431 protein-coding genes, 1 other RNA gene and 19 pseudogenes (1 of these 451 only partly in view) are annotated in these 443299 nt (G+C 67.0%); 264 read left to right on the top strand and 187 right to left on the bottom strand.

Features of this window, described 5'->3' with window-relative positions:
• The 4 genes from ACSQ89_RS21920 to ACSQ89_RS21905 all read right to left on the bottom strand — a co-directional run.
• Positions 1 to 690, bottom strand: the 5' portion of a protein-coding gene (locus ACSQ89_RS21920) for a TRAP transporter large permease (RefSeq protein WP_436295842.1). It extends 570 nt beyond the left edge of the window; 690 of the gene's 1260 nt are visible here — the first part of the coding sequence; its start codon is at positions 688 to 690; its stop codon lies off the left edge, out of view.
• Between the two features lie 2 nt (positions 691 to 692).
• Entirely contained in the window at positions 693 to 1208 is a 516-nt protein-coding gene (locus ACSQ89_RS21915; protein ID WP_093106053.1) for a TRAP transporter small permease, read from the bottom strand.
• A 109-nt stretch (positions 1209 to 1317) separates the two neighbouring features.
• Positions 1318 to 2295: a TRAP transporter substrate-binding protein gene (locus ACSQ89_RS21910; RefSeq protein WP_093106056.1), complete on the bottom strand. Its 978-nt coding sequence runs from the start codon at positions 2293 to 2295 to the stop codon at positions 1318 to 1320.
• Between the two features lie 32 nt (positions 2296 to 2327).
• Positions 2328 to 3077 carry an SDR family NAD(P)-dependent oxidoreductase gene (locus ACSQ89_RS21905; protein WP_093106059.1) on the bottom strand — a complete coding sequence of 250 codons (750 nt, stop codon included), beginning with the start codon at positions 3075 to 3077 and terminating at the stop codon, positions 2328 to 2330.
• Positions 3078 to 3193: 116 nt separating this feature from the next.
• Here ACSQ89_RS21905 and ACSQ89_RS21900 point away from each other — a divergent pair, with 116 nt between their 5' ends.
• Positions 3194 to 4132 (top strand): LysR substrate-binding domain-containing protein, encoded by a 939-nt coding sequence (locus ACSQ89_RS21900; RefSeq protein ID WP_436296384.1) that lies wholly within the window; start codon positions 3194 to 3196, stop codon positions 4130 to 4132.
• A gap of 121 nt (positions 4133 to 4253) precedes the next feature.
• On the opposite strand, the gene ACSQ89_RS21895 is transcribed toward ACSQ89_RS21900, so the two are convergent.
• Together ACSQ89_RS21895 and ACSQ89_RS21890 are read right to left on the bottom strand one after the other, a co-directional pair.
• Positions 4254 to 5804 (bottom strand): MFS transporter, encoded by a 1551-nt coding sequence (locus ACSQ89_RS21895; RefSeq protein WP_436296383.1) that lies wholly within the window; start codon positions 5802 to 5804, stop codon positions 4254 to 4256.
• 172 nt (positions 5805 to 5976) lie between these two features.
• Positions 5977 to 6246 (bottom strand): helix-turn-helix domain-containing protein, encoded by a 270-nt coding sequence (locus ACSQ89_RS21890; protein ID WP_093106066.1) that lies wholly within the window; start codon positions 6244 to 6246, stop codon positions 5977 to 5979.
• 629 nt (positions 6247 to 6875) lie between these two features.
• Here ACSQ89_RS21890 and ACSQ89_RS21885 point away from each other — a divergent pair.
• Entirely contained in the window at positions 6876 to 7910 is a 1035-nt protein-coding gene (locus ACSQ89_RS21885; RefSeq protein WP_436295839.1) for an RNA methyltransferase, read from the top strand.
• 53 nt (positions 7911 to 7963) lie between these two features.
• Here ACSQ89_RS21885 and ACSQ89_RS21880 read toward each other — a convergent pair whose 3' ends face one another.
• Complete coding sequence (locus ACSQ89_RS21880) at positions 7964 to 8899, bottom strand: LysR substrate-binding domain-containing protein (protein ID WP_093106074.1); 936 nt, start codon at positions 8897 to 8899, stop codon at positions 7964 to 7966.
• Positions 8900 to 9006: 107 nt separating this feature from the next.
• Here ACSQ89_RS21880 and ACSQ89_RS21875 point away from each other — a divergent pair, with 107 nt between their 5' ends.
• On the top strand, positions 9007 to 11067 hold the full coding sequence (locus tag ACSQ89_RS21875) for an FAD-dependent oxidoreductase (protein ID WP_436295838.1): 2061 nt from the start codon (positions 9007 to 9009) through the stop codon (positions 11065 to 11067).
• Positions 11068 to 11184: 117 nt separating this feature from the next.
• A pseudogene (locus ACSQ89_RS21870) lies at positions 11185 to 11331 on the top strand (transposase); the annotation flags it as partial.
• A 75-nt stretch (positions 11332 to 11406) separates the two neighbouring features.
• Here the strand turns inward: ACSQ89_RS21870 and ACSQ89_RS21865 are convergent.
• Positions 11407 to 11712, bottom strand: coding sequence for an NIPSNAP family protein (locus ACSQ89_RS21865; protein WP_093106076.1), 306 nt, complete (start codon positions 11710 to 11712; stop codon positions 11407 to 11409).
• A gap of 148 nt (positions 11713 to 11860) precedes the next feature.
• Positions 11861 to 12745: a LysR substrate-binding domain-containing protein gene (locus tag ACSQ89_RS21860; protein ID WP_436294953.1), complete on the bottom strand. Its 885-nt coding sequence runs from the start codon at positions 12743 to 12745 to the stop codon at positions 11861 to 11863.
• Positions 12746 to 12815: 70 nt separating this feature from the next.
• On the opposite strand from ACSQ89_RS21860, the gene ACSQ89_RS21855 reads away from it, so the two are divergent.
• Genes ACSQ89_RS21855 through ACSQ89_RS21835 form a run of 5 tightly spaced genes read left to right on the top strand, consistent with a single transcriptional unit; the run spans position 12816 to position 16567 of the window.
• Complete coding sequence (locus tag ACSQ89_RS21855) at positions 12816 to 13655, top strand: amidohydrolase family protein (RefSeq protein ID WP_436294954.1); 840 nt, start codon at positions 12816 to 12818, stop codon at positions 13653 to 13655.
• Positions 13652 to 14452 (top strand): SDR family NAD(P)-dependent oxidoreductase, encoded by an 801-nt coding sequence (locus ACSQ89_RS21850; protein WP_436294955.1) that lies wholly within the window; start codon positions 13652 to 13654, stop codon positions 14450 to 14452. The genes ACSQ89_RS21855 and ACSQ89_RS21850 overlap by 4 nt, the downstream gene beginning before the upstream one ends.
• A gap of 30 nt (positions 14453 to 14482) precedes the next feature.
• Complete coding sequence (locus tag ACSQ89_RS21845) at positions 14483 to 15442, top strand: Bug family tripartite tricarboxylate transporter substrate binding protein (protein WP_436294956.1); 960 nt, start codon at positions 14483 to 14485, stop codon at positions 15440 to 15442.
• Positions 15443 to 15456: 14 nt separating this feature from the next.
• Positions 15457 to 15969 carry a carboxymuconolactone decarboxylase family protein gene (locus ACSQ89_RS21840; RefSeq protein ID WP_436295009.1) on the top strand — a complete coding sequence of 171 codons (513 nt, stop codon included), beginning with the start codon at positions 15457 to 15459 and terminating at the stop codon, positions 15967 to 15969.
• Positions 15970 to 15982: 13 nt separating this feature from the next.
• Positions 15983 to 16567 (top strand): hypothetical protein, encoded by a 585-nt coding sequence (locus ACSQ89_RS21835; RefSeq protein ID WP_436294957.1) that lies wholly within the window; start codon positions 15983 to 15985, stop codon positions 16565 to 16567.
• Here the strand turns inward: ACSQ89_RS21835 and ACSQ89_RS21830 are convergent.
• Positions 16552 to 16887, bottom strand: coding sequence for a hypothetical protein (locus ACSQ89_RS21830; RefSeq protein ID WP_436294958.1), 336 nt, complete (start codon positions 16885 to 16887; stop codon positions 16552 to 16554). The genes ACSQ89_RS21835 and ACSQ89_RS21830 overlap by 16 nt on opposite strands.
• Before the next feature lie 810 nt (positions 16888 to 17697).
• Here ACSQ89_RS21830 and ACSQ89_RS21825 point away from each other — a divergent pair.
• Positions 17698 to 18126, top strand: coding sequence for a hypothetical protein (locus ACSQ89_RS21825; RefSeq protein ID WP_093106098.1), 429 nt, complete (start codon positions 17698 to 17700; stop codon positions 18124 to 18126).
• Between the two features lie 151 nt (positions 18127 to 18277).
• The gene (locus tag ACSQ89_RS21820) at positions 18278 to 18484 is read left to right on the top strand and encodes a hypothetical protein (RefSeq protein WP_093106102.1); all 207 of its coding nucleotides are present in this window, start codon (positions 18278 to 18280) and stop codon (positions 18482 to 18484) included.
• A 17-nt stretch (positions 18485 to 18501) separates the two neighbouring features.
• Here the strand turns inward: ACSQ89_RS21820 and ACSQ89_RS21815 are convergent, their stop codons facing one another.
• Entirely contained in the window at positions 18502 to 18789 is a 288-nt protein-coding gene (locus ACSQ89_RS21815; RefSeq protein WP_436294959.1) for an SDR family NAD(P)-dependent oxidoreductase, read from the bottom strand.
• A 23-nt stretch (positions 18790 to 18812) separates the two neighbouring features.
• Between ACSQ89_RS21815 and ACSQ89_RS21810 the strand changes: the two genes are divergently transcribed.
• A complete protein-coding gene (locus tag ACSQ89_RS21810; RefSeq protein ID WP_093106108.1) occupies positions 18813 to 19253 on the top strand; it encodes a CBS domain-containing protein in 441 nt (146 codons plus the stop codon).
• A gap of 22 nt (positions 19254 to 19275) precedes the next feature.
• A complete protein-coding gene (locus ACSQ89_RS21805) occupies positions 19276 to 19902 on the top strand; it encodes a class I SAM-dependent methyltransferase (protein ID WP_436294960.1) in 627 nt (208 codons plus the stop codon).
• Here the strand turns inward: ACSQ89_RS21805 and ACSQ89_RS21800 are convergent.
• A complete protein-coding gene (locus ACSQ89_RS21800) occupies positions 19899 to 20915 on the bottom strand; it encodes a class I fructose-bisphosphate aldolase (protein ID WP_436296382.1) in 1017 nt (338 codons plus the stop codon). The genes ACSQ89_RS21805 and ACSQ89_RS21800 overlap by 4 nt on opposite strands.
• Positions 20916 to 21032: 117 nt before the next feature.
• Here ACSQ89_RS21800 and ACSQ89_RS21795 point away from each other — a divergent pair, with 117 nt between their 5' ends.
• The 7 genes from ACSQ89_RS21795 to ACSQ89_RS21765 all read left to right on the top strand — a co-directional run bounded on the left by ACSQ89_RS21795 (position 21033) and on the right by ACSQ89_RS21765 (position 31961).
• Positions 21033 to 25853, top strand: a complete 4821-nt coding sequence (locus ACSQ89_RS21795) for an NAD-glutamate dehydrogenase (RefSeq protein ID WP_436295010.1) — start codon at positions 21033 to 21035, stop codon at positions 25851 to 25853.
• 97 nt (positions 25854 to 25950) lie between these two features.
• The gene (locus tag ACSQ89_RS21790; protein ID WP_436296381.1) at positions 25951 to 26904 is read left to right on the top strand and encodes an alkaline phosphatase D family protein; all 954 of its coding nucleotides are present in this window, start codon (positions 25951 to 25953) and stop codon (positions 26902 to 26904) included.
• Between the two features lie 79 nt (positions 26905 to 26983).
• Positions 26984 to 27664 (top strand): response regulator transcription factor, encoded by a 681-nt coding sequence (locus ACSQ89_RS21785; protein ID WP_093106118.1) that lies wholly within the window; start codon positions 26984 to 26986, stop codon positions 27662 to 27664.
• Between the two features lie 10 nt (positions 27665 to 27674).
• Positions 27675 to 29525 carry an ATP-binding protein gene (locus ACSQ89_RS21780; protein ID WP_436294963.1) on the top strand — a complete coding sequence of 617 codons (1851 nt, stop codon included), beginning with the start codon at positions 27675 to 27677 and terminating at the stop codon, positions 29523 to 29525.
• A 97-nt stretch (positions 29526 to 29622) separates the two neighbouring features.
• Complete coding sequence (locus ACSQ89_RS21775) at positions 29623 to 29826, top strand: hypothetical protein (protein WP_093106122.1); 204 nt, start codon at positions 29623 to 29625, stop codon at positions 29824 to 29826.
• Positions 29827 to 29951: 125 nt separating this feature from the next.
• A complete protein-coding gene (shkS, locus tag ACSQ89_RS21770; RefSeq protein WP_436294964.1) occupies positions 29952 to 31388 on the top strand; it encodes a surface-behavior sensor histidine kinase ShkS in 1437 nt (478 codons plus the stop codon).
• 156 nt (positions 31389 to 31544) lie between these two features.
• Positions 31545 to 31961, top strand: a complete 417-nt coding sequence (locus tag ACSQ89_RS21765; protein WP_436294965.1) for a helix-turn-helix domain-containing protein — start codon at positions 31545 to 31547, stop codon at positions 31959 to 31961.
• 258 nt (positions 31962 to 32219) lie between these two features.
• On the opposite strand, the gene ACSQ89_RS21760 is transcribed toward ACSQ89_RS21765, so the two are convergent.
• Entirely contained in the window at positions 32220 to 33779 is a 1560-nt protein-coding gene (locus ACSQ89_RS21760; RefSeq protein ID WP_436294966.1) for a Fic family protein, read from the bottom strand.
• 460 nt (positions 33780 to 34239) lie between these two features.
• Here ACSQ89_RS21760 and ACSQ89_RS21755 point away from each other — a divergent pair, with 460 nt between their 5' ends.
• Both ACSQ89_RS21755 and ACSQ89_RS21750 read left to right on the top strand, forming a co-directional pair.
• A complete protein-coding gene (locus ACSQ89_RS21755; RefSeq protein ID WP_436294967.1) occupies positions 34240 to 35373 on the top strand; it encodes an AAA family ATPase in 1134 nt (377 codons plus the stop codon).
• A gap of 190 nt (positions 35374 to 35563) precedes the next feature.
• Complete coding sequence (locus ACSQ89_RS21750) at positions 35564 to 37168, top strand: Fic family protein (protein ID WP_436294968.1); 1605 nt, start codon at positions 35564 to 35566, stop codon at positions 37166 to 37168.
• A gap of 137 nt (positions 37169 to 37305) precedes the next feature.
• Here ACSQ89_RS21750 and ACSQ89_RS21745 read toward each other — a convergent pair whose 3' ends face one another.
• The gene (locus tag ACSQ89_RS21745; protein WP_436294969.1) at positions 37306 to 37440 is read right to left on the bottom strand and encodes a hypothetical protein; all 135 of its coding nucleotides are present in this window, start codon (positions 37438 to 37440) and stop codon (positions 37306 to 37308) included.
• Between the two features lie 111 nt (positions 37441 to 37551).
• A complete protein-coding gene (locus tag ACSQ89_RS21740) occupies positions 37552 to 37683 on the bottom strand; it encodes a zinc-binding dehydrogenase (protein ID WP_436296621.1) in 132 nt (43 codons plus the stop codon).
• Between the two features lie 560 nt (positions 37684 to 38243).
• Between ACSQ89_RS21740 and ACSQ89_RS21735 the strand changes: the two genes are divergently transcribed.
• The 4 genes from ACSQ89_RS21735 (at position 38244) to ACSQ89_RS21720 (ending at position 41349) form a co-directional block, all read left to right on the top strand.
• Positions 38244 to 38387, top strand: a complete 144-nt coding sequence (locus ACSQ89_RS21735; RefSeq protein WP_093112166.1) for a DUF1232 domain-containing protein — start codon at positions 38244 to 38246, stop codon at positions 38385 to 38387.
• A 203-nt stretch (positions 38388 to 38590) separates the two neighbouring features.
• Positions 38591 to 39100 (top strand): ABC transporter substrate-binding protein, encoded by a 510-nt coding sequence (locus ACSQ89_RS21730; protein ID WP_436294970.1) that lies wholly within the window; start codon positions 38591 to 38593, stop codon positions 39098 to 39100.
• Positions 39101 to 39215: 115 nt separating this feature from the next.
• A complete protein-coding gene (locus ACSQ89_RS21725) occupies positions 39216 to 40838 on the top strand; it encodes a tetratricopeptide repeat protein (protein ID WP_436296380.1) in 1623 nt (540 codons plus the stop codon).
• Complete coding sequence (locus tag ACSQ89_RS21720) at positions 40810 to 41349, top strand: tetratricopeptide repeat protein (protein WP_436294972.1); 540 nt, start codon at positions 40810 to 40812, stop codon at positions 41347 to 41349. The genes ACSQ89_RS21725 and ACSQ89_RS21720 overlap by 29 nt, the downstream gene beginning before the upstream one ends.
• A gap of 543 nt (positions 41350 to 41892) precedes the next feature.
• Here ACSQ89_RS21720 and ACSQ89_RS21715 read toward each other — a convergent pair.
• From ACSQ89_RS21715 to ACSQ89_RS21685, 7 genes are all read right to left on the bottom strand, one after another.
• The gene (locus ACSQ89_RS21715; protein ID WP_436294973.1) at positions 41893 to 42495 is read right to left on the bottom strand and encodes a LuxR C-terminal-related transcriptional regulator; all 603 of its coding nucleotides are present in this window, start codon (positions 42493 to 42495) and stop codon (positions 41893 to 41895) included.
• A gap of 63 nt (positions 42496 to 42558) precedes the next feature.
• On the bottom strand, positions 42559 to 43884 hold the full coding sequence (locus tag ACSQ89_RS21710; protein WP_093111163.1) for a tryptophan--tRNA ligase: 1326 nt from the start codon (positions 43882 to 43884) through the stop codon (positions 42559 to 42561).
• Positions 43885 to 43894: 10 nt separating this feature from the next.
• Positions 43895 to 44566 (bottom strand): site-2 protease family protein, encoded by a 672-nt coding sequence (locus ACSQ89_RS21705; RefSeq protein ID WP_436294974.1) that lies wholly within the window; start codon positions 44564 to 44566, stop codon positions 43895 to 43897.
• A 36-nt stretch (positions 44567 to 44602) separates the two neighbouring features.
• On the bottom strand, positions 44603 to 45238 hold the full coding sequence (locus ACSQ89_RS21700) for an L-threonylcarbamoyladenylate synthase (protein WP_093111282.1): 636 nt from the start codon (positions 45236 to 45238) through the stop codon (positions 44603 to 44605).
• Between the two features lie 17 nt (positions 45239 to 45255).
• A complete protein-coding gene (locus tag ACSQ89_RS21695) occupies positions 45256 to 46200 on the bottom strand; it encodes a DMT family transporter (RefSeq protein WP_244504086.1) in 945 nt (314 codons plus the stop codon).
• Complete coding sequence (locus tag ACSQ89_RS21690; protein WP_436294975.1) at positions 46197 to 47051, bottom strand: 3',5'-nucleoside bisphosphate phosphatase; 855 nt, start codon at positions 47049 to 47051, stop codon at positions 46197 to 46199. The genes ACSQ89_RS21695 and ACSQ89_RS21690 overlap by 4 nt, the downstream gene beginning before the upstream one ends.
• Positions 47052 to 47077: 26 nt before the next feature.
• The gene (locus ACSQ89_RS21685) at positions 47078 to 48106 is read right to left on the bottom strand and encodes a transporter (protein ID WP_093111167.1); all 1029 of its coding nucleotides are present in this window, start codon (positions 48104 to 48106) and stop codon (positions 47078 to 47080) included.
• Between the two features lie 165 nt (positions 48107 to 48271).
• Between ACSQ89_RS21685 and ppk2 the strand changes: the two genes are divergently transcribed.
• The 11 genes from ppk2 (at position 48272) to ACSQ89_RS21630 (ending at position 58725) form a co-directional block, all read left to right on the top strand.
• Positions 48272 to 49189 (top strand): polyphosphate kinase 2, encoded by a 918-nt coding sequence (ppk2, locus tag ACSQ89_RS21680; RefSeq protein ID WP_093111169.1) that lies wholly within the window; start codon positions 48272 to 48274, stop codon positions 49187 to 49189.
• Positions 49190 to 49253: 64 nt separating this feature from the next.
• A complete protein-coding gene (locus ACSQ89_RS21675; protein WP_436294976.1) occupies positions 49254 to 50300 on the top strand; it encodes an extracellular catalytic domain type 1 short-chain-length polyhydroxyalkanoate depolymerase in 1047 nt (348 codons plus the stop codon).
• 4 nt (positions 50301 to 50304) lie between these two features.
• Positions 50305 to 51156, top strand: coding sequence for a lipase family protein (locus ACSQ89_RS21670; RefSeq protein WP_436294977.1), 852 nt, complete (start codon positions 50305 to 50307; stop codon positions 51154 to 51156).
• A gap of 51 nt (positions 51157 to 51207) precedes the next feature.
• On the top strand, positions 51208 to 51492 hold the full coding sequence (locus tag ACSQ89_RS21665) for a winged helix-turn-helix domain-containing protein (protein ID WP_244504087.1): 285 nt from the start codon (positions 51208 to 51210) through the stop codon (positions 51490 to 51492).
• 25 nt (positions 51493 to 51517) lie between these two features.
• The gene (locus tag ACSQ89_RS21660) at positions 51518 to 51835 is read left to right on the top strand and encodes a nucleotidyltransferase domain-containing protein (RefSeq protein WP_436296379.1); all 318 of its coding nucleotides are present in this window, start codon (positions 51518 to 51520) and stop codon (positions 51833 to 51835) included.
• A 148-nt stretch (positions 51836 to 51983) separates the two neighbouring features.
• A complete protein-coding gene (gene urtA, locus ACSQ89_RS21655; RefSeq protein ID WP_093111174.1) occupies positions 51984 to 53255 on the top strand; it encodes an urea ABC transporter substrate-binding protein in 1272 nt (423 codons plus the stop codon).
• A gap of 157 nt (positions 53256 to 53412) precedes the next feature.
• The gene (gene urtB, locus ACSQ89_RS21650) at positions 53413 to 54957 is read left to right on the top strand and encodes an urea ABC transporter permease subunit UrtB (protein ID WP_093111285.1); all 1545 of its coding nucleotides are present in this window, start codon (positions 53413 to 53415) and stop codon (positions 54955 to 54957) included.
• A complete protein-coding gene (urtC, locus tag ACSQ89_RS21645; RefSeq protein ID WP_436296378.1) occupies positions 54954 to 56168 on the top strand; it encodes an urea ABC transporter permease subunit UrtC in 1215 nt (404 codons plus the stop codon). Before urtB ends, urtC begins: the two co-directional genes overlap by 4 nt.
• A complete protein-coding gene (gene urtD, locus ACSQ89_RS21640; protein WP_436296377.1) occupies positions 56165 to 57040 on the top strand; it encodes an urea ABC transporter ATP-binding protein UrtD in 876 nt (291 codons plus the stop codon). Before urtC ends, urtD begins: the two co-directional genes overlap by 4 nt.
• A gap of 2 nt (positions 57041 to 57042) precedes the next feature.
• Positions 57043 to 57735, top strand: a complete 693-nt coding sequence (urtE, locus tag ACSQ89_RS21635) for an urea ABC transporter ATP-binding subunit UrtE (protein ID WP_093111180.1) — start codon at positions 57043 to 57045, stop codon at positions 57733 to 57735.
• A gap of 66 nt (positions 57736 to 57801) precedes the next feature.
• The gene (locus ACSQ89_RS21630) at positions 57802 to 58725 is read left to right on the top strand and encodes a VTT domain-containing protein (protein ID WP_436296376.1); all 924 of its coding nucleotides are present in this window, start codon (positions 57802 to 57804) and stop codon (positions 58723 to 58725) included.
• A gap of 3 nt (positions 58726 to 58728) precedes the next feature.
• Here the strand turns inward: ACSQ89_RS21630 and ACSQ89_RS21625 are convergent, their stop codons facing one another.
• The gene (locus ACSQ89_RS21625; protein ID WP_436296375.1) at positions 58729 to 59976 is read right to left on the bottom strand and encodes a M20/M25/M40 family metallo-hydrolase; all 1248 of its coding nucleotides are present in this window, start codon (positions 59974 to 59976) and stop codon (positions 58729 to 58731) included.
• 10 nt (positions 59977 to 59986) lie between these two features.
• The gene (locus ACSQ89_RS21620) at positions 59987 to 62917 is read right to left on the bottom strand and encodes an FAD-dependent oxidoreductase (RefSeq protein WP_436296374.1); all 2931 of its coding nucleotides are present in this window, start codon (positions 62915 to 62917) and stop codon (positions 59987 to 59989) included.
• A gap of 100 nt (positions 62918 to 63017) precedes the next feature.
• Here ACSQ89_RS21620 and ACSQ89_RS21615 point away from each other — a divergent pair, with 100 nt between their 5' ends.
• The 5 genes from ACSQ89_RS21615 to ACSQ89_RS21595 all read left to right on the top strand — a co-directional run bounded on the left by ACSQ89_RS21615 (position 63018) and on the right by ACSQ89_RS21595 (position 67792).
• Positions 63018 to 63914 carry a dihydrodipicolinate synthase family protein gene (locus tag ACSQ89_RS21615; RefSeq protein ID WP_093111188.1) on the top strand — a complete coding sequence of 299 codons (897 nt, stop codon included), beginning with the start codon at positions 63018 to 63020 and terminating at the stop codon, positions 63912 to 63914.
• A gap of 59 nt (positions 63915 to 63973) precedes the next feature.
• Positions 63974 to 64810 (top strand): ABC transporter substrate-binding protein, encoded by an 837-nt coding sequence (locus ACSQ89_RS21610; RefSeq protein ID WP_093111190.1) that lies wholly within the window; start codon positions 63974 to 63976, stop codon positions 64808 to 64810.
• Positions 64811 to 64846: 36 nt separating this feature from the next.
• A complete protein-coding gene (locus tag ACSQ89_RS21605) occupies positions 64847 to 65566 on the top strand; it encodes an amino acid ABC transporter permease (RefSeq protein ID WP_093111192.1) in 720 nt (239 codons plus the stop codon).
• 13 nt (positions 65567 to 65579) lie between these two features.
• A complete protein-coding gene (gene hydA, locus ACSQ89_RS21600; RefSeq protein ID WP_093111194.1) occupies positions 65580 to 67034 on the top strand; it encodes a dihydropyrimidinase in 1455 nt (484 codons plus the stop codon).
• Positions 67035 to 67105: 71 nt separating this feature from the next.
• On the top strand, positions 67106 to 67792 hold the full coding sequence (locus tag ACSQ89_RS21595; RefSeq protein WP_093111196.1) for a GntR family transcriptional regulator: 687 nt from the start codon (positions 67106 to 67108) through the stop codon (positions 67790 to 67792).
• On the opposite strand, the gene ACSQ89_RS21590 is transcribed toward ACSQ89_RS21595, so the two are convergent.
• The 5 genes from ACSQ89_RS21590 to ACSQ89_RS21570 are packed head-to-tail and all read right to left on the bottom strand — an operon-like array spanning position 67770 to position 71426.
• Complete coding sequence (locus ACSQ89_RS21590) at positions 67770 to 69245, bottom strand: MFS transporter (RefSeq protein WP_436296373.1); 1476 nt, start codon at positions 69243 to 69245, stop codon at positions 67770 to 67772. The two genes, ACSQ89_RS21595 and ACSQ89_RS21590, sit on opposite strands and share 23 nt — an antisense overlap.
• Positions 69246 to 69295: 50 nt before the next feature.
• Positions 69296 to 70126 (bottom strand): urease accessory protein UreD, encoded by an 831-nt coding sequence (locus ACSQ89_RS21585; RefSeq protein WP_436294985.1) that lies wholly within the window; start codon positions 70124 to 70126, stop codon positions 69296 to 69298.
• Between the two features lie 4 nt (positions 70127 to 70130).
• Complete coding sequence (locus ACSQ89_RS21580; protein ID WP_436296372.1) at positions 70131 to 70652, bottom strand: AAA family ATPase; 522 nt, start codon at positions 70650 to 70652, stop codon at positions 70131 to 70133.
• A gap of 16 nt (positions 70653 to 70668) precedes the next feature.
• Entirely contained in the window at positions 70669 to 70887 is a 219-nt protein-coding gene (locus ACSQ89_RS21575; protein WP_436295011.1) for a SlyX family protein, read from the bottom strand.
• A gap of 26 nt (positions 70888 to 70913) precedes the next feature.
• Positions 70914 to 71426, bottom strand: coding sequence for a nucleoside deaminase (locus tag ACSQ89_RS21570; RefSeq protein ID WP_093111206.1), 513 nt, complete (start codon positions 71424 to 71426; stop codon positions 70914 to 70916).
• 282 nt (positions 71427 to 71708) lie between these two features.
• Here ACSQ89_RS21570 and ACSQ89_RS21565 point away from each other — a divergent pair, with 282 nt between their 5' ends.
• Positions 71709 to 72785: an aromatic ring-hydroxylating dioxygenase subunit alpha gene (locus ACSQ89_RS21565; protein WP_093111208.1), complete on the top strand. Its 1077-nt coding sequence runs from the start codon at positions 71709 to 71711 to the stop codon at positions 72783 to 72785.
• 37 nt (positions 72786 to 72822) lie between these two features.
• On the opposite strand, the gene ACSQ89_RS21560 is transcribed toward ACSQ89_RS21565, so the two are convergent.
• Entirely contained in the window at positions 72823 to 73926 is a 1104-nt protein-coding gene (locus ACSQ89_RS21560; RefSeq protein ID WP_436294987.1) for a mandelate racemase/muconate lactonizing enzyme family protein, read from the bottom strand.
• Positions 73927 to 74099: 173 nt separating this feature from the next.
• On the opposite strand from ACSQ89_RS21560, the gene ACSQ89_RS21555 reads away from it, so the two are divergent.
• The 3 genes from ACSQ89_RS21555 to ACSQ89_RS21545 all read left to right on the top strand — a co-directional run bounded on the left by ACSQ89_RS21555 (position 74100) and on the right by ACSQ89_RS21545 (position 76432).
• Positions 74100 to 74972 carry a helix-turn-helix domain-containing protein gene (locus ACSQ89_RS21555; protein ID WP_436294988.1) on the top strand — a complete coding sequence of 291 codons (873 nt, stop codon included), beginning with the start codon at positions 74100 to 74102 and terminating at the stop codon, positions 74970 to 74972.
• Positions 74973 to 75015: 43 nt separating this feature from the next.
• Positions 75016 to 75912: an SDR family oxidoreductase gene (locus ACSQ89_RS21550; RefSeq protein ID WP_436294989.1), complete on the top strand. Its 897-nt coding sequence runs from the start codon at positions 75016 to 75018 to the stop codon at positions 75910 to 75912.
• 121 nt (positions 75913 to 76033) lie between these two features.
• Positions 76034 to 76432 (top strand): OsmC family protein, encoded by a 399-nt coding sequence (locus ACSQ89_RS21545; protein ID WP_436294990.1) that lies wholly within the window; start codon positions 76034 to 76036, stop codon positions 76430 to 76432.
• On the opposite strand, the gene ACSQ89_RS21540 is transcribed toward ACSQ89_RS21545, so the two are convergent.
• The 5 genes and pseudogenes from ACSQ89_RS21540 to ACSQ89_RS21520 all read right to left on the bottom strand — a co-directional run bounded on the left by ACSQ89_RS21540 (position 76433) and on the right by ACSQ89_RS21520 (position 79853).
• Positions 76433 to 76747, bottom strand: a complete 315-nt coding sequence (locus ACSQ89_RS21540) for an EthD family reductase (RefSeq protein WP_093111216.1) — start codon at positions 76745 to 76747, stop codon at positions 76433 to 76435.
• 72 nt (positions 76748 to 76819) lie between these two features.
• Positions 76820 to 77791, bottom strand: coding sequence for an isopenicillin N synthase family dioxygenase (locus ACSQ89_RS21535; RefSeq protein WP_093111218.1), 972 nt, complete (start codon positions 77789 to 77791; stop codon positions 76820 to 76822).
• Between the two features lie 19 nt (positions 77792 to 77810).
• Positions 77811 to 78839 carry an ABC transporter substrate-binding protein gene (locus ACSQ89_RS21530; protein ID WP_436296371.1) on the bottom strand — a complete coding sequence of 343 codons (1029 nt, stop codon included), beginning with the start codon at positions 78837 to 78839 and terminating at the stop codon, positions 77811 to 77813.
• Between the two features lie 140 nt (positions 78840 to 78979).
• Positions 78980 to 79418 (bottom strand): annotated as a pseudogene (locus ACSQ89_RS21525) (DUF6691 family protein).
• Positions 79419 to 79421: 3 nt separating this feature from the next.
• Positions 79422 to 79853 carry a YeeE/YedE family protein gene (locus ACSQ89_RS21520; protein WP_436294992.1) on the bottom strand — a complete coding sequence of 144 codons (432 nt, stop codon included), beginning with the start codon at positions 79851 to 79853 and terminating at the stop codon, positions 79422 to 79424.
• On the opposite strand from ACSQ89_RS21520, the pseudogene ACSQ89_RS21515 reads away from it, so the two are divergent.
• A pseudogene (locus tag ACSQ89_RS21515) lies at positions 79849 to 80031 on the top strand (MBL fold metallo-hydrolase); the annotation flags it as partial. The gene ACSQ89_RS21520 and the pseudogene ACSQ89_RS21515 sit on opposite strands and share 5 nt — an antisense overlap.
• Positions 80032 to 80060: 29 nt before the next feature.
• Here ACSQ89_RS21515 and ACSQ89_RS21510 read toward each other — a convergent pair.
• The 5 genes from ACSQ89_RS21510 to ACSQ89_RS21490 form a co-directional block, all read right to left on the bottom strand.
• A complete protein-coding gene (locus ACSQ89_RS21510) occupies positions 80061 to 80543 on the bottom strand; it encodes a nucleoside deaminase (RefSeq protein ID WP_093111229.1) in 483 nt (160 codons plus the stop codon).
• Complete coding sequence (locus ACSQ89_RS21505) at positions 80540 to 81310, bottom strand: ABC transporter permease (protein ID WP_093111231.1); 771 nt, start codon at positions 81308 to 81310, stop codon at positions 80540 to 80542. The genes ACSQ89_RS21510 and ACSQ89_RS21505 overlap by 4 nt, the downstream gene beginning before the upstream one ends.
• Positions 81307 to 82149 carry an ABC transporter ATP-binding protein gene (locus tag ACSQ89_RS21500; RefSeq protein WP_093111233.1) on the bottom strand — a complete coding sequence of 281 codons (843 nt, stop codon included), beginning with the start codon at positions 82147 to 82149 and terminating at the stop codon, positions 81307 to 81309. The genes ACSQ89_RS21505 and ACSQ89_RS21500 overlap by 4 nt, the downstream gene beginning before the upstream one ends.
• A complete protein-coding gene (locus tag ACSQ89_RS21495) occupies positions 82149 to 83180 on the bottom strand; it encodes an ABC transporter substrate-binding protein (protein WP_093111235.1) in 1032 nt (343 codons plus the stop codon). Before ACSQ89_RS21495 ends, ACSQ89_RS21500 begins: the two co-directional genes overlap by 1 nt.
• A gap of 177 nt (positions 83181 to 83357) precedes the next feature.
• A complete protein-coding gene (locus ACSQ89_RS21490) occupies positions 83358 to 85658 on the bottom strand; it encodes an NADP-dependent malic enzyme (protein ID WP_436296370.1) in 2301 nt (766 codons plus the stop codon).
• 157 nt (positions 85659 to 85815) lie between these two features.
• Between ACSQ89_RS21490 and ACSQ89_RS21485 the strand changes: the two are divergent.
• Positions 85816 to 87144: pseudogene (locus ACSQ89_RS21485) on the top strand (NAD(P)/FAD-dependent oxidoreductase).
• Between the two features lie 37 nt (positions 87145 to 87181).
• Here the strand turns inward: ACSQ89_RS21485 and ACSQ89_RS21480 are convergent.
• From ACSQ89_RS21480 to gcl, 3 genes are read right to left on the bottom strand one after another with little or no spacing between them, the layout of a single operon-like run.
• Positions 87182 to 88081 carry a 2-hydroxy-3-oxopropionate reductase gene (locus tag ACSQ89_RS21480; protein ID WP_436294994.1) on the bottom strand — a complete coding sequence of 300 codons (900 nt, stop codon included), beginning with the start codon at positions 88079 to 88081 and terminating at the stop codon, positions 87182 to 87184.
• Between the two features lie 26 nt (positions 88082 to 88107).
• A complete protein-coding gene (hyi, locus tag ACSQ89_RS21475) occupies positions 88108 to 88887 on the bottom strand; it encodes a hydroxypyruvate isomerase (protein WP_093111243.1) in 780 nt (259 codons plus the stop codon).
• 20 nt (positions 88888 to 88907) lie between these two features.
• Positions 88908 to 90701, bottom strand: a complete 1794-nt coding sequence (gene gcl, locus ACSQ89_RS21470; protein ID WP_436294995.1) for a glyoxylate carboligase — start codon at positions 90699 to 90701, stop codon at positions 88908 to 88910.
• A gap of 113 nt (positions 90702 to 90814) precedes the next feature.
• Between gcl and ACSQ89_RS21465 the strand changes: the two genes are divergently transcribed.
• Entirely contained in the window at positions 90815 to 91717 is a 903-nt protein-coding gene (locus ACSQ89_RS21465; RefSeq protein WP_093111245.1) for a LysR family transcriptional regulator, read from the top strand.
• A gap of 51 nt (positions 91718 to 91768) precedes the next feature.
• Here ACSQ89_RS21465 and ACSQ89_RS21460 read toward each other — a convergent pair whose 3' ends face one another.
• Complete coding sequence (locus ACSQ89_RS21460) at positions 91769 to 92383, bottom strand: LysE family translocator (RefSeq protein ID WP_436294996.1); 615 nt, start codon at positions 92381 to 92383, stop codon at positions 91769 to 91771.
• Positions 92384 to 92477: 94 nt separating this feature from the next.
• On the opposite strand from ACSQ89_RS21460, the gene ACSQ89_RS21455 reads away from it, so the two are divergent.
• The 10 genes from ACSQ89_RS21455 (at position 92478) to ACSQ89_RS21410 (ending at position 104841) form a co-directional block, all read left to right on the top strand.
• On the top strand, positions 92478 to 93578 hold the full coding sequence (locus ACSQ89_RS21455) for a GlxA family transcriptional regulator (RefSeq protein WP_244504092.1): 1101 nt from the start codon (positions 92478 to 92480) through the stop codon (positions 93576 to 93578).
• Between the two features lie 86 nt (positions 93579 to 93664).
• Complete coding sequence (locus ACSQ89_RS21450; RefSeq protein WP_436294997.1) at positions 93665 to 94174, top strand: sigma-70 family RNA polymerase sigma factor; 510 nt, start codon at positions 93665 to 93667, stop codon at positions 94172 to 94174.
• Positions 94175 to 94222: 48 nt separating this feature from the next.
• Positions 94223 to 95263, top strand: coding sequence for a FecR family protein (locus ACSQ89_RS21445; RefSeq protein ID WP_436294998.1), 1041 nt, complete (start codon positions 94223 to 94225; stop codon positions 95261 to 95263).
• 99 nt (positions 95264 to 95362) lie between these two features.
• A complete protein-coding gene (locus tag ACSQ89_RS21440; protein ID WP_436294999.1) occupies positions 95363 to 97741 on the top strand; it encodes a TonB-dependent siderophore receptor in 2379 nt (792 codons plus the stop codon).
• Positions 97742 to 97764: 23 nt separating this feature from the next.
• Positions 97765 to 99078, top strand: coding sequence for a lysine N(6)-hydroxylase/L-ornithine N(5)-oxygenase family protein (locus tag ACSQ89_RS21435; protein ID WP_436295000.1), 1314 nt, complete (start codon positions 97765 to 97767; stop codon positions 99076 to 99078).
• Between the two features lie 11 nt (positions 99079 to 99089).
• Positions 99090 to 100310 carry an MFS transporter gene (locus tag ACSQ89_RS21430; protein ID WP_093111257.1) on the top strand — a complete coding sequence of 407 codons (1221 nt, stop codon included), beginning with the start codon at positions 99090 to 99092 and terminating at the stop codon, positions 100308 to 100310.
• Positions 100300 to 100905, top strand: coding sequence for a GNAT family N-acetyltransferase (locus ACSQ89_RS21425; protein WP_436296369.1), 606 nt, complete (start codon positions 100300 to 100302; stop codon positions 100903 to 100905). The genes ACSQ89_RS21430 and ACSQ89_RS21425 overlap by 11 nt, the downstream gene beginning before the upstream one ends.
• Positions 100902 to 102785: an IucA/IucC family protein gene (locus tag ACSQ89_RS21420; RefSeq protein ID WP_436295002.1), complete on the top strand. Its 1884-nt coding sequence runs from the start codon at positions 100902 to 100904 to the stop codon at positions 102783 to 102785. The genes ACSQ89_RS21425 and ACSQ89_RS21420 overlap by 4 nt, the downstream gene beginning before the upstream one ends.
• Positions 102782 to 103582 (top strand): siderophore ferric iron reductase, encoded by an 801-nt coding sequence (locus ACSQ89_RS21415; protein ID WP_436295003.1) that lies wholly within the window; start codon positions 102782 to 102784, stop codon positions 103580 to 103582. The genes ACSQ89_RS21420 and ACSQ89_RS21415 overlap by 4 nt, the downstream gene beginning before the upstream one ends.
• Positions 103583 to 103647: 65 nt before the next feature.
• Complete coding sequence (locus ACSQ89_RS21410; protein WP_093111264.1) at positions 103648 to 104841, top strand: aromatic ring-hydroxylating oxygenase subunit alpha; 1194 nt, start codon at positions 103648 to 103650, stop codon at positions 104839 to 104841.
• Here ACSQ89_RS21410 and ACSQ89_RS21405 read toward each other — a convergent pair.
• From ACSQ89_RS21405 to ACSQ89_RS21380, 6 genes are all read right to left on the bottom strand, one after another.
• On the bottom strand, positions 104796 to 106289 hold the full coding sequence (locus tag ACSQ89_RS21405; RefSeq protein ID WP_436296368.1) for a carotenoid oxygenase family protein: 1494 nt from the start codon (positions 106287 to 106289) through the stop codon (positions 104796 to 104798). The genes ACSQ89_RS21410 and ACSQ89_RS21405 overlap by 46 nt on opposite strands.
• A gap of 7 nt (positions 106290 to 106296) precedes the next feature.
• Entirely contained in the window at positions 106297 to 106734 is a 438-nt protein-coding gene (locus ACSQ89_RS21400) for a DUF2141 domain-containing protein (RefSeq protein WP_436295005.1), read from the bottom strand.
• A 123-nt stretch (positions 106735 to 106857) separates the two neighbouring features.
• Positions 106858 to 107925, bottom strand: coding sequence for an AI-2E family transporter (locus ACSQ89_RS21395; RefSeq protein WP_436295006.1), 1068 nt, complete (start codon positions 107923 to 107925; stop codon positions 106858 to 106860).
• Between the two features lie 37 nt (positions 107926 to 107962).
• Positions 107963 to 108667, bottom strand: coding sequence for a GntR family transcriptional regulator (locus ACSQ89_RS21390; protein WP_436296367.1), 705 nt, complete (start codon positions 108665 to 108667; stop codon positions 107963 to 107965).
• 22 nt (positions 108668 to 108689) lie between these two features.
• On the bottom strand, positions 108690 to 110024 hold the full coding sequence (locus tag ACSQ89_RS21385; RefSeq protein ID WP_436295008.1) for a C4-dicarboxylate transporter DctA: 1335 nt from the start codon (positions 110022 to 110024) through the stop codon (positions 108690 to 108692).
• Between the two features lie 519 nt (positions 110025 to 110543).
• On the bottom strand, positions 110544 to 111917 hold the full coding sequence (locus tag ACSQ89_RS21380; protein WP_436296366.1) for an amidohydrolase family protein: 1374 nt from the start codon (positions 111915 to 111917) through the stop codon (positions 110544 to 110546).
• A gap of 696 nt (positions 111918 to 112613) precedes the next feature.
• On the opposite strand from ACSQ89_RS21380, the pseudogene ACSQ89_RS21375 reads away from it, so the two are divergent.
• Positions 112614 to 112763: pseudogene (locus tag ACSQ89_RS21375) on the top strand (YebC/PmpR family DNA-binding transcriptional regulator); the annotation flags it as partial.
• Positions 112764 to 113268: 505 nt separating this feature from the next.
• Here ACSQ89_RS21375 and ACSQ89_RS21370 read toward each other — a convergent pair.
• The 6 genes from ACSQ89_RS21370 to ACSQ89_RS21345 all read right to left on the bottom strand — a co-directional run bounded on the left by ACSQ89_RS21370 (position 113269) and on the right by ACSQ89_RS21345 (position 118625).
• Complete coding sequence (locus ACSQ89_RS21370) at positions 113269 to 114279, bottom strand: methyltransferase (RefSeq protein ID WP_436295993.1); 1011 nt, start codon at positions 114277 to 114279, stop codon at positions 113269 to 113271.
• A 77-nt stretch (positions 114280 to 114356) separates the two neighbouring features.
• Positions 114357 to 115334, bottom strand: a complete 978-nt coding sequence (locus ACSQ89_RS21365; RefSeq protein ID WP_436295992.1) for a cupin domain-containing protein — start codon at positions 115332 to 115334, stop codon at positions 114357 to 114359.
• Positions 115335 to 115934: 600 nt separating this feature from the next.
• Positions 115935 to 116453, bottom strand: a complete 519-nt coding sequence (locus tag ACSQ89_RS21360) for a phosphotransferase-like protein (RefSeq protein WP_436295991.1) — start codon at positions 116451 to 116453, stop codon at positions 115935 to 115937.
• Positions 116454 to 116542: 89 nt separating this feature from the next.
• Complete coding sequence (locus ACSQ89_RS21355; protein WP_436295990.1) at positions 116543 to 116791, bottom strand: hypothetical protein; 249 nt, start codon at positions 116789 to 116791, stop codon at positions 116543 to 116545.
• Positions 116792 to 116828: 37 nt separating this feature from the next.
• Positions 116829 to 117353 (bottom strand): hypothetical protein, encoded by a 525-nt coding sequence (locus ACSQ89_RS21350; protein ID WP_436295989.1) that lies wholly within the window; start codon positions 117351 to 117353, stop codon positions 116829 to 116831.
• Positions 117354 to 117653: 300 nt separating this feature from the next.
• Positions 117654 to 118625: an ABC transporter substrate-binding protein gene (locus tag ACSQ89_RS21345; RefSeq protein ID WP_436296365.1), complete on the bottom strand. Its 972-nt coding sequence runs from the start codon at positions 118623 to 118625 to the stop codon at positions 117654 to 117656.
• An 83-nt stretch (positions 118626 to 118708) separates the two neighbouring features.
• Here ACSQ89_RS21345 and ACSQ89_RS21340 point away from each other — a divergent pair, with 83 nt between their 5' ends.
• Positions 118709 to 120067, top strand: coding sequence for an IS701 family transposase (locus ACSQ89_RS21340; protein WP_436296018.1), 1359 nt, complete (start codon positions 118709 to 118711; stop codon positions 120065 to 120067).
• Positions 120068 to 120936: 869 nt separating this feature from the next.
• Here ACSQ89_RS21340 and ACSQ89_RS21335 read toward each other — a convergent pair.
• Positions 120937 to 122256, bottom strand: coding sequence for a BTAD domain-containing putative transcriptional regulator (locus ACSQ89_RS21335; RefSeq protein WP_436290829.1), 1320 nt, complete (start codon positions 122254 to 122256; stop codon positions 120937 to 120939).
• Positions 122257 to 122288: 32 nt separating this feature from the next.
• Between ACSQ89_RS21335 and ACSQ89_RS21330 the strand changes: the two genes are divergently transcribed.
• On the top strand, positions 122289 to 122450 hold the full coding sequence (locus tag ACSQ89_RS21330) for a DUF1059 domain-containing protein (RefSeq protein ID WP_214688298.1): 162 nt from the start codon (positions 122289 to 122291) through the stop codon (positions 122448 to 122450).
• A 1081-nt stretch (positions 122451 to 123531) separates the two neighbouring features.
• Here ACSQ89_RS21330 and ACSQ89_RS21325 read toward each other — a convergent pair.
• Positions 123532 to 124290 (bottom strand): SDR family NAD(P)-dependent oxidoreductase, encoded by a 759-nt coding sequence (locus tag ACSQ89_RS21325; protein ID WP_436290830.1) that lies wholly within the window; start codon positions 124288 to 124290, stop codon positions 123532 to 123534.
• A 147-nt stretch (positions 124291 to 124437) separates the two neighbouring features.
• Between ACSQ89_RS21325 and ACSQ89_RS21320 the strand changes: the two genes are divergently transcribed.
• From ACSQ89_RS21320 to ACSQ89_RS21305, 4 genes are all read left to right on the top strand, one after another.
• A complete protein-coding gene (locus ACSQ89_RS21320; protein ID WP_436296364.1) occupies positions 124438 to 125328 on the top strand; it encodes an AraC family transcriptional regulator in 891 nt (296 codons plus the stop codon).
• Between the two features lie 608 nt (positions 125329 to 125936).
• A complete protein-coding gene (locus ACSQ89_RS21315) occupies positions 125937 to 126737 on the top strand; it encodes a transporter substrate-binding domain-containing protein (protein ID WP_436296363.1) in 801 nt (266 codons plus the stop codon).
• 512 nt (positions 126738 to 127249) lie between these two features.
• A complete protein-coding gene (locus ACSQ89_RS21310; protein WP_436296362.1) occupies positions 127250 to 127585 on the top strand; it encodes a hypothetical protein in 336 nt (111 codons plus the stop codon).
• Positions 127501 to 128451 (top strand): M20/M25/M40 family metallo-hydrolase, encoded by a 951-nt coding sequence (locus tag ACSQ89_RS21305; protein WP_436296361.1) that lies wholly within the window; start codon positions 127501 to 127503, stop codon positions 128449 to 128451. The genes ACSQ89_RS21310 and ACSQ89_RS21305 overlap by 85 nt, the downstream gene beginning before the upstream one ends.
• A gap of 285 nt (positions 128452 to 128736) precedes the next feature.
• On the opposite strand, the gene ACSQ89_RS21300 is transcribed toward ACSQ89_RS21305, so the two are convergent.
• The 3 genes and pseudogenes from ACSQ89_RS21300 to ACSQ89_RS21290 all read right to left on the bottom strand — a co-directional run.
• Positions 128737 to 128946, bottom strand: a complete 210-nt coding sequence (locus tag ACSQ89_RS21300) for a hypothetical protein (RefSeq protein ID WP_436296360.1) — start codon at positions 128944 to 128946, stop codon at positions 128737 to 128739.
• A 300-nt stretch (positions 128947 to 129246) separates the two neighbouring features.
• Positions 129247 to 129387, bottom strand: coding sequence for a hypothetical protein (locus ACSQ89_RS21295; RefSeq protein WP_436296359.1), 141 nt, complete (start codon positions 129385 to 129387; stop codon positions 129247 to 129249).
• Between the two features lie 48 nt (positions 129388 to 129435).
• Positions 129436 to 129723, bottom strand: a pseudogene (locus ACSQ89_RS21290) (ankyrin repeat domain-containing protein); the annotation flags it as partial.
• Positions 129724 to 129850: 127 nt separating this feature from the next.
• On the opposite strand from ACSQ89_RS21290, the gene ACSQ89_RS21285 reads away from it, so the two are divergent.
• Positions 129851 to 131209, top strand: coding sequence for an IS701 family transposase (locus tag ACSQ89_RS21285; protein WP_436296018.1), 1359 nt, complete (start codon positions 129851 to 129853; stop codon positions 131207 to 131209).
• Between the two features lie 75 nt (positions 131210 to 131284).
• Positions 131285 to 132310 (top strand): IS30 family transposase, encoded by a 1026-nt coding sequence (locus ACSQ89_RS21280; RefSeq protein WP_436296358.1) that lies wholly within the window; start codon positions 131285 to 131287, stop codon positions 132308 to 132310.
• Positions 132311 to 132327: 17 nt separating this feature from the next.
• Here ACSQ89_RS21280 and ACSQ89_RS21275 read toward each other — a convergent pair whose 3' ends face one another.
• The 3 genes from ACSQ89_RS21275 to ACSQ89_RS21265 form a co-directional block, all read right to left on the bottom strand.
• A complete protein-coding gene (locus ACSQ89_RS21275; protein ID WP_436296357.1) occupies positions 132328 to 132534 on the bottom strand; it encodes an ankyrin repeat domain-containing protein in 207 nt (68 codons plus the stop codon).
• Between the two features lie 170 nt (positions 132535 to 132704).
• Entirely contained in the window at positions 132705 to 133049 is a 345-nt protein-coding gene (locus ACSQ89_RS21270) for a hypothetical protein (RefSeq protein WP_436296356.1), read from the bottom strand.
• A gap of 376 nt (positions 133050 to 133425) precedes the next feature.
• Positions 133426 to 135189, bottom strand: a complete 1764-nt coding sequence (locus ACSQ89_RS21265; RefSeq protein WP_436290833.1) for a winged helix-turn-helix domain-containing tetratricopeptide repeat protein — start codon at positions 135187 to 135189, stop codon at positions 133426 to 133428.
• 126 nt (positions 135190 to 135315) lie between these two features.
• Here ACSQ89_RS21265 and ACSQ89_RS21260 point away from each other — a divergent pair, with 126 nt between their 5' ends.
• Both ACSQ89_RS21260 and ACSQ89_RS21255 read left to right on the top strand, forming a co-directional pair.
• Positions 135316 to 135642, top strand: coding sequence for a hypothetical protein (locus ACSQ89_RS21260; RefSeq protein ID WP_436290834.1), 327 nt, complete (start codon positions 135316 to 135318; stop codon positions 135640 to 135642).
• 391 nt (positions 135643 to 136033) lie between these two features.
• Positions 136034 to 136639, top strand: a complete 606-nt coding sequence (locus ACSQ89_RS21255; protein ID WP_436290835.1) for a hypothetical protein — start codon at positions 136034 to 136036, stop codon at positions 136637 to 136639.
• A gap of 353 nt (positions 136640 to 136992) precedes the next feature.
• On the opposite strand, the pseudogene ACSQ89_RS21250 reads toward ACSQ89_RS21255, so the two are convergent.
• Positions 136993 to 137658: pseudogene (locus tag ACSQ89_RS21250) on the bottom strand (adenylate/guanylate cyclase domain-containing protein).
• A gap of 735 nt (positions 137659 to 138393) precedes the next feature.
• On the opposite strand from ACSQ89_RS21250, the gene ACSQ89_RS21245 reads away from it, so the two are divergent.
• On the top strand, positions 138394 to 139947 hold the full coding sequence (locus ACSQ89_RS21245; RefSeq protein ID WP_436290836.1) for a phospholipase D-like domain-containing protein: 1554 nt from the start codon (positions 138394 to 138396) through the stop codon (positions 139945 to 139947).
• A 36-nt stretch (positions 139948 to 139983) separates the two neighbouring features.
• Here the strand turns inward: ACSQ89_RS21245 and ACSQ89_RS21240 are convergent, their stop codons facing one another.
• Entirely contained in the window at positions 139984 to 141468 is a 1485-nt protein-coding gene (locus tag ACSQ89_RS21240; RefSeq protein ID WP_436290837.1) for a cyclic nucleotide-binding domain-containing protein, read from the bottom strand.
• A 74-nt stretch (positions 141469 to 141542) separates the two neighbouring features.
• Between ACSQ89_RS21240 and ACSQ89_RS21235 the strand changes: the two genes are divergently transcribed.
• The 3 genes and pseudogenes from ACSQ89_RS21235 to ACSQ89_RS21225 all read left to right on the top strand — a co-directional run.
• Positions 141543 to 141794: a hypothetical protein gene (locus ACSQ89_RS21235; protein WP_170855476.1), complete on the top strand. Its 252-nt coding sequence runs from the start codon at positions 141543 to 141545 to the stop codon at positions 141792 to 141794.
• Entirely contained in the window at positions 141791 to 143497 is a 1707-nt protein-coding gene (locus ACSQ89_RS21230) for a patatin-like phospholipase family protein (RefSeq protein ID WP_436290838.1), read from the top strand. The genes ACSQ89_RS21235 and ACSQ89_RS21230 overlap by 4 nt, the downstream gene beginning before the upstream one ends.
• A 312-nt stretch (positions 143498 to 143809) precedes the next feature.
• Positions 143810 to 144367, top strand: a pseudogene (locus ACSQ89_RS21225) (transposase); the annotation flags it as partial.
• Between the two features lie 52 nt (positions 144368 to 144419).
• Here the strand turns inward: ACSQ89_RS21225 and ACSQ89_RS21220 are convergent.
• Complete coding sequence (locus ACSQ89_RS21220; protein WP_436296355.1) at positions 144420 to 145184, bottom strand: helix-turn-helix transcriptional regulator; 765 nt, start codon at positions 145182 to 145184, stop codon at positions 144420 to 144422.
• A 99-nt stretch (positions 145185 to 145283) separates the two neighbouring features.
• Here ACSQ89_RS21220 and ACSQ89_RS21215 point away from each other — a divergent pair, with 99 nt between their 5' ends.
• The 9 genes and pseudogenes from ACSQ89_RS21215 (at position 145284) to ACSQ89_RS21175 (ending at position 153089) form a co-directional block, all read left to right on the top strand.
• A complete protein-coding gene (locus ACSQ89_RS21215; protein ID WP_436296354.1) occupies positions 145284 to 145934 on the top strand; it encodes a polysaccharide deacetylase family protein in 651 nt (216 codons plus the stop codon).
• Between the two features lie 17 nt (positions 145935 to 145951).
• Positions 145952 to 146938, top strand: a complete 987-nt coding sequence (locus tag ACSQ89_RS21210) for a Bug family tripartite tricarboxylate transporter substrate binding protein (RefSeq protein ID WP_436290841.1) — start codon at positions 145952 to 145954, stop codon at positions 146936 to 146938.
• Between the two features lie 227 nt (positions 146939 to 147165).
• On the top strand, positions 147166 to 148146 hold the full coding sequence (locus tag ACSQ89_RS21205; protein ID WP_436290842.1) for an MBL fold metallo-hydrolase: 981 nt from the start codon (positions 147166 to 147168) through the stop codon (positions 148144 to 148146).
• Positions 148147 to 148216: 70 nt separating this feature from the next.
• Positions 148217 to 148804: a VOC family protein gene (locus tag ACSQ89_RS21200; RefSeq protein ID WP_436290843.1), complete on the top strand. Its 588-nt coding sequence runs from the start codon at positions 148217 to 148219 to the stop codon at positions 148802 to 148804.
• 22 nt (positions 148805 to 148826) lie between these two features.
• Complete coding sequence (locus ACSQ89_RS21195; protein ID WP_436290844.1) at positions 148827 to 149606, top strand: SDR family oxidoreductase; 780 nt, start codon at positions 148827 to 148829, stop codon at positions 149604 to 149606.
• Positions 149603 to 150850 carry a CaiB/BaiF CoA transferase family protein gene (locus ACSQ89_RS21190; RefSeq protein WP_436290845.1) on the top strand — a complete coding sequence of 416 codons (1248 nt, stop codon included), beginning with the start codon at positions 149603 to 149605 and terminating at the stop codon, positions 150848 to 150850. The genes ACSQ89_RS21195 and ACSQ89_RS21190 overlap by 4 nt, the downstream gene beginning before the upstream one ends.
• Positions 150851 to 150854: 4 nt before the next feature.
• Positions 150855 to 151648, top strand: a pseudogene (locus ACSQ89_RS21185) (crotonase/enoyl-CoA hydratase family protein).
• A complete protein-coding gene (locus ACSQ89_RS21180; RefSeq protein ID WP_436290847.1) occupies positions 151645 to 152232 on the top strand; it encodes an NADPH-dependent FMN reductase in 588 nt (195 codons plus the stop codon). Before ACSQ89_RS21185 ends, ACSQ89_RS21180 begins: the two are co-directional and overlap by 4 nt.
• A complete protein-coding gene (locus tag ACSQ89_RS21175; protein ID WP_436290848.1) occupies positions 152229 to 153089 on the top strand; it encodes a fumarylacetoacetate hydrolase family protein in 861 nt (286 codons plus the stop codon). The genes ACSQ89_RS21180 and ACSQ89_RS21175 overlap by 4 nt, the downstream gene beginning before the upstream one ends.
• A gap of 57 nt (positions 153090 to 153146) precedes the next feature.
• On the opposite strand, the pseudogene ACSQ89_RS21170 reads toward ACSQ89_RS21175, so the two are convergent.
• The 5 genes and pseudogenes from ACSQ89_RS21170 to ACSQ89_RS21150 all read right to left on the bottom strand — a co-directional run.
• Positions 153147 to 153419, bottom strand: a pseudogene (locus ACSQ89_RS21170) (transposase); the annotation flags it as partial.
• Between the two features lie 77 nt (positions 153420 to 153496).
• On the bottom strand, positions 153497 to 153727 hold the full coding sequence (locus ACSQ89_RS21165; protein WP_436290849.1) for a hypothetical protein: 231 nt from the start codon (positions 153725 to 153727) through the stop codon (positions 153497 to 153499).
• Positions 153728 to 154014: 287 nt separating this feature from the next.
• The gene (gene katG, locus ACSQ89_RS21160) at positions 154015 to 156189 is read right to left on the bottom strand and encodes a catalase/peroxidase HPI (RefSeq protein ID WP_436291116.1); all 2175 of its coding nucleotides are present in this window, start codon (positions 156187 to 156189) and stop codon (positions 154015 to 154017) included.
• A 253-nt stretch (positions 156190 to 156442) separates the two neighbouring features.
• Positions 156443 to 156556: pseudogene (locus tag ACSQ89_RS21155) on the bottom strand (IS6 family transposase); the annotation flags it as partial.
• A 664-nt stretch (positions 156557 to 157220) separates the two neighbouring features.
• Positions 157221 to 158141, bottom strand: coding sequence for an MBL fold metallo-hydrolase (locus ACSQ89_RS21150; protein ID WP_436290850.1), 921 nt, complete (start codon positions 158139 to 158141; stop codon positions 157221 to 157223).
• 726 nt (positions 158142 to 158867) lie between these two features.
• On the opposite strand from ACSQ89_RS21150, the gene ACSQ89_RS21145 reads away from it, so the two are divergent.
• The gene (locus tag ACSQ89_RS21145) at positions 158868 to 159413 is read left to right on the top strand and encodes a hypothetical protein (RefSeq protein WP_436290851.1); all 546 of its coding nucleotides are present in this window, start codon (positions 158868 to 158870) and stop codon (positions 159411 to 159413) included.
• A 346-nt stretch (positions 159414 to 159759) separates the two neighbouring features.
• On the opposite strand, the gene ACSQ89_RS21140 is transcribed toward ACSQ89_RS21145, so the two are convergent.
• Complete coding sequence (locus ACSQ89_RS21140) at positions 159760 to 160785, bottom strand: dienelactone hydrolase family protein (protein WP_436290852.1); 1026 nt, start codon at positions 160783 to 160785, stop codon at positions 159760 to 159762.
• Positions 160782 to 162746 carry an adenylate/guanylate cyclase domain-containing protein gene (locus ACSQ89_RS21135; protein WP_436290853.1) on the bottom strand — a complete coding sequence of 655 codons (1965 nt, stop codon included), beginning with the start codon at positions 162744 to 162746 and terminating at the stop codon, positions 160782 to 160784. Before ACSQ89_RS21135 ends, ACSQ89_RS21140 begins: the two co-directional genes overlap by 4 nt.
• Before the next feature lie 481 nt (positions 162747 to 163227).
• Between ACSQ89_RS21135 and ACSQ89_RS21130 the strand changes: the two genes are divergently transcribed.
• The 9 genes and pseudogenes from ACSQ89_RS21130 to ACSQ89_RS21090 all read left to right on the top strand — a co-directional run.
• Entirely contained in the window at positions 163228 to 163695 is a 468-nt protein-coding gene (locus ACSQ89_RS21130) for a ferritin-like domain-containing protein (protein WP_093102723.1), read from the top strand.
• Positions 163696 to 164095: 400 nt separating this feature from the next.
• Entirely contained in the window at positions 164096 to 165154 is a 1059-nt protein-coding gene (locus tag ACSQ89_RS21125) for a DUF3500 domain-containing protein (RefSeq protein WP_436290854.1), read from the top strand.
• Positions 165155 to 165258: 104 nt separating this feature from the next.
• Positions 165259 to 165447, top strand: coding sequence for a LysR family transcriptional regulator (locus tag ACSQ89_RS21120; protein WP_244503725.1), 189 nt, complete (start codon positions 165259 to 165261; stop codon positions 165445 to 165447).
• On the top strand, positions 165411 to 165698 hold the full coding sequence (locus ACSQ89_RS21115) for a LysR substrate-binding domain-containing protein (RefSeq protein ID WP_436290855.1): 288 nt from the start codon (positions 165411 to 165413) through the stop codon (positions 165696 to 165698). Before ACSQ89_RS21120 ends, ACSQ89_RS21115 begins: the two co-directional genes overlap by 37 nt.
• Before the next feature lie 55 nt (positions 165699 to 165753).
• Positions 165754 to 166188 carry a LysR substrate-binding domain-containing protein gene (locus ACSQ89_RS21110; RefSeq protein ID WP_436291117.1) on the top strand — a complete coding sequence of 145 codons (435 nt, stop codon included), beginning with the start codon at positions 165754 to 165756 and terminating at the stop codon, positions 166186 to 166188.
• A pseudogene (locus tag ACSQ89_RS21105) lies at positions 166118 to 166840 on the top strand (LysR substrate-binding domain-containing protein). The gene ACSQ89_RS21110 and the pseudogene ACSQ89_RS21105 overlap by 71 nt, the downstream one beginning before the upstream one ends.
• Positions 166841 to 166882: 42 nt before the next feature.
• Positions 166883 to 167089, top strand: a complete 207-nt coding sequence (locus ACSQ89_RS21100) for a hypothetical protein (protein ID WP_093102726.1) — start codon at positions 166883 to 166885, stop codon at positions 167087 to 167089.
• A 248-nt stretch (positions 167090 to 167337) separates the two neighbouring features.
• Positions 167338 to 167808, top strand: coding sequence for a DM13 domain-containing protein (locus ACSQ89_RS21095; RefSeq protein WP_436290856.1), 471 nt, complete (start codon positions 167338 to 167340; stop codon positions 167806 to 167808).
• A gap of 204 nt (positions 167809 to 168012) precedes the next feature.
• Positions 168013 to 168198: pseudogene (locus ACSQ89_RS21090) on the top strand (MFS transporter); the annotation flags it as partial.
• Positions 168199 to 169093: 895 nt separating this feature from the next.
• Here the strand turns inward: ACSQ89_RS21090 and ACSQ89_RS21085 are convergent.
• Positions 169094 to 171280, bottom strand: coding sequence for a S8 family serine peptidase (locus ACSQ89_RS21085; RefSeq protein ID WP_436290857.1), 2187 nt, complete (start codon positions 171278 to 171280; stop codon positions 169094 to 169096).
• A gap of 669 nt (positions 171281 to 171949) precedes the next feature.
• On the opposite strand from ACSQ89_RS21085, the gene ACSQ89_RS21080 reads away from it, so the two are divergent.
• The 3 genes and pseudogenes from ACSQ89_RS21080 to ACSQ89_RS21070 all read left to right on the top strand — a co-directional run.
• On the top strand, positions 171950 to 174031 hold the full coding sequence (locus ACSQ89_RS21080; protein ID WP_436290858.1) for an LTA synthase family protein: 2082 nt from the start codon (positions 171950 to 171952) through the stop codon (positions 174029 to 174031).
• Between the two features lie 29 nt (positions 174032 to 174060).
• A pseudogene (locus ACSQ89_RS21075) lies at positions 174061 to 174288 on the top strand (FCD domain-containing protein); the annotation flags it as partial.
• 2 nt (positions 174289 to 174290) lie between these two features.
• A pseudogene (locus tag ACSQ89_RS21070) lies at positions 174291 to 174572 on the top strand (ABC transporter substrate-binding protein); the annotation flags it as partial.
• 36 nt (positions 174573 to 174608) lie between these two features.
• On the opposite strand, the gene ACSQ89_RS21065 reads toward ACSQ89_RS21070, so the two are convergent.
• On the bottom strand, positions 174609 to 175292 hold the full coding sequence (locus ACSQ89_RS21065; RefSeq protein WP_212733612.1) for a GntR family transcriptional regulator: 684 nt from the start codon (positions 175290 to 175292) through the stop codon (positions 174609 to 174611).
• A gap of 144 nt (positions 175293 to 175436) precedes the next feature.
• Here ACSQ89_RS21065 and ACSQ89_RS21060 point away from each other — a divergent pair, with 144 nt between their 5' ends.
• From ACSQ89_RS21060 to ACSQ89_RS21020, 9 genes are all read left to right on the top strand, one after another.
• Positions 175437 to 176852: an FAD-binding oxidoreductase gene (locus ACSQ89_RS21060; RefSeq protein ID WP_436290859.1), complete on the top strand. Its 1416-nt coding sequence runs from the start codon at positions 175437 to 175439 to the stop codon at positions 176850 to 176852.
• 2 nt (positions 176853 to 176854) lie between these two features.
• Positions 176855 to 177400, top strand: a complete 546-nt coding sequence (locus ACSQ89_RS21055) for a TRAP transporter small permease (protein WP_093102736.1) — start codon at positions 176855 to 176857, stop codon at positions 177398 to 177400.
• The gene (locus ACSQ89_RS21050) at positions 177397 to 178674 is read left to right on the top strand and encodes a TRAP transporter large permease (RefSeq protein ID WP_093102738.1); all 1278 of its coding nucleotides are present in this window, start codon (positions 177397 to 177399) and stop codon (positions 178672 to 178674) included. The genes ACSQ89_RS21055 and ACSQ89_RS21050 overlap by 4 nt, the downstream gene beginning before the upstream one ends.
• Positions 178675 to 178700: 26 nt before the next feature.
• Positions 178701 to 179720 (top strand): TRAP transporter substrate-binding protein, encoded by a 1020-nt coding sequence (locus ACSQ89_RS21045; RefSeq protein WP_436290860.1) that lies wholly within the window; start codon positions 178701 to 178703, stop codon positions 179718 to 179720.
• 16 nt (positions 179721 to 179736) lie between these two features.
• Positions 179737 to 180516, top strand: a complete 780-nt coding sequence (locus tag ACSQ89_RS21040; RefSeq protein ID WP_436290861.1) for an SDR family oxidoreductase — start codon at positions 179737 to 179739, stop codon at positions 180514 to 180516.
• Positions 180513 to 181313, top strand: a complete 801-nt coding sequence (locus ACSQ89_RS21035; RefSeq protein WP_436290862.1) for an SDR family NAD(P)-dependent oxidoreductase — start codon at positions 180513 to 180515, stop codon at positions 181311 to 181313. Before ACSQ89_RS21040 ends, ACSQ89_RS21035 begins: the two co-directional genes overlap by 4 nt.
• Position 181314: 1 nt before the next feature.
• The gene (locus ACSQ89_RS21030) at positions 181315 to 182178 is read left to right on the top strand and encodes an isocitrate lyase/PEP mutase family protein (protein ID WP_436290863.1); all 864 of its coding nucleotides are present in this window, start codon (positions 181315 to 181317) and stop codon (positions 182176 to 182178) included.
• A gap of 200 nt (positions 182179 to 182378) precedes the next feature.
• Positions 182379 to 183296 (top strand): dihydrodipicolinate synthase family protein, encoded by a 918-nt coding sequence (locus ACSQ89_RS21025; RefSeq protein ID WP_436290864.1) that lies wholly within the window; start codon positions 182379 to 182381, stop codon positions 183294 to 183296.
• Between the two features lie 4 nt (positions 183297 to 183300).
• On the top strand, positions 183301 to 184221 hold the full coding sequence (locus tag ACSQ89_RS21020) for a ribokinase (RefSeq protein WP_436290865.1): 921 nt from the start codon (positions 183301 to 183303) through the stop codon (positions 184219 to 184221).
• Between the two features lie 46 nt (positions 184222 to 184267).
• Here the strand turns inward: ACSQ89_RS21020 and ACSQ89_RS21015 are convergent, their stop codons facing one another.
• On the bottom strand, positions 184268 to 184399 hold the full coding sequence (locus ACSQ89_RS21015; RefSeq protein WP_436290866.1) for a hypothetical protein: 132 nt from the start codon (positions 184397 to 184399) through the stop codon (positions 184268 to 184270).
• Positions 184400 to 184441: 42 nt separating this feature from the next.
• Positions 184442 to 185434 (bottom strand): GlxA family transcriptional regulator, encoded by a 993-nt coding sequence (locus ACSQ89_RS21010; protein ID WP_436290867.1) that lies wholly within the window; start codon positions 185432 to 185434, stop codon positions 184442 to 184444.
• A 147-nt stretch (positions 185435 to 185581) separates the two neighbouring features.
• On the opposite strand from ACSQ89_RS21010, the gene ACSQ89_RS21005 reads away from it, so the two are divergent.
• From ACSQ89_RS21005 to ACSQ89_RS20985, 5 genes are all read left to right on the top strand, one after another.
• The gene (locus ACSQ89_RS21005) at positions 185582 to 186355 is read left to right on the top strand and encodes an enoyl-CoA hydratase/isomerase family protein (RefSeq protein WP_436291118.1); all 774 of its coding nucleotides are present in this window, start codon (positions 185582 to 185584) and stop codon (positions 186353 to 186355) included.
• Between the two features lie 9 nt (positions 186356 to 186364).
• Entirely contained in the window at positions 186365 to 187048 is a 684-nt protein-coding gene (locus tag ACSQ89_RS21000; RefSeq protein ID WP_436296353.1) for a glutathione S-transferase N-terminal domain-containing protein, read from the top strand.
• Positions 187049 to 187050: 2 nt separating this feature from the next.
• Positions 187051 to 187671, top strand: coding sequence for a DsbA family protein (locus ACSQ89_RS20995; RefSeq protein WP_436290869.1), 621 nt, complete (start codon positions 187051 to 187053; stop codon positions 187669 to 187671).
• Between the two features lies 1 nt (position 187672).
• Complete coding sequence (locus ACSQ89_RS20990) at positions 187673 to 188326, top strand: amidohydrolase family protein (protein WP_436290870.1); 654 nt, start codon at positions 187673 to 187675, stop codon at positions 188324 to 188326.
• Positions 188327 to 188420: 94 nt separating this feature from the next.
• Entirely contained in the window at positions 188421 to 189476 is a 1056-nt protein-coding gene (locus ACSQ89_RS20985) for a lysophospholipase (protein WP_436290871.1), read from the top strand.
• Between the two features lie 75 nt (positions 189477 to 189551).
• Here ACSQ89_RS20985 and ACSQ89_RS20980 read toward each other — a convergent pair whose 3' ends face one another.
• Positions 189552 to 190346 carry a fumarylacetoacetate hydrolase family protein gene (locus ACSQ89_RS20980; RefSeq protein ID WP_436290872.1) on the bottom strand — a complete coding sequence of 265 codons (795 nt, stop codon included), beginning with the start codon at positions 190344 to 190346 and terminating at the stop codon, positions 189552 to 189554.
• Positions 190347 to 190611: 265 nt separating this feature from the next.
• On the opposite strand from ACSQ89_RS20980, the gene ACSQ89_RS20975 reads away from it, so the two are divergent.
• The 11 genes from ACSQ89_RS20975 to ACSQ89_RS20925 all read left to right on the top strand — a co-directional run bounded on the left by ACSQ89_RS20975 (position 190612) and on the right by ACSQ89_RS20925 (position 201446).
• The gene (locus ACSQ89_RS20975) at positions 190612 to 191460 is read left to right on the top strand and encodes a branched-chain amino acid ABC transporter permease (protein ID WP_093102782.1); all 849 of its coding nucleotides are present in this window, start codon (positions 190612 to 190614) and stop codon (positions 191458 to 191460) included.
• Positions 191439 to 193214, top strand: coding sequence for a branched-chain amino acid ABC transporter ATP-binding protein/permease (locus ACSQ89_RS20970; RefSeq protein WP_436290873.1), 1776 nt, complete (start codon positions 191439 to 191441; stop codon positions 193212 to 193214). The genes ACSQ89_RS20975 and ACSQ89_RS20970 overlap by 22 nt, the downstream gene beginning before the upstream one ends.
• Positions 193204 to 193911, top strand: coding sequence for an ABC transporter ATP-binding protein (locus tag ACSQ89_RS20965; RefSeq protein ID WP_093102785.1), 708 nt, complete (start codon positions 193204 to 193206; stop codon positions 193909 to 193911). Before ACSQ89_RS20970 ends, ACSQ89_RS20965 begins: the two co-directional genes overlap by 11 nt.
• Entirely contained in the window at positions 193901 to 194512 is a 612-nt protein-coding gene (locus tag ACSQ89_RS20960; protein ID WP_093102786.1) for a cupin domain-containing protein, read from the top strand. Before ACSQ89_RS20965 ends, ACSQ89_RS20960 begins: the two co-directional genes overlap by 11 nt.
• The gene (gene eno / locus ACSQ89_RS20955) at positions 194505 to 195812 is read left to right on the top strand and encodes a phosphopyruvate hydratase (protein ID WP_436290874.1); all 1308 of its coding nucleotides are present in this window, start codon (positions 194505 to 194507) and stop codon (positions 195810 to 195812) included. Before ACSQ89_RS20960 ends, eno begins: the two co-directional genes overlap by 8 nt.
• 15 nt (positions 195813 to 195827) lie before the next feature.
• A complete protein-coding gene (locus ACSQ89_RS20950; RefSeq protein ID WP_436290875.1) occupies positions 195828 to 196415 on the top strand; it encodes an NADPH-dependent FMN reductase in 588 nt (195 codons plus the stop codon).
• 42 nt (positions 196416 to 196457) lie between these two features.
• Positions 196458 to 197462: a VOC family protein gene (locus tag ACSQ89_RS20945; RefSeq protein WP_093102791.1), complete on the top strand. Its 1005-nt coding sequence runs from the start codon at positions 196458 to 196460 to the stop codon at positions 197460 to 197462.
• Positions 197463 to 197482: 20 nt separating this feature from the next.
• Entirely contained in the window at positions 197483 to 198013 is a 531-nt protein-coding gene (locus ACSQ89_RS20940; protein WP_093102792.1) for a carboxymuconolactone decarboxylase family protein, read from the top strand.
• Between the two features lie 61 nt (positions 198014 to 198074).
• Positions 198075 to 199295, top strand: a complete 1221-nt coding sequence (locus ACSQ89_RS20935; RefSeq protein ID WP_436290876.1) for an amino acid ABC transporter substrate-binding protein — start codon at positions 198075 to 198077, stop codon at positions 199293 to 199295.
• Positions 199296 to 199317: 22 nt separating this feature from the next.
• A complete protein-coding gene (locus tag ACSQ89_RS20930; RefSeq protein ID WP_436290877.1) occupies positions 199318 to 200445 on the top strand; it encodes an alcohol dehydrogenase catalytic domain-containing protein in 1128 nt (375 codons plus the stop codon).
• On the top strand, positions 200442 to 201446 hold the full coding sequence (locus ACSQ89_RS20925) for a phosphotransferase family protein (RefSeq protein ID WP_436290878.1): 1005 nt from the start codon (positions 200442 to 200444) through the stop codon (positions 201444 to 201446). The genes ACSQ89_RS20930 and ACSQ89_RS20925 overlap by 4 nt, the downstream gene beginning before the upstream one ends.
• 29 nt (positions 201447 to 201475) lie before the next feature.
• Here ACSQ89_RS20925 and ACSQ89_RS20920 read toward each other — a convergent pair whose 3' ends face one another.
• Together ACSQ89_RS20920 and ACSQ89_RS20915 are read right to left on the bottom strand one after the other, a co-directional pair.
• Positions 201476 to 202441 (bottom strand): C-terminal binding protein, encoded by a 966-nt coding sequence (locus ACSQ89_RS20920; RefSeq protein ID WP_436290879.1) that lies wholly within the window; start codon positions 202439 to 202441, stop codon positions 201476 to 201478.
• Between the two features lie 28 nt (positions 202442 to 202469).
• Positions 202470 to 203516, bottom strand: coding sequence for a LacI family DNA-binding transcriptional regulator (locus ACSQ89_RS20915; protein WP_436290880.1), 1047 nt, complete (start codon positions 203514 to 203516; stop codon positions 202470 to 202472).
• Between the two features lie 289 nt (positions 203517 to 203805).
• On the opposite strand from ACSQ89_RS20915, the gene ACSQ89_RS20910 reads away from it, so the two are divergent.
• The gene (locus tag ACSQ89_RS20910; protein ID WP_436290881.1) at positions 203806 to 205059 is read left to right on the top strand and encodes a porin; all 1254 of its coding nucleotides are present in this window, start codon (positions 203806 to 203808) and stop codon (positions 205057 to 205059) included.
• On the opposite strand, the gene ACSQ89_RS20905 is transcribed toward ACSQ89_RS20910, so the two are convergent.
• The gene (locus ACSQ89_RS20905; protein WP_093102801.1) at positions 205056 to 205988 is read right to left on the bottom strand and encodes a LysR family transcriptional regulator; all 933 of its coding nucleotides are present in this window, start codon (positions 205986 to 205988) and stop codon (positions 205056 to 205058) included. The two genes, ACSQ89_RS20910 and ACSQ89_RS20905, sit on opposite strands and share 4 nt — an antisense overlap.
• 121 nt (positions 205989 to 206109) lie before the next feature.
• On the opposite strand from ACSQ89_RS20905, the gene ACSQ89_RS20900 reads away from it, so the two are divergent.
• The 18 genes from ACSQ89_RS20900 to ACSQ89_RS20815 all read left to right on the top strand — a co-directional run bounded on the left by ACSQ89_RS20900 (position 206110) and on the right by ACSQ89_RS20815 (position 221438).
• Positions 206110 to 207084: a tripartite tricarboxylate transporter substrate binding protein gene (locus tag ACSQ89_RS20900; protein WP_436290882.1), complete on the top strand. Its 975-nt coding sequence runs from the start codon at positions 206110 to 206112 to the stop codon at positions 207082 to 207084.
• Positions 207085 to 207116: 32 nt separating this feature from the next.
• Positions 207117 to 207641 carry a GlcG/HbpS family heme-binding protein gene (locus ACSQ89_RS20895; protein WP_093102805.1) on the top strand — a complete coding sequence of 175 codons (525 nt, stop codon included), beginning with the start codon at positions 207117 to 207119 and terminating at the stop codon, positions 207639 to 207641.
• 85 nt (positions 207642 to 207726) lie between these two features.
• On the top strand, positions 207727 to 208542 hold the full coding sequence (gene mhpD / locus ACSQ89_RS20890; protein WP_093102806.1) for a 2-keto-4-pentenoate hydratase: 816 nt from the start codon (positions 207727 to 207729) through the stop codon (positions 208540 to 208542).
• The gene (locus ACSQ89_RS20885) at positions 208539 to 209306 is read left to right on the top strand and encodes a 2-keto-4-pentenoate hydratase (protein ID WP_093102808.1); all 768 of its coding nucleotides are present in this window, start codon (positions 208539 to 208541) and stop codon (positions 209304 to 209306) included. Before mhpD ends, ACSQ89_RS20885 begins: the two co-directional genes overlap by 4 nt.
• A 3-nt stretch (positions 209307 to 209309) precedes the next feature.
• Positions 209310 to 209564, top strand: a complete 255-nt coding sequence (locus ACSQ89_RS20880; protein WP_093102809.1) for a 4-oxalocrotonate tautomerase family protein — start codon at positions 209310 to 209312, stop codon at positions 209562 to 209564.
• 10 nt (positions 209565 to 209574) lie between these two features.
• Complete coding sequence (locus ACSQ89_RS20875; protein WP_436290883.1) at positions 209575 to 210534, top strand: acetaldehyde dehydrogenase (acetylating); 960 nt, start codon at positions 209575 to 209577, stop codon at positions 210532 to 210534.
• A complete protein-coding gene (gene dmpG, locus ACSQ89_RS20870; RefSeq protein ID WP_436290884.1) occupies positions 210531 to 211583 on the top strand; it encodes a 4-hydroxy-2-oxovalerate aldolase in 1053 nt (350 codons plus the stop codon). Before ACSQ89_RS20875 ends, dmpG begins: the two co-directional genes overlap by 4 nt.
• Before the next feature lie 121 nt (positions 211584 to 211704).
• Entirely contained in the window at positions 211705 to 211965 is a 261-nt protein-coding gene (locus ACSQ89_RS20865; protein ID WP_436290885.1) for a hypothetical protein, read from the top strand.
• Positions 211966 to 212089: 124 nt separating this feature from the next.
• A complete protein-coding gene (locus ACSQ89_RS20860) occupies positions 212090 to 212473 on the top strand; it encodes a hypothetical protein (protein WP_436290886.1) in 384 nt (127 codons plus the stop codon).
• Positions 212474 to 212667: 194 nt separating this feature from the next.
• Positions 212668 to 216693 (top strand): PAS domain S-box protein, encoded by a 4026-nt coding sequence (locus tag ACSQ89_RS20855; protein ID WP_436290887.1) that lies wholly within the window; start codon positions 212668 to 212670, stop codon positions 216691 to 216693.
• A complete protein-coding gene (locus tag ACSQ89_RS20850) occupies positions 216693 to 217319 on the top strand; it encodes a response regulator transcription factor (RefSeq protein ID WP_436290888.1) in 627 nt (208 codons plus the stop codon). Before ACSQ89_RS20855 ends, ACSQ89_RS20850 begins: the two co-directional genes overlap by 1 nt.
• Before the next feature lie 107 nt (positions 217320 to 217426).
• Positions 217427 to 217807 carry a response regulator transcription factor gene (locus ACSQ89_RS20845; RefSeq protein WP_093102820.1) on the top strand — a complete coding sequence of 127 codons (381 nt, stop codon included), beginning with the start codon at positions 217427 to 217429 and terminating at the stop codon, positions 217805 to 217807.
• 58 nt (positions 217808 to 217865) lie between these two features.
• Positions 217866 to 218093, top strand: a complete 228-nt coding sequence (locus tag ACSQ89_RS20840; protein ID WP_093103245.1) for a hypothetical protein — start codon at positions 217866 to 217868, stop codon at positions 218091 to 218093.
• A 17-nt stretch (positions 218094 to 218110) separates the two neighbouring features.
• Entirely contained in the window at positions 218111 to 218728 is a 618-nt protein-coding gene (locus tag ACSQ89_RS20835; RefSeq protein ID WP_093102821.1) for a response regulator transcription factor, read from the top strand.
• Between the two features lie 47 nt (positions 218729 to 218775).
• Entirely contained in the window at positions 218776 to 219432 is a 657-nt protein-coding gene (locus tag ACSQ89_RS20830) for an enoyl-CoA hydratase-related protein (protein ID WP_436290889.1), read from the top strand.
• A 112-nt stretch (positions 219433 to 219544) separates the two neighbouring features.
• Positions 219545 to 220402, top strand: coding sequence for an aldo/keto reductase (locus ACSQ89_RS20825; protein ID WP_436290890.1), 858 nt, complete (start codon positions 219545 to 219547; stop codon positions 220400 to 220402).
• 35 nt (positions 220403 to 220437) lie between these two features.
• Positions 220438 to 220893, top strand: a complete 456-nt coding sequence (locus ACSQ89_RS20820) for an N-acetyltransferase family protein (RefSeq protein ID WP_436290891.1) — start codon at positions 220438 to 220440, stop codon at positions 220891 to 220893.
• A gap of 23 nt (positions 220894 to 220916) precedes the next feature.
• Positions 220917 to 221438: an N-acetyltransferase family protein gene (locus tag ACSQ89_RS20815; RefSeq protein ID WP_436290892.1), complete on the top strand. Its 522-nt coding sequence runs from the start codon at positions 220917 to 220919 to the stop codon at positions 221436 to 221438.
• Between the two features lie 10 nt (positions 221439 to 221448).
• On the opposite strand, the gene ACSQ89_RS20810 is transcribed toward ACSQ89_RS20815, so the two are convergent.
• The 3 genes from ACSQ89_RS20810 to ACSQ89_RS20800 are packed head-to-tail and all read right to left on the bottom strand — an operon-like array spanning position 221449 to position 224465.
• The gene (locus tag ACSQ89_RS20810; protein ID WP_093102828.1) at positions 221449 to 222192 is read right to left on the bottom strand and encodes a GntR family transcriptional regulator; all 744 of its coding nucleotides are present in this window, start codon (positions 222190 to 222192) and stop codon (positions 221449 to 221451) included.
• A 41-nt stretch (positions 222193 to 222233) separates the two neighbouring features.
• Positions 222234 to 222998 carry an aspartate/glutamate racemase family protein gene (locus ACSQ89_RS20805; protein ID WP_436290893.1) on the bottom strand — a complete coding sequence of 255 codons (765 nt, stop codon included), beginning with the start codon at positions 222996 to 222998 and terminating at the stop codon, positions 222234 to 222236.
• 6 nt (positions 222999 to 223004) lie between these two features.
• Positions 223005 to 224465: an NCS1 family nucleobase:cation symporter-1 gene (locus ACSQ89_RS20800; RefSeq protein WP_436291119.1), complete on the bottom strand. Its 1461-nt coding sequence runs from the start codon at positions 224463 to 224465 to the stop codon at positions 223005 to 223007.
• 179 nt (positions 224466 to 224644) lie between these two features.
• On the opposite strand from ACSQ89_RS20800, the gene ACSQ89_RS20795 reads away from it, so the two are divergent.
• From ACSQ89_RS20795 to ACSQ89_RS20785, 3 genes are all read left to right on the top strand, one after another.
• Positions 224645 to 224953, top strand: a complete 309-nt coding sequence (locus ACSQ89_RS20795) for an acylphosphatase (protein ID WP_436290894.1) — start codon at positions 224645 to 224647, stop codon at positions 224951 to 224953.
• 93 nt (positions 224954 to 225046) lie between these two features.
• Entirely contained in the window at positions 225047 to 226045 is a 999-nt protein-coding gene (locus tag ACSQ89_RS20790; RefSeq protein WP_436290895.1) for a Bug family tripartite tricarboxylate transporter substrate binding protein, read from the top strand.
• Positions 226046 to 226058: 13 nt separating this feature from the next.
• On the top strand, positions 226059 to 227789 hold the full coding sequence (locus ACSQ89_RS20785; RefSeq protein WP_436290896.1) for an IlvD/Edd family dehydratase: 1731 nt from the start codon (positions 226059 to 226061) through the stop codon (positions 227787 to 227789).
• Here ACSQ89_RS20785 and ACSQ89_RS20780 read toward each other — a convergent pair.
• Positions 227786 to 228664, bottom strand: coding sequence for a LysR family transcriptional regulator (locus ACSQ89_RS20780; protein WP_436290897.1), 879 nt, complete (start codon positions 228662 to 228664; stop codon positions 227786 to 227788). The genes ACSQ89_RS20785 and ACSQ89_RS20780 overlap by 4 nt on opposite strands.
• A gap of 106 nt (positions 228665 to 228770) precedes the next feature.
• On the opposite strand from ACSQ89_RS20780, the gene ACSQ89_RS20775 reads away from it, so the two are divergent.
• Positions 228771 to 229709 carry a dihydrodipicolinate synthase family protein gene (locus ACSQ89_RS20775; RefSeq protein WP_436290898.1) on the top strand — a complete coding sequence of 313 codons (939 nt, stop codon included), beginning with the start codon at positions 228771 to 228773 and terminating at the stop codon, positions 229707 to 229709.
• Positions 229710 to 229772: 63 nt separating this feature from the next.
• Positions 229773 to 230783, top strand: a complete 1011-nt coding sequence (locus ACSQ89_RS20770; protein WP_436290899.1) for an aldo/keto reductase — start codon at positions 229773 to 229775, stop codon at positions 230781 to 230783.
• 13 nt (positions 230784 to 230796) lie between these two features.
• On the opposite strand, the gene ACSQ89_RS20765 is transcribed toward ACSQ89_RS20770, so the two are convergent.
• Entirely contained in the window at positions 230797 to 231780 is a 984-nt protein-coding gene (locus tag ACSQ89_RS20765) for an ABC transporter substrate-binding protein (protein WP_093102842.1), read from the bottom strand.
• Positions 231781 to 231909: 129 nt separating this feature from the next.
• Between ACSQ89_RS20765 and ACSQ89_RS20760 the strand changes: the two genes are divergently transcribed.
• From ACSQ89_RS20760 to ACSQ89_RS20750, 3 genes are read left to right on the top strand one after another with little or no spacing between them, the layout of a single operon-like run.
• Positions 231910 to 234408 carry an ATP-binding protein gene (locus ACSQ89_RS20760; RefSeq protein ID WP_436290900.1) on the top strand — a complete coding sequence of 833 codons (2499 nt, stop codon included), beginning with the start codon at positions 231910 to 231912 and terminating at the stop codon, positions 234406 to 234408.
• A gap of 58 nt (positions 234409 to 234466) precedes the next feature.
• Entirely contained in the window at positions 234467 to 234844 is a 378-nt protein-coding gene (locus tag ACSQ89_RS20755; protein WP_093102845.1) for a response regulator, read from the top strand.
• Positions 234841 to 235962 (top strand): response regulator, encoded by a 1122-nt coding sequence (locus ACSQ89_RS20750; RefSeq protein WP_436290901.1) that lies wholly within the window; start codon positions 234841 to 234843, stop codon positions 235960 to 235962. The genes ACSQ89_RS20755 and ACSQ89_RS20750 overlap by 4 nt, the downstream gene beginning before the upstream one ends.
• A gap of 23 nt (positions 235963 to 235985) precedes the next feature.
• Here ACSQ89_RS20750 and ACSQ89_RS20745 read toward each other — a convergent pair whose 3' ends face one another.
• On the bottom strand, positions 235986 to 236624 hold the full coding sequence (locus tag ACSQ89_RS20745; RefSeq protein WP_436290902.1) for a Crp/Fnr family transcriptional regulator: 639 nt from the start codon (positions 236622 to 236624) through the stop codon (positions 235986 to 235988).
• Positions 236625 to 236792: 168 nt separating this feature from the next.
• On the opposite strand from ACSQ89_RS20745, the gene ACSQ89_RS20740 reads away from it, so the two are divergent.
• The gene (locus ACSQ89_RS20740; protein ID WP_093102850.1) at positions 236793 to 238442 is read left to right on the top strand and encodes a phospholipase D-like domain-containing protein; all 1650 of its coding nucleotides are present in this window, start codon (positions 236793 to 236795) and stop codon (positions 238440 to 238442) included.
• A 34-nt stretch (positions 238443 to 238476) separates the two neighbouring features.
• On the opposite strand, the gene ACSQ89_RS20735 is transcribed toward ACSQ89_RS20740, so the two are convergent.
• The 5 genes from ACSQ89_RS20735 to ACSQ89_RS20715 all read right to left on the bottom strand — a co-directional run bounded on the left by ACSQ89_RS20735 (position 238477) and on the right by ACSQ89_RS20715 (position 243653).
• A complete protein-coding gene (locus tag ACSQ89_RS20735) occupies positions 238477 to 238749 on the bottom strand; it encodes a DUF4148 domain-containing protein (RefSeq protein WP_093102851.1) in 273 nt (90 codons plus the stop codon).
• 120 nt (positions 238750 to 238869) lie between these two features.
• On the bottom strand, positions 238870 to 240096 hold the full coding sequence (locus ACSQ89_RS20730) for a M20 family metallopeptidase (RefSeq protein ID WP_093102853.1): 1227 nt from the start codon (positions 240094 to 240096) through the stop codon (positions 238870 to 238872).
• Positions 240093 to 241874 (bottom strand): 2-oxo-4-hydroxy-4-carboxy-5-ureidoimidazoline decarboxylase, encoded by a 1782-nt coding sequence (gene uraD, locus ACSQ89_RS20725; protein WP_436290903.1) that lies wholly within the window; start codon positions 241872 to 241874, stop codon positions 240093 to 240095. The genes ACSQ89_RS20730 and uraD overlap by 4 nt, the downstream gene beginning before the upstream one ends.
• 163 nt (positions 241875 to 242037) lie before the next feature.
• Positions 242038 to 242973 carry an allantoinase PuuE gene (gene puuE / locus ACSQ89_RS20720; RefSeq protein WP_436290904.1) on the bottom strand — a complete coding sequence of 312 codons (936 nt, stop codon included), beginning with the start codon at positions 242971 to 242973 and terminating at the stop codon, positions 242038 to 242040.
• A 5-nt stretch (positions 242974 to 242978) separates the two neighbouring features.
• Complete coding sequence (locus ACSQ89_RS20715; protein WP_093102858.1) at positions 242979 to 243653, bottom strand: GntR family transcriptional regulator; 675 nt, start codon at positions 243651 to 243653, stop codon at positions 242979 to 242981.
• A gap of 74 nt (positions 243654 to 243727) precedes the next feature.
• Here ACSQ89_RS20715 and uraH point away from each other — a divergent pair, with 74 nt between their 5' ends.
• On the top strand, positions 243728 to 244078 hold the full coding sequence (uraH, locus tag ACSQ89_RS20710; RefSeq protein ID WP_093102860.1) for a hydroxyisourate hydrolase: 351 nt from the start codon (positions 243728 to 243730) through the stop codon (positions 244076 to 244078).
• On the opposite strand, the gene ACSQ89_RS20705 is transcribed toward uraH, so the two are convergent.
• Positions 244063 to 244599, bottom strand: a complete 537-nt coding sequence (locus ACSQ89_RS20705) for a hypothetical protein (RefSeq protein ID WP_093102861.1) — start codon at positions 244597 to 244599, stop codon at positions 244063 to 244065. The genes uraH and ACSQ89_RS20705 overlap by 16 nt on opposite strands.
• A gap of 53 nt (positions 244600 to 244652) precedes the next feature.
• Here ACSQ89_RS20705 and xdhC point away from each other — a divergent pair, with 53 nt between their 5' ends.
• The 3 genes from xdhC (at position 244653) to ACSQ89_RS20690 (ending at position 248199) form a co-directional block, all read left to right on the top strand.
• Positions 244653 to 245459, top strand: a complete 807-nt coding sequence (gene xdhC / locus ACSQ89_RS20700) for a xanthine dehydrogenase accessory protein XdhC (protein WP_093102863.1) — start codon at positions 244653 to 244655, stop codon at positions 245457 to 245459.
• A gap of 171 nt (positions 245460 to 245630) precedes the next feature.
• A complete protein-coding gene (locus ACSQ89_RS20695; protein WP_436290905.1) occupies positions 245631 to 246836 on the top strand; it encodes a urate hydroxylase PuuD in 1206 nt (401 codons plus the stop codon).
• A gap of 34 nt (positions 246837 to 246870) precedes the next feature.
• A complete protein-coding gene (locus tag ACSQ89_RS20690) occupies positions 246871 to 248199 on the top strand; it encodes a glycerate kinase type-2 family protein (RefSeq protein WP_436290906.1) in 1329 nt (442 codons plus the stop codon).
• 242 nt (positions 248200 to 248441) lie between these two features.
• Here ACSQ89_RS20690 and ACSQ89_RS20685 read toward each other — a convergent pair whose 3' ends face one another.
• Positions 248442 to 249344 carry a LysR family transcriptional regulator gene (locus tag ACSQ89_RS20685; protein ID WP_436290907.1) on the bottom strand — a complete coding sequence of 301 codons (903 nt, stop codon included), beginning with the start codon at positions 249342 to 249344 and terminating at the stop codon, positions 248442 to 248444.
• Positions 249345 to 249443: 99 nt separating this feature from the next.
• Between ACSQ89_RS20685 and ACSQ89_RS20680 the strand changes: the two genes are divergently transcribed.
• Genes ACSQ89_RS20680 through ACSQ89_RS20660 form a run of 5 tightly spaced genes read left to right on the top strand, consistent with a single transcriptional unit; the run spans position 249444 to position 254504 of the window.
• A complete protein-coding gene (locus ACSQ89_RS20680) occupies positions 249444 to 250316 on the top strand; it encodes an HpcH/HpaI aldolase/citrate lyase family protein (protein ID WP_436290908.1) in 873 nt (290 codons plus the stop codon).
• A 49-nt stretch (positions 250317 to 250365) separates the two neighbouring features.
• On the top strand, positions 250366 to 251373 hold the full coding sequence (locus ACSQ89_RS20675; RefSeq protein ID WP_436290909.1) for a tripartite tricarboxylate transporter substrate binding protein: 1008 nt from the start codon (positions 250366 to 250368) through the stop codon (positions 251371 to 251373).
• Positions 251370 to 252248, top strand: a complete 879-nt coding sequence (locus ACSQ89_RS20670; protein ID WP_436290910.1) for an amidohydrolase family protein — start codon at positions 251370 to 251372, stop codon at positions 252246 to 252248. The genes ACSQ89_RS20675 and ACSQ89_RS20670 overlap by 4 nt, the downstream gene beginning before the upstream one ends.
• A gap of 41 nt (positions 252249 to 252289) precedes the next feature.
• Positions 252290 to 253273 carry a Bug family tripartite tricarboxylate transporter substrate binding protein gene (locus ACSQ89_RS20665; protein ID WP_436290911.1) on the top strand — a complete coding sequence of 328 codons (984 nt, stop codon included), beginning with the start codon at positions 252290 to 252292 and terminating at the stop codon, positions 253271 to 253273.
• Positions 253274 to 253295: 22 nt separating this feature from the next.
• Positions 253296 to 254504, top strand: coding sequence for a CaiB/BaiF CoA transferase family protein (locus ACSQ89_RS20660; protein ID WP_436291120.1), 1209 nt, complete (start codon positions 253296 to 253298; stop codon positions 254502 to 254504).
• A 9-nt stretch (positions 254505 to 254513) separates the two neighbouring features.
• Here the strand turns inward: ACSQ89_RS20660 and ACSQ89_RS20655 are convergent, their stop codons facing one another.
• Positions 254514 to 255215 carry a TetR/AcrR family transcriptional regulator gene (locus tag ACSQ89_RS20655; protein WP_093102881.1) on the bottom strand — a complete coding sequence of 234 codons (702 nt, stop codon included), beginning with the start codon at positions 255213 to 255215 and terminating at the stop codon, positions 254514 to 254516.
• A 108-nt stretch (positions 255216 to 255323) separates the two neighbouring features.
• On the opposite strand from ACSQ89_RS20655, the gene ACSQ89_RS20650 reads away from it, so the two are divergent.
• The 5 genes from ACSQ89_RS20650 to ACSQ89_RS20630 are packed head-to-tail and all read left to right on the top strand — an operon-like array spanning position 255324 to position 261869.
• A complete protein-coding gene (locus tag ACSQ89_RS20650) occupies positions 255324 to 256352 on the top strand; it encodes an HlyD family efflux transporter periplasmic adaptor subunit (protein ID WP_436290912.1) in 1029 nt (342 codons plus the stop codon).
• Positions 256352 to 258112, top strand: coding sequence for an ATP-binding cassette domain-containing protein (locus tag ACSQ89_RS20645; RefSeq protein WP_436290913.1), 1761 nt, complete (start codon positions 256352 to 256354; stop codon positions 258110 to 258112). Before ACSQ89_RS20650 ends, ACSQ89_RS20645 begins: the two co-directional genes overlap by 1 nt.
• Positions 258109 to 259230 (top strand): ABC transporter permease, encoded by a 1122-nt coding sequence (locus ACSQ89_RS20640; RefSeq protein ID WP_436290914.1) that lies wholly within the window; start codon positions 258109 to 258111, stop codon positions 259228 to 259230. Before ACSQ89_RS20645 ends, ACSQ89_RS20640 begins: the two co-directional genes overlap by 4 nt.
• Before the next feature lie 10 nt (positions 259231 to 259240).
• Positions 259241 to 260371: an ABC transporter permease gene (locus ACSQ89_RS20635; protein ID WP_436290915.1), complete on the top strand. Its 1131-nt coding sequence runs from the start codon at positions 259241 to 259243 to the stop codon at positions 260369 to 260371.
• Between the two features lie 13 nt (positions 260372 to 260384).
• The gene (locus ACSQ89_RS20630) at positions 260385 to 261869 is read left to right on the top strand and encodes an efflux transporter outer membrane subunit (RefSeq protein ID WP_436290916.1); all 1485 of its coding nucleotides are present in this window, start codon (positions 260385 to 260387) and stop codon (positions 261867 to 261869) included.
• On the opposite strand, the gene ACSQ89_RS20625 is transcribed toward ACSQ89_RS20630, so the two are convergent.
• Positions 261866 to 262558: a winged helix-turn-helix transcriptional regulator gene (locus tag ACSQ89_RS20625; RefSeq protein WP_436290917.1), complete on the bottom strand. Its 693-nt coding sequence runs from the start codon at positions 262556 to 262558 to the stop codon at positions 261866 to 261868. The two genes, ACSQ89_RS20630 and ACSQ89_RS20625, sit on opposite strands and share 4 nt — an antisense overlap.
• A 110-nt stretch (positions 262559 to 262668) precedes the next feature.
• Between ACSQ89_RS20625 and ACSQ89_RS20620 the strand changes: the two genes are divergently transcribed.
• Positions 262669 to 263538, top strand: coding sequence for a class I SAM-dependent methyltransferase (locus ACSQ89_RS20620; RefSeq protein WP_436290918.1), 870 nt, complete (start codon positions 262669 to 262671; stop codon positions 263536 to 263538).
• 4 nt (positions 263539 to 263542) lie between these two features.
• On the opposite strand, the gene ACSQ89_RS20615 is transcribed toward ACSQ89_RS20620, so the two are convergent.
• Entirely contained in the window at positions 263543 to 264892 is a 1350-nt protein-coding gene (locus tag ACSQ89_RS20615) for a M20 metallopeptidase family protein (protein WP_436290919.1), read from the bottom strand.
• A gap of 173 nt (positions 264893 to 265065) precedes the next feature.
• Between ACSQ89_RS20615 and ACSQ89_RS20610 the strand changes: the two genes are divergently transcribed.
• Positions 265066 to 265956 carry a LysR family transcriptional regulator gene (locus ACSQ89_RS20610; RefSeq protein ID WP_170855484.1) on the top strand — a complete coding sequence of 297 codons (891 nt, stop codon included), beginning with the start codon at positions 265066 to 265068 and terminating at the stop codon, positions 265954 to 265956.
• A 40-nt stretch (positions 265957 to 265996) separates the two neighbouring features.
• On the opposite strand, the gene ACSQ89_RS20605 is transcribed toward ACSQ89_RS20610, so the two are convergent.
• A complete protein-coding gene (locus tag ACSQ89_RS20605; protein ID WP_436290920.1) occupies positions 265997 to 266962 on the bottom strand; it encodes a LysR substrate-binding domain-containing protein in 966 nt (321 codons plus the stop codon).
• 121 nt (positions 266963 to 267083) lie between these two features.
• On the opposite strand from ACSQ89_RS20605, the gene ACSQ89_RS20600 reads away from it, so the two are divergent.
• From ACSQ89_RS20600 to ACSQ89_RS20585, 4 genes are read left to right on the top strand one after another with little or no spacing between them, the layout of a single operon-like run.
• Positions 267084 to 268241, top strand: coding sequence for a CaiB/BaiF CoA transferase family protein (locus tag ACSQ89_RS20600; RefSeq protein WP_093102896.1), 1158 nt, complete (start codon positions 267084 to 267086; stop codon positions 268239 to 268241).
• Positions 268242 to 268253: 12 nt separating this feature from the next.
• Positions 268254 to 269234, top strand: a complete 981-nt coding sequence (locus ACSQ89_RS20595; protein WP_436290921.1) for a hydroxymethylglutaryl-CoA lyase — start codon at positions 268254 to 268256, stop codon at positions 269232 to 269234.
• The gene (locus ACSQ89_RS20590) at positions 269231 to 269611 is read left to right on the top strand and encodes a VOC family protein (RefSeq protein ID WP_093102899.1); all 381 of its coding nucleotides are present in this window, start codon (positions 269231 to 269233) and stop codon (positions 269609 to 269611) included. Before ACSQ89_RS20595 ends, ACSQ89_RS20590 begins: the two co-directional genes overlap by 4 nt.
• 44 nt (positions 269612 to 269655) lie before the next feature.
• Entirely contained in the window at positions 269656 to 270624 is a 969-nt protein-coding gene (locus tag ACSQ89_RS20585; RefSeq protein ID WP_093102901.1) for a Bug family tripartite tricarboxylate transporter substrate binding protein, read from the top strand.
• A gap of 47 nt (positions 270625 to 270671) precedes the next feature.
• Here ACSQ89_RS20585 and ACSQ89_RS20580 read toward each other — a convergent pair whose 3' ends face one another.
• Positions 270672 to 271469, bottom strand: a complete 798-nt coding sequence (locus ACSQ89_RS20580; protein WP_093102902.1) for a DUF1266 domain-containing protein — start codon at positions 271467 to 271469, stop codon at positions 270672 to 270674.
• A gap of 119 nt (positions 271470 to 271588) precedes the next feature.
• A complete protein-coding gene (locus tag ACSQ89_RS20575) occupies positions 271589 to 271954 on the bottom strand; it encodes a bleomycin resistance protein (RefSeq protein WP_436290922.1) in 366 nt (121 codons plus the stop codon).
• 515 nt (positions 271955 to 272469) lie between these two features.
• Here ACSQ89_RS20575 and ACSQ89_RS20570 point away from each other — a divergent pair.
• The 4 genes from ACSQ89_RS20570 (at position 272470) to ACSQ89_RS20555 (ending at position 274629) form a co-directional block, all read left to right on the top strand.
• Positions 272470 to 272853 carry a VOC family protein gene (locus ACSQ89_RS20570; RefSeq protein ID WP_093102905.1) on the top strand — a complete coding sequence of 128 codons (384 nt, stop codon included), beginning with the start codon at positions 272470 to 272472 and terminating at the stop codon, positions 272851 to 272853.
• An 88-nt stretch (positions 272854 to 272941) separates the two neighbouring features.
• Positions 272942 to 273331 (top strand): GFA family protein, encoded by a 390-nt coding sequence (locus ACSQ89_RS20565; protein WP_436290923.1) that lies wholly within the window; start codon positions 272942 to 272944, stop codon positions 273329 to 273331.
• A gap of 60 nt (positions 273332 to 273391) precedes the next feature.
• Positions 273392 to 274003, top strand: coding sequence for a GNAT family N-acetyltransferase (locus ACSQ89_RS20560; RefSeq protein ID WP_436290924.1), 612 nt, complete (start codon positions 273392 to 273394; stop codon positions 274001 to 274003).
• A gap of 218 nt (positions 274004 to 274221) precedes the next feature.
• The gene (locus ACSQ89_RS20555; RefSeq protein ID WP_436290925.1) at positions 274222 to 274629 is read left to right on the top strand and encodes a hypothetical protein; all 408 of its coding nucleotides are present in this window, start codon (positions 274222 to 274224) and stop codon (positions 274627 to 274629) included.
• Between the two features lie 143 nt (positions 274630 to 274772).
• Here the strand turns inward: ACSQ89_RS20555 and ACSQ89_RS20550 are convergent, their stop codons facing one another.
• Positions 274773 to 275096, bottom strand: coding sequence for a hypothetical protein (locus tag ACSQ89_RS20550; RefSeq protein ID WP_436290926.1), 324 nt, complete (start codon positions 275094 to 275096; stop codon positions 274773 to 274775).
• A gap of 441 nt (positions 275097 to 275537) precedes the next feature.
• Between ACSQ89_RS20550 and ACSQ89_RS20545 the strand changes: the two genes are divergently transcribed.
• Genes ACSQ89_RS20545 through ACSQ89_RS20535 form a run of 3 tightly spaced genes read left to right on the top strand, consistent with a single transcriptional unit; the run spans position 275538 to position 277033 of the window.
• Entirely contained in the window at positions 275538 to 275924 is a 387-nt protein-coding gene (locus ACSQ89_RS20545; protein WP_093102911.1) for a RidA family protein, read from the top strand.
• A gap of 29 nt (positions 275925 to 275953) precedes the next feature.
• A complete protein-coding gene (locus ACSQ89_RS20540) occupies positions 275954 to 276181 on the top strand; it encodes a hypothetical protein (RefSeq protein ID WP_093102913.1) in 228 nt (75 codons plus the stop codon).
• A gap of 15 nt (positions 276182 to 276196) precedes the next feature.
• Positions 276197 to 277033: a class I SAM-dependent methyltransferase gene (locus ACSQ89_RS20535; RefSeq protein WP_436290927.1), complete on the top strand. Its 837-nt coding sequence runs from the start codon at positions 276197 to 276199 to the stop codon at positions 277031 to 277033.
• Between the two features lie 3 nt (positions 277034 to 277036).
• Here the strand turns inward: ACSQ89_RS20535 and ACSQ89_RS20530 are convergent, their stop codons facing one another.
• On the bottom strand, positions 277037 to 277513 hold the full coding sequence (locus ACSQ89_RS20530) for a DUF2147 domain-containing protein (RefSeq protein ID WP_436290928.1): 477 nt from the start codon (positions 277511 to 277513) through the stop codon (positions 277037 to 277039).
• 225 nt (positions 277514 to 277738) lie between these two features.
• Here ACSQ89_RS20530 and ACSQ89_RS20525 point away from each other — a divergent pair, with 225 nt between their 5' ends.
• The 6 genes from ACSQ89_RS20525 (at position 277739) to ACSQ89_RS20500 (ending at position 283519) form a co-directional block, all read left to right on the top strand.
• Positions 277739 to 278140: a surface-adhesin E family protein gene (locus tag ACSQ89_RS20525; RefSeq protein WP_436291121.1), complete on the top strand. Its 402-nt coding sequence runs from the start codon at positions 277739 to 277741 to the stop codon at positions 278138 to 278140.
• A gap of 114 nt (positions 278141 to 278254) precedes the next feature.
• Positions 278255 to 279637, top strand: a complete 1383-nt coding sequence (locus tag ACSQ89_RS20520; RefSeq protein ID WP_436290929.1) for an amidase family protein — start codon at positions 278255 to 278257, stop codon at positions 279635 to 279637.
• Positions 279638 to 279732: 95 nt separating this feature from the next.
• On the top strand, positions 279733 to 279909 hold the full coding sequence (locus ACSQ89_RS20515) for a hypothetical protein (RefSeq protein ID WP_170855485.1): 177 nt from the start codon (positions 279733 to 279735) through the stop codon (positions 279907 to 279909).
• Positions 279910 to 279937: 28 nt separating this feature from the next.
• Positions 279938 to 280492: an N-acetyltransferase family protein gene (locus ACSQ89_RS20510; RefSeq protein ID WP_436290930.1), complete on the top strand. Its 555-nt coding sequence runs from the start codon at positions 279938 to 279940 to the stop codon at positions 280490 to 280492.
• Complete coding sequence (locus tag ACSQ89_RS20505; RefSeq protein WP_436290931.1) at positions 280489 to 281907, top strand: 8-oxoguanine deaminase; 1419 nt, start codon at positions 280489 to 280491, stop codon at positions 281905 to 281907. The genes ACSQ89_RS20510 and ACSQ89_RS20505 overlap by 4 nt, the downstream gene beginning before the upstream one ends.
• A 112-nt stretch (positions 281908 to 282019) precedes the next feature.
• Positions 282020 to 283519, top strand: coding sequence for a PhoX family protein (locus tag ACSQ89_RS20500; protein WP_436290932.1), 1500 nt, complete (start codon positions 282020 to 282022; stop codon positions 283517 to 283519).
• Positions 283520 to 283565: 46 nt separating this feature from the next.
• Here the strand turns inward: ACSQ89_RS20500 and ACSQ89_RS20495 are convergent, their stop codons facing one another.
• The 7 genes from ACSQ89_RS20495 to ACSQ89_RS20465 form a co-directional block, all read right to left on the bottom strand.
• Positions 283566 to 284027, bottom strand: a complete 462-nt coding sequence (locus ACSQ89_RS20495; RefSeq protein WP_436290933.1) for a hypothetical protein — start codon at positions 284025 to 284027, stop codon at positions 283566 to 283568.
• 294 nt (positions 284028 to 284321) lie between these two features.
• Complete coding sequence (locus ACSQ89_RS20490) at positions 284322 to 284735, bottom strand: acyl-CoA thioesterase (RefSeq protein ID WP_093102924.1); 414 nt, start codon at positions 284733 to 284735, stop codon at positions 284322 to 284324.
• 23 nt (positions 284736 to 284758) lie between these two features.
• The gene (locus tag ACSQ89_RS20485) at positions 284759 to 285742 is read right to left on the bottom strand and encodes a Bug family tripartite tricarboxylate transporter substrate binding protein (protein ID WP_436290934.1); all 984 of its coding nucleotides are present in this window, start codon (positions 285740 to 285742) and stop codon (positions 284759 to 284761) included.
• Between the two features lie 20 nt (positions 285743 to 285762).
• Positions 285763 to 287370: an indolepyruvate oxidoreductase subunit beta family protein gene (locus ACSQ89_RS20480; protein WP_436290935.1), complete on the bottom strand. Its 1608-nt coding sequence runs from the start codon at positions 287368 to 287370 to the stop codon at positions 285763 to 285765.
• A gap of 16 nt (positions 287371 to 287386) precedes the next feature.
• The gene (locus ACSQ89_RS20475) at positions 287387 to 289540 is read right to left on the bottom strand and encodes a thiamine pyrophosphate-dependent enzyme (RefSeq protein ID WP_436290936.1); all 2154 of its coding nucleotides are present in this window, start codon (positions 289538 to 289540) and stop codon (positions 287387 to 287389) included.
• 19 nt (positions 289541 to 289559) lie between these two features.
• Entirely contained in the window at positions 289560 to 290177 is a 618-nt protein-coding gene (locus ACSQ89_RS20470; RefSeq protein ID WP_436290937.1) for a c-type cytochrome, read from the bottom strand.
• Complete coding sequence (locus ACSQ89_RS20465) at positions 290177 to 291370, bottom strand: PQQ-dependent sugar dehydrogenase (RefSeq protein ID WP_212733615.1); 1194 nt, start codon at positions 291368 to 291370, stop codon at positions 290177 to 290179. The genes ACSQ89_RS20470 and ACSQ89_RS20465 overlap by 1 nt, the downstream gene beginning before the upstream one ends.
• Positions 291371 to 291456: 86 nt before the next feature.
• On the opposite strand from ACSQ89_RS20465, the gene ACSQ89_RS20460 reads away from it, so the two are divergent.
• Together ACSQ89_RS20460 and ACSQ89_RS20455 are read left to right on the top strand one after the other, a co-directional pair.
• Positions 291457 to 292368 carry a LysR family transcriptional regulator gene (locus ACSQ89_RS20460; RefSeq protein ID WP_093102930.1) on the top strand — a complete coding sequence of 304 codons (912 nt, stop codon included), beginning with the start codon at positions 291457 to 291459 and terminating at the stop codon, positions 292366 to 292368.
• Between the two features lie 106 nt (positions 292369 to 292474).
• Positions 292475 to 292708, top strand: a pseudogene (locus ACSQ89_RS20455) (ORF6N domain-containing protein); the annotation flags it as partial.
• On the opposite strand, the gene ACSQ89_RS20450 reads toward ACSQ89_RS20455, so the two are convergent.
• The gene (locus tag ACSQ89_RS20450; RefSeq protein WP_436296352.1) at positions 292700 to 293098 is read right to left on the bottom strand and encodes a hypothetical protein; all 399 of its coding nucleotides are present in this window, start codon (positions 293096 to 293098) and stop codon (positions 292700 to 292702) included. The pseudogene ACSQ89_RS20455 and the gene ACSQ89_RS20450 overlap by 9 nt on opposite strands.
• A gap of 132 nt (positions 293099 to 293230) precedes the next feature.
• On the bottom strand, positions 293231 to 293776 hold the full coding sequence (locus tag ACSQ89_RS20445) for an Rrf2 family transcriptional regulator (RefSeq protein ID WP_436290939.1): 546 nt from the start codon (positions 293774 to 293776) through the stop codon (positions 293231 to 293233).
• 239 nt (positions 293777 to 294015) lie between these two features.
• Between ACSQ89_RS20445 and xdhA the strand changes: the two genes are divergently transcribed.
• From xdhA to ACSQ89_RS20395, 10 genes are all read left to right on the top strand, one after another.
• Positions 294016 to 295596: a xanthine dehydrogenase small subunit gene (xdhA, locus tag ACSQ89_RS20440; RefSeq protein WP_436290940.1), complete on the top strand. Its 1581-nt coding sequence runs from the start codon at positions 294016 to 294018 to the stop codon at positions 295594 to 295596.
• A gap of 1 nt (position 295597) precedes the next feature.
• Positions 295598 to 298024 carry a xanthine dehydrogenase molybdopterin binding subunit gene (xdhB, locus tag ACSQ89_RS20435; protein ID WP_436290941.1) on the top strand — a complete coding sequence of 809 codons (2427 nt, stop codon included), beginning with the start codon at positions 295598 to 295600 and terminating at the stop codon, positions 298022 to 298024.
• 150 nt (positions 298025 to 298174) lie between these two features.
• Complete coding sequence (locus ACSQ89_RS20430; RefSeq protein ID WP_093102938.1) at positions 298175 to 299122, top strand: LysR family transcriptional regulator; 948 nt, start codon at positions 298175 to 298177, stop codon at positions 299120 to 299122.
• Positions 299123 to 299214: 92 nt separating this feature from the next.
• Positions 299215 to 300561, top strand: coding sequence for an NCS2 family permease (locus ACSQ89_RS20425; protein WP_093103257.1), 1347 nt, complete (start codon positions 299215 to 299217; stop codon positions 300559 to 300561).
• A gap of 65 nt (positions 300562 to 300626) precedes the next feature.
• Positions 300627 to 302159: an ABC transporter ATP-binding protein gene (locus ACSQ89_RS20420; RefSeq protein WP_436290942.1), complete on the top strand. Its 1533-nt coding sequence runs from the start codon at positions 300627 to 300629 to the stop codon at positions 302157 to 302159.
• Positions 302152 to 303306, top strand: a complete 1155-nt coding sequence (locus ACSQ89_RS20415; protein WP_436290943.1) for an ABC transporter permease — start codon at positions 302152 to 302154, stop codon at positions 303304 to 303306. The genes ACSQ89_RS20420 and ACSQ89_RS20415 overlap by 8 nt, the downstream gene beginning before the upstream one ends.
• Positions 303306 to 304226, top strand: a complete 921-nt coding sequence (locus ACSQ89_RS20410; protein ID WP_436290944.1) for an ABC transporter permease — start codon at positions 303306 to 303308, stop codon at positions 304224 to 304226. Before ACSQ89_RS20415 ends, ACSQ89_RS20410 begins: the two co-directional genes overlap by 1 nt.
• 51 nt (positions 304227 to 304277) lie before the next feature.
• Positions 304278 to 305447 (top strand): BMP family ABC transporter substrate-binding protein, encoded by a 1170-nt coding sequence (locus ACSQ89_RS20405; protein ID WP_093102942.1) that lies wholly within the window; start codon positions 304278 to 304280, stop codon positions 305445 to 305447.
• A 66-nt stretch (positions 305448 to 305513) separates the two neighbouring features.
• Positions 305514 to 306503 (top strand): Rieske 2Fe-2S domain-containing protein, encoded by a 990-nt coding sequence (locus ACSQ89_RS20400; RefSeq protein ID WP_436290945.1) that lies wholly within the window; start codon positions 305514 to 305516, stop codon positions 306501 to 306503.
• Entirely contained in the window at positions 306503 to 307543 is a 1041-nt protein-coding gene (locus tag ACSQ89_RS20395; RefSeq protein ID WP_093102945.1) for an adenosine deaminase, read from the top strand. Before ACSQ89_RS20400 ends, ACSQ89_RS20395 begins: the two co-directional genes overlap by 1 nt.
• A 23-nt stretch (positions 307544 to 307566) precedes the next feature.
• On the opposite strand, the gene ACSQ89_RS20390 is transcribed toward ACSQ89_RS20395, so the two are convergent.
• Positions 307567 to 307914 carry a hypothetical protein gene (locus tag ACSQ89_RS20390; protein ID WP_093102947.1) on the bottom strand — a complete coding sequence of 116 codons (348 nt, stop codon included), beginning with the start codon at positions 307912 to 307914 and terminating at the stop codon, positions 307567 to 307569.
• Positions 307915 to 308051: 137 nt separating this feature from the next.
• Positions 308052 to 309323 carry an MFS transporter gene (locus tag ACSQ89_RS20385; RefSeq protein ID WP_436290946.1) on the bottom strand — a complete coding sequence of 424 codons (1272 nt, stop codon included), beginning with the start codon at positions 309321 to 309323 and terminating at the stop codon, positions 308052 to 308054.
• Between the two features lie 81 nt (positions 309324 to 309404).
• Here ACSQ89_RS20385 and ACSQ89_RS20380 point away from each other — a divergent pair, with 81 nt between their 5' ends.
• Complete coding sequence (locus ACSQ89_RS20380; protein WP_436290947.1) at positions 309405 to 310334, top strand: LysR substrate-binding domain-containing protein; 930 nt, start codon at positions 309405 to 309407, stop codon at positions 310332 to 310334.
• Positions 310335 to 310339: 5 nt separating this feature from the next.
• Here ACSQ89_RS20380 and ACSQ89_RS20375 read toward each other — a convergent pair whose 3' ends face one another.
• A complete protein-coding gene (locus ACSQ89_RS20375; RefSeq protein ID WP_093103260.1) occupies positions 310340 to 310960 on the bottom strand; it encodes a pyridoxamine 5'-phosphate oxidase family protein in 621 nt (206 codons plus the stop codon).
• 5 nt (positions 310961 to 310965) lie between these two features.
• Positions 310966 to 312123: an MFS transporter gene (locus ACSQ89_RS20370; RefSeq protein WP_093102951.1), complete on the bottom strand. Its 1158-nt coding sequence runs from the start codon at positions 312121 to 312123 to the stop codon at positions 310966 to 310968.
• 79 nt (positions 312124 to 312202) lie between these two features.
• Between ACSQ89_RS20370 and ACSQ89_RS20365 the strand changes: the two genes are divergently transcribed.
• The 3 genes from ACSQ89_RS20365 (at position 312203) to ACSQ89_RS20355 (ending at position 314744) form a co-directional block, all read left to right on the top strand.
• Positions 312203 to 313090 carry a LysR substrate-binding domain-containing protein gene (locus tag ACSQ89_RS20365; RefSeq protein WP_093102953.1) on the top strand — a complete coding sequence of 296 codons (888 nt, stop codon included), beginning with the start codon at positions 312203 to 312205 and terminating at the stop codon, positions 313088 to 313090.
• 82 nt (positions 313091 to 313172) lie between these two features.
• Positions 313173 to 313568: a hypothetical protein gene (locus ACSQ89_RS20360; protein WP_436290948.1), complete on the top strand. Its 396-nt coding sequence runs from the start codon at positions 313173 to 313175 to the stop codon at positions 313566 to 313568.
• 78 nt (positions 313569 to 313646) lie between these two features.
• Positions 313647 to 314744: a BMP family ABC transporter substrate-binding protein gene (locus tag ACSQ89_RS20355; RefSeq protein WP_436290949.1), complete on the top strand. Its 1098-nt coding sequence runs from the start codon at positions 313647 to 313649 to the stop codon at positions 314742 to 314744.
• 20 nt (positions 314745 to 314764) lie between these two features.
• Here ACSQ89_RS20355 and ACSQ89_RS20350 read toward each other — a convergent pair whose 3' ends face one another.
• The gene (locus ACSQ89_RS20350) at positions 314765 to 315646 is read right to left on the bottom strand and encodes a LysR family transcriptional regulator (protein WP_093102957.1); all 882 of its coding nucleotides are present in this window, start codon (positions 315644 to 315646) and stop codon (positions 314765 to 314767) included.
• Positions 315647 to 315744: 98 nt separating this feature from the next.
• Between ACSQ89_RS20350 and ACSQ89_RS20345 the strand changes: the two genes are divergently transcribed.
• Entirely contained in the window at positions 315745 to 316347 is a 603-nt protein-coding gene (locus ACSQ89_RS20345) for a short chain dehydrogenase (protein WP_436290950.1), read from the top strand.
• Between the two features lie 47 nt (positions 316348 to 316394).
• On the opposite strand, the gene ACSQ89_RS20340 is transcribed toward ACSQ89_RS20345, so the two are convergent.
• Positions 316395 to 317057, bottom strand: coding sequence for an acyltransferase (locus ACSQ89_RS20340; RefSeq protein ID WP_212733616.1), 663 nt, complete (start codon positions 317055 to 317057; stop codon positions 316395 to 316397).
• Positions 317054 to 318199 (bottom strand): glycosyltransferase family 4 protein, encoded by a 1146-nt coding sequence (locus ACSQ89_RS20335; protein WP_436290951.1) that lies wholly within the window; start codon positions 318197 to 318199, stop codon positions 317054 to 317056. Before ACSQ89_RS20335 ends, ACSQ89_RS20340 begins: the two co-directional genes overlap by 4 nt.
• 195 nt (positions 318200 to 318394) lie before the next feature.
• Here ACSQ89_RS20335 and guaD point away from each other — a divergent pair, with 195 nt between their 5' ends.
• Complete coding sequence (gene guaD, locus ACSQ89_RS20330) at positions 318395 to 319675, top strand: guanine deaminase (RefSeq protein ID WP_093102960.1); 1281 nt, start codon at positions 318395 to 318397, stop codon at positions 319673 to 319675.
• Here guaD and ACSQ89_RS20325 read toward each other — a convergent pair.
• Together ACSQ89_RS20325 and paaN are read right to left on the bottom strand one after the other, a co-directional pair.
• The gene (locus ACSQ89_RS20325) at positions 319672 to 320274 is read right to left on the bottom strand and encodes a phenylacetic acid degradation protein PaaY (RefSeq protein ID WP_436290952.1); all 603 of its coding nucleotides are present in this window, start codon (positions 320272 to 320274) and stop codon (positions 319672 to 319674) included. The genes guaD and ACSQ89_RS20325 overlap by 4 nt on opposite strands.
• Before the next feature lie 16 nt (positions 320275 to 320290).
• Positions 320291 to 321949: a phenylacetic acid degradation protein PaaN gene (gene paaN, locus ACSQ89_RS20320; RefSeq protein ID WP_436290953.1), complete on the bottom strand. Its 1659-nt coding sequence runs from the start codon at positions 321947 to 321949 to the stop codon at positions 320291 to 320293.
• Between the two features lie 176 nt (positions 321950 to 322125).
• Here paaN and ACSQ89_RS20315 point away from each other — a divergent pair, with 176 nt between their 5' ends.
• From ACSQ89_RS20315 to ACSQ89_RS20260, 12 genes are all read left to right on the top strand, one after another.
• Positions 322126 to 322929 (top strand): enoyl-CoA hydratase-related protein, encoded by an 804-nt coding sequence (locus ACSQ89_RS20315; protein WP_436290954.1) that lies wholly within the window; start codon positions 322126 to 322128, stop codon positions 322927 to 322929.
• A gap of 12 nt (positions 322930 to 322941) precedes the next feature.
• Complete coding sequence (paaI, locus tag ACSQ89_RS20310) at positions 322942 to 323379, top strand: hydroxyphenylacetyl-CoA thioesterase PaaI (RefSeq protein WP_093102965.1); 438 nt, start codon at positions 322942 to 322944, stop codon at positions 323377 to 323379.
• Positions 323380 to 323397: 18 nt separating this feature from the next.
• Positions 323398 to 324717 (top strand): phenylacetate--CoA ligase PaaK, encoded by a 1320-nt coding sequence (paaK, locus tag ACSQ89_RS20305; protein ID WP_093102967.1) that lies wholly within the window; start codon positions 323398 to 323400, stop codon positions 324715 to 324717.
• 12 nt (positions 324718 to 324729) lie between these two features.
• Positions 324730 to 325740 carry a 1,2-phenylacetyl-CoA epoxidase subunit PaaA gene (gene paaA, locus ACSQ89_RS20300; RefSeq protein ID WP_436290955.1) on the top strand — a complete coding sequence of 337 codons (1011 nt, stop codon included), beginning with the start codon at positions 324730 to 324732 and terminating at the stop codon, positions 325738 to 325740.
• Complete coding sequence (gene paaB, locus ACSQ89_RS20295; RefSeq protein WP_093102970.1) at positions 325737 to 326027, top strand: 1,2-phenylacetyl-CoA epoxidase subunit PaaB; 291 nt, start codon at positions 325737 to 325739, stop codon at positions 326025 to 326027. Before paaA ends, paaB begins: the two co-directional genes overlap by 4 nt.
• 11 nt (positions 326028 to 326038) lie before the next feature.
• Positions 326039 to 326812 (top strand): 1,2-phenylacetyl-CoA epoxidase subunit PaaC, encoded by a 774-nt coding sequence (gene paaC, locus ACSQ89_RS20290; RefSeq protein ID WP_436290956.1) that lies wholly within the window; start codon positions 326039 to 326041, stop codon positions 326810 to 326812.
• Positions 326806 to 327330 carry a 1,2-phenylacetyl-CoA epoxidase subunit PaaD gene (paaD, locus tag ACSQ89_RS20285; RefSeq protein ID WP_436290957.1) on the top strand — a complete coding sequence of 175 codons (525 nt, stop codon included), beginning with the start codon at positions 326806 to 326808 and terminating at the stop codon, positions 327328 to 327330. Before paaC ends, paaD begins: the two co-directional genes overlap by 7 nt.
• On the top strand, positions 327327 to 328409 hold the full coding sequence (gene paaE, locus ACSQ89_RS20280) for a 1,2-phenylacetyl-CoA epoxidase subunit PaaE (protein ID WP_093102974.1): 1083 nt from the start codon (positions 327327 to 327329) through the stop codon (positions 328407 to 328409). Before paaD ends, paaE begins: the two co-directional genes overlap by 4 nt.
• A 34-nt stretch (positions 328410 to 328443) precedes the next feature.
• Positions 328444 to 329595: an ABC transporter substrate-binding protein gene (locus tag ACSQ89_RS20275; RefSeq protein WP_093102976.1), complete on the top strand. Its 1152-nt coding sequence runs from the start codon at positions 328444 to 328446 to the stop codon at positions 329593 to 329595.
• Between the two features lie 72 nt (positions 329596 to 329667).
• On the top strand, positions 329668 to 330696 hold the full coding sequence (locus tag ACSQ89_RS20270; protein WP_093102977.1) for a branched-chain amino acid ABC transporter permease: 1029 nt from the start codon (positions 329668 to 329670) through the stop codon (positions 330694 to 330696).
• Complete coding sequence (locus ACSQ89_RS20265) at positions 330693 to 332534, top strand: branched-chain amino acid ABC transporter ATP-binding protein/permease (protein ID WP_093102979.1); 1842 nt, start codon at positions 330693 to 330695, stop codon at positions 332532 to 332534. Before ACSQ89_RS20270 ends, ACSQ89_RS20265 begins: the two co-directional genes overlap by 4 nt.
• Positions 332531 to 333280 (top strand): ABC transporter ATP-binding protein, encoded by a 750-nt coding sequence (locus ACSQ89_RS20260; protein WP_093102981.1) that lies wholly within the window; start codon positions 332531 to 332533, stop codon positions 333278 to 333280. Before ACSQ89_RS20265 ends, ACSQ89_RS20260 begins: the two co-directional genes overlap by 4 nt.
• On the opposite strand, the gene ACSQ89_RS20255 is transcribed toward ACSQ89_RS20260, so the two are convergent.
• From ACSQ89_RS20255 to ACSQ89_RS20245, 3 genes and pseudogenes are all read right to left on the bottom strand, one after another.
• Positions 333281 to 334507, bottom strand: coding sequence for a xanthine dehydrogenase family protein molybdopterin-binding subunit (locus tag ACSQ89_RS20255; RefSeq protein ID WP_436296351.1), 1227 nt, complete (start codon positions 334505 to 334507; stop codon positions 333281 to 333283).
• A gap of 572 nt (positions 334508 to 335079) precedes the next feature.
• A pseudogene (locus ACSQ89_RS20250) lies at positions 335080 to 335478 on the bottom strand (molybdopterin cofactor-binding domain-containing protein); the annotation flags it as partial.
• Positions 335479 to 335492: 14 nt separating this feature from the next.
• The gene (locus ACSQ89_RS20245; RefSeq protein ID WP_436290959.1) at positions 335493 to 335963 is read right to left on the bottom strand and encodes a (2Fe-2S)-binding protein; all 471 of its coding nucleotides are present in this window, start codon (positions 335961 to 335963) and stop codon (positions 335493 to 335495) included.
• A 211-nt stretch (positions 335964 to 336174) separates the two neighbouring features.
• Between ACSQ89_RS20245 and ACSQ89_RS20240 the strand changes: the two genes are divergently transcribed.
• Complete coding sequence (locus tag ACSQ89_RS20240) at positions 336175 to 336771, top strand: hypothetical protein (protein ID WP_093102982.1); 597 nt, start codon at positions 336175 to 336177, stop codon at positions 336769 to 336771.
• Here ACSQ89_RS20240 and ACSQ89_RS20235 read toward each other — a convergent pair.
• The 6 genes from ACSQ89_RS20235 to ACSQ89_RS20210 form a co-directional block, all read right to left on the bottom strand.
• Positions 336768 to 337439, bottom strand: coding sequence for a GntR family transcriptional regulator (locus ACSQ89_RS20235; RefSeq protein ID WP_093102984.1), 672 nt, complete (start codon positions 337437 to 337439; stop codon positions 336768 to 336770). The two genes, ACSQ89_RS20240 and ACSQ89_RS20235, sit on opposite strands and share 4 nt — an antisense overlap.
• A 79-nt stretch (positions 337440 to 337518) precedes the next feature.
• Positions 337519 to 338514 (bottom strand): TRAP transporter substrate-binding protein, encoded by a 996-nt coding sequence (locus ACSQ89_RS20230; RefSeq protein ID WP_093102985.1) that lies wholly within the window; start codon positions 338512 to 338514, stop codon positions 337519 to 337521.
• 32 nt (positions 338515 to 338546) lie between these two features.
• On the bottom strand, positions 338547 to 339812 hold the full coding sequence (locus tag ACSQ89_RS20225) for a TRAP transporter large permease (RefSeq protein ID WP_093102987.1): 1266 nt from the start codon (positions 339810 to 339812) through the stop codon (positions 338547 to 338549).
• 1 nt (position 339813) lies between these two features.
• Complete coding sequence (locus tag ACSQ89_RS20220) at positions 339814 to 340428, bottom strand: TRAP transporter small permease (RefSeq protein WP_093102988.1); 615 nt, start codon at positions 340426 to 340428, stop codon at positions 339814 to 339816.
• A gap of 35 nt (positions 340429 to 340463) precedes the next feature.
• Entirely contained in the window at positions 340464 to 341378 is a 915-nt protein-coding gene (locus ACSQ89_RS20215; RefSeq protein ID WP_436290960.1) for a dihydrodipicolinate synthase family protein, read from the bottom strand.
• Between the two features lie 207 nt (positions 341379 to 341585).
• A complete protein-coding gene (locus ACSQ89_RS20210; protein ID WP_093102992.1) occupies positions 341586 to 342680 on the bottom strand; it encodes a substrate-binding domain-containing protein in 1095 nt (364 codons plus the stop codon).
• Between the two features lie 129 nt (positions 342681 to 342809).
• Here ACSQ89_RS20210 and ACSQ89_RS20205 point away from each other — a divergent pair, with 129 nt between their 5' ends.
• Genes ACSQ89_RS20205 through ACSQ89_RS20190 form a run of 4 tightly spaced genes read left to right on the top strand, consistent with a single transcriptional unit; the run spans position 342810 to position 345874 of the window.
• Positions 342810 to 343559, top strand: coding sequence for an ABC transporter permease (locus tag ACSQ89_RS20205; RefSeq protein WP_093102993.1), 750 nt, complete (start codon positions 342810 to 342812; stop codon positions 343557 to 343559).
• On the top strand, positions 343556 to 344248 hold the full coding sequence (locus ACSQ89_RS20200; RefSeq protein WP_093102995.1) for an ABC transporter ATP-binding protein: 693 nt from the start codon (positions 343556 to 343558) through the stop codon (positions 344246 to 344248). Before ACSQ89_RS20205 ends, ACSQ89_RS20200 begins: the two co-directional genes overlap by 4 nt.
• On the top strand, positions 344245 to 345072 hold the full coding sequence (locus ACSQ89_RS20195; protein WP_436290961.1) for an extracellular solute-binding protein: 828 nt from the start codon (positions 344245 to 344247) through the stop codon (positions 345070 to 345072). Before ACSQ89_RS20200 ends, ACSQ89_RS20195 begins: the two co-directional genes overlap by 4 nt.
• A complete protein-coding gene (locus tag ACSQ89_RS20190; RefSeq protein ID WP_436290962.1) occupies positions 345059 to 345874 on the top strand; it encodes a molybdate ABC transporter substrate-binding protein in 816 nt (271 codons plus the stop codon). The genes ACSQ89_RS20195 and ACSQ89_RS20190 overlap by 14 nt, the downstream gene beginning before the upstream one ends.
• Before the next feature lie 20 nt (positions 345875 to 345894).
• Here the strand turns inward: ACSQ89_RS20190 and ACSQ89_RS20185 are convergent, their stop codons facing one another.
• The 3 genes and pseudogenes from ACSQ89_RS20185 to ACSQ89_RS20175 form a co-directional block, all read right to left on the bottom strand.
• Positions 345895 to 346446, bottom strand: a complete 552-nt coding sequence (locus tag ACSQ89_RS20185) for a methylated-DNA--[protein]-cysteine S-methyltransferase (protein ID WP_436290963.1) — start codon at positions 346444 to 346446, stop codon at positions 345895 to 345897.
• Positions 346447 to 346559: 113 nt separating this feature from the next.
• Positions 346560 to 347069, bottom strand: coding sequence for a molybdopterin-dependent oxidoreductase (locus tag ACSQ89_RS20180; protein WP_093103001.1), 510 nt, complete (start codon positions 347067 to 347069; stop codon positions 346560 to 346562).
• Between the two features lie 15 nt (positions 347070 to 347084).
• A pseudogene (locus ACSQ89_RS20175) lies at positions 347085 to 347244 on the bottom strand (transcriptional regulator); the annotation flags it as partial.
• A 546-nt stretch (positions 347245 to 347790) separates the two neighbouring features.
• On the opposite strand from ACSQ89_RS20175, the gene ACSQ89_RS20170 reads away from it, so the two are divergent.
• A complete protein-coding gene (locus ACSQ89_RS20170) occupies positions 347791 to 350064 on the top strand; it encodes a hypothetical protein (protein WP_436290964.1) in 2274 nt (757 codons plus the stop codon).
• 13 nt (positions 350065 to 350077) lie between these two features.
• Here the strand turns inward: ACSQ89_RS20170 and ACSQ89_RS20165 are convergent, their stop codons facing one another.
• Positions 350078 to 350545: a winged helix-turn-helix transcriptional regulator gene (locus ACSQ89_RS20165; RefSeq protein WP_093103004.1), complete on the bottom strand. Its 468-nt coding sequence runs from the start codon at positions 350543 to 350545 to the stop codon at positions 350078 to 350080.
• Between the two features lie 99 nt (positions 350546 to 350644).
• Between ACSQ89_RS20165 and ACSQ89_RS20160 the strand changes: the two genes are divergently transcribed.
• The 8 genes from ACSQ89_RS20160 (at position 350645) to rbsK (ending at position 357176) form a co-directional block, all read left to right on the top strand.
• Positions 350645 to 351955 (top strand): D-amino acid dehydrogenase, encoded by a 1311-nt coding sequence (locus tag ACSQ89_RS20160; RefSeq protein WP_436290965.1) that lies wholly within the window; start codon positions 350645 to 350647, stop codon positions 351953 to 351955.
• A gap of 68 nt (positions 351956 to 352023) precedes the next feature.
• A complete protein-coding gene (locus ACSQ89_RS20155) occupies positions 352024 to 352803 on the top strand; it encodes a FadR/GntR family transcriptional regulator (RefSeq protein WP_093103007.1) in 780 nt (259 codons plus the stop codon).
• Positions 352800 to 353480 (top strand): amino acid ABC transporter permease, encoded by a 681-nt coding sequence (locus ACSQ89_RS20150; RefSeq protein WP_212733618.1) that lies wholly within the window; start codon positions 352800 to 352802, stop codon positions 353478 to 353480. The genes ACSQ89_RS20155 and ACSQ89_RS20150 overlap by 4 nt, the downstream gene beginning before the upstream one ends.
• Positions 353480 to 354181, top strand: a complete 702-nt coding sequence (locus ACSQ89_RS20145; RefSeq protein WP_093103008.1) for an amino acid ABC transporter permease — start codon at positions 353480 to 353482, stop codon at positions 354179 to 354181. Before ACSQ89_RS20150 ends, ACSQ89_RS20145 begins: the two co-directional genes overlap by 1 nt.
• A complete protein-coding gene (locus ACSQ89_RS20140; RefSeq protein ID WP_093103010.1) occupies positions 354156 to 354917 on the top strand; it encodes an amino acid ABC transporter ATP-binding protein in 762 nt (253 codons plus the stop codon). The genes ACSQ89_RS20145 and ACSQ89_RS20140 overlap by 26 nt, the downstream gene beginning before the upstream one ends.
• A gap of 39 nt (positions 354918 to 354956) precedes the next feature.
• Entirely contained in the window at positions 354957 to 355748 is a 792-nt protein-coding gene (locus ACSQ89_RS20135) for a transporter substrate-binding domain-containing protein (RefSeq protein ID WP_436290966.1), read from the top strand.
• Between the two features lie 25 nt (positions 355749 to 355773).
• Positions 355774 to 356223, top strand: a complete 450-nt coding sequence (rpiB, locus tag ACSQ89_RS20130; RefSeq protein ID WP_436290967.1) for a ribose 5-phosphate isomerase B — start codon at positions 355774 to 355776, stop codon at positions 356221 to 356223.
• A complete protein-coding gene (rbsK, locus tag ACSQ89_RS20125; RefSeq protein WP_436290968.1) occupies positions 356220 to 357176 on the top strand; it encodes a ribokinase in 957 nt (318 codons plus the stop codon). Before rpiB ends, rbsK begins: the two co-directional genes overlap by 4 nt.
• Before the next feature lie 6 nt (positions 357177 to 357182).
• On the opposite strand, the gene ACSQ89_RS20120 is transcribed toward rbsK, so the two are convergent.
• Positions 357183 to 358088 (bottom strand): ketopantoate reductase family protein, encoded by a 906-nt coding sequence (locus ACSQ89_RS20120; protein WP_436290969.1) that lies wholly within the window; start codon positions 358086 to 358088, stop codon positions 357183 to 357185.
• A gap of 138 nt (positions 358089 to 358226) precedes the next feature.
• On the opposite strand from ACSQ89_RS20120, the gene ACSQ89_RS20115 reads away from it, so the two are divergent.
• Positions 358227 to 358604, top strand: coding sequence for a nuclear transport factor 2 family protein (locus ACSQ89_RS20115; RefSeq protein ID WP_093103018.1), 378 nt, complete (start codon positions 358227 to 358229; stop codon positions 358602 to 358604).
• A 3-nt stretch (positions 358605 to 358607) separates the two neighbouring features.
• Here ACSQ89_RS20115 and modC read toward each other — a convergent pair whose 3' ends face one another.
• The 3 genes from modC to modA are packed head-to-tail and all read right to left on the bottom strand — an operon-like array spanning position 358608 to position 361127.
• Positions 358608 to 359681: a molybdenum ABC transporter ATP-binding protein gene (modC, locus tag ACSQ89_RS20110; RefSeq protein ID WP_436290970.1), complete on the bottom strand. Its 1074-nt coding sequence runs from the start codon at positions 359679 to 359681 to the stop codon at positions 358608 to 358610.
• Positions 359678 to 360352 carry a molybdate ABC transporter permease subunit gene (gene modB / locus ACSQ89_RS20105; protein WP_436290971.1) on the bottom strand — a complete coding sequence of 225 codons (675 nt, stop codon included), beginning with the start codon at positions 360350 to 360352 and terminating at the stop codon, positions 359678 to 359680. Before modB ends, modC begins: the two co-directional genes overlap by 4 nt.
• Before the next feature lie 13 nt (positions 360353 to 360365).
• Positions 360366 to 361127, bottom strand: coding sequence for a molybdate ABC transporter substrate-binding protein (modA, locus tag ACSQ89_RS20100; RefSeq protein WP_436290972.1), 762 nt, complete (start codon positions 361125 to 361127; stop codon positions 360366 to 360368).
• 57 nt (positions 361128 to 361184) lie between these two features.
• Here modA and ACSQ89_RS20095 point away from each other — a divergent pair, with 57 nt between their 5' ends.
• Positions 361185 to 361940: a TOBE domain-containing protein gene (locus ACSQ89_RS20095; protein WP_436290973.1), complete on the top strand. Its 756-nt coding sequence runs from the start codon at positions 361185 to 361187 to the stop codon at positions 361938 to 361940.
• A 24-nt stretch (positions 361941 to 361964) separates the two neighbouring features.
• Here ACSQ89_RS20095 and ACSQ89_RS20090 read toward each other — a convergent pair whose 3' ends face one another.
• Positions 361965 to 362432: a DUF1348 family protein gene (locus tag ACSQ89_RS20090; protein WP_436290974.1), complete on the bottom strand. Its 468-nt coding sequence runs from the start codon at positions 362430 to 362432 to the stop codon at positions 361965 to 361967.
• 96 nt (positions 362433 to 362528) lie between these two features.
• Between ACSQ89_RS20090 and ACSQ89_RS20085 the strand changes: the two genes are divergently transcribed.
• Entirely contained in the window at positions 362529 to 363116 is a 588-nt protein-coding gene (locus ACSQ89_RS20085) for a TetR/AcrR family transcriptional regulator (protein WP_436290975.1), read from the top strand.
• Position 363117: 1 nt separating this feature from the next.
• Here the strand turns inward: ACSQ89_RS20085 and ACSQ89_RS20080 are convergent, their stop codons facing one another.
• Together ACSQ89_RS20080 and ACSQ89_RS20075 are read right to left on the bottom strand one after the other, a co-directional pair.
• Positions 363118 to 363468 (bottom strand): alpha/beta hydrolase, encoded by a 351-nt coding sequence (locus ACSQ89_RS20080; RefSeq protein ID WP_436290976.1) that lies wholly within the window; start codon positions 363466 to 363468, stop codon positions 363118 to 363120.
• A 129-nt stretch (positions 363469 to 363597) separates the two neighbouring features.
• Positions 363598 to 364356, bottom strand: a complete 759-nt coding sequence (locus tag ACSQ89_RS20075) for a hypothetical protein (protein ID WP_436296350.1) — start codon at positions 364354 to 364356, stop codon at positions 363598 to 363600.
• Here ACSQ89_RS20075 and ACSQ89_RS20070 point away from each other — a divergent pair.
• A complete protein-coding gene (locus ACSQ89_RS20070; RefSeq protein ID WP_436290978.1) occupies positions 364340 to 364645 on the top strand; it encodes a hypothetical protein in 306 nt (101 codons plus the stop codon). The genes ACSQ89_RS20075 and ACSQ89_RS20070 overlap by 17 nt on opposite strands.
• 132 nt (positions 364646 to 364777) lie before the next feature.
• Here ACSQ89_RS20070 and ACSQ89_RS20065 read toward each other — a convergent pair whose 3' ends face one another.
• Positions 364778 to 365095: a hypothetical protein gene (locus ACSQ89_RS20065; RefSeq protein WP_436290979.1), complete on the bottom strand. Its 318-nt coding sequence runs from the start codon at positions 365093 to 365095 to the stop codon at positions 364778 to 364780.
• Positions 365096 to 365104: 9 nt separating this feature from the next.
• Here ACSQ89_RS20065 and ACSQ89_RS20060 point away from each other — a divergent pair, with 9 nt between their 5' ends.
• Complete coding sequence (locus ACSQ89_RS20060) at positions 365105 to 366823, top strand: tannase/feruloyl esterase family alpha/beta hydrolase (RefSeq protein WP_436290980.1); 1719 nt, start codon at positions 365105 to 365107, stop codon at positions 366821 to 366823.
• 9 nt (positions 366824 to 366832) lie between these two features.
• On the opposite strand, the gene ACSQ89_RS20055 is transcribed toward ACSQ89_RS20060, so the two are convergent.
• Positions 366833 to 368056 (bottom strand): DUF418 domain-containing protein, encoded by a 1224-nt coding sequence (locus ACSQ89_RS20055; protein ID WP_436290981.1) that lies wholly within the window; start codon positions 368054 to 368056, stop codon positions 366833 to 366835.
• A 34-nt stretch (positions 368057 to 368090) separates the two neighbouring features.
• Complete coding sequence (locus ACSQ89_RS20050; RefSeq protein WP_093103034.1) at positions 368091 to 368543, bottom strand: carboxymuconolactone decarboxylase family protein; 453 nt, start codon at positions 368541 to 368543, stop codon at positions 368091 to 368093.
• A 162-nt stretch (positions 368544 to 368705) separates the two neighbouring features.
• Here ACSQ89_RS20050 and aspA point away from each other — a divergent pair, with 162 nt between their 5' ends.
• Positions 368706 to 370130: an aspartate ammonia-lyase gene (gene aspA / locus ACSQ89_RS20045; protein WP_093103035.1), complete on the top strand. Its 1425-nt coding sequence runs from the start codon at positions 368706 to 368708 to the stop codon at positions 370128 to 370130.
• A gap of 22 nt (positions 370131 to 370152) precedes the next feature.
• Here the strand turns inward: aspA and ACSQ89_RS20040 are convergent, their stop codons facing one another.
• The 3 genes from ACSQ89_RS20040 to ACSQ89_RS20030 form a co-directional block, all read right to left on the bottom strand.
• Complete coding sequence (locus tag ACSQ89_RS20040; RefSeq protein ID WP_093103037.1) at positions 370153 to 370443, bottom strand: GYD domain-containing protein; 291 nt, start codon at positions 370441 to 370443, stop codon at positions 370153 to 370155.
• Positions 370444 to 370592: 149 nt separating this feature from the next.
• On the bottom strand, positions 370593 to 370925 hold the full coding sequence (locus tag ACSQ89_RS20035; RefSeq protein ID WP_093103038.1) for a thioredoxin family protein: 333 nt from the start codon (positions 370923 to 370925) through the stop codon (positions 370593 to 370595).
• Positions 370926 to 370952: 27 nt separating this feature from the next.
• Entirely contained in the window at positions 370953 to 372065 is a 1113-nt protein-coding gene (locus ACSQ89_RS20030) for a helix-turn-helix domain-containing protein (RefSeq protein ID WP_436290982.1), read from the bottom strand.
• A 131-nt stretch (positions 372066 to 372196) separates the two neighbouring features.
• On the opposite strand from ACSQ89_RS20030, the gene ACSQ89_RS20025 reads away from it, so the two are divergent.
• The 7 genes from ACSQ89_RS20025 to ACSQ89_RS19995 all read left to right on the top strand — a co-directional run bounded on the left by ACSQ89_RS20025 (position 372197) and on the right by ACSQ89_RS19995 (position 379805).
• On the top strand, positions 372197 to 372691 hold the full coding sequence (locus tag ACSQ89_RS20025; RefSeq protein WP_093103041.1) for a (2Fe-2S)-binding protein: 495 nt from the start codon (positions 372197 to 372199) through the stop codon (positions 372689 to 372691).
• Between the two features lie 11 nt (positions 372692 to 372702).
• Complete coding sequence (locus tag ACSQ89_RS20020) at positions 372703 to 375084, top strand: xanthine dehydrogenase family protein molybdopterin-binding subunit (RefSeq protein WP_436290983.1); 2382 nt, start codon at positions 372703 to 372705, stop codon at positions 375082 to 375084.
• A gap of 23 nt (positions 375085 to 375107) precedes the next feature.
• On the top strand, positions 375108 to 375899 hold the full coding sequence (locus tag ACSQ89_RS20015; protein ID WP_093103044.1) for an FAD binding domain-containing protein: 792 nt from the start codon (positions 375108 to 375110) through the stop codon (positions 375897 to 375899).
• A gap of 9 nt (positions 375900 to 375908) precedes the next feature.
• Complete coding sequence (locus tag ACSQ89_RS20010) at positions 375909 to 376838, top strand: AAA family ATPase (RefSeq protein ID WP_093103046.1); 930 nt, start codon at positions 375909 to 375911, stop codon at positions 376836 to 376838.
• Between the two features lie 118 nt (positions 376839 to 376956).
• Positions 376957 to 378153, top strand: coding sequence for a vWA domain-containing protein (locus ACSQ89_RS20005; protein WP_093103049.1), 1197 nt, complete (start codon positions 376957 to 376959; stop codon positions 378151 to 378153).
• A 13-nt stretch (positions 378154 to 378166) separates the two neighbouring features.
• Entirely contained in the window at positions 378167 to 378775 is a 609-nt protein-coding gene (locus tag ACSQ89_RS20000) for a CoxG family protein (protein ID WP_436290984.1), read from the top strand.
• Positions 378776 to 378788: 13 nt separating this feature from the next.
• Positions 378789 to 379805 (top strand): XdhC family protein, encoded by a 1017-nt coding sequence (locus ACSQ89_RS19995; protein ID WP_436290985.1) that lies wholly within the window; start codon positions 378789 to 378791, stop codon positions 379803 to 379805.
• Positions 379806 to 379822: 17 nt separating this feature from the next.
• Here the strand turns inward: ACSQ89_RS19995 and ACSQ89_RS19990 are convergent, their stop codons facing one another.
• The 4 genes from ACSQ89_RS19990 to ACSQ89_RS19975 all read right to left on the bottom strand — a co-directional run bounded on the left by ACSQ89_RS19990 (position 379823) and on the right by ACSQ89_RS19975 (position 383121).
• Positions 379823 to 380041: a hypothetical protein gene (locus ACSQ89_RS19990; RefSeq protein WP_093103053.1), complete on the bottom strand. Its 219-nt coding sequence runs from the start codon at positions 380039 to 380041 to the stop codon at positions 379823 to 379825.
• Positions 380042 to 380114: 73 nt separating this feature from the next.
• Positions 380115 to 381749 (bottom strand): sulfatase-like hydrolase/transferase, encoded by a 1635-nt coding sequence (locus tag ACSQ89_RS19985; protein ID WP_436290986.1) that lies wholly within the window; start codon positions 381747 to 381749, stop codon positions 380115 to 380117.
• Entirely contained in the window at positions 381746 to 382342 is a 597-nt protein-coding gene (locus ACSQ89_RS19980) for a YceI family protein (RefSeq protein WP_436290987.1), read from the bottom strand. Before ACSQ89_RS19980 ends, ACSQ89_RS19985 begins: the two co-directional genes overlap by 4 nt.
• Positions 382339 to 383121, bottom strand: coding sequence for a CDP-alcohol phosphatidyltransferase family protein (locus ACSQ89_RS19975; protein ID WP_436290988.1), 783 nt, complete (start codon positions 383119 to 383121; stop codon positions 382339 to 382341). The genes ACSQ89_RS19980 and ACSQ89_RS19975 overlap by 4 nt, the downstream gene beginning before the upstream one ends.
• Positions 383122 to 383139: 18 nt before the next feature.
• On the opposite strand from ACSQ89_RS19975, the gene ACSQ89_RS19970 reads away from it, so the two are divergent.
• Genes ACSQ89_RS19970 through ACSQ89_RS19955 form a run of 4 tightly spaced genes read left to right on the top strand, consistent with a single transcriptional unit; the run spans position 383140 to position 386432 of the window.
• Positions 383140 to 384138 (top strand): zinc-dependent alcohol dehydrogenase, encoded by a 999-nt coding sequence (locus ACSQ89_RS19970; RefSeq protein ID WP_436290989.1) that lies wholly within the window; start codon positions 383140 to 383142, stop codon positions 384136 to 384138.
• A 25-nt stretch (positions 384139 to 384163) separates the two neighbouring features.
• Positions 384164 to 384562, top strand: a complete 399-nt coding sequence (locus tag ACSQ89_RS19965; RefSeq protein ID WP_093103061.1) for a 6-pyruvoyl trahydropterin synthase family protein — start codon at positions 384164 to 384166, stop codon at positions 384560 to 384562.
• On the top strand, positions 384559 to 385629 hold the full coding sequence (locus ACSQ89_RS19960) for a glycosyltransferase family 4 protein (protein WP_436290990.1): 1071 nt from the start codon (positions 384559 to 384561) through the stop codon (positions 385627 to 385629). Before ACSQ89_RS19965 ends, ACSQ89_RS19960 begins: the two co-directional genes overlap by 4 nt.
• A complete protein-coding gene (locus tag ACSQ89_RS19955; protein WP_436290991.1) occupies positions 385626 to 386432 on the top strand; it encodes a class I SAM-dependent methyltransferase in 807 nt (268 codons plus the stop codon). Before ACSQ89_RS19960 ends, ACSQ89_RS19955 begins: the two co-directional genes overlap by 4 nt.
• Before the next feature lie 247 nt (positions 386433 to 386679).
• Here the strand turns inward: ACSQ89_RS19955 and ACSQ89_RS19950 are convergent, their stop codons facing one another.
• The 6 genes from ACSQ89_RS19950 to ACSQ89_RS19925 all read right to left on the bottom strand — a co-directional run bounded on the left by ACSQ89_RS19950 (position 386680) and on the right by ACSQ89_RS19925 (position 393135).
• Entirely contained in the window at positions 386680 to 387543 is an 864-nt protein-coding gene (locus ACSQ89_RS19950; protein WP_436290992.1) for a RibD family protein, read from the bottom strand.
• 23 nt (positions 387544 to 387566) lie between these two features.
• On the bottom strand, positions 387567 to 388433 hold the full coding sequence (locus ACSQ89_RS19945; RefSeq protein ID WP_436290993.1) for a hypothetical protein: 867 nt from the start codon (positions 388431 to 388433) through the stop codon (positions 387567 to 387569).
• A gap of 29 nt (positions 388434 to 388462) precedes the next feature.
• Positions 388463 to 389134, bottom strand: coding sequence for a glutathione S-transferase family protein (locus ACSQ89_RS19940; protein ID WP_093103067.1), 672 nt, complete (start codon positions 389132 to 389134; stop codon positions 388463 to 388465).
• 32 nt (positions 389135 to 389166) lie between these two features.
• On the bottom strand, positions 389167 to 390144 hold the full coding sequence (locus ACSQ89_RS19935) for a tripartite tricarboxylate transporter substrate binding protein (RefSeq protein ID WP_436291122.1): 978 nt from the start codon (positions 390142 to 390144) through the stop codon (positions 389167 to 389169).
• 26 nt (positions 390145 to 390170) lie between these two features.
• The gene (locus tag ACSQ89_RS19930) at positions 390171 to 392165 is read right to left on the bottom strand and encodes an aconitase family protein (RefSeq protein ID WP_436290994.1); all 1995 of its coding nucleotides are present in this window, start codon (positions 392163 to 392165) and stop codon (positions 390171 to 390173) included.
• Positions 392166 to 392244: 79 nt separating this feature from the next.
• A complete protein-coding gene (locus ACSQ89_RS19925) occupies positions 392245 to 393135 on the bottom strand; it encodes a LysR substrate-binding domain-containing protein (protein WP_436290995.1) in 891 nt (296 codons plus the stop codon).
• 65 nt (positions 393136 to 393200) lie between these two features.
• Here ACSQ89_RS19925 and ACSQ89_RS19920 point away from each other — a divergent pair, with 65 nt between their 5' ends.
• On the top strand, positions 393201 to 394430 hold the full coding sequence (locus tag ACSQ89_RS19920) for an NAD(P)/FAD-dependent oxidoreductase (protein WP_436290996.1): 1230 nt from the start codon (positions 393201 to 393203) through the stop codon (positions 394428 to 394430).
• Here the strand turns inward: ACSQ89_RS19920 and ACSQ89_RS19915 are convergent, their stop codons facing one another.
• The 6 genes from ACSQ89_RS19915 to ACSQ89_RS19890 all read right to left on the bottom strand — a co-directional run bounded on the left by ACSQ89_RS19915 (position 394431) and on the right by ACSQ89_RS19890 (position 400000).
• Positions 394431 to 394652 carry a hypothetical protein gene (locus ACSQ89_RS19915; protein WP_093103074.1) on the bottom strand — a complete coding sequence of 74 codons (222 nt, stop codon included), beginning with the start codon at positions 394650 to 394652 and terminating at the stop codon, positions 394431 to 394433.
• Between the two features lie 161 nt (positions 394653 to 394813).
• On the bottom strand, positions 394814 to 396595 hold the full coding sequence (locus tag ACSQ89_RS19910) for an IS1634 family transposase (RefSeq protein WP_436296001.1): 1782 nt from the start codon (positions 396593 to 396595) through the stop codon (positions 394814 to 394816).
• A gap of 151 nt (positions 396596 to 396746) precedes the next feature.
• Positions 396747 to 398207: an MFS transporter gene (locus ACSQ89_RS19905; protein ID WP_436290997.1), complete on the bottom strand. Its 1461-nt coding sequence runs from the start codon at positions 398205 to 398207 to the stop codon at positions 396747 to 396749.
• A complete protein-coding gene (locus ACSQ89_RS19900) occupies positions 398204 to 398737 on the bottom strand; it encodes an SRPBCC family protein (protein WP_436290998.1) in 534 nt (177 codons plus the stop codon). Before ACSQ89_RS19900 ends, ACSQ89_RS19905 begins: the two co-directional genes overlap by 4 nt.
• 15 nt (positions 398738 to 398752) lie before the next feature.
• Entirely contained in the window at positions 398753 to 399547 is a 795-nt protein-coding gene (locus ACSQ89_RS19895; protein ID WP_436290999.1) for an SDR family NAD(P)-dependent oxidoreductase, read from the bottom strand.
• Positions 399548 to 399670: 123 nt separating this feature from the next.
• Positions 399671 to 400000 (bottom strand): thrombospondin type 3 repeat-containing protein, encoded by a 330-nt coding sequence (locus tag ACSQ89_RS19890; protein WP_170855489.1) that lies wholly within the window; start codon positions 399998 to 400000, stop codon positions 399671 to 399673.
• Between the two features lie 166 nt (positions 400001 to 400166).
• Here ACSQ89_RS19890 and ACSQ89_RS19885 point away from each other — a divergent pair, with 166 nt between their 5' ends.
• Both ACSQ89_RS19885 and ACSQ89_RS19880 read left to right on the top strand, forming a co-directional pair.
• Positions 400167 to 400355, top strand: coding sequence for a hypothetical protein (locus ACSQ89_RS19885; RefSeq protein WP_436291000.1), 189 nt, complete (start codon positions 400167 to 400169; stop codon positions 400353 to 400355).
• 107 nt (positions 400356 to 400462) lie between these two features.
• On the top strand, positions 400463 to 401287 hold the full coding sequence (locus tag ACSQ89_RS19880) for an alpha/beta fold hydrolase (RefSeq protein WP_093103081.1): 825 nt from the start codon (positions 400463 to 400465) through the stop codon (positions 401285 to 401287).
• On the opposite strand, the gene ACSQ89_RS19875 is transcribed toward ACSQ89_RS19880, so the two are convergent.
• The 22 genes from ACSQ89_RS19875 to gyrA all read right to left on the bottom strand — a co-directional run bounded on the left by ACSQ89_RS19875 (position 401277) and on the right by gyrA (position 423990).
• A complete protein-coding gene (locus ACSQ89_RS19875) occupies positions 401277 to 401798 on the bottom strand; it encodes a hypothetical protein (RefSeq protein WP_093103083.1) in 522 nt (173 codons plus the stop codon). The two genes, ACSQ89_RS19880 and ACSQ89_RS19875, sit on opposite strands and share 11 nt — an antisense overlap.
• 75 nt (positions 401799 to 401873) lie before the next feature.
• The gene (gene mnhG, locus ACSQ89_RS19870) at positions 401874 to 402221 is read right to left on the bottom strand and encodes a monovalent cation/H(+) antiporter subunit G (RefSeq protein ID WP_436291002.1); all 348 of its coding nucleotides are present in this window, start codon (positions 402219 to 402221) and stop codon (positions 401874 to 401876) included.
• A complete protein-coding gene (locus tag ACSQ89_RS19865) occupies positions 402218 to 402496 on the bottom strand; it encodes a K+/H+ antiporter subunit F (protein WP_093103086.1) in 279 nt (92 codons plus the stop codon). Before ACSQ89_RS19865 ends, mnhG begins: the two co-directional genes overlap by 4 nt.
• Entirely contained in the window at positions 402493 to 402993 is a 501-nt protein-coding gene (locus ACSQ89_RS19860) for a Na+/H+ antiporter subunit E (protein WP_436296349.1), read from the bottom strand. The genes ACSQ89_RS19865 and ACSQ89_RS19860 overlap by 4 nt, the downstream gene beginning before the upstream one ends.
• Complete coding sequence (locus ACSQ89_RS19855; protein ID WP_436291004.1) at positions 402990 to 404696, bottom strand: monovalent cation/H+ antiporter subunit D; 1707 nt, start codon at positions 404694 to 404696, stop codon at positions 402990 to 402992. The genes ACSQ89_RS19860 and ACSQ89_RS19855 overlap by 4 nt, the downstream gene beginning before the upstream one ends.
• Positions 404693 to 405046 (bottom strand): Na+/H+ antiporter subunit C, encoded by a 354-nt coding sequence (locus tag ACSQ89_RS19850; protein ID WP_093103089.1) that lies wholly within the window; start codon positions 405044 to 405046, stop codon positions 404693 to 404695. Before ACSQ89_RS19850 ends, ACSQ89_RS19855 begins: the two co-directional genes overlap by 4 nt.
• Entirely contained in the window at positions 405046 to 407985 is a 2940-nt protein-coding gene (locus ACSQ89_RS19845) for a monovalent cation/H+ antiporter subunit A (RefSeq protein WP_436291005.1), read from the bottom strand. The genes ACSQ89_RS19850 and ACSQ89_RS19845 overlap by 1 nt, the downstream gene beginning before the upstream one ends.
• Positions 407986 to 408028: 43 nt before the next feature.
• Positions 408029 to 408406, bottom strand: a complete 378-nt coding sequence (crcB, locus tag ACSQ89_RS19840) for a fluoride efflux transporter CrcB (protein ID WP_436291006.1) — start codon at positions 408404 to 408406, stop codon at positions 408029 to 408031.
• A gap of 5 nt (positions 408407 to 408411) precedes the next feature.
• Positions 408412 to 409725: a TRAP transporter large permease gene (locus ACSQ89_RS19835; protein ID WP_093103093.1), complete on the bottom strand. Its 1314-nt coding sequence runs from the start codon at positions 409723 to 409725 to the stop codon at positions 408412 to 408414.
• Positions 409726 to 410259 (bottom strand): TRAP transporter small permease, encoded by a 534-nt coding sequence (locus tag ACSQ89_RS19830; protein ID WP_093103095.1) that lies wholly within the window; start codon positions 410257 to 410259, stop codon positions 409726 to 409728.
• 3 nt (positions 410260 to 410262) lie between these two features.
• Positions 410263 to 411231: a TRAP transporter substrate-binding protein gene (locus ACSQ89_RS19825; protein WP_436291007.1), complete on the bottom strand. Its 969-nt coding sequence runs from the start codon at positions 411229 to 411231 to the stop codon at positions 410263 to 410265.
• Positions 411232 to 411404: 173 nt separating this feature from the next.
• Positions 411405 to 411575 carry a hypothetical protein gene (locus ACSQ89_RS19820; protein WP_244503738.1) on the bottom strand — a complete coding sequence of 57 codons (171 nt, stop codon included), beginning with the start codon at positions 411573 to 411575 and terminating at the stop codon, positions 411405 to 411407.
• 315 nt (positions 411576 to 411890) lie between these two features.
• On the bottom strand, positions 411891 to 413075 hold the full coding sequence (gene lapB, locus ACSQ89_RS19815) for a lipopolysaccharide assembly protein LapB (RefSeq protein ID WP_093103098.1): 1185 nt from the start codon (positions 413073 to 413075) through the stop codon (positions 411891 to 411893).
• Positions 413065 to 413376, bottom strand: a complete 312-nt coding sequence (locus ACSQ89_RS19810; protein WP_093103099.1) for a LapA family protein — start codon at positions 413374 to 413376, stop codon at positions 413065 to 413067. The genes lapB and ACSQ89_RS19810 overlap by 11 nt, the downstream gene beginning before the upstream one ends.
• Positions 413377 to 413408: 32 nt before the next feature.
• Entirely contained in the window at positions 413409 to 413723 is a 315-nt protein-coding gene (locus ACSQ89_RS19805; RefSeq protein ID WP_093103101.1) for an integration host factor subunit beta, read from the bottom strand.
• A 48-nt stretch (positions 413724 to 413771) separates the two neighbouring features.
• The gene (rpsA, locus tag ACSQ89_RS19800) at positions 413772 to 415457 is read right to left on the bottom strand and encodes a 30S ribosomal protein S1 (protein ID WP_093103102.1); all 1686 of its coding nucleotides are present in this window, start codon (positions 415455 to 415457) and stop codon (positions 413772 to 413774) included.
• 169 nt (positions 415458 to 415626) lie between these two features.
• Positions 415627 to 417624 carry a bifunctional 3-phosphoshikimate 1-carboxyvinyltransferase/cytidylate kinase gene (locus tag ACSQ89_RS19795; protein ID WP_436296348.1) on the bottom strand — a complete coding sequence of 666 codons (1998 nt, stop codon included), beginning with the start codon at positions 417622 to 417624 and terminating at the stop codon, positions 415627 to 415629.
• Between the two features lie 2 nt (positions 417625 to 417626).
• A complete protein-coding gene (locus ACSQ89_RS19790) occupies positions 417627 to 418505 on the bottom strand; it encodes a prephenate dehydrogenase (RefSeq protein ID WP_436291009.1) in 879 nt (292 codons plus the stop codon).
• 8 nt (positions 418506 to 418513) lie between these two features.
• Entirely contained in the window at positions 418514 to 419632 is a 1119-nt protein-coding gene (gene pheA / locus ACSQ89_RS19785; RefSeq protein WP_436291010.1) for a prephenate dehydratase, read from the bottom strand.
• A 19-nt stretch (positions 419633 to 419651) separates the two neighbouring features.
• Entirely contained in the window at positions 419652 to 420767 is a 1116-nt protein-coding gene (gene serC, locus ACSQ89_RS19780; RefSeq protein WP_436291011.1) for a 3-phosphoserine/phosphohydroxythreonine transaminase, read from the bottom strand.
• The gene (locus tag ACSQ89_RS19775; RefSeq protein ID WP_093103109.1) at positions 420764 to 421345 is read right to left on the bottom strand and encodes a DUF2059 domain-containing protein; all 582 of its coding nucleotides are present in this window, start codon (positions 421343 to 421345) and stop codon (positions 420764 to 420766) included. Before ACSQ89_RS19775 ends, serC begins: the two co-directional genes overlap by 4 nt.
• Complete coding sequence (gene gyrA / locus ACSQ89_RS19770) at positions 421342 to 423990, bottom strand: DNA gyrase subunit A (protein ID WP_436291012.1); 2649 nt, start codon at positions 423988 to 423990, stop codon at positions 421342 to 421344. The genes ACSQ89_RS19775 and gyrA overlap by 4 nt, the downstream gene beginning before the upstream one ends.
• 223 nt (positions 423991 to 424213) lie before the next feature.
• Here gyrA and ompA point away from each other — a divergent pair, with 223 nt between their 5' ends.
• The 16 genes from ompA to ntrC all read left to right on the top strand — a co-directional run bounded on the left by ompA (position 424214) and on the right by ntrC (position 440394).
• Positions 424214 to 424870 (top strand): outer membrane protein OmpA, encoded by a 657-nt coding sequence (ompA, locus tag ACSQ89_RS19765; RefSeq protein ID WP_093103112.1) that lies wholly within the window; start codon positions 424214 to 424216, stop codon positions 424868 to 424870.
• Positions 424871 to 424984: 114 nt separating this feature from the next.
• Positions 424985 to 425707, top strand: coding sequence for a bifunctional 2-polyprenyl-6-hydroxyphenol methylase/3-demethylubiquinol 3-O-methyltransferase UbiG (ubiG, locus tag ACSQ89_RS19760; RefSeq protein WP_436291013.1), 723 nt, complete (start codon positions 424985 to 424987; stop codon positions 425705 to 425707).
• Positions 425707 to 426375 carry an HAD family hydrolase gene (locus ACSQ89_RS19755; protein ID WP_093103275.1) on the top strand — a complete coding sequence of 223 codons (669 nt, stop codon included), beginning with the start codon at positions 425707 to 425709 and terminating at the stop codon, positions 426373 to 426375. The genes ubiG and ACSQ89_RS19755 overlap by 1 nt, the downstream gene beginning before the upstream one ends.
• A 12-nt stretch (positions 426376 to 426387) precedes the next feature.
• Positions 426388 to 426775, top strand: a transfer-messenger RNA (tmRNA) gene (gene ssrA, locus ACSQ89_RS19750).
• 173 nt (positions 426776 to 426948) lie between these two features.
• Positions 426949 to 428541: a methyltransferase regulatory domain-containing protein gene (locus ACSQ89_RS19745; RefSeq protein WP_436291014.1), complete on the top strand. Its 1593-nt coding sequence runs from the start codon at positions 426949 to 426951 to the stop codon at positions 428539 to 428541.
• A 25-nt stretch (positions 428542 to 428566) separates the two neighbouring features.
• The gene (ggt, locus tag ACSQ89_RS19740; protein ID WP_093103116.1) at positions 428567 to 430303 is read left to right on the top strand and encodes a gamma-glutamyltransferase; all 1737 of its coding nucleotides are present in this window, start codon (positions 428567 to 428569) and stop codon (positions 430301 to 430303) included.
• Positions 430303 to 431061, top strand: coding sequence for a pseudouridine synthase (locus ACSQ89_RS19735; protein WP_093103277.1), 759 nt, complete (start codon positions 430303 to 430305; stop codon positions 431059 to 431061). The genes ggt and ACSQ89_RS19735 overlap by 1 nt, the downstream gene beginning before the upstream one ends.
• A 30-nt stretch (positions 431062 to 431091) precedes the next feature.
• A complete protein-coding gene (locus ACSQ89_RS19730; RefSeq protein ID WP_436291015.1) occupies positions 431092 to 432078 on the top strand; it encodes a YncE family protein in 987 nt (328 codons plus the stop codon).
• Positions 432065 to 432862 (top strand): polysaccharide deacetylase family protein, encoded by a 798-nt coding sequence (locus ACSQ89_RS19725; RefSeq protein WP_093103119.1) that lies wholly within the window; start codon positions 432065 to 432067, stop codon positions 432860 to 432862. The genes ACSQ89_RS19730 and ACSQ89_RS19725 overlap by 14 nt, the downstream gene beginning before the upstream one ends.
• Before the next feature lie 16 nt (positions 432863 to 432878).
• Complete coding sequence (locus ACSQ89_RS19720) at positions 432879 to 433850, top strand: sterol desaturase family protein (protein ID WP_093103120.1); 972 nt, start codon at positions 432879 to 432881, stop codon at positions 433848 to 433850.
• 36 nt (positions 433851 to 433886) lie between these two features.
• The gene (locus ACSQ89_RS19715) at positions 433887 to 434759 is read left to right on the top strand and encodes an EI24 domain-containing protein (RefSeq protein ID WP_093103121.1); all 873 of its coding nucleotides are present in this window, start codon (positions 433887 to 433889) and stop codon (positions 434757 to 434759) included.
• A complete protein-coding gene (locus ACSQ89_RS19710) occupies positions 434744 to 435559 on the top strand; it encodes a molybdopterin-binding protein (protein ID WP_093103122.1) in 816 nt (271 codons plus the stop codon). Before ACSQ89_RS19715 ends, ACSQ89_RS19710 begins: the two co-directional genes overlap by 16 nt.
• Positions 435560 to 435706: 147 nt before the next feature.
• Positions 435707 to 437122, top strand: a complete 1416-nt coding sequence (glnA, locus tag ACSQ89_RS19705) for a type I glutamate--ammonia ligase (protein WP_093103124.1) — start codon at positions 435707 to 435709, stop codon at positions 437120 to 437122.
• A gap of 131 nt (positions 437123 to 437253) precedes the next feature.
• On the top strand, positions 437254 to 437757 hold the full coding sequence (locus tag ACSQ89_RS19700) for a hypothetical protein (protein WP_093103126.1): 504 nt from the start codon (positions 437254 to 437256) through the stop codon (positions 437755 to 437757).
• Entirely contained in the window at positions 437757 to 438833 is a 1077-nt protein-coding gene (gene glnL, locus ACSQ89_RS19695; protein WP_093103127.1) for a nitrogen regulation protein NR(II), read from the top strand. The genes ACSQ89_RS19700 and glnL overlap by 1 nt, the downstream gene beginning before the upstream one ends.
• A gap of 22 nt (positions 438834 to 438855) precedes the next feature.
• Complete coding sequence (gene ntrC, locus ACSQ89_RS19690; protein WP_093103129.1) at positions 438856 to 440394, top strand: nitrogen regulation protein NR(I); 1539 nt, start codon at positions 438856 to 438858, stop codon at positions 440392 to 440394.
• Positions 440395 to 440410: 16 nt separating this feature from the next.
• Here the strand turns inward: ntrC and ACSQ89_RS19685 are convergent, their stop codons facing one another.
• A complete protein-coding gene (locus tag ACSQ89_RS19685) occupies positions 440411 to 440923 on the bottom strand; it encodes a hypothetical protein (protein WP_093103131.1) in 513 nt (170 codons plus the stop codon).
• Positions 440920 to 441699: an exodeoxyribonuclease III gene (xth, locus tag ACSQ89_RS19680; protein ID WP_093103278.1), complete on the bottom strand. Its 780-nt coding sequence runs from the start codon at positions 441697 to 441699 to the stop codon at positions 440920 to 440922. Before xth ends, ACSQ89_RS19685 begins: the two co-directional genes overlap by 4 nt.
• 299 nt (positions 441700 to 441998) lie before the next feature.
• Between xth and ACSQ89_RS19675 the strand changes: the two genes are divergently transcribed.
• Together ACSQ89_RS19675 and ACSQ89_RS19670 are read left to right on the top strand one after the other, a co-directional pair.
• Complete coding sequence (locus ACSQ89_RS19675; protein WP_436291016.1) at positions 441999 to 443081, top strand: type IV toxin-antitoxin system AbiEi family antitoxin; 1083 nt, start codon at positions 441999 to 442001, stop codon at positions 443079 to 443081.
• A pseudogene (locus tag ACSQ89_RS19670) lies at positions 443069 to 443278 on the top strand (hypothetical protein); the annotation flags it as partial. The gene ACSQ89_RS19675 and the pseudogene ACSQ89_RS19670, both read left to right, overlap by 13 nt.
• Positions 443279 to 443299 lie beyond the last annotated feature (21 nt).

Below are 443299 nucleotides of genomic sequence, written 5' to 3'. Positions count from 1 at the left end.
CAGGAAAACGATGATCAGCACCGGCATTGCCAGCGCGGGCGCCGCGTGGGCGAGCAAGCGCCAGAACGCAGGCCACTGGAACGGCGTCGTATCGCGCGGAAAGTTGCGGCGCCGGCCCTGCACGTAGCACACCGCCATGAAGCCCGCGCACATCAGCAGGCCGGGCAGGATGCCCGCTACGAACAGCGCCCCGATCGATGCACCCGAGACCAGGGCATACACGATCATCGGGATGGACGGCGGGATCAGGATGTCGATGGTCGCGGCCGCAGCCAGCGTGCCGGCCGCGAAGGGTGCCGGATAGCCCAGCTTCTTGAGCCACGGGATCAGCATCGAGCCGATCGCCGAGGCATCGGCCACGGCCGAGCCGGAGACGCCGCCGAAGATGGTCGACGACAGCACACCGACCTGCGCGGGACCGCCGTGGACACGGCCGATCATCATCGACAGCAGGCTGACCAGGCTCTGACCGAGCCGGCCGCTGACCATCAGCGCGCCGGTCATCATGAAGAAGGGAATCGCGATCAGCGGAAAGCTCTGCGTCTGGGCGAGCATCTGCTCGACTGCCAGGTGCACGGGCACCTTGTCAATGATGAGAAGTCCGCCGACGGAGGCGAGGACCAGCGCGTGCGCGATGGGGATCGACAGCAGCGCGACGACGATGAACAGCAGAATGATGAGTGCGGTCATGGCTAGGCTCCGTGAGCGACGGCCTCGACGGCATCGAACCCCTGCGGGGGGGAGCCGGCCCAGAGCGTGGGCAACTTGCACAGCGTCACCAGGCTGAGCAGTGCGAAGCCCAGCATCAGAGCCCAGACACTCACCGAGCCGGGCACTTGCAGCATGGGGCTGCGTTCGTCGGCCGCGATCTCCATCAGGGGCCAGGCGGCAGCCGCCAGCGATGCGTAGAGCGCCGCCACGGCCAGCGAGCCGCCCGCCAGCACCCAGCGGCGCGCGGCGCCGAGCTTTTGCGTGAGGATGACCACCGCGATGTGCGAGCCCTGCTGGGCCGCCAGCACCACGCCGGCCATGATGAGCCACGGGAACATCAGCTCGGGCAGCTCGGACGCCGAGGCGAGGCTGGTGCCCGCGACATAGCGCAGCCCGACATTGACGCTCAGGATCGCGAACACGACGCTCAGCGTGATGTACAGAACGCCACGACACGCTGCGCCGACGCATCGGTCGATGAATTGAAGGAAAGACATGAAATTGCCCTCGTGAAGGACGCGCCAGGACGCAGTCGCGGTTTTCGTGGACGACAGGCACCATCGCAGCGCCTTGCCTGGCGCCGCTTCATTCGCCTGCCTGGGTGGCTTATTGCGCTTGCTGGACCACGCGCTTGACGAAGTCGCCAGCCGGGCCTGCAGCCCACTTGGTGTAGACCGGCTTCGTCGCCTCGATGAAGGCCTTGCGGTCCACCGCGTCGATCTGCACGCCCTTGGACTTCAGTTCGGTGGCCAACTTCTCGTCGGCTTCCTTGGAGAGCTTGCGCTGCATCTGCGTCGCTTCGGCAGCGGCTTCCATGAAGACCTTCTGGTCCGCGGTGCTCAACTTCTCCCATGAACGCTTGCCCATCACGAAGGGATTGGCCTCGTACTTGTGGCCGGTGAGCGAAAGGTATTTCTGCACTTCGTACAGCTTGGCCGACGCGATGTTTGTCAGGGGGTTCTCCTGGCCGTCGACCACGCCCTGCTGGAGCGCCACGTACAGCTCGGAAAACTTGATCTGCTGCGGGTCCGCGCCGAGCGCCTGCATGATGTCCATGGTCATCGAATCGGGCGGGGTGCGGATCTTCAGGCCCTTGATGTCCGCCGGCGTCTTGATCGGCCGCTTGCTGTTGCTGACGTGGCGGATGCCGTTGTCCCAGAAGCCCAGCACGACCATGCCCTTGGCGGCCGTGCGCTTGGCCAGGTCCTCGCCGATCGGGCCGTCGAGCAGTTGCCAGGCCTTCTGGATGTCGGTGAACAGGAAGGGCAGGCCCAGCGCGGCATATTCGGGTACCACGTTGGCCATCGCACCCTGGCTGTTGGCCGACATGTCGAGCGTGCCCGAGCGTAGCGCAGTGATCATGGCGGCGTCGTCGCCAAGCTGCGCGGAATGGGCGACCTGGATGTCGAAGCGGCCGTTGGTCTTGGCCTTCACCGTCTCGGCGAACTTCACGGCCGCGTCGTGCCGCGGATTGCCCGGCGCCGCACCGTGGCCGAAGGTGAGCTTGATGGGCGCCTGCGCGAAGGCGAGGCTTCCGGTGGTGATCAGTGCGCCGACGAGAACGGCGATATTCCTGCGCTTCATGGTTTTGTCTCCGGTGTAGTGATGGGGATGGATCAGTGAATCAACATGCCGCCATTCACGTCGAGCGTGATGCCGGTGCAATAGCTCGACAGGTCGCTGGCGAGGAAGAGGCAGGCGCCGGCGACGTCCGCGGCGACGCCGATCCGGCCGAGCGGGATTTCGCCGGCGATCTGCGCCTTGCGCTCTTCGGTCAACTTGCCCTTGCTGATGTCGGTGCCGATCAGGCCGGGGGTGATCGAGTTGACGCGGATGCCATCCGCGCCGAGTTCGCGTGCCATCGCACGCGCCAGCCCGAGCACGCCGGCCTTGGCCGCCGAATAGTGCGGGCCGCCGAGAATGCCGCCGCCGCGCTGAGCGGAAACGGAAGAGATGCAGATGATCGAACCGCTGCCCTGGCGCTGCATGACGGGAATGGCAGCTTGGGAGAACAGCAGCGTGCCGCGCAGGCTGACGTCCATCACGGCGTCGTAGTCGGCGCCGCTGATGTCGATCGTCTTGCGCGGCTGGGTGATGCCGGCGTTGTTGACGAGGATGTCGATGCGCCCGAACCGATCGAGAACGCGTGCGACCGCGGCATCGACTTCCGACTTGATCGTCACGTTGGCAACCAGCCCCAGGTGCTCGTCGCCGAGCGTGGCGGCGACCTGCGCCGGCGCGGCGGCTTCGAGGTCAGTGATGACGACGCGGGCGCCCTGCGACGCGAGCAGGCGCGCAGTGGCGAATCCCAGGCCATTGAGGCCGGCGCCACCGGTGATGAGGGCGACGCGATCGGTAAGCAGCATGAATTGTCTCCGTGGTGAGTGATGTGCGAGTGGGGTAACTATGGACATCACCACGCATGAAGACAAACGACACTTCTTCAGCGATGAGTGAATTGCCGTCATACAGGGTTAACCCGATGCGATCGTCGTTTCCTCCTTTGAGTTGTCTTCTCGCCTTCGAGGCCGCAGCGCGTCGCACGAGCTTCAGCGCGGCGGCGCTCGAACTCCATCTGACGCCCTCGGCAGTGAGCCACCAGATCGCCAAGCTCGAACAGCTTCTCGACGTACGACTGTTCGAGCGCTCGGTGCGCAGCATTTCGCTGACCGATGCAGGCCGCGAATACATGGCTCGCGTGTCAGTCGCGCTGGACGCGATCAGCGCTGCAACGGACAACGTGCGCAAGGGCGTACGCAACGCTCTGCATGTGCACGCGGCACCGAGCTTCGCGAGTCTGTGGCTCATGCCCAGGCTCGCGGACTTCGCGCAGGCCCACCCGGGGATTGCGCTATCGCTGTCGTCTTCCGTCGTGCATTCGGACTTTTCGAGCGGACAGGTCGACATCGACATACGCTACGGCATTCCGAACTGGCCGCACCTCCATGTCCGGTCGGTGTTCGAGGAATGCATCCAGCCGATGGCGAGCCGCGATTTCATCGAGCGGCATCGACTCCGGACACCCGAGGACTTGCTGCACGTCCCGCTCATCCAGTCGGTGGTCAACGTCGTGCAGTGGGGGGACTGGTTCCGCAGCCGCAAGATCGAATTCTCGGCGGGGCAGTTCGCCTACCGCTTCGATCGCACTTCCATGGCGCTGGATGCCGCGGTGCAGGGGCTTGGTGTGGCGTTGGACAGCTCGTCGATCGCGGCAGGCCACCTTCATCAGGGCCGCTTGGTGAAGGTCTTCGACCCGCGCTGGTGCTTGAAGGTGCAGGCCCATTTCCTGGTGTGCCCTTCCCGTCACCTGCAGCGCAAGGAAGTGGCCAGCTTCATGGAATGGCTGCAGGAAAACGCATCCGACCCGGAGGAGGGCGCGCTTGGCGGCCCAAAGGCGGCTGGGTACCGTCCTTCACGATGATGGGAGAGCCGTCGTACCGGCCGCCGAACATCACACCTGGAATGTTGAATTCCAGTCGAGCGTGGGCTTGCCTTCGTCAACGTCCGCTCCCGCTGCAAGCCAGCCGCTCGCGAATACGATTTCACCGCTCAGCGATGTAGTGCTGGGTCGTCACCGCCTCGCCGTCGCGCAGGAACATCCGTACACGAGCCTCCACCTCCTGGTCGGCCAGCGTGGCCCGGGCGCGCTGGTGCAGGTAGTCGGCCCAGGAGGCGACGATGAATCGCTCGACATAGCGCGACGGATCGCCGAGGTCGCGATAGACGCGCCATAGGGTGGCGCCGTCGCGGCGCCGCGAGGCGCGCAGCTGGGTCACGGCGTTCAAGAACTCCTCGGCTTCGCCGGCGCGGATGCGATAGCCGATCTCCACCGACACCGGGCCATCGTCCGGGAGAGGCTGATCCTTGACGAAAAGATCCTCCCAGAGCGCGACGGGCGTGATCTCCGGCGAAGCGCCCATCCGCAGCGGCAGCCAGCGGGAGAGAAAGATGCCTGCTGCCATGGCGAGGGCTGCGATGCTCAAGGCGATCGCCAGCCCCAGGATGCCTGAAACCGCGCCCCAGAATGCCGAGCCGATGGCGAACGAGCCCAGCGCGCTGACCGTGTGCAGTGCCACCGCGCGCGAACGGACCCACGGCGGCGCGCTCGACTGCGTGGCGGTGTTGAAGGTGGCCATGACCGCCATCCAGGCGGCGCCGCCGATGGCAAGTGCCACGAATACCACGGTGGGAATGCGCACGAACGCAGCGATGAGCATCACGGCTGCGAAGACCATACACCCCAGGGCGACGAGGCGCTCGAGCCCCAGGCGCGCACGCAACTTGCCCAGTACCAGGCCTGCAGCAACCGCGCCTGTGCCCAGGCATCCCATGAGGAAGCCGAATCCGGCGGCGCCCAACTTCAGTTGTTGCGCCGCGATGGCCGGCAACAGCGCCCACAGCGCCGAGCCCGCGCCGCTGTAGGCGACGGTGCGCAGCAACTGAGCCAGGATCGTCGGCGAGTGCCTTGCATAGCGCAGACCCGCGACGGTGCCGCTCCAGAGGCGCTCCGCCGGCAGGGGCGACTGGGCGTGCGGGGCAGGGGGCCAGCGCCGCACCGCTTGCATCATCACCAGTGCGCTCACCACCGCGACCACGAACACCCAGCCCGCACCGAGCCATGCGAATATGAAGCCCGCGACCGACGGCCCCAATGCCCGCGCGCTGTTCCAGGCGATCGACATCGCCGTGATGGCCTGCGGCATGTCCTCGCGTGGCACTGTGTCCGCCACGCTGGTGTTCCAGGCTGGTGACAGCAGCGCCGTGCAGCAGCCGGCGGCAAAGGTGAACAGCAGCAAGGTCGCCGGTCCCGCCCACCCTCCCAATGCGAGCAGGGACAGGACAACGACGACGGCCACCTGAACGGCCAGCGCATTCAGGATCAGCCGCCGCCGGTCCGTGGTGTCGGCCAGCACGCCGGCCGGCAGTGCCAGCAGGAACATTGGCAGGAACACGGCGGTCTGCACCAACGCTGCGAGGAAAGAGGAGCCCGTGAGCTCCACCATGAGCCATGAAGCCGCCATGACCTGCATGGCGTTTCCGGTGAAATAGATCGCGCTGCCGGTCCACAGGCCCCGGAATGCGGGCAGACGCAACGGGGACCAAAGGGAGTGGGATGCGGAGGACATCGAAGGAAGCTTTGCCCGATTATGGTCGGGGCGTTCGCACGTCTTCCATGGGGGCAACTGGCGCGCTGCGAGGTTGAGGGCCGCGAGAGAGGCCCCATAGACAGACGTTACGTACCCTGCGCTCAGCAGTCGGAACAACTCAGGATGCGAGCTGGCCGCTGTCTGGCGGCTGCAACTTCGTTGCGATGCCGTAGAGCGCAAGCATGCCCAGCACGTGCCCGATCGCGACGCCTGGTTCACCTGATTCAATCCGGGCGATCGTCTGGACGTGCACGCCCAATCGGGCGGCAGCGGCGGCTTGGCCGTCGCCGGCACTGGTGCGGGCCAGCTTGGCCGCGGCACCCATGTCCTTGATCGCCTGCAGGGCGTCGCCACCAATGTCTGCCGAGATGCGCTTGCCTTGGGCCATCCGCGGATTGTCGCTGCACAATCGAACTCCCGGTCCAGGTGTGGCCAGCTGGTCACCATGAAGAACCTTCGACTTTCGCTTCTTCGTTGTGCAGACTTGCCAGGGCCATGGCGTCGAGCAACAAGCGTCCGGCCAGGGAGACGTTGGGAACTTGGGCTCAGTTGGAAAGCCTAAGGGAGATACCGTTCTCCAAGGTCGACCACCGACCTTCTTGCCCTGACTGGAAACAGCCAGGGCTTTTTCGTTTCAACGGTGGGTCAGAGTAGGTTCTTGGCCGCCGCGGCCGTGACCTTGCTGCTTTACGCGGCAGCGACCGTAGGGCCTGCCTGCGACCGCCTTCGGCGCGCTTGTTCTCTTTCTCCTGGCGGCAGCGGGGGGTGCCGTCCTCAACCTGAACTACCACCGGAAGCAGTTGCCGCTGCCGAAGTGGCTTGTCATCGTCCATGGGCTGGCTGCCGTGGCCGGATTCCTATTGCTGCTGAGCGCGACGTGGGCGACCCGCGCCGCATGAACCCCACTCGAGCTGCCGTGCACAATCTGTCGCATGTCGACCATCACTCTGTACGTCCTGGACGCCAGCACGACTGGATCACTGATGTGTCCAGGAGTCCATTTGCCCTAGGCAGTGCATGCGAATCCACGAACTAAAACGGCGACTGCGGGAAGCCGGAGCGGGCCCCATCCACGAGCACCGGATCTTGCGGCTGTGGTCCCATGCTCTACCCCGAAACAGCGGCAAGCGTCGACCAGAGAGCTTTTTTCCGTCGTCGCTGCTGGCTGCCCTGCCGTCCATTGAAGCTGAGCTTGCGGGACTGGCGCGCATCCACGCGGTCCATCCCGGCGCCGATGGTTCCGAGCGGCTGCTCGTTGCCCTCGCGGACGGTCAGACCGTGGAGAGTGTGTTGCTGCCTCGGGACGGTCTGTGCATCTCGTCGCAGGTCGGGTGCGCCGTCGGGTGCCAGTTCTGCATGACGGGCCGCGAGGGATTGCTGCGCCAACTGGGAAGCGCCGAGATCATTGCCCAGGTCGCCCTCGCGCGCCTGCGCCGGCCGGTACGCAAGGTCGTGTTCATGGGCATGGGCGAACCGGCCCATAACCTGGACAACGTGATGGAGGCGATCGACCTGCTCGGCACGGCGGGCAACATCGGCCACAAGAACCTGGTGTTCTCCACCGTGGGCGATCCACGCGTGTTCGAGAGGCTGCACCAGGGAAGCGTCAGACCTGCGCTGGCACTCTCGTTGCACACGACCAAGGCTGAGCTGCGCAGAGAGCTCCTTCCGCGCGCGCCGAACATGACCCCCGAGGAACTGGTGACCGCATCCGAACGCTATGCCCGGGCCACCGGCTACCCGATTCAGTACCAGTGGACGCTGCTGGAAGGTGTGAACGATGGGGAAGAGGAGATTGAAGGCATCGTCAGACTGCTCTCCGGCAAGTACGGCGTGCTGAACATGATCCCCTTCAACGCGGTGGAGGGCGTGGCGTTCAGTCGACCGTCGTGGGAGCGCTGCGAACAGATTGCTCGCACGCTGCACCAGCGGGGCATTCTGACGAAGCTGCGCTATTCGGCTGGCCAGGATGTCGACGGCGGGTGCGGTCAGCTGAGGGCGCGCGCAGCCGAAGTACAGGTGCCGCTTCGAAGGGCCGAAGACTGGCGTTAGGTCACATTCGACACCTGCTGGCAGGCAGCAGTGGGGGGCGATGCACACGTCGGTCAAGTGTCCCGGAACAATGCGTACTGCTGCGTGATGGTCGCAACGTCTTCGCGCATTTCGCTGACGAGCCAATCCAGCACGCGGCGCACTTCTTGTCGAATCGACCCGGGCCTTGCCACCAGCCGGTACTCCTTTTCGGTGCGGATCAGGCGGCTGGAGGCCGGCACCAGAAGGCCCTCGCGCAGCGCACCGGACACCGCCGACACCCAACCGAGCGCAATCCCTTGACCGAGCAAGGCGGCCTGCAGCACGAGTGCCGAATCGGAGAAGCTGAGGGAGTTGCCGGGGCGCCGGCAGTCCAGGCCGGTGCGAGCCCCGTATTCTTCCCAATCCATGGTTGTCGTGGTCAGATGGATCAGGGTGTGCTGGCTCACATCGGCAGATTCACCGACGGCACCCACCCGATGCAGGTATTCCGGGCTGCAGACCGGGAGCACCACTTCCGGAAAGAACTCCCAGCTCTGCCACTTCCTCGTGGGGTCGTACAAGCGCAGTCCCAGGTCCACCTCGTCGACATCGCCACGGAGAACGCCGCTGATCACCTCGAAGCGCAGGTTGATGTGCGGGACGGCCTGTTGAAAACGTGCGTAGCGCGGCATCAACCAGTGGGAGATGAACGCGCTCGACAACGACAGCGTGACAGTGCCCCGATCTGCACGGCGGCGCCTGATCTCGCGCAGCGCCGTCTCCATCTGGCTGAAGCCGGCCGACACCGCCGAATGCAAGACCTCACCTTCTTCAGTGAGTTGAACGCCCAGCCGAGAGCGCGTGAACAAACGAATGCCCAAGGTGTCTTCGAGCCGGCTCACCATGCGACTGACCGCCACGGGCGTCACGTGGAGCTCGGAGGCGGCGAGCGTGAAGTTCGCACAGCGTGCGGCGGCTTCAAACACGCGCAAGGCATTGGCGGAGCGTATCGTCTGCTGCGCTTCCATAACATCATGTTAGCGATATCTGCCTAAGATGTAAATGAACCGGCCTCGTGTTCGATTACACAATGTCCATGCAGGGCGGACTCAACCGAGCGCGATAAGGAGAGGATGTGCAGCTGTTTGCCCACTCCGTTGATGATGAGAAATCGGTGCGGCGACAGGACCCGCTGCTGACCCCGTTCGCCATCAAGAGGGTCATCCTCAAGAACCGCATCATCAGCACCAGCCACGCCAGCGGCCTGACGGAGGGTGACTTTCCCCGGGAACGCTATCAGCGGTACCACGAAGAAAAAGCCATTGGCGGGATCGCGATGAGCATGTTCGGCGGCTCGTCCAACGTCGGCATCGACAGCCCGAGTGTCTTCCGGCAGATCAACATGGGCGTCGACGAGGTGGTTCCCCATCTCCAGCAGTTTTCCGCGCGGATGCACGCCCATGGCACGGCACTCATGTGCCAGCTCACTCACATGGGCCGACGCGGGAGCCCGTATGAAGGCGCCTGGTTGCCGACCATCGCGCCATCTGCCAGGCGCGAAACATTGCATCGCAGCATTCCGCGTGAAATGACGGAGCGGGACATCCACCGGGTGATCCGCTATTTCGGGCAGGCGGCATCGCGCTGCCGGCAGGCAGGCCTGGACGGGCTGGAAACGCTGGCGGGCGGCCATCTGCTTGGGCAGTTCCTGAGCCCATCGGTCAACGTGCGAACCGACAGATACGGCGGTTCGCTGGAAAACCGCTGCCGGTTCATCCTGAGGGTGCACGAGGAGATTCGAAAACAGGTCGGCGAGGATTTCGTCGTCGGGATCCGCTATGCCATCGAGGACGGACTGGATTTCGAGGAGAGCGTTCGCGCCGCCGGCATTCTCGAACGCTCCGGGCTCTTCGATTTCTTCAATGTGGTCTACGGGCGCATGGACACTGCCCAAGCCCTGATCACCGACAACATGCCGACCATGTCGATGCCCTCGTCGCCCTGGCTGCAAAAGGCGGCCGCGTTCAAGAAGGAGGTGAGGCTGCCGGTCTTTCATGCGGCCAAGATCGCCGATCTGGCCACCGCGCGCTATGCGATCAGCGAAGGTCTGCTCGACCTGGTTGGGATGACGCGCGCCCACATGGCCGACCCGCACCTGGTTCGAAAGCTGATGGAAGGCCGGGAGCACGAAGTGCGCCCCTGTGTGGGTGCCTCGTTCTGCCGCAGTCATGAGACCGCATGCATCCACAACCCGTCCACGGGGCGGGAGACCTGGCTGCCTCACGAAGTTGATCGCTCGCCCGGTCCATGCAGGAAAGTGGTTGTCGTGGGCGCGGGTCCCGCGGGACTGGAGGCGGCCCGGGTGGCCGCACTGCGCGGACACGAGGTCGTCCTGCTCGAGGCCGGATCGCGGCCTGGCGGCCAGGTGCTGCTGGCGGCGCTTGCGTCATGGCGCAAGGACATCCTCGGCGTGATCCAGTGGCGGGTGGACGCCCTGACTCGCCTCGGCGTGGACATCAGACTCAACAGCTACGCGGACGCTGCCGATGTTACCGGGCTGGAGCCCGACACCGTGATTGTCGCGACGGGAGGCATCCCGTGGCTCGATGAACTTGAGGGCCATGAGCGCTGTCTTTCGGTGGTGGACGCGCTGACCCAGCAGCCACCTTCCGGCGGCGAGGTACTGGTCTATGACGGGACCGGACGCCACAACGCCTATGTTTGCGCCGAACGCCATGCGCTCGCCGGCCGTCAGGTGACCCTGGTCACACTGGATGGCCAGCTCGGCATGGAACTGGGCGGACGAGGAGACGACATCGTGTGGCGCCGCAAGCTGACCGAGCTGGGCGTTCATGTCCGCCACGATCTCAGGCTGATCAGTGTGTCGGCCGTATCGGGTCGGCGCCGCGCAGCATTCGTGCACGAGTTGACCGGCGCAACCATTGCGCTCGAGGCGGACCACGTGGTGGTGGAACTGGGCGTGCTCCCGGTGTGCGATGTCTACGATGACCTGAAGCCCGCATCGGTCAATGACGGGGAACTGGATCTGGACAAGTTCGCCAAGGGTGTTCCGCAGGCTTGGCCCGCGGCCGGACCCGGCAAGTGCTTCGAGCTCTATCGGATCGGCGATGCGCATGCTTCGCGCGACATCCACGCCTCCATCTACGAGGCATTCCGCTTGTGCCGGCTCTTTTGATTCGCAACCCCGCGTCTCGAGGAAATCACCATGAACCTCAGCGGTGCTGATGGATTTGCGCTTTCGGACACGTGGGGACCACAAGTCGCCTTGCTGGGCGAAACGATAGGTTGAGTGGAATGGGTCGTCCATGCGAAGCGCCCCTTCGCCGGACCCGAGGCGGTGCTGGCCTACCTGTCTCGCTACACCCATCGCGTGGCGATCTCCAACAGTCGCCTGATCGCGTTGGATGAACGCGGTGCCTATCGTGGATTCAAATGGAAGGGCAAAAGTGGTTGCTTAACGAATGAGTCCAGCGGAAGCCAAAGGCGGTCCACTGCAACGCTTGGTTAGGCCGATTCATTTGAATACAGGCCTGAAAAAGCTGCGTTCATAGCTGAGGATGCAGCGAGTGTCCTGCGCATACTTGAACGCAGCTTGGCACTCTGGGTCTGTGGCAGACAACGCGCGATATTCCTCGTATGCCGCAAGACTTGGGAACGTGAACATAGCCAGCGCAATGTTGTTCGCGCCTTCCGAGGGCAAAAAGTAGCCATGGTGCTGCCCTCCAAACTTCTCGACGAGAGGAATCCAGATCTTTCCGTAGTGCTCGAACTCCTTGAGCTTGAACGGATCGATGACATAGCGCAGGTAGCAGGTGACCATGGTAGTTCCGAGATGCTTAACGTTTGACATGAGGGCTGGCCAGGCCAGTCCGTTCTGTCTGCTTGCGGGCAAACTTTAGCCGACCGCGAGCGGCTGCTAGCGGCCCTGCCGCCGCTTCATTTGCTTTGGCGCCAAAGTGAGATGGCGTTTAGCGACGCCGGAAGTCCAGCTCTTGCAGGATTTGCGCAGTACCCCGGATCAGACGCGTTGCCGGACGTGCCATCGGTGTCGCAAGCACCAGCACATTCCAGATGCTGGGCGGCCCGATCGGTGCGCGTGGCAGGGCTTCGTCGCCGGTCGCGCCCAGGGCGCTCTCCGGAAGGATCGTGCATCCGATCCCGGTCGCCACGAGCGCGAGCACGGTGTGGACGGCTCCCACCTCTGCGAGCACCTGGAGTTCAATGTGACGCGGCCCCAGGACGGAGTCGAGCAAGTGGCGAATCGCATTTGGCGCACTCGGCAGCACCATGGGGTAGTTCGCAAGTGCCGACAATCCGACACGGGCTGGTAGCTTGCTCTTCGGCGGCGCCACCAGCAGCAGCTTTTCCCGCATCAGAGGCTGAAAGGCCAGCTGGGGAGAGGCTGCAGGATCGAAGAGCAGCGCCAGATCCAGCCGTCCCGCGATCAGGGATTCGCGCAGTGCGACGCTCAGGCCTTCGAGGACCGTGATGACGGCGCGCGGAAACTTTTCCCTGAACCGCTGGATGAGGGCCGTGCTCAAGCCCAGCGCCACCCGCGGCGGCATGCCGACCACGATCCGCCCGCCGGGACTTTCGTCCATCTCTCGCAATTCGTCCCGGGCGCGACGGGAGATCTCCAGCATCGCGCGCGCATGAACGAGCAGGGCTTCCCCTGCGTCCGTCGTGGTCACGCCGCGTCCGGTTCTCACCAGCAACCGTTGCCCGAGATCCGCCTCCAGCAAGGCGATCTGCCTGCTCAGACTGGGTTGCGCCAGATCCAGCGCCACGGCACCGCGACTGAAGCTTCCCGCATCGACCACGGTGACGAAGTACAGGAGTTGTCGCAATTCCATAGCCAATAAGCATAGCTGATATAGGAAGGATGTCATTACGGAGGACAGCTGCGATGGGGACACTGCCTTCATGACCTCAACCCTTCCCCCGGGGGCCTGCAACGCCCACTGCCATGTGTTCGGGCCCGGCATGCGCTTCCCGTACGCCCCTGACGCCACCTTCGTTCCCCAAGCAGATGCGCCGAAGGAGGCCCTGTACGCGTTGAACGACCGACTCGGCTTGCAACGCTGCGTGGTCGTGCAGTCGGCCTGCCATGGCTTCGACAACCGCGCCACCGAGGACGCCGTCGCGCCGCGGCCCTCGAGCTACCGCGCGATCGCCCTGCTGCCGACCGACGTCGGCGACGCAGAACTCAAGCGGCTCGACGCCGCGGGCTTCCGTGGCGTCCGCTTCAACTTCATGGGCCACCTCGGCCGGCACGCACCCATCGAGGAGGTCCTGTCGTTGGCGGGCCGCTTCGCGCCGCTCGGCTGGCATCTGCAGATTCACGGCGATCCCGCGCTGCTCACGGACCTGGCGCCCGCGCTGCGTCGCTCGCCCACGACAGTGGTGATCGACCACATCGGTCGCATCGATGCAGCGCTGGGTCTTGACCAGCCGGACTTCCAGGCGCTGCTCCGGCTGATGGCGGACGAACGCTTCTGGGTCAAGGTGAGCGCAATGGACCGCATCACGCGGCTGGGCCCGCCCTACACCGACGCCCAACCCTTCGCTCGAACGCTGGTCGCCGAGTTCGGCGACCGGGTCGTATGGGGCAACGACTGGCCCCACCCGAACCACGCCGGACCCGTACCCGACGAGCAGCAGCTCGTCGACCTCATTGCCGAGATCGCACCCACGGAATCCGCGCGCCATGCGCTGCTGGTCGGCAACCCGGAGCGCCTTTATCAATTTGGAGACAGGACATGAGCCTGCGATTCGAGAACAAGGTAGCCATCGTGACCGGCGCCGGTTGCGTCGGCGCTGGCTGGGGGAATGGCCGCGCCATCGCCGTGCGCCTCGCCGAGGAGGGCGCCAGGGTCTTGGCGGTCGATCGCGATGGCGCCCGACTCGACGAGACACTCGAGCTGGCCGGTGCCGCCCGCGCGTCGATCACGCCGTGGGTCTGCGACGTCACGAACAGCGAGAGCGTGGCGGCCATGGCGGCTGCCTGCCTGAACGCCTACGGGACGATCGACATCCTCGTCAACAACGTGGGGGGGTCCGCGGCGGGCGGGCCGGTGGAGCTGGCCGAAGAGACATGGGATTTGCAGATCGACATCAACCTCAAGAGCGTGTTTCTGACCTGCAAGCATGTGCTTCCCACGATGCTGGCGAAGGGCGGGGGTTCAATCGTCAACATCTCTTCGACATCGGGCCTGCGCTGGACCGGCAGTGCGCAGGTGGCGTACGCCGCGACCAAGGCTGGCGTCATCCAGATGTCGCGCGTGATCGCGGTCCAGCACGCGGCCAAGCGGGTCAGGGTCAATAGCGTCGTGCCGGGACAGCTGCACACGCCGATGGTCGAAACACGCCTGGCGAAGCAGCGCGCGGGCGGCGACGTCGACGCACTGCTGGCCCAGCGCCAGAAACGCATTCCACTCGGTTTCATGGGCGACGGCCGCGACACGGCGAGCGCGGTGCTGTTCCTGGCCAGCGACGAGGCGCGGTTCATCACCGGCACCGAACTGATCGTCGACGGCGGCATGACCGCGCGCTGCGACTGAGATTCGAGTTATTGCAAGACGGGGACATTCATGACCATTCAACGCATCCTGCTCACGGCCGCGTTCGCCATCGCGCTGATGCCCGCAGTCCACGCACAGCCGAAGACGACGCGGATCGTCGTTTCCTTCACCTCCGGGGGACCTGTCGACTCGGTCGCCCGGACCCTGTCCGAGCAGCTCGGCAAGGAGCTGGGCCGCACGGTCATCGTCGACAACAAGCCGGGCGCCAACGGCGCGATCGGTGCCGTCGATGTCATGAAGTCGGCCCCGGACGGCGGCACGCTATGGTTCACCAGCGTCGGCGCGGCTGCGATCAATTCTTCGCTGTACGAGAAGCTCCCCTACGACATGCAGCGTGACTTCGCGCCGGTCTCGCTGGTCGTCAACAACGTCGAGTTGCTGGTGACCCAGCAGACCAGCCCGGCCAAGGATGCGGCCGACTTCGTGGCGGCGACGAAGAAGCGCGCCGAGCCAACGCCGATGGGCTCCTCCGGCACAGGAAGCATTCCGCATCTGGCGATCGAGCAGTTGGCCGATTCGAGCGGCGCCAAGCTGCTTCATGTCCCCTACAAAGGCGCAGCGCCGGCCATCACGGACCTGATGGGAGGCCAGATCAGCGGATTCTTCGGTGATGTGCCCGGGTTGCTCGGGCACCTGCAAGGTGGACGGCTCAAGGCGCTGGGCGTGGCGTCGAGCAAGCGACATCCTTCGCTGCCGGACGTGAAGACGCTGGAAGAGCAAGGCATCAAGGGCGTCGACACCAACAACTGGTACGCGCTGTTTGCGCCTGCCAAGACGCCGCCCGAGATCATCGAGGCGCTCAACAGGGCGGTGCGCAACACATTGGCCAACCCAGGCGTGCGCGAGAAGTTGTTGAAGACGGGCACCGAGCCTGCCGGATCCACGCCCCTGGAACTGGCGACCATCCAGAAGCGGGACACCGAGAAGTGGGCGAAGCTGATCCGCGCCAAGAACATCAAGGCCGAGTGAAGACGACTGCCCGTATCCGCGTACCCCTCGTGCAGCCCGGCACACGCCCCGAGCTGGCCGAAGTCGAGTCCCGCATCATGGCGCAGCGCGGCCGCGTGTCGCTGCTCTACCAGGTGCTCCTCAACAGCGGGCCGATCGCCTCAGGCTGGGAGCGCATGCTCACGGCGGTTCGCAACCAGACCGGCGTACCCGCCGATCTTCGCGAGCTGATGATCCTTCGGGTCGCTGTCCTCAACGGCGCCGGATTCGAGTACGACGCGCACGTGCCGCATGCGCAGAAGGCCGGCGTCGGCGCCGAGAAGATCGACGCCGTCCGGCAGGACGGATTGCCCGACGTGTTTGCGCCGCTGGAGCGCCTGGTGCTGGAGCTGACCGATGCCATGACCCGTCAGGTCGTGGTTCCGGAAGAGCTCATGGATCGGATCCAGCAGCACTTCGACCCCAAGGGCGTGGTGGAAGTCGTGGCGACCGTGGCGGCCTACAACATGGTGTCGCGCCTGCTGGTTGCGCTGAACGTCGCACATTGACGGGGAGCCGCGAATGCAAGATTTATGGCTTCTCAAGTACGACGCATCCGTGGTCGATCAGCCGCTCGCGCCGGTCCACGCGCTGCCGCCTGAAGTTCAGACGTGGCACGCGATGGATGGCCCTTTGATCTACTTCTACGGATCGGGGAGTGCGTCGCCGACGCTCACCCCAGGTGGTGCCAGCGAATGGAGACGGCTCGCCTGCCTGCAAGAGGTGCGGGGTGCCTCTGCCGGCCAAGTCGCCTCGCACCACTACGTTGTGGAGACGGACGTGCTTCCCGAGTTCGAGGACGACCTCAATGCCTGGTACGCGCAGGAACATCTGCCCGGACTGGCTGCCGTGCCGGGGACCGTCCGAGCGGCCCGGTATATCGACGCCGCAGGCTCGCCGCGCTATTACGCCTGCTACGACCTCGCGGGCGCTGAAACCTTGGGCAGCCCCGAGTGGCTGGCCGTGCGTGCGACGCCCTGGAGCTCGCGGGTTCGACCCGCTTTCCGGAACACAAGGCGAACCATGTTTCGCCGGGCGGCAGCAGCGCAGGCCCCCTCGCGGCCCGCTTTGCATTTCTGCGCCATGCCCCGTCAAAGTGAGCCGTAGGCGCTGTCGGCAAGCGACGGACGAGGGGCTTTCCGCGACTCCTGGCGAAGACTCGTCACCCAAAGTCGAGCATGGCGTTGCTCGCGGCTTTCGAAGCGTTCGGTGAAGCGACGGATGGCGGGGCGCTCGATCGCAGCGATCGTCATCCAGTCGGTGGTTCCGAAAGACTGCGATTCGCTGCATCGCTCAACCAGGGCAGGGCGCAGCGCCAGGATTGATTCGGCAGGAATGTTGGGGTCAGCGTCCAGTATCCGCAATGCGATCTTTGCTGCCTTGGGGCTGAGCGTTTGTACCTTGCGAAGATGAAAATCCGAGTCCATCGCGTGGCTCCTTAATGGCTTTGGCGTACAGCGGCGTATCAATATACAAGAAGTGGTTAAGAAATGTGAATATTTCACACGCCTGCGGCCGAGTCGGTTGGCGCTGGGGCAAAAAAAGGCCCGCCGAAGCGGGCCAAGGTCAGCCCTTCACAGATGAAAGGAGGGTTTGGAGGAACCAGGGCTGACAGGTGTCAATGTAGGCCCCGAGTTGGGAGTAATTTGGGAGTAGTTTGGGAGAAAGGCCAAGGGCCAGATGTCGCTTTTGCAGGCACAGCATCGTGACGCCCGCGTGGCAACGGTCTGCAGCGATGCGCACATCCTTTTCCACAGTCTTGTCCACTGCCGCGGTGGAGAATCTTCCACTCGGTGTTGACGCAACCATCACAACGCGCGGCAAAGTTGTACACATTTTGTAGTACATGCGGCGTGTGCGCGCACGGGTCCGAGCGGCGGCCTGTTCCCAGTGCATGAAAAAGCCCGCGCGGAGGCGGGCTTTGGATGTTGGCCGTGGGCACTTACGCGGCCCACGTTACGGCACATTCACATGCAGGAGTCACCGTTTGTTTTTTTCGTCGTGGTGGCTCTGGTTCGACGTGCCGCCGTGAGATTCGGCGTTGCCTGCGCAGGCGATCCCGAAAGAGGCCAGGGCGTTTCGGGGAGGCGGGATTCTAGCAGAGCCGCCGCGCGATGCCGGCGACTATCGCGATGTTGTGATTCGACACAGTCCGGCGGTTGGTGCTTACTTTGTCTGACATCACCCGCCTTGCCACCTCGCACCATCGAGCTTCCGTCGAGCCCGGAGAGCGCGCAATGGATTCACCCGTGGTGGTGCGCAAGAGGTACCAGCGATTTTTCGCCTGGACGTTCGTGTTCGCGACGATGCTGGCGCTTGGCATGTTCTGGATAGAGCTTGCCTTTCCGCCCCCGCCTGTTCCGGCCGCTGTTCCGGCGGGGACCGTGAATCCCAGCGCTTTCGACCTGCACGACCTGCAACTGCTGGTGGTGGTTGCCGCGCTGGTGGCGGCGCTCGCGTCCTTCGCGGGCCTCGTCATCGCGACGCCGCTGGCTTGGCTCGAAATTCGAAGAGAGCGCACGCGGGCCGCAATCGAGTCCGCGCTGAAGCGGCAGGACCGGATCGACAGGCTGGCCGCGGCGCGCGTCGCCAATTGGCCGGGTGGCAGGGCCTCCCGGACCGTCGGCCACTTGCACGACCTTCACGGCCACCTCTCCGGCAGATGAAGGGCGGCTCTCCAATTAGTCACATCTTCCGACTTGGCGTTCGAGCCGCGTTCCGCTATTGTTGCGCCTCGCCAGGGAGATCCCAGTCCCGCAGCCCGCCTCACCGGGTTGTCGTGTACGCAAGCGTCGAAAAGCCAGGACGGAGATACACATGCGATTCCCCTATCTGGGCGCGGCACGCGTCAAGTACCTGCTCTCCATGTTCGAGCACCGTCGTCTGATGAGTCGGAGCCCCGGATGGCCGGCGGTGCCGATGGCTGATTTCGCAGACACGCGGAAGGCCGGCGAGCCGGTCGACTGGCTCATCGAAACACGGCCCGCGACCAAGGACGCCGGATCGTTCCAGGGTTTGCGTTAGCCGCCTCGGCTCTTCCTTCAAACCAGCATCGGCGTCGCAGCGCCATCCATCGGGCCGAGCTCCGCTTCCGCAGCGTCGAGCATGGCCAGCGCGGCGCCTGCGTCGCTCAGATTCGCGCTGTGGCCGCGAACCTCGGTGTGCCCTTCCGTTCGCAGCTGGGCCACCGCGTCGTCCAGATGGGCCGCGGTGCGGCCGACCAGGCTGACCTTCGCACCCTCGCGCAGGAACTCGCGCGCGCAGGCCAGGCCGATGCCGCGGCCGCCGCCCGTGCATTGATTTCGAGCTTGGAGTAGTCTGAGGCGCAACGCCCTCTGCGGAGAAATGACCTATGAAGACCGTGGCAGAAATCCTCAAGGAAAAAGGCGACCGGACGGTTCACACCATCGAACCCACGGCCTCGGTGTTCGAAGCCGTCGAGCGGATGGCGCAGAAGAACATCGGGGCGCTGCTGGTCCTGGAGCAGGGCCGCATCGTCGGCATGCTGACCGAGCGCGACTATGCACGCAAGGTCGTGCTGATGGCGCGCTCGTCCAAGGACACGCCGCTGCGCGAGATCATGACGACCTCGGTCATCTACGTGCGCCCCGACCAGACCAGCGAGGAGTGCATGGCCCTGATGACCCAGAGCCGTGTGCGCCACCTGCCGGTCATCGACGAGGGCAAGCTTGCCGGCCTGATCTCGATCGGCGACCTGGTGAAGGGCATCATCTCGGAGCAGAAGTTCATCATCGAACAGCTGCAGCACTACATCACCGGGGAGCGCGCCTGATCTCCGGCCGCGTTGCGACGCAGTGACCCTGACGGCCGAAGACCTCGAACGGATCGCCGCGTCGACGCTCTCGCACTACGACCGGCGGGCCGAAGATTTCTGGGCCGCCACGCGCGATCACGACGTGAGCCAGAACATCGCGGCGCTGCTCGGGGCGATCGAGGCGCCGCCGCCGTTCGAGATACTCGACTTCGGCTGCGGGCCTGGGCGCGATCTGCTGGCCTTCAAGCGGCTCGGGCATCTCGCGACCGGGCTGGAGGGAGCGCCGCGGTTGGCGGAGATGGCACGCGACTACAGCGGCTGCAAGGTGCTGCAGCAGAATTTTCTTGCGCTGGATTTGCCGCCAGGCCGCTTCGACGGCGTGTTCGCGAATGCAGCGCTGTTCCATGTCCCCACGCAGGAGTTGCCGCGCGTGCTGCGGGAGTTGCACGCGACGCTGAAGCCGGGCGGCGTGCTGTTCAGCTCGAACCCGCGCGGCGTTGGCGAGGAAGGCTGGAGCGGTGCGCGCTACAGCGCCTTTCATGATCTGGAGGCGTGGCGTAGCCACATGTCGGTCGCCGGATTCGCCGAAGTCGCTCACTACTACCGTCCCGCCGGCCTGCCGCTCGAACAGCAGCCGTGGCTGGCGAGCGTTTGGCGCAAGCCCTAGTCGGTGCTTTCCATCGAAGCGCTGTACTTTCCCATGGATGCCGCGGCGTTCAATCGCGCGCGCTTCTGCAGCGCATCCTGAGCCAGGCGTTCATTGGCCGGCTGTCCTTGCCAGGCCTGCATCGCGGTGTCCTGCAATGCACGTCCGTATGAGAAGCTCAGATGCCAAGGCTGGGCGCCCATGCGGTTCATCGCGTCCAGGTTGGCCGTCGCTTCGGCCGGCGACTGGCCCCCGGAAAGAAAGTTGATGCCCGGCACCGCCGCCGGCACCGTGCGCCGCAGGACGCGGAGCGTCTCGGCCGCAACTTCATCCGGCGCAGCCTGCTGCGCATGGGCCTTGCCCGGCACCACCATGCTCGGCTTCAGCAGCATGTGCTCGAGCGCCACCCGGTGGCGGTAGAGCGCGTGGAAGACCTCGAGCAGCACGGCCTGCGTAACCTCGGCGCAGCGCGCCAGCGTGTGATCGCCGTCGATCAGCACTTCGGGTTCGACGATCGGGACCACGTCCTGGGTCTGGCAGATCGCCGCGTAGCGCGCGAGCGCTTCGGCATTGGCCTCGATCGCCGCCCGGCTCGGCAGCACGTCGGAGACGTTGTAGACCGCGCGCCATTTGGCGAAGCGCGCGCCGTGCTGCTTGTAGCCGTCGAGGCGTTGCGCGAGCCCGTCCAGGCCCTGCGTGATCTCGTCGCCCGGCGCCAGCGCCAATGGAATCTTGCCGGCATCGACCTTGATGCCCGGCACGATCCCTTGCCGGGCGGCCAGCTGCGGCAGCGCTTCGCCTTCGCCGCTGCACTGGGTCAGCGTCTCTTCGTAGAGGATGACGCCGCTGATGTACTGGCCCAGCCCCGGCGCCGCCAGGATCAGGCTGCGCCAGGCGCGCCGGTTCTCCTCCGTCGACTCGACGCCGATCGCCTTGAAGCGCTTGGCGATCGTCGGCCCGCTTTCGTCGGCGGCAAGAATGCCCTTGCCCTTCTGAACCAGCGCGTCCACAGTGGCTTGAAGTTCGGTGCTCATGGCGTGGCCCTCCGTTCGAGTTTTCCAGTCTCCAACGCCGGCCGCGGCAGCGCAAGTCATTCTTTTGCCCGCATTGCGATGTAGATTTACGACGCCAACCCGGAGACAAGCATGCTGATGACCACCCAGACAGTCGAATCAGGGCGCAGGGACGAGCGCCTCGAAGAAGTGGTGCAACTGATTCGGGCCAAGGTCCCGGCCGAGGCGGCGGACGAACTCGCCGCTTTCGCGCGCCAGTACTTCGGCCAGGTCGATCCCGAGGACCTGGCCGAGCGCCAGGTGGCCGATCTGTACGGCGCGGCGCTCTCGCATTGGAGCTTCGCGCGAAAGCGCGAGCCGGGGCGCGCGAAGCTTCGGGTGTTCAACCCGACGATCGCGGAGCATGGGTGGCAGTCCACGCACACCATCATCGAGATCGTCAACGACGACATGCCTTTTCTCGTCGATTCGGTGACGATGGAAGTCAACCGAAACGGGCTGACGCTGCACCTGACCATTCATCCGCTGGTGGCCGTGAACCGCGGCAGCGACGGTACGCTTCAGGGGCTGGCAGGCGAGGGCGCGTCGCCCGATGCGCGGCGCGAATCCTTCATCCATGTCGAGGTCGACCGCGTGCCCGAGCCGGCCCGGCTCGAGGCGCTGGCCGCCGACCTGGCGCGCGTGCTCGGCGACGTTCGCCTGGCCGTGGTCGACTGGAAGAAGATGCAGGAGCGCGTGCTGGACATCGTCCGCGGCCTCGACGAGCGCGCGCCGCCGATTCCGCCGCAGGAGCTTGCCGAAGGCCAGGCCTTCCTGCGCTGGCTGGCCGACAACCACTTCACCTTTCTCGGCTGCCGCAGCCATGAGCTGGACAAGATCGATGGCGAGGACGTGCTGAAGATCGTGCCCGATTCGAGCCTGGGCATCCTGCGCGACGGCCCGACGCCGAGCGCCAACGCCGCCTTCGCCGCGCTGCCGCCCGAGGTGCGCGCCCATGCGCGCCGTCCCGACCTGCTGGTGGTGACCAAATCCACCTCGCGCTCCACCGTGCATCGCCCCGGCCACCTCGACTACGTGGCCGTCAAGCGCTTCGACGACGCGGGCCAGGTGTGCGGCGAAGACCGCTTCCTGGGCCTCTTCACCTCCACCGCCTACAGCGCCAACCCGGCCGAGATTCCGCTCTTGCGGCGCAAGGTCGCCGACGTGGTCGAGCGCGCCGGCCTGGCCGCGGGCAGCCACTCGGGCAAGGCGCTGATCAATATCCTCGAGACCTATCCGCGCGACGAGCTGTTCCAGACCAGCGACGACGATTTGCTGCACACCGCGACCGGCATCCTGCACCTGGGCGAGCGCCAGCGCTTCCGGCTGTTCGTGCGGCGCGATCCCTTCGAGCGCTTTCTCTCCTGCCTGATCTATGCGCCGCGCGAGAACTACACCACCGAGCTGCGCCAGAAGTGGCAGGACATCCTGATGCGCGAGTTCAACGGCATCGGCTCCGAGTTCAACGTGCACTTGTCCGAGTCGGTGCTGGCGCGCATCCACATCACCGTGCGCACCAAGCCCGGCAGCATCCCGCCCTTCGATGTGCGCGAGGTCGAGCAGCGCCTGGTGGCCGCGGCGCGGCGCTGGGACGACGACCTGAAGTCGGCCTTGATCGAATCGGCCGGCGAGGCGCGCGGCAACGAATTGCTGCGCCGCTTCGGCGGCGCCTTCCCCGCCGGCTACCGCGACGAGTTCGCGGCGCGCGCCGCGGTGTACGACATAGAGCTGATGGCGCAGCTGAGCGACGCGCAGCCGCTCGGCATGAACCTCTACCGACCGCTCGAGGCGCCGCCCGGCACGCTGCGTTTCAAGCTGCTGCGGCGCGGCGAGCCGCTCACGCTCTCGGCCAGCTTGCCGATGCTCGAGCACCTGGGTATGAAGGTGCTCGACGAGCATCCGCACCGGCTCGCGCCGCAGGGCGCAGCGCCGATCTGGATCCACGATTTCGGCCTGCAGAGCACGATCGGCGATGCCGACATCGAGATCGACGCGCTGCGCCCGGTGTTCGAGGAAGCCTTCGGTGCGGTGCTGGGCGGCGAGGTCGAGAACGACGATTTCAACCGCCTGGTGCTCGCGGCGCGTCTGCCGGCGCACGAGATCGTGGTGCTGCGCGCCTATGCCAAGTACATGCGGCAGATCGGCTTCGCGCTCTCGCAGTCCTTCATTGAAGGCACGCTGGTCGCCAATGGGCCGATCGCGCGCGCGCTGGTCGAGCTGTTCAAGCTGCGCTTCGATCCGGCGCGGGCCGACGGCGCCGACGACAAGGTGCGCGAGATCGAGGCCGCGCTCGAGCAGGTGGCCAACCTCTCGGAAGACCGCGTGCTGCGCCAGTACCTGGCGCTGATCCTGGCCACCACGCGCACCAACTTCTGGCGCCGCGATGCGGCAGGGAAGCGGCGCAGCTTCGTCTCGTTCAAGTTCGATTCGTCGAAGGTGCCCGACCTTCCGGCGCCGAAGCCCATGTTCGAGGTCTTCGTCTACTCGACGCGCTTCGAAGGCGTGCATCTGCGCGGCGGCCGCGTCGCGCGCGGCGGGCTGCGTTGGTCGGACCGGCTGGAAGACTTCCGCACCGAGGTGCTGGGTCTGGTCAAGGCGCAGATGGTCAAGAACACGGTGATCGTGCCGGTGGGCTCCAAGGGCGGCTTCGTGCTCAAGCGCGCGCCCGCTGCGGGCGACCGCGATGCCTTCATGCGCGAAGGCGTGGCCTGCTACCAGGACTACCTGCGCGGCCTGCTCGACATCACCGACAACCGGGTCGGCGACGCCATCGTGCCGCCGCCGCAGGTGCGCCGGCACGACGAGGACGACCCCTACCTCGTGGTCGCGGCCGACAAGGGCACGGCCACCTTCAGCGACTACGCCAACGGCATCAGCAAGGAATACGGCTTCTGGCTCGGCGACGCCTTCGCATCCGGCGGCTCGGTGGGCTACGACCACAAGGTCATGGGCATCACCGCGCGCGGCGCCTGGGAGTCGGTGAAGCGGCACTTCCGCGAGATGGGCATCGACACGCAATCGACCGAGTTCACGGTCGCCGGCATCGGCGACATGTCGGGCGACGTGTTCGGCAACGGCATGCTGCTGTCGCCGCACATCCTGCTGGTGGCGGCTTTCGACCACCGGCACATCTTTCTCGACCCGAGCCCCGACGCGGCCAAGAGCTTCGCCGAGCGCGAGCGCCTGTTCAAGCTGCCGCGCTCTTCGTGGGCCGACTACGACGCCAAGCTGATCTCCGAGGGCGGCGGCATCCATGCGCGCAGCGCCAAGTCGATTCCGATCACGCGCGAGGTGAAACAGGTGCTCGGCATCACGGCCGATGCGCTCACGCCCACCGAGCTCGTCAACGCGATCCTCAAGGCGCCGGTGGCGCTGATCTACAACGGCGGCATCGGCACCTACGTGAAGGCGACGAGCGAGAGCCACGCGCAGGTCGGCGACCGTGCCAACGACGCGCTGCGCGTCAACGGCCGCGAGCTGCGCTGCAAGGTCTTCGCCGAGGGCGGCAACCTCGGCTGCACGCAGCTCGGGCGCATCGAGTACGCGCTTGCCGGCGGACGCATCAACACCGACGCGATCGACAACTCGGCCGGCGTCGACACCTCCGACCACGAGGTCAACATCAAGATCCTGCTCGGCCTGCCGGTCACCGAGGGCGAGCTCACCGAGAAGCAGCGCAACACGCTGTTGCCGGAGATGACCGACGATGTCGCCGCGCTGGTGCTGCGCGACAACATCTTCCAGACCCAGGTGCTGTCGGTCACCGGCCGCATCGCGCCGCAGCTGCTCGATGCGCAGACGCGTTTCATGCAGTACCTCGAGAAGGGCGGGCGCTTGAACCGCGCGATCGAGTACCTGCCCTCCGACGAGGAACTGGCCGAGCGCCGCGCCCAAGGCCAGGGCCTGACCGGCCCCGAGCGCGCGGTGCTGCTGGCCTACAGCAAGATCTGGCTCTACGACGAGCTGCTGGCCTCGACGCTGCCCGACGACCCCTGGGTCGCGACGGCACTCGAACGCTACTTCCCGGCGCTGCTGGCGACCAAGTTCGCCGGCTACATGCCGCGCCATCCGCTCAAGCGCGAGATCATCGCCACCCACGTGACCAACAGCACGGTCAACCGCGTCGGCAGCACCTTCGTGCACCGGCTGGCCGAGACCACCGGCGCACGCGCCTTCGAGATCGTGCGCGCCTACCTGATGAACCGCGAGATCTTCGGCATGGTGCCGCTGTGGCTGGCGATCGAGGCGCTGGACAACCAGGTCGACGACGAGGTGCAGTCGAGCATGCTGATCGACACCAGCCGGCAGCTCGAACGCGGCACCATGTGGTTCCTGCGCTCGCGGCGCCTGGCCGAGGACATGTCCGCGACCATCGAGCACTTCAAGCCCAACGTCGAGGCGCTGTCGGCGCGGCTGCCGCAGCTGCTCGACGCCGACGAACGCAGCCGCGTCGATGCGGCGATGGCGCACTACGTTGCCAAGGGCGTGCCGCGCGAGCTGGCCGAGCGCGTGGTCACCTTCGGCACGCTCTACGCCACGCTCGACATCGCCGAGATCGCCGGCAGCGCGCGCTGGCCGGTGGAACTGGTGGCGGCGATCTACTTCGATCTTGCCAACCGGTTGGGCATGCCCTGGCTGCGCGACCGGATTTCGGCGCTCCCGGGCGACCAGCACTGGCAGGCCTTGGCCAAGGGCGCGATGCAGGACGATCTGTCGGGCCTGCAGCGCTCGATCACCGGCGCGGTGCTGGCCGGCGGCGGCGAGGGCGAGTCGCCGGCGGCGCTGGTCGAGGCCTGGCAGGCCAGCAACGGGCGCACGCTCGAGCGCGCGGCGCAGCTGCTGGGCGAACTGCGCGCCGTGGCGGCGCCCGATGCGGCGATGCTGGCGGTGGCGTTGCGGGAGCTGCGGGCGCTGGGATAGCAGGGCACGCCAGGCGAGGGGGTCCCCCAAACGCAGGATGGCAGCCATCGTGTCGGCGGCCTAAGCTTCGACCGCCGGCCCCATCCAAGGAGCATCCATGCGCATCGCCTTCGCCTCCTGCATGACTTCTTTCCGCTTCCCCGATCAATCTGCATGGGACGAGATCGCGGCGCGCCAGCCGGACGTGCTGGTGCTCCTGGGCGACTCCGCCTACTACGATGCCGACGGCGCCAGCATGTCGCAGGTGAAGAGCATGAGCGCGCACGATTTCGCCGTGCACGCTCATGGGCGGCTCGCGCGGCAGATCGCGCGGCCCAGCTTTCAGGCGCTCGTTGCCCAACCCCAGCTCACGACCCACGCGATCTGGGACGACCACGACTTTCTCTGGAACGGCGCCTGCGGCGCCGAGATCGCTGGCCAGCCGCACCTCAGCCACCTGATCCCGCCGAGCCGGGCCGTGTTCGCGGCCTACCGCAAGGCGCTGGCGGCACGCCTGGCCCCGGGCAGCTTCCCGCCCGCGCCATTCATGTGGGATGCCACGACCCCCGAGCCCGGCTACAGCAATGTCGCGCTCGGCCAAAACGTGCTGCTGCACCTCACCGACGGACGCAGCTACAAGACGCGGCGCGGCCGCAAGGCCTTGCTGGGTGCCGCCCAGATGAGTGCGATCGAGGCGGCCTGCAACGCCGCCGATCCATCCACCGTTCACCTCATCGCATCGGGCATCGTGTTCGATGCGCGCAATGGCGAAACCTGGCTCGACTGCAAGGACGAGTACGGGCGGATGCAGGCGCTGGCCATGAACCATCGCATCCTCATCCTGAGCGGCGACATTCACGACAACAACCTGGCCTCCTACCGCCTGACCAACGGGCGGTTCCTGTTCGAGGCCACCTCGTCGGGCGCCGCGGTGTGCACGGCCGTCACCGTCGGCGCCGAGCAGCGCAACTGGGGCTTGCTGAACGTCGACGCGAATCGGGTGGGCATCGAGATCTTCAAATCGGGCGTGACTCAGTACGCCGGCAGCATCGACCGCGCCACGTGGACCTAGTCTTGCCGCCCCGTGCCGGCGTACGGGTGTCATGCCATTTCTGATGCAACAATCCGCCGCATCGAGCGTTCCGCCCACCATGCCCCAGACACGAATTGCCCTCGTCGAAGACGACTTCAGCATGCGCGAGCGCATTGCGCGCGTGGTCAGGGCCGACCCGTCCCTCGAGCTGGCCCACAGTGCCGGCACGGCGCGGGAGATCCTCGAATGGCTGGCCGAGAATCCGGTCGACGTGCTGCTGGTGGACCTGGGCCTTCCGGATCGATCCGGCCTCGACGTGATCCGCGACTGCCGGCGCACGCAGCCCGCTTGCGCGGTGATGGTGGTCTCGATCTTCGGCGACGAGGGCAACATGGTCCAGGCCTTCGAGGCCGGCGCGAGCGGCTACCTGCTGAAGGACGGCACCGAAGCCGATCTTGCCACCCACATCCGCAACCTGCGCGCCGGCGGATCGCCGATGTCGCCCGTCATCGCGCGACAGCTGCTGCGCCGCTGGCAGGCCCATCAGCAGCAGGAGCGGCCGGCGGCCGTCGCGCCCCAGGCCGCCGCAGCCTCCTCTCCGCACGAGCGCCTGTCGCCGCGGGAGTTCGAGGTGCTCGACCTGGTGTCCCGAGGCTTTCCCTATGCGGAAGTGGCGGTGCGCATGGGCGTATCGGTCTCCACCGTGCAGACCCACATCCGCAACATCTATGGAAAGCTGGATGTCCACAACAAGTCGGAAGCAGTGTTCGAGGCGCGAAGCCTGGGCTGGCTTCCGTAGCCGCGGCGCCATGCAGGGCGCCATCCGCGCCGTGACGCGCTGCCTCGCCTTGGCGATCGCCGCGCTGACGGCGGTCGCTGCCGGCCCCGCCGCCGCCGAGATCCACAGCGTGAGCGCGGCCACGGCGACCCTCCGGCCCGAGGGACTGCCGTCCGCCAGCCGGGAGGTCGAGCTTCCGTTTCGCTGGGACCGCGAATACCCGGGGCGCGGTGGAACGGTCAGCTACCGGATCACGCTGCCTCCCGGCGCCACGCTGGACGGCGGGCCGCTGGCACTGCTGCTGTCCGGTGTCGGCAACCAGGCTGCCATCTCCCTGAACGGGACCGTCGTCGCCCGCCTCGGCATCCTCGGCGAGCGCGGGTACGACGCCTCCAAGGCGAGCCACCTGATCCGGATTCCCGCGGCGCTGCTGCATGCCGGCCAGCCCGACGAGTTGCTGATCGAGGCGACGGTACAGCGCCAGCGGGGCGCCGGGCTGAGCGCGGTCAGGTACGGCTCCGAAGCCGCGATCGAGCCCCTCGAGGCGGCGCAGCGGCGATGGCGGCACACCTCGTCCATCGGCTACGCCGTGAGCCTGCTGCTCATGGGCGGGCTGGCGGCGGGCCTCTGGTGGCGGCAGCGCGATGCACTCTACGGCTGCTTCAGCCTGGCGGCCTTCTCGGGCGTGATCCGCAACCTCGATCGCGCCTGGCTCGACGTTCCCGTGCCTTGGCCGCTCTGGGGCGCGATGGTGGCGGTGGGCTATGCGTGCCACATCGGCTTCATCGCCCGCTTCGTGCTGCTGGTCCTGGATCGCAATCCGCCCTGGCTCGTCAGGACCATCCACACGGTGCTGGGCACCGCCGTCGTGCTCGCCTGCGCTTCCTTCGGGCTCGCGCGGCCGGCCCTCTGGACCGCCAGCCTCATCCTGCTCCAGCTCACCAGCATGGCCTGTCTGCCGCTGGTACTGCGCGAGGCCTTCGTCGCGCGCCGGCGCATCGCGTGGGTGCTGGTGGCGGCCGGCACCCTGGCCGTCACGGCGGGTGCCCACGATCTGCTCGCCGTGCGCATCGGCCTCTTCGGTGGCGCCGAATTCACGCTGACCTCGCACGCCATGTTCTTCTTCGTGCTGATCCTGGGTGGCGTGGTGATCGAGCGTTACAGCCGCTCCGTGACCGACTACCGGGCGCTGAACGCCAACCTGGCGGAACGCGTGGCCGAGCGCGAGCAGCAGTTGCGGGGTGCGTTCGAGGAGCTGCGTGCGCAGCAGCAGGAGCAGGCGGTGTTGATCGAGCGGCAGCGCATCATGCGGGAGATCCACGACGGCGTCGGCTCGCAACTGGTCGGCCTGCTCAACATGGTGACGCAGCGCGGCTCCAGCACGGCGGTGCTGGAGGAGCACGTGAAGCTGGCGCTGGACGAGATGCGCATGGCCGTCGATTCCCTGCAACCCACGCACGACGACCTCGCGACGATGCTGGCCACGCTGCGCTACCGGTTGCAGCCCCGCCTCGACGCGGCTGGCATTGCACTGGACTGGGATGTCGCGGCGATTCCACCGGTCGCCTCGTTCACGGCCCAGGTGGCGCTTCAGTTCCAGCGCATTCTGCTGGAAGCCTTCACCAACGTGCTGAAGCACGCGCGGGCCTCGCGGATCTTCATGCATGCGAGCTGGCGCGACGGCGCGCCGCCCCGCGTGCGCATCGTGCTCACGGACAACGGCGTGGGCATCCAGGACGCGCCGGCAATGCTCGGCGCCACGGGCCACGGCACGGCGAACATGCGGGCGCGAGCGATGGCGATCGGCGCCACGCTGCGGATCGAAGCGGGTGCCGACGGCGGCACGTCGGTGGTCCTCGACTGGCCTTGCCACCCGGCCTGACGATCAGGGTAAGGCCCGATCACCGCGTGCCGCTTCACGCATTCCGATGCCGCACAATCCCGTCAAGAAGAGAAACAACAGCGGGTAAGGAGGAGAGATGGCGTACGAGCTGCTGAGGAGGATCATCGCGGGCGGGCTGCCGATGACGGTCACGCACGAGGAGGACATCGAACACCTGCGCATCCTGCGCGACGCGGGCTATGTCAAGGCGGACATCCCGATGGACGACGGGGCGGCCGCGCTCGTCAACGCGGTCACGCCGCTCGGTCGCACGGCGCTGCGCTACTTCGGCGGCGGATAGCGGATCCTCCTTCGTGCGCAGTTAAGATCACTTGTCACCGCCGACCGCCGCAGGCGGTGGGATGCAGGGCCCCTCGCGAGGGGCTTTTTAATGGCCGGACTGACAGTGGGAGAGGGCAGTGAGCCATGATGGGTAATTCGTCATTCGCAGGGTTGGGCAACTCGTCATTCGCGAGCCTCACGCCGGCACCGGCATCCGCCGACGAGGCCGAACCGTGGGTGCGCGGCGAGCTGATCCGCAGCCTGATGCGGGCGTCCCGCGGCTCCTACCTGCTGGCCGCGGCGCTGATGCCGGCCATGGTCGGCCTGAGCTGGGGCCATGTGCCGCCCTGGCAGCTGTTCGCCTGGCTCGCCATCGGCATCGGCGCCACCGCCTGCCGCATCTGGGGCGAGCAGCTCTACGGCCGGCACTATGCCGACCGCGACTCGGCCGCCCAGCAGTACTTCGTCGAGCGCTACCGCTTTCTCTGGAGCGCCAGCGCCTTCGCCTGGGGCCTGTCGATCCTGATCTTCTTCGAGCGCACGCCGCTGGTGAACCAGTTCATGAGCTGGCTGATCGTCGCCGGCGTGGCGACCTTTCCGCTCAACGGGCTGGCGCTGCATCCGCCGCTGCTCAAGCGCTACGTCAACACGTTGTTCGTCACCATGCTGCTGGCGATCGTCTTCCGCGTGATCGAACTCAAGTTCGAACGGCCGCATTTCCACTACGGTTTCCTGCTCTTGCCGGGGCTGCACTGGTGGCTGCTGCTGCGCGCGGGGCGGCGCATCCACGAGACGGCGCGCAACAGCTTCGAACTGCTGTTCCACAACCACATCCTGATCAACTCGCTCACGCAGCAACGGCAGGCGGCGGTGTCGGCGGTGGCGATGAAGAACCGCTTTCTCGCCAGTGCCGCGCACGACATGCGCCAGCCCGTGCTGGCGCTCTCGCTCTACGCCGACTGGCTGCGCAACGAGCCCGAGCTGGTGGCCGAGATCGCGCCGAAGATCGTGCGCGCGACGCATGCGGTCAATGCGCTGTTCGACTCGCTGTTCGACCTCGCGCGCATCGATTCCGGCCAGGTGCGGCTGCACATCGAGCGGGTGGATGTCGCCCAGCTGCTGCACGATCTCGAACTGCAGTACCGGCCGGTGGCCGAGGCCAAGGGATTGACCTTTCGCATGCACGTGAGCTCCGGCACCGTGCTGACCGACCCGATCCGCGTGCGCCGCATGATCGGCAACCTGCTGGCCAACGCGATCAAGTACACCGCCGAGGGCGGCGTCCTGCTGGCCTCGCGGCACACGCGCGACGGCCTGCGCGTGGAAGTATGGGACACCGGCATCGGCATCGCGCGCGAGCACTTGCGCGACGTGTTCCTGGAGTTCTACAAGGTGGCCGACCATGCCGGCACGTCCGATGGCTTCGGCCTGGGCCTGGCGATCGTGGCGCGGCTGTCGCATGCGCTCGGGCATCCGGTCAGCGTGCGCTCCAGGCTGGGCCGGGGGAGCGTGTTCCGAGTCGCCTTGCACGACGCCGACGAATCCCAGGCGCAGACGCGTATTTCGGGCGCCGTAGGATAAAAAAACCGGGCCACGAGCCTAGCCGTTGGCTTAAGTGTTGATCCCGACGACTTGGTCTCGTAGACCGCCCTCCCTGCCCGTTCGGGCTCGGAGGGATTTTTCTGGCCAGGATTTCTCTGTCAGGTTTTCGATTTCCCGAGGCCGTTGCGGGTCTACATGGACCAAGACAGTGGCATCCGGGCGGCCTTCCCGGCAGCTTTTGTCGACCGGATCAAAGAGCGAACCGCTGATGGCTGGTACGTGTCGGTGCTCAAGGAAACCACCATCCACGACAAGGAGGCCGCGGTCAAGCTGGCTCGTGATCGCCTAAAGGCGGAGGCGGAGGCGGAGGTGCGCCCAGGCCTGGCCCAAGTTCAGGACATGCCGGCGCCAGCGATCGCGGCGAGCGAGTTGATCGCCCTGCGCGAAAGCCTCCATTTGTCCCGTCCTGTATTCGCCCGCTACTTGCGCACCAATCCGAGGACGCTGGAGAACTGGGAACAGGGCCACGCCAGGCCGAATGCGCAGGCTGCACTTTTGATCCGTCTTGTCCAGCGCTTCCCTGATACGGTGGATCGGCTCGCATCCGTTTGAGTCTTGTCTTGTCGATAGACGATGGCTGATGTCCGTCGCCGGCCAATTCTGTTGAAAAACTCGATTGCTCACCGCCCGCGCTGCCGCGGTCGAAAATCGACTTCTCAGAATCGCGCAGGAGACGCGAACGACGAGTGGCTAAGGGGTCAATGACCCCCAGAAACGTCCGACTGGGAGCCACATCGAGCTTTTTCAACAGAATTGGCCAACACCGGTCGTTCGACGCCCGAGCCCAATCGAGGCAATATCGTTGCCCGCTCAGGGCGCGTGCCGTTCGAAGTACTCTGCAAAGCGGCTGTTGACGGTCGCCTCCATGCGTTCGACTTCGGCATCGCTCAGTCTTTCGGCCAGCTTGCGCTTGTTCCTGGACAACTTGCCGTGTCCTTGGACGATAACGTCGATGAGTGTGTTGAGCTGCGACTGGCGCATGTCGAGCCAGTTTCCCAACTCGCGCACGGTAAGGTCATGGGCGCGAAGGTAGGCCACCTCGTCCAGCAGGTCCTCTTCGACGCATAGCTTCACACACTCGAGGATGAACTCGCACATCTCGGTGGCGTCGAAGTAGGCGTACAGCCATGCCGGTTGCGGAGACCGTACCAAGATGGTGGCGCTTTCTGCATCCAGCAGGTAGTCGAGAAGCTCCGTGCGCGGCCGCGAGTAGCTCTTGAGCAGGGCGGAGTAGCGAGGCAAGTCCTTGAGCATGCGCGCAGACAGTGGCAGCACCACACCGGCAGGCGTGAAGCCGGCCTGTCGCAGCACATGGTGCAGCAAGAAGCGATGCAGCCGCCCATTGCCATCCAGAAACGGATGCACGTAGACCAGGCCGAACGAGGAACAAGCAGCAGCCAGTACCGGATGAAGGCCCCGCCCCGCGGCCAACGCAGCGACCTCGGCCACTGAGTCCATCATCGAGTCCACGAGCGTCGGCGGCGGAGGTATGAAGTCAGCGATGTTCCGCAGGCGTCCTCCCGGGCGCGAAAGCCAGTTCTGACTATTGCGATAAGACGCTTCAATGGACAAGGGGCCAACAATCTGTGACTGCCATTGCACCAGCTGCTCTTCACTGAGCGCGCCGGGCTCGCCGGCCTGTTCCAGCAGGCGTCGGAACTTGGCCGAGCGATTGTTGTCGGGAATTTCGTCCTCGATGTTGTAGGTCGAGCGCGTCTCCGATAGGTACAGGAAGTCCACGGCTCGTGCCAACATTTCCGGCTCGAGGTTGCTCAGGGCGTTCGCCACCTTTGCGCCGAGGTCCTGAGCGAGTAACGCGTCGAGCCTTTCAGTACGCCGAATCAGAGGGCTGAAGAAGCGGCCTCCCACCAGGTTGTGCGTCACGCCAAACTTGGTGTCCGGCACGGCTGGGCCGGTGATGTACTCCTTTGGGTCGAGCACGGGCACGCGTGGGGTGCCCGGCGGCAACTTGTATGCAAATTCGTGTCCCGTCAGCCACTGGGCCAAATGTCCCGCCATTCGGGCGTACTTCGACGAGGGCTTGTCCTCTAGCCAAGCCTGCACACCCTCTAAAGTCTCCCTGTGCTCGAAGAGGGCGCCCAACACGGTGAGGTTCAGTCGCTCGCGCTTGAGTGCGAAGGTCAGTTGGCCCACCAAGCTGTTGGTGTCGGTCAGTCGTGGAAGAGGCAATTCGATGCGCTCGTCTCCGTCTGCTGCGATGATATGGCGCTCGACAGCACGGTCCACGCCTACGCTCACCGTGCGTAGCGGCGGCACCTGCAGTTGATAGCGCCGAATGAGGGCTTCGTAGCCCAGGTAGACCGGCGCGACGCGCGGGCTACCAGTGGCGGGTTCGGCAAGCGAATTCATCTACTCGAGCAGCGCCTAGGTCCGGATTTGTCTAGGTGGGTTGAAAAATCATCTACTTCACGGGCCATTCTACCAAATTCGTCTACGTTTGTTGGTCTGATATCTACTTTTCGGCCATCAACCAAAAAACAATCTACAAGGCCAGCGTTCCAGAAATGACAGACACTTCCCCCTTCCCCCTTCCCCCTTCCCCCTTCGGCCTTCTGAGCGGCGCTGCCCTGCAAGCGGCCCTGAAACCCCTCCGCGTAGTTCGCCACGTTCAGCGCTGGCGAGCGAGCAACCGAAGTCCGCACGGGATCCTCTGCCGGATGCCTGAAGGCGGCCAGAACCGGACATCCGCAACGTATCGGCAAACGAATCACCCATCGGACATGTCCCGTCCTATGACGAAGGCAGCGCGAGTATTGTGAAAAATTAAACTACCTTTCAATAATTATGAAAGTTGACTATAATTTTTCGTATGGAACTGAACCAGATTTGGCACTGCCCCCGACCGGAGCTCGCAAAGCGCTACCTAGCCCTGCTGCAAGCCGGGCCGGTTGTGAGCACGACCATTTTCGCGCCCCGGCGCACTGGGAAGACGGTGTTTCTGCGCAAAGACCTGACGCCAGCAGCCGACGCTGCCGGCTTCACCGTCGCGTACGCGGACCTTTGGCAGACGAGGTTGAACCCCGGCATCGCGATTGTTCGGGGACTGGAGGAAGCGCTCACGCCGAGGACGTTGGCACAAAAGGCGCTCCACAAGCTGCATGAGCCGGTCAAGAAGGTCAAGGCATCCGGCAGCGCGGGTGAGTTGAAGGGCGCCATCGAGGTTGAGTTAGGCGACGCGAAAAAGGAAGCCACTGAACTCGCCCTGCGTATCGAAGAACTCGTTGTCAAGCTTGTTTCCAAGAAGAAGCTTCTGCTCTTGGTCGATGAAGCTCAGGAACTTGCACGAAACAAGGAGAATGAGCTGATGGCAATGGCACTGCGCACCGCCATCACCAAAAATAGCGACAAGCTGCGAGTCGTATTCACCGGCTCATCGCGCACGCAGCTCGCCAACGTCTTCTCCAACAGCACCGCGCCACTCTTCTCGGGGGGCGCCGCTGTTCAAGAGTTCCCGCTGCTTGGCAGAGATCTAGTCGAATTCGTCGCAAAGAAGTTCCAGGTCGCCAGCGGACGAACCCTGGACGTCGCCGCAGGGTGGACGGCCTTCCAAGAATTCCACCAGCAGCCCGAGCCATTCCTCTCGGTGGTCGTGGCCATGCTCATGGACCCATCGCTCACCTTAGAGCGCGCTGTGGCAACCGAAAAGGCAGAGCAGGACAAGGAGGAAAACCACGAAGGAACCTGGGCGTCGCTCGATGCGATGCAGCGCCAGCTCCTTTTGCTCTTCGTCAACGACCCGCATGCCAAACCATTCGGAAAGGCGGCGCTTGCGAAGCTTGCCAAAGCTCTCGGCGTTCCATCGCTCGCGCCGTCCGACGTGCAGTATTCGCTCAACAACTTGAAGTCCAAGACCATCATCTCGAAGGCGCCAGGCGGTGTGCACACGTTCGAAAGCGCGGCGTTCGAGCGCTGGGTCAGAACGTTGGCGCCCGTTAATCCCTAACCGGCGCCAAACCGGCTGTGGCGTGTGGCAGCATCCGGGCCACTTCCGGACGTTCGCGCCTCATTCGCCGACCTTATCCGGCATCAAAGTAGAGCCAGCGCAAAACAAAATTGTAGATATTCAGAAAGACTCAAAAGTAGAGCAATAGTGTAGCAAAATAGTAGAGTTTCAATACTGGAGCCACCCGCTCATGGCTACGCCCAATGAAAAGCTCGCCGCTTCCCTGCACGTGCTCAAGTCCTTGCAAGACAAGGGCATCCAGGTGATTCAGGCTTCGGAGGCGCCCGAACTCACCCGCGTACACCGCGAGCGCCTTCAAGCCGCAGGATTCCTGAAGCCGGTCATTCAAGGCTGGCTGTTGCCGAGCAACCCCGAAGAGGGTGACGGCGACTCCACCCACTGGTACGCGAGCATGGAGGTGTTCGTCGCGGCGTACGCGAACGCCAGGTTTGACGACAAATGGCAATTGAGTCCAGAGCTATCGCTGCTCAAGCACAGCGGCCACACCAGCGTGGCCAAGCAGATTCAGTTGCACTCTCCCGAAGCCAGCAATAAGCACCAGGACCTGCCGCATGGATGCTCGCTGTTCATGTACAAAGTGAAGCCGCAGACTCTGGTCGACGGACGCTCGCCCGGTGCGAGCGGGTTAATTCTCGTTCCGCTCCCGGAGGCGTTGATTCGGGTGAGCCCATCCTTTTTCACCGGCCATGAGCTTGCAGCCCAGGTTGCGCTTCGGCAGGTCGACATCACGACGCTGACGGGTCTTCTCCTGGAAGGCGGCCACAGTGTGGTTGCAGGGCGCATGGCGGGAGCCTTGCGAGCGGCGGGTCGAGAGGCCGACGCCAGCCAGTTGGTGGCTACGATGAAGGCCGCGGGCTACGTCGTCTCCGAAAACAACCCCTTCGAGCGGCCGCTGGCGCATATTGGCGGCCGGCTCAACGAGTCGCCCTACGTCCAGCACATGCGAGCCATGTGGTCGAGCATGCGCGAGGAGGTGGTGCAGCGGTTCGAGACAGTGCCTCGCCGTCAGCACACCGAAGTCCAGGAACTGCTGGCAGACATTGCCGCCCGGTATGTGGCAGACGCGTACCACTCGCTGTCCATCGAAGGCTACCGCGTGAGCATTGAACTCATCGAGAAGGTGCGCAACGGAGACTGGAGCCCACTGACCAGCGAGGAGGACCGCAAGACGCGTGACGCCATGGCAGCAAAGGGCTACGCGGAAACCCACAAACACCTGCGAGAGTTCATTGGCCAGGTGCTGTCATCGAGCAAGAGTCCTGCGGTTGCATTCAAGGAGGACTTCTCTCGGTGGTACGTGGCGCTGTTCTCGCCGAGCGTAACCGCGGGCATCTTGAGGCCTCGAGACCTGGCGGGCTACCGAAACAGCCAGGTGTTCATCCGCAATGCGCTGCATGTCCCGCCGGGCCCAGACGCGGTGCGCGACTGCATGCCGGCGCTGATGGAACTACTGCAGGAGGAGAATCATCCGGGCGTACGAGCGGTACTGGGCCATTTTATGTTCGTGTTCATCCACCCCTACATGGACGGCAACGGGCGCTTGAGCCGCTTCCTCATGAATTACATGCTGACGACGGGCGGCTACCCTTGGACCATCGTCACCGTTCAGTCCCGCAGCCAATACCTCGCAGCCCTTGAGCAGGCAAGCACCTACGGAAACATCAAGCCGTTTGCCGACGTCATCTGCGGCCTCATCGAGGCCCAAGCTGCCCAGCCAATCGAGCGCATCACACAGCGACCGGATGCGGGCGATTGGACGAAGCCTCTGACTTGAGCGGTGCTGCCCGAAATGCGAGTCCTTCGTCGCCGGCGTGGCCGCGACACTACTGTCTTGGCTGGGCGATTTCTTCGCCGATGAGTTCGCGCAGTCCTGTCCTATCCCGCCCGACGCCGACAGGCAGAATGCGGCCATCACCAGCCGTTCATGTGGATGCCATAAAGCAGCCGCTCGACGCCGCTCTCGACCCAGTGTTGACGGTCGGTCGCGCTGACTCGGCGCCGCAAAGCTGTCGGTGGGGATGGGCGATTCACACGGTCTTCGTCCATTCGACGCGCTCCTCGAACCAACTGATGGCCGCGAGCGCCTTGCGTTCGACCTGGAGATGACCACGCCGCCTTCGAGGACAGACCGGCCGGTGCCAACGCCGGCCTACACGGTCACGACGACTTTCCCCCGAGAGTGCCCCCTTCGACATGGCCGAGCGCGGCAGGAGTCTCGCTCAGCGGGTAGGTCCCGTCGATGACCGGCGTGAGCTTGCCGGATTCGACGAGTTCGTTCCGAAATACCAGATCGTCACAAATCGGCGTCGAAAGATGCGTGCCCCTTGCGCTCGGTGCGGGGCCCTCTCCTTGGCCACGACAGCGTTGGCGCGTTTCACGGCTTTGGCTTTACTTGCCCGTTGCTCTCGGAGATATTGAGCGCTCGGTCGACCTCGTTGTAGCTCAGCCCAGCCTGCAGGTGTAGGCGCAGCTGCGACAACATTTGAGCGTTGAGAGTGCCGTCCTTGAGGCGGTACGGGGTGCTACCGGGCATCAATCGGCATCCTGCGATTCCCGCGAAGCGCTTGATGGGCCACATAAGCCACCTCGCATGCTCCGGAGAGGGCCTTTGTCGATCGCAAGGGCCGCGATGCGATTTCACCCACTCATTCATTCAACGCGACATGCCTTGTCGCGCGCATACCGATGACGCGCAGATCGCTGCTGCGCAAGCTCTCCAAAGCAGACCGCCGCAGTCGCCGCTGGAGGCGTTCGCTGGGCGCTGGCGTCAACCACAACACAGCGGGAACGCGCGCGAGCTCGGCTTGTACAGCGTGTCCGGAGCTTGCGCTTCAGTGACGGTTGTCTAGATTGGAGAGACAGACCTGCTGCCCGAGGCGATCCCGCTGCTCGGCGTCGTGGACGACCTGGTGATCGTGCCGCTGGCGATCCGCTGGTTGCTGGCGCGCTTGCCCGCCGGGGTGCGCGGCGACGTCGAACGCCGGGCCGGCTGAGATTTCAAGCTCGCAAGCTGTGAATGGGGCACACCATTGCGGCGAAAGAATTCCTTGGCGCCGCCTCGTCGAGACGTAGACTTTTTCGAAGCGCGCCCGGCTTGGTGGTCGAGCGCGATCGTCGACGCCAAGACGGAGGCCACCATGGATCGTCTTCCGAAACGGGCAACCCTCATTCGCCTCGCAGCGCTGGTTGCGCTGCCATGCCCAAGGCATCGCCGGTGGCGGTGCTGTTCCTTCCCAGAAATCCGGTGCACAAGCTTTTCCTCAAGGAGATGGAGGCAGCGGCAAGCCCCCTCGGCGCACGCGTGTTGCCGGTGCCGATCGGCGCGCCGGCCGACATTCCGGCGGCTTTCGAAGGCATGGCCCGTCAGGGCGTCGCGTCGGTGTTGGTGCTGCCCGACGATCCGTTCGTGATCCAACATCGCCGACGCTTTATCGAGATGGCAGCCAAGCACGGCTTGCCTTCGTTCTTCGGCCTGCGCGAGGCCGTCGACGACGGCGGCCTGATGAGCTATGGCGAAAGCCTGACTCAGACCCATTTCCGCGCCGCGTACTACGTGGACAGGATCCTCAAGGGCGCGAATCCAGGGGAACTTCCGGTCGAGCAGCCCACCCGGTTCGAGCTGGTCGTCAATCAGAAGACCGCGCGTGCCCTCGGCGTCACGATCCCGCGATCGGTCCTGCATCGCGCCGATCGCGTGATCGAATGAAGGTGCATCCCCCACGGTTCGATCGGAGCCTTGTAAACCCGGAGATCACGCACTAGAGTCGATTTCGGGCGCGGCGCATTGCCGCCATCCCGGCGGCGTCCCAGGAGGGCACAGCATGCATCACTTCATTCTCACCGCACGCGCAGTGGCCTGTCTGCTCGCGATGGCCGGCGCAGCGTTTCCAGTGGCCGCGCAAGACACCGCAGGCAAGCCCGATCGCCTCGGCACCGTGCACTTCAAGGTCGAATGCAATGCGGCCGCGCAGAAGGAGATCGACCTCGCGATGGCCTACTACCACTCCTTCGCCTGGTCGTACGTGAAGGATCCGCTCGACCGGGCGTTGAAGGCCGACGCCGGCTGCGGCATGGCGCACTTCGTGCGGGCTCTCTCGCTGCTGGACAACCCCTTCGGCTGGCCCGGCAACGTGTCGGCGAAAGTGCTGGCCGACGGCAGCGCAGCCCTCGACGCCGCACGCGCAACAGGCCTCAAGAGCGAGCGGGAGCGCGACTACGTCGCGGCGCTGTCGGCCTTCTACCGCGACCACGAGAAGCTCAACCACCGCACCCGCGCGAAGGCGCTGGAAAGCGAGTTGGAGAAGGTGGCGCAGCGCTATCCCGACGACCGCGAGGCGTTGATCCTGCATTCGCTGGTGCTGTCGGCCAACTTCGATCCGACCGACAAGACCTACGCCAACCAGTTGCGGGCCGCGCGCCAGCTCGAGCCGCTGTTCAAGGCTCTGCCCGATCACCCGGGCGTGGCTCACTACCTGATCCACAGCTACGACTACCCGCCGATCGCCCACCAAGGCCTCGAGGCGGCGCGTCGCTACAGCAAGATCGCCCCCGATGCCGCGCACGCGCAGCACATGCCGTCGCACATCTTCACGCGGCTCGGCGCCTGGCGCGACTCGGTGGAATCGAACCGGGCCTCGGCGCGATCGGATGCCGGCAAGTCCGCCCAATCGATGCACGCGTTCGACTACATGGTCTATGCGCACCTGCAGCTCAACCAGGATCGCGCCGCACGCCAGGTGATGGCCGAGGCGCAGGCGCTGCCCAATCGCGCCGACAGCTTTGCATCGGCCTACGCCTATGGCGCCATCCCGGCCCGCCTTGCACTCGAAGGCGGCCTCTGGTCCGAGGCCGCCGGTCTGGAGTTGACACCTTCGGCCAGCGCGTACCCCTGGCAGAAGTACCCGCAAGCGGAGGCGGTCAACGCCTTCGCGCGCGGGGTCGGCGCGGCGATGCTGAAGGACTCCGCACGCGTGCAGGTCGAGTTCAAGCGCCTGCAGCAGCTGCGCGACGCGGCCACAGCACTGAAGATCGCCTACTGGGCCGACCAGATCGACATCCAGTCCGAGGTCGTGCGCGGTCTCGCGACATTGGTCGATGGCGGTGCCGACGAGGGGCTCGACATCTTGCGCAAGGCCGCGACGCGCGAGGATGCGACGGAGAAGCACGTCGTTACGCCCGGGCCGATCGTCCCGGCACGCGAGGTGCTGGCGAATGCGCTGCTCGACCTGAACAAGCCGGCCGACGCATTGCGTGGGTACGAAACAGTGCTGAAACGCGAACCGAACCGGCTGCGGGCCACCCTCGGCGCGGCGCGGTCTGCCGAACGCCTGGGCGACGCGGCGAAGGCACGCTCGCACTACACGAAGGTGCTCGAACTGACGGAGACTGCCGATAGCCCACGACCCGAGGTGATTCATGCACGGAAAGTGCTCGGCCGCGGTTGAGTCAGGGCGAAGGCTGCTGCTTCGCGCAGCGGGGGCGGCGCCGCTTCTCGCCTGGAGCCACGCGCTCGCGGTCGAGAGCGACCCGCTGCCTGTTCCTCAGGGCACGCCGCGCGAGCGCGCGGTGCGCGTCTACAACGAGGGCGTGAAAGTGTTGCTCGAGCGGCGCCATGCCGAGGCCCAGAAGCTTTTCGAACAGGCATTGGCACTCGACGAGAAGTTCGCCGAGGCGCACAACAACCTCGCCTACAGCGTGCGCATGCAGGGAGCACAACACTTCGAGCGCGCACTGCGTCATTACAACCGGGCCATCGAACTCAAGCCGGCGCTGGCGCAGGCCTACATGTATCGCGGCGTCCTCTTCACGCAGATGGGCGACATGGCGAAGGCGCGGGCCGACCACGCGCGGCTGCTGGGCATGGACCGCGACCTCGCGGCACGCCTTGCGCTGGCGATCGACAAGGCCGTGGCATCACCGGACGACCGATCCGGCATTGCGGGCCAGTACGAATAGACCGCGCTGCAATCCGAACTTTCGCGTTGTACTTGCGTCGACGCTGCACTACGTTTGGCCGACGTGGCTTGGCCTTGCTGGCGCCCGTGTGCAGAAAGGGCAAGCGAGCGCCTTTGAGCCAGTCATGCGACGGCCCGAAGGCGGACGGGGCTTGCGAGCGAAGGGTCTCGGCTTGCGTTCAGGTCATTTGAGTTCGTTTCTCAACGCATCGTTGAGAAGGAGAGCGACATGCTCGGCGAAAAGATCGGTGCGATCTCAGCGTCGCGGCGAGCCCTACACCCGTCGATGCGTGGATGCCCAATGCGGACCGTCGTGAATGACTGGAAATGGCCGTTCAGTGGCTTTGACGAAGGTCAGCTTCTCTTGATGCTGAAGGACCGCACCGGGCCCTAACCGGCTGTTCCCCTTTGCTCCATTGCGGGCCTACGGCTCTTGCACAAAAAGGAACGACCCCCGGCAGCAAGTGACTCGGAGGTCGTTTGGCGTCTTGGGCTTTGGCGTCAACGCTTTAAGCCAACCCCTAGGGCCACGAGCCCGGTTTTTTTAGGGGTTGCTGGAGAGCAATCCGTTCGTGCGGGCGTGGTGCAGCGCCTGCGTCCGGCTCTTCACTCCCAGCCGCCGGAACAGGCGCCACAGGTGCACTTTCACCGTGTGCTCGCTGATGTCGAGCTCGGTCGCGATGTCGCGGTTGCTCATGCCCTGGTCGAGCATGGCGATCAGCTGGGTCTGGCGCTTCGACAGCTTGCTGTTGGCGGCGGCCACCGGCTCCTCGGCCTCGCTGTCGGCCATCAGGAGGCCGCGCAGCGCGGCGGTGAGTTCCGCGGAACTGGCCGACTTCTCGATGTAGGTGTCGGCGCCGGCCTCGATGCAGGCCTCTTCCATGTCGGCTGCCGGCGAAGCCGAGTAGACCGCGACCGGAACGTCGGGGTAGATCTGCTTCACCGCGATCACGCCTGAGACGCCTGTCACATCGGGCAGTTTCAGGTCGAGGCAGAACAGCCCCGGCGCACCGTGCTGCTTGACGGCGCTGGCCAGCTTGTCGAGCCGTTCCAGCTCCACGATGTTCTCGGCCGGCCGCAGGCGCCGCAGCACCATCACGATGGCGTCGCGCATCAAGGGGTGATCGTCGATGACATAAATACTCATAACTTTTTTCTCACTGTGTGCGCGCTGGCCGGCGGTGCCGGTCGTCATCGCGCGGAATCTTCCCTAGTTCTTCTCGTTTGCAGCCTCGGATGCAAGCGCTTCCAGGGCCTCCGTTGTCGTTCGCATGCCCGCATTGTCGATGGGTTCGAGTTGCGCGGCGATCAGGGTCAGTCCGGCGCCGCGCTGCTCGCGCAGCGTCGCGATCGCCCGGCCCGCCTCCTGCGGCGACGCGAAACCCAGACTTTGTATCAGTTGTGCACCATTCGCGTCGAGCAGCTTGAAATAAAAAAGCCCGTCTTTTTCGCGGTATTGCTTGAAACTCGGCCGCGCGGCCCTGGCTGCCTTGCGGGCCGTGCCCTGGCTCCCGGCCCCCAGATTGCGCAGGCCGACGGCATGGCGCAGCTCGGCCATGAAGGGGCGGGAGAGCGCTCGCGCCTTGTCGGCGCCGGCCAGGAGGATCTTCTCGATCTGCGCCGGGTCATTGAGCAGGGCATCGTAGTGTTCGCGCATCGGCGCGACCTCGCGGTCGATGCGCTCGAACAGGATCTGCTTGGCATCGCCCCAGCCGATGCCGTCGGCGTAGGCTTTGCGCAACGCTTCGGTTTCCTCGCCGTCGGCGAAGGCCTGGTAGATCTGGAACAGCGCCGAGCCCTCGGTATCCTTGGGCTCGCCGGGTGCGCGCGAGTCGGTCACGATGCCGGCAATCAGCTTCTGCAGCTGGGCGCGCGGGGTGAAGAGCGGGATCGTGTTGTCGTAGCTCTTGCTCATCTTGCGGCCGTCGAGGCCCGGCAGCGTGGCCACCGCGTCGTCGATCTCGGCCTCGGGCAGCGTGAAGTGCTCGCCATAGAGATGGTTGAAGCGCTGCGCCATGTCGCGCGCCATCTCGATGTGCTGCACCTGGTCGCGGCCCACCGGCACCTTGTGGGCGTTGAACAACAGGATGTCGGCGCCCATCAGCACCGGGTACATGAAGAGGCCGGCGCTCACGTCGGCGTCCGGGTCCTCGCCGCGCGCGATGTTCTTGTCCATCTGCGCCTTGTAGGCATGGGCGCGGTTCAGCATGCCCTTGCCGGTGACGCAGGTCAGGAGCCAGGTGAGCTCGGGAATCTCGACAATGTCGGACTGGCGGTAGAAGGTGACGCGCTCCGGATCGAGCCCGCAGGCCAGCCAGGTGGCGGCGATCTCGAGGGTCGAGCGCTGGATGCGCGCCGGCTCGTCGACCTTGATCAGCGCGTGGTAGTCGGCCAGGAAGTAGAAGCTCTGCACATGGGCCTGGCGGCTGAAGCGCACCGAATGCCGCACCGAGCCGACGTAGTTGCCCAGATGCGGCGTGCCGCTGGTGGTGATGCCGGTGAGGAAGCGGACGGGAGCGGTGGAGGACGTTGCCATGGGGGAAAACTCAGCGCAGCAGGGCCGTGAGGGGGGAGATCAGCAGGTTGATCGCCTGGTAGCCGAAGCTCATCAGCGGGCGCAGCCACCAGGTGCTCACGATGCCGGCGATGACCAGGCCCATCACGATGAAGAAGCCGTAGGGTTCGATGCGCGCGAGGAACTCCTGCGCGCCGCCGCGCGGCAGGAGGCCGGCCAGCACCCGGCCGCCGTCGAGCGGGGGCAGCGGAAACAGATTGAAGGCCCACATCACGAGATTGACCAGCACGCCGCCTTGGGCCATCTTGATGAAAAAGGTTTCGTCGACGCCCGCGGCGACCAGGCCGACCAGCAAGAGCGCCCACAGGATGGCCTGGATGAAATTCGAGACCGGCCCCGCCAGCGCCACCCAGATCATGTCGCGCTTCGGATTGCGCAACTGGCCGAAATTGACCGGCACCGGCTTGGCATAGCCGAACAGGAAGGCGCCGGAGGTCGCGAAGTACAGCAGGAGCGGCATCAGGATGGTGCCGATGGGGTCGATGTGCTTGACCGGGTTGAGCGTCACGCGCCCCAGCACGTAGGCCGTGTTGTCGCCGAGGTAGCGTGCCACGTAACCGTGGGCCGCCTCGTGCACCGTGATCGCGAAGACCACGGGCAGTGCGTAGATCAGCACGGTTTGAATCAGGTTTGAAATATCCACCAACCCATTGTCTCAGACCGGCCAGGGAGGCCGGGCTCAAAGGCCGAGCACCGCCAGCGCGCCGCGGCCCTGCCGCACCAGGACCGGATCGCCGCCCATGCCCATCGGCGTGAGGTCGACCACCGTGGTCGGCTCCGAAGGGCAGGCGCCGGCGTCGATCACGGCGCCGATCTGCTTTTCGAAGCGTTCGCGGATCAGCTGCGCATCGTTGAGCGCCTCGGTCTCGCCGGGCGGGATCAGCGTGGTGGCCAGGAGCGGCTCGCCGTGCAGCATGAGCAGTTCACCCAGCACCCTGTGGTCGGGCACGCGCAGGCCGATGGTCTTGCGCTGCGGATGGCTGACGCGCCGCGGCACTTCCTTGGTGGCTTCGAGCAGGAAGGTGTAGGGCCCGGGCGTGGCCGCCTTGAGCAGCCGGTACTGCTTGTTGTCGACCCGCGCATAGGCGGCGAGCTCGCTCAGGTCGCGGCAGATCAGCGTCAGGTGGTGCTTCTCGTCGACCTGGCGGATGCGACGCAGCTGGTCCACCGCATCCTTGTCGTCCAGGTGACAGGCCAGTGCATAGCTCGAATCGGTCGGCACCGCGACGATCTCGCCGCGCGCCAGCAGGGCGGCGGCCTGCTTGAGAAGGCGCTGCTGCGGGTTGTCGGGGTGGAGTTCGAAGTACTGGGCCATGGCCTTGCGCATTCTGCCTAGGATTCGGCCGGCTCGATCGGCACGCGGCGCTCGCGCACCGTGAGCCAGGCGCCGGCCGCGCCGCAGATCGCGATCGTCGCGATGCCGATCAGCGAGAGCCGGTCCGGCACCTGCGAGAACATGAGCCAGCCGCCCAGCATCGCAAAGGCGATCTGCGCGTAGAGGTAGGGCGTGAGGGTGGAGGCTGGCGCGCGCTGGTAGGCCAGGATCAGGATGAAATGGCCGACCGTGCCCATGAAGCCCATCAGGCACAGCAAGGCCCACCAGTGCCAGCCCGGCAGTGCCGCCCACGCGAAGGGCAGGGTGAGGGAGGCGATCAGCGTGCCGACCCAGCCGGTATAGAAGTGCATCGTGAGCGGGTTCTCGGTCTGCGCCAGCTTGCTGGTCAGCACCTGGAACCAGGCGTTGGTGAGCACCAGTCCGATCGGCAGCAGCACGGCCCAGCTGAAGGCTTCGCCACCCGGGCGCAGGATGACCAGCGTGCCGGCGAAGCCGCCCGCCACCAGCGCCCAGCGCAGTGGCGACACCTGTTCCTTGAGCGTGGTCGCGGCCAGGAGCGTGATGACCAGCGGCGCGATCAACACCACCGAGGTGAATTCGGCCAGCGGCATGTAGCGCAGGCTGAGGAAGGCCAGCGTGCTCGACGCGAGCAGCAGGGCGCCGCGCAGCAGCTGGTACTTGGGATGCTGGGTGCGCAGCAGCGCGGGGCCGTGCTTGGGCAGCAGCACGACCGTGGTCGCGACCGCCTGGAAGGCATAGCGGAACCACACGCCCATCAGGATCGGCACGCCGGCGGTCGAGAGCTTGGTGGCGGTGTCCAGCGTTGCGAAGCAGGCGACGGCCAAGAGCACCAGGCCGATGCCGGCCAGGATGCGCTCGGATGCGATGTCGCGCGTGCTCTTCCGGACGGCCAGGCCGCCGCTCGTCGACGGCCCGGTCACTGGATGCGGTGCTCCAGCAGCTCCCACACCGGTGTCAGTTTGCCGGGGAGCCAGGGAAGTTTGCCCAGGTCGCAGTGACTCTCGACGGGGCTGTGGAAGTCGCTGCCGCGCGAGGCGGCGAAGCCGAACTCCAGCGCCTTGTCGGCGTACTCCTCGTATTCGGCCGGCGAGTGGCTGCCGGTGACGACCTCGATCGCCCGGCCGCCGTGCTCCTTGAATTCGAGGAACAGGGCGTACTCCTCGTTGGCAGTGAACCGGTAGCGGCCGGGGTGCGCGATCACGGCCAGCCCCTTGGCGCCGGTAATCCATCGCACCGCGTCCTTCAGCGTGGCCCAGCGGTGCGGCACGTAACCGGGCTTGCCTTCGGTGAGGAACTTGCGGAACACCTCGTTGGTGTCGCGGCAGTGGCCCTGCTCGACCAGGAAGCGTGCGAAATGCGTGCGCGAGATGAGCTCGGGATTGCCGACGAACTTGAGCGCACCTTCGTAGGCGCCATGGATGCCGACCTTGGCCAGGCCTTCGGACATCTCCATGGCGCGTTTGCCGCGGCCGCCGCGCGTGTCGTAGAGGCCCTCGGTTATCGCCGCGTCCTCGGGGTCGAAGCCCAGGCCCACGATGTGCACCGTTTCATTGGCGAAAGTGACCGAGATCTCGGTGCCCGTGAGGTACTTCATGCCCTGCTCGCGGGCCGCCGCGGCTGCGCGGTGCTGGCCGCCGATTTCGTCATGGTCGGTCAGGGCCCAGAGTTCGACGCCGTTGGCGGCGGCCCGGGCGGCCAGCTCTTCGGGGGTCAGGGTGCCGTCGGACACCACGGAGTGACAGTGCAGGTCTGCATTGAGGATGGAAGACACGCCACGATCTTATTCTTTTCGTCTTTTCAGCGTTTCTTGCGGAATGCCACCCAGGCCGCGATCGCGGTGAAGCTCAGCACGATCGCCACCACCACCCAGAAGCCGTGCTTGTCCTCGGCCAGCGGGATGCCGCCCACGTTCATGCCGAACAGGCCGGCCAGGATGTTGATCGGCAGCGCCAGCACGGTCACCACCGTCAGCACGAACAGGCTGCGGTTGTTGTCCTCGTTGACGTTGGCCGCGATCTCTTCCTGCAGCAGCTTGATGCGCTCCTGCAGCGCACCCATGTCGCGCAGCACCACCGAGAACTCCTCGGTCGAGCCGCGCAGTTCCTGGGCATCGGCTTCGGCCATCCAGGAGGGCGGGCGCTGCAGCAGCCGGAACAGCGCCGCCGGTTCGGGCGCCAGCAGGCGCTGCAGCCGCACCAGCAGGCGGCGCATCGCGCCGAGCCGGGCGCGCTTGTGGTCGAGTCGGCCGGCCAGGAGTTCGTCCTCGATCGTGTCGATGCGCGCCGTCACGCCGCGCACGATGTTCACCAGCACCTCGGCCTGCGCGCGCAGCAGGTGTTCGAGCAGCTCGGTGGTGGAGCGCGGCGCATCGCCGGCCTTCACCGCCGTGCGCAGCGCGTCGACCGAGCGCAGCGGCTTGGCGCGCGCCGTCACCACCAGGCGCGGGCCGACGCTGATCCACAGGGTGGAGATGTCCGAGGGCTCGAAGCTGAACTCGAAATGCACGTCGTTGATGACCGCGATCAGCGAATCGTCGGCGCGCTCGATGCGGGTCGAATGCAGGCCTTCCTTCAGCGTCTCGAAGAAGGTGTCGGACAGGTCCGCATGCCGCTGCAGCCAGCGCTCGGCCTGCGCGTGGCTCAGGTTGAAGTGCAGCCACAGGAAGGCGCCGGCCGGCGGCTCGGCCTGCTGCAGCCAATCGGCCGCAGCGGCGGAATCGATGGCGCTCGCCGGCTCTTCGGCCGCTGCGTCGAAGAGGTAGCCGCAGATCAGGCCTGCTTCGTCCCCGCCATACGATGCGGTGGCGATATCCCGGGGTGAGGGCAAGGCGGAGCGGTTCAGAACGTCAGAGGGTCGGAAGGCAGGCGAATCCCGCCAATGCTGTGCGTCTCATATGTCAGTATCGTGACGACACGCCGAAAGCGCCTTTTCTGTCACATGTTCGTCATGCAGGCGGGGCAGCATGGTCTTTTCCCCTGATTCGAGCCGACCATGACGCTGCCCAGCACCCTCAGCGACCACAACGACCTGATGGAGCGCATCGCGCGCGACCTGGTCGACAGCTACGACGAGGAGTTCGAGCTCGAGATCGAGGATCGCAATCTCGAGGAGCTCGAATCGGGCCGCACCGCCGACAAGGCTGAGCGCCAAGCCTATTTCAAGGAGCTCTTCCGCCTGCAGGGCGAACTGGTCAAGCTGCAGGACTGGGTGCAGCACAGCCGGCAGAAGGTGGTGATCCTGTTCGAGGGCCGCGACGCGGCGGGCAAGGGCGGCGTGATCAAGCGCATCACCCAGCGGCTCAATCCGCGCGTGGCCCGCGTGGCGGCGCTGCCGGCGCCCAACGACCGCGAGCGCACGCAGTGGTACTTCCAGCGCTATGTGGCCCATCTGCCGGCCGCGGGCGAGATCGTGCTGTTCGACCGCAGCTGGTACAACCGCGCCGGCGTCGAGCGCGTGATGGGCTTCTGCACCGACGACGAGTACGAGGAGTTCTTCCGCACCGTCCCGGACTTCGAGCGCATGCTGGTGCGTTCGGGCATCAAGCTCATCAAGTACTGGTTCTCGATCACCGACGAAGAGCAGCACATGCGCTTCCTGGGCCGCATCCACGACCCGCTCAAGCAGTGGAAACTGAGCCCGATGGACCTGGAATCCCGCCGCCGCTGGGAGGAATACACCAAGGCCAAGGAAACCATGCTCGAGCGCACCCATATCGAGGAGGCGCCCTGGTGGGTGGTGCAGGCCGTCGACAAGAAAAAGGCGCGCCTGAACTGCATCAGCCACCTGCTGGGCCAGCTGCCCTATCACGAGGTGCCGCACCCGCCCATCGAACTGCCGGCGCGCGTGCGCAATGCCGACTACCTGCGCCAGCCGGTGCCGGAGTCGATGTACGTGCCCGAGGTGTACTAGCCCAGGCCGGGCGCGGAAGCTGCTAAGGTGTACCGGGCCGGTGAATCCGGCCCACGCATTCACCATGGCCCGTCGTCCCCCGACCTTCGCCGCTTCGGCATTCACGCGCGCCTACCAGCGCAGCCTGAAAGCGCTCACCAATGCCACGCTGCGCAGCGGCACGCGCATCGCGGGCGAGGTGACGCGCGCCGCCGCCAAGCAGCTCAAGCCGCCGCGCGGCCCCGGCGACTGGCTGTCCGGCATGGCCATCGGCCCCGGTGGCGCGCGCCGCTATCACCTGTACCGGCCGCCTGATATCCAGCCCGGTGAACGCCTGCCGCTGCTGGTGATGCTGCACGGCTGCGGGCAGACCGGGCGCGACTTCGCGGTCAGCACGCGCATGAACCTGCTCGCGGCGCGCGAGCGCTTCTTCGTGCTCTACCCCGAGCAGGACCGGCTCGCTCATCCGCAGGGCTGCTGGAACTGGTACGACCGGCGTTCCGGCAAGGCCGACGCGGAAGCCGCGACCCTGATGTCCGCGCTCGACCAGGCCTGCACGCTCTATCCGGTGGACCGCGAGCGTGTCGCCGTGGCCGGCCTCTCCGCCGGCGCCAGCATGGCCGCCTTGCTGGCCACGCGCTACCCGGTGCGCTTCAAGGCGGTAGCCATGCACTCCGGCGTGGCGCCCGGCGCCGCCAGATCGCCGGCCACCGCGCTGGGCGCCATGCGCGGGCGCCACGTGCCGCCCATGCCGGCGACCGCCGTCGGCAAGGCCATGGGCGCCGCCGCCGTCTTCACCACGCTGCCGCCCCTGCTGGTGCTGCACGGCGATGCCGACGTCGTGGTCTCGGCCAGCAATGCGGGCAGCACGGCGGAGGTCTGGGCCACGGCCACCGGCGCCAAGCCCGGCGCGGAGCGTACGCTGCAGCGCGGCAAGCGGCATGCGATGCGCGTGACCGAATTCAAGCGCGGCGGCCGCACCTTCGTGATGCTGTGCGAAGTGGCCGGCCTGGGCCATGCATGGAGCGGCGGGGCGCCGCGGCTGCCCTTCAGCGATGCAGCCGGGCCGAGTGCCACGCGCCTGATCTGGGCCTTCGCGGCCAAGCAGTTCAAGGTGGCCGCGGCGGTCTGAGGCCATGCCCGGCGTTCCGTACGACCCCAGTCGCACCGCGCTCTACTCGCCCGAGCGGCGCGAGACGCTGTTCGAGCCCGGCCAGAGCTACACGCCCGCGCAGTGGGCCGTCGAGTCCGCACGGCTAGCCTACTACCGCGCCGAGACTTCGGAGGCCGAGCGGCTGCGTTTGACCGAGGCGCTGCGCCACGCCGGCTTCGGCGCGCCGAAGCTCATCGCGCACGCCGAGACCCACGGCTTCGCCTTTGCCGCCCTGCATGCCGACGGCAGCGCGCTGCTCGCATTCCGCGGCACGCAGCCCGACGAGATTCGCGATCACGCGACCAACCTGCAGGCGCACCAGGTCGACTGGGCCGAAGCCGGCGGCCGTGTGCACGCGGGCTTCGCGCGTTCGGCGCGCGCCCTGTGGCCCGCGGTGCGCGAGTGGGCGGAAGGCGAGGCCGCCGGCCGCAGCGCCTTGATCATGACCGGCCACAGCCTCGGCGGCGCGCTCGCGATGCTGATCGCGACCCTTCTGCCGCCGACCCTGCTGGTCACGCTGGGCTCGCCGCGCGTGGGCAACACCGAGTTCGTCGCGGCCCTCGCCGGGGTCGAGATCGTGCGCCTGGTCGACGGCTGCGATCTCGTGACGCAGCTGCCGCCTGCCTTCTCGCTCTATGCGCATGCGGGGGCCACCAGCTATATCACCTGCGCCGGCGAGTGCCTGCACAACCCCGACGCCAGCTTCATCGAGGCCGACCGCACCCAGGGCCGCGCCCGCTACGTGATCGACCATGCATGGCGCCGCGGCGCCGTGCTGCTGCGCGACCTGGCGGATCATGCGCCGATCAACTATGCGAGGGCGTTCTTCGCGTGATGCTGGAAAATTCGTTCTCATAATTGCTACAATTGAAGCAAAATTGAGAACATGCCCGGTATTGCCGAATATCTGCTGGGCCAGACACGCTCGCGCGTGTTGGCCGCCCTGTTGCTGCACCCGGAGAAGGCGCTGCACGTACGAGAGCTGGCACGCCTGACAGGCGCATCGGCCGGCTCGCTGCATCGAGAGTTGCGCGGCCTGAGCGACGCCGGGCTGTTACTGCGCAGCGAGGTCGGCCGCCAGGTTCACTACCAGGCGAACACGCAAAGCCCGGTGTTCAATGACCTCGCCGGTTTGCTTCGGAAGACGGCCGGGGTCGCCCGTACTGCGTGACGCACTTTTTCCTCTAGGCGAATCCGTGTCGCTGGCCTTCGTCTACGGTTCGATGGCCTCGGGCACGGAGAGCCCACGCAGCGACGTCGACGTGATCGTGCTGGGAAGCGCACGATTCGCGGATGTCGCGTTGGCCTTGACCGAAGCCCAGGCGACATTGGGCCGAGAGGTGAATCCCACGCCCATGAGCGTGGCGGATTTCGCAAGGAAGCTGAAGGAAGGGCAGGGCCTCGCGGTCAACGTCGCCGCCGGCCCCAAGATATGGCTGAAGGGGGAAGAAAATGACATTGCAGAACTTGTTGAGCATCGGAAGGCTCAAGGCGCACGTCGCCACCGCACTTGAGATGGTGTCCCTGAAGAAGCATCCGAAAAGAAATCATCCGGATCTTCTGCGCCGCTGAGGCCTCGTACGCCACCCGGCGTATTCCCGCTCCGTGACCGATTCCGCAGACTCCCCTCCATCGTTCAAACCACCAGGAGAAGGAGTCTTCATGCAACAACGTCGTTTCACCCTCAAGGCGCTCACCGCCGCCGTGGCGCTTGCCAGCCTGTCCGCCGTGCCGGCCTTCGCGGCCGACACCATCAAGGTCGGCGTGCTGCACTCGCTGTCGGGCACGATGGCGATCTCGGAAACCGTGCTCAAGGACACCGTGCTCATGGCGATCGACGAGATCAACGCCAAGGGCGGCGTGCTCGGCAAGAAGCTCGAGCCCGTGGTGGTCGATCCGGCCTCCAACTGGCCGCTCTTCGCCGAGAAGACCAAGCAGCTGCTCGGCCAGGACAAGGTCTCGGTGATCTTCGGCTGCTGGACCTCGGTGTCGCGCAAGTCGGTGCTGCCGGTGGTCGAGGAAATGAACGGCCTCCTGTTCTACCCCGTGCAGTACGAGGGTGAAGAGCTCAGCAAGAACGTGTTCTATACCGGCGCCGCGCCCAACCAGCAGGCCATTCCCGCGGTCGACTACCTGATGAGCAAGGACGGCGGCGGCGCCAAGCGCTGGGTGCTGCTGGGCACCGACTACGTCTATCCGCGCACCACCAACAAGATCCTGCGCGCCTACCTGAAGAGCAAGGGCGTGAAGGACACCGACATCGACGAGAAGTACACGCCCTTCGGCCACAGCGACTACCAGACCATCGTGGCCGACATCAAGAAGTTTTCTTCCGGCGGCAAGACGGCCGTGGTGTCGACCATCAACGGCGACTCCAACGTGCCCTTCTACAAGGAACTCGGCAACGCCGGCCTGAAGGCCAAGGACGTGCCGGTGGTCGCCTTCTCGGTCGGCGAGGAAGAGCTGCGCGGCGTCGACACCAAGCCGCTGGTCGGCCACCTGGCTGCATGGAACTACTTCATGTCGATCAAGAACCCGACCAACACCGCCTTCATCAAGCAGTGGAGCGACTACGCCAAGGCCAAGAACATCGCCGGCCACAAGGACAAGCCGCTCACCAACGACCCGATGGAAGCCACCTACATCGGCATCCACATGTGGAAGCAGGCGGTCGAGAAGGCCAAGAGCACCGACACCGACAAGGTGATCGCGGCGATGGCCGGCCAGACCTTCACCGCGCCTTCGGGCATCGTCTCGAAGATGGACGAGAAGAACCACCACCTGCACAAGAGCGTGTTCATCGGCGAGATCAAGGCCGACGGCCAGTTCGGCGTGGTGTGGAAGACGCCGGGTCCGGTCAAGGCCAAGCCGTGGAGCCCGTACATCGAGGGCAACGACAAGAAGCCGGACCAGCCGGCAGGGAAATCTTTGTAACACCCTCAGGCTGCGCGCACTTCGTGTCGCTACGCCAACCCCCTTGCAGGGGGCAACACCAGCGGACCGGCGGAGCCGGATCCGCGGTGTTCCTGGAACAGAGAACGCCGTGTACACATTCTTGCGCTCCATCTACTGCTGCGCGGCGGCGCTCGCGCTGCTCGCCGCCGCTCCTGCCCACGCGCTGACCGCCGACGAGGCGAAGGCCATCGCTTCGGGCGATTCCGAAAACCGCATTGCCGCGCTCAACAAGGCCGTCGCCACGGCCGACGAGAAGACTTCGGCCTTCATTCAGGCCATGGCCGACGATGCGGTCAAGTACACCGAAGACCGCGTGTTCCTCATCAGGGACGACAAGGCCTTCGACCCTGTCACCGGCGCCGAGCAGAAGCTGCCCGACAACGCCGAGGACGTGGTCAACAACAACCTGATGCGCGGCGCGCTCGATGCCGCGCAGGCCGCACTCAAGCTCACCAGCAAGGACGAAGCGGTGCGTGCCGAAGCGGCGCAGGCCCTCTTCAAGGAGCCCGACGAGTCGCGCCTCCCATTGGTCGAGAAGGCGCTGGCCGCCGAGACCAACGCCAAGATCAAGGCCCAGCTCGAACTGGTGCGCGCCGCCAGCATGCTGAGCAGCGCCGACAAGGCCAAGCGCATCGCCGCGGCCAAGGCGCTCGGCGAGAGCCGCAATCCCGACACCAAGCTGCTGCTCAACCAGCGCCTTGCCGACGAGACCGACCCCGAGGTCAAGGCCGTCATCGACGCGTCCATCCGCAGCATCGACGGCGCGCTGGTCTGGGGCGACCGCATCAACGCGATCTTCAGCGGCGTCAGCCTCGGTTCGGTGCTGCTGCTAGCCGCGCTGGGCCTCGCCATCACCTACGGGCTGATGGGCGTGATCAACATGGCGCACGGCGAGCTGATGATGATCGGCGCCTACGCCACCTACGTGATGCAGGGCATCTTCCAGCGCTACATGCCCGAGGCGGCCTTCGGCTGGTACCTGGTGGCTGCGATTCCGGTCGCCTTTCTCGCCTCGGCGCTGGTCGGCGCGGTGCTGGAACGCGGCGTGATCCGCTTCCTCTACGGCCGGCCGCTCGAGACCCTGCTCGCCACCTGGGGCATCAGCCTGATGCTGCAGCAGCTGGTGCGCTCGCTCTTCGGCGCCCAGAACGTCGGTGTCGAGAACCCGGCCTGGATGAGCGGCGGCTTCACGATGCTGAGCAACGTCACGCTGCCGTGGAACCGTATCTGCATCGTCATCTTCGCGGGGCTGGTGCTGCTGGCGATGGGCTGGCTCATCGGCAAGACGCGCCTGGGCCTGTTCGTGCGCGGCGTCACCCAGAACCGGCCGATCGCCTCCTGCATGGGCGTGAACACGGCGCGCATCGACACCTATGCCTTCGCGCTCGGCTCCGGCATCGCGGGGCTCGCGGGTTGCGCGCTCTCGCAGATCGGCAACGTCGGCCCCGACCTCGGCCAGAGCTACATCGTCGATTCCTTCATGGTGGTGGTGATGGGCGGCGTCGGCCAGCTCGCCGGCACCGTGTATGCGGCCATGGGGCTGGGCGTGCTCAACAAGTTCATCGAAGGCTGGGCCGGCGCGGTGCTCGCGAAGATTGCGGTGCTGGTCTTCATCATCATCTTCATCCAGAAGCGGCCGCAGGGCATCTTCGCAGTCAAAGGCCGGAGCGCCGAGGCATGACCCGAGTCGCACTTCCTTCCAAGGGCCCGCTCCTGAGCGGCAAGGGCTGGACCGCCTTTTTCATCGCATTGATCACCGTCTGCGCGCTGGCGCCGGTGCTCAACCTGCTGGTGCCCGCGGGCAGCCCGCTGCACATGAGCGACTACGCGGTGGCGCTGGTCGGCAAGATCATGTGCTACGCCATCTGTGCGCTGGCCATGGACCTGATCTGGGGCTACACCGGCATCCTCTCGCTGGGCCACGGCCTTTTCTTCGCATTGGGCGGCTACATGATGGGCATGTACCTCATGCGCCAGATCGGCCGCGACGGCAACTACAAGAGCGAGCTGCCGGACTTCATGGTCTTCCTCGACTGGAAGACGCTGCCCTGGCACTGGAGCTTGAGCGACAGCTTCGTCGCCACGCTGATCCTGATCGTCGCGGTGCCGGGCCTGATCGCCTTCGTGTTCGGCTTCTTCGCCTTCCGCTCGCGCATCAAGGGCGTGTACTTCTCGATCATCACGCAGGCCATGACTTTCGCGGCGATGCTGCTGTTCTTCCGCAACGAGACCGGCTTCGGCGGCAACAACGGCTTCACTGATTTCAAGCGCATCCTCGGCGTGCCGATCGCGACGCAGGAGATGCGCATGACGATCTTCGCGCTCACCGGCCTCACGCTGCTCGGCTTCTTCCTGTTCGCCAGGTGGCTGATCGGCAGCAAGTTCGGCCGCGTGCTGCAGGCGATTCGCGATGCCGAGTCGCGCGTGATGTTCTCGGGCTACAACCCGCTGCCCTACAAGCTCACGATCTGGGTCATCTCGGCCATCATGTGCGGCGTGGCCGGTGCGCTCTATGTGCCGCAGGTGGGCATCATCAATCCCGGCGAAATGAGCGCCGCCAACTCGATCGAGATCGCGATCTGGGCCGCGGTCGGCGGCCGCGCCACGCTGATCGGCCCGATCCTCGGCGCCTTCATCGTCAACGGCGCCAAGAGCTGGCTCACGGTGGCCTACCCGGAGTACTGGCTCTACTTCCTGGGTGCACTTTTCATTGCTGTCACGCTGTTCCTGCCGAACGGCATCGTGGGCTTGGTCAAGAAATGGGCGGCCAGGGAGAAGGCGCCGGCGAGCGAAGGCCGGCGCGAGGCGCAACGTGCCATGGCTGCGGAGCAGGGCGTCGAGCCCTCTGCGCTCGCGCCGCTGGTGGTGGAAGCGAAGGGAGCCCGCGCATGACGCCCGATCTGATGGAAGCGGGCGCGCAGCGCATCGCGCGGCACGGCCACGGCGACCGCGCCCGCCTGACCGAATCGGGCGGCCGCGAAGCCGGCTACGGTCGCCATGCGACGGCGGGCGAGGTCGACATCACGCACGGCCGCATCCTCTACCTCGAGGACGTGAGCGTGAGCTTCGACGGCTTCAAGGCCATCAACAAGCTCTCTCTCGACATCGCGCCGGGCGAGCTGCGCTGCATCATCGGCCCCAACGGCGCCGGCAAGACCACGATGATGGACATCGTCACCGGCAAGACCCGGCCCGACGAAGGCACCGTCTTCTTCGGCAGCACCATCGACCTGCTGCGCCACAAGGAAGCCGAGATCGCGCAGCTCGGCATCGGCCGCAAGTTCCAGAAGCCGACCGTGTTCGAGCACCTCACCGTGTTCGAGAACCTCGAGCTTGCGCTCAAGACCGACAAGGGCGTGAAGGCCTCGATGCTGTTCAAGCTCGATTCGACGCAGAGCGACCGGCTGGCCGAGGTGCTGCACACCATCCATCTCGAAGGCAGCGTGCTGCGCCTGGCGGGCAACCTGAGCCACGGGCAGAAGCAGTGGCTCGAGATCGGCATGCTGCTGATGCAGGATCCGAAGCTGCTGCTGCTGGATGAGCCGGTGGCGGGCATGACCGACGAGGAGACCGCGCGCACCGCCGAGCTCTTCCTCAAGCTCAAGGGCCAGCACTCGCTGATGGTGGTGGAGCACGACATGAGCTTCATCCGCACCATCTCCGAGATTGTGACCGTGCTGTGCGACGGCTCGGTGCTGGCGCAGGGGACGCTGGACGAGGTGCAGGCGGACGAGCGCGTCATTGAGGTCTATCTGGGAAGGTGACCATGCTTTCAGTCAAGAATATCCACCAGTACTACGGCGGCTCCCACATCCTTCGCGATGTGAGCTTCGAAGCCCACGCCGGCAAGGTCACCGTGCTGCTCGGCCGCAACGGCGTCGGCAAGACCACGCTGCTCAAGTCGCTGATGGGCCTGGTCCCGATCAAGAGCGGCAGCATCGAGTTCGACGGCGCGCCTATCCATAAGAAGACGCCCTACGACCGCGCCCGTGCCGGCATGGGCTTCGTGCCGCAGGGCCGCGAGATCTTCGCGCGGCTCACGGTCGAGGAGAACCTGCGCATGGGCCTGGCCTACAGGCCGGGCTCGACGCCGGTGCCGCCCGAACTCTACGAAGTCTTCCCGGTGCTCAAGCAGATGCTCAACCGCCGCGGCGGCGATCTCTCGGGCGGGCAGCAGCAGCAGCTCGCGATCGCGCGCGCGCTCGCGCCCAACCCGAAGCTCCTGATCCTCGATGAGCCGACCGAAGGCATCCAGCCCAGCATCATCAAGGACATCGGCCGCGTGATCCGCATGCTGGCCGAGCGCGGCGACATGGCCATCGTGCTGTGCGAGCAGTACTACGACTTCGCGCAGGACCTGGCCGACGACTACCTCGTGATGGAGCGCGGCGAAGTGATCGCGCGCGGTCTCGGCAAGGACATGGAAGCGCAGGGTGTGCGCCAGCTGGTCGCGATCTGAGTGCGCCCGCGGGCCGGCCGCGCCCGTTGGCGGTACGCTCCGGGCATGCAGGAATTGATAGCTCTGATGGTCGACCACGCGATCGCCGTGGTGTTCCTCGTGAGCTTCGCGGCCCGCGTCGGGCTGCCGGTGCCGGCAGCGCCGGTGCTGGTGGTGGCCGGCGGATTGGCGGCCGTGGCGGAGCCGGCCCTCCTCGCAACCATGGTGCTGGCCGCGGTCCTCGCCAACGTGCTGGGCGACGGCGTCTGGTTCTATACCGGCCGCACCTACGGCTACCGCTTCATGCGCCTGCTCTGCAAGATCTCGATCTCGCCGGACTCCTGCGTGCGGCGCAGCGAAACGCTGATCGGCCGCTGGGGTGGCATGTCGCTGGTGGCTGCCAAGTTCGTGCCCGGCGTCTCGGTGGTGGCGCCGCCGATGGCGGGTGCGCTGGGCATGTCGACGCGGCGCTTCCTCGCCTTCGAGACGGCGGCCGCGCTGCTGTGGGCCGGCGTGTTCCTGGGCCTGGGCTGGCTGTTTCGCGAGCAGATCCAGGCGGTGCTCGATGCCCTGGCCAATGCCGGCAGCGTCGCGACCGCGGCGCTGGTGATCGTGCTGGCCGCCATGCTGGCGCTGCGCTGGTGGCGCCGTCGCGCCATGCTGCGCATCACCAGCATGCCGCGCGCCACCATCGACGAACTGTTTGCCCTGATGGAAGGCGAGGCGCCGCCGATCGTGGTCGACGTGCGCGGCGAGGCCGGCGTCCAGGTCGATCCGCGACGCATCCCGGGCGCGCTGCCGATCCCGCTGAAGGCGCTGCAGCAGCGGCGAGCGGACCTGCCCTTCGAGGACAGGGGGCGCGAGATCATCCTGTACTGCAGCTGCCCCAACGAGGTGTCGGCCGCGTTGGCCGCGCAGGCCTTGATGGCGCGCGGCTTCGTGCGCGCGCGGCCGCTGGCCGGCGGACTCGAAGCCTGGGTGGAGGCCGGGCGGCCGACCACGCAGCACTGAAATTCAGGGGGCCAGCAGCCGCAGCAGGGTGTTGGCGACCACCAGCGTCGCCTTGTGCAGTTCGTCCAGCGGAACGCGCTCGTCGGCGCGGTGGCCGTTGGCTTCGAGCAGCGTCTGCGGGCCGGCGCCGTACATCACGGTGGGGATGCCGGCCTCGCTGTAGAGGCGCGCATCGGTATAGAGCGGCACGCCGATCGGCGTCACCGGCTTGCCCATCACGGCGGCGGCCTCGCGGCACACGAGATCGGCCAGCGCCTGGGCGCCGGGCGCCGGTGCGAACGGCCGGGCCAGCAGGATCTGCCTGATCTCGACCGAGATGCCCGGCAGCGCGCGGCAGGCGTCCTCGATCACGCTGCGCAGCTCGGCCTCCGCGGCTTCGGGCACTTCCTCCGGAACGATGCGCCGGTCGATTCGCAAGCTCAGCGTGTCGGCGACCACGTTGGTGTTGATGCCGCCGTCGATGAGGCCGACCACCATCGTCGGATGCGTGATGCCGGGTGTTTGCGAAGGCCGGCCGGCGAGTGCATCGCGGTAGCGGTAGAGCGCGGGCAGGAGCGTCGCCGCGGCCTCGATGGCATCGTGGCCGGTGTCGGGGCGCGCGGCATGGGCCGACTTGCCGCGCACCGTCACCTCGAGGTGCAGGCAGCCGTTGTGGGCCACCACCACGTGGTGCGAGAAGGCTGCCGAGAGCACGTAGTCGGGACGACTCAGGCCTTGCGAAAGAATCCAGCCCGGCCCGGTCATGCCGCCGGTTTCCTCGTCGTAGGTGAAGTGCAGTTCGACCGTGCCGGCCAGCGGAATGCCGGATGCGTGCAGCTGCTTCAGCGCGCGCAGGGCAAAGGCATAGGTCGTGAAGTCGGACTTCGATACCGCTGCACCGCGGCCGTAGAGCCAGCCGTCCCGCACTTCGCCGCCATAAGGGTCGACGCTCCAGCCCGAGCCCGGCGGCACGACGTCGCCGTGGGCGTTGAGCGCCACCACGGGACCGTCGCCGAAGCGTTCGCGCACGATCAGGTTGGTGATGCTTCGCATGCCGTGCGCCGCTGCGAATTCGGCCGGCACCGTATGCCTTTCGACCTCGAAATCCATGGCCTCGAGCAGGCGGGCCGTGAGCTCCGCATGCGGCGCGCAGTCGCCGGGCGGATTGTCGGAAGGGCATTGCACCAGTTGCGCGAGCGTGCGCACCTGCCCGTCGAAATGCGTGTCGATGAACTGGCGCAGTGTGTCGCGCGCGGAAGAAGAGTCGGTCATGGTGGGGAGGTCAGAGAAAACGGTCGATGCGAAACGGGGTGATGTCGATCTCGGTGCGGCCGTGCACGATCAGCTCGGTGACGAGGCGCGCAACGACGGGCGCCAGCGTGTAGCCGTTGGAGCTGACGGCGTTGTAGAAGCCGGGCACGCCGGGCACCTCGCCGAGGATCGGCGCGCCGTCGATGTTGACGTTCATGCCGGCCCAGCAGCGCACCATGTGCAGACCGCTCACGGCGGGCAGCACCCGGCGCGCCACCCACAGGCTGCCCTCGATGCTGGCGCGCTCGGCGCGGTTCAGGCGCATGCCTTCGTGGAAGGCAGCGGTCCAGCCGCCGCCGATGATGAGTCCGCCGCTGGCCGCCTGCTTGAGGCTCAGGTGCCGGTCGGCATGCGCGATCAGGTGGTCCACCAGCGGCGGCGCCGGCTCGGTGACGATCATCTGCAGCGGCGCGCCCTTGACGGGGATCTTCACGCCCAGCATGTCGCCGACGGTGCTCGACCAGGCGCCGCTCGCGTTGACGATGCGGCCCGCATGAATGGTGCCGCGCGAGGTGTGGACCGTGAAGCCGGCGCCATCGCCGGGCAGCCGCTCGATGTCCTGCACGTTGCAGCCGCGCAGCATGCGCGCGCCTTGCTGTTGCGCGCGCGTCGCCACCGCATAGGTCGCGCGCAGCGGGTTGATCTTGCCTTCCATCGGGCACAGTTCCGCACCCAGCAGCTGTTCCGAAAGCGCGGGCGAGAGCCGCCGCAGTTCGGCGCCGTCGATCACCTGCGCATCGATGCCATGGCTGCGCTCCAGCGCGGCCTTGGCGTCGATGAAGCGCATGCCGGCCACGCTGTCGGCCACCATCAGGCCGCCGGTGATCTTGATCTCGAGGTCCTCGCCGCAGTCGGCCTCGATCTGCTGCCAGAGGCGCACCGACATCGGCCCGAGCGGCAACGTGGCCGCGGCCGGGCCGCCGCCTTCCTGTGCCTTGGCGCCGAAGTCGAAGGACAGCAGCTGCACGTGCAGGCTGCCCGCGTTGGCGCCGGAGGCCTGCAGGTTGATGTCGTCGCGCTCCACCACCGTCACGTCCCGGCCGGCCTTCGACAGGTAGTAGCCGAGGCACGATCCGAGCACGCCGGCGCCGATCACCAGCACCTCGGTGTGCAGCGGCGCGAATGGCGCGTGCTCCACGGGCCGGGCGAGGTTGGGGGTGATGGCAGGCTTATGGCCGCCCCATTCGGGCTTCTCGAAGCCCAGCGCACCGGCCGGCACCGGCTTGGCCGGCGGGCGTGGCGCGAAGTACTGCTCGACCTCGGGCGGCCGCCCCGTCAGCTCGCTCACGAGCTTCGCGGCGGTCACTGCGCAGTAGCGACCCTGGCAGCGGCCCATGCCCAGGCGCGTGTTGCGCTTGAGTGCGGCCAGTGTGTCGCGGCCGGCGCGGATTTGTTCGCGCACCGAGCCGAAAGTGATTTCCTCGCAGCGGCACAGCAGCGTGTCGTCGGGTGTCGTGGACAGCGAGACCGGTGGTGCCTGGTAGAGCGACCACAGGGCCTGCTGGAAGCGCTCGGCCTTCCGCAATTGGCCGAGCTCCTTGCGCGGCTCAGGCGCGGGCAGGTTGAGGTTGCGTGCTGCCGCCGTGCCGGCCAGGGTGCCGCGTGCCAGAGCGACGCGTGAGCCGCCCATGTCGGCGCCGTCGCCCACGACGAACACGCCGGGCAGGCTGGTGGCGCCGTCTTCGCGCGTCACCGTGGCGAGGTAGCCGAGATGGCGATCCACCGCGCGGTGTTCGCAGCCCAGCATGCGTGCGAGCTCGGTGGAGGGAATGAAGCCGTAGCCCAGGCACAGCGTGTCGGCCTCGAAGCGCAGCGTCGCCGATTGCCCGTCGATCGCCGCTGCCTGCACGGCGCGCAGTTCGTCCTCGCCTTCGGCTGAGACCACCGCGTGGCCCCACAACAATGGAACGCGATGGGCGCGCAGTTGTCGCATGTAGCGCCAGCCATCGCGCAGCAGATCGGGTGCGGTGCGCGCGGCCGTCCACAGTTGCCGCCATTGGGCCAGGGAAGGGCGCATGGCCGATTCGAGCACCGCGACGACCTCGGCGCCGCCGGCCAGCAACTCCGCGGCCAGCTGCAGGTTGAGCGGCCCGTTGCCCGCAATCACCACCCGCTGGCCCGGCGCCACGCGGTAGGCCCGCGCCAGCGTCTGGGCGGCGCCGGTGCTCATCACGCCCGGCAGCGTCCAGCCGGGAAAAGGCACCGGGCGCTCGTAGGCGCCGGGTGCGATCACGAGCTGCCTGCAGCCGATGACGGTCGCGTGCCCGTCGATCAGCGCGCCGACCTGCTGCGGCGAGAACGCCGCCCATACCTGCGCGCCTTGCTGCACCGTGACGCCGGCGGCGCGCACCTGCTGTTCGAGCGCGAGGCCTTGCGCGAACTGGCGATCGGGCGGCGCGGCCGCCTGGTGGGACGGCGCCAGCGGCTTGTAGAACTGGCCGCCTGACTGAAGGCGCTCGTCGAGCACCAACACCTCGGCCCCGGCCCGCCGCGCCGCGAGCGCCGCCGACAGGCCCGCCGGCCCGGCGCCGATCACCAGCAGGTCGACCTGCCGGCTTGCCGGCTCGGCGGCTGCTTCGGGCGCGAGCGGGCGCAGCGGATCCGCCGGCGTTCCCGCCGGCATGGCGGAGCGCACCTGCTGGCCCTCGGCCACCTTGGTGAGGCAGGCGCGCTGGCTGGCTTGGCCATCCACCGTCACCAGGCAATCGAAGCAGGCGCCCATGCCGCAGTACAGGCCGCGGCGCTCGCCGCCGCGGGTATGGCGCAGCTGCCGGATGCCGCCGGCGGCCAGGGCGGCGGCGATCGTTTCGCCCTCCAGACCGTCGATGGGCCGGCCGTCGTACCAAAAGCGCACGGGGCGCCCGCTGGCGGTGATGGAGGGGTGGGTCAGTCTGGCGCTCATTGCAGATCGAAGCAAAAAACCGCATTGACGCGATTCAATGTATACGTATACTACACGTATACATATACTTCGTCATTCGATTTTCACCGAGGACCGAGCAATGACAGCGTTCCGAGGCACCTATACGGTGCTCATCACCCCCATGACCGCCGACGGCAAGCACGTGGACGTGCCGGCACTGAAGAAGCTGGTCGACTGGCAGATCGAGGAGGGCATCCACGGGCTCATCCCCTTGGGAAGCACCGGCGAATTCCTGTCGCTGACGGCCGAAGAGCGGCAGTTGGTGATCGAAACCTGCGTGAGCACGGCAGCAAAACGCGTGCCCGTGCTGATCGGCACCGGCGCGGAGTGGACCGACGAGTGCGTGCGGCTGAGCCGCGAGGCCGAGACCATGGGCGCCGACGGCGTCATGATCATTCCGCCCTTCTACAGCACGCCCACCGACGACGAGCTGTTCGCGCACTACCGCAAGGTGGGCGAGGCGATCGGCATTCCGATCATGGTCTACAACAATCCGGCCACGGCCAACGTCGACCTCAAGCCCGAGCTGGTGGCGCGGCTCTCGCGCATCGACAACTGCAAGTACATCAAGGAGTCGACGCTCGAGGTCACGCGCGTGCGCGACATCATCGAACTCTGCGGGGACCGCATGACGGTGTTCGCCGGCATCCTCGGCTACGAGTCCTTCTGGCTTGGCGCGCAGGGTTGGGTGGCGGTGTGCTCCAACCTGATCCCGAAGATGTCGGCGCGCCTGTTCGAGCTGGTCGCCGACGAGAGCGACATGCCTGCCGCGCTTGCGCTCTACAAGAAGATGCTGCCGATCGTGCGCTGGGTCGGTGGCCACCGCTACGTCGCCGCCTCCAAGGACGGCCTCTCGATGATGGGCCTGCCGGTCGGCAAGCCCCGCGCGCCGCGCCTGCCGCTGCCCGAGGCCGACGCGGTCGACCTGCGGCGCGCGCTCGACCAGCTCGGCCTGCTCGACTCGATCCGCGCCTGAGCGCCTTTGCCGCCCCGGTTCCCCTTTCTCGTCTCGTCCATCTCCTGAAGGAATCCATCATGAAATTGCTTCCCGCTCTCGCATCGGCAACGGCTCTCTTCGTCTTCGGCATGGGCGGGGTTCAAGCCCAGGCCCAGGCCTGCAAGTCGCCGGTGCCCGACTCGGCGCTGGTCAAGAAAGGCACGCTGGTGATGTCGGTCAACCCGACGCTGCCGCCGATGCAGTTCGTCGACCAGTCCGGCGCGCTCAAGGGCATGCGCGTGGAGCTCGGCGAAGCCATCGCCAAGCGCCTGTGCCTCACGCCCGAATACGTACGCATCGAGTTCTCGGCCATGATCCCGGGCCTGCAGGCCGGCCGCTGGGACGTCATCAACACCGGCATCTTCTACACCGAGGAGCGCGCCAAGCTGATGCAGATGCTGCAGTACGAAGACCAGGCCATCAGCATCAGCACGGCCAAGGGCAACCCGCTGAAGATCGCCAAGCCCGACGACCTCTCCGGCAAGAGCATCGGCGTGGAGATCGGCGGCTTCGAGGAGCGCAAGGCGCGCGAGCTCGACAAGCAGCTCACCGACAAGGGCATGAAGGGCATGACCATCCGCACCTTCGAGAACTTCGCGATGGCCTTCCAGGCGCTGCGCGCGGGCCAGGTCGAGGTGGCGCTGTCGATCGACTCCACCGGCGCCGAGTACCAGAAGCGCGGCGATTTCGACCGCGTGCTCAACGGCCTGTTCCCGACGCCGGTGGCGCTGGCCACGCGCAACAAGGAGCTTGCGGTCGCGATGGCCAAGGCGCTCAACGACATGAAGGCCGACGGCAGCTTCCAGAAGCTCTTCGACCAGTACGGCGTGAAGGCGATCGACGGCGCCGTGACCGTCAAGGGGCCCGCGAGCTGATCGCGCCGCGGTCCCTGAGTACACGAAGGAAAGTCCATGGGACAAGGCTGGAACTGGTCGGGGTTCGCCGACTACCTGTTCAATCCGTACATCCTGAGCGGCGCCGTGACCACGCTGTGGCTCACGCTCGCCGCGATCGCCGGCGGGCTGGTCGTCGGATGCGCGCTGGCCTTGGCCAGGCTCTCCAGCCAGCGCTGGCTGGCCGGGCCGGCGCACTTCTACATCTGGGTGTTCCGCGGCACGCCGCTCCTGGTGCAGCTGATCATCATCTACACCGGCCTGCCGCAGCTCGGGCTCAAGCTTTCGGTGATCGAGTCGGCGCTGCTCGGGCTGATCCTCAACGAAGCGGCCTATCTCGCGGAGATCATTCGCGGCGGCATCCAGTCGGTGCCGGTGGGCCAGACCAACGCGGCGCGCGCGGTCGGTTTCAGCAACGCGCAGACCATGCGCTACATCGTCATGCCGCAGGCCATGCGGCTCATCATCCCGACGCTGGGCAACAGCATCAACGGCCTGCTCAAGACCACTTCGATCACCTCGGTGATCTCGATGGAGGAGCTGCTGCGCCGCACGCAGGTGCTGATCCAGGAGAAGTTCATGGTGCTCGAGCTCTTCCTGGTCGCCGCCATCTACTACCTGCTGATGACCACCGCCTGGGACTTCGTGCAGCGCCGCATCGAGCGCCACTACGGCCGCGCCTACGGCAACGCGAGCGCGCCGGTCGTGGCTGTGGACGTCGTGCTCGAGCAGCGCTAGCCGGAGATTCATCATGAGCAGCTACGACCTGATCCTTCGCAACGCCGACATCGCCACCGTCGGCGACCGCTACCGCGCCGACATCGGCGTGCGCGACGGCCGCATCTGCGCCATCGCGCAAGGGCTAGACGCCAGCGCCGCGCGCGAGATCGATGCGGCCGGGCGCCTGGTCACGCCCGGCGGCGTCGACGGCCATTGCCACTTCGACCAGCCGACCAGCGACGGCTCGCGCTTCGCCGACGACTTCTTCACCGGCACGCGCTCCGCGGCCTGCGGCGGCACCACCACCGTGCTGCCCTTCGCGGCCCAGCAGAAGGGGCGCAGCATCCAGGAAGCGGTCGACGACTACCACCGGCGCGCCGAGGGCAAGGCGGTGATCGACTACGCCTTCCACCTGATCGTCGCCGACGCCACCAAGGACGTGACGCAGCGCGAACTCCCCGCGTTGATCGAGAAGGGCTACACCTCCTTCAAGATCTACATGACCTACGACGATCTGAAGCTGAACGACCGGCAGATCATCGAGGTGCTCGCGGCCGCGCGCCGGCATGGCGCGATGACCATGATCCATGCCGAGAACAGCGACTGCATCGCCTGGCTCACCGAGCAGCTGCTCGATGCCGGCCTCACGGCCCCGCGCTACCACGGCAGCTCGCGGCCGATGGCGGTGGAGCGCGAGGCCACGCACCGGGCCATCGCGCTGGCCGAGCTGGTCGACACGCCGATCCTGATCGTGCACGTGTCGGGCCGCGAAGCGGTCGAGCAGATCCACTGGGCGCGCGGGCGCGGCCTGCCGATCCACGCGGAGACCTGCCCGCAGTACCTGTTCCTGAGCGCCGAGGATCTGGGCATCGATCCCGACGACCCGATGCACGGCGCGCGCTGCATCTGCAGCCCGCCGCCGCGCGACAAGGCCAATCAGCAGTTCATCTGGAACGGGCTCGCGAGCGGGCTTTTCACGATCTTCTCGTCCGACCACGCACCCTTCAACATGAACGGCGCCGACGGCAAGCGCGTGGCCGGCGACCAGCCTGCCTTCGACCGCATCCCCAACGGCATTCCGGGCGTGGAGACGCGCCTGCCGCTGCTGATGAGCGAAGGCGTGCTCGCGGGTCGCATCGACATCCATCGCTTCGTCGAACTCACCGCCACCAACCCGGCGCGCCTCTATGGCCTGTACCCGAAGAAGGGAACGATCGCGGTCGGCAGCGATGCCGACTTCGTGGTGTGGGACGTCTTCGCCTCGGGGCAGGAGAAGCGGATCTCCAACGACATGCTCCATCACGCGGCCGACTACACGCCCTACGAAGGGATGAAGCTGCGCGCCTGGCCCGGCGTCACCGTTTCGCGCGGGCGCGTGGTCTGGCAGGACGGCGTGTTCTCGGCCGAGGCCGGCTCGGGCCGCTTCCAGCCCTGCCTGCGGCCGCGCGCGCCGAACGACGGCAACCCGTTGGACAAGTGGCTGTGAGGATAGCGGCCCTCGCAATGCCGGCCTGATAAGCTTTTCCCCGTACCCTCGTGGAAATCGCCTCCCCTCGCATGCCAAGCCTCCCCAGTCCGGCGCAACCCGCCACCATCACGATCGCACCGCTCGAGGTGCGCTCCGCCAGCCTTGCCGAGCAGGCCTACGAACGGTTGCGCACGCTGATCCTCGACCGCCAGATCTCGGCCGGCAGCCCGCTGCAGGAAGCGCGCCTGGCTGAAGACCTGCGCATCTCGCGCACGCCGATGCGCGAAGCGCTGGTGCGCCTGGCCGGGGAGGGCCTGCTGGTGCGGCGCGACGCGCGCTCCTATGCCGTGCGCGCGCTGGGCACCAAGGAATACTTCGACTGCATGCGCGCGCGCGAGGTGATCGAGTGCGAGGCCATCGCGCTCGCCGTCGGCAAGATCACGGATGCGGAGATCGACACGCTCGAGGCGGACATCCGGGAACTCGACAGCGGCGAGCACAACGAAACCGAGCACTGGCACTTCGACGACCGCTTCCATCTTCTGATCGCCACCGCCAGCGGCAACGTGGTGTTCCCGCGGCTGGTGGAGGAACTGCGCGTGAATGCGCGGCTGTTCCGCCTGCACAGTCCGCTGCACCGGCAGCGCGAGAACCACGACGAGCACGGCGAGATCGTCCGCGCGCTGCGCGCCCGGGATCCGGAGCGGGCGAGGGCGGCGATGCGCGAGCACCTGCGCAGCTTGCAGGAAGACGTCAAGCGCGCTCTTGTCGAGTGATGGCGGAGGCGTCGCCGTCCGTATGCAATCCGAGCGGCGGCGCCACGTCCTCGAGCGGCCTGCGCTCCGCATCCACCGCCCAGCGCAGCGCGAGCAGTCCGGCCACGATGACCAGCGCGGCGCCGATCGCATAGCCGATGGCCACGGCGCCGCGGTTGCCGGTTTCGATCAAGGCGCCGAACAGCACCGGCGCCACGAAGCCGCCGGCCCCGGTGCCCACGGCATAGAAGATCGCGATCGCGATCGCGCGCATCTCCAGCGGAAACACCTCGCTCACCGTGAGGTAGGCCGAGCTGGCCGCGGCCGATGCGAGAAAGAACACCGCCGACCAGCACAGCGCCTGGCTGCGCGCATCGAGCCAGCCCTGCATGAAGGCCCAGCCGGTCAGCGCCAGGCCCACGCCCGAGAGCACGTAGGTCAGCGCGATCATGCGGCGCCGGCCCACGTGGTCGAACAGCGGACCCAGCAGCAGCGGCCCCAGCACGTTGCCGAGCGCGAACGGAAAGATGTAGAGCGCCACCTTGCCCTCGGCCACGCCGTGGAAGCGCGTCAGCACCAGCGCGTAGGTGAAGAAGATCGCGTTGTAGAAGAAGGCCTGCGAAATCATCAGCGCCAGCGCCACCATGCTGCGCTGCGGGTAGCGCGAGAGCAGCACCTGCGCGACCTCGCGCCAGCCGGGGCTCGCGCGGTCGCCATAGTGCACCCAGCCGGAAGCCGAAGGCAGTGCGCCCTGCTGCGCAACGATCTCGGCCTCGATGCCCGCAACGATGAGCTCGGCCTCTTCGGCCCGGCCATGCGCCATCAGCCAGCGCGGGCTCTCGGGCACGTTGCGCCGCACCAGGAGGATCGCCACGGCCAGCAGCGCGCCGAGCCCGAAGCCCGCGCGCCAGCCCCACACGGGGCCCAGCACCCCCGGATCGAGCAGCCACAGGCTCAACCCGGCGCCGAGCGCCGCGCCGACCCAGAAGCTGCCGTTGATGGCCAGGTTCACGCGCCCGCGCACGCGCGCCGGGATCAGCTCGTCGATGGCCGAATTGATGGCCGCGTACTCGCCGCCGATGCCCAGGCCGGTGAAAAAGCGGCACAGCGCGAAGAAGGCGAAGTCGGGCGAGAAGGCGGTCGCCAGCGTGGCCAGCGCATAGACCGCCAGCGTGATCAGGAACAGCTTCTTGCGGCCCAGGCGGTCGGTGAGCCTGCCGAAGAGCAGCGCGCCGATCACCGCGCCGCCGACGTAGAGCGAGCCCGACCAGCCGATCTGCGCCGCGCTCAAGCCCAGCGTGTCGGGCCGCTCCAGCACGCCGCCGATCGAGCCCACCAGCGTGACCTCGAGGCCGTCGAGCACCCAGGCCACGCCGAGCGCGATCACCACGCGCCAGTGCCAGCGCGACCAGGGCAGGCGGTCGAGGCGGGCCGGGATGTCGCTGCCGGCCGGGGTCGTGCTTTGTTGTTGCATCGCCCGGCAGTCTAGGCAGACCCGCCGCGCCGCCTCGTCGGACGAGGCCCCTACATCGCCCAGATGCGCGGCGGCGTACCCGTCATGTGCCAGAGCTCGGCCCGCCATGCCTTCCACACCTGCCGCAGCAGCTGCATGGCCGGCTCGACCACCGGTGCGAGCGCGCGCAGCACGATGATTTCGGCATGCGGGCTGGTCGCGCCGGCGCTCTCGCGCAGGCCGTGCGCATCGATCAGCGCGCGCGCGACCTCGAGCGCCGCGTCGCGCCGCGCGCGCGCGATCGGCGAGCCCGCGACGAAGAAGATCGAGGCGAGGCAGCGGTGTCCGGCCAGGCCGATCGGGCTTTGCAGCAGGCGCGTGTCCGCGGCATCGATGCGCCCGCGTTCCAGCCACACGCCCGGCACCTCGATGTGCTGCTGCAGGCTGCCGAGCTCGAAGGGCTTGCCGGCGCCGGGCAGGCCCAACGCCGTCACGTCCCAGCCGATCAGCTCGGCGCCCTCGGCCGCGCGCAGTGTCAGCCGATTCTCGGCGCGGCAGCCGCTGTAGCAGATGGCTTCGAGCGGCAGCCATTCGAGCCGCGCGCCAGCCTCGAGCGTGATCTCGGTGCGCTGCAGCGCCAGCTCGCCTTCGGAGCGGTAGAAGCGCGTGGCGCCCGGCGTGGTGATGAGGCCGTGGCTGCCCGCCGCGGCGCGCACCGCGATGTCCAGTGTGTCGCCGCCGACCAGCCCGCCGGGCGGATGCACCAGCACGTTGTGGCAGACGGCGTCGCCTTCGGGGTAGAGGCTTTGCAGGATGCGCAGCGGGCCTTCATGGCGAAAGCGGGCGACGCTGCGCTGGTTTTCTAGGTTGTAGGCGAGGGCTAGTCGCGCGTGCCATGGCATGGGGCTAGTGTAGGGATGCGGATCGGACGCGATCCATCGCGTCGACCACCGCGTCCACCGCGCTCTGCGGGCTCAGCAGTGCGGTATCGATGATCAGGTGCTCCCTGGTCCAGGGTACATAGTCGTGCCTCGTCACCGACGACCATGTCGGCAGGGCCAGTCCGTCGATGTCGCCGATGCGGCCTTCGACGCGGCGCCGATGCTCGTTCGCGTCCGAGCAGATCACTTCGACCTCGACCAGCGCCACTCCGACCTCGCGCGCCACCGACTGCCAGGCCGCGCGCGTGATCGGCAGCGGGTTGACGCAGTCGGCGACCATCATCCGGCCCAGCTCGAGATTCGATCTGGCGAGTGAATAGGCCACCATGTAGCCGGCCGGGCCGATGTCCGCGGCCAGCATCTTCGAATCCCTGATGGCCTGCTCGATCGCATCGATCCGTAGGTAGGCGGCCTGGCACCGGCGCACGAGCTCGCGTGCGATGGTCGACTTACCGACCCCCGGCAATCCCCCGAATACGACCAGCATCGGTTCTCCGTCGCCTTCAGTAGTGAGGCGGCAGCTCGTCGCGCAGGTTGCGCGTCGCGCCGGCTCCGGGGTCGGGACTCTGGTGCCGAAGCTGTGTGACCTGAAGGGCCAGGCTGTCGATCTGCTGCTGTTGTCTGTAGATGGCCAGGTTCAACTGGTCCAGCAGGTCTTCGGTGAAACTGGCCTTGATCTCCAGTTCGTTGAGGCGGCGTTCTGTGTCGTGCGGGCTTTGCATGCCGCTATTGGACAGCAAGAGCAGGCTCAGTCCTTCCACGCCCCCACGTGCGCCGCAATGGCTTCGTCGAGCAGCGCCGGGCCGATGCATTCGATGGGATGCGACGAGGCTTGGAACACATCGCGGCACGAGAGCTCGGCATCGCGCTGCTCGGGGCGCTCGCCGCGGAACATGCGCAGCCGCTCGGCGTCGATGCCGAACACCACGCGGCCGATGTTGGACCAGAAGATCGCGCCGGCGCACATCACGCAGGGTTCGGCGGACGAATAGAGGGTGGCGCCCGCCAGCTCTTCGCGCGACAGCCCGCGCTCGCCGAGCGCGCGCACGGCATTGGTTTCGGCATGGCCGGTAACGTCGCCGGTCTCGGCCGTGTTGCAGTAGGCCTCGGCCAGCACCTCGCCGGTGGCCGACACCACGATGGCGCCGAAGGGCCGGTTGCCGCGGCGACGTGCTGCATGCGACCAGACGATGGCCTTGCGCAGGTAGCGGCCGTCGCGCTCGTCGAGTTCGATTTCGCTGGAAAGGGAAAGGGGGCTCATGCTGGGATGTTAAGGGCCTGTTAACGCTATTTTCGACCCCGCAAATAGCGTTTACAGGCCCTCGTGCGATGCACTGCGGCGGTGCGCGCACTGTGAAATGCTTAATGGTTTGGTATGACAAATGCATGACGCATGCCAGCGTCTGCGAGACAATCCGGGCGCGCAACTTGCAATGAGATCTGCGCAGAGTAGAAGCGTTCAGTCCGGCGTCCTGATTTCGACGGGAGCCGCGGCGGGAAATTGCTCTTTCATGTGTTCCCACGCAACCGAAGGAGTTCTTTCATGCTCGTCACGCAGCAACCCGTTTTCCGCAAGTTCTGGCATGCCGTCATGCCGCTGGCCGATCTGCAGCAGGGGCCCAGGCCCTTCACGCTGCTGGGCGAGAACATCGTTCTTTTTCTTGATGCAAAAGGCCAGCCCGCCGCTTTGCGCGACCGCTGCTGCCACCGCACCGCCCGGTTGTCGAAGGGCTGGTGCGTCGATGCCGAAGGCAAGGCCTGCGCCCAGGGCGCCATCCAGTGCGGCTACCACGGCTGGACCTACGACCGCAGCGGCCAGGTGATCCGCATCCCGCAGTACGAGGCCGAGCGCAGGATCTCGCCCGAATATCGGACCACGGCCTACCACTGCACGGCGCGCTACGGCTATGCCTGGGTCGCGCTGGAAGACCCCATCGCGGAGATCCCGCAGATTCCCGAGTTCGACGACCCTGGCTACCGCACCATCTTCCAGTTCCACGAAGAGTGGCAGACCAGCCCGATGCGCGCGCTCGAGAACTCCTTCGACAACTCGCACTTCAGCTTCGTGCACCGCGCGACCTTCGGCGTGGCCGCGAGTCCGAAGCCGAGCAAGTACGAGCTGGTCGAGAACGAGAGCGGCTTCCATGCCGAGACCGTGATCGAGGCGACCAACCCGGCCAAGTTCCACGCCATCAGCGGCGTCGTCGACCCGATCACCACGCGCCACATGCGCAACGCCTACTTCCTGCCCTTCTCGCGCCGGCTCGACATCGAATATCCCTCGGGCATCCGACACATCATCATCAACTGCTTCACGCCCATCGACGATGGTCGCATGCAGCTGTGCCAATGGCTGTTTCGCAACGACACCGAGGCCGACTGCGCGGCGCAGATGCTGATCGACTTCGACGCGGAGATCACGCGCGAGGACAAGGACATCCTCGAATCGACCGACCCTGATGCGCTGGTCGACACGCGCCGCCGCGGTGTCGAGTACTCGATGGAGTCCGACCGGCCCGGCATGCTGATCCGCAAGCACTTGATGCAGCTGCTCGCGAAGCATGGCGAATCGGAGGTGCACCGCGGGATGCGCGTCGAGCCGCTGGTGCGAGCGGCCTGAGGTTTGCTGTCTGCCGACCGGTGGCACCCGCCGGCCGTCAATGCAGCCGGTAGTCGCGGATCACTTCAGCGCTCGGCTCGATGCCGAGCCCGGGGCCCTGAGGCACGGCCACCATCCCGTTCTTCGGAACGATGGCGTCGCCATAGAGCTGCGCTTCCAGATCGAAGAAACGCCACTCGACCAACGCATTGGCGCCGCCCAGCGCTGCGCTGCCGTGAATGCCGGCCAGAAGCCCGGGCCCGTCGTAGAACGCGTGCACCATGACCGTCGTGTTGTTCGCATTCGCCAGCGCGAAGACCTTGCGCAGTTCCGTGATTCCGCCCATCTTGGCGGGGCTGGGCTGAATGAAATCCACCGCCTGCGCCTGCAGCATGTGCGCGAAGTCCATCAGGGTCGATGCGTTCTCTCCCGCGGCGATCGGAATGCCGCCCTCGCGGCGCAATCGCGCCAGGCCCGCGTGGTTCTCCGGCGGCCACACCGGCTCTTCCAGCCACCGCAGGTTGTACTGTCGCAGCCGTCGGGCCATGTCCAGTGCCTCGCGCACGGACCACGGGCAATTGACGTCCAGCGTGATTTCCACCTCGTCGCCGACCGCTTCGCGCGCGGCGCGCACGCAGGCCGGGTCGATCTCGTGAAGCTTGAGACGCCGGTACCCGAGGTCCAGGGCGCGCCTCACGTTGTCGGCTACCAGTTCCGGATCGGTGTAGCGGATCAGGCTGGCGTAGCAGGACAGCGCGCTCGCGTCGCTGCCGCCGAGCAGCCGGTGCACAGGTTGCCCGGCAGCCTTGCCGGCAATGTCCCAGAGCGCGATGTCGAGGGCCGAAAGGCCGAACATGAGGGCGCCGCTGCGCCCGAAGATGTGCAAGGTGCGCTGCAGCTCCCGCATCAACTTCTCGATCAGCGCCGGATCGCGGCCGATGCACAGCGGCGCGACGACGGCGTCGATGGCCGCCTTGACGATCGGAACGGCCGTGAAGCCGAAGCTCTCGCCCCAGCCGACCAGCCCGTCGTCGGTGCTGACCTTGAGCAGGAGCGAATCCACGGTCTTCAGGTCTTTGCCGCCCCAGGCGCCTGCATCGGACTTGCCGCCCACCGTGAACGGGATGCGCAAGGGAATCGCCTCGATGTGCTGAATCTTCATTCAAAGCGCTCCTGAAGGCGGTGGCCGCCGCTTTGGCGGCCGGCCATCGATGTCATCCCTTGGGGAGAACGAGTCTACGGCGTTCTCGACCGCAGCCCGTGCCGGAAGTGCTACAAACTGCCCGGATCGACCGGTTCGCCGCGCGCCCGCGCGGAGCCGATGGATTCACCCCCATGAGCGAGCGCCTCTATCTCCGCCTCGAGAACGACCCCTTGCACGGGCCGGAAGCGAGCGCTCCCGCCGGCACGCTGCAGTCCTTCGACGTGGCCGCGCCGCTGCGCCGGCACGTTGCGCACATCCTCCTGTGCCGCGAGACCATTCCCGAGGGGCACGAGGTGTTGGAGCGCGTGCTGCCCGACGGCGCGGTGCGCCTCATCTTCAACCTGGGCGATGCGCCGTCGGCGAGCGAGGGCGCTGGCGAGCCCGTCGAGGCGATAGGCGCATCCACGGCGCCGGCCATGGTGCGCCTGCGCAGCAGGATCGAAGGCCTGTGCGTCACGCTGCGCCCCGGCGCGGCGGCGGCCCTGCTGGGCATGCCGGCCGGCGAGATCGGTGGCACGGCCGTGCATCTGGACGCGTTGTGGCGTGGCGAGGGTGCCGAGCTGCTGGAGCGCATCGCCGAGGCGCGCGACGATGCCGCGCGGGTCGCGCTGCTCGGCGCCGCGCTGCAACGCCGCCTGCTCGCGAGCGAGGCATCGCCGCAGCTTTCGGCCGCCATGCATGCGGCGCAGCGCATCGCCGCTTCGGGCGGCCGGCTTCCGCTGCGCGAAGTGGCCGCCGCACTGGGCATCGGCGAGCGTCGATTGCAGCAGCTCTTCCACGAACACGTGGGACTTTCGCCGCGCGCCTGGAGCCGGCTGGCGCGGCTTCACGCCTGCCTGCGCGCGCTTCGCCAACAGCAGACGCCGGCCTGGGCGGAGCTCGCGCTCGATGGCGGCTTCTACGATCAATCGCATTTGGTGAACGAGTTCCGGGCGCTCTGCGGCATCACGCCGACCGAGTTCCTCGGCCACCGCATTTCGGGTTCTTCCAAGACGGCGGCTTGAGTCCGCACTACCGTAGGCCCTAAAGCCAACGAAAGGAGAACGAATGCAGTACAAGAGCACGGACCGGCCACTGAAGGGACGCGTCGCCATCGTGACGGGTGCCAGCCGGGGCGCCGGGCGCGGCATCGCCGTCGAGCTGGGCGCCGCCGGGGCCACGGTGTACGTCACCGGGCGCAGCACGCGGGCGCAACCCGCCGACACCTACGGAGACATCCTCGCGCTGTCGGGGCTCGCCGCGGTGCCGGGCAGCATCGATGCGACGGCCGAGGAGGTCACGGCAGGCGGCGGCCACGGCATCGCGGTGCGATGCGATCACACGCGCGAAGACGAGGTGGCGAAGCTGTTCGCCCAGGTGCAGCGCGACGAAGGCAAGCTCGACCTGCTCGTGAACAACGCCTGGGGCGGCCACGAGACCTTCAACGGCGTGTTCGAGGCGCCCTTCTGGGAGCACTCGCTCGCGCAATGGGATTCGATGTTCGACCGCGGCGTGCGCAACCACCTGCTGGCCAGCCGCTTTGCCGCGCCGATGATGGTCGGCCAGGGCCGGGGGCTGATCGTGACCACCACCTTCTGGGACCGCGATCGCTACCTGCGCGGCAATCTCTTCTACGACCTGGCAAAGGCCGCGATGAGCCGCCTGGCCTTCGGCATGGCGCAGGAGCTGCGCCCGCACGGCGTCGCTTCGCTGGCCGTGTCGCCAGGCTGGATGCGCACCGAATTCGTCCTGACCGGGCACAAGACCGACGAGGCGCATTGGACCGAGCGCCCGGCACTGGCGCGTACCGAGTCGCCGCGCTACCTGGGCCGCGCGGTGGCCGCGCTGGCGGGCGACCCGAAGGTGCTGGACAAGAGCGGCGCGGTGCACCGCGTGGCGGACCTGGCGCGCGAATACGGCTTCACCGACATCGACGGCCGCCAGGTCGAGGCCTTCGAGATGTAGGGCCTGTTAACAGGCCCTCAGCGACTACCATCGGGCGCTGTCAACAGCAGGAGCGCCCGATGGCAACGCCTGGATTCACAGGCGGCGCCGGCCGAATCTCTCACCCTTCAAAGGAAATTCCATGAGCATCACGGTCCGCCGCGACGGCACCACCGGCACCCGCCACATCCTCAAGGTTCGTGCCCACCAGATCGCGGTCGACACCTCGCCCGATGCAGGCGGCACCGACGCGGGCCCCTCGCCGCACGACCTCTACGATTCCGCGCTGGCCGCCTGCAAGGCGCTGACCGTGCTGGTCTATGCCCAGCACAAGGGCATTCCGGTGGAAGACATCGAAGTCGTGGTGAACCGCGACGACAGCGAGGAACGCAAAGGCGTCTACAGGCTCGACTCCACCCTGCGCGTCACCGGCCCGCTCAGCGACGAACAGCGCGCCTCGCTGCTGCGGGTGGCGGGCAAGTGCCCGCTGCATCGGCTGATGACCGAGGTCAAGACGGAGATCGAGACGCGGCTGGTGTGATCAGCCCACCACCACCTCGCTGATCTGCATCACCGGCTTCAGGTCGGTGTAGTTCCGGATGTCGCCAAGGATCTCCTTGGCGTGCGGGCCGAAGGCCGTCTGGAAAGCCTCCGCCGAGTCGCAGAAGATGTGGCAAGACGCGACATAGGTGGGCGGTTCGCCAGGTGCCCCGCCGGCCAGCCCTTTGTCGATCGTGTAGGACTTGCAGGCGTCGCCCATCCTGCTCTTGAGCAGCGGCATGTGCTTGTCGCGGTAGTAGTCGTGGTCGAATCGCGCTCCGGGCGTATGGGGGTACATCACGCTGACCTTGATCATTGCCTATCTCCTTGTTGGGGGGCCGCCAGCATAGGAGAAGGCGCAGCGGGAAACAACCGGCCGTATGGCCGGCTATGCAACCGCCGCGCCGGATTTCAGTCCGTAGGTCTTACGGTACATCTCGCGCAGGTGCTCCCCGGCGGTGCACGGGGCGTAGCGCGGCGCCTCGCCGGCTGGTACCGTGCCCGGCACAGCTTCGATGCGTGCGAAGTAGTCGGGCTCGTAGAAGAAGGGGATCGAATAGCGCGGCGCGCCGCCCGAATGCAGGTTGCGCACGCGGTGCGGGTTGGAGTGGTAGAGGCCGTTGGTCCAGCGCGGGACCATGTCGCCGAGGTTGACGACGAAGCAGCCCTCGATGGGTGTCGCGGGCACCCAGCTGCCGTCGGGCATGCAGACTTCCAGGCCGCCGTGCGCGTCCTGCGCAAGGATCGTGACGGCGCCCCAGTCGGTGTGCGTGCCGGCGCCGAAGGTGCGCTCGTCGGCATCGGCCGGATGGGCGGGGTAGCGGATCATGCGCAGCGTGAGCATCGGGCTTTCGCTGCTCGCGTCGAAGTAGCCCTCGGGCAGGCCCAGCGACAGCGCCATGAGCTGCATGAGTCGCGTCGCGAGTGCGAGCATCGTGCGGATGTAGCGCTCGCACTGCGCCGGCGCATCGGGCAGTTCGCTCGGCCACTGGTTGTGGCCGTAGGTCTGGTAGCCGGCTCGCACGTAGGGGTGTTCGTCGGGATAGGCCATCCCGCAATAGAAGCTCTCCTTCAGGTCGGGGCGAGCCTCGGCGTCGAGCGTCTGCGCGCCGATGTTCTCGAAGCCGCGCATCGTTGGCGAGTGCTGCATCGACAACGCCTCCCGTGTCTCCTCCGGAAGCGCCATCAGCCGGTGCGCGACGTCGAACTGGCGTGCCACGAGCTCGGCGTCGACGCCATGGTTGCGCACATAGAAGAAGCCGGAGGCCATGGCGGCGGCGCGCAGTTGCGCAGCGGCCTCCGCGCTGCGCGCGCCGCCGGGCGCCAGCGCGTGCTGCAGGTCGATGACGGGGATCGCCACGGCGCGCCCTTGTATCTCGTCAGGCCTTGAGCTTGCGGTCTGCCGCCAGCGGCAGGAAGCGCTCGGTCCAGAGGTCCGCGACCGCCGGGCTGCTCTTCAGGCCGAAGGCGCCCACCGTCTCGTCGATCGTGGCCTGCAGCCGCGCGGTCGTGGCGGCGCCCCAGCCGTTGCTGCGCGTGTCGGGTGTCTTCATGGTGCCGTCGACGATCAGCTTCAGGCGCTCGAACTCGATCTCCTCGTTGGCGAGCGGCTCGCGCGTCTTGATGGCGCCGGCGCCGGCCTTCGGGTCGGCGATCGCCTCGATCCAGCCGCGCGTCGATGCCTTGACGAAAGCCTTCATGGCATCGCCCTGTTCCTGCATGCTCTTCGCGTTGGCCACCAGGCCGTTGCCATAGGACTTCATGCCGTGATCGGAAAAGCGGAACACGGTGATCTGCTCCGGCCCCATGCCGCGGGCCTTGAGGTTGAGCAGGCCGGTGAAGAAGAAGTAGGCCGAGGCGTCGAAGTCGCCCTTGACGAAGCGCGTGTCGCCGATGTCGGGCGCGACGTTCTCCCACTTGACGCCCGAGGGGTCGAAGCCCTGGGCCTTGGCGAAGGCGGGAAAGAGCTTGCGCGAGGCGTTGAAGGGCTGGCCCAGGATACTCTTGCCGGCCAGGTCGGCCGGCTTGGCGATCGGGCCGCCCTTGCGCACCAGGATCGCGTTGGGATTCAGGTCGTACTGGATCGCGACGGCCTTGAGCCCGGCAGTGGGGTTGTTCACGTTGAACTCGATCATCGTCGCGAGGTCGGCCGAGGCGCAGTCGTAGGCGCCGCTGCCGACCAGGCTGATCGCCGACGCCGAGCCGTTGCCGGTGTCGATCGCCACCTCAAGACCCACATCCTTGTAGTAGCCGCGCTGCTGCGCGAGCAGGAAGCCGGCACCGGAAGCCTCGACCTTCCAGCCGAGGTTGAACTTGAACTTCTGGAGCGAGCCCTGGGCGCGTACGAAGGGCGCGGCGGTGACGAGGGCGCTGGCGCCGGCGGCGCGCAGAAGAGAACGACGGTGCATGGATGAAAACTCCGTGGGCGGTTGGAAACAGGACACCGGAGGCAGCGCTGGCGTGCGCTGCCTTCGGAGCAATTTCCGGCCGACACGCCGCAGAAGCCGCACCGTCGTTGGGCGTCTTCACGGCGAAACGGTGAACGCTTCTACTCCGCGGAGTCTGGTGCAGGTTCCGTGCCAGTAGCGCTCGAGCGCCTGCGGCGGCGGCCCTCGACCAGACTGAATGCGAGCATCCCGGCCAGCATGGCCGCCACGAAGATCAGCGCCTGCGCACTGCCGCCGGCCGCGCTCACGAGCGCCGGTCCCGGGCAGAAGCCGGCCAGACCCCAGCCGGCGCCGCCGGTCGATGCGGGTGGCGGCGGGCAGTTGCATCGCTTGCCCAAGCCAACTCCGGCGGCGCCGTTTCGCCAGCGCGAAGGCGCCCGCGCCGACCGCGACCGCACCGCCCATCACGAGGGCGAGCGACGGATCCCAGCTGCCCGCAAGATCGAGGAAGCCGAGCACCTTCGCCGGGTCGGTCATGCCCGAGAGGATCAGGCCCAGGCCGAACAGAAGTCCGGCCAGCGCTGCGCTTGCATTCAACATCGTTCAGGCTCCCAGCAGGTGACGCACGAGGTAGACGGTTGCGAAGCCCGCGCCCATGAAGGCGGCCGTGGCCACCAGCGAACGCGGCGAGCCACGCGACAGGCCGCAGACGCCGTGGCCGCTGGTGCAACCGCTCGCGTAGCGCGTGCCGACGCCGACCAGCAGCCCGGCCGCGATCAGCACCGGCGTGCTCGCGGCGATGGCGACCGGCGGCAGTGCGCCTGCGAGCTGCCAGACCCACGGTGCCGCCAGCAAGCCGGCGACGAAAGCCAGCCGCCAGCCCCGGCCGCCGCGTCGTTGCAGCAGGCCCCCGACGATGCCGCTGATGCCGGCGATGCGGCCGTTGAGCAGCAGGAACAGCGCGGCCGCGAGTCCGATCAACAGGCCGCCGGCCAGGGCGCTCCACGGCGTGAAGTGGGACCAGTCGATGCTCAATCTGCACGACGGCGTCGACGAAGAGGCCTTCGTCGCCATGCGCGAGAAGCGCGATGCCACCCCGGCCGTGCCGGCGCTGATCCTGCCCGCGATCCAGGTCAACATCCGAGCCGGCGAGCTGCCGCCGTCGGAATCCAATGGCGTGCGCTACCTGAAGATTCCGGTGAACACGTTGTAGTGCGGCGGCCGGTTCATTTGGCCGGCGGCTCAGGCGCCCCGGCTTTGCCAGAAGCCGCGGTGCGTGGCGATCATCTCGTCGGCCACTTCCGGTACCGGCCCAATGACCTCGATCTGCTTCTGCCCGCGCGCGAAGACTTCGCGGCAGGGCAGCGAGAGCGTCGGGTTCTCGGGGTGGTCGCCGGTCAGCGCGAGCAGCGCGCTTTCTTCGGCGCCGTAGACCACGCGGCCGATATGGGCCCAGTAGATGGTGCCGGCGCACATCGCGCAGGGTTCGAAGGTCGTGACCAGCGTGCACTGCGCGAGGTACTCGGCGGGGTAGTTGAGCGAGGCGTTTCGCGCCAGCGTGGCCTCGGCGTGCTGCACGGTGTCGATGTTGCCCTGCTCGGCCAACACCGTTTCGCCGTCCGGCGCGACGAGCACCGCGCCGAAGGGATGGCGGCCCATGGCCATCGCGCGCCGCGCGACCTCGTCGGCGCGGCGCAGAGCCTTGACGATCTGCTCAGGGGTCATTCGTTTTGAGAGCCTCGATGCGCCCAGCCGGTCGTGTGCTTCTCGATCGCACTGAAGAGCTCGTACATCCCCATCGCCATCGCGCCCACCACCATCAGGCCCGCGAAGGCCAGGCCCATCTGCATGGCCGAGCCGGCCGAGATCAGCAGGTAGCCGATGCCTTCGTTGGCGGCCGTCATCTCGCTCACCGTGGTGCCGACGAAAGCCAGCGTGATCGCGACCTTGAGCGAGCCGTAGAAGTAGGGCATGGAGCGCGGCAGGCCTATCTTGACGAGCACGTCCCAGCGCTTGGCGCCCAGCACGCGCAGCACGTCCTCGAGCTCGGGCTCGAGCGTGGCCAGGCCGGTCGCGATGTTGACCATGATCGGAAAGAAGCTGATCAGGAAGGCCGTGAGGATCGCCGGCCCGATGCCGATGCCGAACCACACCACGAGGATGGGCACGAAGGCCGCCTTGGGCAGCGCGTTGAAGGCGGTCATCAGCGGATATACCGCCGCGTAGGCCAGGCGCGAGCTGCCGATCACGAAGCCCAGCAGCACGCCGACCACGATCGCCAGGCCGAAGCCCGCCATCGTGACCCAGAAGGTGCGCCAGGCGTGGCCCGCGATGATTTCCTTGAACTCCCAGAACTGGGTCCAGATGCGCCACGGGCTCGGGAAGATGAAATCCGAGACGCCGAAGCCCGCGCAGATGATCTGCCACAGCACGAGCACCGCGACCAGCAGCAGCCAGGGCGACCAGCGTTCGATCTGTTTGCCGTTCTTCATGCCGGGCTCGCTGCGGCGGCGGCCGCGATGGCATTGCTTCGGATGGCACCGATGTGGCCGCGAAGCTCCAGCACGATGTCGGTGAATTCCTTGGTGTAGGTCAGTTCCAGCTCGCGCGGCCGCGGCAGCTCGATCTGGCGCTTGACCACGAAGCGGCCCGGGCTCTTGCTCATCACGTAGACCGTGTCGGCCAGGAACACCGATTCGCGCAGGTCGTGCGTGACCAGGATCACGTTGAACTGCTGCTCGGTCCAGAGGTCGCGCAGGATGCACCAGAGCTCCTCGCGCGTGAAGGCGTCGAGCGCGCCGAAGGGCTCGTCGAGCAGCAGCATCTTGGGCTCGTGGATCAGCGCGCGGCAGATGCTGGCGCGCTGCTGCATGCCGCCCGAGAGCTGCCACGGGAACTTGTCTTCATAGCCGGCGAGGCCCACCTTCTGCAAGAGCTTGCGCGCGCGCTCCACGTATTCGCGGCGCTTGGCCTTGAAGGTGGAGCGGTAGGGCTCGACGATCTCCAGCGGCAAGAGCACGTTGTCGACCGTGGTGCGCCAGGGCAAGAGCGAGGGCGCCTGGAAGGCCATGCCCGAGATCTTGAGCGGGCCGTTCACGGGCTGGCCGTCGATGCGGATCTTGCCCATCGAGGGCATCTTCAGGCCTGTGGTGAGCTTCATGAAGGTGGACTTGCCGCAGCCCGAGGGCCCGACGATGGCGATGAACTCGCCGCGCTTCACCTTCAGGTCGATGGCCTCGACCGCGAAGTGGTTGGCGGCGAGCAGCTCCTCGTTGTAGGCGAGCCAGACGTCCTGGAAGTCGACGAAGGGCGTGGTCTCCGCGACCGCCATCACTTCTTCAGGATGTTCAGTTCGGCCGTAGGGGGCAGCAGCGCGGCGGTCCACACCGCGTCGGGGCTCACGCGCGTCTTGGTGTTGAAGGCGTCCGACACCTGCGAGGCCATCAGCGAGAGCCGGCCCGCGTTCACCGCGCCGAAGCCTTCGGCGCGCGCGTCGGGGCTGTTGATCACGGTGTCGATCGCCAGCTTGAGGCGGCGCGTCTCGAGCGCGCTGTCGATGATGCCGTCGCGCTTCTTGACCGATTCGATGGCCACGGTCGGATTGGCGATCACTTCCTTCGCGCCCTTGGCGAAGGCCGAGAGGAAGGCCTTGACCGCCGCCGGGTTCTCCTTGATCAGCTTGGGCGAGGCGATGATCACGTTGCCGTAGAGCTTCACGCCGTAGTCGGGGTAGGGCAGCACCACGATATCGGCCGCCTTGGCGCCGCGCGCCTCGAGGTTGAGCAGCGAGGTGAAGGTGAAGCCGGTGATGGCGTCGATGTCGCCGCGGATCAGCATGGTCTCGCGCAGCGTCGGGTCCATCGCGGTCCAGTTGACCGCGCCGATGTTGTTGGCCTTGGCGAAGATCGGGAAGGCGCGGCGGCCGGCGTCGAACACGGGCGCGCCGAGCTTCTTGCCGGCCAGGTCGGCCGGCTTGGCGATGCCGCTCTTCTTGAGCGCCATGACCGAGGCCGGCGTGTTGTTGTAGACCATCATCACCGCGACCGGCTTGTTCGGGCTGTCGGGGTTGTTGGCATGGAACTCCATCAGCGCGGCCAGGTCGGCGAAGCCCATGTCGTAGGCGCCCGAGGCCACCCGCGTGACCGTGCCGCCCGAACCGTTGCCGGCGTCGATCGTCACGTCGAGCTTGGCATCCTTGAAGTAGCCCTTGGCGGCCGGATGGAGGAACAGCGCCGCCGGACCTTCGAAGCGCCAGTCGAGCTGGAACTTGATCGGCGTGAGCGCTTGGGCGTGGGCGGTGACTAGGCCGAAGCTGAGCGCCGAAGTGGCAAGAAAGGTCTGGAGCAGTTGGCGCTTGTTCATGGGAGTCCGTGAAAGGTGATGCACGGGATTCAAGCAAAAACGGTGCCGGCACGCACTTGGTGCGAACCCTCCCGATGAGCCAATGGGGTGCATGGCCGATGGCCATTGCCACTCGGAGCGGGCGTGAAAACGCCCCGTCGCATGCACTGCGGCGGGGCGTAGATCGTGGTGCGCTGCCTACTTGGACGAGGTAGCGTTGGCCACGGCGAGCGCCGTCATGTTGAGCACGCGGCGCACGGTGGCCGAGGGGGTCAGGATGTGGGCCGAGCCGGCCGCGCCCATCAGGATCGGACCCACCGTCACGCCGTTGCCGCCGGTCATCTTCAGCACGTTGAACAGGATGTTGGCGGCATCGAGGTTCGGGCAGATCAGCAGGTTGGCCTCGCCGTTCAGCGAGGTCTCCGGCAAGGCGTTGTGCCGCACCGTGTCCGACAGCGCGGCATCGCCGTGCATCTCGCCGTCGCATTCGATGTCGGGCGCCATCTTGGCGAACAGGTCGCGCGCCACCCGCATCTTGCGCGCCGAAGCGCGCTCGGAGGAGCCGAAGTTGGAGTGCGACAGGAAGGCCACCTTGGGCGGCAGGCCGAAGCGGCGCACTTCCTCGGCCGCCATGACCGCGATCTCGGCCAGCGTCTCGGCGCTTGGGTCTTCGTGCACGTTGGTGTCGGCGATGAAGAGGGTGTACCTCTCGAGCGTGAGCGCGTTGAGGGTGGCGAAGCCCGGGGCGCCGCGCTTCAGGCCCAGCACGTTGTGCAGGATGCGCAGGTGGCTGTCGAAGCGGCCCACCAGGCCGCACAGCATCGCGTCGGCGTCGCCCAGCTGGACCATCAGCGAGCCGATGGTGGTGTTGGAGCGCCGCACCATCGCCTTCGAGGCCTCGGGCGTGATGCCGCGCCGGCCCATGATCCGGTGGTAGGCCTCCCAGTAGGTGCGAAAGCGCGGGTCGTCCTCGGGGTCGACCACGTCCACGTCCACGCCGGGCTTGATGCGCAGGCCGGCCTTCTTGATGCGCGTCTCGATCACCGCCGGGCGCCCGATCAGGATGGGCTTGGCCAGGCCTTCGTCCACCGCCAGTTGCGCGGCGCGCAGCACGCGGTCGTCCTCGCCCTCGCAGTAGGCCACGCGCTTGGCGCTCGCGAGCTTGGCGGCGCTGAACACCGGGCGCATGAACATGCCGGTCTGGTAGACGAAGCGTGCCAGGTTCTGGCGGTAGGCCTCGAGATCCTCGATCGGGCGCGCGGCCACGCCCGAGGCGGCCGCGGCCTTTGCCACCGCCGGCGCGATGCGCAGGATCAGGCGCGAGTCGAAGGGCTTGGGGATGATGTAGTCGGGGCCGAAGGCGAGCTCCTGGCCCGCATAGGCGGTGGCCACCTCCTCGCTGATGTCGGCCTTGGTGAGGTCGGCGATCTCGTGCACGCAGGCCAGCTTCATTTCTTCCGTGATCTTGCTTGCGCCGCAGTCGAGCGCGCCGCGGAAGATGTAGGGGAAGCAGAGGACGTTGTTGACCTGGTTCGGATAGTCCGAGCGGCCGGTCGCGATGATGCAGTCGGGGCGGACTGCCTTGGCGAGCTCGGGCCGGATCTCGGGCTCGGGATTGGCCAGCGCCAGGATGATCGGCTGGCTGCCCATGCTCTTGACCATGTCCTGCGTGACCACGCCGGGCGCCGAGCAGCCGAGGAACACGTCGGCGTTCTTCATCACGTCGGCCAGCGTGCGCGCGCCGGTGTCCTTCTGCGCGTAGCGCGATTTCGAGTCGTCGAAGCCGCCCGGGCGGCCGATGTAGATCAGGCCCTTGGAGTCGACCGCGTAGATGTTGGCCGCTTTCGCACCGAGGCCGATCATCACGTCCAGGCAGGCGATCGCGGCGGCGCCGGCGCCCGAGACGGCGATTTTCACTTCCTCGATCTTCTTGCCGACCAGTTCGAGCCCGTTGATCAGCGCCGCTGCCGAGATGATGGCCGTGCCGTGCTGGTCGTCGTGGAACACCGGGATGTTCATGCGCTCGCGCAGCTTCTTCTCGATGTAGAAGCACTCGGGCGCCTTGATGTCCTCGAGGTTGATGCCGCCCAGCGTGGGCTCGAGCGCGGCGATGATCTCGACCAGCTTGTCGGGGTCGGTTTCGGCGAGTTCGATGTCGAACACGTCGATGCCGGCGAACTTCTTGAACAGGCAGCCCTTGCCTTCCATCACCGGCTTGGCGGCCAGCGGGCCGATGTTGCCCAGGCCCAGCACCGCGGTGCCGTTGGTGACCACGCCGACCAGGTTGCCGCGCGAGGTGTATTCGGCCGCCTTCGACGGGTCGGCCTCGATGTCGAGGCAGGGGTAGGCGACGCCCGGCGAGTAGGCCAGCGAGAGGTCGCGCTGGTTCAGCAGCGGTTTGGTCGGCGAGATGGAAATCTTGCCCCGGACGGGGCTGCGGTGGTATTCGCGGGCGGCTTCGCGCAATGCTTCTTCTGCCGGTGACAGGGTGTCGGCCATGAAAAATCTCCTTGTTTCTGACGACCAATGAGGCTACTCCAAAAGCGCGTGCCCTTCGTGTAGTGGGAACCACGAGGGGGCCATGGCGCGATCGCTACACTCGGGCCGCATTCGCGCTCCAACCGAGCACATAACCACGACCGAGGGCCCGCCATTCATGGCAGTTCAGCAATTCACAACCATGGATCCAGATGTCGTCGTCATCGGCGGCGGGCCTGCCGGCTCGACCGTCGCCGCACTGCTCGCGGACAAGGGCCACGAGGTGGTGCTTCTCGAAAAGGCACATCACCCGCGCTTTCACATCGGTGAATCGCTGTTGCCGATGAACATGCCGCTCTTCGACCGGCTGGGCGTGCGCACCGAGGTCGAAGCCATCGGCATCGCCAAGCACGGCGCCGAGTTCGTCTCGCCCTGGCACGACCACACCAGCCTGTTCTTCTTCGGCGAGGCGATGGACAAGTCCTTTCCGTGCACGTGCGCCGTTCGGAGTTCGACGAGCTGCTGTTCCGCCACGCCGCCAAGCGCGGCGCGCGCACCTTCGAAGGCCACAAGGTCACGCAGGTCTCGACATGGACGCCGGCAAGGGCAGCGACGGCCGTGCGCTGGTGACGGTGAAAGCCGAAGACGGCACCGAGACCGCCTGGCGCCCGCGTTTCGTGATCGATGCCAGCGGACGCGACACCGTGCTGTCGAACCGCTTCGACGCCAAGCAGCGCACCGCAGGCACGCGAGCGCCGCGCTGTTCGGCCACTTCGCGAACGCCCGGCGTACGCCCGGCCGCTACGAAGGCAACATCACGCTGTTCTGGTTCGACCACGGCTGGTTCTGGTTCATCCCCTTGCTCGATGGCACCACCAGCGTGGGCGCGGTCGCCTCGCCGGCCTACTTCAAGCAGCGCAAGGGCGATCTCACCAGCTTCCTGATGGAAACCATCGCGCTCGCGCCCAAGCTGGCCGAGCGGTTGAAGGATGCCACCCTGATCGAGGGCGCGACGACCACCGGCAACTATGCCTACGACTCGAAGTTCTGCCGCGGCGACCGCTTTGCCATGATCGGCGACGCCTATGCCTTCGTCGACCCGATGTTTTCGTCCGGCGTCTACCTGGCGATGAACAGCGCCTTCGAGAGCGCCACGGCCGTCGATCACTGGCTCAGGGGCGAGGCCAGCCAGGCGGAGCGGGCCTTCCGCCGCTTCGAGAAGGTCATGAAGCACGGGCCTCGGATGTTCTCGTGGTTCATCTACCGCATCACCTCGCCGGCCATCCGCCGGCTCTTCATGCAGCCGGAGAACAACGTCTGGCGCATGCGGGAAGCGCTGCTGTCGATCCTGGCGGGCGACCTGTTCCGCGGCACGCCGGTCGGCCCGCGGCTGCTGGGCTTCAAGGTGATCTACTACCTCTCGTGCATCACGATCCTGCCGCACGCCTTCAAGACCTGGGCCTGGCGGCGCCGGAACCTGAAGGAGGCGCTGGCAGCCGCTGGTTAGAACCCGGCGGAGAACCTCAACATTCGCGGCTGATCGCTCAGTCCGGCTGAACCGGATGCTGCGCCAGCGCTTCCAGAGCCTTCACCAGTGCCGAATGGTCGGACTGGCCATGGCCCAGGGCGGCGCAGGCGTTCATCAGTTGCGCAGCACCCGCCGTCTGCGGCAGCGCCACGCCCAGAGAACGTGCGCTCTGCATCGCAAGGTTCAGGTCCTTCTGGTGCAGCGCGATGCGGAAGCCCGGCGCGAAGGTGCGCTTGATCATGCGCTCGCCGTGCACTTCGAGGATGCGCGAGGACGCGAAGCCGCCCATCAGCGCCTGCCGCACCTTGGCCGGGTCGGCGCCGGCCTTGCTGGCGAACACCAGCGCCTCGCCGACGGCCGCGATGTTGAGCGCCACGATGATCTGGTTGGCCACCTTGCAGACCTGGCCGTCGCCCGCGCCGCCGACCAGCGTGACGTTCTTGCCCATCTTCTCGAGCAGCGGCCGCACGCGGCCGAAGGTGCCCTCGTCGCCGCCGCACATGATGGTCAGGCTGGCCGCCTTGGCACCCACTTCGCCGCCCGAGACCGGCGCGTCGATGTAGCCGCAGCCGAGGTCGACGATTTTCTGCGCGAAGCCCTTGGTCGCGATCGGATCGATGGAGCTGCAGTCGACCACCGTCTTGCCCTTGGTCAGTGCGCCCGCGACGCCGTTCTCGCCGAACAGCACTTTCTCCACGTCGGGTGTGTCCGGCACCATGATGAAGACGATGTCGGTCTGCTTCGTCACCTCGGCCGCCGAGGCGCATACCGTAGCCTTGGAAACGAAGAGCTCAGGCACCGGGCCTTGGGTGTTGACGAAGAGCTGGTGGCCGGCGTCGAGCAGGTGGCCGGCCATGGGCGCGCCCATGATGCCGAGGCCGATGAAACCGATCTTCTGGGGTGCCGTGTTGGACATTCGCTGAGTTCCTTGTCTGTGTGTATTTATTGCGTGAGGGCGGTGCGCCAGCCGAGGCCGTTGACGGTGTCGCTCTTCGGCTTGTATTCGCAGCCGATCCAGCCCGTGTAGCCGGCGGCATCGATGTGCTTGAAGAGCCACGGGTAGTTGATCTCGCCGGTGCCGGGCTCGCCGCGGCCCGGGTTGTCGGCCAGCTGGATGTGGCCGATCTTGGCCATGTTCTTCGCGATCGTCGCGCCCAGTTCGCCTTCCATGCGCTGCGCGTGGTAGATGTCGTACTGCAGCAGCAGGTTGGCCGAGCCGACTTCCTCGATCAGCGCCAGCGCCTGGTCGGTGCGGGTCAGGAAGAAGCCGGGAATGTCGAAGTGGTTGATCGGCTCGATCAGCAGCATGATGCCGGCCGCCTGCAGCTCGCGGGCCGCGAAGCGCAGGTTCTCGACCGCCACCTTGTTCGCCTCGGCCGGGCCCACGCCCTGCGGCAGCTTGCCCAGCAGGCAGTTGAGCTTGGGGCAGCCCAGCGCCGTTGCGTAGTCGATCGCCATGCCCACGCCTTCGCGGAACTCGCTCACCCGGTCGGGATGGCAGCCGATGCCGCGCTCGCCGCCGTCCCAGTTGCCGGCGGGCAGGTTGTGCAGCACCTGCTGCAGGCCGTTGGCACGCAGGGCGGCGGTCAGTTCCTTCTTGTCGTAGGCATAGGGGAACAGGTATTCGACCGCCTTGAAGCCGGCCTTGGCGGCGGCCTCGAAGCGTTCCATGAACGGCAGCTCGGTGAAGAGCATCGTGAGATTCGCTGCGAATCGGGGCATCTGTGTTGTCTCCTCGGGAATCAGTCGAGCATTGCCACGCCAACGGCCGTGGGCGCGTCTTCGCGGCTTTCGGCCAGCGGCTCGAATTCGTTGACGGCGTCGATCTCGGTGCCCATCGAGATGTTGGTCACGCGCTCCAGCATGACCTCGATCACCACCGGCACGCTGAACTCGGCCATCAATGCTTCGGCGCGCTGGATGGCGGGCTTCATCTCTTCCTGCTTGTAGACGCGGATCGCCTTGCAGCCCAGGCCCTCGATCACCTTGAGATGGTCCACGCCGTAGCTGCGCTCGACGCCGCTGTCAACGCCCGCGTTGATGTTCTCGAAGCCGAGCTGCACGCAGTAGTCCATCTCGAAACCGCGCTGCGCCTGGCGGATCAGGCCGAGGTACGAGTTGTTGACCACGATGTGGATGTAGGGCAGCTTGAACTGTGCGCCCACGGCCAGCTCCTCGATCATGAACTGGAAGTCGTAGTCTCCCGAGAGCGCGACGATCTTGCGCGTCGGGTCCGCGGCGCGCACGCCGAGCGCGGCGGGAATGGTCCAGCCCAGCGGGCCGGCCTGGCCGCAGTTGATCCAGTTGCGCGGGTTGTAGACGTGCAGTAACTGCGCGCCGGCGATCTGCGAAAGCCCGATGGTGCTCACGTAGCAGGTGTCGCGGCTGAAGTTGCGGTTCATGCACTGGTAGACGCGCTGCGGCTTCATCGGCACGTCGCCGAAGTTGGTCTTGCGCAGCATCGTCTTCTTGCGCTCCAGGCATTCGCCGGCCCACGTGCCGCGGTTCGGCAACTGGCCCTTGGCCTTCATGGCCTCTGCGACTTCGACGAAGAGCTCGAGCGCGGCCTTGGCGTCCGACACGATGCCGAGGTCGGGCGTGAAGACGCGGCCGATCTGCGTCGGCTCGATGTCGACGTGCACGAAGGTGCGGCCCTTGGTGTAGACCTCGACCGAGCCGGTGTGGCGATTCGCCCAGCGGTTGCCGATGCCGAGCACGAAGTCGGAAGCGAGCATGGTCGCGTTGCCGTAGCGGTGGCTGGTCTGCAGGCCGCACATGCCGGCCATCAGCGGATGGTCGTCGGGGATGGTGCCCCAGCCCATCAGGGTCGGGATCACCGGCACGCCGGTGGCCTCGGCGAAGCGCACCAGCAAGTCGCTGGCGTCGGCATTGATGATGCCGCCGCCGGCCACGATCAGCGGGCGCTCGGCCGCGTTCAACATCGCGATCGCCTTCTCGATCTGCGCGCGCGTGGCGGCCGGCTTGTAGGGGGTGAGCGGCTGGTAGGTGTCGATGTCGAACTCGATCTGCGCCATCTGCACGTCGAACGGCAGGTCGATCAGCACCGGGCCCGGGCGGCCCGAGCGCATCAGGTGGAAGGCCTGCTGGAACACCTGCGGCACCTGGCCCGGCTCGCGCACCGTGACCGACCACTTGGTGACCGGCTTGGAGATCGACTCGATGTCCACCGCCTGGAAGTCTTCCTTGTAGAGCCGCGCGCGCGGCGCCTGGCCGGTGATGCACAGGATCGGGATCGAATCGGCCCACGCCGAGTAGAGGCCGGTGATCATGTCGGTGCCGGCCGGCCCCGAGGTGCCGATGCACACGCCGATGTTGCCGGCGATGGCGCGGGTGTAGCCCTCGGCCATGTGCGAGGCGCCTTCGACGTGGCGCGCCAGGATGTGGGCGATGCTGCCGTGCTTGCGCAGCGCCGAGTAGAGCGGATTGATGGCGGCGCCGGGCACGCCGAAGGCCTGGGTCACGCCTTCTTTTTCCATCACCAGAACGGCGGCCTGGGCCGCGGTCATCTTTGCCATGTTGCTTGTCTCCTTCAGAGGCCTCGACTGTAGGAAATCGAGGCCTCGTGCAGAAGGCGGCGCCGGACCATAAAAGCTATTCCAGGGCGGAATAACTGGCTACGATCCAGGGCATGGATCGACTGTTGGCAATGGAGATGTTCGTGCGCGTGGTGGAGACCGGCAGCTTCTCCAAGGCGGCGCGCGAGTTCAACACCACCCAGCCCACGGTGACCAAGCAGGTCGCGGCCACCGAGGCGCGGCTCAAGGTACGCCTGCTCAACCGCAACACGCGCGGCGTGAGCCTCACCGAATCGGGCGCGCTCTACTACGAGAAGTGCAAGTCCATCGTGCGCGAGACCGAGGAGGCCGAGAGCGTGGTGCGGCGGCGCGAATCGCAGGCGCAGGGGCTGTTGCGCGTCGGCACCTCGGTCGCCTTCGGCCGGCGCGTGGTGGTGCCGCTGGCGCTGGAGTACATGGCGCGCAACCCGCAGGTGCAGGTGGATCTCAGCTTCGAGGACCGCTACGTCGACCTGATCGCGCAGGGCATCGACGTCGCGGTGCGCATGGGCAAGCTGGCCGATTCCTCGCTGGGCGCGCGCTTTCTCGGCATGAACCCGTGGGTCATGGTGGCGGCGCCGGGCTACTTGAAGAAGCACGGCACGCCGAAGCGTGCGCAGGACCTGAGTGCGCACGTGGCGCTGATCTACAGCAGCGTGGTGGGCGACGACGTCTGGCGCATGCACACGCCCAAGGGGGAGCCGGTCACGGTGCCGGTCACGGGCCGGCTGCGCTCCAACAATCTTTCGGCCGTACTCGCCGCGGCACGCGAGGGGCTCGGCATCGCGCTGATGCCGCGCTACGTGGCGAGCGATTCGCTGGCCGCGGGCAAGGTGGTCGAGGTGCTGCCGGGCCATGCACTGCCCGAGCAGGAGATCCACGCCGTGTTCCCTTCGCCCAAGCTGGTGCCGGGGAAGGTATCGAGCTTCGTGGCCTTTCTGCAGGGGCGCTTTGGGGAAGGGTGGTGGGAACGGTAGGGCGACGTCGCTCAGCAGGGATGTCTCAGATCGGTGGTATCGGCCAATTGATCAGGGGCCCAGTGTCACGCCGGCGCCGATCAGCACGAACACGGCTCCGAAGATCTGGTTGAAGCGCTTGCCGCTGTGGTGCAGCCAGCCGCGCATGCTGCTGGCCAGCAAGGTCATCAGAAGTTCGACAAAGAACTCGATGACGGCGAATGTCGCGGCCATCACGACGAACTGCGTCACGAGATCGCGATGCGGGTCGATGAAGGGCGGCAGGAACGCGACAAAGAACAGAACTGCCTTGGGGTTGGTCACCGCAGACAGGAAGCCCTGGCTGAAGAGGCTCCATCCGTGGCGCGGCCGCTGCCGCTGCGAAGCGACCTCGAGTGCAGGCGGCGGCGAGCGCCACACCTGGATGCCCAGCCACACGAGGTAGGCACCGCCGAGCCACTTCATCACCGTGAGCGCCTGTGCCGAAGCGTCCAGCACGGCACCGATGCCGAACATCGACAGCGCGAGCACGAGCACGAAGCCGAGCACGCCTCCGCAAATCGTGAACAGCGTGATGCGCCGCCCGTAGAGCGCGCCGTGCGTCAGCGCGAGCAAGCCGTTGGGGCCGGGCATCAAGGCCAGGCCGGTGGCTGCTGCCAGATAGATCAACCAAGTGCCGAGCGCCATGATTGCGAATCCGTACGAGTGAAGGAAAGTGGATGCACTGTCACACACCGTGGGTCAAACACCGAAGTAAGATTTGGACGTGTTACCAGCCGATTTGGACATCGCCAGAACCGCGGTTCGCAAGCGACCCGGCCGCGTCGTGCTGCCGCCTGCGCAGGCGAAGCCCATCGCGCCGGACGTGCGCGTGCTCATCCTTCCGCTGCCGGATTTCGCGCTGCTGCCCTTTGGCGGCTTTCTCGACAAGCTGCGCTTCTCGGCCGACGATGAGGACTACAGCCGGCAGCGCCATTGCCGCTGGGACATCGTGGGCCTCAAGGCCGGCACTGTCACTTCGAACAGCGGCGTGGAGATCTCGATCCAGCTCACGCCGCAGCAGGTGCGCTGGTCCGACTACGACTACCTCGTCGTCTTTGGCGGCCGCAGCGCCACCGACACGCGGCGCCGGGCGCGGGCCTACGCGTCGCTTGTCAAGGGCGCGGTGCGGCATGGGCTCACGCTCCTGAGCATGGACAACGGCTGCTTCCTGCTCGCAGAGCTTGGGCTGCTGGACGGGCACAAGGTCGCGCTGCATCCGCGGCACGCACTGGAATTCGAGGCCGCATTCCCGCGCATCCCCATCAAAACCGAGCAGCTCTATCTCTTTGATGGCAAGCGCATCACCTGCGCAGGCGGCAGCGCCGCGATCGACGTGGCCGTGGAGCTGCTGGTGCAGCACTGCGGCCGCGCACGCGCGCTCAAGGGCCTGGCTGACATGCTGGTTGACGAGCCGCGCGCAAGCCGCCATCTGCTCAAGTCGCAAAGTGCCGAGCCGCAGGTCGGCCGCTACGTCGGTCGCGCCATCGGCCTGATGCGCAAAAGGCTCGCCAGCACGTGTTCGGTCGCTGATATCGCGAGCAGCGTGGGCATCAGCCGGCGCCAGCTCGACCGCCGCTTCCTGCAGCAGTTCGAGCAGACCGCGCAAGCGTACTGGCAGGAGATGCGGCTGCAGCACCTTCGCTGGCGCTTGCTCAACGCCGATAGCAGTCTTGCCGCGCTGGCCGACGAAATCGGCGTGCGAGACGCAAGCTATGCCGGCAAGCTTTTCAGGCGTCGCTTCGGCATGAGCACGGGGGACTTCAGGAAAGAGGCCGAGAGGCAAAGAGTCGAGGCGGCGAATGCATCGCCTGCGCTTTCGCGACGCGTGAGGCAGCGCTGAGGCCTGCAGGCCCTTCGCGGATCGGTCATACGGATCGTCCATAATGAGAATGACTCTCATTTGCTCTCCATTGCCAAAGTCGATTTGTGCTCGAGCGCTACTACCAGGAACTGCTGAATTTCTGCTCCCGCACGGCGCGCAACCGCGATGCCGCGGCCGATCTGGTGCAGGAAAGCTATGCGCGCGTCCTCGCGGTGCAGCGCTCGGGGCAGGCGGTGCCCGAGCCGCGCGCGCTGCTCTATCGCACGGCGCGCAACCTGCAGATCGACCAGTACCGCCGCAGCGAAGTGCGCGGCGAGGCGCTGCAGCCGGATGCCGAGGAGGCCGCCCTCGATCTCGACGAACTGGCCGCGCCGCGGGCCTTCGAGCCCGACATGGCCGCCGCCTCGGGCCAGGCGGTGAGCGCCATGCTCGCCACCATCGACGCGCTGCCGCTGCGCTGCCGCGAGGCTTTCATCCTGCACAAGTTCGACGGCCTGCCGCATGTAGAGGTGGCCGAGCGCATGGGCATTTCGCGCAAGATGGTCGAGCAGCACATTCAACTGGCCATGCAGGCCTGCCGGCGCTGCAAGAACGCACTCGATGGCACGGCATAGGGTTTAAGGCCGCTGGTGCGTCTACATGAAGGAGCCGAATACTGCGCCATGACCACACAGCCGCCAGCCGAACCGCCAGCCGCGTCATCCGCAGAGCCCGAGAGCACGGCTCTGGATTGGCTCGTGCGCCAAAGGGGCGGGGGCTTCGGTGCCGCCGACGAAGCCGCGCTCCAGGCCTGGCTGGCTGCGGATGAGGCCCACGGCAAGGCCTTCGCGCGCTGGCAGCGCGACTGGGATGCGCTCGATGCGCTGCCGGCGGAGGGCGTGCGCAGCCTGCGGAAGAAGCTGGCGGGGGACAAGGCCGCGGCGCAGGCGCGATCGCATCGCCGCGCCTGGTGGCACCAGCTGACTGCCCTGGTGCCGCAAGGGGCCGCCGCCGCAGCGGCTCTCGTGGTGTGCTGCGGCGGCTACCTGGCCTGGAACCACTGGCAGCAGCCGGTGTTCGCCCAGAGCTTTGCCACCGCGCGCGGCCAGCAGCTCGAGCTGACATTGCCCGACGCCACCCACCTGCGGCTCGACACCGCGAGCCGTGCCGAGGTGATCTTCCATCGCCGGCGCCGCGAGCTGCGTTTACCCGAGGGCCAGATCGAGCTTCAGGTCAAGTCCGATCCCTCGCGTCCTTTCGACGTGTGGGCGGGGCCGCTGCGCATCACGGTCGTCGGCACCCGTTTCTCGGTGCGCCACACACCCGGCATCGCGGGCAACCAGAACGTGCGCGTGGCGGTGGAGGAGGGCCGCGTGCGCGTGGCCGGCGATGGCGCCGCCGTAGAACTGAGGGGCGGCCAGCAGATCGTCAGCGATGCGGCAGGCCGGCTCGGCGCTGTGACTGCCGTGCCGGCCGCCGGCATCGCCCCCTGGCACGACAGCCGCGTGAGCTTCGACAACGCGTCGGTGGCGCAGGCGCTGGCCGAATTCGAGCGCTATGGCCCCGCGAAGCTGATCGTGCGCGACCCGGCTGTGGCTGCGCTGCGGGTCACCGGTACTTTCGATCCGCGCCGGCTCGACAACTTCTCGCGCGCACTGCCGCAGGTGCTGCCGGTGCGGCTGCGCGAGCACGAAGGCATGACGGAGATCGTTTCGGCCAAGTAATCGCAAAGCGAAAAAAACTTTGCGGCCCACCTGGGGTTTCGCAAAGCCGGTGCGTCTACATGGGAAGGATTCTTATTTACCTTTCCCGCAAACGAACGCATGCCCTGCCCCCGCTTCCACGCCGCGCCGCTGGCTCTGTCCGCGGCATTCGCCTTTGCCGCTACCGCCGCGCACAGCCAAGCCTCCACCCCGGTGCCGATCAGCATCGCGGCGCAGCCGCTGGCGCAGGCGCTCAACGACCTGGCGCGCCAGACCGGGCTTGAACTGATGGTGCCGCCCGCGCTGGTGGCGGGCAAGACGGCGCCGGTCGTCTCGGGCCGGCTGACACCCCGGCAGGCGCTGGACCGCGTGCTGGCCGGCAGCGGGCTGACGGCGTCTGTCGACGGCAATGCCGTGGTCGTCAAGGCGGCGCCGCCGACATCGGATGCCGCGCGCTTGCCGGTGGTGACGGTCAGCGCCAACGCGGAGCAGGACAGCGCCACCGGCGTGAACGGCTACGTCGCCAGGCGCAGCGCTTCGGGCTCCAAGACCGATACGCCCATCATCGAGACGCCGCAGTCCATCTCCGTGGTGACCAAGCAGCAGCTGGAAGACCAGAAGCCGCGCGCCATCAACGAGGCGCTCAACTACACGCCGGGCGCCTTCACCGGCCTCGTGGGGTCCTCCAACCGCTACGACTACGTGGCCCTGCGCGGCTTCAAGGACAGCAGCGTCGACAGCACCCTGCTCGACGGGCTGCGCATGCTGAGCGATCAGGGCAGCTACACCTCGATGCAGGTCGACCCCTATTTCCTGGAGCGCATCGACGTCGTGCGCGGGCCGGCCTCGGTGCTCTACGGGCGCGCGTCGCCGGGCGGTGTGGTGGCCCTGACCAGCATGACGCCGCAATTCGAGCCCCACCGCGAAGTCCAGCTCACCGTCGGCAACCGCAACCGCCTGGAGGGTGCGGTCGACCTCACGGGGCCCGTCGATTCCAACGGCGTGGCTGCGTTTCGCGTGACGGCGCTGGCGCGCAAGCTGGACTCGCAGTTCGACCACGTGAAGGAGGAGCGGCGCGCCATCGCGCCTTCGCTCTTGATCAAGCCCTCGAAGGACACGCGCCTCTTGCTGCAGGCCTATCTCCAGGACGATCCGGAGGGCAGCTACCACAGCGGCGTGCCGGCGGACGGCAGCATCAACGCCAAGCACAACGGCCGCCGGATCTCGCGCTACTTCTTCGATGGCGATCCGAGCATCGAGAAATACCATCGCACCCAGCGTTTCGTCGGCTACCAGTTCGAGCATGCTTTCGGCGAGCAGCTGAAGTTCCGGCAGAACTTCCGCTACGTCACGGCGGACACCACGCTGCGCCAGGTCTACGGCTATGGCTGGGCGAGCGCCGACGAGTTGACGCGCTTCTACTCCGGCGCCCGCGAATCGACGCGCGGCCACACGATCGACAACCAGCTCGAAGGCCGCTTCCAGACGGGCGCGGTCGAGCACACGCTGCTCGCGGGCCTGGACTACCAGAAGCGCCAGGTCGACGGCAGTTGGGAGTCGGGAGGCGCGTTGCCGATCAACGTGTTCGCCCCCGTCTATGGCTTCCCCGGCCTGAGCGACGTGACGAGCTTCCCGATCGACCGCCGCTTCGAGCAGACCGGCTTCTACCTGCAGGACCAGATGGCACTGGGCCGCTGGCGCCTCACGCTGGGCGGCCGCGAGGACCGGGCGAAGGCGTCGAACCAGATGGGCACCGGCGCCCCGGCGCAATGGAGTGGCTCCAAGTTCACCAAGCGCGTCGGCGCCGTCTACCTGTTCGACAACGGCGTCGCGCCCTACGTCGGCTATTCGGACGGCTTCAATCCGGGCCTGCGCAACGACCGGCAGGGCAACATCCTGCCGCCGGCCGAAACCGAGCAGGTGGAGGCCGGCGTCCGCTGGCAGCCCAAGGATTCGAACACGCTGCTCTCGGCGGCCGTGTACGACCTGGAGCAGAAGAACGTCGCCACGCGTCCGGTGGGCGCCGCCTACTTCGAGGCTGCCGGCAAGGTGCGCTCGCGCGGGCTGGAGCTGGAGGCGCGCTCGCAGCTGACGCGCGACGTGTCGGTGCTGGCGACCTACACCTACACCGACATGAAGTACATCGAGTCGCCGGACGGCTTCACCGGCAAGACGCCCTATCAGGCGCCGCGCCACATGGCTTCGGTGTGGGGCGACTGGAGCTTCGCGCCGGGCTACACGGTGGGCGGTGGCGTGCGCTATGTGGGCACCAGCTGGGTCGACAACGCCAACAGCTTCAAGGTGCCCGCGTACCTGCTGGTGGACCTGATGCTGCGCATCGACCTCGGGCGCCTGAACCCGTCGCTCAAGGGCTCCAACCTGCGCCTGGCCGCGAACAACCTTTTCAACAAGTCGTATGTGGCGTCGTGCATGAACCAGGACTACTGCTACTGGGGCGACGCCCGCAACGTGACTGCAACCTTCACCTACCAGTGGTAGGGGAAACAAGGAGATGGCGTGCAATGAGACAAGACATTCATGAATTCATCGGAATCGGGCTCGGGCCCTTCAATCTGAGCCTGGCCTGCCTGGCGCAGCCCATTGCCGATCTGAACGGCATCTTCCTCGAGCGCAACACGGAGTTCAGCTGGCATCCGGGGATGCTGATCGACAACACCACGCTGCAGAACCCCTTCCTGGCCGACCTGGTGAGCCTGGCGGACCCGAAGAGCCGCTTCAGCTTCCTCAACTACTGCAAGGAAGAGGGCAAGATCTACTCGTACTACTTCCGCGAGAGCTTCTACCTGACGCGCGCCGAGTACAACCGCTACTGCCGATGGGCCGCGGCGCAGTTGAGCAACGTGCGCTTCGAGTACGAGGTGCAGGAAGTCGTCCACGACGCCGAGCGCAACTGCTATGTCGTGACCGGCGTGCGCGGGCCGAAGCGCGAGCCTTTCGTCCTGCGCGGCCGCAAGCTGGTGCTGGGCGTGGGCTCCAAGCCGCTGTTCCCCGCCTGCTGCAAGCCGAGCGAGCACCGCTATCTGCACACCGCCGACTACATCGAGAGCAAGGCGCAGCTGCAGCAGAAGCGCTCCATCACCATCGTCGGCAGCGGCCAGAGCGCGGCCGAGGTCTATCACGACCTGCTCAAGGAAGCCGAGGCGCACGACTACAGCCTGACCTGGATCACGCGCTCGCCGCGCTTCTTCCAGATGGAGACCACCAAGCTCACGCTGGAGATGTTCTCGCCGGACTACATCGACTACTTCTTCAACCTCGACGAAGAGAAGAAGGAGCGCATCGTCCGCACGCAGGACAGCCTCTACAAGGGCGTCAACGCCAGCCTGATCAACCAGATCTACGACCTGCTCGACGACCGCCGCACGCGCGGGCGGCTCCGCACGCACCTCATCACCAACTGCGAGCTGCAGGACTGCCGCTACGACGCCGCCGGCGGCAGCTACGAGATCGAATTCCGCCAGCTCGACTGCGAGGCGCGCTATGCGCACCGCACCGAGGGCCTGGTCTTCGCCACCGGCTACCGCGAGAACATCCCGCCCTTCATCGAGGGCATCCGCCATCGCCTGCGCTGGGACGAGAAGGGCCGTTACCGGCTGGCGCGCAACTACGCGGCGGACTTCAACGGCAACGAGATCTTCGTGCAGAACGCCGGCCAGCACACCCACGGCATGACCAACCAGGACCTCGGCATGAGCTGCTGGCGCAACTCCTACATCCTGCATGAGCTGACGGGTGTGGAGCACTACCGCATCGAGCGGCGCATCGCGATCCAGGATTTTTCGATTCCCGCGAGCGCGGATTTCGTCAGGCTCTGAAGCGGAACACCATGAGCCTCAGATTTCACATCATCGCGATGACGGTGCTGGCCGTCATCAGCGACGCCATCCTGATTCCTTTCTATCCGCAGTTCTTCAGTGAACGCTACGGGCTGGACAGCGCGGTCCACGTGGGCGCCTACGTGGCGGCCATCTCGATCGCGGTGATGTGCACGCTGCCGATCTGGGCGCGCGTGGCGCGCCGCGTCGAGCCTCTGTACCTGCTGGTCTACACGCAGTTCGCCGCCGGCACTTTCAGCCTGCTCTGCGACTGGGCGCCCGACGTCGAGACGTACTGGATGCTGTCGATGCTGATGTTCATGTGCAAGAGCAGCTACCTGCTGATGTACCCGTACATGATGCGCCTCACGCCCAAGGACGAGCACGCGGCCACCATCGGCGTGCTGTCGGTGGTGGTGCACTTCGGCGCCATCTTCGGCGCCGTGGTGGGCGGCCTGGTGCTCGAGGCCTGGGGGCCGCGCGCCAGCATCTATGCGATGGCCGCCGGCGACTTCTTCCAGATGGCGGTCTGCATGTACCTGATCCGGAGCGGCAAGATCGTGCGCGTCAACAGCGGCGAGCATGCGCAGGCGGCCGCCGCCGCTGCTGCCGCGCCGCGCCGCTTCGACTGGCGTGCCCGGCTGCCGATCCTGCGGCTGGCGCTGGTGATGCTGCTGTTCGACTTCAGCGCCTACCTGATCCGCCCCTTCTTCTCGGTTTACTGGCAGAAGACGACCGGCTACGACAGCGAGCTGATCTCCGGCATGGCCTTCGCCATCCCCGGCGTGGTCGCCATCGTCGCGCTGCGCCTGCATGCCCGCATCCGCGCGCGCGGCGGCCGGCTGCCCGACCACACCGTGGGGAACCTGCTGCTGGGCATGGTCGGCCTGCTGCTGCATGCCGCGCCGGACCCGGTGTGGATCGTGCTGGGGCGCGTGCTGTACGGCTGGGCGCTGTTCCAGATCATCGTCAAGCTCGAAGTCAACCTGTTTCGCCTGTCGACGCCTGAGCGCTATGCGCACGACTACAGCATCACCAACTTCTTCCAGAACCTGGGGGTGCTGCTGTCCTCGTTCGCGGCCGGCGCCATCGTCGATCGCTACGGGCTGCACCTGCCCTTCCTGCTGGCGGCGGGTGGCTTCGTGCTGACCGCGCTGCTGGATCGCCTGATCCTCAACGTGCCCAGCGCCGATCATGTGGCCAAGCTGGAGGTGCCGGCCCATGCGAATTGACAGCGTCCACCGCCGCGCCGAGGCTGCGCTGGCGTCGTACCGCGATGCGGAGGGCTTCGTGTTCCGAGCGCTGCGCATTCCGCAGGACGTGCCGATGCTGCACCGCTGGTTCACGCAGGAACGCGCCGCCTTCTGGCTGATGCAGGACAAGACCGAAGACGAAGTCCGCGAGGCCTACCAGGCCATGATGGATTCCGGCACCGCCACCGCCTACATCGGCCTGCACGAGGGCCGGACCGCCTTCCTGGCCGAATGCTACGACCCCGCGCACGACCGCATCCGCAGCTTCTACGAGGTGCGGCCCCGCGACCTGGGCATGCACATCTTCGTCGGGCCGTCGGATGTGCGCATTCGCGGCTTCACGCGCGCCGTGTTCCACGCGCTGATGCGCTTCATGTTCGCCCACCTGGGCGCCGAGCGCATTGTGGTGGAGCCGGACGCTACCAACCAAAAGATCCACGCACTGAACCGGTCGGCAGGCTTCGTCTACGACCGCGACGTTGTCTTCACCGAGAAGATCGCCAGCCTCGCCTTCTGCACCCGGCGAGATTTTGAACAGGCCACGGCCGCCACCCTGGAGGAAATCCATCCATGAACCTCACCCTCGTGAACCAACTCTCGCAACGCCCGGCCGAGGCCGCCGCACACCTGACGCCGGAGGTGTGGGCCCAGGCCAATCGCCTGCTGCTGCGCAAGGCGATCGCCGAATACGCGCACGAGCTGATCGTCGAGCCGGAGCAGCTGAAGCCGACCACCGGCGGCTTCGCGCTCTACGAGCTGCTGTCGGACGACGGCGCCGTGCGCTATCTGTTCGAGGCGCAATGCCTGGCACTGCGCCATTGGCATATCAAGCCGGAGTCGATCCGCAAGCTGGTGGGCGACGTCGACGAGCCGCTCGATGCGTTGCAGTTCATCATCGAATGCCGCCAGCGCCTGGGTATCCGCGAGGACCTGCTGCCGATCTACCTCGACGAGATCAGCAGCACGCTGTTCGGCAGCGCCTTCAAGCGCATGAAGGCCGATGCGCCCAGCAGCGCCGAGCTCGCCGACGCCACGGACTTCCAGACCATCGAGGTCGGCATGACCGAAGGTCACCCGGGCTTCGTCGCCAACAACGGGCGGCTGGGCTTCAATGCGGTCGACTACCGCGCCTATGCGCCGGAGGCCGGCTCCGACATCCGCGTGATCTGGCTGGCCGTGCACAAGGACAACGCCGCCTTCGCCAGCATCTCCACGCTGAGCTACGAGCAGCTGCTGGCCGAGGAACTGGGTGCCGAGACGGTCGGGCGCTTCACCGCCCGGCTGCACGAACTGGAGGTCGACCCGGCCGACTACTACCTGATGCCCGCGCATCCGTGGCAGTGGTTCAACAAGCTGTCGATCGCCTTCGCCGGCTACGTGGCGCGGCGCAAGATCATCTGCCTGGACTACGGCGACGACCGCTACATCGCCCAGCAGTCGATCCGCACCTTCTTCAACACCAGCGACCGTTCCAAGCGCTATGTGAAGACCTCGCTGTCGATCCTGAACATGGGCTTCATGCGCGGCCTCTCGCCTTACTACATGTCGGGCACGCCGGCCATCAACGAGTTCATCAAGAAGCTGGTGACGGACGACGAGTTCCTGCGCGCGAACGGATTCACCATCCTGCAGGAGGTCGCCTCGATGGGCTTCCGCAACCACTACTACGAGGCCGCGATCCCGCTCGATACGCCCTACAAGAAGATGTTCTCGGCGCTGTGGCGCGAGAGCCCGCTGCCGCTGCTGCAGCCGGGCGAGCGCCTGATGACCATGGCCGCGCTGCTGCATGTCGACAAGGACGGCCATGCGCTGCTGCCCGAGCTGATTCGCCGCTCCGGCCTGGGCACCGTGGCCTGGCTGGGCCGCTATCTGCAGGCCTACCTGACGCCGCTGCTGCATTGCTTCTATGCGCACGACCTGACCTTCATGCCGCACGGCGAGAACCTGATCCTGGTGCTCTCCGGCCAAGTGCCGGTGCGTGCCATCATGAAGGACATCGCCGAGGAATGCGCCATCCTCGACATCGCGGCCAAGGCAGGCCTGCCGGAGCGCGTCGATCGCATCGCGGTGGATGTGCCGGACCATTTCAAGCTGCTCGCCATCTTCATCGACGTGTTCGACGGCGTGCTGCGCCATATCAACCAGGTGCTGGTGGAAAACGACTGCTGCAGCGAAGACGAGTTCTGGCGCGCCGTGGCCGACTGCGTGCACGACTATCAGGATGCGCACCCGGAGCGCGCCGCCAAGTACGCGCACTACGACATGTTCGTGCCCGAGTTCCTGCATTCCTGCCTGAACCGCCTGCAGCTCGGCAACAACGTGCAGATGGTGAACCTGTCCGACCCGGCCTCCAGCCTGAAGATGGCGGGCAACCTCGCGAACCCCATCGCCAAGTTCCGCCGCCGCCCGGCGGCGCAGGCGTCATCGGCCGCGCTGGCGGAAAGCGTGGCGTGACCCTCGGCATGCAGGCGAGCGCGAGCGGTTCCGTCGTTGCCGGCGCGATGCCGGCCGCGCGGCCCGATCCGGACCTCGCCCGCATGCTGCGGCTGGCGCAGCGCATCGTTCCCGGGTTGTGCGGCACGCAGGGCAGTGAGGTCTCGCCCGGCGCGCTGCGCGAAGGCGACCAGACAAGCCTGCGCGCGCTGTGCCGCCACTGGGCCGAGGCCTATCCGGAGGCCGGCGCGCACTACCGGGCGCTGCGCTGCTGGGGGCTGGCGATCTGGCAGCCGGTCTATCTGAGCGTGATCGCCGCGCACCAGGACACGCACGTGCCGCGGCTCGCCGGTCTCGCGCAGCCGGTGGCCGAGGGTTTTCCGCGCGGCTTCCAGCTGCCCGTCCATGCGCCGGTCACAGGGAGCGCATCGGCGCGCATGGATGCCGCGGCCGCCGAGCTGCGCGTGTTCTGCGATTCGATGCGCGCGGCGCTGGCACCCTCGGTGGCGCTGCATGCGCGCGCGGCCGATCGCCTACAGGCCGAATGCGTGCTCGGCGCCTTGCTGCTGGTGCATCGCCACGCGCCGGCCTGCAGCGACAGCGAGCTCGCCGCACTCGGCGTGGCCTGGCTTGCGCGCCTCGGCATCGCCGGCGGCTGCGGTTTCTTCGCCTACCGGGCGCGCGACGGCACGCCCGCGCTCGCGCTCGACCGCAAGGTGTGCTGCCACCACTTCCGCCGCCGCGACGGCGAGCAGTGCAGCACCTGTCCCAAGCTCCCGCTCGACACGCGAATCGCCCGCCTGCTGGCCGATTCCTGATCCATTCCCGCGATGCGCCGCCGCCGGCCTGGCCCGGTGCATCCCGTCACGCCTTGGAGATTCCGATGAACGATGTCGCACGCCTCACGCATGTTCTGCCGGCGTCCACGCAACTGCCCGTCGATGCCTACTTCGACCCAGCCCTGTTCGCGCGCGAGCAGGAACTGATCTTCGATCGATCGGCCCGCTACGTCGGGCACGAGAAGACCGTCCCGCAGGTCGGCGACTGGCGCCGGCTCGCGCAGGAGGGCGGCGGCCGCGTGCTGGTGCGCAACGCCGAGGGGGTGACGCTGATGTCCAACGTCTGCCGGCACCGGCAGGCGCTGATCCTCGGGGGCGAGACCGGCGACGTGCGCGGGCTCGCCAACCCCAGCGGCAACCTGGGCGCGACCGGCGGCCACATCGTCTGCCCGCTGCACCGCTGGACCTACGACGACCGCGGCGAGCTGCTGGGCGCGCCGCAGTTCGAGCCCAAACCCTGCAAGAACCTGCAGCGCTTCGGCTTGCGCAACTGCCAGGGCCTGCTGTTCGAGGGCGCGCGCGATCCGGCGCAGGACATGGCGGCCCTGTTCGCGCGGCCGGAATTCGATTTCTCGGACTACGTGCTCGACCATGTCGAGGTTCATCAGTGCAACTACAACTGGAAGACCTTCATCGAGGTGTACCTGGAGGACTACCACGTCGCGCCGTTCCACCCGGGCCTGGGCGCTTTCGTCAGCTGCAGCGAGCTGCACTGGGACTTCGCCGACTGGTACAGCATGCAGCGCGTCGGCGTCCATCAATCGCTGAGCCAGCCCGGCTCGGAGGTCTATCGCACCTGGCACGAGCGCCTGCTGGACTACCGAACCGGCGCCGCGCCCGATTTCGGCGCGGTGTGGGTGACCTATTTCCCGACCCACATGATCGAGCTCTATCCGCATGTGCTGGTGCTGTCGACGCTCTATCCGAAGGGGCCGCAGGACACGGTCAATGTCGTCGAGTTCTACTACCCGGAGGAGATCGCTGCCTTCGAACGCGAGTTCGTCGAGGCGCAACGCGCCGCCTACATGGAAACCGCCAGGGAAGACGACGAGATCGGCGAGCGCATGGACGCGGGCCGCCGCGCGCTGCTCGAGCGCGGCGTCTCGGAGGTGGGGCCCTACCAGTCGCCTTTGGAGGACGGCATGTGGCACTTCCATGCCTGGTATCGGCAGATGATGGGGCCTGCCTTCCTTCAGGCCGGCACGAAAGCCCCGTGCAAGCCTAGCGGCAACGCATAGGGCAGCGTCGCCTGCGCCACCGGCCCGGCAGCCAGCCGATCGGCCGCAAAGCACGACAACAGCGTTCGCTTCTGCGCGATGTCGAGCACGGTGCCGAGGATCCAGCCCGGGCCCGTGCCGTCGGGCACGAACAGGTGTTCCTCCACCATCGCCTGCGGGCCGTAGGCGAAGCGCTGGCTGCGGCCGGTTTCGACATCGGTGCGCGCGACGGCGCCGAAGCCGGGCTGCTCGCGCTTGCCCTGCGTCGCATGCACCACGCTGCGATGGCGCAGGCCGACGCGGCGCGGGTCGATGCGCGGGAACTCGGCGTCCAGCGGCAGCGCCTCTTGCGTGGCCTGTCCGGTGGCGAGATTCAGCGTGGCCACGGTCAGGTACGGATCGGTGCTCTTCACGCGGCGAGCGCGCATCAGCTCGCGGTTGGTGGTGAACACCGAGCTGGCGTTCTCCGAGCGCACGTAGTCGATGTGGATCCGCGTGCCGCGCGGCGTGTTCTCTTCCCACGCATTGCCGACGTGGAACAGAAAACCCGCCGGCAGCGTGAGCAGCTGGCGCCGGTCCCAATTCTTCTTGTCGACCACCAGCGCGCGCATGCCGAGCTCCGGGCGCCACACGTGCGCATCGAGAAAGTTCGCGCCGGCCTCCTTGCGCTTGACGTCGTAGACCAGCGGCGGCATCAGGAAGACCAGGTGCTGCTCGGTGACGGCGAAGTCGTGGACCATCGGCAGCTCGGCCACCGGCACCACGGCCGCGCGGCGCAGCGCGCCGTCGGGTGCGATCTCGTAGAGCGCCAGCAGCCCCTGGCCGGAGCCGACGCCGAAGTTCCAGATCGTTCCGTCCGGGTCCACCCTGGGATGGGCCGAGAAGGGCATGCCGGCGAGGTCGGGGCGCCAGGTCTTCAGGCCCAGGGTGTCGAGCGTGCGTGCGTCGACGCGCGTGGCCGATCCGCCTTCCCACAGTGCGAGCACTTCGCCCGGGAGCGGCAGCACGCTGGTGTTGGCGACATTGATGCTGTCGGCCGAAGCCGGCGGCTCGACGCCCGGCGGGATCGTGCCGAAGGCCTCGGTCAGCCGGCGGCCGGCGCGCACTTCGGCCACGCGCTTGGGCGTCTGGACGTAGCGGCCCTGGTGATGGACCTGCGTGCCTTCGATGACGAAGCGATGCACCATGCCGTCGCCGTCGAACCAGTGGTGGTAGCGCTCACCGCCCAGGTCGTGGCCCGTCGGGCCGATGCGAAAGAGCGTGCCCGCGACCGCGTCGGGGAAGCGGCCGCGCACCGCGGTGCGGGCGAGCGGCAGGTCGGCCGGTGGCGTGGCGAAGCCGATCTTCCAGGGCGCATCGGAGGCTTCGAAGTCGGCTTGCCAGCTGTCGGTGCCGGCATGCACGATAGAGGTCAGCAGGGGAGTGGCGCCGGCCGATGCGAGCAGGCGCAGGAGTTCGCGTCTTAGCATCTCCGCCTCAGCGCAGGTGGATGACGGTCTTGAGATCGGCATCGACGCTGAACGACGCGGCATCGAAGCCCGGCGCGGCGCGGTTGCCCTTGGCGTCGTTCGAGAAGCCGTAGCGTTCGGTCGGCATGCCCATGGGGTTGGTGTCGAGCTTGCCGTTTCCGTTCTCGTCCGCGAACACTCGCAGCGCATAGCGTCCGGGCGCCAGGCCAGGGAAGGCGAGCCGGGCCGCGCCGGCGCGCAGCGGCATGGTCTGGGCCGCCAGCGCCTTGTTGCCGGCATAGCCTTCGGCGCTGTCGAACAACGCGACATAGAGCGTGGCTTCGGTCGCCGGACCGTCCACGACGCTCAGGGTCAGGTCGGCGGCGAGCGCGCCCAGCGGGGCGACCAGGGCGGCGGCGCACAGGGCGCGCACGCCGGGGCGGGGCAGGGGAGCAGAAGGATTCATTAGGGCCTCGTCGGAAGTGGAGGCCCGAAGATCGCGCGGCCGCCGGCTGCTGCCCAGCGCCATGCGACGGAATGCAGAATGCGCGCGCCAAATGCGAGAGCGGCGGGCGAAGCGCGCCCGGATTCAGGTCGGCGGCTCGTCCTGCTCCTCGTTCGACGAGGAGAACAGGTCCCAGGCGGCCAGGAATAGCGCGGCGATCACCGGCCCGATCACGAAGCCGTTGATGCCGAAGAGTGCCATGCCGCCGATGGTGGAGAGCAGCACGATGTAGTCGGGCATCTGGGTGTCCTTGCCGACCAGGAGCGGCCGCAGGATGTTGTCAACCAGCCCGATCACGACCACTCCGAAGACGATCAGGAACACGCCCTGCCAGATCTCGCCGGTGGCCAGGAAGTAGAGCGCCACGGGCAGCCAGATCAGCGCCGCGCCCACCGCCGGCAGCAGCGAGAGAAAGGCCATCAGCACGGCCCATAGCAGCGCGCCCTGCACGTCCAGGAACCAGAACGCGAGGCCGCCCAGCGCGCCCTGCACGGCCGCGACCGCCACGTTGCCCTTGATGGTGGCGCGGATCACGGTGGTGAACTTGTTGAGCAGGTAGTGCGTGTGCGGCCGCGCCAGCGGCAGCGCCTCGCGCACCGACTTCGACAGCTCGGTGCCGTCGCGCAGCAGGAAGTACAGCAGGTACAGCATGACCGCGAAGCTGACCAGGAACTCGAAGGTGTTCTGCCCGATGTTGACCGCCTGTGTCGCGATCAGCTGGGTGCCCTGGGCCGCGCCCTGCGAGAGCTTGGCCAGCAGCGCTTCGATGTTGCCGAGGCCGAATCGGTCCAGCAGGTTGAGCAGCCATTGCGGCAAGGCGGCCGCGATCTGCTGCAGGTAGCGCACGAAGTTGATCTCGCCCGAGCGGATCTTCTGCGCCACCAGCGACACCTCCTGCACCAGCGAAGCGGTGACCATCGTGAGCGGGATGATCACGATCACAAGGCAGATCGTGAGCGTGGCGAGCGCCGCTAGGTTGCGCCGCTTGGGCATCTCCCTGAGCAGCCGCTTGTAGAGCGGCGTGAACAGGATGGCCAGCGCCACGCCCCAGAGTACCGCGCCGGAGAAGGGGGCCAGGATCCAGAAGAAGGCGGCCGTGACGGACGCCAGCAGGAACAGGAAGATGCCGCGCTGGAGTTGGGGTGAATTCATACGCCGGCTACTGTAGCCGACCGGGTTTGCCGTTCCCTCAGCGCGACGCCCTTGGGAGCGCCACCGGCGCCAGCGTGGCGCGCAGGCGCTCGTCGGCGCCCGGCGCGGCTTCGGCTTCGACTTCGACCTGCAGCGCCTGCTCGACGTTGCCGATGTGGTCGAGCATCAGCTGCCGCGCGCGCTTCGTGTCGCCGGCCTCCAGCGCGGCCACGATCGCCGCATGCTCGGCGCACGATTGCCCGGCCTCGTGCTTCGACTGGAACAGCGTGGCCGCGAGCGTGGTGCGGGCCGTGAGGTCGCGCAGCACGTCGACCAGCAGGCGGTGGCCCATCTGGTCGGCCAGGCAGACATGGAAGTCGGCCAAGAGGAAGGCGCGCGTCGCGGCATCCGCGCCGGCGATGGCGCGCTTCTCGTCGGCGATGTGCTCGCGCAGCTTGCGGATCACCTTCGAGAGCGGCCGTCCCGCCTCGGCGAGGATGCCGGCCTCGACGATGCGGCGCGCGGCGAAGGCATCGCGCGCCTCTTCGGCCGAAGGCTGCACCACGTACCAGCCGCGGCGCGACTGCACCTCGACGAAGCCGCGCGCCTGCAGCTGCATCAGCGCCTCGCGCACCATGGTGCGGCTGACGCCGAAGTTCTCCGCCAGGTCCTGCTCGCCGAGGCGCTCGCCGGGCGCGAGCTTCTGCGCCAGGATGGCTTCGACCACGCGCTCGGCGATGGTGGTGGGCGTGACGTCGGTCATGGCGAGGGCTTGTGAATGAGCCCTAGTGGGCGGCGTGGGCGGCGTGCGCCGCGGCGACCGGGGAGTCGGGCTCTGCCAGCGGCTCGTCCTCGGGCGAGTGGGTGCCGTTCAGCACCGCATGGGCGCGCTCGCGGTCGATGTCGCCTTCCCAGGCCGCGATCGCGACGGTGGCGACACAGTTGCCGATCAGGTTGCCCAGGGCGCGTGCGATGCCCATGAACCAGTCGACCGAGAGCACCAGCACCAGCCCGATGGCCGGGATGGCGGGAATCGCATGCAGCGTGGCGGCCAGCACCACGATCGCTGAACCCGGCACGCCGTGCGCGCCCTTGGATGTGACCAGCGCGATCGCCAGGATGGTCAAGAGGTCGGTCATCGAGACCGGCGTGTTGGTCGCCTGCGCAATAAACACGGCCGCCAGCGTGATGTAGATCGAGAAGGCGTCGAGGTTGAAGGAGTAGCCGGTCGGGATCACCAGGCCCACCGTCGAGTCGCGGATGCCCATGTGGCGCAGCTTGGCCATGATCTGCGGCAGCACGCTGTCCGACGAGGTGGTAGCGAACACGATGGTCAGTTCCTCGCGCAGGTAGCGCAGCAGCTTGACGAGGCTGAAGCCCGAGAGCCGCATCACGAAGCCCAGCACCACGAACACGAAGACGATGACGGAAGCGTAGAACAGCGCCACCAGCATGCCCAGCTGCTTGAGCGAGCCGATGCCGTACTTGCCCACCGTGAAGGCGATGGCGCCCAGCACGCCCAGCGGTGCCAGCTTGATGATGATGCCCATGATCTTGAACAGCACCAGCGAGAGCGTGTCGACGAAATCGCCGACCGGCTTGCCGCGCGGGCCCAGGAGCGCCAGCGCGCAGCCGAACAGCACCGCGAACAGCAGCACCTGCAGCACGTCGCCGGTGGCGAAGGCGTTGACCACCGTGGTCGGGATCAGCTTCATGAGGAAGTCGACCGTGCCGCCGCTGGTGAGCTTGTCGGCGTTCGAGGCATAGGCGCTCATGGCCGCAGCGTCGAGCGCGCCGGGGTCCACGTTCATGCCCACGCCGGGCTTGAACACGAAGGCCAGCACCAGGCCCATGGCCAGCGCGATGGTGGTCAGCACCTCGAAGTAGATCAGCGACTTGACGCCGACCCGGCCCACGCGCTTCAGGTCGCCTGCGCCGGCGATGCCGTGCACCACCACGCAGAACACCAGCACCGGGATGATCATCTTGATCAGCTTGATGAAGCCGTCGCCCAGCGGCTTGAGCTTGACGGCGAAGTCGGGAAAGAACAGGCCCGCCAGCACGCCGAGCACCAGCGCGATGACCACCTGACCGAAGAGCGATTTGGCGAAACGGGGCATGGGGGATCTCCGTGTTTGGTTGCATGCAAGAGATCAGTAATCTTGCATACAAGCAATGTAGGCAAGATCCGGCGTTTTTCTGTGGGGGTATTCCCGGGGTTGGGGTGCACCTGAAGAAGATTGTTCTGTGAGAACAAACTCGTAGTCGGGGAAATAAAGTCGTAGTCCGTGGAATAAAGACGTAGAGCCGTGCCTTGCAAGCTTGCGCCTTGCGGAGGGGCGTTTCGTGTCACCGCGGCTCAGCGGTGTCGCACGGGGGCGTAACAAGCTCTGGACGGTGACCTTGGCTGCGTTCTGGTCCTCCTCCAGGGGAGCCTTTGACGGAGGTCGCTTCAAGGCACGGTTGGCCATTGAGGGGAGTTGTTTGATAGGCCGCGTGCACTGCGCCCTAAACCTCTACCGCTTTAGACTGATTGCGGCCACTCGCGCGGCGTCGGTCGAACGACGGTTCGAGTGGAAACCAGTCGTTGAGACGGACCGGGTGAGAGCGTCTTCCGCCAACAGTCTCCCCTGCGCTGCTCAGCCAGCGGGATCGCACACCCTGAGGAACTCGCGTCGCGTCTTTGGCCCGTAGGTCCTGAAGTGAGGATCGGGTTTCTCCAGGTAGGCCATGCGCTTTCGGGCGACCGAGTCGCGGGCGGTGTATCGCTTCACTTCCGTCGGCGTCAAGCCGTACACGTTCGCGGCGTTGAGACCGAATATCTTGGCCCGCAGCGCAGGCGTCATCTCGGGATAGCCATGCCGTTCGCGCAGTTCCGCCGAGATCTGGAACGTCCGGAAGGCTTGGATCTGGTCCTGCGGTGAGCCGTACCAGATCGAATCCGTGCCCCACAGCACGTTGTTCTCGCCGCACGCGACGATCAGTTTCCCCATGGCGTGAGCCGCCTGTTCAGGGTCACGCATCAGGAAGCGCCACGTGCTGCCCAGCTCCGCATAGACGTTGCTGTTCGGCTTGACCTGGTGTTTGCGCAAGGACGTAATCAGCGTGTCGATGCCGTCGCTCTTACCGCTCGCGTCGTAGGCCTTTTCGGTCACCGTGCTGACGAAGCCCGAGTGATAGATCAGGAAGTTCACGTCCGGGTAACGCCTGGCGACGACGCCGATGTCGCTGCACTGGCTGTGCTCGTAGGAGCGTGGTCCGAACGGCAGCCCTTTGTGGATGCAGATGTTCTTGACGCCCAGTGCGCGAGCCTTCTCGATGAACCGGATGCCGACGTCGTCGTGCAGAAAGTAGCCCTTGCCGTTCGGTCCATACTGCGTGTAGGTCTTCCAGGCGCTGATGCCCCACTTCTCGTGCAACTCGTCCATGCCCTCGAGGTCTCCGGGCTGGTTCGGGTTGACGCGTCCATGCAGCAGCAGCCGGTGCGTTCCCTCGAGCTTGTCGACCAGCCTGCGGACCTCGTCGGCGGCCTGGATCGTGACCGGTTCGGCGTCGCGAGCGGAGGGCACGAAGGACAGCACCATCACGTCGGTGTCGCTGTCCATGAACACGTCCTTGAGGAAGACCTCCGCGCTCTTGGAATTGCCTTTCGGCGTGTCGATGAAGCGGCCCTGGACGTCGAGGATGAACTCCTGCCTGGCGGGGCCGACCTGCGCGCGCGCGAGCTGCATATCCAGCACGGCGTCGCGGGGCAGCTCGAAGAAGCCGCCGGTCCTTCCGGCCGCGGCGTTGGCCGCGTTGAAGGCCAGCAGCGTGCTGGCTGCGCCACAGGACGAGGTCAGGAACGCTCGCTTCGAGCATCCCAGCCGCTTCGCGTTGGTTGCCGCGGCCTCGTGTGCGAGGCGGTTGGCTTCGATGTTCGCCGGCCACAGCGACACCGGTGCGAACTCGCCATTCGAGGTGCCGTCGAGCTTGATGGGAAGGCGCTTGCCCTCAGGGTCGCTGTCATGCATGGTGGTCCCCCGGTTTGATCAAGAAGCCCCGCCGGCCCGCCAACGGCGCCATGAGCCCCCTTGGTTTCGACAAAACCTCCCGATTCTGCTCCGCGCCGCGGGGCTCGGCCCTAGAACACAAGCTAGGCACGCCCGCGGGCGGGCTGTGCTGTGCGTAGAACGCCTCGAGCGTGGCAAGAAGACTGAAGGCGGACGTTCCGGGTCCGGGGAGCGGAAGATCGCTACGGCCTGAAGCGGGCCTCGATCTCGTACGGGGGCTGATGGGCCAACCTGGATGTCGTGGTCAGCTATCCACCGCGCGTCGTCCGCGCCTTCTCGAGTTGCTTGAACCCGCCACTCCCTCTTGTCGGCGAACTTACGACGCAAGCCCCAACGTCCTGATCAGGTTCGACTCGTATCGCGCGCACGCGGGCAAGCTGAACCCATTTGACCCGGACTCAAGGTCAGCAAGCAGCTATTGAGCCGTCAGTGGAAGCCCGCGAGCCAAGGACAGCAACCGCTGCAAGCTGCTCGTCGATCAAGAGCGTAGGGCTCGAGCGGGCGCACGCCGGCGAGTTGAGGCGGCCTTCAGTGCCGCCGGGAGGCAATTCGGCGGTCTGGCCCGACTGGATCTGTAGCTGCCCTCGTGCCGCGGTCCTTTGGGCCTGCGGCAGAATCCTTTACCCGCGGCAAAGCCGAGACTCAAGGAACATCCACATGGGCGCGCAATGGAAAGCCAAGCACAAGGACCTGGCGGCCAACGCCAAAGGACGCTTGTTTGGCAAGCTCGCGAAGGAGATCATGATCGCCGCGCGCAGCGGGGCCGATCCGGCATCGAATGCGCGGCTGCGACTGGTGGTTGAGCAGGTGTCGATCGGCGCCCATGATGGTTCCGCCGACCGTTTGCGCATCAAGGTGTTAGGCGCCGGTTCCGCACGCTACCTTGAACCCGCTGGTCACCACACTTTGAATTTTCGGGCGGGTTTTTCACCATAGATTGAATTTTCCGGTTGCCAGGCCGCGACCTGGTCGCGGGTTGACTGGCGCTGCCGACGACCGCTTTCCGGCAATCATGATGTCCGCTGGCCGGCTGGAATGGGCCCATTGCTGACGGTCGCGGTCATGAGGACCTGCCACTCATCGCGCCGAGTCAGCTGACGTCGGCGGACACCAGCGAGCGGCTGCTTTGCGACGAGCTATCTACGTCGCATTGATGGTTGATGTCCCATGAGCTCGGGCAGCGAATGGCATGTTGAACGGCGCATCGTTGGCCTTCCTTACTCACTGGAGGTCATACATTGCCGATGTCGCCGGTATGCATCCATCGACGCTGGTCTCCGGTCTGTCCCGGTGGCCATTGAACACACCTGGGCTACGCGGACGCCGCCTCAACGATGGAAACCGCGGACTCCGTCGGAATCACGCGCATGGCCACGAATCCCGACGCAGAGAGCAGGCTCTCAAACTCCTCTCGGCCGCGCTCCCGCGCGCTGCCGAACATCGCCATCATCTGGATGTCGAGCAGATAAGCCGTGGGCCGGCCGCGCTGGGGATCGGGCTCGAGAAGGTGCTCCACGATCAGCAGGCGGGCCTTCGCAGGCATCGCGGCGCGGCAGTTCTTCAGGATGCGCACGCAGTCCTCGTCCGGCCAGTCGTGCAGCACGCGCACGAGCAGGTAGACGTCCGCGCCGGCCGGGACGCGCTGCAGGAAGTCGCCCCTCTGCACCTCGATCCGCCCGTCCAGGCGTGCCGCGGCCGGAATCGCTTCGACGACGTCGTCACGGTCGAGCACGAGACCGCGGGCGCGCGGAAAGCGGCGCAGGATGTGGCGCAGCGTCTCGCCATTGCCCCCGCCCACATCGACGATCAGGCCGGCGCCCGAGAAGTCGTATGCCGCGGCGATCGCCTCGTGGCGGTCGTCGCGCATTCCGGCCATGAACGCATCGAAGAGCCGGGCTTCGTCGGGGTGCTGCATCAGGTAGTCGAAGCGGCTCGTCTGCCACGCCGCCTGATGGGGAATGCCGCCGGTGAGGGCGGCATCGAGCTCGCCCCATGCCCTCCAGGATCCCGGCGCGGCCCAAAAGCGAGCCGCAGTGCGCAGACTCGTCGGCGCGTCGGACCGCAGCAGGCGCGAGCGCGGCGAGTGGCTCACCTGGCCGTCCACGGTAATGCGAAAGACACCGAACGCCGCGAGCGCTCGCAGCACGCGCAGCAGCGGCGCGGATTGGACGCCGCATTCAGAGGCCAGGTCGTCCACGTTCCGCGCGTCGTCATCGGAAAGTTTGTCGGCCACCGCCAAGTCGGCCACTAGCCGCAATATGCGGGAGACCTGGAAGCCGCGGATCAGCAGGTCGAGGGCCTCGACGTCGTTCTGCATGCTCATGGCTACCTCCTTGGACATGGCGCGACTCATTCGACACTATGCGCCGTCGATGCCGGATGTATTCCGGAGATGGTGGTTCACGGTGAAGGCTCGGCCCGGTACAGACCCACCGCCTTGAGCAATGGCCTGTCCTGCGCACTGAACAGCAGTGCCGGCTCCGATCCCGTGTTGCCGTGTGCGTGCCGCGCCATCGGAGGCACGACGAAAAAGTCACCCGGCTCCCACTCCAACCTGTCATCGTTAACTGTCGTAAACCCATTGCCGCTGATGACGTGGTAGACCGCACAGCTCGTCTCGCTGTGGGCTTGAGTCCGCGTCCCGCTTCGCAACAATTGCAGGTAGCAGCCGACGGTGGGCCGCAGCGAGCCGCCGCTCACCGGATCTGTGTACTGGAGCATGACATCGTCGAACGGATCCGATTCCTTCTCGGCGAGACTCAGGAGGGCGGCGTACGCCTCAGACCAGGGATGAAAAAGATCGCGCCCGGGGCTGCGTATCTCTGTCTGCCGGTCTTCTGGATACGCCTCGTAGGTCAGGTTCTCCAGAAACCGCACAACCTGCCAGTCGAGGATGTCCATCCAGATCACCGGCTGCGCGCCTGTGTTGCCGTGGTCATGCCATGCCATGCTCGGCGTCACGACCAGATCGCCTGGTTGCATAGCGCATAGCTGGCTGTCGACGGTCGTGTAGGCGCCTTCGCCACGCAGCATGAAACGGATCGCGCTCGGCGAATGCCGGTGCGCGGGAGCCACTTCACCGGGCAGGAGGTACTGCAGCGCCACCACGAGGCTATGCGTGGCGGTACGCTCCGGGACGCCGGGATTGCGCAGCCTCAGCACTCGGCGCTCGGCGCCTCGGTGCAGGCTGAGAAAGTCGCTGCTCTCCCGCAGCAAGGGTTCGATCTCGCGCCATCGCCACAGATGCACCTGTGTCGCAGTCGGTTTGGGCGGGATCAAAGGGCCGGGGCGCGACCATGGGGCGTCGAGACCCGCCGCCTCCAGTTGAGCACAGTAGATGTCAAGCTTATTGACCGTCTGCGTCGCGTCCATCGTCATGGCTATGCACCTCCGAGCACCGGAATTGCAGTGTATTCCCCAGCGCTGTTTCCGGCGATGTCCCGCCCGCTGTTGCCTGTCCTGAAGGCCGCTCCCGTTTGGCTGTCCTCCAGCGGAGGTCCGCTCTCGGCCGTTGAGTTTCGGCAAGGCGCCCGCCATCGTCGCTTTCGCCGATTCGAACGGCAGGTATGGAGCGCAAGGACGACTGTCTGTTCATGGCCGACTGTAGCCGGTCAGCTCGCAGCTCGAACTGCTGACCTATGGGGCAAAGCCAGAAAAGCGAAAGAATGCCCGGAGGATGAGACTTTGCACAAACCACCATTGGCCTACCAGCAAGCCCGTGATTACTCCAGCCATGGGCCAGACCTTCGTGCCGGCCTGAAAGAGAAGTCGCGCCGCGAGCAAAACACTCACGACCCCCAGCAAAGACAGGTACGTGTAATACGAACTGGTGTTCCAAAGAGTCTCAGAAGCCAGAATGGTGAGGCAAGACGCACAGGCGAACGGCCCCCAAAGTTTGACTTGTTGCAAGGTCATAAAGCTGATTTTTCGAGGCTGGGTCGAACTTCCGCTAGTGGCCGGCTGTGGCCGGTCATCGCGCTAAAGCGTGCGGCGACCGCCTTCCATAAAGCGTCGAATCACGGCAGCGCCTTCTTGCGGAGTGCGGGTCGATGTGTCGACCACCACGTCGTATGGTCGCGCAAAGGCTGGATGACCGAGCTGCTCCCGCGCCATGCCGGTGGCTCGGTCTTCACGGAGGCTCTCCCAATGCTCAAGGGTGTCAAGAGGGGCCTGTACGCCGACCAGGTAAAGCGGACGAGCAGACAAGACCTCAAGGCATGCCTGCAGCTCCACCTCATCACGCAGCACCGTGTCAAAGATGATCTCAAAATCCGTGTCGACCAGTCGTTGCAGTGTGGAGCGCAGGTTCTCGCAGTGAATGCTATATGCCAGACGCTGTTCATCAGGACTGCGCATATCGCGACGCCGGGACATCGTCACGAATGCATCCAAGGTCACGTGGAACGAAGGGACCTCGGCACAGTCCTGAAGGGCTGTCGCAATGCTCGATTTTCCCGCGCTGGTCGGTCCGTGCAGGACGATGGCGGAGGGCTGCATAGTTCTCCTGAGTCTAGACCCTGCTTCTATTGGCCGGTCTTGGCACGATTGTGCCCCGTCGCTGAACGACCGGAGTTGGCCGGATACGGCTACCGCGGAGGATGGAGAGACCCGCACGCTGCCGTCTCCCCGCGCTCGTGAAGCAATGAAATTACGACCGTCTCAAACCACTCGTAGTCCCGCTGGTCGCGAAGGTCCGCGTCATCCGGGCTGACCAGCAGCGACTCACCCTCGACCACGGCATAGCCGACGTCGACGAGGTGAGCGTTCAGCATCTCCCGAGCCGTCTCGAGGCCAACGACGCCCGAAACCTTCAGCGTGACGGGTTCAATTTTCATGGTCGTATCGTACGTCCGGTCCTGGCCGGCAGTCGCCTTAGCCCTCGCGAACTTCGATGCGGCCGTCGGCCAGCCGAATGACCTCCGCGCGCCACAACGGTTCGTCCATCCCCTCGTTGTTCTGAATGCCGAAAACCTCGGCCCTTCCCTCTGCTGAGGACGGGGCGCTCTCCCACCAAGCCGATTCGTAGAGGGTGTCGCCGCGCTCGTGTTCATAGTAAATCTCGACCACCTCGGACGCTTCCATGGAAATGCCGCGAAGCCACCGAAGGAAGTCAAGATTCCATGTGCCGAGGTACCCAACCTTCTCGGAATCCCTGAGGTCCGGCTCGAACAGTACGGGACGAGCCGCCTCGCTCTGCCAGAGCAGGACGTCGGAAGGAACCTGGTCGTAGACACGGCCATACACATCATTGAGAAGCAGAACGCTCTTCACGTCTATCGAGAGAAGTCCGTCGTGCGCCCTGGCATTTTGAAGGGCGGCGCGAAGCGCCAAGCATGTCTGAAGGTGCTCGGCGGCCTTGCCTCCTTCAAGAACAGAAAGTCTGGCTTCGATGGGCATAGAAATGAAGTTGGAGGACTGGGGCGAAGGTCGGCTTCTGGCCGGGACTGCCGGTTGCCAAGGCGCGCTGACAGCTGCCATTGGACAACCTGGCCATGACCCCGAAGGACCGCTGCCGGGTTCGGCTGCGAACTCACAGTCGCGGCCAAGAACTGTCCTTGGGTCGCACCGATCGTGCGGCGGGTCAAGTCCGACTCCGGTCGTTCAACGGGCGAACGAGCCGGCAGTTTCGACCCATAACGGCTGTTCGACCAGGGTGCTGCGACGTCGGCTCCGGCTTAACGCCGCCGCCGAGCAGGGTCACTGCACCACCTGGCTGGCGCTTGCCAATGTTGCAGCGGGGATGGCGACGCCGAGGTTGCGTGCCGCCGCGAGATTGACGATCAGTTCATGCCGGGACACTCTCTCTACAGGTATGTCGGCAGGCTTTGCCCCTCTCAGAATCTTGTCCACCACTGCCGCCGAGTGCTTGGTCGCCTCGACAAAGCTTGTGCCGTAGCTGAGCAGGCCCCCTGCATCTGCATGGTCCCTCGGGGAGAGCGTGGGGAGGGTGTGTTTGACCGCAAGTTCCGCGATCCTCTTGCGATTCGGTGTGGTCACAGGGGTGGACAGAACGACGACTGCATTGGCGCCATCCTTCTTCGCGGCCTGGAATGCACCATCGAAGTCGGGATTGGGGACTCTCTCCACCTTGAGCGTGAATGTCTCGATGCCGGCTGACTGGGCTGCCTTCTCGACGGCTTGGAACAGGGTTGGAGCAGCACCCGAATCTCCTAGGATGCCAACGCGCTTCACGGTCGGGATTGCGGACTTGAGCAGCTCGAACTGCTTGGCGGCAAATTGCGGGTCGAAGGTCGTGGAGCCAGTGACATTTGCGCCGGGTCTTTCCAAGGTGGCGACAAGGTCCGTCGCGACAGGGTCAACCACCACCTCGAACACAATCGGCACATCCGATGTGACGCTCTTGGCGGCCCTGGCGGCAGTTGCTCCAACCACGACCAACACGTCCGCCTTGAGCTTTAACAGTTCAGTAGCCGACGCTGCCATCTGGTCGAGCCGGTCCCCCTCCGGCCACCGCGCATCGATCATCACGGTGCGACCTTCCACATACCCGAGGCTGGCCAGTGTCTTGCGAAGGACCTCCAGCAAGGGCGTATTGGTAGGGCCCAGAAATCCCACCCGAGGAATGCCGGCTGGTTGCTGTGCGGAAGCAGTTGAGAACAACGAACCCATTAGAGCCGCAACGTGAACCAGCGCGAGTCGTCTGTGCATCATCGCTCCTAGTCTTACTGTGTTAGTAATTTGAGCGAAATCAAGGCATTATGCGCACTTCTTCAGGAGAAGGGTGAACCTTGATGGAAGACTTACAGGAATTCGAGCGCTACATGGCCCATCTGAGCGGGGGGCTGGGTCATTCCGACCGTCATGCGGGCTTGCGGGGTTACACCACGGGGCTGATGTCGCCGCTGCAGCGCAAGAGCGTGGAGCCGATGGCGGCGCATATGGACCCGCTGAATGTGCGTTCGCGCCACCAGTCGCTGCACCACTTCGTGGCCGATGCGAATTGGTCGGACGAGCAGATGCTGCTGGGGGTATGCCAGTGGGTGGTGCCGTTGATGGATTTCAGCGACGGCGGTTGGTGGATCATCGACGACACGGGATTTCCCAAGCAGGGGCGGCACTCGGTGGGCGTGGCGCGCCAATACTGCGGGATGCTGGGCAAGCAGGACAACTGCCAGGTGGCGGTGAGCGTGTCGCTGGCCTGCGCGGCGGCCAGCATTCCGGTGGCGTGGCAGCTGTACCTTCCCCAGGAGTGGGCCGACGACCCGGCCCGACGCGAGAAGGCCCGCGTGCCCGAAGCGCTCGAGTTCGCCACCAAGCCTCAAATCGCGCTGCAGCAGATCGAACACCTGCTGGCCCAGGGGGCGCCGAGGCACTGCGTGTTGGCCGACGCGGGTTACGGCGTGGACACGGCGTTTCGCGAACGCCTGGGCGAGCTTGGCTTGCGCTACGTCGTGGGGGTGACAGGCAGCGTCACGGTGTGGCCGCCCGGGCACGAACCCCTGCCGCCCAAGCCTTACAGCGGCAGGGGCCGTGTGCCACGGCGGCTGCGCCACGGCGATGCCACCGCCCCAAAGCACCGGCCCCGCACGGTCAAGGACGTGGCCTTCGACATCGAGCCCGACGACTGGCAAGAAGTCACCTGGCGCGAGGGCACGAACTCTCAGCTGCGCTCGCACTTCGCCCGAGTGAGGGTACGTGCGGCGCATCGCGACCAGGAGCGCAGCGAACTGCGCGAGCCGCAATGGCTGCTGATCGAATGGCCCGAGGGCCACGACGAACCGCTGAAGTACTGGCTGTCGACGCTTGCCGAAGACACACCGCTGGAGCGCATGGTCTATGAGGCCAAGATGCGCTGGCGCATCGAGCGCGACTACCAGGATCTCAAGCAGGACCTGGGCCTCGGACAGTACGAAGGCCGAGGCTGGCGCGGCTTTCATCATCACGCCAGTCTCAGCATTGCCGCCTACGGCTTCTTGCTTGCGCAACGGCTGCAGCACCCCGCCGAGATCGACGGTAAAAAAAACTCCGCACGCCAGGAGCCTGCCCTACCCACGCATTACAAACCTCGGGGAAGCCCAGAGGGCGCAGCGCCACGTCCCATCCTCCATCACGAGCTTGCGATTGCGTATCGGCGCGCTGCTGGCTCGTAACCTGCCTCGGTGTCCCTGTTGTCTTCGGCATCAACCAGCACCAAATATCTAACACAGTAAGACTAGGGGCAGGTGCGATCCTGCTCGTCATCAGGCGGTGAGTCAATCCCCACAAAGTCAGAGGCCCCGAACTTTTGTACGAGGCCTCGTGGTTCTTGGCTTCCCGCTGATCTGCCGGCTGCGACTTCGGTCTAGAGAGAACCGATCGTCCAAGACAGTGGAGTCAAGGGCGGACCAGTGTCGCTGGGCGTGCGTCCGACACCGACCCTTGCCGAACCGCTCCGGCCTTCGAACAGGCCGCCCCGTCCGAGTTCGGGCCTGGACGGCGGCTTCGGGGAAGATCAATTTGCGGATCACGACCGTCCGCTCCTGGCCGGGATGGTGGGCTTGAGGCGCAGCGGCGAACGGCAGCATCGCACTACATACCTGCCGTAGGTCGATCGGTGGCGACGGACGGCATCGGGCCCGGACTGCCACTTCGGCGGCCTGACGAGCGGACGCTCGATCAGCCTTCGATAGCGGGATCGCGCTGCCACTTGAGCGCCCTCGACCGTCTATGTCTGCACCGCTTCGGAACCGGTCGCCGATTCTGAAATTTCGGCGGCACCTGAATGACTGAAATCGGCATCACAGCGTGAGTTCGCCTAGCGGCCGCGAGAGACAGGAACCGCTGCGTTGCTGATGTTCGTTCATGCTCCGCTGACGGGGACGTGGCCTGAGGAACAGGGCGCAGCCTTGGCGCGTGCTTCCTATGGGGCGTGCCGACGTAGGAGCGCTTCAAACTGCGCTCTATCCATGACTAGGATACTGGCGTCGGCAGCGTTGAGTAGGCGCTGGTGCACTCGTCGCGGTGAGCCCCCGCCCAAGGGCTATGCTTCCGAACGCCCAGGAACCGAATCGAGATCGACCGCGAAGGTTCGCCACGTGCCAGGCACACCGCGAAGTGAATGCGCGCCGCGATCGTCAAAGCCTATGCCAGAGCCCGCAGAAAGATCTTTGACCGTCGACGATACGAGCAACTCATTGGGCCCGGCCAATGCGGAAATCCGCGCCCCCACGTGAACGGCGATGCCGCTGATTCTGCCGTCCAGCACTTCACACTCGCCCGTATGGATGCCGGCCCTGATTGCGATTCCCAGACCTGAAACGCTTTTGATGATCGCGCAGGCGCAGCCCATAGCCTGGGCTGGGTTTTCCAGCGCGATCAGGAAGCCGTCCCCCGCCGTGTCGATTTCGCGGCCATCGAAGCGCGCGAGCTCTTGACGCACGATCGCATGATGTCGCGCCAAGAGCTCTCGCCAGGCGTGGTCACCCAGTGCCGCAAGGCGCTCCGTTGAAGAGACGATGTCGGTGAACAGAACCGTCTGCAGCTCTCGGACCAGCGCTCCTCGCTGCACCCCATGCCCCTGCAGCAGCTGCCTGTGAAGCGCGTCCGTCGTGGCGCCCGGCGATGCGCCCAGTTCCTCCCTAAGCAGACGCCGCAGCTGCTCATAGGTCAACAGCGCTTCAGCGACGTTCCCTTGGGTGGCGAGAACCTTCATGAGGTACCGGTAGCCGCTCTCCCTGTACGGCGCCAACTTGATCAAAGCGCGGGCGGAGCGTTCGGCCGACGCAAGCTCCGATCCGGACAGTCCAAGTCCGATCGCAGCGACGCACTCGTGCGCTCGAACCAGCACGTCTTCGAGCTTACTTCGGATGTCTTCCACCCAAGGGGCGTCGTGATCCTGATGGAAGCCCCTTTGGGCAATATGCAGCGCTACCCTGGATGGACCCCAGCCCCGTGCCCAATCCTGCTGGGAAACCGCGGAGCTCGCTCGATGCAGCCCCTCGGTGGCCGCCTCGAGATCGATCCAGGCGTCCGACGGCAGGGTCATCCGAACGTCCGGCTTCCCGACAACCACCCCTGCGCCGAGGACCGACCTCAGCTTCGTTAGCAGCGCGCTGAGCGCGGTGTCGCTCGCCGCTGGCGCCCGGTTTGGCCAAAGGGCTGACATGAGCTCGGCCCGTGATGATGGACGCGCGCGGTGCGCCGTCAAGTAGACGAACAACAGCCGTCCCTGGCGGCCCGGGAGGTCATCTTCGATCCTTCGTCCCTCAATTCGCACGGTGAGGCGGCCGCAAAGCTGAATCCTCGTCGCAGGACTGCGTGCCAAGGTTTCGCCAAGGTTATGGATTTCCTGGCCGGCCACAATGCCTCCGTGTTCAATGAAAGGAGATCGCCATGCGAAAGGTTATCAACTGCGAATGCGGAGAGGTCGTTCGTGGCAACAGCGATGAAGAACTCCTCGCGGCCGTCAAGGAACATCTTTCCCGTGATCACCCGGAGCTGTTGGAGCGGCTCTCGAACGAGGACATTCTAGGCATGGCAGAGGAAGACGATTAGGTCTGGCGAACCTGACGCGCTGCCACCTTGGTCTGGGGCGCTGTTCGGCTCGTGCGCGCCCCTGCGCACGCTTCCATCGGGAGGCCGGAGTCCTCGGTAGGTGGCAAGCTCGTGGCTTGCGAAGAATGTCGCAAACATCAAGCACAAATCCTCCCACCTGGCGATGCTCGGTTTGATGATGTCAGCGCGCGGGCACATGCAACCCAGCGCCTCGATCGCGTTCCGATGGCAAGAGCTGCCTTCATCCGAAGGTTGGGTTCGAGCAGCCTGCAGCCAACGAAGCGTGACCTTGTGGATTGCCCGATGGCGGGGCAGTGTTAAGGGGACGGCCCCTGGACGGCAGTCCTAGTTCGACTTCCAAGCTTGAACGCGTGCTTAAGACTGTCTGCCGTCTTTCGAATTTGGCCGCTGAATGACGGCGGTTGCCGAAGCCGACCTTGGCCCCTTTTCTTGACGAACGGCCGGTCTAATCTGGAACTTGACCTCGCCGACGTCGTTGAGGAAGTTCGAGTGCGACGCTCGCGTCGGATCGCGGGCGGCAACGGACGACCAGGATCGAAATCGCGCGTGAGCGGCTGCTTCTCAATGTCGCGAACTGACGTTCCGGGCCCTAACCGGCTGTTCCCCATTGCTCCATTGCGGACCTACGGCTCCTGTCCAAAAGGAACAACCCCCGGCAGCGCGGGCAGGTGTCGTTCGAGCATTTGCGTCGCCTACCTTAAGGCTCAAGGAGCCTGGCGAGCCGCAAGCCGCCTGGGTCGCGGTTTGGGGATTTATTAACCCGGAACAAAGATGTTCCGAGCCATTAATTTCCCAAACGCGTCAATAAATCCGCAAACGGCGCCAATATTTCCGCAAACTGAGACCGCCGAGCCGACCTCACGAAGGGCCTGCCCTGGACTCCGAGTCCGTTGTTTAGAAGGGTGAAGTGTCACCAGCGGCGGCTTGGCTGCGCCGTAGGTCGCTTTCGGGCCTGCTGGACTTGGTGCAGGTGTGGCAGGATGCGGCCAGTAGCAGCCGCACGACTTACAGACAGATACTAGCGCTGGCCCACGCTGTGCTCCATGGGCCAGCGGGAATGTTAGAGCAACTGCCCACCGGACACATCGAACGATGTGCCATTGGCCCACGCCAGGTCGCTCGACAGAAGGGCGGCTACCGCGCGCCCGATGTCATCCGGCTGGCCCACGCGGCCCAGTGCGATGCCCTGGGCCACATAAGCGTTGACCCCTTCGTTGTCACGCACTGCGCCGCCCAGGAAGTCGGTCGCGATGGCACCCGGGGCAATGGTGTTCACCCGGATGCGGCGCTCGCCCAACTCGACGGCCATGTAGCGGGTCAACACTTCGACGGCCGCCTTCACTGCCGCGTACACGCTGTAGCCCGGCAGCGTGAAACGCGTGAAGCCCGAAGAGATGTTCAGGATGCTGCCGCCGTCTTCGATGAGGGGCAACAGCCGCTGCGTCAGGAACAGCGGTGCGCGCAAATGGGCGTCCACCAGGGCGTCGAACTGCGCCTCCGTCGTATCTTTGAACGGGGCATGCAGGCCGATGCCGGCGTTGTTGACGAGGTAGTCGAACCGGCCACGCCCAAAGCGCTCTTGCAGCGCAGCGCTCACGGTTTCGCCGAACGGGGCGAAGGACGCGGTGTCGGCCACATCCAGCCGGCACATCACCGCCTTGCCGCCCTTTTTCTCGATCTCCCGTTGAAGCGCTTCGGCTTCGTTCTGGCCCGTGCGATAGGTTCCGATAATGCCGACACCCCGTTCGGCCAGATGCAGGGCCATGTTGCGGCCGAGCCCACGGCTTGCGCCGGTAATCAAAGCGATCTTTGCTGTCATCACTGAACTCACTTCATTTCTGTGGTTGAAATGGCGGATATCGCCAAGAGCTAACAATCTATTTCGTAGCGCTTTTCAGGGCTTGCCCGATGCGCTTGTTCTCTTGCACGATCGACTCAGCCCCTTCGATACCTGCCGAGCCACTGTATGGACACCCACTCTTCGAGCCTGCTGGAAGCCGCGTTGCGGAACATCCCCACGCGAACTGTGAAATCGACCATTCCTCGCATCGAGCTGCACGTCGACCAGGGGCAGGCCGGTGAGAACGCATGCCAGTACCGCGCGATGGCATGTTTCATCCTGCAGGGAAGCAAGCGCGTCTCTTTCGGCGACAAGGTGCTGCACTACGCGTCGGGCCACTACCTCGTCAGCGCACTGGATCTGCCGCTCATGGGGCAGGTCTACGGCGATGCCAACAAAGGGCCCTATGTCGCTCTGACGCTGGTGCTAGACCCGGCGCTGCTCAATGATCTGATCTTGTCCATGCCCGCGGCCCAGGACTACGAAGGCAGCGAACTGGGGTTGTCGACGGCGCCCATGACGCAGGAGCTGGAGGATGTCCTGGCCCGCGCCCTGGTGCTGATGGACCGGCCCCAGGACATTCCCGTCCTGGCCCCACTGGTGGAACGTGAGCTGCTCTATCGGCTGTTGTCAGGCCCCCGCGGCAAGCTGTTGCGCCAGATCGCGAGTGCCAAGGGCCCGCTGCCGAAAGTCCGAAAGGCCATCGCCTGGATTGGTGAGAACTTCAACCGGCCAATCAAGGTCGACGATGTTGGCGCAGCATGCGGGATGAGCCGAGCGAGTTTGAACCGGAGCTTTCGGGAGATCACTGGTCTCAGCCCGTTGCAGTATCAGAAGCAGCTTCGGCTACTGGAGGCGCGCCGCCTGCTGATAGGCGGCGAGCACAACGTGTCCGGTGCCGCGTTTGCTGTTGGCTACGAGAGTTCTTCGCAATTCAGCCGTGACTATCTGAGGCATTTCGAAGCCAGTCCTAGCCAAGATTTGCGAAGAACGATGCACGCTGGCTCTGAGGCTTAGGAGACGCTGAAGACACCGCCGAGCCTTCGCTTTGAGCACGAAGCCGTAAGGAATGAGCGTCCGCTTCGGGCCCTTCGCGACCGCTGCGCGACCGGCTTCGTAGCAGCTATGTACCTGTGCGCGCGCCGACGTCTTGAACCGCTTGCCGGCACGCAGGATGCAATCAGCAACGCCGCTCTTGTCACCGGCGGCCACCGTGTAGCGACTCACGGCGCCGCCGCCGTCACCAATGGTCAACTTCCAGCTCTTGTCGCCGAGCTCAAAGCTCAAGTACAGGTCACCAGGCTTGGCCGTATCCTTGCGATGTAGGGTTGTTCGCGTCGTAGACATTTTCAAGCTCCTTTCGACCAAACTGAGGCGTCTGTTTTACGCCCCTCAGCCCTGCATAGCATCTACAGTCGGCCACGAGCGGTCCTTCATGACTGCCCGCTTTATGTCATAGCCCCCGCAGGGGCGGCACACTACATAAAACTTGCCGCGGCGCCCGACCCAAGGCACAGTTCAAGGTAGCGAGACGCCCCCTTTGCTGCTCGGCAGTATTGGATGAATGCACAGTCAATGGGGGCGCAGCATTGTCGCGACTTTGGCGGTCTTCGAAAGGGGATGCTATGCGTATTGCTCGCTGGTTCGTCGTTGGCGTACTTGCCTTGCTATTCGCAGGCTGTGCAAGCACTCCAACATCCACCCCAGAAGCGCGACAGGCGCTCGCCCCGACCGGGAAACTTCGGGTGGCATTTCTCTCGGCCCCGCTCTACGTGGTCAAGGACCCTGCGACAGGCGAGCTCAAAGGCCAGGCTGTCGATCTCGGGAAGCAACTTGCACGCCGCGTTGGGGTGCCGTTCGAGCCGGTCCCTTATGCGAACGCCGCAGCAATACTCAGCGGCGCGAAGTCCGGGGAATGGGATGTCGTGCTGATGGGCATCAATGCGGAGCGCGCGGCCGCTATCGATTTTTCCGCACCTTACCTTGAAGTCGAGCAGGGATACCTCGTCCGCGCCGGCGTGCCTATTTCCACAATGGCGGACGTGGACAGGCCCGGAATCCGAATTGCCGTAATCGAAAAGGCCGGTGCCGATCTTTACCATTCGAACAACCTTAAGAATGCGACGCTTGTCCGCGCAAAAAGTGTCGATGAGTTGTTCGATACTGTGTTCGTGTCGAAGCAGGCGGACGTGATCGCCGCGACCAGGTCGACCCTCTTCGAACGGTCCGGCAGTCAGCCAGGCTCGCGAGTGCTCGACGGCCGATTCCTCGTCGAACCGGTCGGGATGGGCGTGCCCAAGGGGCGCAAGCCCATCGCTGCTTCGTACGTCGGCAACTTCGTCGAGAAGGCAAAAGCAGTCAACCTGGTCAAGACCGCGATCGACAGAGCCGGCCTGCGTGGCGTAGCCGTCGCCCCATTGAAATGAATTCTCCAACCTTGGGTAGTAGCGGATGACGGCAAGTCGACACCGTCGAGCACCCCATTGGACGACCGTTTCGCGGCGTCGAGTTTGATAGGCTGTAGGACGGCAACGGGCCCGTTCCTGACATTCATGCCCGAAGGAAGCGGACGTTCTGCCTCGGCAGGCAAACACCATGACTCACGGCTGATTCTGTTGAATGAGTCGGTCGCAGACCGCGATGTCGTGTGGCGAGGTGCATTGATACTCTGGATAGCTCACGGTGAAGGTGTCGTGCCCGACAGGGCGCGCCCCCGGGCACTCTACAGATCGATCCGACCGAGTTGAACCTGAAACAGTCGGTTCGACTGTGTTCTCTAGGCCCCGTTCATTGGTGCACATCTTTGTGTCTGGCCACCAAGGCAGCCGTGGCATTGTCGGGCAGGGGCATCTACCGGTTGGCAAACGGCGATGCGTGGGGAATACTTGCCGCACCGTTCCTTCGGTCCGTCAACGAACCTGAACAAGGAGACGATTAGATGAAGCACCTTCTGAAGTTGATGAGCCTACCCGCGGCCGTCGTTGCCTGCGCGGCTCTGGCACCGGCATTCGCCGCCGTCTCGATCGACACTGTCGCCTTGCGCAACGCGGTCACCGTCGATGGCGTGCGCGCTCACCAGTTCGCGCTGCAGGGCATTGCCGACGCGAACCAAGGCACGCGGGTCGCCGGCAGCCCCGGTCACGATGCGTCGGCCGCGTATGTCTATAACAAGCTCGCCGCGCGGTTGGCGTGGTCATCTTCAACGAAGGCAATACGCCCGATCGCGAGCCCCTGTTCGGCGGCACGCTCGGCGCTCCGGTCAGTATTCCGGTGATCTCCACGAGCTTCGCGGTCGGCCAAGAACTGAATGGGCTGATCGGCAGCGGCCTGCAGCTGCGTCTGCAAACCAGCACCATCTCGGAACTGCGCACGACCAACAACGTGATCGCCGACAGCCCCGGCGGCCGGTCAGACCGGATCGCCGTCGTCGGCGCCCACCTCGACTCGGTAGCCGAAGGCCCCGGCATCAACGACAACGGCAGTGGCAGCGCCATGATCCTCGAGATTGCGTTGAAGATGGCCGAGTTGCGGATCCAGCCAGTCAACAAGGTGCGGTTCGCATTCTGGAGCGCCGAGGAATCGGGGCTGCTCGGCTCGCTGCATTACGTCAACAGCCTGAGCAAGCGCGACATCAAGAACATCGCCGTCAATCTCAACTTCGACATGGTCGGCTCGCCGAACTTCGTCCGCTTCGTCTACGACGGCGATGGATCCGCCACCCCGCTCGCCGGCCCGAATGGCTCGAAGGTGATCGAGGACGTGTTTCTCGACTTCTTCGCGAGCCAGGGCCTGCAGAACGCCCCGACCGCCTTCGACGGCCGTTCGGACTACGGTCCGTTCATCGACGTCGGTATTCCGGCCGGCGGGCTGTTCACCGGCGCCGAAGGAATCAAGAGCATCGAGCAGGCCGCGTTGTACGGCGGCACTGCTGGCGTGGCTTACGACCCCTGCTACCACCTCGCCTGCGACACCTACTTCAACAACAGCGACATTGCGCTCGACCAATTGTCGAACGCGGCGGCCCATGCGGTGTTGACGTTCGCGATGACGACATCGGCAGTGAACGGCACCGACAAGGGCAAGGGAAGCGGCCAGTACAAGGGTAAGCTGCCGTACTTCGGCTCGCGCCTCCAGCGGTAGCGGTGCCGAGTCGACAGCCGATGCGACGACTCGCCCGGGCTTGCCCCGTGGCGAACGGGGAGGCGGGGTGAGTTTCTGCTCAGAGATCGGCAGCACCTGCGCGCCACCTCGGCGTTGTGCAAGCAACCTCGATCAGGTTCGCAAACGCCGCTGAATGGCTGCTTGGCGACGGCACGATGTAGGACCGCTCCTGGCCGACTGCGGGCTAGCACGGCTAGAACCGTCGAACCGTGAGTATGTACGCCAGCTGGACAAGGCGGCCCGGGCAGAAGAAGGCTCTCCTAGTCAGGCGTCGCTGGTTCGTCGACGACCGAACAGCATGGCCGCGAGCGGGATGGTGGTCAGCACGCCAACAGCCACCAACGTCCACCCGATATTCTTGCGTTGCTCTTCGCTGAGCTTGTCGGAAAGCAGCAGGCCCACGCCCGCCCCCAAGGCGCCGCGGGTCCCGGCCAACAAGGCGAGCTCGGGCAAATGAATTTCAGTTGTGAACACGACAGAACTCCTTTCGTGCCGGGATCTATCTTTCAGTATGCGCTGCAGGCACCGTCTTGTCTTCGTCCGTGCGCCGATTCCCTCCAGGCGGTATCAAGCGCGCGTCCTCCAGAAGGCGACCCTGCTCAGCAAGGAGGCCGGCGATGGCCAACGGTATGGTACTGATGCAACGTGTGCCCCCGCTGTTCAAGCGCGCGGGTTGAACGGGTGAGTGTCCGCTATGAGGCGATTTCCACAGCGCACTCAAATGACTGGTCCTGGCCGCCTGCAGCACTTCCGTCTGAGACTACGCGCCTGCGCCTATTTGGTGAAATGGCGGACGGTGCCATACAAGACGAGCGCGGCTAGGACGACCATAAAGACCTTGAAGGGCCGGCTCGCGGGCTTTTGAGCTCCAGCATCTTTCAGAAACTGCTGCCAAAGGCTATCGGGGATTTTCATGAGTATGGTGCGTCGATGACCGGCCGGTATTGGCCGAACTAAATCATCTCAGGCATCGACACCCCTGAGCCCACCGTAACTTCTTAGAAGCGCAATCTTGTCCTCGTCTCCTCGCATCAGGGCGGTATCGAGCGCAGTTGCACCGTTCGAGTCTTTTGCATTCACCTGCGCGCCTAGCCGCAGGAGCATTTCCATTACCTCGAACGCCTCAGGATTCTCGGAAGCCAGATGAAGTGGCGTCCCACCGCCGTCCTCCCTTGAGTCAAGGTCGGCCCCGCATTCGACTAGGAGGGAGATCATCTCTGGGTACGCTGCAATGTGTAGTGGGGTAACGCCGGAGTCGTTTTTGGCCCGGCGGCCTCAACTCTGAAGTGCAACACCTCATCGCCTAATCTTACTGTGTTAGTAATTTGAGCGAAATCAAGGCATTATGCGCACTTCTTCAGGAGAAGGGTGAACCTTGATGGAAGACTTACAGGAATTCGAGCGCTACATGGCCCATCTGAGCGGGGGGCTGGGTCATTCCGACCGTCATGCGGGCTTGCGGGGTTACACCACGGGGCTGATGTCGCCGCTGCAGCGCAAGAGCGTGGAGCCGATGGCGGCGCATATGGACCCGCTGAATGTGCGTTCGCGCCACCAGTCGCTGCACCACTTCGTGGCCGATGCGAATTGGTCGGACGAGCAGATGCTGCTGGGGGTATGCCAGTGGGTGGTGCCGTTGATGGATTTCAGCGACGGCGGTTGGTGGATCATCGACGACACGGGATTTCCCAAGCAGGGGCGGCACTCGGTGGGCGTGGCGCGCCAATACTGCGGGATGCTGGGCAAGCAGGACAACTGCCAGGTGGCGGTGAGCGTGTCGCTGGCCTGCGCGGCGGCCAGCATTCCGGTGGCGTGGCAGCTGTACCTTCCCCAGGAGTGGGCCGACGACCCGGCCCGACGCGAGAAGGCCCGCGTGCCCGAAGCGCTCGAGTTCGCCACCAAGCCTCAAATCGCGCTGCAGCAGATCGAACACCTGCTGGCCCAGGGGGCGCCGAGGCACTGCGTGTTGGCCGACGCGGGTTACGGCGTGGACACGGCGTTTCGCGAACGCCTGGGCGAGCTTGGCTTGCGCTACGTCGTGGGGGTGACAGGCAGCGTCACGGTGTGGCCGCCCGGGCACGAACCCCTGCCGCCCAAGCCTTACAGCGGCAGGGGCCGTGTGCCACGGCGGCTGCGCCACGGCGATGCCACCGCCCCAAAGCACCGGCCCCGCACGGTCAAGGACGTGGCCTTCGACATCGAGCCCGACGACTGGCAAGAAGTCACCTGGCGCGAGGGCACGAACTCTCAGCTGCGCTCGCACTTCGCCCGAGTGAGGGTACGTGCGGCGCATCGCGACCAGGAGCGCAGCGAACTGCGCGAGCCGCAATGGCTGCTGATCGAATGGCCCGAGGGCCACGACGAACCGCTGAAGTACTGGCTGTCGACGCTTGCCGAAGACACACCGCTGGAGCGCATGGTCTATGAGGCCAAGATGCGCTGGCGCATCGAGCGCGACTACCAGGATCTCAAGCAGGACCTGGGCCTCGGACAGTACGAAGGCCGAGGCTGGCGCGGCTTTCATCATCACGCCAGTCTCAGCATTGCCGCCTACGGCTTCTTGCTTGCGCAACGGCTGCAGCACCCCGCCGAGATCGACGGTAAAAAAAACTCCGCACGCCAGGAGCCTGCCCTACCCACGCATTACAAACCTCGGGGAAGCCCAGAGGGCGCAGCGCCACGTCCCATCCTCCATCACGAGCTTGCGATTGCGTATCGGCGCGCTGCTGGCTCGTAACCTGCCTCGGTGTCCCTGTTGTCTTCGGCATCAACCAGCACCAAATATCTAACACAGTAAGACTAAGGTGTGCACATGAATGAACGAACAAGGTACCAGCAGCTTCAACCCGAGGACCGGATGACGATGGCAAGCATGCGTCAGCAGGGTTCGAGCATGCGGGCCATGGCCCGCATGCTCGGGCGCTCGGCGTCCACCATCAGCCGGGAGTTGGGGCGCAACACGCTGGCCGAGTTGCCCTACGCCTCGCACTCGGCACAGGTGAGCAGCAAGGGGCGGCGCCAGGCCGCTCGTCCGCTACGCAAGCTCGACATGCAGGGTGTTGGCTGGGGCGTGGTGCTCACCCTGCTGGACTGGAGGTGGTCGCCGCAGCAGATCGCGGGTACCCTGAAGCGCGTGTTCCCCAAAGAGCCCGAGCGCCACGTGTCCCACGAAACCATCTACACGGCCATCTACGCGCAGCCGCGCGGCGAGCTTCGACGTCAGCTCATCGCCTGCCTGCGCCGCGGGCGCAGCACCCGCATGCCGCGCACCCGAGGCGACGATCGCCGTGGCCAGATCCCCGAGATGGTGAGCATCCACGTGCGCCCGCCCGAGGTGGACGACCGCGTCATGCCGGGTCACTGGGAAGGCGACTTCATCAAGGGCGCAGGCAACCAGTCCTCGGTGGGCGTGCTGGTCGAGCGCACGAGCCGCCTGGTGCTGCTGGCCAAGATGGACGACGCCACGGCCGCCTCGGCGCTGGCGGGCTTTTCTGCCAAGCTCAATTCGATTGCCGAGCCGCTGCGCCAGAGCCTGACCTACGACCAGGGCAAGGAGCTGACTCGGCACAAGGAGCTGACGGCACAGACCGGTGTGAAGGTCTACTTTTGCGACCCGCACAGTCCGTGGCAGCGTGGCACTTGCGAGAACACCAACGGGCTGCTGCGCCAGTACCTGCCCAAGGGCACCGACCTGAGCGTGTTCAGCCAGGACGAACTCGACGCGATCGCCGACAGCATGAACAACCGGCCACGCGCCACGCATGCGTGGCACTCGCCCCTGGAAGTGTTCGCAAGAACGCTCGCCTCGGCCCATCAACCCTCAGCCTCGATCCACTGACTCAAGCCTGTTGCGCTTCAGACTTGAAACCGCCCCCCCACTTCTGCGCCTCTTGAGATGAGGCACCGAGCCATCTCGATGTTGTCCTCCCCGACCACGCCATGCAGCGGCGTGAAACCATACTGGTCACGCGCATTGACAAGCAACGGGTCTGCGTCAAGAAGAGCGGTGACGAGGCCCATATCACCGAAGGTGGCAGCGTTGTAGATCTGAGGCGCGTCCATCTGCGTTGAAGTGGGGATCGATTAAGACTGCTGTCGAGTGCCGATTGTTCACGAAGCTCTGGTTGGTGTGCACGCGCTTCTTGCAGGCAACGCCAAGCGCTGTTGCCGACGTCGGGAAAGTCGGCTCTGGAGCGAATTGGCCCCCGACAACGAACGACGGCTCCTGGCCGCTAGCCGCCGGCTACTGGCTTGCATCCGTGGATTCCCACCTCAGCAAGGGCATCAACGAGTTCACTGGAGAAGTCGATAACGCCTTCACTGCTGGGTGACTTGGCCTTTATGAAGCGTCGTTCGAACCCACGAGCCGCGCTTGCCAATGCTCTGAGGGGAAGGTCGGTCGTACAGGTCACGTCCAGGCGATACCACCAATCCTCGTTGACGTCGGGGTCTTGACCAAGCAGGTCGTAGCTGAAGCCGCCGTGCTCGCCTGTGAAACCAGGAATCTCGTTGAAACGGTCGGTCTCCTCGAGTTCAAGGCTCGTCAGGTCGGCAAGACGAGCGACAAAGTTATCCAAGCATTGGCTTCGGCAGGAACCATGATGGCTGCAGAGATGAACATGCTTCAGGATTTGGTCGGCAGTGGACGATGGCGAGGGTTGAATTTGGCGACTTTAGCCAGGGCTGGACCGCTTGCGAAGCGCGGATGAAGGAAAACTGGAGGGTCGTGACGAACTTCCGGTATTGGCCGATCGCGCATACAACCAACGTGAGGAATCGGCATCCTCAAAGTTGATGACAGCTCTCGCGCCAGCTGGCTGAAGACACGAACTGCTCTTGTCGACCCATCAGCGACTTCCGTAGTCTTGAGCTCGTCGCCACAAGTCCGCCGCTCGCTCAGCCGCTCTGACCCATGCGCAGCCACCCGAAGAAGGCCCGCAGCGCGGAATCAACCTATTCGGGCAGCCCAGCCTTCTCCAGCCCCGCGTAGTAACGCTCGCGCTGGGCGCGGCAGAGGTCGTTCGCGCACAGCCGCTCGTCGCGGAACGACGAAATCGTGTAGGAGGGCAGCCGCCGTCTGAACTCCGCCAGCGCCGCGCGCGCGGTTTCCGTCTCGCCCAAGTTCGCTGCCGCCGCGGCGACCCACGAATGAGCCACCGCGTGCTGCGGCCGCTCGAGCACCGAGCGCCGCGCCCATTCGAGCGCCTCGCGGTCGCGGCCCAGGTACAGATGCGCCGCCGCGGTGACGACGAAGATGCCGTTGAGATTCGGATCGCGCGGGCTGAGCCGCCGCGCCTGCTCGAGGGCGGCGATCGCTTCATCCTGCCGGCCGAGCGTGCAACGGGCATAACCGAGCCAGAACCAGGCGCTTGCATCGTTGCGATTGAGCCCGATCTGGCGCCCGAGCAACTCCACCGCCTGCTCGGAGCGGCCGGCCAGCGCGAGCGTCGTACCGCGCACGCCGACGACGCGTGCATCGGCGGGATCCAGTTGGAAGGCCTGCGCCGAGAGTCTGTCGGCCTGTTGAAGCCACTGCTCGCGCGTCGCGCCGCGCAGGCTCAGCCAGCGCTGTGACACGTCGTAGTTATAGGTCTGTGCTAGCAGCGCGAAGGCGAGCCCCGACCCCGGGTCGCGCGCGCTCACCTGCTCGAGCAGCCGGCGCGCCTGCTGCAGGGAGTCCGGCGTAGTCCGGTTGAACTGCAGCAGCCACCGCGCCTGCAGCAACAGCTCCTGCGAGTCGGCACCGGGCCGCGCTCGAGCACGTGCGGTTTCCACCTCCTGCAGCGTCAGGTCCAGCGACCTCGCCACCGTCCCGGTGACTCGGCGGTACAGCGCAGGAAGGTCGGGTAGCTCGCCATCGATACGGTCTGCCCACAGGGCGCGCCCGCTCTCGCCGTCGACGAGCTGCAGGGTCAGTCGCACCGTGTCGCCCAGGCGCACCAGGCCGCCGTCGAGTACATAGCGCACGCCGAGCTCGCGGCCCACGCGACGCGCGTCGACGCTGCGGCCGCGGTAGCTGTCCGCGGTCGCCCGTGCGATCACGAAGCTCTCGGGGATGCGCGACAGGTCGACCGTGATCTCGTCGGTGAGCACGGCGGCCAGCCGGTCCTGCGCCGGGTCGCCGCCATCACTTGCAAGGGGTAGCACGACGATCGACAGAGGTGGTGCGGGTGGCACCACCGGTGCGCTACGCTGCTGCCACCACCAAGCCAACGCTGCCACAGCGACGATGGCAGCCGCGAGGCCGCTCCAGAGCGCGACGGCAGCAGCGCCTCGCCTCACCGGCGCGGCGGCCTCACCCGCGACCGTGCCAATCGCCGCCCGAGCCGACGAGGACGGCACTGCCGCTTCGCCAGCGGGTGTGGCCGGCCCCGCATCGGCGGCGCGTGAGGCCGGCACAGGCTCGACCGGAGCCGCGAAGAGATACCCGCGCCGTGGCAGCGTCTTAATAATGTGCTGCCCGTGCTCGCCGAGAACCTGCCGGATGTCGGAGACACAGCGCGTCAGCGACTCCTCGCCGACAACGACATCGGGCCAGACGGCGGCCAGGATCTCGTCCTTGCCCACCGGCCGGCCTGCGGCCTCGGCCAGGTAGACCAGCACGTCGAAGCTGCGCGGGCGAAGGTTGAGCCTCCGACCGGCCCGGCGCAGCGTGCGGCAGCCGACGTCGAGATCGAACTCTTCGAAGCGCAACCGGTTGGCGGCTCGAACCTGCATCTGGTCTCCCCGGCCTGTAGGGAGGAATTTTCAGCCTTTTTCACCACGCGCGCCGGTTCCTTCATGACGGCGCGCGAGCTGTGGAGCGCAATGGCAGCGGCACCCTCACCCGCCATCGGAGGCCCCATGACCCACCATCGTACTCTGTCCATCGCAGCCACCATCGCCGCCTCGCTTCTTCTCGCGACCCTTGCTTCGAACCCGCGCGCGCAGCCGCCCAACGGCACCCACGCGGCCGTCGACCGCGAAGTGCGCAGCCTGAAGGCGGCCTACCTGCGCTGCGACCGGGCCGCGACCGAGCGCCTGCTCGACATGGGCGAAGCGGCGAACTGCTCGGTCATCTACGAAGAGCTGCTCAGGGTCGGCTTCGGCGGCGACTTCAAGCGTCTGCTCGCCTGGTGGCACGCCGAACGCGTCGCCGAGGCGCGCGGCGAACGCATCGCCACGCCTTGAAGCAGCAGGGCCGGCCGCGCCCGCACTGCGCCGTCACCGCTTCGGCAGAGCCGACCCCGAGTTCAAGACCGATAGTGCGGCCTGAGAACGCACCAGGCGTCCTAGCCCCGTCCGGAGCTTGGTGTGTAGTGGTCGCCATAACAAAGTTGCGAACCAACTATCAAAGTTTCGAAGTTGCGCAGCCATGCTGCGAACAAAGTTGCGAATCTAAGCCCGCCGCGATTGCGTTGCGTTGCGGGGCAAAGAATCGGTCGGCTCTTGCAGTCGCCGGTGATCGTCGGCTTGCCCGCCGCATTGCCGCTTAGACGCGCGGCGAGCGGCAAGCCCGCGCGCGAACCACTTTAGGTGCATAAAAGCGATGGCTATAGGAAGTCCACAACAAGGACCTACTATGCGCACCGCATCCCTCGCAATCGAAGCGTTCCATCGCGCAGCTCTTCTGAACCCCATCGAAGCCAGCGACCTGCTTTTTCGTTCTTCTAAACCGTTGTTCCAGGGCCATGTGCTGCTCCTGACAACCAAACCCGAGATGGCCGATGAGCTTGAGGCGAGGAGGGCCCGGTTCAGCCTTGAGGTCGACGCCGACGACTCGGCTCGCGCCACATTGCTGCTACTCAGCCTGCGCTGCAATGGCGGGAGCGTGAACGTGGTGATTCCCCTGGCGGACGAGAAGACCTTTTCATGGCTGCGTGGGTGCGTTGAGCGTGGCTCAGTTGCGGTCGCCTTTGGCGATGGGTTGACGGTCGTGGCTGTCGAATTGTCGCTCGTCAGACACCGAGCGAAACTGCGGCGTGTATTGGCAAATGCGGCAACCCGCAGCGACCGTACTCACGCCGCCGCGGCTTTGGTGAACTCGCCGTGGTTGCATAACGCAGATACCATGGAAGAAGAGTCGTCTCACAGGTGGCATTGGTTTGTTGAGGGCTTAGAAGCCCACGTCAGCGCGGCGCAGACGGCGGCCATTGCAACCTGGCGTGCGTTTGGGCGCTCAAGGTGACGCATTCGCCTCTATGAAGGTCCGGATAAGACTGGGTGCAGCCGGTCAGATTCGGGGACCGAGTGACTGCGACTACCGGAACCTGTCGTTCAAGGTCCAGTGCTGTGCCGTCGGACCTGCCGGTATGTCGGCGATCAAGCTGGTGACAACAGCGTCCTCCGACGCTGCTGAGAGACCAACGACAGCTTCGGCTGGCTGCCGACTGGTGCTGTCGACCCGTAGCAGAAGTACGCATCGCGAAGACCCGCGTCGCAACGCTGACCGTCGACGCCGGCCCGATGCCGATCGAGCTGACGCCGATGTGCGGTCCCGCCGCTGCCAGGGTGATGGTCGTGAAGACTTCATTCGCCGTGTCACCTCATCGCGAACGCCGCCACCTCCGCGCTGCGCCCCTTGACGCGCACCGCTGGAAGCGCTTCGAGTCCGACAGTCGACGATAGCCTGGCACGCGTCGCTCCACTGACCAGCATGTGAGTGCCGAAATCCTCGTTCAGCGCCTGGATGCGCGACGCGAGGTTCACCGCGTCACCGACCAGTGCGTAGGACATGCCTTCAGTGCTGCCGACGTTGCCGGCAATCACGGTGCCGGTGTGGATGCCTATGCCGTGGCGCAACTCGGTCTTGCATGCCGAGCGCCGCACGCTGATCTAGGCGTCGAGGCGCTGCCCCATCTCGCGTGCCGCGGCCACGGCGGCATCGGCATGGCGTACGTCTTCGATGGGCGCTCCGAACACGGCCTCGATCTCATCGCCAATGAACTGCAGCACCAAGCCGCCGTGCGCGCCAATCGCGGCGTCCATCTCACTGAAATAAGCGTTCAGATCGGCCACCACCTCGGCCGGCGGGCTGGCCTCGACCCAGGGCGTGAAGTCGCGCAGGTCGGCGAAGAGGATCGTCACGTCGCGCTGCACGCCGGCTCCGCTCACCCGGCCGGCGAGGATCTCGTCGCGCACTTCGGGGCTGACGTACCTGCCAAATGTCTCGCGGATCGCCTCGCGTTCGCGCAGGCCCCGGACCATGGCGTTGAAACCTTCGGCAACGGCGCCGATCTCGTCGTTTGAGACCACCCCGCAGCGCGCGTCCAGCCCACCGCGCTTGCACTTGCGCCATGGCTGCCTGCACCTCGCTCAGCAGTCGTGCCACGCTTGCCGCGACCAGCAGGGCCAAGGCGACCGAAACCACGACCCCGCCAAGTGCGAGCACGATGATCACAAGATTGAGGTTGTGGATGATCGCCGCCGCTGTCGCCGCGTCGGCGGTCCGTAGCGCGTCGGCGCGCGTCAGCGCTGCCATCGACAGCACCGCCAGCGGCAGCAACCCGAGCAGCAGGAATGCCACGAGTATGCGCGTGTGCACACGCATCCGCGGCGCGCGCACAGTGCTCAGTTCGCCTCCTGGAATCAGGCGCGGCAGTTCGTCGCGCATCAGGCGTTCGCTGCCAAAGAAGACGATCGCGGCAACGAACGTGCCGAGCACGGCCAAGCTCGAATGCGGGCACCGCGGGTCAAGGTTGAGGAGAACATGGTTTGGAGGATCCGGCACCGGTTTGGCGCCGCAGCAATTCTGCGGCCGCTGCCAGGCGCAGGATAGGTGCGGCAATCGACGCGCGCGGGTTCGAGATCGCGGGCGGCATGGGGTGCGTGCCGGCTGCTTGGACAAGCAGGACCTTCCGCTGCCCTGTGGATGGCGTCAGAATTGCGGCGAACGCTCGCTTCCAGGCGATGCGGTTCGGAACCTAAGCCATGAGACGCTGGTTGACCGCCCTTTTCGTGCTGCTGCTCGCCGGCTGCACAACGCTGCCGCCGCGCATCGCGCCGCCGACCAGCAGCGCCATCGCCGATGGCGGCGGCACGCCCCTCGGGCGCATTGCTGCGACGAGCCTGGCTGACGCACCCGGCGGCAGCTCGGGCTTCAGGCTGTTGCCCAGCGGCGAAATGGCCTTCGATGCGCGCCTCGCGCTGGCCGAGGCGGCCACACGCTCGATCGACGCGCAGTACTACCACATCCATGCCGATACCGCCGGCGCAGCGTTTCTGGCGGCGCTGCGCGATGCCGCGGTGCGCGGCGTGCGCGTGCGGCTGCTGGTGGACGACTACCACGCTGGCGATCTGTACCCCGCGCTGCGAGGGCTGGCCGCGTTCCCGAACGTCGAAGTGCGCCTCTTCAACCCGCTGCCGGAGCGCTACGGCACGCCGATCCGTCGCTTGCTGCTGTCGCTGCACGAGTTCACGCGCGTCAACCGTCGCATGCACAACAAGCTCTTCGTCGCCGACAACCAGTTCGCCGTCTATGGCGGGCGCAACATCGCCGACGAATATTTCACGCGCCACGGCGAGGCCAACTTCATCGACCTCGACGTCCTCTCCGCAGGCGCCGTCGTGCGCGACCTCTCGGCGAGCTTCGACCGCTACTGGAACAGCGAACAGGTGTGGGCGCTGGAGCAGAGGCTGCACGCTTTGGAACGCGCCTCGAAACCCGCCGAGCGGCGCGCCGACTTCGACCTGCGGCTGAAAGAATTCGCCGGCCCACCGCCGGTCGTGCCACCGCTGGACTACCTGCGCCAGAGCACGGTCCGCGTGCAGCTCGCGCAGGGTCGGCTGCAACTGCTGGCCGGCAGTGCCCGCGTGCACGACGACCCGCCCGACAAGGTGCTCCAACCCGTGGACACGAACAAGGCCAGCCCGGCGATGCGCGCCAAGCTCGATGTGATCGCCGCCGCGCGCGAGGAAGTGGTCGTCGTCAATCCTTACTTCCTGCCCGGCCCGGTCGGCCTGCGCATGATGGGCGAGGCCCAAAAGCGCGGCACGCGTGTGCTGATCGTCACCAACTCGCTCGGCTCCACCGACGAGCCCCTGGTGTACCGCGCCTACTCACGCTACCGCGCCGACATGCTGCGGCTGGGCGTGCAGCTGTACGAGTTCGGTCCCGAACTGGTCCAGCGGTCGAACACCTTCGGGGTCTTCGGCAAATCCACGCCGCGCCTGCACGCCAAGGTGGTGGGCGTGGACCGGCGCTGGATGGTGGTGGGCTCGGTCAACCTCGATCTTCGCTCGGCGGTGCTGAACACCGAGTTGGGCGTCACCATCGACTGCGCGGCGCTCACGCGTCAGGCGCTCGGCCTGCTGCGCGCCGATGCCTTCGCCAGCATGTACCGGCTCCAGCTTGGTGAAGACGGCCAGACGGTCGAATGGCATCTGCGCGACGACAGCGGCAAGACGCAGGTGCGGCACGACGAGCCGCACGCGAGCCTATGGCAAGGCATTTCGCTGTGGCTGCAATCGTTGTTCGTGTCCGAGAACGACTTGTAGCCGGCCCCGGCCAGGGTCCCTTGAATCCGAGGTTCATCAACGCGCGATGCGCACGATGCGCGCCGCGCCAATGGCCGTCACTGCCATCGCCTGCTTCGTATCGAAGAGGGCGGGCGCGCGCACGACGGTCGATGTGCCAACCTGCTCGACCTGCACGGTGCCCAGCAGCACGAGCAAGAGCTCGCCGGCGCTCACCTCGGCGCGCTCGCCGGCGGCCAGCGGCCGGTGCTGCCCCGCGTCGACGACCGCCAGCCGCGCCGCGCGCTCCATCGTCTTCCACGTCGGCAGGCCACGCGCGCAGTCGTCGAAGCGCCGCGCCGCGAAGTTCTTCCAGAGGATCTCGCTCAGTTTCGGGTGCGCTTCGAGGATGGAGAACAACGCCGCGCGCGAAATCTGGATGAGCAGCGTGGCGGTGGCGGTGCGCAGCGTGGCACTGCGCCGTTCGCCGCTGAGCATGGCGATCTCGCCGAACATGTCGCCGCTGGCCAGCTCGTCGATGATGGCGTCTTCGCCTTCGCCTGCGCCCTCGCGATCGGCCAGCACATAGACGGCGCCGCGCGCAATCACGTAGAGCTCGTCGCCGGGGTCGCCGGCACGAAAGACGGTCCTTCCCGCGGGAAGCGCAACGATTTGCGCGCTGCGTGCCAGCGTGGCCAGGCTGGGTGCGTCGAATGAGCCGAACAGTGCGGTCGCCTCGAGGCGCCGGACGACCTCGGCCGGGCGCAGCAACTGGCCGCCGATGGGCAGGCGGTACAGCATCGCCGTCAATCCCTCCCTGCGCCGCGCGTAGCGCTCGGCGAAGAAGGTCGAGATCATGTGCCAGAGGTTGTGCGGGTCGATCCTGACGAGGGTGACGAGTCCGTCGCCTTTGCCGTAGCCGGGGTTGGCCTCGATGAAGAAGCGCGCCGCGGGCTTGTCGCATTGGCGCCAGTAGTAGCGCTCGACCTCGGAGTCGCGCGTGATCCAGTGCACCTGGCGAGTAAGCGGGTTGTCGGAGGTCACGCGCTCGAGGCCGAACGAGTTCGCCAACTCGTCCATGACGTCGACCACGGCCGGCGGCGGCGGATGCCGGGTGCTCGGCCAGATCACGTCGAAGTGCTTGGCAAACAGGCAATAGCTCGAAGGGTGCACCAGCGAGCCGAGGTAGTAGACGCGCCGCCCGGGGTAGCGCAGCAGGTAAGGCACGCCGAGCTTGAGGCCGAAGCGTGTGTTGGTATTGCCACCCCGGTAAGCGCGCAGCATACCGGCCTCGGCACGAAAGATGGCGCTCGCCTTGCCGGCCAGTTCACGCTCGAAGATGTGCAGCGCGAAGTAGCCGACGATCTCGCCTGCGTGGTTGCGGTGCACGTTGATCCAGGTGTGCTCGGCCGGGGACTCGACCACGTACTTCGCGAACGAGTCGCGGCTGACGCCGTCAAACACCTCGCAATGGACCTTGTAGAGCGCATCGATGAACTCTTGCCGCGCGGCGGGGTCGAGCTTGCTCGGGACGACGATGGCGGATTTGGCGATCTTCGGCATGGGTGTCGGGCGCGCTGCGGACCACCCGTCAAACCTCCGGAGATCCGAAGGCCGGCGGGTTGCACGCGTGGCGGATGGGACGAACGATTTTGCCCCACGGCACGCCCGACCCGATCACCGAGGCGCCCTCGCGCCGCGGCATACTGGCGGCCATGCTCGCCGAACCGCCGCCCCTTTGCAGCCGCCGGACGCTTCCGGCCGAGGCGCTCGCAGTCCTCGCCGAAGGTTGCGGGTTCCTGCTGCTCGGCGTGCTCGCCGCGCCGATTGCCCTGCCGATCGAGAACGTCGCGCGCCGGGACGCCCTGGTGCCCGGCCTGGCGCGATGACGCCTGCGCTCGCCCTGCACCCGCTGTTCGCCGGCATTTCGTCCGAGGCGCTCGCCTCCCTTGAACGATACCTGCAAACGCGTCGCTTCGAAGCGGGCGACATCATCCTGCGCGCCGGCGTGCCGTCGGCCGAGCTGTTCGGGCTGATCGACGGCGCTGTGCGCGTCGAGCTGGCCGGGGGTGGCCGGCGGCTACTGCTGTTGCCGCCCCAGTGCTTCGGCGAGCTGTCGGCGCTGACCGGCGATCCGGTCTCGGCCAACGTCGTCGCCCAGCGCGATGTGCGAACCTGGGTCCTCTCGGCCCCCGTTCTCTTAGAGGCGATGGCGCAGGAGGTCGCGTTCTTCCGCAACGTCGCGACCTTGCTGGGGCTGCGCCTTCGCGAGCGGACGCGCCGTGCGCCGGCGGCGCGGCCGCGCGTCGTGCTGGTGCCGACGGAGGAGGAAGGCGACCCGATCCTGCTGGCGGCGCTTGCCCGCGGTTTGCAGCACTACGCGCCCGGCTCCGAGCACGACGAGTCGCGCGACGACGCGGCAAGCGGCGCGCAGCGCATTCGCCGCTGGCGGGACGTTGGGCCGAGCGACGCAGTGCTGCTGCTCGGTACCGGCCAGGCCGGCAGCGCGGCGTTGCTGGCGGAGCTCGATGCCGATGACGCGTTGCTGGTCACCGCAGACGATCTGCGCCGCCTCCCGGATACGCACGCCGCCCCCGTCGTCTGGCGCCCGGGTGCGCCCTCCGGGGCGGCGGCACTGCAGCGCTGGTGCCACGCGGTGCCGCGCGACGAGATCGACGCTGCGGCATCGGGCGGCGAGTGGTCGCGGGCGCGCCAGCCGGCGCTCGATCACCTCGTGCGGCGGCTTTGCGGCCGGGAGGTGGGCGTGGCCATGAGCGTGGGCGCGGCTGCCGGGCTGGCGCACCTGGGGGTGCTCGAGGTCCTGGAGAGCGACGGGCTGCCGATCGACTTCCTTTGCGGCTCGAGCATGGGGGGTGCCGTGGCACTGGCCTTTGCCCGATTCGGCAGCGCGCGCGCGGCGACCGAGAACGTCCTGCGCGTGGTCGCGGACTTCGCGCGCGCCAGGGGCATGCAATGGCTGCCACGCGCCTCGCTCATCTCCGCATCGCGCATGACGACGCTCACCCGCGAGCTGTATGGCGATGCCACGTTTGCGCAGTTGCGGTTGCCGGTCGCGGTCGTCGCGGCCGACCTGACGATGGGCAAGCGTGCCGTGCTCGACAGCGGCGCCGTGGCGCCGGCGGCACGGGCCACGGCGGCGATCCCGGGGGTGTTCGCCGCGGTCCGGCTCGGCGACTCGGTACTCGTCGACGGTGCGGTCGTGTCGCGCCTGCCGGTCGACCTGCTCGCCGCGCGCGGCTGCGGCTTCAGGCTCGCCGCGCTGGTCCGACCCACCTATCCCGAGGCGCCCCCCGATGCTGCGCGCGCCGCCGATCGCTTCGAACAGCGACTGCGTCGCCCGTTCGGCCTGCGCGCCGCGATGGGCGGTGCCTGGCGCTTGCAGGGCTGGTGGGACGCCGCCGCCCAGGCCGATCGCGCCGACCTGTCGCTGACCGTTCCGATCCCGGTCGGCGAAGGCTTCAACTTTGCGGCGGCCGAGGCCATGGTCGACTGTGGCCGGCGCACGGCGCTGGAGCGTCTGCCGCAGATCCGCCTGGCGATGCAGCAGGTGCTGGCGCCAGGGGTGCCTTGACAATACGCAGCCGGGCGTGGGTCACCGGCACCCAGTAGTTGACCTGCGCCATAGACCGGTCAACCTCAACAAAGCTTCCGGGCAAGTTGCCTTGATCGCCGGCAGGCAAGCCGGAGCAAACAGTAGCCAACGGCAGTGAGCGTCCATAGGTCGCCTGTAGCTACCCTACTCGACTACGAAGCCTTGCTGCCCTGGAACATCTCGCTCTCAGACACCTGAGAAACGCCGGCCGCTGGCCCTCAGCTCACACTGTCGGCCGTCCATCACATCTCCTCAACTCACGCAAGGGACGCGGTTAAATGACCGCATACAGATCGCGGGTACTTCAACGGCACGGAGTTGAAGGCCTGCAAGGATGCGGGCATCAAGGCCTACGCGCCCAAGCCGATGACCTCGAACGCCAAGGCCGAGGGGCGCTTCGATAAGGGCGACTTCATCTACATCGCGAAGGCTGACGCGTATCAGTGTCCTGCCGGCGAACGAGCCATCTACAGGTTCAGCACGTTAGAGAGAAATGGACTCAAAGCGCGTCTCTACTGGACCAGCGCCTGCCCCAGGTGTCCCATGAAGGATCAATGCACGCCCAGCGACTACCGGCGCATCCGGCGGTGGGAGTATGAGGAGGTGCTCGAGCGTGTCCAGCAACGCCTGGATCACAAGCCTATGGCCATGACGCTGCGAAGATGTACCGTTGAGCACGTGTTCGGAACCTTCAAGCACTGGATGGGCTGGACGCACTTCTTGACGAAGAAACTGGAGCACGTGAGCACCGAAATGAGCCTGCACGTGCTGGCTTACAACCTGAAGAGGGTCATCGCGATCTTGGGCATAGCCAAGACAATGAAGGCGATGAGATTGATGGGGGCGTGAGCCTCGAAAAGCCCCTCTATTTCAGCTTCGCCAAAGTGCCGGGCATTGCGTCCTAAAGATTCTCGAGCAGTCGACGCAGCAGCTCAGAGCGACTTGTCACGCGCAGGCGGAGGTAGGCGCGCTTGCGATACGTGATGCCGCTCTCAGCGGAAATGTTCAGGTCGCGTGCAATTTCCTTCATCGACATCCCATAGACGATCCGCGCGCACACCTCGCACTCGCGCGCAGTCAGTCGCGCTGGAATGCCGGTGAAACTCGATGCAAGCTCCTCGACCGACGCGAAAAGAGCGCACAGTGACGAGTCGCGCACCAGCACATCGTGGTGTTTGGCCACGCACGAGATCAGGGTGTCGGCGAGAGACCGGATGACCAGGCGCTCGGACTGCGAGAAGAACCCTGCAGACCGGTCTCGAAAGAACGAGACGCCGTAGAGCTTGTCGCTGCGTTCACCGATCAGCATCGCGCGTCCTGCGAGCCCCTGCGTCAGGAACAGCTCGTGGCGGAACTCTGCGTCAGCGACCTCTTCGGCTGCGACGCAGGAGACCTCCGCCCGGTAGCCGCCAAGGCTTTCCTTCAGCTCTTGGAAGATGGCATCGCGCTTCCAGAAGTCCTTGCGATAGCGCGCCGAGTTCACTCCAGCCATCTCTGTGCCACCTTTGCTAGCGAAGCCGAGGACCTTGACATCGTCCTGCTCAAAACGAAACAGCACGCAATGCTCTGCGCCGACGGAAGCATTCATGTGCGCAAGCAGCGTGGGCGCGAACTCCGCGCGGCCAATCTGGTCGAGCGCCAGGGGGAAGGAAGAGCTTTCAGACATGGCAAAGGCAGGGAAAACCCGTCCCTGATCGTGGGGACAGATCAGCCGGGGACAAGTTCGGATCATAGGCATCTCACGAGAAAAAGACATGGAGATGACATGAAACGGCTGACGCTGAGCTTCGACAACGGTCCAACCGACGGCACTGGCGCGGTGCTGGATGCCCTGGCCCAGCGCGCAATCAAGACGAGCTTCTTCCTGGTCGGAAAGCAGCTGCGAGCGCCCGGGGCGAGAGCGCTGGCCGAACGCGCGAAGGCCGAGGGCCATTGGATCGGCAACCACACCTTGAGCCACGACGTGCCGCTGGGCAGGGCAGACGCCCCGCACGGCCATCACTTGCGGGAAATCGAGGAGATGGATGTGCTGCTGGACGGACTCAACGAGGACGTGCCGCTTTTCCGGCCATATGCCGGCAAAGGCATCCTGGGGCCGCACGTCTTCACCGCCGAATCGCTCGACTACCTTCGCCGCACGCGCCACACCGTCGTGCTGTGGAACAGCGTGCCCAGAGATTGGGAGCAGCCGCCGAACGCGTGGGTTGCGCGCGCACTTGCGGACATCGAAGCGCAGTCTTGGACGACCGTTGTGCTGCACGACAAGCCCAATGACGCGATGAAGCACCTGCCGGCTTTCCTGGATACCGTCATGGCACGGCGCATCGAGATCAGACAGGAGTTTCCGCCCGACTGTCTGCCGATGGTTGCGGGCGAGTCGCAGTGGGATGCATCGGCTTTGGTGAGAGCGACGTGAACTACACGGAGACTGGAATGAACAGATTGAACTTCGAGACAAGGCACCTGTCGCGCCGCACGGCGTTGGCCATCGGCGCAGCACTCATGACCTTGCACGGCACGGTGCTTGCGCAGACCGGCAGCGCCGCGACGATCCGGCTGGTCGTGCCGTTCGCTGCAGGCGGTGGCAGCGACGTCGTGGCACGCTTGGTGGCGGACGGCCTGCGAGAGACCCTGAATGAAACGGTGATCGTCGACAACCTGGCGGGTGCCGCCGGCAACATCGGCGCCGACGCAGTGGCGAGGGCGAAACCCGACGGGCGAACCCTACTGTTCACGCCGCAGAGTCCCGTCACGATCGCGCAGTTCGTCGAGCCCAAGCCGCCGTTCGACCCTGAGCGCGCCTTCGTGCCGATCGCAATCGTCGCCAAGACACCGCTGGTGCTGCTGGTCAACGCCTCGGTGCCCGCCAATTCGCTGCAGGAACTGGTCGCCTATTCGAAGGCGAACCCCAAAGCTCTGAGCTACGGCGTGCCCAGCCACGAGTTCGGCTTCACGACCGAGCTCCTGGCCCGCCAAGCAGGGCTGTCGATGCTGGGCGTGCCCTACCGCGGCAGCGGGCAGGCGATGACCGACCTGCTCGGCGGAACGATCCAGGTGCTCCTGTCGTCCGGCGGCGCCGCCTCGGCGCAACTCAAGGACAAGCGCGTGAAGGCATTGGCCGTGGTGGGAACAAGCCGCTCGCCGCAGTTTCCCGACGTGCCCTCCACCAAGGAAATCGGCCTGGGTGACCTGAAGGTCTTCGGCTGGTTCGGAATCTTCGCGCCGGCAGGAACCCCCGAACGCACCCTCGACAGGTTGACCCAGGCGGCGACTGCGCTCGGGAAAGATCCCGCCTACGCGGCCAGGCTGAAGCAGGCCGGGTACGAACCCATGGCGCTGGATCGCGCGCAGACCCAGACGGCGTTGGCAGAGCACCGCAACGCCTGGCGTTCGGTCGCGCCCCGGCTCGGCGAGAAGTGAGCAAGCCGCTGCGGACCCACCGAGAGACGAACATGAACCATTCATCACCATCCCGATGCACTCCTGCGTCCCGCACGGCGCTGGCTCCACGACTCGCATTGTGGGCATTGCTGCTGGCGGCGGCAGGCGCCATGCACGGGTGCGGAGGCAGCGACGCGAACGCGCAGATACCATCCGCGGCGCAGGCGCAATCGGTGCGCAGGGGCGCTCAAGCGACCCCATGGGGCTTGCCCTACTCGAACATGCCCGACATCGTGCCGCCGAATGTGCGAGCGGACGCGTACACCCCGCTCACCGAAGCGCAGAAGGGTCCGGCCATCGACCCGATCAAAGGCTACCGCGTCGACAACCTGGGCGGCGGCGTCTACGCGGTAGGCGATGGCATCTACAACACCATGTTCGTGGTCTCCGATGCCGGCGTGGTCCTCGTCGACGCGCCGCCGACGCTGGGAGCGAAGATCCTCAGCGCAATCCAGGAGGTGGCGAACGGCGCGACCATCGTCGCCCTGGTCTACAGCCACGCCCATCTCGATCACATCGGCTATGCCAGCGAGGTGGTCAAGACCAATCCCGGCATGCAGATCGTGGCGCATGAAGAGACTCGCAAGAAGCTGCTCTTCTCCAGCGCGAACAGGCCGCTGCCCACGCGGACCTTCGACACGCAGGATGTGGACTTCCCGCTGGTGGTGGGCAACCAGTCGCTGCAGCTGCGCTATCCCGGTCCGAACCACGATCTCGGGAACATCGGCATCTACCACCCGGGGCAGAAGGTGCTGATGCTCGTGGACGTGGTCTACCCGGGCTGGATGATGTGGCGCCGCATGGGTCTGGCCACGGACATTCCGGGGTACTTCGCACTCGTCAAGAGCATGAATGCGCGCTGGGACTTCGACAAGCTCATCGCCGGGCACTTCCAGCCCGGAACCAAGGCCGACGTGAGCACGCAGCTCGAGTTCATGACGGACCTGCACAACGCGGTCACCGAAGCGATATCAACGGTCCCGTACGCGAACGACGCCTTGAATGCGGCGGACGTCAAGAACTCCTGGGCCGCGACCAGGGACTGGACCGACCGGCTGACGAACCACTGCGTCAACAAGGTCAGCCCCAAGTGGGCCAATCGGCTCGCCGCCTACGACGTCTGGATTTACGAACAGTGCGAGGCACTGGAACAGAGCATTCGCATCGACGGGCCCAGCCTCAGGTAATCGCAATCGAACGCGGCCTGTTGCCGGACATCCGCTGGCGCAGGCTCCCGGAACTGATCAGGAACGAATCATGTCAACGAACACCACCAAAGCCGCTCCCCGCAATCCACCGCTCGCGAGGTTGCCCGAGCGCATGCACCACCATGCTTTCATCGTGCGCGATCAGGAAGAGAACAGGAAGTTCATCGAGGACTTGCTCGGCATTCCGCTCACCAGCACCTGGTGCGAGGAGGTTTTCAACCGCCAATTGAATGCGCCGCTCAACCTTTGCCATACCTACTACAGCTTCGCGGACGGGAGCGCGCTGTCCTTCTTCCAGTTTGCCAATCCCGGTGCGTACGAACAGTTCCGACCGCCTGTGCTGCCGAACCTGCGCTATGACCACCTGGCGGTCAAGGTGGACCTGGAAACCTACGGGGAGGTCGAGCGCCGCCTGAAGGCGGCGGACTACCCGTTCAACGAAACCCATCACGGCTACTGCATGTCGCTCTACGTCACCTCGCCGGACGATTTCACGATGGAGTTTGCCTACGACGCCGCCAACAGCCCCGAGATCTTCGAGGAACGCGCGCAGGCCGATCCGCATCGCGAGCTGCGCGAATGGCTGGCCGGCAACCGCACGCCCAACAACCACTGGCACCAACAGAAGATTCGCTGAGGCGGCCAGAGGGAGCACCACCATGGATCTGGGAGTGCAAGGCCGCAGGGCCATCGTTTGCGCGTCATCGCAGGGGCTGGGCCTGGCCTGCGCCGAATCGCTGGCGGGCGAGGGCGCCATCGTCTACATCAACGGCCGGACGCGAGCGAAGTTGGAGAGCGTGGCAGCCGCGCTGGCGGAGCGCACCGGGGCCAGGGTGGTGCCCGTTTGCGCCGACATCGACACCGACGAAGGCCGAAGGACGCTGCTTGCAGCATGCCCGGAGCCCGATATTCTGGTCAACAACAACGCCGGTCCGTCGCCCGGGAAGCTGGATGAATGGACGCCGCAGGTCTGGGAAAGGGCATTGGCCGCCAACCTGCTGAGCCCGATCTACCTGATGCAGGCGCTGGTGCCGGGCATGCGAGCGCGCAAGTTCGGCCGCATCGTCAGCATCACCTCGGCGATGGTCAAGACGCCGCGCCCGCACATGGCGCTTTCGACCACCGCGCGCACCGGCCTCACCGCATTCGCCAAGGCGCTTTCGCTCGACGTCGCCTGCGACAACGTCACGATCAACCAGCTGCTGCCCGAGCGCATCGACAGCCCTCGCCAGGTCGAAATGACGGAGCGCCTGATGAAGGCGGAGAAGCTGGGCTGGGACGAGGCGCGAGAGCGCATCACCGCAGGCATTGCGGCCCGGCGCTTCGGCACGCTGAAGGAGTTCGGCGATGCCTGTGCCTACCTGTGCAGCGTGCAGGCAGGCTTCATCTCGGGGCAGAACCTGCAGCTCGACGGGGGCTCTTACCCCGGTTTGCTATGAACGACGTAGTTGCCGGCCGCGGCGCGCTGTCGCATCTCAAGGTGCTGGACTTGTCGCGCATCCTGGCGGGCCCGTGGGCCGGCCAGCTGCTGGCGGACCTCGGCGCGGAAACCTTCAAAGTCGAGCGGCCGGGCGTCGGCGACGACACGCGCGCCTGGGGTCCGCCCTTCGTGAGGGACGCAGCAGGCGAGGCACTCGATGCGGCGTATTTCCTGTGTGCGAACCGCAACAAGAAGTCCCTCGCCATCGATTTCACGCGGCCGGAGGGGCAGGCCCTGATTCGGTCGCTGGCTGCGCAATGCGACGTGCTGATCGAGAACTTCAAGGTCGGTGGCTTGGCAGCCTACGGGCTCGACTACGAGAGCCTGCGCGAAGTCAATCCGGGGCTGATCTATTGCTCCATCACCGGCTTCGGCCAGACAGGGCCTTATGCGGCGAGACCGGGCTACGATTTTCTGATCCAGGGAATGGGTGGCTTGATGAGCATCACCGGGCCGGCGGCGGGCGAGCCGGGCGCCGGCCCGCAAAAAGTGGGCGTGGCCGTCACCGATGTCATGACGGGCCTTTACGCCACCGTCGGCATTCTGGCGGCCTTGGCGCATCGCGAGCGCACCGGAGAAGGGCAGCACATCGACGTCGCACTGCTGGACGTGCAGGTGGCGGCGCTTGCCAACCAGGCGGCCAACTATCTCGTTGGCGGCATTGCGCCTGGGCGCATGGGCAACGCGCACCCCAACATCGTGCCGTACCAGGATTTCCCGACCGCCGATGGTCACATGATCGTGGCCGTCGGCAACGACGGACAGTTCGCGCGCCTGTGCGCCGAGCTCGGCGCGCCGGAGATCGCCGCCGACGCGCGCTTCGCAGCCAACCGGGATCGCATTGCGCATCGCGAAGAGCTCGCCGCAGAGCTGGCGCACCTTACCGGCGCGCGCAACACCGCGCACTGGATCGCTGCGCTCGAGGAGGCGGGTGTCCCTTGCGGGCCGATCAACACCATCGACCAGGTGTTCGACGATCCCCAGGTTCGTTCCCGGGGTATGCAGGTCGACCTGCCGCATCCCGGCGGCGGGACGGTGCCCCTGGTGGCGAATCCGTTGCGCTTCTCTGCATCGCCTGTCCGTTACCACATGGCGCCCCCCGAACTGGGCGCCCACACCCGGGAAGTGCTGGGCTCCGTGCTCGGCATGCCCTTGCAGCAGATGGACGCGCTGGCAGACGCCCGTGTCATTCAGATCGATTGAAACCATGAACCCACCGATCCGATACGAAGTCGACGGTCCCATCGCCGTCATCACGCTGGACACGCCCGAAACGCGCAACGCACTGGCCTCCCAGGCGCAGTACGAAGGCATCGAGTCCGCATGCGCTGCCATTGCACGCGACCGGCGCATTCGCGCGGCCATCGTGACCGGTTCGGGCAGTGCGTTCTGCGCCGGCGGCGACATCAAGCAGATGCTCGAGCGCATCAAGGACCCTCACCTGGAGCCGGTCGACGACAGGTACCACTACAAGGAAGGCATACACCGCATCCCCTGGCGCTGTATCACCTGGAGGTTCCGACCATCGCGGCGGTCAATGGCCCGGCGATCGGCGCGGGGCTCGACCTTGCGTGCATGTGCGATGTGCGCATCGCCGCGCCCTCGGCACGTTTCGCCGAGAGCTTCGTCAAGCTGGGAATCATTCCTGGCGATGGCGGCGCCTTCCTCTTGCAGCGCCTGGTGGGACCCTCAAAGGCGGCCGAGATGACCTTCACCGGTGACGCGATCGACGCCGATGAGGCTCTGGCATGCGGACTGGTCTCCGCCGTCGTTCCTGAAGCGCAACTGATGGCACACGCGGTGCGACTTGCCGTGCGGATGGCGGCCAATGCACCGCATGCGCTTCGCATGGCCAAACGCCTGATGCGCGAGGCGCAGCATGCGCGGCTGGAAACCGTTCTCGAGATGTCCGCGGCGTTCCAGGCCATTGCCCATCACAGCCGCGACCATGCCGAACGGATCACCCAGGCGGTCGCGCAGCTCGGGCGGGCAAGCGCATGAAGGCGCGTCTCGGCGTTCTGGTCTGCAGCACCCGCCCGGGACGGGTCGGCCCGCGTATTGCCCAATGGATGCTGGAGCTCGCCTCGGCGCACGATCGGTTCGACGCCAGCCTGCTCGACATCGCAGCCTTCGATCTGCCCGTGTTCGACGAGCCCGAGCATCCCCGCCTGCGCAACTACCGCCACGCGCACACGCGGGCGTGGTCGGCCGCAGTGGACAGCATGGATGCATTCCTGTTCGTCATGCCCGAGTACAACTACGGTCCGCCGCCTTCGCTTCTTAACGCGCTGAACTACCTGGTGCATGAATGGCAGTACAAGGCCTTGGCCTTCGTCAGCTATGGCGGCATCTCGGGCGGCATGCGCGCCGTGCAGGTCACGAAGCAGCTGGTCACGACCTACAAGATGGTGCCCATGCTCGAGGCGGTGGCGCTCCCCAATGTTGCGCAGCAGCTCGCCGGTGAGCGCTTCGCGCCCCTTCCCATCCACACCGAATCGGCGTACGTGATGCTCGATGAGTTGCATCGCTGGACGCACGCACTCACCCCGCTGCGCCATTCCCACAACACGAAAGCAATGTCATGAAATTCATCAGTTTCGAAATCGACGGGAAAGCCTCCTATGGCTTGGTCGAAGGCGAGGGCGTGATTGATCTCGCTGCGGTTTTCGGCGCGCAGGCAGCCGACCTGAAAGCACTGATCGCCCACGGCCTGCTGGGCCAGGCCGCCGAAGTCGCGGCCGGCCGGTCCGCGGCCTTCGCCTTGGCCGATGTCACGCTGCTGCCCGTGATCCCGAACCCCGGAAAGATCGTGTGCGTGGGCCTGAACTACCGCGAGCACGTCCACGAGACCGGACGAACCGTCACCGAGAGCCCGACGCTCTTCTTGCGCGTGCCGCAGTCGCAGGTGGCGCATGGGCAGGATCTGATACTGCCGCCTGAATCCAGCCGACTCGACTACGAAGGCGAGATTGCCGTCGTCATCGGTGCGGGTGGACGCCGCATCGCGGAAGCCGAGGCCTGGAAGCACGTCGCCGGCTACGCCTGCTACAACGATGGAAGCATCCGCGACTGGCAGAACGCCACCCCGCAATGGACCGCCGGCAAGAACTTCTGGCGCACCGGCGCATTCGGTCCGTGGATGGTGCCGGCCAGCGAGATCGAACCCGGCCGGAAGATGACCTTGGTGACGCGGCTGAATGGCCAGGAGATGCAGCGCGCATCGACCGACATGCTGATTCACAGCATTCCGCGCCAGATTGCCTACATCTCGACTTTCACCCCGCTCGAACCGGGCGACGTGATCGTCACCGGGACGCCAGGCGGTGTCGGCGCAAAGCGCACGCCGCCTGTTTTCATGAAGGCGGGCGACGTGGTCGAAGTCGAGGTCGACGCGGTCGGAACGCTTCGCAACCGCGTCTGGACCGAACCGGCTCAAGCCTGAGAGATCTCGCGACTACGAAATCTCCTGGATGGCTTGAGCGGCAGACGGCACGGATCTCACGAAGTCACGCAGCGCCTGGCTGCCGTAGAGCGCGTCTTCCAGCGCTTCGTCGGCCAGGCCGTACCACTGCTGGAGGCAGTACATGCGCAGCATCCTGGGAACGCCGATCGGCTGTCGGCCGACGCGCCCGCTCGTGGGGTACAGCGGCTCGATCACGGCAATCAGTCGCGCCCACGGCACGACGCGCTCCATGTCGGCCAAGAACTTCTCGCGACGAGTGCGCTTCTTCTTCATCGCGTACTCGGCGCTGGCAAAGCTGCGTTGGTTCATCTCGGTTGTGCTGTGATTTGCGGTGTCTTCACGCATGCACGGGCCGTGCCCGAAGCAACCTATTGATCAGCATTTCCCTAGATCAATGCCCGCAGTCGGCGCTGGGCGCGGTCGAGTCCGACGACTAAGCGATTCTCGATACTTTCCGCCTCCGTGATTCGCTCGTCGAGCCATGCTGCATCCGTGCATCCGACTTGGGACATCTTCTGCATCATGACGCCGATGAGGGCGTTTTGATCCGTGATCAACCCATCCCAGAGGTCAATATCCGCCTGGGCGCCTTGTATTTCTAGGTAGCTGGCCGTCATCGTTGTCTCCTGCGCGCTTGGCTGCATAGGCGTAGCGGCGTTAACTTGCGAATAGGCCATGTCCGGACATATGGGGCAAGACCATCTTGCTCGTGAAAATCGCGACCAGACATAGCTTCCGCCTGGCGATCGGCAGGCCGCGCCTGAGGAGGCCATCGTTCGTTGGCCTCCTGCAAGCTTCAGTTGGCGAAGTTCCAGCGCCACGGCGTTGCATGTGATGGCATCGCCGGGCGCTCGCAACGGCGACTGCCTTAAAGCTATTTCGAATCGGCAACCATGAGGATTGTCTAGACCATGTCGAACCGGCCAAGGTTCATCACCTTGGTCCACGCCGCGATGAAGTCCTTCACGAACTTCTCCTGCGCGTCCGAACTGCCGTAGACCTCGGCCAGGGCGCGCAGCACTGAATTGGAGCCGATCGCCAGGTCCACGCGAGTCGCGGTTCCCTTGCGCTCGCTTGTCTTGCGTTCAACTCCCTCGTACAGGTTGTTCTCGCCGGGCACAGCCTTCCAGGTCGTGTTCAGGTCGAGCAGGCGCACGAAGAACTCGTTGGTCAGCGCGTGCTCCTTCTGGCTGAAGATGCCGTGCTTGGTGGCACCGACGTTGGCGCCCAGCGCGCGCATGCCGCCCACCAGCACCGTCATCTCGGGCGCGGTCAGGGTGAGCAGCTGCGCCTTGTCGATCAGCAGCGCATCGGCGGGAACGTTGTAGTCCTTCTTGAGGTAGTTGCGGAAGCCGTCGGCCACCGGCTCGAGCACCGCCATGGCTTGCACATCGGTCTGCTCCTGCGACGCGTCCATTCGGCCCGGGGTGAAGGGCACCGTCACGTTGTGACCGGTGTTCTTGGCCCCCTGCTCGACGCCGGCGCAGCCGGCCAGGACGATAAGGTCGGCCATCGAGACCTTCTTGCCGCCCGATTGTGCCTTGTTGAACTCGCCCTGGATTCCTTCCAGCGTCTTGAGCACCTTGGCCAGCTTGGTCGGCTCGTTGACTTCCCAGTCCTTTTGAGGCGTGAGGCGGATGCGGCCGCCGTCGGAGCCGCCCCGCATGTCGGAGCCGCGGAAGGTGGAGGCCGAGGCCCAGGCCGTCAACACCAGGTCGGACACCGACAGGCCCGAGGCCAGCACCTTGGCCTTGAGCGCCGCGATGTCCTTGTCGTCGATCAGGGGATGGTCGACCTTCGGAATCGGGTCTTGCCAGATCAGCTCTTCGGCGGGCACTTCCGGGCCGAGGTAGCGCGAGCGCGGGCCCATGTCGCGATGCGTCAGCTTGAACCAGGCACGCGCAAACGCGTCGGCAAGCTGCTCGGGGTGCTCGAGGAAGCGCCGCGAGATCTTTTCGTAGGCAGGGTCGATGCGCAGTGAAAGATCGGTGGTCAGCATGGTGGGCACGCGCTTCTTCGACTTGTCGTGGGCATCCGGAATGTCCGCCGCAGCGCCCTTGGCCTGCCACTGTCCCGCGCCGGCCGGGCTCTTGACCGGTTCCCACTCGAACTTGAACAGGTTCTCGAAGAAGTGGTTGCTCCACTGCGTCGGCGTCTGTGACCAGGTGACTTCCAGGCCGCTGCTGATCGCATCGCCGGCGATGCCGCTGGCGTGAGTGCTCTTCCAGCCCATGCCCATCTCCTCCAGGTCGGCCGCTTCCGGGGTCGAGCCGACGAGGTCTGCTGGGCCGGCGCCATGGGTCTTGCCGAAGGTGTGGCCGCCGGCGATCAGGGCGACGGTTTCCTCGTCGTTCATCGCCATGCGGGCGAAGGTTTCGCGGATGTCCCTGGCCGCCGAGAGCGGGTCCGCGTTGCCGTTCGGGCCTTCCGGGTTGACGTAGATCAGGCCCATCTGCACTGCAGCGAGCGGGTTTTCCAGGTCGCGGTCGCCGGTGTAGCGCTTGTCCTCCAGCCACGTCGTCTCTTTGCCCCAGTAGACGTCCTGGTCGGGCTCCCAGGTGTCCGGACGGCCGCCGCCGAAGCCGAAGGTCTTGAAGCCCATCGATTCCAGGGCCACGTTGCCGGTCAGGATCATCAGGTCGGCCCACGAGATCTTGCGGCCGTACTTCTGTTTGATCGGCCACAACAGACGCCGAGCCTTATCGAGGTTGACGTTGTCGGGCCAGCTATTGAGGGGCGCAAAGCGTTGCTGGCCCCGGCCGCCGCCACCACGCCCGTCGCCGGTACGGTAGGTACCGGCGCTATGCCAGGCCATACGGATGAACAGAGGCCCGTAGTGGCCGAAGTCCGCCGGCCACCAGTCCTGTGAGTCCGTCATCAGCGCACGCAGATCCTTCTTCAGCGACTCGTAGTCGAGGCTCTTGAACTCCTTCGCGTAGTCGAAGTCCTTGCCCATCGGATCGGACTTGGAGGAATGTTGGTGAAGCAGGTCCACCCGCAACTGGTTGGGCCACCAGTCACGATTAACATTGCCGCGGCCCACCGCATGGTGGAAGGGGCACTTGGCTTCCGCTTGTATCTCGCTCATGGTGAATCTCCAGTTCTTTGATTCAGAACTACACATTCTGGATCCGCACGGACGAATAGGGCAAACGCTTTGCCTATGACGGTGATAGCGCATTGCCACGTTGACGGACCGCGGTCGCAACCATGGCAGGTAGGCGGGGTGGGGACTCAGAAGGCGGGGGACGGATTTTGGGCGCTGGCGGTGAAATCACGTCTGTCGCAACGAGGAGGTTGTAACGAGCGAAGGCGGCTGCGAGGCACTGGGCTCAAAACGCCAGGCTGTAGAACTGGTGGGCAGCGGCCGTGACTTGGCCTTTGGGATACGCCAACTGCCCCATGTTGACCATGTGCATGTCTTCGATGCCGGCGATGTCGATTCTCGGCAATCGCTGCATAGCCGCTGAGAGAAGCGCCCGCTTCGCTTCCACGCGTCCTTCTGTTCAATGCCATCAGCATCACTCCGTCGAAGCAGGGGGCGCGCTTCGGATCTCGAACGCGCAGCAGGCGGGTGGGTGCGGCCGGCGGGCCGCGAGCGACCTGCGCCTTGGAAATCCAGGGCGGCGGAGCCTTTGCCATTCCGGCTGTGGAGGCTGGGGGCTCGATCTTGGCAGCGCCTGGGGCCTCCAGGGCAGGCGGCCGAGATGGCGGTTGCACGGTGCCTCGCACGGGCGGCGCTGCGGGCTTGATATGCCTCATCGATCTCAAGGCCCTCAGCGATGCATGGCCTAGGTACCCACCAAGGAGCCGGCAGCTGCGTACACGGAGGTCCAGCCCTCCCACGTCAGGACACTGGCTACAAGGCTGATGGCCACGATGAAGAGGAACGCCAGCAGCCGTGTCCTCGAGCTGCGCGACTGAACAACTTCTGCCGAGGCCTGCCGACCGATCGGTTGCATCCGGTGCAGTAGGTGCCAAAGAAGGTTGTCTGGTCGGTCCGTGCGCGCCTCGGCGATGGGGCATGAATTTGTCGAGGGTGCTGTTCTTTCCCCGGGGGGCGAAGCTCCCTAAAGCAGGCCCCTTTCGGCCTATTTCCTTGACAAGCGGTCAGTAATCCCAGTTGACGGGGACCCAACGAAAGACGTCGCCGGCGACCGCCACCCGGCCGACGGACGGGAACGACAGGTGAGCGGCCACCAGCGGCTCGCGGGTCGCCGCCAGCTCCCGCAAGAGACGGACCCGGACGCGGACCGCCTCCTCGGGGTCGTGGTCGAAAGCGTTGTACCAGTCGGGTCGGTCGAAATGGTCCGGGAACACGGCATCGCCGAGGAACGTCAGCCGGTCGTCGCCGGACGCGAGGCGGACCACGCTGTGCCCGGGGGTGTGGCCGCCGGTGCGACAGACGACCACCCCCGGCGCCACCTCGTACTCCGCCTCGAACGGCCGCAGCTGGCTGCGGTACTCGTCCATGACCCGCCCGGCGGCCGACCGAAGCACGTCCGGCATCCGCGGCGGAAAAGAGTTGCGGGAGAAATCGGGCGACGCCCAGAACTCGGCCTCGGCGGCCGCCAGGTGGATCGGCACGTCCGGACGCAGCCTGCCCTTCAGCCCGTCGGCGAGCAGCCCGCCAACGTGGTCCACGTGCAGGTGGGTAAGCACCACGTCGGTCACGGATGCGGGATCGATGCCGGCGGCCTCCAGTCGCATGGCCAGAAGCCCCCCGGCCCGCGGGAAGTCCGGGTACTCCGCCCCCATCCCAGCGTCGATGAGTACGGTCCGGCCGCCGCTACGCACCACGACCACGTTCAGCGGCCACTTGTACACGTCCGACGGCTGGAGCCTGTCGTCCAGCCAGGCCGCCAGGTCGGCCGGGGCGGCATTGGTGGCCAACGTCGTGGCTGGCAGCGGAAACACCCCATCGCTGATCACCAGCACGTCCATCTCGCCGACCCGCAGCGCGTAACGGGACGGAACCAGCTCGTCGCGCCGCTGGCTACCGGGGCGCAAGGTGTCATCTACAGAAAACATAGTGAAATCTCCAATAGACGGCCCAATTGCCCGGGCCAAACCAGTCGGACGACTGGCAGCAAGTCTCCGTTCAACACCTCAGGGTTGTCGGGCACGGATCACGGCAGAAGGCCGTATGTGTTCCATCGTAGATAGGGAGGGGGCACGAGCGGTAGGCCTGCAAGCGGGCGCACAGTGGTGCCTGAGACGCACCAATCAGCACCATGAAGGAGGACTGAGCCCGAAGGCCGCAGAGATCATCCACTTCACGCCGACCTACAGTTCCTGGCTCAACCAGGTTGAGCGATGGTTCGCGCTGATCACCGAGCGCGCCATCCGACGCAACTCCTTTATGGCCAGACCCGCCGCTGCGTGTTGTTTGGGGTCCCAGGAGGAACCGACACGTCTGTCGCACGCTTCGCGCAGATAGCCGGAACCCACCGACGCCGAGAACGGGGTTGACGGCTGGCGGCGGTCACGAGGCCGCGGGCTGGATGAAACCTTTTCAGTCGTGAAGCAGGTGTCCTGCGAGGGATCAATGTGTTTGCCGATCGCCGTCGCAGGATTACCCGAAAACAGCCGTTGGCGAACTTCGGCTCCTGGCCGCATTCTGTCCTTCCCGCTGAACCGAAGGGGGAGTAGGCGGCCTCCCGAGAGGACCCATGCGTTGCAACGCCCAGTAGCGCCAGCCGATACTGCACAACTCGGACGATGGCAGGCTAGCCCGCCCTCAGTACATTGCGCGGCATGACATCGCATACCCCACGAGCTACCGAGGAAAAGGCCTTCCAACGCGCCGACGGCATTGACGAGGACCGTCATCACCGCAGCTCGCGACGACCGCCTGCCTGGTTCAAGCTCTTGGTGCTCGGGTTCCACGTGCTCGCAGCCCCTGTTCTGCGCGGCCGCAGTTACCGCCGTCGCGGTGCTGCCGGCAGGGTGGAGGCGCTGGACGAGCTCGATGAAGTGGACTGGGGCTGCGCGTCGGCTAGCAAAAGCGAGCGGCAGACGCCCGGTGATTGGGTCTTTCCGAGCTTCTTCCTGTGCATGGCGGTAACCGCTCTGCCGTTGATAGGCACTCGCTGGACCACGCCGGAGGGTATGGCGACATGGTCTTCCTTCGCGGACGCCCTGGTGTTTTCACTTCCAGTCATTGTCCCGCTGCCATTCCTCTTCCTGGGCTGCCTGGGAACGCTGGCCCTACAGCCCGCGTCGCGAACGCCGGCAGCGCTTGGCTTCCTTGGCACGGCCATGCTCCTCGGGCTTGCGGGGATACACGCCTTGCTGGCGTAGATGTCGGTGCCTTCAGCCGCGATACCGAGTCCACCCAGCCTCAGGCGAACTTCCTCCAGCACCTCGTGAATGTCTTGGCGCCGCAACTGGCCTAACGAAGGGCCGGCTGGCGTCATCTCCGCCTAGCGGTGGTAACGACTGCTCTCGGCCCTATCCGGTCGTTCGGGCTTTGAGCCTGCCTGCCCCAAACCTGACATACACAAACACATTTCCCGGCGCGCGGGCACATTGCCGGCGCCCCGCGAGCTCGCGCATCGTCGGCCCTGTCTGGGGCGAGAGCGCCGTGGCATGAAACATCTTCCGTTCCGACCGTTTCGTGGATGAAGGTGTTCATGCGGCGGTCCTGTCAATGCCGAAAGTTGGCGTCCAGGAAGTCGATCAAATCGAGCGTGACATTGGCTTTTTGAGTTACGTTCGTATAGGCAGATACACCATTCTTGATGCAGGACTTGCGCATCTCCACGAACAATGCGCGGGAGTCGGTTTCCGCAAATGTCTTGCCCCCGTAGATAGACCGTCCGTCGGGCTCGACCACCACGTTGCAGTTGACGAACGTCTCCGTTCGCGCGTAGCGGTACATCGTTCGATTCACCGGGTCCCCGTCGAAACCGCTGGTGGCCCCGGGATACACCTTGACCGTACTTTTGCCGCCGGCCGCGGCGTACTCGTTCGCTAGGTCTTGACATGGCTTGACGCCTGCGACTTGGTCTTTGTCGCCGATCGCCATGAACACATTTGCGCTCGGTTTCGGCTCCCGTGGGTGAAGAAAGCATGCCGCGCCGACGGCCATTGCAACGGCGAAGCGCTCTTCCTTCTCCTCCTGCATGAAGGTCCGGTCGGCAGCAAGCAGGGCAATGGTTCCGCCTCGGCCGGCTCCCATGATGGCCATGCGGTCGCCCGGATAGCCGAGGGAGGCCAGGTACCTCTTCGCCGCGAATGCGTCACGGGTCTGCTCATATGTGGTGATCGTCGTGTTATCGGTTGACGCACCCGTGACGCCTCGCGGACCGTACGTATCGACGGCCAGCACGGCGTAGCCGGCTGAACTGATGGACCTGGCGTAGTGGCCCTCTCGGACGTCGCTCCATCCGTCCGATGCATTGACGATCACCACTGCGCCCCTGGCTGCCCCGGTGGGTTTGAAGAGGACACCTTTGATCGCAAACTCGGGCGCACCTTCTCGAGGGGACTTGAAAGTCATCAACGCACCTCCCTGGGGTTGTGCGTAGGTAAGCGGCACCGGAACCGTCGGCCTCCCCCCCCCGAACGGCGGCGGTACGAGCTGCTCTATCTGCGCATGTCCGGCAGCCGCAAGGAGTGCCGTCACTGCCAGCGCGATCGTTCGGTAGAAAGTCGAATAGACCCTTGTCATTTGCTGTCCTCCGGAAGGCCTGCCCTTCGAAGACCTGCCACAAGCCGCTCGCGTTGTGCAAGGAAGCCTGGGTCTGTCGACGGGTAAGTTAGAACGACGTAATCGATATTGCTCAGGGGCAGCAGTTGACGATGCTTGGCCATGTTGGCCGCGGCGGCGGCCTTCCGGCCGTGCAACGCATCGATCGCAGCGAGCATGAGGTAGGGCCGGCCGTTGTTCGGGAACTCGGCTGCCCAGTTCCGCAGGATCTCGTAGGCTTGGTCGTCGTGCCCCTGGGCAAACGCGGCATCGGCCCGGCTTTGGATGAGCCACTGCTGCGGGTGCGTCTGATAGGCCTGCAGGTCGTTGACTTTGTTGATGTGCTCCAGGGCTTCCGCCAAGCGTCCCTGTCGGATCAGTGCACTCGCCATGCGCAGATGGCCGATCTGATAGTCGGGGTTGATCTCGAACGCTCTTCGCCAGACCCAGAACGCCTCCTCGGGCTTTTGTCGAAGAATCAGCATTTCTGCCCAGGCCGAGAGATTCTGAGCATTGCCCGGCCCGAGATCGAGCGCTCTCTTCAGCACCTTCTCGGTGATGTCCAGCTTATCGCGGGGCGACTCGCTGTAGAAGTAGTAGAACTCCATCATGTGCGCCACGCCCAGGCCAACAGACGCGTCGACCGAATTCGGATCGGCTTTCGCCGCGAACTCAAATCGGTGGCGGGCCCGCTCCAGATCCTCTTTTGTGTTCCCTCGGTTCAGGTCGCGCCAAGCCAGCACGATGGCGTCCACGGGATCCTTTTCGTGGCCGGGGAGCCTTGCCCGAACGGTCTCTATCTCGTAGTAGCGCGCCGTCAAGGCGATCGCCACCTGATGCCCATAGTTCGACCGAGTGGCGTCGTCATCGCTCTTGAACTCGGCCTCGTGCAGCCGATAGACAGCGCCGGAAGCAATTTCCGTCAGGTAGGTGGTCACCCGGACTGCGTCGCGGTCGCGGATCACCCGCCCACCCAGCACGAACCGGACAGCTTGCTCCCGACCGATTCGCTCGAACTCCGGCGCCGCTGGATCTTGCCGGACGGTAGCGCCGCGCTCGATCACTCGCACGCCGCCGCGCACGAGTTGGGCGCCGATGCTGTCCGCCAGGTCATCGCCGAGCGATGACCCCGCGGCCTTGCCCCGCTTGTCATTGAAGGCGAGCACGGCGAGCGCTCGCCGGTTTATCACCTCCTCGTCGACATTCAGCGTGGGGGTCGCATGCCACTGCCAGGCGGCACCGGCGGCAAGGAAGGTGACGACAACCAGAGCGCCGGCACCCACCCAGCGCCAACGGCGCGCGCGCCGGGATGTCCGAACGGTCACGTCCACTGCGTTTGGCGCGAAATGTCGGTGGGTGATTCTTGCCTGCTCCACCAACGGAGCCCTCGCCAGTTCGTCAGTCCTAGTCACCCGGGGTGCCCGCAGCAGGCGCAACGCGCTGATGGGCTTTGCGATGTTCTTTACCTTCTGTTGGCCGATGTCCTCGAAGGCAGCGCCTGTGCGGTCCGAGGCGAACTCCTGCACAGCGTGGGAGACGACAACGCCTCCCGGCTCCGCCACCGCCTGCAGGCGCGACGCGATGTTGACGCCATCGCCATAGACCGTGCCATCCGGCTTCTCGATCAGGTCGCCGACGTGGATGCCGATGCGAAACAGCAATCGAAGGTGCTCGGGCGCAGCGTCGGCCCGTGTCGCGAGATCTTCCTGGATCTCAACGGCCGCCCGCACTGCGCCAATCGCCGTGTCGAACACAGCCAGCACCGAATCCCCGGATGTGTCGACCACTCGTCCGCTGGCCGCCTCGACATGGCTTCGAAAGACCTGGCGGGCCTCATCCAGCGCGCTCAACGTGCCCAAGTCGTCGAAAGACATCGATCGCGAATAGCCGACCGCATCCGCTGCCAGGATCGCCAGGAGTCGATGTCGGATGCCGTTTTGCATGGCAGCTTGCGTCTAAGCAACCCTTACTGCGTCTGCGCCATTGTCAAGCCCGAGCGCCGAAACGCCTAATGAGCACCGTGGCTTTAGCGCCCTGTATGGTCGTCGAAGACTTGATGATCATCCCGCTCGCGCTTGTGATGGCGGACAGCGGCGGCGCAGGCTGGGGCAAGTGATACCGCATCCTGATGAAGTCGCATTGGCAGTTGGGATGCAATCTGATCATTCTGGCCGGGGCCGCATGCTGCTTTGGCGCGCGGAATGGATGAGATTGCTAAATACACGCACAACCGTGTCGACAAGCTTCTATGGGCGACAAATGATCCCCCGTGCTTCTTGGTCGACGGAACGTGATGCGGGTCGGACTCGTCAAGACGCCGTTGGATCCGTTGTCTTTCGCCGTGATCGTGCCGCAACTACGCTCACCTCGCAGCAGTGCGGCGCGCGGCGCATAATTTTCTCCCCCTCATCCGGAAGCGCTGACATGGAACAGTTCGATCAAGCGAAGGTCGTCTCCGTGCTCAACCGGCTACTTGAAGCCGAGCTGGCCGGCGTGGTGCGCTACACGCACTACTCCTTCTTAGTGTTCGGCTTCGGCCGCATTCCCATCGTCTCGTGGCTGCGCGAACAGGCCAACGAATCGCTGCTGCACGCGCAGCAGGTCGGCGAGTGGATCACCACGCTCGGCGACTACCCCTCGCTCGCGATCGGGCCACTGCTCGATTCGCACCAGCACGACATCGCCGCCATGCTGCGCGAATCGCTTGACACCGAGGCGCGCGCGCTGGCCCTGTACCGCGAGCTGCTGTCGCATGTGGAAGGCCGCTCGGTGGCGCTGGAGGAGTTCGCGCGGCAGATGATCCACGCCGAGGAGTTGCACGCCGCGGACGTCGACAAGATGCTGCGCAAGCCAGGCGACGTGGCGGCGTTCTCGTCGAAGCCGGTGCCCTGAGCGTTCTGCCGCCCGCAGTCGGCAGCATGAATGGCGTACTGGCCCCGCGCCGGAGCCGAAGCAGGCGCGACCCTCCCCAGTGTTTCGGCCGGTGGACTGCCTTGCGAAACGCTTGGGCCATCCGGGCGTGTGCAAGAAGCTCATCCGTTCATCGAGCCCGAGTATGTGGGTGACCGCATCGAGCGCATCCAGCACATGAAGGCAAGCATCATGGCGAGCACAGAGAAGGGTTCGCGGTGGCTATCTCAATGACAGCCTCCCGCTGCATATCGGATCCTCACCGCCGCACCCGCCTTTGTGCCGCGTGAGTCGCAAGTGCTATGACCCCCAACTCGACTCGCCACCCCAACTCAGGCATTCTTGCACCTGTTCATTGGTCATTTCAGGTAGAAGACCAACCATGCTGCTGCGCACTCTCTCCGCCCGGATGACCTGCTGGACCTTGCTCGCCGTGGTGCCCCTTGCCGCCGCCGCGGCCGACACCAGCCGCGCGGCTCAGGCGATGACGGCCGCGGCGCGGGCGCTGCTGGAGGCGACGCCGGCGGGGCAGCAGCCAGAGCTGCTGCGGCCGTTCACGCTGGAGGCGCGCGGCGATTGGAACTACACGCCGCGTAGCCGGCCCGGCATTGCGTTCAAGACCATGGAGGATGCACAGCGCCAGGCAGCGCAGCAGTTGCTGGCCGCGGCCTTGTCGGAGCCGGGGCTGGTCAAGGTGCAGGCCATCATCGCCTTGGAGATCGCGCTGCGCGAGATCGAATCCTTCGGCCTCGCGCGCGATCCGGAGAACTACGCCATCGCGTTGTTCGGCACGCCGGACTCCACTTCGCCCTGGGGCTGGCGTATTGAAGGGCACCATCTCTCGCTGCACTTCACGCTGGCCGACGGCCAGGTAGTGGCCACGCTGCCGCAGTTTTTGGGTGCCAATCCGGCGCAGGTGCCGCGCGACATCGCCAACAAGGGCCCGCGCAAGGGCCAGCGCGCGCTGGGCGAGGAGGAAGACCGCGCCTTTGCGCTGCTGGCCGCGCTCTCGCCGGCGCAGCGCCAGCAGGCCATCTTCAGTGCCCGGCCGTTCGGTGACATCGTCACGCGCAATGCCGCCCAGCCGGACCCGTTGGCACCTGCGGGTGTGGCCTTCAGCGCCATGGACGCAGCGCAGCAAGCCTTGCTGCTGCGCATCATCGAGTCGCAGGCCTCGGTGGCCGAATCGTCGTTGGCGCAGCAACGACTGGAACGCGTGCGTGCGGGCGGCCTGGACGGCATCCGCTTCGGATGGGCCGGCGCCACCGAGCGCGGCCAGCCGCACTACTGGCGCGTCCAGGGCGCGCGCTTTTTGATCGAATGGGACAACTCGGGCGGCAACCACATCCACAGCGTGTGGCGCGACTTCCAGGGTGACTGGGGGCGCGACGTGCTCGGCGAACACTACCGCCGCGCGCGTGCAAGCAGCCACCGGCACTGAATGTCGCGTTCTGCCAGGGTTCACTTGGCTTGCCTTCGTTGGGCGCGGCTTGGCGGCAGCTGTGCTGAATCCACAACTTGGGGCACATCCTGCGGCATTGCGCTATGCCAGCGCGCAAGCTCAACACCACCCAGTCGGCCATCTCCAAGCGCGTGCAGGAGCTGGAGTCCTCGCTCGGCGCGCCGTTGTTCGACCGCGCCCAGCGGAATGCCAAGCTGTCGGAAAAGGGCGCCGAAGTGCTGCATCTGGCCAGCGGTTGCTCGAGCAGCACGATGCCGCAGTCGAGCAACTGAGCAATCCGGCCGTCATCTCGCGCCGCGTACGCATCGGCGTCGCCGAACTGACGGCCATCACCTGGCTGCTTCGCTTCGTCCAGCTGCTTCGCAAGAACTACCCGAAGGTCTTGATCGAACCCGACGTGGATGCGAGCGTGAGCCTGCGCGACAGGCTGCTGGCCGACGAGATGGATCTCATCATCGTTCCCGAGGCGGTGGCACAGCCCCGACTGTCAAAGTTGCATCTGGGCACGGTGCAGCTCGTCTGAATGTGCAAGCCCGGCCTCCTGCCAAGCTCGCGACTGGTGACGCAGGACGAGCCGGCTGCCACCACGATCCTTACACAGGGGCGGAACGTCCGGCACCGCGATCCTCTTCGAACCCTGGCTGCGCCCATTGGCCCTCGCGCAGGCGAGGACCATCAACAGCAACAACATGCTCGCACTCATCGGATTCACGGTGGCAGGCATCGGCGTCAGCTACCTGCCGCGCGCCTGTCTGAAGCCTCTCATCGATCGCCGTGCGCTGGCGGTTCTGAAGACATCGCCCGCCTTGCCCCTGGTGAACTACGTGGCGCTGTACCGAAGCGGCGGCCAGAGCTCGTTGATGTCGTCGATTGCCGAGCTGGCGCAGGAGGTCTGCGACTTCTCGGATCTGTTTCAAACCAGCGCGTTCGACGCGAAGTCGAATGATCTCGGCAGCGCGCTGTTCGGGGGCCTCGGGGTTCCACAGACTCGCGGGCGAACCGGAGTTCCATGACCGGCGGGCGGCAACAGACCCCTTATCCTCCTTCAACCTCCATCTGAACTTCCGCTCCACAGCGGGAGCGCGTTACTTGCAAAATGCAGAACTCCTTCTGCGCCACATCACCCAAGCGATCCACCAGGGCCACGTTCCTCGGAAAGTCTCTGGTGAAAACCGAGGGTACTTCCGGCGCACATCGTTCGGCTCCAGCTGGTCGAGGCTGCGGACCTTGCCGGACAGCATGGCGCGCGCGAGCGGAGTCGAGCGCTGCGATGTCGGCTTCGTAATTCTTCCAATGAGCCACTCGAGCACGCACGGCGAGCGGCCGACCTCGACTCGAATGGTCTGCGTGATGCCGAGCGATCACCCGCTCGCGAAACGAAAGCGGATCCGGCCGGCGGACCTGGCAGGCGAGTGATTCGTCTCGCATCCATATCCGCTCGAGTCGCGGTTGCATATCGACGCGCTCTTCGCTTCCTACGGCATCGAACGCAGGCTGAAGGTCGAAACGCAGGTGTCGGTCGGCGTCTGCGCCATGGTGGCCACCGGCCTCGGCGTGTCGCTGGTCGATCCCATCACCGCTCTGGAGCATCGCGGCGGGGGCCTGACCTTCCTGCCGTTCGAACCCGTCATGGTCATGGACCATGGGAGCGGGAGAAGCGAATAGGCCGCTGCTTCATACTGTGACTCCAACTGCAGGAGGCACGACATGGCGGACACGAGCTTCGAACACCACGGGCACCAGGTCGAGATCAAAGTCTGGCAAACTGAATCGCGTTGGGGGTGGTCGTTCCAGATCGATGATCGGTTGCCGGTTGAGAATGTTCAAACCGGTACGCACTCGGAGGAACAGGCGCTCATCGAGGCCAGGCACGAGGCAATCGCGGCGATCAAGGCGCTTGACGCAGCACCCTAGTCTGGCGAAGGGGATGGGGCGTTGCTTCATTTCACGCTGGCTTGTGTCAGCGCATGCGTTGGAACGGACGCGGAGTCGATGCACCCAAGGCGGCAACGCGCTGGAACTTCGCGCAAGGCGGCAATCGCTATCTTTTCGAGAGCGCCATGGCGGATCAGAATGGGCTGACCCTAGCGACGCCTTGGGCGCGCGCCCCATGTCGGCGTCTTTCTCAAACCCGTGAACTGCGACGCATTCGAAGGAGACTCATGAAGAAGATCCTCCTGCTCATTGTTTCGCACGCTCTCGTGGCCGCTACGGGCTTCGGCGCGGGCATCTATGCCTTACCCATTCTCACGGCGCCGCCCGCGCCCGCGCAGGCCGAAGTCACGGCATTGGCCGCGCAAGCGCAGTTCACCGGCCGGTTCAGGCGCGACCTGACAGACAGCGATGCCCTGCACTGGGGTGAGGGCACGGTGGCGGTGAGCCGCAGCGCGGTATCGTTGCAAGGCAAGATCGCGCCCGGGCCTGACTACAAGCTCTATCTCGCTCCGGAGTTCGTTCAGACCGAAGCCGACTTCCTGCGGCTGAAGCCGAAGATGCTGCGCGTAGGCGATGTGAAAACCTTCGAGAACTTCATCGTGCCGATGCCGGCATCTGCCGATCCGACGGCCTACAACACAGTCATCGTCTGGTGCGAATCGTTCGGCCAGTTCATCACTGCGGCCCAGTACCGATGACGCGGATGCGCCAACGCGCGAGAGTGGCGTGAAGGCCGCCTGTCTGAAAGTCCGACGAATCCGTCGCCGCTGCATGCATGGACACCGTAAGCGTCGTGGCGCCGGGTCCTTCGCCAACAGGCTCTCCAGCACATCGACGTGCGGCGGTCTCGAGTTCATGACACTGCGTAATGCGGTGTTGGCGCCGTCATTCGCTTGCGCGGCCGGGCGCTGCAGGCGACCGGCGTGGGCTTCGCGCTGGCAGTATCCGTTGCGGCCCTGGTGGGACCGGCGCAGGTAGCGGGGCGCGTGCTGGAGTTCAGCGTGTTGCAGCGTTTCCATGCGCTGCTGTCGGCGCGGTTGGCCGCGATGGCGCATTCCATTGGCGCTGCGGCATGCTGCTGTCCCGGTCGAACCCAAGCGGGAGGACTTGGCCGAACCAAGGCGTCTCACCCTTGAGACGCGCCTGCGCGCTCCCACAAGAAGGGGGATCGATGATGAGCGGCTTCTGAGCTGGCGCCGGGGGTGCTCAGCCAGCGCTGACATGCTTGGCCTGGCATTTCCGCTTCAATTTCAGCGGACGATCGAAAAAGGCCGCGGTCGTTTCGGGTCGGGGCAAGAGCCCTGTTGATTGGCGTTTTTTTTCGGGCTCCCGCTGCTCTGACCCACTGCCTACGGTGAACTGGGCAGTGACATTTGACGCCCGATCATTCTCAAAGGATCTCAGATGAAACTGAAGCGACGGGCCATTGCACCTGCTCTCATTGCCCTTGTCCTTGGCGCCAGCATCGCGCCCTCGATCTACGCAGCCGGGGGCGGAGGTGGAGGCGGGGGTGGCTCCGGCGGTGGGGCCGGCGGAGGTGGAGGCTCTGGCGGGGGCGCATCTGGCGGCGGGTCTGGAGCGGCCTCGGCCTCCGGAAGCGGCCCCGGCAACTCATCAACTTCCAATGCGAGTGCCACCGGATCAGCCAACGCGGCGACACCGGCCACGCCCGCCACCCCAGCGACCCCGGCGACTCCTGCGACTCCTGCGACGGCAACTTCCCCAGCTGCACCCGCCACCCCTGCGATACCGGCAACGCCGGCAACCCCCTCAGCTGCATCAACGAAGAAATAGCTGCGGCGCACCCGCAAAGACAGCCGTTGGCGCGATGCAAGGCGGATCGGCGGAAATGGGCGCCAGGCCCGCACAAGGCACTTCGCAGGGTAGGGCAGGGCAGCGTCGAGAAAAAGGCCCGCGCGAGGCGGGCTTTGAAGAGGGATAGTGGAACGGCGTGGTTCGGGCCGTAGCCGGGATTCGCGAACTTTAGCGTCGACCCAGGACAACCTGTGACGCCTCGGCGAATCGATCGATGACGAAGTCGATTCCGCGCACCTCCCATGCCACACCGAACCACACGTTGTCGGTCCCCGACCAGCGCCGAATTCGGATTTCGTAGGTCTCGCCACGTCGCGCCGCGAATTCGGCGATCTCATAGCTGTTGTCCCACGTATCGCTCGAGGCCACCGTCGCGCCGGTTGAATCCCGCACGTGCAGATCAAGGTCGACCGCCAGGACCGATGCGATCGGCAATTTGATGCCAAGGATGCTGAGCATCGTGATCTTCGAATCCCATGCCAGTGCGACCTTGACGGTGGGCGACAGCAGCACGCGGGGCACGCTGATGCGGTAAACATAGGTCAGGAAGCCGTCGGCGCCGACATCAGCCGACACGACCGTGCCGACGTCAAAGCCGCGGCGCGCCGGCGTATTGTTGCGGCCGCGGCGGGCGCGAGCGATCTGCACAGCGGCGTTCGTGTCGATGGCTCCGGCGCCGTCGGACGCGTCGACGCCAGCCACCACATCGTTTCGCCACGTGCTCCCGGCCGGGTTGCGCCAGGCGGCGGCCATCATGATGGCGCGGCAGCCTTCGGGCCACGAGCGCAGGGTCGCGTTCGCTTGCTGAATCAGTGCCACGCCGCCGGCCACGGCCGGGGCTGCCATGCTCGTGCCGCCGAGGGTCAGCTCTACGGCAGTGACACCGGTGCCGTTGGCGGCGATCTCGGGCAACTCGCGGTCACCGTGCGAAGAGCCGGGGTTGCGGAACACCGAATCCGAGGCCATTCCGCCGGCCGCGTCGTTGTGGTTACCCACGGCCAGGCGGTTGAAGCCTTTGTGGTTGACGAACTCGGTGTCCGCGCCGTTGCCAGCCGCTTCGCAAATGGTCGGATAGGGCCAGTGGAGCGCCAGATGGTCCTTGTAGACGTCATCGAACGACAGGCCGGCAGAAGTCTGCTCGTCGGGACGATGGAAGCTCTGGCTGATCACCGTGCACTCGCGGTCCTGCACTGCCCAGCGGAGCGCGTCAAGGTCGCGGCTGTTGGCGGAATGCAGGTTGCAGTCGGGTGCGTGGCCATGGGGCGCGTTGCGCTCGACGTTCTTGATGATGCCGTGTGTATGTCGCGAATGCTGGCTCGTCGCCGGGCTGCTGTCGAATTGATCGGTGATATCCAGGAGGCTGGTGTCGTCGGGGCCCAGCTCGTAGACGGCCACGTTGATGCCGGTGCCGGTGAAGCCCAAGGCATGCGCATCGTCGGCGTTGGCGATGCCTATGGAAGTACCGAGGTCATCAATACCTTCTGTCTGGTGCAGGAACACCGCGGCCACCTCGGGCAAAGTAGCGAGCTCGGCCACGCGGTCGGCGGCGACGGTACCGAAGACCACCGGCGCAGCGCTGTCGATGCGGTCTATCTTCATGCCTTGTCGCTCCGCTACCTTCGTGAAGCGGGCAGCCGCAGCCTGCCCTTCCTCTAGTGCCTTGGCCTCTGCAGGGAGGCGGCGGCGGACCACGCCCCGCGCTGGCTTGTCCGGAAGTTCGGCCTCCGGACTGTCCAGCCAAACCGCCACGGGTACTTTGCGTGCCGGCTGAGCCTCGATGCGCGCGTGCAGTGCGGGGTGCAGCTTGCCGTAGACCTTGTGCTGACGCCGTGCAAGCTCGGCAAACTCGCGGTCGATGTCGATGCGCTTGCCTTGTGCATCGAAGGCCAGTTGCGCGGGCTTGCGCGACTTGCGGTCCTCGGACTTGAAGACTTCGACCATGCCCGCCGCACAGGGGCCGATCAGTGGGCTGCGGCTGACCTTGAGATCGTCAAAGCGCAGACGTACCGCATGGCGGATCACGGTGTCGCGCGGCAGCGGGGCGCTTGTGTCGACCACGACAAATGGGATCTCGGAGTCCGGCAAGCTCTTGCCTGAGCGTTTGGACCACAGTTCCTCCACCCGCAGCATGTGCGAGCCTGGCGTGAGTGTCGACGTGTCGATCGCTGCACCGCGGCCGTCGGCCTGCGCTTTGACGTTGACACGTTGGCCTGCTACCGCGATGCCGCGCCAAGCCTCGGGCGAGACTGCAGCGTCAGCGCTAATCACGATCGCTCGTCCGCGCGGCACCACCTCGCCAGCTTGAAGTTCGACGGCATAGCCGGGTCTGCGATTGACCGTGTCAGTCTTGGACATGGGATCCCTTTCGAGAATGCGGACCGGCGCATCGTACATAGGGGTCGGTGATCTCGACATCCCCAGTAAGCAATAGACCGTGACCTATGCATGTCGAACAAGTTGGCGGAGCCCGCCCAGCGGCAGAAGGTCGGAGGGAGCCGTCCTGATGAGCGACTCTGTGAAAGTTTGGAATAGGTATGCAGCGAGGTTGGGGGAGACTCCTTGATGGTCGCCTATTGACCTCTGGCTGCAGCCCGGTCGCGCATCTCCGGAGTGACTTCGAACAATCGGGTAAGAAATTCAGACGGGCTTGCGCTGGCCTCGTGCGCGCCAACCGCCGGCTTCAGCAAGCCCTGGGGTTCCATAGGGATGTGGCTGCTGATCCGGATCTCGGCGAGTTCGCGTGCTGAATCAGTGGACCTTAAGACTGCATCCGGCGGGAGTACGATGCGGAACCAACGGGAACTAAAGTTGTCCTCCTCAAAGACTCCGGCGCTGACGCGTCGCAGGCGTCGAACTCCAGCACTGAACAGGCATTCCGGCGGGGTGTCCGATGCGCATCGCGATCGACACACAGTCCCGGCGGGCGGGCCACTCGGAACGGCTGGCAAGGGTCCCTGGCAAGTCGCTTGGGTGTTGCTCGTTCCCTTGGCACTTTGGTTGGGTCTCGCCAAGACCGCATTGGTCATGGATGCGCTGCTCGCGGCGCCGGAAGATGGCGCCGGATGGGTGGCGCTGTTGAAATGGCTCTGGTGGTTCGTTTCCCTGCGCTTCCTGCTCGCGTTGCTCGCGGGCTATGCGATCCAGAGACTGGTGATGCCGCGACACCGATGGGTGTTCTTGCCGATCGCCGCCGCTATCTCGGTCACACTCGCGCTCGCGTTTCCGCAAACAAGTCCCGACGAGACCCTGGACCGGACGTTGCGCGTGTGGGCAATCATCGCGGCCGGCCAGGTGACGGGCCTGGCCGCCTGCTTGTGGCGCGACGCCATCTCCATCGGCTTGACGGCGCTCGCGATGGGGCTGGTGCTCGCACTCACGCCGAGGCGGGCTCAGCGCGGCATCGTGCACTTGCTGCAGTTGCTCGTGCTGCTGCTGTGCGCTTTGGTCGGCATCGACCTGGCCTATCAGCTCGCCACCGGGCAGCCCGGCAGTTTGAGGGTTCTGTTGTTCGCCGTTTTGAACGCCAAGGAACTGGCGCCGCTTGTTGCGTCGGAAACGACTCCCTTCCGGGTGCTGGCCATCGCGGGCGGCATCCTCGTCGCCGCGGCCTGGGCTTGGCGCCAACGTGCGCTGGCCAGCACGCCCTTGTTCGGTGGGCCGCGCGCGTTCTTGGGTGGCGCGGTAGCGCTGGCGCTCTCGTTGGCGATCGTGCTGCCGACCCCGGCCCATGGCGTGCTGCCGCTGCTGCGGCACACCGAGGGCACGCTCATCACGCTGGCCATGACCGCCGCCCCTACGCTCGCCCACGATGTTCAAGTGAAAGTGGCACAAGAGTTCGAACGGACGCACAAGCCGCGCTGGCACAGCGCCCACATGGCGCTCAAGGAGACCGAGAAGACGAATCGCCGGAACGTTGTGATCGTGATGCTGGAGTCTGTGCGCGCGGAGTCGACGACTCTGCACACGCCGGCGCTGCAGACGATGCCGTTTCTATGGAATCTGGCCAGCAAGAGCCTCGTGGTCGAGGACATGACCGCAGTCATTCCGCGCACCGCGGCGGCGTGGATGGCTGTGCTCGGCGGCCAGTATCCGTTGGCCAACGAGGGCACCCAAAGCTGGGCCAACGAGAACCGCAACCAACCTCGCATTCGCTCGCTGCCCTCCGTCCTGCGCGACGTGGGCTATGCGACCAGCTTCTTCACCCCCACGGATTTGCGATTCCAGAATGACCTCGACGTCATCGACACCTTCAACTTCGAGTTCATCCAGACCGAACAGGAGCTCATTCACCCAGAGGCCGAACGCGTCACCTATTTCGGCATCGCGGACGAGTGGATGGTCCAGCCCATCCTTGACTGGACAGCTGCTCAATCCAGGGCCAAGCGTCCGTTCTTTACCGCCATCATGACCAACGTGGGCCACCACAATTTCGAGACGCCCTCGACGTGGCTGAAGATGAGGTTCGAAGGTGTTTCCAATCCCAAGCTGGAGGCCTACTACAACTGCCTGCGTTATATCGATGGCGTGCTTTCGACCCTCATCGAGGGCTACCGGCGCCTGGGGGTGCTCGACGACACCATCCTCATCATCGTAGGCGATCACGGACAGATGTTCGACGAACATGGCGCCAGGCAGATTCACAACGCCATTTATCAAGAGGGCCTGCATGTCCCGGCGCTGATCTACGCGCCCGGGATGGCACTGCAGCCCGGTACGGTACGCGGTCCCCGCCAGCAGATCGACATCCTCCCGACCATCGTCGAACTGCTCGGTTATCGCGTCGAAGGCGCCGAACTGCCTGGCCAGTCGCTTCTGCATGCAGTCGATGCGAGTCGGAAGCTTTTTTACACAAGCAGCATCGACTGGTCGTTTCTCAGTGCCCGACGCGGTCAGCGCAAATACATCTACAGCTTCGACCGCCAGCCGATGGAGGTGTTCGACCTCGACAAGGATCCCAAGGAACTGGTCGCGCTCGCCGATATCGACGCTCAAGAGTTGGCGAGCACGAAGCAGGACATGCTCGAGTGGCGCATGCATGCGGAACTGTCGATGCTTGCCCGTCCCAGCGATGGCGCCGATCCGTTGAGTCCTTGGCTTCGCCAATGATGGATTGGTCCTGGCCGGCTTCATTCCATGTCATCGCGCGCTGCCGTGCTGCAGAAAAGCATCTTCTCGAAGGCGGAATCCAGACCGATACCGCGGACCAACTCCACGATCGCGGCGTGCGCTTCCACGAATCGCTGGTCGAAGGGTCCGGCAATGCCTTCATCATTGACACGATCCGGCGCGTGAATCGCGTGAGACGCCTCTTGTCGTATCGATCGATGCAGGATCGCGGCCGCTACAAGGAGCACTGCCAGCAGCGTCGCCCACCGTTGTTCAAACCTTCATCGAACAAAACCTGGACGTGGCCGCCGGCGTGAAGCAGCAGCTTGAGTCAGATTGCCGCAAGCACGCCGGACTCCGTCTATTACCCGGTCGCTTCATGGTGATCCAGCAAGCCATGGGGGTGCCGAAAACAAGAGGAGCGGGCGCCGCGCGTGCACTTCACGTTTTCGTCGAAGAGATGAAGGACAGCGGGTTCGTCGCCGACGCATTGCAACGTCACGGCATTGAGGGCGCCTCTGTTGCGCCGAATGAGGCATAGGTCAAGGCCTGCCGTCCGCGGCGTCATGTTGCCGCTTCACGCGGCGGCGCGCGCCTTGAGGTTGGCGACGTAGCTGTTGCGCGTGCCGGTGACGTGGGCGCGCATCAGCGCTTCGAAGGCGGCGAAGTCGCCGGCACGAAACAGCGCCAGCAGATTCGAGTGCTGCTCGAAGCCGGCCGTGTGCAGCACGTCGGCCGGCGCCGACAGGTGCGTGCGCAGCGCGGCGATCTTGGTCGCGGCGGTGGCGTAGGCGGCCTGCATGTACGGGTTGCCGCAATGCTCGAAGAAGGCCTCGTGCAGCCGCGTGTCAGCGCGGCCGTAGCGCACTGCGTCGCGCGCGGCGCGCGCCTCCTCCATCTCGTCGATCGCCGCCTGCAGCGCCGCGGCGGTGGCTTCGCGCCCGTTCTGGTAGGCGAGCTCGGCCGCGCGCGGCTCCAGCAGGCAACGGAATTCGCAGATCGCGGCGATGTCGGCCTCGCTGGGCTCGAACACATAGCTGCCACGTTGCGGCCGGATCACCACCAGGCCGGCCAGCTGCAGTTGGTTCAGCGCTTCGCGCACCGGGGTGCGGCTGACACCGAAGGAGCTCGCCAGCGACTCCTCCGGAATCATCTCCCCCAGCGCGAACTCGCCGTCGATGATGGCTTCGCGCAGGCGCTGTGCCACGAGGGCCGCGAGTGATTTGGGAGCTTCGATCTTGAATCGGTTGGATGCAGACACGGTGCGATGGAGGCTGATGGAGTCGGGCAGGGCACCCAGGGGCTTATAGCCGACCTGCGGGCGCAGGGAGTAGCCCGGGGAAATACTAATGCTCTAGTGCCTTACATACAAGATGATGCGCTCATCTCTTTCGAACGGATGCCCATGACGCTCACGCTTTCGCCCGCCGTGCCGCCGTCCTTGCTCGCGCTGCGCGAGGTGCTCGGCGCCTCCGCCGTGCTCTTTGGCGACGAGGTGCCGCAGCGCAACCGCAACGACTGGAGCACCCAGCCGCCGACGCGCCCGCTGGCGGTGGTGCGGCCGGTGGATGCGGCGGGCGTCTCGGCTGCCCTGGTCGCCTGCCGCGAAGCCGGCGTGCCGGTGGTGCCGCAAGGCGGCCTGACCGGCCTGTGCGGCGGTGCGCGGCCGGAAGACGGCTGGGTGGCACTGTCGCTGGAGCGCATGGTCGGCGTCGAGGAGATCGACCCCGCGAGCGCCACCATGACGGTGTGGGCCGGAACGCCGCTCGAGCTGGTGCAGCGCGCAGCCGCCGAAGCCGGCTTCTATTTCGCGCTCGACCTCGGCGCGCGCGGCTCCTGCGCCATCGGCGGCAACCTGTCGACCAACGCGGGCGGCAACCGCGTGATCCGCTACGGCATGGCACGCGAGCTGGTGCTCGGCCTGGAGGTGGTGCTGCCCGACGGCACGGTGATGACCAGCCTCAACAAGATGCTGAAGAACAACGCCGGCTACGACCTCAAGCACCTGTTCATCGGCAGCGAGGGAACGCTGGGCATCATCACCCGCATCGTGCTGCGGCTGCACCCGCAGCCGGGCTGCACGCTGTCGGCGCTGTGCGCCGTGCCTGACTACGACAGCGTGGTGCGCCTGCTGGGCGCCGCGCGCGGCGGACTGGGGCCGTTGCTTTCGGCCTTCGAGGTCATGTGGCCCGACTACTGGCAGGTGGTGACCGAGCGGGTGGGCGTGCGCGATCCGCTGACCGGCGGCGCACCGCACGGACACTATGTGCTGGTGGAGGCCCAGGGCACCGACGAGGCGATCGACGGCCCGCGTTTCCAGCGCTGGCTCGAGCGCCTGATGGAAGAGGGCGTGCTGGCCGACGCGGTGGTTGCGCAGTCGATGGCCGATACGCAGTCGTTCTGGGCGCTGCGCGATGCCTGCGCCGAGTTCTTCCCCACCTTGGGCCCGCACGTCTCCTACGACGTCGGCCTGGCGGTGAAGTCGATGGATGCCTACGTGCGTGCCTGCAAGGCGGCGCTGGCCGCGCGCATCCCCGGCTGCGAGAGCGTCTATTACGGGCACATCGGCGACGGCAACCTGCACCTGGTGGCGTGGGTTCGCGGCCTGTCGATCGAGCAGCAGCCCAAGGATGCGATGGACGAGGTGATCTACGGCCTGGTGCGCGAGTTCGGCGGCACGGTATCGGCCGAGCATGGCATCGGCACGGCGAAGAAGCGCTGGCTCGGCTATGCGCGCAGCGCCGAGGAGATCGCGCTGATGAAGACGCTGAAGGCGGCCCTCGACCCCGCGGGCCTGCTCAACCCCGGCAAGGTGGTGTGAGCATGGGCCGCGTCTGGGTCGACCGCCTGTTCAAGGGCATCGAGGCGGTGCTTGCGGCCTTGCTGCTGGGCATGGTGCTGATGGTGTTCGGCAACGTGGTGCTGCGCTACGCGTTCAACTCCGGCATCCAGGTGTCCGAGGAGCTGTCGCGCTTCTTCTTCGTCTGGCTCACCTTCATCGGCGCCATCGTCGCGATGCGCGACGGCGCCCACCTGGGCATGGACGGCTTCGTCAGCCGCCTGTCGCGGCGCGGCAAGCTGGCCTGCCTGGCGGCCAGCCAGGCGATCGTGCTGATTTGCTGCGTGATGCTGTTCTGGGGCACCTGGCAGCAGCACGAGGTCAATGCCACCACCAAGGCGCCGGTCACCGAGATCTCGATGATCTGGGTCTTCGGCGTCGGCTACCTGACCAGCGTGGCGATCGGCGCCCACGCGCTGCACGCGCTGTGGCGCATCGCCACCGGCCGACTGCGCGACGACGAACTGGTGCAGGTGACGGAGAGCGAGGAAATCCCGCACGAGGTCGCTCATCCGGGAGCCCGGCCATGACGATCGCCGTCTTCACCATCTCGCTGCTCGGCGCCATGATGCTGGGCGCGCCGATTGCCTTCGCGCTGCTGATCTGCGGCGGCGCCCTGATGGTCGCCCAGGGCCAGATCGACACCACCATCCTGTCGCAGAAGCTGGTGGAGGGCGCGGACAGCTTCCCGCTGCTGGCGATCCCCTTCTTCATACTGGCCGGCGAGCTGATGAACGCCGGCGGCATCTCGCGGCGCATCGTCAACTTCGCGCTGGCCTGGGTCGGCCACCTGCGCGGCGGCCTCGGGCTGGTGGCGATCTTCGCCTCGGTGGTGATGGCGGCGATCTCCGGCAGCGCCGCCGCCGACGCCGCGGCCATCGGGGCGATGCTGATTCCGATGATGCGACAGGCCGGCTACGACGTGCCGCGCTCGGCCGGGCTGATCGCCGCCGGCGGCGTGATCGCGCCGGTGATTCCGCCGTCGATCGGACTGATCGTGTTCGGCGTCATCGCCAACGTGTCGATCGGCAAGCTGTTCCTCGCCGGCATCGTGCCGGGGCTGATGATGGGCCTGTCGCTGGTCATCGCCTGGCAGTGGGTGGCGCGGCGCGACAAGGTGGCGGTGCAGCCGCGCCAGTCGATGGCCGCGCGCGGCCGCGCCGCGGTCGACGGCATCTGGGCGCTGCTGATGCCGCTGGGGATCATCGGGGGGCTCAAGTTCGGCATCTTCACGCCCACCGAAGCCGGCGTGGCGGCCTGCGTCTACGCCTTCGTGCTCGGCGCCTTTGTCTATCGCGAGCTGAGCGCGCGCCAGTGCTACGGCCTGCTCGTGGCGGCCGCGAAGAGCACCGCCGTGGTGGTGTTCCTGATCGCAGCGGCGCTGGTGTCGGCCTGGCTGATCACCACCTCCGAGGTGCCGGCGCAGGTGGCAGCGATGCTCGAACCCTTCATGGGCAACAAGATCCTCCTGATGCTGGTGATCATGGTCATCGTGGTGATCGTCGGCACCGCGCTCGACTTCGCGCCCACGCTGATGATCCTCACGCCCGTGCTGATGCCGGTGGTCAAGCAGGCGGGCATCGATCCGGTGTACTTCGGCGTGCTGTTCATCATGAACAACGCCATCGGCCTGATCACGCCGCCGGTGGGCATCGTGCTCAACGTGATGTGCGGCGTGGCGAAGATCTCGATGCGGGACCTGATGCGCGGCCTGTGGCCCTTCCTCTGGGCCGAACTCATCGTGCTGCTGCTGCTGGTGCTGTTTCCGGCGCTGGTGCTGGTGCCGCTCAAGTGGCTGAGCTGATTTTTCACACATAAAGGAGACATACGATGACGATCCGTTCTTCCCGCCTTTCCCGATTCGTTGCCGTGGCCTTGGCCGCCGGTGTTGCAGCCGGGGCCGCACAGGCCCAGTTCAAGGAGCGCAACTTCCGCGTCTCCAACGGCGTGAGCAAGGAGCACCCGATGGGCAACGGCCTCGCCAAGATGGGCGCCTGCACGCTCGAGAAGAGCGGCGGCAAGATGAAGATTCAGCCCTTCTGGGACGGCGCATTGGGCAACGACCTCACCGGCACGCAGAGCGTGCGCACGGGCTCGCTCGAGATGGTGATCACCTCGACCGCGCCGGTGGTCTCGATCGTGCCGGAGCTGGGCGTGTTCGATCTGCCCTTCCTCTTCAACACTTCCAGCGAGGCCGACAAGGTGCTCGACGGCAAGGTCGGCGACTGGTTCGCCGCCAAGCTGCCGGCGGTCGGCCTCGTCAATCTCGCCTGGTGGGAGAACGGCTTTCGCCACACGACCAACTCGAAGCGGCCGATCAACAAGGTCGAGGATTTCGACGGCGTGAAGATGCGCGTGATGCAGAACACCATCTTCCTCGACACCTTCAAGACCCTGGGCAGCAACGCGGTGCCGATGGCCTTCACCGAGGTCTACTCGGCGCTCGAGACCAAGACGGTGGACGGCCAGGAGAACCCCTTCACCAACATCGAGAACATGAAGTTCTACGAGGTGCAGAAGTACCTCACGCTGACCAAGCACGCGTACAGCCCGACGCTGGTGCTGTTCTCCCGCAAGATCTGGGACACGCTCTCGCCGCAGGAGCAGACCACGCTGCGCGAATGCGCGCTGCAAGGCCGCGACGAGCAGCGCCGCGCCAACCGCGCCATGGAAGCGCGCAGCGTGGACAACCTCAAGGCGAAGGGCATGGCGGTCAACGAGATCGCGCCGGCCGAGATGCAGCGCATCCGCGATCGCTCGAGCGTGATCTATGAGCGCCACGCCAAGGCCATCGGAGGCGAGGCGATCACCATGGTCACCTCCGAGCTCAAGCGCATCCGCGGCAACTGAGGCGAGGGTGTCGACGATGAGTCTTTCCGGAAAGGTCGCCTGGGTCACGGGCGGCGGCAGCGGCATCGGATGGGCCGGCGCGACCGAACTGGCCGTTGCCGGTTGCCGGGTCGTCATCTCCGGGCGCGAGGCGCCCAAGCTCGACGCGGGCATCGAGGCCGCCGAGCGCCTCGGCGCGCCACGTGGCGCCATCACGGCCGCGCCGCTGGACGTGGCGGATGCGACGGCCGTCGCGGTGGTGGCGCGGACGATCGAGGCCGAGCTAGGCCGCATCGACATCCTCGTCAACAGCGCCGGCATCAACTTCCCCAAGCGCTACTGGTGCGAAACCGACGCGGCCACCTTCGAGCAGGTGGTCGCCGTCAACCTGAACGGCGCCACCTACTGCACGCTGGCGGTGGCCAAGGGCATGCGGGCGCGCCGCGAGGGCACGGTGATCAACGTCGCCTCCTTCGCGGGCTGGCACTACGAGTACCTGACCGGACCGGCCTACACCGCCAGCAAGGCCGCGTTGATGGCGCTCACGCATTCCTTCAACATTGAGGAGTGCGTCAACGGCCTGCGCGCCACCGCGCTGTGCCCGGGCGAAGTCGCCACGCCGATCCTGAAGAAGCGGCCGGTGCAGCCGACCGACGCGGAGAAGGCGCGCATGCTCCAGGAGGCGGACCTGGGGCGCACGATCCGCTTCATCGCCGAGATGCCGCCGCACGTCTGCATCAACGAGCTGGTGATCTCTCCGGTGTGGAACCGCACCTACGTTGCCGGCGAAGCGCTGCAGCGCAAGACGGCGCCATGACGCAGGCCGCAAGCGCAGGGCCGGTGGTGGCCATCACCGGCGCAGGGCAGGGCATCGGCCGCGCGCTGGCGCGGGCCTTCGCGCAGCGGGGCGCGCGGGTGGTCGTCTCCGACATCGATGCCGCCTCCTGCGCGGAGGCAGCCAGCGAGCTGCAGGCCCCCGGCGTGCCGGCCGACGTGACGCGTGCCGAGGATTGCGCGGCACTGGTCGGGCGCACGGTCGACGCATTCGGCCGCCTCGACGTGATGGTCTGTAACGCCGGCATCATGCAGCTCAAGCCGCTGCTCGAACTGGATGGCAGCGACTGGGACCGCATGCTCGGCGTCAACGTGAAGGGCAGCTTCCTCACGCTGCAGGCGGCGGCGCGGCAGATGCTGGCGCAGCCGCCGCTGGCCGAAGGCCGGCCGCGCGGCAAGATCCTGCTGATGGCGTCGATCGCCGGCCGCAGCGGCGCCGGCGCGATCGCGGCGGTGATCCCGCATTACCGCGCCAGCAAGGCGGCGGTGATCAGCCTCACCCAGTCGGCGGCCATCGCCTTCGCGCCGCAGATCACCGTCAACGCGATCTGCCCCGGGCTGGTGGAGACCGACATGTGGCAGCGCATGGACCGCGACTGGACCGCGCTGCAGGGCGTGCCCCGGGGCCAGGCGTGGCAGCAGCGCGTGGCGGCCGTGCCCATGGGCCGGGCGCAGACCCCCGAGGATGTGGCCGACCTGGCGATGTTTCTCGCTTCGCAGGCCGCCGACTACATGACGGGCCAGTCGATCAACATCGACGGCGGCCTGATGATGAATTGAGATGACCCCACATCCCGCACTGTCCCTCAAGGCGCTGCTTGCCGGCGGCTCCATCGTCCAGGCGCCCGGCGCCTACGACGCGTTGAGTGCGCGGCAGATCGAGCGCGCCGGCTTCCCGGCCATCTACATGACCGGCTTCGGCGCCACCGCGTCGCGGCTGGGCCAGCCCGACATCGGCCTCTTGACCCAGACCGAAATGACCGGCCACGCGCGCGACATGGTGCGCGCCGTCGGCGTGCCGGTGATCGCCGATGCCGACACCGGTTACGGCGGCCCGTCGAACATCGAGCGCACGGTGCGCGAGTACGTCCAGTCCGGCGTGGCCGCCATCCACCTCGAGGACCAGGTGGCGCCGAAGCGCTGCGGCCAGATGGCCGGCATCCGCCTGATCGATGCGCGCGAGAACGAGCGTCGGCTGCGCTGCGCGGTCGCTGCACGCGGTAGCGATCCCATGCTGATCATCGGGCGCACCGATGCGCTGCCCGCCGCCGGCATCGACGAAGCGCTGGCGCGCGCCCGGCGCTGGCAGGACGCGGGCGTCGACCTGGTCTTCGTCGACGGCATCAAGAAGATCGCCGAGGTGGAGGCCGTGGCGCGGCAGCTGCCCGGGCCGAAGATCGTCTCCATCGTCGACGGCAACGAGACCACTGCGCTGAGCGCGTCCGATCTGCAGGCCATGGGCTTTGCCGTGGTGCTGTACGCCGTGACCGCGCTCTTCAGCGCGGCGCTGGCCGTCGAGCAGGCGCTGGCCCGCCTGCGGCAGGACGGCACGCCGCGCGATGTTCCCTCGCTGGCCTATGCCGACTTCACCCGCATCGTCGGCCTGCCGGCCCACCAGCGGCTCGACGTGCAGTTCGGTGCATGAATGACGCTCTCCCCCAGGCTTGCCCACATCGTGTGGCCGCCACCCCCCTCACTGGGGGCAACACCAGCGGCCCGGCAAAGCCGGTTCCGCGGTGTTCCCCGAACGGGCCTCGCATCGCCGGCCGGGTGTCATGCGCCTTGGACTATTGAGATGCATCGCTTCCCTGACCCCTTCTATTTCTTCTTGAGAAAGTCCCGACCGTGAACATCGTCTCTCCCGTTCCCTATGCCGGCATCTGGCCCGCGCTGCTGACCCCGCTCGATGCGAAGCTCGACATCGACATTCCGCGTTTCGCCTCGCACGCACTGCGCCTGATCGACGCCGGCTGCACCGGCGTCACGCCCTTCGGCACCACCGGCGAAGGGCCTTCCTTCAGCGTGGCCGAGCGCATGGATGCATTGGCTGGCCTGGTGGCGCGGGGCGTACCGGCGGGGCGCGTCCTGGTCTCCACCAGCTGCGCCGCACTGCCGGATGCGCTGGCGCTGACCCGGCACGCGGTCGAGCTGGGTGCCTACGGCTGCCTGCTGCTGCCGCCCTTCTTTCTGAAGGGCGTGTCCGACCAGGGTGTGATCGACGCCTACCGGTGGATCATCGACGGCGTTGGCGATGCACGGCTGCGCATCGTGCTCTATCACATCCCGCAAGTATCGGGCGTGGGGTTGAGCCACCACGTGATCCGCACGCTGAAGACGCTGTACCCGGACACGATCGTGGGTCTCAAGGACAGCGGCTGCCGGCGCGAGGATTCGCTGGCCTACGCCGAGGCGTTCATGCCGCCGATGCAGGTGTGGGTGGGCAACGAGCCCGATCTCCAGACCCTGGCCGCACGCGGCAGCGTCGGCGCCGTCAGCGGCATCGCCAATGTCATGCCGCGCCTCGTGCAACGCCTGGTGAAGGGCTCCGGCGAGCCGGCCGCCGATCAGCAGCGCGTGCTCGCGCTGCTCCAGATCCTCGGCGGCTACGGCCTGACGGCGGCCTTCAAGGGTGTGATGGCGCTGCAGGGCGATGCGCCGGGCTGGATGCGCGTGCGTGCGCCGCTGGTGGCACTGGACGCGGCCGAATACGAGCGGCTGGCGGCGCAGCTGCGCGCCTTCGGCATCGACCGCGACCGGGACTGAGCGCATGGCTGCCACGGTAGTCTGCATCGCGAGCTGGAATGCCGACCTCGTGTCGCGCATCCCGCGGCCGCTGGCGCGCGGCGAGACGCTGATGGCGGACAGCTTCGAGATCAGCCCCGGCGGCAAGGGCTCGAACGCCGCGGTCGCGGCGGCGCGCCAGGGCGCTGCCGTGGCCGTCGTGGCCCGCATCGGCGACGACGATTTCGGCCGCATGGCGCTCGAGCTGTGGCAGGCCGAGGGCATCGACGTGCGTCACGTGGAGCGCGCCGCCGGCGAGCGCAGTGGTGTCGCGCAGATCCACGTGTTCGACGACGGCGACAACGCGATCTCCGTGTTTCGCGGCGCCGGTGCCGGCCTCGGCGCGGCGCATGCACGGGCCGCGGCCGGCACCATGGCGGTCTGCCGGGTGGTGATGGCCTCGTGCGAGGTGCCGCTCGGCTGCACGCTCCAGGCCTTCCGGCAGGCGCGCGGCCTCGGTGCGCTGACGCTGCTCAATCCGGCGCCGGCCATGCCCTTGCCCGACGAACTGCTGCCGCTGGTCGACGTGCTCACGCCCAATGAAGGCGAGCTGGCCGCGCTGGCCGGTCCGGCCGCGGCCTCCGTCGACGAGGCGGCGGCGCTGCTGCTGGCACGCGGCGTGGGCGCCATCGTGGTCACGCTCGGCGGCGCCGGCTGCCGTCTCTATCGGCGTGGCGAGTCCCCGCAGCAGGAGCCGGGGCATCGCGTGCCGGTGGTGGACACCATCGGCGCGGGCGACACCTTCACCGGGGCATTGGCCGCCGCGCTGGCGCGCGGCGAGCTGCTGCCCTCGGCGATGCGACTTGCCAACGCTGCGGCGGCGCAATCGGTAAGTGGCCGTGGAGCGATCGATGGCATGCCTCGGCGGCACGAATCGGACGCACTGCTGGCCAGGCGCATTGCGTAGAAGCGTATGCGCGCGAACCGGGATTGCCGAGCGATCGAAGGGCTGCCTACTTGTTGCGCGCGATCACTTCGGGCATCGCCGAAGAGTGGTGGTGGGCGATCAGCCATTGGCCGTTCTGCCACTCGTAGACGAGCACGCGCCGGAGCATGAACAACAGATGAACGAGAGGTCGGGACATCCGTCCCTGACTCGAGATTTCCCACTCGTGAGGGTTGGCAGTTCAATGCCCTGGATCCGGCCGGAAGCGGTCTCTATAAGCGCCCGGGCTCATGCCGATGCGCTGCTTGAAAAGCCTGGAGAACGAACTTGTGTCGCCGTACCCGACCTGGCCGGCGACATCCTCCACGTTGAGGGCGCTGGTTTCAAGCAACGCGCGGGCGGATTCGAGGCGAAGATCCTGCAGGTACGCGAGCGGAGTCTGATCGAGTGCCGATCTGAACCGTCGGATCAGCGTCCTGTCGCTGATTCCGAGCGCCTCCGCCAGGTCCGAGATTCGCAGATCTCTGTCCATGTTGCGCTGCAGCCATTGTTGGGCGCGGTGTACGAGCGAGTCGGAATGGCTTCGCTGAACCAGGAGGGGAATGTAGGGAATCTGACTCGTCTGGCTCACGTCGATCAACATGCTTTTCGCGCATCGCGAAGACACGGCTGGTCCGATGAATCGCTCAACCACACGGATCGCCTGCAGCAGGTAGGAGGCCGAGGCGCCCGCGCAGATCAGCCGGTCAGCCTCGGTCAGGACCGGACGCAGTTGCAGGTCCACATTCGGGAACTTGGCCCTGAATTGCCGCTCGAGCCACCAGGTGGTCGTGGCTGCGCGGCCGTCGAGCAAGCCAGTCTGCGCAAGAAGGAACGTGCCGGTGCAATTGGCCGCTATCCATGAACCCGCGCGCCACTGGCGGACAAGCCACGCGCAGGCGTCCGATTGCCTTTCCAGGAGCCGATCGAACTCGCGATGCCCCCGGTAGTGAATGCTCGGGACGAAGATCACGTCGAATCGCTGCCGCTGCTTGATTTGCTGCGTCTGAAGCGACAGGCCATTGCTTGCCATCGCTGGCGCGCCGGACGGCGAGACGAATTGCCACTCGAAGAGCGCAGCGGCGCAATCGTCCTGGCGTCGCAGGTGCGCATTCGCGATCTGAAGAATGTCAGCGAAGCCTCCAACGCTGGACGCATAGCAGTCATCGAAAGCCAGAATGGCAGCGCTTGGCATGATTGTCGGAAGTCGCACAGTTGTAGTCAGTTTCGCCAATGTACACCCGGTGTCGGGTTTCCTAAAGTGGGGGGCAGGCGGCGTTCGGCCTGGATACGAAGTTCAGGACCGGCAATCCGCCGCCGGTCGCTCAACAAAGGAGACTTCATGGCTTGGAATATCGAGGTGGTGGATGGATGCGCCGTCGTGCGCATGAACACCAACAAGGTCAACGTGCAGAACGATCAGTTCTTTGCCGACCTGCACGGCGCCTTCGATCGGCTCGAACGCGAGTTCGGCGATCTGCCGGTCGTGCTCACCGGCCAGGGCGATGTCTTCTCTGCAGGTATCGACTTCCAGTACAGCTTCGAGATTTTCGGCAGCGGAAGCGAGGAGAAGGTTCGCGACTGGTATCGGGCATACCGGCAAACCAACCTGCGGATCTTCCAGTATCCGAGGCCTACGGTCGCGGCGGTGAACGGACATGCCATCGCCGGAGGGCTGATCACCGCGCTGGACTGCGACTTCCGGATCGCCGCGCGAAAGCCGGCACGCTTCGGGCTGAACGAAGTGCCCATCGGCATCCCGATGCCTGCGGCCTACGTCGAGATCATCAAGTACGCCCTGGGCGATCAGGTCGGGGCTCTGGCAACTTTGCGTGGAAAGCTCTATGGGCTCGAAGAAGCGCAGCGCCTCGGGTTCTTTCACGAGGTCGTGGAACCCGATCAACTGCTTGCGACGGCGATCGACTACGCCAAGTGCATCACGCCTGACTGCAACACGGCCTACGCCATGTCCAAGAAGGCGCTGCAGGATGGCGTGATGAGGCAGATTGCAGAGCGAACGGTGAGCCTGGACGAGCGCCTGCCTGTCGGCATGAGCGACGAAGGCAATCGTCGCGCGCAAGATCGCCGGCGCCAAGAGATCATGCGCAAGCGGTAGACGCGCCAAGTGATCGACCTCTACAGCTGGCCGGCTCCGAATGGGCACAAGGCGCACATCGTGGTTGAAGAGTTGGGGATTCCCTACCGGATCATTCCCATCGACATCACCAGTGGCGCTCAGCACGAAGAAAACTACCGTGCAATCAATCCGAACGGCAAGATCCCGGCCATCGTGGATCACGCGCCGCTGGACGGCGGGGAGCCCGTCACGGTCTTCGAGACCGGGGCCATCCTGCTGTACCTGGCGGAAAAGGAAGGCCGCTTCATTCCTTCGGACCTGCGGCAGCGCAGCGAAGTGATCCAGTGGCTGTTCTGGCAAGTCGGCGGACTGGGTCCGATGATGGGCCAGGCCCAGCACTTCCTTCGTTATGCGTCGGAGTCCGTGCCCTATGGGGTGAGCAGGTACCAGAACGAGACGCGGCGACTTCTGAAGGTCATGGATGACCGGCTGGAGGGCCGGGAGTATCTCTGCGGTACTTACTCCATTGCCGACATGGCTTGCTTTCCCTGGATCCGCATTCACAAGATGACCGGGGTCGCGCTGTCCGATTTTCCTCGTGTCGAGGCTTGGTACGGGCGAGTGCGCAGCAGGCCGGCGGTAGGGCGTGCGATGGACCTGCTGAGAGACCGCTGGGTGGATGTCACCAAGTCCGCAGAAGCCAAGCGAAATCTCTTCCGCGCACCTGACTGATCATGAACGAGCACAACGAGCAGGTCGTCGATGCATTCGTCGACCTGCGCAGTCCCTACACCTACCTGGCGCTGCAGCCCGCGCGGACCCTGGCGCAGCAAAGCGGGGTGGCCTTCGAGTGGTGGCCGTTCATCACCGACTTTCGATCGGCGTACGGCGGAGAAGTCGAACAACGCTCGAGCCGTGATGTCGCGAAGCTGAAATACCTCTACATGGACTGCCGCCGATTGGCCGAAAGGCAGGGCCTCACGATCCGTTCCACAACCAAACTGTGGGACGCGACGCTTGCAAGCCAGGCTCTGCTGTTCGCCAAGAGCAAGCGCCGTCTTTGGGAATTCTGTGATCCGCTTTTGGCGGCGTTCTGGCGCAGAGAGTTCGATCTGGAGTCGCCAGCGCAGATAGAAGCAGCACTTGTCCATGCCGGGCTGGCGCCGCGCGAATGGCATGAATACCTGGAGGTACGCGCAATGCGTGACATGACAGCGGCGACGCAGCGAGCCGAAGCGCTTTGTGTTTTCGGCGCCCCTACCTTTGTCTATCGAGGTGAGCTGTTCTGGGGCGGGGATCGGCTGGATCTTCTAGCCAACGCCCTGAGTTCTCGCGAGAACAAGCTAGGCAACTGAAATGTTGCCGCAGGAATCTTATCGGCCGCCGGAAATCGTCGATGCGTGGATGCAGTTCCCAAACGAGGGGTACCTTCTGGATCCCATGTTCGACTCCCTGCGCAGATGGCCTACTGCGTGGAAGATGCTGGCGCAGGACAACCCCGGAGTGACTCACGAGGAGGCGCTGGGCACATTCCGCTCCCAAGGGGTCTCGCAGGTTATCGCCAGCGCCTGGTGGGGGCCTGGTGGTCCGATGATCACGAACGACGAGGTCGCGCGCGCGGTAAGGGCAAATCCCGAATACGTCGTCGGAGTGGCATCCGTCGACATAGGCAAGCCGATGGCTGCGGTGCGGGAGTTGCGCCGCTGCGTGAAGGAACTGGGCTTCAAAGGCCTCCGCGTTTTGCCTTGGTTATGGGGGCTGCCGCCGGACGATCGCAGGTACTACTCCCTGTATGCCGAGTGCATCGAGTTGGACATCACGTTCTGCCTTCAAGTCGGTCATGCGGGGCCAATGAAACCTTCGGAGCCCGGACGGCCCATCCCGTACCTGGACAACGTTGCGCACGACTTCCCGGAGTTGCGCATCGTTGGAGGACACATTGGAAGTGCTCCGACAAATATGCCGAACCGCTGTCCGGGCACGACGCGGGGCCCCAAGACACGTTCATGAGCGGATCCGATGGGTTCATTTGCTTTACTCGTTGGACAGGCCGAGTTCGAGCTTCTCTAATTCCTGCGTCACTGCAAGAACGAGGAGACGCTTCATGCTTCACATGTCCGGAAAGGTCGCCGCCGCGGCCTGCGCGCTTGTGGTCGGATGCGGGAGCATCGGGGCCGCCGCCGCGGCCTCGATCGGCGGGCCCCTGAACCTGGCCGACGAAGGAATGTTCTTCGTCAACGGGAAGGCCGTCACTTCCAAACATCCGGGGGTTTCGCCTGCCGGTCCGGTTCGCCCAGGGACGGTGACAGTCAACCAGATGTACGTGCACTATCGCGTCCCCGCAAGCAGAACCAGCGCCATCCCCATCGTGCTGGTGCATGGCGGTGGGCTGACCGGCATGAGCTACGAGACCACTCCCGACGGACGGGAGGGGTGGGCAACCTACCTCGTGCGCAAGGGGCATGCCGTCTACGTCGTCGACACGCCCGGGCGCGGACGCTCCGGCTTCAACTCGACAGCCATCAACGAGGCCAAGGCCGAGGGAAGCGTCTCGGGGCTGCCCGCCAGCGTGTTGATGGTGACTGCCGAACTTGCCTGGCCTCTCTTTCGCTTCGGGCCTTCGCACGGAACGGCGTATCCGGATACCCAGTTCCCGGTCGAGGCGTTCCCGCGATTCGCTTCCCAGGGCGTGCCTTTTGCCGAGGCCATGCTCGAGGGAGGTGGCATGGGCACGGCCCCGCAGGCGCTCGCGGCGCTGCTGGACGATATCGGGCCCGCGATCGTCGTGGTGCACTCGCTGGCGGGGCCCTTTGCCGATGCCTTGGTCGGTCTGCGTCCCGCCCTGGTCAAGGCGGTCGTCAACATCGAGGGTGCGCAGTCGGTCGTTCCCACCGACGCGCAGATCGCGGCCTACAGAGGTGTCCCCGTGCTGGAACTGTTCGGCGACCATCTCGACGCTCCCGTGTTCACGGGCCAGCCTCGCTACGAGGCACGCAAGGCCGTGGTCGAGCGGATCAATCGCCTCGAGGCAGGCAGGGCGAGCCTGGTGCGGCTTCCCGACGTGGGCATCAAAGGCAACTCGCACATGATGATGCAGGACAAGAACAACCTGGAGGTGGCTGACTTCATCCTGCGCTGGATCGCGGACAAGGTGCGCTGAGTCATCCTCCGGCGTTGGGTGACGGCAATGACGAGGCCGAACCAGCTCCTGTCCGACCGCGGGACCGGCCGTTCGCTACGAACGCGGCGCGTTGCCGCGATCCTCCGCCACGACATCGTTGCGCAGGATGCCAATGCCCTCGATCTCGACTTCGATGGTGTCGCCCACCTGGATCGGGCCGACGCCCGCGGGGGTGCCGGTCATGATCATGTCGCCCGGCAGCAGGGTCATGTACCTGCTGAGGTAGGAGACGATGGCAGGCACCGAGAAGAGAAGATCCGCGGTCGTGCCGTCCTGGCGCACGGCGCCGTTGACCCGCGTGATGATTCCGAGCCTGGAAGGGTCCAGTCCGGTGGCGATCACCGGCCCCATCGGCGCGAAGGTGTCATAACCCTTGCCCGCCAGCAGGCAGCCGAATTCGCTTTCGCGGCGCTGCAGCACCCGATCGCTCACGTCGTTGCCGCAGGTGTAGCCGAGCACATGGTCCAGCGCATTCGCCGGGGACACGTGGCGCGCTTGTTTGCCGATGACAACAGTGAGCTCGCCCTCGAAGTGGATGTTCTGTCCATCGTCGGGGTAGACGATCGACTCGTTCGGACCAATGACCGTCGTGCTCGGCTTCATGAACAGCACGGGCAACTGAGGAACCGCCTTCCCGACCTCGTTCGAATGCGCGGTGTAGTTGTAGCCGAGCCCGAACACGCGCGGCCGCTCGATGGGGGAGAGAAGGCGCACAGCCGCAAGCGCATCGATGGCCCCGCTGCGCTTCAGGCCGTCAAGCGGCGAACCCTCCAGTCGAACGATCGTTGTCTCGTTCTCGATGACTCCGTAGTGGACGCATTCGTCCAACGCGTATCTGGCGATGTGCATGGGTGGGGTTCCGTTTTCTTCCGTTGGGACCGATATCTAATGCTAACGTTAGCCTGCGAGGCATTGATTGTCAACGAAGGCCATGTACAAGTAATAATTTTCGAAAGATCGTTGACAAGCCGATTGCGCGTTTGCAAGAATATGCGCAAACGTTAGCACAAACAAGGAGACATTCGCTCATGAGCAAAGTTGGACACCATCTGCGGTTCGCCCCTGTCGGCACCGCATCGCCCGGACGGGATCCCGAGTCGGGCGCGCGCGCATCATGAGCCTGACGCTGCTCGCACAATCGGCCATCGGCGGCTTGTTGCTCGGTGGCATCTACGGGTTGCTCGCGCTCGGACTCAGCTTGAGCTGGGGCTTGCTGCGCCTGGTGAACCTGAGCCACTTCGCCTTGGCCTTCCTGGGTGCCTACCTCACCTATCAGCTGGGAACGCAGTTCGGCATTGCGCCGTGGTTGTCGGCGCTCGTCGTGGTGCCTGCGTTCTTCGTCGCGGGGCTCGCCTTGCACGCGCTCTTCGTGCGCTTTCAGGTCAGCGAGTTCGCGTCGATGCTGGTCACTTTCGGGATCACGATCCTGATCGAGTCCCTGATTCAATGGATCTGGTCTGCGGACTTCCGGAAGTTCGAGTCCGGCTACGCCCAGGAATCGCTGCGGATCGGAGCAGTGTTCGTGCCCGTGCCCGAGCTCGCCGCCTTCGCTTGCGCGGCGCTCCTTGCAGTCGCCGCGTGGGCAGGGCTGAACCGGACCTTGCTCGGCAAGGCATTGCGCGCCGCCGCCCACGATGGCGCTATCGCGGCAGCCTTCGGCATCAACGCCAGGCGGCTGTCGTACCTTCTTGCCGGCCTGTGCGCCGCCTCGGCCGGCGTCGCCGGTGTGTTCATCGCGCTGACCTCGACGCTCGCGCCCTCTCAGATAGAGGCCTGGATCGGCGTCGTCTTTGCGGTCGTGATCATCGGCGGGCTGGCCAGGCCGCTAGGCGCTCTTGCCGCCGGCTGTCTGATCGGCGTGTCCGAGTCGGTCACCATGGCGGCGGTCAATCCCGCCTGGGCGCCGCTGGTCGCTTTCTCGATCCTGATCGTCCTCCTGCTGTGGAGGCCCAAATGGCTCTGACCCGACAGCCTGCCCGGACGGCGGCAGTTGCGGCCGTCGCGCTTCTGGTCGCGCTTCCCTACTCGGGCGTCGCCGACTTCTACCTGTCGTACCTCTATGTCGTTTTCTTCTGGATTGCGCTCGCCACGAGCTGGGGCATCTTGAGCGGCTATTCGGGGTACTGGAGTTTCGGCCACGCGGCATTCTTCGGTGCCGGCGTCTATACGACGGCCACGCTGGCCGGCAAATGGGGCGTGCCCTTTCTGCTGACTGTTCCCGCGGCAGCGGCGATCGCGGCCGCGCTGGCGCTCGGCATCGGGCTCGTGGTGTTCCGCATCAAGACCCTGCGCGCCGAGTTCTTCGCGCTGCTGACGCTCTCCGTCACCTTCGTGCTGGCCGCGATCATCTCCAACACGCCGCTCGACGGCGGCGGCGGGATCTACCTGAGCAACGTCGCCGTCCCGCAGTTCGGCACGACGGTACCCGGCGCCATCTATCTCCTGGGGCTCGCGCTTGCGCTTGCCGCGCTCGCCGTTTCGCGCCGGGTCCTTCGCTCGCGCCTGGGGGCGGGTCTGCTGGCGATCCATGACGACGAGGACGTGGCGGAAGTCAAGGGCGTGCCGACCTTGCACTACAAGCTCATCGCCTTTGCCATCTCCTCGGCGATTGCCGGTGCGGCGGGGGCGATCCAGGCCGCTTACGTGGGCTACGTCACCGTCGGGGAGACCTTCTCGATCACCGTGCCGCTGTACGTCGTGCTCATGAGCATCCTCGGTGGCGCCCGTCATTGGGCCGGGCCCGCCATCGGTGCCACCTTGATCACCGTCGCGTTGAGCATCTTCATCGGCGGCGGGCACGCCGAACTGGGTCGTGCCGGCGTCGCGCTCGCGCTCGTGGTGGTGATCCTGGTCCTGCCCCGAGGGATCGCCCCCAGCCTGCTGGGTCGTCTGGTGCGCCGGAAGGACGCCGCGCCTGCGGCTGCGCAAGAGCTTCGCAACGTGGTTGTGATGAAGTCGCCTGCGATCCAGACTGCCACCGGACGGCCGCTGCTGATATGCCGCGGCGTCACAAAGTCCTTCGGTGGCATCCGGGCGCTGCAGGGTGTTCATCTGCAGGTCTACGAGGGGGAGATCCTGGCGCTTGTCGGGCCGAACGGCTCCGGCAAGTCGACGCTGATCAACATGATCAGCGGGCACTTCTCGCTCACCTCCGGCTCCATCCAGCTTGCGGGCGCGGCCATCGACGGCCTGGCACCCCATGAGATCGCGCGCCGCGGCATCGCGCGCACCTATCAGATTCCCCGCCTCTTCGACCACCTGACGGTGCTGGAGAACGTGCGGCTGTGCGCCTTCTTCGGTGGTGCGCGCGAGACGGCAGGGGAGAGCAGTCCGGACGCGCTGGCCCGTCGCTGGCTTGCATTCACTGGACTGGAGGCCAAGGCAGACGCGCTGCCGCCCGCGCTCAATCTGCATGAACGCAAGTTCGTCGAATTCGCCCGCGCGCTGGCGGCTCGGCCACGGCTTCTGCTGCTGGACGAGGTGCTTTGCGGCTTGACGCCGACCGAAGTCGACCAGGCCATCACGATGATCCGGAAGATCAGGGCGGGCGGCACGACCATCGTCTTCGTCGAGCACCTGATGCGCGCTGTGGTCGCTCTCGCCGATCGCATCGCGGTGCTCGACCAGGGGACGCTGCTCGCCCTGGGGCCACCGCGTGAAACGATGCAGGATCCCCGCGTCGTGGGCGCCTACCTGGGGACCGCCCATGCTGCTTGAAGTGCGAAATCTTCACGTGTCCTACGGCGATGCGCCGGCTCTCTGGGATGCGACCCTCGACATCGGCGCCGGCCAGATCGTCGCGGTGGTCGGGCCGAACGGCGCGGGCAAGAGCACGCTGATCAACGCCATCGCGGGCATCCTGCGCCCGAGGCAGGGTGAGGTCCGGCTCGACGGCACGGACATCGCGCGGATTCCGGGCCATCGCGTGTGCGATCACGGCATCGCCATCGTCCCGGAAGGAAGGCGCCTGTTCACCCACATGACCGTTCTTGAGAATCTCGAGCTCGGCAGCTATCGCGCCGAAGCGCGTGCCTCGGGGGAAGGCTCGCTCGACAAGGTGTTCTCGCTCTTTCCGATCCTCAAGGAGCGGCGACACCAGATCGCCGGCTCGATGTCCGGGGGGCAACAGCAGATGGTAGCGATTGGCCGCGCGCTCATGGCGCGCCCCCGGCTGTTGCTGATGGACGAACCCTCGCTCGGCCTCTCGCCGGCTGTGGTCGACGACATGTTCCGGATCATCCGCACGATCAACGAGCGTGGCGTCGCCGTGCTGCTGGTCGAGCAGAACATCCACAAGGCGCTCGAGATGGCGCACCACGCCTATGTCATCGAGCAAGGTCGGATCGTGACCTCGGGCAAACCCGACACGCTGCTCAGCAACCCTCGCATCCGGGAGGCCTATCTTGGCGTCTGATTTCTCACGTGACGAAGGGGTGCCGCTTGCCGTCCGCCGGCTCGTCACCGGGCACGATGGGGGCGGCGCGTCGGCGGTGACGCTCGACACGACGGTCCCGCGTTCCAACGCCTTCCAGCACATTCCGGGCATGGTGTCCCGGCTCGTGTGGGCCACCGCGCCGGTGCCCGGCTTGCCTTTCGACGGCGCGGACCCGACGCCAGCCGTCGCCGACATCGTTCCGGCATCCGGTGCGACGCGCTTTCTGATCGTCACCTTCCCGCCGGACAGCGTGTTCTCGGCGCCGGACTTCGATCCGGCCGCCGCTGCCGCAGAAAACCTGGCGATCAGCCCGGGGCTGGCCGAGCGCTTCGAACCCGATGGCATGCACACCACAGAGACCGTGGACTACGGCATCGTGCTCGACGGCGAGATCTGGCTCGAGCTCGACGAGGGGCGCTCGGCACATCTTCGGCGCCATGACGTTGTGGTTCAGAACGGAACCCGCCATGCGTGGCGAAACAAGAGCGAGCGCTGCGCGACGCTCGCCTTCGTGCTGATCGGGGCTTCGGCTGCGGCACGGGACAACACGCCATTCGACACAGGAAATTCTCATGACTGATACAAGAATCACGCGGCTGCACGGGCGGCGCGTGTGGGATTCGCGCGGACGCCCGACGGTGGAGGCGGAGGTCGCCCTGGCGTGCGGAACCGTGGCTCGCGCCATCGCGCCCGCTGGCGCTTCCACCGGCAGCGGCGAGGCGCTCGAGTTGCGTGACGGCGGCACGCGCTTCGGCGGCCTGGATGTGACGAAGGCGCTCACCTCGATCCGGGAAATCGCGGCATCCCTCGTGGGGCTCGATGCACGCGACCAGGCCGGAATCGACGCGCGTCTGGTGGCACTCGACGGCACCCCGGACCGCAGCCGCCTGGGCGGCAACGCGATCGTGGCCACCTCGATGTCGGTGCTGCACGCCGCGGCTTCGGCGGCGGGGCAGCCCTTGTGGCGTTATCTCGCCGGCGAACGGCCGGTGCGCATGCCGCTGCCCGAAGTGCAGATCTTTGGCGGTGGCGCGCATGCAGCGCGGCGCGTCGATGTGCAGGACTTCATGGTGATGTGTCCCGCTGCCGGCAGCTTCAGCGAGGCGCTCGAATGGACCGCGGAGATCTACCGCGCCGCCGGCGCCCTGATGAAGAAGGCAGGCAAGCTCCAGGGGGTCGCCGACGAAGGAGGCTACTGGCCAGCCTTCGACTGCAACGAACAGGCGCTGGACATGCTGATGCAGGCCATCGCCGATGCCGGCCTGCGCCCGGGCGAGCAGGTCGGCATTTCCCTCGATATCGCAGCCTCCGAATTCGGCCGCGACGGGCGCTACGCGCTTGCGCTCGATGGCCGCAGCCTCGACACCGGCGAAATGATCGCGATGCTCGGCGCTTGGCTCGACGCGTATCCGATCCTGTCGATCGAGGACCCGCTCGCCGAGGACGACCCGGCGGGTTTCCGTCAGTTCACCGAAGCCTATGGCGCCCGCTGCCAGATCATCGGCGACGATTTTCTCGTGACAAACGCGGCCCGCGTGGCGGCCTCCGCCGCCGAAGGATGCACGAACGCGGTGCTGATCAAACCCAACCAGGCCGGCACCATCACCGAGACGCACGCGGCGCTGGCCGCCGGCAAGCAGGCGGGCTTTGGAACCATTGTTTCGGCGCGCTCGGGCGAAACCGAGGACGTGACCATCGCGCATCTCAGCGTCGGCTGGGACGCCGGCCAGCTCAAGGTGGGTTCGTTCTCCCGCTCGGAGCGCATGGCCAAGTGGAACGAGGTCCTGCGCATCGAGGAATCGCTGGGCCGCGACGCGGTGTTCAGCGGGTGGTCCGCATTGCCGTTCCTCGTTCCATCAACACGGCGCAAGCCACACTAGAAGGCAGTCATTCCCATGAATACGATCCGGCTGGCAGGCATTTCGGGCAGCCTGCGACAAGCTTCCAGCAACACGTCCATTCTCCGCACGCTCCAGGCATCGCTGCCATCGGGCGTGGAGATGACGCTGCTGCCACTCGACGGCATTCCCCTGTACAACCAAGACCTCGACGGGCCCGGGCTTCCCGACTCCGTGCGGGAATTCAAGGCGGCGATCGATTCAAGCCACGGTGTCGTGATGTGCTCCCCGGAGTACAACTTCGGAATGCCGGGCGTCCTGAAGAACGCGATCGACTGGGCGTCGCGACCGGCATTTGCTTCCCCGCTGAAAGGCAAGCCGGTGCTGGTCATGACCAGCTCGCCGGCATCCACCGGCGGCGTGCGCGCGCAAGCCCAGTTGCGCGAAGCGCTGGGCGGCACCCTGTCGCGCGTCATCTCGAGACCGCAGGTCGTGATCGCCGGCGTCAACGGAAAGATCGAAGACGGGCGACTGACTGACCCCGCGAGCCTGACATTCGCGCTCGAAGCCATCGCTGACCTGATCGCCGAAATCGGCCTGCTTCGTACGGCACAAGCGCTGTCAACGCAGCGCGCCGAAGCCTGAGCAACAAGTCCATCCCTCAACAACCCATCCGCGAGGTCCATCATGCTGCCCGCCGTCAACCTTCGTCCGCCGTTCAACATCACGCGTGCCAGCCACGTCGTCCTCCATGTCTCGGACCTCGCAAAGAGCCGGGACTTCTACGTCAACATCGTCGGACTCGTCGTCTCGGAAGAGGGCGCAGGCATTTGCTACCTCCGAGGCTTGGCTGAAGCCTGCCATCACAGCCTGGTGCTGGTGCAGTCGCGCGGCGAGCAGACCTGCAAGCGAATCGGCTTTCGCGTCTTCTTCGAGGAAGACCTCGACAGCGCCTACCAGTTCTTCAGGGCCGAGGGACTCTCTGCCGAATGGGTCGATGTTCCGCACCAGGGGCGAACGCTCCACGTAGAGGATCCGATCGGGACCAGGATCGAGCTGTGCGCCCAGATGAAGACGCTGCCGCGGATGTATCTCAAGCGCGAGAGCTTCACCGGCGCGCATGCACAGCGTCTCGATCACTATCAGCTGCTGGCGCCGGATACCTATGCGCTGTGCGAGTTCTACAGCCGGCTGGGCTTTCGAAACTCCGAGTACATCGCCCATGGCGACAAGCTGCTGGGCGCCTTCATGTACCGAAAGGGCACCTGCCTCGACCTGGCGATCGTGCAGGGCGAGGGGCCTCGCTTGCACCACTTCGCCTACACCGTCCCGGAGTCACACCAGATCTTTACCGCCTGCGATCTGGCAGGCAACTACGGCTACTCCGCTTCGGTGGAGCGGGGGCCGGGCCGACATGGGCCGGGCGGGATGCTGTTCGTCTATCTGCGGGATCCGGATGGCCACCGCGTGGAACTGTTCAACAGCCACTACCAGACCATCGACATCGAGATCGAGCCCGTCCGGTGGGAGGCCGCTTCGCTGAGCACCAACGTGCGCTGGGGACTGCCGGCCCCGGCTCGCTGGTACTTCGAGGCGACCGACTTCGCGGGTGCCTCCCTCATCGAACCAGCCGAGAAACCCAATCCCGAAACGCTGGAGAGCTATGCGCTGAAGCTCTCCTCTCAGAAGTAAAGACGAGAAAGGTCAAAACCATGGCGCGAGTCAAATATCTCCAACGTTCGGACACCGACGCCGATCAGGCCCTGTTCGACAGGCTGGAACGTGAGCGCAAGGTGCCCACCGCCAACATCTTCAGGGCGCTGGCGCACGCTCCGCAGATCCTGGATGGGTTCATCTCCTATGCCAACACGCTGCGCGGCTCCAAGCTGAGCCCGAAGCTGCGCGAACTGGCGATCCTCACCGTCGGCCACTGCACCTCGTCGGCGTACGAGATCGCACATCACCAGTCTCACGGACTGAAGGCAGGCATCAGTGCCGAACAACTCCGGGCCGTGCCCGCATTCGAAAGCTCCCCGCTCTTCGACGAAGAGGAACGCGCCGTCATGGCGCTGGCGCGCGAGTCCACCCTGCGCGTCGATGTGAGCGAGCCCACGTGGCGCAAGGCCGCCGCCTTCCTGTCCGAGCGCGAGCAGGTGGAGCTGGTCCTCACGATCGGCTGGTACAACTCCGGCGTTCGCATCATGGGAGCGCTCTCCATCGAGCTGGAAGACGGATACCGATGAAGCCCGCCGCACGCCGCGCCGGCATCGTCCAAGCCGTTCATCCGAGTTCAAGGAGACAACCATGAGCACAACGAAATCCCAATTGCAGCGTCGCGCCTTTCTTGCAGTCGCAGGCAGCCTGGCGCTCGCACATGGAATGCCGGCGCGCGCACAGCAGGGCGGCGTCGGGCCGATCCGCGTCGGCGGCACGCTGCCTCTCACCGGACCGCTCGCGCCGGTGGGCGGCATCCACAAGGTCGCCGGCGAGGTGTTCGTCGACGCGCTGAACAAACGGGGTGGATTGCTGGGGCGCAAGCTGGAGTTGATGCTGCTGGACGATCAGTCGCAGCCAGCCAACACGCGCACCTTGTACGAGCGCCTCATCACGGCCGAAAAGGTCGATCTGCTGATGGGGCCCTATGGCACCAGCTCGATCATCGCGGCGATGGGCGTGGCACAGCGCTTCGGCAAGCTGTTCATCCAAAGCAGCCTCGGCGACCCGAGCCTGGCACCTTACGACATGCAGTTTCCCGCGCTTCCGCTGGGGCCGGAGCCGCGGACGGCCGATACCGAGGTGCTGCTCGACGCCTATGCCGGTACCGCCACGCCGCCCAGAACCATCGCCTTCGTCACAAGCAAGTTTCCGTCGGCCCTCGATCTCGCCAAAGGCGGACAGGAGGTCGCGGCCAGGCGGGGTTTGAAGGTCGTGCTGTCGCTCGAGTACGAGTTCGGCACGCGCGACTTCGGCGGCATCGCGGCCCGCATCAAGGACGCTAAGCCGGACCTGCTGTGGTCGGGAGCGCTGGGACTGGAGGCCACGCAGTTGCTCGACGCCATGAAGCGCATCGACTATCAGCCTGCGCGCCAGTTCCACCTATTTCCCGCGCCGGGGCCGACCGTGTCGAATCCGCAGGCGGGCGGCCTGACCACGCTCACCTGGTTCGAGGACCACGCACCCTTCACGCAGAACGCGGGGGCGGCCGAGTTCGTCGCTTCCTACAGCGAGCGTGCGAAGGCGGCAGGGCTGTCTTGGCCGCACGTCGACTACCAGGCCGCAGCGGAGTTCGCGGCCTGGCAGATCCTGGAGGCTGCAGCGACCGCCGTGGGCCGCCTCGACGACAAGGCCATGGCCGCCTGGCTCAGGGCCAATGCGGTCAACACCGTGCTGGGAACGCGCCGCTTCGACGGCAGGTTCAACAGCGGCGTGGCCGACACCAAGGTCAAGCAGGCCCAGAACGGGAAGTGGGTCACCGTCTGGCCGCCCAAGTTTCGCCCTCCGGGGGCGGCATTCGTCGCACCCTGAGGTCTTCACGCAAGAGATCCATATGAACAGAACCATGATCGCAGCAAGGCTGCACGCGCTCGCCACCCCGATGTCGCTCGACACGATCCCGATTCCCAAACCCCGTCCCACGGACGTGCTGGTGAAGGTGATGGCGTGCGGCATCGTCCCCAACATGGCCAACGTCATCAACAACTGGCCGACCTGGTTCCCTCACCAGCCCTTGCCGCGGCTTCCGGCGGTCTTCGGGCTGGATCCGGTGGGGGTCATCGAAGAAGTCGGCGAAGCCGTGATCAATGCCAAGCCCGGGGACCGCGTCTACGTGAGTCCGCTGCGTTCCTGCGGCTCCTGCAAGGCATGCCGCGCCGGCCAGCGCAGCCACTGCCGCTACTTCACCCTCAATGGCTACTTCAGCACGAGCCGGGACGGCCAGCGCATCTTCGACCTGTATCCGTACGGCGGCTTCAGCCAATACATGACGGCGCCGGAGTACGCGATCGTCAACATTCCGGACAACTTGAGCTTCGAGCAGGCGGGGCGGTTCGGCTATCTGGGAACTTCCTACGGCGCCCTGAAGAATGCGGGCGCAGGCCCCGGCCAAGTCGCCCTGATCGACGGCATCACGGGCACCCTGGGCGTCGCAGCCACGGTGCTGGGGCTGGCCATGGGCCTGTCGCAGATCCTCGGCACCGGGCGCGACGAACGGCTGCTGAGCAGGATCAAGGCGCTTGCGCCCGAACGCATCCAGGTGATGAAGCTCGGCGAAGGGTCCAGCGGCGAATGGGCCAAGTCGCTCACGGGCGGGGAGGGCGTCGACTTCACCATCAGCGCATTGGGCGCGAAGGCGCCTGCAGCCACCATGCTCGACTCGATGAAGGGTGTGCGCCGTGGCGGCAAGGTGGTCAATGTGGGCGGCGTGGCGGAAGACCTGCCGATCGACGTGAAGTGGCTGATGGACGAACAGATCCAGTTGATCGGATCGAACTGGTTCACGACGGCACAGGGCCAGGAGATGGCGGAGATGGTCCGAACGGGCACGATCGACCTGTCGTACCTGGAGCACCGAACGTTCCCGCTCTCGCGCGTGAACGAGGCCATCTCCGGCCTGAAGGACCGCGACGGCGGCTTCAGCAACTACGTCGTGCTTCCCCAGGTTTCGGACGCGGCGTGAACAGTCCGGAATCTTCGCTCGGCGCATTCCTGGTGTCGCAGGGCCTTGCAAGTCCGCAAGAACCGGCGCGTTGGCATTCGCTTGCGGGCGGGGTGTCGTCCGATATCTGGCGCGTCGAGCTCCCTGGTCGATCGCTCTGCATCAAGCGCGCGCTTGCCAAGCTCAAGGTTTCAGCAGACTGGCACGCCCCGGTGTCGCGCAACGCGTACGAATGGGCATGGTTGCAGTTCGCGGCATGCCACGCGCCCGACAGCGTGCCGCGTCCGCTCGCCCATGATCCCGAGGCAGGCCTCTTCGCCATGTCCTTTCTCGCACCTGAAGAACATCCGGTCTGGAAAGAACAACTGATGGCCGGCGATGTCTCGACGAGCACGGCGCGTGCTGTCGGGCATGTTCTCGGCGAGCTGCATGCGGCAAGTGCGGGAAAGGCCGAGCTCGCAGCCGCGTTCGACACCACGGACAACTTCCGGGCGCTGCGTCTCGAGCCCTACTTCGTCGCGACGGCGCACCGGCATCCGGCGCTCTCCGCTCGGCTGATGGAGCTGGCGGAGCGCACGGCCGGGCTGCACATCGCGCTTGTGCACGGCGACGTCAGTCCGAAGAACATCCTGGTCGGCCCTCGCGGGCCCGTGCTGCTCGACGCGGAGTGCGCCTGGTACGGAGACCCCGCCTTCGACCTCGCTTTCTGCCTGAACCACCTCATGCTGAAGTGCCTCGTCCGTCCGGACCGTTGCGCGGCCCTGCTTGCGGCCTTCACGGCGCTGACCGGTGCCTACTTCGAGCAGGCCAGCTGGGAGCCGCGCGGGGATCTGGAAGAGCGTGCCGCTCGCTTGCTGCCCGCCCTGCTGCTGGCCCGCATCGACGGCAAGTCGCCGGTCGAGTACGTGAGCGATGAAGCCCGGCGGGAAGTGGTGCGTGAGTTCGCCCACCCGCTGGTGCTTCGTCCCGTGAACCGACTCTCGCTTATCGCAAGAGAGTGGACCTTTGCAGTGCTTCGCTGATCTCCATCGGCGAGCGAGGCGCGCCGGAGCTATCGTTGCGCCGGCGCGTTGCGTGCTTGCTGCGGTGCTTCGCCGCGCAGCACTCTCACGACTTCCTCGGCCGCGCGCCTGCGCAGCTCGACCAGCGATGCGTCCGACGAGAAGGCGACATGCGGCGTGAGCATCGCGCCGGGGTGGGTGCGGAGCTGAGCAGGAACATCGGGTTCGGACTCGAGAACGTCCAGTGCGGCGGCGGAGAGCTGACCGCTGCCGAGTGCTTCGATCACGGCGTCCGTATCGACGACGGCGCCGCGGCTGACATTGATCAGCAGGCCACCGGGAGGCATCTGCGCGATCCGCTCGCGGTTGATCAGATGCCGTGTCGTTTCCGTCAGCGGCGCGTGCACGATCACGATGTCGCTGCGTGAGAGCAGGGTGGCGAGATCCACGCTCTGAACGCCCTCGCCGCCGTCGGCAAGGTGGGGATCGTGTGCCAACACCCTGCAGCCGAAGGCGCCGAGCTTGCGCGCGGTCGCGCGGCCTATGCGCCCGAAACCGACGATCCCGCACGTGAGCGCGGCAAGGCGGCGCAGCCTGGCCGTCGCGGGATCCCAGCGACCGGCGCGCACTTCGCGGTCGAAGCGAACCAGACCGCGCGTCCACGCGAGCGCGAAGCCGACCGCATGGTCGGACACTTCCTCCACGCAATAGTCCGGCACGTTGGTGACCCAGATGCCCCGCGCGGTCGCGGCATCGACCGCGATGTTGTCGAGCCCTACGCCAAGCCTGGCAACGATCTTGAGATCCGGCGCAGCGGCGATGGCGCCAGCCGATATAGGAGCCCAGCAAGTGAGGATGGCCGAAGGCCGATGCTCGCGCGCCAGCACTTCAATGCCATCCGCAGGCAACGGCGTCGCCGGACCGCTCACGAGGCCCATGCCAGCGGCTTCGACAATGTTCCGCTCGATGCTGTCGTCGGGCCAGGCGTAGTCTGTGAGCAGGACGGTGTGATTCATGGTCTGGATGGATCGGACGGTGGAATGCCTAGCCGGCGAGCTGACGTGCCTGGCCGCGCTTGGCGTTTGCCGCGTCCACCGACCGGGTGCTGCCGCGCACAACGAGCGTGGGGGGTGAGACGGAGCTGTAAGGCGCCGCGCTTGCAGGCTTCTGCTTCAGCTGATGGATGAACCAGAGCCCGCACGCGGTGGCCAACTCGGAGACAGGAAGGCTCATGGTCGTGAGACCAGGTCCCCACCATCTGAAGCCCAACTCGTCTCCGAACCCGACGACGGACAACTGTTCGGGCACGCGTACGCCGCTTGCCAGCAGTTCCTCCAGCACGCCCTGCGTGTTCTGGACCGAACCCAGGACCACCGCCGTAGGCGGGCTGCGCAGTGCGAGCAGGCGCCGTATCGCATCACGGCCGAAGTCCGTCGATGACGGCACTCCGAGTTCCTCGCGCGCATGCGTGGCCGCCTTGCTGCCGGCGAGAGCGTTTTGAAAGCCTTGCAGCCGCGCGGCTCCGGTGGGCAGGTCCGTGGTGCCGCCGATATAGGCGATGCGCTGATGGCCGAGTTCGACCAGGTGACGGGTCGCCTGGAAGAGCGCCTGCGTGTCGTCGATGCCGAACCAGTGCTCGCCCAGCGAGGCATGCCTGCGCAGCAACTGGATGCGCGGCGTCATCTTGAGAAGGCGCACCGACTCCGGATGCGGCCGGGCCGTGGGCACGATGATGATGCCGGCCACGTTGACGCTGGTGAGTTCGCGGATATGGCGCAGCTCGACCAGGCGGTCGTCGTCAGTCTCGGACAGCGTGAGTTGCAGGTCCGCGCTCTCCAGGCATTTCGACAGCGCATGCGCGATGGTCGAGTAGAAGCTGTTGCGTATATCCGGTACGACCAGGCCCACCAGGTTGCTGGAGACGCCGCGCATCATGCGCGCTGCACGGTTGGCGACATAGCCCAACTCGTTCGCGATCTCGAGCACCTTCTGCTTCATGGCGGAGCTGATGCGCGGGTCGTCGGCCAAGGCCCGCCCAACGGTGGACGCGGAAACCTCGAGGCGGGCGGCAATGTCTTTGATCGTGACCATCGAATGAGATGAATGCAGGAATGCACTAACGATAGCACAGCGTAGGCAGCTTGCCAAGCCGCGCCACCCCTGCCAAGCGTCGCGCGCTCTCGCCAGAGAGTCGTCGCACCCCTGACAAAAACGCACATCGAAGTCGTTGACTTTTTCGAAGCAGTCTTCATAGAATTTATGCTAACGATAGCACAAACCGGATCGGACTGATCCACCGGCCGGCCAATCCGCCCGGATCACAACGAAAACAGGAGACAACAACGTGAAGCGCAACCCTTGTGTACGTCATGCAGACAAATTGAAGAGCTCATTGCTTGGCATGCTCGCCCTCGGCTCGAGCGGCGTTGCATGCGCCCAGTCGTCCGTCACGATCTTCGGCGTCGTCGATGCGTCGATCAGCCACTACGCCAGCAAGTCGGAGGACCGGAACTTCGCAACGCCGGCGTCGCCGCTCTACGTCAACCAAGGGTCGCGCTCCGTCAGCCGAACCGCGCTGGCGAACTCGGCATACAACAACAGCCGCCTGGGCTTCCGAGGAACGGAGGATCTTGGCGGCGGGCTCGCAGCCGGCTTCTGGCTCGAAAGCCCTATCACCAACGACGACGGCGCGACCGGCCTCGCGAACTTCAGCCGGCGTTCCACCGTGAGCCTCATGGGCGGATTCGGCGAAATTCGCTTGGGGCGCGACTTCACGCCAACCTTCTGGAACGACACGGTGTACGACCCTTTTGCCGCGGTCGGCGTCGGCGCCAACCTGATCTCTTCAGCCAGCCTTTTCAATCCCACCGGTGGTGCCGGCGGTTTTGGCGGCAATGCCAACTACATACGTGCCAGCAACTCGATCGGCTACTTCCTGCCCCCCGCGCTGGGCGGGTTCTATGGCCAGTTCATGTATGCGCTGCACGAGAACAACACCTACGAGCCAGGCACCGCGACGCCGCCGGGCGTGAACCCTCTCACCGGCCAGGTGAACGCCGGCCCTGTCGCCAACACCCGCGCCGGCCGCTATGTGGGAGGCCGCATCGGCTATGCCAACGGCCCCTTGGACATTGCACTCGCCTATGGCAGCAGCACTGCGGGGGACGACTATTTCGCGGGCACCACCGACTATGTGAAGACGGCCAATCTGGGCGCGTCGTACGACTTCGGCATCGTCAAGCTTTTCGGCGAACTGTCTCGCGTCAGCAGAACGCGCGACCATGCAGTCGCGCCCTTGGTCCCTTTGCCCGATACCGACCTCAAGGGCTATTTGATCGGAGCCACCGTCCCCGTGGGTCCGGGCCTCATTCGCGCCGCCTATTCGCGCGTCAGGTACGACATGAATTCGGCGCCCACAGCCTTAGCGCCGGTGCCCAATCCGGAAGCCAGCAAGTTCAGCCTCAGCTATGTGCACAACCTGTCCAAGCGCACAGCGCTGTATGCAACTGTCGCTCGCGTCAGCAACAAGAACGGCGCTGCACTGACGGTGGGCGGGCCGGCGTTCATCAGCACGAGCGTGTTTGCGCCGCGAACTTCAAGTGGGTACGACCTCGGCATCCGCCACGCGTTCTAGCGCACCTTGCTTCGAACCCGTTTGGTCGGTGTTGGTTGCTGCGCTGCCCGCGGCGCGACGATGAAGTCGACGAAGCCTTGCGCCGCGTGGGAGAGTGAAACGCCCGCGCGTTGCACGAGCGAGACCTCGCGGTCGATCAGGGGGTTTTCTACACGGCGCCAGCCGATGCGCGCAGGGTCCGTCAGCTTCACCGCATAGCCAGGGAGGATCGCGACGCCGAGCCCGGCGTCAACCATCCCGATGAGCGAGCCTGCATAGTTGGCCTCCCTTGCGGGCTTCAGCATCAGCCCGGCAGCCGCAAAGCCCGCTTCGGTGAGGTCGCGGAACACGCTGCCGCGGCTCAATGCGAGCACCGGCTCCTGCGCGACATCCGCCCAGGTCAGTTGCTGCAAGCGGCTGAACGCATGCCCCGCCGGGAATGCGGCTGCCATGGCTTCCGAGAAGAGAAGCGTGCGCTGGATGTCGGCTTCATCCGAGGCGAAGGTGCCGATACCGACGTCGGCCGCACCGCTGCGCACCAGCGGCAACACCTGATTGGGCAGCGTGTCCTGCAGTACGACTTCGATGCCCGGGTACTGCGCGCCGAAGGCGGCGAGGATCGGCGGTAGATAGGTGCTGGACAGAATCAGCGGCGCCGCCACCACCACGCGCCCGCGCTCCCTCGCCACGAGCTTGTCCACGCCCGCGAGCGCCGACTCGAGCTCGGCCAGCACCCGTTCCGCGCGCGGGAAGAAGTCGCTGCCCGCCGCCGTCAGGGCCACGGCTCGCGTAGTGCGGTCGAACAGCCGGCTGTCGATGGCTCCTTCGAGTTCGCGCACAAGCAGGCTGAGTGCCGATTGCGTGAGGTGCATGGCCTGCGCGGCACGGGTGAAGTTGCCAAGCCGCGCGACCAGCACGAAAGCTCGGAGCTGGCGGAGAGTCACATTCATGAGCGGAGCCAATCATTTGATTGGAAAGTCTCGATTGAATCATAGCCACGCGCGTCTTCTAATCACTGCCATGCAAGCCGATGGAGAGACCCGGTCTGCCCCTCAACAGAAAGACAGAGACATGAAACGCCGTGAACTCCTCGCCGCCGTGCCAGCGCTTGCTGCCACCGCCTTGCCGTCATGGACCGCAGCGCAACCTGTTTATCCGAGCGCGCCCGTCAAGGTGCTGGTGGGTTTCCCGCCCGGCACAGCAACTGACGTGGCGGTGCGTGCCGTCGTGGAGCAGATGTCCAGGCGCCTGGGCCAGCCCTTCGTCGTGGACAACAAGCCCGGCGCCGGCAGCAACATCGCCGCCAAGGCCGTGGCCACGGCGCAGCCCGATGGCTACACCGTCTTCGCGATCACGATCGCCAACATCATCAACGCCGCGTTCCCGGGCGCCAATGCGGTCGATCCACTGAAAGACTTCAAGCCGATCACGCTGATCGGGAACGTTCCCAATGTCCTGGTGGTTCATCCCTCGCTGAAGGTCGCGACCGTGGCCGAACTCATCGCACTCGCGAAGGCCAAGCCGGGCTCTCTGGCCTATGCATCATCCGGCGTCGGCACCTCGCCCCACCTGTCTGGCGAACTGTTCGCACTGATGGCCGACATCAAGATGGTCCACGTTCCGTACCGTGGCAGCACGCCCGCGGTGACCGACTTGCTCGGCGGCCAGGTGCAGCTCATGTTCTCGCCGGCTTCGACCGTGCTGCCGCACGTGCGCGCGAACAAGCTGGTGGCGCTGGCCGTCACCAGCCCTCGCAGGACCTCGATCGCGCCGGATCTGCACACGCTCGACGAGCTGGGGCTGAAGGGCTTCGACACCTCGGTGTGGATGGGGCTGGTGGCCCCTGCCCAGACGCCATCCAGCGTCATCGGCAAGCTGCGCACCACGGCCCACGCGGCGCTCGATTCGAGCGAGATCCAGGCGATCTACAAGGCGCAGGCGATCGACGTTCTCAAGACCAGCGACGAAGCGCTGTCCCGCTTCCTGCAGAGCGAGGGCGCGCGGTGGTCGAAGTTCATTCAGCAGACGGGCATCAAGCCCGAGTGAGAGAAGCATTTTCTTCAGAAAGGAATATCGAAATGTCCAAACTGCGCGCTACCGAGTGCCGCGAGTTCATCGCGGCGGTCACCGAGAAGGCTGCCGAGATGGGGGTGCCCATCTCCGTTGCCATCGTCGGGCCCGAAGGCCATCTGATCGCGCTCGAGCGCATGGACGACGCGGGCTTCATCACCCCGGACACGGCCCGCGCGAAGGCATTCACCGTCGCCGCTTTCCGCTCGATGAGCCCGCGTTTCAGCGACGGCCTGGTCATTCAACAATGGTTCAAGGAGCGCAACCCGCAGATGCTGGCCAACGCATCGGTCTTCACCAACGGCCAAGTGGTTGCCTCCGGTGGCTGTGCGCCCGTGTTCAAGGGCAACGAGATGGTCGGCGCCTACGGCATCAGCGGTGCGACGGGCGACCAGGACGAGGAGATCGGCCAGCACGCCCGCGCGAAGGTGGGTTGGGCACACATGCCGGTCGACGACACCACGCCCGAAAGCGTGAAGAAGCACGTGAACGAGATCTACAGCAAGGTGGGCCTGAAGGACCGCGCCCTCTGAGCACCGTGCCCGGCGGCTGAGTCTGCCCGGTATCCCCATCCGAGAATTTTCAATCTGCCCGCCGCGCGCGGGCAACGGAGAACCCATGCCTTCCCAACCCGCCGTGCTGGCTGAAGCAGCCGACGCCCTATGGAACGCCGGCAGGACCGGCAACTACATCCAGCCGTTGAGAGTCTCCTACCCGGAGTTGGATGCGGCCGATGCATACGCCATCCAGCGGATGAACACCGAGCGCAGACTGGCCGAAGGCCGTCGCGTGGTCGGATGCAAGATCGGCCTGACGGCGCGCGCCGTCCAGGCGCAGCTCGGCGTCGATCAGCCCGATTTCGGCGTGCTCTTCGATGACATGAGCTTCGGGGACGCTGAGCCGATTCCCATGCAGAAGCTCCAGCAGCCGAAGGTCGAGGCAGAGATTGCTTTCGTGCTCGGCCGAGATCTCGACATGGGCAACCCCGGGCACGCGGACGTCATCAAGGCGGTGGACCACGTCCTTCCGGCGATCGAAATCGTGGGTAGCCGCATCGCGGGCTGGGACATCCGGTTCGTCGACACGGTCGCGGACAACGCATCGTCTGGCGCCTTCGTCCTGGGCGGAAGCCCGCGGCTTCTCAGGGAGCTGGACCTCAGGTTGTGCGGCATGGTCATGAACCGCCGCGGCGAGCCGGTGTCGGTCGGCGCGGGTGCGGCATGCCTGGGCAACCCGATCAATGCGGTGGTCTGGCTGGCCCGCACCATGGCCGCGCTCGGCCAGCCGCTGCGCGCCGGCGACCTGGTGCTCTCGGGCGCACTCGGCCCGATGGTGCCGGTCGCGCCGGGCGACGTGTTCGAAACCCACATCAACGGCCTCGGAGGCGTCAAGGCCGTATTCGAAGCCGCTGCCGCCGCGAAGGAATGCAAATGAGCCAGACACCCGAATTCGCGCAACTGCTGGACGATGCGGCCCGTCACGCCAAAGCGGTGCCGCAGATCGACCCGAAGGGCGAGCTCTCGCTGGCCGAGGCCTACGCGATCCAATCCGCCTCCGTTCAGCGACGCGTTGCGCGCGGCGAGCGCCGCGTCGGCGTGAAGATGGGCTTCACCAGCCGCGCCAAGATGGTTCAGATGGGCATCGACGACGTCATCTGGGGGCGCCTGTCGAGCGGCATGCAGGTGGAGGAGGGCACGCCGGTGAAGTTTGCGCGCTTCGTGCATCCGCGCGTCGAACCGGAACTGGCCTTCGTGCTGAAGAAAGCGCTGGCCGGCGACGTCACCGCGGCCGAGGCGCTCGCCGCGGTCGAAGCCGTGGCGCCGGCGCTCGAGATCATCGACTCGCGCTACCAGGACTTCAAGTTCAGCCTGCCCGACGTGATCGCGGACAACGCCTCGTCGAGCGGCTTCGTGATCGGTGCCTGGAGCGACCCGCACCAGGATTTCAGCAATCTGGGCCTGACGATGAGCATCGACGGGCGCGTGGTGCAGGTCGGTTCCACCGCCGCCATCCTGGGCCATCCGCTGCGCTCCTTGGTCGCCGCGGCGCGCCTCTCGGCGGCGGCCGGCGAGCCGCTGCAGGCCGGCTGGGTGGTGATGGCTGGCGGCGCCACGCCCGCCGAGTGGATCAAGCCGGGCCAGTACATCTCGATCGAGATGGAGCGCCTCGGAACCGCCGGCTTCCACGTCGAGGAGTGAACCGTGCCCATTGCCTTGATCAAGATCATTGAGGGGCGCAGCCCCGAGAAGAAGCGCCGGCTGATAGAGAGCGTTTCGCAGGCCATGGCGGACAGCCTCGAGATGCCGCTCGACGCAGTGCGGGTCCTTCTCCACGAATACCCGTCAGGCCATTGGGGACGCGGGGGCCGCCTGGTGTCCGACATCCAGGCGAAAACGCCCTCCGAATCACCCAGTGCACAGGTGGCCGACGCGACGGCCAAGCTGCTCGCGAACTGAAAGAAGCAACATGACGAACAAACTGAAGGTCGCAATCATCGGCCCGGGCAATATCGGCACTGACCTGATGATCAAGGTCATGCGCAACAGCAAACACCTCGAGATGGGTGCGATGGTCGGGGTCGACCCGAAGTCCGATGGGCTGGCCCGCGCCGAGCGCTTCGGCATCGCCACTACCGCAGAGGGCATCGAAGGGTTGGTGCAGCTCGGCGTGTTCCGCGACATCGACATCGTGTTCGATGCCACCTCGGCCGGTGTCCACAAGCGCCACAACGAGGTGCTGCAGGCCCATGGCGTGCAGGTCATCGACCTGACACCCGCTGCCATCGGCCCCTACGTGATCCCCGCGATCAACCTCGATGCCGAGAACGCCAGCAACATGAACATGGTGACCTGCGGTGGGCAGGCGACCATCCCCATGGTGGCCGCCGTGTCGCGCGTTGCCAAGGTGCACTATGCCGAGATCGTCGCATCGATCTCGAGCAAGAGCGCCGGCCCCGGCACGCGCGCCAACATCGACGAGTTCACCGAAACCACCCGGGCCGCGATCGAGAAGCTCGGCGGCGCAGAGCGCGGCAAGGCGATCATCGTGCTGAACCCGGCGGAGCCGCCGTTGATCATGCGCGACACGGTGCTCGTACTGTCCGAAGCGGCCGACCAGGCGGCGGTGGAAGCCAGCATCGCGCAGATGGTGGCGAGTGTGCAGACCTACGTGCCTGGTTACCGCCTGAAGCAGCGCGTGCAGTTCGACGTGATCCCCGCCGACCGGCCGCTCAACCTGCCCAAGCTCGGCTTGCGCCATGGGCTCAAGACCTCGGTGTACCTCGAGGTCGAAGGCGCCGCGCACTACCTGCCGGCCTACGCCGGCAACCTCGACATCATGACCTCGGCCGCGCTCGCGTGCGCGGACCTGATGGCGCAACGACGCATCGCCAGCGGCATCGCTCGCGGCCTGAAGGAGCTTGCATGACCGCGGGCAAGAAGCTCTACATCAGCGACGTCACCCTGCGTGACGGCAGCCATGCCGTTCGCCACCAGTACAGCATCGCGGACGTCAAGGCGATATCCGCGGCACTGGACGCTGCCGGCGTGGACAGTATCGAGGTCGCGCATGGCGACGGGCTGGAAGGCTCCAGTTTCAACTACGGCTTCGGTGCGCATACCGATGTCGAATGGATCGCGGCAGTGGCCGAAACGGTCAATACCGCAAAGGTCGCAACCTTGCTGTTGCCCGGCATCGGCACCACGCACGACCTGCGCAACGCCTACGATGCAGGCGCGCGCATCGTGCGCGTCGCAACGCACTGCACCGAGGCCGACGTGTCTCGCCAGCATCTGGAATATGCGCGCGAGCTCGGCATGGATGCGGTGGGTTTCCTGATGATGAGCCACATGACCACGCCGAAGAAGCTGGCCGAGCAGGCGCTGCTGATGGAAAGCTATGGCGCAAGCTGCGTCTACGTGGTCGACTCCGGCGGCGCGCTCGGCATGGACGACGTGCGGGACCGGTTCCGAGCGTTCAAGGAGGTGCTGAGAGCCGATACGCAGACCGGCATCCACGCGCACCACAACCTGGGCCTTGGCGTGGCGAACTCGATCGTGGCCGTGGAAGAGGGCTGCGATCGCATCGACGCCAGCCTGGCCGGCATGGGCGCCGGTGCCGGCAACGCGCCGCTCGAGGTGTTCATCGCGGCGGCCGAGCGCCAGGGCTGGCGTCACGGCACCGATCTCTACAAGCTGATGGACGCGGCCGACGACCTGGTGCGCCCGCTGCAGGACCGTCCGGTGCGCGTCGATCGCGAGACGCTGGCGCTGGGCTATGCGGGCGTCTATTCGAGCTTCCTGCGCCATGCCGAAGCGGCCGCGAAGAAGTATGACCTGAAGACCGTGGACATCCTCGTCGAGCTGGGCGCACGCAAGATGGTGGGCGGCCAGGAAGACATGATCGTCGACGTGGCGCTCGATCTGCTTCGCAGGTCCGAGCACGACCGTGTGCAGTCCGGACTCGCGATGAGCTAGGCAGCGAGGTGCCAGCTGAGGCGATGAGTGCGCCCAGCTCGGCACTCCACTGCGGTGCGCTCCTACATGCATTGCCGAGGGGCGCGGTGTACGTTGTCATTCCAACCGAAGGAGGCACGTCATGGCCACTCAGCAGACACCGTCCCGTCCACGGTCCACTGACAAATCGAAGGTTCTTCCCGAGAGCCCGGCAACCATTGTCCCTGCGGAAGCCGATAGTGACAGCGAGTATGCCGACGCGACCGAATCCACGGGCGGCAGCGCCGCCGACCAGGCAGACGCGGTCAAGCCGGTCGGGGATGAGAACGCCCCAGGTTCCGTCAAGCGCAAGGAGGCCTCGATGGAGCCGGGCCACAGTGGCTTGGTTGTCGGAGGCTTTTGACGCACGTCCGTCTGATCGGCGTGAGTGCACGTTCGCATCTGGGTCGCAGGGCGGAAGTCCTTGATGTCAAGGATTGCCATCCGCCTCGGTGCGGCGTATCTTGGCTGCCGAGAAGGAGCGATCCATGCCTTCACCAACAAGCTTCGTACGAAGAGACAAGCGCGGCGCGCCCCCGATGCGCTCGAGCTCATCGAGCTACGCCGGAGCAATGACGCCGCCATCGGATGCCGAGTTGTGCGAGCGCGCCGTGCTGGCGATTTGGCGCAGTTTGGACGAGCACGATCTCGTGGACGAGCGGGTACGAGCCGACCTGGCAGGCGTCCTTGAGCCGTTGGTCGCTCTTGCCCTGGGAGATCGTCCGCAACGGTTGATCAGCACGCTCAGGTTGCCAAACCCGATCGATGCGTCCCACCTGTATTGGCTCACTCGCCGGCTCCTGACTTTCGTCCCCGAACTGCAAGCCATGGCCGCCAAGCCGGGAGGCGATGGACCTCCGCCCCTCGCCTGACGCGATGTCGTTCGAGGCGTCTTCGACCGAAGCATCGGCCCCTGCGCGGTGAGATCGGGTTGGCGTGCGCCGTGACAGCGGTCACGCGGGCGTTCAGAATAGCGTTCGCCACTACCCAAGGAGGAGCTGGCCCTACCACCGGCGCTGCGGGACATGCTGCGGCTCACATGCCGCGACGCCTATCGGAGTCGCTCGTGACGAAACGTAAAGACGACGAAACGCTGTCGCGCCCGGCGCGTCAGCCTTTCGAGCGGCAGGTCGAGGCCTCGCTGCGCGAGCACGCCGACCTGCTGAATCTCACGCACGACGCCATGTTCGTGCGCGACATGGAAGCAGCGATCAAGTACTGGAACCGCGGCGCCGAGGAGATGTATGGATGGACGGCTGAAGAGGCGCTCGGCAAGTCCGCGCCCGAGCTGCTGAAGACCATCTCCACCGTGCCGCTCGAGCAGATCGAATCGCAGGTGCTGAGCACCGGACGCTGGGAAGGCGAGCTGGTGCATTACAGGCGAAACGGAACGCCGGTGGTCGTGGCGAGCCGCCTGGCATTGCAGCGAGACGAGCAGGGCGAGCCGGTGGCGATCCTCGCGACCAATACCGACATCACGCAGCACAAGCGGGCCGAGGAGGCCCGGCAGGATCTCGAGGAGCAATGGAGAGCGGCCTTCGAAGCCAATCCCACGATGTACTTCATCATCGATGCGGCCGGCGCGATCCTGTCGGTGAATCCCGTCGGCGCAGAGCAGTTGGGTTGGCGCGTGAGCCAGCTGATCGGCCAGCCGGTGCTGAACGTGTTCTACGAAGCCGATCGGGCGTTCGTCCAGGGAAACGCCGAGCAGGCTTTCCGGCAGCCGGGGCACGTGATGCGCTGGAAGGCGCGCAAGGTCCGCAAGGACGGCACGATGCTGTGGGTCCGGGAGTCGGCGAACGCGGTCGTGCTGAGGGGCGGGCCGGTGCTGCTTGTGGCGTGCGAGGACATTACCGAGCGCAAGCACGCCGAGGAGGCGTTGCGCGAGAGCGAGGAGCGCTTTCGCACGCTTGTGAAATTCTCTTTCGACGTGTACTGGGAGAGCGACGCCCAGCATCGCTTCACCCGGCAGGAGTATTCCGCCCAGTTCGACCGCGCGCCGGCGCCGGGCTCGGAGATCGGCAAGACGCGGTGGGAAGTGCCCTATCTGGGGCCGGACGAGGAGGCTTGGCGCCAGCACCGCTCAGCGCTCGATGCCCATGTCCCGTTCCGCGACTTCGAGCTCGCCCGGGCTACGTCCGACGGCGGCATACGCCATGTGTCGGTATCCGGGCTGCCGATGTTTGACGAGGCGGGGCGCTTCACGGGCTACCGGGGCGTCGGGCGGGACATCACCGAGCGCAAGCGCGCTGAAGATGCGCTGCGCCGGAGCGAGAAGGAGCTTCGGGAGGTGCTCGAGACGATGCCGGCGATTGCCTTCGTCACCAACGCTGATGGCTCCGGTGTGCTCGTCAACCGGCGCGGGAGCGAATACACCGGCTTTTCGCTCACCGGGGCGAACTGGCTGGCTGCAATTCATCCCGAAGATCTGCCCGGCTACGTGCAAGCGCGGGCGCATCACATGGCGACCGGCGAGCCTTTCGAGCAGGAAGCGCGTGTTCGTCGCGCGGACGGCGAATACCGCTGGTTCCTGAGCCGCGCCGTGCCGATGCGCGGCGAAGGTGGAAGGATTCTGAAGTGGTATGGAATCCTTACCGACATCGAAGACCGGAAGCGCGCGGAAGAGGAACGCCGCGCGCATCTGTGGTTCCTGGAAAGCATGAACCGCGTCAACCGCGCCATGCAGGGAACCAACGACCTCGAGAAGATGATGAGCGATGTGCTCGATGCAGTCCTCGACATCTTTGCTTGCGACCGGGCATGGCTCACCTATCCGTGCGATCCGGAAGCTGGCTGCTGGCGCGCGGTCATGGAACAGACGCGGCCTGAGTTTCCCGGCGCGTTCAGCCTGGGCGCCGAGCTGCCCCTCGATGCGGATGTCGCCACGGTGTTCCGGACAGCGCGCGCTGCGAGCGGAGCCGTGTCATTCGGTCCTGGCTGCGAGCTCCAGGTGCCGGCGCAGCTCGCGGAGAGTTTCAGCATCAGATCCGTGCTCGCCATGGCGCTGTACCCCAAGGCCGATCAACCTTACCTCTTCGGGCTGCACCAGTGCTCGCGCCCGCGCGCCTGGACGGTGCAGGAAACGCGGCTGTTCGAGGAGATCGGACATCGGCTTGCCGACGCGCTCACCAGTCTTCTCATCTTCCGCAGCCTGCGCGAAAGCGAGCGCAAGCTCGAAGAGGCGCAGCGCATGGCGCATCTCGGTCATTGGGAAGCCGACCTGGACAGCGGTCGCGTGACCGCCTCGGAAGAAGCCTACCGCATCCACGGCCTTAAGCGGCCCGAGTCCGGGCAATTGGAAGGCCGGTTGCTGGACCTCGTCCATCCGGACGACCGGGAACGGGTGAAGCAGGCCAATGAGGCCGGCGTGCAGGGCGGTCCGCGCTTCGACATGGAATACCGGGTGGTGCGTCCGGACGGCGAGGTGCGCGTGGTCCACAACAGCGCCGACGTGGCGCGCGACCCCTCCGGCCGGCCTCGGCGCTTCTTCGGCATCGTGCAGGACATGACGGAGCTCAGGCATGCGGAAGAGGAGCTGCGCGAAAGCGAAAGCCGATACCGGCACATTTTCCAGGGCGCGAGCGTTTCGATCTGGGAAGAGGACTTGTCCGCGGTCGAGGCGGCCATCGACGAACTCAAGGCGCAGGGCGTGCGCGACTTGCGCCGGCACCTGGCCACACATCCCGAGTTCGTCCGGCAGGCCCTCGCCCTGGTGAAGGTGCTCGACGTCAATGACGCAACCATCGAGCTGTTCGGGGCGCGGAGCAAGGAGGAGCTCATGGTGTCGCTCCCCAAGCTCGTCCTGCCGGAGACCGAGCAGGTGTTCGCAGAAGAGCTGTGCGCCCTGGCAGAGGGCCGGACTTCCTTTACGGCCGAGACGGTGCGCGGAACGCTGAAGGGAGACAAGTTGTCCGTCCTCCTCACGATCGCGTTTCCGCCTCAGCCGGCCAAGTTCGGCAGCACGCTCGTGAGCATCATGGACATCACCGAGCGCAAGCGGGCCGAGTACTTGACGCGGCAGATGTTCGAGAGTGCCTCCGATGGCGTGGCCGTGATCGGCCGGGATTACCGCTATCAAAGGGTCAATGCGGTCTACGAGCGCAACTGGAGGATGCCGGCCGAGAAGATCGTCGGCATGCATGTCGCCGATCTCCTCGGGACCGACGTCTTCGAGCGCACCGTGAAGCCGAGTCTCGACCGCTGTCTCGCCGGAGAGCAGTTCACCGTCGCAGAATGGTTCACGACCGAACTGGGGCGCTTCTACCTGTCGGTGTCCTACTCGCCGCTGCGGCTCGATTCGGAGCGCCTGGAGGCAGCGCTTGTGATCACGCGCGATCTCACTGACCACGTCCTCGCGTCGGAAGCCCTGCGCGAGGCGCAGGCGGCGCTTGCGCGAGTGAACCGCGTGACCACGCTCGGCGTGCTGGCGGCCTCGATCGCGCACGAGGTCAACCAGCCGCTCGGAGCCATGGTCGCAAGCGCGGGGTCCTGCGCGCGCTGGCTCGCAGCCCAGCCGCCCGAGCTCGAAAAGGCCCAGCGTTCGCTCGGACGCATTGCCAGGGACGGCAAGCGCGCGAGCGAAGTCATCGACCGCATCCGCGCCCTGGTCATGCGCCAGCCGCCGCGCCGGGACCGCGTCGACGTCAACCAGACCATCCTCGACGTGATTGCGCTCACGCGCGACCAGATGCGCCGCAACGACATTGCGCTCGAGAAGACGCTTGCCGACGGCCTGCCGCCCGTATGGGGCGACAGGGTGCAGCTCCAGCAGGTGATCCTCAATCTGATCGTCAACGCCATCGAGGCCATGAGCGCGCCCGGCAATCGCCCGCGACAGCTGGTCATCGGCGCGAGCGAAGCGGAGGGCGGCGTGTGCATCGAGGTGCGCGACTCGGGCCCCGGCATCGCGCCCGAGATCGCGGACAAGCTCTTCGAGCCCTTCCATACCTCCAAGGCGCAGGGCATCGGCATGGGGCTTTCGATCAGCCGGTCGATCGTCGAGGCCCATGGCGGCCAGCTCCGGACCGCGCCGAACCTGCCCCACGGCACCGTGTTCCGGTTTTCGCTGCCGACCGGGGAACGGGAGCCGTGATGGCAACCGAGCGGACCGTCGTCTTCGTGGTCGACGACGACCTGGCCATGCGCGAGGCGCTTCAGGACCTCCTCGCCTCCGTCGGCATGGACGTGCGCCTTTTCGCCTCGACGCAGGACTTCCTGCAGGCGCAGCGCCCGGACGCGCCCGGCTGCCTGGTGCTCGACGTGCGGCTGCCCGGCGCAAGCGGATTGAGCTTCCAGGAAGAACTCCCGCGAGCGGGCGTCGATCTGCCGGTGATCTTCATCACCGGGCACGGCGACATTCCGATGACGGTGCGCGCCATGAAGGCCGGCGCAGTCGAGTTCCTGAGCAAGCCCTTCCGCGACCAGGAGCTTCTCGATGCGATCGATGCTGCGGTCGAGCGGCACCGCGCGCAGCGCCGCGAGACGGCGCTCGTCGCGGAGCTCCGGCAACGTTTCGCCGCGCTCACCCAGCGCGAGCGCGAAGTCATGGCGCTGGTGAGCACCGGGCGCGTGAACAAGCAGATCGCGGCCGAGCTGGGCATCAGCGAGGCCACCGTCAAGGTCCACCGCGGGCAGATCATGCGCAAGATGCAGGCGAAATCCCTGGCGCAGCTCGTGCGCATCGCGGACACGCTCGGCCTCTCCAACCCGAGGCCTTAGGCGCCTAAACCAAAGTCGTAGCGCACGTGACGCACGTGCAATGGTCTTGCGCGCGCAATCGGCCTAGTCTTGCGTCAACGTTCAAGAAGACCTGCAAGGAGATCCAAGTGCGCAACAACCCGACCGTAGCGATCGTGGACGACGATGAATCGGTTCGAGACACCACGAAGGACCTGCTCGACTCTGCTGGCCTGTCCGCCGCCACCTTCGACTCGGCCGAGAGCTTCCTGCAATCGAAGGGCACGTGCGCCATCCAATGCCTCATCGCCGACATGCGCATGCCGGGGATGACCGGGCTCGAGCTGCACGGCCGCCTGGCCGCCGCCGGCACCCCGATTCCTACGGTCCTCATCACCGCCTACCCCGACGAACGGGAGCGCGCGCGCGCCTTGAAGACGGGCGTGATCTGCTTTCTCGCAAAGCCCTTCAGTGCGGAAGACCTCCTCGCCTGCATCCAGACCGCCCTGCGCGGACGCGATCCTGCGTGAGGCGCACGACCATGCTTCCCGGAGCTGCTTCATCGAAATGAACCACGAGGACACCGCCATGCACGCCGCCCGCCATTCATCCGCTGCACAGTCCGCCTTCGAGCTGCGCTTTCCCTCGCTCAGCGGCACGGGCCGCGCCCTGTCATTTCCCTGCGATGCCAGCGGCTCGGTGCAAATGGACAGCTTGAGCGAGCGCGCGCTGAACAACTACCTTCTTGCGCGCGCACTGACGGGCCGCGACTACGGGTGGCCCAGCGTGCAGGCCTCGTGCCAAGTGCAAAGCTGAAGCGAAGGAGCAAAGCCATGAGCGATCGATCTGCCGAAATCCCGGACGGCGAGGTGCCCTTCCAGGATCCGACTCCCCACGCGTCGCTCGGCGGCGAAGGAGTCGCAGCGAAGGCCGACAGCGCAGTGAAGGTCATCATCGGCGTAGCCTCGCCTGCGCTTCTGTGCGGCCTCGAATCGCTGGTGAGCGGCACCGCGGGCCTTGCTTTCGGGCGCTCGGCGCCCACACTGGACCGTTTGCTCGTCTGCTGCATGGAGGCCGAGGACTGCATCGCTCTGGTGGATCCGACCCTCGGTCCGCAGGGGCTGCGCGCATTCATGCAATTGCTCCGCATGATGGCTGCCAGGGTGCGCGTCGTGCTCATCAGCGACATGCATTCGCCGCACATGGTGCGGGAGGCGATCCGGTGGGGCGCCAGCGGATTCGTCGAGAAGACGGCCCAGCCCGCCGAGATCCGCGCCGCGCTGGTCGCGGCCGCTCGCTCGCAACGCTACCTTTCGCCGCGGATGGCGGCGGACCTGGCCGATTCCTTCGTGCTGCAGGACCTGACCCCACGCGAGATGGATGTGCTCGCCCTCCTCACGCGCGGCGACTGCAACAAGCTCATTAGCTCATTGCACCCGAATTGGCGGTGACCGGAGCTTTCACGATATTCCGCCCGCCGCACGGCCGGAAGACCCACATGCAATCGCTGCAAGACCTCCTCTATGAAAAGAGGGCGGGGATCGCCTACGTCACGATTAACCGCCCGCAGGCGATGAACGCGCTGAGCCACACGGCGCTCGACGAGCTGAGATCGGTGATGGAGGACGCGCGAGGGGACCCCGTCGTCCATGGCGTGATAGTGACCGGCGCGGGCGACAAGGCCTTCGTCACCGGGGCCGACATCACCGCGGGCGCGTCGATTTCCGCCATCGACGCGCACGCGTTCACGCGCAGCGGCCGGCTTGCGTTCGATCTGATCGAGCAGCTCGGCAAGCCGGTCATCGCCGCTGTGAATGGCTGCGCGTCGGGCGAAGGGTGCGAACTGGCGATGGCTTGCACCTTGCGTCTTGCAACGGCGCATGCGAGATTCGGCGGCCCGGAAGCGAAGCCCGGTTTCGTTCGCGGCTTCGGCGGGACGCAGCGCCTCCTGCGTCTCGTCGGCAAGGGCCGTGCGCTGCAGCTCATTCTCACGGCGGACACGATCGACGCGACAGAAGCGCACCGGAACGGCCTCGTCAACGAGATTGTCGATGCAGACCAGCTCATCCCCCGTGCGGAAACGATCCTCAGCCAAATGGGGGCTCATCGAACTGGAACAGGGGAAGCAGCGTCTGCGAGCGCCAGCCGAAGCTGATCACCGTGCGCGAGATGATCCATCGCGCGACCAGCGAGATGGGTTTCGCAGGCGAATCTGCCACCGGTCGCAGAGAATCTTCATCCTTCTACGACTCTGTTCCCGGCAAACAATGAAGACGCTTCAACTTGCAACAGGCACTTCGCTGCCCGTGCTCGGCCTGGGCACCTGGCGCCTGGGCGAAGACCGCGCGCTGCGCCGCACCGAGATCGCCGCCGTGCGCGCGGCCATCGAGATGGGCTACCGCCTCATCGACACCGCCGAGATGTACGGCGAGGGCGGCGCCGAAGAAGTGGTCGGGCAGGCGATCGCAGAGGCGCTGCGCGCCGGCGACGTGACGCGCGGCGAGCTCTTCGTCGTCAGCAAGGTCTATCCACACAACGCGAGCCGCAAGGGCACGCCGGCCGCTTGCGCGCGCAGCCTGGCGCGGCTGGGGCTGGAGCAGATCGACCTCTATCTGCTGCACTGGCGCGGCGAATACACGCTTGCCGAAACCTGCGAGGCGATGCGCGCGCTGGTCGACGGCGGGCGCATCCGGCATTGGGGCGTCAGCAACTTCGACACCGGCGACATGGACGAACTGGCCGCCGTGTGCGGCGAGCCGCTGGACTGCACGGCGAACCAGGTCTATTACTCGGTGCGCGAGCGCGGGCCCGAGTTCAGCCTGCTGCCCTGGCAGCGTGCCCGCGGCATGCCGCTGATGGCCTACAGCCCGATCGACCAGGGCGCGCTGGCGGGCGATGCGGCATTGAAGAAGACGGCGCAGCGGCTCGGCGTCACGGCGGCGCAGCTTGCGCTGGCCTGGGTCATTGCACAGCCCGGCGTCGTCGCCATTCCGAAGGCGGTGCGCGAGGCGCATCTGCGTGACAACCTCGCTGCTGCCGAACTGCAGCTCGGCGACGAAGATCTCGCCGAGATCGATAGACTCCATCCCCCGCCGCGGCGCAAGAAGCCGCTTTCGATGATTTGATCCCGACGACCCAGTACGCAACTACCGAAACCCCGATGACTCCTTCCGTACGCCCCGTCACGCAGAACGACCACGCCGCCTGGCGGCCGCTTTGGGACGGCTACAACGCCTTCTACGGCCGCCATGGCGCGACTGCGCTGGCCGAGCACGTGACGCAGACGACCTGGCAGCGCTTCCTCGATCCGGAGGAGCCGATGTTCGCGCTGGTCGCGGAAGACGAGGGGCAGCTCGTCGGGCTGGCCCATTGCGTCATCCATCGCAGCATGACCCGTGTCGAGCCGGTGTGCTATCTCTCCGACCTGTTCACGCTCGAATCCCGGCGCGGGCGCGGCATCGGCCGCCTGCTGATCGAGGCGGTCTACGAGCAGGCGAAATCGGCCGGCGCCTCGCGGGTCTACTGGCAGACGCACGAATCGAACGCCGCGGGCAGGCTGCTCTACGACAAGGTCGCGAAGCACCTTGGATTCATCGTCTACGCGAGGGAGTTTTGATCACCATGCCCACGGAGAATCCGATGCAGTTCGTCGCATGCACGCACGACACCCACGCCGTTGCGATCCTGGAGATCTTCAACGATGCCATCGTCAGCTCGACCGCCCTCTACGACTACAAGCCCCGCACGCCGGAGAGCATGGTCGGCTGGTTCAAGACCAAGGAGGCGGGCGGGTTCCCCGTGATCGGCGCCATCGGAGAAGACGGCGGGCTCCTCGGCTTTGCCAGCTATGGCACTTTCCGCGCCTGGCCCGCGTACAAGTACTCGGTCGAGCACTCGGTCTACGTTCACAAGGACCACCGGGGAAAAGGCCTGGGCCTGCTGCTCATGCAGGAACTGATCGCGGCTGCCAGGGCGCAGCAGTATCACGTCATGGTCGGCGCCATCGACCTGGCCAACAAGGGCAGCATCGCCCTGCACCAGAGGCTAGGCTTCGAGCACGCCGGAACCATCAGGCAGGCCGGATTCAAGTTCGGCCGATGGCTCGACGTGGACTTCTGGCAGCTGGTGCTCGAAACGCCGGCGAATCCGGTCGACGGCTAGCCTGCGTCCTTCAGGCCAGCAAGGCCTTCACCAGATCGAGCTGCCGGTCCGGCACCCCGCTCGTGAGCTGCAGATTCGCCTCGATGCGCGACAGGTGATCCGTCATGCAGGCCACGGCAGCCTCCACGTCGCCGCTGCGGCATACGCGCAGGAAGTCCGAATGCTCGTCCGAAGAGCAGTGCGGATCGTTGGAGGAGTGGTAGAGCATCGCGATCAGCGAGCTGCGCGCGACCAGTTCGCGCACCAGCTCGGCCAGCGTGCCATTGCCCGCGGCCTCGGCCAGCGCGACGTGGAAATCGCCCAGCAGCTTTTCGCGCACGGTGCCCGTGGTCGTGGAGCGCAGCGCGCTGCGCTCGAACTGGATGTGCTGCTCCAGCGCGCGGTAGTCCGCGGGCCGGGCCTTGGCGATGAAGAGGCGCACCACTTCGCTCTCGAGGATGCGGCGCACGCCGAAGACCTCGCGCGCTTCCTGCACGCTGGGCTTGCTGACGAAGGCGCCCTTGTCCGGAATCATCTCGATCAGCTTGTCCTTGGAAAGCGTCAAGAGCGCCGCGCGGATCTTGGTGCGGCTCACGGCATAGACGCGCCCCAGCGCCTCCTCGCGTAGCCAGGTGCCGGGCGGCAGGCGCTTCTCGACGATGGCGGTGGCGATGTCCTGCGCGATGCTTTCGATGGTCGCGCTCTTGTCGGGCGCGGCGGCCGCTTCGGGAACGGCCGCCGGCGTGGTCGTGGTTGCTTTGGTGACGCGGGGCATGGCGCGATTGTGGACGAGCGGCGCCGCGTCGCGCGCGGGCTTCAGGCCGCGCGTTTCAGCGCCGGCGCCGGAGACGGCAGCGTGAAGCCTTCCAGCAAGCCGGCGACCGGCTTCGGCAGCGGCTGCGCCAGCTCGCCGCGCTTGCTGGTGCAAAGCCGCAGGTTCACGAGCGATTCGATCAGCTGCGTACTGGCTGCCACGCCGTCGACCACCGGAACGCCCAGCACCTGGCCGATGTGCGCGCACAGGTCGGCCATGCCGGCGCAGCCGAGCACGATGGTGTCGGAGCCGTCTTCGTCGAGCGCACGCCGGCATTCGTCGACGATGCGCTCGCGCGCCTTCGAGCCCGGCGCCTCCAGCTCGAGCACCGGAATTTCGCAGGCCCGCACGTTGGCGCAGAAGCGCTTCATGCCGTAGGCCTCGGCCAGGTGCCAGGCCTGGCCCGTGGTGCGGCCCAGCGTGGTCACCACGCTGAAGCGAGTGCCGACCAGGCTGGCCAGGTGCATGGCCGCCTGCGCGATGCCCACCACCGGCCCGCGCGCCAGCTCGCGCGCGGCCGCGAGGCCCGGATCGCCGAAGCAGGCGATCACATAGCCGTCGATGCCTTCGCGTTCGCCGGCGGCGATCTCCTGCAGCAGGCCGGGCACCGCCAGCGCCTCCTCGTAGTGGCTCTCGATCGAGGCCGGGCCCATCGAGGGGCTGACCGCCACGATCTCGGTGCCGGGCCGCGCGACCGAGCGCGCGCAGGCGCCGATCTTCTCGGTCATGCTCCAGGTGGTGTTGGGGTTGATGATCTTGATGCGCATGAAAGTTCAGGGCTTGCGGTTGAGGAGGGCGTAGATCACGAAGCCGAGGCCCATGCCGATGAACCAGGCGTAATTGGCGGCGCCGCGCCAAGCCGGGATCAGCACGCACAGGATCGGGATCAGCGCCGAAGGGATCATGGTCCACACGGCCTTCAGGTTGTAGCCCTTGCTGTACCAGTAGCGGCCCTTGGGGCTCAGCGTGTAGAGATCGTCCACCACCACCTGCTGCTTGCGCACCAGGTAGAAGTCGGCGATCAGGATGCCAAACAGCGGACCAATGAAGGAGCCCAGGATGTCCAGCGTGTAGTGGATCACCTCGGGGTTGTTGTAGAGGTTCCAGGGCGTGAGGAAGATCGAGCCCACCGCGGCGATCATGCCGCCGGTGCGCCAGCTGATGTGCTGCGGCGCGACGTTCGAGAAGTCGAAGGCCGGCGAGACGAAGTTGGCGACGATGTTGATGCCGATGGTGGCGATCATGAAGGTCAGCGCGCCCAGCACGACGGCGGTGGTGCTGTCGATCTTGCCGACCGTGTGCACCGGGTCGGTGATCAGCTCGCCGAAAACCGGCAGCGTCGCGGCCGTGGTGATCACGGTGAGCAGCGAGAAGAACACGAAGTTGACCGGCAGGCCCCAGAAGTTGCCCTTTTTCACCGCGTCGAAGCTCTTGCTGTAGCGCGAGAAGTCGCCGAAGTTGAGCATCGGGCCGCTGAAGTAGCTCACCACCAGCGCAATCGCCGAGAGCATCACCGGCAGCGCGTCCCAGCCCTGGAACTTGACGCCGCCCAGGTTGAGGTCGATGCGGCTCCAGCCGGCCTTCCACACCAGCCAGCCGCACAGGATCGTCATCACCACGTAGACCCCCGGGCCGGCCCAGTCGATGAACTTGCGGATCGCTTCCATGCCGTGCCAGAACACGAAGGCCTGCAGCACCCACATCACCATGAAGGCCAGCCAGCCCAGCGCCGACAGGCCTGCGAAGCCGTGCAGCTTGACGTCGGCGTACGGCGCGAGGTTGGGGATCAGGTGCAGCGCGAGCACCATGAAGGCGGCCGAGGCCAGGTAGGTCTGGATGCCGTACCAGGCCACCGCGATCAGGCCGCGGATGATGGCCGGGATGTTGGCGCCGCGCACGCCGAAGGAGGCGCGGCAGATCACGGGGTAGGGCGTGCCGGTCAGCTGGCTCGGCTTGGCCACCAGGTTGCAGAAGAACTGCACGATGCAGATGCCCACCAGCAGCGCCACCAGCACCTGCCAGCTCGACAGGCCGAGCGCGAACAGGCTGCCCGCGGTGATGTAGCCGCCGACGCTGTGCACGTCGGACATCCAGAAGGCGAAGATGTTGTATTGGCCCCAGGTCTGCTTCTTGAGCGGCGCGAGGTCTTCGTTGGTGAGGGCGGGGTCGTAGCCCGGCTTGATGAGTGCGTTGGATTCGGTATGCGGCGCATGGCCGGCGATCGGCAGGTCCATGCTTCCTGGGCTGACGGCTGTGTTCACGGGTGTCTCCTCGTGGGGGATGGGCGGATGTCCGAACGGCATGTTCGGTTCGTTGATTGCACCCTATATTTGTATACAAAAAATGGGTGCAATCAAGGAAGATCTGCGGCCTGGTGGTTGGTGTTTACCCTTGCTTGAGGAACAATCGCGCCATGAACCCTGGCGACAAGAACGAGGCGATCGAGTGCCGGCTGGTGCGCTTGCGCGGCCGAGTGCAGGGCGTCGGCTACCGGGATGCCTGCCTGCACCACGCGCGCGCCACGGGCATCACCGGTTGGGTCCGCAACCGCGCCGATGGGTCGGTCGAAGCCATGCTGCAGGGCTCTCGCCGTGAACTGGATGCCATGTGCAACTGGCTGCGCGACGGCGTGCCCGGCGCATGGGTCGACGCGCTCGAGCTCACGCAGGTGCCGCCGCCTTTCGATCGCCTCGATCGTTTCGAACGGCTGCCCAGCTTGTAGAGCAGACGCAAAAGAATCTATCTTTTGTCCTTGTCGAAGCCGCTTCAACCGGCGCGCCCGGCTGGCCACACTCCGGGCCAAAGGAGACAAAGCATGAAAGCCAGCCACTACTTCGCGCGTCGCGCGATTCTTCGGGCCTGCCTGGCCTGCGGCATAGCCCTCGGCGCCCCCTTGGCCATCGCCGCCTACCCCGACAAGCCCATCAAGCTGGTCGTTCCCTATCCGCCCGGCGGCGCCACCGACGTGATCGGGCGCATCGTCGCGCTCAAGCTCGGCGAGCTGCTCGGGCAGCAGGTCGTGGTCGACAACCGCGGCGGCGCCGGCGGCAACATCGGCGCCGAGGCGGTCGCGAAGGCAGCGCCGGACGGCTACACCCTGCTGATGGGCGCGCTGACTTCGCACGCGACGATGGCGACGCTGGAGAAAGGGCGCCTGCGCTACGACATCTCGAAGGACTTTGCGCCCGTCATGATCGTCGGGTCGGTGCCGCTGGTCGTGGTGGTCAATCCGCAGGTTCCGGTCAAGACGCTGAAGGAACTCATCGCCTACGCCAAGGCCAACCCCGACAAGTTGAACTACGCCTCGTCCGGCGCCGGCGCGCCCCAGCGCATGGCCGCCGAAATCCTCCAGCGCGAGACCGGTATCAAGATGACGCACATCGCCTACAAGGGCAGCGGTCCGGCGATGACCGACGTGGTCGGCGGCCAGGTCGGCCTGATGGTCGAGACGGCGCCGGCCTCGCTTCCCTTCATCACTTCGGCCAAGCTTCGTGCGCTGGCGGTCACGACGCCGCAGCGGATCTCGATGCTGCCCGATGTGCCCTCGGCGGCCGAGGCGGGCGTGCCGAACCTCGAAGTCAGTTCCACCTTCGGCGTCCTGGCGCCGGCGGGCACTCCCGCGGCCATCGTGGCGCGCCTCAACGAGGCGCTCGCGAAACTCGTGCAATCGCCCGAAGCCAGGGAGATGCTGCTCAAGCAGGGCGTCTATGCGGCGGCGCCGACGACGCCGGCGAAGTCGGACGAGCAGATCCAGGCCGAGATTGCCCGCTGGAAAAAAGTCATTGCCGACGCCAATATCAAGTCCGACGAATGAGGGCCCACTGAACATGTCCAAAGCCTCCTCCAAGCCCGACGGTACCGATGAACCCTCGGGCATGCGCAAAGGCCTGACCAGCTACGGCGACCAGGGCTTCTCGCTCTTCCTGCGCAAGGCCTTCATCAAGGGCGCCGGCTATACCGACGCGGCGCTCGATCGCCCCGTGGTCGGCATCGCGAACACCGGCAGCGCCTACAACCCCTGCCACGGCAATGCGCCGCAGCTCATCGAAGCGGTGAAGCGCGGCGTGATGCTCGCCGGCGGACTGCCGATGGACTTTCCGACGATCTCGATCCATGAGAGCTTCGCGGCGCCGACGAGCATGTACTTGCGCAACCTCATGTCGATGGACACCGAGGAGATGGTCCGCGCACAGCCGATGGATGCCGTGGTCCTGATCGGCGGCTGCGACAAGACGGTGCCGGCGCAGCTCATGGGCGCGGCCTCGGCCGGCATTCCCTCGATCCAGCTGATTACCGGTTCCATGCTGACGGGCAGCCATCGCGGCGAGCGCGTCGGCGCATGCACCGACTGCCGGCGCTACTGGGGCAAATACCGCGCGGGCGAAATCGACGACGAGGAAACCGCCGACGTGAACAACCAGCTGGTGGCGAGCGTGGGGACCTGCTCGGTCATGGGCACGGCCAGCACCATGGCCTGCATTGCCGAAGCGCTGGGCATGACGATGCCGGGCGGCGCTTCGCCGCCGGCCGTCACGGCCGACCGCATCCGCATCGCGGAGCAGACCGGCGCGCAGGCTGTTCAGATCGCGCGCGACGGCCTGACCATCGACAAGGTGCTCACACCCGCTGCCTTCGAGAACGCGATGCGGGTGCTGCTCGCGATCGGCGGCTCGACCAACGGCATCGTGCACCTCGCCGCGATCGCGGGCCGGATGGGCCTGGACATCGATCTGCACGCGCTCGACCGCATGGGGCGCGAGACGCCCGTGCTGCTGGACCTGAAGCCCTCGGGCCAGCACTACATGGAAGACTTCCACAAGGCCGGCGGCATGGCGACGCTGCTGCGCGAACTCCAACCCTTGCTGCGGCTCGAGGCCATGACCGTCACCGGCAGGACGCTGGGCGAAGAGATCGAACGCGCGGGGCCGGGATTCGCGCAGGACGTGGTGCGCACCGTGGACAACCCGATCTATCCGCAGGGCGGCATCGCGGTGCTGCGCGGCAACCTGGCGCCGGGCGGGGCCATCATCAAGCAGTCCGCGGCGGATGCGGGGCTGATGGAGCACGAAGGCCGCGCCGTGGTCTTCGAGAACATCGAGGACCTGGTCCTGCGCATCGACAGCGACGATCTCGACGTCGCGCGCGAGGACGTACTGGTGCTCAAGAACATCGGCCCCAAGGGCGCACCGGGCATGCCCGAGGCAGGCTACATTCCGATCCCGCGCAAGCTCGCGCGCGCGGGCGTGAAGGACATCGTGCGCATCTCCGACGGCCGCATGAGCGGCACGGCCTTCGGCACCATCGTGCTGCACGTGACGCCGGAGTCGGCCATCGGCGGTCCGCTCGCGCATGTCCGCAACGGCGACCGCATCCGGCTGAGCGTGGCGAAGCGCGAAATATCGCTGCTGGTATCGGACGACGAACTGGCGCGCCGCGCGAAGGAGTCGCCGGTGGTCGAACCGACGGCCGAACGAGGCTATCGAAGGCTCTTTCTGCAGACCGTGATGCAGGCCGACAAGGGCGTCGACTTCGACTTTCTTCGCGCGCCGAAACCTTAAGCACGCCCTTTGCAGACGGCCTGCGCCTCGGCAAGAAGGGCCTTCGCCAGCCCGGCGCGCGGCCCGTGCGTGGCCCAGATCAGGCCCACGCGCCGCACCGGCGCGCGCGCCGGCAGCGCCACGCGTGCGATCGCGAATCCGCTGCTCCACATCGGCCCCCAATCCGGCAGCAAGGCCACGCCCAGCCCCTGGCCGACCAGTGCCGCGACCGCCATCAGGTTGTCGATCTCCAGCCGCTGCCGCACGCCGATGCCGTGGTCGCGCAGGTAGCGGTCGGCCAGTTGTCCGCCCACCACCGAGCGGTCATAGCGGATGAAGGGCTCGGTCGCGAGCAGCTCATGGGCCTTGCGCCGGGCCAGGGCCTTGGGCGCGACCACGACCAGGCGCTCCTCGAACAGCGCCTGGAAGGTGCAGCCCTTGCCGATGGCGAATTGAGGCTCGACCACGATGGCGGCGTCGAGCGCGCCGGTCGTCACCTGCCGGCACAGTTCCACCGAGCTGCCGGGCGCGACGAAGACCGACAGATCGGGAAAGCGCGCGTACAGCCGCTTGAGCACCAGCGGCAGCACGCTGGTCATGGCCGAGACGAACACGCCCAGGCGCAACTCGCCCAGCGACGCGCCGTCGCTGGTGACCGCCCGCAGGTCGCGCACGTCGCGCAGCACGTTGCGGGCGCGATCGAGCATCTTGAGCCCCGCCTCCGTGGGGCGCACGGAGCGGCCGGAGCGTTGGACCAGCGGCAGGCCGATGTCTTCCTCGAGCGCCTTGACGCGCGCGGCGATCGCGGCGGGCGTGAGGTCGAGCCGGCGCGCCGCCTCGGCCATCGAGCCCAGTTCGGCGACGGCGACAAAGCTCTGAAGGTAGCGCGTATCCATCGGCGCGAATGTACAGGCCGGCCCAGCTCAAACCCAAAAAATCTTTTGCTTTGACCGTGCTGGCTTCTTGCCCTCGAGAACACCCGTCATTCGATACTTCATCCGCATGAACTCCCATACGACGAAGCGGCTGCGCGGCGTGATCGCGCCGGTGCTCACGCCTATCAACGACAAGCTCGAGCCCGACGTTGTGCGCTTCATCGCCCACTGCCGCTGGCTGGTGGACAACCATGCGGGGCTGGCGATCTTCGGCACCAATTCGGAGGCGGCATCGCTTTCCGTCGGCGAGCGGCTGTCGTTGGCGCAGGCCTTGGTGGAGGCCGGCATTCCCGCCGCGATGCTCATGCCGGGAACGGGGGCCTGCGCATTGCCGGACGCGGTGGAACTGACCCGCCACGCCACCCGGATCGGCGCCTCGGGCGCGCTGGTGCTGCCGCCCTTCTATTTCAAGGGCGTGTCCGACGATGGCGTGTTCGCCTATTACGCGGAGATCATCGAGCGGGTGGGAAGCGGCTGCGTGCCCATCTACCTGTATCACATCCCGCAGCTCAGCCAGGTGCCCATCACGCTCGACCTGATCGAGCGTCTTCTCGAGCGCTACCCGGGCACGATCGCGGGCGCCAAGGATTCCTCGGGCGACTGGAACAATTCCAAGGCCATGATCGACAACTTCGCCACTGCAGGCTTCGACGTGTTCCCGGCCAGCGAGTCCTTGCTCTCCCAGGCCTTGCCGATCGGCGGCGCGGGTTGCATCAGCGCGACGGTGAACATGAATCCGGCCGGCATCCATCGCCTGTTCGAAGGCTGGCAAGGTCCCGAAGCCGCCGAGCTGCAAGCCAAGGCGGATGCCACTCGCACGATCTTCCAGGCCGCGCCGATGATCCCGGCGATGAAGCACGTGGTCTCCAGCTTCGCTGCGCATCCATCATGGCGCAGGGTGCGTCCGCCGCTCGTCGCGCTGGGCGACGCCGCGGGCGGCGAGGTCCTGGCCCGGCTGGACGCCGCCGGGTTCGACATGCCCGGCTACCCGCGACGCCCTCAGTGAAGTTCTGCACGTTCGCGCCGCGATCACTATGATGGCCTGCCGCCACCGCATCGCAGCAAACCCATGAGCATTCCCACCACCCGCCTGGGCCGCACCGGCCTGACCGTGTCGCGGCTCGCGCTCGGCACCATGACCTTCGGGCTGCAGACCGACGAAGCCGTCTCGCAGCGCATCCTCGACAAGGCGACCGAGGCCGGCATCAACTTCCTGGACACCGCCGACGTCTACCCGCTCGGCGGCACGGTCGAGACCACCGGCCGCACCGAAGAGATCATCGGCCGCTGGCTGCAAGCTAAAGGGCCGGGCGCGCGCCGCCGCTTCGTGCTCGCCACCAAGGCGGTCGGCAAGGTCGGCCCGAACCCCTGGGACCAGGGCGCATCGCGCAAGCATTTGCTCGATGCCATCGACGCCTCGCTCAAACGGCTGCAGACCGACCATGTCGACCTGTACCAGCTCCACAGCGACGACCGCGAGACGCCGCTCGACGAGAGCCTGGAGGCGCTCGATGTCATCGTCAGGTCGGGACGCGCGCGCTACATCGGCGTCTCCAACTTCCTGGCCTACCGGCTGGCGCGTGCGCTGGGCCGCTCCGAGCTGCACAAGCTCACGCGCTTCGTCTCGGTGCAGCCGCGTTACAGCCTCTTGTTCCGCGAGATCGAGCGCGAGCTGCTGCCGCTCTGCGGCGAAGAGGGCCTGGGCGTGATTCCCTACAACCCGCTCGCGGGCGGTCTGCTGACCGGCAAGTACAAGGCCGGCGCCAAGCCCGAGGACAACACGCGCTTCACGCTCGGCACCGCGGGCACGATGTACCAGGACCGCTACTGGAACGAGCGTAGCTTCGCGAGCGTCGCGCAATTGCATGCGCTGGCCGACGAAGCGGGCGTGCCGCTCGCGACCCTGGCCGTCGCGTGGGTGATGGCCAATCCGCTGATCACCGCGCCGCTGCTCGGCGCCAGCCGGCCGGAGCAGCTCGATGCCACGCTCGCGGCGGCCGACTACAAGCTCGATGCGGGACTCAAGCAGCGGCTCGACGAACTCACCGCCGACTACCGCAAGGGCGACGCGCCGCGCTGACACGGGTACGCCGTCACTGGATCACCTTGTCCGCCCGGTTCAGCACCGAGCGCGGGATGGTGAAACCGATGCGCTTGGCGGTCTTCAGGTTGATCAGCAGCTCGAACTTTGTCGGCTGTTCAATGGGAAGATCCGCCGGCTTGGCGCCTTTCAGGATCCTGTCGACGTAGCGGGCGCCGTCCTTGCCTTCCATGCCGTAGCCGGGTCCGTAGGCCATAAGGCATCCGTTTTCCGCATAGTCGCCCCGTGCGCAGATCGACGGCAAGCCGCTGGCGATGGCCAGCTCGGCAATGAGCTTCTGGTTCGAATTGGCGACCGGGTTGAGCGTGATCCAGACGGCGCTGCTGCGCGCCTTGACGGCTTGCGTGAACGCAGCCACGTACTCGTCGACGCTGCTCACCTCCATCGAATAAAGCTGCAGACCCAGCTTCTCCGCGGGCGCCTGGCTGGCTTCCCACTGTGGAATGGAGCCCGGCGCCTTGCGGTCCCAGAGCACCGCGACCCGGCTGGCCTTGGGCATGGTTTCCTTCAGCAGCTCCAGCCTCTTGCCGGCCAGGACCGCCGCCACGTTGGTGATCCCCGTGCTGTTGCCGCCCGGCCGCGCCAGGGTTTCGGCCAGGCCGGTGGTGATCGGGTCGGTGACGCCCATGAAGACGATGGGAATGGTGCCGGTCGTCTTCTTGGCAGCCAGGGCTGCGTTGGTCGTGACCGTGACGAGGACGTCGACGTCCAGTCGGACCAGCTCGGCCGCATGGCCGGGAAGCCGCTCGAAATCCAGGCTTTCATGGCGGTAGTCGATCTGGATGTTCTGTCCTTCGACATAGCCGAGGTCGCGCAGGCCTTGCCGGAATGCCTCGAGCCGGGGTGCGTCCGCGCTGGCCGAAACGGCCGCCAGATAGCCCACGCGCGGCACCTTCCTGGGCTGCTGGGCCTCGGCGACGGGGCCGGCGGCAAGCATCAGCGCGCAAAGAAGAAGCCGCAGGTTCTTGCCGTTCATCAGGTTTCTCCTTCGGAGCTTCCGTCTTCCATAGGCTGATTGGTGGATTTCGCCGAGTCCGCAAAGGCGGAAAATCGGCGCCGCGCCGCTGTGAATGGCGCAGCCAATCGACGACAAAGTGATCGAATCATGAAAGCCCCGGCCGCGTGGACCTCGCTGGGCTTCCGTGGCAACGCGCCATCAGCAGTCGAAATGAAAGCAGCCGAGGAAGATGGCCGTGCCATGCCCGATGTCGCTCTGCCGGCAGAGTCCACGCGCGACATCCACCGCGGGCACCTGTTCCGCAAGTACCTGCTGCTGATCCTCTCCTTGGTCATGGCTGTGCTGCTGGCGTCGGGCGCGATCAGTCTCTACTTTTCCTATCAGGAAAACAAGGCGGCGCTGGCAAGCCTGCAGCAAGTCAAGGCCGTCGGCGCGGCGTCGCGGATCGAGCAATACATCCGGCAGCTCACCGAACAGCTGAGCTTCGCGTCGGTTCCGCTGTTCGACGAAGCGGACCTGGAAGCGCGCCGCATCGAGTTCCTGCGGTTGCTGCGCCAGGTTCCCGAGGTGACCGACGTGGCGCAGCTTGATGGCAGCGGCCTCGAACGGGTTGCGGTGTCGCGCCTTGGCATGGACTCGGTGGGCTCCGGAAAGGATCGCTCGTCGGAAGCGCCGTTCCAGCATGCCCGGGCCGGCTCGCCCTGGTTCGGGCCGGTGTACTTCCACAAGGACACCGAGCCCTACATGACCGTGGCGATCCGGTCGGAAGGCGACAAGAGCGCCGTGACGGTGGCCGACCTCAATCTCAAGTTCATCTGGGACGTGATCTCGCGCATCAGCACCGACGACGCGGGCAAGGCCTACGTGGTGGACCGCAACGGCCTGCTCGTGGCGGACCCGGACATCGGCCTGGTGCTGCGCAAGACCAGCCTGGCATCGTTGCCGCACGTCCGGGCGGCGGCGGCGGCGAAGGCGCCGGGCCCGCAGGCCATGGTGACGCACGACCTGCAGGGCGCGCAAGTGCTGGTTTCGGTGGCGCCGATCGAGCCGCTGGGCTGGAACGTGTTCGTCGAGCGGCCGATGGCCGAGGTGTATGCCAAGCTGAACGCCTCGATCCTGCGCACCGGCCTGCTGTTGCTGGCCGGCCTGATGGTCTCCGCCGTGGCGGCATGGGTGTTGGCGCGCAACATGGTGCGGCCGATCCGCACGCTCGCCGCGGGCGCGCGGCGCATCGGCGAGGGCGAACTGGACGCGCAGATCGTCGTCAAGACCGGCGACGAGCTGGAAGCCTTGGCCGATCAGTTCAACCGCATGTCGGCGCAGCTGCGCGAGTCGTACGGAGAGCTGGAGCGCAAGGTCGAACAGCGCACGGCGGAACTGACGGCGTCGCTCGAATTCCAGACCGCGGCGGCGGAAGTCCTGCGGGTGCTCAGCCACACGCCGTCGGATCTGCAACCGGCCTTGCAGGCGATCGCCGAGCGCTCCGTGCTGCGCTGCCGCGCCGATGCCAGCAAGATCTGGCTGCAGGAGGGCGATCACTTCCGGGCTGTCACCGGCTATCCGGTCAAGGGCGGTTCCGGGCCGGGCCGCGACGATGCCCTGCCGATGAGCGCCAGGTCGGTGGTCGGCCGGGCATTCGTCGAAGGCCGGACGGTGCATGTCGAGGATGTCGCCCAGTTGGTCGATTGGAGGCCCCCGGCATCGCGCAAGGCGCCGAAGCGCAACGACGTTCACACGGTGCTTGCCGTGCCGATGGTGCGCGAGGGCGCGTCGATCGGGATCATCGCCGTCCTTCGCAAGGAAGTGCAGCCCTTTTCGGATGCGGAAGTCCGCCTGGTCGAGACCTTTGCCGACCAGGCCGTGATCGCGATCCAGAACGCGCGGCTGTTCCGCGAGATCGAGAACAAGGGCCGCGAGCTCGAGGTGGCCAACCGCCACAAGTCGGAATTCCTGGCCAACATGTCGCACGAGCTGCGCACGCCCTTGAACGCCATCATCGGCTTCTCGGAGGTGCTGACCGAGCGGATGTTCGGCGAGGTCAACGACAAGCAGATGGAATACCTGCAGGACATCCATTCGTCCGGCCAGCACCTGCTGACGCTGATCAACGACGTGCTCGACCTGTCGAAGATCGAGGCGGGCCGGATGGAGCTGGACCTGAGCTGCATCGACCTCGGCCTGCTCATGGACGACGCACTGACCCTGGTGCGCGAGCGCGCGCAGCGCGACGGTGTGCTGATCTCCCTCGAGATCGGCGATGGACTGACGGAATGGGTGGCCGATGCCCGAAAGGTCAAACAGGTGGTCGTGAACCTGCTGTCGAATGCGGTGAAGTTCACGCCGGCCGGCGGCAGCGTGCGCCTCCGCGCCCGGCGCCTCGATGCGGCCGGCCAAAGCGTCGCCGAGGTCAGCGTGGCCGACACCGGCGTGGGCATCGCCCCGGAGGACCAGGCCCTGGTGTTCGACGAGTTCCGCCAAGCCGGCAGCGACGCTTTGCGCAGGGCGGAAGGCACCGGCCTGGGCCTGGCGCTGGCCAAGCGCTTCGTCGAACTCCACGGCGGAACGATCCGCGTCGAAAGCCGGCCCGGCGAAGGCGCGACCTTCAGCTTCCTTTTGCCGATGCAGGTTCCGGAGGCTGTGATATGAGACGCCGGGCCGCTCCCAAGTCGAATAGCACCGCAGCGCATGGCGCGGAGGTTATCGAATGAGCACCATCCTGATCATCGAAGACAACGAGAAGAACATGAAGCTGATGCGCGACGTCCTGCAGCACGCGGGCCACGCCACGCTGGAGGCGAGGACCGGGGAGGCGGGCGTGCAGCTGGCCATCGACCACCCGCCCGACCTGATCCTGATGGACGTGCAGCTGCCGGGCATGGGCGGCATCGCGGCCCTGCAGAAGATTCGCGAGCAGCCGGCATTGCAGGCGGTGCCGGTCATCGCGGTGTCGGCCTCGGTCATGCCCGAAGACCATCGCAGCATCGTGAACTCGGGATTCGACGCCTTCATGACCAAGCCGATCGCCCTGAAGACCCTGCGCGCGACCGTCGATCGCTTCCTGAAACAGAAGGGACCGCGATGAGTGCCCACATCCTGGTCGTCGACGATGTCGAAAAGAACGTCAGGCTGCTCGCCGACGTCCTGACGGCGCGCGGCTATCGAACGAGCACCGCGGCCTCCGGCGAGGAAGCGCTGGCACGCATCGCGGCCGACCTGCCCGACCTGGTCTTGCTGGACGTGATGATGCCGGGGATGAACGGCTACGACGTGTGCCGCGCGATCCGTGCCGATCCGGCTTGCGCGGTGCTGCCGGTGGTGCTGGTGACCGCGCTGGACCCGGAACACGAGCGCGTGAAGGGGCTGGAGGCGGGCGCGGACGACTTTCTGAGCAAGCCCATCCACCAGGCCGAGTTGATGGCGCGCGTGCGTTCGTTGCTGCGCGTCAAGGCCTTGTACGACGAGGTCCAGCGGCAGAGGGCCGAGCTGCAGGCCTGGAACCTCACGCTCGAACAGCGCGTGGCCGATGCCGTAGAGCAGCTCGAACGCGTCGGGCAGCTCAAGCGCTTCTTCTCGCCGCAACTGGCCCAGGCGATCCTGGCCGGCGGCGCCGACGATCCGCTCAAGAGCCATCGGCGCGAGATCACCGTCGTCTTTCTGGACCTGCGCGGCTTCACCGCCTTCACCGAGACGGCCGATCCCGAGGAGGTGATGGCTGTGCTGGGCCAATACCATGCGGCGATGGGCCGGCTGGTGCTGGCCCACGAGGGGACGCTGGAGCGCTTTTCCGGCGACGGCATGATGATCTTCTTCAACGATCCGCAGCCGGTGCCCGATGCGCCGGTGCGCGCGGTGCGAATGGCCGTCCGGATGCAGGAGGAGATGCGCCACCTCAGCGGCCAGTGGCTCCGGCGCGGCTACGACTTGCACATGGGCATCGGCATCGCCCAGGGCTTCGCGACGATCGGCAGCATCGGTTTCGAAGGGCGTATCGACTATGGAGCCATCGGAACCGTGACCAACCTGGCCGCACGGCTGTGCGGAGAAGCGGAGGGTGGCGAGATCCTGCTGTCGCAGCGCGTCCAGGCCGCCTTGCAGGAGGCGCGGCCGGAAGGCGAGTGGTCGATCCAGCAGGCCGGCGAACTGGCGCTCAAAGGCTTCCAGCGCAAGGTGCCCGTATGGCGCGTCGTGCCGGATTCCTGAACTGGGGCTGTTAGCAGGCCCCGCTACCAGGCGGCCGGCAGCTTGCGCAGGATCACCAGGCGGCCGTCGCGCTGGGTGACATAGCCGCCGGCGGTGAGTTCCTTCATGACCCGGTTCACCATCTCGCGCGAGGAGCCGATGCGATCGGCGATGTCCTGCTGCGTCAGCTTGTGGCGCAGCACGCGCTCCTCGCCGGCCGGCTCGGACAGCTCGATCAGCACCCGCACCATGCGGCCGTAGACGTCCTGCAGCGCAATGCTGCGAACCTGCTCGGTCAGGCGCCGCACCATGCGGATCAGCTTGCGGGTCAGGTGCACCGCGAAGTCAGGGTGCTCCGCGAGGAACTGGCGCAACTCCGAACCCTGGACCACGCGGCAGCTGCACGCCGTGAGCGCCTTGATCGACGCCGAGCGCTTCTCGCCGTCGATCGAGAGTTCGCCGAAATACTCGCCGGGACCGTACTCGGCGAGCACCACCTCGCGGCCGTCCTCCGAACTGGCGTAGACCTTCACCCGTCCGCTCAGCAGGATGTAGAGCGAGTCGGTCGCGTCGCCCTCGTTGATCAGGATCGCGTGGGCCGCGAACGAGCGCGTCGACCCGTGCGGCGCGATGGCATCGAGCAGAGGCTGCGGCAGGCGGTCATTGGCGTCGGCGGAATTCATCGGTCACTCCGGGTGCTGCGCAGGGGCACGGCCAGGCGGCTGCATGGCGGCAAACGATTATCGGGCGCGCCGCCGCCTGTGACCAATGTCACATCCGCGCGGCGCACTGCGCACTCGTGACAAAGGGGGGCTCTGCCTAGATTAGAGGCCTACCAGAGAGAGCCCGCCATGACCTCCCTTTTCCCTCGCTCCCCCCTGCTGATCGCCCATTGCGTCGGCCTGCGCCTGATCGCGCTCGCCCAAGCCAAGGCCGACCCGCGCCTGGCGGTGTGGGCCTTCGTCGTGGTGCTGTTCGGGATGCTGACGGCCTGTGCCGGCTTGCCGAGCGGCGTGCAGCGCCCGAACTCGCAAGCCCGCATCGACGTGGCCGACACCCGCCTCGCCGCGGTGGCCGCCGCATCGATGCCGGCCGGCAACGGGCAGCTGTCGGGCATGCGCCTGCTGCCCGCCGGCGACCAGGCTTTCGAGGCCCGCCTCGCGCTGGCCCGTGGCGCCGAGAAGAGCGTCGACGCGCAGTACTACCAGATCGCCGACGACCTGTCCGGGCGGCAGTTCCTGCGTGCGCTGGCCGACGCCGCCGCCCGCGGCGTGCGCGTGCGCCTCCTGGTGGACGACCTGCACGCAGCCGGCCAGGACGCGCTGCTGGCCGGCCTGGCCGCCCGCCCGAACCTCGAAGTGCGCATGTTCAACCCCTTGGCGGTGCGCGACGGCAGTGTCGCCTCGCGCGTGCTGTTCTCGCTGCACGAGTTCTCGCGCGTCAACCGGCGCATGCACAACAAGCTGTTGGTCGCCGACAACGTGTTCGCGATCACCGGCGGCCGCAACATCGCCAACGAGTACTTCGGCCGCAGCGAGCCCGCCAACTTCATCGACATGGACATGTTCGCGGCCGGATCGGTGGTGCGTGAGCTGTCGGCGGTGTTCGACGCCTACTGGAACAGCGAGCATGCCTATCCGATCCAGAGCCTCGCGGCACCGGAGTTCTCGTCGGAAGCCGCCCGGCGCCAGTTCGACGACACCGTGCGTGCAGCCGGCGCCGCCGACCTGACGGTGGCGGCGCGCGACCCGCTCGGCCAGAGCAGCGTCGGCTCGCAGCTGGCCAATGGGCGCCTCGAACTGCACATCGCCGCCGCCCGCGTGATCGCCGATGCGCCGGCCAAGGCCGCGCCGGGCGATGCGTCGCTCGCCTACGGCGCCGTCATGAACGGCAAGCTCGAGCTGATGCAGTCGGCGCGTTCCGAGGTGCTCGTCGCCTCGCCCTACTTCGTTCCGGGTCGGCGCACGATGGAGATCCTCAAGCAGGCCACCGACAACCGGGTGCGCGTGTCGGTCATCACCAACTCGCTGGCCACGACGGACGAGCCGCTGGTGCACTTCGGCTACGCGCGCTACCGCGGCGCCTTGCTGCAGATGGGCGTCTCGCTGTTCGAGCTGATGCCCGGCGCCGAGACGCGGGACAGCGCCGCCGGCGAACTGCGCGGCTCGCTCGGCCGCCTGCATGCCAAAGTGGCGGTGGTGGACCAGCGCTGGCTCTACATCGGCTCGCTGAACATGGACCGCCGCTCGGCCCACTCCAACACCGAGATGGGGCTGATCGTCGACAGCCCGGAGCTGGCCGGCCAGGTGGCGAGCCTGCTGCAAGGTGAACGGCTGCCCAGGAGCTACCAGGTTCGCAGCACCGCCGACCAGCCGGGACTCCAGTGGGTCGCGCAGGACGGACAGGACAAGGTCGTGTTCGCAGACGAGCCGAACTCGAACTGGGGAATGCGGCTGCGCTTGTCGGTGGTGTCCATGTTCGTGGACGAAGAGCTTCTCTGAAGACGACGGCGGCGCCTCAGCGGCGCCGCTGTTCTCAGTTCTCGCCGTAGGTGGCTGCGCCGTTGGCCGCAATGGCCCGTGCGCCCGCGCGGACCGTGGCGCGGTCGGCCACGCTGATGGGAGCCCGCACGCCGGTGCCGCCATTGCTGATCTGGACGGGGGTTCTGGCCTGCGCCTGGACCGCGGCCCGCGTCATCGTCGACTGGAAGGGCGGTGGCGGCAGGGGGTTCTGCTCGCCCTGGAAGGCTTGCGCAGCAAAGGCTGCGAGGCTGCCAAGGGCGGCGATGGCGATGAGCTTCGTATTCATGGCGGGACTCCAAAAAAAGGGTGGGTCGGGCCGCCTGGAAATGCTGCTGCTTCGCCGGCGGCTGCCAGATATACGCCGCCGTGCACGCATTGGATTCATGCGGGGCGCACCCGCACGGGCTCAGTTCAGCAGGTCGCTGAGCGTGCGCGCGATCACCTTGGTCGCGCGCCGCAGGTCTTCGAGCACCACGCGCTCGTCGTTGCGCTTGGCGTGCGATTCGAGCACGGTGCGCGGTCCGGCGCCGTAGATCACGCCCGGGATGCCGGCTTCGCCGTAGAGCCGCACGTCGGTATAGAGCGGCGTGCCCATGGCCTTGATCGGCTCGCCGAAGATCTCCTGGCCGTGCTTCTGGATCGCCTCGACCAGCGGCTTGTTGCCGGGCAGCGGCTTCATCGAATTGGCCAGCAGCAGGCGCTTGATCTCGACCGTGATGCCGGGCAGCGTTTCCGCTGCGTCGGCGATCACCTTTCGGATCGTGGCCTCGACTTCGACCGGGTTCTCTTCCGGGATCATGCGGCGATCCAGCTTGAAGACCACCTTGCCGGGCACGACATTGGTGTTGGTGCCGCCCTCGATGCGCCCGACGTTGAGATACGGGTGCGTGATGCCCTCGACCTTGGACGTGACCTGCCGGTAGAGCGTGTTCTGCGCATAGAGCGCGTTCAGGATCTGCACCGCGCCCTGCAGCGCGTCGACGCCGGTCGTCGGGATCGCGGCATGTGCCATCTTGCCGTGCACCGTGACTTCCATCTGCAGGCAGCCGTTGTGCGCCGTCACCACCTCGTAGCTGAAGCCGGCCGCGATCATCAGGTCGGGCTTGGTGAGGCCGTTCTTGAGCAGCCAGCCCGGGCCCAGGATGCCGCCGAATTCCTCGTCGTAGGTGAAGTGCAGTTCGACGCTGCCGCGCGCCGGCCTGGCCACCGCTTCGAGCGCGCGCAGCGCAAAGGTGAAGCTCGCGAAGTCGCTCTTGCTGACCGCGGCGGCGCGGCCGTAGAGGCTGCCGCCCTCGATCTCGCCGCCGTAGGGGTCGTGCGTCCAGCCTTCGCCGGGCGGCACCACGTCGCCGTGGGCATTCAATGCCACGGTGCGGCCCTCGCTTCCGTACTTGCGCCGCACGATCAGGTTGGTGATCGATTCGAGGCCGTAGTCCTTCACCTCCTGCTCGGGCACGGCGTGCTTCTCGGCCTCGAAGCCGAAGTCCTTCAGCAGCTCGGCCGTGCGTTCGGCGTGGGGTGCGTTGTTGCCCGGGGGCGTATCGGTCGGCACGCGCACCAGCTGTTGCAGGAACTGCACTTCCTCGTCGAAGTGGGCGTCGATCCAGGCGTCGAGTTTGTTGTAGTCGGTCATGAGGGTGCTTGTTCGGTGGCGAGGTTGTTCAGCAGCAGCTGGAAGGCTTCCACCGCCAGCTGCATGTCGTCGTTGGTGCTCGATTCGAGCGGGTTGTGGCTGATGCCGGAGTTGATGCCGCGCACGAAGAGCATGGCCTGCGGCATCACCTCGTGCAGCTTCATCGCGTCGTGGCCGGCGCCGCTGGGCATGCGGAACAGCGGCACGCCGAGCGTGTCCACCGCCTTCTCCCAGCGCTGCTGCCATTCGGGCGCGCTCGGCGCGGCCGAGGCCCGCATGCTTTCTTCCAGGGTGTAGCGCACGCCGCGGCGCTCGCAGATGGCCTTGAGCTCGGCCAGCACATCGGCCGTCAGCGCGTCGCGCTGCGGGTTGTTCGGTGCGCGCATGTCCAGGCTGAACTTGCAGCGGCCGGGCACCACGTTGATCGAGCCGCTCGGCACTTCGAGCATGCCGACGGTGGCGACCGAGTCGCCGTCCCTCGCGGCGCGCTGCTCGGCGAAGAGGATCAGCTCGGCCACCGCGGCGGCGGCATCGCGGCGGCGGTCCATCGGCGTGGTGCCGGCGTGGCTGGCCATGCCGATCACCTCGCCCACGTAGCGCACGCCGCCGTTGATCGAGGTCACGATGCCGAGCGGGATGTCGAGCTCGTTGAGCACCGGGCCCTGCTCGATGTGCACTTCGACGAAGCCGAGGTACTTGGCCGGATCGCGCTGCAGCTTGGCGATGTCTTCTTCCTTGAGGCCGGCGATCTGCCGTGCCTCGCGCATGGTGATGCCGTCGGCGTCCTTCTGGTCCAGCCACTTGGGATCGAAGTGGCCGATCAGCGCGCCCGAGCCCAGGAAGGTGGCCTTGTAGCGCTGGCCTTCCTCTTCGGCAAAGCCCACCACCTCGAAGGCAAAGGGCAGGCGGCGGTTCTGGCGCTTGAGCTCACGCACGCAAGCCATGGGCACGAAGATGCCCAGCCGCCCGTCGTACTTGCCGCCATTGCGCACGGTGTCGTAGTGCGAGCCGGTGAGCAGCGTCTTGGCGCCGGGCGTGGCGCCCTCGTAGCGGCCGACCACGTTGCCGACGGCATCGATGTTCACAGTGTCGAAGCCCGCTTCGCGCATCCCGTCGGCGATCTGCTGCGCGCAGGCGCGGTGTGCCTCGGTCAGGTAGGTCACGGTGAGCTGGCCCTTTTCGGCGTAGCCCGGGTCGGTGTGCACCGAGAGTTGTTCCTGCCAGTCCCACACCTCGTTGCCGAGCGCGGGTAGGGCGCCGAACTTGTCGTCGAGACGGATCTCGGCGATGCGGTGGATGTTGCGCAGCGCCTCGCCCAGCTCGAAGCCCGGATGGTTGTGCAGACGGCGCTCGAAGGTGTCGATGATCTCGCGCTTGCTCAAACCGGTGCCGCGCGGCCCGCGCACCGCGAGGATGAAGGGGAAGCCGAACTTCGCGTTGTAGTCGGCGTTGAGCTGCTGGATCTTCGCGAACTCCTCGGGCGTGCAATCGGTCAGGCCGGCCTTGCCCTGCTCGTTGGTGGATTCGGCCGTGAGCGTCTTGCTGACCATGGCCTTGCCCGCGAGCTCGGGATGGGCGCGGATCAGGCCCAGCTGCTCGTCGGCGGAGGCGCCAGCGACGACCTGCACCAGCGCGTGCTTGAGGTGCGCGAGCGAGCGCAAGGGGCGGGTGGCGGCGGCACGTTTCGCGATCCACGGCGAATGCTCGTAGGTGCCGTCGAGCAGGGCGGTGAACTCGTCCGGCGTGACAGTGTTGAGCTGTTCGATAGTCAGTTGCATATCAGTGACTCCATGGCGCCATAGCGCAGGACATGAAAAGAGCGGCCGGCGCAGCCAGGCCCGTTCGGGGGACACCGCGGAACCGGCTTTGCCGGCCCGCTGGTGTCGCCCCCGGTGAGGGGGTTGGCGTAGCGACACGAAGTGCGCGAAGCCTGGGGGAGAGTCATGTGCATGGGTGCGTCGCCTTCCAGTGGCGCGCGATGTCGAGGCGGCGGCACACCCACACGCGGTCATGCTTCGCGATGTGGTCCAGGAAGCGCTGCAGCGCCGTGATGCGGCCGGGGCGGCCGAGCAGGCGGCAGTGCATGCCGATGCTCATCATCTTCGGCGCCTCGTCGCCCTCGGCGTAGAGCGCGTCGAAGCTGTCCTTCATGTACTGGAAGAAGGGGTCGGCGTGCGAGTAGCCCTGCGGCAGCGCGAAGCGCATGTCGTTGCAGTCCAGCGTGTAGGGCACGATGAGCTGCGGCACGACGTTGCCGTCGGTCTTCTGCACCTTCATCCAGAAGGGGAGGTCGTCGCCGTAGTAGTCGCTGTCGTATTCGAAGCCGCCATAGTCGGCGACCAGGCGGCGCGTGCGCGGGCTGTCGCGGCCGGTGTACCAGCCGAGCGCGCGCTCGCCGGTGAGCTTCTGGATCGCTTCCATGCCCAGGCGCATGTGCTCGCGCTCGGTGGCCTCGTCGAGGTTCTGGTAGTGGATCCAGCGCCAGCCGTGGCAGGCGATCTCGTGGCCCAGTTCCTTGAAGGCGGCCGCGACCTCGGGGTAGCGCTCGAGCGCCATGCCGACGCCGAACACGGTGAGCGGCAGGCCGCGCTTCTCGAACTCGCGCAGGATGCGCCAGACGCCCGCGCGCGAGCCGTATTCGTAGATGCCCTCCATGCTGATGTGCCGGTCGGGGAAGCTCGCCGGGTTGAACATCTCGGAGAGAAATTGCTCGGAACCCGCGTCGCCATGCAGCACGCAGTTCTCGCCGCCTTCCTCGTAGTTGAGGACGAACTGCACCGCGATGCGCGCGCGGCCGGGCCATTGCGCATGGGGCGGGTTGCGGCCGTAGCCGGCCAGGTCGCGCGGGTAGGGCAGGGTGGTGTCGTAAGTGCTCATGCGCTTCAGGCTAATGCGAGGCTGATGTCGTGGGTGGGGACCTTGCGGTCGAAAACGAGGTTGGCCTCGACGTTCAGCAGGTGCTCGGTCATGAGCTGCACCGCGAGCTCTTCGTCCTTGGCGGCCAGCGCCTTCACGATGTCGGCATGCTCGTCGTTCGAGTGCTCGGCCGCGCTCGCGCTCTGGTACATCAGCGTGATGAGGGCGCAGCGCGAGATCAGCTCGCCGAGGATCTGCGCCAGCACCGCATTGCCCATGAGCTCCGCCATGCGCACGTGGAAGTCACCGAGCAGCTCGGTGCGGCCCGAAACGTCTTCGCCCGAGACCGCGGCTTTCTCGAGCGCCACATGCTCCCTGAGCGCCTTGATCTTGGCCGGTGTCACGCTGCGCACGAAGGCGCGCGTCATCTCGGCTTCCAGCATGCGGCGCACCGCGAACACCTGCTTCGCCTCGTCGACCGCCGGCGCCGCGACGAAGGCGCCGCGCGCGGGCTCGAGCCGGATCAGCTTGTTCTGCGACAACTGGAACAGCGCCTGGCGCACCAGCGTGCGCGAGACGCCGAAGTGGTCGGCCAGCTTCTGTTCCGCCAGCTTGCTGCCGGGTTGCAGCCGGTGTTCCACAATGGCTTTGGTGAGTGCGTCGACGATGGCGCGGGTGGTGGTCGAGTCCATGTTTTTCATGATAGACCCAAAGCCGAGAACTGTATACACTTTTGTCGACCGGAATTTCCCGAATGCCTTGAAGGAGCACAACCATGGGCTTGAGCACCCACGTACTGGACACCATGCACGGCGGCCCCGCGGCCGGCATGGAGGTCGCGCTGTTCACCACCGACGGCGAGCAGGCGACGCTCGTCAAGCGCTTCACGCTCAATTCGGATGGCCGCAGCGACGCACCGCTCTACGACAACAGCACGCTGAAGGTCGGCACCTACCGTCTGGTGTTCGACGTGGCGGGGTACTTCAAGGCCAAGGGTGTGAAGCTGCCCGAGCCCAACTTCCTCAATCGCGTGTCGCTGGATTTCGGCGTGGCCCACACCGACCAGCACTACCACGTGCCGCTGCTGGTGAGCCCTTGGAGCTACTCCACCTACCGCGGATCTTGAAACGAAGAGAGCTGGCCTTCGGTCAACGTATCGAGCTGGAAATGCCCACCCTTGTCCCACAGCCAGGTGTCGGTCCAGACCAGCTTGCCGATGCGGCTGGCGGCCGGGTAGGGCGAGGCTTCGAGCACGGTGCGCTCGATCTCCGCGATCACTTCGGGCGCGTGCTTCGGCGCGCGCATCCAGTGCATCGAGACGACCTTGCCGTTGGCGTCGAGGCTGACCTGCAGCGTGCCGACCGCATAGAGCAGCGGCGGCAGCTTGCCGCTGTAGATGCGTGCGCCGTTGCGCGCATAGATGTGGCGCGCGGCGTCCTGGCGGTACTCGCGGGCGTTGGCTGCGTTCGACGGCCTAGGCATCGCGTGGGCCGTCGAGCCATCGGGAACGGCGCGGGTCAATTGGCCGGGCACCGTCGAAGTGATCGGTGCCGTGGGGCTGGGCGTGCCGCAGCCGGCCAGGCCGAGTGCGGTCGTCAGGGTGGCCGCGAGGGCGCGGCGCAGCGGCGTGAAAAGTTGCAGATCCATCGGTGGATTTATACCTTGCGCACAAGGCGCTCCCACTACAGAGGGTATCGCTCATGAACGGCATGGTCGACGAACTGCTCGCACGGCTCGCGCGCGAAGAGGGCGTGCTGGTGCGCGTCGAGAAGACGCAAGGCTCGGCACCGCGCGAAGCCGGCACCTGGATGACGGTCTGGGCCGAGGGACTCACGGCCACCATCGGCGGCGGCCAGCTCGAGTTCCAGGCCACCGAGGAAGCGCGCGCCTGGCTTGCCGGCGGCGCGGCCATCGAAGGCGTGCGGCGCTATCCGCTGGGCCCGAGCCTGGGCCAGTGCTGCGGCGGCGTGGTGTTCCTCTCGTTCCGCCGCATCGCGGCATCGGACGCGAAGGCGCTGCAGGGCGAACTGCTCGCGCACCTGGAGCCGGTGGCGCTGTTCGGCGGCGGCCACGTGGGCGCGGCGCTGGCGCGGCTGCTGTCGACACTGCCCTTCACCGTGCGCTGGATCGACAGCCGCGACGGCGTGTTCCCCGATGCGCTGCCGGCGCAGATCGAGACCGAGCATTCGGAGCCGGTGCAGGACGCGGTGGCGCAGCTCGCGCCGGGTTCGCGGGTGCTGATCATGAGCTTCAGCCATGCCGAGGACCTGGACATCGTGATCGCCTGCTTGAAGCGCCTGCGCGCGCGCAACGACCTGCCTTACGTCGGCCTGATCGGCAGCAAGACCAAGTGGGCGACCTTCAGCCATCGGCTGGAGGCGAGGGGCTTCACGGCCGACGAGCTGGCGCGCATCACCTGCCCGATCGGCGTGCCGGGCATCACGGGCAAGGAGCCGGAAGTCATTGCCGTGGCAGTGGCGGCACAGTTGTTGCAATCGCTGAGCTAGGGTTTTCCAGCACGGCCGTGTGAAGAAAACCCTCGAACTCCAGCTAAAAAGTGTATACACTCCAGTCCACAAGCCGCAGCGGAGCGAGGCCCCCACGAGGGTCTGCGTTCGCGGCACTCTCTCTGCTTACAGCGCCCGCAGTGGTGAGCAGGCCAATGCAAGGTTGAGCACATGGAAAGCTACTACCTCGACTGGGCCAATCTGCTGCTGCGCTGGGTCCATGTCATTACCGCCATCGCCTGGATCGGCGCGTCCTTCTACTTCGTGATGCTGGACAACAGCCTCGAGAAGCCGCAGGACCAGGAATCATTGGACAAGGGCGTCGGCGGCGAGCAGTGGGCGGTGCATGGCGGCGGCTTCTACAACATGCAGAAGTACGCGCTGGCGCCGAAGAAGCTGCCGGACCACCTGCACTGGTCGTACTGGGAGAGCTACTCCACCTGGATCACCGGCTTCGCGCTCTTCACCATGTCCTACCTGTGGAACGCGAGCACCTACCTGATCGACAAGTCCAGGATGGACTGGCAGCCCGGCGCCGCAATCGGCGTGGCGCTGGCCTTCTTCGTCGTCTTCTGGATGGTCTACGACGGCATCTGCCAGCTCTTCGGCCGGCGCAAGAACGGCGACACCATCGTCGGCGTGCTGGTCGCGCTCTTCATCGTATTCGCGACCTGGCTGGCCTGCCAGTGGTTCGCGGGCCGCGCGGCCTTCCTGCTGGTGGGCGCGATGATGGCCACGACCATGAGCGGCAACGTGTTCTTCTGGATCATCCCGGGCCAGCGCAAGAACGTGGCGGCGCTGCGTGCCGGCCTGCCGGTCGATCCGATCCACGGCGAGCGCGGCAAGCAGCGCAGCGTGCACAACACCTACTTCACGCTGCCGGTGCTGTTCGCGATGCTGAGCAATCACTACAGCTTCACCTACACGCACAAGTACAACTGGATCGTGCTGCTGCTCATCATGCTCGGCGGCGCGGCGATCCGGCAGTTCTTCGTGGTGCGGCATCGCTTCAAGCTCGGCAACGCGGGCAATCCGCTGCCCTATGCGATGGTCGGCGTCGTGGTGCTGGGCCTTTCCATCGTCTGGATGCGGCCCGAGCCCGCGGCCGCGCCGGTGGCGGGCGCCGCGGCACCGAAGGTGGCCTTCGGCGACGTCAAGAAGGTGCTGGAGCAACGCTGCTACATGTGCCACGGCGCGCAGGTGCAGATGAAGAACGTGCGGCTCGACACGCCCGACCAGGTGGCGGCGCATGCGCAGGGCGTCTACCAGCAGGTGGTGGTCACGAAGATCATGCCGATGAACAATTCCACCGGCATCACCGACGCGGAGCGCGCGCTGATCGGCAAGTGGTTCGAGACCGGCGCAAAGACGAATTAGCGCCTGTGGACAATCGGGCCTGGAGACACTCGCAATGAAGCCAACAAATCCCGTACCCGATCCCCATTCCGCGCCGCGCGAATTCCTCGAACATCTCTACCGTGCCGCGGTCGAACGCGCGCTGCCGCTCGCCAGCATGGGCCCCTACCTGCCCAAGCCGCCGAAGGGCCGCACGCTGGTGCTCGGCGCCGGCAAGGCCGGCGGCTCGATGGCGCAGGCGCTCGAGGCGCTGTGGCCGCCCGACGCGAAGCTCGAAGGCCTGGTCGTCACGCGCTACCACCACATTCCGCCACGTCCCGAAGGCCTGGCGCAGCGCATCGAGATCGTCGAAGCCGCGCATCCGGTGCCCGACGAGGCCGGGCTCAAGGCGGCCGAGCGCATCCTCGCGCTGACCGAAGGCCTCACGGCCGACGACCTGGTGCTGTGCCTGATCTCGGGCGGCGGCTCGGCCCTGCTCACGCTGCCGGCCGAAGGACTCACGCTGGCCGACAAGCAGCGCATCAACAAGCAACTGCTCGAATCGGGTGCCCACATCGGCGAGATGAACTGCGTGCGCAAGCATCTCTCGCGCATCAAGGGCGGCCGCCTCGCCGCGGCCTGCGCGCCGGCGCAGGTGGTCACGCTCACCATCAGCGACGTGCCGGGCGACGACCCGGCCGTGATCGCGAGCGGGCCCACGGTGCCCGATGCGACGACCTGCGCCGACGCCCTGGCCATCCTCGACCGCTACGGCATCGAGGTGCCGGCCGCGGTGCGCGCGCAGCTCGAAAGCGGCGCGCTCGAAACGCCCAAGCCGGCCGACGCGGTGTTCAAGGGCCATGCCACGCACCTGATCGCCACGCCGCAGCAATCGCTCGAAGCCGCTGCCGCCGTGGCGCGCGCGGCAGGCATCGAGGCCCACATCCTGAGCGACGAGATGGAGGGCGAATCGCGCGAGGTCGGCAAGGTGCACGGCGCGCTGGCGCGCGCGGTGGCGCTGCGCGGCGCGCCCTTCGCGAAGCCCTGCGTGATTCTTTCGGGCGGCGAGACGACCGTCACGATCCGCCCGCGCCAGCCGGGCCAGGCCAAGGGCCGCGGCGGCCGTGCCGGCGAGTTCTGCCTCGGGCTCGCGGGCGCGCTGGCCGGGCAGAAAAATGTGTGGGCTCTTGCCGCCGACACCGACGGCATCGACGGCGTCGAAGACAATGCCGGCGCCTTCGTCACCCCCGACACGCTGGCGCGCGCCGAGGCCGCAGGCCGCAAGCTCGCCGACCACCTGGACCGCAACGACGCCTACGGCTACTTCGATGCCATCGGCGACCTCTGCGTGACGGGACCGACGCACACCAACGTCAACGACTTCCGAGCCTTGCTGGTGCTGTAAGGCATCTTGTTCCGTCTCATGGACGCCCGCCCGGTATGCGGTATGGGCCGTTCGACCCCACTGCGCCGGCCGCTTCGCGGCTGCCCTGCGGTGCTCGCCTTTCGCGGGGTCTCGCTCGAACTCGCCTTCGGCTCAGACAATCGCTAGCCCCGATCCGCGAAAGGCTGTGCTCCTCGGCGGCACAGGGCATACCGCTCGCCTCCGCACCTCCGTACTCACTTCAATCAAACGCCTGAGCTTCGTCAACGACTTCCGCGCCTTGCCCGTCCTGTAGCGACGGGGAACAAGGCCATCGCCTCTTCGCGCACCGCCTCGACCAGCCGCAGCCGAAGCGACGCACGCGACCAGATCAGCCCGATGCGGCGCGGCTCGAAGGGCAGCGGCAGCGGGATTCGCGTGAGCCGCAAGCCCTCGGGCCAGGGCCGGATCCAGTCGGGCACCAGCGAAACGCCGAGACCGCGGTCGACCATCACCGCGATGGCACCGAGCGCGTTGAGCTCGAAGCGTTCGCGCGGTTTGATGCCGGCCTTGCGCAGGTACTGCTCGGCCTGCCTGCCGCCCCATTGCGTGCGGTCATAGCGAATCAGCGGCTGCGTCGCCAGCAGCTTGTGCGGATCGGCGCCGGCCCATTTCGCGGGCGCCAGCACCACCAGCGGCTCCTCGCGCAGCAGCTGCCAGCACAAGGCCTTGGGCAAGGCGACCGGCGACTGCAGCACGATGGCGGCGTCGAGCTCGCCGCGCTGCACCGCGGGGTGCATGTCCACCGAATAGCCGGGCTGCACGTAGACGTTCACGCCCGGGTAGCGCTTCACCAGGCCGGCCAGGATGTCCGGCACCATGCCGAGCAGCGCGTTGGTGCCGGCGCCGAGCCTCAGGTCGCCCGACAGCGTCGCGTCGTTGGCCACCGTGCGCAGGTCGACCACCTGGACCAGCAGCGCGCGCGCGCGCAGGGCGATGCGGTCGCCGGCCTCGGTGGGCGCCACCGTGCGGCCCATGCGCTTGACCAGCGGCGTGCCCATCTCGCGCTCCAGCGCGCGCACCTGCTGGCCGATCGCCGCCGGCGTGAGATTGAGCCGGCGCGCGGCTTCGGCCATCGACCCGTGCTCGATGACCGCGACGAAGCTCTTGAGGAAGTCGGTATTCACAGTAAATGAAATTTATATTCTGAAAATAGCACAAGGCGATTTTTCTTTTGGATGCCTGCGCGCAGACTCGGCTTCGGAATTTCTTCTGGAGACAAAAAAGTGCGCAGCAAGCTTTTTGTGCCCGGCTCGCGCCCGGAGCTCTTTCCCAAGGCGCTCGACGGCCCTGCCGATGCGCTCTCCTTCGACCTCGAGGACGCCGTTGCGGAGGATCGCAAGGCCGAGGCGCGGACACAGGTCGGCGCGCTGTTGCGCTCGGCCGCGGCGCAGGCTTCGGGCAAGACGCTGATCGTGCGCGTCAACGCGATCGACACGCCGCACTTCGAGGCCGACGTTGCGGCCGTGGCGTGCGAGAGCCTGCATCTCTTGAATCTTCCCAAGGCCGAATCCATCGAGCAAGTCATGGCCGCAGTGGCCGTGCTGGAAACGGCCGAGCGGGCGAACGGCGTCACGCGCCCGGCGCGCCTGCTGCTGAACGTGGAGTCGCCCAGGGGCCTGCGCCAGGCCGCTGCGATGGCGCAGGCGCATGCGCGCGTGGCCGGCCTGCAGCTCGGCTTCGGCGACCTGTTCGAGCCGCTCGGCATCGCGCGCCGCGACATCGCCAACGTGCATGCAGCCATGTTCGCGATGCGGCTGGCGGCCGGGGAGGCCGGCGTGTTCGCCTACGACTCGGCCTTCGCCGACGTCAAGGACGCCGAAGGCTATGTGGCCGAGGCCGAGATGGCGCGCCGCCTCGGCTACCTGGGCAAGAGCTGCATCCATCCCAGCCAGGTGGCGCTGGCGCACCGGGTGTTCCGCCCCTCGGAAGCCGACATTGCGCGCGCACTGCGCGTGACCGAAGCGGCGCGCGAAGCGCAAGCCCGCGGCGTGGGCGCCTACCTGGTCGACGGCCGCATGGTGGACGCTCCTTTCGTGCGCAGCGCCGAGGCCATCGTGGCCGACGCGAAGCGGCTCGGCCTGCTGCCGGAGCGCTGAGCGCCGGCGGCACCCATCGATCGACCTTCACAAACAGACCGGAGACAACATGACCATCGCTCGCCACTTCATTCCCTCTCTCGCCGGGCGCCGTCGCGCGGCAGCCGCCCTGATGTCGATGCTCGGCGCCGCCGTCTTCTGCGGCAGTGCGACAGCACAGGAGCCCTGGCCTTCGCGGCCGATCACGATCGTCGTGCCTTATCCGGCGGGCGGCTCCAACGACGTGTTCGCGCGGGCCGTGGGCCGCCGTCTTTCCGAGGCGCTGGGCCAGCCGGTGGTGATCGACAACAAGCCCGGTGCCAGCGGCACGCTGGGCACCGGCATCGTCGCCAAGGCAGCGGCCGACGGCTACACGCTGGCGGCGGTGTCCTCGAGCTTCGTGACCAATGCCGCGGTGCAGCCGCGCTTGCCTTTCGATCCGGTGAAGAGCTTCGCGCCGGTGGCCATGATGGCGCAGGGACCTTTCGTGGTTGCGGTGCGCGCCGACCTGCCGGCAAGGACGCCGGCCGAGCTGGTAGCGCTGGCCAAGCAGCGGCCGGGCAAGCTCAACTACGCGTCCTCCGGCCCCGGCAGCACCAACCAGTTCGCGACCGAGCTGCTGAAGGGGAGTGCCGGCGTCTTCATCACGCACATTCCTTACCGCGGCATGGCGCCGGCCACCACCGATCTGATGGGCGGCAACGTCGACGTGCTGATCGCGAGCGGCCCATCGCTGCAGGCGGCGCTGCGTTCGGGCAAGGCGCGCGCGATCGGCATCACCAGCGCGAAGCCTTCCGCCATCGCGCCGGAGCTGGCGCCGATGGCGCAGGCTGTGCCCGGCTACAGCTTCAGCATCTGGTGGGGCCTGCTCGCGCCCGCGGGTACGCCGCCGGCGGTGGTGCAGCGGCTCAATGCCGAGATCAACAAGATCGTCGAAGGGCCGGAGATGAAGTCCTTCCTCCAGCGCGAAGGCGCCGAGCCCGCGGGATTGACCGCGGCGCAGTTCACCGCGCAGATCCAGCGCGAGATCCCGTACTGGCAGAAGGTCGCCAAGGACGCGGGCATCTCGACCGAATGATGGCGACGAACGCTTTCCCCAACTCCGCCGGCAGTGCGCTCCCGCGCCAACCGGCGCCGGCTGAAGCCTGCGATGCGCACATCCATGTCTTCGATGCGCGCTTTGCGGAAGCGCCCGGCGCGAAGCTGGTCGCGACGCCGGCGCATGCCACGGCCGCCGACTATCGGCTGATCCAGCAGCGGCTCGGCACGCGCCGCGCAGTGGTGGTTCAGCCGCGCGCTTACGGCACCGACAACAGCGCTACGCTCTATGCGATCGCGCAGCTTGGGCCCGCGCACACGCGCGGCATCGCGGTGCTGACGCCCGAGGTGAGCGAGGACGACCTGCAGCGCCTCGATGCGGGCGGGATCCGCGGCCTGCGGCTCACGCTGCATGCCGCCACCGGCGCGCCGACCCGCTTCGACATGCTGTTGCCGCTGGCCGAACGCATCGCGCCGTTTGGCTGGCATCTGCAACTGCATTTCCACGCGGCGCAGATCGTCGAACATGCGGCCGTGCTGCGGCAGCTGCCGTGCCCGGTCGTCTTCGACCACCTGGCGCGCCTGCCGGTGGGCGGCGAAGCGCGGGATGCGGCCCTGGCCGTCGTGCAGGAACTGCTTCGCGAAGGTCGCGCCTGGGTCAAGCTCAGCGGCGCCTACCTCAACACGCGCACCGGCGCGCCGGACTATGCGGACACGGTGGACGACGCCCGTGCGCTGGCCGCCATCGCGCCCGACCGGTTGGTGTGGGGGAGCGACTGGCCGCATCCCACCGAGGAAGAACACAAGCCCGACGATGCGCGGCTCCTGGACCTGCTCGCCGAGTGGGTCCCCGATGCCGCGACGCGCAGGGCCATCCTGGTCGACAACCCGGCCCGCCTCTACGGCTTCGCCTGAAGCCCTGGCCGCCCCCGTTCGTTTTTCGAAAGCGACTTCCCATGCTCTCCTCGCGCCGAGCGTTCTGCTTCTTTTCGCTGCCGCTCCTGATCTCCCTGCCGGCGCTCGCGCCACGCGCCCAGGCGCAAGCCGACTATCCGAATCGCCCGGTGAGGCTGATCGTGCCAATCGCGGCCGGCCAGGCCACCGACATCCTGGCGCGGCTGGTGGCCGACCAGCTCGCGCGTTCGCTCGGCCAGCCTTTCGTGGTGGAGAACAAGGCCGGCGCCGGCACCACCATCGGCACCGACTTCGTCGCCAAGGCTGCGCCGGACGGCTACACGCTGGTGATGGCCACCAGCGCCGGCTTTGCGGTGGCGCCGGCCATCTATTCCAGGTTGCCCTACGACCCGGTGCGCGACTTAGCGCCGGTGACCAACGTGGGCCTCGTGATCCAGACCATGGTGGCCAGCCGCGACGCGCCTTTCGACAACCTGCAGCAGTTCATCGCGAAAGCGAAATCGGGCGCGATGAACTACGCCTCCGCGGGCAACGGCTCGACCTCGCACCTGACGACCGAGATGTTCCTGCACCAGGCCGGCGTTCCGGCGGTGCACGTGCCGTTCAAGGGCGCGGCGGAGGCGCAGCCGCAACTGATCGGCGGCCAGGTGCAGTTCATGTTCGATGCGCTGCCGGCGGTGCTGCCGCAGGTGCGCGCGGGCAAGCTCAAGGTGATCGGCGTCGGCTCGGCAGAGCGCACGCCCTTGCTGCCCGAGGCGCCGACCCTGGCCGAGCAAGGGCTCAAGGGCTTCGAGGCCGTGGGCTGGATCGGGCTGGCCGCGCCCGCGGGCACGCCGCCCGCCGTCCTGGACAAGCTCAACCAGGCAGTCGGCCGCGCGATGGCGATGCCCGAGATGCAGGAGCGCCTGAAGGCGCTGTCCTTCACGCCGGCAGCCGACACGCGCGAGCATTTCGGCCGCTTTATCGCGGGCGAGATCGGCAAGTGGGGCCAGGCCGCGAAGAATGCGCGCATCGCTCCCCAATGAACCGGAAGGCGCTCCCATGACGATGACGAACATCGAAGAAGACGCAGTCCGCGGCCCACTGTCGGGCATCCGCGTGCTCGACCTCAGCGCCTACATCGCGGGGCCCTACGGCTGCACGCTGCTGGCCGACATGGGGGCGGCCGTGGTCAAGATCGAGCCGCCTGCCGGCGACAACCTGCGCAAGTACCCGTCCACGCTCGAGGCCGAGAGCCGTGCCTTCATCGGCGTCAACCGCAACAAGCGGGGGCTGGCGCTGGACCTCAAGAAGCCCGAAGGGCTGGAGGTGCTGCATCGCCTGCTCGGCGAGGCCGACGTGCTGGTGCACAACTTCAGGCCTGCGGTGCCACAGCGGCTCGGCATCGCCTACGAGCAGCTGCGCGAACGCTATCCGGCGCTGGTCTATTGCGCGGTCACGGGCTACGGCGAAGTGGGGCCGCTCAAGGACAAGGCCGGCTACGACCAGGTGCTGCAGAGCATGACCGGCATCTGCGCCATGCAGGGCAAGGCGGGCGGCCCGCCGGAGATCGTCTACGGCTCGGTGGTCGACTACTACGCGGCCTCGATGCTGGCCATGGGCGTCAGCGCCGCGCTGGTGGAGCGCGCCCGCAGCGGCCTCGGGCAGTATGTCGGCGTCTCGCTGCTGCGCAGCGCGCTGGCCATGCAGTCGGCGCGCCTCGTGTGGGCCGACTGCGAGGGCAGGGAGGTCGGGCGCGACATGCGCTCCGGCGGCGTCACCGGACTGCATCCGACGCGCGAGGGTTACCTCTACCTGTCCGCCAACACGCCGCATTTCTGGTCGGCCCTGTGCGAGCGCACCGGCCTGCAGGCGCTGGCTGCCGATCCGCGCTACGACACGGTGCGCAAGCGCGCGCAGCACGCGGCCGAGATCGTGCCGCGCCTGCGCACCGCGCTCCAGCAGCACAGCGCGCTCGAATGGGAAGGCATCTTCGGCGAAGCCGTGCCCTGCGCGGCGGCGCGTGCGGTCGAGGACATGTTCGTGAACGAGCAGGTGCTGGCCGAGCAGATGGTGGCGCACTACACGCATCCGGAGGTGGGCGGCTATCGCGGCTTCGACAAGCCGGTCAAGTTCGGCAGCACGCCCGGGCCCGCACCCTTCGCATCGCCAAGCTTCGGCCAGCATGCGGCTGACATCCTGGCGGCGCACGGCTACAGCGAGGAAGAGATCGCGCGGTTGCGTTCGCTCGACGTGCTGCCGGCGCGGATGGCTTGAGCCGGGCGCCTAGGCGCGCGAAGCGCGCGCGGGCTTGCGGTGCGCGCCCGCGAGCGCATCCAGCCCGGCGAACATGTAGCGCATCAGGTCTTCGAGCAGCCCCTCGCTGTCTTTGGCGATCGCGGGCAGGACCTTGCTCGGTATCTCCTTCGGCGCGACCAGCATCACGATGCAGGGCAGCACCGAGAACACGAGGGCGCGCTGCACCGCGGGATGGTCCGGCGGCAGTTCCAGGATTTCCGAGATCAGGCCCAGCAGCAGCTTGGCCTTGGGCCGCACCGCCTTGTCGACCAGCGCCGGCGCCAGCGGCCCCGGCGACATGATCTCGCGCAGCACGACGCGAAAACCCCAGGGCGCGGCCTCGCGCGAGGAGGGCGCCAGCATGTGCGCGAGTAGCGCGCGCAGCTTCTGCCGTGGATCGCCGAGCGAGCGCGTCATCTCGATCAGCTCGTCCACGCTCACGATCTGGCGGTGCGCCTCGACCAGCACCTCTTCATACAAGGCCTCGCGACTGCCGAAGTGGTAGTTGACCGAGGCCATCGGCGTGCCGGCGCGCTCGCAGATCTCCTTGCTGGTGGCATCGGCATAGCCGCGCTCGGCGAACACCTGGCCCGCGGTCTCGAGCAGATGCGATCGGGTAGCGGCACCGTCGGGGCGCGGGGCGCGCCTGGCGGGCGCGATGGAAGCTTTCTTTTTCGCAGTGGATGGCATATGACAGGCCTATGGAAAGGCCGGGATTAGTTTGAATTTGAATTCAAATTCGATATCATCCAGTCTACTTCATCGACGACGCACCGGCGAGAAAGCAAGAGCAAACTCATGAACAAGAAACCCCTCATCGTTGGCGCCATCGTCCTGCTGGCGGCCGTCGCTTCGGCCGCCTGGTACTTCAACCGCAAGCCCGCCGACAGCGACAGCCTGGTGCTCTACGGCAACGTCGACGTGCGCCAGGTCTCGCTGGCCTTCAACGGCAGCGAGCGCATCGGCAGGCTCGAGGTGCAGGAGGGCGACCATGTGAAAGCTGGCCAGGTGCTGGGCATGCTGGACACGCGCACGCTCGAGTTGCGCGCGGCCCAGGCGCAGGCGCAGATCGGCGTGCAGCAGCAGGCGCTGCAGCGCCTGAAGACCGGCAGCCGCCCCGAGGAAGTGGCGCAGGCCCGCGCCGGCGTGTCGGCCGCCCAGGCCGATGCCGAGCTCGCGCGCCAGCAGCTCGACCGGTTGCAGGGCATCCGCCAGACCACGGCCGGCCGCGCGGTGAGCCAGCAGGACCTCGACAGCGCGCAGGCCCGGCTGAAGGTGGCGCAGGCGCAGCTCGAGAATGCGCGCAAGGCGCAGCAGCTGGTCGTGACCGGGCCGCGCAAGGAAGACATCGCGCAGGCCCAGGCCCAGCTCGAAGTGGCGCGTGCCGAACTCGCACTGCTCAACCACCAGCTCGCGCAGGCCGAGCTCAAGGCGCCCATCGATGCCGTGGTGCGCGCGCGCCTGATGGAGCCGGGCGACATGGCCTCGCCGCAGCGCCCGGTGTTCACGCTCGCGATCACCGATCCCAAGTGGGTTCGCGCCTACGTGACGGAGGTCGATCTCGGACGCATCAAGCCCGGCATGGCGGCCACGCTCACGACCGACAGCCACCCCAGCCAGCCGCTCGCCGGCAAGGTGGGCTACATCTCCTCGGTGGCCGAGTTCACGCCAAAGACCGTGCAGACCGAGGAGCTGCGCAGCAGCCTGGTCTACGAGATCCGCGTGCTGGCCGACGACAAGGAAGACCGGCTCCGGCTGGGCATGCCGGTCACGGTCCGGCTGTCGCTCGACGGCGCCAAGCTCGCGGCGGCCGGAGGCGCGCGCTGATGAACGCCGCCGCGCCGGCGCTCGCCGGGCAGGGGCTGCACAAGGGCTTCGAAGTCAAGGGCTCCAAGCTGCTGGTGCAGGCCCTCGGCGACGTGTCGCTGCAGGTTTCCGCCGGCACGCTTTGCGCGCTGGTCGGCCCCGACGGCGCGGGCAAGACCACGCTGCTGCGCCTCGCGGCCGGACTGCTGCGCGCCGACCGCGGAACGCTGCACGTGCTGGGCATCGACGTGGCGGCCGATCCGCAGGCCGTGCAGGACCGCATCAGCTACATGCCGCAGCGCTTCGGGCTCTACGAAGACCTGAGCGTGCAGGAGAACCTCGACCTCTATGCCGATCTGCACGGCGTGCCGAAGAATGTGCGGCGCGAGCGCTATGCGCGGCTGATGGAGATGACCGACCTGGGCCGTTTCACCGCGCGCCCGGCCGGCAAGCTCTCGGGCGGCATGAAGCAGAAGCTGGGCCTGGCCTGCACGCTGGTGCGCTCACCCGAACTGCTGCTGCTCGACGAGCCCACGGTCGGCGTCGATCCGCTGTCGCGGCGCGAGCTCTGGGAGATCGTGCGGCAGCTGGTCGACGACGAGCGGCTTTCCGTGATCGTGAGCACCGCCTACCTCGACGAGGCCGAACGCTGCGCCCAGGTCTTCGTGATGCACGAAGGCCGGCTGATCGCGCAGGGCGCACCGGAGCAGATCCGCGACAACGCGCGTGATCTGTGCTTCATCGCCAGGCCGCCCGAGGGTGTGCCGGCGCGCAGGCTGCAGGCGAAGCTCTTGGATGCGCCGGCGTCGATCGTCGATGCCGTGCCGCAAGGCGGCGAGGTGCGCTTCATCCGCCGGCCCGATGCCGACGAGCAGGCGCTGGCCGCGCTGTTCGACGGCGCGCCCGTCGAGCCGGTGCCGGCGCGCCTGGAAGACGGCTTCATGGTGCTGCTGCGCGCGAAGCAGAAGAAGGAGAAGGAAAAGGGCGCTGCCGCGGCGCAACCGCAGATCGCGACCGTTGCCGTTGCGGGCGAGCCCGACGAGGTCGTGATCGAAGTGAAGGAGCTGGTGCGCAAGTTCGGCGACTTCACGGCTGTCGCGAGCACCAGTTTCGATGTGCGGCGCGGCGAGATCTTCGGCCTGCTCGGCCCCAACGGCGCCGGCAAGACCACCACCTTCCGCATGCTCTGCGGCCTGCTGCCCGCGACCAGCGGCTTCCTGCAGGTGGCGGGCGTCAATCTGCGCCATGCGCGTGCACAGGCCCGCAGCCGGATCGGCTACGTGTCGCAGAAGTTCGCGCTCTACGGCAACCTCACCGTCGCCGAGAACCTCGAGTTCTTCGGCGGCGCCTACGGCTTGCGCGGGCAGCGCCTGCGGGATCGCATGCAGACGGTGCTGCAGCAGTTCGACCTGCTGGGCCAGGAGAAGGCCACCAGCGGACTCCTGCCCGGTGGCTTCAAGCAGCGCCTGGCCATGGCCACGGGCCTCTTGCACGAGCCCGAGATCCTGTTTCTCGACGAACCGACCAGCGGCACCGATCCGCTGGCGCGGCGTGAGTTCTGGCGCCGCATCACCGCGCTGTCCGAAGCCGGCGTGACGGTCATCATCACCACCCACTTCATGGAGGAGGCCGAGTACTGCGACCGCATCGTGATCCAGGACGCCGGCAAGCTGCTGGCCATCGGCACGCCGCAAGAGGTGCGGGTGCAGGCGGGCAGCGCGCCGGACATGGAAGAGGCTTTCATCGGCATCGTCACGCAGTCACGCGAGGCAAGGGCATGAGCGGTTTCTGGCGCCGACTCATCGCACTCACGCGCAAGGAAACGCGGCAGCTCGTGCGCGATCCGAGCAGCATCGCCATCGGCATCCTGCTGCCGATCATCCTGATCCTGATCTTCGGCTTCGGCCTCTCGCTCGACGTCAAGAACGCGCCGCTCGCGGTGGTGATGGAGGACAGCTCGCCCGCGGCCGCCGACGCGGTGGCCGGCCTGCAGCTCACGCCCTACATCGCGCCCGTCATGCTGAGCTCGATGCGCGAGGCCGAGCTGCTGATGCGCGAGCGCCGGGTCGACGGCATCGTGCGCGTGCCCGGCGACTTCTCGCGCCGTCTCGCGGCCGGCGATGCGCGCATCCAGGTCATCGTGCACGGCGCCGATGCGGGCCGCGCCAGCATCGTGCTGCGCTACGCCACGGCCGCGCTCGGGGGCAACGCACAGCGGCAAGCCGACCGCGGACAACCCGGCACCGGCATCGGCGCGGTCAGCATCGAGCAGCGCATGTGGTTCAACAGCGCCAACACCAGCACCTGGTACCTGGTGCCGGGCCTGATCGTGCTGATCATGACGCTGGTCGGCGCCTTCCTCACTGCGCTGGTGATGGCGCGTGAGTGGGAGCGCGGCACGCTGGAGGCGCTGTTCGTCACGCCGGTGCGGCCGGTCGAGATCCTGCTGGCGAAGATCATTCCCTACTTCGGCATCGGCATGGTCGGGCTCGCGCTGTGCCTGGTCGCCGCGCGCTTCCTGTTCGAGGTGCCGATGGTCGGCTCGCTCGCGCTGCTGATCCTCGCCGCCATGCTCTACATGCTGGTCGCGGTCGGCATCGGGCTGGTCATCTCCTCGGTCACGCGCAACCAGTTCCTCGCGAGCCAGGTCGCGCTGCTCGCGAGCTTCCTGCCCTCGCTGATGCTCTCGGGCTTTCTGTTCGACCTGCGCAACGTGCCGACGGCGGTGCGCATCGTGGGCCAGGCGCTGCCGGCCACCTACTTCATGGAGCTGATCCGCACGCTCTTCCTCGCCGGCGACGTCTGGCCGCTGGTGCTGCGCAACTGCGCGATCCTGGTTGTCTATGCCGTGCTGCTGCTCGGCCTGGCGTGCTTCGTCACGCGCAAACAACTCGACTGAAGGCTTCGCCATGCACGGTTCGTTCATCGCGCTACTGCTCCGTATCGTCAACCTCTGCCGCAAGGAGTTCCTGGCGATCCTGAAGGACCCGTCCAGCCGCGCCATCCTGGTCGTGCCTGCGCTCATGCAGAGCCTGCTGTTCGGCTACGCGGCCACCTACGACCTGAGCAACGTCGACTACGCGCTGCTCGACCAGAGCAGGAGCGGCGCCTCGACGGCGCTGGTCGCGAAGCTCGACGGCACCGGCGTCTTCCGCCGCGCCGCGACGCTCGCCACCCAGGCCGACATCGCGCGCGTGATCGATGCGCAGCAGGCGCTGCTGGTGCTCCAGATCGGCCCGCAGTTCGAAGAGCAGCTGCAGGCCGGCGAGAGCGCGCCAATCCAGCTCGTCATCGATGCCCGCAACTCCAACACGGCGGGCTCTGCCGGCGGCTACATCGCTTCCGTGGTCGCGGACTTCAACGACGAGTGGCGGCTGCAGCACGGCGGCGCGAAGGCGCCGGTGAGCATCGCCTCGCGCGCCTGGTACAACCCGAATCTCGAGACGCGCTGGAACCTGATGCCCGGCATGATCGCCGCGCTCAGCATGCTGCAGACGCTGCTGCTGACGGCCCTGTCGGTGGCGCGCGAACGCGAGCAGGGCACCTTCGACCAACTGCTGGTCACGCCGCTGTCGCCGATGGAGATCATGGTCGGCAAGGCGGTGCCGCCGGTGCTGATCGGGCTCGTGCAGTCCACCATCGTGCTCTTGGTCACGCTCCTGTGGTTCAAGGTGCCGATGGCCGGCTCCTTCGTCACGCTCTACACCGGCCTCGCCTGCTTCACCATTGCAAGCGTGGGCATCGGGCTGTCGATCTCGGCGGTGTCGGCCAGCATGCAGCAGGCCATGCTCTACACCTTCGTGCTGATCATGCCGCTGATGCTGCTGTCGGGCCTGGTCACGCCGGTGCGCAACATGCCGGAGGTGCTGCAGATCGCGACGCTGGCGAATCCGCTGCGTTTCGCCATCGACCTGGTGCAGCGCGTCTACCTCGAGGGCGTGGGCCTCTTGACCGTCTGGCACAACCTCATTCCGCTGCTCGTCATCGCGGTCATCACGCTGCCGCTCGCCGCCTGGCTTTTCCGCAACCGTCTTGTCTGAAACGGAACGCGACATGAAGAACTCGCAACACCTTCGCTTTTCCCGTCTGCTGACGGTGCTCGCGGCGCTGATGCTCGCCGGCTGCGCCGTCGGGCCCGATTTCAAGGCCCCGATGCCCGAGGCGCCCGCCGACTTCTCGGCCTGGCATGGCGGTTCGCCGGAACTGGCCGACCCGCAGCTTCGAAGCACGGCGAGCATGCCGATCGGCTGGTCCGTTTTCGCCGACCCGGTGCTCGACGCGCTGCAGGCCAAGGCGCTCGCCACCAACCACGATCTGCAGACGGCAGCGCTGCGCTTCGCGCAAAGCCGAACGCAAAGGCAAGCGGCGGAGGCCCAGCGCGGCCCGCAGCTCAACGCCAGCGCGGCGGCGACGCGCCAGCGGCAGAGCGAGTTCGGTTCGGGCACGCGCCTGATCGACGCGCTCAATCCTTCGAACCGCGAGGAGCTGATCGGCGTGCTGAGCGAACCGCACAACCTCTACCAGGCCGGCTTCGATGCCGCCTGGGAGCTCGATCTCTGGGGCCGCGTGCGGCGCTCGATCGAGGCCGCCGATGCCAACCTCGCGGCCTCACAGGCGATGCTGGCGCAGGTGCAACTGAGCGTGCAGTCCGAGCTGGCGCGCAACTACTTCGAGCTGCGCACCGCGCAGCGCCAGCTGCGCATCGCGCGCGCCGAGATCGCCGCGGCCGAGGAGACGCTCGAGCTGGTCAAGGCGCGCGCCGACGGCGGCCTTACGACCGACCTCGACGTGACGCGCCAGCGCGCGCAAACGGCCGATCTGCGCGCGCGGCTGCCGCAATTGCTGGCGCAGGAGGCACAGGCCATCAACCAGATCACGCTGCTGGTCGGCGAACGGCCCGGCGCGCTCCAAGCGCAGTTGACCGAGCGCGCCGATGCGCGGGCGAGCGCATTGCCCGATCTCTCGCCCGGCCTGCCCTCGGAAGCAGCGCTGCGCCGGCCCGACATCCAGCGCGCGCAGGCGCAACTGCATGCGGCCACCGCCAGCATCGGCGTCGCCGTCGCCGACCTGTACCCGCGCATCACGCTGGGCGCGAACTTCGGCTTCGAATCGGTGGGAAGCCGCAGCTTCGGCGAATGGGGCAGCCGGCAGTGGGCGATCGGCCCGAGCTTGCAGCTGCCGATCTTCGACGGCGGCCGGCGTCGCAGCACCGTGACCCTGCGCGAGCTGCAGCAGCAGGAGGCCGCGGTGGCCTGGCAGCAGACGGTGCTGAAGGCCTGGCACGAGATCGACGATGCCTTGAGCGCCTACACGGCAGACCGGCAGCGCCATCTGCAATTGGTGGAGAAGGAGCGCCACAGCCGCGACGCCTGGGAATTGGCGCGCGTGCGCTACGACAACGGCTTGACCGATTTCCTGGTCCAGCTCGATGCCCAGCGCACGCTGCTGCAGGCGCAGCGCGACGAGGTCGCCAGCAGCGGGCGGCTGGCGCTGGACCTCGTGATGCTGACCAAGGCCCTCGGCGGGGCGGCGCACTAGGCCCTCCGGGCGGCCTCGCGCGTCTCGGCGAAAGCGCTGCGGCCCAGCCAGCGCCACAGGTCGCGCGCATCGCGCGCGGTGCCCGTGACGCGCAACCGGCGTTCGCGGATCAGGTCGTCGGCGTCCCGGTCACCGGTCCAGACTTCGGTCAGTGCCAGCACCGTCGATTCGACGATCAGCGTGGCGTCCTCGCCGGGATCGTCGCGGCACAGGTCGGCGCTGCCCTTGTCCACCACCAGCCACCAGCGGCGCTCGCCCTCGGGCGCATCGGTGAAGCGGAAGTGGACGACGATGCAGCGCCCGCGCGGGCAATCGTCGGGCCGCACGAAGCGGCGGATGTCCCACATCAGAAAGCCGGCATCGAGCTGGCCGCGCTTCAGGCGGCTGCCGATCCAGCGTGCGCCCCAGTGGCCGAGCGCCATCACGATCGGCCGCAACTCCTCGCCGGCACCGGTGAGGTGGTACTCCGCCGACACGCCGGTGCCCTGCACGCGCTTGACGACGCCGACCTCCTCGAGCTTGCGCAGCCGCTGCGCGAGCAGCGAGCCCGACATGCGCGGCACGCCGCGCCGGATGTCGTTGAAGCGGGTGCTGCCGCACATCAGCTCGCGCACGACCAAGGGCGTCCAGCGCTCGCAGAGCACTTCGGCGCCGCGCGCGACGGTGCAGAACTGGCCGTAGTCGATCATGGAGCGAATCTATTCCTCTCGCCCCGGCAAGGCCAGTTCTAATTCTGGACTGGCGCGCAGGGCCACGCGCAGCGATGCTTCGTGCACCTTCTTTCCTCTGGAGACGCACCATGAACACCGTTCTGCAGCCGGCATTCGATGCCGCCGCCTTCAAGACCACGACACGCGCGCAGTGGCAGGCCGCCGCCGAGGCCTGGCACCGCTGGGGCCCCTTCCTCGGCGACTGGCTCGGCGAGGCGACCGAGACCATGTTCGACCTGGCCCGCATCGGCCCGGGATCCCGCGTGCTCGACATCGCCGCGGGCGCAGGCGAACAGTCGATCTCGGCAGCACGGCGCGTGGGCGAGAGCGGCCATGTGCTGGCCACCGACATTGCGCCCGCCTTGCTTGAACGCGCGGCGGCCGACGCCAAGGAAGCCGGGCTCTCCAACGTCGAAACGCGCGAGCTCGACGGCGAGGCGCTCGACGTGCTGCCCGCCGGCTCCTTCGACGCCGCGATCAGCCGCGTCGGCCTGATCTACTTTCCCGACCAGCAGCGCGCGCTCGCGGGCATGTGCCGCGCGTTGCGGCCGGGCGGGCGCGTGGCGGCCATCGTCTACTCGACACCCGAGCGCAATGCCTTCTTCTCCATTCCCGTGAAGATCATCCGCGAGCGCGCCAAGCTGCCACCGCCGCTGCCTGGCCAGCCGGGCCCGTTCTCGCTCGGTGCCGAGGGCGTGCTCGAAGCCGCCTTCGCCAAGGCCGGCTTGCGCGACATCGAGGTGCGCAAGGTGCCATCGCCGATCAAGCTGCCGAGTGCGGCGGAATGCGTGCGCTTCGAGCGCGAGTCCTTCGGTGCCTTGCACCAGATGATGGTGGGCCTGAGCGAGACCGAGCGCGCGCAGGCCTGGCAAGCCATCGAGGAAGCCTTGCGCGCCTTCGAAACCGGCGATGGCTTCGTCGGGCCGTGCGAGATGCTGGTGGGCGCAGGAACGGTCTAGCTGCTCAGCGCGAGGCCGTCAGCTCCCCGTTCGGCCGGGTCGTCATGTAGGCCAGCGTGCTGCCCACCAGGGCGCGCACGCCTAGGCGCAAGGCCTTCTCGTCGATCACGAACTCGGACGAATGGTTGGGCGCGCCCGGCCTGTCGCCGAAGGGCGAGGCATTCAGGTTCCAGAACACCACCGGCCGGTTCTTGCCGAAGGAGCCGAAGTCCTCCGAGCCCATGCGCGGCCCGATCTCGCGCGCCTGCGCGCCGGGGCCGGCCGCCGCCTCCAGCGCGTTCACCACCACCTGGGTGGCGCCCGGGTCGCTCACCAGCACCTCGTAGCCGGTGTCGATCTCCACTTTGGCCGTCAGGCCGTGCTGCTCGGCGATCTTCTGCGCCTTCAGGCGGATGTTCTCGTGCGCCACCTTCTGGTTCTTGGCCGACAGCGAACGCACCGTGCCGGCCACTTCCGCGGTGTCGGGCAGGATGTTCACGCGGTTGCCGCTCTGCAGCATGCCCACGGTGACCACGGTGGGGCCGTCCAGCGGGTCGATGCGATGGCTCACGATGTTCTGCAGTGCCAGAACGATCTCGGCCGCCGCCACCGTCGGCTCCTTCGCGGTCCAGGGCGAGGAGCCGTGGCCGCCTTGTCCCTTGAGCGAGATCTTGAACACGTCGCCGCTCGCCATCAGGCTGCCGCGCCGGTAGCCGATGCCCAGCGGGCCGCCGGCGTTGATGTGCTGGCCCATCACCACATCCACCTTCGGGTTGTCCAGAACGCCCGCCTGCACCATCGCGGGCGCGCCGCTGAGCACCGGGCCGGGGCCCTGCTCCTCGGCCGGCTGGAACAGGAAGACCACCGTGCCTGGCAGTTCGGCACGCATGCTCCACAGCGCCTGCGCCGCGCCCAGCAACATCGCGACGTGGGTGTCGTGGCCGCAGGCATGCGAGACCGGCACTTCCTTGCCCAGCCAGTCGCCCTTGGCGGTGGACTTGAAGGGCAGGTCGTTGCGTTCCTCCACCGGCAGCGCGTCCATGTCGGCGCGCAGGGCCACCACCGGTCCGGGCTTGCCGCCGAGCAGCACGGCCTTGATGCCGGTCTTGGCGATGCCGGTCTGCACCTCGATGCCCGGCATCCGGGCCAGCGCCTCGGCCACGTAGGCAGCGGTGCGTTTCTCCTGGAACGACAGCTCGGGGTTCTGGTGGATGTGGCGCCGCCACGCGATCACCTGCGCCTCGGTGGCGTCGGCCAGGGACAGTCCGCGCTGCTGCAGCGCGTCAGGGGCCGCGGCGGTGCCGCTTTGGGCCTGGGCGTTCAGGCTCAACAGGCTGGCGGCGGCCAGGGTGGCGAGGGAATGCAGACGCTTCATGCAGGTTCTCTGGAATGGTTCGAAGAGGAGGAGGGGAATGGCCGCCCAAGGCCATGGGGCCGCCGGGTCCGCGCGACGGTAGTGCATGCCGGGATAAAAGAAAAGACACGGGATTCTTGCAAGCGATCAAAATTCTTGTTCACCATCGTTCCAACCAACCGATGCCTTCCCCGATGAACCTGCGACACCTGGAGATCTTCCGCCGCGTGGCCGAGGCCGGCGGCATCCGTGCCGCGGCGCGCGATGCTGCGCTGACGCAGCCGGCCATGACCTACGCGATCCGCGAGCTGGAGCGCACGGTCGGCGTTGCGCTGTTCGTGCGCAGTGCCCGGGGCGTCGTGCCGACCGAGATCGGCCAGGCCCTGCTGCGGCGCGCCGCGGTGCTGTTCGACGAGGTCCGGCGCACCGAGGACGAGATTGCGCAGCTGCGCGACGGCGGCGGCCACCTGCGCGCCGCGTTCAGCTCGCTGGCGGCGGCACGGCTGCTGCCCGATGCGCTGCTGGCCTTCCGCCGGCGCTGCCCCGGCGTCGCGCTGGAGCTGGTGGAGATCACCAGTCCCGAGGCGACCGGCCCGGGATCGGGCCACGACCTGGCGGTGCTGAGCGAGCTGGAGGGGACGGCGGAAAAGGACGGCCTGGAGCGCGAGGTGCTGCTGCAGGCCCCGCTGGCGGCCATCGCGCGCGCCGGCCATCCGCTGGCGCGGGTGCGCACCCTGCGCCGTCTGGCCGAAGCGCTGTGGGCGGTTCCGGCCTACGGCGTGCAAGCCCTGCAGCAGGCCGGGCTCGCGGCCCCGCGCAACACCGTGGTGTGCCAGTCGATCCAGTTCGGCCTTTCGCTGGTGCGCAACGCCGACGCGCTGACCCTGGTCGCCGCGTCGCTGGCGGAGGACCCCGTCGCCTCCCGCGGCCTGGTGCGCCTGCGCCTGGCGGAGCCGCTGCCGCGCGTGCAGGTGTCGGTGCGCCTGCAGGCCTGGTCGCGGCTGACGCCGGCGGCGCGGGCCTTCGTCGAGTGCCTGCGCGAGGCCGCGGCCGGCCCGGCGCGTCGGCGGCGCGCGCCGGGCTGACGCGTTCGACGAACGAGATCCGGCCTGGATCCGACCTTCGTCAGGACCGGCGGTCTCGAGGCGCGGGCAACGATGCGCCCGCAACCGACGTCGGCGCCTGGCTCGAAGCCGCGAGATGCTGCAGCAGCAGGCCGGCTGCGGGCGACAGCTGCTCGCCGGTCTTGGTCGCCATCAGCAGCCGCCGCACCGCCCACGCGTCCTTGAGCCGCACGACCCGCAGATCGAGCGCGCTTACCTGCGCCTTGCAAGCCGCGAAGGGCACCACGCCGATGCCGAGGTTGGCCGCGATCATGTGGCACATGGCGTCGAAGCTGCGCACCTGCACGCGCAGGCGCATCGGGATGCCGGCCTGCTCGGCGGCGCGCGAGGTCAGCTCCAGCAATGAGCTGCTGCGGTTCAGGCCGACGAATTCGTGCGCGAGACAGGTCTTGAAGTCGGCGCGCCGCGTGCGCGCCAGCGGATGCTGCTTGGCGCACAGCACGACCAGCTCGTCGGTCTGGAAGGGCGCCACGTCCAGGCCGTAGGTGGGCGTGTTCTCGGCGAACACGCCGACGTCCGCGAGGCCATCGACGAGCGCGCGGACGATGTCGCCGCTCAACTGTTCCTCGACCTCGACGCGGATGTCGGGATGCCGCTCCAGGAAGGTCGCCAGCGCCGCCGGCAGGAACTCGGTGAGCGCCGACATGTTGGCCCACAGGCGCACATGGCCGCGCACGCCGCTCGAATAGTCCTTGAGCTCGGTGCTGAACTGCTCGAAGCCCTGGAACAGCCGCATCGCATGCTGCATCGCGACGTGGCCGGCCGGCGTCAGCGCAATGCCCTGCGGGCTGCGGTCGAGCAGCTTCGAGCCGGTGGCATTCTCGAAATCCGACAGGCGCCGGCTCGCGGCCGACAAGGCGAGGTGGCAGGCCTCCGCGCCCTTGGTGATGCTGCCCGACTGGGCCACCGCGCAGAACAGGCGCAGCGTGACGAAGTCGACGCGGGCCGGATTGATGGTGCTGGCCATCGGGCCATTCTAGGCCGGGGCTTCGCGTTTCGCGAAGGGGTGCTGCCGTCATGGCAATTCCGCGAATCGTGATGTTTTTCTACAGTGCAGCCATCGAACAGCAAAGAGAGACAAGCAAGCCATGAATGCACTCGAAGGCCTCAAGGTCCTGGAGCTCGGCCAACTCATTGCCGGCCCCTTCGCCGGCAAGACGCTGGCCGAATTCGGCGCCGACGTGATCAAGGTCGAACCGGCCGAGGTCGGCGATCCGCTGCGCAAGTGGCGCATGCTGCGCGACGGCAGCTCGGTGTGGTGGGAGGTGCAGTCGCGCAACAAGCGCTCGGTCTGCCTGGACCTGCGCAGCGAAGAGGGGCAGGAAGCGGCCCGCGCGCTGGCGCTCGAAGCCGACGTGCTGATCGAGAACTTCAAGCCCGGCACGCTGGAAGGCTGGGGCCTCGGCTGGGAGCAGCTGCATGCGCTCAACCCACGCCTCATCATGCTGCGCATCTCGGGCTACGGCCAGACCGGCCCCTACCGCGACAAGCCGGGCTTCGGTGTGCTCGGCGAATCGATGGGCGGGCTGCGCTACCTGAGCGGCGAACCGGGCCGCGTGCCGGTGCGGGTGGGCATCTCGCTCGGCGACACGCTCGCGGCGCTGCACGGCGTGATCGGCGTGCTGACCGCGCTGCACCACCGCACGGCCCACGGCGGCGAGGGCCAGTTCATCGACGTGGCGCTCTACGAGTCGGTCTTCAACGTGATGGAAAGCCTGGTGCCCGAGTACGACGCCTTCGGCGCCGTGCGCGAGCGCGCCGGCAGCGCGCTGCCCGGCATCGCGCCGACCAACGCCTACCGCTGCAACGACGGCCACTACGTGCTGGTCGCCGGCAATGGCGACAGCATCTTCCGCCGCCTGATGCGTGCCATCGGCCGGCCGGACCTCGAGGAAGACCCGGCCCTGCGCCACAACGACGGCCGCGTACAGCAGGCCGAGGCGCTCGATGCCGCCATCGAGGCCTGGACCAGCCGGCGCAGCCGCGACGAGGCGCTCGCGGCGCTCGATGCGGCCGGCGTGCCGGTCGGTCGCATCTACTCGGTGGCCGACATCGCGACCGACCCGCAGTACCTGGCGCGCGAAATGATCGTCGAGGCCCCCACCTCCGACGGCCGCACGCTCAAGGTGCCGGGCGTGGTGCCCAAGCTCAGCGCGACGCCGGGCCGCATCGCGTACCCCGCGCCGCGGCTCGGTGAACACGACGACGACCTGCGCTCGGGCGGCTGGCCCGCGCGTTCACGCTGAAGGAGCAAGAACATGAACACCGGCAACGGCACGCGCCTCCTCGTCAACGAGGTCGCCACGCGCGACGGCTTCCAGATGGAAAGCCGCTTTATTCCTACGGAAGACAAGATCGCGCTGGTCGATCGGCTCAGCGGCCTCGGCTACGCGAAGATCGAGGTCACTTCATTCACTTCGCCCAAGGCCATTCCCGCCCTGCGCGACGGCGAGGAGGTGATGATGCGCATCGCGCGCCAACCTGGCGTGGTCTACACCGCGCTGGTGCCCAACCTGCGCGGCGCCGAGCGTGCGCTCGACAGCCACGTCGACGAGTTCAACATCGTCATGTCGGCGAGCGAAAGCCACAACCTCAGCAATCTGCGCATGACGCGCGAGCAGTCCTTCTCGCAGCTGTCGGAGGTGATCGCGCTGGCGCGGCAGGCCGCGGTGCCGGTCAACGTGTCGCTGTCCTGCGTGTTCGGCTGCCCCATGGAAGGCGAGGTGGCGCTTTCCACGGTGCTGGGCTGGATCGAGCGCTTCGCCGCGCTGAACGTGCGCGGCATCACCCTGTGCGACACGACCGGCATGGCTTATCCCACCCAGGTGCAGGCCGTCTGCGCCGCCGCGTCGGAGCGCTTCCCGGCGCTGGACTTCACCGCGCATTTCCACAACACGCGCGGCATGGGGCTCGTCAACACCGTGGCGGCAGTCGAGGCGGGCATCCGCCGCCTCGACATGTCGCTCGGCGGCATCGGCGGCTGCCCCTATGCGCCGGGTGCGACCGGCAACGTCGCGACCGAGGACGTGGTCCACATGTTGCAGTGCATGGGCTACGACACCGGAATGGACCTCGACGGCCTGATCGGCGCCGCGGCGCAGCTCGAAGACCTGGTGCAGCACGATCTGTCGAGCCAGGTGTCGCGCGCCGGCCATCGCCTGACGCGGCATGCGCCGCCGGCGGATTTCGAGGACATCGTTGCGCGCGCGAAGGCGCGCGAAGAAAAGGAGCAAGCATGATCGACCATCTGGACCACCTGGTGCTCACCACCGCCAACGAGGAAGCCTGCGTGCGCTTCTATGTCGAGGTGATGGGGATGTCGCTCGAGACCTTCGGCGGCGGCCGCAAGGCCTTTCGCTTCGGCAACCAGAAGATCAACCTGCATCTGAAGGGGCACGAGTTCGAGCCCAAGGCAGAGGTGCCGATGCCGGGCGCGCTGGACCTGTGCTTCATCGCCGCGGTGCCGCTCGACGCAGTCATCGCACGTCTGAACGAGAAGCAGGTGCCGATCCTCGAAGGGCCGGTGATGCGCACCGGCGCCACTTCGCGCATCCGCTCCGTCTACCTGCGCGACCCCGACCTGAATCTCATCGAGATCTCGGAGCTCGCGCCCTGAAGGGCCGAGCGCCGCGACACGTTCACACACTACAGGAGACAAACATGAAACCTCTTCGCTGCCTTCTCGCAGCCTGCCTTGCCTTGGCCGCCGCCGCATCGCACGCCGACACCTGGCCCTCGAAGCCGATCACCATGATCGTGCCGACCGCGCCCGCCGGCTCCACCGACATCATGGCGCGCATGGTCGCCGATCCGCTGCAGCGCGCGCTGGGCCAGCCGGTGGTGGTCGACAACAAGCCGGGCGCCAGCGGCAACATCGGCGCCGAGGCCGTGGCCCGCGCCGCGCCCGACGGCTACACGCTCCTGATGCAGTACTCCGGCTACCACGTCGGCAACCCTTCGCTGTTCCAGCAGATCAAGTGGAGCCCGACCAAGGACTTCGTTCCGGTCGCGCTGGTGATGCGCGCGCCGCACGTGGTGGCCGTCAGCGGCAAGCTGCCGGTGAACTCGATGAAGGAGCTCGTCGAGTACGGCCAGAAGAAGGGCGGCGGCGGCCTTTTCTATGCCTCCTCGGGCAACGGCTCGATCCAGCACATCGCGGGCGAACTGCTGTCGCGCCAGGCCAAGCAGCCGATGACCCACGTGCCCTACAAGGGCTCGGGTCCGGCGATCAACGACCTGATCGCGGGCAACGTCGACATGTTCATCACCACGCCGCCTTCGGTCATCGGCCACATCGCGAGCGGAAAGCTCAAGGCGCTGGCCTACACCGGCAGCAAGCGGCATCCCTCGATGCCCAATGTGCCGACCTCGGCCGAGGCGGGCTTCCCGGGCTACGAGGTCGAGTCGTGGTTCGCCGTCTTCGCGCCGGCCAAGACGCCGCCCGAGACCGTCGCCAGGCTCAGCACCGAGATTCGCAAGATCGTCGAAAGCGAAGCCTTCCGCAAGAAGGTCGACGACCAGGGCGCCTTCGCGGTCTACATGGACCCGCCGGCGCTCGGCAAGTTCGTCGACCAGGAACTGGCCCTGTGGTCGCGCGTGATCAAGGCGGCCGACATCAAGGCGGACTGAGCAGCAGGCGAAGAAGCTCGCTCGCGACATCTCCTTGGCCGGAGCGCTCAGTGGAGCGGCAGGTCTTTGTACGGGCTGCGCGGGTCGCTGAACAGCATCGCATTCGTGCGCACCAGCGCTTCCTGCCGTGCTTCCGAATAGTTCCAGATCAGGCCGGCTGCCACATAGGCAGCGCTGACCTGGGCCCAGTTGCCGTAGGCGGCGCGCACCGGCCCGGCCAGCCCGGAGGCAAAGCCCGTGAACTCGCCGCGGTCGATGTAGCCCAGGTCCACCGCCCAGCGCGACAGGCTGGCCAGCCGCACGGCGTCCCATGCGACCAGGTCGGTGATCTCCGCGGGCTGTACCCCCAGCGGCTTGCGCAGATCGTCCATCCAGTCACTGTAGGAACCCATCAAGGTGGCGATGTCGGCGACGCTCTTGCCGGTCTGGCTGGCAAAGGCCTCGTAGTCCAGCTCGCCCCGCAGTTTCAGCATGAACAGGCCGGGGAAGACCAGCGAGGCCACGGAGCGCAGCAGCAGAGGGGCGGACCGGTGGGCGGTGTCGAGCTTGACCAGGCCGTGCCACACGCCCCGGTATTTCTCGCGATGCCCCTCGTCGACGATCCAACGGGCCGTCTGCTCGAAGCTCTTGCGGTCCTGGACGCCCCACATGCCGGCGACACCTTCGCGCAGCGCCTCCGGGCTCTGGCCGGTCTCGACCGCGTTGACGAAGTTGCCGTTGAAGGCGGAGAGCGGCGCGCTCAACGCCACCAGCCATCGCTCCTCGGGCGAGCACCGGCTCTCGGTGGCGAAGTGCAGTTCGTCGTTGTCCATCAGCGCATGGCCGATCTGGTCCATCAAACCCATGGGTACTCCTGTTGCGAAGAAGTGATCGGCCGCGAGTCTATGCGCAGGACTGGCCTCTTGCCAGATCGAAAAAGGTTCACATGTCCATGGCCAACCGGCGACGCGCTCCGCGGCGCGCGTTACGGTGCGACAGGAGACTCTTGGCCGAACTTGATGAGATTGCCGTCCGGATCGATCACATAAAGCTCGTCCATGCCCCAAGCCGTGCGGACCACGCCTTGGATCGAGGGCAACTGGACACTGAGCTCCGTGTGCACAGCGGCGATGTCCGCGACGCGGATGTAGCACGAGGTGTTCTCAGCGATGTGCTTGTCGTCGCAGGCCCAGAAGTGCAACTCCGTTTCGCCGCGCATTGCCATGCCATAGGAAAAGTCCTCGAAGTGCCGCGTTTGGAAGCCGAGCACGTTCTTGTAGAAATCCAAAGTGCGTGCCAGATCAAGTGAGGCGAGTACTGGGATTGCCTTGCCGAAGCTTGCTTGATTCATTGCGAGGTCCAGTTTCCTTGATGAAGCAATTGTGCAATGGCTGGTCTGGCGTCTGCTGAAGTCCGGGCGCGTCGCCAAGTCCTACACGGAGATCCCATCGACGACGGCGCGACCATGAAGCGCAGCAGCTATGCTCGAATGCCAACGATAGAAGGACCACGCCATGAAGAAGCTAGTCGCTGCACTTCTCGCAACAGCCATGCTCGGGGGCTGCGCTGTCTACCCCGACGGTCCGGGATATCCCGGTGGCGGATACGGGAAGCAATGCCCGCCGGGACAGGCAAAAAAGGGCAACTGCTAATCCTGGTTTCGCTCTCGGCCTGGCGCGCACGAATGGCCAAGGGCAACCTGCCCTTCGGGACATCGCCAGAGTCCGGCCGACCGCCCGTGTTCCTTGGTAGCCTCTGGCCTTTCTGGCCGGGCGCACGGTAGGACGGCCCTCGGCCAGGAGCAGACGGTCGCAAGTGGATGCCGGGACACGTCTTAGGCGCTCATTTTTCAGCATGGGAGTTCTGATGCCTGTACCCAGTGACCTGCGCCCCTTTGCGTACGTGCTCGCGGTGCCCGACCTCGAGCGAAATACGGCGTACTTCCGTGATGCACTCGGCTTCAGCGTCCAGTGGGGAGGCCGGTCGGACTGGCAACTGGTTTGCAGGGGAAGTGTCAGCGTCATGCTCGGTCACTGTCCAGACGCGCTTCTGCCCTCGGCGACAGGCGACCACAGCTACTTTGCTTACCTGCATGTCGACGATGCGCAGGCGATGCACGACGAGTGGGTCGGTCGAGGGGCTATCGTGATACATCCACCCATCGACCGAGACTGGGGTATGCGTGAGTTCGCCGTCACTACGCCTGACGGACATCGACTTATGGTCGGGCAAGTGCTGCCGGCGGACTGAGGCCGATCTCTGCCGCAATAGCAGCGCCGCGCAACACCACTTCGCTGGCCGCTGGATGGCATGATGGCGAAACAAGCGAGGTACAGCCATGACTGATCACCAGACTTACTTGGGCAGCTGTCACTGCGGAAGAGTCAAGTTCGAACTGCAAGCCACGGTCGCATACGCCATGGAATGCAATTGCTCCCTTTGTCGTCGCAAGGGTGCGCTGTGGCATGGCGCGTCAGACAAGACTCTGCGTATTGTTTCAGGTGAACAGGATCTGACCCTGTACCAGTTCGGAACGTTGACCGCCAAGCACTACTCCTGCAGGCATTGCAGCATTTCGCCGTTCACTCGTCCGCGGCTGGACCCGGCTCGATGGGCCGTCAACCTCCGGTGCATCGATGCACTGGATCTCTCGTCGCTCGAGATTCGAAAATTCGACGGCGTGAACTGGGAAGAGGCTGCGCAAGCCATTTATGCGAAACCGAAATAGCGCCAAAGACGACCGTTCGCGGGCCAAGACCGGACATTCCCTCGCTCCTCCCAGTGCCAGATGACCCGTGAAATTCCAGAACTGCAGACACCGCGGCTTCGTCTTAGGGCGTGGCGAGACGAGGACCTGCCTCTTTTCGCGGAACTGAACGCTGACGAGCAGGTGAACCAGTACCTGCTCGGCCCGCTCACGCGAACGCAAAGTGACGCACTCGTCGGACGCATCACCGAGCACTTCCTCCGTGAAGGCTTTGGCTTCTGGGCGGTCGAAGCGCCAGGCGTCGCCAGCTTCATCGGAATGGTCGGCATTGCGATCCCCAGCTACACGGCACCTTTTGCACCGTGCGTCGAAGTGGGCTGGCGCTTGGGTTGCCAGTACTGGGGGCAAGGCTTCGCCACCGAGGCAGCTCGAGCAGCCCTGGAGTTCGGTTTCGAAAGCGTTGGCCTATCGGAAATCGTGGCGCTTACCGTGCCCGGCAACGCGCGTTCTCGTGCGGTGATGTCCAAGCTCGGGATGACGCGAACGGCCTCCGATGACTTCGAGCATCCACTTGTCCCTGCCGGTCACCAGCTGACAAGGCATGTCCTATATCGCTTGTCCAAAGAAGCATGGCTACGGACGCGCGGGCGCGCCGAAGAATTTGAGCGCACCGCTGCTCGAACAGGTCCGTGAGCTGCTGGTCCTGAGCATCGGCCTGTCGGCCTCGCTCCCCTGAAACTTTAGACTTCAGGCCCTGCAGCACACCGGAACGTGAATCAGCCCCCACTGCCCAGATTCGCGAGAAACGAACTCTTTCAGCGTAGGACCGAACCGCGATTTGCCGGCATGCCTGCGCTGCCGACCCTACGATAGCGCCCGGAGTCTAGTGAGAACTCCCAGGAGGTTCGGCCATGGATCATCGCGATGAGGGCCTCGAGATGGTGCCTCGCAATCTGGATGCCTGTCCTACGGGATCTTGCGCCCCGAAGGATCGAACGACGCTCGCGGCGGCGAACTTGCTTCGCCAAAGCGGTAGCGCAGACATCCCCCCTTCCATGATCGACAAGCCTTGGTCACCCGCAAACGATGCAGAAGCGCAGCAAGCGGCGCTGAGGTCCATCCTGTTCAAGCATTGGGACGTAATCAAGGCCGAAGGCATCACGGCATCGCAGTTTGTCGACTTCCTGCAGCCACTTGCCGACCTCGACGGAATCACTGTCTCGTATATTGACGGCGACGAAGATAACAACGAACGCGTGTACGACCACCGCCGCAGAGAGCCCGACGTTCACAGCCCGCGTTCGCAGGCTATCCCGTAGAAGAAGCTGTCCAAAGAAGGCGCTGAACTTCGCGCTCGACGACCAGGGTCGCGTGCTGGATCGGGAGCGACTTCCTCGGACTGCGAACGCAGCCAGTGATCGGACGGCTTCCGTGCGCGCAGGCAGGGCAAGCACAACGCCCCCTAGGGCCCCGTCTTGGTGGTCTTGCAGTTCTTCTGATCAGCGATCACGTCCGATAGGTAGCTGACCGTACCCTCGCCTGCGACGCGATCAATTCTCAAATCGGCACGACCGGCTTCCTCTTGCCACTTGAACTCAGTGTCGGAGATCGTGCATGGCTGCCCGTTGCAAGTTCGTGCGTCCAGGTCAATGCGGTTCGTTTTGTCGTCAAGCTGACCCAAGCGCTTGTGCCAATACTCACATTTCACTTCAAGCTTCTCGGCGCTCACCGTGGGCACCCCGAATGCCAGCACTGCGACCGTCAACAAAACCCGAGCGTTAGTCATTGAGGCCTCCTTAGCGCTTTGTAGATCGGCCATAGCCCGACGGGCACACGATCGGTCTAGTCATGAGTCGCGAGCGACGCAAAAGCCGTAGTCGAGGGCGACGATGCGTAGCTTCGAGCGGCTACAGTCGGCCCCGTGCACACGAAGTGGACTGAAGCGAGCAGGCCGTTGCCGCGACCGCAGAAGCTCGAGTTCGATGGGCATTCATGATGGACTTCCTCGCGCATGGGTGCGGAGCCAGTTTGCCTGCCCGAAGGCGGCCTTAACATCCTCCATCTTGAGCTTGCGTTGGAGCGCGGACCTGAAAAATACTGGACGATCACCCAGGGCGGCCCCGAGCCGGATGCCCTTCGCTTCAGTTCTGAATAACCATGGCTACCGGCGCTAAGCTCGGCCGCATGGCGAGAAACAGCACCGCGTGAATGGAAAGGACGAATCCCGATGACGGTGATCCAGCACAACCCGGAGGGCGTGTTTCCTCCCTACCGCTGCTACAGCCATGCCATGGAGATCAGGGGCGATTCGCGCCTTCTGGTCATCAGCGGACTCAACGGCTACCTCGCAGACGGGATCACCATGCCCGAGTCCTTCGAGGAGCAGGGCGATCTGATCTGGACCCACATGGGGACCATCCTGCGATCGGCCGGCATGGACTACCGGGACCTGGTCTCCGTTCGCACCTACCTGGCCGCGCCCGAGTTCGACGAGGCGAACGTGCGCCTGCGCGTCAAATACCTGGGCGACCATCGCGTGTCGCTGACGGTGGTCTGTTCGCAGTTGCTCGATCCGCGCTGGAAGCTCGAGATCGAGGCAATGGCTGCAAAATAGCCGGTATCGTGCTCTTTCAGGAGACACCCGTGGCCGTTGCTCCCCGCGCCCAGCCGGAAGACTTCTTCAGCACCGAGGAATGGCAGGCGCTGACCGCGCGCTCGTCGTGGAGAGGGCTGTGGGTGGTGGCGCACTGCTGGGCGGTGATCGGTGCGGCGATGGTGGCGCACCGGTTGCTCGAGCGCCGGGGTGTGACCGCACGAATGGAAACGCAGCCCGGCTACGCGAGCTTGCTGACGCTGGCCGCGGCCGCCTGAACCCGGCTTCGCGCGATGGCAGTGACCACCGAGAAAGTCACTCTCACCCGGGAGAAAGAAACCCTCCTCATCACGCTCTATGCCAAGGGCGAGGAGAGTCGGCTGCCCGATTCGCTGCTGCACGACCACTTCGCGGCCGAGGCGATGAGCCGCATCGACTACGACTTTTCCAAACTGCAGGTCAGTCGCGACGACATGATCGGGCTTGCGATGCGCGCCCACATCCTCGATGGCTGGACCCGCGAATTCATTGCGAAGTATCCGAGAGCGACGGTGCTGCATCTGGGCTGCGGCCTGGACAGCCGCGTGTTCCGGATCGACCCGCCGCCCACCATCCGATGGATCGACGTCGACTATCCGGAGGTCATCGCGCTGCGCCGGCGCCTCTATCCGGAGCGCGAGAACTACGCCCTGATCGGCGCGTCGGTCACCGAGCCCGGCTGGCTGGCCTCGGTGCCCTCGTACCGTCCGGCCATGGTCGTCGCCGAAGGGCTTTTCATGTACCTCGCCGAAGACGCGGTGCCGCAACTGCTCGCGCGGCTCACGCGGCATTTTCCGGGCGGCCATGTGGCCTTCGACAGCTTCAGCCGGCTCGGCCTGCAACTCGTCCGCTACCACCGGTCGGTGCGAGCCACCGGCGCCACCCTGCGCTGGAGCATCGACGATCCGCACGAGCTCGAACGCCGCATCCCCAAGATGAAACTGCTGACCGATCTGACGGCCTATGGCCCGAGCGGCTATGACCCGCAGCAGATCGCCAGGATGTCGTGGCCGGCGCGGATGGCGGTGCGGGTGTTTGCCGTGGTCCCGCCCCTGGGCAGGCTCGGCCGGCTGCTGCGCTACAGCTTCTGAGGGTCATTGCGCGGCGACCACGCGCGACCAGCGCTGCGTCTTGCCGAAGAGCGGAATGCCGACATACGCGTGCAGCACCAGTTCGCCCGCGGGCTGCTCGGCGGTGCTGACCGTCATGTGGCAGCGGTAGGTCTTGCCGTTCTCGCGGTTGTAGATCTCGCCGCTCCATTCCGTGGGCGGCCGGGCGGCATCGCCGCCGTCGACCGGCGCGAAATCGCGCAGGATCGTCATGCCCAGCGCGGGGCGTGCATCGGCGGCTTCCATGGCCGCGCCCTCGCGGCTCATGGAGCGGTTGCCCAGCACCTGGGTGACCGTGCCGCAAAGTGCGGCGCCGCAGGGCGCGACCTCGACTTCGAGGTTGCCGTTGGCGGTGATCCAGCGGCCGCGCGGGTCGGCAGCCGCGGCGGGTTGCGCAGCTGCGTGCATGACGGTCAAGGCCAGGCTCAGTGCGAGAAAGGCAGGGCGGGAGAAGAGAGTCATGTCGGGCTCCGGAGTGTTGGAAGACGAGGGTTATTGGAGAGTGCGGTCGTATCGCGCGTGTGTCTCCCGCGAGGCGTTTCGTCACCTTGCATGTCCAGCCGGCCCCCAGACAAAGAGCGATACAAACGCGCATCGCGAGGGCTACGTGTTCTGCGCCGAAGCCCACGCGGCCCTAGAATCGTTACGGTCATCGACAGCAAAGGATTCGGTGTGAGAAGGTGGTTTGTGTTGCTCGCCCTGACTCCTGCCGCCGCGCAGGCCCAGACCGCTTGGTTCACTGTGACAGGCAATCCCGACGATGCCTCCGTCAACACGGTCCAGGTCGACCCGGTGGCGATCAAGACCGCGGGTGACTTCAAGACCATGCACGTGCGCGTGAGCCGCTCGGAGCCGCGGATCAACTGGGACGGCGTTCCCTACCGCTCCTACGAGTCGCGGGTTGTTTTCGATTGCCGGGCCGGCAAGGCCAGCTACCTGTACGCGAGCTACTACCTGGAGCCGCTGTGGCAGGGCGCGTCGCACAAGACCGTGGACTATGTGGGCAATCCGCGTCCCATGCTGTTTCGCAACATCGAGCCGAATCCCACCCAGCGCATCGTCCGCGCGGCCTGTCGCCCCAGCGTCTAGGCAGCACACCCCGAACTGCGCAAGATTCGTCAAGCGCAGCGCAAGAGGGATCAAGCCGGACAGCGAAGGCCGGCGCACCATGGGGCCATGTGCGACTCATCCGGCAGGCGACCCATGGACTACTACCAAAGCACTCGCGAAACCGCCGCCGCCCTGCAGGCGCGGCAGGTGTCGGCCGTCGAACTGCTCGAGCGGTCGATTGCGCGCATCGAGCGCTTCGACCGGCAGATCAATGCCGTCGCAGTGCGCGACTTCGAACGCGCGCGTGCCGCGGCACAAGTGGCCGATGCGGCGCTGGCGCGCGGCGAGCGGCGTCCGCTGCTGGGCGTGCCGTTCACCGTCAAGGAGGCCTTCAACGTCGCGGGCCTGCCGACGACCTGGGGCATTCCCGGCACCGGGAAGGCGCTGGCGCCCGAGGATGCGGTGGTGCTCCGGCGCCTCAAGGCCGCGGGTGCGGTGCTGATCGGCAAGACCAACCTCGCGCTGCATCTGGCGGACTGGCAGAGCGACAACCCGCTCTACGGCTTCACGCGCAATCCCTGGGACGAGGGCCGCACGCCCGGCGGCTCGTCCGGCGGTTCGGCCGCGGCGCTGGCGGCAGGCTACGTGTCGCTCGAATTCGGTTCGGACCTGGCCGGGTCGCTGCGCGTGCCGGCGCATTGCTGCGGCATCTTCGCGCACAAGCCGACGCACGGCCTGGTGCCGATGCGCGGCTTCGCGCCGCCGGGCACGCCTGTGCTGTCGGTGAGCGCCGATGTCGATCTTGCCGTGGTCGGCCCCATGGCCCGGAGCGCGGGCGACCTGGCGCTGGCGCTCGACCTCACGGCCGGCCCGGACGATGACCGGGCCGCGGCCTGGCGGCTCGCGCTGCCGGCCGCGCGCCACGGCGCGCTGGCGGATTTCCGCGTGCTGGTGCTCGACACCCATCCGCAACTGCCCGCTTCGCAGGCCGTGCGCGCCGCGCTGGACCGCATGGCGGAGCGGCTCGCCAAAGCCGGTTGCAGGATCGCGCGCACGAGTCCGCTGCTGCCGGACCTGGCGCGGCTGGCCGCCACCTGGGGCACGCTGGTGGAGGCCCTGGTCGGCGCCGACATGCCCGATGCCGACTCGATCAGCCATCGCGATTGGGTGCATGCCGACCGCGCACGTGCCGTCTTCGCGCACCAGTGGCGGCAGTTCTTCGTGGAATTCGACGTGATCCTCTGCCCCGTGCTGCCCACCACCGCATTTGCGCACGACCACGGCGAGATGGAGAAGCGGCGCATCGTGGTCGACGGGCAAGCGATCCCCTACGGCGCCCAGTCGGTCTGGGCCAGCGTCGCCACGCTCACCGGCTTGCCGGCGACCGCGATGCCGATCGGGCTGGCCGAAGACGGCCTGCCGGTCGGCATGCAGATCGTCGGGCCGTACCTCGAGGACCGCACGACCCTTGCCTTTGCCGAACTGGTGGAGCGCGAGTTCGGAGGCTTTGTTGTGCCGCCGGGATTCGAGGGCTGATCCGGCATCGCGTCACGGCCGTTACACGTTCATCTGTTCGAATCTCGGCCACTCCGCAACCCGGTAAGAACCAAGTGATGGTGAGGCAGCCAATCGTGAATCAATCTTCGGCGCGCGTGGACGCGTCCTTCGAACAGTGGACGCGCCTGACGGACGCCTATGCCAAGCAGTTCTTCCTGCTGCAGCGCGGCGTCCGCTCCGCGCGCGCCGAGGCCATGCGGCTGGCCCAGGAGCTCCAGCGCGTCAACCAGGCGATGCAGAGCGGCGCCTAGGGAGATCCGCGACCCGCACAATGGGTCCATGAAAACCGCAGCCCCCGCGCACATCGAACCGGCCGCGCTGGCGCACTGCCGCGAGATCGCGGAAGTCCACGTTCTTTCCTGGCAGCAGGCCTACGCCGGACTGATTTCCGCCGAGTATCTGGCCGCGCTCTCGGTCGACGGGCGCGAGACCGCTTGGCGCGAGGCCGTGGTCAAGGGCGCGCCGCAACTGCTCGTGGCCATGGCCGACGGCCGGGTGGCGGGCTTCGTCGCCTTCGGCCCTTCGCGCGACAAGGACGCGGCGCCCGGCACTGCCGAGGTCTGGGCGCTCTACCTGGCGCCCGCCTGCTGGTCGCAGGGCACCGGCCGTGCGCTGTGGCTCGCCGCGCTGGAGCGCATGCGTGCCGAGACCTGTACCTCGGTCAGCCTGTGGGTGCTGGCCGGCAACGAGCGCGCCCGGCGCTTCTATGCCGCCGCGGGCTTCACGCCGGACCCGGCCTCGGCGCGCGAGTTCACGATCGGCGGCGCGCGCGTGAGCGAGCTGCGCTATGTTCTGGCGCTGATGCCGGCGCCGCCGGATGGAAACATGACATGAGCACCTCCGCGACACCACCACGCCCCTTGATCCTGCGCCATGCCGAGGTGCTGGTCACCATGGACGCCGCGCGGCGCGAGATCGCCGACGGCGCGGTGGTGATCGAAGGCCCCGCGGTCGCCTGGGTGGGCGCTACGGCCGAGTTGCCCGCAGCCTACATCGATGCGCTGCGAAGCGGCCAGGCTGAAGCCATCGACCTGCACGGCCACGTCGTGATGCCCGGCCTGGTCAACACGCACCACCACATGTACCAGAGCCTCACGCGCGCCGTGCCCGAGGCGCAGGACGCCGAGCTCTTCGGTTGGCTCACGAATCTCTATCTGCTGTGGGCCCGGATCACACCCGAGATGATCCGCGTCTCCACGCAGACCGCGATGGCCGAGCTGATGCTCTCGGGCTGCACCACCACCAGCGACCACCTCTATCTCTTTCCCAACGGCTCGCGCCTCGACGATTCGATAGCGGCGGCCGAGGTGATGGGCATGCGCTTCCATGCCGCGCGCGGCAGCATGAGCGTGGGCAGGAGCCTCGGCGGCCTCCCGCCCGACGAGCTGGTCGAGAGCGAGGAGGCGATCCTCGCCGACAGCGAACGGCTCATCGGCCGGTACCACGACGCGGGGCGCCATGCGATGCGCCGCATCGTGCTCGCGCCCTGTTCGCCGTTCTCGGTCTCGCGCGAGCTGATGCGCCTGTCGGCGGAACTCGCGCGCGAGCGGGGCGTCTCGCTGCACACGCACCTGGCGGAGAACGACAACGACGTCGCCTACTCGCGCGAGAAGTTCGGCATGACGCCGGCCCAGTACGCCGAAGACCTCGGCTGGGTCGGCCGCGACGTCTGGCACGCGCACTGCGTGAAGCTGGACGAGGCGGGCATCGCGCTCTTCGGCCGCACCGGCACCGGCGTGGCGCACTGCCCCTGTTCCAACATGCGGCTCGCCTCGGGCATCGCGCCGATCGGCGCCATGCGCCGCGCCGGCGTGCCGGTGGGCCTGGGCGTGGACGGCAGCGCCTCCAACGACGGCGCCCACCTGCTGGGCGAGGCGCGCCAGGCCATGCTGCTGCAACGCGTGGGCTACGGCCCCGCGGCCATGACGGCACGCGAGGCGCTGGAGATTGCCACCCTTGGCGGCGCCCGCGTGCTGGGCCGAGACGACATCGGTGCGCTGGCGCCCGGCATGTCGGCCGACATCGTGGCCTTCGATCTGCAGGACGTCGGGCATGCCGGCGCGGGGCACGATCCGGTGGCGGCGCTGGTGTTCTGCCAGCCGGGCTCGGTGGCGCTGAGCGTGATCAACGGCCTTGTCGTCATCCGCGAAGGGGCGTTCGAGAAGCTCGAACTGAAACCCCTGCTGGCGCGGCACCGCGAGCTGGCGCGTGCGCTGTTCGAACGTGCGCGTCATCCGCATATTGCATAGGCAGGCGCTCAGTGCCGTTTCAGTTACCTGATTGCACTCGCGACAGCCGCTGTAACGGCGCTGACACCGCGACACTCTCCAATGCGGGAACCCCACACCCCCAGGAGTTCTCATGTCGTTAAATTCCCGCCGCGGTTTTCTGCGCGGCTCGACCTCGGTTGCGGCCCTCTCGTTCATCGGCACCATGCAGGCGCTGCAGGCTCGAAACGCCAACGCCGCCACCGGCAGCACCGGCCTCGTCGCCAGCCCGTACGGTCCAGTCGCGCCGGCGCTCGACGAAGCCACGGGCCTGCCGCTGCTGCAACTGCCTGAAGGCTTCGCCTACCGTTCCTACGGCTGGACCGGCGACCAGATGGACAACGGCCAGCCCTGCCCGAGCAACCACGACGGCATGGCGGTGATCGCCTCGTACGGTCGCGGCAACAGCGTCGACGTGGTGCTGGTGCGCAACCACGAGCGCGGCCAGTCGACGAGCCTGATCCAGGCGCCGGCGATGTACGACACCGCCTCGAGCAGCGTGAACGGCCGATTTGCCGGCGGCGGAACCACCAACCTGCGCTTCAAGGGCCGCCAGTGGCTCGGCATGGAGGCGAGCCTGGGCGGCACCCTCACCAACTGCGCCGGCGGCCCCACGCCCTGGGGCACCTGGCTCACCTGCGAAGAGACCGGCAGCAATCTCGAGTCGCAAGGCGGCAAGAAGCACGGCTACGTGTTCGAGGTGCGCGCCAACGCGGCTGAGACGACGGGCAAGCCGATCGTCGCGATGGGCCGGTTCAGCCACGAGGCCGTCGCTGTCGACCCGAAGACGCGCTTCGCCTACCTCACCGAGGACAACCGCAACAAGTCGGGCTTCTATCGTTTCATCCCCAACGATGCGAGCGGCCGCCCGGGCAGCTATGAAGCGGGCGGCAAGCTGCAGATGGCCAAGGTGGTCGGCAAGGCCAACGCCGACCTCAATGTCGCCTCGACCGGTGACACGCACAGCCTCGAATGGGTGGACATCGCCGCTCCCGATGCGAACCCGGCGTCGATTGCGCTGCCCGGCTTTGTGGGCACCACGTCGGTGGCCGGCCCGTTCGCGCAGGGCTGGGCGCAAGGCGGCTTGCGCATGGCGCGCGGCGAAGGCATCTGGTATCGCGACGGCAAGCTGTTCATCGTCGACACCGCCACTGGCGTGAACGCCGCGGGCGCGGGCGGCAACGGCGAAGGCGCGGTGTGGGAGTACGACCTGGCCACGGGCATGCTCAAGGCGGTCTTCGTGTCGCTCGACGCGGTGGCCGCCAACAACCCCGACAACATCACGATCAGCCCGCGCGGCGGCGTGCTGCTTTGCGAGGACGGCGGCGGCGTCGACGACCAAGGCCAGGGGCGCATCGAGCGCCTGGTCGGCCTGACGCCCGACGGCGCCAGCTTCGTGTTCGCGCGCCACAACGTGAACCTCGGCGCCGAGCAGATCGCTTCGGCCGGCAAGATGGTCGCGCCGGGCGACTACCGCAGCAGCGAGTTCTGCGGAGCCTGCTTCGATCCGGCGGGCAAGGTACTGTTTGTGAACGTGCAATCGCCCGGTATCACGTTCGCGATCTGGGGGCCTTGGGCACGCGGCCCGCTTTGATGCCGCTATCCGGCTTGGCGCGGAGCTGTTCGCGCCTGCTCGCAACTCACTCGAGGTAATCGAGAAACAGCGGCGTCACTTGCTTGAGAAACGAGACCTCCTGCGCGTCGATGCTGCGAGGCTCCAGATCGAAATGGATGAACGTGCCATAGGGCTTCCCGGAATCGCGTATCAGCAACCGCCCGTAGTACGACTCGACAAGACCGACATAAGGGCGGTAGCTCATCAAGGACTTGTCTTTGGAGACGTGGCTGGTCGTGAATTCGCCCTCCTCGATCGCGTGTTGGCAAAAGCTCTTGTCCAGGGGAACTGCTTTCAACCAGGTGCGGTATTCAGAGGAGCGATCGAAGACGTGCTCTGCCCGCAACGCATTGCCGCTCAACTTGTAGATGGCCGTGTATCGGTACTGCGTCCTGTCATTGAGCAGCGCCAATGCGCGGCGAATTCCATGGGTGGCAAGAACACTGCGAACCGCTGCTGTTTGCGCAGTCAAGTCAATCTCGGGCATTGGGGATCAAAGTTAGGCGAAGTGCGCAGCTCTTGGCGGGGGTCGTCGACACGGATTTTATCGACGTCCCCAAAGACCTGGGGGGCCAGGGGATGAATTCCCTCGCTCTGCCCAAGCGATTGACCGTCGAGGGGCCGAGTCTGGCGTTGTCGGGTATTCGTTTTGCAGTTTAGGCGGCACATCCGCGGCAGCGAATGGCCAAAACGATGAATCCGATTGGCACGAAATCATTACGCGAGGCCCATGCGCTTGGCGCAGTGGCCGAGCGCATCCGTCTGCTTGAGGGCGCGGGGCCTACTCGCAGAGCCGTCGGATCTCCGGCGGGATCGGCACCGCGCGGATGCCGCCGCCTTCGCGCGTGGCGGCGAAGATGCGCACCTCTTCGCATTCGAGGATCAGATCTTCGCCGCGCTTCATGCGGTAGGTCTGCAGGAAGCTCTTGTCGCGCCACTCGGGAATGGCCACCGCGATCGACAGCGTGTCGCCATAGCTCGCGCTCTTGACGAAGCGCGTGTGGGTGTCGACCAGCGGCGTGCCGATCACGCCGAGGGTCTGTGCCGTCTCTTCCCAGCGCGGCACGCCGCGCTCGGCAAAGAAGTGGCGCGAGGCCGCATCGATCCAGCGGAAGAAATTGGGAAACCAGACGATGCCGGCCGGGTCGCAGTCCCCGAACTCGACGCGCACGGTGTAGATGACTTGGGGGCTCATGCGGTGAAGGCTCAGGCGGGGTTCTAGTCCGCAAGTATCTTGCGCTCGCGGATGATGGCAGCGAAGCGCGTGGAATCCGCTGCGATGCGCTCCTGAAAAGCGGCCGGCGTGCCGGGCAGCGCTTCGCCGCCCAGGCTGGCGATACGTTCCCTGACTGCCGGCATCGCGAGGATGCGGTTGATCTCGCGGTTGAGCCGGGTCACGATCTCGGGCGGCGTTCGGGCCGGCGCGTAGAAGCCGAACACCGTGTCGGCATCGAAGCCCTTGAGGCCGGCTTCGTCCAGCGTCGGCACATCGGGGAACAGCGGCGAGCGCTTGGGGCTGCCCACGGCCAGCAGGCGCAGCTTGCCGGCGCGCACCTGGGCGAGCCCGATGCCCGGGTCGAAGTAGTAGTCGAGCTGGCCGGCCAGCAGGTCCTGCAGCGCCGGCGCCGCGCCGCGGTAAGGCACATGGACCGCGTACAGGCCCGTCTGGCTCTTGAACATCTCGCCCGCGAGGTGCGGCGAGCTGCCGGTGCCGGGCGAGCCGTAGGAGAGTTTGCCGGGGCGCTCCTTCACGTAGGCGATGAAGTCCTTGATGTTCTCCGGCGGCAGCGAGGGCTTGGTCACCAGGAACACCAGCACGCGCGCAGCCGCGGCGACCGGCATCAGGTCCTTGGCGGGGTCGAAGGCCATCTTCGGATAGATGTGCGGGTTGACCGACACCATGCCGCCCGAACTCATGAGCAGCGTGTAGCCATCGGCCGGCGCCCGCGCCGCGACCTCGCCGCCGATGTTGCCGTTGGCGCCGCCGCGGTTCTCGATCAGCACCGGCTGCCCGAGCGCTTCCTGCAGCGGCAGCGATACCGCGCGTGCGATCTGGTCGGCCGCGCCGCCGGGCGGGAAGTTCACGACGATCTTGATCGGCTTCGAAGGCCAGGCGCTGCCTTGCGCGTAGGCCGCGGGCGCCGCGGCGGCGGTGGCCAGCAGCAGGGCGAGCAGGGCGCGCCGGGATCTTGGTGTTGTCATCGTTTGTCTCCTCATGTTGTTCAGGGGGTCGCCGCCGGCGGGCGCTTCATCCAGCGGATCGGCTGCGCGATCACCGGCCTGGGCGGCGCGCCGTGGCGCACCAGCGTGGCGTCGAGCGCGGTGCCGGCCTCGTCGGCCAATGCCGCTTCGCGCGCGGCGGCGATCGCCGCCGCGCGCGCGGCCGGCGAGCCGTCGGGCAGCGGCGCCACGGCCAGGTGATCGATCACGTGCAGCAGATTGCGCTTGCCGCGCTCGTTGGTGCTGCCGTAGCCCTTGATGAGCCGGCCGCACAGCGCGATCTCGTGGCCGAGACGCCAATCGGTGCGGGTGCCCCGCACGACGGCAGCCAGCCAGCGTTCGATCAGCGCCTGTTCGTCGGCGAAGCGGCTGCCGCGCTTGCGCAGCCAGCGCAGCGAGGCCAGCACGCGCAGCGAGGCCATGCCGGCGACCGAGTGGCTGCCGACCTTGAGCGGCAGGGCGAAGGGCGTCTTCCTTCGCCGGTCCCAGGCCGCGACGCGGTGCGCCAGCGAGGCCGGCAGCAGCGCCGCGAACTCGGGTGCGCCGGGCTTGAAGTGGTCATACACCTTGACGATGTCGTCCTCGCCGGCCTTGACCTCGTTGCGCACGCGCTGCGTGCGGCTGGCGCGGCTCTTGAGCTCGGCCACGCGCACGATGTCGTCGAAGGCCATCCACAGCGCGAGCCAGCGCGCCATCTCGCGCGTGACCGCGAAGCCGTTGGCGCCCGCAGGGTCGGGCGCGCGCTCGGCGGCCAGCACCTGCTGCAGGCGTTCGAGGTAGAGCCCGGCATAGGCGTCGTCCTGGTAGTCGACGAGCCGTGCATGGCCGAGCGCGAGCATGTCGTGCACCGGCGGCGGGAAGGCGCGTGCCAACTCGGCGCTCAGCGTGGGCTGCACTGGCGCTTCGTCGCCTCCGCTCGACAGCAGTCGCGTCACCAGCGCGGCCTGCGCGCGCGGCATGCCGACGATGTCGAAGGCCTTCGCGAAACCGCGCAGGCTGGCCGCCGCCATCTTGTTGAGCTTCTCGGGCGCGCTGGTGTCGCCGCCGCGCACCACCTGCTCGTAGGCCTCGCGCGGGAACGGGAACAGCCCGCTGCCCGCGATCGCGCCGAGCATCACCGCGCTGACCACCGTGCCGGCCTCGCGCGCCGCGGTGCCCATGTCGAACACATGGTGCTCGCGGCTGAAGGCCTTGACCACATCGAGCAGCCGCTGGGCATCGGCGCGCCCGTCACCGGGCTGCATGCGCTCGGCCGTGGTCAGCGTGCGGCCCGAGGAGGTGATGACCAGCGTGCGCTGCGGTGCGCTCATGCCATTGCCGACCTGGCGCGTGGTCTCCAGCAGCTCCGAGGAGACGATGGCGTCGAGCGCGCCCGGCACCGGGCTCAGGCTGAACACCGGCCGGCGTCCGCCGAGCTCGGCCAGCGGCACCGGAAAGACCTCGATGTAGTAGGTGGTGGCGCCGGTGCGCTGCGCGACGCCGGGGATGGAGGTGCTCTGCGCGGCGTAGCCGGCATGACGCGCCGTATCGACCAGCCATTCGGTGAGCACGCCACCGCCTTCGCCGCCGAGGGCGCAGACGAGCAGGGTGATGGGTTGGGTTCGGTTCATCGTGGTCATGTGGAGCTCACGCGGGTTGCAATGCGCGAACGATGGCACCGCGCAGCGAGTGCAGCAGCCGCTCGTGCCACTTCGGGTTCTGCACCACCTCGGCGCGGTAGAAGCTGGGACACAGCGTGGCCGCATGCGCGTTCTCGCCGCACAGGCCGCAGCCGACGCAGCCGTCGATCACCACCGCGACCGGGTCGACCTTGAGCGGATCGGGGTTGTCCTTGATGGTGAGCGTGGGGCAGCCCGAGAGCCGGATGCAGGCGTGGTCGCCATTGCACACGTCCTCGTCGACGCCGTACTTCACGCGCACCACGCGCTCGCCCTTCTTCAACAGGCTGGCAATCCAGGGCTTGATGCGGCGCTGCCGCTCGAGCTGGCATTCGCCCTCGGCGATGATCACCTTGAGGCCGTTGAAGTCGCTCGTGAAGGCGTCGTTGAGCGTCTTGCGCATCTTCTCGACGTGGTAGGTGTGCACGGTGCGCAGCCACTGCACGCCCAGGCCCTTGAGGGTCGATTCGATGGTCTGGTTCTTGTCGACCAGGCTCTGCTGCTTGTCGACCGCATGCGCCTTCATCTCGTCGTCGGGCGTGGAGATGATGTCCTGCGTGCCGGTGGCCGAGGTGTAGCCGTTCTTGAAGATCAGGAGCACCGCGTCGTCGCCGTTGAAGAGCGCGCTCTGCACGCCGGTGAGCAGCCCGTTGTGCCAGAAGCCGCCGTCGCCCATGATCGACAGCGCCCGGCGCTGCATCATCGGCGACACGCCCGCGCGGCTCGCCAGGCTCATGCCGTAGCCCAGGATCGAGTGGCCCATCGAGAAGGGCTCGAAGGTGCCGAAGGCGTGGCAGCCGATGTCGGCCGCGATGTGCACCGGCCCGCTGTCCTGCTGCGCGAGCTTGAGCGCGGCGAACACGGGCCGCTCGGGGCAGCCGATGCAGAAGCTCGGCGGGCGGGCCGGCAGCGGCGCCTCGAGTTGCGTGGCCACCGCGGCGCGGCGGTCGCGGTTGCCCATGAGCCAGCCCTGGGCCGAGTCCTGTGCATGCTGCGGCAGGTAGCGTTGCGCGAACCGGCCGAGGCCGGTCGCCAGCACCTCGACGCCATATTCGCCGGCGGCCGGCAGCATGTCGCAGCCGTGCAGCGGCGTCTGGATGTCGCGCCGGCGCAAGAGCGTCGCGATCTCCTGCTCGATGTACTCGGGCTGGCCTTCTTCCACCACCAGCACCGCGCGCTTGCCCACGCAGAAGTCGGCCACCTGTTCGGGTACCAGCGGGTAGGCGACGTTGAGCACCAGCAGGGGAATGTCGGTCGCGCCGAAGGCATCGGCCAGGCCGAGCTGCTGCAGGCTGCGGATCAGCGCGTTGTAGAGCCCGCCCTGCACCACGATGCCGAGGTCGGCATGCGTGCCGGGGATCAGCTCGTTGAGCTGGTTCTCGGCGATGTAGCGGCGCGCGGCCGGCAGGCGCTCGTCGCCCTTCAGCTTCTCGTGGCGGAAGGTGACGGGCGGATGCGCGAGCCGCATGTAGTCGAAGCCGGCCGGCTCTTCCATCAGCGCGCGCGTCGAGATCAGCGGCGGCAGGTTGTTCTTGCACTCGAAGCTGCCGCGCACGTGGCAGGTACGGATGCGCAGCTCCATCATGCAGGGCATGTTGGAGTATTCCGAGAGCCGGAAGCCGTGCTCCACCATGTTGACCATCACGCCCAGGTCGGGCCGCGGATCGAGCAGGCACATGCTGGACTTGAGCGCATAGGCATGGGTGCGCTCCTGAATGACGCTGGCGCCTTCGCCGTAGTCCTCGCCCACCACGATCAGCACGCCGCCCTTGACGCCGGGCGAAGACAGGTTGGACAGCGCATCGGCCGCCACGTTGGTGCCGACGATGGACTTCCAGGTTACGGCGCCGCGCAGCGGGTAGTGGATGGAGGCGCCGAGCATCGCCGCGGCGGAGGCCTCGTTGGAGCAGGCCTCGACGTGCACGCCCAGCTCGTCCATGTAGGGCTTGGCCTGCACCATCACGTCGAGCAGGTGCGAGACGGGCGCGCCCTGGTAGCCGCCGACGTAGGCCACGCCCGACTGCAGCAGGCCCTTGGTGATCGCGAGGATGCCCTCGCCATGAAAGGTGTCGCCGGCGCCGAGGCGCAGGGCCTCGATCTCTTTGCTGAATGAAACTTCCAAAGGTCTTCTCTCGTGGGGATTACTTGCGGCCCGGGAAGCGGGCCAGGTAGTAGGCGAGGGTGTCCAGGTCCTCGTTCGGGATGCGGCCGACCGCCTCGGCCATGGCCATCGTGTAGCCGACGCGCTTGCCGGACTTGAATTCGCGCAGCGTGAGTTGCAGGTAGTCCTCGCGCTGCTGCGCGATGCGCGGAACCTGCTGGCCGCCGCTGAAATCGGCACCATGGCAGAACACGCATTTGTGTTCCTGCGCCAGGGCCTGGCCACGGGTCATGCGTGCCGCATCGGGCGGCGTCGCCGGTGCCGGCACAGGCACCGGCGGCAGCGTGGCGATGAAATCGGAGAAGCCGCGCAGGTCATCGTCCTTCATGGTCTTGGCCACCGCGGTCATGGCCTCGTTCGCGCGCCGGCCTTCGCGAAACAGGAACAGCTGCGTGATCGCGTAGAAGGAGTGCTGGCCGGCCAGCACCGGCGTGCCCGGCATCTCGCTGCGCCCGTTGGCGCCGTGGCAGGCCACGCACAGCGCCGCATAGCGCTGCGCGTACGCGCCCGCCGAAGGGGCCTGGGCGCCTGCCGGCGCCGCGAGCCAGAGAAACGCTGTCGCTGCTGCCGTGAATGCGAAGGTTCGCGTTCCTCTCATCACTTGCCGTAGCTGATGCGGTAGATGGCGCCCGCGTGGTCGTCGCTCACCAGCAGCGAGCCGTCCTTCAGCACCAGGAAATCGGCCGGGCGCCCGAGGTAGCTGTTGTTCTCGACGAAGCCGGTCATGAAGGGCTCGACCTTGGCGCCGCCCTTGCCGTCGGGCCAGGCGACCGCGACGTCGGCGTACTTGATCGTGCGGTTCCACGGGCCGTGGCGGGCGATGAACATCGCGCCCTGGTACTTGGCCGGGAACATCTTGCCGCGGTAGAAGTTGAGGCCCAGCGAACCGGCATGCGGCCCGAGCAGCGCGGCGGGCTTCGTGTAGTCGCCGCACGACTTGCCCCAGCCGAATTCCGGATCGGCGATGTTGCCCTGGTGGCAGAACGGATAGCCGAAGTGCTGGTTCGGCCCGGTGACGACGTTGAGCTCGTCGTTGGGCAGGTCCTCGCTCATCCAGTCGCGGCCGTTGTCGGTGAACCAGAGCCGGTCGGTCTTGGGGTCGAAGTCGAAACCCACCGTATTGCGCACGCCGCTCGCGATGGTCTCCATGCCGCTGCCGTCGAGGTTCATGCGATAGATCTTGGCGTACTCGCCGGGGTCGCAGATGTTGCAGGGCGCGCCGATCGCGAAGTAGAGCTTGTCCTTGTGGATGCGCAGGTACTTCCAGCTGTGGTCCTCGCCGCCGGGCAGCTTGTCGTAGAGCACGACCGGCGTGCCGGGGTTGTCCAGCTTCGAATCGATGTTGTCGTAGCGCAGGATCTGCTTGTGCGTGGCCAGGTAGAGCGCGCCCTTGTGGTACTCGAGGCCGGTGGCCTTCTCCATCTTGTCGATGATGGTCTTGACCTCGCGCGCGTTGCCCTTGGGAGTGATCGCATAGACCTTGTTGGCGACGAACAGCGTGCTCACGAACACGGTGTCGTTGGCGCCCTGGCGGAGTTCGCGGGCGTCGAGCACGCCCGAGGCCCAGGTCTCGACCTTGAAGCCCGGCGGCAGCTTGAACTTGGCGGTCGGCAGCTTGTCGGCCGGGGTCGGAATCGGGAAGGCCGGCACCGGCGCCATGCGCGTGGCGGCCTCGGTCTTCGGGCGGCCCTTGGCCCAACCCGGCTCTTCGGCGGGCGGCTGCTGGGCCGTGGCGGAGAGGGCGGCGCACAGCAGCGCGGCCATTGCACAGAACGAGCGGGTCTTCGGCATGGCGATGTCTCCTTTCTACGTTGTTCGAAGCGGCGAGTGTGGGACGCATGCCGCCCGGGTTCAATAAAATAATCGAGCTAAGCGACATGAATGCCATGCATATCGACACCATCGACCTGAACCTGCTGCGCCTGTTCGACGCCGTCTACCGCGCGCGCAGCGTGAGCCGCGCCGCCGATTCGCTGGGCCTCACCCAGCCGGCCGCGAGCCACGGCCTGGGCCGGCTGCGGCTGCTGCTGGAGGACGCGCTGTTCACGCGCACCGCCGGCGGCGTGGCGCCGACGCCGCGCGCCGAGCGGCTCGCCGTCGCCGTGCAGTCGGCGCTCGGCACGCTGGAGGAGGCGCTCAACGAGCCCGACCGCTTCGAGCCCACGGCCTCGCGCAAGACCTTCCGCATCCACATGAGCGACATCGGCGAGGGCCGCTTCCTGCCCGCGCTGATGGCGCGCCTGGGCGAGCTCGCGCCCGGCGTGCGGCTGGAGACCCTGCCGCTCGCGCCGACCGAGATCGCGCCCGCGCTCGACAGCGGCCGCATCGACTTCGCCTTCGGCTTCCTGCCCAAGGTGCGCGACACGCAGCGCGTCCATCTGCTGAAGGACCGCTACATCGTGCTGCTGCGCAAGGGCCATCCTTTCACGCGCGGGCGGCGCAGCGGCAAGGCGCTGCTGGAGGCGCTGCAGAAGCTGGAGTACGTGGCGGTGCGCACGCACGCCGAAACGCTGCGCATCCTGCAACTGCTCAACCTCGAGGACCGCGTGCGCCTGACCACCGAGCACTTCATGGTGCTGCCGGCCATCGTGCGCGCCACCGACCTGGCGGTCGTGATGCCGCGCAACATCGCGCGCGGCTTCGCGGAAGAGGGCGGCTACGCCATCGTCGAGCCGGCCTTTCCGCTGCGCGACTTCACCGTGTCGCTGCACTGGAGCAAGCGCTTCGAGGCGGATCCGGCGAACAGCTGGCTCAGGGGGGTGATGAGGGAGTTGTTCGGGGAGGGGTGAGGCGGGCTTGCCGCTATGCTCGGACCTGCGCGATTTCACACGGCAGGGAGTAAAGAAAAATGACGGTTGTCACCGGAAAGCGTTTGTCCGTTGCCAGGGCGGCCTCATGAGCGCCGCGGGGCCGTCGCTTGCGCTCGAAGCTATCACGCAGCGCATCTTCGTCTTGCGCGGGCAGAAGGTGCTGCTCGACAGCGATCTGGCCGATTTGTATGGCGTAGACACGCGCCGCCTCAATGAGCAGGTGCGCCGCAATCGAGAGCGCTTCCCGAAGGATTTCATTTTCGAGCTGACGCGTGAGGAGTACACCAACTTGAAGTCGCAATTTGCGACATCAAGCTGGGGTGGCCGGCGCAAGTTGCCGCTGGCGTTCACGGAACACGGCGCGATCATGACCGCGACCTTGCTGAGCAGCCCGCGTGCGGTGGACGTATCGGTCTATGTGGTGCGGGCGTTTGTGCAATTGCGCGAACTGGCTCGCAGTCACGCAGACTTGGCCAAACGCCTCGATGCGTTGGAGGAAAAAACCGAGTTGATCGCGATGCAGCATGACGCCTTTAGTCGTAACACGCGCGTTCAACTGCGCCAGCTTTTCGATGCGTTGCGCGAACTTACCGCCCACCCTGAACCGCCGAAACGGACCATCGGATTTGTGCCGCCCCAGGAGAAGAAGAAAGAACGCGAAGAGTTCGCGAGGCAAAAGCAAGAGGTAGAGCCAAACCCGCATCCTCAAGGCAGGTTCTCCCTGAAGATCACCGGGCTGCGCGTGCTCTCCACGCCGGCCAGCACCTCGCGCTGGTCGCGCAGGTTGGTGAAGACCGTGCTCAAGGGCGGGCAGATGGGGGGAGAGGCGTGTTCGAGCGTCTCACGAACGCTTCGTCGCCAGCATCCGCCCCAGCGCGAAGACCGAGTTGGGCGTGTCCGGAAGCAGTGGCTTGGCTCGCGCGGAAGAGGCCGGGGCCCGCCGCTCGGCCTGCTTGCTTTCGGGCTGCACGCCGCTCGCGATCTGTTCGTCGACCAGGCTTTGGAGTGTGACGGCATCGAGGAACTCGACGGCGCAACGGTTCACCGAGGCCCAGAGTTCGTCCGTCGCATAGCGGCTCGGGTGGCCGGGAGCTGCGGCTCGCCCTTGCTTCGCCGCCTCGGCGGCGGCAGGGTCGTCGATCGCAAAGATGATGTCCGCCACGCTGATGTCCGCAGCCTTGCGGCCGAGCGAGTAGCCGCCGCCGGGCCCGCGCGTCGACACCACCAGACCGTGGCGGCGCAGCTTGCCGAACAGCTGTTCCAGATGGGAGAGGGACACCTGCTGGCGGCGGCTGATGCTGGCCAGGTTGACCGGGTCCGCCTGTCCGTGGAGGGCCACATCGATCATCGCGCTGACGGCGAAACGACCTCGGGTGGTGAGTCGCATCGAATGTTCTTCTTTCCTTTGCGTTCGACCCTTGGAGGCCGAAGGGACCCGGCGGGACGTGGAGCGCGGATCTTAGCCGTCGGCTCGGCTGGCTCGCGCCTCGACCAAGGGTTTTCCCGGGCGTCACATACCGGCCCCCACATAGGCCATATGGGCACGATGGTATGCATGCGGCTTGTGAAAGGACTAACTTCGCAGGCACGGTTTTTGATCGCCACCACGAGTTGCCTCCCACGAGCATGAGCATGACCCCGAGCACCCAACCCATCCGCTTCTTCCACCGCGGCCGGATCGTCGACGTGAGCGGCGTGCATCCGACGCGTTCGGTGCTCGACTGGCTGCGCGAGGACGCACGCTGCACCGGCACCAAGGAAGGATGCAACGAGGGCGACTGCGGCGCCTGCACCGTGGTGATCGGCGAACTGGCCGAAGCCGGCGAGGCGAATGCGGTGGGCGGACTGCGCCTCTCGACGGTGAATGCCTGCATCCAGTTCCTGCCCACGCTGCACGGCAAGGCGCTGTTCACGGTCGAAGACCTCAAGGCGCAATGCAGCAAGGGCCGTGACACCGCGCAGCACGACAAGCACGCGGTGACGCGCCTGCATCCGGTGCAGCAGGCCATGGTCGACTGCCACGGCTCGCAGTGCGGCTTCTGCACGCCGGGCTTCGTGATGTCGCTGTGGTCCACCTACGAACACCACCAGGCCGGGGGCACGCGGCCGACGCGCCAGCAGCTGGCCGACGATCTCTCGGGCAACCTGTGCCGCTGCACCGGCTACCGCCCGATTCTCGATGCCGGCCAGCGCATGTTCGACCTGCCCGGCGTGCGGCTCGACGCCGAGCCGGTCGTTACCGCGCTCGCCAGCCTCAAGCACGAAAACAGCTTCGACTACGCCGCGCCGCTGGGCCAGCGCATGGACCACTTCCACGCCCCGACCACGTTGGCCGACCTGGCCGCGCTGCGCGAAGCCAAGCCCGCGGCGCAGCTGCTCGCGGGCTCGACCGACGTCGGCCTGTGGGTCAACAAGCAGTTCCGCGACCTGGGCGACATCATCTTCGTCGGCGACGTCGCGGAGATGAAGGTGGTGGAAGAGCGCGGGGATGCGCTCTACATCGGCGCCGGCGCTTCGCTCGAGGCCGCCTTCGGCGCGCTGGCACGACGCCTGCCCAGCCTGACCGACGTCTGGCTGCGCTTTGCCTCGCCGCCCATACGCAACGCCGGCACCATGGGCGGCAACGTCGCCAACGGTTCGCCGATCGGCGATTCGCCGCCGGTGTTGATGTCGCTCGACGCCGAGATCGAGCTGCGCCGCGGCGAGCGGGTGCGCCGCATGCCGTTGCCCGACTTCTATGTCGACTACATGAAGAACCGCCTGGAGCCCGGCGAGTTCGTGCAAGGGCTCGTGGTGCCGCTCGCAGCCATGCAGCGCCAGGTGCGCGCCTACAAGATCAGCAAGCGTTTCGACTGCGACATCTCGGCCCTGTGCGGCGGTTTTTCCATCGCGCTCGACGGTGACGTGGTGAAGGAAGTGCGCCTGGCCTTCGGCGGCATGGCTGCGGTCGTCAAGCGTGCCGCGCAGGCCGAGGCGGCACTGGTGGGCAAACCCTGGACGCAGGCCAGCGTCAACGCGGCCAAGCTTGCGCTGGCGCAGGACTTCAAGCCGCTGACCGACATGCGCGCCAGTGCCGACTATCGCCTGCAGGTGGCGCAGAACCTGCTGCAGCGGCTGTGGCTCGAAACGCGTACCGCCGACCCGCTGCCGGTGGAAGCCACCAGCGTCTGGAGCGTGATGCCCCATGCGGCCCTGCAAGGAGTCTGAGATGAACAAGCCCATCGACCTCGCCCTGCTGCAATCGGCAGAGGCCTTTGCCGACTACCTGAAGAACACTGCCGCGCGCATCGATGCGCGCGCCGAGGCCAAGGCGCACGACGACGGTGCGCGCGTCGGCATCAGCCGGCCGCACGAATCGGCCCACCTGCACGTGGCCGGCGAGGCCACCTACATCGACGACATCCCCGAACTCGCGGGCACGCTGCACTGCGCGCTGGGGCTGTCGCCGGTGGCCAATGGCCGGCTCCAGAACATGAAGCTCGAAGCCATCTGCGCCATGCCCGGTGTGGTGGCGGTGCTGACGGCGGCCGATATTCCGGGCAGCAACGACTGCGGCTCGATCATCCACGACGACCCCATCCTCTGCAGCGGCGACATCCGCTACCTGGGCCAGCCCGTGTTTGCCGTGATCGCCGAGACGCGCGACGCCGCGCGCCGCGCCGCGGCCTGCGCCAAGGACGCGATGGACGTCGAGGCCGAGCCGCCGGTGATCACGCCGCAGCAGGCGCATGAGAAGGGCCAGTACGTGCTGCCGCCGATGCATCTCGTGCGCAGCACGAACGAGGGCGGCGCACAGGCCGCGATCGCGAAGGCGCCGCATCGGCTGAAGGCCACGCTCGACGTCGGCGGGCAGGAGCAGTTCTACCTCGAGGGCCAGATCAGCTACGCGATCCCGAAGGAGGGCGGCACGATGCACGTGCACTGCTCGACCCAGCATCCGAGCGAGATGCAGCACCTGGTGGCGCATGCGCTGCACCTGCATGCGAACGAAGTGCACGTCGAGTGCCGGCGCATGGGCGGCGGCTTCGGCGGCAAGGAGTCGCAGTCGGCGCTCTTCGCCTGCGTGGCGGCGGTGGCGGCGAACAAGCTGCAGCGCCCGGTCAAGCTCAGGCTCGACCGCGACGACGACTTCCTGATCACCGGCCGGCGCCACTGTTTCTGGTACGAGTACGAGGTCGGCTACGACGACGAGGGCCGCATCCTCGGCGCGGAAATCTCGATGGTCTCGCGCGCCGGCCACTCCGCCGATCTTTCGGGCCCGGTGATGACGCGCGCGCTGTGCCACTTCGACAACGCTTACTGGCTGCCCGACGTGGCGATGCACGGCTATTCGGGCCGCACCAACACGCAGAGCAACACGGCGTTCCGCGGCTTCGGCGGCCCGCAGGGCGCGATCGCGATCGAGAACATCCTCGACACCGTGGCGCGCGAGCTGGGCCGCGACCCGCTCGACGTGCGGCGCATCAACTTCTATGGCAAGACGGAGCACAACGTCACGCCCTACGGCCAGCTCGTCAGCGACAACATCATCCACGAGCTGGTGGCCGAGCTCGAAGGCACCAGCGGCTACCGCGCGCGGCGCGAGGAGATCGCGGGCTTCAATGCCAAGAGCCCGGTGCTCAAGCGCGGCATCGCGCTGGCGCCGCTGAAATTCGGCATCTCCTTCAACGTCAAGCACTTCAACCAGGCCGGCGCGCTGGTCCATGTCTACACCGACGGCTCGATCCTCGTGAACCATGGCGGCACCGAGATGGGGCAGGGGCTCAACACCAAGGTGGCGCAGGTGGTGGCGCACGAACTCGGCGTGAGCTTCGAGAGCGTGCGCGTCACCGCCACCGACACGCAGAAGGTGGCCAACACCTCGGCCACCGCCGCATCGACCGGGGCCGACCTCAACGGCAAGGCCGCGCAGGACGCCGCGCGCCAGATCCGCGATCGCCTGGCCGCCTGCGCGGCGGCGCGCCACGGCGGCGAGGCGAGCGCGGTGCGCTTCGCCAACGACCAGGTCGAAGTCAACGGCCGCTCGCTGTCGTTCAGCACGGTCGTCGGCGAGGCCTACCTCGACCGCGTGCAGCTCTGGTCCGACGGCTTCTATGCCACGCCGGGCCTCAGCTGGGACAAGGACCGGATGCAGGGCCGCCCCTTCTTCTACTATGCCTACGGCGCTGCCGTGAGCGAGGTGATCGTCGATACGCTCACCGGCGAGTGGAAGCTGCTGCGCGCCGACATCCTGCACGACGCCGGCAAGTCGCTGAACCCGGCGGTCGACATCGGCCAGGTCGAAGGCGCCTTTATCCAGGGCATGGGCTGGCTCACGACCGAAGAGCTGGTGTGGCATCCGAAGACCGGCCTGCTCACCACGCACGCGCCCAGCACCTACAAGATCCCGACGGCCAACGATTGCCCGCCGGTGTTCAACGTGCGCCTGTTCGAAGGCCAGAACTTCGAGGACTCGATCCATCGCAGCAAGGCGGTTGGCGAGCCGCCGCTCCTGCTGCCCTTCTCGGTCTTCTTCGCGATCCGCGATGCCGTGTCGGCCGTGGGCAAGCACAAGGTGGACCCGCCGCTGACCGCGCCGGCCACCAGCGAGTCGATTCTCCGAGCGATCACTGCGGTGCAGAGCGCATCCGCATAACCCGACCCGTTCGCCCTGAGCCTGTCGAAGGGCCGCGCAAGGCTTCGACCCTTCGTCAAGCTCAGGACAGGCCAAGCTCAGCCCGAACGGACTTAACGTGAATTCAGCGCTGTATAACTGCCCACACATTCAGCAACATGCGGGCAGCTTATGAGAGACCAGGCGCTTCTCGACAAGATCGATCTTCATCTCATCAGGGTTCTACATACCGTGTTGACCGACCGCAGCGTCTCGCGCGCCGCCATCCGCCTGGGCATGTACCAGCCTGCAGTTTCTGCAGCGCTGAAGCGCCTGCGCGAGCTCTCGGGCGACCCATTGCTGGTGCGCTCGGGCTCGGGCATGGTGCCGACCGATGCGGGGCTGCGCATGATCGATCCGGCCGCCAGCATCCTGCGCGCCGCGGAGATGCTGTTCTCCGATGCGCGCGGCTTCGATCCCCAGACCGCGTCCACTACCTTCCGCATCGCGGCCAGCGACTACCTCGACCCTTTGTTCCTGCCGATGCTGGTGGCGCAGGTCAAGGCGCAGGCGCCGTTGTGCCACATCGAGATCCATTCGCTCTCGTCCGATTCGGACTATCACGCGCACCTGTCGCTCGGCCAGGTCGACCTGGTGATCGGCAACTGGCTCAAGCCGCCGGAAGACCTGCACATGGCGCGGCTCTTCGCCGACGACATCGTCTCGCTGGTCAACAAGGACCATCCGGCCGTGCGCCGCGGCTGGGAGCTCGAGACCTGGCTCGCGGCCGAGCACGTGGCGCCGACCCCCATGCACCCCGGCGCGCGCGGCATCATCGACCAGATGCTCGACGAGCTGGGCCGGCAGCGCAACATCACGGCGCGCTGCGCGCACTTCAGCCTGATCCCCGACATGGTGGCCTCGAGCCTGCTGGTGCTGACCACCGGTCGCCAGTACTGCGAGCGTTTTGTCGACCGCCTGCCGGTCGCGATCCTCGAGTGCCCGATCGCGCTGCCGCGCCTCATGTACTACCAGCTCTGGCATGAGCGCACCCATTCATCGAGCTCCGCGCGCTGGCTGCGCGAGCGAACCAAAGCCGTGGCGGCCTCGCTGAGGCCGTCGCTTCCCGCTGCCGGCTAGGCAGTTCTTCCACTCGCGCCGGGCGTCGCGACTGCGACCCACGCCATATACATAAGAGAGACGGAGACAACGCGATGAACCGCACACAACAGATGCTCGACATCAGCGAGCACGACACCAGCTCTGCACGCCCGGCCACCGGCTGGGCCGAGCGCATGTTCAAGCTCAAGGAGCACAACACGACAGTGCGCACCGAGCTGGTGGCAGGCCTCACGACCTTCCTGACGATGGCCTACATCATCTTCGTCAACCCGTCGATCCTCGGCGATGCGGGCATGCCGAAGGACGCGGTGTTCGTCGCCACCTGCCTGATCGCCGCGCTCGGCACCGCGATCATGGCCTTCTACGCCAACTACCCGATCGCGCTGGCGCCCGGCATGGGGCTCAACGCCTACTTCGCCTACGTGGTCGTGCTGCAGATGGGCTTCACTTGGCAGGCGGCGCTCGGCGCGGTCTTCGTCTCGGGCTGCCTGTTCCTGCTGGTCACGCTCTTCAAGCTGCGCGAGCTGATCATCCGCGGCATCCCGCAGTCGATAAGGCTGGCCATCACGGTCGGCATCGGCCTCTTCCTCGCGATCATCGCGCTCAAGAGCGCGGGCATCGTCGCGCCGTCGAAGGCCACCTACATCACGCTGGGCGACCTGCACACGCCGCAGGTGGTGCTGGCGACGCTGGGCTTCTTCACGATCGTGGTGCTCGACCGGCTCAAGGTGCCCGGCGCGATCCTGATCGGCATCATCGCGGTGACGGTGCTGTCCTTCTTCTTCGGCGGCAACACCTTCCACGGCGTGTTCTCGGCGCCGCCCTCGATCGCGCCCACCTTCCTGCAGCTGGACATCAAGTCGGCGCTCTCTGGCGGCATCCTGAACGTGATCCTGGTCTTCTTCCTGGTCGAGCTCTTCGACGCCACTGGCACGCTGATGGGCGTGGCCCGGCGCGCCGGCCTCCTGGTGCCGGGCAAGATGGACCGGCTCAACAAATCGCTCTTGGCCGACAGCGGCGCGATCTTCGCGGGCTCGCTGCTGGGCACCTCGAGCACCACGGCCTACGTGGAAAGCGCGGCCGGCGTGCAGGCGGGCGGGCGCACCGGCCTCACGGCGCTCACGGTGGCGGTGCTGTTCCTGGCCGCTCTGGTGATCTCGCCCCTGGCCGGCTCGGTGCCGGCCTATGCGACCGCACCGGCGCTTTTCTTCGTGGCCTGTTTGATGCTTAGGGATATCACCGAGCTCGACTGGGACGACACGACCGAAGTGATCCCGGCCGCCGTCACGGCGCTGGCGATGCCCTTCACGTACTCGATCGCCAACGGCCTGGCCTTCGGCTTCATCACCTATGCGGTGCTGAAGCTGTTCACGGGCCGCGCCAGGCAGGTGCACTGGATGGTGTGGCTCATTGGCGGCGTGTTCCTTTTCAAGTTCATCTATATCGGCGGACACTGACGAAAATGCGGCGATCGTCCCAAGGGCGGTTCAGGGCAACAACAACCCAAAGGCCAGGCACAGGCATGACAATCCAAAGACTTCAGCTCGCGCACATTACGAAGCGCTATCCCGCGGTGGTCGCCAACAGCGACGTCTCGCTCACGGTGGCGCCGGGCGAAACCCATGCCGTGCTCGGCGAGAACGGCGCCGGCAAGTCCACGCTGATGAAGATCATCTACGGTTCCGTGAAGCCGGACGAAGGCAGCGTGACCTTCAACGGCCAGCCGGTCACCGTGCGCAACCCGCAGGAGGCGAGGGCGCTGGGCATCAGCATGGTGTTCCAGCACTTCAGCCTGTTCGACACGCTCACCGTGGCCGAGAACGTTTGGCTCGGGCTCGACAAGAGCCTGGCGCTGGCCGAGGTCACGCGCCGCATCACGGCCAAGGCGAGCGAGTACGGGCTCGACATCGACCCGTCGCGGCCGGTGCACACGCTCTCGGTCGGCGAGATGCAGCGGGTGGAGATCATCCGCGCGCTGCTCACCGACCCCAAGCTCCTGATCCTCGACGAACCGACCTCGGTACTGACCCCGCAAGCAGTGGTCAAGCTCTTCGTGGTGCTCAAGAAGCTGGCCTCTGAAGGCTGCAGCATCCTCTACATCAGTCACAAGCTGCACGAGATCCGCGAGCTTTGCACCGCCTGTACGGTGCTGCGCGGCGGCAAGGTCACGGGCGTGTGCAACCCGCAGAACGAAAGCAATGAATCGCTGTCGCGCCTGATGATCGGCGCCGAGCCGCCGCCCCTGCAGCACCGGCCGGTGCATGCGGGCGCGGTGGCCTTGCGGGTCAAGGGCCTGACGCTGGCGCGCGAAGACCAGTTCGGCGTCGACCTCGACGGCATCTCGCTCGACGTGCGCGCCGGCGAGGTGGTGGGCATCGCGGGCGTGTCGGGCAACGGCCAGAAAGAGCTGCTCTACGCGCTCTCCGGCGAGGACACGCGCGCCGAGGCGCCGATGATCGAGGTCTTCGGCCAGCCGGCCGCGCATTTCAGGCCGCGCAGGCGGCGCGCGCTGGGCCTGCATTTCGTGCCCGAGGAAAGGCTGGGCCGCGGCGCGGTGCCGACGCTGAGCCTCGCGCACAACATGCTGCTCACCCGCAGCAACGCGGTGGGCCAGGGCGGCTGGATCCGCACCGGTGCGCTGCAGCAGCATGCCGGCGAGATCATCCGGCGCTTCAACGTCAAGGCCGGCGGGCCCGGCGCGGCGGCGCGTTCGCTCTCGGGCGGCAATCTGCAGAAGTTCATCGTCGGGCGCGAGATCGACGCCAATCCGAAGATCTTCATCGTCTCGCAGCCGACCTGGGGCGTGGACGTGGGCGCCGCGGCGCTGATCCGAGGCGAGATCCTGGCGCTGCGCGACGCCGGCTGCGCGGTGCTGGTGGTGAGCGAAGAGCTCGACGAGCTGTTCGAGATCAGCGACCGGCTGCACGTGATCGCCAAGGGCCGGCTCTCGCCCTCGATCGACCGCGCGGCGGCCACCGTGCCGCAGATCGGCGAATGGATGAGCGGCCTGTGGAACGCCCCCCAGGCTGCAGCGAAGGAGGTGGCCCATGCTTAAGCTCGAACCCCGCCCGCAGCTCTCGCGCTTCTGGAGCTACGGCTCGCCGATCCTGGCCCTGCTCATCACGGTGCTGATCGGCATGGTGCTCTTCGCGCTGCTGGGCAAGGACCCGGTCAAGGGCCTCGCGGTCTTCTTCTGGGAGCCGATCAAGAGCGGCTATGCGCTGGGCGAGCTGATGGTCAAGGCCACGCCCTTGCTCATCATCGCGCTCGGCCTGGCCGTGTGCTTCCGCTCCAACGTCTGGAACATCGGTGCCGAAGGGCAGTTCGTGTTCGGCGCCATCGCGGCCGGCGGCGTGGCGCTGCTGGCCGACAAGACCACGGGCTCGTGGATCGTGGCGGCGATCCTGGTGGCCGGTATCCTCGGCGGCATGGTCTGGGCCGGCATCGTGGCCTTCCTGCGCGACAAGTTCAACGCCAACGAGATCCTCGTGAGCCTGATGCTGGTCTACGTCGCGACGCTGCTCCTGGGCTACATGGTCTACGGACCCTGGAAAGACCCGATGGGCTACAACTTCCCGCAGACCAAGACCTTCGAGGCGGTGACGCAGATCCCGCGGCTCATGAAGGGCTCGCGCGTGAGCATCGGCCTGGTCATCGCGCTGATCGGCGCGGCGGCCCTGTGGGTGTTCCTTTTCCGCACGCGCTCGGGCTTCGCGCAGCAGGTCGGCGGCCTGGCGCCGGCCGCCGCGCGCTATGCCGGCTTCTCGGCGCGGCGCGCGGTGTGGATCGCGCTGCTCACCTCGGGCGGCGCGGCCGGCCTCGCGGGCGCGCTCGAAGTGGCGGGCCCGATCGGCCAGCTCACGCCCTATGTGCCGGCGGGCTACGGCTTCGCCGCGATCATCGTGGCCTTCGTCGGCCGGCTGCATCCGGTGGGCATGATCTTCTCGGCCATCCTGATGAGCATGTTCTACATCGGCGGCGAGCTCGCGCAGTCGCGCCTGGGCCTGCCCAAGTCGCTGACCGGCGTGTTCCAGGGCCTGCTGCTCTTCACGCTGCTGGCGTGCGACACGCTGATCGCCTACCGCATCCGGCGCAAGTCGGCGCCCAAAGCGGTGGCTGCGCCGGCCGGTACCTCGTCACTTCAGGCCAGCACGCCACTGACTGCCCCTGTCACCGCCCAGGTCACCGAAGGAGCCATCTGATGGAATCCTATGCACTCCTCATCGGCTCCACGCTCAGCGCCGGCACCGTGCTCGCGATCGCGGCGCTGGGTTTGCTGATCAACGAAAAGGCCGGCATCGTGAACCTCGGCGCCGAGGGCATGATGCTGTGCGCCGCGATCGCCGGCTTCGCCACGGTGGTGGTCACGCACAACACCTGGCTCGGCTTTCTTGCCGGCGCTGCGGCCGGCGCGCTGCTGGCGGCCTTCTTCGGCGTGCTGGTGATCTGGCTCAACACCAACCAGTACGCGACCGGGCTCGCGCTGAGCCTGTTCGGCGTCGGCTTCTCGGCCTTCGCGGGCATCAACTTCGTGCAGGCCAAGCTGCCCGAGAGCACGAACTACGCGCTGCCGGTGCTGGGCGACATTCCGCTCATCGGGTCGGCCTTGTTCCGGCACCACCCCATGGTCTACTTCGCGGTGCTGCTCACCATCGGCCTCATCTGGTTCCTCTATCGCACCCGCGCCGGGCTGGTGCTGCGCTCGGTCGGCGAGTCGCCGGAGTCCTCGCATGCGCTGGGCTATCCGGTGCGGCGCATCCGCTTCCTGGCGGTGATCGCGGGCGGTGCGCTGTGCGGCCTTGCAGGCGCCTATTTGTCGACGGTCTACACGCCGCTTTGGGTCGAAGGCATGGTGGCGGGCCGCGGCTGGATCGCGCTGGCGCTCACCACCTTTGCGACGTGGCGGCCGGTGCGCGTGCTGCTCGGCGCCTACCTGTTCGGCGGCGTCTCGATGCTGGGTTTTCACCTGCAGAGCACGGGCGTCGACGTGCCCAGCCAGTTCCTCAGCATGCTGCAGTACATCGCGCCGATCGTGGTGCTGGCGCTGATCTCGCGCAACCCAGCCTTCATCCGCGTCAACATGCCGGCATCGATCGGGAAACCCTTCTACCCCGGCTCATAATTGAGTTTCGTTTTGTTTCTCTGCCAACCTGTCCTTTTGAGGATTTCGACAATGAATGATCTGAACAAGCGTTCCCTGCTCAAGCTGGCTGCCGTCACCGCGGTCGCTTCGGCCGCCCTCATCGGCTGCGGCAAGAAGGAAGAAGCGCCGGCGCCTGCACCTGCTGCGCCGGCACCGGCTCCGAGCGCCGCGGCGCCCGCGCCCGCAGCGCCGCTGAACGTCGCGTTCGCCTATGTCGGGCCGGTGGGTGACGGCGGCTGGACCTTTGCGCACGACAACGCGCGCAAGGCGGTCGAGAAGGAATTCGGCGCCAAGATCAAGACCACTTTCGTCGAGAGCGTGCCCGAGTCGGCGGACGCCGAGCGCGTGTTCCGCGACATGGTGGGCCAGGGCAACAAGCTGATCTTCGGCACCACCTTCGGCTACATGGAGCCGATGCTCAAGGTCGCCGGCGACAACAAGGATGTCAAGTTCGAACATGCCACCGGCTACAAGACGGCCGAGAACATGCGCACCTACGACAGCCGCACCTACGAAGGCGCGTACATGGCCGGCATCATCGCGGGCGCGATGACCAAGAGCAACACGCTGGGCGTGGTCGGCTCGGTGCCGATCCCCGAGGTGCTGCGCAACATCAACTCCTTCACGCTGGGTGCGCAATCGGTCAATCCGAAGGTCACGACCAAGGTGGTGTGGGTCAACGAGTGGTTCAGCCCGCCGAAGGAGACCGAGGCCGCCACCGCGCTGATCAACGGCGGCGCCGACGTGCTGTTCCAGAACACCGACTCGCCGGCCGTGCTCAAGACCGCGCAGGAAAAAGGCAAGCGCGCCTTCGGCTGGGATTCGGACATGACCGCCTACGGTCCCAAGGCCCACCTGGCCTCGGCCGTCATCAACTGGACGCCGTACTACACCAAGGCCGTGCAGGACGCGCTCGACGGCAAGTGGGCCACCGGCCAGACCTGGTGGGGCGTGAAGGAAGGCGCGATCGACATCGTGTCGCTGGCCGAAGACGTGCCGGCCCCGATCAAGACCAAGGTCGAGGAAGTCAAGAAGGGCCTGAAGGACGGCAGCTTCTCGATCTGGAAGGGCCCGATCGTCGCGCAGGACGGCAAAGAACTGGTTGCCAAGGACGCGGTCGCCGACGACAAGTTCCTCTCGGGTGTGAACTTCTACGTCAAGGGCGTCGAGGGCAAGGTGCCGGGCGGCGACAAGAAGTAAGCCGTCGGAGTTTTCGTTCTGAAGGGTTGCCGATCGGCAACCCTTTTTCGTTTCCCAACGCTCACGATGATCGAAAAAGAACTCTGGCATCCCGTTGCGCTCACCGATGAAGTAGCTGGCGCACCGTTCGCCGCGCGCCTGCTCGGCGAAAACCTCGTGCTGTGGCGCGACGCCGCCGGTGCGGTGCAGGCCTGGGCCGACCGCTGCCCGCACCGGGGCGCGCAGCTCTCGCTGGGCCGCGTGGTGGCCTGCGAAGGCGGCACGAGGCTGGAGTGCCCGTATCACGGCTGGCAGTTCGCGACCGGTGGGCGGTGCGCACACGTGCCCGCGCTGCCAGACTTCCAGCCGCCGGCCACGCACCGCGCGACGATGCATGCGGTGCAGGAAGCCCATGGCTTGGTCTGGGTGCGCTTGCAAGGCGAGGGTGGCGCGCTGCCGGCCTTCGCGGCCGAGCACGACGTGCAGCTGCGCAAGCTCAACTGCGGCCCTTACAACGTCGAGACCAGCGCGCCGCGCCTGGTCGAGAACTTCCTCGACATGGCGCACTTCGGCTTCGTGCACGAAGGCTGGCTCGGCGCGCGCGACATGACGGCCATCGACGACTACCGCGTCGAGGCCACGCCCGGCGGCCTGCTCGCGACCGGCTGCAAGGCCTGGCAGCCGCAGTCCACGATCAATTCGACGGCGCCGGCGAAGGTGGAGTACAGCTATGAGGTGACCGCGCCCTATGCCGCGGTTCTGACCAAGATCCCCGAAGCGGCGAGCGTGGGCATCGACGGCTACCAGGAATCGATCGCGCTCTTCATCTGCCCCGTCGATGCGGAGTGCAGCCGGGTGTGGTTCCGTCTCGCCACCGCCGACTTTGCGCGCGATGATGCGCAACTGCGCGCATTCCAGGACACCATCTTCCTGCAGGACAAACCGGTGCTCGAATCGCAGCAGCCCAAGCGCCTGCCGCTGGACCTGCGCGCCGAGCTGCACACCGCGGCCGACAAGGCCTCGTCTTTCTACCGCCGGCACCTCTTGGCGCGCGGCATCACTTTCGGAGTCTGCTGATGACCTACACCGTTCCTCCCGTTGCCGCCGACCGCCTGCCCGCGCTGCTGCGCGCCATGCCCAAGGCCGAGCTGCACATGCACATCGAAGGCTCGCTCGAGCCCGAGCTGATCTTCGCGCTCGCGCAGCGCAACAGCGTGGCCATTCCCTACGCCAGCGTGGAAGAGCTGCGCCGCGCCTACGCCTTCACCAACCTGCAGAGCTTCCTCGACATCTACTACGCGGGCGCCAGCGTGCTGCTTGCGGAGCAGGACTTCTACGACATGGCCTGGGCGTACCTCGAACGTGCCGCGGCCGACAACGTGGTCCATACCGAGATGTTCTTCGACCCGCAGACGCACACGGTGCGCGGCGTCGCGATGCAGACCGTGATCGACGGCCTGCACCGCGCCTGCGTCGACGCGAAGAGCAAGCTCGGCGTGAGCGCCGCGCTGATCCTGTGCTTCCTGCGCCACCTGAGCGAGGAAGACGCCTTCGCCACGCTCGAACAGGCGCTGCCGTTTCGCGACCGCTTCATCGGCGTTGGCCTCGATTCCAGCGAGCTCGGCCATCCGCCCGAGAAGTTCGCGCGCGTGTTCGCGCGTTGCCGCGAGCTCGGCTTCCACCTGGTCGCGCACGCGGGCGAAGAGGGTCCGCCGGCCTACGTGTGGAGCGCGCTCGACGTGCTCAAGGTCGAGCGCATCGACCACGGCGTGCAGAGCACCAAGGACGCCGCGCTGATGAAGCGCCTGGCAGCGGACCGCATCCCGCTCACCGTCTGCCCGCTGTCCAACCTCAAGCTCTGCGTGTTTCCCGATCTCGCGCAGCACAACCTCGGCGCCTTGCTCGACGCCGGCCTGGTCGCGACCGTGAACTCGGACGACCCGGCCTACTTCGGCGGCTACATGAACGAGAACTTCGTCCAGACCTTCGCAGCGACCGGCCTGACGGCGCAGCATGCGTGGCAGCTGGCGGCCAACAGCTTCGAGGGGAGTTTTGTCGACGCGGCGACGAAGGGGCGCTGGATGGATCGGCTGAACGAGGCCTTTGCGCGGGCTTGACGCAGGGCTGTGACGAGATTTCGCTAGGCGGGCATCGGGACCCGGTCCGGTTGATAGCACATAGGTCGCTCGTCGAACGCCAGCCAACCAAGCTGGTCGCACAGGCGCTGAACGATCGCTGAGTGGTCCGCTCGCAGCGAGCATCGCAGGCTGAGTGTGCCCTTTGCCGCAGGAACGTGAAGTTCAATCCATTGACCGTCGATCTGGGTGCGACCGACATGATCACTGTCCCAATCGATGGCATGAATCGCGCGTGCCAGTGCTGCCCGCATTGCAACACCGTTGTTCAACGGAAGGACCGTAGCCTCGCTAAGTTCGTGCGGCTCGAGCGGCAGACGCGTGGGTTGGAAGAAGAGATACGTGTACGCCATGGGCTTCGTGCGTTTGACATGAACGGCAGCTGGAGGCTCTTGCTCTGGCTTCCTGTTGACCCTGAATTCACAGCACTATTCTGCCGATGTCTGTGCGTTGGATTCTGCCTTTGTACTGATTGCGGCACTTGTACCTCTCACGGTCGTACGCCCACGGTCTCGACCCGGGTCCTCTGTATTGGTACGAGCAGCGGCAGCGCCATCAACGCGCAGGCGCTGGCCGCAAACCACACCAGTGGCCAGCCCTGCAAGGCCTGCAGGTGCGGAATCGACAAGGGTGTGAGAAAGCAGACCGCGAACACGCTGGTGTTGGCCATGCCCAGCGCGGTGCCGGCGCGCGCAGCGCCCGCGAGCACGGCGAGCTCGGTGTAGGCCACGCCGTGCCAGGCCGAGACGCAGACGCCGCAAGCGGCCAGCAAGACGATCAGCACGATGTGCAGCGTCGATGAATCGACAACCGTCGCATCGCCGGCTAGCGACACTGCGCCGAGCGCGGCGAACAGCAGCACGCTGAGCATGCTGCAAGCGCTCAGGTAGGCCGGCCGGTTCCTGCGGCGGTCGGTCCAGCGGCCGCTCCAGACGCGCATCGCCATCGCGCCCACCTGCACCGTCACCATGGTGGCGGTGATCGCGGCGAGGCCGGCATGGCCGAAGTCGTGCAGGAACACGGTGCCGAAGGACAGCACCGCGAACTGCGGCGCACAGAGGATGCCGATGCCGGCAACGATGCGCCAGACGCGCGGGTCGCGCAGCGGGCCGTTGTGTGGCGCGGCAACGTGCGCTGCGGGTGTTGCGCGCGGCGCGGCCGGCGGCTCATGCACCCAGGCCCGGCAGAGCAGGGCGCTCAGTGCGCACAGCGCGGCCAGCAATCCGTACAGCGCCGCGAAACCGAAGTGCAGCGCGACCACGGGCAGCACCAGCGCGCCGATGCCGCCGCCCAGCGGCACGGCCGTCTGCCGGATGCACATCGCAAGGCCGTGCTCGCCGTCCGCGAACCAGGTCATCACGGCGCGCCCGCTGGCGCCGTTGACGCTGCCGCCGAGCAGGCCGACAAGGAGCAGGCCCGCACCGAGCCAGCCGAGGCCCGGCACTTGCTGCGCCGTGGGCGCGGCGAACAGCGCCATTGCGACGAGCGCCGCCGTCGTGGCGCCGAGCCCGGTCAGCAGCACGGGCCGATCGCCCCAGCGGTCGGTGAGCAGGCCCCAGGGCAGTTCGCTGACGGCGATGCCCAGGCCCATGAGGCCGAGCACCAGGCCCAGCGTCGCGTTGTCGAGCCGGTAGCCCGAGCGCATGAGCACGGCGGTCATCGGAATGCCGCTGAAGGCGACCGAGAAGGCGGCGTTGGCGGCCACGCCGGCGGCGAGCACCTTCCAGCGGTGCCGGGGAGAGAAATGGGGATCGGATGACATCGTGCGACGCAGTGTCGGCTGTTGCCAGAGTTCTGAAAATCAGAAAATAATCAACCAATCATCCCAAAAAACAGGATCGTCATGGCCCAGGTGATGTTCGACCTCGATGTGCTGCGCAGCTTCTCCACCGGCATCGCGCTAGGCAGTTTTGCGCGCGCGGCCGACAAGCTGGGGCGCTCCACCTCGGCCGTGAGCGCGCAGCTCAAGAAGCTGGAGTCGCAGGCCGGCACGCCGTTGTTCCGCAAGGCCGGGCGCGGCCTCGACCTGACGGACGCGGGCCAGACCATGCTGGCCTATGCGCACCGCCTGCTCGAGATCAACGACGAAGCGGCGGCTGCGATGCGCGGCGTCGATCTGCAGGGCTGGGTGCGCCTGGGCCTGCAGGAGGACCTGGGCGAGACGCTGCTGCCCGGCGTGCTCGGCCGTTTTTCGCGCGCGCATCCCAAGGTGCGCATCGAGGCTTGCGTGGCACGCAGCGCCGAGTTGCGCGAGCGGCTCGACCTGGGCCAGCTCGACCTGGCGCTGATCTGGGAGGTGGAGGGCAGGCTGTCGCTGGCGCACGGCGAGCGCCTGGTGCGCCTTCCGCTGCAATGGGTGGGCCCGGCGGCGCCCGAGGCGCTCGATGTGCCGTGGTGGACCGAGCGCCAGCGGCCCGGCGCGCGCAAGTCGAAGGAGGCGCTGCCGCTGGTGCTGCTCGACGCGCCATGTCCGTTGCGCGAGATCGTCACCACCGTGCTCGACCGCGCGGGCATCCCGTGGCGGCATGCGTTCACCAGCGCCAGCCTCGCGGCGCTGTGGGCCGCGACCTCGGCAGGGCTCGGCCTGTCGGCGCGAACGCCCTTCGGATTGCCTTCGCATGTGCGCGTGCTCGATCGCGCCGGCACCGGCCTGCCGGCCTTGCCGCAGATGGCGCTGGCCATGTACCGCGCGCAGGCCGAGCCCGAAGCGCCGGTGGCGCGGCTGGCGGAGCTGTTGCGCGAGGCGGTGCGCGCGGGTGTGCCCGGCGCGTGAGCATGTCAGTACAGCGTGCGTTCCTGGCGCGCCGGCAGTTCGCGGTCGTAGGTCGCGCCATCGAACTCGCCGGCGGTGAGCGCGGCCAGGATGGCGCCCGGCGTCGGTACCGACCGCTCTGCATCGACCGGCAACGGCGCCCACAGCCGGGAACGCTGAATGGCTCGCGCGCACTGGAAGAACACCGACTCCACGCGGATGATGACCACGCACTGGGGCTCTTTGTCATCGACCGCGAAGCGCTCCAACAGATCGGGCGCGACCGTGATGCCGGCGCGGCCGTTCACGCGCAGCGTTTCGCCGACGCCCGGGATGAGGAACAGCAAGGCCACGCGCGGATCGGCCACGATGTTGCGCAGGCTGTCGATGCGGTTGTTGCCGCGGCGCTCCGGCATGAGCAGCGTCTTCTCGTCCTGCACCGCGACGAAGCCCGGCGGGTCGCCGCGTGGCGAAGCGTCGAGGCCGCCCGGATTGCAGGTGGCAAGCACGGCGAAGGGCGAGGCCGCAATCAACGCCTGGTAAGAGGGATGCAGATAGGGCACTTCTTTCTTGATCGAGGCCTCGCCGGGATGGCCGAACAGCGCTTCGAGCTGGGCCAGGGTTTCGATGGCATGGGGCTGGGTCATGGAGATCATTTCCTCGGGGCAGTGGATGGGAGGTACACGGCTGGCTTCGACTCTCGCCCGCACGCCAGTGCGGCCAGTGCCAGCAGCAGCGCCGGAAGGCCGTAGAGCCACAGCGGGGAAGCGACCGGCAGCAGGAGCCCCGCGAGCAGGGGCCCGGTGCCGGCGCCGATGTCGCGCCACACCGAGCGTGCGGCCAGCGCCTGAACACGCCCGGGCCCCGGTGTGCGCCGCGCCACGATGGGCGGCAGCAGCGGCAGTTGCAAGGCGCGCAGCACGACGATGGCGGCGGCGCAACTCCACAGCCAGCCGGCGCCGAAACCCGCCAGCGCAACGGCGGTGAGCAGCGACAGGATGACCAGCAGGCGCTCGGCGCCCAGCCGCTCGGCCATGCGGCCGCCGACCGGACTCAGAAGGATTTCCGCCAGGTAGCGCAAGGCCATCAGCAGGCCGGCCACGACCACCGCGCCGCCCGGCAGAAGATCCTTGCCGAGGTAGGACAGGCCGACGATGAAGAGCCCGTCCAGCGTCAACCCTTCCATGAAGGACCAGGCATCCAGGCTGTTGGGCCGCTGGAAGCGCCGCACCGGCGTCGCAATGCGGTGCGGTGCAGAGGGCAGCCTGCGTGCCGCGCAAAGGCCGAGGAGCGACACCGCAGCGAGCACGAAGAAGATCGGCCGCGGCCCGGTCGATTGCGCGAGCAGCGCGCCCACGGGCAGCGCGAGCACCGGCCCGATGGCGATGAAGGCGCGCGAGCGTCCGCTGCGGCGGGCCGCGCCGACCGGATCTGCCGTTGCCAGCGACTGGGTCGAAAGGTTGAGGCCCGCGAAGCACAGGCCCCACAGCAGCCGCAGCGGCAGCAGCGCCCAGAAGCCCGAGAGCGTTGCGTAGCCCAGCGCGCAGAGCGCCGCCGTCGCCACGGCCAGCGTGCAGGTCGGGCGGTCGCCGCGCTGCGCATAGAGGCGCGCCACCTGGCCATAGCCGGCGATGCGCACCAGCCGGTTCGCCGCGAGCAGCATGCCGGCTTCCGCCAGCGTCAGGCCGAACTGCGCCGCGTACATGGGCAGGAGCAGGTAGAGCACGGTGTCCGCCGGCAGCGAGAGCGCCAGTGCGAGGGCGGCGCGGCGCGAGTTCAGGTCGGCGGCAGCGGGCGGGGTTCGAGGCATCAGGACCCGATGGTGCGTTGCGCGGGCTTGCCCTGACAAACGACATTCGTGCGCCGGCATGCGTGAGAAAATCGCACGCATGCCGACCCGCGAACCGCCACTGAACGCCATCCGCGTTTTCGTCGCGGCGGCGCGGCACCAGAGCTTCACGCGCGCGGCGGTCGAGCTTCATGTCACGCACGGCGCGGTGAGCCGGCAGATTCGCAGCCTCGAAGAATTTCTCGGCGTCGCCCTGTTCGAGCGGCGCATCCGGCAGGTCACGCTGAGCGCGGAAGGACAGCAGTTCTTCGCCGAGGTCGGCCCTGCGCTCGAGCAGATCGGCGCCGCGGCGCGGGCGCTCGGCAGAGAGGCGCCCGTCCGCGCGGTGCGGATCAACGTGCGGCCGTCCTTCGCGGTGCGCTGGCTGATCCCGCGGCTGCCTTCTTTCGTCGAACGCCATCCGGACATCGAGCCCCAGGTCGTCACCAGCACGGTCGCGCCGGCGCAGGCCGCCGACGGCTTCGACATCGCGGTGCGGCGCGGACTCGAGGGCTGGCCGCCTTCCATGCGGGTGAGTCCCTTCCTCGAAGACGAGGTGCTGGTCGTCGGCGCGCCGGCGCTCTTCAGATCGCAGCCTCTGGCAGATCTGCGCGCGCTGGCATCGCACGTGCTGCTGTCGGCGAAGACGCGCAAGAGCGACTGGGACGATTGGAAGAAGCAGGTCGGCGCACCGCGGACGAAGCCGGCCGGCCGGCTGCAGTTCGACCACCTGCATTTCGTGCTGCAGGCGGCGGTCGACGGGCTGGGCATTGCGCTGGCGCCGACCTCGCTGCTCGCGCATGACTTCGTCTCGGGGCGATTGCAGCCGGCCCTGCCTGCACTGCGCATGCCCTTGACGCGCTACTACTACGGCCTCGCGCCCGATGCCGTGCCCGAGGCGCGGTGCGTTGCCGAATGGTTCGAAGAAGAGATGCGGCGCGCGCAATAGTTCACGCAAACGGTCCCCCCAAAAAGCCGGCGCGGACGTACGATGAAGCGCTGAACACATTCGTGTTGAGACGGGGCGGAACATGAAAGCGCGTTGGGAATTTGCTGCACTCGCATCGGCAGCCGTCGTGGGCATCTGCCTTCCGGCCAGTGCCCAGAGCGCAAGAGAGCTCGCCTTGGCGGCGCCCAACGAACAGCAGGAGGCGGACTACCGCGTGATCGCCGCGCGCTGCGGCACGCCGGCCTTCGAGAAAGCCTTCTTCCTGCATTCCAGGGCCGCGGTTGCTGGCGGCCTGGTCTCGAAGGGCCGCGACCCGGCGGACGTCGAGAAATCCATCGCAGCGCGGCGGCGCAGCCCGCTCGTCCTGGTCGCCACGCCTTCGGACTGCCCGGGCCAGCTGGCGCAGTTGAAGGAACTGCAGAAGCAGCGCAGCGACGCCATGAGAAGCACGCGCGGAAGCCGGTCGCGTAGCGGCTGAGCGCGCGCCGGTAAAATACCGCCCGGCGCTCCTGCCCCACAGCGCCCTTTTCTTTCTGGGGCCATGTAGAGGAACACCATGTACAAAAACCTCGCGGGCAGCGCCATTGCGGCGCTCGCAGCCGCCTGTTTTCTATCGCCTTCATTCTCCCAACCGAAGCCCGCGGCCGATCCGCTCAAGATCGGCTTCGTGTATGTCGCGCCCATCACCGATGCCGGCTGGGTGCGCCAGCATGAAGAGGGCCGCAAGGCCGTCGAGGCCGCGTTGCCCGGCAAGGTGAAGACCACTTTCGTCGAGAACGTGCCCGAGGGCGCCGATGCCGAGCGCGTGATCCGCGATCTTGCGCAGCAGGGCAACAAGCTCATCTTCACGCCCAGCTTCGGCTACATGGAGCCGACGCTCAAGGTGGCGCGCGATTTCCCGGACGTGAAGTTCGAATCCATCACCGGCTACAAGGCCGCGTCCAACGTCGCGACCGCGAACGCGCGCTACTACCAGGGTCGCTACCTCGCCGGCGTCGCGGCCGGCCGCATGACGAAGACCCATATCGCGGGCTACGTGGCCGGCTTCGCGATCCCCGAAGTGCTGCAGGGCATCAACGCCTTCACGCTCGGCATGCGCTCGGTCGATCCGCAGGCCCAGGTCAAGGTCGTCTGGCTCGATGCGTGGTTCGACCCGCCGAAGGAGCGCGATGCCGCGATGACGCTGTTCAACCAGGGCGTGGACGTGATCGCCTTCCACACCGGCTCCACCGCCGTCATGGCCGCGGCGCAGGAGCGCGGCAAGATGGCCGTGGCCTACCACTCCGACATGCGCAAGGTCGCGCCCGATGCGCAGATCGTCGCCGTCACGCACCAGTGGGGCGCCTACTACACGCAGCGCGCGCAGGCCGTGCTCGACGGCAGCTGGAAGGCCACCAGCGTTTGGGGCGGCGTCAAGGAAGGGATGATCCGCGTCGGCGACTTCGGGCCCAAGGTGCCGAAGGCGGTGCAGGAGGAGGTGCTGGCGCGCCAGCAGGACATCGCCAGCGGCAAGCTGCAGGTCTTTCGCGCGGTCGAGGACGTGCGCGACAACGAGGGCAAGCTCGCCATCGCCAAGGGCATGAGCCTGCGCGACGACCAGATCCTCACGATGAACTGGCTGGCCGAGGGCGTGCAGGGGCGCATCGCGCGCTGAGCGCCTGAACAGGCCCTCCCTCAGCCGAGGCGTTCCACCACGAAGTCGACGAAGCTGCGCAGCTTGGCGCTGGGCCGGGCCTCCGGCAGCCGCACGATGTGCACCTCGCGCGTCGGCAAGTCCCAGTCCGGCAGCAGCTGCACCACCTGGCCCGAGGCCAGTGCCGGCGCGAGCAGCGGATCGGCCTGCACGATCACGCCGACGCCGGCCAGGGCCGCCGCGAGCAAGGCCTGCCCATTGTTGGTGGCCAGCGGGCCGCGCACCGGCACGTGCGCCGTCTCGCCGCCGCGCGTGAAGCGCCATGAATGATCGGGCCCCCAGGCGGCGAAGCCGAGCAGCGGCAGCGCCTCGAGCTCGCGCGGATAGGCCGGCATGCCATGGCGCGCGACGAAGGCCGGGCTCGCGACCGCGAACATGCGCGAGCGCGCCAGCGGCCGCGCGATCAGGCGTTCGTCCATCGGCGTGCCCGAGCGCACGCCGCAGTCGAAGCCTTCCTCGGCCAGGTCGACCATGCGGTCATTGAGATTCAGTTCCACCTTCACTTGCGGGTGCGCCGCCAGGTAGTCGCCGATCACCGGCGTCAGGCGGTGCGCGCCGTAGGCCACCGGCGCCGTGACGCGCAGCGTGCCCTGCGGCACGGCCCTGAGCGCTTCGGCCACGCCGTCGGCCGTGCGCACGCTCGCAAGCACGTCGCGGCAGCGCTCGAGGTAAGCGGCGCCGATCTCGGTCAGCGTGTGGCGGCGCGTGGTGCGTTGGAGCAGGCGCGCGCCCAGCTCGGTTTCGAGCGCGCGGATGTGCTTGCCGACCATCACGGCAGAGATGTCCAGCGCTTCCGCCGCAGCCGCGAAGCTGCCGGCATCGATCGTCGCGACGAACACTTCCATGGCGCGCAGCTTGTCCATATTGCTAACCGTTGCTTTCGAATGGACGAAGCGTAGCGTCATTTATCGATCGAGCGATGCACAGAAGAATCTGCTTCTTTCAATCGATGGAGCAGGTCATGAAGATTCTTGTGGTGGGCGCGAACGGCGCGGTGGGCAGTGCGGTGGTGGAGGCGCTGGCCGAACGCCACGAGGTGCTGAGCGCAGGCCGCCAGCACGGCGACTGGCGCGTCGACATCACCAGCGATGCCAGTGTCGAGGCGCTGTTCGCCGCCGTCGGCCCGCTGGATGCCATCGTCTCGGCGGCCGGCAACCTTTTCTTCGGGCCGCTGGCCTCGATGCGGCCGGCCGATTTCAATGTGGGCCTGCAGGACAAGCTGCTCGGCCAGGTGCGGCTCGCCTTGCTGGGCCAGCACGTGCTGCGCGACGGCGGCTCGATCACACTGACCACCGGCATCGTGGCCGAGGAGCCGATCCGCCAGGGCGCCAACGCGACCGCGGTCAATTCGGCGGTCGATGGCTTCGTGCGCGCGGCCGCCACCGAGCTGCCGCGCGGGCTGCGCATCAATGCGGTGAGCCCGACGGTGCTGACCGAATCGCTGCCAAGCTACGGCTCCTTCTTTCCCGGCTTCGAATCGGTGCCGGCCGCGCGGGCGGCGCTGGGCTATGTGCGCAGCGTCGAAGGCTCGCAGACGGGGCGCGTGTACCGCGTGTGGCAATGAGCCGCGCCGGGATGGGCGATGTTCATCAGACGTCAACGGCGGCCGGCTCAGTGCACGAAGCCGCGCTCGCGGTGGAAGTACTTGGCGTCGCGATCGAGCGTCTTGACCTGCACCGCCGGCGAGCCCGCATAGACCGCGTACTCCTCGGTGTGCGCCTTGTTGAGCACCGAGCCCGCGCCCAGCATCGAACGGTCGGGCAGGGCGGCGCCGCCGAGCACCGTGACGCGCGTGCCGACCAGGCAATAGGCGCCGATGCGGATCGGCTTGCAGTCCTGCCGGTTGTCCACCACGTTGATGCCGTGCGTGATCAGCTGCGAGCGGTAGCCCGCGATGGTGGTGAAGGCGCCGATGTCGACGCGATCGGTGCAGTCGATGATGTGCTGCTTGGTGACGGCCGCGTGCTCGCCCAGCGTCAGGGTCGGATCGCGATCGGCGCGATGGGTGAAGTGGGCGCCTTTCGGCGGATGGCCGGTGATCCAGTTGGAGCGGTCGATCACCGAATGCGCGCCGCATTCGAGCCGGCCCAGGTGGATGGCAACGTTGAAGTGGCCGATGTAGGCCCCTTCGCCCATGACCAGCTGCCCCGGAAAGACATAGGACATCCCGATGCGCGCGCCGTCGGCGATCTGGTAGCCCCAGAAGCGGCGCAGCACCCGGCGCTTGAGCGCCCAGGGCAGGAACACCACGGCCAGCGCCAGCAGCTTCTTCACCGGGCGGTCTTTCGCTCTTCGATCACCCGCCGGTAGGCCGCCACGTAGTTCGATGCCATCTGCGCCGCGCTGTAGTGCGTGGCGTTTTCGATGCCGAGCCGGCGCATCTCTTCGAAGCGCGGCGCCGCCTGCTCGATAGCCGCCGCGATGGCGGCGGGATCGTGGGGGTTCACGTAGACCGCGCCCGGCCCCCCGATCTCGTTCATCGGTGCGAGGTCGGAAGTGAAGACCGGGCAGCCGCAGGCCTGGGCTTCGATGATCGGCCAGCCGAAGCCTTCCTGCAGCGAGGGGAAGAGCAGCGCCGTCGCGCCGGCGTAGAGGGCGCGCAGCTGCTCGTGCGAGACGCCTTGCACTGTCTTGACGCGGTCGGCCACGCCGCGCTTGTGCGCCAGCTCGGCCATCTCCGGCACCAGCTCGGGCCCGACGAACAGGAGCTGCTGCACCGGCGCCGCGACGCCGCTCGCGGCCGCGCGCTCCTGCAGCGCGATGAAGGCCTCGAGCACCGTGCGGCGGTTCTTGCGCGCCAGGTCCCAGCCGACATGGATCAGGTACTTGTCGCGCGCCGAGATCCCGAGGCCTTCGACGAGGGGCTGCGCCTCCTCGGGCGGCACGGGCCGGAAATCGTCGTTCAAGCCGTTGAGCACCACGCTGACCCTGGGCTCCTGCGCGAGACCCAGCGCCAGCAGCTCGCGCCGGGTCAGATCCGATACGCAGGTGACCAGATCGGCCGCCGCCAGCCCCTTGACGATCAGCCGCTGGAACAGCCGCCCGGTCCAGCTCACGTTCCAGCCTTCGACCATGCCCTTGGCGGCCTGCACGGCGATCACGTCGTGGCAGGTGATGACATTGGGCTTTTTCTTGACCCAGGGGATGTACATGCCGTTGGAATGGTCGGTCACGTGCACCACGTCGGCCCAGCGCAGATGGCGCCCGATCGAGGGGATGAACAGGATGAACTTGTCCACGTAGCCCAGCCACTTCCACAGGCGCGAAGTGGTCGGCACCCGCAGCACCCGCCGGGGCGGCGTGAGCACGCGCAGCTCGCAGCCGTTGCGGGGGAGTTCACGTTCCAGGATGCGTTTGAAGGCCAGCATGCTGGTCTGGCCGTCGGGGACGTAGTTCCCGATGAGAAGCACTTTCATGTTAGGGACAATACCTGCATGCGCGGCGGTCGGCGTCGCGTGGATTCATCGCTGTTCCTGTTGGGATTGAAGGCGGATTATGTTCGAGCGGCTGGTGCGGCCCTAGGATGTGCCACTGCCGAGCGCGGCTGTCATATAGCCTCCATATGCGCTCGCACATTCCGTACCGGCTTCGCTGCCTTACCCTCCCAGCCCATGCAAGCGTACCGTGCCTCCCTTTTGCGATTCGATGCCGCCGGCCAGCCGGTTTTCGATCAAGACGGCCTGTTGGTGGTCGGCCCCGATGCCGCCGGCCGCCAGCGCGTGCTGGACGCCGGCGCCCATGCGTCGGTGGCGGCCCGCCATCCGGGCGTGGACGTCACGCACTGGCCGGGGCGCATCCTGGCGCCGGGCTTCGTCGACATGCACGTCCACTTTCCGCAGACCGACATCATCGGCGCGCCCTCGGAAGGCCTTCTGCCCTGGCTCGAGAACTACACCTTTCCGGCCGAGAGCCGCTTTGCCGACCCGGCGCACGCGGCGGAGGTGGCCGAGGTCTTCTTCGACGAGTTGCTGCGCAACGGCGTCACGACCTCGCTGACCTTCGCGACCTCGCATCCGCAGTCGGTGCAGGCCTTCTTCGAGGCGGCGCAGCGCCGCCGGCTGCGCATGATCACCGGCAAGGTGCTGCAGGACCGGCATTCGCCCGACGGCGTGCGCGACCAGACGGAACAGAGCCTGATCGACACCGAGTCGCTGATCCGCCAGTGGCACAACGTCGATCGCCTGGGCTATGCGATCACGCCGCGCTTCGCGCCGACCAGCACCGACGCCCAGCTGCGCGGCGCTGGCGAGCTGGCCGCGAAATACCCGGACACCTGGATCCATTCGCACGTGGCCGAGAACAAGGACGAAGTGAAGTGGGCGCGCGAGCTGTTCCCCGGCGCGCGCTCCTACCTCGACGTCTATGCCGGCTTCGGCCTGATGCGCGAGCGCGCCGTCTACGCCCACTGCATCCACTTCGACGACGACGACCGGCGCCTGATGCGCGACACCGGCACCGCCTCGGCCGTGAGCCCGACCAGCAACTTGTTCCTCGGCAGCGGTTTCTTCGACTTCGAGGGCGCCGACCGCATCGGCTATGCCTACGGCCTGGCCAGCGACGTCGGCGGCGGCACCAGCTTCAGCCCCTTCTCGACCATGATGGCCGCCTATTACGTGGGCCGCGAGGGCCAGACCAAGCCGGGCATCAGCATCCCGCCTTCGCAGCTCTGGTGGCGCCACACCGCAGGCGCGGCGCGCGCGCTGGGGCTCGAAGGCGTCATCGGCAACCTGCAGCCGGGCTGCGAGGCGGACTTCCTGGTGATCGATCCGAAGGCCACGCCCTTGCTCGCGCGCAAGACCTCGCTCGCCAACAACCTTGAAGAGCTGCTGTTCGCGATGATCGTGCTGGGTGACGACCGGCTGATCGAGCGGACCGTCATTTCGCAGGCCTAGCCGCGCCGGGTCGCGATCAGCGAGCGCACGTCCGGTGACTTGAGCCGCGGCCGATCGGCCTCCACCGCACGCAAAGGCTCGGCCTCCACCAGGGTGTCCAGGCAGCGGCGCGTGAGGTCCTGGTAGATCTCGGTGCCTTCGCGCTTCCACGCGATCTCGTCGTCGCCGAGCTCGCGCCGCACCGTGGCGGGAATGCCGGCCACCAGGCTCTTCGCCGGCACCCGCATGCCTGCCGGCACGAAGGCGCAGGCGGCGACGAAGGCGAAGGCGCCGATCTCGGCCTCGTCCATCACCACCGCGTTCATGCCCACCAGCGCATCGTGCTTCACCACGCAGCTGTGGAGCACGGCGCCGTGGCCGATGTGGCCGTTTTCCTCGACCACCGTGTCCTGGTCCGGGAAGCCGTGGATCGTGCAGTTGTCCTGCACGTTGGCGCCGCGCTCCAGCACGATGCGGCCGAAGTCGCCACGCAGGCTCGCGCAGGGGCCGACATAGCAGCCGGGGCCGACGATCACGTCGCCGATCAGCACGGCCGTGGGATGGACGTAGGCGCTGGGGTCGACCACCGGCACGACGCCTTCGAGTGCGTAGCAGGGCATGGCAGCTCCCGGTTGATCAAGCGTGGCGGCGGTGCTGCACGACCACGAAGCGGTCGGCCACGAAGGCGAGGGTGGTGTAGGCCGCATTGGCCGCCGGATTGCCGCCGGTGGCGTGGAAGTCGGAGAAGCCGGCCGACTGGTTGACCATCACGCTTTGGGTGAGATTGATCGATAGCGCGACGCGTGCGCGCCGCGCGGCGTTCACCATGTCGTCGATGTACGCCGGGTCGTCGGAGTAGAGACCCAAGGTCATGGCGCCATGTCGGCGGACGCTGCGCTCGGCGATTTCGAGCGCAGCCTCGCGCGAAGGCACGGCCACCAGATAGGACACCGGGCCGAAGCACTCCTGCTCGTAGATGTCGGCATCGTCCACGCCCAAGGCGGCGATCGCCGGCGTGCGCACCTCGGCCTGCGGGTACTCGGGGTGCTCGAGCTTGCGCGAGGCCAGCACCGTGCGGCCGACCTTCGCGGCCTTGTCCAGCCGTTCGAGGGTCTGGGGCGAGCCGATGGCGCCGAGCACTGTCAGCGCCACCTTCGGATCGGCCAGCAGTTGGTCGATCGCCTGCGCGAGATCGGAGCCGACCTGTTCGAAGCTCTTGTGTCCCTGGTCGGTCCGGATGCCCTCAGCCGGCACCAGCAGGTTCTGCGTGGTGGTGCACATCTGGCCGCTGTAGAGCGAGAGCGACAGCGCGAGGTTGCGCAGCATCGCGGCATAGGCATCGGTCGATTCGATGACGACCAGGTTCACGCCGGCCATCTCGGCATAGAGGCGGGCCTGCGTCGCATGCGTCTGCAGCCAGCGGCCGAAGACATTGCCGCCGGTGTAGTCGATGGAGGCCACCGCATGGTGCGTGGCCAGCATCTGCGCCAGTTGCGGTTCGGCGCTGACCGCGAGCGTCACGAGGTTCGGATCCAGCCCCTCTTCGGCCAGCACCTCGCGCAGCACGCTGACCGCGATGGCCGCAGGCAGCACGGCGTTGGGATGGGGCTTGACGATCACCGGGTTGCCGGTGGCCAGCGCCGCGAAGAGGCCGGGGTAGGTGTTCCAGGTCGGGAAGGTCGCGCAGCCGATCACCAGCGCGATGCCGCGGCCCACGACTTCGAAGCGTTTCTTCAGCACCGCGGGCGGGTTCTTGCCCTGCGGCTTTTCCCAGGTGGCCTCGGCCGGCACGTCGGCCATGGCTTTCCAGGCGGTGGCGATGGCTTCGAGCGCGCGATCCTGGGCATGGGGGCCGCCGGCCTGGAAAGCCATCATCGGGCCCTGGCCTGTGGTCAGCATCACGGCATGCGCGATCTCGAAGCTGCGTGCATGGATGCGCTTCAAGGCTTCGAGCACGACGCCCACGCGGCCTTCGGGGCCGATGGCCTGCCAGGCGGGCTCGGCCGCCAGGGCGGCGGCGACCAGCGCTTCACCCTCGCATTCGGGATAGCGGATGCCGAGCGTGGCGCCGAAGGGCGAGCGCTCGGTGGCGACGCGCGCGCGTTCGCCGGGCTGGTCCAGCGGGTAGTCCTTGCCGCAGAGCGCGAGCGCGGCGTTGCGGCCCTCGGCCTGCGCGCTTTCCCCATAGACCTTGGGCGAAGGGGCTTCCGGAAAAGGGGACCAATGGCCGCGGTGGGTGAGGGCGCGCAGGGCGTCGTCGAGCAGCGTGCGATGGCGATCGAACAGGGCGGTCATGGGTGAAGGGTCTCCGGCGATGTTGGAAAAAGGAGTGCCGCGAGCTAGGCTTAAGGGTTAGTACCAAAGGACAAGGCTTGCGGCAGCAAGACCGCGAATCCTATAATCAACCGAACGGTCGGTCAATTATTGAACTCGCCCTTTTGGCCGATCAATCCTCACACCTCAGCACCACGATGGACGAACCCCTGGTACGCATCACACAGTCTGGCGCCGTGCGCACGCTCCAGCTCAACCGGCCGGAAGCGCTCAACAGCTTCAACTCCCAACTGCATGCCGCGCTCATGGAGGCGCTCGACGAGGCGGCGGCCGACAGTGCCGTGCGCTGCGTGGTGCTCGGCGGCGCAGGGCGTGCCTTCTGCGCCGGCCAGGACCTGGCCGACCCGATGGTCGCGCCCGACTACACGCCCGGTGCGCCGCCCAAGGACCTGGCCCACGTCATCGAATCGCTCTACGCACCGCTGGTGCTGCGCCTGCGCTCGATGCCGGTGCCGGTGATCGCCGAGGTCCACGGCGTCGCAGCCGGTGCGGGCGCCAACCTCGCGCTGGCCTGCGATCTCGTCGTGGCCGGGCGCTCCGCGAGCTTCATCCAGGCCTTTACCAAGATCGGGCTGGTGCCCGACACCGGCGGCAGCTGGCTGCTGCCGCGGCTCGTGGGTCAAGCACGTGCGCTCGGCCTCGCCCTGCTGGGCGAGAAGCTGCCGGCCGCCGAGGCCGCCCAGATGGGCCTGATCTGGAAGTGCGTGGAAGACGCCGAGCTGGCGCTCACGGTCGAGACCCTGGCCACGCGCCTGGCCGACATGCCGATTGCCGCACTGGTCGCCACGCGCCAGGCGCTGGCCGATGCGCAGCAGCTCGATCTGGAGTCCGCGCTCGCAATGGAAGCCAGGCTGCAAGGCGGCCTCGGTGCCGCCAACGACTACCGCGAGGGCGTCGAAGCCTTCCGCGCCAAGCGCCCGCCGCGCTTCACCGACCGCTGAGGAGTTCCGTCGATGAGCGAGACCCATCCCCAACACACCGCCGAACGCGTGCGCGATGCCATGTTCGCCAACGACCGCGCCGTGCGCGGTCTCGGCATGGAGGTCGAGGCCATCGGGCCTGGCCGCGCCGACATCGCCATGACCGTGCGCGAAGACATGCTCAACGGCCACGACATCTGCCACGGCGGCTTCATCTCGACCCTGGCCGATTCGGCCTTCGCCTATGCCTGCAACTCCTACAACGAGGTGACCGTCGCCTCGGGATTCGGCATCGATTTCGTCGCGCCGGCGCGCCACGGCGACCGGCTGGTCGCGCGCTGCGTCGAAGTGTCGAAGGCGGGCCGCATGGGCGTCTACGACACCGAGGTCCTGAACCAGCGCGGCGAGCGGATCGCGGTATTCCGCGGACGCTCCTACACGATCAAAGGCAAACCCGTCGTTGCGGCTTGAAGAGAAGGAGACACCCCCATGCCCGTTCAACGCCCGGCACCCGGCGACCTCGAGGCGATCGAGAAGGCCAGTCGCGACGAGATCGCCGCGCTGCAGCTGCAGCGCCTGCAGTCCAGCCTGCGGCGCGCCTACGACAAGGTGCCGCACTACCGCAAGGCCTTCGATGAAAAAGGCGTGCACCCCGGCGACCTCAAGCAATTGAGCGACCTCGCGAAGTTTCCGTTCACCGTCAAGAAGGACTTGCGCGACAACTACCCCTTCGGCCTCTTCGCCGTGCCGCGAGAACAGGTCGCGCGCATCCATGCGTCTTCCGGCACCACCGGCAAGCCGACGGTGGTGGGCTACACCTTGAAGGACATCGACAACTGGGCCGACCTGGTGGCGCGCTCGATCCGCGCGGCGGGCGGACGGCCCGGCGACATCGTGCACGTGGCCTACGGCTACGGCCTCTTCACCGGCGGACTGGGCGCGCACTACGGCGCCGAGCGCGCGGGCTGCACCGTGATCCCGATGTCGGGCGGCCAGACCGAGAAGCAAGTGCAGCTGATCCGCGACCTTCGGCCCGACATCATCATGGTCACGCCCAGCTACATGCAGGTGATCATCGAGGAGTTTCAGCGCCAGGGGCTGGACCCGCGCGAGAACTCGCTCAAGGTCGGCATCTTCGGCGCCGAACCATGGACCGAGGCGATGCGCCGCGAGATCGAGGCCAAGGGCGGCATGGACGCGGTCGACATCTACGGCCTCTCGGAAGTGATGGGTCCCGGCGTCGCCAGCGAGTGCATCGAGAGCAAGGACGGGCCCGTGGTCTGGGAAGACCATTTCTATCCCGAGATCATCGATCCCGAGACCGGCAAGGTGCTGCCGGACGGCGAAGAGGGCGAGCTCGTCTTCACCTCGCTGACCAAGGAAGCGCTGCCCATCGTGCGCTACCGCACGCGCGACCTCACGCGCCTCTTGCCGCCCACCTCGCGCAGCTTCCGCCGCATGGGAAAGATCGTCGGGCGCAGCGACGACATGCTGATCATCCGCGGCGTCAACGTGTTCCCGACGCAGATCGAGGAGATCGTGCTCGCGCACGAGAAGCTCTCGGGCCAGTACCTGATCAAGGTCGGGCGCGAGGGCCATCTCGACAGCGTGGAGCTGCATTGCGAAGTGCAGGCCGGCGCCGGCGACCTCGGCGACGCCGAACGCGAGCAGATCGCGCAATGGGTGCAGCAGCGCGTGAAGACCATGGTCGGCATCTCGACCACCGTGCTGGTGAAACGCCCCGACTCGATCGAACGCACGCTGACCGGCAAGGCCCGGCGCGTGGTCGACGAGCGCCCCAAGACCTGAAAGGAAAGCGTCATGTACACCCAAGCCATGGACACCATGGGCAAGGAATCCGGCGACGGCAAGAAGGTCGTCCGGTCGGCGGAGGAAATGGTTCTCGAGCAGCGCTTCGACGAACGCATCGATGCCGGCGGCTTCATCGAGGCCAAGGACTGGATGCCCGAGCACTACCGCAAGACGCTGGTGCGCCAGATCAGCCAGCATGCGCATTCCGAGATCGTCGGCATGCTGCCCGAAGGCAACTGGATCAGCCGCGCGCCCACGCTCAAGCGCAAGGCCATCCTCTTGGCCAAGGTGCAGGACGAGGGCGGCCACGGCCTGTACCTCTATGCTGCGGCCGAGACGCTCGGCACCAGCCGCGACCAGATGCTCGATGCGCTGCACACGGGAAAGGCCAAGTACAGCTCGATCTTCAACTACCCCACGCTGACCTGGGCCGACATGGGCACCATCGGCTGGCTGGTCGACGGCGCGGCGATCATGAACCAGGTGCCGATCTGTCGCTGCTCCTACGCGCCCTATGCGCGCGCGATGATCCGCATCTGCCGCGAGGAGAGCTTTCACCAGCGCCAGGGCTACGAGGCGCTGCTCACGATGATGCAGCACGGCACCGAGGCGCAGAAGGCCATGGTGCAGGACGCGGTGAACCGCTGGTGGTGGCCGTCCGTGATGATGTTCGGCCCGCCCGACGAGCAGTCGCCCAACAGTGCGCAATCGATGCGCTGGGGCATCAAGCGCTTCTCCAACGACGACCTGCGCCAGAAGTTCATCGATGCCGCGGTCGAACAGGCCAAGGTGCTCGGCGTGACCTTGCCCGACCCCGATCTCAAGTGGAACGAGGAGCGCCAGGCGCACGACCACGGGCCGATCGACTGGAGCGAGTTCTGGCGCGTGATCGGCGGCGACGGCCCGTGCAACCGCGAACGCCTCGGCGCCCGCGTGAAGGCCTGGGAAGAGGGCGCCTGGGTGCGCGAAGCGGCGCTGGCGCATGCGCGAAAACAGAATCACCTGAAGGAGGCCGCATGACAACCGATCAAGAGTGGCCGCTGTGGGAAGTGTTCGTGCGCAGCAAGGCGGGCCTGGACCACAAGCATTGCGGCAGCCTGCACGCGCCCGACCCCAAGATGGCGCTGCAGATGGCGCGCGACGTCTACACCCGGCGCCAGGAAGGCGTGAGCGTGTGGGTGGTGCGCTCCGACCAGATCGTGGCCAGCGATCCGGGCGACAAGGACATGTTCTTCGATCCGGCGGAAGACAAGGTCTACCGCCATCCCACCTTCTACGTGCTGCCCAAGTCCGTCGACCACATGTGAACTGAGGCCCCATGCAAGCATCCATCGAACTCGACCGCAGCCCCGCCGTGCAGTACCTGCTGCGCATCGCCGACACCTGCCTGATCCTGGCCCAACGCCTTGGCGAGTGGTGCGGCCACGCGCCGGCGCTCGAAGAAGACATCGCCATGAGCAACATGGCGCTCGATCTCGTAGGCCAGGCGCGTGCGCTGCTCACCCGGGCCGGCCAGATCGAAGGCCGCGCGCATGACGAAGACCAGCTCGCCTTCCTGCGCGACGAGCGCGACTATTTCAATCTCACGCTGGTCGAGCTGCCGCGCGGCGACTTCGCCTTCAGCGTGCTGCGCAACGCGATGGTCGCGACGCTGCTCAAGCTGCTGTGGGAGCGCCTGGCATCGTCGAGCGACGAGGAGGTCGCCGCCATCGCGGGCAAGGCGATCAAGGAAGCGCGCTACCACCAGCAGCATTCGGCCGACTGGGTGGTGCGCCTGGGCGACGGCACGGACGAATCGCATGCGCGCATGGAGGCTGCGCTGAAGGAGCTGTGGCGCTTCGTGCCCGAACTGTTCGCCTCGGACGCCGTGGGCGAGGAAGCCAGCGCCAGCGGCCTGGGCCCGGCGTGGGCGGTGTTGCGCGAAGCCTGGTTCGCCGAGATGGGCGCCATGCTCGACGAGGCCACGCTCGTGCCGCCGGCCGAGTCGGCCTTCCTGAGCACCGGCAAGCACGGCGTGCACAGCGAGCACATGGGCTACATCCTGGCCGAGATGCAGCATCTGCAGCGCGCTTATCCGGGGGGTGTATGGTGAATGTTGCCGCCTTCGCCCCGACGCGATGCGAGCAGGCGTGGGAGGTGCTCGGCACCGTGCTCGATCCCGAAGTGCCGGCCCTTTCGGTGTGCGATCTCGGCATCGTGCGCGACGTGATCGAGCGCGGCGATGCACTCGAAGTCGTGCTGACGCCGACCTACTCCGGCTGCCCCGCCACCGAAGTGATCGAGCGCGACGTGCTCGAAGCCATCGAGAAAGCAGGCCTCGGTCCGGCCCATGTCGCGCTGCAGCGCGCGCCGGCCTGGACCACCGACTGGATCAGCGCGGAAGGCCGGCGCAAGCTCTCCGAATACGGCATTGCACCGCCCGGACCGGTGGCGCCGGGCGATGCCGTCCCGATCCGCATCTTCGGACGCGGGACCGGCGCGGCCGTTGCCTGCCCGCGCTGCGGCAGCCGGCACACCGAACGCCTGTCTGCCTTCGGCGCCACCGCCTGCAAGTCGCTCTACCGCTGCCTTGCCTGCCGCGAACCGTTCGAACACTTCAAGCCGATATGAGCGTCATCTTCCACCCCCTGCGCGTGCGCAGGATCGAGCCCGACACCTCCGAGGCCGTGATCGTCTCCTTCGACGTGCCGGAGGAATTGCGCGAGGTCTTCGGCTTCACGCAGGGCCAGTACCTCACGCTGCGCAAGGAGATCGACGGCCAGGACCTGCGGCGCTCCTATTCGATCTGCGCCGGCGTCGACGACGGCGAGCTGCGCGTCGGCGTGCGCAAGGTACAGGGCGGCACCTTCTCCAACTGGATCAACAGCGCGCTCCAGCCGGGCGACACGCTGCAGGTCATGGCGCCGGAGGGGCGCTTCTTCGTGCCGATCGAGCCCGAGGCTCACCGCCACCACGTGGGCATCGCGGGCGGCAGCGGCATCACGCCCATCCTCTCGATCATGAAGACCGTGCTGGCGCGCGAGCCCTTCGCCCGCTTCACGCTGATCTACGGCAACCGTTCACTCAAGTCCACGATGTTCAAGGAGGAGATCGAGGACCTCAAGAACCGCTACATGACGCGGGTCGCGCTGCAGCACGTGTTCTCCGACGAGCACACCGACGTGCCGATCAACATGGGCGTGATGAACCGCGAGAAGATCGCCGAGTTCCTCGAAGGCCTGGTGCCCGCCGGGCAGATCGACCACGTCTACATCTGCGGGCCCTTCCAGATGAACGACGAGGCCGAGGCGGCACTGCTCGCGGCCGGCGTGCCCGAGGAGCGCATCCATATCGAGCGCTTCGGCATCGCCCAACCCGCCGGGCCGGTCGGCGCCGTGGTGCACGAGGCGCAGCCCGGCGATGCCGAGCAGGCGCGCATCACCATCGTGCGCGACGGACTCAGCCGCGAAATCCCGTTCGCCAAGGGCCAGCCGAGTATCCTCGACGCCGCCTCTTCGGCGGGCCTGGAGGTGCCGTATTCATGCACCTCGGGCGTGTGCGGCACCTGCCGTGCCAAGCTGCTGGAAGGGGAAGTGCGGATGGAGCGCAACTTCGCGCTCGACAAGAATGAGGTGGCGGGCGGCTTCATCCTGACCTGCCAGGCGCATCCCTTGACCGAGCGCGTGGTGTTGTCCTTCGACGAACGCTGAAGCGGCCGCAACCTTTTAACCAACGGAGACCTTCATGAAATCATTCACCCGCCTCGGCGTGGCGCTCCTGTGCGCCATGGCCTTTGCCGCGCAGGCCGACGTCAACGTCGGCGTCACGCTGTCGGCGACGGGCCCGGCCGCTTCGCTCGGCATCCCCGAGAAGAACACCATCGGCCTGATGCCCAAGACCATCGGCGGCCAGAAGATCAACTACATCGTGCTCGACGACGCATCCGACACCACCGCGGCGGTGTCGAACACGCGCAAGCTGATCAGCGAGAACAAGGTCGACATCGTGATCGGATCGACCGTCACGCCCAACTCGCTGGCCATGATCGACGTGGTGGCCGAAGAGAAGGTCCCGATGATCTCGATGGCGGCCTCGGCGCGCATCGTCGAGCCCGTGGACGAGAAGCGCAAGTGGGTCTTCAAGACGCCGCAGAACGACATCATGATGTCGCTCGCCATCGCCGAGCACATGGCGGCCAACGGCGTCAAGACGGTCGGCTTCATCGGCTTCTCCGACGCCTACGGCGAAGGCTGGTTCCAGGAGTTCGGCAAGGCCGCCGCGCTCAAGAAGCTGCAGGTGACGGCGAACGAGCGCTACGCGCGCAGCGACACCTCGGTCACCGGTCAGACGCTGAAGCTGATCTCTGCCAAGCCCGATGCGGTGCTGATCGCCGGCTCCGGCACGCCGGCCGCGCTGCCGCAGAAGACGCTCAAGGAGCGCGGCTATGCCGGCAAGATCTACCAGACCCACGGCGTCGCGAACGCCGACTTCCTGCGCGTCGGCGGCAAGGACGTCGAAGGCACGCTGCTGCCCTCCGGCCCGATGCTGGTGGCGGCGCAACTGCCCGATTCGCATCCGCTGAAGAAGTCGGCGCTGGCCTACGTCAACGCCTACGAGGCGGCCAACGGCAAGGGCAGCGTCTCGACCTTCGGCGGCCACGCCTGGGATGCAGGCCTGCTGATGAGCGCCGCGATTCCGGCCGCGCTCAAGAAGGCGCAGCCCGGCACGCCGGCTTTCCGCGCCGCCTTGCGCGACGCGCTCGAGTCGGTGAAGGACGTTCCCGGCGCCCATGGCATCTTCACCATGTCGCCCACGGACCATCTGGGTCTGGACCAGCGCGCGCGCGTGATGGTCAAGATCGAGAACGGCACCTGGAAATACCAGCCTCAAGACTGACCTTCAACCGGAGCGTGCGTGCGAGCGCGTACGCGGGCCGGGGGCCTGCGTGCGCCACGCCGGAGTGGATGCATGGACATGCAAATCGCCCTGATACTGGGGCAGGACGGTATCGTGAACGGGGCGATCTACGGGCTCATGGCGCTGGCGCTGGTGCTCGTGTTCTCGGTCACCCGCGTCATCTTCATTCCCCAGGGCGAGTTCGTCGCCTTCAGCGCCCTGTCGGTGGTTGCCTTGCAGGCCGGCCGCGTGCCGGCCACGCTGTGGCTGCTGGTGGCGCTGGCCGTGATGGCGCTGGTGGTGGAGCTGTGGCGATGGAAGCGGGGTGCCGCGGTCGACTGGGCATCGACGCTCGCCTGGTGCGTGGTGCTGCCGCTGGTGGCTTGCGCGCTGGTGCTGCTGCTGCGCCCGGAATCGCTGGTGATGCAGACGTTGACGGCGCTCGCGGTGATCGTGCCGCTCGGCCCGCTGCTCTATCGGCTGGCCTACCGGCCGCTGGCCGATGCCACCGTGCTCACGCTCTTGATCGTATCGGTGGCGCTGCACGGTGTGCTGGTCGGCCTGGGCCTGCTCTTCTTCGGCGCCGAGGGTTCGCGCACGCCGGCCTTCTCGGACCTGCGGCTCGACCTCGGCGGCGTGGCGTTGACGGGCCAATCGCTGGTGGTGGTCGCGGTCACCGCCGCGCTGGTGGTGCTGATGTTTCTTTTCTTCGAACGCTCGATCGTCGGCAAGGCGCTGCGCGCCACCGCGATCAACCGCGTCGGCGCGCGGCTGATGGGCATTCCCACCGGCCTCTCGGGTGACCTGAGCTTCGCGCTGGCGGCGGCGATCGGCGCGGTCTCGGGCCTCCTGATCGCGCCGCTGACCACCATCTACTACGACACCGGCTTCCTGATCGGCCTCAAGGGCTTCGTGGCTGCCATCGTCGGCGGCCTGGCCAGCTATCCGCTGGCGCTCGTGGGCGCGCTGATCGTGGGCCAGCTCGAGGCCTTCTCCTCCTTCTGGGCCAGCGCCTTCAAGGAGGTCTTCGTCTTCACGCTGATCATCCCGGTGCTCTGGTGGCGCTCGCTGAGCAGCCGCCATGTGGAGGACGAGGAATGACGCGCCGGCATATGGCCATCGCCTTCGTCGTCCTGCTCGCGGCGGTGTGGGGTTTCCTGCCGGACTTCTCGGTCACCGTGCTCAGCTACATCGGCCTCTACGCGCTGGTTGCGGCCGGCCTCGTGATGCTGACCGGCGTGGGCGGCATGACTTCCTTCGGCCAGGCCGCCTTCGTCGGCACCGGCGCCTACGCGACCGCCTGGGTCTGCACCTCGCCCGCGGTCGCCGCCGCGATCGGCACGGTCGTGAGCCCCGCGCTGCTGCCGTGGATCGGGCTCCTGTTCGGCATCCTCGTGACCTTCTTCGTGGCCTGGGGGCTGGGCGCGATCACGCTGCGGCTTTCCGGGCACTACTTGCCGCTGTGCACCATCGCCTGGGGCCTGAGCTTCTACTTCCTGTTCGGCAACCTGGAATTCCTGGGCGGCCACACCGGCGTGGCCGGCGTGCCGCCGATCGTGGTGGCCGGCCTGTCCTTCGCATCGCCGCGCTCGTTGGGCCTGGTGATCTGGGGCGTGCTGCTGCTCGCGCTGTGGGCGTTGCACAACCTGCTGGATTCGCGCGAGGGCCGTGCCATCCGCGCGCTGAAGGGCGGCCGCGTGATGGCCGAATCGATGGGCGTGGACACCGCGCGCTACCGCATCAAGGTCTTCGTGCTGGCAGCGCTGCTGGCGGCGGTGTCGGGCTGGCTCTATGCGCACATGCAGCGCTTCATCAACCCCACGCCCTTCAACCTCAACATCGGCATCGAGTACCTCTTCATGGCGGTGGTCGGCGGCGCCGGCCATCTCTGGGGCGCGGTGCTCGGCGCCGCGCTGATCACCTTGTTGAAAGAGCAGCTGCAGGACATCCTGCCGCGCCTGCTGGGCTCCAGCGGCAACTTCGAGGTGATCGTGTTCGGCCTCCTGATGCTGGTGGTGCTGCAGCGCTTTGCCGACGGCCTGTGGCCGACCGTGGCGCGCCTGGGCGGGCGCTTCCTGAAGCCGGTGAAGCCGCGTGCTCCGCGCCAGACCCTCACGTTGCCCGAGGCCACCTTGCCGCCGCGCGGGCAGGTCGTGCTGCAGGCCGACGCCGTGACCAAGCGCTTCGGCGGCCTGGTCGCCAACGACGCGGTCAGCATGGATGTGAAGGCGGGCGAGATCCACGCGCTGATCGGTCCCAACGGCGCCGGCAAGAGCACCTTCTTCAACATGATTTCGGGCGTGGACGATCCCACCTCGGGCGAGGTGCGGCTGATGGACCGGCCGATGACCGGCCAGCCCTCGCGCGCCTTCGCCGCGCTGGGCCTGGGTCGGACCTTCCAGCACGTGCGTCTGCTGGGCCAGCGCCGCGTGATCGAGAACGTCGCGCTCGGCGCGCACCGCCGCGGGCGGCGCGGATGGATCGCCTCCATGCTGCGGCTGGATCGCGCGGAAGAGGCCGCCTTGCTCGCGCAGGCGCGGCGCCAGCTCGAGCGCTGCGGGCTCGGCGAGTTCGTGGAAGTGCCGGCGGGCTCGCTGGCGCTGGGCCAGCAGCGCGTGATCGAGATTGCACGCGCATTGGCGGGCCATCCCGCGGTGCTGCTGCTCGACGAGCCGGCCGCGGGCCTGCGCCATCTGGAAAAGCGCGCGCTCGCCACCCTGCTCGACCAGCTGCGCGCCGAGGGTCTGGCGATCCTGGTGGTCGAGCACGACATGGAGTTCGTCATGAACCTGGCCGACCGCGTGACCGTGCTGGAGTTCGGCGCCGTCATCGCGCGCGGAACGCCGCTCGAAGTGCAGGCCGATCCGAAGGTGCTGGACGCTTATCTCGGTGGCGTCGACGAGCCGGCGGAGCAAAAGCTGATGGAGCAGGTGGCATGAGCAAGGCACTCCTCCAACTCGAAGACTTCTGCGTCTCCTACGGCGCGGTGGAGGCCGTGCACCACATCGACCTGCGCGTCGACGCGGGCGAGATCGTCACGGTGATCGGGCCCAACGGCGCGGGCAAGACCACGCTGCTGTGCGCCGCGATGGGCTTGCTTCCTTCGCGCGGCGGCGTGCTGCTCGACGGCGAGCGCATGGCGCGCACCAGCGTGGAAGCGATGGTGGCGCGCGGCGTAGGCCTGGTGCCGGAAAAGCGCGAGCTCTTCGGCGAGATGTCGGTCGAGGACAACCTGCTCCTGGGCGGCTTCTCGCGCTGGTGGCGCGGCGAGCGCGACCAGCGCCAGCGCATGACGGAGGTCTTCGGCATCTTCCCGCGCCTGCAGGAGCGTCGCGCGCAGCTCGCGTCCACGCTGTCCGGCGGCGAGCGGCAGATGCTCGCGATCGGCCGCGCGCTGATGGCGCGGCCGCGCCTGCTGATGCTCGACGAGCCCTCGCTCGGCCTCGCGCCGCTGATCGTGCGCGAGGTGCTGCAGGTGGTGTCCTCGCTGCGCCAGCATGGCGTCTCGGTGCTGCTGGTGGAGCAGAACGCCCGCGCCGCGCTGCAGGTGGCGGACCGTGCCTACGTGCTCGAAATGGGCGCGGTCGCGCTGCAGGGACCGGCCAAGGAGCTGCTGCACGACCGCCGCATCATCGACACCTACCTGGGGCTGGGCGCGCGCACCGACGAAACGCCGGCGCGATAGCTAGGCCAGCAGCGCCTTCAGCTTCGCGCTGGTAAAGGGCACGCTGCGCAGCCGCACGCCGGTGGCGTCGAACACCGCGTTGGCCAGCGCCGCCGGCACCGGGCTGGAAGCCGCTTCGCCGGCACCCAGCGGCGGCTCTTCGCGCCGGTCGATCAGTTCGATCTCCAGCCTCGGCACTTCGGTGAAGTTCAGCAGCGGGTAGCTGACCCAGTCGACGCTGGTGACGCGCGAGCGGTCGAAGGTGGTCTCCTCGTGCAGCGTGCGCGAGAGCGTCTGCAGGATGCTGCCCTCGACCTGGGCGCGCACGGCGTCGGGGTTGATCATCAGCCCGCAGTCGTGGGCGCAGCAGACCCGGCGCACCGCGATCTTGCCGCTCTTGCGATCGACCTCGACCTCCATCGCGATGGCGACATAGGTCTCGTTGTTCTTGTAGTGGATATAGGCCATGCCGCGGCCCCTCGCGATGCCGCCGCCGCGCGTGGCGGCAGGCGAGGGCCGGGCCTGCCAGCCGATCATCCGGCCCGCGCGCCGGATCACCTCGGCGCCGCGCGGGTTCGCGGTGTCGCGCAGGCGGAAGGCCAGCGGGTCCATGCGCGCCTTCGCCGCCAGTTCGTCGACGAAGCTCTCGACCGCGAAGCAGTTCGCGACCTTGCCCGGCGCGCGGATGTTGGAAGGCCTGAGCGGCGCCGGCCCCAGCCAGTGTGCCGTGACCTTGACCGCGTTCGCGCCGTAGGGCGGATCGCCGTTCTGCGACACCAGCCCGACGGACTGGCCCACCGGCTGGCGCAGGCCGGCGGCGAGCGGCGACAGCAGCGGTATCCATTCGAGGTTGGCCGTGGCGCGCGGCACCCACATGTCGGTTTCCCAGGCGTCGATGCGGCCCTCCGGCGTCAGCGTGGCCTTCATGTCGAGCAGCTGCGGCGGGCCCTTCGGGTCCCAGCCCAGCTCGTCCTGGCGGCTCCACTGCACGCGCACCGGCCGGCCGACCGCCTTCGACAGCAGCACCGCATCGGCCGCCGCGTCGTCGTGCCCGTTCATGCCGTAGCAGCCGGCGCCGTCGAGGTAGACCACGCGCAGCTTGTCGCGCGGCAGCTCGACCAGTGCCGCGAAGACGTTGAGGAAGCGATGGCTGGCCTGCGACGCCGTCCACACCGTGCCGCCGTCGGGGCGCACGTCGGCCACGGCGCACGAGGGGCCGATCGAGCCGTGGGCGACTGGATCGGCCACGCATAGCTCGCGCGCAGCACGTCCGCCGCATCGCGCAGGCCGGCCAGGCGTTGCGCGTCGCCCTTCGACGCGATGACTTCCTCGGCCACGAAGGGGCCGCTGCGGGCCCAATCGACCAGCGCCGCGTGGCCGATCAGCGGCGCGCTGTCGCTCCATCGCAGCTCGAGTTCGCGCGCCGCGCGCACCGCGGCCCATTCGTCGGGGCTCACGACGCCGACGAAATCGGCGATGCGCACCACGCGCACGCCGGGCAGCCGAGCCACCGAAACCTCGTTGACCGACAACAGCTTCGCGCCCACCGCCGGCGGCCGCAGCACGCGGCCGTGCAGCATGCCGGGCACCACGTGGTCGTGCACGTAGACATGGCGGCCGGTCACCTTGGCCGGCACGTCGGGCCGCGGCAGCGAGCGGCCGACCAGCACGTACTGCGAAGGCCGCTTGAGCGGTGCCTTCGGATTCATCTTCAGCTCGAAGCCGCGGCCGCCCAGGAGGACGGAGCAGCCGATGCTGCGGCCGTCGGCCGCGCGCACCGCGCCGTCGGCGAGCGTGAGCTGTTCGGGCGGCAGTTGCAGCTGCTGTGCCGCCGCCGCAATCAGCGCCTCGCGCGCCGTCGCCGCGGCCTGGCGCAGCTCGACGCCGCCGCGCATCACGCCGGTGCTGCCGGCCGTGGGCCCCTGGTTGGGCGTCAGCGCCGTGTCGCCCTCGATGAGCTCGATGCGCTCGACACCCACGCCGAGTTCCTCGCCCACCATCTGCCGCATTGCGATGCGGTGGCCGGTGCCGAGGTCGACCTTGCCCGAGTAGACGACCACGGTGCCGTCGGCACGCAGCGCCAGGAAGGAATCGACCTCGCCGAGCGCGAGCGAGCGTTGCGCGCCGGCGATCGGCTGTGCATGCGCGGGCTGAATGGGCACGAGCCCGCAGCCCACGACCAGTGCGCCGGCTTCGAGCAGGGCGCGGCGTGTCAGCATGAGCGTCTCCATGCTCAGGCCCTCTCTGAATCGGCAGCGCGCTGCACGGCGCGCAACACCCGCTCGTGCGAGCCGCAGCGGCAGAGGTTGCCGGCGAGCGCCTGCTTGGCCTCGTCGCGGCTCGGCCGCGGCACGGCGCGCAGCAGCGCGACGGCCGTCATCACCATGCCGTTGGTGCAGTAGCCGCACTGCGCGGCCTGCTCGGCGATGAAGGCAGCCTGCACGGCGTGCGGCTTCTCGGGCGAACCCAGCCCTTCGGCCGTGACGACGCGGCGCCCGGCCGCATCGGCGATGCGAATGCTGCACGAGCGCACGGGCATGTCGTCGAGCAGCACGGTGCAGGCGCCGCACTGCGCGAGCCCGCAGCCGAACTTGGCCGCGTGCAAGCGCAGGTCGTTGCGCAGCGCGTAGAGCAGCGGCATGTCCGGATCCCAGGCCTCGATGCTTTTCGAGGCGCCATTGACGATGAGGGTGATGCTGGGCATGCGGACCTCCTTGGGCGGCGGTGCAGATTGCCACAGCGTGCCCATCGCATCAAGCGACGTCCGGCATCGGGTCCATGACGAATTCTTTCAGGCTAATACCTTCGTAAGCCGCGCCAGATATGCGTTTGTCGCTATGGATTTGATAGCCAATTTGTCATCGACTCGCCTTAACATCGGCCGGTTTTTTCAACTCGCAAGAAAGGCGAACAACATGAGTGAATGGCTCTATCAGGTCACCGGCAAGGCTTGGCTCGCGCTGCTGTTCGGCATCGGCATCCTCGGGTGGGCCGGCTATGCGCAGTGGAAGGCCTCTGCCGACACGCACGGCACCGCGGTCGAAGACCTGGTCGTACGCAGCGGCTCGATCACCGGCGGCAGCGAGGTCACCGAAACGTCCAAGCGCCGCCGCGGCGGCACGACGACCCGCCGCTACTTCGTGCTCGATGCCAAGCTGGCCAGCGGCAGCACCGAGAAATGGCGCGTCGACAACGCGGTCGGGCGCAGCAAGCTCGAACCGCTGATCGATGAGGCCATCGAGGTCAGGCTCGATCCGTCGGACAACAACATGGTCTACGAGATCAAGCACAAGGGCCGCACCGTGGTCTCCCTCGCCGACGTCCAGAAGATCATGGAATCGAAGGACAAGGTGGCCGCCACGATGGCCACCGACAAGGTGACGCTGGTCCTCGGCCTGATTGCCTTGCTGCTGGGCATCGTCGGCCTGGTGATCCGCCAGCGCCTGAACAAGGGCCTCGCCGCGGCGCAGGCCGCTGCCGTGCCCACGCCGGCCATCGGCGAAAAAACCTAGTTGTCGATCACCCTGCGGGCGAAGCGCTCCAGGTAGTCGAGCAGCCTGTTCGCGCCCGCGACGGCTGCCGCCTCGTCGCCGGTGGCGATGCCCTGGGCGAGTTCCATGTGGGCCTTGGCGGCTTCGACGATCTCGCCCTCGTGCTGGTAGGCGTACCAGAAGCGGCGGCACTGCACGATCAGCGGCGCCACGCTCTTGACGGCGGAGTGGTTCTGGCTGGCCTGGTGATTCACGCGGTCGAGCTCGTGGTCGGCCTGCATGTAGTCGTCCAGGTGGCCGCGTGCGGCTGCCTTGACCATCTTTTCGGCGCAACGCAGGATTTCCTTGCGCTGCGCGGCGGTGGCCCGGCGTGCCGAGCAGCAGGCGATGAGTATTTCCAGCACGCGCCGCGTCTGCAGCACATCGAGATGGTCGGCCAGGTCGATGCTGGAGACCAGCAGGCCGCGCCGCGGCTGCTGCACGATCAGCCCGATCGAGCTCATGCGCAGCAGCGCCTCCCGCACCGGCGTGCGGCCGAGCCCGGTACGTTCGGCGATCTCGGCCTCGACCACCTGGCTGCCGGGTTCGAGTTGCAGCGTGCATATCAACGCCTCTATCGCGTCGTAGGCGATGTCGGCGGCGCGCCGCGGGGCGGCGGCACTTGGGAAAGACGTGGCTGCAACGGGCATCGTGGAGGGCTGAGGCTGGGGTCGGAAAGGCGGTCGCATTCTCCCATCGGCAGCGACCGGGTGGCGAAGGGGGCCTGGCTTACAGTGCGGCGCCGATCTTGCGCAGTTCGGCGATCTGCGGCGCCTTGGGCAACCAGAGCTTGTCGAACTCCCGGATGACCGGCGCAGGGTCGAAGCCGCTGTCGCTCTTGAAGGCGATGCCGCTCGCCTTGAACTTGTCGATCAGCCCGAGCTCCGTGGTCACGATGTCCTTGATCTGCGCGTCGAGCGATTGCTTGATCAGGTCGCGGATCAGCTCCTTGTCCTTCGCATCCAGCGTCTGCCAGATCCGGCCCGACACCAGCGGCGCGAAGGGCATGAAGAGCGCGTTCATCGGAAGCAGCACCTTCGACACCCGGTCGAAGCGCTGGTTCCACGAGAACTCGATGTCGGCCTCGAGGCCGTCCACCTGGCCGTTGGACATGGCATCGAACACGGCGGGCGTGGGAATGGGCGTCGGCGCCGCGCCCAGCAACTGATAGAAGTCGCGGTACACCGGCGTCGGATTGATGCGCAGCTTCAGGCCCTTGAGCTCGGTCGGGGTCGAGATGTTCTTGGTCGAGAACACCACGCGCATGCCGGTGATGCCCCAGCCCAGGCCGATGGTCCCGGTTTCGCGCGGCAGCACCTCGAGCAGCTTCAGCGCGGCCGGCGTGCGCACCAGCGTGGCGACGTTGGTGGTCGAACGCACCAGGTAGGGCGCATTGATGGCTGCCACGCTCGCGACGCGCGAGCCCAGCTCGGCCGCCTGGATCCAGCCCATGTCCAGCGCGCCCGATTGCAGCTGCTGCATCATGGCCGACTCGTTGCCCAGCTGGCCCGAGTGGAACACCGTGGCGCTCAGGCGGCCGTCGGTGGCCTTCTTCAACGCCTCGCCGAAGCCCAGCGCCGCGCGGTTCCACGAATGGCCCGCCGGCGTGATGAGGCCGAGTCGGAAATCCTTGGCCGCGGCCGCGCGCGACGGCGTACTGAAGAGAAGGGACGAGGCGGCGGTGCCGGCCGCAGCCTGGACGAAGTGTCGGCGTGAGAGGGACATGCAATGCTCCGGTTGGGGGGAAGAAAAGAGGCCTACTTGAGAAGACCGAGCGACAGGCTCGGGAAGATCGACAACAGCACCAGCGCCACGCAGCAGATGAGGAAGAAGGGCAGCGTGACGATGAACATCTTTCCGGGCTTGGCGCCGGTGACCGCGGCGGCGACGAAGAAGCTCAGGCCGACGGGCGGCGTCATCAGCCCCAGCACGAGGTTCACCACCACCACCACGCCGAAGTGGCGCGGGTCGATGCCGTAGATTTCGGTGGCGATCGGCAGCAGGATCGGCACCGTCATGATCAGGCCGGGAATGCCGTCGATCACCGTGCCGATCACCAGCAGGATCGCGTTCGCGAGCAGCAGGAAGGTGACCGGGTCTTTGGCGACGGTCTGGATCCATGCCGCGATGGCCTGCGGCACCTTGCCGTAGATCAAGAGCCAGGAGAACACCGCCGCGGCGGCCACCAGGAACAGCACGACCGCCGAGTAGATCGCCGACTTGAGCAGGATCTCCGGCATCGTCCTGAAGCTGAATTCCTTCGTCACGTAACGCCCGACCAGGGCCGCGGCCAGCGCGCCGACGGCCGCGGCCTCGGTGGGGTTGGCGAAGCCGGTGAGGATGGAGCCGACGATCACGATCGGGATCAAGAGCGTGGGGCAGGCCGTCGCGATGGTGTGCAGCCGCTGCCGGAGGGTCCGCTTCTCGGTGCGCGGATAGTTGTAGATCACGCCCATGCAGGCGATCACGACGAAGAACAGCAGCGTGAGCACGATGCCGGGCAGGATGCCGGCGATCAGCATGTCGCCGACCGCGACCTGCGCCAGCACGCTGTAGACCACGAACATCACCGAAGGCGGGATGATCGGGCCGAGCATGCCGCCGTACACGGTGAGGCCGGCGGCGAAGGTCTTGTCGTAGCCCTTCTTCTCCATCTCCGGCACCATGATCTGGCTCATGATGGCCACCTGCGCAGTGGCCGAGCCGATGATCGAGGACACCAGCATGTTGGCGAGGATGTTCACGTAGGCGAGGCCGCCCTTGACCGAGCCGATGAAGGCCAGAGCCAGGTCGACCAGGCGCCTGGTGATGCCGCCGCCGTTCATGATTTCGCCGATCAGGATGAACAGCGGAATCGCGATCAGGCCGTAGCTGTCGATCCCCGAGAACATCTGCAGGGGATAGGACTGGAACAGCACCGTGTCCCCGGAATTCAGGATGTAGACGATGCCGGCCAGGCACAGGCAGGCGCCGATGGGCACGCCGATCAGCATCACGACGAGGAAGAATGCGGAGGTCAGCATCTCAGTTCACCGCGTCGGCGTTGAGCACGTGGAACTCGCGGTGCACGCGCTTGGGCTGCAGGCCGAGGTCTTCCAGCAGGTTGGCCAGCGCATGCACGCTGAGCGTGAGCGAGAAGATCGGCAGGATCAGCTGTACGACCCAGGTCGGCCAGTTCAGCGTCTGCGTGGTCTCGGTGTAGAGGAAGTTGAAGGACTCGGCCGCGTAGTCCTTCGCATCGAAGCCGTGGCGCGCGATGCCCACCGGGTCCATCCAGACCCAGCACATCGCCAGCAGCCCGAAGCCGAGCAGCAGCACGCCGCCGGAGGCGCAGGCCTTGGCGGCCGCCGCTGCCTTGGCGCCGAGCTTGTCGGTCAAGAGCGTCACGGCGAAGTCCAGCCGCAGCCGGGTCATCGCCGAGGCGCCGATGAAGGTGAGCCAGACCACCGAGTACACCGATGCCTCGTCCACCCAGTAAAGCGGTACGCCCGTGTAGCGCGTGACCACGTTCAGCAGGATCAGCGCGACGAGCAGGCCCATGAGGCCGGTGAGCAGATAGCGTTCGCAGCGCAGGATCGCGTCCGAGGCATCGAGCACGAAGCGGCTGATGCCCGGCGGTCCGAGGGCGTTGTTGTTCATGGCGTTCTTGCGGCCTGGCGGTGCTGCGGCCCGGATCAGGCGACCGACCGGTACTGCGCCGGGCGGGTCGCGAGCGCCTTGCCGACGATGGCTTCGATCGCTGCGCGTTCCTCGCCGACGAGCGGCAGGCGCGGGCGGCGCATGTGCTCGGTGCCGACGCCGACCAGCAGGTCGATGAGCTTCAGGTTCTGCACCAGCTTGGTCGACACGTCGAGATGGAGCATCGGCGTCATCCACTGATAGAGCTTGAGCGCTTCGGCGAACTGGCCGGCCTTCATCAGGTCGTAGAGCGCCACGGTCTCGCGCGGAAAGGCGCAGCCGACGCCGGCGAGCAGGCCGTCGCAACCCAGCGCCAGGCCTTCGTAGGCCAGGTCGTCCACGCCCAGGAAGAGCTGGTAGCGGTCGCCCACGGTGTTGCGCAGGTCGGTGATGCGGCGGATGTTGTCGGTGCTCTCCTTGATGGCGACGATCCATTCGCAATCGGCCAGCTCGACCATGTGTTCGGGCTTCAGGTCGACGCGATAGGCGACCGGGTTGTTGTAGACCATCACCGGCTTCTGCGCGGCTTCGGCCATGGTGCGCACGTTGAGCATCGCCTCTCGCGCGTCGGCCACGTAGATCACGGAGGGCATCACCATGTAGCCGGCGACGCCGAGCTTGTTGGCGCCGTCGATGTAGCGCAGCGCTTCGCGCGTGCTGGTCTCCGAGACATTGGCCAGCACCGGCACGCGGCCGTCGCTGGCTTCCAGCGCGATCCTGGCGACCTCCAGCTTTTCCTCCAGCGTCAGCGTGCTGGCCTCGCCGAGCGAGCCGCAAGTGACGAGGCCGTGAATGCCGTTCCTGATCTGGAAGTCGATGTGCTTCGCGGTGCCTTCGGCATCGATGCGCTCGTCGGCGTGGAATTTGGTGGTGATGGCGGGGAAGATGCCTTGCCAGCGGGGGTTGCTCACGTGCTTGCTCCTGGGGTAGGGTTGGAAGTATCTTTTAAATATATTATTGAGATATTAGAAATATCTTGTCAGGGTATTTAGCAGGTTGCATGCCAGGCTGTTTTGATGGAAATGGCGGGTACGGAGGGCCGCGGCGCGGCATGGCGATGCAAGGCGCATCGTTGAAGTGCGCGGCGCGCACTTGTTTGGTCCGTCAGGGATGCAGCGTCACTTCGGCCGCTTGAAGCTCCACCACGGCAGCAGGGCGTTCAGCGACTGCACCTCGCCGCTGCCGGCGCTCTCGTAGCCGGCGAGCGTGCCGAGGCGGTGCTGCCACGCGGCGCCGCGCAGCAGCGTGAGCAGGGCCAGGATCGCGGGCTGGTCGAGCGCCGACTTGAGGCAGGCCAGGTGATAGCGCTCGTGGACCAGCGGCACGAAGCCCAGGCCCGCGCTGCGCGCGACCGATTCGATCCCGAGCCCGGCGTCGGCCTGGCCGGCCGCCACCGCGTGGGCGACGGCCGCATGCGACGGCTCGCAGTGCGCATAGCCTTCGAGCGCATCGGCGTCGAGCTTCTGCGCTTCGAGCAGCTCGTCGAGCAGCACGCGCGTGCCGGTGCCGAGCGCGCGGTTCACGTAGCGTGCGCGCCGGCTCGCGACATCGGCCAGGCTGCGCAGGCCCAGCGGATTGCCCGGCGCGACGATCAGGCCCTGCGTGCGCCGCGCGAAGCCGATGATCTTGTGCAGCCCGGGCTTGAGCAGCGGCTTGTAGGTGCGCTGCGCCAGCGAGCCGCGCGGCGGCCGCTCCAGTGTGTGGAAGCCCGCCATCACGCAACGCCCCTCATTGAGCGCGCTGATCGCGTCCACGCTGCCGGTGAAGCGGATGTCGAGCTGCAGGTGCGCGCTCTCGGCCGCGTGCGCGCGCAGCAGCACCAGCGCATCGTCATGGCTCGCATGCAGGCTCAGCACGTGGATGCTGTCGTCGAAGGCGAGCGCGAAGGCGCGTTCGAGATCGGCATGCAGCGCCTCGATCTGCGGTGCGAGCCGGGCCTGCGCCTGGCGCTCGGCCCACAGGAGCTTGTCGCCGAACTCGGAGAGCTGCGCCGAGCGGCCCTGCGCGCCGGTCACGAGCGGATGGCCCAGGGTCTGCTCCCAGCGCTTGAGTTCGCCCCACACGTGCCGGTACGACAGGCCCAGCACCCGTGACGCGGCCGAGATGGAGCCGTGCTCGCGCACCGCGTGCAGCAGCTCCATGAGCGGATTGCGGATCAGCGTCCGGCCGTTGCGGCGCGGTGCGATGGCATAGGAAAGTTCGATCTGTTGCACGGAGAAAGGAGGAGGGCGGGATGCCGCGAAGGATTATGCAGAGGTCGACCCTGACCTATGCATGCGATTGCATAAGTTGGCTCCCTGCGTTTGCCCATACTGCCCCGGCTTCCAAACTCCACCACCTGCATGAACACCTTCACCGACAGCGCCGCCGCGGCCTGGCAGCTCGTCGTCTCGGCCGATCCGGTGCTGCTCGCCATCGTCGGGCGCTCGCTGGCCGTCAGCGGCACCGCCTGCGCGCTGGCCTGCGGCTTCGGCCTGCTTCTGGGGGCCTGGCTCGCGGTGGCCCGCTTCGCCGGCCGCGGCCTGCTGCTCACGCTGCTCAACACGCTGCTGGCGCTGCCCTCGGTGGTGGTAGGGCTGGTGATCTACCTGCTGCTCTCGCGCTCGGGGCCGCTGGGTTTCCTGGGCTGGCTGTTCACCTTCAAAGCCATGGTGCTGGCGCAGGCGCTGCTGGTGCTGCCGGTGGTCACGGCCCTCACGCGCCAGACCGTCGAGGACGCCGATCGCGCACATGGCGAGCAGCTGCGCTCGCTCGGCGCCGGCGGGCTGGTGCGCGCGCTGCTCCTGGTGTGGGACGAGCGCTATGCGTTGATCACGGTGCTGATCGCTGCCTTCGGCCGCGCGGTGTCCGAAGTCGGCGCCGTGATGATCGTCGGCGGCAACATCGACGGCTTCACGCGCGTGATGACCACCGCGATCGCGCTCGAGACCAGCAAGGGCGACCTGCCGCTCGCGCTTGCGCTCGGGCTGGTGCTGCTGGGCGTGGTGCTGCTGCTCAACCTCGCGATCTCGGCCGTGCGCGGCTGGCGCGAGCGCGTCGACGGCGGCGCGGCCGATGCAGCAGCGGCTCGGCGGGTGGAGGTGCTGTCGTGAGCGAAGCGCTCTTCAGCCTGCACGAGATCGACGTGCATTACGGCCGTGTGCCGGCGCTGGTCCGCGCCACGCTGTCCATCCATGCCGGCGAGCGCGTCGCGCTGATCGGCGCCAACGGCAGCGGCAAGAGCACGCTGCTGCGCGTGCTGCACGGGCTGGTGCCGCATGCGTCCGGCGCCTTCGTCGGCAAGGTGCCGCTGCGTGCGCAGGCCATGCTGTTCCAGCGGCCGCACATGCTGCGCATGAGCGTGCGCAACAACGTCGCGCTCGCGCTCTGGCTGCATGGCGCGCCATGGCGCAGCGCGCAGCGCGAGGCCACGGCGGCGCTCGGGCGCGTCGGCCTTGCCGCGCTGGCCGGCCGCAACGCCCGCACGCTGTCGGGCGGCCAGCAGCAGCGCATGGCGCTGGCGCGCGCCTGGGCGTTGAAGCCGGCCGTGCTGCTGCTCGACGAACCGACGGCGAGCCTGGATCCCACCGCCAAGCGCGAGGTCGAAGCCCTGATCGCCGATGCGGCGCACGGCCGCACGCTGGTGTTCGCAAGCCACAACCTCGGCCAGGTCAAGCGGCTCGCGAGCCGCGTGATCTATCTGGAGCACGGCCGCGTGCTGGCCGACCTGCCGGTACACGATTTCTTCAATGGGCCGTTGCCGGAAGAGGCCCGTCTGTTCGTCAAAGGAGAGTTGGTATGAAGTCATTCAAGTTTCTTGCGCTCGCGCTCGTCTTCTCGGCCGGCACCTTCTCGGCGAATGCCGAGACCATCACCATGGCGTCCACCACCTCGACCGAGCAGTCGGGCCTGTTCTCGCACCTGCTGCCGGCCTTCAAGCAGGCCAGCAACATCGACATCAAGGTGGTCGCGGTCGGCACGGGCCAGGCGATCGACATGGCCAAGCGCGGCGATGCCGACGTGCTCTTCGTGCACGACACCGCGGCCGAGGAGAAGTTCGTTGCCGAGGGCTTTGCGGCCAGGCGCTTCCTGGTCATGTACAACGACTTCGTGCTGGTCGGGCCGAAGAACGACCCGGCCGCGGTGAAAGGCAAGGACATCGCCGCCGCGCTCAAGAAGATCGCGACCAGCAATGCGGCCTTCGTCTCGCGCGGCGACAAGAGCGGCACCGATGCCGCCGAGCGCCGGCTCTGGACGCAGGCTGGCGTGGCCGACGCAGGCCAGCAAGTGCCCAACGACAAGAAGGGCGCGGGCTACAGGGAATGCGGCTGCGGCATGGGCCCGGCGCTCAACATCGCGGCCTCGAGCAATGCTTACGTGCTGGCCGACCGCGGCACCTGGCTGAGCTTCAAGAATCGCGCCGACCTGGCGGTGCTGGTGGAAGGCGACAAACGCCTCTTCAACCAGTACGGCGTGATGGTCGTGAGCCCGGCGAAGTTTCCGCAACTCAACAGCGCCGGCGCGCAGAAGTTTGTCGACTGGGTGATCTCGCCGGCCGGGCAGTCGACCATCGCGAGCTACAAGATCGGCGGCGAGCAGCTGTTCTTTCCCAATGCGGGCCAGTAGGGCCTGGCGCGCGGTGGCTCTCGCCTCGGGTCTGGTCGCCGGCGCGGCCGCTGCACAGCAGCAGACGCTCGCGGTCCATGCGGCGGGCAGCCTGCGCGCGCCGATCACGCAGGCGGCGCAAGCTTTCGAACAGGCGAACCCGGGCACGCGAATCGCGCTGACTTTCGGTGCCTCGGGCCTTCTGCGCGACCGCATCGCGGCCGGAGAAAAGGCCGATGTGTTCGCCTCGGCCAACATGGCGCATCCGCAATCTCTCGGCGCCGACGGCGCATGGGGGCCGACCCGTGCCTTCGCTCGCAATGCGCTGTGCGCGCTCGCGCGGCCTGGGCTGGCGGTGACGCGCGACACGCTGGTCAAGACGATGCTCGACCCGGCGATCAAGCTCGGCACCTCGACGCCCAAGGCAGATCCCTCGGGTGACTATGCCTTCGAACTGTTCGAGCGCGTCGAGCGCACGGGAGCGGCGCCTGCAGGTTCGGCGCGTGCGCTGGCCACCAAGGCGCTGCAACTGACCGGTGGCCCGAACTCGCCCGCACCGCCGCCGGGACGCAATGTCTACGGCATGCTGGTCGCGAGCGGGCAGGCCGATGTGTTCCTGACCTATTGCACCAACGCGGTGGTGGCCATCGCCGAGGCGCCGGGGCTTCAACTTGTCGAGGTGCCTGCGGCCATCAACGTGAGCGCGGAATACGGGCTGGCCGTGCGCAGCGGCGCGGCCCCGGCGGCGCAGGCTTTTGCGGACGACCTGGTCCATGGCGCAGGGCAGGGCGCGTTGCGCAAGGCCGGCTTCCTCGCGCCCTGATATCGACAACCGGTCTTGCCCTAAAGGAGGCTGTGCGCGGCCGCGGTGGCTTCGAGCCTCAGCAATTTCCTCTTGCGCCGCACGCCCCAGCGATAGCCCGAGATCGATCCATCGGCCTTGAGCACGCGGTGGCAGGGGATGGCAACCGCGAGCACGTTGGCGGCACAGGCGGCGCCGACTTCCTGCGCGGTCGCAGTTACGGGCAAGGCCTTGGCGATCCGGCCGTAGGTGATGGTCTCGCCGGCAGACACGGCGCGCAAGGCTTGCCAGACCGCCAGCTCCAGTGCCGAGCCGCGGATGTCCAGCGGCAGATCCAGGCCCTCTTCCGGCGCTTCGAGAAAGGCGACGACCTTCGCCGCCGAATCCTCGAGCCCGGCTTCATCGAGCACGAGCCGCGCATCCGGAAACGCGCTCGCCAGCTCGCGGCGCAGCGCGTGCCGGTCGTCACCCATCAGGATGGCGGCGACGCCCGTGGCGCTGGCAGCGATCAGTGCGCTGCCCAGCGAGAAGGTTCCGTACGCGAAACGGAGTTCTTCCATTGCGCCTTCCCGGTGATCAACAGTTGTGTTCATTGCGATGTCCTCATTGCTTCCTGTGAGGATTCACTGTGGCATCGCGTCAGCCTGATCGCACTCCGGTCCTTGCTTTCGAATCGCCGCTTCCTTGTGCCCTGCGCGGTGAGCGCTCAATCGAGCGCGCGCACCTCGATGCGCATCAGGTTGCGCACGTGCCGTGCGCCCAGCCGATGGTCGGCCGCGGAGATCAGTGCGATGCGTCCCTCGCGTTCGTCGAGCGCCTTGCCGTCGCGTTCGAACAGCACCAGCACGCCTTCGCCCACCGCGGTGTTGCTGATCTCCGGCCAGGAGAAGAGGGCGCGGTAGCCGTCGGTTGCCGTCGCGACGACGACGAGGGTCTTCCAGTCGTTGCGCCCGGGTGCGGCGAGACCTGCGCGAGCGACCAGTGCGGAAACCTTGACCCCGCGCACCGAGCTGCGCGTTTCGGTGCCTTGCCCGCTGCGCGATTGCGTGAACTGGCCGATCTCCGCAGCCGGGAAGGCTGCGAGCGCTGCGGCGTCGAGCCGGAGTTGCTGCCGCACCGCGCCCGCCACTTCAAGCTGCTGGCTGGGCTGCGCCGTCGCGATCGCAGGGGCGGTGAACAGCGTCAGGCAAAGGATCAGACGGAGAAGGAGGTGCATCAGGGCTCCGGGGAGTCATCGATCCATCGGAAGGTACAGGCTTTCCTTGACCTCTTCCATCACGACATAGCTGTGCGATCGGCCGTCACCGGCAGCTTCTTCGGCAGGTCGTCGAAGCCACCCGACACGAGGTGCATTCCATCACCTCGGGCACGTGCAGCAACTCATGCGCGACCCATGACGTGCAGCAATGCGCCGGGGCCTGGCTTTTCGTCCATCCGCCGGGTTTCCAGAAATCCCTGAACGCCAGACCAGATCAGGAGTCCTGATGTAAGTATTTGCGTTTAACAGGTTACCAAAGGAAACAGACGTAACGTAAACGGCGATAAAAGGGCGTAAACGAAACAAAATGCAAACATTGTTGGAACGCGTATCAGACCGCTCCTGCACCCCGGCCTCGATCCTTTTTGGAGGGTATTGGATGAAATCCACTGGAAAAAGCGCGCTTCTGCTTGTTACTGCAGCAGCCGCGCTCGCAGCGTGTGGGGGTGGAGGAGGCGGTGGAAGTGGATTTCCGGTGATGCAAGGGATGGCATCGGATACGACTGCAGCACCGTCCACCTCTGCTGCGCCAACCGACCCTGCCGTCGAAAAAGAAGCGGCACCGGTCGAGAAGGCGCTTGATTCGAGCTGGACCAAGGTGGCTGTCGAGAATCAGCGATTCACACTGGCTTCGACGACGACCGTGCAGTACGGGGCCAACTCGACCTGGAGGAAGAGATTGCTCTCGGGTTCGGTCGAGTGCAGCAATGCGACCTTTGGCGATCCGCTGCCCTATGTGGCGAAGGCGTGTTACATCCAAGGCCCCGCGCCCGCGCCTGCGCCTGCGCCTGCACCTGCACCTGCACCTGCACCTGCACCTGCACCTGCACCCGCGCCCACCGCGCCTGCAGCAGGCACGCTGCTCGCGGGCGAGGGCTCGTCGTTCACCGTCGCTGCTGCCACCCTTGTGCAGTACGGGTCCGGCTCATCGTGGGTTCAAAAGACAGTCAGCGGCACCGGCCAGTGCACGAACGAATTCTTCGGCAAAGACCCTTCGCCTTTTGTCGTGAAGGCTTGCTATTCCCTCGGCGCAGCACCCGGCACCGCTCCCGCTCCCGCGCCGGCTCCCGCCCCCGCGCCGGCTCCGGCACCCGCCCCGGCTCCAGCGCCGGCCCCGGCGCCCGCGCCCGCGCCCGCACCCGCACCCGCACCCGTCTCCGGCGATGTCGTCGACAGCGCCGGCCGAGTGGTGGCCGATAGCTACCGCGCCCTGGCGCTCAAGTTGGCCACGGCGGAGGGCATCGCCTACCGCTACGGCAATGCGCCGGCCGTGAACAACACCGGCATCCCGACGCTGTTCAAGCGTGCGGACCAGACCATGAGTTACCACGGAGGCACCTGGCAACTGGGGGGACCTCTTCTCGAAGATCCCGGCCTCTACATGACCAACCAGGCCCACGTCGGTTTTGTCGCCGACAACACCGCGGTGCGCATGGGGGTGGGCGATCTGCAGATCTCCGCCATCGACCACAACACCTTCGCGCAAGCGCCGCAATTGCCCTGGCAGGAAGCGGCCGCGTGGGACGGCAGCGCCGGACGCACCAACTACAACGTCAGCACCTACAAGACCGCCGGCCTCACGACCGGCGAGCCGGTGGCGGTGGCGCGTTGCGGCGGGCGCGTAGGCTTCTGCGCCACCTCGCTGGTGGCTTTCCAGAACGGCCTGATCGGCACCGCCGGCAGCAACACGGCGAACAACCGGGGCTCGGTGAAACTGCCCGCCAACAAGGTGCCGACCGGCATGGCCATCACCAACACCAGCGAATACGCGCTGGTGACGGTGTGGGACACGACGGCGCTGAAGGGCCAGGTGGCGGTGATCTCGCTGGCGGGGCTGTGCAACAACTGCAACCCCTACAACTCGGCCCAGAACGGCAGCTACGACGCCTGGTACGACTGGTGGCACGAGTGGATGGGCGTGTACCCGGGCCTGCCGAACATGGGCAACATCGCCTTCATGAAGGTGCTGGGCTACATCGACCTGCCGGGCATGAACGCGCCGACCGAGATCGCCGTCACCACGGGCTTCGACCAGTTCCAGACGGCACTGCCGGAAAAGTACGGCGAGTTCATGGGGCAGACCTACTCGCCGCTGACCGATTCGGCCAAGCGCGCGACGTTCTCGGGTTCCGGCACGAACGCCAATAGGTATGCCAAGTCGGGTGTGGCGGTGGTCATCTCCAAGTCGGAGAAGAAGGCCGCCTTCATCGACCTGAAGCCGTTGTTCAGCTACGTCAACAGCGTCTACTTCGGTACCGGCCCGACGGAGTTCACCAACCTGGGTCAGGCCGACAACCAGTGGCCGTACACCTTCGCCAACAAGCCGCAGCAGACGCCGACGGTGATCACGACGGTGGCGCTGGACAGCAAGCCGACAGCGGTGAAGACGACCATCTTCGGGCCGACTCACCGCGCCTGGATCGCCACCGAAGAAGGCTCGCTGCGCATCTACGGCCTGGGCAACGTGCCCACCGGCACCACGGTCACGGACGTCGTCGAGAAGGGCCGTGTCGCGATCGGGAAGAACCCGACCTCGCTGGCGATCTCGAAGATCGACCCGGAGAACAGGACCTTCGAGCCCTTGAACGAGCAGGTGCTGGTGGCTTCGCGCGGCGATCGCAAGATCCAGTGGGTGAGGTTCGCAGGCGACGGCAACAGCGGCAGCGTGGTTCGCACCCTGCAGGACTCGCGCATCGTCGACCCGATCGCGGTCGAGGATGCCGACAACTTTGCAAGCGACAACATGGTCTTGAGCATTGCGGACTACACCGGCAAGGTGGTGTCGAACTACCGCTACGGCTCGGTGATCTTCGCGAACCGCGGCGGCTCCTGGGCCTGCCAGCCGCCGGGCGGCTGTCCGGTGCAGGGCACCGGCGGCATGAACATGGAGTTCGGCGGCAGCTTCACGATGGAGGGCCGGCCCTTCCATATCAGGACAGCCAACGTGCCCTGATCCGCCCGAAGCCTCAGCGATCGAGCGGCAGGTACAGGCTTTCCTTGACCTCTTCCATCACCACATAGCTGTTCGACTCGGCCGGCACCGGCAGCTTCTTCAGCAGGTCGCCCAGCAGGCGGCGGTAGTCGCTCATGGCGCGCAGGCGCGCCTTCACCAGGTAGTCGAAGCCACCCGACACCAGGTGGCATTCCATCACCTCGGGCACGTGCAGCAATTCCTTCCTCACCTTGTCGAAGACGTCGGCCGACTTGGAGGACAGCGTGATTTCCACGAACACCAGGAGCGTCTTGCCGATCGCCTGCGGATCGATGCGCGCGTGGTAGCCGGTGATCACGCCTTCGCGTTCCATGCGCCGCACGCGCTCGGAGCAGGGCGAGGTCGAGAGGCCGATCTGCTCGGCCAGTTCGGTCATGGAGATGCGGCCCTGGCGCTGCAGGATGTCGAGGATCTTGCGGTCGGTGCGGTCGAGTTCGGTCATGGGCAGCAAAAAGCACTGGAATGTGTCGATATTTCAGTGGAGTTTATGGCAGATGAATGAATACGCTTGACCCTTCTCTCGCAGCGAAGGTGTCTTGCCATGAAAGTGATCGTTCTGGGCGGCGGTGTCATCGGTGTCACGACCGCCTATTACCTGGCCCGTGCCGGCGCGGAAGTGACGCTCGTCGATCGCCAGAGCGGCCCCGCGGAAGAAACCAGCTTCGCCAACGCCGGCCAGGTGTCGCCCGGCTATTCCACGCCCTGGGCCGCGCCGGGCATTCCCTTCAAGGCCCTGAAGTGGATGTTCCAGAAGCACGCGCCGCTCTCGATCCGGCCCGACGGCAGCCTGTTCCAGTTGCGCTGGATGGCGGCCATGCTGAAGAACTGCTCGCCCGAGCGCTATGCGGTCAACAAGGAACGCATGATGCGCGTGGCTGAATACAGCCGCGACTGTCTGCGCGAGCTGCGCGCCGAAACCGGCATCCGCTACGAGCACCGCACGCAGGGCACGCTGCAGCTGTTCCGCACGCAGGCCCAGCTCGACGCCGTGCAACGCGACGTGGCCGTGCTGCAGGAGTGCGGCGTGCCTTACCAACTGCTCGATCGCAGCCAGCTGGCGACGGTCGAGCCGGCGCTGGCGCGCACGGGCGATCTGCTGGCCGGCGGCCTGCGTCTGCCCAATGACGAAACCGGCGACTGCCACCTGTTCACGCGCGGCTTGGCCGAAGTCGCGCGCGGGCTGGGTGTGGATTTCCGTTTCGAACAAGACGTCGAAGGGCTCGCCACCGAAGGCGGCCGCATCACCGGCGTGCGCCTCGCCGGCCCGGCGCGCGAAGTGCTCACGGCCGATCGCTACGTGCTCGCCTTCGGCAGCTATTCGCGCGACTTCGCAGCCAAGCTGGGCCTGGACATCCCGGTCTACCCGGTCAAGGGCTATTCGATGACCGTACCGCTCGTCGACCCGGCCGTGGCGCCGCAGTCCACCGTGCTCGACGAGACCTACAAGGTCGCGGTCACGCGCTTCGACGACCGCATCCGCGTCGGCGGCATGGCCGAGCTCGGCGGCTTCGACCTGCGCCTGAACCCGCGCCGGCGCGAGACGCTGGAGCGGGTGATCACCGACCTGTTCCCCTGCGGCGACCTGCCGCGCGCCACTTTCTGGACCGGCCTCAGGCCGATGACGCCCGACAGCACGCCGATCGTCGGTGCCACGCCGTACGCCAACCTGTTCCTCAACACCGGCCACGGCACGCTGGGTTGGACCATGGCCTGCGGCTCGGGCAAGCTGGTGGCCGACCAGGTGATGGGGCGGCGGCCCGACATCCGCACCGACGGCCTGGCGATGGACCGCTACCTTTCGCCCGCGCCGCGTGGTCCTGTCGGCGCGTTGCCGAGCGGCGCCTCGGCCTGAGCCCTCGGGTTTTTCCGTAGAGGGATAGCCTGGATGCGCCGTGGTTTTGCCGCTGGTAAAACCACGGCATGACAAGAAAGATCCAGCCACCCACGATCACGCGGACGCAAGAGGCCGAAGGCACCGGCTTCTCCAAGGTGTTCGCCTTCCTGCGCGACAAGCTGCTCGAAGGCAGCATCCGTTCGGGAGATCGGCTGGTGCCCGAACGCGAACTCGCGCTGCAGCTGGGCGTGAGCCGGCCCATCGTGCGCGAGGCGCTGCGCGCGCTGTCGATGATGGGCGTGGTCGAGATCCGCGAGCGCGTGGGCACCATCGTCCGCAAGCCCGACGTGTCGGTGCTCGGCGACTTCTTCGCGTTCTCGATGGCGCAGCAGGCCGACATCGTGGACGACGTGATGCAGGCGCGCATCGCGATCGAGGTGCAGGCCGTGCGCCTGGCCTGCCGGCACGCATCGACATCCGACCTGGAGCGCATCGCCGCGGCGGTCGACCGGATCGAGGCGACAGTCGACGACTCCGAAGAGGGCAGCCGCGCCGACTACGAGTTCCACACCGCATTGGTGCGGGCAAGCCGCTCCGAGACCTTGATGCAGCTGTATGCCGCGATGTCGACGCTCCTGATGCGCTCGCACCATGAGCGCCGCGACGTGGTCGGCGGCGATCCGGCGGTCAAGCAGTACCTGGTCGAAGACCATGCGCGCATCTTTCAGGCGCTCGTCGCGCGCGACGAAGACCGGGCCGACCAGGTGCTGCGCAAGCACTTCAGCATCGGCGACGAATACCGGCGCAAGGCCGCCACCGGGCCTGCCGCGCGCGGCCGGCCGCCGACGCGCGAGGAGGTGGCGTGATCGATTTCGACTTCGGGGTCGTGCTCGAACGCTGGCCGCTGTTCGTCGAGGGCGCGTGGCTGACCGTGCGCCTGGCATTGGTCGCCACGCTCTCGGGCTTTGCGATCGGCACGCTGTGCGCGGCCGGCAGGCGAAGCAGCCACCGGCTGCTGGCGCGTGCCTGCGGCGCCTATGTGGAACTGATCCGCAATACGCCGCTCCTGGTCCAGATCTTTCTCGTCTACTTCGGCCTGTCGAGTCTCGGCCTGTCGCTGTCGGCGTTCACCGTCGCGGTGATCGCGCTCGCGGTCAATGCCGGCGCCTATGCGACGGAAATCATGCGCGCCGGTTTCGATTCGGTGAACCGCAGCCAGATCGAGGCTGCCGAATGCCTCGGGCTTTCGCGGCTGCAGGTGTACTGGCACGTCGTGCTGCTGCCCGCGATGGAACGCGTGTACCCGGCGCTGACCAGCCAGTTCGTGCTGCTGATGCTGGCCTCGTCGATCTGTTCGCAGATCTCGGCCGAAGAGCTCACCGCGATCGCCAACCACGTGCAGTCGGACACCTACCGGCCCTTCGAGACCTTCATCCTCGTCGGCGCCGCCTACATCCTGCTGTCGCTGCTGATGCGCCTCGGCTTTTGGGGTCTGGGCGCGCTGCTGTTCCCGCGCCGCCGCAGACTGGGCACCGCGCTGTGATGACCGGCACCGCGTTCAACGCCAACCACCTGCTGTTCCTGCTGCAGGGCGCCGGGTGGACCGCGATCCTCTCGCTCATCGCCTTCGTCGGCGGCGGGCTGTGCGCGTTCATCGTCGCGCTGGCGCGGGTCTCGCCCCATCGCTGGGTGCGCGCGGCGACGGGGCTGTGGGTCCAGCTGGTGCAGGGCTCGCCGCTCCTGGTCATCATGTTCCTGGCCTTCTTCGGGCTGCCGACCCTGGGCATCAAGGTCTCCGCACTCGCCGCGGCCGGCGTGTCCCTGACGATCTACGTGTCGGCCTATCTCGGCGAGATCTGGCGCGGCGCCATCCAGGCGGTGCCGCGCGCGCAATGGGAGGCTGCGGAATGCCTGGCGCTCGGCCGCACGCAGCGCATGTTCAAGGTCGTGCTGCCGCAGGCCGTGCGGCTGGCCACGCCGCCCACGGTCGGCTTCATGGTGCAGATCGTCAAGAACACCTCGCTGGCGTCGGTGGTCGGCTTCGTCGAACTCGCGCGCTCGGGGCAGATCATCAACAACTCGATCTTCGAGCCCTTCATCGTCTACCTCTTCATCGCGGCGATCTACTTCGCGCTGTGCTATCCGCTCTCGGTCTGGAGCCGCCGGCTCGAGCGCAGGGCCGTCGCGTCTCCCACTGCGGCGAAAGCCGTCTTCACCCATGACCCAGTCCTCGCCCAATCCTGAGTGCGCCGCGGCGCCGGTCGTGCGCCTGCACGACGTGCACAAGAGTTTCGGCGCGCTGAAGGTGCTCGAAGGCGTCGGCTTCGAAGTCGGCCGCGGCGAGGTCACGGCGATCATCGGCCGCAGCGGCTCCGGCAAGAGCACCGCACTGCGCTGCATCGATCGCCTGGAACGCATCGACAGCGGCGAGATCGTGGTCTGCGGCCATCGCGTCGACGCGGCCGGCGTCGACCTCAAGGCGCTGCGGCTCGATGTCGGCATCGTCTTCCAGAGCTACAACCTCTTTCCGCACCTGACCATCGAGCAGAACATCATGCTCGCGCCGCGCTCGGCCAAGGGCGTGGCCAAGCAGGCGGCGCGCACGCTCGCACACGAGGTGCTGGCCAAGGTCGGCCTTGCGGAGAAGGCGTCCTGCTATCCCGAGCAGCTCTCGGGCGGCCAGCAGCAGCGGGTTGCCATCGCGCGCTCTCTGGCGATGCAGCCGAAGGTGATGCTGTTCGACGAGGTGACCTCGGCGCTCGATCCGGAGCTCACCGGCGAGGTGCTGCACGTCATCGAGGACCTCGCGGCCGGCGGCATGACCATGGTCATGGTCACCCACGAGATGGCGTTCGCGCGCAAGGTCGCAGATCAGGTGCTGTTCATGCACCGCGGCAGGGTTTGGGAGCGCGGCGGCCCCGAGATCCTGTCATCCCCGCAAACCGCCGAGCTTCGGCAGTTCGTGGCCAGCGAGCTCTGAAGGCTGGCCTTCTTTCGAAAACATGGAGACAACACCGTCATGAAGCTTTTCCGTTCACTGCCCACCCTGTTGGCCGCCGCCTGCCTCACGCTGGCGGCTGCCGCGCATGCCGACGTGCTCGACGACGTGATGAAGGCGAAGAAGATCCGCATCGCAACGGACTTCTCGATTCCACCGTCCGGCATGCTCGACAAGGACCTCAAGCCGACCGGCTCCGACGTCGAAACCGCGCAGCTGCTCGCCAAGGACTGGGGGCTCGAACTGGAGTTCGTGCAGACCACCGGCGCCACGCGCATTCCGAACCTGCAGACCGGCAAGGCCGACATCGTGGTCTCGACGCTGTCGGTGACCCCGGAGCGCCAGAAGGTCATCGACTTCTCGAAGCCGTATGCGGCGCTGGTCTCCGTCATCGGCGCGCGCAAGGATCTGGCGATCAAGGACTGGCCCGACCTGAAGGGCAAGTCGGTCACCGTCACGCGCGGCACCACGCAGGACACCGAACTCACCCAGCTGGCGAAGGACAGGGACTTCAAGGTGGTGCGCTACGACGACGATGCGACCATGGTCACCGCCGGCGTCAGTGGCCAGGCCGACATCGTCTCCACCTCGGTCACGATCATGAATCAGATCACCGCGAAGAACCCGCAACGCCCGTTCGAGCAGAAGATCGTGCTGCGCAATCTCGATCTCGCCATCGGCGTCAAGAAGGGCGAGGAGCGCATGGTCGCCAAGCTCAACGAGTGGGTCACGGCCAATCTCCAGAACGGCAAGCTCAACGCCATCTACAAGAAGTTCCACGGCAGCGATCTGCCCGCGAACATGCGTCCCTGATCATTCACAACCCGAAGAGGAATTCATGCGTCTCGTCATCGGTTCGGACCACGCCGGCTGGGTGCTCAAAAGCGCCGTGGTCGACCACATCAGGAAGCTCGGCCACGAGGTCGTCGACGTCGGCAGCCACGACGACCGACCGGTCGACTTTCCGGATGTGGCGCGCGCGGTGGCCGCCAAGATCGTCGCCGGCGAGGTCGAGCGCGGCATCATGGTGTGCGGCACCGGCGTCGGCGCGTCGATCGCCGCCAACAAGATGAAGGGTATCCGCGCGGCGGTCTGCCACGACGTGCATTCGGCGCACCAGTCGGTCGAGCACGACGACGTGAACGTCATGTGCATCGGCGCGCAGATCGTCGGCCCCTGGCTCGCCGCCGACCTCGTCACCTCCTACCTGGGGGCGCGCTTCGCGGCGGAGGACGAGGATTTTCGCCGCCGCGTCGAGATGCTCCACCAGATGGACGCCGAGTCTTGAACTCCGACCACGCCACGCCCGAGGTCGTGGTGTTCGGCAGCCTCAACATGGACCTGGTGCTCCGTGTGCCGCGCGTGCCGGATGCCGGCGAAACCCTCGAGGCTCGTTCCTTCATGAGCAATCCGGGCGGCAAGGGTGCCAACCAGGCCGTGGCGTGCGCGCGGCAGGGCGCCCGTGTGGCCATGGTCGGCCGCGTGGGCGACGACGCCTTCGGGCTTGCGCTGAAGGCCTCGCTCGAAGCCGACGGCGTGGATGCCCGCCATGTGGCCACCGATGCGGCGTCGACCGGCGTGGCCTTGATCATGGTCGACGACGGCGCGCAGAACCGCATTGCGCTGAGTCCCGGCGCGAACGCATCCGTCGGCACCGAAGACATCGGCCGGCTGCGCAGCGCTCTCGCGGCGGCGTGCATCCTGTCGCTGCAGCTCGAGGTTCCCATGCCGGCGGTGTGCGAGGCGGCGGCGATCGCGCACGCCGCCGGCTGCACGGTGGTGCTGAACCCGGCCCCTGCGCAGCCGCTGCCCGACGCGCTGTGGCCGCTCGTGGGCATCCTCGTGCTGAACGAAACAGAAGCCGCCATGTTGAGCGGCATCGCGGTCCGCGACACGGCGAGTGCCGCCCGCGCGGCCGATGCCCTGCGACAACGCGGTCCGGCGCAGGTGATTCTCACGATGGGCGGCGACGGCGTCGTGGTCGCCAACGCCGACGGCTGCCGCCACTTCGCGGCCTTGGCAGTCCAGGCGGTCGACACCACGGCGGCCGGCGACACCTTCATCGGCGCGCTGTGTGCCGCGCTCGCGAACAAGGAATCCATCGATGCAGGCATCGCGCTTGGCATCCAGGCCGCGGCGCTCAGCGTGACGAAGGCGGGCGCGCAGGTGTCGATGCCGCATCGGCAAGACCTCGCGGCACTGCCTGCGGTTCCGCGGCCGAGCCGGGTGGCACTGGGCTGATGCGGCTCAGGCCGCGGCCTCGGGCGACCGTCCCTCGATCAGCTTCACCAGCGTGTGCAGCACGCGATTGGCCGGCGTCGCGATGCCCAGCGCTTCACCCTTGCGCAGCACGTAGCCGTTGAGGTGGTCGATTTCGCTGCGTTTGCCGCGCGCCAGGTCCTGCGCGGTGGAGGAGAACTGGGTCGGCATCGATTGCGCGATGCGCTCGACGGCGGCCCAGCTGTCGCCGGGCACGGTCACGCCGCTGGCCTCCGCCACGGCCAGGCATTCCTGCACCACGTCCCGCATCACGGCGTCCACGCCGGCGCCCTGCACGAGCCGGCCGTAAGGCAGCTGTGAAATCGCCGACAGCGCGTTGTAGGCGCAGTTGAGGATCAGCTTGGCCCACAGCGCGCCCGCCACGTTGGCGGAGATCTGCGTCGGCACGCCGGCCTCGATGAAGAGGCGCGCGGCCTCATCGCTGCGGGGCGACGGCGCGATGACCAGCTCGCCGCGGCCGTGGTGCTTCACGTGGCCAGGCCCCGCCATCTCGGTGGCGACATACACCACCGTCGCCGCGACCTGCTGGCGCAGCGCCGCCTGCAGCCGGTCGGCGTTGTCGACGCCGTTCTGCAGCGTGAGCACCAGCGCATCCGGCATCAGGTGCGGACCCATCTGCGCGGCAGCGCTCTCGGTGTCGGTGGACTTGACGCAGAACAGCACCAGCTGCGCGCCCTGCACGGCGCTGACTTCCGTGCTGGCCTCGATCGGCACATGCGCCTTGAAGGACTGCGTATCGAGCAGCAGGCCGTCGCGGCGTATCGCCTCGACGTGCTGCGCCCTGCCGATCAGCACCACCGAATGGCCGGCGCGCGCCAGCATGCCGCCGTAGTAGCAACCCACTGCGCCCGCACCCATCACCGCGATCTTCATGACCTGCTCCGAAAAAGTCCTCCCTGCATGGTAGTGCCGTTGCGCCCATGACCTCCCACGTCATCGACCCGCGGCGCGCTCGCGGGGACCATTCATTCACCCCGCGCCGTTGCGGGCCCTGAACAGAAAGGAAACGCCATGAACACCGCCGCCCCCGATGCCGCGCGCATTGCCGAACACTACATCGCCGTCTGGAACGAGACCGACGCCGAGCGCCGCCTCGCGCTGCTCGAAACCCACTGGAGCGCCGACGCGCGCTACGTCGATCCGATCATGCAGGGCAGTGGCCGCGCGCAGATCAGCGCACTGGTCGGCGGCGTGCACCAGCGCTATCCGGGCTTCCGCTTCAGGCTCAAGGGCGAGGCCGATGCGCACGGCGACCACCTGCGCTTCTCGTGGACCCTGGGCCCGAGCGGCGCCGAAGACCTGATCGAAGGCACCGATTTCGTCCAGCTCCAAGCGGGCAAGCTGCAGTCGGTCACGGGCTTCCTCGACAAGGTGCCGGTCGGCGCCTGAGGCCTATTCGAGAATCGCGACGCCCTTGACCTGCGCATGCACGGCCGAGCCCACGCCAAGGCGCAGCAGCTCGGCCGACTTGCGCGTGATGCGCGCGAGCAGGCGTGCGCCGCCGAGGTCCAGCCCGACCATGACCTGGGCCGGTCCGTCTTCGGCCAGGTCGGCCACGGTCGCGGGCAGGATGTTGAGCACGCTGGTCGCGGCTTGGTGCTGCAGCGTGAGGCTGACGTCGCGCGCCTGGATGCGAACCCGCACCGCCTGCCCCACGCGCGCGCCGCTGTGCGGCAGGCAGAGCGTGCCGCCCGCGAACGCGAGCTGCGTCAGGCCGTAGGCGGCGTCGTAGCCCGTCACCACCGCGGCGACCACCGCACCCGCCGCATCGCCGTGCGCCAGCGGCAGGTCGAGCCGTGTCATCAGCGCGTTGGCCGGGCCGCTCGCAGTCACGCGTCCGGCGTCGAGCAGCACCAGGTGGTCGGCCAGGCGCGCGACCTCGTCGGGCGCGTGGCTCACATAGATCACCGGCATGTCGAGCTCGGCATGCAGCCGCTCGAGGTAGGGGAGGATCTCGCGCTTGCGCTGCAGGTCCAGCGAGGCGAGCGGTTCGTCCATCAGCAGCAGCCGCGGACTGGTGGCCAGTGCACGCGCGATGCCCACGCGCTGGCGTTCGCCGCCCGAGAGCGTGTCGGGCCGGCGCGCGAGCAGGTGGCCGATGCCCAGCAGTTCCACCGCCTGCGCGAGCGACACGCGCCGATCGGCTGTGGCGACCCGCTTCATGCCGTATTCGAGGTTGCGCCGAACGTCCAGGTGCGCGAAGAGCCGCGTCTCCTGGAACACATAGCCCAGCGGCCGCCGGTGCGTGGGCAGGAACATGTCGCCGTCCTGCCAGGCCTCGCCATTGACCGTCACCTGCGCACCGGGTGCGCGTTGCAGCCCCGCGATGGCGCGCAGGCAAGTGGTCTTGCCGCAGCCCGAGGGCCCGAAGAGCGCGCTCACGCCGCGGCCCGGCAGGTCGAGCTCGACCTGGAGCGAGAAGCCGGGGTGGTCGACCTTCAACCGCACATGCACGCCATCGCTCATCGCCGCTGTCCCGTCGGATTGAGCACATAGAGCGCCAGCAGCACGAGGAATGAGAACGCCACCATGCCGGCTGCCAGCCAGTGCGCCTGCGTGTATTCGAGCGCCTCGACGTGGTCGTAGATCCGCACCGACACCACGCGCGTCTTGTCGGGGATGTTGCCGCCGATCATCAGCACCACGCCGAACTCGCCCACCGTGTGGGCGAAGCCCATCACGACCGCGGTGAGGTAGCCCGGCCGCGCGAGCGGCAGCACCACGCTGAAGAAGGAGTCGAGCGGCGAGGCCCTGAGCGTTGCCGCCGCCTCGAGCGGCTCCTGGCCGATCGCCTCGAAGGCGTTCTGGATTGGCTGCACCACGAAGGGCATCGAATAGACCACTGAGCCGATCACCAGCCCCGCGAAGGTGAACGGAAGCACCCCGATACCGAGCCATTGCGTCAACGCGCCGATCGGCCCGTTGGGCCCCATCGTCACCAGGAAGTAGAAGCCCAGTACCGTGGGCGGCAGCACCAGCGGCAATGCCACCAGCGCACCGACCGGCCCCTTCCATGCCGAGCGCGTGCGCGCCAGCCACCAGGCCAGCGGCGAGCCCACCAGCAGCAGGATCAGCGTGGTCAGCGCCGCGAGCTTCAGCGTGAGGACGATGGCGCCGAGGTCGGAGGCTGTGGGCATGCAGGATCGGCGCTCAGACGTCGTAGCCGAAGGACCGGATCACGGCCTTGGCTGCATCCGACTTGAGATACGCGATGAGCGCAGCGGCGGCCGCGTTGTCCTTGCCGCGGGCGAGCAGCACAGCGTCTTGCCGGATGGGGCCGTGCAGTTCAGCGGGCACGATCCAGGCCGAGCCGCTCTTGAGCTTGCCGTTCTCCCAGACTTGCGAGAGCGCGACGAAGCCGAGTTCCGCATTGCCGGTGGAGACGAAGCTGAAGGCCTGCCCGATGCTCTCGCCCTGCACGAACTTGGGTTCGAGCTGTGCCAGCAGGCCGAGGCGCGTGAGCGTTTCCACCGCCGCCGCTCCGTAGGGTGCGAGCTTGGGCGCGGCCAGCGCGATGTGGGCGAACTTCGTGCTCCTGAGCACCTCGCCTTTGGCATCCACCAGATCGGGTTTGGCCGACCACAGCACCAGCTTGCCGGTGGCGTAGGTGAAGCGACTGCCCGGCACAGTAGCGCCTTCCTTGTCGAGCTTGGCCGGCGTCTCGTCGTCGGCCGCGAGGAACACGTCGAAAGGCGCGCCGCTCTGGATCTGCGCATAGAACTTGCCCGTCGCGCCCGAGGAGAGCACGGCCTTGTGGCCGGTCGTCTTCTCGAACTCGGCGGCGATCGCCTTCATGGGCGCGAAGAAGTTGGCCGCGACCGCGATCTGGACTTCCCCCGCCTGGCTGGCGAGCGACGCACCGAGCGTGAGCAGCGTGGCGGCGGCGAGGCGAAAGGCGAGTGGGGGCTTCACGGAGCGCTATTCATCAACGGAATAGCGCGAGTGTAGAGCCAACGGCACAATCCGCGCATGGCATCTCCCCGTTTCGGCGACGCGCTCGGCCATGGCATGAGCGACAAGCGCATCGACATCCTGCGCGGCATCGGCCGCACCGGCAGCATCTCCCAGGCCGCGCGCGAGGCGGCCGTGAGCTACAAGGCGGCCTGGCAGGCGGTCGCCACGCTCACCAACCTGGCCGGCGTGCCGCTGGTGGCGCGCGCGGTGGGCGGCGCGGGCGGCGGCGGCGCCGTGCTCACCGCGCACGGGGCGCAACTGCTCGAACTGGCGGAGGCGCTGGATGCGGCGCGCCGTGCCGTTCAGTCGCGGGCAGGCGCCAGTGCCGGCACGGCGGCGGCGCGGCTCTCGATCCGCACCAGCATGCGCAACCAGCTGCCTGCGATCGTGGCCGCGCTCGAATCCACCGGCCGCATCGTGCGCGTGCACATGAGGCTCGGCTGCGATGCGCAGCAGCCCATCGCCGCGCGCATCACGCAGGAGAGCGCGGAACTGCTGGGGCTGGCAGAAGGCATGCCGGCGATCGCGCTGTGCAAGGCGACCGCGGTACGCGTGGAGCGCGTTGCGGCAGCGCGAAGGACCCGTGGCAATCAGCTCGGCGGCCTGGTGCAGGGCGCGGCGCGCGGCGAGGACGGCGACGAGATCGCGATCACGCTCGACAGCGGCCTGCAACTGGTCGGCTTCGCGCCGGCCGGCTCGGGGCTGCGCACGCGGCAGCGCGTGGTGGCCACCATCGACGAAGCGGCGGTGGTGGTGGCGCTGCCGGGGTGAGGGCGAGGGCCTGAACAGGCCCTTCTAGAGCCCGAGGTCGCTCAAACCCGGGTGATCGTCCGGCCGGCGGCCCAGCGGCCAGAAGAACTTGCGTTCGCTTTCCTTGATCGGCAGGTCGTTGATGCTCGCGTGGCGATGCGTCATCAGGCCGTGCTCGTTGAATTCCCAGTTCTCGTTGCCGTAGCTGCGAAACCAGTTGCCGGCGTCGTCGTGCCACTCGTAGGCGAAGCGCACGCCGATGCGCGGGCCGCCGAAGGCCCACAGCTCCTTGATCAGCCGGTAGTCGAGTTCGCGCGCCCACTTGCGCTCGAGCAGCGCCTGCGCGGCCGCCCGGCCGACCGGGAACTCGGCGCGGTTGCGCCAGCGCGTGTCTTCGCTGTAGGCCAGCGCGACGCGGGCCGGGTCGCGCGAGTTCCAGCCGTCTTCGGCCAGGCGAACCTTCTGGGTTGCGGTTTCGAATGTGAAGGGGGGCAGGGGCGGGCGTGTTTCCATGGCGGCGGGTTCCCGAGGAGTGATTGGAAGAAGGTAGACAGAGCTGTCTACGTCGCCAGTCTAATGCACGTAGACAGATCTGTCTACAATGGCGTCATGCCAAGCCCCGTCGCTCCCGAGCTCAAGGACCGCCCTCCCAACGAGCGCATCCTGCTGACCGCGCACGACCTGTTCTACCGCGAAGGCATCCGCGCCACCGGCATCGACCGCGTGATCGCCGAGTCGGGCGTGACCAAGGTCACCTTCTACCGCCACTTCCCGAGCAAGAACGAGCTGATCCGCACCTTCCTGGCCTACCGCCACGAGCGCTGGATGAAGTGGTTCGTCGATGCGCTGGAGCGCCACGGCGCGAAGCGCGGCAAGGGCATCGATGCGCTGGTGCCTGCGCTGCGCGACTGGGTTGCGGATGCCGGCTATCGCGGTTGCGCCTTCCTCAACAGCGTGAGCGAGCTCGGCGGCGCCTTGCCGGAGGTGGTGGAGATCGCGCGCAGCCACAAGCGCGAGATGACGGCGGAGATCGAGAAGCTGCTGCCGCCGTCGCGCCAGCGCGCGAAGGACGCGCAGCTCATCGCGCTGGCGGTCGACGGCGCCATCGTTCACGCGCAGTTCGACGAAACGCCGGACGCAGCGCTGAAGACGCTGGACCGGCTCGTGAAGCTGCTGCGAAGCAGCGGCGAAGCCTGATTTACAGGCCGGCCTGGCGCGTGAACGACACCTTCGGCTTCTTGTAGGCGGCCGGCACCTCGTCGCGATAGAAGGCACGGCGATCCAGGCTCTCGAACGGGTCGTGCGCCTTGGCGACCGCCTCCGCGCGAATGGTGGCGCGGTCGGCGGTGGACGTGAAGGTCTGCGCACCGGCGCTGGCGCCATCGGCGTACTGATTGCCGGCGCGTGCGGCGGCGACGCCTCCGGCGGCCACTTCCGAGCGGCTGGCCGCCGAGGTCAGGGTGTGCACGCCGTCATAGGTTTCCGCTTGCGCGCCGGCGGCGGCCACGAGCGAGAAGGCAGCAGCGGCGATGATCTTCGAGGCATTCATTTCGGTTCCTTCAAATCGGTTGGTTGGTGAGATGAAGTGTGGGTGCGAAGGCCCTCGAAAAAACGCCGCGAAAAGAACCGCGGCGTTTGCGACTTGGAAACAATGGGACGCGCGGTCCCTCGAGCGGCGCTACCTGGCGCGAGGCGCGCGGACCGGATTGGCCAGCGGTCCGGGGCCGATGGCGATCGGCGGTCCCGCGTCGTCGGCGGCCCATGCGGGCGTGCGGGACGAGCTGACGAGGGGGCCTGGACCGGGGACGACCGGTGGTCCCGGGTCGTCGAAGGTCGGTGTGGTCGCGCGAGAAGAGCTGACCAGCGGGCCGGGACCCGGCACGACCGGTGGACCCGGGTCGCGGAGCCCCGAGCCCACCAGCGGTCCGGGACCGGGCGCGATCGGCGGCCCCAGGTCGTCACGGTTCCATGCCGGAGCGCGCGCCTGCCGCGGGGCCATCGGCGGATTCGCGCGAGTGCGCTCCGAGAGCGCGGCGGAGCGAGAGGGGGCGGCTGGTGCCGCCGAGGATTTTTCTTCGTTGGACTGGGACGGCGCCGCAGCGACGGGCGTTGCAGGTGCAGCGGGTGCAGGTGCAGCGGCTGGTGCAGCGGCTGGTGCAGCGGGTGCAGCCGCGACGGGCACAGCCGGCGCAACGGGTGCAACGGGTGCAACGGGTGCAACGGGCGCAACGGGCGCAACGGGCGCAACGGGCGCAGGCGCCGCGGCCTGCGGCGGTGCTGGTGTCGATGCTGGCGCTGGCACCGCCACTGCAGCTTTTTCCGATGGCGGCGCCTTGGCTTCAGGTGCCGCCGCCGCCGCGTTCAGTTTCGGCCACCACGACGGTTCCGCGACATCGCGCGTGACATACAGATACCAGCCGATGAAAACCACGCTCATGGCCAATGCCGACAGTAACAGGCGAAGCCAGAAGGCTGCCGTCTCGGCCGGCAGCAGCGCCAGCGAAGCGGCGCGGGGCCGCGAAAACGGCGCGTCCAAGGGGGACATCGGCGCGTCGAATGGCGAGATCGGCGCGGCGCGGCTGGTCTTGACGGCATCGAGGGCCGAAGGGCCGGTCGGCATGAAGCCGGGCAAGCGGCCCGCGCAGCCGCTGCAGAACATCGCCTTGTCGCGGTTCCGGCTTCCGCAAGTCCTACACACCACCGACATGAGCAAACTCCCTGAATAGCAAACAATACCTCCGCACTGTCCACACCGGCAGCCGTCTGTCTGTCAGCCGTTTCCCACGCAGCGCTTCGGAACGCGCGCGTCTTCGCCGCGTTATTTGCACAGCTCATGGATCCAACAGCCGGTTGCGGCCTCAACTGAACAGAGAAAGCAACGCGTAGAGCGCCGCGAAAAACCAGTTCACTGCCTTTGCCGCGTCCGCGTTCTCCTTCGGCTGTAGGCCGCCGCTTCTCGCTGGCCGGTGGATTCGTCCTACGCTCGAAGACTTGTTTGCAGCGCATGACGCTTCAGACGCGCTGTCGCGGCTGCCGGGATAGAAGCGGGAGACATGATGCAAGCAAACAGCCGATTCGATTTGCGGACGAAGGCGCTGATTCGCGCAGCGTGCATCGCCGCTGCTGCAGGGCTCGCAGGATGCGGCGGTGGAGGCGGCGGTCATGGCGGCGGTCATGGCGGCGGCGTGGTCTTCCCCCCGGGCCAGACGAAACTGAGCTGCGACGACTCGATCAAGAGCGCCTTCAAGCCGGATGCCAACACCAGCGTGCTGCTGGTCAAGTCCTTCAAGACAGGCGACCCGCTGCTCTTGTCCGGCACGCCGACGCCCACCACACCCACGGCGACCACCGACGTCTGCGTGGTGAAACTGCTGGTCGGACCGGGCAACTCCGGCCCGGCGGATGCCCCATCGACCTCGCCCGGCATCGGCATCGAAGTCTGGCTGCCCAACGAGGCGAAGTGGAACAAGCGGGTGCACGTGAAGGGCGGCGGCGGCTGGGCCGGCGGCGTCCACACCTCCTTGACGGCGCTCGCGGGCGTCACGGGCGGCAGCGCCGGCGCGCCGGCGGAAACCGCGATGGTCGAAGGCGCGGTCTCGGCCAGCACCGACACCGGCCATGCCAACACGGCCAATGGCGGCTCCTTCGCGATGAAGCCGGACGGCACCATCAACACGGCGCTGTGGAGCGATTTCGCCCAGCGCGGCATCCACGAGATGGCGGTCAAGACCAAGGCGCTGGCCGCCGCTTTCTACGGCACGCCGGCCAGGTTCGCCTACTGGAACGGCTTCTCCACCGGCGGCCGCCAGGGCCACATGGAGGCGCAGGCAAATCCGGCCGACTTCGACGGCATCCTCGCCGGCGCGCCGGCCATCAACTGGACCAAGTTCATCACGGCCGAGCTGTACCCGCAGATCGTCTACCAGCGCGACCTGGGCGGCGTGCCGCTCACGCAGGCCCAGCTCACGCTGATGGGCAATGCCGCCATCAACGCCTGCGACGTGGTGAACGGGCAGCATCTCGGCTACATCCCGGACCTCACGCAATGCCGTTACGACCCGCTGCTGGACGCCAGCGTGCTGTGCGCGAGCAGCGGCGGGACGGGCCCCGCCGGCAGCTGCGTCACGGCCGCCCAGGCGCTGGCGATGAACAAGATCTGGTACGGCCAGACCAGCAACGGCTCCGTGCCTTCGCCCTCGGCGGACAACGGCTTCGCGACCTCGCCCTCCGCCTCGGCCAACCAGCGCTGGTACGGGCTCACGCGCGGCACCAACCCGATCGGGCTCGCGGGACCCACACCCTTCACCATCGCGAGCGACATGGTGGCGCTCGAGTTGCAGGACCCGACCTGGGCCCAGCCCAACTTCATCAACGCGACCGGCAACGGCGTGGACCGGTGGAAGACGCTGTCTTACGCGAATCTCTCGAACGCCTTCGACCAGGGCGTCGCCCTGCAATTCGCGTTCGCCAACATCAATACCGACGACCCGGACCTCGGCCGTTTCGCCTTGCGCGGCGGAAAGATGCTGGTCTACCACGGCCTGGCGGACACGCTGATCCCGCCGCAGGGCACCATCAACTACTACACGCGGTTGTCGGATCGGATGGGCGGCGATGCAGTGGTCCGCAACTTCTACCGGCTCTTCCTGGTGCCGGGCATGGCCCACGGTTTCAGCAACGGCACTACCAACGCGGCCGCGAATCCGCCGCTGCCGACGATCAACCTGCTCTACACGGCGCTCACGGCCTGGGTGGAGGGCGGCAACTCGCCGGAGCGCATCGACATCTCGGCCCCCGCCAGCGGTGGCACGCCGGCCAGTTCGCGGCCGATCTGCATGCATCCGACCAAGGCGACGCTGACCGGCGGCGATCCGCGATCGGCGGCTTCGTACGTCTGCTCCTGAACAGAGGCCCTAGCGCCGCGGTAGCTCCGACGTCCTGCGCATCGCCGGCCAGGCGCCGACCGTGAAAGCGCGCAGCGCCCATTCCACCGGGCCGTAGCCGAAGCGGCGCAGCCACAGGCGACTGGCCGCCAGCTGGCCCGCGAAGATGATCGACGCGATCAGCACGCAGGCCGCCGGCGAGACGCGGCCCATCCAGCCCAGCCCGTAGGCCGTGAAGATCAGCGCGCACAGGAGCGACTGCATGAGGTAGTTGGTCAGCGCCATGCGCCCCGCGGGCGCCAGCAGCCCGGCGATGCGCATGCCGCCCGCGCCCTCGAACAGCATCATCGCCATCCCGACATAGGCGGCGCTCAGGAAGGGCGCGATCAGGAGGCTCGCGCCCAAGCCCGCGATCTCCCAGCCCGAGCCGACCCCGTAGACCGTGGCCGTTGCATAGAACAGCGCGCCGGGCAGGCCCACCGCCAGGCCCCAGACGGCCAGGCGTCGCCAGAGGCCGCGGTACCGGTCGTGTTGCGCGAACAGGTGGCGCTTGCCGGCCACCAGGCCGAGCATGAACATGGCCAGCGCGCATGGCCCCTGGATCAGCACCACGATCCACCAGGTTTGGCCCAAGTCCCGCAGGCGCTGCGCGACCACGGTGGCCGGCGTGCCCAGCCAGGCCTGCTGCGCGGCGCTCGCGCGGGCCATGGTGCCGGCGATGTCGGCCGTCTCGCCGGCGAGGAGCTGGAGTGCGCCCAGCGAGGCCAGGACGGCGGCGGGCAGCAGCGTGAGCACGCAGGCGAGCACCGTCGCCTGGGCGTCGGTCCGATGCCGCAACCGGAGCAGGATCAGGCCTAGCACGGCATAGGTGCAGAGGATGTCGCCGTGGAACAGCCAGACGGCATGCGCCGCGCCGATGAGCCAGAGCCCGAACAGGCGCCGCAGCATCCTCGGCACGAAGGCCTTGCCGCTGCGCTCGGCCGCGTTCATCTGCAAGGTGAAGCTGTAGCCGAACAGGAAGGAGAAGAGCAGGTAGAACTTGGTCTCGAACAGGCAGGCCACGAGCCACCGCACGGCGCGGTCGATCGGCCGGGCGAAGGCCGGGTCGGGCACGGCCATGCCGAAGTAGGCCGAAGCGAAGGTCGCGATGTTGACCATCAGGATGCCCAGGAGCGCGAAGCCGCGCAGCGCATCCAGGTGCAGCAACCTCGGTGGCTGGAGCGCGCGGGCCCCGTATGAAGATGCGTCGACCATGACGCATCCTAGAGCCCGCGCTTGACGAAAGTGACTACACCTTCTCAGGCACCGGATTGCGGAAGCTCACGTTGAGCAGGTTCCAGGCATTGATGACCGCGATGGTGAAGCCGAGTTCGACGATCTCCACGTCGGTGAAGTGCGCCTTCAGGCGCGCGAATTCCTCGTCGCTCGCGTCGCTGTGCGGCGTGGCGTTGACGAGCTCCGCCCAGCGCAGTGCGGCGCGCTCGCGTTCGCTGAAGAAGGGCGCCTCGCGCCAGCCGGCCAGGGCATTGAGATGGCGCGGATCGATCTCCTGCCGGATCAGGTCGCGCCAGTGCATGTCGATGCAGTAGCCGCAGCCGTTGATCTGCGAGAGCCGCAGCAGCACGAGGTCGACGAGACGGCTGCCGAGCGCGCCCTTGTGGACGGCGGCAGAGGCGTCGAGCAGCCCCTGGAAAGCCTTGGGCGCGAGTTGATGGTAGGGAAGACGGGCGGTGTGAGCCATGAAAAGGTCCTTGGTTGCATCAGGACGGCCGCCCCATGCGGCCTTCCATGCATTCAAGACGCAGGAAGGCCTGCGTTTGTGACAGCGGTGGGAGTACGCTGTTGCGGGCGCGGCCCGATCCGCCGACCATCGCCTTCAATTCCATTCACCGAGGAACAAGCCATGAGCCAGAAGATGCGCATCGAACACGACCTGCTGGGTGATCGCGAGGTGCCCGACGAGGTCTACTACGGCGTCCATACGCTGCGCGCCAAGGAGAACTTCCAGATCTCGGGCACGACCATCTCGGCCTACCCGGAGCTGGTGGTCGCGCTCGCCTCGGTCAAGCAGGCGGCCGCCGAAGCCAACACCGAGCTGGGCCTCCTGCCCGCCGAGCTGCGCGACGCGATCGTCGCGGCCTGCAAGGAAATCCGCGGCGGCGCGCTGCACGAGCAGTTCGTGGTCGACGTGATCCAGGGCGGCGCCGGCACTTCGACCAACATGAACGCCAACGAGGTGGTCTGCAACCGCGCGCTCGAGATCATGGGCCACCGCAGGGGCGAGTACCAGTACCTGCATCCCAACGAGCACGTCAACATGGCGCAGAGCACCAACGACGTCTATCCGACCGCGATCCGCATCGCCACCTGCTTCGCGATCGAAGAGCTGCTCGCGGCCATGGAGCATCTGCGCGAAGCCTTCGACGCCAAGGCCAAGGAGTTCGCGCACCTGCTGAAGATCGGCCGCACCCAGCTGCAGGACGCGGTGCCGATGACGCTCGGCCAGGAGTTCTCGACCTATGCGGTGATGGTCGAGGAAGACATCGCGCGCCTGACCGAGGCCTCGGCCTTGATCCGCGAAGTCAACCTCGGTGCCACGGCCATCGGCACCGGCATCACCGCGCATCCCGAGTACGCGGGCAAGGCGCTGGCCGCGCTGCGCGGCATCACCGGCCTCGACCTCTCCACCGCACCCAATCTGATCGAGGCGACCCAGGACTGCGGCGCCTTCGTGCAGCTGTCGGGCGTGTTGAAGCGCATCGCGGTCAAGCTGTCGAAGACCTGCAACGACCTGCGGCTGCTCTCCAGCGGCCCGCGCTCGGGCTTCGGCGAAATCAACCTGCCGCCGATGCAGGCCGGCTCGTCGATCATGCCGGGCAAGGTCAACCCGGTGATTCCGGAGGTCGTCAACCAGGTCGCCTTCGAGGTGTTCGGCAACGACCTGACCGTGACCTTCGCGGCCGAGGCCGGGCAGCTGCAGCTGAACGCTTTCGAGCCGATCATCGCGAGCGCGCTGTTCCGCAGCTTCAAGCACCTGACCAACGGCTGCATGACGTTGGCCGACCTCTGCGTGAAGGGCATCACCGCCAACCCGGACCGGCTGCGCGAGAGCATCGAGCGCTCGATCTCGCTGGTGACCGCGCTGAATCCGATCATCGGCTACAAGGAGGCGACCGAGGTCGCGGCCGAGGCCTTCGCCAACGGCACCAACGTGCGCGAGGTGGTGCTGCGCCGCAAGCTGATGACCGAGGCCGAGCTCGAAGACGCGCTGCGCCACGAGGTGCTGACGCAGCCGCGCGCCTACGAGAAGGCGCAGAAGGCCGGCTGAAGCGGCTTTCTGCGCGCGCGCCTCACGGCATCAGGCCGATGATCTTCTTGATTTCCGAGGCCGAGTAGGCGCGCAGCGTTTGCGAACGCACATTGCCGAGCGAGCCGACGCTGAGCAGCGTGGCCATCGCCGCTTCGTCGCTGCCTTCGGTCGTGACCACCAGGTCGTAGCTGCCGGAGGTCCAGTGGATGCTCTTGACGCTCAGGCCCAGCTTGCCTGCCAGGGCCGTGAACGCCTCGGCGCGGTTCGGCGACTCCTTGACATTGCGGATGCCCTGGTCCGTGAAGTTGATGAGCGAGATGTAGGTGGCCATGGCGCTTTCCCTCGTTACAGGTGGAGGCCTGGCCGCCGCGGCCGCGGCACAAAGCCCTGGAGGGGATGACATCGAGCCGCGATCCCCGGAGACGGATCGCTGAAACTCAATATAGGCGGCGTGCCCGCCGAAGTCCATTCAGCAACCGTTCATCGCCGAGCAGCATGGAGGAGCTCCCCGAGCTCGCGCCGGATCGCATCCGCGCTGTCGGGCCGCACCAGGCGCGCCAGTTCCTTGCCGTCGCGCATGAAGATCAGCGTCGGCCACAGCTTGATGCCGAAGGAGCGGCCCAGTGGCCGGCCGCTGGCGTCCTCGATCTTGAGGTGGCGCAGCGGCGGCACCTCGGCCAGCGCCTTGGCGAGCAGCGGCTGCGCCATCTTGCAGATGCCGCACCACGGTGCGCCGAATTCGATGAGCGTGGGGCCGGAGAGACTGTCGACTTCGCTGCGGGAGGGCTCGACCGGGGCGTAGGAATCGTTCATCGTGCGGATTTTGCGTCGGCCCGCAATTTATTGCCGGCGGCGCGCCAGCTTGCGGTACACCGTGGCACGGCTGATGCCGAGTGCGCGCGCCGCCTCGGCCACGTTGCCGCGCGCGTCGTCCACCGCGCGGCGGATCAGTGCCGTCTCGACGTCGCGCAGCCGCGGGCGCTCCTGGCTTGCGCCACGCGGCGCGCGGTCGGCGAGCTGCGGCCGGGCCTGCACGCGGAGGCCGGACCACAGCGGCACGTCCAGCGCGGCGTCACCGCGGCGTGCCGCATCGAAGAGCATCTGCGGCGGCAGCGCGAACAGATCGTTGCAGTGCAGCGTCGGATCGGTGCCGAGCGGTTGGTGGAGCATCTGGCGTGCCGCGGTATTGGCGCCGGTCACGCGGCCGTCGGCGTCGATGCACAGCAAGCCCTCGGTGCCCGGCCCTGCGGCATAGCCAGGCCAATCGATGCGCAGCAGCAACTCGCAAGGATGGTTCTGCATCAGCGCGTCCTCGATGCTGCGCGCCGAGAGCGCGGCCAGGTGCCTCAGCTCGGGGCGTTCGACCACTTGCACGCCGGTCAGGTCCAGCATGCCGACGCATTCGCCCCGCGGGCCGAAGAGCGGCGCACCGGCACAGCTGTAGACGCTGGTGTCGTCGAAGAAATGTTCGCCGCGGTGCAGCCATACCGATTCGTGTTCGGCCAGCGCGGCACCGATGGCCGTGGTGCCCACCGCGCGCTCCGACAGGTCGACGCCGATGCGCGCGATGTCACGCGCGTGCCTGGCTGTGGCATCGCTGCCGCCGGGCAGGGCGCCCACATCGACCACGATGCCATCGGCATCGGTCAGGATCGCGAAATAGCGCGTGTCGGCGATGGCGCGCGACAGCTTGTCGAGCACCGGCCGCGCGGCCGAGACCAGGGCCCGGTTGCACTCCGCGGCATGGCGGGCCGCCGGCGCCGAGACTGGATCGAAGCAGACGCGCTGCTGCGGCTGGTGGCCGGCGGCGAGGCAGCGCTGCCAGGAGCGCGCGAGCCAGGGCTCGATGCGCGCGCCCTGCGGACCCGCGTCATCGCCATCGAGCCATTCGCGCCGCGCCTGCGCGATGGAGAGGGAGCGCTCGGTCGGCGGCGTGGCGTGGGGGGCGGTCATCGTGTTTCATTTTGAGAATTTCAAGCGCGCGCTGCAAGCGCCTAGGGTTTTGCCTAGGATGGTGCCCCTGTCCGGCGTCCAAGATTCCAGTTGCCGATCCTAGCCATCTCACCCACAACGGAGACAGCCACATGCAGGTTCCATTCACGGTCAACGGCCGCGCGGTCACGGTCGACGCACCCCCCAACACCTTTCTCGTGCAGGCGCTGCGCGAGCATCTCCACCTGACCGGAACGCATGTGGGCTGCGACACCGCGCAGTGCGGTGCCTGCACCGTCCAGGTCAACGGCCGCGCGGTCAAGTCGTGCAACGTGCTGGTGGCGCAGGTGACCGGCGCGAAGATCACGACCATCGAAGGCATCGCCCAGCCCGACGGCACCATGCATCCGATGCAGGCGGCCTTCAAGGAGTGCCACGGCCTGCAATGCGGCTTCTGCACGCCGGGCATGGTGATGAGCGCGATCGACCTGTGCACGCACCATCCCAAGGCGAGCGAAACCGAAATCCGCGAACTGCTCGACGGCAACATGTGCCGCTGCACGGGCTACCAGAACATCGTCAAGGCCGTGCAGATGGGCGGCGAGGCCATGGCCGCCGCACCGGCCAAAGCCGCTGCCACCGCATAAGGAGCACCATCATGGGCGCACCCGATTTCGCCAGCCTGCCGCACATCGGCGAGGCACTCAAGCGCAAGGAAGACTACCGCTTCCTGACCGGCGCCGGCCAGTACACCGACGACGTGACGATGGCCAACCAGAGCCACGCCATCTTCCTGCGTTCGCCGCATGCGCACGCCAACATCAAGTCGATCGACACCGCCGCCGCCGAGAAGATGCCCGGCGTGGTCGGCATCTTCAGCGGCAAGGACATCGACGGCAAGATGGGCGGGCTGCCCTGCGGCTGGCTCATCAACAACCCCGACGGCACGCCGATGAAGGAGCCGCCGCATCCGATCCTCGCGATCGGAAAGGTGCGCTATGTCGGCGACCACGTCGCGATGGTGGTGGCCGAGACGGTGGAGCAGGCGAAGAATGCGGCCGAAGCGATCGTGGTCGACTACGAGGAACTGCCCGCGCTGGTGAGCGTGGCCGATGCCGCGAAGAAGGCAGGCGGCGTCACGCTCCACGAGGCCGCGCCGGACAACCAATGCTACAAGTGGGCGCTGGGCGACAAGGCGGCGGTCGACGCGGCCTTCGCCAAGGCGGCGCATGTCACGAAGCTCGACCTGGTCAACAACCGGCTGGTGCCGAACCCGATGGAGCCGCGCGTCGCGATCGGCAGCTACAGCCGCGCGACCGAGGAATACACGCTCTACGTCGCCAACCAGAATCCGCACGTCGAACGCCTGTTGATGACGGCCTTCGTGCTCGGCCTGCCCGAGCACAAGGTGCGCGTGATCGCACCCGACGTGGGCGGCGGCTTCGGCTCCAAGATCTTCCTCTATGCCGAGGACGTGGCGCTGACCTGGGCCGCCAAGCAGCTCAATCGCAGCATCAAGTGGACCGGCGATCGTTCCGAGTGCTTCCTGTCCGACGCGCACGGCCGCGACCATGTGAGCCATGCCGAGATGGCGATGGACAAGGATGGCAAGTTCCTTGCGCTGCGCGTGCACACCGACGCCAACCTGGGCGCCTATCTGTCGACCTTCTCGACCGCGGTGCCGACCATCTTGTACGCCACGCTGCTCGCGGGCCAGTACACGACGCCGCAGATCTACGTCGAGGTCGATGCCTGGTTCACCAACACCGCGCCGGTCGATGCCTACCGCGGCGCGGGGCGGCCCGAGGCCACCTACCTGCTGGAGCGCCTGGTTTCGCGCTGCGCCTGGGAAATGAACCTGGGCCAGGACGAGATCCGCAAGCGCAACTTCATCACCGCCTTCCCGTATCAGACGCCGGTGGCGCTGCAGTACGACACGGGCGACTTCCACGCCTCGATGGACAAGGCCAAGGAACTGGCCGAGGTGGCCAGCTTCGCAGAGCGCAAGGCGGCGACCGAAGCCAAGGGCAAGCTGCGCGGCATCGGCTACTCGAGCTACATCGAGGCCTGCGGCATCGCGCCCTCGAACATCGCGGGTGCGCTCGGCGCGCGCGCCGGCCTGTTCGAGTGCGGCGAGATCCGCGTGCATCCGACCGGCAGCGTGACCGTGTTCACCGGCTCGCACAGCCATGGCCAGGGTCACGAGACCACCTTCGCGCAGGTGGTGGCCGCGCGCCTGGGCATTCCGGTCGAGTCCGTCGACGTGGTGCACGGCGACACCGGCCGCGTGCCCTTCGGCATGGGCACCTACGGCTCGCGCTCGATCTCGGTCGGCGGTGCGGCGATCATGAAGGCGCTCGACAAGATCGAGACCAAGGCCAAGAAGATCGCGGCCCACCTGATGGAGGCGAGCGACGCTGACGTCGAGTTCAGCAACGGCGAGTTCACCGTCAAGGGCACCGACAAGAAGATCCCCTTCGGGCAGGTCGCGCTCACCGCCTACGTGCCGCACAACTACCCGCTCGACAAGCTGGAGCCCGGGCTCAACGAAACCGCGTTCTACGACCCGACCAACTTCACCTTCCCGGGCGGCACCTACATCTGCGAGGTCGAGATCGACAAGGGCACCGGCGAAGTGAAGATCGACCGCTTCACCGCGGTCGACGACTTCGGCACCATCATCAACCCGATGATCGTCGAAGGCCAGGTGCACGGCGGGATCGTGCAGGGCCTCGGCCAGGCGCTGATGGAGAACTGCGTGTACGACAAGGAGAGCGGCCAGCTGCTCACCGGCAGCTTCATGGACTACGCAATGCCGCGCGCCGACGACTTCCCGACCTTCAAGGTGGCCACCACCTGCACCCCCTGCACGCACAACCCGCTGGGCACCAAGGGGTGCGGCGAGGCGGGCGCCATCGGCTCGCCGCCGGCGCTGATCAACGCGGTGCTGGATGCGCTGGCGCCGCTGGGCGTCAAGGACCTCGACATGCCGGCCTCGCCCCACCGCGTGTGGGAAGCGATGCAGGCCGTGGCCAAGTAGAACCAAACGAGAAGGAAATCGCCATGTACGCCTTCACCCTCGAACGTCCCGCCACCGTCGCCGATGCGGCCAAGCTGGCTGCCGCCGGCGGCAAGGTCCTCGCCGGCGGCCAGACGCTGCTGGCTTCGATGAAGCTGCGCCTCTCGGCGCCCGAGCAGCTGGTCGACCTCGGCGGCATCAAGGAGCTCGCCGGCATCAAGAAGGACGGCAATGCCTTCGTGATCGGCGCGATGACGCGCCACCTCGACGTCGGCGCCAACGCCGAGATCAAGGCGGGCTTCCCCGCGCTGGCCTGGCTGGCCGACCACATCGGCGACCGGCAGGTGCGTGCCATGGGCACCATCGGCGGCTCGGTGGCCAACAACGATCCGGCGGCCTGCTACCCGAGCGCGGTGCTGGCCTCGGGCGCGACCATCGTCACCGACAAGCGCGAGATCGCGGCCGACGATTTCTTCCTCGGCCTCTTCACCACCGCGCTGGAGGAGGGCGAGCTGATCACCGCGATCCGCTTCCCGATCCCGAAGCGGGCTGCCTACGAGAAGCTGCGCCAGAAGGCCTCGAACTTCCCGCTGGTCGGCGTGTTCGTCACGCAAGGCGACAGCGGCGTGCGCGTCGCGGTTACCGGTGCCGGCAATGGCGTGTTCCGGCACAAGGGGCTGGAAGATGCGCTCGCGAAGAGCTTCACCCCCGAGGCCGCGGCCGGCGTGAAGATCGACGCCAGCGATCTCAACAGCGACCTGCATGCCTCGGCGGCCTACCGCGCCAACCTGATCAACGTACTCACACAGCGCGCTGTGAAAAAGGCGCTGGGCTAAGCTGGCGAGATGACCGACACCACGCCTGCCGCGACCTCCCCGTTCAACACCATCGACGCGGTCGTGCAGGCGCTGGAAGGCGCCGCCTACTACGCCGACCGGCGGCTCGCGACGGCGGTGTTTCTCGCGCTCAAGCTCCAGCGTCCGCTGCTGCTGGAGGGCGAACCCGGCGTCGGCAAGACCGAGCTGGCCAAGGCGCTGGCGACCGCGCTCGCGCGCGAGTTGCTGCGCTTGCAGTGCTACGACGGCCTGGAGCAGCGCGAGGCGCTCTACGAATGGAACTATGCGGCGCAGCTGCTGCACATGCGCGCGGCCGAGGCGCACGGGGCGTCGAGCGACGTCGAATCGGAGGTCTACCAGCCGCGCTACCTGATCCGCCGGCCGCTCTTGCAGGCCCTGCAGGCGCCGGCGCCCGGTGCCGTGCTGCTGATCGACGAGGTCGATCGCGCCGACGAGCCCTTCGAGGCGTTCTTGCTCGAGTACCTGGGCGAATACCAGGTCAGCATTCCCGAGCTGGGCACGGTGCAGGCGCTGGTGCCGCCGGTCACCATCCTGACCAGCAATCGCACGCGCGAACTCAACGATGCCGTCAAGCGGCGCTGCCTCTACCACTGGCTGGACTACCCGGAGCGCGATCGCGAGCTGGCCATCGTGCGTGCGCAGGTGCCGAAGGCGAGCGCCGTTCTTTCCGAGCAGGTCGCAGCCTTCGTCGGGCGCTTGCGTAGCGCGCCCTTTGCAAGCGCCTTCCAGCGCGCACCGGGCATTGCGGAAAGCGTCGAATGGGCAAGGGCGCTGATCGCGCTCGACACCGTCGAGCTCGACCCCGAGATCGTGGTCGATACCGCGGGCATTCTCTTCAAGCAGCGCGACGATGTGGCGGCGCTGACGCACGAGCTGGCCTCCGACCTGCTGAAGCCCAGCGAAGAAGCGCAGGCATGAACGCTCGCCGGTTTGTTCCAGGAACACCGCGGAACCGGCTTTGCCGGGCCGCTGGTGTTGCCCCCTGCAAGGGGGTTGGCGAAGCGACACGAAGTGCGCGAAGCCTGGGGGTGGGCTGATGATTCCGCAACTCGGCGACGCGCGGCGCGGCAAGCTGGCCGGCAACATGATGGGCTTCGGCCGGGCGCTGCGCCGTGCCGGCGTGCGGACCGATTCGGCACGCATCGCGCTCGCTGCCGAAGCCGCCGCGCTGGTCGGGGTCGACAGCCGGCTCGACCTGGCGGCCGCGATGGAAGCCGTGATGATCAGCCGCGAACAGGATCGCCTGGTGTTCCGAGAACTCTTCGATGCCTGGTTCCGCGATCCCGAGCTTGCCAACAAGCTGCTCGCGCAGATGCTGCCGAGCGCCGAAGGCAAGGCCGAGCCCTCGAAGCGCCGGCCACGCGTGCGCGAGGCACTTGCGGCGCCGCGCGATGCGGTGAAGCCCGCGCAGACCGAGCGCGAGGTCGACTTCGATGCCGCGATGACGGCAAGCGATCGCCAGCGGGTGCACCACGCCGACTTCAACGCGCTGGGCGCCGCCGAGTACCGCCTGGTGGAGCGACTGGCCCGCGACATCGCGCTGCCGGTGCCGGCGCTGCCCTCGCGCCGCCTGCGCGTGACCGGCGATGCGGGCGCGCATTCGCGCATGCACTGGCCCGGCGTCTGGCACGAGGCCGGGCGCACCGGCGGCGAGATGCTGCTTCTGCCGCGGCTCTCGCGGCAGAAGCAGCCGCTGCCCTTGCTGGTGCTGGTCGACGTCTCCGGATCGATGGAGCGTTATGCGCGCCTGCTGCTGGCCTTTCTGCATGCGTCGACGCGGCGCGCCGGCCGGCGCGACGTGTTCGCCTTCGGCACCCAGTTGACCGACCTGACCCCGGCCTTCCGGCTGGCCGACACCGATCTGATGCTGGCCGCAGCCAGCGAGGCCATCGCCGATTTCGCCGGCGGCACGCGTTTCGGCGCCTCGCTCGGCGAACTGCGCGAGCGCCATGCGCGTCGCCTGACCGGCCGCCGCACGCTGGTGCTGGTGATCAGCGACGGCCTGGACACCGGCGAACCCGAAACCCTGGAGCGCGAACTGCTGTGGCTCAAGCGCCATTCGCGGCGGGTGCTGTGGCTCAACCCGCTGCTGCGCTACGAGGGCTATGCGCCGCTCGCGCGCGGGGCGGCCGTTCTGCACCGCCATGCAGACGCGATGCTCGCGGTCCACAATCTCCTGGCACTCGAACAACTGGCCGCGAGTCTCGCGGCCCTGATGCGGTCCGGCCGCTAGAAGGAACCTCACGATGGAAATGCTCGGCAACCGCCGGCTCGGCATCACGCAGCAGCAAGCCTGGGAGGCGCTCAACGATCCCGAGACGCTGAAGAAATGCATCCCCGGCTGCGACAAGTTCGAGGCCGTAGGCGACAACCAGTACGCGGTGGCGCTGGCCGTCAAGATCGGCCCGGTGTCGGCCAAGTTCAATGGCAAGGTCGCGCTGGCCGACATCTCGCCGCCGGACAGCTACAAGCTGTCCTTCGAAGGGCAGGGCGGCGTTGCCGGATTCGCCAAGGGTTCGTCGAGCGTGACGCTCAAGCCGGTCGCCGATGCGAGCCCCGGCTGCGAGCTCGACTACACGGTGCAGGCGCAGGTGGGCGGCAAGATCGCGCAGTTGGGGCAGCGCTTGATCGACGGCGCCGCCAAGTCGACGGCCGACGATTTCTTCAAGCGCTTCGAGGTCGAGATGCAAAGCCGCTACGGCCCGCCGCCGGCCGCGGTGGCCGAGAGCGCCGAGGCGCCCGCTGCCGCCGAGCCGTCCGAGAAGACCGGCGCGATGGCGGGCTTCATGCGCAAGATCGGCATCGGCAGGAAGTCCGACAAATCGGCGAGCGATACGGAAGAGCCGGCCGACTAGGAAGACGAACATCATGGAGAACCTCGACGTCATGGTTCTGCGCACGCTGCGCGACTGGCGGCTCGCGGGCCGCCGCGCGCTGCTCACGACGGTGGTGCGCACCTGGGGATCTTCGCCGCGGCCGATCGGCTCGATCATGGCGCTGGCGGAAGACGGCGCCGTGATCGGCTCGGTCTCGGGCGGCTGCATCGAAGACGACCTGATCGCGCGCTACAGCCGTGCCCACGGCGCGCCGGGCGAGATGCCTTCGGGCGCGCCGGCGCTGGTCAAGTACGGCATCACGGCGGATGAGGCGCACCGCTTCGGCCTGCCCTGCGGCGGCACGCTGGAACTGCTGCTCGAATACGACCCGGACGCCGCCTCGCTCGAGACGCTGGTGGCCGCGCTCGAAAAAGGGCGGCTGATGCAGCGCACCGTGTCGCTGGCCGATGGCACCGTCAGCGTGGCCGAGGCGAGCGCGCCGGCCGAGCTCTCGATCAGCGACACCGAGCTGGTCAACACCTTCGGGCCCGAATACCGCATGCTCCTGATCGGCGCCGGCCAGCTGGCCGAGTACCTGTCGACGATGGCGAAGTTCAGCGGTTTCGCGGTGACGCTGTGCGATCCGCGCACCGAGTACCGCACCGCCTGGGCCGTGCCGGGCGTGACGCTCAGCACCGAGATGCCCGACGACGCGGTGAGCGCCTTCAAGCCCGACCGCCGCAGCTGCGTGGTCGCGCTCACGCACGACCCGAAGCTCGACGACCTGGCCCTGCTCGAGGCCCTGCAAAGCGAAGCCTTCTACGTCGGCGCGATCGGCTCGCGCCGCAATGCCCAGGCGCGGCGCGAACGCATGATCGAGCACTTCGAGCAGACCGAGGCATCGCTTTCGCGCCTGCGCGGCCCGATTGGCATCTACATCGGCAGCAAGACGCCGCCCGAGATCGCGGTGAGCGTGATGGCCGAGATCCTGGCGGTGAAGAACGGCGTCAGGCTGCCGCGCGAGACCGAGGTCGCGCATGCCAAGGAGGCCGCGGGCGCCGGCAAGTAGCAGCGGGTGAGCCGCCGTCAGTGCCTGCGCAGGCCGGCGAGGAAGGTGGTGCTGCGGCCGAAGGCGCGCTGCATCTCCTTGGATTCGCGGGCTTCCTTGCGGGCCCTGGAGAAGATGAAACTCGCAGCCGCCAGTGCGAAGCACGCGCCGATCGCGATCAGCAATCCGACGAAGGATCCCAGCCACCAGGCGAGGCCGAGGATCACGATGCTGGCGAGAAGAAGAATGGCGCGCATGGGAGAGAGGCTAGCAGAGCCCTGGCCGAACAGGGTATGAACTATTGCTCGGAAGCTGCGGGCGCGCCAGCTTTCATTCTGCGCTGCCCAACGGTGCGTCGGCAGTCGCGTCGAATGCGGCGATCAGCACCGGCGTCAGGTCATGCATACCTGCGGTTGAGGGCCGCATCGGCAGCAGACCCGGCGTGAAGCCGAGGGCTTCGAAGCGTTTGAGCAGTTGCGTGTCCGTGCTGATGATGTGGACCGGTACGTCCCACGAAGCGCCCGCGCCGCTCACGCCCGCCATCGGCTGGTGGTCGCCGATCACGATGGTGAGCAGCTGCCGCGGCGCGCGACCCGAGAGGTAGTCGCCCAGCCAGTGGAAGGTGTAGGCCAGCGATTCGAGGTACGCGGGCACGGGCTGCAGCCACGAACCCGGTTGCGCGACGGCCTGTGCGACTTCCGCCGGCGTGTAGGCGTCGGCGCGCAGCAGCCGCTGCCAGTCCGGCACGTAGGGCGCGATCGGGCGGAAGGGTGCATGGCTCGTCAGGGTCGGAAAGACGATGAAGCGCGGCGCGCGTTCCTCGCGCGGCTCGGCCAGTTCCTGCGCGTGCAGCAGCGCCATCGAGGCCTGGTCGGGAACGCGCCAGTAGCCGAAGGGCGGCCCGCGATAGCCGATGCGGTCGGCGTCGGCATAGCGGTCGAAGCCGTAGAAGCTGCCTTCGGGCCAGGGCTTCTGCAGGCCCGGCATCCAGTTCACGGTGCGCCAGCCATGGGCCTTGAAATGGCGCACCAGCGTCGAACGATCAGTGGTCAGCAGCAGTTCGTAGGCGCCGGGGTCCTGCATGTCGACGCCGCTGAGCAGCGCCGCATGGGCCAGCCAGGAGGCGCCGCCGAAAGTGGGGGAGCGCACGCGCGCCGAGACCGCCTGCCGGCCGCCGGCCGCGAGCGCCTGCATCAGCTGCGCGCGCGCCGGCGCGAGCGCGGCGGCCTGCTGCGGGTCGTCCAGCGCGGTGACGCCGTAGGACTCGGCAAAGATCAGCAGCACGTCGGCGCCGCGGAGGCCTGCGAGCGAGCTGTGCTCGAAGGCCGGGCTGGGCGAGAGCTGCGAAGCCGCGTGGCCGGGCAGCAGCTGGCCGGCCAGGATTGCGGCCTGCTGCGCAAGAATGGGCGCGACCGGCATCGAGAAGAACCAGCGCGTGTCGCGCCCCCCGATGCCATGCGCGGCAAAGTTCGCGAAGAGCAGAAGGCCGATGAGGCCGATCGCGGGCCGCGGCGTGGGCCAAGCCAGCTCGCGCGCAATCGCACGCCAGCATCGCCATGCCAGGCCGTACAGCAGCACAGGGATGGCCAGCGCGGCGAGCGCTGCCAAGCCGATCTGCCAAGCTGCGAGCTCGCCCATGCGCAGCACGTCCAGCGCGTGCCTGCTGTCCCAGTAGAGGTTGATCTGCCGGCCGAATACGGCCGACACCGTCACGTCGAGGTAGCGAGCGAGGATCCAGAAGGCGGTGACGCTCGCCAGCAAGCGCAGCATGCGTGCGCCCGGCTGCCCGCGCCAGGCGATCCAGGCCGTGAGCATCACCAGAACCATGACGAGTTCGAAGGACACGCGCAGCGCCAGGCGCGGCCACAGCCCCGGCCCGTGGTTCTCCATCGTCAGCAGCGCATTGAGCAGCAGCAGGGGCAGGGCGAAGCGCGGCAGCCACCCGCCCCATGCGGCGGGCCTCATTTGCGCTTGGCCTCGAACTCGATGATGAGCGGCACCTCGTCGCCGACCCAGCCGTTGCCGAGCGCGTAGTTCATGCCGTAGCTGCTGCGCTTGAAGCTGCCGCGCGCCGACACGCCCATCACGTAGCTCTTCTCGATCGGCGAGGGCCCGCTCTTGTTCCAGGTCGCGGCGAGCGTCAGCGGCTGGGAGCGGCCCAGCAGCTCGAGCTGGCCGGCGATCTCGAAGGTGCGATCGCCGGTGCGCTTGGCGCCGGCCGCGGTGAACACCATGCGCGGGAATTCGGAGGTGTTGAGGAAGTCGGCGCTCTTCAGGTGCTGGTCGCGCTTGGCGAAATTGCTGAAGACGCTCTGGGTGTCGACCTCGATGCGCACGTTGCTGAGCGTGGCCGTGGCTTCGTCGAAGCTGTAGCTGCCGCGCGCGGCGCGGAACATGCCCAGCACCTTGGCGTAGCCGATGTGATCGACCAGGAAGGCGACGGTGAGATGCTCGGGATCGAGCTCGTAGCGTGTGGCCTCGGCGCGCGCGGGCAGGGCGTTCGCCATGAAGCATGACACGATCAGGGCGTACGGCAAGCGGGCCGCGAGTGCTTTCATGAGGCAGGCTCCAGTGGGGATGCGCGATGACGGATCAACCACGCGATGTCGATCGCGAAAGACGCGGTGAGCGCGGCCAGGCTCGCGGCCGCGATGGCCCGGCTCCAGGGCAGCGAGATGATCGGACCGAGGCAGACGAGCAGGCTGGTGATCTGCGCCACGCACACCGCCTTGCGCCGCTGGCTCGGCGCGAGCGGCCGCGCCAGCCAGGGCCAGGGCTTCATCGCCAGCACGAAGGCGTAGCGCATCAGGCCCGCGGCAAGGATCCATGAGCCGGCCTTGTCGAAATGAAAGACCAGCAGGCAGAGCGCGAAGGTCAGCAACGCATCGGTCTCCATGTCGAAGCGCGCGCCGAATTCGCTGGCCAGCCCGCTGCGGCGCGCGAGCGGGCCATCGAGGGCATCGAGCAGCGCGGCGGTCGTGCCCACGACGATGGCGCTCCACGCCATCGCTTCGGCATCGGCCAGGGGCTCGCCGATGCCCGCCGCGAGCAATGCGGCGAGCGCCAGGCGCGCCAGCGTCACGCGGTTGGCGGCACCGAAGCGCGCATTCGGCGCATGCGCCGCAAGGCCATGCAGCACCCACGCGAAGGCTGCCGCAAAGACGGCGGCTGCCTTGAGCTTGAACCAGGGACTGAGTTCGCCCAGCACCGTCAGCCCGCCAGCCGCCACGGCGAGCAGCAGGAAGCAGGGCACGGCCTCGCGCCAGGCATCGCGCCGGAGCGCCGCGAGCCGGCCCGCGCTGCGTGCGGGGCCATCGGCAGGAGGATGGGTGAGCATCGTCATAAGATCCGTTGCATGCCAGCATATCTCTCCCGTGTTGCTTCTGCCGAGTCCTGGGCCTGCTGGATCGAAGCCCCGGGCCGGGCCGGCATCCGGCGCGCTGCATTCGATGCGCCCGGTCCCGAGGAGGTGCAGGTTCGTGCGCTGCACAGCGGCATCAGCCGCGGCACCGAGCTGCTGGTGTTCGGCGGCGAGGTGCCTGCCAGCGAATTCGAACGCATGCGCGCGCCCTTCCAGGAAGGCGAATTTCCAGCGCCGGTGAAGTACGGCTATGCGAGTGTCGGCACGGTCGAGCGGGGGCCCGAGGCGCTTCTCGGCCGCGAGGTGTTCTGCCTCTATCCGCACCAGACCCGCTACGTGGTGCCGGCCGATGCCGTGCACCTGCTGCCCGAGGGCCTGCCGCCCGCGCGCGCGGTGCTGGCCGCCAACCTGGAGACCGCAGTCAATGCGCTGTGGGATGCGGCACCGCGCGTCGGCGACAGCATCGCCGTCGTGGGCGCAGGTGTGGTCGGCCTGCTGGTGGCCTGGCTGGCCGGGCGCATGCCCGGTTGCACGGTCGAGGTGATCGACACGAATCCCGCGCGCCGTGCGGTGGCGGAACGGCTGGGCCTCGTCTTTGCGAGTCCGGAGGCTGCGAGTCTCGAGGCCGATCTGGTGCTGCATGCCAGCGGCAGCCCAGCAGGCCTGGCCACGGCGCTGCGGCTGGCCGCCTTCGAGGCCACGGTGCTGGAACTGAGCTGGTACGGGCAGCGCGCGGTGACGCTGCCGTTGGGCGAAGCCTTCCATTCGCGGCGCCTCACGCTCAGGAGTTCGCAGGTCGGCCAGGTGGCCACCGCGCAGCGCGCGCGCTGGAGCCATCGGCGCCGGATGGCGCTGGCGTTGTCGCTGCTGCGCGATCCGGTGCTCGATGCGCTCATCACCGACAGTGCGCCTTTCGCCGAACTGCCGGCGGTGCTCGGCCGGCTCGCCGCGGGCGCGCCGAACACCTTGTGCCACCGCATCGACTATCCCTGACCCCTTCACCCTGGAAAGACTTCGCATGTACAGCGTCAACGTCCGCGACCATTTCATGATTGCCCACAGCTTTCGCGGCCAGGTCTTCGGCCCCGCGCAGCGCCTGCATGGCGCGACCTATGTGGTGGATCTCGAACTGCGCCGCGCCGAGCTCGATGCCGACGGCGTGGTGGTCGACATCGCGCTCGCCACCGAGGTGCTGCGCAGCGTGTTGGGCGAACTCAACCTGCGCAACCTCGACGACGATCCGGCCTTCGAGGGGCGCAACACCACCACGGAATTCATGGCGCGCGTGATCTTCGATCGCGTTGCCGCGCGCATCGCGGCCGGCGAACTCGGGCCCCACGCAAGCGGCCTCGCGAGCATGCGCGTGAAGTTGAACGAATCGCATGTGGCCTGGGCGGCCTACGAGGGCGCACTTTGACCATCAAGCGCTGCAGCTTCCTGGTGCCGGGAGACTTGAACACCCGCACCGGCGGCTACACCTACGACCGCCGCGTCATCGATGGCCTGCGCGCGCAGCAGTGGGAGGTCGAGGTCCAGATCTTGGGCGAAGGCTATCCGGCGCCCGCTGCGGCAGCGCTCGCGCAGGCCGGCCGCGTGGCCGATGCCTTGCCCGATGGCGCGCTGGCGGTGGTCGACGGCCTCGCCTTCGGCGTGCTGCCCGATCTGGCGCAAAGGCATGCGGAGCGGCTTTGCTGGATCGCGCTGGTGCATCACCCGTTGTCGCTGGAGACCGGCCTCGACGCGGCGCAGCAGCGCGCCTTGTTCGAGAGCGAGCGGCGCGCGCTGGCCAGTGCGCGCGGCGTGATCGTCACCAGCTCTTCCACGGCACGTGCGCTGGCAGCCTTCGACGTTCCGGATTCGCGCATCGTCGTGGTCGAGCCCGGGACCGAGCCGGCCCCCTTGGCCGCAGGCTCGGGCACCGATGCCTTGTCGCTGCTGTGCGTGGCGACCGTGACGCCGCGCAAGGGGCATGCTCTGCTGATCGAAGCGCTGGCCGGGTTGAAGGACCGGCGCTGGACGCTGCATTGCGCAGGCAGCCTGGTCATGGACGCCGCATGCGCATCGGCATTGATGCAGGCCATCGAACGTCACGGCCTGCGCGAACGCGTGGTGCTGCATGGCGAGCAGGACGAGGCGGGCCTGTGCGCGCTCTATGCGAAGGCCGATGCCTTCGTGCTGCCCTCGTTCCATGAGGGTTACGGCATGGCCCTGGCCGAGGCGCTGGCGTACGGCCTGCCGGTGATCAGCACCCGCGCGGGCGCCATTCCGGACACGGTGCCGGCCGATGCGGGCCTGCTGGTGTCGCCCGGCGACGCGATCGCGCTGCGTGCCGCGTTGCAGCGGCTGATGGACGATGCTGCGTGGCGGGCGCAACTGAAGGCCGGCGCGCAAAGAGCGCGAGGCCGCCTGCCGACATGGCAGCAGAGCGGCGCGCGCTTTGCATCGGTGCTCGCCGATTTCCGGCAGCCGGCAGGAGGCGCATGACAGGCTTCAGCGCCGACTGGCTCGCGCTGCGCGAGCCCTTCGATCGCGCGGCGCGCAGTGCGTCGGCTGCGCTGCTGGATCTGCGCGCGATGGCGGCCCGGCTGCGCGGCGACGGCCCGGTCCTGCGCGTGATCGACCTGGGCTGCGGCACCGGCGCCAATCTGCGCGAACTGGCGCCGCGGCTGGGGGGCGCCCAGCAGTGGCTGATGGTCGACCACGACCCGCGCCTGCTGGCGGCGTTGCCGGAATCGCTCGAAGGCCCGGGGTGGCATGCGAAGGCGCGTCCGCTCCGCATCGATCTTGAGGAGGCGCTGGCTGCCGTTCCCTTCGGCGAGGCACGGCTCGTCACGGCCTCGGCGCTGCTGGACCTCGTGTCCGCATCGTGGCTCGACGCGCTATTGAACCATGTGCGAATGGCGAATGCGGCCGTGCTCTTCGCACTGACTGTCGATGGCCGTGTCACGTGGGCGCCTGGTCTTGCAGGCGACGCGGAGGTCCACGAACTGTTCGCCACCCATCAACGGCGCGACAAGGGTCTCGGACCCGCGCTCGGCGGCGAAGCGGTTGCGCTGGCGGTCGCCCGCCTCGATGCGATGGGCTACAGCGTCACGCAGGCGCGAAGCGATTGGTGCATCGAGGAGGCGGCGATGCTGCGCGCGATGATCGAAGGCATGGCTCATGCCACGCTGGAACAGGAACCGGCTGCGCACGAGCTCGTCGGCGCATGGAAGGCGCGGCGGTTAGCGCTTGTCGATCGCACCTGCCTGCGCGTGGGGCACGTGGATCTTCTGGCGATGCCTTAGCGAGGTTTTCGTGTCTTGGGTGCCACGAAACCTATGGGGCGCTTGGCTGGCTCGGGTGGTGTCATCAATTCGCGCAGCGCATCGAAAACCTGCCGAAGCTGGTTGCGCGTGTTGCGGCTGAAGGACTCATGCTGCATCGCCACAAGCTCCGTCTTCTTTTCGAGTTCGGCCAGCCGCTACTTTGCTACATACAAGGGTTAGGGTGAGGGCTCAGCAACCGGCGCCATCGCCACCACGGCCGCAGCCCTCACCCCTGCCCTCTCCCAGAGGGAGAGGGAGCAAGGCGCAGATCCAGATCCCACATCACATCCGCCCCCATGCGAAAGACGCGGCTTGCGGGACGCGGGCAATCGCGCATCGCCGCGCTTTGCGGCAGCAGCAGCCCGGGACGCCCGCCGCCGATCAGCACCGGCGCGACGCTGAGGTGCAGGCGGTCCATGCACCCCTGCGCGATGAAGCGCGAGATCGTGATACCCCCGCCCTCGACGAACAGCACGCGCAGGCCGCGCTGCTGCAGCGCGGCCAGCAGGGCGCGCAAGTCCATTGCGCCCTTGGCGTCCACCAGGCCCGGCACGCCCAGCACCTGATCGGCACCCACGCGCTGCGCTGCTTCGGCTTCACGTGCCGCGTCGCACACGAGCAGGGTGGGCGCCTGGCGATCGGTGAAGACGCGCAGCGTCGGCGTCAGGCGCAGGGCCGGGTCGAGCACGACGCGCACCGGGTTGTCGCCCGCCACGCGGCGCGTGGTGAGCTGCGGGTTGTCGATGGCCGCGCTGCCGGCGCCCACGATGACCGCATCGCTGAGTGCGCGCAGCCGGTGCAGGTGCAGCAGCACCTGCTCGCCGTTCACGTAGTTGGAGTCGCCGCCCCGCGTGGCGATACAGCCGTCGAGGCTCTGGCCCAACTGGCCGATCACCCAGGGCGTGGCTTCGGCCGTCCGCTCGAGCAGGGGCTGTAGCAGTGCCAGGAGCTCGACAGCTTCGTCGTCCCAATCCTCGCCCGGCACCAGTGGCGTCGCCGGCGGCTCCCCGCTGCGGCGACGCCGGACGATGTCCAGACACAGCGGCCACAGCGCTTCCATGCCGAAGCTGCGGGGTTGGGTCGAGCTCATGAGCGGGCGCGGGTTGCGGGCATTCACCACCTGGGCTTGTAGTAGGGATCGTCCATGTTAGCGGCGGGCCCGTCGACCCCGCCGCCCCAATGCGCCAATGCCAGCGCGGCTGCAACCCACAAGGCGGCCACCGCGGCCACGATCAGCGTTTCGACCCAGGGGCGGCCCTCGCCGCGCCGCAGGCGCCGATGTCCCCATCGCACCAGCGAGCCGGAGGTGAAGGATGCAGCCAGCAGCAGCAACGCGCCCGGCCGGGCCGGCGTCAGCAATGCCGTGGCCTGTGCCAGCGCCAGCCAGGCCAGCAGCGCGACGACCGCGCCGCTGGCGCCGAAAGCGATGCGCCCCACAGGCCAGAGCCACAGCGCGCAGCCCGCCAGCGCGGCGCCCAGCCCGAGGCTCAGCTCGAACAGCAGGGCAGAGCCGGACATCATCGCGAGCGCCGCCAGCCCGAAGCTCGCGAGCACGAGCATCGCGATCGCATCGGCGCGCCGCGGGGTTTCCTTCAACACGGCGCGGATCACCGCCAGACCCAGCAGCCAGATGCCGATCTTGAGCGGCAGCGGCTGCCAGGCCAGGATCGCCAGCACCAGGGCCCACAGGATGCCGGCTGCCAGCCACTGCGCGCGCCGGCCGGCGCGCATGGCTTCGAGGCCGAGGCCAAGCAGCGCAGCCGCCGCATAGACCCACGGCAGCTTCTCGGTCAGCGCGCCCGGGATCAGCCGCCAGCCCAGCACCCACAGCACCGTGCCGACGATCGCCACCGCGACGCCCACTGCGGCCCAGCGCGCGGCCTGGACCGGGCCCAGCACGCCGCGCAGAAACCCCGTCGCCGCGAATGCAATGCAAAGCGGCAGCGCCAGGCTCTGGAACAGCGGGTGGTGGAAGTCCATCCCTACGGTTATGCAGGTGCAATGCCGATTCAGTCAACGCTGGCATCTTGGGGCGAAACGCCCTGTGCCAGGGCCGCATCGTGCTGCGCGTCGAGGGCGCGCCTGAAGCCGTCGCGCTGCTGCAGGCGTTGCCAGTAGGCGGCAACGGCGGCCGGAAGCTGCGCAACCAGGTCCAGCTTGCTGGCCAGCATCAGCGCATAGCCGACCGAGATGTCGGCGGCGGTGAAGCGTCCCGCGCTGAGGAAGTCTTCCTGCTGCAGCACCGCATCGATGCCGCGCAGCCGTGCCAGGAACCATCGCGTGTAGTCCTCGGCCGCCTGCGGCAGCTTGCGCTCGTCGGGCTCGAAGCGGCCGTAGCGCAGCACGATGGTCTGGGGGAAGGTCAGCGTGGCTTCGCCCTGGTGCAACCCATTGAGCCAGGCGCCGAAGCCGGGCTCGTGGGGGCGAACGGCCAGGCCGTGCAGGTTGTCCGGGTCGAAGCGCTCGGCCAGGTACTGGCAGATCGCGGCCGACTCCGTCATCCGCGTCTCGCCGTCAATGAGGTAGGGAATGGTGCCGAGCGGATTGATCTCGAGGTAGCTGCGCTGCAGCGCGCGCGGCGGGAAGGGCAGCATGCGCAGCTCGTAAGGTGCGCCCAACTCTTCGAGCATCCACAGCGGGCGGAAGGAGCGGGCGCTGACGCAGTGGTAGAGGACGACCATTTGGGCCGACTCTACCCGCGTCCGCAGCCCATTCAATCGAGCGTTGCTCCGGATTGCTTTACCAGCTTCTGGTGCTTGCTCAGCTCGGCCTGGAAGAAGGCCGGCGCCGCGTCGGGGCCGGTGTTCAGCACCATGAGCCCCTGGCCGGCGATCGCGTTCTGCGCCTCGGGCGAGGCCAGCGCGGTCTTCATCGCGCCGCTGTAGCCGTCGACGATGTTCTTCGGCAGCCCGGCCGGCCCGATCAGCGCGATCCATGCGTCGAAGCTGTAGCCGGGCACGCCGGCCTCCGCCGCGGTCGGGACCTCGGGCAGCGCGCCGGAACGCGTGGGCGTCGACACGGCCAGCGCGCGCAGCGTGCCGGCCTTGATCTGCGGCGCCACCTGCGACACCGACACGAAGCCCAGCTGCACCTGGCCACCGATCAGGTCGGTGACGAGCGCGCCGGTGCCGCGGTAGGGCACATGCTTCATCTCGATGCCGGTCTCGCTGACCAGCAGCTCGCCGGCCAGGTGCAGCGTGCTGCCGTTGCCGGCCGAGCCGAAGTTGAGCGTGCCGGGCTTGGCCTTGGCGAGCGCGATCAGTTCCTTGACGTTCTTCGCCGGTACCGAGGGGTGCACCACCAGCACCAGCGGCACGGTGGCGATCACCGCGATCGGCGTGATGTCCTTCAGCGTGTCGTAGGGCACGGTCTTGTAGATGCCCGGGTTGATCACGTGGTTCGACGAGATCATGCCGAGCGTGAGGCCGTCCTTCGGCGCCTTCACGATCTGCGTGGTGCCTGGGATGCCGCCGGCGCCGGCGATGTTCTCGACCACGACCGGATGGCCCGCGGCCTTGCCGAAGGACGGGCCGATGGCGCGCGCGACCGCGTCCACGGTGGAGCCGGCCGCCAGCGGCACGACCATGCGGATCGGCTTGTCGGAGGCCGGTGCCTGGGCGAGCGCTGCGGTCGCCAAGGCGGCGCTGGCGAGCGATGCCGCGATGCGGCGGATCAGGGGGGCTTTCATCATCGTCACGTGTGTCTCCTTGTCTTGTTTCATGGATGCCGGCGTCGCAGTTCCTCGAAGGACAGCAGCTCGCCTGCGATGGCGCTCGCGGCCACGGTCGGCGGGCTCGCGAGCCAGACCTGGCCCGGTCCGCCGCGGCCCGGAAAGTTGCGGTTGATCGCGCTCACGGTGACCTCTTCCTTGCGCACCGAGGTGCCCGGGCCGCAGTTGCCGCAGGCGCCGCACGACGGTTGCAGGATGCGCGCACCGACCCGCGCGAAGGCATCGAGGTAGCCGCGCGCCGCGCAGTGGTCGCGCACCGCGGTCGTGCCGAATTGGAGGTAGAGCGACACGCGATCCGGCACGCGCAGGCCGCGGTCGGCCGCCCAGCGCAGCACCTCGTGATAGTGGTCGAAGTCTTCGCGCTTGCCCGCGGTGCAGGAGCCGCCGTAGGCGATGTCGATGCGCACCGGCTCCTCGAGCGCCGCCAGCGGCAGCCCGTTGCCGGGGTCGCCAGGGCGGGCCACCATCGGCGGCACCGCGGTGCAATCGACGCGGATCGTCTCCGCATAGACCGCGTCCGCATCGCTGCGCATCCACGGCTCGAGCACGAAGTCGATGCCGCGCCGCTCGCGCAGGAAGCGCACCGTTTCCGCGTCGGGCGCGACGATGCCGGTGAAGCCTCCGAGCTCGGCCGTCATGTTGGTGAGCGTCGCGCGCTCGTCGGTCGACAGCTGCGCGACCACCTCGCCGGTGAATTCGAACACCCGGCCCACGCCGCCGCCGGCGCGGATGCGCGGCTCGGCCAGCAGGTGCAGCACGATGTCCTTGGCGGTCACGCCGGGCCGCAGCGCGCCGTCGAACACGATGTGCAGCGACTGCGGCACGGTGAGCCGCAGCGCGCCGGTCACGAAGGCATTGGCCATGTCGGTAGTGCCGACGCCGAATGCCACGCAGCCCAGCGCGCCGCTGTGCGGCGTGTGCGAGTCGGTGCCGACCACGACCTGGCCCGGCAGCGCGTAGCGCTCGGCCATCATCGCGTGCGAGATGCCGGCGATGTTGCTGCCGTCGTCGGTGCGCGCCTCCTCCTCGGTCAGGGTGCGGTGCGAGCGCAGGCCGTACGCGGCCGCGAATTCGCGCTGCGCCTCGACCATGCGGTGCACGTTGGGCACCAGGCCGCCGCGCACGTGGGTCGGGCTTTCCTCGACGTAGGAGGTGTGGTCCTCGAACACCACGATCGATGCCGGCTCGTGCAGGTTCAACGGCTTGCGGAAGGTCGCATGCAGCATGTGCGCCGCCATGCCGGTGTAGTACTCGTGGATGAAGCGCCAGTCGGCACGTACGAAGGCGCCGTCGCCGGGCGCCGGGTGCGCCTCGGTGAGCTCGGTCGCGAGCGCATGGCGGGCCACGATCTTCTCGAACAGCGTGCGTGGCCGCTCGGGCGGCGCGCCCTCGGCGCTCCGGATGCGGCACATGAAGTGCTGGCCGAAGCGCAGCAGGCCGCCGCTTTGCAGGATGGCCGCGGCGAGCGCATCGCGGCCGGCGACGAGTTCGGCGAGCGGAATCGCCTCGCCGGCGCGGATGCGTTCGACCAGCCCGAAATCGGTGGAGGTGAAGAGGCCGATGTTGTCGGCGTTCTGGCGGTAGATGCGCTCGAAGCTCTCCCCGATCACGAGCCGCACGCCGGCCAGTTTCTCGGCCGCGGGGCTGTGCTCGCGCGACGAGCCCTTGCCGTAGCGCCTGCCCGCGACCACTACCTCGATGCCGCTCGCGCGGACCGCATCGGTGCCGACGGGCAGGCGGTCACCGGTCTTGAAGCCGGTGTAGGGGTAGCGGCCGAGCTTGTCGTCGTAATGGGTGAGGATGGGCAGCGGTGTGATCTCGTCGGTCGAGATGTCGTCGCGCAAGGGCATGGCTTCCGCCAGTGCCGGCGTTTCGCCGCGCAGGCATTGTTCGACGACTTCGGGTGAGCTGCTCAAGAAGAGCAGCCTGGGCGCGAAGCGAAGCGCCGGAAGATCGTCGGAAGCTGGCGCAAGGGCTGGCATGCCTGATCTTCGCGTCAGGCCCTCGGGCCGAAAAGCGCCAAGGCGGCACAGGGGCTCTCGCGAAATGCGAGATGGGGACTTACCCGCGCAGCGCGTCGATCAATGCCGCGACCGAGCGCGGCCTTGGCGTCTTGCGCAGCGCGTAGAGATGCAGCTCGCGCGCCGCCCACGCTTCGTCGAGCGGCCGGCGCACGAAGCGCGGGCTGCCGGCATAGGCCGCGGCGGCGCTTTGCGGAACCACCGCAATGCCCAGGCCCGCCTCGACCATGCGGCAGACCGCATCGAAGCTGCTGACCGACACGGTGGGCGCAAAAGGTTTTTTTTGCAGCGCCTGGGCACGTTCGTGCAGGCAGCGGTCGAGCGCGCCGCCCTGGTGGACGCCGATCAGCGGATGGTCCAGCAGCTCGGCGAAGCCGACGGCCTTTCGTTTGGCCAGCGCATGACCAGCGGGCAGCACCACCTGCAGCGGATCGGTCGCGAAGCGCCAGGCATCGAGCCCGGCGGGTACCGGCGCCTCCACGCCCACGCCGACGTCGGCACGGTCGTCGAGGCAGGCGCGGATGACGTCGCGCGTGTCTTCTTCATGCAGCGAGATCTGGACGCGCGGATACCGGGCCATGAAGGCCTGCAGACGTTCGGGCAGGAAGCCGATCACGGCCGACATGTTGGCGTAGAGCCTGACCGTGCCGCGCACTTCGTCACCCTCGATTTGCACCTCGCGCACCAGCGACTGCAGGTCGTTGTCGATCTGCTGCCCGCGCTCGAGCACGAGGCGGCCCGCATCGGTGAGCGCGATGCCGCGCGGCGAGCGCACGAAAAGGGCAGTGCCGAAGGCGTGCTCGAGATCGGCGATGCGCCGGCTCAGCGCCGAGGGCGCGATGTGCTCGAGCGCCGCGCCGCGCACGATGGAGCCGGCGCGCGCCGTCGAGACGAAGAGTCGCAGGCTGTAGGCATCGATGCGGCGGGTCATGCCGCGCATCCTAAGGGCGCGGCCCGCCGAGCGAGAATCTGCAGGCATCAACGAAAAAGCCAACCATGCATTCAAGCAGAGACATCGTGATCATCGGCGGCGGCCATGCCGCGGCACAGCTGTGCGCCGGCCTGGCGGAGGCGGGGCAGGGCGCCCGCGTGCACCTGGTGTGCGAAGAGAGCTCGATCCCCTATCACCGGCCGCCGCTGTCCAAGACCTTCCTCAAGAGTCCGGACGAGGCGCCGCAGCTCCACCGCGCCGAGGCGTGGTATGCCGAGGCCGGGATCACGATGCACCTGGGCGACCCGGCGCTTGTGATCGATCGCGCGGCGCGCACCGTCACGCTGCGTTCAGGCACCGTGCTCGGCTGGGAGCGGCTGGTGCTCGCGACCGGCACCCGCGCACGACGGTTGCCGGCGCTGGTGGGGCTGGAGAACGTCGCGCTGCTGCGTGCCGCCGATGAGGCCGCGCAGCTGCGCTCGATGCTGATGGCGGCAGAGCACGTCACGGTGCTCGGCGGCGGGTTCATCGGCCTCGAAGTGGCGGCGACGGCGCTGGCGCTCGGCAAGCGCGTGAGCGTTCTGGAAAGCGCGCCGCGGCTCTTGAGCCGGGCCGTGTCGCCCGCCTTGTCCGAGCATGTGCTCGCGACCCATCGCGCCGCGGGCATGGACATCCGCACCGGCGTGCAATGCGGCGCCTGGCAGACCGAGGGCCGGCGTCTCGCGGCGATCGAGCTCGACGGCGTGGCGCAGCCGGTCGACCTGATGCTGCTCGGCATCGGCGCCGTGCCCGAGACCGCGCTCGCGCAGGCCGCCGGGCTGGAGTGCGCCGATGGCATCGTGGTCGACGCCTACATGCAGACCAGCGACGAGGCCGTGCTCGCGGTCGGCGACTGCACGCGCTTTCCGGATCGGCGCGCAGGCCAGGCCTTGCGGCTGGAGTCGGTGCAGAACGCCAATGACCAGGCGCGCACGGCCGTCGCCACCCTGACCGGCGCGGCCCGTCCGCACGACGCGGTGCCGTGGTTCTGGTCGGATCAGGGCAGCCTGCGCTTGCAGATGGCCGGGCTGGTCCCCGCCGAAGGCACGGCCGGCGCGAGCATGGTGCGGCGCCCGGGCGCCAATCCGGCTTCGTTCTCGCTGCTGCACTACGTGGACGGCGTGCTGCGCTGCGTCGAGTCGGTCAATGCGCCGGTAGACCACATGATGAGCCGCAAGCTGCTGGAAGCCGGACGCAGCCCGGACCCGGCGGTTGCGGCAGACTCCGCCGTGCCCCTGAAGACGCACCTGGCCTGATCAGTTCGTCATGCTGCGGCGCCGCGGGGGCGCAGCGCTCCTGCGCAGCTCGGCATCCATCACGCGGGTTCCGGCCGCTAGCGCGGCCTCGTAAGTGTCGGCGTCGTATTCCGCCGATTTCAGAACCTTCCGCGGCGCGCCGTCGGTGTCGGTTTCGAGCAGCGTCCAGACGAAGGATCCGGGCACCGGCTCATCGATGGTGAGTTTGATCGGATTTTTCATGGCCCCCTCATCCTGGGCGCCGAGGTCCTCGATTTCTGTAGGCGAAGACCGATCGTCGCGCCGGTTACATCGACTGGCGGTTCTAGCCCGTCTTTCTCAACTGGCAGGTGCGAAGCCGGCTAAGTGCTTGATTTGATTCAGCACGAGCTCGAAGGTCTCCACTACAGCGGGATGGGTTGGGCAGTGATGCGGGCGTGTTTGGCAGTGATCTTCGGCGGGGGTTGATCGGGCAGCTTCAGCCGCAGCAGGTCCAGCAGCATGCGGTGATCGGCCTCGGGCTGGGTATATCGCGACAGCACGAGCTCTCTGCCGTCGGTGGTGGGCAGGTGCACGTCCACCATCTGCATGGTCTTGAACTTGGCGATGACCTCCGCAGGCGTGATGCCGTGCGCCAGGCGCTTGAGTTGGGCCTTCAAGGTGACCTGCAGGCAGTAGGCGAGGAAGGCCACGAAGATGTGGGCCTCGATGCGCTTCTCGCTGGAGTGGTAGATCGGGCGTACGGCCAGGTCGTGCTTGAGCTCCTTGAACGCCTGCTCGACCTCGGTGAGCTGGATGTAGAACGTCCACAGCTGCGCGGGATCGTGCGCTGCGAGGTTGGTGCGCAGCAGATAGCGCCCTTCACGGCGGCGCACCTGGCGCAGCCGGGCGCGATCGAGTTCGAACTCGAAGGATGCTGTCTTGGAACTGCTGCTGGCCTCGGGCAGCTGAACCGTGACCAGATGGGCGGCGCGCCCGGCGTCGTGCTTGGCTGCGCCGAGCTTCATGAGCAGTTGATCGCGCGTGAGCGCCTGGCCCTGCAAGGCCTGCAGGCGCTGCACGTAGCGGCGCAGGCGGCGTTGCCGCATCGCACGCTCCTTGTCGATGCGTGCTGCACTTTGCGCCAGCACGTAGGTGTCTTCGTCACCGGCCAGGCGCTTGACATCGACGCCTTCGCGCACGCGCTGCCACGGCTGTGCGAGGAAGCCTTGCTCGAGCTTGCTCAGCCGCCCCTTGGGGGTGCCCACGAGATACGACGCTCCCATGCGGCGCATCTGTGCCAGGCTGTCTTCGGTGGGCACGCCGCGGTCCATCACCCAGATCCGGTTGGCTCGGCCGTAGCGCTGCTCGATGCGATCGAGGAAGTCGCCAAGCGTCGTTGAGTCGGCCGTGTTGCCCGAGAGCACCTCGTAGCTCAGCGGGAAGCCTTCAGGGGTGACGATCAGCGCGATCACCACCTGGCGGCAGTCGCCTCGCTTGTCGCGGCTGTAGCCGTACTGGCGCTTGTCGTGCTCGCTGCGCTGCGCATCGCTCTCGAAGTAGGTGCTGGTCAGGTCGTACAGCAGCACGTCGAACTTCGCGCCGAACAGCTCGCCCCAGCGCCGGCACAGGAACTTGAACAGTTCGTCCTTGTGCGCTGTGAGCTTGTCCAGGCAACGGTACAGCGTGTTCTTCTCGGCCAACGCGAAGTCGGCGTGCAGCAGATCGGCCATCGCGCTGGCGTCGAACCAGTGACGGTGCAAGCGCCATTCACTGCCAGGATCGATCAGCCGGTAGGCCACCAGCGTTTGCAGCACCTGCAGCCACGGGGTGCCTTCGCGCGAGGGCGGCAGCCGAGCGCTCCAGAAGGCGTCGAGTTCGAGTTGCTGCCACAACACGCATGACAGCCAGCACGCGCCCCACTGGCGCGGGCGTTCGAGGCGCAGTTCGTCCAGACGGATACCCACCGCATTCGCGTCATCGGCGGGCATCGAGCCGGCCGGGAACAGCGCCACTTGGCGCCTGGTTCCCTCGTCGTGCACTTCGATGGTCTTGCGCCAGGCTTCGCGCTGGCTCGCGTTGATCTCGCCCAGGTAGAGCACCTGCCTTTGCACCACACGACCATCGGCCAGTCGGCGGTTCTCCACCACGCTCCAGTAATCGTGCGTCTTGCCGTCCTTCAGGCGTCGGTTGCAGCGCAGAAACATGCGCCGCAGTTTAGGAACCGCTCGCCCGCACGCCAAGGACCAAGGTCTCCACCACAAGCGTTTTGCCGCGTCACCCCTATACGCATCAAGCACTTGCGTCGCTCAACACCCCCAAAATCGTCGAAATCGGGGTTGAGTTGAGAAAGATGGGCTAGCTGGTGCGTGCGGCGCCGACCGGCTCTTTTTCCTCTTCGGTTTCTGGCGACAGCGATCCGGCACGCAGCAGCAAGGCGCCGAGCAAGGCCGCCGCGGCCGCGAAGACGGCGCCGACGATGAAGGCCACGTGATAGCCGCCATTGAGCGCGGCCAGCGCATGCGCCCCGGAGCCCGTGAGGCGGTCGGTGCGCGCCGAGGCAAGGCTCGCGAGCACCGCGAGGCCCAATGCGCCGCCCATCATGAAAGCCGTGTTGACGATGCCCGAAGCCAGGCCCGATTCGCTCGGCGCGACATCGCTCATCGCGACCAGCAGCATCGGGTTGAGCGCGATGCCGGCGCCGAGGCCGAGCAGCGTCATGCCTGGCATCACGTCGAGCAGGAAGCTGCCGTCCACCGGCGCGCGCGCGAACAGCGCCAGTCCCGCGGCCGCCAGCAGCAGCCCGAACGCGAGCGGCCCGCGGTTGCCGAAGCGCATCACCAGCTTGGCCGAAAGGCCGAGCGAGAAGACTGCCATGATGAGGTTGGCCGGCAGGAAGGCGAGGCCGACCTGCATCGGGCTGTAGCCCAGCACCAGCTGCAGGTAGAGCGCCGAGATGAAGAACCACGCGAACATCGCGGCGGCCCACAGCACGCCCATCACGTTGGCGACGGCCACGTTGCGCAGGCGGAACAGGCGCAGCGGCATCAGCGGATGGCGCACGCGCGCCTCGATGGCGATGAAGACCGCCAGCAATGCCGCCGCGATGCCGAGCAGGCCCAGCGTCTGCGTCGAAGTCCAGCCGATCTCGTTGCCGTTGACGATTGCATACACCGCCAGCATCAATGAAAGCGTGACGCTCACCGCGCCGCCGACGTCGAGCTTCTCGCCGGCCGCATGCCCGGGCAGGTGCGGCAGCAGTGCGAGGCACAGCGCATAGACCGCCACACCGATCGGCAGGTTGACGAGAAAGATCCAGTGCCAGCTGAGGGCGTCGGTGAGGAGGCCGCCCAGCAGCACGCCGATGCTGCCGCCGCCGGCGCACACGAAGCCGTAGACGCCCATCGCCTTGGCGCGTTCGGCCGGTTCGGTGAACAGGTTCATGATCAGCGAGAGCGCGACCGCCGAGACCACCGCGCCGCCCAGGCCCTGCACCGCGCGCGCGGCGACCAGCAGGGCTTGCGAGTTCGAGAGACCGCAGGCCAGCGAGGCGACGGTGAACAGCGTGATGCCGAGCAGGAACAGCCGCCGATGCCCGAACAGGTCGCCCAGCCGGCCGCCCAAGAGCAGGAAGCCGCCAAAGGTGAGCATGTAGGCGTTCACCACCCAGACCAGCGAGGTCTCGGTGAAACCGAGGTCGGTGCGGATCGAGGGCAGCGCCACGTTCACGATCGTGGTGTCCAGCACGATCATCAGGACGCCGAGGCAAAGGACCATGAGCGCCAGCCAGCGCCGGCGACCTTCGATGTGCTGGCTCATCCTTGCTTCTCCGCGGCCGTCTTGAGGTTGCCGAGGCCGGTCTCGAAGTCCTTGCCGACCATCGTGTCCATGTCGAAGAACACCTGCATGAGCTTCGCCATGTAGGGATTGGGCCCGTACATCGCCCAGGTCAGCTTGGTGGCATCGCCCTCGGGCTGCATCGTGAATTCGGCGGTGTTGTGGGACTCGAAGGGCTTGCTGAAGTCGAGCTGGATCTTGACGCGTGACGCCGGCGCGACCTCCGTGATCTCCATGCGTCCGGCGCCGGCCTTGCCTTCGCCTTCCCATGCGTACACGGCGCCCTTGCCGCTGGGCGGGCCGCTCAAGGTTCTTTTCATTCCCGGCTCCAGGTTCTCGTAGGGCGACCAGGCGCGCCAATTGCGGAAGTCGCTGATGAGGGTAAGGATTTTTCCCGGCGGCGCCTTGATGGTGGTGCTGCGCTCGACGCGGAAGGTGTCGGGCTTGGTGGCCGCCCACCCGAGCAATGCGGCCAACAGGACGACGATGGCGATGACGATGGTCCTGAGCATGAAAAAAATCTCCGTTCAATCGACGAGAAAGCCGCAGCTGAGGTTGGCGACGGTGCCGGTGATGGCGCCGGCGTAGCCGGAGGCCAGGAACACCGCCGTGTTCGCCACCTCGTCCAGCGTCGGCAGACGTTTCAGCAACGTGCCGGTGGCCGCGCCTGCGAGCATCTGGTCGATGCTGAGGCCGGCGCGTTCGGCCAGCGGACGGAACACCTCACGCGTGTGCGAAGTCGCCACCGCCTCGGGAATCGCATGGGGCCGCATGCAGACGACGCGGATGCCCTGCGCGCCGAGCTCGCCGGCCAAGTGGCGGGACATCGCCTCGACCGCTGCGCTCGCCACGCAGTTTCCCATGTAGCCGGGCCCCGGCAGGCGGGCGCCTGGCGTCGAGAGGGTGAGGATCACGCCCGAACCCTTCTTCGCCATGTGCCGCGCCACGGCCTGCGCGGTTATGAAGTTGCTGCGCGTGTAGATGGTGATCGGGTATTCGTAGTCCTGCAGCGACAGGTCTGCGAAGGGCGTGCCCTGGACGTGTGCAACGCCGATGGCATTCAATGCGATGTCGATGCCGCCGGCCTTCTGCGCCACGGCATCGGCATGCCGGTGGACCGCTTGCGCATCGAGGGCATCGACCACCGCGCTTTCGGCCGTGCCGCCCGCGGCCTCGATGTCCGCTGCGACGGCTTCGAGGCGGGCCAGCGTGCGGCCGGCGAGAAACACCTTGGCGCCTTCTCGGGCGAAGGCGCGTGCGACGGCACCGCCGACGGCGCCTCCGGCGCCGTGGATCACTGCAGTCTTGTTGGCGAGCAGCATGCGTATCTCCTCGGGTTTGTGTACGCCATCCACAAACCTTAGCAGAGATACTGGACGGTGTCCACATGCACCGTCTACGAGTATTCGGAACGCCGTCGAGCGCCGTCGCCGGCGCGAGGCTACCTAGTAGCGATAGGGGTTGTTCGGGCGGCGGTCGTAGCGATTGGGCACGCCGTCACCGTCGCGATCGCGGTCGTAACGGTTCGGTATGCCGTCGCGGTCGTTGTCCCCCCAGCCGCGGTGGCGGGAATCCCAGCGATCGTCGCCGTGCCAGCGCTGCTGTGGCTGGCCGTAATAGGGCTGCCCGTAGTAAACCTGCGGCGGCGGAGGCGGCGCCGGAACCACGATCACGCGGTGCGGATAGCGCTCGCCGTATTCAGCATGGGCCGGAGCCGTGATCGCGCCGAGCGACAGCAGGGCGGCGGCGCCAAGAGTGAAAGTGATCTTTCTCATGCGAGCTCCTTGTGCTTGGAAGGAGCCTTCATCGTGCTCCTGCCATGTGAAGCAGGCGTAAGGCACAAGCGAAATCTTGTATAGCCCTGTGTCGCCCCGGTGTTGTCCCTGCCAGGCTTAACGCCGGCTCTGCAAGTTTTGCTTACATGTAGTTATAATGTATTACATGAACACCGAGCGCGACAACTTTCACGACTGGGCACGAGACAAGCCGGACACCTCGTTCGACACGCTCGCGCGACCCGACCTGGACGATGCCCCGGGGCACCGTGCCGTGCGTTGGGGCCGGCTCGTGGTTCTGGCGCTGCTGGGGGTGGCGCTCATCGTCGGCTTCAAGTGGCTCGCGGGACTTTAAGTCTCCCCAAAGTCATAGAGCGGCGCTACTCTTTCTGCGGTTCTTCCGAACCCTGTCGGCGTCTACGCTTGGCAAGGCGTCGCATCACAAACCGCGGAGAGCAAACCATGAGCAACATCATCACCGTCCAAGACGGCACGCAGATCTACTACAAGGACTGGGGCACGGGCCAGCCGGTCGTTTTTTCGCACGGCTGGCCGCTGACGGCCGACGCCTGGGACGCCCAGATGGTGTTCCTCGGCGAGCGCGGCTTTCGCGTCATCGCTCACGACCGGCGCGGCCACGGCCGCTCCAGTCAACCCTGGAACGGCAACGACATGGACACCTACGCCGACGACCTGGCCGAGCTGATGAACAAGCTCGACATCAAGGACGCGGTGATGGTGGGCCATTCCACCGGCGGCGGCGAGGTGACGCGCTACCTCGGCCGCCACGGCACGAAGCGCGTCGCCAAGGCCGTGCTGCTGGGCGCCGTGCCGCCGCTGATGCTGAAGACGGCGGCCAATCCGGGCGGCCTGCCGCTCGAGGTCTTCGACGGCATCCGCGCCGGCGTCACGGCCGACCGCTCGCAGTTCTTCAAGGACCTGACCGCACCTTTCTACGGCGCCAACCGGCCCAACGCCAAGGTCTCGCAGGGCTTGCGAGATTCGTTCTGGCTGCAGGGCATGATGGGCGGGCACAAGGGCCTGCTGGATTGCATCAAGCAGTTCTCGGAAACCGACTTTACCGAAGACCTCAAGAAGATCGACGTGCCGACCCTGATCGCGCATGGCGACGACGACCAGATCGTGCCGATCGGTGCTTCGGCCATGCTGTCGTCCAAGCTGGTCAAGGGCTCGACGCTGAAGATCTACCCGGGCCTTTCGCACGGCCTGGCCAGCACGCACGCCGAGCAGTTCAACGTCGACCTGCTGGCTTTCATCAAGGGCTGAGCTCTCCGGTAGCTGCGACCGCCAGTCGGTTCGCGGCACGCAGGCGGCGCACCTGCAGGAAGGCGCCGATCAGGAACAGGATGAAGATCGGGCCGATGACCTTCTGCAGGCCGGGATCGTCGGCGTTGGCGAACACCGGAGATCCCAGCGGCACGCGCGTGAAGGTCTCGGTCACGCCGGGAATCATGTGGAAGAAGAAGGTGAGCGAATAGCTCACCACTTCCACATAGGCCGACGCCTTGCCGAAGGCACGCGAGCGGCCGGCCAGTACCGCAATGCCCAGCACCACGAGCGTGGCGATGCCCAGCACATGCGGCTTGCCGAAGCCGCCGTGCTGGAAGATGCCGAAGCCGGTCAGGCAGGTCAGGACGGTGGTCCACAGGTAGACCTGCCCCGCGCGGGTCGCCAGGGTGATTTGCTTGTAGCGGAAGAAGGCCACGATGCCCGCGGCGACCGCGAGGAGGCTGATGGCGGTGTGCACGACACCGAGCGGCGTGAGGCCGTAGAACATGGCGCGCTCCTGGGATTGAGTCCCGCGAGCGTAGCGATTAAGCCGTCCGAAGCCCAGCCCCTTGATGGAATGGCGCTAGGTGGGCGGCGGAATGTCGCCGCCCTTCTGGCGCTCGCGGAACAGCGCGGCGCGCATCAGGAAGATGGTCGTGACCGGCGCCGTGAGGGCGACGAAGAGCGCGATCAGCACCGCGTGCAGGAACAGGTTTGCGCCCTGCACGGAGAAGTAAATGATGGTGGCCAGCGTGATGCACCACACGCCGAGCGTCGCACCGAGCGTGGGCGCATGGATGCGGTGAAAGAAGGTTGGCAGCCGCACCAGCCCGAAGGAGCCGATAGCGGCAAAGGCGGCGCCCAGCACGGTGAATACCGCGGCCAGGATCTCGGCCCAAAGCGGCAGCGGGCCCACGATGAAGTCGCTCATTCGATCACCTCGCCGCGCAGCAGGAACTTCGCGAGCGCGGTCGAGCCGACGAAGCCGAACAGCGCGATCAGCATCGCCGCCTCGAAGTAGACATTGCTCGCATAGACGATGCCGAGCACCAGCATCATCAGCATGCCGTTGATGTAGAGGCAGTCGAGCGCCATCACGCGGTCTTGCGCGGTGGGGCCGACGAGCAGGCGCGCCAGTGCGCACAGCATGGCCACCGCAAGCAGCAGCAGCGCCAGCTTGAGGGCCCAGAAGAGCACGGGGGTCATGATTCGAAGATCTCCATCAGCGGGCGCTCGTAGCGCGCCTTGATCGTGGCGACGAAGGCTGCTTCGTCCTCGACGTCGAACGCGTGGATCAGGAGCGTGGAGCGGTCGAGCGAGATCTCGCCCCAGGCCGTGCCCGGCGTGAGGCACAGGATCATCGCCAGCACCGCCAGCGCATTGGGATCGCGCAGTTGGAGCGACACGCGCACGAAGCGTGGCGACATGCCGCTGCCGCGCCGCGTGAGCAGCAGCCGGGCCACGGTCAGGGCCGAATGGACGAGGTCCAGCGCGACGACGCCGGCGAGCCGCAGCGCCAGCCCCGGACGGCGCATGCGCACCGTGGCGGGCCTGAGGCTCTGGGTCAGGATCGGGACCGCGATCGCGAGGATGGCCGCCAGCAGCAGCGTCGCTGCATCGAGCGACTGGTTCAGCAGTAGCCACACGACGAAGAGTGCCAGCGACAGCGGCGGCGAGGGAAGCCAGCGTTTGAGTTTGATCATCGTGCGCTGCCTCCTGCTTGCGTGGTGGGGCCCGGGAGCTGCCGCGCGCCGAGCACGGCCTCGCGGTAGGAGGCGGGCGAACGCAGGCCTTCGGCCGTGGCGGCGGCGTGCCGCATCACCGGCTCGGCCGCGAGCGTCAGCGCGAGGCAGGCCGCCAGCAGCGCCGCCACCGGCAGCACTTCGACCGCAGGCAGCGAAGGCAGCGTGGCGTGCGGCTGGGTCCAGAAGTGGCGGATGCCGGTGCGGCTCAGGGCGATCAGCGAAAGAAAACCCGAGACGATCAAGAGCGCGATGAAGGCCCAGCCCGCCGGCGTGATGCCTTGTTCCGCGCCGAGCAGGCCCGAGAGCATCGCGAACTTGCCGACGAAACCCGACAGCGGCGGCAGTCCTGCCAGCAGCAGCGTGCAGCCGACGAAGCCGAGGCCGAGGAAGGCGATGCCGGCCGGAATGGCGCGGCCGTAAAGCGCTTGCGCATCGTCGTCGAGATTCACGTCGTTCAGGCGACTCAAGTCTTCCGAGAGAAAGGGTGCATCGCCGGCCGCCTCGTGCGGCGCGACGCTCATGCCTGCATTGCGCCAGCGCTCGATCATGTCGATCAGGAGAAAGAAGGCGCTGGCCGCCAGCGTGGACGTCAGCAGGTAGTAGAGCGCACCCGCCCACACCGCCGGCTGCCCGAGTCCGATGGCGGCCAGCATCGTGCCGGCGGAGATCAGCACGCTGAAGCCGGCAAGGTTGGACAGCCGCTGGGTGCCGACGATGCCGAGTGCACCGACGAACAGCGTGGCCAGCCCGGTCGCGACCAGCACGGCCTGCCCGAACTGCGCCGAAGCACCGGTGTCGGGCGCGAACAGCACGGTCCAGAGCCGAAGCACCGTGTAGACGCCGAGCTTGGTGAGGAGCGCGAACACTGCGCCCACCGGCGACACGGCGGCGCTGTAGGCCGGCACCAGCCAGAAGTTGAGCGGCCAGGCCCCGGCCTTGGCGAAGAAGGCGGTCGCGAGGATGGCCGCGGCCGCATGCACCAGGCCGCGATCGGCCGGCGCGAGCTGCGCAATGCGCATGCCGAGGTCGGCCATGTTGAGGGTGCCGGTCACGCCGTAGAGCAGCGCTGCGCCCACGAGGAACAGCGACGAGGCCGCGAGGTTGATGGCCACGTAGTGCAGGCCGGCCTGCACGCGCAGCCGGCCGGAGCCGTGCAGCAGCAAACCGTAGGAGGCGGCGAGCATCACTTCGAAGAAGACGAAGAGGTTGAACAGGTCGCCGGTCAGGAAAGCACCGTTGAGTCCCATGAGCTGCAGCTGCAGCAGCGGATGGAAGTGCACGCCGGCCCGGTCCCAGCGCGAGGTCGAGTAGATCGAGGCGGCGAAGGCGACGACGCCGGTGAGCGCCACCATCATCGTCGAGAGCCGATCGGCCACCAGCACGATGCCGAAGGGTGCACGCCAGTTGCCCGGCAGGTAGACGCCGATCGAGCCTGCGCCGCTGCCGGTGTCGGCGGCGTTGACCCAGCGAAGCAAGGCCAGCGCGGCCAGGAGGCCGACCAGGCCGGAGACCACGCTCAGGAAAGACTTGGTGCGCCGGCGCTGTTCGCCCAGGAGCAGCATCAGCGCGGCCGTGAACAGGGGCAGCAGGATCGGCACCGCCACGAGATGCGGCATGCCGAGCTCGAGCAGGTGGTCGAGGAAGCGGAAGAGGCCTGTCATTCCTGCGGCTCCTTGCGCTCTTCGCCGTCCACGTGGTCGGTGCCGCTGAGCCCGCGCGAGGCCAACAGCACGACCAGGAACAGCGCGGTCATCGCGAAGCCGATCACGATCGCGGTGAGCACCAGCGCCTGCGGCATCGGATCGGCGGTGTTGGCCAGCGTGGCGGCGAAGCCCGGGATCAGCACCGGTTCGCTATCGATCTTGACGCGGCCCATGCTGAAGATGAACAGGTTCACCGCATAGGAGATCAGCGTGAGGCCCATGATCACCTGGAAGGTGCGCGGGCGCAGCAGCAAGTAGACGCCGGAGCCGGTGAGTACACCGATGGCGATGGCGAGCACGGCCTCCATCAGGCGGCGCCTTTGGCATCGGCCGCGGCGCGCTCGGCTTCTTTCTCGGCTTGTTCGTCAGCCCAGCGGTGACTGCGGATGGACTGATGGGCCAGCGCGGTGAGGATCAGCATGGTCGCGCCCAGCACCAGCGCGAACACGCCGATGTCGAAGAACAATGCGCTCGGCACGTGCACCTCGCCGAGCACCGGCAGGTGCAGGTGCGCGGTGTGCGTGGTGAGGAAGGGATAGCCGAACAGCACCGCGCCCGAGCCGGTGGCCAGCGCGAGCAGCAGGCCGATCGCGATCCAGCGCCGCGGGTAGATGCGCAGGTGTTCTTCCACCCACTCGGCGCCGGAGACGATGAACTGCAGCACCAGCGCCACCGACATCACCAGCCCGGCGACGAAGCCGCCACCCGGCTGGTTGTGACCGCGCATGAAGAAGTAGATCGACACCAGCACCGAGAGCGGCAGCAGGAAGCGCACGAGCACGGCCGGCACCATGAGGTAGCCGACGGCGGTGTCCTGGGCACGGCGCGGGTTCAGCAGGTCGCTGCTGCCGTCGTCGGTCTGCGCGCGCTGCTGCGCGGGCAGGGCCATGGACTCGGGCGCCGGCCGGAAGCGGCGCAGCAGTGCATAGACGGCGAGGGCGACGATGCCGAGCACTGCGATCTCGCCGAAGGTGTCGAAGCCGCGGAAGTCAACCAGCATCACGTTGACCACGTTGGTGCCGCCGCCCTCGGGCAGGGCGCGCTCGAGGAAGAAGGGCGAAATGCTTTGGGGGAAGGGGCGCGTCATCACGGTCCAGGCCAGCGCGGCCATGCCGCATCCGGACAGTGCCGCAATAGTCAAGTCGCGCCCGCGCCGCCCCCAGAGCCGGATTCGCACCAGTGCGGGCTGCGGCTTGGCGGTGCGCATCGGCAGCCAGCGCAGGCCCAACAGGATCAGCACCACGGTCACGGTCTCCACCACCAGCTGCGTGAGCGCGAGGTCGGGCGCCGAGAACCAGATGTAGGTGGTGCAGCACACCAGGCCCGCGCCCGAGGCCAGCATCAGCGAGGCCAGCCGGTGGAACTTGGCCTGCCAGGCGGCGGCCAGCGCGCAGATGCCGCCGATGACCCAGGTCATCGCGAACATGGTCGAGAAGGGCAGCAGTTCGCGCGTTCCGCGCTCGGCAGGCGTGAGCCACAGCGAGGCCGCCGCGCCGGCGAGGGCGACGACGACCAGCAGCAGCAACTGCATTTGCAGCCGCCGCGTGCCGAAGAGGCGCCGGCTGCGCCGGCCGGCTTCGCTGAGGCGCGCGAGCAGGTTCTCGAACATGCGCTGGCCGTCGAAGCGATGCAGCAGCGGCGTGTACTCGAGATCGCCGCGGGCGCGCCCGCGCCGCTGCAGCATGTAGAGTCCCGCGCCGCCCGCGAGCGCGACGAAGCTCATCAGGAGCGGCGTGTTGAAGCCGTGCCACACGGCCAGGCTGTATTCGGGCAGCACGCCGCCGACCACCGGCGTCGCTGCCGCGGCGAGGAAGGCGCCCACCGACCAGGCCGGCGCCACGCCGACCACGAGGCAGGTCAGCACCAGCAGTTCGACCGGCACGCGCATCCAGTGCGGCGGTTCGTGCGGCTGCTTCGGCACGTCGGGGCCGGGGGACGGGCCGAAGAACACGTCGAACACGAAGCGCGCCGAATAGGCCACGCTGAACACGCCGGCCAGCGTCGCGATGACCGGCAGGCTCAAGTTGACCCAGGGGGTGGCCCGGATGAACACGGTCTCGGCGAAGAACATCTCCTTGGAGAGGAAGCCGTTGAGCAGCGGCACGCCGGCCATCGAGGCGCTGGCGATGATCGCCAGCGTGCCGGTGATGGGCATCAGCCGGAGCAGGCCGCTCAGCTTGCGGATGTCGCGCGTGCCGCTCTCGTGGTCGATGATGCCGGCCGCCATGAAGAGCGAGGCCTTGAAGGTCGCGTGGTTCATGACGTGGAACACGGCCGCGACGGCGGCCAGCGGGCTGTTGAGCCCGAGCAGCAGCGTGATGAGCCCGAGGTGCGAGATGGTCGAGTAAGCGAGCAGCGCCTTGAGGTCGCGCTGGAACATCGCGACATAGCCACCCAAGAGCAGCGTGGCGGCGCCCGCACCGCTCACGAGCCAGAACCAGGCCTCGGTGCCGGAGAGCACCGGCCACAGCCGCGCCATCAGGAACACGCCCAGCTTCACCATGGTGGCCGAGTGCAGGTAGGCGGAAACGGGCGTGGGCGCCGCCATCGCGCGCGGCAGCCAGAAGTGGAAAGGGAATTGCGCGCTCTTGGTGAAGGCGCCGAGCAGCACCAGCACCAGCACCAGCGGATAGAGCCGGTGCGCACGAATCTCCTCGCCCGAGGCCAGCACCACGTCGAGTTCGTAGCTGCCGACGATGCGGCCCAGCACCAGCACGCCCGCGAGCAGGCACAGGCCGCCCGCGCCCGTGACTGTGAGCGCCATGCGCGCGCCGCGCCGCGCGTCGCGCCGGTGGTGCCAGTAGCCGATGAGCAGGAAGGAGAACAGGCTGGTGAGCTCCCAGAACAGCACCATCTGGATCAGGTTGCCCGAAAGCACCACGCCGACCATCGCGCCCATGAAGGCGAGGAAGAAGGCGAAGAAGCGCGGCACCGGGTCCGAAGGCGACATGTAGTACCGCGCGTAGAGCACGACCAGTGTGCCGATGCCGAGCACCAGCATGCAGAACAGCCAGGCGAAGCCGTCCATGCGGAACACGAGGTTGAGGCCGAGCGCGGGCAGCCACGCGATCTCCTCGCGGATCACATTGCCGTCGGCGAGTTGCGGGAAGAGCCATGCAGCCTGCACCGCGCAACCCAGCGCGACCAGGCCCGCCAGCGTCGACTCCCGGTTGCGTGCATCCGACGGCAGCAAGGCCGCGAGCACGCTGGCAACAAAGGGCAGTGCGACGAGGAGGACAAGGGCCATCGCGATCGATTCTATCGAGCGCCCCTCGGAGAAAGCCCTCGAATCAGCCCGCGAACTGCTGCACCGTGCGAATGCCCATCCAGGTGAGGACCAGCGAGCCGCAGACATGCAGCGCCGCCGTGCCGAAGGCCAGCGCGAGCCGGTCCTGCATCAGCATCGCGATCACCTCGGCGGAGAAGCTGGAGAAGGTGGTGAGCCCGCCGAGAAAGCCGGTGATCAGCAGCAGGCGCCAGACCGGGTCGAGTTGCGGTATGGCCTGGAACATGGCGACCGCAACGCCGACCAGATAGCCGCCGATGAGGTTGGAGGCAAGCGTGCCGTAGGGAATCGACGCGCCGGGGGTGCTGAGCCAGAGCCCCAGCCCCCAGCGTGCCAGTGCGCCCAGCGAGGCGCCGACGCAGATCGCGAACACCGGCAGCACGGCGCCTACTTCTCGACGCCCATCACCGCGTTGGGCAACACGGTCACGATGCCCGGGAACAGCGTGATCAGCGCGATGCACAGCACCAGGCAGAAGAAGAAGGGGATCGCGGCCTTGGCGATCACGTTGCTGTCCTTGCCGGTCATGTTCTGCAGCACGAACAGGTTGAAGCCCACCGGCGGCGTGACCTCCGCGATCTCGACCAAGAGCACCACGAAGATGCCGAACCAGACGAGGTCGAAGCCGGCCTTCTGCACCATGGGCAGCACCACGGCGGCCGTGAGCACGATCATGCTGATGCCGTCGAGCGCGGTGCCAAGCACCAGGTACACCACCACCAGCGCGCCGATCAACGCATAGGGCGAGAGGTGCATGCCGTCCACCCACTCGGCCAGCTGCATCGGGATGCCGGTGAAAGCCATGGTCTTGGTGAGGAAGGCGGCGCCGGCCAGGATGAACATGATCATGCAGCTGGTGCGCGTGGCGCCCATGATCCCGTCCTTGAAGTTCTGCCAGGTAAGGCTCTTGCCCCACGCCGCGATGGCCAGCGAACCCAGCACGCCGAAGGCCGCGCACTCGGTGGCCGTGGCCCAGCCCGCGACCAGCACCCATACGATGAAGACGATCAGCAATCCGCAGGGAATCAGGTTGCCCGAGAGGCGGATCTTTTCCCTGAAGCCGGTGGGCGGATCGGCCGGCGGCACCTTGTCGGGGTTGCGCAGGCTCCACCAGCCGATGTAGCCCGAGAACAGCAGCATTAACAGGAAGCCCGGCAGGAAGCCGGCCAGGAAGATGCGGATGATCGAGGCGTCGGCCGCCACCGCATAGACCACCATGGTGATCGAGGGCGGGATCAGGATGCCGAGCGTGCCGGCGGTCGCGAGCGAGCCGATGGCCAGCTTCTCGTTGTAGCCGCGGCGCTTGAGTTCGGGCAGCGCGACCTTGGCGATGGTCGCGCAGGTCGCGGCCGACGAACCCGAGACCGAGCCGAACACGCCGCAGCCGAGGATGGTGGTGTGCATCAAGCGCCCCGGCACGCGGTTGAGCCAGGGGCGCAGGCCTTCGAACATCTCTTCGCTGAGCTTGGTGCGAAACAGGATCTCGCCCATCCAGATGAAGAGCGGCAGCGCCGCGAGCTCCCAGCTGGCATTGCTTTCCCAGAAGGCCGAGAACAGGTTCTTGCCGGGCAGCGTGTTGGTGAAGAAGGCCTGGCCGACCCAGCCGACGATGGCCAGCGTCATCGCGATCCAGACGCCGCCGGCCAGGAGCAGCAGCATGATGGCGAGCAGCAGCGCGCCCATGAGGAGGGTATCGAGCATCTAGATATCCGAGGAGAAGTCGCCGGCCGCGTGCCGTTCTTCGACTGCGCGCTGGTAGCTCGGCTTCTCGCCGCGCACCACGCCGACCAGTTCGTCGATCATCGCGACGAGCAGCAGCCAGCAGCCGATCACGAAGGTCGATTGCGGAATCCAGATCGGGATGACCAGGAGGCCGGTCGCCATCTCGGCGAATTCGTAGCTCTCCCAGGTGAAGCTGGTGGCCCAGTAGGTGAGGTAGGCCACCGAGACCGCGGCGATCAGCAAACACGTGACGTCGAGCACGCGCCGCATCTTGAGCGGCACGGCATCGAGCAGCAGCGTCACGCGCACGAAGTCGCCGTGGCGGAAGGCATGGGCCATCGCGAAGAAGGAGGCCGCGGCGCAGAGCCAGGACACCGCATCGTTGAGCCCGCTCACATGCCAGTTCATCTGGCGGCCGACGCCGGCCACGACCATCAGCACGAAGATCAGGAACACGCAGAAGGCGCCGAGCGCACCTGCGCCGCCGTACAGACGATCGAGGAATCGGCGCATGTCTTATTTCTTCTTGTAGGCGTCGACGATCGCTTGGCCTTCGGCGCCGGTGGCCTTGAGCCAGTCGGCCTGCATGATGCCGCCGACCTGGCGCATGTCGGCATCGAGCTTGGGCGAAGGCTTGTGGATCTTCATGCCGCGCTCGGCCAGCAGGCGCTTGTATTCGTCGTTCTTTTCCTGGGCGACCTTCCAGCCGCGTGCCTCGGCGTCGGCCGCGACCTTGGTCACTGCGGCCTTGGTGGCGGGGTCGAGCGCGTCGAAGGCCTTGGCATTGACCAGGATCGCGTTCTTCGGGATCCAGGCCTGCGTGTCGTAGAAGTTCTTGATGTGCTCGTAGGTCTTGGTGTCGTAGCCGGTCGAGCCGGAACTCATGTAGCTTTCGATCACGCCCGTGGCCATCGCCGCGCTCAGCTCAGCCTGCTGGATCTGCACCGGCTGCGCGCCGATCAGTTCGGCGATCTTGGCCGTGGCGGGGCTGTAGGCGCGCCACTTGATGCCGCGCAGGTCGGCGACGGAGCCGATTTCCTTCTTCACGTAGATGCCCTGAGGTGCCCATGGCACCATGAACAGCACCTTGATGCCCTGTGCGGCCAGCAGCTTCTCCATGGCGGGCTTGGAAGCCTCGTAGAGCTTCTTCGCTTCGGGATAGGTGGTCGCAAGGAAGGGCACGCCGTCGAGCGCGTAGATCGGGTTCTCGTTGGCGAAATTGGCCAGCAGGATCTCGCCGGCCTGGGCCTGGCCGCTTTGCACGGCGCGCTTGATTTCGGGCGCCTTGAACAGCGATGCGTTCGCATGCACGGTGATCTTGAGCTTGCCGCCGGTGGCGGCGTCGACGTCCTTCGCGAACTGCGTGATGTTCTCGGTGTGGTAGTTGGTGGCCGGGTAGGCGGTGGGCAGGTCCCACTTGGTTTGCGCCAACGCTGCTGCGCCGAGGGTCAGGCCAGCGAGGGCAATGCCGAACTTGTGATTCATGGGCTCTCCAGAACGTACGAAAGTAAAAAGGCGACGGGGAGCATACGTGCAAATATCGGGCCATCGCGTGGGGCTTTCCCCTGCCGTAGGCGCATGGCCGACGCCTCGGCGCGAATGAAAAAGCCGCCCGTAGGCGGCTTTGGATCAGCGCGGCGAACCGCGGCGGAGATGGTTCAGGGCTTGGCGTCGGCCTTCTTGGAGGCGCCGTCGGCCTTGGGGGTCTCGGACTTCGCGACCTTGGCCGCAGGTGCCGCGGCGCCCGCGAAGCTCTGGCCATTGACGGTCAGCCCTTCGGCAGACAGCTTGGCGGCCGCCTTCTCCTTCACGCCCTTGACCCGGCTCATGAGGTCCGGCCAGTCCTGAACGCGCCTTGCTTGCGTGCTTCGATGATGCGCTTGGAGACCGCGGGGCCCACGCCCCTGAGCGCATCGAGCTCTGCGTGCGCCGTATTTGTTGACATCGACTGCTGCCCAGGAGGCGGTCGCAACGAGCATGGCCATGATGGCCAACATTTTCTTCCTTGAGATTCCCTGACATTGTTGTGAAAGGGATGCCGGGGCATCCCGCCGCACGCGGCATGCGCACGGCGCGGGTTTCAACGGCAGGTTCTGAGCTGCGGTTGACGCCTCTGCGACGAAGTCAGAATTGATCAGATTTGTTCAGAGCTCTTCGACGCGCCGGGGCGGGTAGCTGTCCCAGGCCTGGCAGCCGGGGCAGTGCCAGAAATGCTGATGGGCTTCGAAGCCGCAGGCTGCGCAGCGGTAGCGCAGCAGCGGCCGCGTGGCCTGGTCGAGCGCGCGTTGCACCTGCGGATGGAACTGCTCGTGCGTGAAGTGCTCGCTCGCCAGCCAGCGGGACGCCGCCACGAGGGAGGGCTGGTGGGCCAGGTGCGCGATGTAGCCGTCGCGCGGTTCCGGCGCCGCTGGCGCGCTGGACGTGGTGTCCTCCGGCAGCACCGGCGCGCCGCCCAAGGCCATGATTGCCTCGAGCACGTCGATCGAGGGCGATTCTGCATAGCGGCGCTGGAGCAGGATCAGCGCCTCGCCCGCGCGCTGCGAAGCGACCGAGGCCTGCTGCAGCATCGCCGCGTAAAGAGGCAGCGCCAGCGGCGCGTTCTCGCTGAGGGCGGCGAGCGTTTCGAAGGCCTTGGCGGAGTCGCCGTTGCGCAGTTGCAGCGTAGCCGTGTCGATGGCCGGCCGCGGCGCCTGCGGCGCCAGCGCGACCGCCTGCTCCAGCAACTGCGCTGCGGCGTTCAGGTCGCCGGCCGCCGCCTGCTCGGCGGACTGCTCGCAGAGGTGATGGGCACGGCGCACGCCGTAGCTGGCCTGCTCGGTCTCGTCAAGCTTCTGCGCCACTGCGGCGGCTTGCGCCCACTCGCGCGAGCGTTCGTAGATGGCGAGCAGGGCGAGCCGGGCCTCGTTCTCGTAGCGCGTGCCTTCGAGCTTCTGCAGCGCGGCTTCGGCGCGATCGAGCAGGCCGGCGCGCAGGAAGTCCTGCGCCAGCGCATGCTGCGCGCGATCGCGGTCGGCGCGGCTCAGGTCGCCGCGGCCCAGCAGGTGCTCGTGCACGCGCACAGCACGCTGGTATTCGCCTCGGCGGCGAAACAGGTTGCCCAGCGCGAAGTGCAGTTCCTGGGTGTCGGGGTCGTTCTGAACGGCTTCGATGAAGGCATCGATGGCCTGGTCCTGCTGCTCGTTGAGCAGGAAGTTGAGGCCGCGAAAGTAGGCCTTGGGCGCCTGCCGGTTTTCGATGCGCAACTGCCTGAGATCGAAACGCGAGGCCAGCCAGCCGAGGACGAAGGCGAGGGGCAGGCCGAGCAGCAGCCAGCTGAAATCAAAGTCCATGTTGGCGTACGGCGGGAAGGTCGGTGGCGGCGGCTGCCGGGGCAGGGGCTGCCGTGACGGGCGAGACCGGCGCCGCGGGCAGTTGCGCCGCGGCGCTGCGGTGCTTCCACCAGCCCGGCAGCATGCCGAGCGCGCCGACCACGAGTCCGCCGGCAAAGGCCGCAAGCACCACCAGCACGAGCGGGGCGCGCCAGTGGGTGCCGAAGAAGAAGTAGACGGTGGCGTCGTGCTGGTTGTTCAGCGCGAAGGCGAAGAGGGTAAAAAAAATGGCTGCCTTGAGCAGCCACAGGAGGTATTTCATGCGCGTCCCCGTTGGCGGGGGAATTCTATGCTTCAGGCTTCGCGTTTCTGCGCGTCGAGTTCGGCCGTGCGGGCGTCGACCGCCTCGCGCAGCGCCTTGCCCGGCTTGAAGTGCGGCACCCGCTTTTCGGGAATCTGCACGCTCTCGCCCGACCGCGGATTGCGGCCGATGCGCGGCGGACGCCGGTTCACCGTGAAGCTGCCGAAGCCGCGGATCTCGATGCGGTGCCCGCGCACCAGCGCGTCGCTCATCGCATCAAGAATGGTCTTGACGGCGTATTCGGCGTCGCGGTGCGTCAGTTGAGCGAAGCGCGCCGCCAATTCTTCGACAAGGTCAGAACGAGTCATAAACCACAGAAGGACACGGTGAGCAACGCTCACCGTGTTTTCCTCTGTTTACTTCTCGTTGTTGTCGAGCTTGGCGCGCAGCAGAGCACCCAGGCTGGTCGTGCCCGCGTTCTCGCGTGCCGACTGCTGGCTCAGGCTGGCCATCGCGCCTTGCTCGTCGACCATGTCCTTCTGCTTGATCGACAGCTGGATGTTGCGGGTCTTGCGATCCACGTTGACCACCACGGCCGTGACTTCGTCGCCTTCCTTGAGCACGTTGCGTGCATCTTCCACGCGGTCGCGGGAGATTTCGCTGGCGCGCAGATAGCCGATGATGTCCTCACCGAGGTCGATCTCGGCGCCGCGGGCGTCCACGGTCTTGACCTTGCCGGTCACGATCTGGCCCTTGTCGTTCACCGTGGTGAAGGTGGTGAACGGGTCGCTGTCGAGCTGCTTGATGCCGAGGCTGATGCGCTCGCGGTCGACGTCCACGGCCAGCACGATCGCTTCGACTTCCTGGCCCTTCTTGTAGTTGCGCACGGCGGTTTCGCCGGGCTCGTTCCACGAGAGGTCGGACAGGTGCACCAGGCCGTCGATGCCGGCAGCCAGGCCGACGAACACGCCGAAGTCGGTGATCGACTTGATCGGGCCCTTGACGCGGTCGCCGCGCTTGGTGTTCTGCGCGAATTCCTGCCACGGGTTGGCCTTGCACTGCTTCATGCCCAGGCTGATGCGGCGCTTGTCTTCGTCGATCTCGAGGACCATGACTTCGACTTCGTCGCCCAGCGAGACGATCTTGTTCGGGGCGATGTTCTTGTTGGTCCAGTCCATTTCGGAGACGTGCACCAGGCCTTCGATGCCGGGCTCGAGCTCGACGAAGGCGCCGTAGTCGGCGATGTTGGTGACCTTGCCGAACAGGCGCGTGCCTTGCGGGTAGCGGCGCGAGACGCCCATCCACGGGTCGTCGCCCATCTGCTTGAGGCCCAGCGAGACGCGGTTCTTCTCGGTGTCGAACTTGAGGATCTTGGCGGTGATTTCCTGGCCGGCCTGCACCACTTCGCTCGGATGGCGAACGCGGCGCCATGCCATGTCGGTGATGTGCAGCAGACCGTCGATGCCGCCGAGGTCGACGAACGCACCGTATTCGGTGATGTTCTTGACGACGCCGCGCACGACTGCGCCTTCCTTCAGCGTTTCCATCAGCTTGGCGCGCTCTTCGCCCATGCTGGCTTCGACCACGGCGCGGCGCGAGAGCACCACGTTGTTGCGCTTGCGGTCGAGCTTGATGACCTTGAATTCGAGGGTCTTGTTCTCGTAGGGGGTCAGGTCCTTGATCGGACGCGTATCGATCAGCGAGCCCGGCAGGAACGCGCGGATGCCGTTGACCAGGACGGTGAGACCGCCCTTGACCTTGCCGCTGGTGGTGCCGGTGACGAAATCGCCGGATTCGAGTGCCTTCTCGAGAGCGAGCCACGAAGCCAGACGCTTGGCGGTGTCGCGCGAGAGGATGGTGTCGCCGTAGCCGTTTTCAACGCTGCCGATGGCAACGGAAACGAAATCGCCGGCCTGGACTTCGAGTTCGCCCTTGTCGTTCTTGAACTCCTCGATCGGCACGTAGGCTTCGGACTTGAGGCCTGCGTTGACCACGACGTGGTTGTGTTCGACACGCACGACTTCGGCGGTGATGACCTCGCCGGTGCGCATTTCGGAACGCTTCAGGGATTCTTCGAACAGGTCGGCAAAAGATTCAGACATTGAGTTTTCCTTCCGTCACGCAGGGTTTGCAGTCGCAAATGCAATATCGCGGGCGACTGCGTCGGATCTGGAGACGGCGGTTGTTGGGCTTGGGGCCCGGTTGAGGTTGAACAACCAGCAGGCCGGTGCGCTGTCGCGCGGCGGGGACCTGCTGGACCGAAACGCCTTTTCAAGAAGACTTGAAAGGCTGTACTTCCTGCCACCAGTCCAGCACCCGGTCGACCGATTGCTCGATCGAAAGAAGGGAGTTGTCCAGGAGGCGGGCATCAGGCGCCGGCTTCAGCGGCGCGACGCTGCGGGACGAATCCCGAAGGTCACGCGCTTCCAGGTCGGCGCGAAGACCGTCGATTGTAGTCGAAATACCCTTTGAAATCAACTGCTTATGACGCCGGTCGGCGCGCTGGGCGGCGTTCGCGGTCAGGTAGACCTTGAGCGGGGCGTCGGGGAAAACGACGGTGCCCATGTCGCGGCCGTCGGCCACCAGGCCGGGCAGGCGCCGGAAGCTCTTCTGCAGCGTCATCAGCGCATCGCGCACGGCCGGCAGCGCCGACACGCGGGAGGCGTCCATGCCGGCGGCCTCGGTGCGGATGGCATCGCTCACGTCTTCGCCGGCCAGCACGATCTTGCCTTCGCTGAAGCGAAGGGGCAGGGTGCGGGCGAGCGTGGCAATCTGTGCCTCATGCGCGGCATCTGCGCTGAGCCCCGCGCGGCGCATCGCGAGACCGGTCACGCGGTAGAGCGAACCCGAATCCAGGTAGTGATAGCCGAGCCGGTGCGCCAGCTCGAGGGCCAGTGTTCCCTTGCCGGAGGCGGTGGGGCCGTCGACGCAGATCACCGGCACTTCGACGGCCTCGGCCACCGAGAACAGGGTCTCGAAATAGTCGGGGAAGGTCTTGGCGACGCACTGCGGCTCGAGGATGCGCAGCGGTACGCGGGCCGGATTGAAGGCCGCGAGCGAGAAGCACATCGCCACGCGGTGGTCGTCGTAGGTACGGATGCTGGCCGCGCGCCAGCTGGCCGCGGCCAGCGGGTGCACGCGGATGAAGTCGGGGCCGTCCTCGACCGTGGCGCCCAGCTTGCGCAGCTCGTTGGCCATGGCGTCGATGCGGTCGGTTTCCTTGACGCGCCAGCTCGCAATGTTGCGGAGCAGGCAAGGGCCGTCGGCATAGAGCGCCATCACCGCGAGCGTCATCGCCGCGTCGGGAATATGGTTGGCGTCGAGGTCGATGGCCTTGAGCGGCCAGGCGCCACGCGAGACTTCGAGCCAGTTGGGGCCGCTGTCGACGCGCGCGCCCATCTGACGGGAGGCTTCGACGAAGCGGATGTCGCCCTGGATCGAGCCGGCGCCGACGCCTTCGATGCGGATGCCCGCGCCGCTCGCGATCGCACCGAGCGCGATGAAATAGCTGGCCGAGGACGCATCGGCCTCGACGTGGATGTCGCCGGGTGAACGGTAGCGGCTGCCCGCGGGAATCGTGAAGCGCTGCCAGCCGTCGCGCCGGACCTCGATGCCGAAGCGCGCCAGCAGGTTGAGCGTGATCTCGATGTAAGGTTTGGAAATCAGCTCGCCGATCACCTCGATCACGATGTCGCGCTGCGCTGCGGCCAGCGGCAAGGCGAGCAGCAGCGCGGTGAGGAACTGGCTGGAGACGTCGCCGCGCACGCGGATCGGCGCTTCGAGCTGCAGAGCATCGAGGGCCACCGGATGAATGTGCAGCGGGGGATAGCCGGGGTTGCCGGTGTAGTCGATGCGGCAGCCGAGCTGGACCAGCGCGTCGACCAGATCGCCGATCGGCCGCTCGTGCATGCGCGGCACGCCGCGCAGCTCGAAATCGCCGCCGAGCAGGGCGAGGGCTGCGGTCAGCGGACGCATCGCGGTACCGGCGTTGCCGAGGAACAGCGAAGCGCCCGGCGTCTGCGGCTTGCCGTCGAGGCCGTCGATGCGCAGCACATTGCCGGTGCGCTCGATGCGGCAGCCGAGCGCGGCCAACGCATCGAGCATCACGCGGGTGTCGTCCGAATCCAGCAGGTCGTGCACCGTGGTCGTGCCGTCGGCGAGCGCCGCCAGCAGCAGCACGCGGTTGGAGATGCTCTTGGAGCCGGGAAGCCTGACGGTACCGCCGGCGGCGACGAGCGGCGGGATGTCGAGGAAAGGTGTTTCGAACATGGTCAGTCGGGCGAAGCGGCCGCGCCCGGATGCCATTTGCTGCGAACGCGGCTGGCTGCCGCGATCGCGTCTTCCAGGCCCTGCGTATCGCCCGCGTTCATCAAGGCCTCGAACTGCGACAGTGCCGCGCGAAAGGCCAGCGAATGCTGCAATACCTGATCGCGATTGGCCAGCAGGACGTCGCGCCACATGGCCGGATCGCCGGCCGCGATGCGCGTGAAGTCGCGAAAACCGGGACCCGCCAGCTCCAGAAAGCGATGGCCGTCGGGCTGGGCGGTGATGGCTTTGACGAATGCGAACGCGAGCAGGTGCGGCAGGTGGCTCACGGCCGCGAAGGCGCTGTCGTGCGCCTCGGCCGTCATCGTCACGACCTTGGCGCCCACCGCCGTCCAGACCTGCGTCGCGCGCTGCACGTTGGAGCGCCGCGTGGCCTTGATCGGCGTGAGCACGACCTGGCGCCCGGCATACAAGCCGGCATCGGCATGCTCGACGCCGGCGAGCTCCTTGCCGGCGATCGGGTGCGCGGGGACGAAGGCGCCGAGCTGGTCCTGCAGGCCGCGCCGCGCGGCCTCGATCACGTCGCCCTTGGTCGAGCCCACGTCCATCACCAGCATCTGGTCGGTGATGCCGTGGCGGATCGCCTTGAAGGTGGCTTCCGAAGCGCCCACCGGAACGGCAATCAGCACCAGGTCGGCACCCGACACCGCGAGCAGGGCGGACGGCGCGGCCACGTCGATCACGCCCAGCTGGCGCGCGCGTTCCGTGGTCGATGGCGACTTGCTGTAGCCGACCACGCGCTTGACCAGCCGCGCGCGCTTGAGCGCCAGCGCGAAGGAGCCGCCCATCAGGCCGCAGCCGATCAAGCCGAGCTGTTCAAACATGGGCGGCCTCAAGCGGTGACGGGGTAGGCGCCGATGACTTTGTAGAACGCGCAAAGCTTGCGCAGTTCGGCGAGGGCGGCGGCGACATTGGGCTGTGACGGATGGCCGTCGACGTCGATGTAGAAGTAGTACTCCCACTGGCCGGTGCGCGCCGGCCGCGACTCGAAGCGCGTCATCGAGACGTTGTTGGTCTTGAGCGGCACCAGCAGGTCGTGCACTGCGCCGGGCCGGTTGGGCACGGAAACCACCAGGCTGGTGCAGTCCTTGCCCGAGGCCGGCGGCATGGCCAGGGTCTGGGGCAGGCAGATGACGGCGAAGCGCGTGCGGTTGTACGAGTCGTCCTGGATCGCGTGGGCAACGATGTGCAGCCCGAAGCGGGTAGCGGCCCGTTCGCTCGCGAGGCCGGCCCAGGCCGGATTGCCGGCCGCGAGCCGCGCACCCTCGGCGTTGCTGGAAACGGCGCGCCGCTCGGCGTTGGGCAGGTGCTTGGAGAGCCAGGTCTGGCACTGCGCGAGCGCCTGCGGATGCGCCAGCACCGCTTCGATGCCTTCGAGCTCGTTGCGCGTGCGCAGCAGGTGATGGCGCACCAACAGGCTGACCTCGCCGACCACGTGGGTGGGCGAGTGCAGGAACAGGTCGAGCGAGCGCGTGACCACGCCTTCGGTGGAGTTCTCGACGCCGACCACGCCGTACTGCGCGCTGCCGGCGGCCGTGGCGTGGAAGACCTCGTCGAAGGATGCGCAATAGATCAGGTCGGCGGCGCCGCCGAAGTATTCGATCGCGGCCTGTTCGCAGAAGGTTCCTTCGGGGCCGAGCACGGCGACGCGCTGCGGCGATTCGAGGGCCAGACAGGCCGACATGATCTCGCGCCAGATGGCCGCCACGTGCAGCGCCTTGAGCGGCCCGCCGTTGCTCTGCTGCATCTTCTCGATCACCTGCGCCACGCGATCGGGCCGGAAGTAGGGCGTGCCCTCGCGCTTCTTGACCTCGCCGACCAGCTCGGCGACGTGCGCGCGGCGGTTCAGCAGGTCGAGCAGTTGCTGGTCGAGCGAATCGATCTGCACGCGCAGATCGGCGAGGCTGGCGGAATTGTCGGAGGCAGGAGGCTGTGGGGTGGGTGCGGTCATCGGTCAGGCACGCATGCATCTAGGCATGCGACCGCTCGAATTCTCGCATGTAGCTCACGAGTGCCTGCACGCCGGCCAGCGGCATCGCGTTGTAAATACTGGCCCGCATGCCGCCGACCGACTTGTGCCCCTTCAGCTGCAGCAGACCCGCTTCGCGCGCGCCGGCGAGGAAGGCCTCGTTGCGGCTTTCGTCCTTGAGGAAGAAGGGCACATTCATGCGCGAGCGGCAGTTGGCGGCGACCTTGTTCTCGTAGAAGCTGGAAGCGTCGATGAAGCCGTAGAGAAGCTGCGCCTTCGCGATGTTGCGCTGCTCCATCGCCTCGACGCCGCGGAGCTCGCCCTCCGTCTGCTGCAGCAGCCATTGGAAGGTCAGGCCGGCGACGTAGATGCCCCAGGTCGGCGGCGTGTTGTACATCGACTTGTTCTCTGCCACCGTCTTGTAGTTGAAGGCCGTGGGGCAGATGTCGAGCGCGCGTCCCAGCAGGTCGTCGCGCACGATAACGATCGTGAGGCCGGCCGGGCCGAGGTTCTTCTGCGCGCCGCCGAAGGCGAGGCCCACGCGGCGCCAGTCGACCGGCCGCGACGCGACATGGGAAGAGAAATCGATGACGAGCGGGGCGTCGCTGCCCAGTGCGGCGAGATCGGGCAACTCCTGGAATTCGATGCCGTGGATCGTCTCGTTGGAACAGATATGCACGTACGACGCGTCGCGCGCGAGCTGCCAGCTCGCGGGGTCGGGCAGCCGCGTGTGTTGGCTGTCGGCATTGGACGCGGCGACGTTCGCCTTGCAGTAGCGCTGCGCTTCCTTCTGCGATTTGGCGCTCCAGCTGCCGGTGATCACGAAGTCGGCGCCGGCGCCGCGCGACAGGTTCATCGGCACGATCGCGTTCTCGCCGAGGCCGCCGCCCTGCATGAAAAGGATGTGGAAGTGCGCAGGTACCGCGAGCAGCGTCCGGATGTCGGCCTCGGCCTGCGAGCAGATCGCGCCGAACTCCTTGCCGCGATGGCTCATCTCCATCACGCTCATGCCGCTGCCTTGCCAGTCCAGCATGTCGGAGGCGGCGCGTTGCAGCACTGCCTCCGGCATCGCGGCCGGACCGGCGGAGAAGTTGTACGGGCGCGGACCCTGCGTCACTTCTTGGCGGGCGCCTTGGGCGCCGGCTTGGCCGGTGCTGCCGCGCCGTTGCCGGTCGGGGCGCCCAATGCCTTGGCAACGTTGGTGTCGAGCGTGCGCATCTTCGGTTCGATGCTCGTGCGGGTCTCGGCCACCAGCTTTTCCGTGAGTGCGGTCTGCATCTTCGGATTGAGTTCCTGGTACTTCTTGCTCAAGGGCGAGCTGATCCAGGCCAGCAGCTGGCGCAGTTCTTCGTCGCTGAAGTTGTCGCGCAGGATCGGGCCCAGGGCGTCCGGCGCGAGCGCCACCGCCTTGTCGCGCACGATGGGGTAAGCCTCGTCGAAGTACTTCTTGAGCTCGGCGTCGGCGGCCTTTGCGGCGGCTTCGCGCTTCTCGGCCGGCACCTGCGTCTGCAGATACTGCGAACCCGCTTGAGCGATGGGGGCGCTGGACTGCTCGACCAGGCCGCGCGCCAGCGCTTCGATGCCGGGGCGCTGCAGATCGATGAATTGCTTGACCATCGCCGCCTTGTCCTGTGCCATGGCCATCGAGCTGCCGGCGAGCGCGACCGTCAAGAGCGCGAGTTTGAGTTTTTTCACTGAGGGTTCTCCGTTGAAGATGATGAGGAAGTGTCGTCGGCGTCGGGCTCGTTCTCCACGTTCGCGTCGTTCTCGACGATGCGCTGCAGCCCGCTGAGCTTGGCGCCTTCGTCGAGCCCGATCAGCGTGACGCCTTGCGTCGCGCGTCCGAGTTCGCGGATTTCGGAGACACGGGTGCGTACGAGCACGCCCTTGTCGGTGATGAGCATGATCTCGTCGTCGGCATGCACGAGAGTCGCGGCCACTACCTTGCCGTTGCGCTCACTTTGCTGAATCGCGATCATGCCCTTGGTTCCCCGGCCATGACGCGTGTACTCGGTAATGCTTGTGCGTTTTCCGTAACCATTTTCCGTCGCGGTCAGGACGCTCTGCTCCTCGTCCTCCGCGACCAGCATGGCGATCACGCCCTGGCCGTCCTCGAGCGTCATGCCGCGCACGCCGCGTGCGTTGCGGCCCATCGGACGCACATCGTTCTCGTCGAAACGCACGGCCTTGCCGCCGTCGGAAAACAGCATCACGTCGTGCGCGCCGTCGGTCAGCGCGGCGCCGATCAGGTAGTCGCCCGGGTCGAGATCCACTGCGATGATGCCGGCCTTGCGCGGGTTGCTGAATTCGTCGAGCGCAGTCTTCTTGACCGTGCCCATCGAGGACGCCATGAACACGTATTGATTGGCCGGGAAGGTGCGCTTCTCGCCGGTCAGGGGCAGCACGACGTTGATCTTCTCGCCTTCCTGCAGCGGGAACATGTTGACGATCGGGCGTCCGCGCGAGCCGCGCGATCCGGCGGGCACCTCCCACACCTTGAGCCAGTACAGCCGGCCGCGGTTGGAGAAGCACAGGATGTAGTCGTGCGTGTTGGCGATGAAGAGCTGGTCGATCCAGTCGTCTTCCTTGGTCGCCGTGGCTTGCTTGCCGCGCCCGCCGCGTTTCTGGGCCCGGTATTCGCCCAGCGGCTGGCTCTTGATGTAGCCGCTGTGCGAGAGGGTCACGACCATGTCGGTGGGCGTGATCAGGTCTTCCGTCGAAAGATCGAAGGCGCTGTGCTCGACCTGGCTGCGGCGCAAGCCGAGCTTGGTCTGACCGAACTCCTGTTTGATCGTCGCGAGCTCGTCGCCGATGATCACCGAGACGCGCTCGGGCTTGGCCAGGATGTCCAGCAGATCGTCGATCTCCGCCATGACTTCCTTGTACTCGGCCACGATCTTGTCCTGCTCCAGGCCGGTCAGGCGCTGCAGGCGCATCTGCAGGATTTCCTGGGCCTGCGTGTCCGACAGCTTGTAGAGCCCGTCGGCGCTCATGCCGTATTCGATCTCGAGTCCGTCGGGGCGGTAGTCGTCGGCGTTGATGACGCCGCCGTCGGCCCGCGTGCGGGTGAGCATCTCGCGCACCAGCTTGCTGTCCCAGCGGCGGTTCATCAGCTCGGCCTTGGCCACCGGCGGCGTCGGCGCGTTGCGAATGATGGCGATGAATTCGTCGATGTTGGCGAGCGCGACCGCCAGGCCCTCGAGCACGTGGCCGCGTTCGCGCGCCTTGCGCAGCGTGAACACCGTGCGGCGCGTCACGACTTCGCGGCGGTGCTGCAGGAAGACCTGGATCAGGTCTTTGAGGTTGCACAGCTTCGGCTGGCCGTCCACCAGCGCCACCATGTTGATGCCGAAGGTGTCCTGCAGTTGGGTCTGCTTGTAGAGGTTGTTGAGCACCACTTCGGGCACTTCGCCGCGCTTGAGCTCGATCACCAGCCGCATGCCCGACTTGTCGGACTCATCCTGGATGTGGCTGATGCCTTCGATCTTCTTCTCGTGCACCAGCTCGGCCATGCGCTCCTGCAGCGTCTTCTTGTTGACCTGATAGGGCAGCTCGTCGACGATGATCGCCTGCCGCTGGCCGCGGTCGATGTCCTCGAAGTGGCACTTCGCCCGCATCACCACCTTGCCGCGGCCGGTGCGATAGCCGTCCTTGATGCCGTTGATGCCGTAGATGATCCCGGCCGTCGGAAAGTCGGGCGCCGGAATGATCTCCATCAGGTCGTCGATGCTGGCGTCCGGGTGGCGCAGCAGGTGCAGGCAGCCGTCGACGACTTCGTTCAGGTTGTGCGGCGGGATGTTGGTCGCCATGCCGACCGCAATGCCGCCCGAGCCATTGACCAGCAAATTGGGCAGCTTGCTCGGCAATACCAGCGGTTCTTTCTCGCTGCCGTCGTAATTCGGACCGAAATCGACGGTTTCCTTGTCAATATCGGCCAGCATTTCATGCGCAATCTTCGCGAGCCGAATTTCCGTGTAGCGCATCGCGGCCGCGTTGTCACCATCGACCGATCCGAAATTGCCCTGGCCATCGACCAGCATGTGGCGCATGGAAAAGTCCTGCGCCAGCCGCACGATGGTGTCATAGACCGACTGGTCGCCGTGCGGGTGGTACTTACCGATCACATCGCCGACGATACGGGCCGACTTCTTGTACGCCCGGTTCCAGTCATTGTTGAGCTCGTGCATCGCATACAGCACGCGCCGGTGCACCGGCTTGAGGCCATCCCTCGCATCGGGGAGCGCACGCCCCACGATCACGCTCATCGCGTAATCGAGATAGCTGCGGCGCATTTCCTCTTCGAGGCTGATGGGTAGAGTTTCTTTGGCGAACGAGGTCATGGGCAGCAGGCTGACGGCAAGGGGCCGAATTTTACGCCGCGAAGGGTGTCGCACCGCCGCAACACAAGGCCGGTATTCCGCCTCCGTCCTACGTTTCAGGGGCGCCTCGCGGGCGGTTTGCCAAAGACCCTATGGCACAATCGCCTCAACGTTTTGGGTGGTGGTCACTTAAAGCGTCCTTGATTCGCAGCGCGGCTGCGGCTTTTTCCCCAAGAGGAGAACCATGAAGAAACTGAATAAAGTGGCGATGATGTTTGCAGTCGCTGCGCTCGCCACTGCCGCCGGCGCGCAGACCCGCGTCACCGCCGCGAACGGTGGCCCCGTGATCGACAACTGGCAAAACGGCACCAGCGAACTGGTCTGGAAAAACGGCACCAATGAACTGTGCTGGCGCGATGCCAACTGGACGCCCGCCACGGCTGCCGCTGGTTGCGACGGTGCGCTCGTTCCCGCTGCACCTCCCGCCGCTGTGGCCCCGGCTGCTCCGGCACCTGTCCCACCTGCAGCTCCGGCTGTCGCCGCTTCGAAGGTCACCTTCGCTGCCGACGCGTTCTTCGATTTCGACAAGTCGGTCCTCAAGCCTGAAGGCCGCGCCAAGCTGGACGACCTGGTCTCGAAGATCCGTGACGTGAACCTCGAAGTGATCATCGCCGTCGGCCACACCGACTCGATCGGCACCGATGCCTACAACCAGCGCCTGTCGGTTCGCCGCGCTGAAGCCGTCAAGGCCTACCTGGTCTCGAAGGGCATCGAACGCAACCGCGTTTACACCGAAGGCAAGGGCGAGAAGCAACCCGTCGCCGACAACAAGACCAAGGAAGGTCGCGCCAAGAACCGCCGCGTGGAAATCGAAGTGGTCGGTACCCGCGCCAACCGTTGATTCGCAAGAATCTTCAAAAAGAACCCCGCCTCGGCGGGGTTTTTTTATGGGCGATCGCATTGCGATTTCGCGTTGCGGGATTCCCAGCAATTCGCGTCGTTTCATAATCTGCATATGACCGATACCGTGAATGCCGATCCGGCAGAACTTGCCAAATTTTCCGAACTCGCTCACCGCTGGTGGGATCTGGAAAGCGAATTCCGACCGCTGCACGAAATTAATCCGCTGCGCCTGGAGTGGATCGAAAGCATTGCACCGATTGCAGGATGCAGGGTGCTCGATGTGGGCTGCGGCGGCGGGATTCTGGCCGACGCCATGGCGCGGCGAGGCGCCGACGTCCTGGGCATCGATCTGGCCGACAAGGCTCTCAAGGTCGCCCAACTGCATGCGCTCGAGGCAGCGACGCGTGGTGTGAAGTACCGCGAAATCAGTGTCGAAGCGCTGGCCGCCGAACAGCCTGAGAGCTTCGACGTCGTGACCTGCATGGAAATGCTCGAGCACGTGCCTCAGCCGGCCTCCGTCGTGAAGGCCTGTGCGCAGCTTGTCAAGCCCGGCGGCTGGGTGTTCTTCTCGACCATTCATCGGAACCTGAAGTCCTTCCTGTTCGCGATCGTCGGCGCCGAGTACGTGCTGGGCATGCTGCCCCGGGGCACGCACGAGTATCAGAAGCTGATCCGGCCGAGCGAGCTGGCTGCGCATTGCCGCGCTGCAAACCTCGATTTGCGCCATACGCGCGGCCTGCAGCACAACCCGGTGACGCGGCGCTACTGGCTCAGCGACGACACCAGCGTCAACTACATGTTTGCAACCCGCAAACCATCGGCGCCCCAGCCATGATGGCGGCCGATGCGACACAGGCCGTCCTGTTCGATCTGGACGGCACGCTGATCGACAGCGCTCCGGACCTGGGCGCCGCGGCCGACCAGATGCGAACGGATCGGGGCCTGGCCTCGCTGCCCCTGGAGCGCTATCGCCCCATGGCCGGCGCAGGCGCGCGCGGGATGCTGGGCGTGGCTTTCGGCATCACACCCGATGCGCCGGAGTTCGCGCCGCTGCGCGAGGAGTTCTTCGTCAACTACGAGAATCGAATGCTGCGCAACACGCAGGTCTTCGAAGGCGTGGCCGAACTGATCGAAGCGCTTTGCGCGCGCGGGCTGCAGTGGGGCGTGGTGACCAACAAGTCGGTGCGCTTCACTGGCCCGCTGACACGCGCGATACCGCTGTTCGGCACGGCGCGCGCGATCGTCAGCGGCGACACGACGCCATATGCCAAGCCGCATCCCGAACCTTTGTTCGAGGCGGCGCGACAACTGGGGGTGCCGCCCGCTCGTTGCATCTATGTGGGCGACGACCACCGGGACATCATGGCCGGCCGGGCCGCGGGTATGGGAACGGTGGCCGCCGCCTACGGCTACATGGGCGCGGAGGCGGATGTGACGCTGTGGCAGGCCGATGCCGCCATCGCATCGCCCATGGAGCTCTTGCAACTACTCAAACCGGCCTAGAATGCAGCGCTTGGGGCTGCACTGGTTTCGACGTGGGTTCGGAATCGCAGCGGGGCATGTCGAGCTGAATGCGCTCGTAAAACAGATTCAAACAAACTAACTGCAAACGACGAACGTTTCGCACTCGCCGCTTAATTGCCGGTGAGCTTTGCAACAGCAGGCCGATGGGCTGGGCAAGGGGGCGCTAGAGCAATCTGACGCCTCCCGGCTGCAAAGATAATCTACATTGGCTGGCTCCGATCCGGGTACCTTGGGTCGGAGCGAGAACATAGGGTGCTGGCGGCCGGTGTAGCGTGCGACTGCGCGACACCGGTGGCGAGACCTAAATCAGATCGCTAAACATGTAGATCTGCGCGACGAAGGCTTGCGGACGGGGGTTCAAATCCCCCCAGCTCCACCATACATCCAGCGAGTGACACCTCGAGCGGCCCATGCGGCCGCAAGACACCGCTTCGGCGCATGCCGGCTCCGGCTTCGCGCATCAGTCAAGGTCCATTGGATTCTTCGGGCTCACGAGGTCCGCGCTGCTCCGCGCGCGAGCTATAGTCGGCGTCGCTCGCCCAGAGGACACCCATGGATTCAATGACGACCGCGCTCACGAGTTACTACGACACCGTGCCGTACGAGTCGCATCCGTTTCCTCAGTCTGCGGTGGAGCACCTGGAGGCGCTGGCCTTCCTGTTCGGGCTGGAGGCGCCTGCGCCGGCGCAGGCGCGCGTGCTCGAACTCGGCAGCGCGGCCGGCGGCAACCTGATCCCTTTCGCGGCACGCCACCCGGAGGCGAGAGCGCTCGGCGTGGACCTTTCGCCGGTGCAGATCCGGCAGGGCGCGGCAGCCATCGAGCACTCGGGCCTGAAGAACGTCGAACTGCGCGCGCTCGACATCGCCAGCATCGACGCCTCCTTTGGTCAGTTCGACTACATCATCTGCCACGGCGTCTACAGCTGGGTGCCGGCGCCGGTGCAGGACGCGATCCTGCGCGTGTGCTCAGAGAACCTCGCGCCCAACGGCGTGGCCTACGTGAGCTACAACGTGTACCCGGGCTGGAAGGCGCGCGAGATCGTGCGCGACGCCATGATCCTGCGTGGCGCCCCGCGCGACGAGCCGGACGAGAAACTCTCCTACGCGCGCGGCATGCTCGAGTTTCTCGAACAGTCGGCGCGGCCGGACAGCGTGCTCAAGAAGACGCTCGAAGAGACCATGCCGATCGTGCGTGCCGCGAACAGCTCCTACCTGCTGCACGAGTTCCTCGAGCCCTGCAACTCGCCCTGCTACTTCAAGGAGTTCGCCGCGCGTGCGAGCACGCACGGGCTCAGCTACCTGGCGGACGCCGAGCCGTCGACCATGTTCGTCCAGAACTACGGCGAAAAAGTGCGCGATCCCTTGCTGCGCGAATGCGGAGGCAGCCAGATCATGATGGAGCAGTACTTGGACTTCCTGGTCAACCGCACCTTCCGTCAGACGCTGCTCGTGAAGCAGGAACGTGCCGCCGAGATCCGCTATCGCCTTGTCCCGGAGCGCATCCGCGCGCTCGAATTCGCCGGCGTGTTCGCAGCCGAAGGCGGTGGCGTGCTGACGCTCGATGCGCAGGAGCAGCCCTGCAATGCGATGCGCAACCTCAAGATCACGCTGCGGCTGCCGCTTCAAAAAGCGGTGGCGCAGGTGCTCGACGAGCGCTACCCGGCCACCGCCTCGGCCGACGCGCTGATTGCCGAGGTCTCGGCGCGGACCGGCGAACCGCGCGCCGCGGTCGAGCCGCTCGTCATGGCGATGCTCGAAGAGCTGCTGATCCTCGGCGCCGTCCGCATCCGGCGCGCCGCGCCGCAGGCGGGCGCGCAAGTGTCGGAGTTCCCGCGTGCGCTGGCCGCGGTGCGCAGGACTCCCGGTCTCGCGCTGAATGCCGGACCCTCGGCCATTGCCTGCAACCTGTGGCATGAGCCGGTGGGCCTTTCTTTGCTCGAGCGCTGCCTGCTGCCGCTGCTCGACGGCGAGCATTCGCACGAGTCCCTGGCATTGCACCTGGCGGTTGAAGCCCGCGCTGAGCGCCTGCGCTTCATCAAGGACGAAAAGCCGCTCACCGAAGCAGGGGCGCTGCGCGAGTTCACGCAGCAACAGGTGGCGCTTGCCCTTCGGGACTTGCGCCGCAAGGGGCTGCTTGCGGGCTGATCCATTCTTCAAAGGAGATAAAACCGTGAAACAACTTCAGTGGACTTCGGTCTTGCGAGGCGCCGTCGCGGCGGCGCTCGCGCTGGCAGGCGCGGCACAGCTGCACGCGGCCTCGCAGGCGCCCGTGGCGGCCGAGAACGGCATGGTCGTGAGCGCCCAGCATCTGGCGACCAAGATCGGCGTCGACGTGCTCAAGCGCGGCGGCAATGCGATCGATTCCGCGGTGGCGGTCGGCTATGCGCTGGCGGTGGTCTACCCGGCGGCCGGGAACCTGGGCGGGGGTGGTTTCATGACGGTGCAACTGGCCGACGGCCGCAAGTCCTTCCTCGACTTCCGCGAGAAGGCGCCGCTGGCCGCCACTGCCAACATGTATCTCGACAAGGATGGCAACGTCGTCAAGGGCCTGAGCACGAACGGCCACCTCGCCGTCGGCGTGCCCGGCACCGTCTCCGGCCTCGAGCTGGCGCGCGAGAAGTACGGCACCATGAAGCGCGATGCGCTGATCGCGCCTTCGATCGCGCTGGCCGAGCGTGGCTTCGTGCTGGAGCAGGGCGACATCGACTTGCTCGCCACCGCGACCGCCGACTTCAAGAAAGATCCGGCCTCCGGCGCGATCTTCCTGAACAAGGGCGAGCCTTTCGCGGTCGGCCAGAAGCTGGTGCAGAAAGACCTCGCGAAAACGCTCAAGGCCATCAGCCGCAACGGCGTCGACGGCTTCTACAAGGGCCCCGTAGGCGCCGCGCTCGTGGCCTCCAGCCAGGCCGGCAAGGGCATCATCACGCAGGCCGACCTGAACCAGTACACGACCCGCGAACTGGCGCCGGTCGAATGCGACTACCGCGGCTATCACGTGGTCTCGGCGCCGCCACCGAGCTCGGGTGGGGTGGTGATCTGCGAGATGCTGAACATCCTCGAGGGCTATCCGCTCAAGGACCTCGGCTTCCGCTCGGCGCAGGCCGTGCACTACCAGATCGAGGCCATGCGCCATGCCTATGTCGACCGCAACAGCTACCTCGGCGACCCCGACTTCGTGAAGAACCCGCTCGACCGGCTGCTCGACAAGGGCTATGCCGAAAAGATCCGTGCCGTGATCGACCCGAAGAAAGCCGGCGTCTCGAAGGACATCAAGCCCGGCGTCGCACCCCATGAAGGCAGCAACACCACCCACTATTCGATCATCGACCAGTGGGGCAATGCGGTCTCGGTGACCTACACGCTCAACGACTGGTTCGGCGCCAAGGTCACGGCCGCCGGCACCGGCGTGTTGCTCAACGACGAGATGGACGACTTCACCGTGAAGATTGGCGTGCCCAACCTCTACGGTCTTGTGCAGGGCGAAACCAACGCCATCGCCCCGGGCAAGCGTCCGCTCAGCTCGATGAGTCCTACCATCCTGACCAAGGACGGCAAGCCGGTCTTCATCGTCGGAACGCCGGGCGGCAGCCGCATCATCACCGCGGTGCTCCACACGATCCTCAACGTCGTCGACTACGAAATGAACGTGCAGGAGGCCGTCGACGCGCCGCGCTTCCACCAGCAATGGCTGCCCGACGTGACCAACGTCGAGACCTTCGCGCTCAGCCCCGACACGCGCAAGATCCTGACCGACATGGGCCACAACCTCGGCGTGCCGCAGCCGGCCAATCACGTGGCGGCAATCACCATCGGTGCGCCTGCGCTGGGCGGCAAGCCGGTCGGCAAGAACCGCTTCTACGGCGCCAACGATCCGCGGCGCAACACCGGCCTGGCCCTCGGGTATTGATGCGGATCGACGAGATTCTTTATACCCAGGGCTTCGGCACCCGGCGCGTCTGCGCCGGGCTGGTCCAGCAAGGGCTGGTAAGGGTGGCGGGCACCGTCGTCGCAGATCCGGCGACGGAATTCGAGGCGGAGGGCCTGCTCCTCACTGTGCAGGGCACCGAGTGGGCATATCACGAGAAGGCCTACCTGATGCTGCACAAGCCGGCCGGTACCGAGTGCTCGCAGAAGCCGTCGACCTATCCCAGCATCTACACGCTGCTGCCGTCGCCGCTGCGCCTGCGTCCCAACAAAGGCGCAGTGCAGGGCGTGCAGGCCATCGGCCGGCTAGACCAGGACACCACCGGCCTGCTGCTCCTGACCGACGACGGCCAGTTCATCCACCGCATGGGCTCGCCCAAGCATCATGTGCCGAAGGTCTATGAGGTCGGCACCAAGCATGCGATCGACGACACGCAGGTGGCCCGGCTGCTCGCCGGCGTGGTGCTCGACGACGATCCGAAGCCGGTGCGCGCGGCGGCCTGCGAGCCGGTCGGGCCGCTGCAGCTCCGACTCACGCTGACCGAAGGCAAGTACCACCAGGTCAAGCGCATGCTGGCCGCCGTGGGCAATCGGGTCGAGACCCTGCACCGCTCGCGCATCGGACCGCTCGCGCTGCCTGAAGACCTGGCGCCGGGCCAGTGGCGCTGGCTGGAGTCGGCGCAGGTCGAGGCCTTGCGAACGGCGCGCCCAAGTCAGCCAGCGAACAGGGTCGATCGTTAAAATCGCAAGCCTGCTTCTGGAACTTCCCCCTTGCGCTTCTCTTTCCCCCCGATAGGCCGCCTCGCGGCCTTTTTGTTTGCCTGTGCGGCGCTGCCGTCGCTTGCTGCTGAACCACCGCCGGTCTTCGTGCTCAATTCGCTCGATGCCACGGTGAGCGTGGTCGATCCGGTCAGCTGGACCGAGAAGCTGCGCATCCCGACCGGCAAGGAGCCGCACCATCTCTACCTGTCGCCCGACGAGAGTTCGTTGATCGTCGCCAATTCGGCCGGCGACTCGCTCACCTTCCTGAACCCGCGCACGGCCGAGGTTCAGCGCGTGGTCTACGGCATCATCGACCCTTATCACCTGCGCTTCTCGCCCGACATGAAGTGGTTCGTCACCGCCGGCAACCGGCTCAACCACATCGACGTCTACCGCTGGGACGGCAAGGAGCCCAAGCTGGTCAAGCGCATCCCCTCGGGCAAGACGCCGAGCCACATCTGGATCGACGGCAAGAGCACCACGGCCTACGTCACGATGCAGGACAGCGACGAACTGGTCGCGGTCGATCTCGCCACGCAGACCATCCGCTGGCGCACGCCTACCGGCCCGATGCCGGCCGACATCTTCGGCGTCCACGACGGCAAGACGCTGCTGGTGGGCCTCACGGGCAGCGACGGCGTGCAGGTCTTCGACGTGGCCGGCCGGGAGCCGAAGCTGGTCGGCAAGATTCCCACCGGCAAGGGCGCCCACGCCTTCCGCTCGGCCGGCGACGGCCGCAGCGTCTTCGTCAGCAACCGCGTGGCCAACACCATCAGCCGCATCGACCTGCAGACGCTGCAGGTCAGCGATACCTACCCGGTGGGCGGCGGACCCGACTGCATGGACGTCTCGGCCGACGGCAAGACGCTCTACGTGACCTCGCGCTGGGCCAGGAAGCTCAGCGTGGTCGATCTGGCCGCCCACAAGGTGGTGCGGCAGGTGCCAGTCGGCCGCTCGCCCCACGGCGTCTGGACCCTCGATCATGCAAAACGCTAGATACGCGCTCGCGCTGCTCCTGCTCGCTGCGGGTGCGGCGCCAATCAGCGCCGTCGCACAGGCCAGCTGCGCCAAGCCGGTCTACCTGAGCTTCGACACCGGCCACATGGGCGTGGCGCCGCTGGTGGCCGAGGTGCTCAAGCGCCAGGAGGTGCGTGTCACCTTCTTCGGCGCGGCCGAGCGCACGCTGAGCGGCGGCGACAGCCTCGACAACCAGTGGGCGCCGTGGTGGAAGGCGAGGGCGGCCGAAGGTCACGAATTTGCATCTCACACCTACGACCATGCCTACTGGCGCGGCGACGTGAAGGGACTCGCGCCGCGCTTCCGCATCGCACCCTCGGCCGGCGCCTTTGCCGGCCGGCAGTTCACCTGGGACGCGGAACAGTACTGCGCCAATATCACCAAGGCTTCCGAGCGCCTGCAGTACGTCACGGGCAAGAAGCCGCTGCCGCTGTTCCGCGCGCCGGGGGGCAAGACTTCGCCCAGGCTGCTGGCGGCCGCCAAGGCCTGCGGCTATGCGCACGTGGGCTGGGCGCCGTCAGGCTTGCTGGGCGACGAGCTGCCGAGCGAGAAGTTCAGCAACGAGAAGCTGCTGCAACAGGCCCTCGATCACATCCAGCCCGGCGACATCCTGATTGCGCACCTGGGCATCTGGTCGCGCAAGGACCCGTGGGCGCCGGCCGTGCTGGAGCCCTTGATCGTCGGCCTCAAGGCCAAGGGCTTCTGCTTCGAGACGCTGCGCCAGCATGCGGCGTATCGTGAATGGATCGCGTCTCATCCCTGAATCGCGCGGTGTTCCGATGGACTGGCTGACCGACCCCTTCTCCAACCTGCAGCAATGGCTTTTCGAGGCGGCCGTGCAGCCGCTGGTCTACGCCATCGGCCTCGGCGGCTGGGTCGAGGACGCCTTCGACGCCACCGGATGGCTGCTGGTCGGCCTGATCCAGATAGGGGTGCTGGTGGCCGTGTTCGGTCCGCTGCAGCGCTGGCGGCCGGCGGAGCCGGTGCTCGATCGGCCCGCCATCCGCACCGACATCCTCTACACGCTGATCCACCGGCTGGGGCTGTTCCGGCTGGCCATGTTCTTCGCGCTGGACCCGCTGTTCGACGAGATCCTCGGCACCGTGCGCGCGGCCGGCTGGGGCTCCTTCCACCTCGACCAGCTCTGGCCCGGTGTGACCGACATTCCCTGGGTCGCGTTTGCGATCTACCTGGTGGTGCTCGACCTGGTCGAGTACTTCATCCATCGCGGCCAGCACGGCTTCCAGTGGTGGTGGGCGCTGCATTCGCTGCACCATTCGCAGCGCCAGATGACGATGTGGAGCGACAACCGCAACCACCTGCTCGACGACGTGATCCACGACACGATCATCGTCGTCGTCGCCCAGCTGATCGGCGTGGCGCCGGGGCAGTTCATCGCGATCGTGGCCTTCACCCAGCTCAGCGAGAGCCTGCAGCATGCCAATCTGCGGCTCGGCTTCGGCGCGATCGGCGAACGGCTCTGGATCAGCCCGCGCTTCCACCGCGTGCACCACAGCATCGGGATCGGGCACGAGTCGCAGGGGCCTCGTACGCTCGGCGGCCACAACTTCGGCGTGCTGCTGCCGTGGTGGGACATGCTGTTTCGCACCGTCAATTTCGAGGAGCGCTACGACCCGACCGGCATCCGCGACCAGGTCGAGCCCGACGCCGGGGGCCGCGTACGCGACTACGGGCGCGGTTTCTGGGCGCAGCAGTGGCTGGGGCTCAGGCGTCTTGTCGGCCGCGGCTGATCTCGATTCCACGCGACAGGGTTATCCTCGGCGCCGATGCGTCTTCTTCTCGACTCCTTCTGGCGTTCCGTGGCCTATTGCATGCACCCGCGGGTGATCGTGCTCTCGCTGCTGCCGCTCGGACTCATGGTGCTGCTGGCGGCGCTGTTCGGCTATTTCTACTGGGACGCGACCGTGGCATGGACGCGCGAGGCGCTCGACGCCTGGCCGCTTCTGTCCAGCTTCTGGGGCTGGATCGGACGCCTGTTCTCCGGTGACGTCACGGCCGTGCTGGCGCCGATGGTGGTGGTGATCGCGGCCACGCCGCTGATCGTTGTGGTGTCGCTCCTGATCGTGGCCGGGTTCATGGCGCCGCCACTCACGCGGCTGGTGGCCGACCGCCGTTTCCCGTCGCTGGAGCAGAAGAGGGGCGCCTCCTTCTTCGGCAGCGTCGTCCGCTCGCTGGGCCTCACCGTGCTGGCGCTGCTCGCGCTCGTCGTCTCGATGCCGCTATGGCTCATTCCGCCGCTGGTGCTGATCCTGCCGCCGCTGATCTGGGGCTGGCTGACCTACCGCGTGATGAGCTTCGACGCCCTGGCCGAGCATGCGAGCCCGGAGGAGCGCGAGGCCTTGCTGCGCGCCCATCGGCTGCCGCTGCTCGGCGTCGGCGTGCTGTGCGGCTACCTGGGCGCCGCCCCCAGCATCGTCTGGGCGTCGGGGCTGCTGTTCGCTGCGGCTTTCTTCGTGCTGGTGCCGCTCGCGATCTGGATCTACACGCTGGTGTTCGCCTTCTCCGCGCTCTGGTTCGCGCACTACTGCCTGGATGCCCTGGCCCAATTGCGGGCGCAGCGCGCGGCGGCGGCCGTTTCACCTTCCGCGGCCGAGATGGCAGATGTCCATGCGGCCGCCACCCAATGGGGCGCACCATGAGCACACGTTCGTTCGGTCTTCTCGTCGTCGGCGACGAAATCCTGTCGGGCAAGCGTGCCGACAAGCACATGCCCAAGGTCATCGAGCTGCTCGCCGCGCGCGGCCTGCAGCTGGCCTGGGCCGAGTACGTCGGCGACGTGCCGGTGCGCATCACGGAAGCGCTCGCGCGCGCCTTCGCCTCGGGCGACGTCGTGTTCTCCACCGGCGGCATCGGCGCCACGCCCGACGATCACACGCGCCAGTGTGCGGCCGCGGCGCTGGGCGTGCCGCTGGGGCTGCATCCGGAAGCCGAGGTGCTGATCCGCGAACGCATGCAGGACACCGCGCGCGAGCAGGGCACGGTCTACGAGCCCGACCGTCCGGACAACGTGCACCGGCTCAACATGGGCGTGTTCCCGCTCGGCGCCAACATCATCCGCAACCCCTACAACAAGATTCCGGGCTTCAGCGTCGGCGACGTGCACTTCGTGCCGGGCTTCCCGGTCATGGCCTGGCCGATGATCGAATCGGTGCTCGACGAGCGCTATGCGCACCTGTTCGCGCACGGTCGGGCGATGGAGAAATCGGTCATCGTCTACGGCGCCATGGAGGCCGCGCTCACGCCGCTGATGGAAGCCGTCGAACTCGCGCATCCCGGCATCAAGGTCTTCAGCCTGCCGAGCGTGGACCATGCCGAGCACGGCCGCCACATCGAGCTCGGCGTCAAGGGGGATGCCGAGCGCATCGATGCCGCCTACGCACAGCTGCTCGAGGGCCTGCACGCCTTTGGCGTGCGTCTTGGACCCGAATTGGTGCGTTAATCTTGATTGCACCAGTTTGGTTACAACTTGCCTGCTTTTGGGGTTTCGGCGCAGTGCCGGGTACCCCTCTTCGGCAGTGACAATGGGCACAAAAACTGCATTCCCCGTCCCGCAATTCCAACCAACCATCCAAACCAGGAGAACCTGATGGCAAAGACCGTCGCCGATGTACTCAAACTCGTCAAGGAAAACGAGGTCAAGTTCGTCGACTTCCGCTTCACCGATACCCGCGGCAAAGAGCAGCACGTGACCGTGCCCGTGTCCGCATTCGACGAGGGCAAATTCACCGACGGCCATGCCTTCGACGGCTCGTCGATTGCCGGGTGGAAGGGCATCGAGGCTTCGGACATGCTGCTCATGCCCGACCCGAACACGGCCAATATCGATCCCTTCTTCGAAGAAACGACGCTGCTTTTGACCTGCGACGTGGTCGACCCGACCGACGGCAAGCCCTACGAGCGCGATCCGCGTTCGCTCGCCAAGCGTGCCGAGGCCTACATGAAGGCCTCGGGCCTGGGCGACACGGCTTACTTCGGACCGGAGCCGGAATTCTTCGTGTTCGACGGCGTGCGCTGGCAGAACGACATGTCGGGTTGCTTCGTCAAGATCGAATCCGAAGAGGCTTCCTGGAACAGCGCCAAGGAATTCGAGCACGGCAACACCGGCCACCGTCCGGCGGTCAAGGGCGGCTACTTCCCGGTTCCCCCGGTCGACAGCTTCCAGGACATGCGCTCCGAGATGTGCCTGGTGCTCGAGTCGCTGGGCATCCCGGTCGAAGTGCATCACCATGAAGTGGCGAACGCCGGCCAGATGGAACTCGGCACCAAGTTCAGCACGCTGATCCAGCGCGCCGACTGGGTCCAGCTGCAGAAGTACGTGATCCACAACGTGGCCCACGCCTACGGCAAGACCGCGACCTTCATGCCCAAGCCGATCGTCGGCGACAACGGCTCGGGCATGCACGTCCACCAGTCGGTCTGGAAGGACGGCAAGAACCTGTTTGCCGGCGACGGCTACGCCGGCCTGAGCGACTTCGCGCTGCACTACATCGGCGGCATCATCAAGCACGCCCGTGCGTTGAACGCCATCACCAACCCCGGCACCAACAGCTACAAGCGCCTGGTCCCCGGATTCGAAGCGCCGGTGAAGCTGGCCTACTCGGCCAAGAACCGCTCGGCCTCGATCCGCATCCCCTTCGTGGCCAACCCGAAGGGCCGCCGCGTCGAAGCGCGCTTCCCCGATCCGATGATGAACCCGTACCTCGGCTTCGCCGCGATGCTGATGGCCGGCCTGGACGGCGTGGAGAACAAGATCCATCCGGGCGAAGCCGCCAGCAAGGACCTCTACCACCTGCCGCCGGAAGAAGACGCGCTGATCCCGACCGTGTGCCACAGCCTCGACCAGGCGCTCGACTACCTCGACAAGGACCGTGCCTTCCTGACCAAGGGCGGCGTGTTCACCGATGCCTACATCGACGCCTACATCGACCTCAAGATGCAGGAAGTCACGCGTTTCCGCATGGCGACGCACCCTGTCGAATTCGACATGTACTACTCCCTGTAAGCCAGCTTTTCGGCTTTGGCGTTAAAAAGGGACGGCCTTGGGCCGTCCCTTTTCCTTTTGGGGCAAGCTTGCGCGGCCGAACTCCCGAATTGCAGGAAAATGCCGGTTTGCTGCGCACTACATTCACGACCATGAAGACTTCTTCCGTTTTCCTCCTGGCCGCCTTGGCGGCGGCCGGCGTGCACCTCCAGGCCCAGGCCCAGCAGGAGCGCGTCTGGCGCTGCGGCAACGAATACACCAACAACGCGACCCTCGCCCAGCAGCGCGGCTGCAAGGTGATGGAGGGCGGCAACGTCACCGTGGTCCAGGGCACCCGCCCGATCGCGGCGGCTGCGGCAGGCAGCACCGCCGCGCGTGCGCCGGCCGGCAGCCCGCGCGTCGACGGCGCTGACCAGCGCGCACGCGACGGCGAAGCCCGCTCGGTGCTCGAGTCCGAGCTCAAGAAAGCCGAAGAGCGCCAGGCCCAACTGCTCAAGGACTACAACAACGGCGAACCCGAGAAGCAGGGCAGCGAAGCCCGCAACTATCAGAAGTACCTCGACCGCGTGGCCGAGATGAAGGCCGAGATCGCGCGCAACGAAAGCGACATCGCGGGCATCCGCCGCGAAATCGGCCGCCTGCCGGCCAATCGTTGATGGCCTTTGGCAAATCCGCCGCTGCCGCCAAGCGTTTTCAGGCCTTCGACCTTCTTTCCACGCTGATCGCGGTGGTGCGCACCGACGGCGCGGTGCTGTTCGCCAATGCCGGCCTCGAAGACGCGCTGGGCACCTCGCGCCGCACGCTCGAAGGCTCGCAGTTCGGCGCCTGCTTCCATGAGCCGCAGGTGCTGCGCACGGCGATCGACGGCGCGCGCAGCAACGACTTCGCCACGCTGCGCTACGAGGCCTTCCTGCGCCGCGTCAACCACGAGCTGATGCCGGTGCAGGTCACGCTCGCGCAGGGCGACCGCGCGGGCGAACTGATCATCGAAATGTCGCCGCTCGAGCAGCAGGTCCGGCAAGACCGCGAAGAGCGGCTGCTCGACCAGGCGCAGGCCAACAAGGAGCTGATCCGCAATCTCGCGCACGAGATCAAGAATCCGCTGGGCGGCATTCGCGGCGCGGCGCAGCTGCTGCAGATGGAAGTCGAGTCGCGCGACCTCATCGAATACACCCAGGTCATCATCCACGAGGCCGACCGCCTGCAGACGCTGGTCGATCGCCTGCTCGCGCCGCACCGCCGCCCGCACGTGGTGGGCGACGTCAACATCCACGAGGTCTGCGAGCGCGTGCGCTCGGTGATCCTTGCGGAGTTCCCGCGCGACCTGCACATCGAGCGCGACTTCGACGTCTCGATTCCCGAGTTCCGCGGTGATCGCGAGCAGCTCATCCAGGCCACGCTCAACATCGTCCACAACGCGGCGCAGGCATTGGCCGAGCGGCGTGCAGCCGGCGACGCGTGCATCACCTTCAAGACCCGCATCGCACGTCAGGTGATCTTCAACAAGCAGTGGTATCGACTGGCACTGGAATTGCATGTCATCGACAATGGACCGGGTGTGCCGGACGCGATCAAGGACCGCATCTTCTACCCGCTGGTGTCGGGCAGGGAAGGCGGAACAGGCCTTGGATTGACGCTGGCGCAAACTTTCGTGCAACAGCACCACGGCGTGATCGAGTGCGACAGTGTCCCGGGCCGGACCGATTTCAAGATATTGATACCGCTGCCTTAGCTAACAGGGAACAAGGAACTGCATGAAGCCGATTTGGATAGTGGATGACGACCAATCGATCCGCTTCGTGCTGGAAAAGGCGCTGTTGCGCGAAGACCTGCCGACCCGAAGCTTCACCAATACGCGCGAGGTGCTGGCCGCGCTCGAAGCCGCGGCCGACGACGAGATGCAGGGCCCGCAGGTCCTGGTGAGCGACATCCGCATGCCGGGCGGCTCCGGCCTCGACCTGCTCGACAAGATCAAGGCCAAGCATCCCGGCCTGCCGGTCATCATCATGACCGCCTTCTCCGACCTCGACAGCGCCGTCTCGGCCTTCCAGGGCGGCGCTTTCGAATACCTGCCGAAGCCCTTCGACCTGCCGCGCGCGGTGGAACTGATCCGCCGCGCGGTCGACGAAAGCCAGCGCGAGGAAGTGTCCGAGGAACGGATGGCCGCTGCGCCCGAGATGCTGGGCCAGGCGCCGGCGATGCAGGACGTGTTCCGCGCGATCGGGCGCCTGTCGCAAAGCAACGTGACGGTGCTGATCACCGGCGAATCCGGTTCCGGCAAGGAGCTGGTGGCGCGCGCGCTGCACAAGCATTCGCCGCGCGCCAGCGGCCCCTTCGTGGCGATCAACACCGCCGCCATTCCGAAAGACCTGCTCGAAAGCGAGCTCTTCGGCCACGAGCGCGGCGCCTTCACCGGTGCGCAGACCATGCGCCGCGGACGCTTCGAACAGGCCGAAGGCGGCACCCTGTTCCTCGACGAGATCGGCGACATGCCCTTCGACCTGCAGACGCGCCTTCTGCGCGTGCTGAGCGACGGCCATTTCTACCGCGTCGGCGGCCACAACTCGGTCAAGGCCAACGTGCGCGTGATCGCGGCCACCCACCAGGACCTGGAACAGCGCGTCAAGATCGGCGGCTTTCGCGAAGACCTGTTCCACCGACTCAACGTGATCCGGTTGCGGCTGCCGGCCCTGCGCGAGCGCGGCGAAGACATCCCCGCGCTCACGCGGCACTTCCTGCAGCAGAGCGCCAAGCAGCTCGGCGTCGAGCCCAAGCGCATCTCCGATGCGGCGCTCGCGCAGCTCGCGACCTTCTCTTTTCCCGGCAACGTGCGGCAGCTGGAGAACATTTGCCACTGGCTGACGGTGATGGCGCCGGCACAGCTGATCGAAGCCAAGGACCTGCCGCCCGAGGTGATGGCCGGTGCTGCTGCTGCCGTTGCAGCGCCCGGTGCCTCCGCCGCTGCCGCCACAGCTGAACGCGAACCCGTTGCGGCGCCTTCCACGTCTGCTGCCGCGGTCTTGGCCTCGGCTTCCCCGACGCCATCCGCGCCCGCTGCCGGCGCTGCCCCGGTCGGTTCGGGCTCGTGGGAGGCCGGGCTCGAACAGGAGGCCCAGAGCCTGCTGGCGGCCGGGCGCAACGACGTCTGGGACGTGCTGTCGCGCCGTTTCGAGTCGCGCCTGATCCTCACGGCGCTGGCCAACACGCGCGGCCGCCGCATCGAGGCCGCGCAGAAGCTCGGCATCGGCCGCAACACGATCACGCGCAAGATCCAGGAGCTCGGCCTGGAATAGCGAGTGGCGCCGGCGCTCAGCGGCTGCGCTGCCCGAGGGTCAGCGTATCGAGCTGGAACTGGCCGCTCCTGTCCCAGAGCCAGGTGTCGACGTAGGTGTGCGCGCCCAGCTTGCCCGGGGCCGGCAGGGGCGAGGCCTCGCGGATCAGCTCTGCGATCTTTCCGCTCACCTCCGGCGCATGGCTCGGGGTGCGGCTGAAGTGCACGCCCGTGACGCGCCCGCTGCTGTCGACTTCGGTTTCGGTCACCACCACCGCATACACCAGCGGCGGAATCTTCCCCTTGTAGATGCGCTGGGGGTACTTGTTGTAGATGTGCCGGGCGCCGATCTTGCGGTAGGCGCGCACGGCCGGCGTCTGCACGGTGATGAGCCGCGCGGTCGGCACCTTTTCCGATGGCTGCGAGGGTTGTTCCGCGGGGGCTTTGGCGCCGGGGGAGGGCACTTCGTCGGTGGCGCTCGGCTTCAGCGCCGAGCAGGCGGAAAGGCCGAGCACGGCCGCGAGCAGGGCGAGGTGGAGGATCCGTTTCATGCGTTGAGCTCCAGGGTTACAGGTGCGTGGTCGCTGGGCTTGTCCCACTTGCGCGGCACGCGGTCGATCGTGCAGCTCTTTGCATGCGGCACCAGCGGCTCGCTCACCAGGATGTGATCGATGCGCAGCCCCCGGTTTTTCTGGTAGCCCAGCATGCGGTAGTCCCACCACGAGTAGCTCTTCTCGGGCTGCTCGAAGAGGCGGAAGCTGTCGGCGAGGCCGAGCCCCAGCAGAGCCTTGAAATGGTCGCGCTCCTCGGTCGTGTGATGAATGGTCTCGGCCAGCCCGACGGGGTCGAAGCTGTCGCGGTCCTCCGGCGCGATGTTGAAGTCGCCGAGCAGCACCAGCCTCGGATGCGTCGCGAGCTCCTCGCGCAGCCACTCGCGCATGGCGCGCAGCCAGCTCATCTTGTAGGCGAACTTCTCGGTGCCCGGCGCCTGGCCGTTGACGAAGTAGCCGTTGACGACGCGCAGCTCGCCGGCCGGCGTGTCGATGGTGGCACTGATCACGCGCGAATGATCGTCGGCAAAGCCACCGATGTTCTTCGCGATATCGCGCACCGGAGCGAGGCTCAGGATCGCGACGCCGTTGTAGGTTTTCTGGCCGAACACCGCCGCGTGATAGCCGGCCGACTGCAGCACTTCGAGCGGGAACTTGTCGTCGCTCATCTTCAGTTCCTGCAGGCACAGCACGTCGACCGGGTTGGCGATCAGCCAGTCGAGCACGTGCTGCAGGCGAGCTGTGAGGGAATTGACGTTCCAGGTGGCAATTCGCATGGTCATATTAACGTGTTGTTTTTAAATGATTTAATTTTCTTCTTCATGATTCATACCCCCTAAAGTACCCCCAACTGATTGCCTCGCTTGCTCGCTCGCCTCGGGGTTCCAACGCCTTCCGCGCCAGGGCGGAATGGTGGGCAAGGGGCGCGCACTCAGTGTATAGAAGGTCTCATGTCTACCATTCATTCCTGAGTTGTCATATTTTCACCCATTGGCCCACTTTCAGCATCAGTTGAAATCAGTTGTTTTGGTGAAAGTTGCTTTGACGATTTCACCAATCATGGTAATTTCAGCATATGCTGAAAGCCGATGATTTGATGAAAGATGTGGAGCGCCAGGCTGCGGGTGCTCTTCGCCTGCTCCTGGAGCATGTGCCTGCGATCAAGCTTCTGGACATCGAGCACGAGGCACTGACACCCGATCACGGGGTCGATATCGTGGCGCACATCGAGGTATATGGCAGGCGACAGGAGTTGGTCTGCGAAGTGAAGTCCAGTGGCCAGCCGCGCCACGTCCGGCTGGCGCTGCTGCAGCTACGCGATTACGTGGCGAATCAAGCAAAGGATGCCGTGCCCGTTTTCATCGCTCCCTACCTGTCGCCTGAAGCCCAGGCGCTGTGCCGCGAGCAGGAAGTGGGCTACCTCGATCTGGAAGGCAACGCGAGGTTGGCCTTCGGCAGCGTTTTCATCGAGCGCCAAGTCGCAAGCAAACCTGTTGCGGAGCGGCGTGAACTCAGGTCGCTGTTTAAGCCGAAGTCCGCACAGGTGCTGCGAGCGATGCTTCGCGATCCGCAGCGAGCATGGCGTGTCACGGAGCTTGCAGAGTCGGCGGATGTCAGCCTCGGGCACGTGAGCAATGTGCGCGTTGGCTTGCTGGACCGCGAGTGGGCACGAGTTTCAGAGGAAGGTCTGTACCTGTCCGAGCCCGACGCGCTTCTGGATGAATGGCGCGACGCCTACGAACCGCCAGTTGGCCGGCGTATGAGTTTCTACACGACGTTGCATGGCAGTTCGTTCGAGGAGGCCGCGCGGCGAGCGATGAGCTCGGATCGTGAGACGGGGCTTGTGGCATTGGCGTCCTTCTCGGCAGCGCACTGGCTCGCGCCGTATGGCCGAACCGGTACGCAGTACTTCTATGCAGACGACGCTGGTCTTGAACAACTGAAGTCGGGCCTGAAGCTGTCGTCCGCCTCGAAAGGCCAGAACGTGATGGTGACGTTGCTCAAGGACCTCGGTGTATTGCGCGATACGGTGGAGCCAGCACCTGGCGTCACCTGCACCAGTCCTGTCCAGACCTACCTGGATCTCGCCGCGGCTGGGGAGCGGGGGCGGGAGGCGGCCGACCATCTGCGACAAGAAAGGTTGAAATGGCAGAAATGACCCCAGGCGAGCCGCAGTCCGCAGCCGACTACGATGACCGCACGACGGCGGCCGTCAAGACGGTGCTGATCGAAATCGGCCAGATCCTCGGAAGCTTCAAGGGCAAGTTCGCCATCGTCGGCGGCGCCGTACCGTGGCTGCTGCTTGGCAATGAGGACATGCCGCACGTCGGCACGCTCGATGTGGATCTCGGCCTGAGTTAGGGATCGCCCATGCCC

It is taken from the genome of Variovorax sp. LjRoot175 (genome assembly GCF_964253805.1).
In the GTDB taxonomy this organism is placed as follows: domain Bacteria; phylum Pseudomonadota; class Gammaproteobacteria; order Burkholderiales; family Burkholderiaceae_C; genus Variovorax.
The sequence above is the reverse complement of the archived record's forward strand: the minus strand, read 5'-3'. Positions and strand labels throughout refer to the sequence as shown.

Bases quoted from the DNA above. Each gene is read 5' to 3' on its own strand.
- ACSQ89_RS21915 (WP_093106053.1), bottom strand. From the start codon at position 1,208: ATGTCTTTCCTTCAATTCATCGACCGATGCGTCGGCGCAGCGTGTCGT.
- ACSQ89_RS21910 (WP_093106056.1), bottom strand. From the start codon at position 2,295: ATGAAGCGCAGGAATATCGCCGTTCTCGTCGGCGCACTGATCACCACC.
- ACSQ89_RS21905 (WP_093106059.1), bottom strand. From the start codon at position 3,077: ATGCTGCTTACCGATCGCGTCGCCCTCATCACCGGTGGCGCCGGCCTC.
- ACSQ89_RS21900 (WP_436296384.1), top strand. From the start codon at position 3,194: ATGCGATCGTCGTTTCCTCCTTTGAGTTGTCTTCTCGCCTTCGAGGCC.
- ACSQ89_RS21890 (WP_093106066.1), bottom strand. From the start codon at position 6,246: ATGGCCCAAGGCAAGCGCATCTCGGCAGACATTGGTGGCGACGCCCTG.
- ACSQ89_RS21885 (WP_436295839.1), top strand. From the start codon at position 6,876: ATGCGAATCCACGAACTAAAACGGCGACTGCGGGAAGCCGGAGCGGGC.
- ACSQ89_RS21880 (WP_093106074.1), bottom strand. From the start codon at position 8,899: ATGGAAGCGCAGCAGACGATACGCTCCGCCAATGCCTTGCGCGTGTTT.
- ACSQ89_RS21865 (WP_093106076.1), bottom strand. From the start codon at position 11,712: ATGGTCACCTGCTACCTGCGCTATGTCATCGATCCGTTCAAGCTCAAG.
- ACSQ89_RS21860 (WP_436294953.1), bottom strand. From the start codon at position 12,745: ATGGAATTGCGACAACTCCTGTACTTCGTCACCGTGGTCGATGCGGGA.
- ACSQ89_RS21855 (WP_436294954.1), top strand. From the start codon at position 12,816: ATGACCTCAACCCTTCCCCCGGGGGCCTGCAACGCCCACTGCCATGTG.
- ACSQ89_RS21850 (WP_436294955.1), top strand. From the start codon at position 13,652: ATGAGCCTGCGATTCGAGAACAAGGTAGCCATCGTGACCGGCGCCGGT.
- ACSQ89_RS21845 (WP_436294956.1), top strand. From the start codon at position 14,483: ATGACCATTCAACGCATCCTGCTCACGGCCGCGTTCGCCATCGCGCTG.
- ACSQ89_RS21835 (WP_436294957.1), top strand. From the start codon at position 15,983: ATGCAAGATTTATGGCTTCTCAAGTACGACGCATCCGTGGTCGATCAG.
- ACSQ89_RS21830 (WP_436294958.1), bottom strand. From the start codon at position 16,887: ATGGACTCGGATTTTCATCTTCGCAAGGTACAAACGCTCAGCCCCAAG.
- ACSQ89_RS21825 (WP_093106098.1), top strand. From the start codon at position 17,698: ATGGATTCACCCGTGGTGGTGCGCAAGAGGTACCAGCGATTTTTCGCC.
- ACSQ89_RS21820 (WP_093106102.1), top strand. From the start codon at position 18,278: ATGCGATTCCCCTATCTGGGCGCGGCACGCGTCAAGTACCTGCTCTCC.
- ACSQ89_RS21810 (WP_093106108.1), top strand. From the start codon at position 18,813: ATGAAGACCGTGGCAGAAATCCTCAAGGAAAAAGGCGACCGGACGGTT.
- ACSQ89_RS21800 (WP_436296382.1), bottom strand. From the start codon at position 20,915: ATGAGCACCGAACTTCAAGCCACTGTGGACGCGCTGGTTCAGAAGGGC.
- ACSQ89_RS21795 (WP_436295010.1), top strand. From the start codon at position 21,033: ATGACCACCCAGACAGTCGAATCAGGGCGCAGGGACGAGCGCCTCGAA.
- ACSQ89_RS21790 (WP_436296381.1), top strand. From the start codon at position 25,951: ATGCGCATCGCCTTCGCCTCCTGCATGACTTCTTTCCGCTTCCCCGAT.
- ACSQ89_RS21785 (WP_093106118.1), top strand. From the start codon at position 26,984: ATGCCCCAGACACGAATTGCCCTCGTCGAAGACGACTTCAGCATGCGC.
- ACSQ89_RS21780 (WP_436294963.1), top strand. From the start codon at position 27,675: ATGCAGGGCGCCATCCGCGCCGTGACGCGCTGCCTCGCCTTGGCGATC.
- ACSQ89_RS21775 (WP_093106122.1), top strand. From the start codon at position 29,623: ATGGCGTACGAGCTGCTGAGGAGGATCATCGCGGGCGGGCTGCCGATG.
- shkS (WP_436294964.1), top strand. From the start codon at position 29,952: ATGATGGGTAATTCGTCATTCGCAGGGTTGGGCAACTCGTCATTCGCG.
- ACSQ89_RS21765 (WP_436294965.1), top strand. From the start codon at position 31,545: ATGGACCAAGACAGTGGCATCCGGGCGGCCTTCCCGGCAGCTTTTGTC.
- ACSQ89_RS21760 (WP_436294966.1), bottom strand. From the start codon at position 33,779: ATGAATTCGCTTGCCGAACCCGCCACTGGTAGCCCGCGCGTCGCGCCG.
- ACSQ89_RS21755 (WP_436294967.1), top strand. From the start codon at position 34,240: ATGGAACTGAACCAGATTTGGCACTGCCCCCGACCGGAGCTCGCAAAG.
- ACSQ89_RS21750 (WP_436294968.1), top strand. From the start codon at position 35,564: ATGGCTACGCCCAATGAAAAGCTCGCCGCTTCCCTGCACGTGCTCAAG.
- ACSQ89_RS21745 (WP_436294969.1), bottom strand. From the start codon at position 37,440: ATGGACGAAGACCGTGTGAATCGCCCATCCCCACCGACAGCTTTGCGG.
- ACSQ89_RS21730 (WP_436294970.1), top strand. From the start codon at position 38,591: ATGCCCAAGGCATCGCCGGTGGCGGTGCTGTTCCTTCCCAGAAATCCG.
- ACSQ89_RS21725 (WP_436296380.1), top strand. From the start codon at position 39,216: ATGCATCACTTCATTCTCACCGCACGCGCAGTGGCCTGTCTGCTCGCG.
- ACSQ89_RS21720 (WP_436294972.1), top strand. From the start codon at position 40,810: ATGCACGGAAAGTGCTCGGCCGCGGTTGAGTCAGGGCGAAGGCTGCTG.
- ACSQ89_RS21715 (WP_436294973.1), bottom strand. From the start codon at position 42,495: ATGAGTATTTATGTCATCGACGATCACCCCTTGATGCGCGACGCCATC.
- ACSQ89_RS21710 (WP_093111163.1), bottom strand. From the start codon at position 43,884: ATGGCAACGTCCTCCACCGCTCCCGTCCGCTTCCTCACCGGCATCACC.
- ACSQ89_RS21700 (WP_093111282.1), bottom strand. From the start codon at position 45,238: ATGGCCCAGTACTTCGAACTCCACCCCGACAACCCGCAGCAGCGCCTT.
- ppk2 (WP_093111169.1), top strand. From the start codon at position 48,272: ATGACGCTGCCCAGCACCCTCAGCGACCACAACGACCTGATGGAGCGC.
- ACSQ89_RS21675 (WP_436294976.1), top strand. From the start codon at position 49,254: ATGGCCCGTCGTCCCCCGACCTTCGCCGCTTCGGCATTCACGCGCGCC.
- ACSQ89_RS21670 (WP_436294977.1), top strand. From the start codon at position 50,305: ATGCCCGGCGTTCCGTACGACCCCAGTCGCACCGCGCTCTACTCGCCC.
- ACSQ89_RS21665 (WP_244504087.1), top strand. From the start codon at position 51,208: ATGCCCGGTATTGCCGAATATCTGCTGGGCCAGACACGCTCGCGCGTG.
- urtA (WP_093111174.1), top strand. From the start codon at position 51,984: ATGCAACAACGTCGTTTCACCCTCAAGGCGCTCACCGCCGCCGTGGCG.
- urtC (WP_436296378.1), top strand. From the start codon at position 54,954: ATGACCCGAGTCGCACTTCCTTCCAAGGGCCCGCTCCTGAGCGGCAAG.
- urtD (WP_436296377.1), top strand. From the start codon at position 56,165: ATGACGCCCGATCTGATGGAAGCGGGCGCGCAGCGCATCGCGCGGCAC.
- urtE (WP_093111180.1), top strand. From the start codon at position 57,043: ATGCTTTCAGTCAAGAATATCCACCAGTACTACGGCGGCTCCCACATC.
- ACSQ89_RS21630 (WP_436296376.1), top strand. From the start codon at position 57,802: ATGGTCGACCACGCGATCGCCGTGGTGTTCCTCGTGAGCTTCGCGGCC.
- ACSQ89_RS21625 (WP_436296375.1), bottom strand. From the start codon at position 59,976: ATGACCGACTCTTCTTCCGCGCGCGACACACTGCGCCAGTTCATCGAC.
- ACSQ89_RS21620 (WP_436296374.1), bottom strand. From the start codon at position 62,917: ATGAGCGCCAGACTGACCCACCCCTCCATCACCGCCAGCGGGCGCCCC.
- ACSQ89_RS21615 (WP_093111188.1), top strand. From the start codon at position 63,018: ATGACAGCGTTCCGAGGCACCTATACGGTGCTCATCACCCCCATGACC.
- ACSQ89_RS21610 (WP_093111190.1), top strand. From the start codon at position 63,974: ATGAAATTGCTTCCCGCTCTCGCATCGGCAACGGCTCTCTTCGTCTTC.
- ACSQ89_RS21605 (WP_093111192.1), top strand. From the start codon at position 64,847: ATGGGACAAGGCTGGAACTGGTCGGGGTTCGCCGACTACCTGTTCAAT.
- hydA (WP_093111194.1), top strand. From the start codon at position 65,580: ATGAGCAGCTACGACCTGATCCTTCGCAACGCCGACATCGCCACCGTC.
- ACSQ89_RS21595 (WP_093111196.1), top strand. From the start codon at position 67,106: ATGCCAAGCCTCCCCAGTCCGGCGCAACCCGCCACCATCACGATCGCA.
- ACSQ89_RS21590 (WP_436296373.1), bottom strand. From the start codon at position 69,245: ATGCAACAACAAAGCACGACCCCGGCCGGCAGCGACATCCCGGCCCGC.
- ACSQ89_RS21585 (WP_436294985.1), bottom strand. From the start codon at position 70,126: ATGCCATGGCACGCGCGACTAGCCCTCGCCTACAACCTAGAAAACCAG.
- ACSQ89_RS21580 (WP_436296372.1), bottom strand. From the start codon at position 70,652: ATGCTGGTCGTATTCGGGGGATTGCCGGGGGTCGGTAAGTCGACCATC.
- ACSQ89_RS21575 (WP_436295011.1), bottom strand. From the start codon at position 70,887: ATGCAAAGCCCGCACGACACAGAACGCCGCCTCAACGAACTGGAGATC.
- ACSQ89_RS21570 (WP_093111206.1), bottom strand. From the start codon at position 71,426: ATGAGCCCCCTTTCCCTTTCCAGCGAAATCGAACTCGACGAGCGCGAC.
- ACSQ89_RS21565 (WP_093111208.1), top strand. From the start codon at position 71,709: ATGCTCGTCACGCAGCAACCCGTTTTCCGCAAGTTCTGGCATGCCGTC.
- ACSQ89_RS21560 (WP_436294987.1), bottom strand. From the start codon at position 73,926: ATGAAGATTCAGCACATCGAGGCGATTCCCTTGCGCATCCCGTTCACG.
- ACSQ89_RS21555 (WP_436294988.1), top strand. From the start codon at position 74,100: ATGAGCGAGCGCCTCTATCTCCGCCTCGAGAACGACCCCTTGCACGGG.
- ACSQ89_RS21550 (WP_436294989.1), top strand. From the start codon at position 75,016: ATGCAGTACAAGAGCACGGACCGGCCACTGAAGGGACGCGTCGCCATC.
- ACSQ89_RS21545 (WP_436294990.1), top strand. From the start codon at position 76,034: ATGAGCATCACGGTCCGCCGCGACGGCACCACCGGCACCCGCCACATC.
- ACSQ89_RS21540 (WP_093111216.1), bottom strand. From the start codon at position 76,747: ATGATCAAGGTCAGCGTGATGTACCCCCATACGCCCGGAGCGCGATTC.
- ACSQ89_RS21530 (WP_436296371.1), bottom strand. From the start codon at position 78,839: ATGCACCGTCGTTCTCTTCTGCGCGCCGCCGGCGCCAGCGCCCTCGTC.
- ACSQ89_RS21510 (WP_093111229.1), bottom strand. From the start codon at position 80,543: ATGACCCCTGAGCAGATCGTCAAGGCTCTGCGCCGCGCCGACGAGGTC.
- ACSQ89_RS21505 (WP_093111231.1), bottom strand. From the start codon at position 81,310: ATGAAGAACGGCAAACAGATCGAACGCTGGTCGCCCTGGCTGCTGCTG.
- ACSQ89_RS21500 (WP_093111233.1), bottom strand. From the start codon at position 82,149: ATGGCGGTCGCGGAGACCACGCCCTTCGTCGACTTCCAGGACGTCTGG.
- ACSQ89_RS21495 (WP_093111235.1), bottom strand. From the start codon at position 83,180: ATGAACAAGCGCCAACTGCTCCAGACCTTTCTTGCCACTTCGGCGCTC.
- ACSQ89_RS21490 (WP_436296370.1), bottom strand. From the start codon at position 85,658: ATGGCCGACACCCTGTCACCGGCAGAAGAAGCATTGCGCGAAGCCGCC.
- ACSQ89_RS21480 (WP_436294994.1), bottom strand. From the start codon at position 88,081: ATGTCCAACACGGCACCCCAGAAGATCGGTTTCATCGGCCTCGGCATC.
- hyi (WP_093111243.1), bottom strand. From the start codon at position 88,887: ATGCCCCGATTCGCAGCGAATCTCACGATGCTCTTCACCGAGCTGCCG.
- gcl (WP_436294995.1), bottom strand. From the start codon at position 90,701: ATGGCAAAGATGACCGCGGCCCAGGCCGCCGTTCTGGTGATGGAAAAA.
- ACSQ89_RS21465 (WP_093111245.1), top strand. From the start codon at position 90,815: ATGGATCGACTGTTGGCAATGGAGATGTTCGTGCGCGTGGTGGAGACC.
- ACSQ89_RS21460 (WP_436294996.1), bottom strand. From the start codon at position 92,383: ATGGCGCTCGGCACTTGGTTGATCTATCTGGCAGCAGCCACCGGCCTG.
- ACSQ89_RS21445 (WP_436294998.1), top strand. From the start codon at position 94,223: ATGACCACACAGCCGCCAGCCGAACCGCCAGCCGCGTCATCCGCAGAG.
- ACSQ89_RS21440 (WP_436294999.1), top strand. From the start codon at position 95,363: ATGCCCTGCCCCCGCTTCCACGCCGCGCCGCTGGCTCTGTCCGCGGCA.
- ACSQ89_RS21435 (WP_436295000.1), top strand. From the start codon at position 97,765: ATGAGACAAGACATTCATGAATTCATCGGAATCGGGCTCGGGCCCTTC.
- ACSQ89_RS21430 (WP_093111257.1), top strand. From the start codon at position 99,090: ATGAGCCTCAGATTTCACATCATCGCGATGACGGTGCTGGCCGTCATC.
- ACSQ89_RS21425 (WP_436296369.1), top strand. From the start codon at position 100,300: ATGCGAATTGACAGCGTCCACCGCCGCGCCGAGGCTGCGCTGGCGTCG.
- ACSQ89_RS21420 (WP_436295002.1), top strand. From the start codon at position 100,902: ATGAACCTCACCCTCGTGAACCAACTCTCGCAACGCCCGGCCGAGGCC.
- ACSQ89_RS21410 (WP_093111264.1), top strand. From the start codon at position 103,648: ATGAACGATGTCGCACGCCTCACGCATGTTCTGCCGGCGTCCACGCAA.
- ACSQ89_RS21405 (WP_436296368.1), bottom strand. From the start codon at position 106,289: ATGCTAAGACGCGAACTCCTGCGCCTGCTCGCATCGGCCGGCGCCACT.
- ACSQ89_RS21400 (WP_436295005.1), bottom strand. From the start codon at position 106,734: ATGAATCCTTCTGCTCCCCTGCCCCGCCCCGGCGTGCGCGCCCTGTGC.
- ACSQ89_RS21395 (WP_436295006.1), bottom strand. From the start codon at position 107,925: ATGAATTCACCCCAACTCCAGCGCGGCATCTTCCTGTTCCTGCTGGCG.
- ACSQ89_RS21390 (WP_436296367.1), bottom strand. From the start codon at position 108,667: ATGACCGACGTCACGCCCACCACCATCGCCGAGCGCGTGGTCGAAGCC.
- ACSQ89_RS21385 (WP_436295008.1), bottom strand. From the start codon at position 110,024: ATGCCCCGTTTCGCCAAATCGCTCTTCGGTCAGGTGGTCATCGCGCTG.
- ACSQ89_RS21380 (WP_436296366.1), bottom strand. From the start codon at position 111,917: ATGCATGACAGCGACCCTGAGGGCAAGCGCCTTCCCATCAAGCTCGAC.
- ACSQ89_RS21370 (WP_436295993.1), bottom strand. From the start codon at position 114,279: ATGAGCATGCAGAACGACGTCGAGGCCCTCGACCTGCTGATCCGCGGC.
- ACSQ89_RS21365 (WP_436295992.1), bottom strand. From the start codon at position 115,334: ATGACGATGGACGCGACGCAGACGGTCAATAAGCTTGACATCTACTGT.
- ACSQ89_RS21360 (WP_436295991.1), bottom strand. From the start codon at position 116,453: ATGCAGCCCTCCGCCATCGTCCTGCACGGACCGACCAGCGCGGGAAAA.
- ACSQ89_RS21355 (WP_436295990.1), bottom strand. From the start codon at position 116,791: ATGAAAATTGAACCCGTCACGCTGAAGGTTTCGGGCGTCGTTGGCCTC.
- ACSQ89_RS21350 (WP_436295989.1), bottom strand. From the start codon at position 117,353: ATGCCCATCGAAGCCAGACTTTCTGTTCTTGAAGGAGGCAAGGCCGCC.
- ACSQ89_RS21345 (WP_436296365.1), bottom strand. From the start codon at position 118,625: ATGCACAGACGACTCGCGCTGGTTCACGTTGCGGCTCTAATGGGTTCG.
- ACSQ89_RS21340 (WP_436296018.1), top strand. From the start codon at position 118,709: ATGGAAGACTTACAGGAATTCGAGCGCTACATGGCCCATCTGAGCGGG.
- ACSQ89_RS21330 (WP_214688298.1), top strand. From the start codon at position 122,289: ATGCGAAAGGTTATCAACTGCGAATGCGGAGAGGTCGTTCGTGGCAAC.
- ACSQ89_RS21325 (WP_436290830.1), bottom strand. From the start codon at position 124,290: ATGACAGCAAAGATCGCTTTGATTACCGGCGCAAGCCGTGGGCTCGGC.
- ACSQ89_RS21320 (WP_436296364.1), top strand. From the start codon at position 124,438: ATGGACACCCACTCTTCGAGCCTGCTGGAAGCCGCGTTGCGGAACATC.
- ACSQ89_RS21315 (WP_436296363.1), top strand. From the start codon at position 125,937: ATGCGTATTGCTCGCTGGTTCGTCGTTGGCGTACTTGCCTTGCTATTC.
- ACSQ89_RS21310 (WP_436296362.1), top strand. From the start codon at position 127,250: ATGAAGCACCTTCTGAAGTTGATGAGCCTACCCGCGGCCGTCGTTGCC.
- ACSQ89_RS21295 (WP_436296359.1), bottom strand. From the start codon at position 129,387: ATGAAAATCCCCGATAGCCTTTGGCAGCAGTTTCTGAAAGATGCTGGA.
- ACSQ89_RS21285 (WP_436296018.1), top strand. From the start codon at position 129,851: ATGGAAGACTTACAGGAATTCGAGCGCTACATGGCCCATCTGAGCGGG.
- ACSQ89_RS21280 (WP_436296358.1), top strand. From the start codon at position 131,285: ATGAATGAACGAACAAGGTACCAGCAGCTTCAACCCGAGGACCGGATG.
- ACSQ89_RS21275 (WP_436296357.1), bottom strand. From the start codon at position 132,534: ATGGACGCGCCTCAGATCTACAACGCTGCCACCTTCGGTGATATGGGC.
- ACSQ89_RS21265 (WP_436290833.1), bottom strand. From the start codon at position 135,189: ATGCAGGTTCGAGCCGCCAACCGGTTGCGCTTCGAAGAGTTCGATCTC.
- ACSQ89_RS21260 (WP_436290834.1), top strand. From the start codon at position 135,316: ATGACCCACCATCGTACTCTGTCCATCGCAGCCACCATCGCCGCCTCG.
- ACSQ89_RS21255 (WP_436290835.1), top strand. From the start codon at position 136,034: ATGCGCACCGCATCCCTCGCAATCGAAGCGTTCCATCGCGCAGCTCTT.
- ACSQ89_RS21240 (WP_436290837.1), bottom strand. From the start codon at position 141,468: ATGCCGAAGATCGCCAAATCCGCCATCGTCGTCCCGAGCAAGCTCGAC.
- ACSQ89_RS21235 (WP_170855476.1), top strand. From the start codon at position 141,543: ATGGGACGAACGATTTTGCCCCACGGCACGCCCGACCCGATCACCGAG.
- ACSQ89_RS21230 (WP_436290838.1), top strand. From the start codon at position 141,791: ATGACGCCTGCGCTCGCCCTGCACCCGCTGTTCGCCGGCATTTCGTCC.
- ACSQ89_RS21220 (WP_436296355.1), bottom strand. From the start codon at position 145,184: ATGTCTGAAAGCTCTTCCTTCCCCCTGGCGCTCGACCAGATTGGCCGC.
- ACSQ89_RS21215 (WP_436296354.1), top strand. From the start codon at position 145,284: ATGAAACGGCTGACGCTGAGCTTCGACAACGGTCCAACCGACGGCACT.
- ACSQ89_RS21210 (WP_436290841.1), top strand. From the start codon at position 145,952: ATGAACAGATTGAACTTCGAGACAAGGCACCTGTCGCGCCGCACGGCG.
- ACSQ89_RS21200 (WP_436290843.1), top strand. From the start codon at position 148,217: ATGTCAACGAACACCACCAAAGCCGCTCCCCGCAATCCACCGCTCGCG.
- ACSQ89_RS21195 (WP_436290844.1), top strand. From the start codon at position 148,827: ATGGATCTGGGAGTGCAAGGCCGCAGGGCCATCGTTTGCGCGTCATCG.
- ACSQ89_RS21190 (WP_436290845.1), top strand. From the start codon at position 149,603: ATGAACGACGTAGTTGCCGGCCGCGGCGCGCTGTCGCATCTCAAGGTG.
- ACSQ89_RS21180 (WP_436290847.1), top strand. From the start codon at position 151,645: ATGAAGGCGCGTCTCGGCGTTCTGGTCTGCAGCACCCGCCCGGGACGG.
- ACSQ89_RS21175 (WP_436290848.1), top strand. From the start codon at position 152,229: ATGAAATTCATCAGTTTCGAAATCGACGGGAAAGCCTCCTATGGCTTG.
- ACSQ89_RS21165 (WP_436290849.1), bottom strand. From the start codon at position 153,727: ATGACGGCCAGCTACCTAGAAATACAAGGCGCCCAGGCGGATATTGAC.
- ACSQ89_RS21150 (WP_436290850.1), bottom strand. From the start codon at position 158,141: ATGTTTTCTGTAGATGACACCTTGCGCCCCGGTAGCCAGCGGCGCGAC.
- ACSQ89_RS21145 (WP_436290851.1), top strand. From the start codon at position 158,868: ATGACATCGCATACCCCACGAGCTACCGAGGAAAAGGCCTTCCAACGC.
- ACSQ89_RS21140 (WP_436290852.1), bottom strand. From the start codon at position 160,785: ATGACAAGGGTCTATTCGACTTTCTACCGAACGATCGCGCTGGCAGTG.
- ACSQ89_RS21135 (WP_436290853.1), bottom strand. From the start codon at position 162,746: ATGCAAAACGGCATCCGACATCGACTCCTGGCGATCCTGGCAGCGGAT.
- ACSQ89_RS21130 (WP_093102723.1), top strand. From the start codon at position 163,228: ATGGAACAGTTCGATCAAGCGAAGGTCGTCTCCGTGCTCAACCGGCTA.
- ACSQ89_RS21125 (WP_436290854.1), top strand. From the start codon at position 164,096: ATGCTGCTGCGCACTCTCTCCGCCCGGATGACCTGCTGGACCTTGCTC.
- ACSQ89_RS21120 (WP_244503725.1), top strand. From the start codon at position 165,259: ATGCCAGCGCGCAAGCTCAACACCACCCAGTCGGCCATCTCCAAGCGC.
- ACSQ89_RS21100 (WP_093102726.1), top strand. From the start codon at position 166,883: ATGGCGGACACGAGCTTCGAACACCACGGGCACCAGGTCGAGATCAAA.
- ACSQ89_RS21095 (WP_436290856.1), top strand. From the start codon at position 167,338: ATGAAGAAGATCCTCCTGCTCATTGTTTCGCACGCTCTCGTGGCCGCT.
- ACSQ89_RS21085 (WP_436290857.1), bottom strand. From the start codon at position 171,280: ATGTCCAAGACTGACACGGTCAATCGCAGACCCGGCTATGCCGTCGAA.
- ACSQ89_RS21080 (WP_436290858.1), top strand. From the start codon at position 171,950: ATGGATGCGCTGCTCGCGGCGCCGGAAGATGGCGCCGGATGGGTGGCG.
- ACSQ89_RS21060 (WP_436290859.1), top strand. From the start codon at position 175,437: ATGACGCTCACGCTTTCGCCCGCCGTGCCGCCGTCCTTGCTCGCGCTG.
- ACSQ89_RS21055 (WP_093102736.1), top strand. From the start codon at position 176,855: ATGGGCCGCGTCTGGGTCGACCGCCTGTTCAAGGGCATCGAGGCGGTG.
- ACSQ89_RS21050 (WP_093102738.1), top strand. From the start codon at position 177,397: ATGACGATCGCCGTCTTCACCATCTCGCTGCTCGGCGCCATGATGCTG.
- ACSQ89_RS21045 (WP_436290860.1), top strand. From the start codon at position 178,701: ATGACGATCCGTTCTTCCCGCCTTTCCCGATTCGTTGCCGTGGCCTTG.
- ACSQ89_RS21040 (WP_436290861.1), top strand. From the start codon at position 179,737: ATGAGTCTTTCCGGAAAGGTCGCCTGGGTCACGGGCGGCGGCAGCGGC.
- ACSQ89_RS21035 (WP_436290862.1), top strand. From the start codon at position 180,513: ATGACGCAGGCCGCAAGCGCAGGGCCGGTGGTGGCCATCACCGGCGCA.
- ACSQ89_RS21030 (WP_436290863.1), top strand. From the start codon at position 181,315: ATGACCCCACATCCCGCACTGTCCCTCAAGGCGCTGCTTGCCGGCGGC.
- ACSQ89_RS21020 (WP_436290865.1), top strand. From the start codon at position 183,301: ATGGCTGCCACGGTAGTCTGCATCGCGAGCTGGAATGCCGACCTCGTG.
- ACSQ89_RS21015 (WP_436290866.1), bottom strand. From the start codon at position 184,399: ATGTCCCGACCTCTCGTTCATCTGTTGTTCATGCTCCGGCGCGTGCTC.
- ACSQ89_RS21010 (WP_436290867.1), bottom strand. From the start codon at position 185,434: ATGCCAAGCGCTGCCATTCTGGCTTTCGATGACTGCTATGCGTCCAGC.
- ACSQ89_RS21005 (WP_436291118.1), top strand. From the start codon at position 185,582: ATGGCTTGGAATATCGAGGTGGTGGATGGATGCGCCGTCGTGCGCATG.
- ACSQ89_RS20995 (WP_436290869.1), top strand. From the start codon at position 187,051: ATGAACGAGCACAACGAGCAGGTCGTCGATGCATTCGTCGACCTGCGC.
- ACSQ89_RS20990 (WP_436290870.1), top strand. From the start codon at position 187,673: ATGTTGCCGCAGGAATCTTATCGGCCGCCGGAAATCGTCGATGCGTGG.
- ACSQ89_RS20985 (WP_436290871.1), top strand. From the start codon at position 188,421: ATGCTTCACATGTCCGGAAAGGTCGCCGCCGCGGCCTGCGCGCTTGTG.
- ACSQ89_RS20980 (WP_436290872.1), bottom strand. From the start codon at position 190,346: ATGCACATCGCCAGATACGCGTTGGACGAATGCGTCCACTACGGAGTC.
- ACSQ89_RS20975 (WP_093102782.1), top strand. From the start codon at position 190,612: ATGAGCCTGACGCTGCTCGCACAATCGGCCATCGGCGGCTTGTTGCTC.
- ACSQ89_RS20965 (WP_093102785.1), top strand. From the start codon at position 193,204: ATGCTGCTTGAAGTGCGAAATCTTCACGTGTCCTACGGCGATGCGCCG.
- eno (WP_436290874.1), top strand. From the start codon at position 194,505: ATGACTGATACAAGAATCACGCGGCTGCACGGGCGGCGCGTGTGGGAT.
- ACSQ89_RS20950 (WP_436290875.1), top strand. From the start codon at position 195,828: ATGAATACGATCCGGCTGGCAGGCATTTCGGGCAGCCTGCGACAAGCT.
- ACSQ89_RS20945 (WP_093102791.1), top strand. From the start codon at position 196,458: ATGCTGCCCGCCGTCAACCTTCGTCCGCCGTTCAACATCACGCGTGCC.
- ACSQ89_RS20940 (WP_093102792.1), top strand. From the start codon at position 197,483: ATGGCGCGAGTCAAATATCTCCAACGTTCGGACACCGACGCCGATCAG.
- ACSQ89_RS20935 (WP_436290876.1), top strand. From the start codon at position 198,075: ATGAGCACAACGAAATCCCAATTGCAGCGTCGCGCCTTTCTTGCAGTC.
- ACSQ89_RS20930 (WP_436290877.1), top strand. From the start codon at position 199,318: ATGAACAGAACCATGATCGCAGCAAGGCTGCACGCGCTCGCCACCCCG.
- ACSQ89_RS20920 (WP_436290879.1), bottom strand. From the start codon at position 202,441: ATGAATCACACCGTCCTGCTCACAGACTACGCCTGGCCCGACGACAGC.
- ACSQ89_RS20915 (WP_436290880.1), bottom strand. From the start codon at position 203,516: ATGGTCACGATCAAAGACATTGCCGCCCGCCTCGAGGTTTCCGCGTCC.
- ACSQ89_RS20905 (WP_093102801.1), bottom strand. From the start codon at position 205,988: ATGAATGTGACTCTCCGCCAGCTCCGAGCTTTCGTGCTGGTCGCGCGG.
- ACSQ89_RS20900 (WP_436290882.1), top strand. From the start codon at position 206,110: ATGAAACGCCGTGAACTCCTCGCCGCCGTGCCAGCGCTTGCTGCCACC.
- ACSQ89_RS20895 (WP_093102805.1), top strand. From the start codon at position 207,117: ATGTCCAAACTGCGCGCTACCGAGTGCCGCGAGTTCATCGCGGCGGTC.
- mhpD (WP_093102806.1), top strand. From the start codon at position 207,727: ATGCCTTCCCAACCCGCCGTGCTGGCTGAAGCAGCCGACGCCCTATGG.
- ACSQ89_RS20885 (WP_093102808.1), top strand. From the start codon at position 208,539: ATGAGCCAGACACCCGAATTCGCGCAACTGCTGGACGATGCGGCCCGT.
- ACSQ89_RS20875 (WP_436290883.1), top strand. From the start codon at position 209,575: ATGACGAACAAACTGAAGGTCGCAATCATCGGCCCGGGCAATATCGGC.
- dmpG (WP_436290884.1), top strand. From the start codon at position 210,531: ATGACCGCGGGCAAGAAGCTCTACATCAGCGACGTCACCCTGCGTGAC.
- ACSQ89_RS20865 (WP_436290885.1), top strand. From the start codon at position 211,705: ATGGCCACTCAGCAGACACCGTCCCGTCCACGGTCCACTGACAAATCG.
- ACSQ89_RS20860 (WP_436290886.1), top strand. From the start codon at position 212,090: ATGCCTTCACCAACAAGCTTCGTACGAAGAGACAAGCGCGGCGCGCCC.
- ACSQ89_RS20850 (WP_436290888.1), top strand. From the start codon at position 216,693: ATGGCAACCGAGCGGACCGTCGTCTTCGTGGTCGACGACGACCTGGCC.
- ACSQ89_RS20840 (WP_093103245.1), top strand. From the start codon at position 217,866: ATGCACGCCGCCCGCCATTCATCCGCTGCACAGTCCGCCTTCGAGCTG.
- ACSQ89_RS20835 (WP_093102821.1), top strand. From the start codon at position 218,111: ATGAGCGATCGATCTGCCGAAATCCCGGACGGCGAGGTGCCCTTCCAG.
- ACSQ89_RS20830 (WP_436290889.1), top strand. From the start codon at position 218,776: ATGCAATCGCTGCAAGACCTCCTCTATGAAAAGAGGGCGGGGATCGCC.
- ACSQ89_RS20825 (WP_436290890.1), top strand. From the start codon at position 219,545: ATGAAGACGCTTCAACTTGCAACAGGCACTTCGCTGCCCGTGCTCGGC.
- ACSQ89_RS20820 (WP_436290891.1), top strand. From the start codon at position 220,438: ATGACTCCTTCCGTACGCCCCGTCACGCAGAACGACCACGCCGCCTGG.
- ACSQ89_RS20815 (WP_436290892.1), top strand. From the start codon at position 220,917: ATGCAGTTCGTCGCATGCACGCACGACACCCACGCCGTTGCGATCCTG.
- ACSQ89_RS20810 (WP_093102828.1), bottom strand. From the start codon at position 222,192: ATGCCCCGCGTCACCAAAGCAACCACGACCACGCCGGCGGCCGTTCCC.
- ACSQ89_RS20805 (WP_436290893.1), bottom strand. From the start codon at position 222,998: ATGCGCATCAAGATCATCAACCCCAACACCACCTGGAGCATGACCGAG.
- ACSQ89_RS20800 (WP_436291119.1), bottom strand. From the start codon at position 224,465: ATGGACCTGCCGATCGCCGGCCATGCGCCGCATACCGAATCCAACGCA.
- ACSQ89_RS20795 (WP_436290894.1), top strand. From the start codon at position 224,645: ATGAACCCTGGCGACAAGAACGAGGCGATCGAGTGCCGGCTGGTGCGC.
- ACSQ89_RS20790 (WP_436290895.1), top strand. From the start codon at position 225,047: ATGAAAGCCAGCCACTACTTCGCGCGTCGCGCGATTCTTCGGGCCTGC.
- ACSQ89_RS20785 (WP_436290896.1), top strand. From the start codon at position 226,059: ATGTCCAAAGCCTCCTCCAAGCCCGACGGTACCGATGAACCCTCGGGC.
- ACSQ89_RS20780 (WP_436290897.1), bottom strand. From the start codon at position 228,664: ATGGATACGCGCTACCTTCAGAGCTTTGTCGCCGTCGCCGAACTGGGC.
- ACSQ89_RS20775 (WP_436290898.1), top strand. From the start codon at position 228,771: ATGAACTCCCATACGACGAAGCGGCTGCGCGGCGTGATCGCGCCGGTG.
- ACSQ89_RS20770 (WP_436290899.1), top strand. From the start codon at position 229,773: ATGAGCATTCCCACCACCCGCCTGGGCCGCACCGGCCTGACCGTGTCG.
- ACSQ89_RS20765 (WP_093102842.1), bottom strand. From the start codon at position 231,780: ATGAACGGCAAGAACCTGCGGCTTCTTCTTTGCGCGCTGATGCTTGCC.
- ACSQ89_RS20760 (WP_436290900.1), top strand. From the start codon at position 231,910: ATGAAAGCCCCGGCCGCGTGGACCTCGCTGGGCTTCCGTGGCAACGCG.
- ACSQ89_RS20755 (WP_093102845.1), top strand. From the start codon at position 234,467: ATGAGCACCATCCTGATCATCGAAGACAACGAGAAGAACATGAAGCTG.
- ACSQ89_RS20750 (WP_436290901.1), top strand. From the start codon at position 234,841: ATGAGTGCCCACATCCTGGTCGTCGACGATGTCGAAAAGAACGTCAGG.
- ACSQ89_RS20745 (WP_436290902.1), bottom strand. From the start codon at position 236,624: ATGAATTCCGCCGACGCCAATGACCGCCTGCCGCAGCCTCTGCTCGAT.
- ACSQ89_RS20740 (WP_093102850.1), top strand. From the start codon at position 236,793: ATGACCTCCCTTTTCCCTCGCTCCCCCCTGCTGATCGCCCATTGCGTC.
- ACSQ89_RS20735 (WP_093102851.1), bottom strand. From the start codon at position 238,749: ATGAATACGAAGCTCATCGCCATCGCCGCCCTTGGCAGCCTCGCAGCC.
- ACSQ89_RS20730 (WP_093102853.1), bottom strand. From the start codon at position 240,096: ATGACCGACTACAACAAACTCGACGCCTGGATCGACGCCCACTTCGAC.
- uraD (WP_436290903.1), bottom strand. From the start codon at position 241,874: ATGCAACTGACTATCGAACAGCTCAACACTGTCACGCCGGACGAGTTC.
- puuE (WP_436290904.1), bottom strand. From the start codon at position 242,973: ATGAGCACTTACGACACCACCCTGCCCTACCCGCGCGACCTGGCCGGC.
- ACSQ89_RS20715 (WP_093102858.1), bottom strand. From the start codon at position 243,653: ATGAAAAACATGGACTCGACCACCACCCGCGCCATCGTCGACGCACTC.
- uraH (WP_093102860.1), top strand. From the start codon at position 243,728: ATGGGCTTGAGCACCCACGTACTGGACACCATGCACGGCGGCCCCGCG.
- ACSQ89_RS20705 (WP_093102861.1), bottom strand. From the start codon at position 244,599: ATGGATCTGCAACTTTTCACGCCGCTGCGCCGCGCCCTCGCGGCCACC.
- xdhC (WP_093102863.1), top strand. From the start codon at position 244,653: ATGAACGGCATGGTCGACGAACTGCTCGCACGGCTCGCGCGCGAAGAG.
- ACSQ89_RS20695 (WP_436290905.1), top strand. From the start codon at position 245,631: ATGGAAAGCTACTACCTCGACTGGGCCAATCTGCTGCTGCGCTGGGTC.
- ACSQ89_RS20690 (WP_436290906.1), top strand. From the start codon at position 246,871: ATGAAGCCAACAAATCCCGTACCCGATCCCCATTCCGCGCCGCGCGAA.
- ACSQ89_RS20675 (WP_436290909.1), top strand. From the start codon at position 250,366: ATGACCATCGCTCGCCACTTCATTCCCTCTCTCGCCGGGCGCCGTCGC.
- ACSQ89_RS20670 (WP_436290910.1), top strand. From the start codon at position 251,370: ATGATGGCGACGAACGCTTTCCCCAACTCCGCCGGCAGTGCGCTCCCG.
- ACSQ89_RS20665 (WP_436290911.1), top strand. From the start codon at position 252,290: ATGCTCTCCTCGCGCCGAGCGTTCTGCTTCTTTTCGCTGCCGCTCCTG.
- ACSQ89_RS20660 (WP_436291120.1), top strand. From the start codon at position 253,296: ATGACGAACATCGAAGAAGACGCAGTCCGCGGCCCACTGTCGGGCATC.
- ACSQ89_RS20655 (WP_093102881.1), bottom strand. From the start codon at position 255,215: ATGCCATCCACTGCGAAAAAGAAAGCTTCCATCGCGCCCGCCAGGCGC.
- ACSQ89_RS20650 (WP_436290912.1), top strand. From the start codon at position 255,324: ATGAACAAGAAACCCCTCATCGTTGGCGCCATCGTCCTGCTGGCGGCC.
- ACSQ89_RS20645 (WP_436290913.1), top strand. From the start codon at position 256,352: ATGAACGCCGCCGCGCCGGCGCTCGCCGGGCAGGGGCTGCACAAGGGC.
- ACSQ89_RS20640 (WP_436290914.1), top strand. From the start codon at position 258,109: ATGAGCGGTTTCTGGCGCCGACTCATCGCACTCACGCGCAAGGAAACG.
- ACSQ89_RS20635 (WP_436290915.1), top strand. From the start codon at position 259,241: ATGCACGGTTCGTTCATCGCGCTACTGCTCCGTATCGTCAACCTCTGC.
- ACSQ89_RS20630 (WP_436290916.1), top strand. From the start codon at position 260,385: ATGAAGAACTCGCAACACCTTCGCTTTTCCCGTCTGCTGACGGTGCTC.
- ACSQ89_RS20625 (WP_436290917.1), bottom strand. From the start codon at position 262,558: ATGATCGACTACGGCCAGTTCTGCACCGTCGCGCGCGGCGCCGAAGTG.
- ACSQ89_RS20620 (WP_436290918.1), top strand. From the start codon at position 262,669: ATGAACACCGTTCTGCAGCCGGCATTCGATGCCGCCGCCTTCAAGACC.
- ACSQ89_RS20615 (WP_436290919.1), bottom strand. From the start codon at position 264,892: ATGAAGCGTCTGCATTCCCTCGCCACCCTGGCCGCCGCCAGCCTGTTG.
- ACSQ89_RS20610 (WP_170855484.1), top strand. From the start codon at position 265,066: ATGAACCTGCGACACCTGGAGATCTTCCGCCGCGTGGCCGAGGCCGGC.
- ACSQ89_RS20605 (WP_436290920.1), bottom strand. From the start codon at position 266,962: ATGGCCAGCACCATCAATCCGGCCCGCGTCGACTTCGTCACGCTGCGC.
- ACSQ89_RS20600 (WP_093102896.1), top strand. From the start codon at position 267,084: ATGAATGCACTCGAAGGCCTCAAGGTCCTGGAGCTCGGCCAACTCATT.
- ACSQ89_RS20595 (WP_436290921.1), top strand. From the start codon at position 268,254: ATGAACACCGGCAACGGCACGCGCCTCCTCGTCAACGAGGTCGCCACG.
- ACSQ89_RS20590 (WP_093102899.1), top strand. From the start codon at position 269,231: ATGATCGACCATCTGGACCACCTGGTGCTCACCACCGCCAACGAGGAA.
- ACSQ89_RS20585 (WP_093102901.1), top strand. From the start codon at position 269,656: ATGAAACCTCTTCGCTGCCTTCTCGCAGCCTGCCTTGCCTTGGCCGCC.
- ACSQ89_RS20580 (WP_093102902.1), bottom strand. From the start codon at position 271,469: ATGGGTTTGATGGACCAGATCGGCCATGCGCTGATGGACAACGACGAA.
- ACSQ89_RS20575 (WP_436290922.1), bottom strand. From the start codon at position 271,954: ATGAATCAAGCAAGCTTCGGCAAGGCAATCCCAGTACTCGCCTCACTT.
- ACSQ89_RS20570 (WP_093102905.1), top strand. From the start codon at position 272,470: ATGCCTGTACCCAGTGACCTGCGCCCCTTTGCGTACGTGCTCGCGGTG.
- ACSQ89_RS20565 (WP_436290923.1), top strand. From the start codon at position 272,942: ATGACTGATCACCAGACTTACTTGGGCAGCTGTCACTGCGGAAGAGTC.
- ACSQ89_RS20560 (WP_436290924.1), top strand. From the start codon at position 273,392: ATGACCCGTGAAATTCCAGAACTGCAGACACCGCGGCTTCGTCTTAGG.
- ACSQ89_RS20555 (WP_436290925.1), top strand. From the start codon at position 274,222: ATGGATCATCGCGATGAGGGCCTCGAGATGGTGCCTCGCAATCTGGAT.
- ACSQ89_RS20550 (WP_436290926.1), bottom strand. From the start codon at position 275,096: ATGACTAACGCTCGGGTTTTGTTGACGGTCGCAGTGCTGGCATTCGGG.
- ACSQ89_RS20545 (WP_093102911.1), top strand. From the start codon at position 275,538: ATGACGGTGATCCAGCACAACCCGGAGGGCGTGTTTCCTCCCTACCGC.
- ACSQ89_RS20535 (WP_436290927.1), top strand. From the start codon at position 276,197: ATGGCAGTGACCACCGAGAAAGTCACTCTCACCCGGGAGAAAGAAACC.
- ACSQ89_RS20530 (WP_436290928.1), bottom strand. From the start codon at position 277,513: ATGACTCTCTTCTCCCGCCCTGCCTTTCTCGCACTGAGCCTGGCCTTG.
- ACSQ89_RS20520 (WP_436290929.1), top strand. From the start codon at position 278,255: ATGGACTACTACCAAAGCACTCGCGAAACCGCCGCCGCCCTGCAGGCG.
- ACSQ89_RS20510 (WP_436290930.1), top strand. From the start codon at position 279,938: ATGAAAACCGCAGCCCCCGCGCACATCGAACCGGCCGCGCTGGCGCAC.
- ACSQ89_RS20505 (WP_436290931.1), top strand. From the start codon at position 280,489: ATGAGCACCTCCGCGACACCACCACGCCCCTTGATCCTGCGCCATGCC.
- ACSQ89_RS20500 (WP_436290932.1), top strand. From the start codon at position 282,020: ATGTCGTTAAATTCCCGCCGCGGTTTTCTGCGCGGCTCGACCTCGGTT.
- ACSQ89_RS20495 (WP_436290933.1), bottom strand. From the start codon at position 284,027: ATGCCCGAGATTGACTTGACTGCGCAAACAGCAGCGGTTCGCAGTGTT.
- ACSQ89_RS20490 (WP_093102924.1), bottom strand. From the start codon at position 284,735: ATGAGCCCCCAAGTCATCTACACCGTGCGCGTCGAGTTCGGGGACTGC.
- ACSQ89_RS20485 (WP_436290934.1), bottom strand. From the start codon at position 285,742: ATGACAACACCAAGATCCCGGCGCGCCCTGCTCGCCCTGCTGCTGGCC.
- ACSQ89_RS20480 (WP_436290935.1), bottom strand. From the start codon at position 287,370: ATGAACCGAACCCAACCCATCACCCTGCTCGTCTGCGCCCTCGGCGGC.
- ACSQ89_RS20470 (WP_436290937.1), bottom strand. From the start codon at position 290,177: ATGAGAGGAACGCGAACCTTCGCATTCACGGCAGCAGCGACAGCGTTT.
- ACSQ89_RS20465 (WP_212733615.1), bottom strand. From the start codon at position 291,370: ATGCCGAAGACCCGCTCGTTCTGTGCAATGGCCGCGCTGCTGTGCGCC.
- ACSQ89_RS20460 (WP_093102930.1), top strand. From the start codon at position 291,457: ATGAATGCCATGCATATCGACACCATCGACCTGAACCTGCTGCGCCTG.
- ACSQ89_RS20445 (WP_436290939.1), bottom strand. From the start codon at position 293,776: ATGCGACTCACCACCCGAGGTCGTTTCGCCGTCAGCGCGATGATCGAT.
- xdhA (WP_436290940.1), top strand. From the start codon at position 294,016: ATGAGCATGACCCCGAGCACCCAACCCATCCGCTTCTTCCACCGCGGC.
- xdhB (WP_436290941.1), top strand. From the start codon at position 295,598: ATGAACAAGCCCATCGACCTCGCCCTGCTGCAATCGGCAGAGGCCTTT.
- ACSQ89_RS20430 (WP_093102938.1), top strand. From the start codon at position 298,175: ATGAGAGACCAGGCGCTTCTCGACAAGATCGATCTTCATCTCATCAGG.
- ACSQ89_RS20425 (WP_093103257.1), top strand. From the start codon at position 299,215: ATGCTCGACATCAGCGAGCACGACACCAGCTCTGCACGCCCGGCCACC.
- ACSQ89_RS20420 (WP_436290942.1), top strand. From the start codon at position 300,627: ATGACAATCCAAAGACTTCAGCTCGCGCACATTACGAAGCGCTATCCC.
- ACSQ89_RS20415 (WP_436290943.1), top strand. From the start codon at position 302,152: ATGCTTAAGCTCGAACCCCGCCCGCAGCTCTCGCGCTTCTGGAGCTAC.
- ACSQ89_RS20410 (WP_436290944.1), top strand. From the start codon at position 303,306: ATGGAATCCTATGCACTCCTCATCGGCTCCACGCTCAGCGCCGGCACC.
- ACSQ89_RS20405 (WP_093102942.1), top strand. From the start codon at position 304,278: ATGAATGATCTGAACAAGCGTTCCCTGCTCAAGCTGGCTGCCGTCACC.
- ACSQ89_RS20400 (WP_436290945.1), top strand. From the start codon at position 305,514: ATGATCGAAAAAGAACTCTGGCATCCCGTTGCGCTCACCGATGAAGTA.
- ACSQ89_RS20395 (WP_093102945.1), top strand. From the start codon at position 306,503: ATGACCTACACCGTTCCTCCCGTTGCCGCCGACCGCCTGCCCGCGCTG.
- ACSQ89_RS20390 (WP_093102947.1), bottom strand. From the start codon at position 307,914: ATGGCGTACACGTATCTCTTCTTCCAACCCACGCGTCTGCCGCTCGAG.
- ACSQ89_RS20385 (WP_436290946.1), bottom strand. From the start codon at position 309,323: ATGTCATCCGATCCCCATTTCTCTCCCCGGCACCGCTGGAAGGTGCTC.
- ACSQ89_RS20380 (WP_436290947.1), top strand. From the start codon at position 309,405: ATGGCCCAGGTGATGTTCGACCTCGATGTGCTGCGCAGCTTCTCCACC.
- ACSQ89_RS20375 (WP_093103260.1), bottom strand. From the start codon at position 310,960: ATGACCCAGCCCCATGCCATCGAAACCCTGGCCCAGCTCGAAGCGCTG.
- ACSQ89_RS20370 (WP_093102951.1), bottom strand. From the start codon at position 312,123: ATGCCTCGAACCCCGCCCGCTGCCGCCGACCTGAACTCGCGCCGCGCC.
- ACSQ89_RS20365 (WP_093102953.1), top strand. From the start codon at position 312,203: ATGCCGACCCGCGAACCGCCACTGAACGCCATCCGCGTTTTCGTCGCG.
- ACSQ89_RS20360 (WP_436290948.1), top strand. From the start codon at position 313,173: ATGAAAGCGCGTTGGGAATTTGCTGCACTCGCATCGGCAGCCGTCGTG.
- ACSQ89_RS20355 (WP_436290949.1), top strand. From the start codon at position 313,647: ATGTACAAAAACCTCGCGGGCAGCGCCATTGCGGCGCTCGCAGCCGCC.
- ACSQ89_RS20350 (WP_093102957.1), bottom strand. From the start codon at position 315,646: ATGGACAAGCTGCGCGCCATGGAAGTGTTCGTCGCGACGATCGATGCC.
- ACSQ89_RS20345 (WP_436290950.1), top strand. From the start codon at position 315,745: ATGAAGATTCTTGTGGTGGGCGCGAACGGCGCGGTGGGCAGTGCGGTG.
- ACSQ89_RS20335 (WP_436290951.1), bottom strand. From the start codon at position 318,199: ATGAAAGTGCTTCTCATCGGGAACTACGTCCCCGACGGCCAGACCAGC.
- guaD (WP_093102960.1), top strand. From the start codon at position 318,395: ATGCAAGCGTACCGTGCCTCCCTTTTGCGATTCGATGCCGCCGGCCAG.
- ACSQ89_RS20325 (WP_436290952.1), bottom strand. From the start codon at position 320,274: ATGCCCTGCTACGCACTCGAAGGCGTCGTGCCGGTGGTCGACCCCAGC.
- paaN (WP_436290953.1), bottom strand. From the start codon at position 321,949: ATGACCGCCCTGTTCGATCGCCATCGCACGCTGCTCGACGACGCCCTG.
- ACSQ89_RS20315 (WP_436290954.1), top strand. From the start codon at position 322,126: ATGGACGAACCCCTGGTACGCATCACACAGTCTGGCGCCGTGCGCACG.
- paaI (WP_093102965.1), top strand. From the start codon at position 322,942: ATGAGCGAGACCCATCCCCAACACACCGCCGAACGCGTGCGCGATGCC.
- paaK (WP_093102967.1), top strand. From the start codon at position 323,398: ATGCCCGTTCAACGCCCGGCACCCGGCGACCTCGAGGCGATCGAGAAG.
- paaA (WP_436290955.1), top strand. From the start codon at position 324,730: ATGTACACCCAAGCCATGGACACCATGGGCAAGGAATCCGGCGACGGC.
- paaB (WP_093102970.1), top strand. From the start codon at position 325,737: ATGACAACCGATCAAGAGTGGCCGCTGTGGGAAGTGTTCGTGCGCAGC.
- paaC (WP_436290956.1), top strand. From the start codon at position 326,039: ATGCAAGCATCCATCGAACTCGACCGCAGCCCCGCCGTGCAGTACCTG.
- paaD (WP_436290957.1), top strand. From the start codon at position 326,806: ATGGTGAATGTTGCCGCCTTCGCCCCGACGCGATGCGAGCAGGCGTGG.
- paaE (WP_093102974.1), top strand. From the start codon at position 327,327: ATGAGCGTCATCTTCCACCCCCTGCGCGTGCGCAGGATCGAGCCCGAC.
- ACSQ89_RS20275 (WP_093102976.1), top strand. From the start codon at position 328,444: ATGAAATCATTCACCCGCCTCGGCGTGGCGCTCCTGTGCGCCATGGCC.
- ACSQ89_RS20270 (WP_093102977.1), top strand. From the start codon at position 329,668: ATGGACATGCAAATCGCCCTGATACTGGGGCAGGACGGTATCGTGAAC.
- ACSQ89_RS20265 (WP_093102979.1), top strand. From the start codon at position 330,693: ATGACGCGCCGGCATATGGCCATCGCCTTCGTCGTCCTGCTCGCGGCG.
- ACSQ89_RS20260 (WP_093102981.1), top strand. From the start codon at position 332,531: ATGAGCAAGGCACTCCTCCAACTCGAAGACTTCTGCGTCTCCTACGGC.
- ACSQ89_RS20245 (WP_436290959.1), bottom strand. From the start codon at position 335,963: ATGCCCAGCATCACCCTCATCGTCAATGGCGCCTCGAAAAGCATCGAG.
- ACSQ89_RS20240 (WP_093102982.1), top strand. From the start codon at position 336,175: ATGAGTGAATGGCTCTATCAGGTCACCGGCAAGGCTTGGCTCGCGCTG.
- ACSQ89_RS20235 (WP_093102984.1), bottom strand. From the start codon at position 337,439: ATGCCCGTTGCAGCCACGTCTTTCCCAAGTGCCGCCGCCCCGCGGCGC.
- ACSQ89_RS20230 (WP_093102985.1), bottom strand. From the start codon at position 338,514: ATGTCCCTCTCACGCCGACACTTCGTCCAGGCTGCGGCCGGCACCGCC.
- ACSQ89_RS20225 (WP_093102987.1), bottom strand. From the start codon at position 339,812: ATGCTGACCTCCGCATTCTTCCTCGTCGTGATGCTGATCGGCGTGCCC.
- ACSQ89_RS20220 (WP_093102988.1), bottom strand. From the start codon at position 340,428: ATGAACAACAACGCCCTCGGACCGCCGGGCATCAGCCGCTTCGTGCTC.
- ACSQ89_RS20205 (WP_093102993.1), top strand. From the start codon at position 342,810: ATGAACACCTTCACCGACAGCGCCGCCGCGGCCTGGCAGCTCGTCGTC.
- ACSQ89_RS20195 (WP_436290961.1), top strand. From the start codon at position 344,245: ATGAAGTCATTCAAGTTTCTTGCGCTCGCGCTCGTCTTCTCGGCCGGC.
- ACSQ89_RS20190 (WP_436290962.1), top strand. From the start codon at position 345,059: ATGCGGGCCAGTAGGGCCTGGCGCGCGGTGGCTCTCGCCTCGGGTCTG.
- ACSQ89_RS20185 (WP_436290963.1), bottom strand. From the start codon at position 346,446: ATGAACACAACTGTTGATCACCGGGAAGGCGCAATGGAAGAACTCCGT.
- ACSQ89_RS20180 (WP_093103001.1), bottom strand. From the start codon at position 347,069: ATGCACCTCCTTCTCCGTCTGATCCTTTGCCTGACGCTGTTCACCGCC.
- ACSQ89_RS20165 (WP_093103004.1), bottom strand. From the start codon at position 350,545: ATGACCGAACTCGACCGCACCGACCGCAAGATCCTCGACATCCTGCAG.
- ACSQ89_RS20160 (WP_436290965.1), top strand. From the start codon at position 350,645: ATGAAAGTGATCGTTCTGGGCGGCGGTGTCATCGGTGTCACGACCGCC.
- ACSQ89_RS20155 (WP_093103007.1), top strand. From the start codon at position 352,024: ATGACAAGAAAGATCCAGCCACCCACGATCACGCGGACGCAAGAGGCC.
- ACSQ89_RS20145 (WP_093103008.1), top strand. From the start codon at position 353,480: ATGACCGGCACCGCGTTCAACGCCAACCACCTGCTGTTCCTGCTGCAG.
- ACSQ89_RS20140 (WP_093103010.1), top strand. From the start codon at position 354,156: ATGACCCAGTCCTCGCCCAATCCTGAGTGCGCCGCGGCGCCGGTCGTG.
- ACSQ89_RS20135 (WP_436290966.1), top strand. From the start codon at position 354,957: ATGAAGCTTTTCCGTTCACTGCCCACCCTGTTGGCCGCCGCCTGCCTC.
- rpiB (WP_436290967.1), top strand. From the start codon at position 355,774: ATGCGTCTCGTCATCGGTTCGGACCACGCCGGCTGGGTGCTCAAAAGC.
- ACSQ89_RS20120 (WP_436290969.1), bottom strand. From the start codon at position 358,088: ATGAAGATCGCGGTGATGGGTGCGGGCGCAGTGGGTTGCTACTACGGC.
- ACSQ89_RS20115 (WP_093103018.1), top strand. From the start codon at position 358,227: ATGAACACCGCCGCCCCCGATGCCGCGCGCATTGCCGAACACTACATC.
- modC (WP_436290970.1), bottom strand. From the start codon at position 359,681: ATGAGCGATGGCGTGCATGTGCGGTTGAAGGTCGACCACCCCGGCTTC.
- modB (WP_436290971.1), bottom strand. From the start codon at position 360,352: ATGCCCACAGCCTCCGACCTCGGCGCCATCGTCCTCACGCTGAAGCTC.
- ACSQ89_RS20095 (WP_436290973.1), top strand. From the start codon at position 361,185: ATGGCATCTCCCCGTTTCGGCGACGCGCTCGGCCATGGCATGAGCGAC.
- ACSQ89_RS20090 (WP_436290974.1), bottom strand. From the start codon at position 362,432: ATGGAAACACGCCCGCCCCTGCCCCCCTTCACATTCGAAACCGCAACC.
- ACSQ89_RS20085 (WP_436290975.1), top strand. From the start codon at position 362,529: ATGCCAAGCCCCGTCGCTCCCGAGCTCAAGGACCGCCCTCCCAACGAG.
- ACSQ89_RS20080 (WP_436290976.1), bottom strand. From the start codon at position 363,468: ATGAATGCCTCGAAGATCATCGCCGCTGCTGCCTTCTCGCTCGTGGCC.
- ACSQ89_RS20070 (WP_436290978.1), top strand. From the start codon at position 364,340: ATGAAAACCACGCTCATGGCCAATGCCGACAGTAACAGGCGAAGCCAG.
- ACSQ89_RS20075 (WP_436296350.1), bottom strand. From the start codon at position 364,356: ATGAGCGTGGTTTTCATCGGCTGGTATCTGTATGTCACGCGCGATGTC.
- ACSQ89_RS20065 (WP_436290979.1), bottom strand. From the start codon at position 365,095: ATGACCGCCGCCATGACCGCCGCCTCCACCGCCGCATCCTGCGAGCCC.
- ACSQ89_RS20055 (WP_436290981.1), bottom strand. From the start codon at position 368,056: ATGGTCGACGCATCTTCATACGGGGCCCGCGCGCTCCAGCCACCGAGG.
- ACSQ89_RS20050 (WP_093103034.1), bottom strand. From the start codon at position 368,543: ATGGCTCACACCGCCCGTCTTCCCTACCATCAACTCGCGCCCAAGGCT.
- aspA (WP_093103035.1), top strand. From the start codon at position 368,706: ATGAGCCAGAAGATGCGCATCGAACACGACCTGCTGGGTGATCGCGAG.
- ACSQ89_RS20040 (WP_093103037.1), bottom strand. From the start codon at position 370,443: ATGGCCACCTACATCTCGCTCATCAACTTCACGGACCAGGGCATCCGC.
- ACSQ89_RS20035 (WP_093103038.1), bottom strand. From the start codon at position 370,925: ATGAACGATTCCTACGCCCCGGTCGAGCCCTCCCGCAGCGAAGTCGAC.
- ACSQ89_RS20030 (WP_436290982.1), bottom strand. From the start codon at position 372,065: ATGACCGCCCCCCACGCCACGCCGCCGACCGAGCGCTCCCTCTCCATC.
- ACSQ89_RS20025 (WP_093103041.1), top strand. From the start codon at position 372,197: ATGCAGGTTCCATTCACGGTCAACGGCCGCGCGGTCACGGTCGACGCA.
- ACSQ89_RS20020 (WP_436290983.1), top strand. From the start codon at position 372,703: ATGGGCGCACCCGATTTCGCCAGCCTGCCGCACATCGGCGAGGCACTC.
- ACSQ89_RS20015 (WP_093103044.1), top strand. From the start codon at position 375,108: ATGTACGCCTTCACCCTCGAACGTCCCGCCACCGTCGCCGATGCGGCC.
- ACSQ89_RS20010 (WP_093103046.1), top strand. From the start codon at position 375,909: ATGACCGACACCACGCCTGCCGCGACCTCCCCGTTCAACACCATCGAC.
- ACSQ89_RS20005 (WP_093103049.1), top strand. From the start codon at position 376,957: ATGATTCCGCAACTCGGCGACGCGCGGCGCGGCAAGCTGGCCGGCAAC.
- ACSQ89_RS20000 (WP_436290984.1), top strand. From the start codon at position 378,167: ATGGAAATGCTCGGCAACCGCCGGCTCGGCATCACGCAGCAGCAAGCC.
- ACSQ89_RS19995 (WP_436290985.1), top strand. From the start codon at position 378,789: ATGGAGAACCTCGACGTCATGGTTCTGCGCACGCTGCGCGACTGGCGG.
- ACSQ89_RS19990 (WP_093103053.1), bottom strand. From the start codon at position 380,041: ATGCGCGCCATTCTTCTTCTCGCCAGCATCGTGATCCTCGGCCTCGCC.
- ACSQ89_RS19985 (WP_436290986.1), bottom strand. From the start codon at position 381,749: ATGAGGCCCGCCGCATGGGGCGGGTGGCTGCCGCGCTTCGCCCTGCCC.
- ACSQ89_RS19980 (WP_436290987.1), bottom strand. From the start codon at position 382,342: ATGAAAGCACTCGCGGCCCGCTTGCCGTACGCCCTGATCGTGTCATGC.
- ACSQ89_RS19975 (WP_436290988.1), bottom strand. From the start codon at position 383,121: ATGCTCACCCATCCTCCTGCCGATGGCCCCGCACGCAGCGCGGGCCGG.
- ACSQ89_RS19970 (WP_436290989.1), top strand. From the start codon at position 383,140: ATGCCAGCATATCTCTCCCGTGTTGCTTCTGCCGAGTCCTGGGCCTGC.
- ACSQ89_RS19965 (WP_093103061.1), top strand. From the start codon at position 384,164: ATGTACAGCGTCAACGTCCGCGACCATTTCATGATTGCCCACAGCTTT.
- ACSQ89_RS19955 (WP_436290991.1), top strand. From the start codon at position 385,626: ATGACAGGCTTCAGCGCCGACTGGCTCGCGCTGCGCGAGCCCTTCGAT.
- ACSQ89_RS19950 (WP_436290992.1), bottom strand. From the start codon at position 387,543: ATGAGCTCGACCCAACCCCGCAGCTTCGGCATGGAAGCGCTGTGGCCG.
- ACSQ89_RS19945 (WP_436290993.1), bottom strand. From the start codon at position 388,433: ATGGACTTCCACCACCCGCTGTTCCAGAGCCTGGCGCTGCCGCTTTGC.
- ACSQ89_RS19940 (WP_093103067.1), bottom strand. From the start codon at position 389,134: ATGGTCGTCCTCTACCACTGCGTCAGCGCCCGCTCCTTCCGCCCGCTG.
- ACSQ89_RS19935 (WP_436291122.1), bottom strand. From the start codon at position 390,144: ATGATGAAAGCCCCCCTGATCCGCCGCATCGCGGCATCGCTCGCCAGC.
- ACSQ89_RS19930 (WP_436290994.1), bottom strand. From the start codon at position 392,165: ATGCCAGCCCTTGCGCCAGCTTCCGACGATCTTCCGGCGCTTCGCTTC.
- ACSQ89_RS19925 (WP_436290995.1), bottom strand. From the start codon at position 393,135: ATGACCCGCCGCATCGATGCCTACAGCCTGCGACTCTTCGTCTCGACG.
- ACSQ89_RS19920 (WP_436290996.1), top strand. From the start codon at position 393,201: ATGCATTCAAGCAGAGACATCGTGATCATCGGCGGCGGCCATGCCGCG.
- ACSQ89_RS19915 (WP_093103074.1), bottom strand. From the start codon at position 394,652: ATGAAAAATCCGATCAAACTCACCATCGATGAGCCGGTGCCCGGATCC.
- ACSQ89_RS19910 (WP_436296001.1), bottom strand. From the start codon at position 396,595: ATGTTTCTGCGCTGCAACCGACGCCTGAAGGACGGCAAGACGCACGAT.
- ACSQ89_RS19905 (WP_436290997.1), bottom strand. From the start codon at position 398,207: ATGAGCCAGCACATCGAAGGTCGCCGGCGCTGGCTGGCGCTCATGGTC.
- ACSQ89_RS19900 (WP_436290998.1), bottom strand. From the start codon at position 398,737: ATGCTCAGGACCATCGTCATCGCCATCGTCGTCCTGTTGGCCGCATTG.
- ACSQ89_RS19895 (WP_436290999.1), bottom strand. From the start codon at position 399,547: ATGCTGCTCGCCAACAAGACTGCAGTGATCCACGGCGCCGGAGGCGCC.
- ACSQ89_RS19890 (WP_170855489.1), bottom strand. From the start codon at position 400,000: ATGAGAAAGATCACTTTCACTCTTGGCGCCGCCGCCCTGCTGTCGCTC.
- ACSQ89_RS19885 (WP_436291000.1), top strand. From the start codon at position 400,167: ATGAACACCGAGCGCGACAACTTTCACGACTGGGCACGAGACAAGCCG.
- ACSQ89_RS19880 (WP_093103081.1), top strand. From the start codon at position 400,463: ATGAGCAACATCATCACCGTCCAAGACGGCACGCAGATCTACTACAAG.
- ACSQ89_RS19875 (WP_093103083.1), bottom strand. From the start codon at position 401,798: ATGTTCTACGGCCTCACGCCGCTCGGTGTCGTGCACACCGCCATCAGC.
- mnhG (WP_436291002.1), bottom strand. From the start codon at position 402,221: ATGAGCGACTTCATCGTGGGCCCGCTGCCGCTTTGGGCCGAGATCCTG.
- ACSQ89_RS19865 (WP_093103086.1), bottom strand. From the start codon at position 402,496: ATGACCCCCGTGCTCTTCTGGGCCCTCAAGCTGGCGCTGCTGCTGCTT.
- ACSQ89_RS19860 (WP_436296349.1), bottom strand. From the start codon at position 402,993: ATGATCAAACTCAAACGCTGGCTTCCCTCGCCGCCGCTGTCGCTGGCA.
- ACSQ89_RS19855 (WP_436291004.1), bottom strand. From the start codon at position 404,696: ATGACAGGCCTCTTCCGCTTCCTCGACCACCTGCTCGAGCTCGGCATG.
- ACSQ89_RS19850 (WP_093103089.1), bottom strand. From the start codon at position 405,046: ATGGAGGCCGTGCTCGCCATCGCCATCGGTGTACTCACCGGCTCCGGC.
- ACSQ89_RS19845 (WP_436291005.1), bottom strand. From the start codon at position 407,985: ATGGCCCTTGTCCTCCTCGTCGCACTGCCCTTTGTTGCCAGCGTGCTC.
- ACSQ89_RS19835 (WP_093103093.1), bottom strand. From the start codon at position 409,725: ATGCTCGATACCCTCCTCATGGGCGCGCTGCTGCTCGCCATCATGCTG.
- ACSQ89_RS19830 (WP_093103095.1), bottom strand. From the start codon at position 410,259: ATGCGCCGATTCCTCGATCGTCTGTACGGCGGCGCAGGTGCGCTCGGC.
- ACSQ89_RS19825 (WP_436291007.1), bottom strand. From the start codon at position 411,231: ATGAATCACAAGTTCGGCATTGCCCTCGCTGGCCTGACCCTCGGCGCA.
- ACSQ89_RS19820 (WP_244503738.1), bottom strand. From the start codon at position 411,575: ATGAGCCGGGTCAAGGGCGTGAAGGAGAAGGCGGCCGCCAAGCTGTCT.
- lapB (WP_093103098.1), bottom strand. From the start codon at position 413,075: ATGGACTTTGATTTCAGCTGGCTGCTGCTCGGCCTGCCCCTCGCCTTC.
- ACSQ89_RS19810 (WP_093103099.1), bottom strand. From the start codon at position 413,376: ATGAAATACCTCCTGTGGCTGCTCAAGGCAGCCATTTTTTTTACCCTC.
- ACSQ89_RS19805 (WP_093103101.1), bottom strand. From the start codon at position 413,723: ATGACTCGTTCTGACCTTGTCGAAGAATTGGCGGCGCGCTTCGCTCAA.
- rpsA (WP_093103102.1), bottom strand. From the start codon at position 415,457: ATGTCTGAATCTTTTGCCGACCTGTTCGAAGAATCCCTGAAGCGTTCC.
- ACSQ89_RS19795 (WP_436296348.1), bottom strand. From the start codon at position 417,624: ATGTTCGAAACACCTTTCCTCGACATCCCGCCGCTCGTCGCCGCCGGC.
- ACSQ89_RS19790 (WP_436291009.1), bottom strand. From the start codon at position 418,505: ATGTTTGAACAGCTCGGCTTGATCGGCTGCGGCCTGATGGGCGGCTCC.
- pheA (WP_436291010.1), bottom strand. From the start codon at position 419,632: ATGACCGCACCCACCCCACAGCCTCCTGCCTCCGACAATTCCGCCAGC.
- gyrA (WP_436291012.1), bottom strand. From the start codon at position 423,990: ATGACCTCGTTCGCCAAAGAAACTCTACCCATCAGCCTCGAAGAGGAA.
- ompA (WP_093103112.1), top strand. From the start codon at position 424,214: ATGAAGAAACTGAATAAAGTGGCGATGATGTTTGCAGTCGCTGCGCTC.
- ubiG (WP_436291013.1), top strand. From the start codon at position 424,985: ATGACCGATACCGTGAATGCCGATCCGGCAGAACTTGCCAAATTTTCC.
- ACSQ89_RS19755 (WP_093103275.1), top strand. From the start codon at position 425,707: ATGGCGGCCGATGCGACACAGGCCGTCCTGTTCGATCTGGACGGCACG.
- ACSQ89_RS19745 (WP_436291014.1), top strand. From the start codon at position 426,949: ATGGATTCAATGACGACCGCGCTCACGAGTTACTACGACACCGTGCCG.
- ACSQ89_RS19735 (WP_093103277.1), top strand. From the start codon at position 430,303: ATGCGGATCGACGAGATTCTTTATACCCAGGGCTTCGGCACCCGGCGC.
- ACSQ89_RS19725 (WP_093103119.1), top strand. From the start codon at position 432,065: ATGCAAAACGCTAGATACGCGCTCGCGCTGCTCCTGCTCGCTGCGGGT.
- ACSQ89_RS19720 (WP_093103120.1), top strand. From the start codon at position 432,879: ATGGACTGGCTGACCGACCCCTTCTCCAACCTGCAGCAATGGCTTTTC.
- ACSQ89_RS19715 (WP_093103121.1), top strand. From the start codon at position 433,887: ATGCGTCTTCTTCTCGACTCCTTCTGGCGTTCCGTGGCCTATTGCATG.
- ACSQ89_RS19710 (WP_093103122.1), top strand. From the start codon at position 434,744: ATGGGGCGCACCATGAGCACACGTTCGTTCGGTCTTCTCGTCGTCGGC.
- glnA (WP_093103124.1), top strand. From the start codon at position 435,707: ATGGCAAAGACCGTCGCCGATGTACTCAAACTCGTCAAGGAAAACGAG.
- ACSQ89_RS19700 (WP_093103126.1), top strand. From the start codon at position 437,254: ATGAAGACTTCTTCCGTTTTCCTCCTGGCCGCCTTGGCGGCGGCCGGC.
- glnL (WP_093103127.1), top strand. From the start codon at position 437,757: ATGGCCTTTGGCAAATCCGCCGCTGCCGCCAAGCGTTTTCAGGCCTTC.
- ntrC (WP_093103129.1), top strand. From the start codon at position 438,856: ATGAAGCCGATTTGGATAGTGGATGACGACCAATCGATCCGCTTCGTG.
- ACSQ89_RS19685 (WP_093103131.1), bottom strand. From the start codon at position 440,923: ATGAAACGGATCCTCCACCTCGCCCTGCTCGCGGCCGTGCTCGGCCTT.
- xth (WP_093103278.1), bottom strand. From the start codon at position 441,699: ATGCGAATTGCCACCTGGAACGTCAATTCCCTCACAGCTCGCCTGCAG.
- ACSQ89_RS19675 (WP_436291016.1), top strand. From the start codon at position 441,999: ATGCTGAAAGCCGATGATTTGATGAAAGATGTGGAGCGCCAGGCTGCG.